At 69.9% G+C, this 448,388-nt stretch carries 436 protein-coding genes, 6 tRNA genes and 2 riboswitches (1 of these 444 running past the window's edge); of the genes, 243 read left to right on the top strand and 199 right to left on the bottom strand.

Annotated elements, in window-relative coordinates; translation table 11 throughout:
• The 5 genes from ACW14X_RS02210 to ACW14X_RS02190 form a co-directional block, all read right to left on the bottom strand.
• Positions 1-510 carry the start of an ABC transporter ATP-binding protein gene (locus ACW14X_RS02210; protein ID WP_160023903.1) on the bottom strand. Its footprint begins 1,182 nt before the window's first position, so only the first 510 of its 1,692 coding nucleotides appear in the window; it begins with the start codon at positions 508-510; its stop codon lies off the left edge, out of view.
• Positions 511-615: 105 nt separating this feature from the next.
• Positions 616-1,548 carry an arginase family protein gene (locus tag ACW14X_RS02205; RefSeq protein ID WP_457164546.1) on the bottom strand — a complete coding sequence of 311 codons (933 nt, stop codon included), beginning with the start codon at positions 1,546-1,548 and terminating at the stop codon, positions 616-618.
• Positions 1,549-1,645: 97 nt separating this feature from the next.
• Positions 1,646-1,731, bottom strand: a tRNA-Leu gene (locus ACW14X_RS02200).
• Positions 1,732-1,800: 69 nt separating this feature from the next.
• Positions 1,801-2,097, bottom strand: a complete 297-nt coding sequence (locus tag ACW14X_RS02195) for a SelT/SelW/SelH family protein (protein ID WP_457164545.1) — start codon at positions 2,095-2,097, stop codon at positions 1,801-1,803.
• Positions 2,098-2,147: 50 nt separating this feature from the next.
• Positions 2,148-2,915, bottom strand: a complete 768-nt coding sequence (locus tag ACW14X_RS02190) for a glycerophosphodiester phosphodiesterase (RefSeq protein WP_160023900.1) — start codon at positions 2,913-2,915, stop codon at positions 2,148-2,150.
• Positions 2,916-3,018: 103 nt separating this feature from the next.
• On the opposite strand from ACW14X_RS02190, the gene ACW14X_RS02185 reads away from it, so the two are divergent.
• Complete coding sequence (locus tag ACW14X_RS02185; protein WP_457164544.1) at positions 3,019-4,332, top strand: M20/M25/M40 family metallo-hydrolase; 1,314 nt, start codon at positions 3,019-3,021, stop codon at positions 4,330-4,332.
• An 82-nt stretch (positions 4,333-4,414) separates the two neighbouring features.
• On the opposite strand, the gene ACW14X_RS02180 is transcribed toward ACW14X_RS02185, so the two are convergent.
• The 4 genes from ACW14X_RS02180 to ACW14X_RS02165 all read right to left on the bottom strand — a co-directional run bounded on the left by ACW14X_RS02180 (position 4,415) and on the right by ACW14X_RS02165 (position 7,206).
• Positions 4,415-5,257 carry a phosphotransferase family protein gene (locus ACW14X_RS02180; RefSeq protein ID WP_457164543.1) on the bottom strand — a complete coding sequence of 281 codons (843 nt, stop codon included), beginning with the start codon at positions 5,255-5,257 and terminating at the stop codon, positions 4,415-4,417.
• 89 nt (positions 5,258-5,346) lie between these two features.
• Positions 5,347-5,904: a histidine phosphatase family protein gene (locus tag ACW14X_RS02175; protein WP_457164542.1), complete on the bottom strand. Its 558-nt coding sequence runs from the start codon at positions 5,902-5,904 to the stop codon at positions 5,347-5,349.
• Between the two features lie 46 nt (positions 5,905-5,950).
• A complete protein-coding gene (locus ACW14X_RS02170) occupies positions 5,951-6,130 on the bottom strand; it encodes a DUF5703 family protein (RefSeq protein WP_160028907.1) in 180 nt (59 codons plus the stop codon).
• A 125-nt stretch (positions 6,131-6,255) separates the two neighbouring features.
• Positions 6,256-7,206 carry an aldo/keto reductase gene (locus tag ACW14X_RS02165; protein WP_160023896.1) on the bottom strand — a complete coding sequence of 317 codons (951 nt, stop codon included), beginning with the start codon at positions 7,204-7,206 and terminating at the stop codon, positions 6,256-6,258.
• A gap of 123 nt (positions 7,207-7,329) precedes the next feature.
• Between ACW14X_RS02165 and ACW14X_RS02160 the strand changes: the two genes are divergently transcribed.
• From ACW14X_RS02160 to ACW14X_RS02145, 4 genes are all read left to right on the top strand, one after another.
• Positions 7,330-8,154 carry an undecaprenyl-diphosphate phosphatase gene (locus ACW14X_RS02160; protein WP_457164541.1) on the top strand — a complete coding sequence of 275 codons (825 nt, stop codon included), beginning with the start codon at positions 7,330-7,332 and terminating at the stop codon, positions 8,152-8,154.
• A 19-nt stretch (positions 8,155-8,173) separates the two neighbouring features.
• Positions 8,174-9,430 (top strand): threonine ammonia-lyase IlvA, encoded by a 1,257-nt coding sequence (ilvA, locus tag ACW14X_RS02155; protein WP_457164540.1) that lies wholly within the window; start codon positions 8,174-8,176, stop codon positions 9,428-9,430.
• Between the two features lie 5 nt (positions 9,431-9,435).
• Complete coding sequence (locus tag ACW14X_RS02150) at positions 9,436-10,608, top strand: hypothetical protein (RefSeq protein WP_457164539.1); 1,173 nt, start codon at positions 9,436-9,438, stop codon at positions 10,606-10,608.
• Between the two features lie 76 nt (positions 10,609-10,684).
• Positions 10,685-10,906, top strand: a complete 222-nt coding sequence (locus ACW14X_RS02145) for a hypothetical protein (RefSeq protein WP_160023892.1) — start codon at positions 10,685-10,687, stop codon at positions 10,904-10,906.
• Between the two features lie 9 nt (positions 10,907-10,915).
• Here ACW14X_RS02145 and corA read toward each other — a convergent pair whose 3' ends face one another.
• Positions 10,916-11,896 (bottom strand): magnesium/cobalt transporter CorA, encoded by a 981-nt coding sequence (corA, locus tag ACW14X_RS02140; protein WP_457164538.1) that lies wholly within the window; start codon positions 11,894-11,896, stop codon positions 10,916-10,918.
• A 78-nt stretch (positions 11,897-11,974) separates the two neighbouring features.
• On the opposite strand from corA, the gene ACW14X_RS02135 reads away from it, so the two are divergent.
• Genes ACW14X_RS02135 through mshC form a run of 4 tightly spaced genes read left to right on the top strand, consistent with a single transcriptional unit; the run spans position 11,975 to position 15,366 of the window.
• Positions 11,975-12,703 carry an MSMEG_4193 family putative phosphomutase gene (locus ACW14X_RS02135; RefSeq protein ID WP_457166037.1) on the top strand — a complete coding sequence of 243 codons (729 nt, stop codon included), beginning with the start codon at positions 11,975-11,977 and terminating at the stop codon, positions 12,701-12,703.
• 2 nt (positions 12,704-12,705) lie between these two features.
• Positions 12,706-13,311, top strand: a complete 606-nt coding sequence (locus ACW14X_RS02130) for a DUF3090 domain-containing protein (RefSeq protein WP_457164537.1) — start codon at positions 12,706-12,708, stop codon at positions 13,309-13,311.
• Positions 13,298-14,101, top strand: a complete 804-nt coding sequence (locus tag ACW14X_RS02125) for an SCO1664 family protein (RefSeq protein WP_457164536.1) — start codon at positions 13,298-13,300, stop codon at positions 14,099-14,101. The genes ACW14X_RS02130 and ACW14X_RS02125 overlap by 14 nt, the downstream gene beginning before the upstream one ends.
• 32 nt (positions 14,102-14,133) lie before the next feature.
• Positions 14,134-15,366 (top strand): cysteine--1-D-myo-inosityl 2-amino-2-deoxy-alpha-D-glucopyranoside ligase, encoded by a 1,233-nt coding sequence (mshC, locus tag ACW14X_RS02120; protein WP_457164535.1) that lies wholly within the window; start codon positions 14,134-14,136, stop codon positions 15,364-15,366.
• Positions 15,367-15,485: 119 nt separating this feature from the next.
• On the opposite strand, the gene ACW14X_RS02115 is transcribed toward mshC, so the two are convergent.
• Complete coding sequence (locus ACW14X_RS02115) at positions 15,486-16,334, bottom strand: PAC2 family protein (RefSeq protein ID WP_160023887.1); 849 nt, start codon at positions 16,332-16,334, stop codon at positions 15,486-15,488.
• Between the two features lie 189 nt (positions 16,335-16,523).
• Between ACW14X_RS02115 and metH the strand changes: the two genes are divergently transcribed.
• Complete coding sequence (gene metH / locus ACW14X_RS02110) at positions 16,524-20,228, top strand: methionine synthase (protein WP_457164534.1); 3,705 nt, start codon at positions 16,524-16,526, stop codon at positions 20,226-20,228.
• On the opposite strand, the gene ACW14X_RS02105 is transcribed toward metH, so the two are convergent.
• Positions 20,210-20,941 (bottom strand): hypothetical protein, encoded by a 732-nt coding sequence (locus ACW14X_RS02105; protein WP_457164533.1) that lies wholly within the window; start codon positions 20,939-20,941, stop codon positions 20,210-20,212. The genes metH and ACW14X_RS02105 overlap by 19 nt on opposite strands.
• A gap of 79 nt (positions 20,942-21,020) precedes the next feature.
• Between ACW14X_RS02105 and ACW14X_RS02100 the strand changes: the two genes are divergently transcribed.
• Complete coding sequence (locus tag ACW14X_RS02100; protein WP_457164532.1) at positions 21,021-21,422, top strand: TIGR03668 family PPOX class F420-dependent oxidoreductase; 402 nt, start codon at positions 21,021-21,023, stop codon at positions 21,420-21,422.
• 10 nt (positions 21,423-21,432) lie between these two features.
• Here the strand turns inward: ACW14X_RS02100 and ACW14X_RS02095 are convergent, their stop codons facing one another.
• Together ACW14X_RS02095 and ACW14X_RS02090 are read right to left on the bottom strand one after the other, a co-directional pair.
• Positions 21,433-22,350, bottom strand: a complete 918-nt coding sequence (locus ACW14X_RS02095) for a hypothetical protein (protein WP_457164531.1) — start codon at positions 22,348-22,350, stop codon at positions 21,433-21,435.
• A gap of 91 nt (positions 22,351-22,441) precedes the next feature.
• Positions 22,442-23,092 carry a DUF1345 domain-containing protein gene (locus tag ACW14X_RS02090; RefSeq protein ID WP_457164530.1) on the bottom strand — a complete coding sequence of 217 codons (651 nt, stop codon included), beginning with the start codon at positions 23,090-23,092 and terminating at the stop codon, positions 22,442-22,444.
• A 99-nt stretch (positions 23,093-23,191) separates the two neighbouring features.
• Here ACW14X_RS02090 and ACW14X_RS02085 point away from each other — a divergent pair, with 99 nt between their 5' ends.
• Both ACW14X_RS02085 and fdhD read left to right on the top strand, forming a co-directional pair.
• A complete protein-coding gene (locus tag ACW14X_RS02085) occupies positions 23,192-23,707 on the top strand; it encodes a hypothetical protein (RefSeq protein WP_457164529.1) in 516 nt (171 codons plus the stop codon).
• Entirely contained in the window at positions 23,695-24,531 is an 837-nt protein-coding gene (gene fdhD, locus ACW14X_RS02080) for a formate dehydrogenase accessory sulfurtransferase FdhD (RefSeq protein ID WP_457164528.1), read from the top strand. The genes ACW14X_RS02085 and fdhD overlap by 13 nt, the downstream gene beginning before the upstream one ends.
• 29 nt (positions 24,532-24,560) lie before the next feature.
• Here fdhD and ACW14X_RS02075 read toward each other — a convergent pair whose 3' ends face one another.
• Genes ACW14X_RS02075 through ACW14X_RS02060 form a run of 4 tightly spaced genes read right to left on the bottom strand, consistent with a single transcriptional unit; the run spans position 24,561 to position 29,827 of the window.
• On the bottom strand, positions 24,561-25,046 hold the full coding sequence (locus tag ACW14X_RS02075; protein WP_160023880.1) for a (2Fe-2S)-binding protein: 486 nt from the start codon (positions 25,044-25,046) through the stop codon (positions 24,561-24,563).
• A 28-nt stretch (positions 25,047-25,074) separates the two neighbouring features.
• The gene (locus tag ACW14X_RS02070; RefSeq protein WP_457164527.1) at positions 25,075-27,354 is read right to left on the bottom strand and encodes a molybdopterin cofactor-binding domain-containing protein; all 2,280 of its coding nucleotides are present in this window, start codon (positions 27,352-27,354) and stop codon (positions 25,075-25,077) included.
• A gap of 1 nt (position 27,355) precedes the next feature.
• Positions 27,356-28,591, bottom strand: a complete 1,236-nt coding sequence (locus tag ACW14X_RS02065; RefSeq protein WP_457164526.1) for an oxygenase MpaB family protein — start codon at positions 28,589-28,591, stop codon at positions 27,356-27,358.
• Positions 28,592-28,618: 27 nt separating this feature from the next.
• The gene (locus ACW14X_RS02060) at positions 28,619-29,827 is read right to left on the bottom strand and encodes an oxygenase MpaB family protein (protein WP_160023877.1); all 1,209 of its coding nucleotides are present in this window, start codon (positions 29,825-29,827) and stop codon (positions 28,619-28,621) included.
• Between the two features lie 160 nt (positions 29,828-29,987).
• Here ACW14X_RS02060 and ACW14X_RS02055 point away from each other — a divergent pair, with 160 nt between their 5' ends.
• The 3 genes from ACW14X_RS02055 (at position 29,988) to ACW14X_RS02045 (ending at position 33,802) form a co-directional block, all read left to right on the top strand.
• Positions 29,988-30,620, top strand: coding sequence for a TetR/AcrR family transcriptional regulator (locus tag ACW14X_RS02055; RefSeq protein ID WP_457164525.1), 633 nt, complete (start codon positions 29,988-29,990; stop codon positions 30,618-30,620).
• 98 nt (positions 30,621-30,718) lie between these two features.
• Positions 30,719-32,269: a long-chain-fatty-acid--CoA ligase gene (locus tag ACW14X_RS02050; protein ID WP_457164524.1), complete on the top strand. Its 1,551-nt coding sequence runs from the start codon at positions 30,719-30,721 to the stop codon at positions 32,267-32,269.
• 3 nt (positions 32,270-32,272) lie between these two features.
• The gene (locus tag ACW14X_RS02045; RefSeq protein WP_457164523.1) at positions 32,273-33,802 is read left to right on the top strand and encodes an acyl-CoA synthetase; all 1,530 of its coding nucleotides are present in this window, start codon (positions 32,273-32,275) and stop codon (positions 33,800-33,802) included.
• Between the two features lie 15 nt (positions 33,803-33,817).
• On the opposite strand, the gene ACW14X_RS02040 is transcribed toward ACW14X_RS02045, so the two are convergent.
• Positions 33,818-34,657 (bottom strand): CPBP family intramembrane glutamic endopeptidase, encoded by an 840-nt coding sequence (locus tag ACW14X_RS02040; protein WP_457164522.1) that lies wholly within the window; start codon positions 34,655-34,657, stop codon positions 33,818-33,820.
• Positions 34,658-34,791: 134 nt separating this feature from the next.
• On the opposite strand from ACW14X_RS02040, the gene ACW14X_RS02035 reads away from it, so the two are divergent.
• Positions 34,792-35,904 (top strand): sterol desaturase family protein, encoded by a 1,113-nt coding sequence (locus ACW14X_RS02035; RefSeq protein ID WP_457164521.1) that lies wholly within the window; start codon positions 34,792-34,794, stop codon positions 35,902-35,904.
• Between the two features lie 53 nt (positions 35,905-35,957).
• Here ACW14X_RS02035 and ACW14X_RS02030 read toward each other — a convergent pair whose 3' ends face one another.
• Both ACW14X_RS02030 and ACW14X_RS02025 read right to left on the bottom strand, forming a co-directional pair.
• On the bottom strand, positions 35,958-37,517 hold the full coding sequence (locus tag ACW14X_RS02030) for a tannase/feruloyl esterase family alpha/beta hydrolase (protein ID WP_457164520.1): 1,560 nt from the start codon (positions 37,515-37,517) through the stop codon (positions 35,958-35,960).
• A 115-nt stretch (positions 37,518-37,632) separates the two neighbouring features.
• Entirely contained in the window at positions 37,633-40,338 is a 2,706-nt protein-coding gene (locus ACW14X_RS02025) for a helix-turn-helix transcriptional regulator (RefSeq protein WP_457164519.1), read from the bottom strand.
• 176 nt (positions 40,339-40,514) lie between these two features.
• On the opposite strand from ACW14X_RS02025, the gene ACW14X_RS02020 reads away from it, so the two are divergent.
• Positions 40,515-40,949: an Ohr family peroxiredoxin gene (locus ACW14X_RS02020; RefSeq protein ID WP_141793671.1), complete on the top strand. Its 435-nt coding sequence runs from the start codon at positions 40,515-40,517 to the stop codon at positions 40,947-40,949.
• A gap of 149 nt (positions 40,950-41,098) precedes the next feature.
• Positions 41,099-42,121 (top strand): alpha/beta fold hydrolase, encoded by a 1,023-nt coding sequence (locus ACW14X_RS02015; protein WP_457164518.1) that lies wholly within the window; start codon positions 41,099-41,101, stop codon positions 42,119-42,121.
• 36 nt (positions 42,122-42,157) lie between these two features.
• On the opposite strand, the gene ACW14X_RS02010 is transcribed toward ACW14X_RS02015, so the two are convergent.
• On the bottom strand, positions 42,158-44,872 hold the full coding sequence (locus ACW14X_RS02010; protein ID WP_457164517.1) for an ATP-binding protein: 2,715 nt from the start codon (positions 44,870-44,872) through the stop codon (positions 42,158-42,160).
• A 132-nt stretch (positions 44,873-45,004) separates the two neighbouring features.
• Here ACW14X_RS02010 and ACW14X_RS02005 point away from each other — a divergent pair, with 132 nt between their 5' ends.
• The 8 genes from ACW14X_RS02005 to ribH all read left to right on the top strand — a co-directional run bounded on the left by ACW14X_RS02005 (position 45,005) and on the right by ribH (position 53,451).
• Positions 45,005-46,105, top strand: a complete 1,101-nt coding sequence (locus tag ACW14X_RS02005) for a class I SAM-dependent methyltransferase (RefSeq protein WP_457164516.1) — start codon at positions 45,005-45,007, stop codon at positions 46,103-46,105.
• Between the two features lie 73 nt (positions 46,106-46,178).
• Positions 46,179-48,308, top strand: coding sequence for an alpha/beta fold hydrolase (locus ACW14X_RS02000; RefSeq protein WP_457164515.1), 2,130 nt, complete (start codon positions 46,179-46,181; stop codon positions 48,306-48,308).
• A 125-nt stretch (positions 48,309-48,433) separates the two neighbouring features.
• Positions 48,434-49,054, top strand: coding sequence for an HAD family hydrolase (locus tag ACW14X_RS01995; RefSeq protein WP_350839394.1), 621 nt, complete (start codon positions 48,434-48,436; stop codon positions 49,052-49,054).
• A gap of 28 nt (positions 49,055-49,082) precedes the next feature.
• Positions 49,083-49,751 carry a ribulose-phosphate 3-epimerase gene (gene rpe, locus ACW14X_RS01990; protein WP_201451031.1) on the top strand — a complete coding sequence of 223 codons (669 nt, stop codon included), beginning with the start codon at positions 49,083-49,085 and terminating at the stop codon, positions 49,749-49,751.
• Positions 49,752-49,801: 50 nt separating this feature from the next.
• Positions 49,802-49,948: riboswitch (FMN riboswitch) on the top strand.
• Between the two features lie 101 nt (positions 49,949-50,049).
• Complete coding sequence (gene ribD, locus ACW14X_RS01985) at positions 50,050-51,108, top strand: bifunctional diaminohydroxyphosphoribosylaminopyrimidine deaminase/5-amino-6-(5-phosphoribosylamino)uracil reductase RibD (protein ID WP_457166036.1); 1,059 nt, start codon at positions 50,050-50,052, stop codon at positions 51,106-51,108.
• Complete coding sequence (locus tag ACW14X_RS01980) at positions 51,108-51,704, top strand: riboflavin synthase (RefSeq protein ID WP_457164514.1); 597 nt, start codon at positions 51,108-51,110, stop codon at positions 51,702-51,704. The genes ribD and ACW14X_RS01980 overlap by 1 nt, the downstream gene beginning before the upstream one ends.
• A gap of 2 nt (positions 51,705-51,706) precedes the next feature.
• Positions 51,707-52,972, top strand: coding sequence for a bifunctional 3,4-dihydroxy-2-butanone-4-phosphate synthase/GTP cyclohydrolase II (locus ACW14X_RS01975; protein WP_457166035.1), 1,266 nt, complete (start codon positions 51,707-51,709; stop codon positions 52,970-52,972).
• On the top strand, positions 52,969-53,451 hold the full coding sequence (gene ribH / locus ACW14X_RS01970) for a 6,7-dimethyl-8-ribityllumazine synthase (RefSeq protein ID WP_160023863.1): 483 nt from the start codon (positions 52,969-52,971) through the stop codon (positions 53,449-53,451). Before ACW14X_RS01975 ends, ribH begins: the two co-directional genes overlap by 4 nt.
• A gap of 80 nt (positions 53,452-53,531) precedes the next feature.
• On the opposite strand, the gene ACW14X_RS01965 is transcribed toward ribH, so the two are convergent.
• Both ACW14X_RS01965 and ACW14X_RS01960 read right to left on the bottom strand, forming a co-directional pair.
• Positions 53,532-53,765: a hypothetical protein gene (locus ACW14X_RS01965; RefSeq protein ID WP_457164513.1), complete on the bottom strand. Its 234-nt coding sequence runs from the start codon at positions 53,763-53,765 to the stop codon at positions 53,532-53,534.
• Positions 53,766-53,799: 34 nt separating this feature from the next.
• Positions 53,800-54,408: a class I SAM-dependent methyltransferase gene (locus tag ACW14X_RS01960; RefSeq protein WP_457164512.1), complete on the bottom strand. Its 609-nt coding sequence runs from the start codon at positions 54,406-54,408 to the stop codon at positions 53,800-53,802.
• A gap of 440 nt (positions 54,409-54,848) precedes the next feature.
• Between ACW14X_RS01960 and ACW14X_RS01955 the strand changes: the two genes are divergently transcribed.
• The 4 genes from ACW14X_RS01955 to ACW14X_RS01940 all read left to right on the top strand — a co-directional run bounded on the left by ACW14X_RS01955 (position 54,849) and on the right by ACW14X_RS01940 (position 58,510).
• Positions 54,849-56,090 (top strand): DUF222 domain-containing protein, encoded by a 1,242-nt coding sequence (locus ACW14X_RS01955; protein ID WP_457164511.1) that lies wholly within the window; start codon positions 54,849-54,851, stop codon positions 56,088-56,090.
• Positions 56,091-56,604: 514 nt separating this feature from the next.
• The gene (locus ACW14X_RS01950) at positions 56,605-56,940 is read left to right on the top strand and encodes an ArsR/SmtB family transcription factor (protein WP_457164510.1); all 336 of its coding nucleotides are present in this window, start codon (positions 56,605-56,607) and stop codon (positions 56,938-56,940) included.
• Complete coding sequence (locus tag ACW14X_RS01945; RefSeq protein ID WP_457164509.1) at positions 56,937-57,971, top strand: cation diffusion facilitator family transporter; 1,035 nt, start codon at positions 56,937-56,939, stop codon at positions 57,969-57,971. The genes ACW14X_RS01950 and ACW14X_RS01945 overlap by 4 nt, the downstream gene beginning before the upstream one ends.
• Positions 57,972-57,982: 11 nt before the next feature.
• Complete coding sequence (locus tag ACW14X_RS01940; RefSeq protein WP_457164508.1) at positions 57,983-58,510, top strand: gamma carbonic anhydrase family protein; 528 nt, start codon at positions 57,983-57,985, stop codon at positions 58,508-58,510.
• Between the two features lie 30 nt (positions 58,511-58,540).
• Here the strand turns inward: ACW14X_RS01940 and ACW14X_RS01935 are convergent, their stop codons facing one another.
• Together ACW14X_RS01935 and ACW14X_RS01930 are read right to left on the bottom strand one after the other, a co-directional pair.
• A complete protein-coding gene (locus ACW14X_RS01935) occupies positions 58,541-59,161 on the bottom strand; it encodes a hypothetical protein (protein ID WP_350713846.1) in 621 nt (206 codons plus the stop codon).
• Positions 59,158-59,412, bottom strand: coding sequence for a helix-turn-helix domain-containing protein (locus ACW14X_RS01930; protein ID WP_160023855.1), 255 nt, complete (start codon positions 59,410-59,412; stop codon positions 59,158-59,160). The genes ACW14X_RS01935 and ACW14X_RS01930 overlap by 4 nt, the downstream gene beginning before the upstream one ends.
• 107 nt (positions 59,413-59,519) lie before the next feature.
• Between ACW14X_RS01930 and ACW14X_RS01925 the strand changes: the two genes are divergently transcribed.
• The 4 genes from ACW14X_RS01925 (at position 59,520) to ACW14X_RS01910 (ending at position 62,428) form a co-directional block, all read left to right on the top strand.
• Positions 59,520-59,783 carry a phosphoribosyl-ATP diphosphatase gene (locus ACW14X_RS01925; protein WP_008359350.1) on the top strand — a complete coding sequence of 88 codons (264 nt, stop codon included), beginning with the start codon at positions 59,520-59,522 and terminating at the stop codon, positions 59,781-59,783.
• A 9-nt stretch (positions 59,784-59,792) separates the two neighbouring features.
• Positions 59,793-60,656, top strand: a complete 864-nt coding sequence (hisG, locus tag ACW14X_RS01920) for an ATP phosphoribosyltransferase (protein WP_400462381.1) — start codon at positions 59,793-59,795, stop codon at positions 60,654-60,656.
• Positions 60,640-61,122 carry a PH domain-containing protein gene (locus ACW14X_RS01915; RefSeq protein WP_457164507.1) on the top strand — a complete coding sequence of 161 codons (483 nt, stop codon included), beginning with the start codon at positions 60,640-60,642 and terminating at the stop codon, positions 61,120-61,122. The genes hisG and ACW14X_RS01915 overlap by 17 nt, the downstream gene beginning before the upstream one ends.
• Positions 61,123-61,213: 91 nt before the next feature.
• Positions 61,214-62,428: an SGNH/GDSL hydrolase family protein gene (locus tag ACW14X_RS01910; RefSeq protein WP_457164506.1), complete on the top strand. Its 1,215-nt coding sequence runs from the start codon at positions 61,214-61,216 to the stop codon at positions 62,426-62,428.
• Positions 62,429-62,438: 10 nt separating this feature from the next.
• Here the strand turns inward: ACW14X_RS01910 and ACW14X_RS01905 are convergent, their stop codons facing one another.
• A complete protein-coding gene (locus ACW14X_RS01905; protein ID WP_457164505.1) occupies positions 62,439-63,341 on the bottom strand; it encodes an aldose 1-epimerase family protein in 903 nt (300 codons plus the stop codon).
• Positions 63,342-63,402: 61 nt separating this feature from the next.
• On the opposite strand from ACW14X_RS01905, the gene ACW14X_RS01900 reads away from it, so the two are divergent.
• The 5 genes from ACW14X_RS01900 to ACW14X_RS01880 all read left to right on the top strand — a co-directional run bounded on the left by ACW14X_RS01900 (position 63,403) and on the right by ACW14X_RS01880 (position 68,511).
• Entirely contained in the window at positions 63,403-64,278 is an 876-nt protein-coding gene (locus ACW14X_RS01900) for a LysR family transcriptional regulator (RefSeq protein ID WP_457164504.1), read from the top strand.
• Between the two features lie 129 nt (positions 64,279-64,407).
• Positions 64,408-65,364, top strand: coding sequence for an ABC transporter substrate-binding protein (locus tag ACW14X_RS01895; protein WP_457164503.1), 957 nt, complete (start codon positions 64,408-64,410; stop codon positions 65,362-65,364).
• Positions 65,364-66,635, top strand: coding sequence for a quaternary amine ABC transporter ATP-binding protein (locus ACW14X_RS01890; protein WP_457164502.1), 1,272 nt, complete (start codon positions 65,364-65,366; stop codon positions 66,633-66,635). Before ACW14X_RS01895 ends, ACW14X_RS01890 begins: the two co-directional genes overlap by 1 nt.
• Positions 66,628-67,533, top strand: a complete 906-nt coding sequence (locus ACW14X_RS01885; RefSeq protein ID WP_160023847.1) for an ABC transporter permease subunit — start codon at positions 66,628-66,630, stop codon at positions 67,531-67,533. Before ACW14X_RS01890 ends, ACW14X_RS01885 begins: the two co-directional genes overlap by 8 nt.
• A gap of 30 nt (positions 67,534-67,563) precedes the next feature.
• Complete coding sequence (locus ACW14X_RS01880) at positions 67,564-68,511, top strand: TauD/TfdA dioxygenase family protein (RefSeq protein WP_160023846.1); 948 nt, start codon at positions 67,564-67,566, stop codon at positions 68,509-68,511.
• A gap of 12 nt (positions 68,512-68,523) precedes the next feature.
• Here ACW14X_RS01880 and ACW14X_RS01875 read toward each other — a convergent pair whose 3' ends face one another.
• Together ACW14X_RS01875 and ACW14X_RS01870 are read right to left on the bottom strand one after the other, a co-directional pair.
• The gene (locus tag ACW14X_RS01875; protein ID WP_457164501.1) at positions 68,524-69,024 is read right to left on the bottom strand and encodes a 4-amino-4-deoxy-L-arabinose transferase; all 501 of its coding nucleotides are present in this window, start codon (positions 69,022-69,024) and stop codon (positions 68,524-68,526) included.
• Between the two features lie 40 nt (positions 69,025-69,064).
• Positions 69,065-69,529, bottom strand: coding sequence for a hypothetical protein (locus tag ACW14X_RS01870; protein ID WP_350839422.1), 465 nt, complete (start codon positions 69,527-69,529; stop codon positions 69,065-69,067).
• Between the two features lie 90 nt (positions 69,530-69,619).
• Between ACW14X_RS01870 and ACW14X_RS01865 the strand changes: the two genes are divergently transcribed.
• From ACW14X_RS01865 to ACW14X_RS01815, 11 genes are all read left to right on the top strand, one after another.
• Positions 69,620-70,114, top strand: a complete 495-nt coding sequence (locus ACW14X_RS01865) for an SseB family protein (RefSeq protein ID WP_160023843.1) — start codon at positions 69,620-69,622, stop codon at positions 70,112-70,114.
• A 298-nt stretch (positions 70,115-70,412) separates the two neighbouring features.
• Positions 70,413-71,156: a translation initiation factor IF-3 gene (infC, locus tag ACW14X_RS01860; protein WP_350713858.1), complete on the top strand. Its 744-nt coding sequence runs from the start codon at positions 70,413-70,415 to the stop codon at positions 71,154-71,156.
• 70 nt (positions 71,157-71,226) lie between these two features.
• The gene (locus tag ACW14X_RS01855; protein WP_008359371.1) at positions 71,227-71,439 is read left to right on the top strand and encodes a large ribosomal subunit protein bL35; all 213 of its coding nucleotides are present in this window, start codon (positions 71,227-71,229) and stop codon (positions 71,437-71,439) included.
• 42 nt (positions 71,440-71,481) lie between these two features.
• On the top strand, positions 71,482-71,865 hold the full coding sequence (gene rplT, locus ACW14X_RS01850; RefSeq protein ID WP_160023841.1) for a 50S ribosomal protein L20: 384 nt from the start codon (positions 71,482-71,484) through the stop codon (positions 71,863-71,865).
• Positions 71,866-71,949: 84 nt separating this feature from the next.
• Positions 71,950-72,744 carry a TrmH family RNA methyltransferase gene (locus ACW14X_RS01845; protein WP_457164500.1) on the top strand — a complete coding sequence of 265 codons (795 nt, stop codon included), beginning with the start codon at positions 71,950-71,952 and terminating at the stop codon, positions 72,742-72,744.
• Positions 72,745-72,777: 33 nt separating this feature from the next.
• Positions 72,778-73,821: a MerR family transcriptional regulator gene (locus ACW14X_RS01840; protein WP_457164499.1), complete on the top strand. Its 1,044-nt coding sequence runs from the start codon at positions 72,778-72,780 to the stop codon at positions 73,819-73,821.
• A gap of 4 nt (positions 73,822-73,825) precedes the next feature.
• Positions 73,826-75,013 carry an MFS transporter gene (locus ACW14X_RS01835; RefSeq protein WP_160023839.1) on the top strand — a complete coding sequence of 396 codons (1,188 nt, stop codon included), beginning with the start codon at positions 73,826-73,828 and terminating at the stop codon, positions 75,011-75,013.
• A gap of 69 nt (positions 75,014-75,082) precedes the next feature.
• Positions 75,083-76,285 (top strand): oxygenase MpaB family protein, encoded by a 1,203-nt coding sequence (locus ACW14X_RS01830; RefSeq protein ID WP_457164498.1) that lies wholly within the window; start codon positions 75,083-75,085, stop codon positions 76,283-76,285.
• A gap of 35 nt (positions 76,286-76,320) precedes the next feature.
• The gene (locus ACW14X_RS01825; protein ID WP_457164497.1) at positions 76,321-77,364 is read left to right on the top strand and encodes an ATP-binding protein; all 1,044 of its coding nucleotides are present in this window, start codon (positions 76,321-76,323) and stop codon (positions 77,362-77,364) included.
• Between the two features lie 80 nt (positions 77,365-77,444).
• On the top strand, positions 77,445-77,888 hold the full coding sequence (locus ACW14X_RS01820; protein WP_457164496.1) for an RrF2 family transcriptional regulator: 444 nt from the start codon (positions 77,445-77,447) through the stop codon (positions 77,886-77,888).
• A 44-nt stretch (positions 77,889-77,932) separates the two neighbouring features.
• Positions 77,933-79,150, top strand: coding sequence for a globin domain-containing protein (locus tag ACW14X_RS01815; RefSeq protein ID WP_457164495.1), 1,218 nt, complete (start codon positions 77,933-77,935; stop codon positions 79,148-79,150).
• A 107-nt stretch (positions 79,151-79,257) separates the two neighbouring features.
• Here ACW14X_RS01815 and ACW14X_RS01810 read toward each other — a convergent pair whose 3' ends face one another.
• From ACW14X_RS01810 to ACW14X_RS01800, 3 genes are read right to left on the bottom strand one after another with little or no spacing between them, the layout of a single operon-like run.
• Entirely contained in the window at positions 79,258-81,357 is a 2,100-nt protein-coding gene (locus ACW14X_RS01810; protein WP_457164494.1) for an iron ABC transporter permease, read from the bottom strand.
• A complete protein-coding gene (locus ACW14X_RS01805; protein WP_160023833.1) occupies positions 81,354-82,367 on the bottom strand; it encodes an iron-siderophore ABC transporter substrate-binding protein in 1,014 nt (337 codons plus the stop codon). The genes ACW14X_RS01810 and ACW14X_RS01805 overlap by 4 nt, the downstream gene beginning before the upstream one ends.
• A 27-nt stretch (positions 82,368-82,394) precedes the next feature.
• Entirely contained in the window at positions 82,395-83,192 is a 798-nt protein-coding gene (locus ACW14X_RS01800) for an ABC transporter ATP-binding protein (RefSeq protein WP_160023832.1), read from the bottom strand.
• Positions 83,193-83,354: 162 nt separating this feature from the next.
• Between ACW14X_RS01800 and pheS the strand changes: the two genes are divergently transcribed.
• Together pheS and pheT are read left to right on the top strand one after the other, a co-directional pair.
• Positions 83,355-84,476, top strand: a complete 1,122-nt coding sequence (gene pheS, locus ACW14X_RS01795) for a phenylalanine--tRNA ligase subunit alpha (RefSeq protein WP_160023830.1) — start codon at positions 83,355-83,357, stop codon at positions 84,474-84,476.
• Positions 84,473-86,968: a phenylalanine--tRNA ligase subunit beta gene (gene pheT / locus ACW14X_RS01790; RefSeq protein ID WP_457164493.1), complete on the top strand. Its 2,496-nt coding sequence runs from the start codon at positions 84,473-84,475 to the stop codon at positions 86,966-86,968. Before pheS ends, pheT begins: the two co-directional genes overlap by 4 nt.
• A 57-nt stretch (positions 86,969-87,025) precedes the next feature.
• Here the strand turns inward: pheT and ACW14X_RS01785 are convergent, their stop codons facing one another.
• Together ACW14X_RS01785 and ACW14X_RS01780 are read right to left on the bottom strand one after the other, a co-directional pair.
• A complete protein-coding gene (locus ACW14X_RS01785; RefSeq protein ID WP_457164492.1) occupies positions 87,026-89,230 on the bottom strand; it encodes an acyltransferase family protein in 2,205 nt (734 codons plus the stop codon).
• A gap of 51 nt (positions 89,231-89,281) precedes the next feature.
• On the bottom strand, positions 89,282-90,304 hold the full coding sequence (locus ACW14X_RS01780; protein WP_160023824.1) for a beta-eliminating lyase-related protein: 1,023 nt from the start codon (positions 90,302-90,304) through the stop codon (positions 89,282-89,284).
• 92 nt (positions 90,305-90,396) lie between these two features.
• On the opposite strand from ACW14X_RS01780, the gene ACW14X_RS01775 reads away from it, so the two are divergent.
• Positions 90,397-93,384, top strand: coding sequence for an ATP-binding protein (locus tag ACW14X_RS01775; protein ID WP_457164491.1), 2,988 nt, complete (start codon positions 90,397-90,399; stop codon positions 93,382-93,384).
• A 13-nt stretch (positions 93,385-93,397) separates the two neighbouring features.
• Here ACW14X_RS01775 and ACW14X_RS01770 read toward each other — a convergent pair whose 3' ends face one another.
• The 4 genes from ACW14X_RS01770 to ACW14X_RS01755 form a co-directional block, all read right to left on the bottom strand.
• Positions 93,398-94,216: an ABC transporter permease gene (locus ACW14X_RS01770; RefSeq protein ID WP_350839445.1), complete on the bottom strand. Its 819-nt coding sequence runs from the start codon at positions 94,214-94,216 to the stop codon at positions 93,398-93,400.
• A 1-nt stretch (position 94,217) separates the two neighbouring features.
• Positions 94,218-95,228: an ATP-binding cassette domain-containing protein gene (locus ACW14X_RS01765; RefSeq protein ID WP_457164490.1), complete on the bottom strand. Its 1,011-nt coding sequence runs from the start codon at positions 95,226-95,228 to the stop codon at positions 94,218-94,220.
• An 80-nt stretch (positions 95,229-95,308) separates the two neighbouring features.
• A complete protein-coding gene (locus ACW14X_RS01760; protein WP_457164489.1) occupies positions 95,309-95,863 on the bottom strand; it encodes an LOG family protein in 555 nt (184 codons plus the stop codon).
• Between the two features lie 10 nt (positions 95,864-95,873).
• On the bottom strand, positions 95,874-96,707 hold the full coding sequence (locus tag ACW14X_RS01755; protein WP_457164488.1) for a maleylpyruvate isomerase family mycothiol-dependent enzyme: 834 nt from the start codon (positions 96,705-96,707) through the stop codon (positions 95,874-95,876).
• Between the two features lie 74 nt (positions 96,708-96,781).
• On the opposite strand from ACW14X_RS01755, the gene argC reads away from it, so the two are divergent.
• The 10 genes from argC (at position 96,782) to ACW14X_RS01705 (ending at position 105,861) form a co-directional block, all read left to right on the top strand.
• A complete protein-coding gene (gene argC / locus ACW14X_RS01750; RefSeq protein WP_457164487.1) occupies positions 96,782-97,819 on the top strand; it encodes an N-acetyl-gamma-glutamyl-phosphate reductase in 1,038 nt (345 codons plus the stop codon).
• Positions 97,816-98,757: an acetylglutamate kinase gene (gene argB / locus ACW14X_RS01745; RefSeq protein ID WP_400462467.1), complete on the top strand. Its 942-nt coding sequence runs from the start codon at positions 97,816-97,818 to the stop codon at positions 98,755-98,757. The genes argC and argB overlap by 4 nt, the downstream gene beginning before the upstream one ends.
• Positions 98,754-99,935: an acetylornithine transaminase gene (locus ACW14X_RS01740; protein ID WP_457164486.1), complete on the top strand. Its 1,182-nt coding sequence runs from the start codon at positions 98,754-98,756 to the stop codon at positions 99,933-99,935. The genes argB and ACW14X_RS01740 overlap by 4 nt, the downstream gene beginning before the upstream one ends.
• Positions 99,932-100,855 (top strand): ornithine carbamoyltransferase, encoded by a 924-nt coding sequence (gene argF / locus ACW14X_RS01735; protein WP_160023808.1) that lies wholly within the window; start codon positions 99,932-99,934, stop codon positions 100,853-100,855. The genes ACW14X_RS01740 and argF overlap by 4 nt, the downstream gene beginning before the upstream one ends.
• On the top strand, positions 100,852-101,379 hold the full coding sequence (locus ACW14X_RS01730; RefSeq protein WP_160023788.1) for an arginine repressor: 528 nt from the start codon (positions 100,852-100,854) through the stop codon (positions 101,377-101,379). Before argF ends, ACW14X_RS01730 begins: the two co-directional genes overlap by 4 nt.
• A gap of 25 nt (positions 101,380-101,404) precedes the next feature.
• The gene (argG, locus tag ACW14X_RS01725) at positions 101,405-102,862 is read left to right on the top strand and encodes an argininosuccinate synthase (RefSeq protein WP_457164485.1); all 1,458 of its coding nucleotides are present in this window, start codon (positions 101,405-101,407) and stop codon (positions 102,860-102,862) included.
• Positions 102,862-103,332: an NUDIX hydrolase gene (locus tag ACW14X_RS01720; protein WP_457164484.1), complete on the top strand. Its 471-nt coding sequence runs from the start codon at positions 102,862-102,864 to the stop codon at positions 103,330-103,332. The genes argG and ACW14X_RS01720 overlap by 1 nt, the downstream gene beginning before the upstream one ends.
• Positions 103,329-104,750 (top strand): argininosuccinate lyase, encoded by a 1,422-nt coding sequence (gene argH, locus ACW14X_RS01715; protein WP_457164483.1) that lies wholly within the window; start codon positions 103,329-103,331, stop codon positions 104,748-104,750. The genes ACW14X_RS01720 and argH overlap by 4 nt, the downstream gene beginning before the upstream one ends.
• A 32-nt stretch (positions 104,751-104,782) precedes the next feature.
• Positions 104,783-105,319 (top strand): DNA-3-methyladenine glycosylase, encoded by a 537-nt coding sequence (locus ACW14X_RS01710; protein ID WP_457164482.1) that lies wholly within the window; start codon positions 104,783-104,785, stop codon positions 105,317-105,319.
• A gap of 122 nt (positions 105,320-105,441) precedes the next feature.
• Positions 105,442-105,861, top strand: a complete 420-nt coding sequence (locus ACW14X_RS01705; RefSeq protein ID WP_160023780.1) for a single-stranded DNA-binding protein — start codon at positions 105,442-105,444, stop codon at positions 105,859-105,861.
• Here ACW14X_RS01705 and ACW14X_RS01700 read toward each other — a convergent pair.
• Positions 105,858-107,018 (bottom strand): DUF1015 family protein, encoded by a 1,161-nt coding sequence (locus tag ACW14X_RS01700; RefSeq protein ID WP_457164481.1) that lies wholly within the window; start codon positions 107,016-107,018, stop codon positions 105,858-105,860. The two genes, ACW14X_RS01705 and ACW14X_RS01700, sit on opposite strands and share 4 nt — an antisense overlap.
• Positions 107,019-107,082: 64 nt before the next feature.
• Between ACW14X_RS01700 and ACW14X_RS01695 the strand changes: the two genes are divergently transcribed.
• The 7 genes from ACW14X_RS01695 to ACW14X_RS01665 all read left to right on the top strand — a co-directional run bounded on the left by ACW14X_RS01695 (position 107,083) and on the right by ACW14X_RS01665 (position 115,936).
• Positions 107,083-108,132 (top strand): HAD-IIA family hydrolase, encoded by a 1,050-nt coding sequence (locus tag ACW14X_RS01695; protein ID WP_160023776.1) that lies wholly within the window; start codon positions 107,083-107,085, stop codon positions 108,130-108,132.
• On the top strand, positions 108,129-108,401 hold the full coding sequence (locus ACW14X_RS01690; RefSeq protein ID WP_350839465.1) for a molybdopterin-binding protein: 273 nt from the start codon (positions 108,129-108,131) through the stop codon (positions 108,399-108,401). The genes ACW14X_RS01695 and ACW14X_RS01690 overlap by 4 nt, the downstream gene beginning before the upstream one ends.
• A gap of 11 nt (positions 108,402-108,412) precedes the next feature.
• Positions 108,413-109,276: a TlyA family RNA methyltransferase gene (locus ACW14X_RS01685; RefSeq protein ID WP_160023772.1), complete on the top strand. Its 864-nt coding sequence runs from the start codon at positions 108,413-108,415 to the stop codon at positions 109,274-109,276.
• A gap of 79 nt (positions 109,277-109,355) precedes the next feature.
• Positions 109,356-110,351, top strand: coding sequence for an NAD kinase (locus ACW14X_RS01680; protein WP_457164480.1), 996 nt, complete (start codon positions 109,356-109,358; stop codon positions 110,349-110,351).
• Positions 110,344-112,107: a DNA repair protein RecN gene (recN, locus tag ACW14X_RS01675; RefSeq protein ID WP_457164479.1), complete on the top strand. Its 1,764-nt coding sequence runs from the start codon at positions 110,344-110,346 to the stop codon at positions 112,105-112,107. The genes ACW14X_RS01680 and recN overlap by 8 nt, the downstream gene beginning before the upstream one ends.
• A gap of 170 nt (positions 112,108-112,277) precedes the next feature.
• Positions 112,278-114,209 (top strand): putative cytokinetic ring protein SteA, encoded by a 1,932-nt coding sequence (gene steA, locus ACW14X_RS01670; protein WP_457164478.1) that lies wholly within the window; start codon positions 112,278-112,280, stop codon positions 114,207-114,209.
• A 14-nt stretch (positions 114,210-114,223) separates the two neighbouring features.
• Entirely contained in the window at positions 114,224-115,936 is a 1,713-nt protein-coding gene (locus ACW14X_RS01665) for a CTP synthase (RefSeq protein WP_160023764.1), read from the top strand.
• Between the two features lie 63 nt (positions 115,937-115,999).
• Here the strand turns inward: ACW14X_RS01665 and ACW14X_RS01660 are convergent, their stop codons facing one another.
• Both ACW14X_RS01660 and pepN (ACW14X_RS01655) read right to left on the bottom strand, forming a co-directional pair.
• Positions 116,000-116,473 (bottom strand): SRPBCC family protein, encoded by a 474-nt coding sequence (locus ACW14X_RS01660; RefSeq protein WP_160023762.1) that lies wholly within the window; start codon positions 116,471-116,473, stop codon positions 116,000-116,002.
• Between the two features lie 88 nt (positions 116,474-116,561).
• Positions 116,562-119,000, bottom strand: a complete 2,439-nt coding sequence (pepN, locus tag ACW14X_RS01655; RefSeq protein ID WP_457164477.1) for an aminopeptidase N — start codon at positions 118,998-119,000, stop codon at positions 116,562-116,564.
• Between the two features lie 22 nt (positions 119,001-119,022).
• Here pepN (ACW14X_RS01655) and ACW14X_RS01650 point away from each other — a divergent pair, with 22 nt between their 5' ends.
• The 17 genes from ACW14X_RS01650 to der all read left to right on the top strand — a co-directional run bounded on the left by ACW14X_RS01650 (position 119,023) and on the right by der (position 135,515).
• Positions 119,023-119,664 carry an NUDIX domain-containing protein gene (locus ACW14X_RS01650; RefSeq protein ID WP_457164476.1) on the top strand — a complete coding sequence of 214 codons (642 nt, stop codon included), beginning with the start codon at positions 119,023-119,025 and terminating at the stop codon, positions 119,662-119,664.
• A gap of 148 nt (positions 119,665-119,812) precedes the next feature.
• Positions 119,813-120,928, top strand: a complete 1,116-nt coding sequence (gene ald, locus ACW14X_RS01645; protein WP_457164475.1) for an alanine dehydrogenase — start codon at positions 119,813-119,815, stop codon at positions 120,926-120,928.
• Between the two features lie 193 nt (positions 120,929-121,121).
• The gene (gene xerD / locus ACW14X_RS01640) at positions 121,122-122,018 is read left to right on the top strand and encodes a site-specific tyrosine recombinase XerD (RefSeq protein WP_160023756.1); all 897 of its coding nucleotides are present in this window, start codon (positions 121,122-121,124) and stop codon (positions 122,016-122,018) included.
• A complete protein-coding gene (locus ACW14X_RS01635; protein ID WP_350839475.1) occupies positions 122,015-124,621 on the top strand; it encodes a DEAD/DEAH box helicase in 2,607 nt (868 codons plus the stop codon). Before xerD ends, ACW14X_RS01635 begins: the two co-directional genes overlap by 4 nt.
• A gap of 30 nt (positions 124,622-124,651) precedes the next feature.
• The gene (locus tag ACW14X_RS01630) at positions 124,652-124,798 is read left to right on the top strand and encodes a hypothetical protein (RefSeq protein ID WP_350839477.1); all 147 of its coding nucleotides are present in this window, start codon (positions 124,652-124,654) and stop codon (positions 124,796-124,798) included.
• A gap of 303 nt (positions 124,799-125,101) precedes the next feature.
• Positions 125,102-126,052 (top strand): ParA family protein, encoded by a 951-nt coding sequence (locus ACW14X_RS01625; RefSeq protein ID WP_457166034.1) that lies wholly within the window; start codon positions 125,102-125,104, stop codon positions 126,050-126,052.
• On the top strand, positions 126,034-126,402 hold the full coding sequence (locus tag ACW14X_RS01620) for a hypothetical protein (RefSeq protein ID WP_160023748.1): 369 nt from the start codon (positions 126,034-126,036) through the stop codon (positions 126,400-126,402). Before ACW14X_RS01625 ends, ACW14X_RS01620 begins: the two co-directional genes overlap by 19 nt.
• Before the next feature lie 11 nt (positions 126,403-126,413).
• The gene (locus ACW14X_RS01615) at positions 126,414-127,319 is read left to right on the top strand and encodes a segregation and condensation protein A (protein ID WP_457164474.1); all 906 of its coding nucleotides are present in this window, start codon (positions 126,414-126,416) and stop codon (positions 127,317-127,319) included.
• A complete protein-coding gene (gene scpB, locus ACW14X_RS01610) occupies positions 127,312-127,992 on the top strand; it encodes an SMC-Scp complex subunit ScpB (protein WP_457164473.1) in 681 nt (226 codons plus the stop codon). Before ACW14X_RS01615 ends, scpB begins: the two co-directional genes overlap by 8 nt.
• Positions 127,989-128,756 (top strand): pseudouridine synthase, encoded by a 768-nt coding sequence (locus ACW14X_RS01605; protein ID WP_160023742.1) that lies wholly within the window; start codon positions 127,989-127,991, stop codon positions 128,754-128,756. Before scpB ends, ACW14X_RS01605 begins: the two co-directional genes overlap by 4 nt.
• Positions 128,757-128,957: 201 nt before the next feature.
• Positions 128,958-130,187 (top strand): threonine--tRNA ligase, encoded by a 1,230-nt coding sequence (gene thrS, locus ACW14X_RS01600; protein WP_457164472.1) that lies wholly within the window; start codon positions 128,958-128,960, stop codon positions 130,185-130,187.
• A gap of 105 nt (positions 130,188-130,292) precedes the next feature.
• Positions 130,293-131,096 (top strand): helix-turn-helix domain-containing protein, encoded by an 804-nt coding sequence (locus ACW14X_RS01595; protein ID WP_457164471.1) that lies wholly within the window; start codon positions 130,293-130,295, stop codon positions 131,094-131,096.
• Complete coding sequence (locus ACW14X_RS01590; RefSeq protein ID WP_160023737.1) at positions 131,093-131,491, top strand: VOC family protein; 399 nt, start codon at positions 131,093-131,095, stop codon at positions 131,489-131,491. The genes ACW14X_RS01595 and ACW14X_RS01590 overlap by 4 nt, the downstream gene beginning before the upstream one ends.
• A gap of 102 nt (positions 131,492-131,593) precedes the next feature.
• The gene (locus tag ACW14X_RS01585; RefSeq protein ID WP_457164470.1) at positions 131,594-132,694 is read left to right on the top strand and encodes a prephenate dehydrogenase; all 1,101 of its coding nucleotides are present in this window, start codon (positions 131,594-131,596) and stop codon (positions 132,692-132,694) included.
• A gap of 10 nt (positions 132,695-132,704) precedes the next feature.
• Positions 132,705-133,400 (top strand): (d)CMP kinase, encoded by a 696-nt coding sequence (cmk, locus tag ACW14X_RS01580; RefSeq protein WP_457164469.1) that lies wholly within the window; start codon positions 132,705-132,707, stop codon positions 133,398-133,400.
• On the top strand, positions 133,397-134,137 hold the full coding sequence (locus ACW14X_RS01575) for a lysophospholipid acyltransferase family protein (RefSeq protein WP_350713903.1): 741 nt from the start codon (positions 133,397-133,399) through the stop codon (positions 134,135-134,137). The genes cmk and ACW14X_RS01575 overlap by 4 nt, the downstream gene beginning before the upstream one ends.
• Complete coding sequence (gene der, locus ACW14X_RS01570) at positions 134,130-135,515, top strand: ribosome biogenesis GTPase Der (RefSeq protein WP_457164468.1); 1,386 nt, start codon at positions 134,130-134,132, stop codon at positions 135,513-135,515. The genes ACW14X_RS01575 and der overlap by 8 nt, the downstream gene beginning before the upstream one ends.
• On the opposite strand, the gene ACW14X_RS01565 is transcribed toward der, so the two are convergent.
• Positions 135,512-136,543: a helix-turn-helix domain-containing protein gene (locus ACW14X_RS01565; protein WP_457164467.1), complete on the bottom strand. Its 1,032-nt coding sequence runs from the start codon at positions 136,541-136,543 to the stop codon at positions 135,512-135,514. The two genes, der and ACW14X_RS01565, sit on opposite strands and share 4 nt — an antisense overlap.
• Before the next feature lie 116 nt (positions 136,544-136,659).
• Here ACW14X_RS01565 and ACW14X_RS01560 point away from each other — a divergent pair, with 116 nt between their 5' ends.
• Positions 136,660-140,448: a S8 family serine peptidase gene (locus tag ACW14X_RS01560; protein WP_457164466.1), complete on the top strand. Its 3,789-nt coding sequence runs from the start codon at positions 136,660-136,662 to the stop codon at positions 140,446-140,448.
• Positions 140,449-140,520: 72 nt separating this feature from the next.
• Here ACW14X_RS01560 and ACW14X_RS01555 read toward each other — a convergent pair whose 3' ends face one another.
• Entirely contained in the window at positions 140,521-141,012 is a 492-nt protein-coding gene (locus tag ACW14X_RS01555; protein WP_160023723.1) for a MarR family winged helix-turn-helix transcriptional regulator, read from the bottom strand.
• Between the two features lie 114 nt (positions 141,013-141,126).
• Here ACW14X_RS01555 and ACW14X_RS01550 point away from each other — a divergent pair, with 114 nt between their 5' ends.
• On the top strand, positions 141,127-141,621 hold the full coding sequence (locus ACW14X_RS01550; RefSeq protein WP_160023721.1) for a VOC family protein: 495 nt from the start codon (positions 141,127-141,129) through the stop codon (positions 141,619-141,621).
• Positions 141,622-141,666: 45 nt separating this feature from the next.
• Here ACW14X_RS01550 and ACW14X_RS01545 read toward each other — a convergent pair whose 3' ends face one another.
• The 3 genes from ACW14X_RS01545 to ACW14X_RS01535 form a co-directional block, all read right to left on the bottom strand.
• Positions 141,667-142,242 carry a hypothetical protein gene (locus ACW14X_RS01545; protein WP_457164465.1) on the bottom strand — a complete coding sequence of 192 codons (576 nt, stop codon included), beginning with the start codon at positions 142,240-142,242 and terminating at the stop codon, positions 141,667-141,669.
• An 81-nt stretch (positions 142,243-142,323) separates the two neighbouring features.
• Positions 142,324-143,724, bottom strand: a complete 1,401-nt coding sequence (locus tag ACW14X_RS01540) for a GntP family permease (RefSeq protein WP_457164464.1) — start codon at positions 143,722-143,724, stop codon at positions 142,324-142,326.
• On the bottom strand, positions 143,721-144,221 hold the full coding sequence (locus ACW14X_RS01535; RefSeq protein ID WP_457166033.1) for a gluconokinase: 501 nt from the start codon (positions 144,219-144,221) through the stop codon (positions 143,721-143,723). Before ACW14X_RS01535 ends, ACW14X_RS01540 begins: the two co-directional genes overlap by 4 nt.
• 123 nt (positions 144,222-144,344) lie before the next feature.
• Between ACW14X_RS01535 and ACW14X_RS01530 the strand changes: the two genes are divergently transcribed.
• Together ACW14X_RS01530 and ACW14X_RS01525 are read left to right on the top strand one after the other, a co-directional pair.
• Positions 144,345-145,082: a FadR/GntR family transcriptional regulator gene (locus tag ACW14X_RS01530; protein WP_457164463.1), complete on the top strand. Its 738-nt coding sequence runs from the start codon at positions 144,345-144,347 to the stop codon at positions 145,080-145,082.
• A gap of 61 nt (positions 145,083-145,143) precedes the next feature.
• A tRNA-Pro gene (locus ACW14X_RS01525) sits at positions 145,144-145,217 on the top strand.
• A gap of 165 nt (positions 145,218-145,382) precedes the next feature.
• On the opposite strand, the gene ACW14X_RS01520 is transcribed toward ACW14X_RS01525, so the two are convergent.
• Positions 145,383-147,263: a glycoside hydrolase family 15 protein gene (locus ACW14X_RS01520; RefSeq protein WP_457164462.1), complete on the bottom strand. Its 1,881-nt coding sequence runs from the start codon at positions 147,261-147,263 to the stop codon at positions 145,383-145,385.
• A 364-nt stretch (positions 147,264-147,627) separates the two neighbouring features.
• On the opposite strand from ACW14X_RS01520, the gene ACW14X_RS01515 reads away from it, so the two are divergent.
• The 3 genes from ACW14X_RS01515 to ACW14X_RS01505 all read left to right on the top strand — a co-directional run bounded on the left by ACW14X_RS01515 (position 147,628) and on the right by ACW14X_RS01505 (position 150,420).
• Entirely contained in the window at positions 147,628-148,437 is an 810-nt protein-coding gene (locus ACW14X_RS01515; RefSeq protein WP_457164461.1) for a class II glutamine amidotransferase, read from the top strand.
• A gap of 132 nt (positions 148,438-148,569) precedes the next feature.
• A complete protein-coding gene (locus tag ACW14X_RS01510; RefSeq protein WP_457164460.1) occupies positions 148,570-149,040 on the top strand; it encodes a DUF6325 family protein in 471 nt (156 codons plus the stop codon).
• Positions 149,041-149,421: 381 nt separating this feature from the next.
• Entirely contained in the window at positions 149,422-150,420 is a 999-nt protein-coding gene (locus ACW14X_RS01505) for an RDD family protein (RefSeq protein ID WP_457164459.1), read from the top strand.
• 14 nt (positions 150,421-150,434) lie between these two features.
• Here ACW14X_RS01505 and ACW14X_RS01500 read toward each other — a convergent pair whose 3' ends face one another.
• Together ACW14X_RS01500 and ACW14X_RS01495 are read right to left on the bottom strand one after the other, a co-directional pair.
• A complete protein-coding gene (locus tag ACW14X_RS01500) occupies positions 150,435-150,962 on the bottom strand; it encodes a cupin domain-containing protein (protein ID WP_457164458.1) in 528 nt (175 codons plus the stop codon).
• Complete coding sequence (locus ACW14X_RS01495) at positions 150,962-151,858, bottom strand: LysR family transcriptional regulator (RefSeq protein WP_457164457.1); 897 nt, start codon at positions 151,856-151,858, stop codon at positions 150,962-150,964. Before ACW14X_RS01495 ends, ACW14X_RS01500 begins: the two co-directional genes overlap by 1 nt.
• Positions 151,859-152,025: 167 nt before the next feature.
• Here ACW14X_RS01495 and ACW14X_RS01490 point away from each other — a divergent pair, with 167 nt between their 5' ends.
• From ACW14X_RS01490 to ACW14X_RS01450, 9 genes are all read left to right on the top strand, one after another.
• The gene (locus ACW14X_RS01490; RefSeq protein WP_457164456.1) at positions 152,026-153,372 is read left to right on the top strand and encodes an LLM class flavin-dependent oxidoreductase; all 1,347 of its coding nucleotides are present in this window, start codon (positions 152,026-152,028) and stop codon (positions 153,370-153,372) included.
• A 75-nt stretch (positions 153,373-153,447) separates the two neighbouring features.
• The gene (locus ACW14X_RS01485) at positions 153,448-155,022 is read left to right on the top strand and encodes an ABC transporter substrate-binding protein (RefSeq protein ID WP_457164455.1); all 1,575 of its coding nucleotides are present in this window, start codon (positions 153,448-153,450) and stop codon (positions 155,020-155,022) included.
• Positions 155,019-156,074, top strand: coding sequence for an ABC transporter permease (locus ACW14X_RS01480; protein ID WP_457164454.1), 1,056 nt, complete (start codon positions 155,019-155,021; stop codon positions 156,072-156,074). The genes ACW14X_RS01485 and ACW14X_RS01480 overlap by 4 nt, the downstream gene beginning before the upstream one ends.
• Positions 156,071-156,946 (top strand): ABC transporter permease, encoded by an 876-nt coding sequence (locus tag ACW14X_RS01475; RefSeq protein WP_457164453.1) that lies wholly within the window; start codon positions 156,071-156,073, stop codon positions 156,944-156,946. Before ACW14X_RS01480 ends, ACW14X_RS01475 begins: the two co-directional genes overlap by 4 nt.
• Positions 156,933-157,940, top strand: a complete 1,008-nt coding sequence (locus tag ACW14X_RS01470; RefSeq protein WP_457164452.1) for an ABC transporter ATP-binding protein — start codon at positions 156,933-156,935, stop codon at positions 157,938-157,940. Before ACW14X_RS01475 ends, ACW14X_RS01470 begins: the two co-directional genes overlap by 14 nt.
• Positions 157,937-158,977 (top strand): ABC transporter ATP-binding protein, encoded by a 1,041-nt coding sequence (locus ACW14X_RS01465; RefSeq protein ID WP_457164451.1) that lies wholly within the window; start codon positions 157,937-157,939, stop codon positions 158,975-158,977. The genes ACW14X_RS01470 and ACW14X_RS01465 overlap by 4 nt, the downstream gene beginning before the upstream one ends.
• Positions 158,978-159,044: 67 nt before the next feature.
• Entirely contained in the window at positions 159,045-160,169 is a 1,125-nt protein-coding gene (locus ACW14X_RS01460; protein WP_457164450.1) for an LLM class flavin-dependent oxidoreductase, read from the top strand.
• Between the two features lie 45 nt (positions 160,170-160,214).
• Positions 160,215-160,940 (top strand): alpha/beta hydrolase, encoded by a 726-nt coding sequence (locus tag ACW14X_RS01455; protein WP_457164449.1) that lies wholly within the window; start codon positions 160,215-160,217, stop codon positions 160,938-160,940.
• A gap of 10 nt (positions 160,941-160,950) precedes the next feature.
• A complete protein-coding gene (locus ACW14X_RS01450) occupies positions 160,951-161,460 on the top strand; it encodes a flavin reductase family protein (RefSeq protein WP_457164448.1) in 510 nt (169 codons plus the stop codon).
• 42 nt (positions 161,461-161,502) lie between these two features.
• Here ACW14X_RS01450 and ACW14X_RS01445 read toward each other — a convergent pair whose 3' ends face one another.
• From ACW14X_RS01445 to ACW14X_RS01430, 4 genes are all read right to left on the bottom strand, one after another.
• Positions 161,503-162,879, bottom strand: coding sequence for a glutamate decarboxylase (locus ACW14X_RS01445; protein WP_457164447.1), 1,377 nt, complete (start codon positions 162,877-162,879; stop codon positions 161,503-161,505).
• Positions 162,876-163,544, bottom strand: a complete 669-nt coding sequence (locus ACW14X_RS01440; protein WP_457164446.1) for a hypothetical protein — start codon at positions 163,542-163,544, stop codon at positions 162,876-162,878. Before ACW14X_RS01440 ends, ACW14X_RS01445 begins: the two co-directional genes overlap by 4 nt.
• Positions 163,545-163,659: 115 nt before the next feature.
• A complete protein-coding gene (locus ACW14X_RS01435) occupies positions 163,660-165,282 on the bottom strand; it encodes a LuxR C-terminal-related transcriptional regulator (RefSeq protein ID WP_457164445.1) in 1,623 nt (540 codons plus the stop codon).
• A 32-nt stretch (positions 165,283-165,314) separates the two neighbouring features.
• Positions 165,315-166,415 carry a flavin-containing monooxygenase gene (locus ACW14X_RS01430; RefSeq protein ID WP_457164444.1) on the bottom strand — a complete coding sequence of 367 codons (1,101 nt, stop codon included), beginning with the start codon at positions 166,413-166,415 and terminating at the stop codon, positions 165,315-165,317.
• Positions 166,416-166,559: 144 nt separating this feature from the next.
• Between ACW14X_RS01430 and ACW14X_RS01425 the strand changes: the two genes are divergently transcribed.
• The 9 genes from ACW14X_RS01425 (at position 166,560) to ACW14X_RS01385 (ending at position 175,121) form a co-directional block, all read left to right on the top strand.
• On the top strand, positions 166,560-166,706 hold the full coding sequence (locus ACW14X_RS01425; RefSeq protein WP_457164443.1) for a hypothetical protein: 147 nt from the start codon (positions 166,560-166,562) through the stop codon (positions 166,704-166,706).
• 7 nt (positions 166,707-166,713) lie between these two features.
• Positions 166,714-167,796, top strand: coding sequence for a threonine aldolase family protein (locus ACW14X_RS01420; RefSeq protein WP_457164442.1), 1,083 nt, complete (start codon positions 166,714-166,716; stop codon positions 167,794-167,796).
• Positions 167,797-167,932: 136 nt separating this feature from the next.
• The gene (locus ACW14X_RS01415; protein WP_457164441.1) at positions 167,933-168,964 is read left to right on the top strand and encodes a formylglycine-generating enzyme family protein; all 1,032 of its coding nucleotides are present in this window, start codon (positions 167,933-167,935) and stop codon (positions 168,962-168,964) included.
• 58 nt (positions 168,965-169,022) lie between these two features.
• Positions 169,023-169,730: a GAP family protein gene (locus ACW14X_RS01410; RefSeq protein WP_457164440.1), complete on the top strand. Its 708-nt coding sequence runs from the start codon at positions 169,023-169,025 to the stop codon at positions 169,728-169,730.
• Positions 169,731-169,816: 86 nt separating this feature from the next.
• Positions 169,817-170,041, top strand: coding sequence for a heavy-metal-associated domain-containing protein (locus tag ACW14X_RS01405; protein ID WP_160023692.1), 225 nt, complete (start codon positions 169,817-169,819; stop codon positions 170,039-170,041).
• 18 nt (positions 170,042-170,059) lie between these two features.
• Positions 170,060-171,244 (top strand): aminotransferase class V-fold PLP-dependent enzyme, encoded by a 1,185-nt coding sequence (locus tag ACW14X_RS01400; RefSeq protein ID WP_457164439.1) that lies wholly within the window; start codon positions 170,060-170,062, stop codon positions 171,242-171,244.
• 3 nt (positions 171,245-171,247) lie between these two features.
• Positions 171,248-172,465 (top strand): hypothetical protein, encoded by a 1,218-nt coding sequence (locus tag ACW14X_RS01395; RefSeq protein WP_457164438.1) that lies wholly within the window; start codon positions 171,248-171,250, stop codon positions 172,463-172,465.
• Positions 172,462-173,841 carry an alanine racemase gene (locus tag ACW14X_RS01390; protein WP_457164437.1) on the top strand — a complete coding sequence of 460 codons (1,380 nt, stop codon included), beginning with the start codon at positions 172,462-172,464 and terminating at the stop codon, positions 173,839-173,841. The genes ACW14X_RS01395 and ACW14X_RS01390 overlap by 4 nt, the downstream gene beginning before the upstream one ends.
• A gap of 2 nt (positions 173,842-173,843) precedes the next feature.
• Positions 173,844-175,121, top strand: coding sequence for a pyridoxal-phosphate dependent enzyme (locus ACW14X_RS01385; RefSeq protein WP_457164436.1), 1,278 nt, complete (start codon positions 173,844-173,846; stop codon positions 175,119-175,121).
• Between the two features lie 27 nt (positions 175,122-175,148).
• Here ACW14X_RS01385 and ACW14X_RS01380 read toward each other — a convergent pair whose 3' ends face one another.
• The 5 genes from ACW14X_RS01380 to ACW14X_RS01360 all read right to left on the bottom strand — a co-directional run bounded on the left by ACW14X_RS01380 (position 175,149) and on the right by ACW14X_RS01360 (position 179,988).
• The gene (locus tag ACW14X_RS01380; RefSeq protein ID WP_457164435.1) at positions 175,149-175,724 is read right to left on the bottom strand and encodes a DUF5134 domain-containing protein; all 576 of its coding nucleotides are present in this window, start codon (positions 175,722-175,724) and stop codon (positions 175,149-175,151) included.
• A 188-nt stretch (positions 175,725-175,912) separates the two neighbouring features.
• Positions 175,913-176,170 carry an HPr family phosphocarrier protein gene (locus ACW14X_RS01375; protein WP_160023680.1) on the bottom strand — a complete coding sequence of 86 codons (258 nt, stop codon included), beginning with the start codon at positions 176,168-176,170 and terminating at the stop codon, positions 175,913-175,915.
• Between the two features lie 28 nt (positions 176,171-176,198).
• On the bottom strand, positions 176,199-178,259 hold the full coding sequence (locus ACW14X_RS01370) for a PTS fructose transporter subunit IIABC (RefSeq protein ID WP_457166032.1): 2,061 nt from the start codon (positions 178,257-178,259) through the stop codon (positions 176,199-176,201).
• On the bottom strand, positions 178,256-179,209 hold the full coding sequence (locus ACW14X_RS01365; RefSeq protein WP_457164434.1) for a 1-phosphofructokinase family hexose kinase: 954 nt from the start codon (positions 179,207-179,209) through the stop codon (positions 178,256-178,258). The genes ACW14X_RS01370 and ACW14X_RS01365 overlap by 4 nt, the downstream gene beginning before the upstream one ends.
• Positions 179,206-179,988 (bottom strand): DeoR/GlpR family DNA-binding transcription regulator, encoded by a 783-nt coding sequence (locus ACW14X_RS01360; protein WP_350844708.1) that lies wholly within the window; start codon positions 179,986-179,988, stop codon positions 179,206-179,208. The genes ACW14X_RS01365 and ACW14X_RS01360 overlap by 4 nt, the downstream gene beginning before the upstream one ends.
• Positions 179,989-180,094: 106 nt before the next feature.
• Between ACW14X_RS01360 and ptsP the strand changes: the two genes are divergently transcribed.
• Both ptsP and ACW14X_RS01350 read left to right on the top strand, forming a co-directional pair.
• Positions 180,095-181,771, top strand: a complete 1,677-nt coding sequence (ptsP, locus tag ACW14X_RS01355; protein WP_457164433.1) for a phosphoenolpyruvate--protein phosphotransferase — start codon at positions 180,095-180,097, stop codon at positions 181,769-181,771.
• Positions 181,772-181,801: 30 nt separating this feature from the next.
• On the top strand, positions 181,802-182,227 hold the full coding sequence (locus ACW14X_RS01350; protein ID WP_457164432.1) for an SRPBCC family protein: 426 nt from the start codon (positions 181,802-181,804) through the stop codon (positions 182,225-182,227).
• Here the strand turns inward: ACW14X_RS01350 and ACW14X_RS01345 are convergent.
• A complete protein-coding gene (locus ACW14X_RS01345) occupies positions 182,224-183,402 on the bottom strand; it encodes an Ig-like domain-containing protein (RefSeq protein ID WP_160023670.1) in 1,179 nt (392 codons plus the stop codon). The genes ACW14X_RS01350 and ACW14X_RS01345 overlap by 4 nt on opposite strands.
• A 99-nt stretch (positions 183,403-183,501) precedes the next feature.
• Between ACW14X_RS01345 and ACW14X_RS01340 the strand changes: the two genes are divergently transcribed.
• From ACW14X_RS01340 to ACW14X_RS01330, 3 genes are all read left to right on the top strand, one after another.
• On the top strand, positions 183,502-185,013 hold the full coding sequence (locus ACW14X_RS01340; protein ID WP_160023668.1) for a DUF3375 domain-containing protein: 1,512 nt from the start codon (positions 183,502-183,504) through the stop codon (positions 185,011-185,013).
• 68 nt (positions 185,014-185,081) lie between these two features.
• Positions 185,082-185,801: a DUF4194 domain-containing protein gene (locus ACW14X_RS01335; RefSeq protein ID WP_350844698.1), complete on the top strand. Its 720-nt coding sequence runs from the start codon at positions 185,082-185,084 to the stop codon at positions 185,799-185,801.
• Between the two features lie 2 nt (positions 185,802-185,803).
• Positions 185,804-189,163 (top strand): ATP-binding protein, encoded by a 3,360-nt coding sequence (locus tag ACW14X_RS01330; RefSeq protein ID WP_457166031.1) that lies wholly within the window; start codon positions 185,804-185,806, stop codon positions 189,161-189,163.
• A 4-nt stretch (positions 189,164-189,167) separates the two neighbouring features.
• Here the strand turns inward: ACW14X_RS01330 and ACW14X_RS01325 are convergent, their stop codons facing one another.
• A complete protein-coding gene (locus ACW14X_RS01325) occupies positions 189,168-190,289 on the bottom strand; it encodes a calcium:proton antiporter (RefSeq protein WP_457164431.1) in 1,122 nt (373 codons plus the stop codon).
• Positions 190,290-190,356: 67 nt separating this feature from the next.
• On the opposite strand from ACW14X_RS01325, the gene ACW14X_RS01320 reads away from it, so the two are divergent.
• From ACW14X_RS01320 to ACW14X_RS01310, 3 genes are all read left to right on the top strand, one after another.
• Positions 190,357-192,147, top strand: a complete 1,791-nt coding sequence (locus ACW14X_RS01320; protein WP_457164430.1) for a gamma-glutamyltransferase family protein — start codon at positions 190,357-190,359, stop codon at positions 192,145-192,147.
• 602 nt (positions 192,148-192,749) lie between these two features.
• The gene (locus ACW14X_RS01315; RefSeq protein WP_457164429.1) at positions 192,750-193,853 is read left to right on the top strand and encodes a DUF222 domain-containing protein; all 1,104 of its coding nucleotides are present in this window, start codon (positions 192,750-192,752) and stop codon (positions 193,851-193,853) included.
• A gap of 125 nt (positions 193,854-193,978) precedes the next feature.
• Positions 193,979-194,311, top strand: coding sequence for a DUF1048 domain-containing protein (locus ACW14X_RS01310; RefSeq protein WP_457164428.1), 333 nt, complete (start codon positions 193,979-193,981; stop codon positions 194,309-194,311).
• Between the two features lie 164 nt (positions 194,312-194,475).
• Here the strand turns inward: ACW14X_RS01310 and ACW14X_RS01305 are convergent, their stop codons facing one another.
• The gene (locus ACW14X_RS01305) at positions 194,476-196,089 is read right to left on the bottom strand and encodes a GMC oxidoreductase (RefSeq protein WP_457166030.1); all 1,614 of its coding nucleotides are present in this window, start codon (positions 196,087-196,089) and stop codon (positions 194,476-194,478) included.
• A gap of 288 nt (positions 196,090-196,377) precedes the next feature.
• On the opposite strand from ACW14X_RS01305, the gene ACW14X_RS01300 reads away from it, so the two are divergent.
• The 10 genes from ACW14X_RS01300 (at position 196,378) to ACW14X_RS01255 (ending at position 204,480) form a co-directional block, all read left to right on the top strand.
• Complete coding sequence (locus ACW14X_RS01300; RefSeq protein WP_160023662.1) at positions 196,378-197,721, top strand: hemolysin family protein; 1,344 nt, start codon at positions 196,378-196,380, stop codon at positions 197,719-197,721.
• Complete coding sequence (locus ACW14X_RS01295) at positions 197,721-198,779, top strand: hemolysin family protein (RefSeq protein WP_400462691.1); 1,059 nt, start codon at positions 197,721-197,723, stop codon at positions 198,777-198,779. The genes ACW14X_RS01300 and ACW14X_RS01295 overlap by 1 nt, the downstream gene beginning before the upstream one ends.
• 90 nt (positions 198,780-198,869) lie before the next feature.
• Positions 198,870-199,511, top strand: coding sequence for a CDP-alcohol phosphatidyltransferase family protein (locus tag ACW14X_RS01290; RefSeq protein WP_457164427.1), 642 nt, complete (start codon positions 198,870-198,872; stop codon positions 199,509-199,511).
• The gene (locus ACW14X_RS01285; protein WP_457164426.1) at positions 199,504-200,433 is read left to right on the top strand and encodes a DUF881 domain-containing protein; all 930 of its coding nucleotides are present in this window, start codon (positions 199,504-199,506) and stop codon (positions 200,431-200,433) included. The genes ACW14X_RS01290 and ACW14X_RS01285 overlap by 8 nt, the downstream gene beginning before the upstream one ends.
• Complete coding sequence (locus tag ACW14X_RS01280; protein ID WP_008359542.1) at positions 200,430-200,762, top strand: small basic family protein; 333 nt, start codon at positions 200,430-200,432, stop codon at positions 200,760-200,762. The genes ACW14X_RS01285 and ACW14X_RS01280 overlap by 4 nt, the downstream gene beginning before the upstream one ends.
• 19 nt (positions 200,763-200,781) lie before the next feature.
• A complete protein-coding gene (locus tag ACW14X_RS01275; RefSeq protein ID WP_457164425.1) occupies positions 200,782-202,104 on the top strand; it encodes a DUF881 domain-containing protein in 1,323 nt (440 codons plus the stop codon).
• 92 nt (positions 202,105-202,196) lie between these two features.
• Positions 202,197-202,583, top strand: coding sequence for a glycine cleavage system protein GcvH (gene gcvH, locus ACW14X_RS01270; protein WP_350713950.1), 387 nt, complete (start codon positions 202,197-202,199; stop codon positions 202,581-202,583).
• A gap of 126 nt (positions 202,584-202,709) precedes the next feature.
• Positions 202,710-203,192: an FHA domain-containing protein gene (locus ACW14X_RS01265; RefSeq protein WP_160023650.1), complete on the top strand. Its 483-nt coding sequence runs from the start codon at positions 202,710-202,712 to the stop codon at positions 203,190-203,192.
• An 18-nt stretch (positions 203,193-203,210) separates the two neighbouring features.
• The gene (ftsR, locus tag ACW14X_RS01260; RefSeq protein ID WP_457164424.1) at positions 203,211-203,948 is read left to right on the top strand and encodes a transcriptional regulator FtsR; all 738 of its coding nucleotides are present in this window, start codon (positions 203,211-203,213) and stop codon (positions 203,946-203,948) included.
• A gap of 64 nt (positions 203,949-204,012) precedes the next feature.
• Positions 204,013-204,480, top strand: coding sequence for a bifunctional nuclease family protein (locus tag ACW14X_RS01255; RefSeq protein WP_091042032.1), 468 nt, complete (start codon positions 204,013-204,015; stop codon positions 204,478-204,480).
• Positions 204,481-204,487: 7 nt separating this feature from the next.
• Here ACW14X_RS01255 and ACW14X_RS01250 read toward each other — a convergent pair whose 3' ends face one another.
• On the bottom strand, positions 204,488-205,324 hold the full coding sequence (locus ACW14X_RS01250) for a helix-turn-helix transcriptional regulator (protein ID WP_457164423.1): 837 nt from the start codon (positions 205,322-205,324) through the stop codon (positions 204,488-204,490).
• A gap of 142 nt (positions 205,325-205,466) precedes the next feature.
• Here ACW14X_RS01250 and ACW14X_RS01245 point away from each other — a divergent pair, with 142 nt between their 5' ends.
• From ACW14X_RS01245 to gcvP, 3 genes are all read left to right on the top strand, one after another.
• Positions 205,467-206,873 (top strand): MFS transporter, encoded by a 1,407-nt coding sequence (locus tag ACW14X_RS01245; RefSeq protein ID WP_457164422.1) that lies wholly within the window; start codon positions 205,467-205,469, stop codon positions 206,871-206,873.
• Positions 206,874-207,018: 145 nt separating this feature from the next.
• The gene (locus ACW14X_RS01240) at positions 207,019-207,636 is read left to right on the top strand and encodes a MerR family transcriptional regulator (RefSeq protein WP_201451022.1); all 618 of its coding nucleotides are present in this window, start codon (positions 207,019-207,021) and stop codon (positions 207,634-207,636) included.
• Positions 207,637-207,717: 81 nt separating this feature from the next.
• Positions 207,718-207,808: riboswitch (glycine riboswitch) on the top strand.
• A gap of 59 nt (positions 207,809-207,867) precedes the next feature.
• A complete protein-coding gene (gene gcvP / locus ACW14X_RS01235) occupies positions 207,868-210,756 on the top strand; it encodes an aminomethyl-transferring glycine dehydrogenase (protein WP_457164421.1) in 2,889 nt (962 codons plus the stop codon).
• A gap of 51 nt (positions 210,757-210,807) precedes the next feature.
• On the opposite strand, the gene ACW14X_RS01230 is transcribed toward gcvP, so the two are convergent.
• The 4 genes from ACW14X_RS01230 to pepN (ACW14X_RS01215) all read right to left on the bottom strand — a co-directional run bounded on the left by ACW14X_RS01230 (position 210,808) and on the right by pepN (ACW14X_RS01215) (position 218,787).
• Entirely contained in the window at positions 210,808-212,031 is a 1,224-nt protein-coding gene (locus ACW14X_RS01230) for a hypothetical protein (protein WP_457164420.1), read from the bottom strand.
• Between the two features lie 123 nt (positions 212,032-212,154).
• Complete coding sequence (locus ACW14X_RS01225) at positions 212,155-215,076, bottom strand: AAA family ATPase (protein WP_457164419.1); 2,922 nt, start codon at positions 215,074-215,076, stop codon at positions 212,155-212,157.
• Positions 215,076-216,275, bottom strand: a complete 1,200-nt coding sequence (locus ACW14X_RS01220) for an exonuclease SbcCD subunit D (protein ID WP_457164418.1) — start codon at positions 216,273-216,275, stop codon at positions 215,076-215,078. The genes ACW14X_RS01225 and ACW14X_RS01220 overlap by 1 nt, the downstream gene beginning before the upstream one ends.
• Before the next feature lie 61 nt (positions 216,276-216,336).
• The gene (gene pepN, locus ACW14X_RS01215) at positions 216,337-218,787 is read right to left on the bottom strand and encodes an aminopeptidase N (RefSeq protein ID WP_457164417.1); all 2,451 of its coding nucleotides are present in this window, start codon (positions 218,785-218,787) and stop codon (positions 216,337-216,339) included.
• A 37-nt stretch (positions 218,788-218,824) separates the two neighbouring features.
• Here pepN (ACW14X_RS01215) and ACW14X_RS01210 point away from each other — a divergent pair, with 37 nt between their 5' ends.
• Positions 218,825-219,262, top strand: coding sequence for an OsmC family protein (locus tag ACW14X_RS01210; protein ID WP_160023632.1), 438 nt, complete (start codon positions 218,825-218,827; stop codon positions 219,260-219,262).
• Positions 219,263-219,361: 99 nt separating this feature from the next.
• On the opposite strand, the gene ACW14X_RS01205 is transcribed toward ACW14X_RS01210, so the two are convergent.
• On the bottom strand, positions 219,362-220,423 hold the full coding sequence (locus ACW14X_RS01205) for an S-adenosylmethionine:tRNA ribosyltransferase-isomerase (RefSeq protein ID WP_457164416.1): 1,062 nt from the start codon (positions 220,421-220,423) through the stop codon (positions 219,362-219,364).
• Positions 220,420-221,118, bottom strand: a complete 699-nt coding sequence (locus ACW14X_RS01200) for an SDR family NAD(P)-dependent oxidoreductase (RefSeq protein WP_457164415.1) — start codon at positions 221,116-221,118, stop codon at positions 220,420-220,422. The genes ACW14X_RS01205 and ACW14X_RS01200 overlap by 4 nt, the downstream gene beginning before the upstream one ends.
• Positions 221,119-221,179: 61 nt before the next feature.
• Here ACW14X_RS01200 and soxR point away from each other — a divergent pair, with 61 nt between their 5' ends.
• Positions 221,180-221,653, top strand: coding sequence for a redox-sensitive transcriptional activator SoxR (gene soxR / locus ACW14X_RS01195; RefSeq protein ID WP_350713968.1), 474 nt, complete (start codon positions 221,180-221,182; stop codon positions 221,651-221,653).
• Between the two features lie 119 nt (positions 221,654-221,772).
• On the opposite strand, the gene ACW14X_RS01190 is transcribed toward soxR, so the two are convergent.
• Positions 221,773-222,498 (bottom strand): peptidylprolyl isomerase, encoded by a 726-nt coding sequence (locus ACW14X_RS01190; RefSeq protein WP_457164414.1) that lies wholly within the window; start codon positions 222,496-222,498, stop codon positions 221,773-221,775.
• Positions 222,499-222,682: 184 nt separating this feature from the next.
• Here ACW14X_RS01190 and ACW14X_RS01185 point away from each other — a divergent pair, with 184 nt between their 5' ends.
• Complete coding sequence (locus ACW14X_RS01185; RefSeq protein WP_457164413.1) at positions 222,683-223,153, top strand: GNAT family N-acetyltransferase; 471 nt, start codon at positions 222,683-222,685, stop codon at positions 223,151-223,153.
• On the opposite strand, the gene ACW14X_RS01180 is transcribed toward ACW14X_RS01185, so the two are convergent.
• The 7 genes from ACW14X_RS01180 to ACW14X_RS01150 form a co-directional block, all read right to left on the bottom strand.
• Positions 223,108-223,635: a DoxX family protein gene (locus tag ACW14X_RS01180; RefSeq protein ID WP_457164412.1), complete on the bottom strand. Its 528-nt coding sequence runs from the start codon at positions 223,633-223,635 to the stop codon at positions 223,108-223,110. The two genes, ACW14X_RS01185 and ACW14X_RS01180, sit on opposite strands and share 46 nt — an antisense overlap.
• Positions 223,632-223,823 (bottom strand): hypothetical protein, encoded by a 192-nt coding sequence (locus ACW14X_RS01175; RefSeq protein ID WP_160023619.1) that lies wholly within the window; start codon positions 223,821-223,823, stop codon positions 223,632-223,634. Before ACW14X_RS01175 ends, ACW14X_RS01180 begins: the two co-directional genes overlap by 4 nt.
• Before the next feature lie 95 nt (positions 223,824-223,918).
• A complete protein-coding gene (locus tag ACW14X_RS01170; protein WP_457164411.1) occupies positions 223,919-225,199 on the bottom strand; it encodes a CehA/McbA family metallohydrolase in 1,281 nt (426 codons plus the stop codon).
• Between the two features lie 89 nt (positions 225,200-225,288).
• Positions 225,289-226,413 (bottom strand): endonuclease/exonuclease/phosphatase family protein, encoded by a 1,125-nt coding sequence (locus tag ACW14X_RS01165; protein ID WP_457164410.1) that lies wholly within the window; start codon positions 226,411-226,413, stop codon positions 225,289-225,291.
• A gap of 9 nt (positions 226,414-226,422) precedes the next feature.
• Positions 226,423-227,172 carry a VOC family protein gene (locus ACW14X_RS01160; protein WP_457164409.1) on the bottom strand — a complete coding sequence of 250 codons (750 nt, stop codon included), beginning with the start codon at positions 227,170-227,172 and terminating at the stop codon, positions 226,423-226,425.
• Between the two features lie 96 nt (positions 227,173-227,268).
• A complete protein-coding gene (locus ACW14X_RS01155) occupies positions 227,269-227,544 on the bottom strand; it encodes a Fe-S cluster assembly protein HesB (RefSeq protein ID WP_160023611.1) in 276 nt (91 codons plus the stop codon).
• A gap of 84 nt (positions 227,545-227,628) precedes the next feature.
• Positions 227,629-227,994 carry an MmcQ/YjbR family DNA-binding protein gene (locus tag ACW14X_RS01150; protein ID WP_457164408.1) on the bottom strand — a complete coding sequence of 122 codons (366 nt, stop codon included), beginning with the start codon at positions 227,992-227,994 and terminating at the stop codon, positions 227,629-227,631.
• A 151-nt stretch (positions 227,995-228,145) separates the two neighbouring features.
• Here ACW14X_RS01150 and ACW14X_RS01145 point away from each other — a divergent pair, with 151 nt between their 5' ends.
• Complete coding sequence (locus ACW14X_RS01145; RefSeq protein WP_350713980.1) at positions 228,146-228,565, top strand: SPW repeat protein; 420 nt, start codon at positions 228,146-228,148, stop codon at positions 228,563-228,565.
• 64 nt (positions 228,566-228,629) lie between these two features.
• Here the strand turns inward: ACW14X_RS01145 and ACW14X_RS01140 are convergent, their stop codons facing one another.
• Positions 228,630-229,052, bottom strand: coding sequence for a PPOX class F420-dependent oxidoreductase (locus ACW14X_RS01140; protein WP_457164407.1), 423 nt, complete (start codon positions 229,050-229,052; stop codon positions 228,630-228,632).
• A 117-nt stretch (positions 229,053-229,169) separates the two neighbouring features.
• On the opposite strand from ACW14X_RS01140, the gene ACW14X_RS01135 reads away from it, so the two are divergent.
• From ACW14X_RS01135 to ACW14X_RS01125, 3 genes are all read left to right on the top strand, one after another.
• Positions 229,170-230,591, top strand: a complete 1,422-nt coding sequence (locus ACW14X_RS01135) for an aminopeptidase (protein ID WP_457164406.1) — start codon at positions 229,170-229,172, stop codon at positions 230,589-230,591.
• Positions 230,592-230,671: 80 nt separating this feature from the next.
• Complete coding sequence (locus ACW14X_RS01130; protein WP_457164405.1) at positions 230,672-231,550, top strand: LLM class F420-dependent oxidoreductase; 879 nt, start codon at positions 230,672-230,674, stop codon at positions 231,548-231,550.
• A 96-nt stretch (positions 231,551-231,646) separates the two neighbouring features.
• On the top strand, positions 231,647-232,150 hold the full coding sequence (locus ACW14X_RS01125) for a DUF5994 family protein (RefSeq protein WP_457164404.1): 504 nt from the start codon (positions 231,647-231,649) through the stop codon (positions 232,148-232,150).
• Here ACW14X_RS01125 and ACW14X_RS01120 read toward each other — a convergent pair.
• Genes ACW14X_RS01120 through ACW14X_RS01105 form a run of 4 tightly spaced genes read right to left on the bottom strand, consistent with a single transcriptional unit; the run spans position 232,147 to position 238,211 of the window.
• Positions 232,147-233,643 (bottom strand): acyl-CoA carboxylase subunit beta, encoded by a 1,497-nt coding sequence (locus tag ACW14X_RS01120; RefSeq protein WP_457164403.1) that lies wholly within the window; start codon positions 233,641-233,643, stop codon positions 232,147-232,149. The genes ACW14X_RS01125 and ACW14X_RS01120 overlap by 4 nt on opposite strands.
• Positions 233,640-235,460, bottom strand: a complete 1,821-nt coding sequence (locus ACW14X_RS01115) for an alkyl/aryl-sulfatase (RefSeq protein WP_457164402.1) — start codon at positions 235,458-235,460, stop codon at positions 233,640-233,642. Before ACW14X_RS01115 ends, ACW14X_RS01120 begins: the two co-directional genes overlap by 4 nt.
• A complete protein-coding gene (locus ACW14X_RS01110; protein WP_457164401.1) occupies positions 235,460-236,644 on the bottom strand; it encodes an acyl-CoA dehydrogenase family protein in 1,185 nt (394 codons plus the stop codon). The genes ACW14X_RS01115 and ACW14X_RS01110 overlap by 1 nt, the downstream gene beginning before the upstream one ends.
• Before the next feature lies 1 nt (position 236,645).
• Positions 236,646-238,211, bottom strand: coding sequence for a class I adenylate-forming enzyme family protein (locus ACW14X_RS01105; RefSeq protein WP_457164400.1), 1,566 nt, complete (start codon positions 238,209-238,211; stop codon positions 236,646-236,648).
• 109 nt (positions 238,212-238,320) lie between these two features.
• Here ACW14X_RS01105 and ACW14X_RS01100 point away from each other — a divergent pair, with 109 nt between their 5' ends.
• The 5 genes from ACW14X_RS01100 to ACW14X_RS01080 all read left to right on the top strand — a co-directional run bounded on the left by ACW14X_RS01100 (position 238,321) and on the right by ACW14X_RS01080 (position 241,614).
• Positions 238,321-238,926, top strand: coding sequence for a TetR/AcrR family transcriptional regulator (locus ACW14X_RS01100; protein WP_457164399.1), 606 nt, complete (start codon positions 238,321-238,323; stop codon positions 238,924-238,926).
• 114 nt (positions 238,927-239,040) lie between these two features.
• Entirely contained in the window at positions 239,041-240,366 is a 1,326-nt protein-coding gene (locus ACW14X_RS01095; RefSeq protein WP_457164398.1) for an MFS transporter, read from the top strand.
• Entirely contained in the window at positions 240,363-240,731 is a 369-nt protein-coding gene (locus ACW14X_RS01090; protein ID WP_457164397.1) for a YidH family protein, read from the top strand. The genes ACW14X_RS01095 and ACW14X_RS01090 overlap by 4 nt, the downstream gene beginning before the upstream one ends.
• Positions 240,728-241,009: a DUF202 domain-containing protein gene (locus tag ACW14X_RS01085; RefSeq protein WP_457164396.1), complete on the top strand. Its 282-nt coding sequence runs from the start codon at positions 240,728-240,730 to the stop codon at positions 241,007-241,009. Before ACW14X_RS01090 ends, ACW14X_RS01085 begins: the two co-directional genes overlap by 4 nt.
• Positions 241,010-241,101: 92 nt before the next feature.
• Positions 241,102-241,614: a hypothetical protein gene (locus ACW14X_RS01080; RefSeq protein ID WP_160023580.1), complete on the top strand. Its 513-nt coding sequence runs from the start codon at positions 241,102-241,104 to the stop codon at positions 241,612-241,614.
• Between the two features lie 21 nt (positions 241,615-241,635).
• Here ACW14X_RS01080 and ACW14X_RS01075 read toward each other — a convergent pair whose 3' ends face one another.
• The 4 genes from ACW14X_RS01075 to ACW14X_RS01060 all read right to left on the bottom strand — a co-directional run bounded on the left by ACW14X_RS01075 (position 241,636) and on the right by ACW14X_RS01060 (position 244,554).
• The gene (locus ACW14X_RS01075; RefSeq protein ID WP_457164395.1) at positions 241,636-242,139 is read right to left on the bottom strand and encodes a hypothetical protein; all 504 of its coding nucleotides are present in this window, start codon (positions 242,137-242,139) and stop codon (positions 241,636-241,638) included.
• A gap of 180 nt (positions 242,140-242,319) precedes the next feature.
• Entirely contained in the window at positions 242,320-243,525 is a 1,206-nt protein-coding gene (locus tag ACW14X_RS01070; protein WP_457164394.1) for a M20 metallopeptidase family protein, read from the bottom strand.
• A 12-nt stretch (positions 243,526-243,537) separates the two neighbouring features.
• The gene (locus tag ACW14X_RS01065) at positions 243,538-243,987 is read right to left on the bottom strand and encodes a DUF3592 domain-containing protein (RefSeq protein WP_457164393.1); all 450 of its coding nucleotides are present in this window, start codon (positions 243,985-243,987) and stop codon (positions 243,538-243,540) included.
• Positions 243,988-244,035: 48 nt separating this feature from the next.
• Positions 244,036-244,554, bottom strand: a complete 519-nt coding sequence (locus tag ACW14X_RS01060) for a pyridoxamine 5'-phosphate oxidase family protein (RefSeq protein ID WP_457164392.1) — start codon at positions 244,552-244,554, stop codon at positions 244,036-244,038.
• Positions 244,555-244,672: 118 nt separating this feature from the next.
• Between ACW14X_RS01060 and ACW14X_RS01055 the strand changes: the two genes are divergently transcribed.
• Positions 244,673-245,044 carry a hypothetical protein gene (locus ACW14X_RS01055; RefSeq protein ID WP_457164391.1) on the top strand — a complete coding sequence of 124 codons (372 nt, stop codon included), beginning with the start codon at positions 244,673-244,675 and terminating at the stop codon, positions 245,042-245,044.
• Here ACW14X_RS01055 and ACW14X_RS01050 read toward each other — a convergent pair.
• The gene (locus tag ACW14X_RS01050; RefSeq protein WP_457164390.1) at positions 244,967-246,013 is read right to left on the bottom strand and encodes a GlxA family transcriptional regulator; all 1,047 of its coding nucleotides are present in this window, start codon (positions 246,011-246,013) and stop codon (positions 244,967-244,969) included. The two genes, ACW14X_RS01055 and ACW14X_RS01050, sit on opposite strands and share 78 nt — an antisense overlap.
• A 69-nt stretch (positions 246,014-246,082) precedes the next feature.
• Between ACW14X_RS01050 and ACW14X_RS01045 the strand changes: the two genes are divergently transcribed.
• Together ACW14X_RS01045 and ACW14X_RS01040 are read left to right on the top strand one after the other, a co-directional pair.
• Positions 246,083-246,643 (top strand): TetR/AcrR family transcriptional regulator, encoded by a 561-nt coding sequence (locus ACW14X_RS01045; RefSeq protein ID WP_457164389.1) that lies wholly within the window; start codon positions 246,083-246,085, stop codon positions 246,641-246,643.
• Between the two features lie 107 nt (positions 246,644-246,750).
• Positions 246,751-247,572 (top strand): alpha/beta fold hydrolase, encoded by an 822-nt coding sequence (locus ACW14X_RS01040; RefSeq protein WP_378821091.1) that lies wholly within the window; start codon positions 246,751-246,753, stop codon positions 247,570-247,572.
• 76 nt (positions 247,573-247,648) lie between these two features.
• Here ACW14X_RS01040 and ACW14X_RS01035 read toward each other — a convergent pair whose 3' ends face one another.
• Entirely contained in the window at positions 247,649-248,917 is a 1,269-nt protein-coding gene (locus ACW14X_RS01035; protein WP_457164388.1) for an FAD-binding oxidoreductase, read from the bottom strand.
• A gap of 272 nt (positions 248,918-249,189) precedes the next feature.
• Between ACW14X_RS01035 and ACW14X_RS01030 the strand changes: the two genes are divergently transcribed.
• The gene (locus ACW14X_RS01030) at positions 249,190-249,972 is read left to right on the top strand and encodes a class I SAM-dependent methyltransferase (RefSeq protein WP_457164387.1); all 783 of its coding nucleotides are present in this window, start codon (positions 249,190-249,192) and stop codon (positions 249,970-249,972) included.
• A gap of 26 nt (positions 249,973-249,998) precedes the next feature.
• On the opposite strand, the gene ACW14X_RS01025 is transcribed toward ACW14X_RS01030, so the two are convergent.
• The gene (locus ACW14X_RS01025) at positions 249,999-250,475 is read right to left on the bottom strand and encodes a cupin domain-containing protein (protein WP_457164386.1); all 477 of its coding nucleotides are present in this window, start codon (positions 250,473-250,475) and stop codon (positions 249,999-250,001) included.
• Between the two features lie 57 nt (positions 250,476-250,532).
• On the opposite strand from ACW14X_RS01025, the gene ACW14X_RS01020 reads away from it, so the two are divergent.
• Positions 250,533-251,135, top strand: coding sequence for a TetR/AcrR family transcriptional regulator (locus tag ACW14X_RS01020; RefSeq protein WP_457164385.1), 603 nt, complete (start codon positions 250,533-250,535; stop codon positions 251,133-251,135).
• A 71-nt stretch (positions 251,136-251,206) separates the two neighbouring features.
• Here the strand turns inward: ACW14X_RS01020 and ACW14X_RS01015 are convergent, their stop codons facing one another.
• The gene (locus ACW14X_RS01015) at positions 251,207-252,220 is read right to left on the bottom strand and encodes a tyrosine-type recombinase/integrase (protein WP_457164384.1); all 1,014 of its coding nucleotides are present in this window, start codon (positions 252,218-252,220) and stop codon (positions 251,207-251,209) included.
• Positions 252,221-252,304: 84 nt separating this feature from the next.
• On the opposite strand from ACW14X_RS01015, the gene ACW14X_RS01010 reads away from it, so the two are divergent.
• Positions 252,305-253,303, top strand: coding sequence for an alpha/beta fold hydrolase (locus tag ACW14X_RS01010; RefSeq protein WP_457164383.1), 999 nt, complete (start codon positions 252,305-252,307; stop codon positions 253,301-253,303).
• Here the strand turns inward: ACW14X_RS01010 and ACW14X_RS01005 are convergent.
• Together ACW14X_RS01005 and ACW14X_RS01000 are read right to left on the bottom strand one after the other, a co-directional pair.
• Positions 253,284-253,673 (bottom strand): DUF1304 domain-containing protein, encoded by a 390-nt coding sequence (locus ACW14X_RS01005; RefSeq protein WP_350843500.1) that lies wholly within the window; start codon positions 253,671-253,673, stop codon positions 253,284-253,286. The two genes, ACW14X_RS01010 and ACW14X_RS01005, sit on opposite strands and share 20 nt — an antisense overlap.
• Before the next feature lie 71 nt (positions 253,674-253,744).
• Positions 253,745-254,047 (bottom strand): hypothetical protein, encoded by a 303-nt coding sequence (locus ACW14X_RS01000; protein WP_350843502.1) that lies wholly within the window; start codon positions 254,045-254,047, stop codon positions 253,745-253,747.
• A 59-nt stretch (positions 254,048-254,106) separates the two neighbouring features.
• Here ACW14X_RS01000 and ACW14X_RS00995 point away from each other — a divergent pair, with 59 nt between their 5' ends.
• Positions 254,107-254,280 (top strand): hypothetical protein, encoded by a 174-nt coding sequence (locus ACW14X_RS00995; RefSeq protein ID WP_350843504.1) that lies wholly within the window; start codon positions 254,107-254,109, stop codon positions 254,278-254,280.
• Here the strand turns inward: ACW14X_RS00995 and ACW14X_RS00990 are convergent.
• Positions 254,277-254,633, bottom strand: a complete 357-nt coding sequence (locus tag ACW14X_RS00990) for a TraR/DksA family transcriptional regulator (RefSeq protein ID WP_350843505.1) — start codon at positions 254,631-254,633, stop codon at positions 254,277-254,279. The genes ACW14X_RS00995 and ACW14X_RS00990 overlap by 4 nt on opposite strands.
• Before the next feature lie 102 nt (positions 254,634-254,735).
• Between ACW14X_RS00990 and ACW14X_RS00985 the strand changes: the two genes are divergently transcribed.
• A complete protein-coding gene (locus ACW14X_RS00985; RefSeq protein WP_160023556.1) occupies positions 254,736-255,968 on the top strand; it encodes a low temperature requirement protein A in 1,233 nt (410 codons plus the stop codon).
• Between the two features lie 35 nt (positions 255,969-256,003).
• On the opposite strand, the gene ACW14X_RS00980 is transcribed toward ACW14X_RS00985, so the two are convergent.
• Both ACW14X_RS00980 and ACW14X_RS00975 read right to left on the bottom strand, forming a co-directional pair.
• Positions 256,004-256,519, bottom strand: coding sequence for a putative immunity protein (locus ACW14X_RS00980; protein WP_457164382.1), 516 nt, complete (start codon positions 256,517-256,519; stop codon positions 256,004-256,006).
• On the bottom strand, positions 256,516-256,917 hold the full coding sequence (locus tag ACW14X_RS00975; protein WP_457164381.1) for an MmcQ/YjbR family DNA-binding protein: 402 nt from the start codon (positions 256,915-256,917) through the stop codon (positions 256,516-256,518). Before ACW14X_RS00975 ends, ACW14X_RS00980 begins: the two co-directional genes overlap by 4 nt.
• 81 nt (positions 256,918-256,998) lie before the next feature.
• Here ACW14X_RS00975 and ACW14X_RS00970 point away from each other — a divergent pair, with 81 nt between their 5' ends.
• Entirely contained in the window at positions 256,999-257,613 is a 615-nt protein-coding gene (locus ACW14X_RS00970; protein ID WP_457164380.1) for a GyrI-like domain-containing protein, read from the top strand.
• Positions 257,614-257,730: 117 nt separating this feature from the next.
• Complete coding sequence (locus ACW14X_RS00965) at positions 257,731-259,104, top strand: lipase family protein (RefSeq protein ID WP_457164379.1); 1,374 nt, start codon at positions 257,731-257,733, stop codon at positions 259,102-259,104.
• Here the strand turns inward: ACW14X_RS00965 and ddaH are convergent.
• Together ddaH and ACW14X_RS00955 are read right to left on the bottom strand one after the other, a co-directional pair.
• Positions 259,095-259,865, bottom strand: a complete 771-nt coding sequence (gene ddaH / locus ACW14X_RS00960; RefSeq protein ID WP_457164378.1) for a dimethylargininase — start codon at positions 259,863-259,865, stop codon at positions 259,095-259,097. The genes ACW14X_RS00965 and ddaH overlap by 10 nt on opposite strands.
• A 13-nt stretch (positions 259,866-259,878) precedes the next feature.
• A complete protein-coding gene (locus ACW14X_RS00955) occupies positions 259,879-260,367 on the bottom strand; it encodes a GNAT family N-acetyltransferase (RefSeq protein ID WP_457164377.1) in 489 nt (162 codons plus the stop codon).
• Between the two features lie 74 nt (positions 260,368-260,441).
• Here ACW14X_RS00955 and ACW14X_RS00950 point away from each other — a divergent pair, with 74 nt between their 5' ends.
• A complete protein-coding gene (locus tag ACW14X_RS00950; RefSeq protein ID WP_457164376.1) occupies positions 260,442-261,074 on the top strand; it encodes a class I SAM-dependent methyltransferase in 633 nt (210 codons plus the stop codon).
• Positions 261,075-261,108: 34 nt separating this feature from the next.
• Here ACW14X_RS00950 and ACW14X_RS00945 read toward each other — a convergent pair whose 3' ends face one another.
• The 6 genes from ACW14X_RS00945 to ACW14X_RS00920 form a co-directional block, all read right to left on the bottom strand.
• The gene (locus ACW14X_RS00945) at positions 261,109-261,594 is read right to left on the bottom strand and encodes an N-acetyltransferase family protein (RefSeq protein WP_457164375.1); all 486 of its coding nucleotides are present in this window, start codon (positions 261,592-261,594) and stop codon (positions 261,109-261,111) included.
• Positions 261,595-261,615: 21 nt separating this feature from the next.
• Positions 261,616-262,086: a VOC family protein gene (locus ACW14X_RS00940; RefSeq protein WP_457164374.1), complete on the bottom strand. Its 471-nt coding sequence runs from the start codon at positions 262,084-262,086 to the stop codon at positions 261,616-261,618.
• 39 nt (positions 262,087-262,125) lie between these two features.
• Positions 262,126-262,650 (bottom strand): DUF6069 family protein, encoded by a 525-nt coding sequence (locus tag ACW14X_RS00935; RefSeq protein ID WP_201451020.1) that lies wholly within the window; start codon positions 262,648-262,650, stop codon positions 262,126-262,128.
• Between the two features lie 125 nt (positions 262,651-262,775).
• Positions 262,776-265,136, bottom strand: coding sequence for an ATP-binding cassette domain-containing protein (locus tag ACW14X_RS00930; RefSeq protein WP_457164373.1), 2,361 nt, complete (start codon positions 265,134-265,136; stop codon positions 262,776-262,778).
• Positions 265,137-265,188: 52 nt separating this feature from the next.
• Positions 265,189-265,611: a VOC family protein gene (locus ACW14X_RS00925; RefSeq protein WP_350714040.1), complete on the bottom strand. Its 423-nt coding sequence runs from the start codon at positions 265,609-265,611 to the stop codon at positions 265,189-265,191.
• A gap of 5 nt (positions 265,612-265,616) precedes the next feature.
• Positions 265,617-266,081 (bottom strand): helix-turn-helix transcriptional regulator, encoded by a 465-nt coding sequence (locus ACW14X_RS00920; RefSeq protein ID WP_160023530.1) that lies wholly within the window; start codon positions 266,079-266,081, stop codon positions 265,617-265,619.
• 130 nt (positions 266,082-266,211) lie between these two features.
• Between ACW14X_RS00920 and ACW14X_RS00915 the strand changes: the two genes are divergently transcribed.
• Positions 266,212-266,382 carry a hypothetical protein gene (locus tag ACW14X_RS00915; protein WP_201451019.1) on the top strand — a complete coding sequence of 57 codons (171 nt, stop codon included), beginning with the start codon at positions 266,212-266,214 and terminating at the stop codon, positions 266,380-266,382.
• A 17-nt stretch (positions 266,383-266,399) separates the two neighbouring features.
• Here ACW14X_RS00915 and ACW14X_RS00910 read toward each other — a convergent pair whose 3' ends face one another.
• Together ACW14X_RS00910 and ACW14X_RS00905 are read right to left on the bottom strand one after the other, a co-directional pair.
• A complete protein-coding gene (locus ACW14X_RS00910) occupies positions 266,400-267,071 on the bottom strand; it encodes a response regulator transcription factor (protein ID WP_355021450.1) in 672 nt (223 codons plus the stop codon).
• Positions 267,068-268,252 carry a sensor histidine kinase gene (locus ACW14X_RS00905; RefSeq protein ID WP_457164372.1) on the bottom strand — a complete coding sequence of 395 codons (1,185 nt, stop codon included), beginning with the start codon at positions 268,250-268,252 and terminating at the stop codon, positions 267,068-267,070. Before ACW14X_RS00905 ends, ACW14X_RS00910 begins: the two co-directional genes overlap by 4 nt.
• A gap of 133 nt (positions 268,253-268,385) precedes the next feature.
• Between ACW14X_RS00905 and ACW14X_RS00900 the strand changes: the two genes are divergently transcribed.
• The 5 genes from ACW14X_RS00900 to ACW14X_RS00880 all read left to right on the top strand — a co-directional run bounded on the left by ACW14X_RS00900 (position 268,386) and on the right by ACW14X_RS00880 (position 272,963).
• Positions 268,386-269,294: an ABC transporter ATP-binding protein gene (locus tag ACW14X_RS00900; RefSeq protein WP_457164371.1), complete on the top strand. Its 909-nt coding sequence runs from the start codon at positions 268,386-268,388 to the stop codon at positions 269,292-269,294.
• A gap of 14 nt (positions 269,295-269,308) precedes the next feature.
• The gene (locus ACW14X_RS00895; protein WP_457164370.1) at positions 269,309-270,142 is read left to right on the top strand and encodes an ABC transporter permease; all 834 of its coding nucleotides are present in this window, start codon (positions 269,309-269,311) and stop codon (positions 270,140-270,142) included.
• Between the two features lie 168 nt (positions 270,143-270,310).
• Positions 270,311-271,246 (top strand): MetQ/NlpA family ABC transporter substrate-binding protein, encoded by a 936-nt coding sequence (locus ACW14X_RS00890; RefSeq protein WP_457164369.1) that lies wholly within the window; start codon positions 270,311-270,313, stop codon positions 271,244-271,246.
• Positions 271,243-272,289: a methionine ABC transporter ATP-binding protein gene (locus ACW14X_RS00885; RefSeq protein ID WP_457164368.1), complete on the top strand. Its 1,047-nt coding sequence runs from the start codon at positions 271,243-271,245 to the stop codon at positions 272,287-272,289. Before ACW14X_RS00890 ends, ACW14X_RS00885 begins: the two co-directional genes overlap by 4 nt.
• Positions 272,289-272,963, top strand: coding sequence for a methionine ABC transporter permease (locus tag ACW14X_RS00880; protein ID WP_350844522.1), 675 nt, complete (start codon positions 272,289-272,291; stop codon positions 272,961-272,963). Before ACW14X_RS00885 ends, ACW14X_RS00880 begins: the two co-directional genes overlap by 1 nt.
• A gap of 16 nt (positions 272,964-272,979) precedes the next feature.
• On the opposite strand, the gene ACW14X_RS00875 is transcribed toward ACW14X_RS00880, so the two are convergent.
• The 5 genes from ACW14X_RS00875 to ACW14X_RS00855 all read right to left on the bottom strand — a co-directional run bounded on the left by ACW14X_RS00875 (position 272,980) and on the right by ACW14X_RS00855 (position 276,613).
• A complete protein-coding gene (locus ACW14X_RS00875; protein ID WP_350844524.1) occupies positions 272,980-273,771 on the bottom strand; it encodes a class I SAM-dependent methyltransferase in 792 nt (263 codons plus the stop codon).
• 47 nt (positions 273,772-273,818) lie between these two features.
• On the bottom strand, positions 273,819-274,118 hold the full coding sequence (locus ACW14X_RS00870; RefSeq protein ID WP_350844526.1) for a hypothetical protein: 300 nt from the start codon (positions 274,116-274,118) through the stop codon (positions 273,819-273,821).
• A gap of 89 nt (positions 274,119-274,207) precedes the next feature.
• Positions 274,208-274,984, bottom strand: a complete 777-nt coding sequence (locus ACW14X_RS00865) for an SDR family oxidoreductase (protein ID WP_457164367.1) — start codon at positions 274,982-274,984, stop codon at positions 274,208-274,210.
• A gap of 7 nt (positions 274,985-274,991) precedes the next feature.
• Positions 274,992-275,489 (bottom strand): DUF4919 domain-containing protein, encoded by a 498-nt coding sequence (locus ACW14X_RS00860; protein WP_160023517.1) that lies wholly within the window; start codon positions 275,487-275,489, stop codon positions 274,992-274,994.
• A 119-nt stretch (positions 275,490-275,608) separates the two neighbouring features.
• Positions 275,609-276,613 (bottom strand): LLM class flavin-dependent oxidoreductase, encoded by a 1,005-nt coding sequence (locus ACW14X_RS00855; RefSeq protein WP_457164366.1) that lies wholly within the window; start codon positions 276,611-276,613, stop codon positions 275,609-275,611.
• A 728-nt stretch (positions 276,614-277,341) separates the two neighbouring features.
• Between ACW14X_RS00855 and ACW14X_RS00850 the strand changes: the two genes are divergently transcribed.
• Both ACW14X_RS00850 and ACW14X_RS00845 read left to right on the top strand, forming a co-directional pair.
• Positions 277,342-278,040, top strand: coding sequence for an alpha/beta fold hydrolase (locus ACW14X_RS00850; protein WP_457164365.1), 699 nt, complete (start codon positions 277,342-277,344; stop codon positions 278,038-278,040).
• A 25-nt stretch (positions 278,041-278,065) separates the two neighbouring features.
• Positions 278,066-278,959 (top strand): transglycosylase SLT domain-containing protein, encoded by an 894-nt coding sequence (locus ACW14X_RS00845; RefSeq protein WP_457164364.1) that lies wholly within the window; start codon positions 278,066-278,068, stop codon positions 278,957-278,959.
• A gap of 142 nt (positions 278,960-279,101) precedes the next feature.
• On the opposite strand, the gene ACW14X_RS00840 is transcribed toward ACW14X_RS00845, so the two are convergent.
• Both ACW14X_RS00840 and ACW14X_RS00835 read right to left on the bottom strand, forming a co-directional pair.
• On the bottom strand, positions 279,102-279,605 hold the full coding sequence (locus ACW14X_RS00840; RefSeq protein ID WP_160023509.1) for a GNAT family N-acetyltransferase: 504 nt from the start codon (positions 279,603-279,605) through the stop codon (positions 279,102-279,104).
• 57 nt (positions 279,606-279,662) lie between these two features.
• Positions 279,663-280,691: a zinc-dependent alcohol dehydrogenase family protein gene (locus tag ACW14X_RS00835; RefSeq protein WP_457164363.1), complete on the bottom strand. Its 1,029-nt coding sequence runs from the start codon at positions 280,689-280,691 to the stop codon at positions 279,663-279,665.
• Between the two features lie 139 nt (positions 280,692-280,830).
• Here ACW14X_RS00835 and ACW14X_RS00830 point away from each other — a divergent pair, with 139 nt between their 5' ends.
• The 4 genes from ACW14X_RS00830 to ACW14X_RS00815 all read left to right on the top strand — a co-directional run bounded on the left by ACW14X_RS00830 (position 280,831) and on the right by ACW14X_RS00815 (position 285,355).
• On the top strand, positions 280,831-282,357 hold the full coding sequence (locus ACW14X_RS00830) for a UDP-N-acetylglucosamine 1-carboxyvinyltransferase (protein ID WP_350844536.1): 1,527 nt from the start codon (positions 280,831-280,833) through the stop codon (positions 282,355-282,357).
• Positions 282,358-282,501: 144 nt separating this feature from the next.
• Positions 282,502-283,374 carry a glycerophosphodiester phosphodiesterase gene (locus tag ACW14X_RS00825; RefSeq protein ID WP_350844538.1) on the top strand — a complete coding sequence of 291 codons (873 nt, stop codon included), beginning with the start codon at positions 282,502-282,504 and terminating at the stop codon, positions 283,372-283,374.
• A complete protein-coding gene (locus tag ACW14X_RS00820) occupies positions 283,371-284,726 on the top strand; it encodes an MFS transporter (protein WP_457164362.1) in 1,356 nt (451 codons plus the stop codon). Before ACW14X_RS00825 ends, ACW14X_RS00820 begins: the two co-directional genes overlap by 4 nt.
• Before the next feature lie 242 nt (positions 284,727-284,968).
• Positions 284,969-285,355, top strand: coding sequence for an RNA polymerase-binding protein RbpA (locus ACW14X_RS00815; RefSeq protein WP_008359714.1), 387 nt, complete (start codon positions 284,969-284,971; stop codon positions 285,353-285,355).
• A 98-nt stretch (positions 285,356-285,453) separates the two neighbouring features.
• Here the strand turns inward: ACW14X_RS00815 and ACW14X_RS00810 are convergent, their stop codons facing one another.
• The 6 genes from ACW14X_RS00810 to kdd form a co-directional block, all read right to left on the bottom strand.
• Positions 285,454-285,930, bottom strand: a complete 477-nt coding sequence (locus ACW14X_RS00810) for an FxsA family protein (protein ID WP_350844542.1) — start codon at positions 285,928-285,930, stop codon at positions 285,454-285,456.
• Positions 285,927-286,679, bottom strand: coding sequence for a polyprenol monophosphomannose synthase (locus tag ACW14X_RS00805; protein WP_201451318.1), 753 nt, complete (start codon positions 286,677-286,679; stop codon positions 285,927-285,929). The genes ACW14X_RS00810 and ACW14X_RS00805 overlap by 4 nt, the downstream gene beginning before the upstream one ends.
• 545 nt (positions 286,680-287,224) lie before the next feature.
• Positions 287,225-287,611, bottom strand: a complete 387-nt coding sequence (kal, locus tag ACW14X_RS00800; RefSeq protein ID WP_457164361.1) for a 3-aminobutyryl-CoA ammonia lyase — start codon at positions 287,609-287,611, stop codon at positions 287,225-287,227.
• Positions 287,608-288,348, bottom strand: coding sequence for a lysine 5,6-aminomutase subunit beta (gene kamE / locus ACW14X_RS00795; protein ID WP_160023493.1), 741 nt, complete (start codon positions 288,346-288,348; stop codon positions 287,608-287,610). Before kamE ends, kal begins: the two co-directional genes overlap by 4 nt.
• Positions 288,345-289,901 carry a lysine 5,6-aminomutase subunit alpha gene (gene kamD, locus ACW14X_RS00790; RefSeq protein WP_350714077.1) on the bottom strand — a complete coding sequence of 519 codons (1,557 nt, stop codon included), beginning with the start codon at positions 289,899-289,901 and terminating at the stop codon, positions 288,345-288,347. The genes kamE and kamD overlap by 4 nt, the downstream gene beginning before the upstream one ends.
• Positions 289,898-290,944, bottom strand: coding sequence for an L-erythro-3,5-diaminohexanoate dehydrogenase (kdd, locus tag ACW14X_RS00785; RefSeq protein WP_160023489.1), 1,047 nt, complete (start codon positions 290,942-290,944; stop codon positions 289,898-289,900). The genes kamD and kdd overlap by 4 nt, the downstream gene beginning before the upstream one ends.
• A gap of 110 nt (positions 290,945-291,054) precedes the next feature.
• Here kdd and ACW14X_RS00780 point away from each other — a divergent pair, with 110 nt between their 5' ends.
• Entirely contained in the window at positions 291,055-292,434 is a 1,380-nt protein-coding gene (locus tag ACW14X_RS00780; RefSeq protein WP_457164360.1) for a KamA family radical SAM protein, read from the top strand.
• Between the two features lie 38 nt (positions 292,435-292,472).
• Here ACW14X_RS00780 and ACW14X_RS00775 read toward each other — a convergent pair whose 3' ends face one another.
• The 3 genes from ACW14X_RS00775 to ACW14X_RS00765 form a co-directional block, all read right to left on the bottom strand.
• On the bottom strand, positions 292,473-292,931 hold the full coding sequence (locus ACW14X_RS00775) for an Lrp/AsnC family transcriptional regulator (protein ID WP_457164359.1): 459 nt from the start codon (positions 292,929-292,931) through the stop codon (positions 292,473-292,475).
• Positions 292,932-293,008: 77 nt separating this feature from the next.
• A complete protein-coding gene (locus ACW14X_RS00770) occupies positions 293,009-293,710 on the bottom strand; it encodes a cache domain-containing protein (protein ID WP_457164358.1) in 702 nt (233 codons plus the stop codon).
• Positions 293,707-294,447 (bottom strand): FadR/GntR family transcriptional regulator, encoded by a 741-nt coding sequence (locus ACW14X_RS00765; protein WP_350844554.1) that lies wholly within the window; start codon positions 294,445-294,447, stop codon positions 293,707-293,709. The genes ACW14X_RS00770 and ACW14X_RS00765 overlap by 4 nt, the downstream gene beginning before the upstream one ends.
• 86 nt (positions 294,448-294,533) lie before the next feature.
• Here ACW14X_RS00765 and ACW14X_RS00760 point away from each other — a divergent pair, with 86 nt between their 5' ends.
• The 8 genes from ACW14X_RS00760 (at position 294,534) to ACW14X_RS00725 (ending at position 301,603) form a co-directional block, all read left to right on the top strand.
• Positions 294,534-295,604, top strand: coding sequence for an ABC transporter ATP-binding protein (locus ACW14X_RS00760; RefSeq protein WP_457164357.1), 1,071 nt, complete (start codon positions 294,534-294,536; stop codon positions 295,602-295,604).
• Between the two features lie 28 nt (positions 295,605-295,632).
• On the top strand, positions 295,633-296,808 hold the full coding sequence (locus ACW14X_RS00755; protein WP_160023479.1) for an extracellular solute-binding protein: 1,176 nt from the start codon (positions 295,633-295,635) through the stop codon (positions 296,806-296,808).
• On the top strand, positions 296,805-297,665 hold the full coding sequence (locus ACW14X_RS00750) for an ABC transporter permease (RefSeq protein WP_457164356.1): 861 nt from the start codon (positions 296,805-296,807) through the stop codon (positions 297,663-297,665). Before ACW14X_RS00755 ends, ACW14X_RS00750 begins: the two co-directional genes overlap by 4 nt.
• Positions 297,662-298,474: an ABC transporter permease gene (locus tag ACW14X_RS00745; RefSeq protein WP_160023475.1), complete on the top strand. Its 813-nt coding sequence runs from the start codon at positions 297,662-297,664 to the stop codon at positions 298,472-298,474. Before ACW14X_RS00750 ends, ACW14X_RS00745 begins: the two co-directional genes overlap by 4 nt.
• Positions 298,475-298,498: 24 nt before the next feature.
• A complete protein-coding gene (locus ACW14X_RS00740; protein WP_160028863.1) occupies positions 298,499-299,407 on the top strand; it encodes a 5'-3' exonuclease in 909 nt (302 codons plus the stop codon).
• Positions 299,408-299,508: 101 nt separating this feature from the next.
• Positions 299,509-299,946: an SsgA family sporulation/cell division regulator gene (locus ACW14X_RS00735; protein WP_160023473.1), complete on the top strand. Its 438-nt coding sequence runs from the start codon at positions 299,509-299,511 to the stop codon at positions 299,944-299,946.
• A 125-nt stretch (positions 299,947-300,071) separates the two neighbouring features.
• On the top strand, positions 300,072-301,505 hold the full coding sequence (locus tag ACW14X_RS00730; protein ID WP_457164355.1) for an OFA family MFS transporter: 1,434 nt from the start codon (positions 300,072-300,074) through the stop codon (positions 301,503-301,505).
• Positions 301,502-301,603, top strand: a complete 102-nt coding sequence (locus tag ACW14X_RS00725) for an MFS transporter small subunit (RefSeq protein ID WP_457164354.1) — start codon at positions 301,502-301,504, stop codon at positions 301,601-301,603. Before ACW14X_RS00730 ends, ACW14X_RS00725 begins: the two co-directional genes overlap by 4 nt.
• Before the next feature lie 17 nt (positions 301,604-301,620).
• On the opposite strand, the gene ACW14X_RS00720 is transcribed toward ACW14X_RS00725, so the two are convergent.
• Positions 301,621-302,442, bottom strand: coding sequence for an aminotransferase class IV (locus ACW14X_RS00720; protein ID WP_457164353.1), 822 nt, complete (start codon positions 302,440-302,442; stop codon positions 301,621-301,623).
• A 168-nt stretch (positions 302,443-302,610) separates the two neighbouring features.
• Here ACW14X_RS00720 and ACW14X_RS00715 point away from each other — a divergent pair.
• The 6 genes from ACW14X_RS00715 to ACW14X_RS00690 all read left to right on the top strand — a co-directional run bounded on the left by ACW14X_RS00715 (position 302,611) and on the right by ACW14X_RS00690 (position 305,818).
• Positions 302,611-302,683: transfer RNA gene (locus ACW14X_RS00715), tRNA-Gly, on the top strand.
• Between the two features lie 35 nt (positions 302,684-302,718).
• Positions 302,719-302,789: transfer RNA gene (locus tag ACW14X_RS00710), tRNA-Cys, on the top strand.
• Between the two features lie 33 nt (positions 302,790-302,822).
• A tRNA-Val gene (locus ACW14X_RS00705) sits at positions 302,823-302,894 on the top strand.
• Between the two features lie 258 nt (positions 302,895-303,152).
• A complete protein-coding gene (locus tag ACW14X_RS00700) occupies positions 303,153-303,479 on the top strand; it encodes a hypothetical protein (RefSeq protein WP_457164352.1) in 327 nt (108 codons plus the stop codon).
• Positions 303,480-303,508: 29 nt separating this feature from the next.
• Positions 303,509-305,515, top strand: a complete 2,007-nt coding sequence (locus tag ACW14X_RS00695; RefSeq protein WP_457164351.1) for a S8 family serine peptidase — start codon at positions 303,509-303,511, stop codon at positions 305,513-305,515.
• A 57-nt stretch (positions 305,516-305,572) separates the two neighbouring features.
• A complete protein-coding gene (locus ACW14X_RS00690) occupies positions 305,573-305,818 on the top strand; it encodes a hypothetical protein (protein WP_457164350.1) in 246 nt (81 codons plus the stop codon).
• A gap of 457 nt (positions 305,819-306,275) precedes the next feature.
• On the opposite strand, the gene ACW14X_RS00685 is transcribed toward ACW14X_RS00690, so the two are convergent.
• Both ACW14X_RS00685 and ACW14X_RS00680 read right to left on the bottom strand, forming a co-directional pair.
• Positions 306,276-306,824 carry a flavoprotein gene (locus ACW14X_RS00685; RefSeq protein WP_457164349.1) on the bottom strand — a complete coding sequence of 183 codons (549 nt, stop codon included), beginning with the start codon at positions 306,822-306,824 and terminating at the stop codon, positions 306,276-306,278.
• Positions 306,825-306,846: 22 nt separating this feature from the next.
• Positions 306,847-307,734 carry a helix-turn-helix transcriptional regulator gene (locus ACW14X_RS00680; RefSeq protein ID WP_160023459.1) on the bottom strand — a complete coding sequence of 296 codons (888 nt, stop codon included), beginning with the start codon at positions 307,732-307,734 and terminating at the stop codon, positions 306,847-306,849.
• A gap of 135 nt (positions 307,735-307,869) precedes the next feature.
• Between ACW14X_RS00680 and ACW14X_RS00675 the strand changes: the two genes are divergently transcribed.
• From ACW14X_RS00675 to ACW14X_RS00665, 3 genes are all read left to right on the top strand, one after another.
• A complete protein-coding gene (locus ACW14X_RS00675; protein WP_160023456.1) occupies positions 307,870-309,186 on the top strand; it encodes an MFS transporter in 1,317 nt (438 codons plus the stop codon).
• 64 nt (positions 309,187-309,250) lie between these two features.
• A complete protein-coding gene (locus ACW14X_RS00670; RefSeq protein WP_457164348.1) occupies positions 309,251-310,879 on the top strand; it encodes an AMP-binding protein in 1,629 nt (542 codons plus the stop codon).
• Between the two features lie 7 nt (positions 310,880-310,886).
• Positions 310,887-311,654: a thioesterase family protein gene (locus tag ACW14X_RS00665; RefSeq protein ID WP_457164347.1), complete on the top strand. Its 768-nt coding sequence runs from the start codon at positions 310,887-310,889 to the stop codon at positions 311,652-311,654.
• A 4-nt stretch (positions 311,655-311,658) separates the two neighbouring features.
• Here ACW14X_RS00665 and ACW14X_RS00660 read toward each other — a convergent pair whose 3' ends face one another.
• Positions 311,659-313,098, bottom strand: a complete 1,440-nt coding sequence (locus ACW14X_RS00660; RefSeq protein ID WP_350841302.1) for an MFS transporter — start codon at positions 313,096-313,098, stop codon at positions 311,659-311,661.
• Positions 313,099-313,195: 97 nt separating this feature from the next.
• Between ACW14X_RS00660 and ACW14X_RS00655 the strand changes: the two genes are divergently transcribed.
• On the top strand, positions 313,196-313,756 hold the full coding sequence (locus tag ACW14X_RS00655) for a TetR family transcriptional regulator (protein WP_457164346.1): 561 nt from the start codon (positions 313,196-313,198) through the stop codon (positions 313,754-313,756).
• Between the two features lie 3 nt (positions 313,757-313,759).
• Here ACW14X_RS00655 and ACW14X_RS00650 read toward each other — a convergent pair whose 3' ends face one another.
• Positions 313,760-315,478, bottom strand: coding sequence for an AMP-binding protein (locus tag ACW14X_RS00650; protein WP_350841306.1), 1,719 nt, complete (start codon positions 315,476-315,478; stop codon positions 313,760-313,762).
• A gap of 210 nt (positions 315,479-315,688) precedes the next feature.
• Between ACW14X_RS00650 and ACW14X_RS00645 the strand changes: the two genes are divergently transcribed.
• Complete coding sequence (locus tag ACW14X_RS00645) at positions 315,689-316,204, top strand: potassium channel family protein (protein WP_350841308.1); 516 nt, start codon at positions 315,689-315,691, stop codon at positions 316,202-316,204.
• A 22-nt stretch (positions 316,205-316,226) separates the two neighbouring features.
• Here ACW14X_RS00645 and ACW14X_RS00640 read toward each other — a convergent pair whose 3' ends face one another.
• Entirely contained in the window at positions 316,227-316,706 is a 480-nt protein-coding gene (locus tag ACW14X_RS00640) for an OsmC family protein (protein WP_457164345.1), read from the bottom strand.
• Between the two features lie 69 nt (positions 316,707-316,775).
• Between ACW14X_RS00640 and ACW14X_RS00635 the strand changes: the two genes are divergently transcribed.
• Positions 316,776-318,476, top strand: a complete 1,701-nt coding sequence (locus ACW14X_RS00635) for an alpha-glucosidase (protein ID WP_160023442.1) — start codon at positions 316,776-316,778, stop codon at positions 318,474-318,476.
• Between the two features lie 10 nt (positions 318,477-318,486).
• Here the strand turns inward: ACW14X_RS00635 and ACW14X_RS00630 are convergent, their stop codons facing one another.
• The 4 genes from ACW14X_RS00630 to ACW14X_RS00615 all read right to left on the bottom strand — a co-directional run bounded on the left by ACW14X_RS00630 (position 318,487) and on the right by ACW14X_RS00615 (position 323,828).
• A complete protein-coding gene (locus tag ACW14X_RS00630) occupies positions 318,487-320,085 on the bottom strand; it encodes a glycoside hydrolase family 13 protein (RefSeq protein WP_457164344.1) in 1,599 nt (532 codons plus the stop codon).
• 16 nt (positions 320,086-320,101) lie between these two features.
• Positions 320,102-321,598 carry an MFS transporter gene (locus ACW14X_RS00625; RefSeq protein WP_457164343.1) on the bottom strand — a complete coding sequence of 499 codons (1,497 nt, stop codon included), beginning with the start codon at positions 321,596-321,598 and terminating at the stop codon, positions 320,102-320,104.
• A gap of 80 nt (positions 321,599-321,678) precedes the next feature.
• On the bottom strand, positions 321,679-322,374 hold the full coding sequence (locus tag ACW14X_RS00620) for a response regulator transcription factor (RefSeq protein ID WP_457164342.1): 696 nt from the start codon (positions 322,372-322,374) through the stop codon (positions 321,679-321,681).
• Positions 322,371-323,828, bottom strand: a complete 1,458-nt coding sequence (locus tag ACW14X_RS00615) for an ATP-binding protein (RefSeq protein ID WP_457164341.1) — start codon at positions 323,826-323,828, stop codon at positions 322,371-322,373. The genes ACW14X_RS00620 and ACW14X_RS00615 overlap by 4 nt, the downstream gene beginning before the upstream one ends.
• Here ACW14X_RS00615 and ACW14X_RS00610 point away from each other — a divergent pair.
• On the top strand, positions 323,820-324,020 hold the full coding sequence (locus tag ACW14X_RS00610) for a hypothetical protein (RefSeq protein WP_457164340.1): 201 nt from the start codon (positions 323,820-323,822) through the stop codon (positions 324,018-324,020). The genes ACW14X_RS00615 and ACW14X_RS00610 overlap by 9 nt on opposite strands.
• A gap of 132 nt (positions 324,021-324,152) precedes the next feature.
• On the opposite strand, the gene ACW14X_RS00605 is transcribed toward ACW14X_RS00610, so the two are convergent.
• Entirely contained in the window at positions 324,153-324,896 is a 744-nt protein-coding gene (locus tag ACW14X_RS00605) for a prepilin peptidase (protein ID WP_457164339.1), read from the bottom strand.
• Between the two features lie 283 nt (positions 324,897-325,179).
• Here ACW14X_RS00605 and ACW14X_RS00600 point away from each other — a divergent pair, with 283 nt between their 5' ends.
• The 9 genes from ACW14X_RS00600 (at position 325,180) to ACW14X_RS00560 (ending at position 333,748) form a co-directional block, all read left to right on the top strand.
• Positions 325,180-325,386: a Flp family type IVb pilin gene (locus tag ACW14X_RS00600; RefSeq protein WP_160023429.1), complete on the top strand. Its 207-nt coding sequence runs from the start codon at positions 325,180-325,182 to the stop codon at positions 325,384-325,386.
• Positions 325,387-325,461: 75 nt separating this feature from the next.
• Positions 325,462-325,875: a TadE/TadG family type IV pilus assembly protein gene (locus ACW14X_RS00595; protein ID WP_160023427.1), complete on the top strand. Its 414-nt coding sequence runs from the start codon at positions 325,462-325,464 to the stop codon at positions 325,873-325,875.
• Positions 325,863-327,020 carry a pilus assembly protein TadG-related protein gene (locus ACW14X_RS00590; protein WP_457164338.1) on the top strand — a complete coding sequence of 386 codons (1,158 nt, stop codon included), beginning with the start codon at positions 325,863-325,865 and terminating at the stop codon, positions 327,018-327,020. The genes ACW14X_RS00595 and ACW14X_RS00590 overlap by 13 nt, the downstream gene beginning before the upstream one ends.
• A gap of 24 nt (positions 327,021-327,044) precedes the next feature.
• The gene (gene cpaB, locus ACW14X_RS00585) at positions 327,045-327,830 is read left to right on the top strand and encodes a Flp pilus assembly protein CpaB (RefSeq protein ID WP_457164337.1); all 786 of its coding nucleotides are present in this window, start codon (positions 327,045-327,047) and stop codon (positions 327,828-327,830) included.
• Between the two features lie 13 nt (positions 327,831-327,843).
• On the top strand, positions 327,844-329,028 hold the full coding sequence (locus ACW14X_RS00580; RefSeq protein WP_457164336.1) for an AAA family ATPase: 1,185 nt from the start codon (positions 327,844-327,846) through the stop codon (positions 329,026-329,028).
• Positions 329,025-330,422, top strand: coding sequence for a CpaF family protein (locus ACW14X_RS00575; RefSeq protein ID WP_457164335.1), 1,398 nt, complete (start codon positions 329,025-329,027; stop codon positions 330,420-330,422). Before ACW14X_RS00580 ends, ACW14X_RS00575 begins: the two co-directional genes overlap by 4 nt.
• Complete coding sequence (locus tag ACW14X_RS00570; protein WP_457164334.1) at positions 330,419-332,053, top strand: type II secretion system F family protein; 1,635 nt, start codon at positions 330,419-330,421, stop codon at positions 332,051-332,053. The genes ACW14X_RS00575 and ACW14X_RS00570 overlap by 4 nt, the downstream gene beginning before the upstream one ends.
• Positions 332,050-332,970: a type II secretion system F family protein gene (locus ACW14X_RS00565; RefSeq protein ID WP_457164333.1), complete on the top strand. Its 921-nt coding sequence runs from the start codon at positions 332,050-332,052 to the stop codon at positions 332,968-332,970. The genes ACW14X_RS00570 and ACW14X_RS00565 overlap by 4 nt, the downstream gene beginning before the upstream one ends.
• 121 nt (positions 332,971-333,091) lie before the next feature.
• The gene (locus ACW14X_RS00560; protein WP_160023415.1) at positions 333,092-333,748 is read left to right on the top strand and encodes a response regulator transcription factor; all 657 of its coding nucleotides are present in this window, start codon (positions 333,092-333,094) and stop codon (positions 333,746-333,748) included.
• Positions 333,749-333,758: 10 nt separating this feature from the next.
• Here the strand turns inward: ACW14X_RS00560 and ACW14X_RS00555 are convergent, their stop codons facing one another.
• Both ACW14X_RS00555 and ACW14X_RS00550 read right to left on the bottom strand, forming a co-directional pair.
• On the bottom strand, positions 333,759-334,940 hold the full coding sequence (locus tag ACW14X_RS00555; RefSeq protein ID WP_457164332.1) for a CaiB/BaiF CoA transferase family protein: 1,182 nt from the start codon (positions 334,938-334,940) through the stop codon (positions 333,759-333,761).
• Between the two features lie 5 nt (positions 334,941-334,945).
• Positions 334,946-336,274: an SLC13 family permease gene (locus ACW14X_RS00550; protein ID WP_457164331.1), complete on the bottom strand. Its 1,329-nt coding sequence runs from the start codon at positions 336,272-336,274 to the stop codon at positions 334,946-334,948.
• Between the two features lie 110 nt (positions 336,275-336,384).
• Between ACW14X_RS00550 and ACW14X_RS00545 the strand changes: the two genes are divergently transcribed.
• Both ACW14X_RS00545 and ACW14X_RS00540 read left to right on the top strand, forming a co-directional pair.
• Positions 336,385-337,086 carry a FadR/GntR family transcriptional regulator gene (locus ACW14X_RS00545; protein ID WP_160023409.1) on the top strand — a complete coding sequence of 234 codons (702 nt, stop codon included), beginning with the start codon at positions 336,385-336,387 and terminating at the stop codon, positions 337,084-337,086.
• Positions 337,083-337,844 (top strand): sulfite exporter TauE/SafE family protein, encoded by a 762-nt coding sequence (locus ACW14X_RS00540; protein ID WP_350841341.1) that lies wholly within the window; start codon positions 337,083-337,085, stop codon positions 337,842-337,844. The genes ACW14X_RS00545 and ACW14X_RS00540 overlap by 4 nt, the downstream gene beginning before the upstream one ends.
• Positions 337,845-337,856: 12 nt before the next feature.
• On the opposite strand, the gene ACW14X_RS00535 is transcribed toward ACW14X_RS00540, so the two are convergent.
• Together ACW14X_RS00535 and ACW14X_RS00530 are read right to left on the bottom strand one after the other, a co-directional pair.
• A complete protein-coding gene (locus tag ACW14X_RS00535; protein WP_350841342.1) occupies positions 337,857-338,132 on the bottom strand; it encodes a DUF4873 domain-containing protein in 276 nt (91 codons plus the stop codon).
• 79 nt (positions 338,133-338,211) lie between these two features.
• The gene (locus tag ACW14X_RS00530; RefSeq protein ID WP_350841343.1) at positions 338,212-338,892 is read right to left on the bottom strand and encodes a TetR/AcrR family transcriptional regulator; all 681 of its coding nucleotides are present in this window, start codon (positions 338,890-338,892) and stop codon (positions 338,212-338,214) included.
• A gap of 69 nt (positions 338,893-338,961) precedes the next feature.
• Here ACW14X_RS00530 and ACW14X_RS00525 point away from each other — a divergent pair, with 69 nt between their 5' ends.
• Positions 338,962-339,849 carry an AurF N-oxygenase family protein gene (locus ACW14X_RS00525; protein ID WP_457164330.1) on the top strand — a complete coding sequence of 296 codons (888 nt, stop codon included), beginning with the start codon at positions 338,962-338,964 and terminating at the stop codon, positions 339,847-339,849.
• 9 nt (positions 339,850-339,858) lie between these two features.
• On the opposite strand, the gene ACW14X_RS00520 is transcribed toward ACW14X_RS00525, so the two are convergent.
• Entirely contained in the window at positions 339,859-340,437 is a 579-nt protein-coding gene (locus tag ACW14X_RS00520; RefSeq protein ID WP_457164329.1) for a TetR/AcrR family transcriptional regulator, read from the bottom strand.
• 60 nt (positions 340,438-340,497) lie between these two features.
• The gene (locus ACW14X_RS00515; RefSeq protein WP_350714176.1) at positions 340,498-341,682 is read right to left on the bottom strand and encodes an acyl-CoA dehydrogenase family protein; all 1,185 of its coding nucleotides are present in this window, start codon (positions 341,680-341,682) and stop codon (positions 340,498-340,500) included.
• A gap of 138 nt (positions 341,683-341,820) precedes the next feature.
• On the opposite strand from ACW14X_RS00515, the gene ACW14X_RS00510 reads away from it, so the two are divergent.
• From ACW14X_RS00510 to ACW14X_RS00500, 3 genes are read left to right on the top strand one after another with little or no spacing between them, the layout of a single operon-like run.
• A complete protein-coding gene (locus ACW14X_RS00510) occupies positions 341,821-342,492 on the top strand; it encodes a YceI family protein (protein WP_160023391.1) in 672 nt (223 codons plus the stop codon).
• A 39-nt stretch (positions 342,493-342,531) separates the two neighbouring features.
• The gene (locus ACW14X_RS00505) at positions 342,532-343,035 is read left to right on the top strand and encodes a sigma-70 family RNA polymerase sigma factor (protein WP_160023390.1); all 504 of its coding nucleotides are present in this window, start codon (positions 342,532-342,534) and stop codon (positions 343,033-343,035) included.
• Positions 343,032-343,805 (top strand): zf-HC2 domain-containing protein, encoded by a 774-nt coding sequence (locus ACW14X_RS00500; RefSeq protein ID WP_160023389.1) that lies wholly within the window; start codon positions 343,032-343,034, stop codon positions 343,803-343,805. The genes ACW14X_RS00505 and ACW14X_RS00500 overlap by 4 nt, the downstream gene beginning before the upstream one ends.
• Before the next feature lie 4 nt (positions 343,806-343,809).
• Here the strand turns inward: ACW14X_RS00500 and ACW14X_RS00495 are convergent, their stop codons facing one another.
• From ACW14X_RS00495 to ACW14X_RS00485, 3 genes are all read right to left on the bottom strand, one after another.
• The gene (locus tag ACW14X_RS00495) at positions 343,810-345,450 is read right to left on the bottom strand and encodes an AMP-binding protein (RefSeq protein ID WP_457164328.1); all 1,641 of its coding nucleotides are present in this window, start codon (positions 345,448-345,450) and stop codon (positions 343,810-343,812) included.
• A 52-nt stretch (positions 345,451-345,502) separates the two neighbouring features.
• Positions 345,503-347,086 (bottom strand): GMC family oxidoreductase, encoded by a 1,584-nt coding sequence (locus ACW14X_RS00490; RefSeq protein WP_160023387.1) that lies wholly within the window; start codon positions 347,084-347,086, stop codon positions 345,503-345,505.
• A gap of 75 nt (positions 347,087-347,161) precedes the next feature.
• A complete protein-coding gene (locus ACW14X_RS00485) occupies positions 347,162-348,124 on the bottom strand; it encodes a tyrosine-type recombinase/integrase (RefSeq protein ID WP_457164327.1) in 963 nt (320 codons plus the stop codon).
• A 101-nt stretch (positions 348,125-348,225) separates the two neighbouring features.
• On the opposite strand from ACW14X_RS00485, the gene ACW14X_RS00480 reads away from it, so the two are divergent.
• The 3 genes from ACW14X_RS00480 (at position 348,226) to ACW14X_RS00470 (ending at position 350,506) form a co-directional block, all read left to right on the top strand.
• On the top strand, positions 348,226-349,320 hold the full coding sequence (locus ACW14X_RS00480; RefSeq protein WP_457164326.1) for a hypothetical protein: 1,095 nt from the start codon (positions 348,226-348,228) through the stop codon (positions 349,318-349,320).
• A 57-nt stretch (positions 349,321-349,377) separates the two neighbouring features.
• Positions 349,378-349,453: transfer RNA gene (locus tag ACW14X_RS00475), tRNA-Gly, on the top strand.
• Between the two features lie 168 nt (positions 349,454-349,621).
• Complete coding sequence (locus ACW14X_RS00470; RefSeq protein ID WP_457164325.1) at positions 349,622-350,506, top strand: DnaJ domain-containing protein; 885 nt, start codon at positions 349,622-349,624, stop codon at positions 350,504-350,506.
• Here ACW14X_RS00470 and ACW14X_RS00465 read toward each other — a convergent pair.
• Positions 350,470-351,042, bottom strand: a complete 573-nt coding sequence (locus ACW14X_RS00465) for a 2'-5' RNA ligase family protein (protein ID WP_457164324.1) — start codon at positions 351,040-351,042, stop codon at positions 350,470-350,472. The genes ACW14X_RS00470 and ACW14X_RS00465 overlap by 37 nt on opposite strands.
• A gap of 75 nt (positions 351,043-351,117) precedes the next feature.
• On the opposite strand from ACW14X_RS00465, the gene ACW14X_RS00460 reads away from it, so the two are divergent.
• Positions 351,118-351,753, top strand: a complete 636-nt coding sequence (locus ACW14X_RS00460; protein WP_457164323.1) for a class I SAM-dependent methyltransferase — start codon at positions 351,118-351,120, stop codon at positions 351,751-351,753.
• A 27-nt stretch (positions 351,754-351,780) separates the two neighbouring features.
• Here the strand turns inward: ACW14X_RS00460 and ACW14X_RS00455 are convergent, their stop codons facing one another.
• The 4 genes from ACW14X_RS00455 to ACW14X_RS00440 are packed head-to-tail and all read right to left on the bottom strand — an operon-like array spanning position 351,781 to position 356,814.
• Entirely contained in the window at positions 351,781-353,616 is a 1,836-nt protein-coding gene (locus ACW14X_RS00455) for a hypothetical protein (RefSeq protein WP_457164322.1), read from the bottom strand.
• A 56-nt stretch (positions 353,617-353,672) separates the two neighbouring features.
• Positions 353,673-354,779 (bottom strand): prenyltransferase, encoded by a 1,107-nt coding sequence (locus ACW14X_RS00450; protein WP_160023382.1) that lies wholly within the window; start codon positions 354,777-354,779, stop codon positions 353,673-353,675.
• Positions 354,780-354,786: 7 nt separating this feature from the next.
• Positions 354,787-355,554: a class I SAM-dependent methyltransferase gene (locus ACW14X_RS00445; protein WP_160023381.1), complete on the bottom strand. Its 768-nt coding sequence runs from the start codon at positions 355,552-355,554 to the stop codon at positions 354,787-354,789.
• A gap of 3 nt (positions 355,555-355,557) precedes the next feature.
• Positions 355,558-356,814, bottom strand: coding sequence for a glycosyltransferase family 4 protein (locus ACW14X_RS00440; RefSeq protein WP_457164321.1), 1,257 nt, complete (start codon positions 356,812-356,814; stop codon positions 355,558-355,560).
• Positions 356,815-356,943: 129 nt separating this feature from the next.
• On the opposite strand from ACW14X_RS00440, the gene ACW14X_RS00435 reads away from it, so the two are divergent.
• Positions 356,944-357,561: a DUF1707 SHOCT-like domain-containing protein gene (locus ACW14X_RS00435; RefSeq protein WP_457164320.1), complete on the top strand. Its 618-nt coding sequence runs from the start codon at positions 356,944-356,946 to the stop codon at positions 357,559-357,561.
• On the opposite strand, the gene ACW14X_RS00430 is transcribed toward ACW14X_RS00435, so the two are convergent.
• The 7 genes from ACW14X_RS00430 to ACW14X_RS00400 all read right to left on the bottom strand — a co-directional run bounded on the left by ACW14X_RS00430 (position 357,558) and on the right by ACW14X_RS00400 (position 368,604).
• A complete protein-coding gene (locus ACW14X_RS00430) occupies positions 357,558-359,543 on the bottom strand; it encodes a phosphocholine-specific phospholipase C (protein WP_457164319.1) in 1,986 nt (661 codons plus the stop codon). The genes ACW14X_RS00435 and ACW14X_RS00430 overlap by 4 nt on opposite strands.
• A 44-nt stretch (positions 359,544-359,587) precedes the next feature.
• Positions 359,588-361,147 carry an ArnT family glycosyltransferase gene (locus ACW14X_RS00425; RefSeq protein ID WP_457164318.1) on the bottom strand — a complete coding sequence of 520 codons (1,560 nt, stop codon included), beginning with the start codon at positions 361,145-361,147 and terminating at the stop codon, positions 359,588-359,590.
• Positions 361,148-361,247: 100 nt separating this feature from the next.
• The gene (locus ACW14X_RS00420; RefSeq protein WP_350841375.1) at positions 361,248-362,546 is read right to left on the bottom strand and encodes an MFS transporter; all 1,299 of its coding nucleotides are present in this window, start codon (positions 362,544-362,546) and stop codon (positions 361,248-361,250) included.
• 9 nt (positions 362,547-362,555) lie between these two features.
• The gene (locus ACW14X_RS00415; protein WP_457164317.1) at positions 362,556-364,202 is read right to left on the bottom strand and encodes an ArnT family glycosyltransferase; all 1,647 of its coding nucleotides are present in this window, start codon (positions 364,200-364,202) and stop codon (positions 362,556-362,558) included.
• Between the two features lie 160 nt (positions 364,203-364,362).
• Positions 364,363-366,504, bottom strand: coding sequence for an excinuclease ABC subunit UvrB (gene uvrB, locus ACW14X_RS00410; RefSeq protein WP_457164316.1), 2,142 nt, complete (start codon positions 366,502-366,504; stop codon positions 364,363-364,365).
• 64 nt (positions 366,505-366,568) lie between these two features.
• Complete coding sequence (locus ACW14X_RS00405) at positions 366,569-366,994, bottom strand: hypothetical protein (protein ID WP_457164315.1); 426 nt, start codon at positions 366,992-366,994, stop codon at positions 366,569-366,571.
• An 8-nt stretch (positions 366,995-367,002) separates the two neighbouring features.
• A complete protein-coding gene (locus tag ACW14X_RS00400; protein WP_457164314.1) occupies positions 367,003-368,604 on the bottom strand; it encodes a hypothetical protein in 1,602 nt (533 codons plus the stop codon).
• 253 nt (positions 368,605-368,857) lie between these two features.
• On the opposite strand from ACW14X_RS00400, the gene ACW14X_RS00395 reads away from it, so the two are divergent.
• Both ACW14X_RS00395 and ACW14X_RS00390 read left to right on the top strand, forming a co-directional pair.
• Positions 368,858-369,715: a hypothetical protein gene (locus tag ACW14X_RS00395; protein ID WP_457164313.1), complete on the top strand. Its 858-nt coding sequence runs from the start codon at positions 368,858-368,860 to the stop codon at positions 369,713-369,715.
• A 40-nt stretch (positions 369,716-369,755) separates the two neighbouring features.
• Positions 369,756-370,499, top strand: a complete 744-nt coding sequence (locus ACW14X_RS00390) for a DUF4145 domain-containing protein (protein ID WP_457164312.1) — start codon at positions 369,756-369,758, stop codon at positions 370,497-370,499.
• 235 nt (positions 370,500-370,734) lie between these two features.
• On the opposite strand, the gene ACW14X_RS00385 is transcribed toward ACW14X_RS00390, so the two are convergent.
• From ACW14X_RS00385 to ACW14X_RS00360, 6 genes are all read right to left on the bottom strand, one after another.
• Complete coding sequence (locus ACW14X_RS00385) at positions 370,735-371,058, bottom strand: hypothetical protein (RefSeq protein ID WP_457164311.1); 324 nt, start codon at positions 371,056-371,058, stop codon at positions 370,735-370,737.
• Positions 371,059-371,128: 70 nt separating this feature from the next.
• Positions 371,129-372,295, bottom strand: a complete 1,167-nt coding sequence (locus ACW14X_RS00380; protein WP_457164310.1) for a sulfotransferase family protein — start codon at positions 372,293-372,295, stop codon at positions 371,129-371,131.
• Complete coding sequence (locus tag ACW14X_RS00375) at positions 372,288-373,082, bottom strand: SDR family oxidoreductase (RefSeq protein WP_350841383.1); 795 nt, start codon at positions 373,080-373,082, stop codon at positions 372,288-372,290. Before ACW14X_RS00375 ends, ACW14X_RS00380 begins: the two co-directional genes overlap by 8 nt.
• A gap of 45 nt (positions 373,083-373,127) precedes the next feature.
• Entirely contained in the window at positions 373,128-375,521 is a 2,394-nt protein-coding gene (locus ACW14X_RS00370; RefSeq protein WP_457164309.1) for a serine/threonine protein kinase, read from the bottom strand.
• 45 nt (positions 375,522-375,566) lie between these two features.
• On the bottom strand, positions 375,567-376,733 hold the full coding sequence (locus ACW14X_RS00365; RefSeq protein WP_457164308.1) for a hypothetical protein: 1,167 nt from the start codon (positions 376,731-376,733) through the stop codon (positions 375,567-375,569).
• Complete coding sequence (locus ACW14X_RS00360) at positions 376,730-377,614, bottom strand: TIGR03619 family F420-dependent LLM class oxidoreductase (protein WP_457164307.1); 885 nt, start codon at positions 377,612-377,614, stop codon at positions 376,730-376,732. Before ACW14X_RS00360 ends, ACW14X_RS00365 begins: the two co-directional genes overlap by 4 nt.
• Before the next feature lie 46 nt (positions 377,615-377,660).
• On the opposite strand from ACW14X_RS00360, the gene ACW14X_RS00355 reads away from it, so the two are divergent.
• Positions 377,661-378,146 carry a nitroreductase/quinone reductase family protein gene (locus tag ACW14X_RS00355; RefSeq protein ID WP_457164306.1) on the top strand — a complete coding sequence of 162 codons (486 nt, stop codon included), beginning with the start codon at positions 377,661-377,663 and terminating at the stop codon, positions 378,144-378,146.
• 14 nt (positions 378,147-378,160) lie between these two features.
• On the top strand, positions 378,161-378,616 hold the full coding sequence (locus ACW14X_RS00350) for a nuclear transport factor 2 family protein (protein ID WP_457164305.1): 456 nt from the start codon (positions 378,161-378,163) through the stop codon (positions 378,614-378,616).
• 3 nt (positions 378,617-378,619) lie between these two features.
• On the opposite strand, the gene ACW14X_RS00345 is transcribed toward ACW14X_RS00350, so the two are convergent.
• Positions 378,620-379,009 carry a winged helix-turn-helix transcriptional regulator gene (locus tag ACW14X_RS00345; RefSeq protein ID WP_350714223.1) on the bottom strand — a complete coding sequence of 130 codons (390 nt, stop codon included), beginning with the start codon at positions 379,007-379,009 and terminating at the stop codon, positions 378,620-378,622.
• 78 nt (positions 379,010-379,087) lie between these two features.
• On the opposite strand from ACW14X_RS00345, the gene ACW14X_RS00340 reads away from it, so the two are divergent.
• Positions 379,088-379,813 carry an SDR family NAD(P)-dependent oxidoreductase gene (locus tag ACW14X_RS00340; protein WP_457164304.1) on the top strand — a complete coding sequence of 242 codons (726 nt, stop codon included), beginning with the start codon at positions 379,088-379,090 and terminating at the stop codon, positions 379,811-379,813.
• 17 nt (positions 379,814-379,830) lie between these two features.
• On the opposite strand, the gene pcaD is transcribed toward ACW14X_RS00340, so the two are convergent.
• The 5 genes from pcaD to ACW14X_RS00315 all read right to left on the bottom strand — a co-directional run bounded on the left by pcaD (position 379,831) and on the right by ACW14X_RS00315 (position 383,950).
• Complete coding sequence (gene pcaD, locus ACW14X_RS00335) at positions 379,831-380,613, bottom strand: 3-oxoadipate enol-lactonase (RefSeq protein ID WP_457164303.1); 783 nt, start codon at positions 380,611-380,613, stop codon at positions 379,831-379,833.
• Positions 380,614-380,705: 92 nt separating this feature from the next.
• Positions 380,706-381,287: a hypothetical protein gene (locus tag ACW14X_RS00330; protein WP_160023363.1), complete on the bottom strand. Its 582-nt coding sequence runs from the start codon at positions 381,285-381,287 to the stop codon at positions 380,706-380,708.
• Between the two features lie 149 nt (positions 381,288-381,436).
• A complete protein-coding gene (locus ACW14X_RS00325) occupies positions 381,437-382,486 on the bottom strand; it encodes a 2Fe-2S iron-sulfur cluster-binding protein (RefSeq protein WP_457164302.1) in 1,050 nt (349 codons plus the stop codon).
• Positions 382,476-382,781 carry a hypothetical protein gene (locus ACW14X_RS00320; RefSeq protein WP_160023359.1) on the bottom strand — a complete coding sequence of 102 codons (306 nt, stop codon included), beginning with the start codon at positions 382,779-382,781 and terminating at the stop codon, positions 382,476-382,478. The genes ACW14X_RS00325 and ACW14X_RS00320 overlap by 11 nt, the downstream gene beginning before the upstream one ends.
• Positions 382,781-383,950: a Rieske 2Fe-2S domain-containing protein gene (locus tag ACW14X_RS00315; RefSeq protein ID WP_457164301.1), complete on the bottom strand. Its 1,170-nt coding sequence runs from the start codon at positions 383,948-383,950 to the stop codon at positions 382,781-382,783. The genes ACW14X_RS00320 and ACW14X_RS00315 overlap by 1 nt, the downstream gene beginning before the upstream one ends.
• An 84-nt stretch (positions 383,951-384,034) precedes the next feature.
• Between ACW14X_RS00315 and ACW14X_RS00310 the strand changes: the two genes are divergently transcribed.
• From ACW14X_RS00310 to ACW14X_RS00295, 4 genes are all read left to right on the top strand, one after another.
• Entirely contained in the window at positions 384,035-385,237 is a 1,203-nt protein-coding gene (locus ACW14X_RS00310) for an acyl-CoA dehydrogenase family protein (RefSeq protein WP_457164300.1), read from the top strand.
• Between the two features lie 89 nt (positions 385,238-385,326).
• Positions 385,327-386,403: an acyl-CoA dehydrogenase family protein gene (locus ACW14X_RS00305; RefSeq protein ID WP_457164299.1), complete on the top strand. Its 1,077-nt coding sequence runs from the start codon at positions 385,327-385,329 to the stop codon at positions 386,401-386,403.
• A gap of 556 nt (positions 386,404-386,959) precedes the next feature.
• Positions 386,960-388,201 (top strand): DUF222 domain-containing protein, encoded by a 1,242-nt coding sequence (locus ACW14X_RS00300; RefSeq protein ID WP_457164298.1) that lies wholly within the window; start codon positions 386,960-386,962, stop codon positions 388,199-388,201.
• Between the two features lie 297 nt (positions 388,202-388,498).
• A complete protein-coding gene (locus tag ACW14X_RS00295) occupies positions 388,499-388,984 on the top strand; it encodes a hypothetical protein (RefSeq protein ID WP_457164297.1) in 486 nt (161 codons plus the stop codon).
• Positions 388,985-389,181: 197 nt separating this feature from the next.
• Here ACW14X_RS00295 and ACW14X_RS00290 read toward each other — a convergent pair whose 3' ends face one another.
• Entirely contained in the window at positions 389,182-389,634 is a 453-nt protein-coding gene (locus tag ACW14X_RS00290) for a MarR family winged helix-turn-helix transcriptional regulator (protein ID WP_457164296.1), read from the bottom strand.
• A gap of 62 nt (positions 389,635-389,696) precedes the next feature.
• On the opposite strand from ACW14X_RS00290, the gene ACW14X_RS00285 reads away from it, so the two are divergent.
• Positions 389,697-390,065 carry a VOC family protein gene (locus ACW14X_RS00285; RefSeq protein WP_350721203.1) on the top strand — a complete coding sequence of 123 codons (369 nt, stop codon included), beginning with the start codon at positions 389,697-389,699 and terminating at the stop codon, positions 390,063-390,065.
• Between the two features lie 27 nt (positions 390,066-390,092).
• Here ACW14X_RS00285 and ACW14X_RS00280 read toward each other — a convergent pair whose 3' ends face one another.
• Positions 390,093-390,530, bottom strand: coding sequence for a hypothetical protein (locus ACW14X_RS00280; protein ID WP_457164295.1), 438 nt, complete (start codon positions 390,528-390,530; stop codon positions 390,093-390,095).
• A 91-nt stretch (positions 390,531-390,621) separates the two neighbouring features.
• Between ACW14X_RS00280 and ACW14X_RS00275 the strand changes: the two genes are divergently transcribed.
• The gene (locus ACW14X_RS00275; RefSeq protein ID WP_457164294.1) at positions 390,622-391,140 is read left to right on the top strand and encodes a hypothetical protein; all 519 of its coding nucleotides are present in this window, start codon (positions 390,622-390,624) and stop codon (positions 391,138-391,140) included.
• 34 nt (positions 391,141-391,174) lie between these two features.
• On the opposite strand, the gene ACW14X_RS00270 is transcribed toward ACW14X_RS00275, so the two are convergent.
• The 3 genes from ACW14X_RS00270 to ACW14X_RS00260 form a co-directional block, all read right to left on the bottom strand.
• On the bottom strand, positions 391,175-392,002 hold the full coding sequence (locus ACW14X_RS00270) for an alpha/beta fold hydrolase (RefSeq protein ID WP_457164293.1): 828 nt from the start codon (positions 392,000-392,002) through the stop codon (positions 391,175-391,177).
• 170 nt (positions 392,003-392,172) lie between these two features.
• Positions 392,173-393,282: an NAD(P)H-dependent flavin oxidoreductase gene (locus ACW14X_RS00265; RefSeq protein ID WP_457164292.1), complete on the bottom strand. Its 1,110-nt coding sequence runs from the start codon at positions 393,280-393,282 to the stop codon at positions 392,173-392,175.
• On the bottom strand, positions 393,279-394,943 hold the full coding sequence (locus tag ACW14X_RS00260) for an acyl-CoA synthetase (protein ID WP_457164291.1): 1,665 nt from the start codon (positions 394,941-394,943) through the stop codon (positions 393,279-393,281). The genes ACW14X_RS00265 and ACW14X_RS00260 overlap by 4 nt, the downstream gene beginning before the upstream one ends.
• Before the next feature lie 48 nt (positions 394,944-394,991).
• Here ACW14X_RS00260 and ACW14X_RS00255 point away from each other — a divergent pair, with 48 nt between their 5' ends.
• Positions 394,992-395,807, top strand: a complete 816-nt coding sequence (locus ACW14X_RS00255) for a crotonase/enoyl-CoA hydratase family protein (protein WP_457164290.1) — start codon at positions 394,992-394,994, stop codon at positions 395,805-395,807.
• A 7-nt stretch (positions 395,808-395,814) separates the two neighbouring features.
• On the opposite strand, the gene ACW14X_RS00250 is transcribed toward ACW14X_RS00255, so the two are convergent.
• Positions 395,815-396,444 carry a cytochrome b/b6 domain-containing protein gene (locus ACW14X_RS00250; RefSeq protein ID WP_457164289.1) on the bottom strand — a complete coding sequence of 210 codons (630 nt, stop codon included), beginning with the start codon at positions 396,442-396,444 and terminating at the stop codon, positions 395,815-395,817.
• 109 nt (positions 396,445-396,553) lie between these two features.
• Here ACW14X_RS00250 and ACW14X_RS00245 point away from each other — a divergent pair, with 109 nt between their 5' ends.
• Entirely contained in the window at positions 396,554-397,141 is a 588-nt protein-coding gene (locus tag ACW14X_RS00245; RefSeq protein WP_457164288.1) for a dihydrofolate reductase family protein, read from the top strand.
• A gap of 6 nt (positions 397,142-397,147) precedes the next feature.
• Here ACW14X_RS00245 and fadD8 read toward each other — a convergent pair whose 3' ends face one another.
• The 5 genes from fadD8 to ACW14X_RS00220 form a co-directional block, all read right to left on the bottom strand.
• Positions 397,148-398,725: a fatty-acid--CoA ligase FadD8 gene (gene fadD8, locus ACW14X_RS00240; protein WP_457164287.1), complete on the bottom strand. Its 1,578-nt coding sequence runs from the start codon at positions 398,723-398,725 to the stop codon at positions 397,148-397,150.
• Between the two features lie 67 nt (positions 398,726-398,792).
• Positions 398,793-399,503 carry a PaaI family thioesterase gene (locus ACW14X_RS00235; protein ID WP_457164286.1) on the bottom strand — a complete coding sequence of 237 codons (711 nt, stop codon included), beginning with the start codon at positions 399,501-399,503 and terminating at the stop codon, positions 398,793-398,795.
• A 9-nt stretch (positions 399,504-399,512) separates the two neighbouring features.
• Positions 399,513-400,775: an NADH:flavin oxidoreductase gene (locus ACW14X_RS00230; RefSeq protein WP_457164285.1), complete on the bottom strand. Its 1,263-nt coding sequence runs from the start codon at positions 400,773-400,775 to the stop codon at positions 399,513-399,515.
• Positions 400,772-401,632, bottom strand: a complete 861-nt coding sequence (locus ACW14X_RS00225; protein WP_457164284.1) for an SDR family oxidoreductase — start codon at positions 401,630-401,632, stop codon at positions 400,772-400,774. Before ACW14X_RS00225 ends, ACW14X_RS00230 begins: the two co-directional genes overlap by 4 nt.
• Positions 401,629-402,678: an LLM class F420-dependent oxidoreductase gene (locus ACW14X_RS00220; protein ID WP_350841439.1), complete on the bottom strand. Its 1,050-nt coding sequence runs from the start codon at positions 402,676-402,678 to the stop codon at positions 401,629-401,631. Before ACW14X_RS00220 ends, ACW14X_RS00225 begins: the two co-directional genes overlap by 4 nt.
• Positions 402,679-402,761: 83 nt before the next feature.
• Here ACW14X_RS00220 and ACW14X_RS00215 point away from each other — a divergent pair, with 83 nt between their 5' ends.
• The 5 genes from ACW14X_RS00215 to ACW14X_RS00195 all read left to right on the top strand — a co-directional run bounded on the left by ACW14X_RS00215 (position 402,762) and on the right by ACW14X_RS00195 (position 407,701).
• Positions 402,762-403,724 carry a Zn-ribbon domain-containing OB-fold protein gene (locus ACW14X_RS00215; protein WP_457164283.1) on the top strand — a complete coding sequence of 321 codons (963 nt, stop codon included), beginning with the start codon at positions 402,762-402,764 and terminating at the stop codon, positions 403,722-403,724.
• 10 nt (positions 403,725-403,734) lie between these two features.
• Positions 403,735-404,790 (top strand): thiolase domain-containing protein, encoded by a 1,056-nt coding sequence (locus ACW14X_RS00210; protein ID WP_457164282.1) that lies wholly within the window; start codon positions 403,735-403,737, stop codon positions 404,788-404,790.
• Entirely contained in the window at positions 404,790-405,953 is a 1,164-nt protein-coding gene (locus ACW14X_RS00205; protein WP_457164281.1) for a thiolase domain-containing protein, read from the top strand. Before ACW14X_RS00210 ends, ACW14X_RS00205 begins: the two co-directional genes overlap by 1 nt.
• A gap of 140 nt (positions 405,954-406,093) precedes the next feature.
• On the top strand, positions 406,094-407,062 hold the full coding sequence (locus ACW14X_RS00200; RefSeq protein ID WP_457164280.1) for an NAD(P)-dependent alcohol dehydrogenase: 969 nt from the start codon (positions 406,094-406,096) through the stop codon (positions 407,060-407,062).
• 129 nt (positions 407,063-407,191) lie between these two features.
• Entirely contained in the window at positions 407,192-407,701 is a 510-nt protein-coding gene (locus ACW14X_RS00195) for a GNAT family N-acetyltransferase (RefSeq protein WP_457164279.1), read from the top strand.
• Here the strand turns inward: ACW14X_RS00195 and ACW14X_RS00190 are convergent.
• On the bottom strand, positions 407,692-408,915 hold the full coding sequence (locus tag ACW14X_RS00190; protein ID WP_160023311.1) for a cytochrome P450: 1,224 nt from the start codon (positions 408,913-408,915) through the stop codon (positions 407,692-407,694). The genes ACW14X_RS00195 and ACW14X_RS00190 overlap by 10 nt on opposite strands.
• Positions 408,916-409,114: 199 nt before the next feature.
• Here ACW14X_RS00190 and ACW14X_RS00185 point away from each other — a divergent pair, with 199 nt between their 5' ends.
• From ACW14X_RS00185 to ACW14X_RS00170, 4 genes are read left to right on the top strand one after another with little or no spacing between them, the layout of a single operon-like run.
• Positions 409,115-410,278: a steroid 3-ketoacyl-CoA thiolase gene (locus ACW14X_RS00185; protein ID WP_457164278.1), complete on the top strand. Its 1,164-nt coding sequence runs from the start codon at positions 409,115-409,117 to the stop codon at positions 410,276-410,278.
• A gap of 2 nt (positions 410,279-410,280) precedes the next feature.
• Positions 410,281-411,903, top strand: coding sequence for a GMC family oxidoreductase (locus ACW14X_RS00180; protein ID WP_457164277.1), 1,623 nt, complete (start codon positions 410,281-410,283; stop codon positions 411,901-411,903).
• 34 nt (positions 411,904-411,937) lie between these two features.
• The gene (locus tag ACW14X_RS00175) at positions 411,938-413,521 is read left to right on the top strand and encodes a succinic semialdehyde dehydrogenase (protein ID WP_457164276.1); all 1,584 of its coding nucleotides are present in this window, start codon (positions 411,938-411,940) and stop codon (positions 413,519-413,521) included.
• Positions 413,518-414,774 (top strand): hypothetical protein, encoded by a 1,257-nt coding sequence (locus tag ACW14X_RS00170; protein ID WP_457164275.1) that lies wholly within the window; start codon positions 413,518-413,520, stop codon positions 414,772-414,774. The genes ACW14X_RS00175 and ACW14X_RS00170 overlap by 4 nt, the downstream gene beginning before the upstream one ends.
• A gap of 3 nt (positions 414,775-414,777) precedes the next feature.
• On the opposite strand, the gene ACW14X_RS00165 is transcribed toward ACW14X_RS00170, so the two are convergent.
• The 12 genes from ACW14X_RS00165 to ACW14X_RS00110 all read right to left on the bottom strand — a co-directional run bounded on the left by ACW14X_RS00165 (position 414,778) and on the right by ACW14X_RS00110 (position 425,516).
• On the bottom strand, positions 414,778-415,203 hold the full coding sequence (locus ACW14X_RS00165) for a nitroreductase/quinone reductase family protein (RefSeq protein WP_350839158.1): 426 nt from the start codon (positions 415,201-415,203) through the stop codon (positions 414,778-414,780).
• 183 nt (positions 415,204-415,386) lie between these two features.
• Positions 415,387-416,997, bottom strand: coding sequence for an FAD-dependent oxidoreductase (locus ACW14X_RS00160; RefSeq protein WP_457164274.1), 1,611 nt, complete (start codon positions 416,995-416,997; stop codon positions 415,387-415,389).
• On the bottom strand, positions 416,994-417,428 hold the full coding sequence (locus ACW14X_RS00155; protein ID WP_457164273.1) for a carboxymuconolactone decarboxylase family protein: 435 nt from the start codon (positions 417,426-417,428) through the stop codon (positions 416,994-416,996). The genes ACW14X_RS00160 and ACW14X_RS00155 overlap by 4 nt, the downstream gene beginning before the upstream one ends.
• Before the next feature lie 17 nt (positions 417,429-417,445).
• On the bottom strand, positions 417,446-418,318 hold the full coding sequence (locus tag ACW14X_RS00150) for an NAD(P)-dependent oxidoreductase (protein ID WP_457164272.1): 873 nt from the start codon (positions 418,316-418,318) through the stop codon (positions 417,446-417,448).
• The gene (locus tag ACW14X_RS00145; protein ID WP_457164271.1) at positions 418,315-419,061 is read right to left on the bottom strand and encodes an SDR family oxidoreductase; all 747 of its coding nucleotides are present in this window, start codon (positions 419,059-419,061) and stop codon (positions 418,315-418,317) included. Before ACW14X_RS00145 ends, ACW14X_RS00150 begins: the two co-directional genes overlap by 4 nt.
• Before the next feature lie 144 nt (positions 419,062-419,205).
• Entirely contained in the window at positions 419,206-420,690 is a 1,485-nt protein-coding gene (locus ACW14X_RS00140) for an aldehyde dehydrogenase (protein ID WP_457164270.1), read from the bottom strand.
• The gene (locus ACW14X_RS00135) at positions 420,687-421,286 is read right to left on the bottom strand and encodes a hypothetical protein (protein ID WP_457164269.1); all 600 of its coding nucleotides are present in this window, start codon (positions 421,284-421,286) and stop codon (positions 420,687-420,689) included. Before ACW14X_RS00135 ends, ACW14X_RS00140 begins: the two co-directional genes overlap by 4 nt.
• Complete coding sequence (locus tag ACW14X_RS00130) at positions 421,287-421,481, bottom strand: ferredoxin (protein ID WP_457164268.1); 195 nt, start codon at positions 421,479-421,481, stop codon at positions 421,287-421,289.
• Complete coding sequence (locus ACW14X_RS00125) at positions 421,478-422,848, bottom strand: cytochrome P450 (RefSeq protein WP_457164267.1); 1,371 nt, start codon at positions 422,846-422,848, stop codon at positions 421,478-421,480. Before ACW14X_RS00125 ends, ACW14X_RS00130 begins: the two co-directional genes overlap by 4 nt.
• A complete protein-coding gene (locus tag ACW14X_RS00120) occupies positions 422,845-423,621 on the bottom strand; it encodes an SDR family oxidoreductase (protein WP_457164266.1) in 777 nt (258 codons plus the stop codon). The genes ACW14X_RS00125 and ACW14X_RS00120 overlap by 4 nt, the downstream gene beginning before the upstream one ends.
• Positions 423,622-423,733: 112 nt before the next feature.
• Positions 423,734-424,966 (bottom strand): cytochrome P450, encoded by a 1,233-nt coding sequence (locus tag ACW14X_RS00115; RefSeq protein WP_457164265.1) that lies wholly within the window; start codon positions 424,964-424,966, stop codon positions 423,734-423,736.
• A gap of 1 nt (position 424,967) precedes the next feature.
• A complete protein-coding gene (locus ACW14X_RS00110; RefSeq protein WP_457164264.1) occupies positions 424,968-425,516 on the bottom strand; it encodes a TetR/AcrR family transcriptional regulator in 549 nt (182 codons plus the stop codon).
• A 71-nt stretch (positions 425,517-425,587) separates the two neighbouring features.
• Between ACW14X_RS00110 and ACW14X_RS00105 the strand changes: the two genes are divergently transcribed.
• Genes ACW14X_RS00105 through ACW14X_RS00090 form a run of 4 tightly spaced genes read left to right on the top strand, consistent with a single transcriptional unit; the run spans position 425,588 to position 427,382 of the window.
• Positions 425,588-426,181 (top strand): hypothetical protein, encoded by a 594-nt coding sequence (locus ACW14X_RS00105; protein WP_457164263.1) that lies wholly within the window; start codon positions 425,588-425,590, stop codon positions 426,179-426,181.
• Positions 426,174-426,914 (top strand): metallophosphoesterase family protein, encoded by a 741-nt coding sequence (locus tag ACW14X_RS00100; RefSeq protein ID WP_457164262.1) that lies wholly within the window; start codon positions 426,174-426,176, stop codon positions 426,912-426,914. Before ACW14X_RS00105 ends, ACW14X_RS00100 begins: the two co-directional genes overlap by 8 nt.
• A complete protein-coding gene (locus tag ACW14X_RS00095) occupies positions 426,911-427,171 on the top strand; it encodes a hypothetical protein (protein ID WP_457164261.1) in 261 nt (86 codons plus the stop codon). The genes ACW14X_RS00100 and ACW14X_RS00095 overlap by 4 nt, the downstream gene beginning before the upstream one ends.
• A 7-nt stretch (positions 427,172-427,178) precedes the next feature.
• Positions 427,179-427,382, top strand: coding sequence for a hypothetical protein (locus ACW14X_RS00090; protein WP_160023276.1), 204 nt, complete (start codon positions 427,179-427,181; stop codon positions 427,380-427,382).
• Between the two features lie 6 nt (positions 427,383-427,388).
• Here the strand turns inward: ACW14X_RS00090 and ACW14X_RS00085 are convergent, their stop codons facing one another.
• Entirely contained in the window at positions 427,389-428,177 is a 789-nt protein-coding gene (locus ACW14X_RS00085) for an enoyl-CoA hydratase/isomerase family protein (protein ID WP_457164260.1), read from the bottom strand.
• Between the two features lie 10 nt (positions 428,178-428,187).
• Entirely contained in the window at positions 428,188-429,795 is a 1,608-nt protein-coding gene (locus tag ACW14X_RS00080) for a GMC family oxidoreductase (RefSeq protein ID WP_457164259.1), read from the bottom strand.
• A 62-nt stretch (positions 429,796-429,857) separates the two neighbouring features.
• Here ACW14X_RS00080 and ACW14X_RS00075 point away from each other — a divergent pair, with 62 nt between their 5' ends.
• Positions 429,858-430,697 carry an LLM class F420-dependent oxidoreductase gene (locus ACW14X_RS00075; protein WP_160023270.1) on the top strand — a complete coding sequence of 280 codons (840 nt, stop codon included), beginning with the start codon at positions 429,858-429,860 and terminating at the stop codon, positions 430,695-430,697.
• Here ACW14X_RS00075 and ACW14X_RS00070 read toward each other — a convergent pair whose 3' ends face one another.
• Entirely contained in the window at positions 430,698-431,570 is an 873-nt protein-coding gene (locus ACW14X_RS00070) for an alpha/beta hydrolase (protein WP_160023268.1), read from the bottom strand.
• Positions 431,571-431,657: 87 nt separating this feature from the next.
• Here ACW14X_RS00070 and ACW14X_RS00065 point away from each other — a divergent pair, with 87 nt between their 5' ends.
• Positions 431,658-432,110 carry a nuclear transport factor 2 family protein gene (locus ACW14X_RS00065; RefSeq protein WP_160023266.1) on the top strand — a complete coding sequence of 151 codons (453 nt, stop codon included), beginning with the start codon at positions 431,658-431,660 and terminating at the stop codon, positions 432,108-432,110.
• A gap of 22 nt (positions 432,111-432,132) precedes the next feature.
• Entirely contained in the window at positions 432,133-432,543 is a 411-nt protein-coding gene (locus ACW14X_RS00060; RefSeq protein ID WP_457164258.1) for an RpiB/LacA/LacB family sugar-phosphate isomerase, read from the top strand.
• Positions 432,544-432,563: 20 nt separating this feature from the next.
• Here ACW14X_RS00060 and ACW14X_RS00055 read toward each other — a convergent pair whose 3' ends face one another.
• Genes ACW14X_RS00055 through hsaA form a run of 7 tightly spaced genes read right to left on the bottom strand, consistent with a single transcriptional unit; the run spans position 432,564 to position 438,199 of the window.
• Positions 432,564-433,289 (bottom strand): cation transporter, encoded by a 726-nt coding sequence (locus ACW14X_RS00055; protein WP_457164257.1) that lies wholly within the window; start codon positions 433,287-433,289, stop codon positions 432,564-432,566.
• A complete protein-coding gene (locus ACW14X_RS00050; RefSeq protein ID WP_457164256.1) occupies positions 433,286-434,236 on the bottom strand; it encodes a cation diffusion facilitator family transporter in 951 nt (316 codons plus the stop codon). Before ACW14X_RS00050 ends, ACW14X_RS00055 begins: the two co-directional genes overlap by 4 nt.
• Positions 434,203-434,538, bottom strand: a complete 336-nt coding sequence (locus ACW14X_RS00045) for an ArsR/SmtB family transcription factor (protein ID WP_160023262.1) — start codon at positions 434,536-434,538, stop codon at positions 434,203-434,205. Before ACW14X_RS00045 ends, ACW14X_RS00050 begins: the two co-directional genes overlap by 34 nt.
• 57 nt (positions 434,539-434,595) lie before the next feature.
• On the bottom strand, positions 434,596-435,177 hold the full coding sequence (locus tag ACW14X_RS00040; protein ID WP_160023260.1) for a flavin reductase family protein: 582 nt from the start codon (positions 435,175-435,177) through the stop codon (positions 434,596-434,598).
• Between the two features lie 30 nt (positions 435,178-435,207).
• The gene (gene hsaC, locus ACW14X_RS00035) at positions 435,208-436,104 is read right to left on the bottom strand and encodes an iron-dependent extradiol dioxygenase HsaC (protein WP_350839194.1); all 897 of its coding nucleotides are present in this window, start codon (positions 436,102-436,104) and stop codon (positions 435,208-435,210) included.
• The gene (hsaD, locus tag ACW14X_RS00030) at positions 436,101-437,006 is read right to left on the bottom strand and encodes a 4,5:9,10-diseco-3-hydroxy-5,9,17-trioxoandrosta-1(10),2-diene-4-oate hydrolase (protein ID WP_457164255.1); all 906 of its coding nucleotides are present in this window, start codon (positions 437,004-437,006) and stop codon (positions 436,101-436,103) included. Before hsaD ends, hsaC begins: the two co-directional genes overlap by 4 nt.
• Positions 437,006-438,199, bottom strand: a complete 1,194-nt coding sequence (gene hsaA, locus ACW14X_RS00025; protein ID WP_160023258.1) for a 3-hydroxy-9,10-secoandrosta-1,3,5(10)-triene-9,17-dione monooxygenase oxygenase subunit — start codon at positions 438,197-438,199, stop codon at positions 437,006-437,008. Before hsaA ends, hsaD begins: the two co-directional genes overlap by 1 nt.
• A 176-nt stretch (positions 438,200-438,375) precedes the next feature.
• Here hsaA and kstD point away from each other — a divergent pair, with 176 nt between their 5' ends.
• The 3 genes from kstD to ACW14X_RS00010 all read left to right on the top strand — a co-directional run bounded on the left by kstD (position 438,376) and on the right by ACW14X_RS00010 (position 442,572).
• Positions 438,376-440,067 carry a 3-oxosteroid 1-dehydrogenase gene (gene kstD / locus ACW14X_RS00020; protein WP_457164254.1) on the top strand — a complete coding sequence of 564 codons (1,692 nt, stop codon included), beginning with the start codon at positions 438,376-438,378 and terminating at the stop codon, positions 440,065-440,067.
• Positions 440,067-440,951: a MaoC/PaaZ C-terminal domain-containing protein gene (locus tag ACW14X_RS00015; protein ID WP_457164253.1), complete on the top strand. Its 885-nt coding sequence runs from the start codon at positions 440,067-440,069 to the stop codon at positions 440,949-440,951. The genes kstD and ACW14X_RS00015 overlap by 1 nt, the downstream gene beginning before the upstream one ends.
• Before the next feature lie 151 nt (positions 440,952-441,102).
• Positions 441,103-442,572 carry an FAD-binding protein gene (locus ACW14X_RS00010; protein ID WP_457164252.1) on the top strand — a complete coding sequence of 490 codons (1,470 nt, stop codon included), beginning with the start codon at positions 441,103-441,105 and terminating at the stop codon, positions 442,570-442,572.
• 488 nt (positions 442,573-443,060) lie between these two features.
• Here ACW14X_RS00010 and pulA read toward each other — a convergent pair whose 3' ends face one another.
• Positions 443,061-448,352 carry a pullulanase-type alpha-1,6-glucosidase gene (pulA, locus tag ACW14X_RS00005; RefSeq protein ID WP_457164251.1) on the bottom strand — a complete coding sequence of 1,764 codons (5,292 nt, stop codon included), beginning with the start codon at positions 448,350-448,352 and terminating at the stop codon, positions 443,061-443,063.
• Positions 448,353-448,388: the final 36 nt, after the last annotated feature.

The raw sequence follows: 448,388 nt of genomic DNA, 5'->3' as shown, positions 1-448,388 counted from the left end.
GAGGGGTACGCCGACCAGGACGATCAGGGCGAGCCACGGGTCGATGACGGCGAGCACCACGCCGCTCACCACCAGCCCGATCGCGCCGGCGGTGGACAGGGCCACCTGGCGGATGACCTCGCCGACCAGGTCCGCGTCCCCCGTGGCCAGCGCCAACAGGTCCCCGGAGAGCCGGTCGGTCCGCGCACCACGCGGGTCGAGCACGTGCCCCGAGACCTCGGTGCGCAGCCGGTGGCTCTCGACGTGGACGGCACGGTTACCGATCCGCGCGCCGAACCGGTACGACAGGCTCAGCACCAGGAAGTGCAGGCACAGGACCACCGCCCACAGCACCAGCTCGCGCAGGTCGCCGGTCGTCACCGCCCGGTCGATCATCACGCCGATCAGCACCGTCACCATCGCCTCGCACACCTGCCACAGCGTGATCAGGGCCGACGAGGCGAGCACGGCGCGCCGCTGACGACGCAGCGACCGCCGCATCAGCGCACCCGGCGTACGGGGAGTGGACACCGGGGTCCTCCAGAAGTCCGAAGCGGTTGGGTTAGGTCAGCCTAACTTGAGCCTGTCTGGGCGGGAACGTCGGCTCCGGCTCCCTGGGGCGGCTCTCGCGGTGCATCAGCGTTTCGCCGCGGCGGCGTGGCGGAGGAAGAGGCACTCCATCGCCACCTGCGCGGCGAGGCTCGCCGTGATGCCCAGGTGGTCGTGGGGCGGGCTGACCGTGTTGATGTCGAAGGCCGCGAACTCGAGCCCGCGCAGGCCGCGTAGGATCGCCAGACCCTCCCGCACCGTGATGCCGCCCCAGGACGGCGTGACGACGCCCGGCGAGACCGAGGGATCGAAGACGTCCATGTCCCAGCAGAGGTAGATCGGCACGCCGACGAGCCGCTCCCGGAGGCGAGCGACGAGTGCGGGAATGCCCATGTCGACGATCCGGTCCATCGTGATCACCTCGTAGCCGAGGCCGGTCGCTACGCCGACAATGCCGGGCCGCCCGTCGTACGCGGTGTCGCGCACCCCCACGTGCAGAGACCCTGCCGGATCGATGAGCCCCTCGCGGACGGCGTGCACGAACGTGTTGGCGTTGTTGTACTCGTAGGGGTAGATGCCCTCGTAGGCGTCGGTGTGGGCGTCGAAGTGCAGCACCGCGAACTCGCGCCCGAGCGTCTTCTTCAGTGCGCGCAGCTGCGGCAGGGTGACGGCGCCGTCGCCGCCGAAGGTCAGCGGGGTCGCGCCGGCCGCGAGGATCGCGGCGACCCCCGCCTCGATCGCGTCGAAGCTCTGCTCGACGTTGCCCGGCAGCACCTTCGCGTCGCCCGTGTCGACGACGCCGAGATCGCCCAGCAAGTCGACGTCGAAGCCGTCCAGATGCTCGGCGACGAGGGCGGAGTAGGTGCGTACGTGGGCCGGGCCCGAGCGCGCGCCGACCCGGGTCGGGTGGTAGCCCATGTCGAAGGGAATGCCCATGACGGCGACCGAGCAGGTTGCGTCCGCCGGGCGGGCGGGAACCCCGAAGAGAGTGCCGACGGGGGCGAGCGAGGCGTTCTCCATGTGCTCAGCATGTCAGAGCCAAGCCACGAGGCGGCTGGACGATCGTGCGGCCCCGTGAAATGCGAGAAACCCCAGGTCTCCCTGGGGTTTCTCTCTGTGCGCGAGGGGGGACTTGAACCCCCACCCACTAATACGTGGACTAGCACCTCAAGCTAGCGCGTCTGCCTATTCCGCCACCCGCGCGCAACAGGAAGAACATTATCAGGAGGGTGCCGGGGTGCCGAATCGGGGCAGGCTGTGTCGGCCTCGGGATCAGGCTTCGTCCTTGCGGTCGCTGTGACCGAGCGGTTTGTCGGGCGCGATGAGGTCGCGTACCCGGCGTTTCAGGTCGGTGATCTCCGGGAAGCCGCCGTCGCGTTTGCGGTTCCACACGCTGGTCTCGCGGCCGTCGACAGTCACCTCGATGCGGAAGACGCCGCCCGTGGCGGGCATCAGGGCGACCTCGCCGACCTCGGCGGCGAAGGTCTGCAGCAGCTCGCCTGCGTACCACTGGGCACGGAGGAGCCAGTTGCACTGGGTGCAGTAGGTGATGGTGATGCGTGGGTTCACGGCACTACTGCATCACACGGGCGGTCGCGCCGGGCGTGACCGCTGGGGCGTCAGGCCGGAAGGAGGGCGCGGGCGGGGTGGTTGCTGGTGACCATCCAGACGCGCTTGTCGTACACGAAACGGCGCAGGCGGCCGGGGTTGTCGACGGTCCAGACGAGGACCTTGATGTTGCGGCGGTGGGCCCAGCGCAGCAGCCAGACGTCGGCAAGACGCTGCTCGACGACGACCAGGTTGGAGCGGCAGCGGCGGATGCGGCCCTCGGGGAAGAACTCGGAGAGCTTCAGCCGGAACAGCTTGATCGGGTGGTGGCGGAAGTCGACGCCACCGAGGGAGAGACCGACGAGGGTCTCGGGGGCGCGGAGGTCGGCCCAGTCGCGCAGGACGCGTACGGACTCGTCGACCATCGTGGTCACGATGAAGCTCTCGTTCATCACCTCGAGGGCGATCTCGGCGGCGTCGATCTCGTGGGGGAGCCCGAGGTGGTTCGACGGCGAGGCGAACTTGAGGTCGATGTGAGCGTGCTTGCCGTGGGTGGCGAGCAGCTCGAGCGCCTCCCGGTAGCGCACCAGGCGGAACGGCGCGAGCCGCGAGAGCGCCGCGTACGTCCGGTCCTCGATCTTCACCCTGCGGCCGATGCGGTCGCGGATGTGGCCGTCGTGGTGCAGGACGAACTCGCCGTCGCGGGTGCGGTGCACGTCGAACTCGACGTAGTCGACCTCCATCCGGACGGCCTCCAGAAGCGACTCCCAGGAGTTGTCACGGTGCCCCGACTGACGCGCCGCGGCTCGGTGAGCGGAGAGGAGGGCACGCTTCTGCATGCGCCCATGGAAACCCACGCATCCGACCGCACTGAAATCCTCAGGTTGCGCATAGGTGGACGTCAGGGGGCGGTTTGTCGCATGCGGTCGATACGGTGGCGGTATGACCAGCGCCGAGACCGAGGTCGTCGACCTCTGCCGTGACCTGATCCGCATCGACACCAGCAACTACGGAAACGACCCGGGCCCGGGGGAGCGGAAGGCGGCCGAGTACGTCGCGGCGCAGCTCGACGAGGTCGGGATCTCCTCCGAGATCTACGAGTCCGAGGCAGGGCGCGCCTCGGTCGTGGCGCAGTGGGGCGGGGTCTCGACAGGCTCGACCACCGATCGGCAGGATGGGCTGCTCCTCCACGGCCACCTCGACGTCGTCCCCGCTGCCGCGCACGACTGGCAGGTCGACCCCTTCTCCGGAGAGATCCAGGACGGGTACGTGTGGGGCCGAGGCGCCGTCGACATGAAGGACTTCGACGCGATGCTGCTCGCGGTGGTCCGTGAGCGCCAGCGCACCGGGCGGATCCCGGAGCGCCCGATCACGCTCGCCTTCACCGCCGACGAGGAGGCCGGCGGGATGAAGGGCGCCCACGTGCTCGTCGAGGACCACCCCGACCTGCTCGCCCACTGCACCGAGGCGGTCGGTGAGGTCGGTGGCTTCTCGACGACGGTGAAGGGGCGCCGTCTCTATCTCATCGAGGCGGCCGAGAAGGGCATGGCCTGGATGAAGCTGACGGCCCGCGGCACCGCCGGGCACGGCTCGATGATCAACCGCGACAATCCCATCACCAGGCTCTCCGGCGCCATCGCCCGCATCGGCGCCCACGAGTGGCCGGTGCAGCTGACCCCGACGATGCAGACGCTGCTCGCCGCAGTCGGCGAGATCGCGGGGGAGGAGCCGACCCCCGAGAACGCCGAGCGGCTGGTGGAGGAGTTCGGTCCGGCGGCCCGGATGATCGGCGCCACCCTGCGCAACGTCACCAACCCGACCATGACCAGCGCCGGCTACAAGGTCAACGTCATCCCCACCGAGGCCACCGCCCACGTCGACGGCCGCTTCCTGCCGGGCTTCGAGGACGACTTCTTCGAGACGCTGCGCAAGCTGTGCGGCGAGGGGATCGACATCGAGTTCGACCAGAACCAGATGCCCTGGGAGACCCCCTACGACGGCGCGCTCGTCGCCGCCATGGAGCGCTCGCTGATCGCCGAGGACCCCGACGCCCTGGTCGCCCCCTATCTCATGTCCGCCGGCACCGACGCCAAGCACTTCAAGCGGCTCGGGATGAGGACGTACGGCTTCGCGCCGCTGCGACTGCCCGAGGAGCTCGACTTCACCGCGCTCTTCCACGGAGTGGACGAGCGGGTGCCTGTCGATGCGCTCAAGTTCGGCGCCCGGGTCATGGACCGCTTTCTCGACCAGGTGTGACCCACAGAGCAGCCGAGTCGGCTCGTCCTAACGAGCCGACTCGACGGGGTTTTCGGTCAGGACGAGCCGACTCGGCGTCGGGTCAAGGGACGAGGGCGGTGAGTGTTTCCTTGCTCAGCGCGGCGACCTCGGCATGGCCGGTGCGGTGGGCCCAGGCGGCGACGGAGATGGCGTCGCGGACCTGGAGGCGGTGCCAGGCCTCGGGCTCGCGGGGGTCGGAGCCGTAGCCCTCGAGGAACGCCTTCTCGCAGGTGTCGTTGCGGACGAAGTCCTGCGCGGAGAGCCGGGAGAGGTCGTAGAGAGCGGGGCGGAAGCCGAAGCGGCCGGAGTCGATCACGCGCAGGGTGCCGCCATCGATGACCCAGCTGGTCGGCTGCCAGTCGCCGTGAGTGGGGACGAGCACCGTTGTCGGGGTCGGCCACGAGGTGATCTCGTCGCGGAGACGCTCGGTGAGGTCGGCCTCCAGGCCCGCCGCGTCCAGCGAGGCGAGGGCGCGCTCGTCGAGCTCCGGCTCGTAGTCCTCGTCCTCGACGCTGGCCTGGCCGTGGAACGTCGCCAGCAGCTCGCCCGCCTGGCGGTAGATCTCGGGGTCGTGGATGGCGGCCGAGCTGCTCGCCGGCTCGCCGTCGAGGTGGGTCATCACGATGATCCGGGCGTCGAGGTCGGCCTCGACGAGGCTCGGCGCGCGGCCGGCGTCGGTCCAGGGGGCCAGCCAGCTGCGGTGGGCCGCGAGCTCGCGGTCGAGGTGGCGTACGCCTTCGGCCATGGTCTTCACCAGGAACCGGTCCTCACCGGCCGAGAGCACGAGGGCGGTGGTGCCAGCGCGGTGCAGGGCGCTGCGGTCGGCGACCACCTCGGCTCCGGGGAGCCACTGGTCGAGGAGGTCGCGCTGGGCGGGGGTCAGGGTGTCGAGTGCCGAGATCACGGGCGGATCCTGCCAGCGCCGCGACCGCTCCCGACACCGTGTCGCGGGCTCATGTCCGAGTTGTTGTCGCCTTGTGGGCGACGCTTGGCTCAGATCGGCAGGACGACCTCGGCGTTGAAGGTCTCCACGACCGGTTCGCCCGCGAGGTTGGGTCCGATGCTGGTCAGGGTCGCGTTGCCGATCGGGCCGATCCGCATCCAGGTCGCCGGCGGGGCGTTGAGCACCTCGCGTACGAACCAGGCGACCACGAACGCATGCGTGACCAGCACGATCTCCTCGTCGTGGTGCTCGAACCAGAGCTTGTGCCAGGCGGCGGTCAGCTCGGTGCCGTCGAGATCGCGCTCGGCCTGCGGTACGTCCTCGAACCACTCCCAACGGTGGGTCGGGTAGTCGCTGCGACGCTCCGCCGACGGCACCGGGGTGCGGTCGGCGAGGAGGTCGGACGGCGCCGGCCCCGCGCCGAGGCCCTCGGTGAGGATGCGGGCCGTCTCCGACGTACGTCGGCTCGGGCCGTGCAGGACCTGCCGGACCGGACGGAACGCGAGCCGGTTCGCGAGCGCCTGGACCTGGCGTCGGCCGAAGTCGGAGAGGCCGGGGTCGACAGTGTCCCCGCCGGCGGCTTCGCCGTGGCGTACGAGATGGATCACCCGCAGGACCCTAGTATCCGGACGCGCGAGGAGCGCGGAGACGCGCTCAGACCGTCAGCCGCTGCCGGATGATCTTGCGCCGAAGCGTCACCCGGCGGGTGCCGTCGGCGGTGATCCGGACGCGGTCGAGCTCCCAGCCGCCGTGCTCGGCGCGCTCGACGAGGAGCTTGGTGACGATGTTGCGGGAGAACTCACGCGAGAAGATCACCTTGTCGTACTCCCACATCACTCCCGGGCGGGGCGGACGGCGTTCGGCTCGAGCCAAGGCAGCACTCCTTCTGATGGACTACTCAGGAGAACCAGTGTGCCTGAAGAGATGTTCCCTCGGGGTGGTGTTTTCAGTCCCGGGAATCAGACGGCGGAGACGTCGTCGAGAGCGAGCGCGATCTCGGGCGGGAGGGTGAGGTCGGCGACCTGCAGCGCCTCCTTGAGCTGAGCCGCGGTGCGCGCCCCGAGGATCGGTGCGGTGACGCCGGGCCGGTCGCGGACCCAGGCCAGCGAGACCTGCAGCGGCGTCCACTCCAGGCCCTCGGCGGCCTTCGCTACGGCGGTGACGATCCCGCGGGAGCGCTCGTCGTCGAAGGCGTCCACCCGGGCGGAGAAGTTCGGGTCGGCGCCACGCGAGTGCGACGGGATGCCGGTGCGGTATTTCCCGGTGAGCACGCCGCCCGCCAGCGGGGACCAGGCCAGCAGGCCCATCCCCAGCGCCTCGGTGGCCGGCAGCACCTCGTACTCGATGTCGCGGGCCAGCAGCGAGTACTCCACCTGCGTCGAGGCCAGCGTCGCCCGCCCCGGGACGGCCCGCTGCCAGGTCGCGGCCTGGGCGGTCTGCCATCCGCTGTAGTTGGAGACACCGACGTAGGCGGCCCGGCCGCTGCTCAGCGCCATGTCGAGCGCCGTGAGCGTCTCCTCGAGCGGCACCTCGGGGGACCAGACGTGCACCTGCCACAGGTCGACGTGGTCGACGCCGAGCCGCTTCAGCGAGGCGTCGAGGCCGGTCAGCAGGCCACCGCGCGAGGTGTCCACGCCCCGGTTGCCGCCGCGCCAGGTGATCCCGCCCTTGGTCGCCAGCACGACGTCGTCACGACCCACCACACGCTCCTCGAGGAGCGAGCCGAGCAGCGCCTCCGAGGCGCCGTCGCCATAGCCCGCGGCGGTGTCGACCAGCGTGCCGCCGGCCTCGGCGAAACCGGCCAGCTGCTCACGGGCCTCGTGCTCGTCGGTCACGCTGCCCCAGGTCATGGTGCCCAGGGCGAGAGACGAGACTCGCAGCCCAGTGGCTCCGAGGAGTCGGCTCTGCATGAGACCCAATCTATCCGGGCCGTCCGCCGTGCCCGGGCCGGACACGCTGTGCTGTGACGGCGGACACTCCGAGAGGGAGGCAGCGGTCGGGTGCTGCGTACATGCCCCTTAGAGTTTCCGCCCGTGGATTATCTGCAGGCGATCGCACTGGGCATTCTTCAGGCACTCACCGAGTTCCTGCCCATCTCATCCAGCGCGCACCTGCGCATCTTCCCCGAGCTGCTCGGCTGGGGAGACCCCGGCGCGGCCTTCACCGCCGTGATCCAGATCGGCACCGAGCTGGCCGTGGTCTTCTACATGTGGCGCAACATCCGCGACATCATCGTGACCTGGTTCCGGAGCCTCTTCAACGCCGAGCTGCGCAGCCACACCGATGCCCGGATGGGCTGGTTCATCATCGTCGGCTCGGTCCCGATCGTGGTGATCGGATTCGTGATGAAGGACATCATCGAGCACGACCTGCGCAGCCTGTACGTCGTCGGCACCATGCTCGTGGTCATGGGCATCGTCCTCGGCGTCGCCGACCGGATCGGCGCGAACCGCAAGCAGTTCGACGACCTGTCCTGGCGCGACGCGATCCTGATGGGCTGCGCCCAGGCCTGCGCGCTGATCCCCGGCGTCTCGCGCTCGGGGGCGACCATCTCGATGGGCCGCGCGCTCGGCTACGAGCGAGCCACCGTGACCCGCTACGCCTTCCTGCTGGCGCTGCCGGCGGTCTTCGGTGCCGGTCTGTTCGAGATGGGCGAGATCACCCACGGCGCCAACCTCTACGGCTGGGGCCCGACGATCGTCGCCACGATCGTCTCGTTCGTCCTCGGCTACGCCGTGATCGCGTGGCTGCTGAAGTACCTCTCCCACAACACCTACACCCCGTTCGTGATCTACCGGGTCGTCCTCGGTCTCGTGGTTCTGGGACTCCTCGGCGCGGGTGTGCTCACCGAGTGGTGATCGTGACAAACTCACGGATGTGTCTGAGTCTGGCAAGAAGCCTGCCGTAACACCCGCTGCCATCGAGGAGGCTGCCGCGCGCACGATCGCCACGCGCACGGCGGTCGAACGCTCGGTCAGACTCTCGGAGAGGTACGCCGCCGAGGTCCTGCTCAAGCGGGAGGACCTGCAGCTGGGGCGTTCCTACAAGGTCCGGGGCGCCTACAACCTGATGAGCTCGCTGACGCCCGAGGAGCTCTCCCGAGGTGTCGTCTGTGCCTCCGCCGGCAACCACGCCCAGGGCGTCGCGATCTCCTGCGCCCGCCTCGGGGTGCCCGGCCACATCGTGGTGCCGACCAACACGCCCAAGCAGAAGCGCGACCGGATCACCGCCCTCGGCGGCTCGCATGTGACGCTCACCCTGCACGGCTCGACCTACGACGAGGCCTCCGCGTACGCCTACGAGCTCGGGCGCGGGCTCGGCGCCACCTACGTCTCCGCCTTCGACGACCCGCGCACGATCGCCGGTCAGGGCACGGTCGGCTACGAGCTGACCTCCCAGATCGGCGAGCCGCTGGACGTGCTGCTGCTGCCGGTCGGCGGCGGTGGGCTGGCCTCCGGCGTCGCGACCTGGGTGCGCGAGGTCTGGCCGCAGACCCGGATCATCGGGGTCGAGCCCGCGGGCGCCGCCTCGATGGCGGCTGCGATCGCGGCCGGTGAGCCGGTCCGGCTGGAGACGCTCGACACGTTCGTGGACGGCGCCGCGGTCGCGACCGCGGGGAAGGTGACGTACCCGATCGTCAAGGAGTACGTCGACGAGCTCGTCTCCGTGCCCGTCGGAGCCATCTGCGTGGAGATGCTCGAGCTCTACCAGACCGAGGGGATCATCGCCGAGCCCGCCGGCGCGCTCGCGGTGGCGGCCCTGAGTCAGATCGACCTACGCGGCGCCTCGCGTGTCGGCGCCGTCCTCTCCGGCGGCAACAACGACGTCTCCCGCTACTCCGACGTGCTCGAGCGGGCGCTGATCCACCAGGGCCTGCGCCACTACTTCCTGGTCTCCTTCCCGCAAGCCCCCGGCGCCCTGCGCGGCTTCCTCGACGACGTGCTCGCCGACGGCGAGGACATCGTCGTCTTCGAGTACGTCAAGAAGTCCAACCGCGAGCACGGTCCCGCGCTGATCGGCATCGACCTCGACTCCGCCGACGGTCTCGAGGGGCTGCTCGAGCGGATGGGCGCCAGCGACCTGGTCATCGAGCGGATCGAGCCGGACTCACCGCTGTTCACGTTCCTGCACTGATGCCCGTGTCAGCCAAGGTCTTGGGGGCTTTCGCCGTCGTCGGCGCCGTGATCGTCTCGGGGTGCTCGGGCGAGGCTGTCGACGCCGGTGGCGATCCCGGCCGGATCACTCACCGCGCCGTCGCAGCGGTCGCGCTCGAGCACCTGCCGACCGACACCTCCAGCCGGGCGGCTTCCTACACCGACGAGTCCACGCCTCGCGAGCAGGTCTCGGTCGACCTTCGCTACGGCGCCGACGGCGAGTACGACGGCGACTTGGTCAGCGTGGCCGTCTCGGCTCAGCCGCCCGCGGAGGGCGCGTGCCGGCGCGAGCTCGGGCAGCACTGCGTCGACCTGCCGACCGAGGTGAAGAACGCCGAGATGCAGCTGCGCTGGACCGAGGAGGCGCCCGAGGAGGACCCCGGCAACGTCGGGATCGTGCTGCTGCGCGACGACGGTGAGACCGCCTCGATCGACTACTCCGGGCCCACGATCACCGGCGACCCCCGCAGGCTCGAGATGCCGATCAGCGTCGAGAAGCTGGTCGCCGTCGTCGAGGACCCACGGCTCCGCTACCAGGCGACCTCCTCGACCCTCGCCCTCGGCGAGGAACTCGACGACTGGGAGGGCGGCGAGCCCGACCCCGAGGCGTACGAGCTGGTGCGCAACACCGACCACGGCATCGCCCAGGCCTATGTCGGCGGCCGGGGTGGCTACGGCGATTACGAGGGCGTCATCCGCTCCCCGCTGCGCGAGCAGTTCGGCGACAAGGCCATCGGAGGGCGGCTGCTGCGGCGCGCCGATGGCGTTCCCGGTGCCGAGGTCGATGTCATCGCCGCGCCGTCCCCTCCCGCCTGGATGACCCGTGAGCCCTGCTCCGCGCCGACGCTTCGTCGGCGCTGCGTGACCACCGAGGGCACCCGTGGCCCGCTGGTCTTCGCCTGGCAGCCCGCCAACGACACTGATGTGGGTTGGGCCTGGATGATCTCGTTGCGCAAGGACGAGGTCGTCGCGGTCCGTTATCGCGGCCAGCCGATGCCGAAGGCCTTCGACGATGCCGCCTTCCTGACCGAGTGGTTTCAAGGCGAGCAGCTCGACGCGAAGGGCGGCGGTGAGGCCGACTCGGAGTTCGCCGACGACCTCTCTCTGTGGTGCGACCGGGAGCATCTCGAGGCCCGTCCGGTCAAGCAGCTCGACTGATTGCGAAAAGGCGTGAACCGGGATTGCAGGGCGGACACGCGACGCCAGAGCCGTCAAACGTGAAAGACTGGCAGCAATGAGTACCACCCCGCACCACGTCGCGTGGCTCGAAGCGAAAGCCGAGAAGTACGTCGAAGACGCACAGGTCTTCACGAGCGCGCGGAGCAGCGATCTTCAGGTCGGCGGGCTCACGGGGGAGCAGTGGGCCACCGTGTATCGAGCCGTGGCCTACGAGCTCCGGGAGTGCGCACGCGAGGCGGCAGAGCATCGGCAGCGCAGTTGGTGGCGCAGAGGGTAGCGACGCGGGTCAGAACCAGCCGGACCTGCGGAAGAAGATCCACATCCCGGTGATCACGACGCCCATGAGCAGGAGCGCGAACGGGTAGCCGAACCGCCAGTCGAGCTCGGGCATGTGGGTGAAGTTCATCCCGTAGATCCCGGCGATGAGGGTCGGCACCACGATCATCGCCGCGCCCGCCGAGATCTTGCGCATGTCGTCGTTCTGCTGCAGCGAGAGCTGCGCCAGGTGGGCCTCGAAGGCGGAGGACAGCAACGTCTCGAGGTTCTCGATCGACTCCACGATCGAGGCGAGATGGTCGAGGACGTCGCGGAAGTAGGGGCGCAGGTCGGGGTCGATCCCGCCCTCCCCGTTGGCGAAGCGGCGCACCGGCTCACGAAGCGGGATCACCGCGCGGCGTACCTCCGCGATCTCCCGGCGGAGCCGGTAGATCCGGGCCGAGTCGTGGGTGCGCTCGTCGGAGAAGACCGAGGTCTCGACCTCGTCGACGTCCTTGGTGAGCTCGGTGGCGACGTCCACGTAGCCGTCCACGATGTAGTCGACCACCGCGTGGACTGCGGAGTAGGGCCCCTCGCTGAGGAGCTGCTCGTCGCTGTTCTCCAGCAGCTCACGGGCCGGCGCGAGCCGGGTTCCGCGACCGTGGCGGACCGTGATCACGTAGTCGGGGCCGATGAAGAAGGCGACCTCGCCCGTCTCGACGGCGTCCTCGGAGTCGACGTACCAGAGCGTCTTCACGACCAGGAACATCCCGCCCTCGTAGCGCTCCAGCTTCGGCCGCTGGTGGGCGGTCAGCGCGTCCTCGACGGCGAGCGGGTGCAGCCCGAAGGCCTCGGCGACCTCCTCGAGCTCGTACTGGCTGGGCTGGTAGAGCCCGAGCCAGACGAAGTCACCCTCGTCCTTCACGCCGCCGCGCAGCGTGGCGTAGTCGTGCGGTGCGCAGTCGATCCTGTCGCGCGCACCGCCGCGGTAGAGAGCGCTGTCGACGATCACGTTGTCAGGTTAGGGCATGCTGCGCGGCATTGTGGGCCGGCTTCGCCGGTGTGGATAGGGTCGCCAGTCGTGGCGACGATGATCCTGGTGAGACACGGCCGTACGACGGCGAACGCATCCGGCACCCTGGCCGGCCGGCTTCCCGGGGTGAGGCTGGACGAGCGTGGCGTGGAGCAGGCGGGCAGAGCGGCCGAGCGGATCGCGCCGGTCCCGCTGGCGCTCGCGGTGACCAGTCCGATGGAGCGCTGTCAGCAGACGCTGTCGGTGATCCTCGAGGGACGCGCCGAGCAGCCCACCGTCGTCGTCGAGGACGGCGTCTCCGAGTGCGACTACGGCGAGTGGCAGGGAGAGAAGATCACCACGCTGGCGCGTCGCAAGCTGTGGAAGACGGTGCAGACCCAGCCCTCCGCGGTCACCTTCCCCGGTGGCGAGTCGATGGCCGCCATGCAGGCCCGAGGGGTCGAGGCCGTACGCCGCCACGACGCCGCCGTCACGGCCGCGCACGGCGACGCGGCGGTCTGGCTGTGCGTGAGCCACGGTGACCTGATCAAGTCGATCCTGGCCGATGCGCTCGGGATGCACCTGGACCTCTTCCAGCGGCTGCACGTCGACCCGGCCTCGGTCTCGGTCGTCCGCTACGGCGAGGGGCGTCCCTCCGTCCTGGCCACGAACACGCACGCCGGCGACCTGTCCTGGCTGGCCCCGAAGCCGGCCGCGAAGAAGGGACGGAAGTCGTCGCGGCGGCGCAACGACGACGCCGTCGTGGGCGGCGGCTCGGGTCCTGAGCCTGGTCTGGATAAGGTTTGACCATGCCTGTGATGCACGCCTTCGACCCGCCCGAGCGATTCGTCGTCGGCACCGTCGGCGAGCCCGGGGCGCGTACGTTCTTCCTCCAGGCGCGTGAGGGAGCGCGAGTCGTCTCCGTGGCCCTGGAGAAGCAGCAGGTCACGGTGCTAGCCGAGCGGCTCGACGAGCTCCTCGACGAGGTGATGAAGTCGGCGCCCGCCGTGGTGCCGGCGATCGCTCCCTACGACCTCGACGACAACGGCCCGCTGGAGCAGCCGATCGAGGAGGAGTTCCGGGCCGGCACGATGACGCTGGCCTGGGACCCCGACGAGGACAAGGTCGTCCTCGAGGTCTTTCCGATCAGCGAGACCGAGATCATCGCCGAGGTCGATGAGTCGGGCCAGTTGGTCGACGAGGACGCGGTGGCGGCGATCGAGCTGGAGGAGCCGGAGCCCGAGGAGGTGCTCCTGGTGCGGATCGCTCCGCGCAACGCCCGTGCCTTCGTCAAGCGGGCCGAGGCGGTGCTGGGTGCCGGACGCCCCAACTGCCCGTTCTGCGGCAGCCCGATCGACCCGGAGGGACACCTGTGTGTCCGGGCGAACGGGTTCAAGCGGCGTGACCCGGTCTGAGCCTGTGGATCCGGCTCCGGAGATCGAGCACGGTGCGTCGCGAAGCGACGGCGCCATGGAGCTCGTCGGGCGGCTGACGACGGCCTCCAACGCGACCTTCCTGGCGACGCTCGGCGAGACCGAGGTGGTCTACAAGCCGATCGCGGGGGAGCGGCCGCTGTGGGACTTCCCCGACGGGCAGCTCGCGCACCGCGAGGTCGCCGCGTACCTCGTCTCGCAGACGCTGGGATGGTCGGTGGTCCCCGAGACCTGGCTCGGCGACGGGCCGCACGGCCCGGGGATGATCCAGCGCTGGGTCCACGCCGATGCGAGCCTCGAGCCGGTGACCATCGTGCCGGAGGGGGAGGTGCCGGAGGGCTACCTCCGGGTCTTCGACGGCTTCGACGACCAGGACCGGGTCGTCACGCTGGCTCACGAGGACACGCCAGGGCTGCGACGGATGGCGGTCTTCGACGCGATCACCAACAACGCCGACCGCAAGGGTGGCCACGTCCTGCCGGTCTCCGGTGGGCGCCGATACGGCTGCGACCACGGGCTGACCTTCCACGAGGAGCCGAAGCTGCGCACCATCCTGTGGGGATGGCGGGGGCAGGGCTTCGCCGACGAGGAGCTCTCCGGCATCCGGGCCGTACACGCAGGGCTCGACGGCGCGCTGGGGCGGGAGCTGGCTGCGTACCTCACGGGTCGGGAGGTCGATGCGCTCGGCCGGCGCTGCGAGACCCTGCTCGCCGAGGGGGTCTTCCCGCGGCCGGAGTACGACCGTCATGTCATCCCGTGGCCGCCCTTCTGAGACACGTGGTCCTTGCCAAGTAGGCTGCACCCATGCGCGCATGGTCTGCACCCGAAGTCCCAGAACTGTCCGTCAAAGGGCCCGAGGTGCAGCTCTATGACCATCAGCGGGACGCGGTCGTCCCGACGGAGGGTCAGGGGCGGCGTTCGCTGTACGTCTGTGGCATCACGCCCTACGACGCGACCCACATCGGCCACGCCAACACCTACGTCGCCTTCGACCTGCTCCACCGGGCGTGGCTGAACGCCGGCTACGAGGTCGGCTACACCCAGAACGTCACCGACGTCGACGACCCGCTGCTCGAGCGGGCCGACAAGGTCGGGATCGAGTGGGAAGCCCTCGCCGAGCGCGAGACCGAGCTCTTCCGGCAGGACATGGAGGCGCTGCGGGTCGTGCCGCCGCAGCACTACATCGGCGCGGTCGAGTCGATCCCCCTGGTGGTCTCGCTGATCGGCGAGCTCGAGGAGGCGGGCGCGATCTACAAGGTCGACGAGGACGTCTACGCCTCGGTGGCCGTCGACGAGGAGTTCGGCGCCGAGTCGCGGATGTCGCGTACGGAGATGCTCGAGCTCTTCGGTGAGCGGGGCGGCGACCCCGAGCGGGCCGGCAAGAAGGACCCGCTCGACCCGCTGCTGTGGCGCGCCGAGCGTCCCGGCGAGCCGGCTTGGCCCTCGCCGTACGGTCCCGGCCGTCCCGGCTGGCACATCGAGTGCACCGCGATCGCCCTGGAGCACCTCGGCGCCGGGTTCACCGTCCAGGCCGGCGGCTCCGACCTGGTCTTCCCGCACCACGAGATGTCCGGCTCCCACGCGCGGTCGGCCGGCAAGGACTTCGCCGAGATCTACACCCACGGCGGGATGGTGGCCTACGACGGCCACAAGATGTCCAAATCGCGCGGCAACCTGGTCTTCGTCTCCGCCCTGCGCAACTCCGAGATCGACCCGATGGCGATCCGGCTGGTGCTGTTGGGCCACCACTACCGCGACGACTGGGAGTGGACCGACGCCAAGCTCTTCGACGCCGTCGACAAGATCGCCGAGTGGCGCAAGGCCGTCGCCCTCGGTCGCGGCGCTCCCGCGGCCCCGGTCGTCGAGACGGTCCTCGGTGCCTTGGCCGACGACCTCGACGCCCCGCGTGCGGTCGAGGCCGTCGACGCCTGGGTCGCCGCCACCCTCGGTGAGGGCGGTCTCGCCGAGACCTCCGACGCTCTCGCCGGCGAGACGATCGCGAAGGTCGTCGACGCGGCGCTGGGCATCAAGCTCTGACCGCTGGTCCCAGGGGCCACATGCGTCACACCCCTCAGGCTTTTCCTGCGCTTCTCGGGTGTTGCATTGCCTGAGAAGCGCAGGGATACCCGGTTAACCGGGTATCCCTGCGCCCGGTTCTACGAGTCGTCGGTGCGCCGCTTGAGGTAGCGCTCGAACTCCCGGGCGATGGCGTCGCCGCTGGCCTCGGGGAGGTCGGCGGTGTCGCGGGCCTCCTCGAGGGAGCGTACGTAGTCGGAGACGTCCTCGTCCTCCTCGGCGAGGTCGTTGACGCCGCGCTCCCAGGCTCGGGCGTCCTCGGGGAGGTCGCCGAGGGGGATGGAGCACTGCAGGAGGTCCTCGAGCTTGTTGATGATCGCGAGGGTGGCCTTGGGGCAGGGCGGGGCGGCCACGTAGTGGGGGACCGCGGCCCAGTAGGAGACCGCGGGGATGTCGGACTGGACGCAGGCCTCCTGGAGCACGCCGACGATGCCGGTCGGCCCCTCGTAGGACGGCGAGTCGAGCTTGAGCCGGTCGACGAGGTCGGGCTCGGTGGCGGTGCCGGAGACCGGGATCGGCCGGGTGTGCGGAGCATCGGCGAGGAGCGCGCCGAGGGTCACCACGAGCTGGCCGCCGAGCTCGTCGACGCATTCCAGGATCTCGCTGACGAACTGCTTCCAGCGCATGTTGGGCTCGATGCCGCGCACCAGGATGATGTCGCGGTCCAGGTCGGGCGGGGAGCAGACGGCGACCTGGGTGGTGGGCCAGGTGATGGAACGGAAGCCGTTCTCGTCGGTGCCGGTGACCGGACGGTTGACCTGGTAGTCGTAGAAGTCCTCGGGATCGATCTCGGCCACCACCCGCGCGTGCCAGACGTCCATCAGATGGTCAACCGTGCCGGAGGCGGCATCGGCCGCGTCGTTCCAGCCCTCGAACGCGGCGATCACCACAGGATCGACCAGGTCGCGGGTCTCTTCGATCTCGATCACACCTCCACCCTAGTCACCGGGACCAGGGAGTCGGCGTCGTTCACCCTGCGTACACCTTCACAATTCCCACCTGGTGGACTCCCGGTGTCAGGATTCGGAATGAAATGGCATAGCCCGGGCACCTACGCCGTAGCGTGTTTCAGGCAAAGCCGTGCACACCACCGTGCCCGCCCGGGAGAGGAAACAAGAGTGAGTCTGCGCCCTGATGTCACCGAGACCCTGACCGCCACCCTGAAGGAGCGGATCATGGTGCTCGACGGTGCGATGGGCACTGCGATCCAACGTGACCGTCCCGACGAGGCCGGCTATCGCGGCGAGCGGTTCAAGGACTGGCCCACCGACCTCATCGGCAACAACGACCTGCTCAACCTGACCCAGCCGCAGATCATCGAGGGCATCCACCGCGAATACCTCGAGGCCGGCGCCGACATCATCGAGACCAACACGTTCAACGCCAACGCGGTCTCGCTGAGCGACTACGACCTGGCCGATCTCGCCTACGAGATCAACTTCGAGGCGGCGCGCCTGGCTCGTGCGGCCGCGGACATCTACTCGACCCCCGAGAAGCCGCGCTACGTCGCCGGCGCGCTCGGCCCGACGACGCGTACGGCCTCGATCAGCCCGGACGTGAACGACCCCGGCGCCCGCAACGTCACCTACGAGCAGCTCCGCGACGCCTACGCCGACGCGACCCGCGCGCTCCTCGAGGGCGGCTCGGACCTGATCTTCATCGAGACCATCTTCGACACCCTCAACGCCAAGGCGGCGATCTTCGCCGTTCAGCAGGTCTTCGAGGAGTACGGCCGCCGCTGGCCGGTCGTGATCTCCGGGACGATCACCGACGCCAGCGGCCGCACCCTGTCGGGGCAGGTCACCGAGGCGTTCTGGGATTCCGTACGCCACGCCGACCCGCTCCTGGTCGGCCTCAACTGTGCGCTCGGCGCCCAGGAGATGCGCCCCTACATCGCCGAGCTCGCCCGCGTGGCGGACGCCTTCGTCTCCTGCTACCCCAACGCGGGACTCCCGAACGCCTTCGGCGAGTACGACGAGGGCCCCACGGACACCGCCGGCCACGTCCACGAGTTCGCCACCGCCGGGTTCGTGAACCTGGTCGGCGGCTGCTGCGGCACCACGCCCGCCCACATCGCCGAGATCGCCAAGCAGGTCGAGGGGGTCGCGCCCCGCGACGTCCCCGAGGTCGAGCCCGCGCTGCGGCTCTCCGGCCTGGAGCCGTTCACCGTGACCGAGGAGAGCCTCTTCGTCAACGTGGGGGAGCGGACCAACATCACCGGGTCGGCGAAGTTCCGCAACCTGATCAAGGCCGGCGACTTCGACACCGCGCTCTCCGTGGCCGCGCAGCAGGTCGAGAACGGCGCCCAGGTCATCGACGTCAACATGGACGAGGGCATGATCGACGGGGTCGCGGCGATGACCCGGTTCCTGACCCTGGTCGCCTCCGAGCCCGACATCTCCCGGGTCCCGATCATGATCGACTCCTCCAAGTGGGAGGTCATCGAGGCCGGCCTCAAGCTCGTCCAGGGCAAGCCGATCGTCAACTCGATCTCGCTCAAGGAGGGCGTGGAGTCCTTCGTCGAGCACGCCGAGCTGTGCAAGCGCTACGGCGCCGCCGCCGTCGTGATGGCCTTCGACGAGGACGGCCAGGCCGACTCCTACGAGCGCCGGATCGCGGTGTGCGAGCGGGCCTACCGGATCCTCGTCGACGAGGTCGGCTTCGACCCCGACGACATCATCTTCGACCCGAACGTGTTCGCGGTCGCGACCGGGATCGAGGAGCACGCGACGTACGGCGTGGACTTCATCGAGGCGGTTCGCTGGATCAAGCAGAACCTCCCCGGGGCGAAGGTCTCCGGCGGCATCTCCAACGTGAGCTTCTCCTTCCGCGGCAACAACCCCGTGCGCGAGGCGATCCACGCGGTCTTCCTCTACCACGCGATCGAGGCGGGCCTCGACATGGGCATCGTCAACGCCGGCGCGCTGGTGCCCTACTCCGAGGTCGACCCCGAGCTGCGGGACCGGATCGAGGACGTCGTGCTCAACCGGCGCGCCGACGCCGCCGAGCGGCTGCTCGAGATCGCCTCGAAGTACAACAAGGACTCACCCGAGGCGGAGGCCAAGGCCGAGGCCTGGCGCGAGCTGCCGGTCGGCGAGCGGATCACCCACGCGCTGGTCAAGGGCCTGGATGCGTACGTCGAGGCTGACACCGAGGAGCTCCGCGCCGAGATCTCGGCTCGTGGTGGCCGTCCGATCGAGGTCATCGAGGGACCGCTGATGGACGGCATGAACGTCGTCGGCGACCTGTTCGGTGCCGGCAAGATGTTCCTGCCGCAGGTGGTCAAGAGCGCCCGGGTGATGAAGAAGGCGGTCGCCTACCTGATCCCGTTCATCGAGGCCGAGAAGCAGCCTGGTGACGCCGAGACCAAGAACGGCACGATCGTGATGGCCACGGTCAAGGGCGACGTCCACGACATCGGCAAGAACATCGTCGGCGTGGTGCTGCAGTGCAACAACTACGAGGTGATCGACCTCGGCGTGATGGTGCCTGCGCAGAAGATCCTGGACGCCGCCAAGGAGCACGACGCCGACATCATCGGCCTCTCCGGCCTGATCACGCCGTCGCTGGACGAGATGGTCGGTTTCGCGACCGAGATGCAGCGGGTCGGGCTCGACCTGCCGCTGCTGATCGGCGGTGCCACCACCTCGCGTGCCCACACCGCGGTCAAGATCGACAAGGCCTACGACGGCCCCGTCGTCTGGGTCAAGGACGCCTCCCGCTCGGTGCCGACCGCGGCTGCTCTCCTCGACGCCGGCCGGCGCGAGAAGCTGATGGCCGAGGTCAAGGTCGACTACGACTCGCTGCGCGCGCGGCACGCCGAGCGGCGCGAGCGGGTGTCCCTGACGTACGTCCAGGCGAAGGCCAACAAGCCCGAGATCGACTACTCGCTGCTGCCGGCGAAGCCGGCGCAGACCGGCGTGCACACGTTGCTGGAGTACCCGATCGCGGAGCTGCGGGACTACATCGACTGGCAGCCGTTCTTCAACGCCTGGGAGATGAAGGGACGCTTCCCCGACATCCTCAACAACCCGGCGACCGGTGAGGCCGCGCGCAAGCTCTACGACGACGCGCAGGAGATGCTCGACAAGATCATCGAGGAGAAGTGGCTCGAGGCGCGCGGCGTCTACGGCCTCTTCCCGGCCAACTCGACCGGTGAGGACGTGGTCGTCTACGCCGACGACTCGCGCACCGAGGAGCGCGCCACGCTGTTCCAGCTGCGTCAGCAGGGCCAGCACCGCGACGGCATCTCCAACAAGTCGATGGCCGACTTCGTCGCGCCGGTCGGCCAGGGGGCCGACCACGTCGGTGCCTTCGCGGTGACCGCCGGGATCGGCCTGCCCGAGCGGGTCAAGGCGTTCAAGGACGCCATCGACGACTACTCCGCGATCCTGTTGGAGGCTCTCGCCGACCGCCTCGCCGAGGCGTTCGCGGAGCGGCTCCACGAGCGCGTACGCACCGAGTTCTGGGGCTACGCCGCCGACGAGGGCAAGCTCGCGAACGAGGACCTGATCGCCGAGAAGTACTCCGGCATCCGCCCCGCTCCGGGCTACCCGGCCTGCCCCGACCACACCGAGAAGCAGACCATCTGGTCTCTCCTCGACGTCGAGAAGAACACCGGCATCGAGCTCACCGAGTCGATGGCGATGTGGCCGGGCGCCTCGGTCTCGGGCCTCTACTACGGCCACCCCGACTCGCAGTACTTCGTCGTCGGCCGTATCGGTCAGGACCAGGTCGCCGACTACGCCCGGCGCAAGGGCTGGACGATGACCGAGGCCGAGCGCTGGCTGTCGCCGAACCTGGGCTACGACCCGGAGGACTGATCCTCGGGGTTGTCCAGCCACGCCGGCGGGACCTGACCGACACTGACCACGTTCCAGAACGCCGTACGCCGTGTCAGGATCGTGACGAGGTGGTAGCCGTCCGGGTGGCGGGTGAGCACACCCGCCACCGGGTCGCGCTCCCGGTCGAGCCTCAGCGGGATGACGTGGGCCCAGGTCTCGGTGGCCGGGTACCAGTACGCGCCGACCGTCGAGGCGTCCCAGGTGCCGAGGGTGGCATTGGCCTCCGCGACCGCGGGCCGGAGCCGGGCCAGGAGCTCCTCGGGCTCCATGCCGGCGCGGTCGGCGTGGTCGTAGGCGATGTGCAGACCGCCTACGGACGTGATCCGTGAACCGTTGTCGAAGGCAGGCGGCGCCCAGCTCTCCAACGCCGTCCGGCAGCGCTGGCAGTCGTCGTCGCGGCTCCAGTCGGCGAACTCGACGTCGTCGACGGCCAGATCCTCGCCGCGGCTGGTGACCAGCACCAGCCGCAGCCCGTCCTGGTCGCGCAGCGGCAGCGGGTTGTGCTCGAGCCCGTCGCGGAAGTGCAGCAGCGCGGAGGCCTCGTTGACCCCGATCCGGTGGACGACCGCGCTGCGCAGGCCCTGCAGCCGCGCCTTCGGCGACTCCTGCCGCAGCAGCGCCGGATCGACCAGGTCGGCGAGCCACTCGACCAGATCGACGGTGAGCAGCCGCTCGGCCTCAGCAGGCAGCACGAGACGGGAGATCGGGAGCCATGCGGGACACGGTATCCGGCTCCCGGCCGCACTCGGCGACCGCGGATAGGCTCGGACGGTGCGACACGAGCAGCAGTGGGCCAGGGAGCGGTTCGCCGCCGCCCAGGTGGCACGGCTGGCGACGGTCTCGGCCGACGCCGTGCCCCGGATCGTGCCGATCGTGTTCGCTCTGGCGGGCGACGTGATCCTCACCGCCGTCGACCACAAGCCCAAGTCGACCACCCGGCTGCGGCGGCTCGAGGACATCGCGGCGAACCCGGCGGTCTCGCTCCTGGTCGACGCCTACGACGACGACTGGTCGCAGCTGTGGTGGGCACGTGCCGACGGCGTCGCGCGGGTGCACGCGTCCTACGACCTCGCCCCGCTGGTCGCGAAATACGCCGACTACCGCGCCCAGCCCCCGACCGGGCCGGTGATCGTCATCGAGGTCACCCGCTGGTCCGGCTGGTCGGCGACCTGAGGCCTCGGGATCAGCGCGAGCGTCGGAAGGGGCGCAGGATCTCCCCGCTGGGAGACGCACCGCGCGACCGCATCGCCGGCGGCGCCGGCGGGGCCGCCGTGCCGGCCCAGGGGCTGCGTACGTCCAGGACGGTGGCCCACTGCGACGCGGTCGGGCGCAGCCCGGGAGGACCTGCGGCCTGGTCCATCAGCCGGGTCAGCGGACCGACCAGGATGCCGGCCTCGCCGGCGAAGGTCAGGTCGGGCCGGAGCGCGGGGGCGGCGTTGCGGTCGCCGGTGAGCACGCGGGCGATCGTGAGGGCCAGCTTGAAGCGGTCGCTGTCGGCGGTCGGCGGCATGCCGAGGTTGGTGGGGTCCTCCCAGCCGCGGGTGTCGGCGGGCGGCAGCACGCCATCCTCACCGGCTGGCCGGATCCCGTCGCAGTCGAGCAGCATCACCCGGGGGATCGGCGCCACCGACCAGGCGATGTTGCGCGGCGAGAGGTCGCCGAGGACGAGCCCCTGCCGGTGCAGCGCGTCCATCACGGCGGCCAGCGCCCGCATGAGCAGCACCCGCTCGTGGATCCCGGGGCTGCGTACGTCACCCGTGTCCACGAGCAGGCCCAGCTCAGCGAGCGCAGTGGCGGGACCGAACCCGGCCAGGAACGGCTCGTGGATCCGCTGCATCAGGAAGCCGGCGGTGCGCAGCCCGTCGAGCACGACCGTGTGCGGCCAGGCGGCGAAGTGGTCCACCTGCAGACCCTCACTCTCGACGAGCCCGCGGATCCGCACCAGCTCCGCCAGGGCACGGCCGTCCACGAGGCCGAGCTCTCGCGTGCGGTACAGCTTCGCGACCGTCCCGGGGTGGTCGGCCAGCTCGATGATGCGGCCCTGAGAGCCCTGGGCGATATGGCGTCCAAGACTCAGGTCGCTGAGCTGGATCTCGTTCACGGAACCTCCGGCACCCGTCGTAGGTAGGCAGATCGTACGTGGCTGGGCGATGCCGTGCCGAGTCGACGGCTCATCTGGTGGCACCCGGGCGTCAGCCCGCTGCGATCCCGGCCACCAGGTTGATCGTGCTCGCCAGCACCACCGCACCGAAGACGTACGACAGCAACGTGTGCCTCAGCACGACGGCGCGGATCCGGGAGCTGGTCACCGACGTGTCGGAGACCTGGTAGGTCATCCCGAGGTTGTAGCTGAAGTAGAAGAAGTCGCGGTAGGCGGGCTTGTCGTCGGAGTTGAAGTCGATCCCGCCGGCGTCGCCGTCGTAGTAGAGGTGTGCGTAGCGCGCGGCGTACATCAGGTGCAGGCTCGCCCAGGCCAGGAAGACGCCGACGAGCGCGACCGCCGCGGCGAGGCGGCCCTGGGCGGAGTGGCCGACGACCAGGAGCATCACGATCCCGAGCAGCCCGCACAGCGAGATGGCGACCACGACGAGCTCCTCGGCCGCGGGGCGAAAGTCCTCGCGGCGGGTGTTGGCGCGGGTCGTGTCGGCGTCGAGCGGCCACAGCGCGATCCAGCCGGAGGCGACGAACGTGGCATGGACGACCGCCACCGCGAGAAGGGTGCCGATCTGCGCGTCGACGAGGAGTACGCCGGCCGCGGCCGTCACCGCTCCAGCCACCAGCGAGCCGGCCAGCCGGACCCCGGCAGCCGAGGGGAGAGGCGTCTGCGAACTCGTCCGACTCACGCCTGCAGGCTACCCGTCGTCTCGCCCGGCGGACGGCTGCGACGGGCGCGGCGTACCGTGGTGTCATCAGGACCGGCAGCACGAACGAGAAGAGGACAGGTGCCCCTCAGCAGGATCGAGGAGTCGACCACCCGCAAGCAGGGTGGGGTCGAGTTCGGCGGCGGCCGGGTGGCGTACGCGTCCGGCGAGGCGACCGTGGCCGATGCCATGGTCCGCCGGCCGAAGCTGCTCCCGGCCACGGCGACCGGTCGCGACGTACGCGATCTCTTCGGCGACGACCATGTGCACGCGGTGCTCGTCGTCAACGGTGATCGGCTGCTCACGGTCATCGAACCGCACGAGGTCGGCGCGAGCGGGGACGGACCGGCGAGGGCGATGGGCACGCTGCGGGGCCGCACGGTCGCCCCCGGCGCCGACCTCTGGGAGACCTGGGTGTGGATGATCGGCAACCGGTGCCGCAGGCTGGCCGTGGTCGAGGACGGCCGCTGTGTCGGGCTTCTCTGCCTCAAGCGCACCAGCCGGGGCTTCTGCTGCGACGCCGGCGTCCACGCGAGGGCTCGCCAGACCATGACCTCTCAGGAACCCACACGACAGGAGCTGACATGGGACGAGTGACGGTTGGGCGGCCTGTGCTGCGGGTACGCGACGGCGTGATCTCGCGACGGCCGGACAAGCTGGCCGCGGAGGAGCCGATGGAGATCAGGGTCAACGGCCGGCCGCTGACCGTCACGATGCGCACCCCCGGCGGCGACTTCGACCTGGCCGTCGGGTTCCTGGTCAGCGAGGGCGTCGTGCACTCCGCCGACGACGTCGCGAGCGTGCGCTACTGCGCCGGTGCCACCGCCGACGGCGGCAACACCTACAACGTGGTCGACGTCGGCCTGGCCGCCCACGTCCCGCCGCCCGACGCCTCCCTGGAGCGCAGCTTCTACACGACCTCCTCGTGCGGACTGTGCGGGAAGGCGTCCCTCGAGGCGGTGCGTACGTCCTCGGCCTGGTCGGTCGCGGAGGACACCCTGCGAGTCACGCCCGAGCTCCTGAGCATCCTCCCGGAGCGGCTGCGGGAGGCGCAGCGCGTCTTCGACAGCACCGGCGGCCTGCACGCGGCCGGGCTCTTCGACGCGGAGGGCAACCTGCTCTGCGTACGCGAGGACGTCGGCCGGCACAACGCCGTCGACAAGGTGATCGGGCACGCGCTCCGCGAGGGCATGGTGCCGCTGCGCAACAGCATGCTGATGGTGAGCGGGCGCGCCTCGTTCGAGCTCGTCCAGAAGGCCGTGATGGCTGGCATCCCGCTGCTTGCGGCCGTCTCGGCCCCCTCCTCGCTCGCCGTCGACCTGGCCGACGACAACGGCCTCACCCTGGTCGGCTTCCTGCGCGGCTCCTCGATGAACATCTACGCGGGCACCGACCGCATCGCGGCCGTACCCGTCGGCTGACCGCCGCTGGACGAGCGTGTCGAGACACGTCACATCCGCGCGGCGCCGTCGGTGATCGCCCGGCGGATCCGCGGATAGGTGCCGCAGCGGCAGATGTTGCGGATCGTGTCCAGATCGGCCTCGGTGACGGTGCGCCCCTCCGCCGAGACTCGCCGCACCAGGTCGACCGCGGCCATGATCTGGCCCGGCTGGCAGTAGCCGCACTGGGCCACGTCGTGGTCGATCCAGGCCTGCTGCATCGGGTGCAGACCGTCGTCACTCTCGCCGACGGTCGCGGGAAGCCCTTCGATCGTGGTGACCTCGTCGTCGGGACGGAGGTCGGCCACCGGGACGGCACAGGGGTTGAAGGCGCGGCCGTTGAGGTGCGAGGTGCAGGCCTTGCAGACGTTGATCCCGCAGCCGTACTTCGGGCCGGTGACGCCGAGCAGGTCACGCAGCACCCAGAGCAGACGTACGTCGTCCTCGGCCTCGACGCTGATCTGCTCGCCGTTGACCCGGAAGGTGTGGGTGGGCATGTGGGCGGTCCTTTCCGGCTCGGGCCCTTCAGCGAACGTGGGAGAGACCGTCGGTCGGCGAGGCGGGCACCGGCGGGACGGTCGGCTTGGGCTCGAAGGTGAGCGTGCCGTGGTTGATCGGGAAGTCGGTCGGCATCGTTCCGGTGGCGCGGCCATAGGCGCAGGCGACCGCGGCCATCGACGCGGCCACCCCGAGCTCCCCGGCGCCACCGGGCTCGCCGGAGCCGGGGACGACGATGACGCGTACGTCCGGCGGGGTGTTCCACTGCCGGGTGTAGAAGTAGTTGTCCCAGCTCGCCTCCAGGAAGTGCCCCTCGCGTAGGTGCAGGCTGGAGGTGAGCGTCTGTGCGATGCCGTCCATCAGGCAGCCCATCATCTGGGCCTCGAGACCTCGCGGGTTGACCACGGTGCCGACGTCGACGGCCAGGACCGCCTTGGTCACCCGCGGTCCGGCGACGGCGTCGCGGATCCGGCGGCCCACGGTCTCCGGGCGGGTATCGATCTCGACGAGGACGGCGCTGGTGGAGTGGTACTCGCCGTGGAAGGCGATGCCCTGGGCGACCCCGGCCGGGAGCGTACGTCCCCAGTCGCCGGCCTCGGCGACCCGGTCCAGGACCGCGCGGTCGCGTGCGTTGCGCAGGTGGTCGCGCCGGAAGCGGTAGGGATCCTTGCCCGTCTTCGCGGCCAGCCGGTCCACGATCAGCTCGCGGGCGCAGGTCACGTCGGGGGAGTAGACGTTGCGCATCGAGCCGGTGTTGAACCCGGTGTCGGTCTCGTTGAGCACCCGGGTCGCCGGGCCGAAGTTGTAGGGCATCGCCTGCGAGAGCTGGAAGAAGACCTGGGAGAAGGCCCGGTCGCCCACCGGCAGCTGGGCGGCCAGCGCGGTGATGATCTCGCCGAGCCCGTGGCCGAGGTCGGTCGAGATGCTGGTGTGCGACTGCTGGTAGCCGATCACCGTGCCGCCGAGGTACGCCGCTCGCACCCGTGATCTCGCCATCGGGTGGGTCCGGCCCTGGCGGGAGTCGTCGGCCCGGTGCCACATCAGCTTCACCGGCTTGCCGATCTTCTGGGAGACCTCGGCCGCCTCCAGGGCGGCGTCGAAGAAGAGCCGGCGGCCGAACGAGCCGCCACCTTGGGTGACATGCACCGTGACGGCCGGGATCGGCAGGCCGAGCCGGGCCGCGATGGTCTCCTGCGCGACGATCGGTGACTTCAGCGACGACCAGATCTCGGCCCGGCCGCGGCGTACGTCCGCGATGGCGCAGTTGGTGTCCAGGGCGCTGTTGCTGCGGAACCGGAACGTGAACGTCGCCTCCACCGTCGGGGCCAGGGGCGGCAGGCCCAGCGGCGCCTCGGCGCGGCGCAGCTCCTCGAGTACGTCCTCGTCGTCCTTCCCCTCGGCGGTGCCGGGCCCCCAGGTGACCTCCAGCGCTCGCACCGCGTCGATGCACTGGCCGAAGGTGCGCGCCCGCACGGCCACCCCGGTCGAGATCGTGACCACGTCGGTGACGCCCGGCATGGCGCGAACGTCCTCGGCGTTGGCCACCGAGCGGACCGTGCCGTTGACCGTCGGCGGCCGGCAGACCATGGTCGGCAGCGCGTCGGGCACCTGGAGGTCCATCGTGAACTGCTTGCGCCCCGTGACCGCGGCGCGGGCATCGACCCGGTTGCGCGGCGTACCGATCACGGTGAAGTCCGTGTCCGGCTTCAGGGTCACGCTCACCTGCTCGGTGCGTACGCTCGCGGCCCGGGCCGCCAGGTCGCCGATCGGGATGCTTCGCCTCCCGCCCACGACCAGGCCGTCGCGAATGGTCAGCGCCTCGACCCGGGTGCCGAGCTCGGCCGCGGCGGCCGCCAGCAGCCGGGCACGCGCGATCCCGGCGGCGACCCGGATCGGCGTGTAGGTGGCGATGGTGGTGTTCGAGGCGCCGGTGAGCTGGTTGAAGAGCAGCTCGGGACGGGCATCGGCCAGGCTGATGTGGACGCGATCGAGCGGCACCCCGAGCTCCTCCGCGATCAGCATCGCCGAGGAGGTCGTGATCCCCTGACCCACCTCGGCACGGGGGAGCTCGAAGCGGACCTCGCCATCGGCGCCGACCTCGACGGTGATCAGGCTCGCCGTCGGGATGGCGGCCACCGTCATCATGTCGTTGAGGTCGAGGATCTCGGTCGGCTCGGGCCACGGGATGCCGTCGGCCGCCGAACGGGTCGCCGTGGCCGGCTCGGCCCGGGCGAGCTCGGCGGCAGCGACCAGGGTCGGGCCGGCCAGCACGTAGCCGAGGAACGTACGTCTGCGCAGCGGTTCCACGTCAGAAGGTGCGGTTGCCGTCGGGGATGGTGATCGCGGTGCCCTGTCCCTTGGTCAGGTAGAACATCAGGTACTGCCGGGCGGCCTCGTCGATCGTCCAGGCCAGTGCCGGCGCCAGCGGCAGGCTCACCGCGCCCTGGCGGATCTTGATGAACCACGGCCACGCCGCGCGGATCGCTGACTCCCAGAACGGGCGCGGCGTGATGCCGTCCCAGTCGGCCACCTGGTCGCCGACCAGGTACCTGGCCAGCGCATCGACCGCGGGTCGCGAGAACGAGCCCGGGCTGGTCTGCTCGGCGAGCTGGCCGAGCAGGATGTCGGTCAGGACCACGCCCTCCGGCGTCGGACCGAGGATCGGTTCGAGGAGCTGGTCGGACTGCTGGTACGCGGCCGACCAGGTGGCCGGGATGTACTCGGCGGGCACGCCGAGCATGTAGGCGTTGACCTGCCAGTTGTGCAGGTAGCCCTCCTTCTCGGCGGCGGTCATGTCCAGGTCCCACTCGACGAGCTTGCGCATCGTCCAGGTGGCCAGGCTGTGCCAGGTGATCAGGATGTCGCCGATGGCGATCGGGATCTGCTGGCCGCCGCTGGTCTCGACCCAGTGCGGCGACTCGGGCAGCAGGTTGCGGACGGCGGCGTGCACCATCCGCGTCTTGACCGCCTGTGCCTGGGCCTTGCCGTCGGGTTCGTACGCATGGGGGTCGCCGACCGCGAAGCCGAGCATGCTGGTCTTGGCGACGCGGTCCTCCATGTCCGCGCCGCCCTTGGAGTAGTAGACGGCCCTGGCCTCGCGGGGGATCGCCGTCGAGAGCATCCCGCCGCCGGGCCCGTTGCAGAGGTTGAGGAGCAGCCCGTTCTTGGTGTTGAACGCCGCCGCGGCCCGCAGCTTGGTCATGTCCGCCCACTCGGGCAACCGCAGCGCGCGCGCCATCCAGTCGCGTACGTCACCGGGCAGCCCGTCGGGGAGCGGCTGGTCGTTGTGGTTCCAGTCGAGGATGGCGGCGTTGATCGCGGGCACGTCGCCGCGGCGGATGACGTCGCCCATGAGGTAGTCGATCTCGTCGTCCCACAGCCATTGCGGGTCGATCCCGGTGCCGCTCCCGGCCACGGACAGGGCCGGGTCCCACGTCCACGGGACCGCGGCCCGCGCCGCGGCCATCGGGCCGCCCAGGGAGGCGACCGCGCCGGCGGCGATGCTGGAGGCGATCAGGAACTTACGTCGGCTGAGCTCGTGCATGATGCTCCTCTGGCTGAGGTGGGTCGGTCAGCTGGGGTAGTTGGGGTTGTTGCCGGTGGGGATCTCGATGCTGATCTGCTCCCCGCGGGCGAGAAAGAGCAGCACGGCTTTGCGGATGAACTCGTCGAACATCCAGTAGGTCGGTGGCGCGAGCGAGAGCGGCTGGCCGGACTCGCGGAAGGCGACGAAAACGGGCCAGCCGACCTTGATCGTCGTGTCGAGGGCTGGGTGGCGAGGGAGCTCGAGCCACTCGGCGACCTGGTCGCCGAGCATGAACCGGCTCATCGACTCCAGGGCGGGGCGGGTGAAGAGGGTGCCGTCGATCTCGGCTCCGAAGTCGAGCAGGATGTCGGCGAGCGCGACGCCCTCGTCGGTGTGGGCGAGTAGCGGCACGAGCACCTGCTCGCGCTGGCTGAGCGCGTCGGCCCAGGTCGCGGGGATGTACTCGTCGCGGACGCCGAGCATGTGGGCGGTCACCTGCCACACGTGCAGGTAGCCCTCGCTCAGGTCGGCCGGCCGCTCGACCTTCCACTCGTCGAGCTTCTGCCACACCGAGGAGGCCAGGCTGTGCCAGGTCACCATGATGTCGCGCTGGCTGATCGGGATCTCCTCGTCGGCGGCCGCCACCCAGTGCGGGGACTGGGGGAGGAGGTGGCGTACGGCGGCATGGATCAGGCGCGTCTTCACGCAGGTCACGATCATCTCGCCCGAGGGGCTGAAGGCGCCGTCGACGCCGATGTCGTAGCCGAGCTTGGCGGTCTTCTTGATCCGGTCGCGCATGTCGCTGCCGCCGTAGGAGTAGTAGACCGCCCGGGCCTCGCGGGGGATCGCGGTCGACATCATGCCGCTGTTCATCCCGTAGAGGACGCCGAGGTACAGGCCCCAGCGCTGGGTGAACTCGAAGGCGTCGGCGAGCTTGGCCTCGTTCGCCCAGGACGGGAGCTGTCGGGCCTTCTCGATGAACGCGTACAGGTCGCCCGGTAGCGAGGTCGGGGTGGGCTGGTCGTTGCGCGTCCAGCCGCGCAGGGCGTCGTTGACGGCGTCCACGTCGCCGTGCTGGATCAGGTCGGCGACGACGTGGTCGGCCTCCGGGTCCCACACCGTCGACGGGTCTGCGCCTGCGCCTGCCCGGGCGATCGACGCCGATGCCGGCCAGGTCCACAGCGGGGTCGTCAGTGCCGCGGCGCCCACCGCTCCGCCCGTGATCAAAAGCTTTCGTCTGCTGAGGTCTGCCACTGCCACCACTCCTCATCTCCGAGTCATCGAAGTGATCCACGTCACTTCGGCCCTGATAGCGTAGAGCCACTATCGGCAATCTGCCAGTAGCAATCGGCAGATTGCCGATATAGTCTGTCAACGGCCTGCATGAGCCGGTCAGGTGAGAAAGGATGGGGACATGGCAAGTCCGCGAGTACGCATGCAGGCCGATCGCCGACGGGACCTGATCGTCGCGGCGGCGGCTCGGGTCTTCGCCGAGCGGCGCTACGACGACGTCTCGACCACGGAGCTCGCGCGGGCCTGCGGAGTCAGTCGCGGTCTGCTGAGCCACTACTTCCCGACCAAGCGCGACCTCTATCTCGCCGTCATCGGACGGCTGGTCGATGTCCCGCGACTCCCCATGCCTGCCTACGTCGAGGGGGCGACGGTCGAGGACCGCATCGGCCGCAGTGTGGCCGAGTGGGTCGACATGGTCGTGGCCCGCAAGGACGCCTGGCTGGCGGTCTCCGGCTTCCTCGGCGAGTCACGCGACGAGGAGATCTCGGCGATCCTGGAGGACTACATCGAGCGCATGGTCGACCAGATCTGCGAGCTCGCCGGGCTGCATGCGGTCCGCGAGCACCCGGCCGTACGGACCGCCCTGCACGGCTATTCCGCCTTCGCGACCACGGTCACCCGCCGCTGGCTGCTCGGCGCGCCCGCACCCCGTGAGCACCTGGAGCGGCTGCTCGGCGACACGCTGCTCAGCCTCGTCCGCGTCACCGTCCCGGCGCTGACGGAGGAGTCGGCCTCCGGTCCGGCGATCGTCTGATCCGTCTCTGCCTCGCTCCGGGATGACCGTTGCGCTCGACTACTGAAATTGCTGTGACGGAAACCATGTTCGTGGTTCCGACTGGAAGAGGGAGATCGATGACCGACCGCACTGCACAGGCTCCGGCCTGGACGTTCCGCAGCCACTGGATGAGCCAGACCGCCGGGCACGCGGTGATGCGACCCGACGCGACGGCGCTGCGCTTTCTCGGGGTGAACACCACCTGGCAGCAGCTGCACGAGCGCTCGCTGCGCTTCGCCGCCGCGCTGCAGCAGCGCGGCGTGGAACAGGGCGACCGGGTCATCCTGCTGACCCTCAACCGACCGGAGTTCGTCGAGGCGGTCTTCGGGATCAACAGCCTCGGAGCGATCGCGGTGCCGGTCAACGCCCGCCTGACACCGCCGGAGATCTCCGGGCTGGTCGAGGACAGCGGCGCGACCGTGATCGTCACCGAGCAGCTCCTCGCCCCGCTGGCCGCGGCGACCATCGGTCTTGCCCCGGCGCTCGCCACCAGGATCGTGATCGGGGAGGCCGAGGGGATGGAGGCGTACGAGAGCCTGGTGGAGGCCTGCGACCCGATCGAGCTCGGCGACATCCCCGAGGACTCGGTGGCGCTGATCATGTACACCTCCGGCACCACCGGGAAGCCCAAGGGTGCGATGTTGACGCACCACAACATGCAGATGCAGGCGCTGACCTGCATCCGCTGCAACGACCTCGGCGACGAGTCCGACATCGCGTTCATGACCGCGCCGTTCTTCCACATCGCCGGCCTGGGCTCGCTGGCCGCCAACTTCCTGCTCGGCATCCCGAGCGTGATCCATCCGCTCGGCGCCTTCGACCCGGGCGAGGTCGTCGACGCCTGGGAGCGCGAAGGTGCCACCGTCGTCTTCAACGTGCCGCAGCAGTGGCAGGCCATCTGCGCGCTGCCGGGCATCAAGGAGCGCGACCTGAAGCTGCGCATCATCTCCTGGGGTGCGGCCCCTGCTTCCGAGACGCTCCTCAAGGCGATGGCCGACACCTTCCCGGACGCGCTCAACGTGGCCGTCTTCGGGCAGACCGAGACCTCGCCCATCACCTGCGTGCTGCGCGGCGAGGACTCGTTGCGCAAGCTCGGCTCTGTCGGTCGCCCGATCCCGACGATCCAGTACCGGATCGTCGACGGCGAGATGAACGACGTGCCCGTCGGGGAGGTCGGCGAGATCGTCTACCGCGGCCCCTCGGTCACGCGTGGCTACTGGAACAACCCCGAGGCCACCGAGAAGGCGTACGCCGGGGGCTGGTTCCACTCCGGCGACCTGGTCCGCCAGGACGAGGAGGGCTTCGTCTGGGTCGTCGACCGCGCGAAGGACATGATCATCAGCGGCGGTGAAAACATCTACAGCGCGGAGGTCGAGAACGCCATCCACGCCCACCCGGCGGTGCTCGAGGCGGCCGTCGTCGGCCGGCCCGACGAGACGTGGGGTGAGGTGCCGGTGGCCCACGTGGCGCTCAAGCCGGGCGAGAGTCTCGACCTGGAAGGGCTCAACGAGTTCCTGACCACCCGGTTGGCCCGGTTCAAGCTCCCCAAGGACCTCGTCGTGCTCGAGGTGCTGCCGTGCAACGCCGGCGGCAAGGTGCGCAAGACCGAGCTGCGAGCCCAGGGGTAGGCGGTGTTCCCCGGGATCTGGGCCGCGCGTACGCCGGACAAGCCCGCCATCGTGATGGCGGGTTCGGGGCGCACGCTCACCTATCAGGAGCTGGAGGAGCGCAGCCTCCGGGTGGCGCGCCACCTGCGCGCCTGCGGGCTGCGGCGCGGCGACGTGGTCGCGCTGCTGACCGACAACCGGCCGGAGGCGTACGAGGTCTACTGGGCCGCGCTGCGCTCGGGGCTCTACATCACCGCGGTCAACAGCCACCTCTCCGCCGACGAGGCCGCCTACATCGTCACCGACTGCGGCGCGAAGGCGCTGGTCGTGTCCGCGGGCGTGCCGGCTGTGGCCTCCCTCGACGTCCCGGTCGAGCACCGGCTGGCCTACGGCGGTGAGGTCGACGGCTACGCCGACTACGAGGCGGCCCTGGCGGCCGCCGGGAACGAGCCGATCGAGGAGTCGCACGGCGACGACCTGCTCTACTCCTCGGGCACCACCGGGCGGCCGAAGGGGATCAGGTCGCCGCTGCCGGAGATCGCGGTCGGCGAGCCGGGCTACGTCTACCCGCTCGTCTTCGGCACGACGTACGCCTTCGACGACTCTTCGGTCTACCTCTCACCCGCGCCCGTATACCACGCCGCGCCGCTGCGGTTCGGCGGTGTCGTGCACGCCTACGGCGGGACCCTGGTGATGATGGAGCGCTTCGACGCCGAGCAGGCGCTGGCCACCATCGCCCGCTACGGCGTCACCCACACCCAGATGGTGCCGACGATGTTTGTGCGGATGCTCAAGCTGCCCGAGGACGTACGCACCTCCTACGACGTCTCCTCGCTGCAGTGCGTGGTGCACGCCGCGGCGCCGTGCCCGGTCGAGGTCAAGCGACGGATGATCGAGTGGTTCGGGCCGATCATCGAGGAGTACTACGCCTCCACCGAGGGTATGGGCGCGACCGCGATCGACTCCGCGACCTGGCTCGAGCACCCCGGCTCCGTGGGCCGCCCGATCATCGGCGTCCCGCACGTCGTCGACGAGGACGGCCGCGAGCTCGGTCCCGGCGAGGTCGGCGCGATCTACTTCGAGCGCACCGACCGCAGCTTCGCCTACCTCGGCGACCCCAGCAAGACCGCCGCCGCCAAGCACCCGGACCACGACTCCTGGACGACGGTCGGCGACGTCGGCTACCTCGACGAGGACGGCTTCCTCTATCTCACCGACCGAGTCGCCTTCACCATCATCAGCGGTGGCGTGAACATCTATCCGCAGGAGATCGAGGACCTCTTCAGCCTCCATCCGGCCGTCGCCGACATCGCCGTCATCGGCGTCCCCGACGAGGAGATGGGGGAGCGGGTCGCCGCCTTCGTGCAACCTGCGCCCGGGATCGCTCCGTCATCCGAGCTGGCCGAGGAGCTGATCGCGTACGCCCGCGACGGCATCGCCCACTACAAGGTCCCCCGCGAGATCCACTTCCGCGAGTCGTTGCCGCGCACTCCGACCGGGAAGATGGTCAAGAGACGGCTCGTTCCAGACCCTCAGCCGAGCGAACCGCGCTGAGTCCGCTGCAGAAGGTCAGGTTCCGGCGACCTCGGCCCGGGCAGCGGGCGACACCGTGCCGCGGACGAGGAAGGCGGCGACCACAGCGAACACGACCAGCACGACGGTGATCGTCGTGGCGATCATCGCGGTTCCGCCGCCCTGGCCGGCGCCGGCCTCGTCGAGGCCGCCCGCGGACAGGATCGTCGTCGGGTCGGTGAGCGCGTGCAGCACGATCGCCGCCCAGATGGTCCCGGTGACGCGCATGGTGAGGTACATGCACATGCCGAACCCGAAGGTGTAGACGACCGTCACCGCGACCGTCGTGGCTGACATCCCCGAGAAGAGGTTCACGGTGTGCATCAGCGCGAACAGCAGCGAGGATGCGACGGCGACGAAGGCCTCCGCGTGCCCGGCGTCGCGAAGGATCTTGACCACGATGCCCCGGGTCGCGATCTCCTCGGCGAGGCCCACACAGAGGCCGAGGAAGGCGAGCGCGGCGAGTTGGCCTCCGCTCCACCGGCCCCAGTCGATGCCGATCACGTGGGCGACGATGGCCGCGACGACCAGAGCTGGCGCGACCCACATCCAGGCCCGCCCACGGATCGGCTGCGGCCCGAAGACGGCGCCCAGCCAGCCGACACGGGCGGCGAAGACGAGCAGCGCGATCGCGCCGACGGCGATCGCGAGCGCGAGCCCGAACACGATGCTGGAGGGGTCGGCCAGCACGTCGTCGCCGTCGATCCGGCCGGCGAAGACCCGGTCGACGACCTGGCCCATGGCCAGGTAGAACGCGAGATAGGCCACGACGAAGAGCACGGCCTTCCAGGTGGCGGCACGCTCCCAGAACCCAGCGTCCGACGGACTCTCTTCCATGCGTGGAAGTCTCGCAGAGATTCTGGGGCCCGGGGCGCATCTGCGGATGCCGGCACGACGTGCCGTCGACGGGCACGCATCAATTGAGTACGTGAGCTCAGGCGCTGTCGGCGCGCAGTGACAAGACTGCAGCCATGTCCCTGCTGCGCCACCACCTGTTCGCACCGGCCGCCTCGTGCTTCCTGGGCGTCCTGAGCCTGGCCACGGTGCTCTGCTTCCACTTCCCGGAGCTGCTGACCACCCGTGAGTTCCGCGCCGTCTACACCGAGGACTTCGCGCGTACGCTGCTGCTCGTCGGCCTCGCGGCCGCCTTCTTCGCCGGCACGATCGCGGTGCTGCGCGACCAGCACAAGCCGATGGCCTTCATCGGCGTCGGCACGGCGACCGCCGCGGTGCTGCTCGGCGGTACCGATGTCCCGTTCGACGGCCCGGTCGAGGACTCGCCGTTCTCGCTCGGCCTCGACTGGTTCGTGCTCGCCCTGTTCTTCTCCGCGCTGGTCTTTATCCCGCTCGAGCACGCCTTCGCCCGCCGCCCGCTGCCGGTCTTCCGGCCCGGCTGGCGCACCGACGCCTGCTACTTCTTCATGAGCCACGTCCTGGTCCAGCTCATCCTGATCCTGGTCACCACCTCGACGTCGCTGGTGGTCGCGTCGGTGAAGATGCCGGGCGTACAGGCCTGGATCGACGGCCTGCCGTTCCTCGTGGCCTTCCTGCTCGCCGTCTCCCTCGCCGACCTCGCCCAGGCGGTGCTGCACCGCTGCTACCACCGGATCATGGTGCTGTGGCGCTTCCACGCGGTCCACCACTCCAGCCCGGAGCTCGACTGGCTGGCCGGCTCCCGGGTCCACTTCGTCGAGACCGTGCTGACCCGCAGCATCGTGCTGCTGCCGCTGCTGTTCCTCGGCTTCTCGACCTCGGTCGTCAACGCGTACGCCGTGCTCGTCGGCATCCAGGCGGTCGTCGCCCACGCCAACCTCGGCATCCGGTTCGGCCTTCTCGAGTATCTGATCGTGCTGCCCCGCTACCACCACTGGCACCACGCCCGGCACCTCGACTACTGGGACCGCAACTACGCCATCCACCTGCCGGTGATCGACATGCTGATGGGCTCCTTCAAGCTGCCGCGCGACGGCAGCTGGCCCGAGGAGTACGGCGTCCTCAAGCGCGAGACCGTCCCGGTCGGGATCCTCGCCCAGCACGTCGCCCCGTTCCTGGGGGCACGGACCTTCGACGAGTACGTCCGCTGACGCGACCGCCCGCGGACGGAGCAGGAGCTCCGTCCGCGGGCAGCAGGCCAGGTTCAACGGCAGGTGAAGGAGTCACCGCTGAGGTGACTGGTCCTCGGGTAGAGGCAGATGTCGCGCTCGGTGGTCGTCCCGTCGGGGGCCACCGAGGTCGCTGCCAGGGTGGTCGGGGCGTGGCCGTTCTCGACCCACTTCACCAAGGCGCCCAGCGGGTCCGTCGGCGCGGGACCGGCTCCGGCCTGGCAGTGCGAGGCGCCGGGCGCGACGAAGACGCGGTAGAAGTCGTCGATGTCGCCGTAGCGCTTGGCGACCTTCTCGCGGTAGCGCAGCGTGCCCGCCAGCGGGACGAGCTGGTCGTCACCGCCGTGCCAGGTCAACAGCTTGGCGCCGGAGCGTCGCAGGCCCGACAGATCGGTGTCGTCGCTGCCGATGACCTTGTGGTACTCGTCGACCGACTGAGCGAACAGCCTCTCGTAGTCGGCGTAGGTGATGGTGGAGACGTCGAAGGCGGGGTCCTTCTCCAGCAGGTTCTGCACCCACGAGGACGCCACCGGGAACGGCGCCGGGCCGGCCAGGTAGCCGAGGTTGGCGGTGGGGGTCAGCCCGAACCAGAGCCGCTTCCCATCGGCAGCCCGAGGGCCGTCCCAGATCTTCTCGACCACGGCCGCGTCGCGGGCGGAGATGGTCAGCTCCTCGCCGTCGCACAGGACCTTCTCGCCGACCAGCGATGCCGGGTCGAAGTCGCAGGCGATGGAGTTGCCGACGATCCCGTCGACGACTCCGTCGTCGCCGTCGCAGGAGGCCGTGGCGGCTGCGGTGAAGGCGTTGAGCTCGCAGGGCGCGAGGTGGTTGTCCTCCTCGTTCATCACGACGTACGGCCACAGGTCACCGACGGCGAAGCGGTCCCAGGAGATCGCGGGGGCGTTGGCGAGAATCCCGTCGAAGTCGCCCGGGTGTCGCTGGGCCTCCATGTAGCCCTGGCGCCCGCCGGTCGAGCAGCCGTTCCAGTACGCGTGGTGCGCCGCACGGCCGTAGAAGTCCTTCGTGATCGCCTTGCCGAGGACGGCCAGCTCGTGCGGTCCGCGCTCGGCGAAGTTCTTCAGCACCGTCTTGTTGACCTGGCCGTCGTCGGTGAGCGCCCAGTCGGCGGTGAAGCCGGTGGTCGGGGTTGCACCGGCATCGGTCGTGCCGACGGCGTACCCGGCCTTGACCGCGGTCGGCAGGCTCGGGCCGAAGTCGCCGCCGAGGTAGCCGCTGCCTCCGAGGGCCTGGAAGCGGCCGTTCCAGCCGGTCGCGGGGAGCCAGACCTGGATCAGCTCCCGGTCGCCGGCCGTGCCGTGGGTGAGGGTCACGTCCACCTGGCAGTAGGGCGGGACGTCGGTGACCGGTGGGGGCGGCTCGGTCGCTCCGGGCTGGGGTGGGTAGGTCAGGGTGCCGCCCTGCTTCGGTACGGCGCTGACCGACAGGATCCGCGCGTCCGGGGGTGGCACGAGGTCGGGTGCCACGCAGCTGTCGGCCACGGCCGGGGGCCTCTCGGCAGCGGCGGCGCCGGGGTGCACCGCCGTCAGCGCAGCAGCCAACGGCAGCCCGGCGGCTACCAGCAGCAGTCTCTTCATCGTCTCTCTCCTCGTCATGGGCCCGCTCGGTTCGGGCACAGGAGGAGACTTCCGGCACGGGTGCCCGGCCGGCACCAGGGTGATGCCCTGGGGTGCACCCTGGCCGGTGCCCGGCTCACTGGTCGCGCAGTGCCGCGGCCAGCTCCCGCCTCGAGGAGATGTCGAGCTTGGTGAAGATCTTGCGCAGGTGCCACTCGACGGTCCGCGGGCTGAGGAACAGCACCGCGCCGATCTCCGGGTTGGTCCGTCCGGCAGCGGCCAGCCGCGCGATCTGGGCCTCCTGCGCGGTGAGGTCGACCTCGGCTCCGCGCGTACGTGTCCGGGCGACCCCGCCCGTCGCCGCCAGCTCCCGGGCTGCTCGCTCGGCGAACGCCTCGGCGCCGATGCTCGCGAACAGCTCATGCGCCGCCTGGAGCTGCTGACGACCCTCGGTGCGACGGTTCTCCCGGCGCAGCCACTCGCCCAGGAGGAGCTGAGCCCGAGCCGCGTACAGCGTCATTCCCGCCGAGGTGAGCTCGTCGATCGCCGTGCGGTAGTGCTTCTCGCTCTCGCCGGAGCTGTCGGTCAGCGCGTCGGCGTAGGCCGTCGTGGCGCGTGCCCACGGCGAGTCGACGGCCGAGGTGCGTGCGACGAGCCGGTCGCGCGCCGCCGCGGCGACGTCGTCGGCCCCGCTGCGGGCTGCCGCCTCGACGAGCTCCGTCAGAGCCCACTGCATCACCGCCAGGTCCTCGAACTCGATGGCCTCCTGCGCAGCCGCGAGCGCCTCGCGGTAGCGACCGAGACCGTTCGACAGCACCGCCCGGCTGTACGCCGCGACCCCCAGGTTCCAGCCGACCCCGGATGATCGCGCGTAGCCGAGGGCGGCGTCGATGACCGCCGTCGCCTCCTCCTCGCGTCCGCGGTAGGCGGCCAGGATCACCGCACTCGCGGGATGGGGCTCCACACCGACCATGGCACCGAGGGTGTCGGCCTCATCGAGGATCGTGGCGGCCTCCTCGAAGCGGCCGGCGTGGATCAGAGCGGTGGCACGGAAGCTCAACGCGGCCGCCAGCAACGACAGCCGCCCGCTGGCGCGGGCGTGGCTCAGCAGGTCCTCGGAGCGCCCGAAGTAGGCCCCGGAGTCCCAGATCTCGTGGGTCACCGCGCTGCTCAGCCAGGCCAGCTCGAGATCGGTCTCCATCCCGATCTCCTCGACGGCGTCGGCGAGCAGGGACACGGAGGCGGCGTGACCGTCGAGCACCCAGGTGCTCAGCCCGGTCAGCAGACGACCGACCGCATCCTCGCCACGACGAGCGCCACGGCCCGCCAGGGCGGCCCGGCGCAGATCGTCGCCGCCCAGCCTTCCCGCGTTGATCGCGGCAGCGATGGCAGCCAGGTATGTGGTGCGGGAGAGCCCGTCATCGAGCTGCTCCAGGCGACCGGCCGCCTCGAGGAGCGGCGGCACCACGGACCGTCCGGTGTTGAGCGCGAACGCCAGGCGGGCGCGCAGACGCTGCACCTGGGCGAGCTGGGCAGGGTCGAGAGGCCCGATCTCGGCGGTGTCGAGCAGCTGCGCGGCCTTCGCGATCGCCCCGGCGGCGAACCGCGCCTCGGCCGCGGCCAAGGCGCGCCCGGCTCGTGTCGCCGGGTCGGTGGTGAGCTCGACCGCCCGCTCGAGGAATGCGGCCGCAGCGGCCCGTCCGCCCCGTGCCAGCGCCCGGTCGGCGGATTCCTCGAGCTCGGCGGCGACGGTCTCGTCCGGGCCGATCGCGGCGTGTGCGCGATGCCAGGCCCGCCGGTCGGGGTCCTGCGCGGGATCGGTCACTTGGGCGAGCGCGTGATGCACGGCCCGGAGGGCGGCGGGCCCGGCCGAGCGCCGGCTGGCCGAGCGGACCAGTGGATGACGGAACCGGACCCTGGTCCCGATCGAGATCAGGTCGGCGTCCTCTGCCGGGGCGGCGGCGTCCAGGTCGAGCCCGAGTCGCTCGGCCGCGCGCCACAGCAGGGTGACGTCGCCGACCGGCTCGACGGCCGCGGTGAGCAGCAGCCGACGGGTCTGCTCGGGGAGCGTGGCGATGCGCTCCTGGAAGCCCTGCTCGATGCGGCTGGCCACGGGCTTGGCGCTCTGGCCGTCGAACCCGAACGCCAGCTCCGCCGGGGTGAGCCCGCGTGGCAGCTCCAGCAGCGCGAGCGGGTTCCCGCGGGTCTCCGAGACGATCTGGTCACGGACCCGGGCGTCGACGGGTCCCGGGAGCACGGACTCGAGCAGGAGCCGGGCGTCGGCGTCGGCCAGCCCCTCGATCCGCAGCTCCGGAAGGTCCGGCAGCAGCTGTTCGTCGTCAGGACTGCGAACACCGAAGACGAGCGCGACCGACTCCGCGTCGAGCCGGCGGGCGACGAAGGTGAGGATCACCTCCGACATCCGGTCGAGCCACTGCACGTCGTCCACCACGCACACCAGAGGCTCGTCGGTCGCGGCCTCCGCCAGCAGCCCGAGCACCGCGAGCCCGACCACAAGGGCCTCCGGGGGATCGCCGGCGCTGAGGCCGAAGGCGGTCGAGAGCGCCTGACGCTGCGGCTCGGCGAGCCGGTCCAGATGATCCAGCAGGGGAGCGCAGAGCTGCTGCAGGCCGGCGTACGCGATCTCCGACTCGGGCTCGACGCCCGCGGCTCGGATCACCCGGCCCCCGGCCCGGTCGGCGAGGTAGTCGAGCAGTGCGGTCTTGCCGGTGCCGGCCTCGCCACGCAGGACGAGCACTCGGCTCTCGCCCGCTCGGACGCCGCGGACCAGCCGGTCCAATGCCTCCTGCTCGGCCCGCCGCCCCGTGAGGGGCATCCCCATCTTCAATCGACACCTCGAGTCGGTCAGCACCAGTGGAGCCCCTTCATTCTCCCGGGTCGCCCAGGGAGTCGACCAGTGGGTATCCCTGGCGCCGGGCCCGTGAGTCCCCGGCGAAAGTCGTCACGTCACCGAGCAACACCCACCAACACCCACCCAGAACCACAAGGAGAAGTGACATGGCGAGCTACACCGGCACCGTGACCGCGACCGGCGAGGGGCGCAACGGCGGCCACCTCGCGTCCCCCGACGGCCTCATCGATCTCGGCCTGGCCATCCCGAAGGAGCTCGGTGGCGCCGGCGGCGCCACCAACCCCGAGCAGCTCTTCGCCGCGGGCTGGTCGGCCTGCTTCATGGGTGCCTTCCGCCGGGCGGCCGCCGAGGAGCGGATCCGGTTCGACAGCATCCAGGTGACCGCGAACGTCACCCTCAACCACGCCGAGACGACCGACCCGACCGAGGAGTTCTTCCTCAGCGCCGAGCTCGAGATCGTCGTCGGCGGGCTGGACGAGGAGACCATCGGCACGCTGGCCAAGCGTGCCCACCAGATCTGCCCGTACTCGAAGGCCATCACCGGCAATGTCGACGTGGACTTCTTCGCCCGCGTCGCCTGAGGACGAGTGGAGGCCCGAGCCGAGCGACGCGCTCGGCCGGGCCGCCCAAGCCCTCATCCGCGATGCGTACGCGGCCCTGGGCTGGTTCGAGGGCCCGAACCCGTTCCAGGTGTGACCACATCCAGACCCGAGCGAAAGACGGAATGACCATGATGAACCGCAGGACCTTTGCCAAGGCGGTCGGCCTGGCCGCGACCTCGACAGCGGCGCTGGCAGCGACCGGGGAGATGGCGGCTGCTCGACCGGTACGCCCTGGACGAGCGAGCACGTCGTTCGCCGACGTCCTCCAGATCGATGCCGGCGAGCTCAATGTCGGGTACGTCGACCTCGGGCCCCGCGACGGCCAGCCGGTGATCCTGCTGCACGGCTGGCCGTACGACATCCACAGCTATGCCGAGGTCGCGCCGATCCTGGCGAAGCAGGGCTACCGGGCCCTCGTGCCGTACTTCCGGGGCTTCGGCACGACGACCTTCCGCTCATCCGACACCTTCCGCAACGCACAGCAGTCCCGGATCGCGCTCGACATCACGGACTTCATGGACGCGCTGCGGATCGACCGGGCCGTGATCGCCGGCTACGACTGGGGTTCGCGAACGGGCGACATCATCGCCGCGATCTGGCCCCAGCGCGTCAAGGCGCTGGTGTCGGTGACCGGCTACCTGATCACCAACCGTGAGGCCCAGCGCGACCCGATCGCCGCGTCCTCGGAATGGGCCTGGTGGTACCAGTACTACTTCTCCACCGAGCGCGGCGCGAAGGGCCTCGCCGATCCGAAGATCGGCACCGACCTGGCCAGACTCGTGTGGCGGTTCAACTCCCCGACCTGGGCGTTCGACGAGGCCACCTTCGCGCGCACGGCCGCGGCGTTCAGCAATCCCGACTACGTCGACATCGTGCTGCACAACTACCGCTGGCGCCTCGGCCTGGCCGACGGTGCCCGCCGCTACGACGCCTTGGAGCGCAAGCTCGCGGCGGCCCCGCCGATCGCGGTGCCGACGATCACCATCGACCCGGCCGCCGATCCCTTCACGCCGGCCGGAGACGGGGCTGGCTACCGCCATCACTTCACCGGCCCGTACGAGCACCGCACATTCGCGGGGATCGGCCACAACGTTCCCCAGGAGGCTCCGGCCGACTTCGCCCGCGCGGTCCTCGACGCGGACCGGTTGTGACGTCGGCATGAGGCCCCGCAGGGCGAGGTATGACCCTCACGATCCGAGGAGCTGATCGGCGAGCTCGGCGCGGGAGTGGATGTCCAGCTTCGTGTAGACCTTCCGCAGGTGGTACTCGACCGTCTTCGGGCTGAGGAAGAGGGCGGCCGCGGTCTCACGAGTCGTGCGGCCCTCGGCGAGGAGCAGCGAGACCTGCAGCTCCTGCGGTGTCAGGGACGCCGTCCCCGCCGCCTCCCGCCTCGCCACCTTCTCGCCCGTCGCCTCCAGCTCGGCCGCGGTGGTCCGGGCCCACGGGTCGGCGCCGAGGTCGTCGAAGGACTCGAGCGCGGTACGCAGGTGTGAGCGGGCATCGACGCGGCGACCCGCGCGACGGAGCCGACCGCCGTACGCGAGGTGGGTCCGCGCGGCCTCGAAAAGGTCACGGGTGTCAGCGTGACCTTCGATGGCCGTCTCGAAGTGCTCGTCGAAGGACTGCTGGTCCGCCACGGTTCCCAACGCCCGGTGCGCCCGCGCGACCGACCAGGGTCGACCCTTCGCGCGTGCCGCGGCTGCGTATCGCCGGGCCTCGGCCTCCGCCTCGGCGGGCCGACCGAGACGGAGCAGCGCATCCACCAGTTCCGCGCCGGGGGAGAGGTCGGGGTCGGCGATGCCCCATTCGTCGAGCCGCCGCGAGAGGTCGAGGAACGTCTTCGTGGCCGCTCGGGGGTCGCCTTCGGCGAGCTCGAGATCGCCGACGGCGTAGAGGCACCAGGCCTCGCCCATGCGGATGCCCCGTCGGGTGCACAGTCGCACGGCCTCGGACGCATGCTCCCGGCAGGCGTCGCCCCGACCCTGTCGGGACTCGAGCCAGGCGAGCCCGGCGAGGGACATGGCGAGGTCCGTGCCCTGACCGGTCTCGCGCGCCAGCCGGATCGCCTCCTCGTAGTTGGCTGCGGCTCGGGACCAGGCAGTCGACGTCGCCTGGTCCCCGGCGACGTGGAACAGCACGTTGGGCAGCAGACCGACGCCCATGCGGGACCGGACGTCGTCGACGATCCGGCGCAGGTCGGCTCCTGTCTCCGCGTCGCGGAGGAACAACGGTGTCGTCAGCAGCCACGGCAGCGCCTCGGGATGCTCGACCGGGTCGGCGTGCGCGGCCAGCAGCGGAACCGACGCCTGGATCTCCGCCAGCCCGCCCTCGCCGCTGAGCACCTTCGCCATCCCCGCCGCAGCGAGCCCGATGGCGCGGGCGCGGGGCGATTCGGCGGCTGCGACCGCGGCCAGCAGGGAGGTGGCGAGGCGCATCGATACCGCTGCGTCGGCCAGGTAGAAGGCAGCATGCAGCGCCTCGGCGAGGAGGAGCACGGTGTCATCGGGAGTGGGCGCGTCGGGCGCCGCCCGCTCGAGGATGCGGACGGCGTCGGCGACCGATCCGCTCCGCGCCGCGATCTGCGCCCGAATACGGAGAGTGCGCGAGCGGGTGCCGCTTGGGACGGGCCGGGTCTCGCTCTCGTCGAGCAGGGCGACCGCTCGGTCATGGAGGCCTCCGGTCCACGCTGCCTCGGCAGCCTCGCACAGCAGGAGGTGCCACCGGTCGGTGTCCGTGCTCAGCCGCGCCGCGCGCTCGTAGGCGGTGCTCGCGACGGTGTACGCCGTGCGGGTCTTCGCGCTGTCGGCGGCGGCTTCGAGCAGGCCCGACACCTCCGGGTCGGGACCCCAGGTGGCCTCGGCCAGGTGCCACGCCCGACGCTCCGCGTCGTCCGGCAGCAGGTCGGCCGCAGCGAGGTGGACGGATCGACGGAGAGTCTCGTCGGCCTCGGCGTAGACGGCCGCGCGGACGAGCGGGTGTCGTACGTCGATGCGGCTGCTCGTCACGACGACCAGCCCTGCGCGCTCGGCGGCACCGAGACCGGAGACGTCGAGACCGAGCCGCTTGCAGACCTCGCCCGTGAGGTGGAGGTCACCGTTGGTGACCACGGCAGCGAGCAGGGCGGTCCGAGATCCCGAGCCGAGCTCCGCCAGCCGCCGGGAGAACGCGGCGGCGAGGGTGGCGGGCAGCGCCGGCGGGAGTCCCGGGGCCCGGTCGTCGAGAAGCTCGAGGTTGCGACCGAGCTCGAGAAGGGCGAGAGGGTTGCCACCGGTCGCTGCGAACAGCCGCGCCACCTGCTCCTCGGTCGGTGGCGTGACCTTCAGAGAGCGCACGAGGTCGTCGGACGCCGCCGGGTCCAGGCCTGACAGCTCCAGTACATCGAGGCCGTCGAGGAGGCCGTCGCAAGCTCCGGATCGGCCGGCGAGCAGAACGACGGCGGGGTCCGCGTCGAGCCGGCGGGCGGCGAAGGCGAGAGCCTCCGCGGACGGTCGGTCGAGCCACTGCAGGTCGTCGACGACGACGCCGATCGGCGCGTGCTCGGCGTACCGGCACAGCAGTGCGAGGGTCGCTGCGCCGATGGCGAACCGGTCGCCGGCGGTCCCCGCCTCGAGGGCGAGTGCGCGGCTCAGTGCTGCTGCCTGCGGATCTGGCAGCGCGTCGAGGAGGTGGAACGCCGGACGGAGCAGGAGGTGGAGCCCGGCGAACGCGAGGTCCTGCTCTGCCTCCGTACCGGTTGCGCGCAGGACTTGGACGCCCTCCAGGCGGTCGAGCGCGTCTTCGAGCAGCGCGGTCTTGCCGACGCCCGGCTCGCCTGTGATCGCGAGCGCGCCACCGCGGCCGATCCTCGCACCGGCGAAGAGCTGGTCCACGACCCGCTGCTCCGCCTCTCGTCCGATGAGCACGCGGGAAGTCTAGGAGCGGGCACCCGTGCCGATCCCACGACCGAACAGCGCCCTACCTGGTCCTGGGTACCCAGAGCGACTAGGTGGGGCACCTGACGCGAGGACGTGCCAGGCGTTCCTAGCGTTCCCGTCATGACCACTACTGATGACGCCATGACCCCGGGCACGAACGAGGTCGAGATCGACATGGACAAGCTGATGGCCTTCGTCTTCCGAGCGGTGGACGAGGTCGGAGCGACGCTCAACGCCGCTCTGGTGGTGATGGGCGACAAGCTCGGCTACTACCGCGACCTCGCGGCCAACGGACCGAGCACGCCGGCCGAGCTCGCCGCACGGACCGCCACCGGCGAGCCGTACGCCCGCGAGTGGCTCAACGCCCAGGCCGCCGGCTCCTACGTGACCTACGACCCGGCCACCAGCCGGTTCACGCTGCCGCCGGAGCACGCGGTGGCGTTGACCGTCGAGGACAGCCCGGCCTTCCTGCCCGGCATGTTCCAGATCGCGCTCGGCACCGTCCATGACGCCTCGCACATCCTCGAGGCCGCGCGCAACGGCGGCGGCTACGGATGGCACGAGCACGACGCCGACGTCCACGTCGGCTGCGAGCGGTTCTTCCGCCCGAGCTACAACGCTCACCTGATCGCCGAGTGGCTTCCCGCGCTCGACGGTGTCGTGGAGAAGCTCGAACGCGGTGCGACGGTCGCCGACGTGGGCTGCGGCCACGGTGCCTCGACGATCCTGATGGCGCAGGCGTTCCCAGACTCTCGGTTCGTCGGGTGGGACTACCACGAGGCGTCGATCGAGACCGCGCGTGAGCGCGCCGCGGCCGCGGGCGTCGCGGACCGGGTGAGGTTCGAGGTCGCCCCGGCGTCCGCGTTCGGTGGCAGCGACTACGACCTCGTCACCATGTTCGACTGCCTGCACGACATGGGCGACCCGGTCGGCGCGGCGCGGCACGTCCGTGAGTCCCTTGCCGAGGACGGCACCTGGATGGTCGTCGAGCCCATCGCCGGCGACCACGTCGAGGACAACCTGCACGCGGTGGGCCGCGCTTACTACGGCTTCTCTACGCTGCTCTGCACGCCCAGCTCGCTCGCCCAGGACGTCGGGCTCGCGCTGGGGACTCAGGCCGGCCCGGCTCGGATCCGCGACGTGACGATCGCGGCCGGGTTCACCCGGTTCGAGGGCGTGTCCGAGACCCCGTTCAACCGTGTCTACGAGGTCCGGCCGTGAGCGAGAGGCTCGCGCGCCCCGTCGCTCGGTCGAAGCCCAGCGCGACCGGGCCCAACCGAGTCACACTGGGGCCATGAGGGCACGCGAGCCCGACGCCGACGGCTACGTGGAGACCGACGGCGTCAAGGTCCACTACGAGGTCTACGGTGCAACGGCCGCCGGCCCGGACGACCGCACCATCCTGCTGATGCCGACCTGGACGATCATCCACTCCCGTTTCTGGAAGGCGCAGATCGGCTACATGGCGCGACACTTCAGAGTCGTCACCTTCGACGGGCGTGGTAATGGCCGGTCCGACCGGCCGGAGGGTGCGGCGGCGTACACGAACGAGGCGTACGCCGCGGACGCCCTCGCCGTCCTGGACGCCACCGGCACCGACCGGGCCGTCGTCGTGGGGCTGTCCTGCGGGGTCGCGTGGAGTCTGCACCTTGCCGCGGACCACCCGGACCGGGTGGCCGGACTGATCGCGATCGGGGCGGCCTGCGGTTTCCCGATCGTCCAGGAGCGGGACGCCTTCGTCTGGGACGCCCGCCTCGACACCACGGACGGATGGGCGAAGTACAACCGGAACCACTGGCTCGAGGGCGGCTATGACGATTTCCTCGAGTTCTTCTTCGCCAAGATGTTCCCTGAGCCGCACTCGACCAAACAGATCGAGGACTGCATCGCCTGGGCGCACGAGACGACGCCGCAGGTCGTCGCCGACTCCACCGCAGCACGGCTCGGGTGCGACGGGGTGGTGTGCGCCTCGGTCGAGGAGATCTGCGGCCGCGTACGGTGCCCGGTCCTCGCGATCCACGGGACCGATGACCAGATCCGACCGGTCGCGATCAGCGAGCGCCTCGTCGAGCTCACCGGGGGATCGCTGGTGCTGCTCGAGGGCAGCGGGCACGGTCCGGTGGGCCGCGACCCGGTCAAGATCAATCACCTGATCAAGGACTTCGCGGACTCTGTCCACCCCTCTCCGCAGGCGCGTCGCACCTGGGTCCGCGCGTCCCACCGGCCCAAGAAGGTCCTGTACCTCTCCTCGCCGATCGGGCTGGGTCACGCCCGCCGCGACCTTGCGATCGCGCAGGCTCTCCGGGAGCGCCACGAGGACGTCCAGGTCGACTGGCTCGCCCAACACCCGGTGACCCGGGTCCTCGAGGCGGCCGGGGAGCGGGTCCACCCAGCCAGCAGGTGGCTCGCCAACGAGTCGCGCCACATCGAGGAGGAGTCGGGCGAGCACGACCTTCATGTCTTCGACGCGATAAGGCGCATGGACGAGGTCCTCGTCAACAACTTCATGGTCTTCGATGACGTCGTCCGCGACGACCACTACGACCTCGTCGTCGGCGACGAGGCCTGGGACGTCGACCATTTCCTCCACGAGAACCCCGAGCTGAAGCGCTTCGGCTACGCGTGGCTCACCGACTTCGTCGGCTTCCTCCCGATGCCTGACGACGACGAGCGGGCGCGGTTCGTCATCGCCGACCACAACGCGGAGATGCTCGAGCACGTCGAGCGCCATCCGCGGCTGCGCGACCGCGCGATCTTCGTCGGAAACCCCGAGGACGTCGTGCCCGGCCACTTCGGCGCCGACCTGCCTGAGATCTCCGCCTGGACCCGGCAGCACTACGACTTCAGCGGCTACGTCACCGGGATCGACCCGGGTTCGATCGCCGATCGGGCGCGGCTGAGACGGGAGCTCGGCTGGCGACCTGATGAGCGGGTCTGCGTGGTCACCGTCGGCGGGTCCGGCGTTGGCAGCCACCTGCTCCGCCGGGTGGAAGACGCGTACGACGCCGCCCGCGCAGCCGTGCCGGGCCTGCGAATGATCGTCGTGACGGGACCTCGCCTGGACGCCGGGGTCGTCCGAGCGCGCCCCGGGCTCGAGGTGCTCGGCTTCGTCCCGGACCTCTACCGGTTGCTCGGCGCCTGCGACCTTGCCGTCGTGCAGGGCGGGCTGACCACCACGATGGAGCTGACCGCCGCCGGCACACCGTTCATCTACGTGCCGCTGCGCCACCACTTCGAGCAGAACATCCACGTACGCCACAGGCTCGAGCAGTACGGCGCCGGACGCTGTCTCGAGTACGACGACCTCACCCCCGACACGCTCGCGCGAGCGATCGCCGACGAGATCGGCCGCGAGCCCCGCAGCCGACCGGTCGAGACCGACGGCGCCCGTCGCGCCGCCGCTCTGGTCGCCGACCTTCTCTGATCCTGCCGTCGGCAGGCCTTAGGGTTGGTCCCGCATCGCGACCCGATCTCGTTCCACCGGAGGCTACGCTGAACACCAACCAGGCACCTGGCAGCCCGTCCGGGGACTTCCCGGCCGCGATCCTGATGGACATGGACGGCACCCTGGTGGACACCGAGCCCTACTGGATCGCGGCGGAGTACGCCATCGCCGAGCGTTTCGGGGCGACCTGGTCCGAGGAGCAGGCGATGGAGCTGGTCGGCAACGCGCTGATCGAGTCGGCGCGCCTGGTCAAGGAGGGCATGGGCCTTCCTCACGAGCCCGAGGAGATCGTCGAGATGCTCCTCGACGGCGTGGTCGAGCAGGTCGAGCGCGAGGTCCCGTGGCGACCCGGAGCGCGCGAGCTGCTCACCGACCTGTTCGAGCAGGGCGTGCCGTGCGCGCTGGTGACGATGTCGTACGCCCGGTTCGTCGGCCCCATCCTCAAACAGCTCCCCGAGGGCACCTTCAAGGTGATCGTCACCGGCGACATGGTCCGCAACGGCAAGCCCCACCCCGAGCCCTACCTCACCGCGGCCGCTGCCCTCGGTGTCGCGGCCGAGGACACCATCGCGGTCGAGGACTCCAACACCGGAGCACGCTCCGCCGAGGCCGCCGGCTGCACCGTCCTGGTGGTCGAGAACCACGTCCCCGTCGCCCCCGGCGAGCGCCGGGTCTTCCGGGACACGCTCGAGGGGCTGACGTACGCCGACCTGGCTGCCCTGTGAGCCCGCGGGGTCATCTAGGGTGCCTTCCGTGGGCCACATCCAGATCACTCCGTCCATCCTGAACGCCGACTTCGCAGCCCTCGGGGCGGAAGTCGCCCGAATCCCCAGCGCCGACTGGGTCCATGTCGACGTGATGGACAACCACTTCGTGCCCAACCTGACCTTCGGGCCGACGATGGTCGAAGCGCTTGCGCGGTCCACCTCGGTGCCGCTGGACGCCCACCTGATGATCGAGAACGCCGACCGTGAGGCCCCGGCCTACGTCGAGGCCGGCTGCGGCTCGGTGACCTTCCACGTCGAGGCCACCAAGGCGCCGGTCCGGCTGGCCCGCGAGATCCGCGCCAAGGGCGCCCGCGCCTCGATGGCGCTCAAGCCGGCGACCCCGATCGAGCCCTACGAGGACATGCTGGCCGAGCTCGACATGGTGCTGCTGATGACCGTCGAGCCCGGCTTCGGCGGGCAGAAGTTCCTCGACCTGGTGCTGCCCAAGATCCGCCGGACCCGTTCGCTGATGGACAAGCACGGTGTCGAGACCTGGCTGCAGGTCGACGGCGGCGTCTCGCTGGAGACCATCGAGCGCTGCGCCGAGGCAGGAGCCGACGTCTTCGTCGCCGGCTCCGCCGTCTACTCGGCTGCAGACCCGGATGCGATGGTCAACGCGCTGCGCGACAAGGCTGTCTCAGCAGTCGACGCCTGATCAGGCGTGGTGCCACTCGTGTGGCACACTGGTTGAAGACGAGCTTGTGCTCGCGTGCTCTGGGGTCGGTGAAATTCCGAGCCGGCGGTGACTGGACGAAAGTTCAGAAGTCCGCGACCCGATGGCAGCCAGTCATCGGTTGACCAGGTGAAACTCCTGGACCGACGGTTAAAGTCCGGATGGGAAGACGCACGCAGCCCGATTCGTCGTGAGCGCCCTGATTCCACGGGGCGCGGCGCGATGTCTCGGCCTGACCCCGGAGTCCGTGAGACGGACCAGAGGGGATCAGATGAAGTGCTTGGACCAGCGTGACCCGGAGCCGGGAGCGATGCGTCGCGCCCTGGACCTGGCCGCTGCGATCGGCGCCCCGGGGCCTGCCACCTACCCGAACCCGCGGGTGGGCTGCGTACTCCTGGGGCCTGATGGGTCGATGATCGCCGAGGGCTACCACCGTGGGCCCGGCACGCCGCACGCGGAGGTCGATGCGCTGGCGAAGGCCGGCGAGGCGGCCCGTGGAGCGACGGCGGTCGTGACGCTCGAGCCGTGCAACCACACCGGCCGCACCGGCCCGTGCTCGCAGGCGCTGATCGAGGCCGGCGTCGCCCGTGTCGTCTACGCCCAGTCCGACCCCAACCCGGTCGCCGCCGGCGGCGCCGCCACGCTGAAGCAGGCGGGCATCGAGGTCGAGCAGGGCCTGTACGCAGCGGAATCCCGTGAGCTCAACCGGGTCTGGACCCGGGCGGCCGAGCTGCAGCGCCCCTACGTCACCTGGAAGTTCGCCACCACCCTCGACGGACGCAGCGCCGCCGCCGACGGCACCTCGCGCTGGGTCTCCTCGCGCGCCTCGCGGCTCGACACCCACAAGCTCCGTGCGCTGAGCGACACGATGCTGGTCGGGACCAACACGGTCGCGGTCGACGACCCCGCGCTGACGGTCCGTGACCTGGAGGACCGGCCGGTCGGCGTACAGCCTCTCCGGGTCGTCATGGGGGAGCGCGACCTGGGCGAGGACCGCCGGATCTTCGACGCGCAGGCGCCGTCCCTCCACCTCCGCACGCGCGACCCGCACGAGGCGCTCGCTGCCCTGTGGGAGCGTGAGCGCCGCCATGTCTTTCTCGAGGGCGGGCCGACGCTGGCCGCGGCCTTCCTGGAGGCGGGACTCGTGGACGAGATCGTCGTCTACGTCGCCCCGTTCCTGCTCGGCGCCGGCCGCTCGGCCGTCGCCGACCTCGGAATCACCACCATCGCCGACGCGTTCCGGCCGCGGGTGCGCTCGGTCGATGTGCTTTCACCTGCCGCGCCCGGCGAGGAGCCGAACGTGCGGTTCGTCTTGGAACCACAGAAAGGGGAGCAGTGATGTTCACCGGGATTGTTGAGGAGCTCGGCACCGTCGCCGGGATCGAGGACCAGGGCGACGCCGTACGCCTGACCATCTCCGCCGCCACCGTGCTGGCGGACGCAGAGCTGGGCGCCTCCATCGCGGTCAACGGCTGCTGCCTGACCGTCGCCACGCTGGGCGAGAACGAGTGGACCGCCGACGTGATGCTGGAGACGCTCAAGCGCACCAGCCTGCACGCGCTCTCGGCCGGCGACCGGGTCAACCTGGAGCGCGCGGTCACCCCGAGCACCCGGCTCGGTGGCCACATCGTCCAGGGTCATGTCGACGGCGTCGGTCGCATCGTCTCGCGTGAGCCCAGCGAGCACTGGGAGGTCGTCACGATCTCCCTGGACCCGGAGCTGGCCCGCTACGTCGTCGAGAAGGGCTCGATCGCGGTCGACGGGATCAGCCTCACCGTGGTGGGCGTGACCGAGGACGCGTTCACCGTCAGCCTCATCCCGGAGACCCTGGCGCGTACGTCGCTGGGGTTCCGGGCCGTCGGCGACGAGGTCAACCTCGAGACCGACATCATCGCCAAGCATGTCGAGAAGCTTCTGGGAGGGGTTCGGCCGTGAACATCGAGACTGGATTGAATTCATCGGGCACCGAGCAGTACGTGGGGGTCCGCCTGGACCCGGTCGAGAACGCGATCGCCGACCTGGCGGCCGGCAAGCCGGTCGTGGTCGTCGACGACGAGGACCGCGAGAACGAGGGCGACCTGATCTTCTCCGCCGAGCTGGCGACCCCGGAGGTGATGGCGTTCGCGATCCGCTGGTCCTCGGGCGTGATCTGCGTGGCGCTGCCGGGCGAGCGGCTCGACGCCCTCGACCTGCCCCCGATGACTCGTGTCAACGAGGATCGCAAGCAGACGGCGTACGCGGTGTCCGTGGACGCCCGCGAGGGCGTCTCGACCGGCATCTCGGCCGCCGACCGGGCGCTCACCACCCGGCTGCTGGCCGGGCCCCACTCGGGTGCCGGTGACCTGACCCGGCCGGGGCATGTCTTCCCGCTGCGGGCACGCGAGGGGGGAGTGCTGGTCCGGGTCGGTCACACCGAGGCCGCGGTCGACCTGACCCGGCTGGCCGGTCTGGAACCCGCCGGTGCACTGGTCGAGCTGGTCAACGACGACGGCACCATGCAGCGCGCCCCGCAGCTGCGGGAGTTCGCCGACGAGCACGGTCTCGCGATGATCTCGATCGCCGACCTCGTCACCTACCGGCGGCGTACGGAGGTGCTGGTCGAGCGGCGCGCGGTGACGCGGCTCCCCACCGAGTTCGGTGACTTCACCGCGTACGGCTATCGCACCATCGACGACGGGGTCGAGCACGTCGCGCTGGTCTACGGGGACATCGCCGGGTGCGATCCGGTGCTCGCGCGCGTGCACTCGGAGTGCCTGACCGGGGATGTCTTCGGGTCGCGGCGCTGCGACTGCGGGCCGCAGCTGCGCGAGGCTCTCTCGCGGATCGCGGCGGAGGGCTGCGGTGTGGTGGTCTACCTTCGCGGCCACGAGGGCCGCGGGATCGGGCTGCTCGCCAAGCTGCAGGCCTACCAGCTCCAGGACGGCGGGCGCGACACCGTCGACGCCAACCTCGATCTCGGCCTCCCGGCCGACGCGCGACACTACGGCGCCGCCTCGCAGATCCTGCGCGACCTCAAGGTCGATGCGGTACGCCTGATGACCAACAACCCCGAGAAGGTGAGTCACCTCGAGGCGTACGGTGTCGAGGTCGCCGAGCGGGTCCCGCTGACCCCGCGACCCAACGAGCACAATCTCGCCTACCTGCTGACCAAGCGTGACCGCATGGGTCACGCGCTGCCCGATCTGTCTGAGGAGAACCGATGAGTGGCAAGGGAGCCCCTACCCCTGAGGTCGTCGACGCGAGCGACCTGCGGGTCGCCGTCGTGGCGGCGCGCTGGCACGACGAGGTGATGGCCGGCCTGCTGAACGGCGCCGAGCGCGCGCTCAAGGACGCCGCCGTCGGCGGCCTGACCGTCGTCCGGGTCCCGGGCGCCTTCGAGCTCCCGGTCGCCGCGGCCGCGCTCGCAAAGTCGGGCTACGACGCCATCGTCGCGCTCGGTGTCGTCATCCGTGGCGGCACCCCGCACTTCGAGTACGTCTGCTCGGCCGCCACCGACGGTCTGAACCGGATCGCGATCGACCACCTCATCCCCGTCGGCTTCGGACTGCTGACCTGCGACAACGAGGAGCAGGCGCTCGACCGGGCCGGGCTCGAGGGGTCCAGCGAGGACAAGGGCTATGAGGCCGCCGCGGCGGCCATGGAGACCGCGCTCGCTCTGCGCGACTGCGTGCGCCACTACTGAGACGCTGAGCGGGTTGTGAACCTGAGAGCGGTCGGTGGACCGCTCTCGGCTTCACAACCTGCGGGCTCTCGGAGTCGGAGTCAGCTGCAGGCGGCCACCGCGTCCGGGAACGCGGCGTCGATCGCGTCGAGGTCGAGGTGGCCGATGCCCTGGCTCTTCCCGTCCGCGCCCTGTGCCATCACCGTGCGCACGTTGATCGCGGTCCAGGTCTCGATCCCGGCGGCGTCGGCGAGGACCTCGATCCCGGCGTCGCACAGCCCGGTGAACTCGGCGGCGAGGTCGTGGAAGGTGACGAACCCCTCGGAGTCGGCCATGCCCTGTGCGCGCCGTGGTTTGTGCGTGGGCGATTCAGGTGGTGCGCCTCGCGACCAGGTCGCCGTGGCGGCGGCGCGCCCCTGGCTCCTGGCAGGACGCTGCCCGCTCGACGACGAACCCGTGCGGGGAGAGCAGGTCTCCCAGCGCCTCGGCGGACCAGTAGTAGGCGGTGTGCACCGCGTGGTCGAACGCCTCGCCGGGATCGCCGTCGAAGAAGCCGATCAGCGCCGATCCGCCGGGCGTGAGCACGCGGGCGAACTCGCCGAGGATCGCCGGCAGATCGGCGGGAGGGGTGTGGATGATCGAGTACCACGCCAGGATGCCGCCGACCGACTCGTCCTCCAGCGGGATGTCAGCCATGTCCGCTCGCTCGAAGCTGACCTCCGGATACCGCGCTCGTGCGGCGGCGACGAACTCGGCCGAGGCGTCCAGACCTACTACCTCGCGTACGCCGCCCGTGGTGAGCTCCTGGCTCCAGAGCCCTGGGCCGCAGCCGGCATCCACTAGGCGGCCGGTCGTGGTGTCTCGCCAGGTGGTGATCGTCTCGTGGTCGCGCTTGGCGAGCTGGTCGATCGTTCCGAACAGGTCGATGTACTCGGTTGCGCGGTCGTCGTAGGCTGCGCCGATCTCTGTCATGGTCATCGGTGAGCAGGGTAGTGGTTGATGTGTGTCTGTTTGGTCTCGTGCTTGGGTTCCAGCGTGGGTGGGGCCAATACGTTGTCTGGGTTGGGAGATTTAGAAGCAGGGTGTCTGGGGTGGGTGCCATTTACCTGTCTTGCGGGCTTCCAGCAGCGGTCTGGGTTTGGGTTGGGATATCTGTCCCTGATTGGGTTCATTGGTTTTGTGTTGTGTGGTAGGCTCGGCGCAGGCGTAAACGTGAAGGCCGACCACCTCGAAAGAGGCGTGCCCCATCCACCCGAGACACAACGGGGGTGGGGTAATCCAGGGGAACCAGGGGCGTGCACGCTGAGCTGCGAGGGTAAGTAATAGCCCGTACTCCGGGCCTCCGAGACCAGCGAACCAACCGGGATTCTGCACAGGCAGAAACCCTTGAGTTCGTACGTCGGGAGGTGACCGGTTCGATGACCACACTGCAACAGCCCCAGCACCCTGTGCTGGGGGCCGTGGTCGCGGTCACCGACGCCCTTGACGGTGTTGCGGCGGCGAACCCGGTGTTCATGGCCACCGACCAGAAGGCCACCACCCTGCTCGAGATCGCTCGCGCGAAGGCGCAGCTGGCCGAGCTCGAGCTGCGGGTTCTCGCCACCGCCGACGACGTCGCGGCCGAGTCTGGGGCGCGGGATGTGGCGGCGTGGTTGCATCACCACACCCACCAGCGCCCCGAGACCCTGCGCGCCGACCTGCGCCTCGCCGAAGCGCTGGACCGTTCCTACGCACTGGTCGCGGCTGCGATGCGCGCGGGCGCCTGCAACCCGGCCCAGGCCCACGTCATCGTCAACGCCCTCGACGAACTGCCGGCCGACCTCGACCCCGAGATCAAGACCAAGGCCGAAGAAGCACTGGTCGCCTACGCGACCCGGTTCGACCCCACCCAGCTCCGACGACTGGGGCGCCGGATCCTCGACGTCATCGCGCCCGAGGTCGCCGAAGCGGAAGAGGCGAAACGGCTGGCGGCCGAGGAGGCCCACGCCCGCAAGAAGACCCGACTCGCGATGCGGCGCCTGGGGGACGGCACCACCCGGGTCACGGCGGTGGTCCCGGACGCGACCGCGGACCGCCTGGCCACCACCCTGGAGGCCTTCGCCTCACCCCGACGCGACGACGGCACCCGCACCGAGACCGGCGACTACCTGCCCTACGACCGCCGACTCGGGCGCGCGTTCTGCCAGCTGCTGGAAACCCTCGACCCAGCCCGGCTCCCGATCCACGGCGGGGATGCGACTACCGTGATTGTGACCATCGACCTCGACCAGCTCCGCAAGGAAGCCGGCATCGCCCAGATCATCGGTGGCAGCCCGATCACCGCCGCCGAAGCCCGCCGCCTGGCCTGCACCGCGAACATCCTCCCCGCCGTCCTCGGCAGTGCCTCCGAGGTCCTCGACCTCGGCCGCAAGGAACGCTTCTTCACCGCCGCCCAACGCCGAGCCCTCCTACTCCGCTCAGCCACCTGCGAGGCCGAAGGCTGCGACATCCCCGGCACCTGGGCCGAAGCACACCACTGGATCGCCTGGGCCCAAGGCGGCGCCACCGACCTCGACAACGCCGCCCTGCTCTGCTCCCATCACCACCACCGCGCCCACGACGCCACCTACCTCCACGAACGCCTCCCCAACGGCGACATCCGCTTCATTCGACGCACCTAAGCCGACGGGTCACAACGATCCACACGCCAACCGCGCGGACGACACCCGTGGACATACCGAGTCGGCGCGTCTGCCCCGAGCCACGCGGTCGAGTCGGCGCGTCTGCCCCGCCGCGCGGGATCGAGTCGGGGTGTCTGCTCCGCCGCCCGGGATCGAGTCGGGGCGTCTGCTCCGCGCCACGGGTCGAGTCGGCGCGTCTGGCTCGCTCCCGTGACAACGAACCATCCAAGCCGATGCGGTTCTCTGGGGCGGATCCGGGTCAAGAGTGCCTTCGTTGTCGACCTGGCTGCGTCCGAAGGCACGGGATGCGGGCAATGCGGCTGCCTGGTGACTGCGGGGGAGTTCGACGTCGACGACTGGTCTTCGGCGCTCGCTCACCCGTGGTCGGCAGCATCGCGACGCTCGTTGACCCGGCTGACCTCGGCGGCGTGATCCGGGACAGATGCGCCGACTCGATCGCGGGGCCCGGTCGTCGCGCTATAATTTGCGCATGCATGCAAATACGCAACCTCCGGTGTGGGGGGATGACGTCGTCACTCTTGCCGTCGAGGTGCTGCGGATGCTGGCTGACCCGACGCGTCTGCAGATGGCGGGGCTGTTGCTCGATGAGGAGCGGTCGGTCTCCGAGCTTGCCTCGATGTTGGAGAAGCCGGTGCCGGGGGTCTCACAGCATCTGGCGAAGATGCGGATGGCTCGGCTGGTGACGACGCGGAAGGAGGGGACCTCGGTGCTCTACCGGGTCGAGAACGGGCATGTGCGCCAGCTCGTCCTCGACACGATCGGCCACGTGGAGCATCTCCTGGACCAGGTCCCTGCGCACCATCGGTCGTCGGGGGAGGAGTCGGTATGACCCATACGTTGCACGATCACCTACGCGACCATGCCCACGCCGGACACGGCCACGGACACGGTCATGACCACAGCGATGGGCGGTGGGCGCGCGTCAAGCATGCGGTCTCTGACGTCTTCGGGGCTCACTCCCACGATGCTGCGGACCAGGTCGACGAGGCGCTGGAGGCCGACGTACGTGGGCGGCGAGCGCTGTGGATCAGCCTCGGTGTGCTCGCGCTGACGGCGGGGCTGCAGGCGGTCGTGGTGACCCTGACCGGGTCGGTGGCGCTGCTGGGGGACATGCTCCACAATGTCGCGGACGCGCTGACGGCGGTGCCGTTGCTCGTGGCGTTCTGGCTCGCTCGGCGTCCGGCCAACGACCGGTTCACCTATGGGTACGGCCGGGCTGAGGATCTCGCCGGGCTCTTCGTCGTCGCCATGATCGCGCTCTCCAGCATTCTGGCGGGTTGGGAGGCCATCGACCGGCTGTTCCATCCGCGGGAGGTCGAGCACGTCTGGGCGGTCGCTGCGGCCGGAGTGGTCGGGTTCTGTGGCAACGAGATCGTCGCGCGCTACCGGATCCGGGTGGGCCGCCACATCGGCTCGGCGGCTCTGGTCGCCGACGGGCTCCACGCGCGTACCGATGGGTTCACCTCGCTGGCCGTGGTCCTCGGTGCTGCCGGGGTTGCGGTCGGGATGCCGTGGGCCGACCCGGTGATCGGGCTGCTGATCGCCGTCGCGATCCTCGGCGTGCTGCGCTCGGCACTCAAGCAGGTCGGTGCTCGGCTGATGGACGCGGTTACCCCGGAGGACGTACGCAGGGGGAGGGACGCGGTCGGCACGGTGGACGGCGTGCTGGAGGTCCGCAGCCTGAGGCTGCGGTGGATCGGGCACACCCTCCACGCCGACGGCGACATCACCGTGTCAGCCGAGCTGCCCGTCTCCGCCGGGCACGACATCGCCCACCATGCCGAGGAGCATCTCCTGGAGGCACTGCCGCGGCTGACCAGTGTGGTCCTCCACGTCAGCCCTGACGGAGCACACCCCTAGGCTCTGCCCTGATGAACATCTTCGAATTCGACGGCAAGAGTCCGCAGATCCATCCCGACGCCTGGGTGGCGCCGACAGCAACGCTGATCGGTGACGTACGCCTCGGTCCGAACGCCAGCGTCTGGTACGGCGCGGTGCTGCGTGCCGACGTCGGGCCGATCATCATCGGCGAGGGCTCCAACGTGCAGGACAACTCGGTGCTGCACGTACGCCCCGGCTCCTCCCTCGAGATGGGCGCGCACAGCACCATCGCGCACGGCTGCGTGGTGCACGGTGACCGGATCGGGACCGGGTCGCTGGTCGGCAACGGCGCCGTGGTCTCCGATGCCGTGGTCATCGGCGACGGCTGCCTGATCGCGGCCGGCGCGATGGTGGTCGAGGGGACGGAGGTGCCCGACCACAGCCTGGTGATGGGCGTGCCGGCCAAGATCCGCGGCACGATCGAGCCCGGCAGCAACCCCGCCGCGATCCTCGAGCTCAACGCGCCCGGCTACGTTGAGTTCATGAAGTTGCACCGCGCGACCGTACGACCGGCCTAACCAGCCTAACCCTCACCCTGAGGTGGAGGGTCAGTCGGCGCCGCAGGCGACGCAGTGGAGCGAGCCGACCCGGCGGTCGGCCTCGCAGGTCGCGCACGGGGCGATGGTCTCGCGGCCGCAGCCCTCGCAGTGCTTGCCGCGGACCGGGTAGCCGCAGTAGGGGCAGTCGCCCTTGCGTACGCGCATGGCCGGGATCCGCTTGGCGAGGAGCCGCTGGACGGCGACGAACACGCCGACGGTGGCCGCGGCGCCGAACAGCGACAGGATGAGCGGGCCGAAGTCGGCGTACTCGAAGGTGTAGTGGAAGGCGAAGACCAGGGCCATGATCACCCCGGTCGCGGCGAGCGCGAAGCCGAGCGGGAGGAAGCGGGAGCCGCTGCGGCGCAGCCGGTAGAGGACCCAGAACCCGACCAGGCAGAGCAGGATGATGAAGCCGAGGCGGATCCCGATCTGGATCGCCTCGTGGCCGGGGATCTCGCACGCCGTCTGGCCGTTGTTGCACTGGTCCCAGTCCATGTAGAGCGGCCACCAGCCGGCGACCTTGACGTAGAACCAGACGGTGCCGACGAGCAGGAAGGCGGTCAGCGCGACCGCCAGGAACCGCTCGCTGCGGGTCGACTCGACCTCGTCGGCGGCAATAGGGGTCTTCATGGCGTGCTCCTGTGGGCTCGGGTGCGGGGGTGGAAGCCGACCTCGAGGCGGCAGTCGAGGGCGGCTGCCACCCGGAGGAGGGTGTCGATCTTGGGTGGGCGGGACCCGGACTCCAGCCGAGCGATCGCCGACTGGGTCGTGCCGCAGAGCTCGGCGAGCTCGCGCTGGGACAGGCCCCGCGCGACCCGGTGCTCGGTGACCTGCGCGGCGATCCCGACGTAGAACGCGGTGTCCTCGTCGTCGGTGCTCATGAAATCGAAGGTATCGCAGAACTGCTATGGCTGTCCATAGCAGTTCTGCTATGGATCCGATGAGACGATTCGGGGGCCGGGTCGCGTACGGCCTAGGCTTGACGCTCGTGAAGACGTTCGACGAGCTCTGGGCCGAGCTGAGTGAGAAGGCCCGGACCCGACCTGAAGGATCCGGCACCGTGGCACAGCTCGACGCCGGGGTCCATGCGATCGGGAAGAAGCTGGTCGAGGAGGCCGCCGAGTCCTGGATGGCGGCCGAGTACGAGGGCAAGGAAGCGACCGCGGAGGAGATCTCCCAGCTGCTCTACCACGCCCAGGTGCTCATGCTCGCCAGCGGAATCTCGATCGACGACGTCTACTCACACCTGTAGGGGAACCTCATGACAACCGATGACAAGCCTCTCCGGATCGCCGTCCCCAACAAGGGCTCGCTGTCCAGCTCCGCCTCCGAGCTCCTGCGCGAGGCCGGCTACCGCCAGCGCGAGGACTCCAAGCGCCTGACCCTCATCGACGACGAGAACGGCGTCGAGTTCTTCTACCTGCGTCCGCGCGACATCGCGCTCTACGTCGGCGAGGGAACCCTCGACATCGGCATCACCGGCCGCGACCTGCTCCTCGACTCCGGCGCCAAGGCCGACGAGGTCATCGGGCTCGGCTTCGGCCGCAGCCGGTTCCACTTCGCCGGCCGCGCCGGCGCCTTCACCTCGATCGAGGAGCTGCGCGGCAAGCGGATCGCGACCTCCTACGTCGGCGTCGTCTCGGCCTTCCTGGAGCGCGAGGGGATCGACGCGAGCGTCACCCGGCTCGACGGCGCCGTCGAGACCTCGATCCAGCTCGGTGTCGCCGACGCGATCGCCGACGTGGTCGAGACCGGATCCACGATGCGACAGGCCGGTCTGGAGATCTTCGGCGAGCCGATCATGCGCTCCGAGGCCGTGGTGATCACCCGGTCGGGCGCGCAGCTGCCGGAGGCGTACGAGACGTTCAAGCGCCGTCTGGACGGCGTCCTGATCGCACGCAGCTACGTGATGATGGACTACGACATCCGCGCCGAGGACCTCTCCGAGGCCTCCGCGATGACGCCCGGCCTCGAGGGGCCGACGGTCAGCCCGCTGCACCGCGAGGGCTGGGTCGCCGTCCGTGCGATGGTGCCGCGTGCCGGTTCGCAGAAGCTGATGGACGACCTGTACGCCGTGGGTGCCCGCGCGATCCTGCTGACGGAGATCAATGCCTGCCGGATCTGAGCCCGCTGGATCTGACACCGCTGGCCCTGAGCTGCCGGTGAAGCTGCCGCACACCTGGCGTCCGCTTGGGGCGCGCTTCATGGGCTGGTTCCTCGTGGCCGCCCTGGCGGTCATGTGCACGATGGTCTGGGTCGGGTTCACGCCCGAGATCAAGGCACAGGTCACCATGTTCGAACGGCTCACCTTCGGAGCCGTGGGTCTCGGGATCGTGGCCTGCGTGTATGCGCTGACCCGATCGCGGGTCGTCGCTCGTGCCGACGGCCTGACCGTGGTCAACGGCTTCAAGCGCCGCGACCTGGAGTGGGCCGAGGTCCTCGCGATCAACTTCCCGCGCGGCGCTCCCTGGCCCAACATCGACCTGGCCTCGGGGCACAACATCTCCGTCCTCGGCATCCAGGCATCCGACGGGGGCGCGTCGAAGAAGGCCGTACGCACGCTGCGCACGCTGGCCGAAGAGCTGTCCTAGCAGCAACCCTCCGGCGAACCACTTACTACGCTTCGGGGAAGACTCGCCCGAACCGCTGATCGTGGTGCCCGCGGCGACTTACCGTGTCTGCGTGACGTCATGGACTCGTGCTTTCGCGGCGCTGGCGGCCGTCCTCGCCCTGGTCTCGACCGTGCCTGCCCAGGCCGCGCCGGTGCACCCGGTCGGCACCTGGGGTGCCTCGGCCGACGAGGTGGGCGGCCAGACCGGCGCCACCGGCCTGGCGGACCGGTCGGTGCGCAACCTGGTGCACACCTCGCTGGGTGGTTCCGGCGTACGCATCACCCTGTCCAACGTGTTCGGCGACCGTCCGGTGACCTTCACCTCGGCACACCTCGGTCTGGCCGGGGACGGAGCCGCGGTGGTGCGCGGCACGAACCGGCCGCTGACCTTCGACGGCGCCGACCAGGTCACCGTCGCCCCCGGCACCGAGGTGCTCAGCGACCCGGTCGACGCGACGGTGCCGGCCGATAGGACCCTCGCGGTGAGCTTCCACGTCGTCGGCGAGAGCGGCCCGATCACCGGGCACGACGTCGCCACGCAGGCCTCCTACATCTCGGGGACGGCGGGCGCGGACGTGGCCGGCGAGGAGTCGGGTGCGGCATTCACGACGGAGATCTCGAGCTGGTACTGGGTCGAGAGCGTCGTCGTCGAGAAGCCGCGCCGGGTCAAGACCGTGGTGCTCTTCGGTGACTCGATCACCGACGGCAACGGCTCAACGGTCGGAGCCAACCGGCGCTACCCTGACGTGCTGGCAGACCGGGTGGCGGCGAGCTCGTACGCCGACCGGTTCGCGATGATGAACGAAGGGATCTCCGCCAACCGCGTGCTCGTCGACAGCACCGGTGGCCAGCGCGGTCTGGACCGCTTCCGGCGAGACGTCCTGGACCAGCCCGGCGTCTCCACGGTCGTGCTGCTGGAGGGGATCAACGACATCCGCTGGGACGACGCCGACGAGGCTTCCGACCTGACCGCGGCCTACCGCGACCTGATCGCCCAGGCGCACGCCGAGGACGTGTGCGTCGTCGGCGCCACCCTCACCCCGTACGAGGGCGGCAGCCGCTACACCCCCGCACGCGATCGCGTGCGGGTCGCGGTCAACGAGTGGATCCGGACCTCCGGCGAGTTCGACGGCATCGTCGACTTCGATGCGGCCACGCGTGACCCCGAGCGACCGGCGCGGTTCCTGCCTGCGTACGACTCCGGGGATCATCTCCACCCCGGCGACGCCGGCTATGCGGCGATGGCCGAGGCGGTCGACCTGTCGTTGCTGGAGTGCGACCGCTAGGCCGTGGCGATCAGATCGCGGTGATGCCCCACGTGATCTCGAGGCGCTCGTCGGGGGCGAGCGAGACCAGGTCGGTGCTGGAGTTGAACGCGTCCGGGGGAGCGGTCATCGGCTCGACGGCGAGACCGCCGCGAGCCGGCGACTGGTCGTCGGCGCTGTAGACCATCAGCCACGGGTGGTGCTCGTCGACCCAGAGCGCGACGCCGCCGTCGGGGCCCTGGATCGTGACGGTCGCCCGCCCGTCCTCGCCACGGTCGAGATCGGTGAAGGCGTGGTCGAGGACGACGTCGCCGATGGGCTTGGCGGAGGTGAAGTCGTAGGCGGTCCCTGCCGTCGCCTCGCTCCCGGTGGGCAGCTTGCGCTCGGGGTCGGAGAGCAGTCGCGTCCGCGCCGGAAGGGTGAGCGTCCACTCGTCGACCGGACCGGCGCCGACGGTGAGATAGGGGTGCGCGCCGGCGGCGTAGGGCGCGGGGGAGTCGGCATGGTTGGTCGCCGACTGGGTCACGGTGAGCCCGTCTGCCCCGATGGCGTACGTCACCTCGAGGTCGAGCGTCCACGGATAGCCGCTCTGCGCCATCAACCGGGTGGCCAGGGTGATCGAGCTCTTGGCCTCCTCGATGGGCAGCCACTGCGACCACCGCACCAGCCCGTGGGAGGCGTTGTTGCGCGCGACCTCGGTGAGCCCCAGCTGGTAGGTCTTCCCGCCGAACTCGTAGCGTCCGTCGCGGATCCGGTTGGGCCACGGCGCCAGCAGCTGACCCTTGCCGCCGCTGGACTGCTCCTCGTCGCCGAACCCGGCGATCAGGTCCCGCCCCTCGTAGGACAGCAGCCGCAGCGCGCCGCCACTCTCCGTCACCGTGGCGGCGTAGCCCCCGCCGTCGATCGTGAACTGCTCTCCACTCGGTCTCAGCACGCGCACAGGCTATCGAGGTGGCCGCGCCGCCCCGGTGGCTGGTCGGGGTTAGCCTCGGGCCATGGAGCGACGACAGCTGGAGTTCTTCCTCGCGATCGCTGAGGCGGGCAGCTTCACCAGCGCCGCGGCGCGTCTGCACGTCGCCCAGCCGTCGTTGTCGTACGCCGTGCGTGGGCTCGAGCGGGAGCTGGGCGGTCCGCTCTTCGAGCGTCATGGCAGAGGCGTGCGGCTCACGCCGGCGGGCTCGGCGCTGCTGGGACCGGCCCGTCGGGTCGTACGTGGCTTCGAGCTCGCCGCGGGTGCGGTCCGGTCGGTCTCCGACGAGGGGTTCGGGCGGCTGCGGATCACCTCCAGCACGGTATGGGCGGTCGAGCCGCTGGTGCCGGTGCTGGCCGAGTTCCGCCGGATCCAGCCTGGAGCGCAGGTGGTCGTCACCGACCCGCAGCACCGCTCCGACGTCTTGGACCAGGTGCGCAAGGGCGAGGCCGACGTGGGGCTCATCGACGGCGCGACGCCGCACGGCCCCTTCGCCTCGCACCGCCTCGCCGAGCACGAGCTGGTGGCGGTCCTGCCGCCTTCGGGCGAGGCGCCGGAGGAGATCCGGATCGAGGAGCTCGCCGAGGTCGGCCTGATCGCGACACCGGCCGGCACGGCGCTGCGTACGTTCCTCGATGCCCGCCTCGAGGCCGCGGGTCTGCCCACCGAGGTCGCCATCGAGACGGCCCACGTCGCCTCGATCATCCCGCTGGTGCTGGCGCGGGCCGGGGTCGCGATGCTGACCGAGGGCATGGCCGGTGCGGCGTCGCGAGCCGGGGCGAAGGTCGTGCCGCTGGCTCCGGTGACGCGGGTGAGCGTGTCTCTGGTGTGGCTGGAGGAACGCGGCGACGCGCTGGTGGAGCAGTTCGTCGCGCTGGCTCAGGATCTGACCGACCAGTGACTCAGCTATAGAGACTCTCTATCGCAGCATCTCGATCTTCGTCTTGCTCGCTGCGCGGACGTGCTGGAACACCCAGAAGGCGAATGTCTAGTGTGTTAGACATATATGAACCGATTGGATGGAGCATGCATGCGCCGCCCCCAACGCCTTGCTGTGGCCGCCCTCGCCATCGCGGCGACCGCCGGCACCCTGACCGCCTGCACGACCGCGAGCGAGCGTGACGGCTTCGCCCAGAGCGACTCCGGAGGAGCCGAGAACTCGGTGGTCCTCGCCGAGCAGCCGTGGGTCGACCTCCAGGTCGAGAACGAGATCGCCGTCCAGATCCTCCAGGAGCTCGGCTACGACGCGAGCATCAAGAAGAACCTGTCCGTCGAGAACGCGGCGACCGCGGTCTCCTCGGGCCAGATCGACGCCTACCTCGGCAACTGGTGGCCCTCCCAGGAGCCCAGCTTCGGCGACCCCATCGAGGAGGGCGACGTCGAGGTGCTCTCCACGATCGTGAAGGGCACCGAGTACGCCCCGGCGATCCCCGGCGACGTCGCCGACGAGCTCGGGATCGAGTCGCTCGCCGACCTCGACGCCAACGCCGCGAGGTTCGGGAAGAAGATCTATGGCATCGAGGCCGGCTCCCCGGGCAACGAGACGATCCAGAAGGCGATTGACGAGGACGCGTACGGCCTGGGGGACTGGAAGCTCGTCGCCAGCGGCACCCCGGCGATGCTCGCCCAGGTCGAGAAGTCGCAGAAGGCCGGCCAGCCGATCGTGTTCCTCGGCTGGAGCCCGCACTGGATGACCGTGCAGTTCGACGCCGCCTTCCTCGAGGACCCCGACAAGGTGTGGGGAGGCGCCGGTGAGATCCGCACGGTCACCCGCAAGGGGTTCGAGGACGACAACCCGGAGATCGCCGAGTTCCTCTCCAACCTGACCTTCACCACCGACGAGGCCGGGCAGTTCTACTACGACCACGACAAGTCCGGGAAGGAGCTCGCCGACATCGCCGAGGCGTGGATCGACGACAACCCCGACAGAGTCGCCGAGTTCCTCGACGGGGTCGAGGACGCAGACGGCGAGAAGGCGGAGATCTGATGAGCGAGACGACGTTGCAAGCCGACGAGACGGCCGAGCCCGCGATCGTCGGGCGTGGCCTGAGCAAGGTCTACGGCCTCGGCAGGAGGCAGGCCGAGAAGGCACTGGCCGCCCAGGACCCGCGTGCCGCGGCCGCCGCCGCGGGCGGCTACCTCGGCGCCCACGAGATCGACTTCGAGATCGCCAAGGGCGAGATGTTCGTCGTCATGGGCCTGTCCGGCTCGGGCAAGTCGACCGTGCTGAGGATGATCAACCGGCTCAACGAGCCCAGCGCCGGCGAGCTCCTGATCGACGGCGAGGACATCACCCAGGTCTCCGACCAGCGGCTGCGCGAGCTCCGCAACAACGGCATCGGGATGGTCTTCCAGCACTTCTCGCTCTTCCCGCACCGGACGGTGCGGGAGAACGCGGCGTACGGCCTGAAGGTACGCGGCATCCCGAAGCAGGAGCGGCTCGAGAGGGCCGACGCCGCCCTGGACCGGGTCGGCCTGGGCGGGCGCGGCGACAAGCTCCCGCACGAGCTCTCCGGCGGCATGCGGCAGCGGGTGGGTCTGGCCCGCGCGCTGGCCGTGGACCCGCCGATCCTGCTGATGGACGAGCCGTTCTCGGCGCTGGACCCGCTGATCCGGCGCGACATGCAGGATCTGCTGGTCGAGCTCCAGGCCCAGGACCAGCGCACCACGGTCTTCGTCACCCACGACCTCAACGAGGCGATGCGGATCGGCGACCGGGTGATGGTGATGCGCGAGGGCCGGGTCGTCCAGCTCGCTCCCGGGCCCGAGATCGTGGCGCACCCTGCCGACGACTACGTCAGCGAGTTCGTCTCCGACGTCGACCGGGCGCGCGTGCTCAGCGCCGCTGACCTGATCCGGCCGGCCCGGCTCGTGCTCCCCGAGGACATCACGCCCCACGATGCGCTGCGCAGGCTGGGGGAGAACGAGGTCACCGGAGCGTTCGTGACCGGCGCGGACGACAGGCTGCTGGGCGTCGTGACCGACGACCGGCTGGTGAGCCTGACCCGGCGTGGCGCCAAGAGCGTCCACGGTGCGCTGGGGGAGGACTACCACCAGGTCAAGGAGGGCGACGTGATCGGCGACTTCATGCATCTGGCGGGCCGCCAGGTCGTGCCCGTCACGGTCCTCGACGAGGACGGCAGGCTGCGCGGCGTAGTGCCGCGGGGCGCGATCCTCTCGGCGCTCTCCACCGTGAACGACACCGAAAACGACTCCGTGAACGACTCCGACGAGGCTGCGGAGGTGGCCCATGCCTGACCTTCACATCGGCGACATCGGTGAGGACGTCATCACCTTCCTCACCGACAACCTCGGGCCGTTCTTCGACGGCATCAAGGAGGCGCTCAACTTCCTGCTCCGGATGGTCTACAACGTGCTCGGCGGCCTGCCACCGGTCGCGATGATCATCGTGCTCGCCGTGATCGCGCTCCTGGTGACCCGCCAGGTCGTGCTGACCCTGGTGCTGACCGCCGGGTTGCTCCTGATCGAGTCGATGGACCTGTGGTACGAGACGATGCAGACCACCACCTCGGTGCTCGTGGCGACGCTCGTCGCGCTGGTGATCGGCATCCCGCTGGGGATCTGGTCGGCCTTCTCGCCACCGCTGCGGACGGCCCTGCGGCCGGTCCTCGACCTGATGCAGACGCTCCCGGTCTTCGTCTACCTGCTGCCGACGATCCTCTTCTTCGGCGTCGGCGACGCACCCGGCCTGGTCGCCACCATCGTCTTCGCCCTGCCGCCGGCGGTCCGGCTCACCCAGCTCGGGATCAACCAGGTCGACCCCGAGACCGTCGAGGCGGCCACCGCCTTCGGCGCGGGCCGCTGGGAGATCCTGCGCGAGGTCCAGCTCCCGCTGGCCAAGGACTCGATCATGACCGGCGTCAACCAGGTCATCATGCTGGCCCTCTCGATGGTCGTCGTGGCCGGGCTGGTCGGCGGCTCCGGCCTCGGTGGCGTCGTCGTCAACGCGGTCCAGGGGCTGCAGATCGGCGCCTCGATCGAGGGCGGACTGGCCGTCGTCGTCATCGCGATCTACCTCGACCGCGTCTCGGCCGCACTCGGCGGCCAGCGTGGCCTGGTGCCGTCCTGGTGGCCGAAGCTCGGCCGCGGTCGCGGTGCCCACGCGACCCCCGAGCCCGAGCTCACCCCCGCCTGACCCGAAATCCCTGATCGGAGGAGAACGACTGTGACCATCACCGAGCTGCATCGTCCCGCGGACGTCGTCGAGACGCCCTCGGGCGTGCGGATCCGCCGCGCCGGTGCCCGGATCGGCGCCGTCATCGAGGGCCTGAGCCTGGCTGAGGCCGACGACGCCCAGATCCAGGACGTACGCGACGCCCTGTTGCGCCACAAGGTGCTCTTCTTCCGGGGCCAGGACGGGCTCACCGACGAGGCGCAGAGCGCGTTCGCGGCGCGGTTCGGCGAGCTGACGACCGCGCACCCGACGGTCAACACCGGCTCCGGGCGGGTGCTGCGGGTCACCGCCAACGCCGGCATGGCGGCCAACGCGTGGCACACCGACGTCACCTTCGTCGACCGGGTCCCGGCGATCTCGGTGCTCCGCGCGGTCACCCTACCGCCCTACGGTGGCACCACGATCTGGGCGAACACCGCGGCCGCCTACGACCGGCTCCCGGCACCGCTGAAGGCGCTGGCCGACGCGCTGTGGGCGGTGCACACCAACTCCTACGACTACGCCCAGCGCGACGAGGAGCACGAGCAGCCCGACGCCAACTACTCCCGCGACGACTTCGCCTCGGTCCACTTCGAGACCCGGCACCCGGTCGTCCGCGTCCACCCCGAGACGGGGGAGCGGACGCTGGTCCTGGGCAGCTTCGTCAAGGAGTTCGACGGGCTCACCTCCACCGAGTCGATCCACCTGTTCAACCTTCTCCAGGACCGGGTCACCAAGCTGGAGAACACCATCCGCTGGGCCTGGCAGCCCGGCGACGTGGCGATGTGGGACAACCGCGCCACCCAGCACTACGCGGTCGCCGACTTCGACCACCACCCGCGCGAGATGCGCCGGGTCACGGTCGCGGGTGACGTACCGGTCTCGGTCGACGGGCGGCGCTCGGAGGTCCTCCAGGGCGACGCGCGGGCCTACAGCCGCTTGGACGAGCTGATCTCCTGACCCGTTCCGGGTTCACGTGGTCACGATGATGTCCGCTCGGGCGGCGGTCAGGTCGTGGGCGAAGTGCTCGGTCTCGGCCGCTGCCCAGGCGTCCCAGTGGGGTGCGAAGGTGTCGCCGTCGCGGTCGATGCCGCGTCGCTTGCGATCGTCCTCGGGCGCGTCGACCCAGGCGAGGGCCGTGCGGAAGCCGTCGTACGCCGCGGCGCCGCTGCCGACGCCCTCGATGACGAGGAGCGGGCTCGGCGGGACCAGCACGGTCTCGGCGAACTCGCGTGCGTGCCAGTCGTAGCGGCGGTAGGAGCCGGGGGCTCCCTCGACGAGGGGGAGGAGGATCGTCTCGAGCTGGGCGATGCCGTCGGCGAGGCCGTCCCAGCCGGCGTACAGGTCGTCCATGTGGACCACCGGGGCCTGGGTCATCTCGGCCAGGGCGGTGGCGAGCGTCGTCTTCCCGGAGCCGGCGGGGCCGTCGACGCAGATCAGCCGTCCGGGGCCAAGGGTGGCCGGACGGCTCATCGCGATCGTCAGGAGATCAACGGTTGGGGAGTCGGTCAACTCAGGAGATGCCGTACTTCTTCAAGATGTCGTTGACGTCGGCCATGTCGTCGTCATCGTCGTCGACCACCGGACCCTTGGCCGTCTTCGGCGCCGCGACCGAGGCCGGGCCGGCCGACCCGGCGGGCGCGGCACCGGCAGCGCCCTTCCGGGCTGCGCGGCTCGGCTTCTCCTTGGTGGGCAGGAGGCGGGCGACGAAGATCAGCACGATCGCGAGCGCGGCGATGCCGAACCCGATCCAGACGGTCGGGCTGAAGACCAGGCGCGCGGCCCAGTCGGCGACCGCGTCGACGATCCGGCCGCCGGCGCGCAGCAGTCCGGTCAGGTAGGCCGCCGGAGCGAGCAGCGTCCACCCGGCAGCCCTCACTCCGGCTCCGAGGCCGCGCCGTCGGAACGCGACCCAGGTCCAGATCGCGCCCAGAACGGTGAGCGCGGCGGCTAGTGCGAGGTAGGCGCCTTGGTCCATACCTGCAGTCTTCCACCGTCGTGGTCGTCTGACACCCGGACTGTCCCCGATATCGGCCCTGATGTCGCTCTGTTGTTGAATGGGGAGGCGATGAACGACAAACGACTCCTCGGCACGGCATTTCCCGGCGACACCGGCGAGACCAGCCCTGAGGTCGCGACCGTGATGAGGTCGTACGCCGCGGGCCAGGCCACGCACGCCGATGTGCTCACCACCCTTGCCGCTGCCCGGGTGCTCGTCCCGGTCGTCGCGGTGCTCGGGGAGGTCGAGGTCGACGAAGCCGGTCTGGCCCACGACAAGACATCCGACATGGCCACCGTGCTGCTCACCGGCGCCGACGGGCGGCAGGCGCTGCTCGGGTTCACCGGCACCGCGCCGCTGCAGGCCTGGCAGGCCGACGCCCGCCCGGTTCCGGTCTCGCTGCGAGACGCGGCTCAGGCAGCCGTCCATGACGGCGCCGACGCGCTCGTGCTCGATCTCGCCGGCCCGGTCCCGTTCGCGATCGAGGGCGATGACCTGCAGAAGGTGGCCGAGGGCTGGCAGCTGGCGACCGTCGGGCCGCGTACGGCCTGGGTGCGACCCTGAGGATCGGGCATGGCCCTGAGGATTGGGTGCCGCAGGGAATGTTGCAGTAGTGTTCCGTGTTGACCGATCAGCCGACGTACGCCGTCGGTTTGATCCAACAAGCGGAGATCACGACAGCGTTCTCCCACCCGCATCGACCGCCCAGCAACAAAGGTCGTCGGGTCCGGTCCCGAAGACAGTGCCCCAGAATTTCAGAGGCCATGGATTCGGTGGTGCGAGCCCGATGGTGGGTGAGCGTCATGACTGGCTTCCGCTTGTAACAATCCAGCGGGAGCCTTTTTTGATTTCCGGACCGCCCGTGCACGCGGCCCGGAAGCCGAGATCCAGAGCCTCCGCAGCCACAACAACTGGAGGACACATCAGCACTGAGCTTCGTATCAACGACCGGATCCGGGTTCCCGAGGTCCGCCTCGTTGGTCCCAACGGAGAGACGGTCGGCATCGTGCCGACCCCTGACGCGCTGCGCCTGGCCCAGGAGGCCGACCTCGACCTGGTCGAGATCGCCCCGCAGGGCAAGCCGCCGGTCTGCAAGCTCATGGACTACGGGAAGTTCAAGTACGAGAACGCCCAGAAGGCCCGTGAAGCCCGTCGAAACCAGACGAACGTGATCATCAAGGAGATGAAGCTTCGTCCGAAGATCGACAAGCACGACTACGAGACCAAGAAGGGTCACGTCGTGCGGTTCCTCAACGCTGGGGACAAGGTGAAGATCACGATCATGTTCCGCGGTCGTGAGCAGCACCGTCCCGAGCTCGGCTTCCGCCTGCTGCAGCAGCTGGCCGACGACGTCCAGGAGCTGGGCTTCGTCGAATCCTCGCCGAAGCAGGACGGCCGCAACATGATCATGGTGCTCGGCCCCCACAAGAAGAAGGCCGACGCCAAGGTCGAGGCCAAGGAGGCCAAGGAGGAGAAGGCAGCCGAGCGCGCTGCCGACGAGGCCGCCGAGAAGGCGGAGCGTACGGCCGCGAATGCTGCCCGTCCGGCCTCCACCCCGAAGCCGAAGCGGCGCTCGGAGAACCTCGACCCCGACATCGACCTCTGACCGGTCGATCCACTGACTTCCGCCGCCGCGGCGCCCCGTGACCGGCCGGACGACGAGAGAAGGAAGAACTATGCCGAAGAACAAGACCCACTCCGGTTCCAAGAAGCGCTTCAAGGTGACCGGTTCCGGGAAGATCCAGCGCTTGCAGGCCGGCCGTAAGTCCGGCGCTGCGTTCGCCTCCGCGCCGACGACCGGCTCGCGCAAGAAGCACCGTCGCAACGCCGGTCTGGTGGAGCTCGCCCCCGCCGACGTGAAGCGCGCGAAGAAGCTGCTCGGTCGCTGAGCGATCACCCGAAACTTTCCCTAGCATTCAAGGAGCACTGAAATGGCACGCGTCAAGCGCGCAGTGAACGCTGCGAAGAAGCGTCGCACCACCCTCGAGCGGGCCTCCGGTTACCGGGGCCAGCGCTCGCGCCTCTACCGCAAGGCGAAGGAGCAGGTCACCCACTCGCTGGTCTACTCCTACAACGACCGCCGCAAGAACAAGGGCAACTTCCGCAAGCTGTGGATCCAGCGGATCAACGCCGCGGCGCGTGCCGAGGGCATGACCTACAACCGCTTCATCCAGGGTCTCAACCTGGCCGGCATCGAGGTCGACCGCAAGATCCTCGCCGAGCTCGCCGTCAACGACGTGGCCGCGTTCAACGCGATCGTCGCCCAGGCCAAGGCCGCTCTGCCGGAGGACGTCAACGCCCCGGCGAACGCCTGAGCTTGCGTTTGAAACGACGCCCCCACCGGCCGCTGTGCCGGGCTGGGGGCGTCGTTCTCTGTTGCGACGTGGGAGTCTTCGTCAGTGAATGAGTCGGGGGAGAACGTGAAGCTGTCCGCGGGGAACGCCCGCCTCAAGGAGATCCGCAAGCTCGCACGACGTGCGGTGCGCTCGGAGCGGCGGGTCTTCCTGGCCGACGGGCCGAAGGCCGTCGAGGGCGCGCTCGGGGTTCCTGGTTGCGTGCAGGAGATCTTCGCGACCGAGGCCGGAGCCGAGACGTACGCCTCGCTGCTGGCCGACCAACCGGTCACGCTGGTCGAGGACCGAGCGATGGCCGGCCTCTCCGACTCGGTGACTCCCGCCGGGGTGGTGGCACTGTGCCGGTTCCTCGACGTCGCGTTCGGCGACATCGCGGGTCCGCTCGTGGTGATCTGTGCCGACGTACGCGATCCCGGCAACGCCGGCACCGTCATCCGCTGCGCGGACGCGGCCGGTGCGTCCGGGGTCATCCTGGCCGGCGACTCGGTCGACCTCTACAACCCCAAGACCATACGGGCCTCGGTCGGCTCCGCCTTCCACCTCCCGATCGCGATCGAGCGGGACCCGCTGGTCGCGGTCAAGGCAGCGAAGGCCGCCGGCCTGACCGTCCTGGCCGCCGACATGCACGGCACCGCCGACCTGTTCAGCGCTGACGCGCTCCTCGCCCGGCCCACCGCCTGGCTGATGGGCAACGAGGCCTGGGGCCTCCCGCCCGAGCTCGCCGCCGAGGCCGACGAGATCGTGAGCATCCCGATCTTCGGCAAGGCCGAGTCGCTCAACCTCTCCACCGCCGCCGCCCTCTGCCTCTACGCCAGCGCCAAGGCCCACCACTCGGCTTGACCTTCAACTCGCGTGAAGGACGATGGTTGCGGCATGGACGAGCCACTGTTGACGATCGGAGCGTTCGCGCGGGCGGTGGGCCTGACCGCGAGCGCGCTGCGGCATTACGACGAGTGCGGTCTGCTGGTGCCGGCGGAGGTCGACTCCGGGACGGGCTATCGCTACTACACGCCCGAGCTCGCCGACCGGGCCCGGCTGATCGTGGGCATGCGGGAGGCCGGGGTCCCGATCGAGACGATGCGGGTGGTGCTCGACTCGTCGGCCGGCGAGGCCAGGGCCGCGCTGGCGGAGTTCCTCGAGGACCAGAGCGCGCGCACGGCGCGGGCCGAGGAGGCCGTACGCGGCGTGCTGGCCGCCGTCGACGCCGGGCCTGCCGCGAGGCCGGCGCTCGTCGAGCTGCCCGGTCCCGTGCTGGCCGCAGCGATCCGGCAGGTGCGGCACGCGGCGGAGTCCGATCCGGCCTCCGAGCTCGCCTCTGTCCTGATCGACGTCGGGGGCGACGGCGTGGACGTGGTGGCGACCAACCGCTATTGGATGGCGGTGCGGGAGCTTCCGGCGGCCGCCGAGGGCGACGGCGGCAGGGCGGTCCTGTCCCTGCCGGACGCGGCCGCACTGGCCGACCGGCTGGACGCGATCGCCGGCGCCGAGCTGCGCATCGCCGACGGCACCCTGACCCTCGCCGGGCAGGAGCTGGGCCGCGACACCACCTACCCGGCGCACCGGCTCGTGCTGGCCGGCCTGGAGCCGCCCGTCACCCGCGCGGTGCTCGCCAAGGCTGACCTGCTCGCGGGTCTCGACGCGGCCGCGTACGCCGAGGTCGACCTCTTCCTCGGCGACCCGACGCGGCTCCGCTCGCCGCACACCGCCGAGCAGAGCGACGTACGCGGCGTGGTCACCGGCCCGCCCAGCCGGCTCCGGCTCGGCACGGCCCTGTTCGGCCGCGCCCTGGCAGCGTGCCTGGGCGACGAGATCCAGCTGGCCGTGACCGCGCCGGACCGGCCGGTGGTGGTGACCTCGCCCTACCAGCCCGGGTTCACCGCGCTGGTCATGCCCGTGCGACACGACTCCGCGGGCTGAGTCCGTGGGAGTGGCCCAGGGCCGGGGGTTCCGCCCCTGGCTGGCAGCGTCGACCGCATCGGTCTTCGGCGACTCGGTGACCTTCTTCGCGCTCGGCTGGGCGGCGGCGGGCTTCGGCGCCGACGCGGCCAGCCTGGTGCTGACCATCGAAGGGATCCCGCTCGCGGTACTGGTGCTCGCCGGGGGAGTGCTGGCCGACCGGATCGGGATCCGGCGGACGATGGCCGCCTGCGACGCCGCGATGGTGCTGGTCATGGCCGCGTTCGCGGTCGGCGCGATCGACGGTGCGGGACTGTGGATGCTGGTCGCGGTCGGTGCCCTCTCGGGCACCATCCAGGCCCTGCGGCGACCCGCTGAGGGAGTCTTCCCGCGGCTGTTCGGGGCAGAGGACCTGGACCGGCGGATGGCGCTGGTCGGCTCGGCCCACCAGATCGCCCGCGCCGCGGGACCCGCGGCCGGCGGCTTCCTGATCGGCCACGGGGGCCTGCCGCTGACGGCCGGCCTGGACGCGGCCACCTACGCCATCGTCCTCGTCGCGCTCCTCCTGGTCCGGCCACCGCACGAGCCGGCTCCCGAGGCCGGCCAGGGTTCGGTCTGGCGCAGCCTGGCCGACGGTGCGAGGACGGCGGTGCGCACACCTGGGGTCGTCCCTGTCTTGGTCGCCATCACCGGGCTCGCCTCGACGGTGCTCCCGCTGGTCATGCTCGCGCTGCCGCTCGCCGGCCGCGAACGTGGCTGGACGGCCGCCGAGACGGGGCTCGTCTCCGGCGCCTGGGTGGCCGGGGGACTGGTGATGACTCTCGCCGTCGCCCGCTACGGCGCGCCGCGCGCACCCGTCGCGGTCGCCGGCCCGGTGCTGGCGGCCGGCGGGGTGGTCCTGCTGGCTGTGCGTACGGAGATCTGGGCGGGGATCCTCGCGGTCGGCCTCGTCGGTGTCGGCACGGTGATGCTGACCAGCTACCTCCTCCCTGCCTACGTGGCTCGCACCCCGCCCGAGATGCTGGCAAGGTTCTCGAGCCTGACTCAGCTGGCCCAGACCGGCCCGGTCCTGCTCGCGACACCGCTGCTGGGTGTGGCAGCCGGGATCGACGTACGCCTGGCTCTGGCCGTCATCGCCGCGCTGCTCCTGGCCACCGTGCCGGCCGCTGCCCGGGTCGTCCGGCTGTCTCGCCCGATACCCCAGAGGGTCTGATACACGAAAGGTAAATCTGTTTCACTCGGGATGCGGAGGTTCTCGCGGGGCGATCCGAAGGAGCACGGCATGACGAACGTGAGCAGACGACGACTGTTGGCCTCGGGCGGCGCGGCGGCGGCCGCGGGCGCGACCTTCCCGCTGTGGACGTGGTCGCCGAGCGCCTCGATCGCGGGCACCGGGGACGGGCTGGATCCTGAGTACGTCTGGGATTTCCGTGCCGACCCGGTCATCGAGCGTCTCTACGGCGAGGGCATCGACCGGGTCGCCGAGGTCAACGAGATCCTGAAGGGTTGGACGACCAACGGCCAGCCCGTTCCCGACGGGCTGCCGGCCTATCTGGCCGATTTCATCGAGGAGGCGCGCGGCCTTCCGGCCTGGGCCGACCAGGGGAAGCTGCAGCTGGCCGGGACGTTCAACGAGGAGAGGTACGGCTTCTTCCTCGCGCTCCTCTACACCCTCGGCAGCGGCCTGATCAGCTGCGCCATCAAGCGCGAGGAGTGGTCGGTCTACTACTCCTACGGCGGCGCGAACATGCGCGACCGGATCGCCAAGACGACCGTGCTCGGCTACGACGTGATGGACGCCCAGGGCTGGACCGCCTCCGGCCGGCTGATGGTCGACTCGGTCAAGACCCGGACGGTCCATGCCGCCGTGCGCCATCTGCTGCCGCAGTCACCGCACTGGCGAGGCGTCGGCGCCGGCCAGGAGATCCCGATCAGTCAGGCCGACATCCTGGTCACCTTCCACAGCCTCGGCACCTGGGTGATGAAGAAGTTCACCGAGTGGGACATCGCGCCGAGCAAGGAGCTCGCCGACGCCTTCCTGCACGCCTGGAACGTCGACCTCCATCTCCTCGGCGTGCAGGAGCAGTATCTGCCGAAGGACTGGGCCGCGGCGTACGCGCAGTACGACCAGGTGATCGGGCCCGCGACGGGCGGCACCCGGGAGGGTGCCGAGCTCGCCCAGGCGCTGCTCGACGCCGTGATCGGCGAGGGCAACCCGCTGCTGCGCCACGAGCTGGAGTCGCTGGGGCGCTACGTGATCGGGGATGCGTACGCCGACATGATCGCCTTCGACAAGGACCCGGTGCTCGCGCCCGTCTGGGCGAGCGCCGTGCCGCTGCTGGTGACCTCCTACCAGAGCACGGTCCCCAACATCCCGCTCGTCTCCAACCTGCTCCCCGAGGCGGTGCACACCTTCATCAAGATCTACTTCTCGCCCGGCGACCCGGCGCCGATCACGCTGCCGCTGAGCAATCGGCCGGAGTAGCGACCCTGGGCCGCCGGTCGGTCTAGGGTGGCGGCGTGGACGCCCGAGAACTCGCCGATGCCCTGCCCGACGGTGTCGTCGTCGCCGACGCCGATGGTGCGGTCGTCCTGGTCTCCGCCCTGGCCGCGCGGATGCTCGGCGTGGACCCGGTCTCGAGCCTGGGGAAGCCGCTGGGTGACGTACTCACGCTGAGCAACACCGAAGGGCAGACCTGGGCCGAGGCCAACCGGCCCTACGACACCCTGCGGACCGTCACCGGCACCCCGGAGCAGGCCTGGCTGCTGCCCGACGGCACCGAGGTCCTGGTCGTCTCGACGATCCGGCGCCCGTCCCTGGACGCGGAGGTCGACCAGGTCTCGATCTCGCTGCGCTCGGGCCGGGGCCGCAAGCGCCTGGACCGGGAGCGGTCCGACCTGGTCGCCACTGTCGCCCACGAGCTGCGCTCGCCGCTGACCGGGGTCAAGGGGTTCGTCCAGGCGCTCCTGAACCGGTGGGACCGGCTCAACGACGATCAGAAGAAGCTGATGCTCAAGACGGTCGCCTCCGACTCCGATCGGCTCTCCCGGCTGATCGCCGAGCTCCTCGACGTGGCCCGGATCGACACCGGTCGGCTGCAGCTCTACCCGCGCGCCAGCGACGCGACGGTGCTGGTCACCCGGGTGGTCGAGTCGGTGCGCTCGGCGACCTCCCGCCCCATCGAGCTCGACATCTCCGCCGGCGAGGACGAGCTCGAGATCCACGCCGATCCGGACAAGTTCACCCAGGTCGTCACCAACCTCGTAGAGAACGCCGTACGCCACGGAGACGGCGTCGTCACGGTGAGCCTGGGTGTGCGACCCGACGACCCCGACCAGGTCCTGCTGGTCGTCGAGGACGGCGGCGAGGGCATCCCCGTCGAGCTGCGGCAGCGCGTGTTCACCAAGTTCTGGAAGCACGGCGCCCGCGGTGGCTCGGGTCTCGGGCTCTACATCGTCGGCGGCCTCACCCGCGCCCACGGCGGCTCGGTCACGATCGCCGACGCCGATGGCGGCGGCGCCCGCATCGAGGTCGGCTGGCCCAGGACGGACTCGTCGGCCTGAGCGACCCGATTCTGGCGCTGTGGCGTAGATCACGACCCCTTAAATAGGCATTGCAGATTCCGAATTAGTAGTCTGCTGATGTGCAGCTGACCCGGTTCACCGATCTGGCCCTGCGGATCGTGATGCGGCTCTCCGTCCTCGACGAGGGGGAGAGCTCCACCACGGTCGCTCTGGCCGAGCAGCTCCATGTACGTCCCACCCACGCCGCGAAGGTCGTCACCGCGCTCGGCCGCCTCGGCGTGGTCGAGACCAGGCGGGGGAGGACGGGCGGGCTGTCCCTGGCCGCGAGTGCCCGGGATACCTCCGTCGGCTGGATCGTCCGCGAGCTCGAGGGCCCCGGCGAGGTGGTCGAGTGCGACGGAGCCGAGCCCTGTCCGCTGCGTACGGGCTGCCGACTGCGGGGCGCTCTGCGGCAGGCGCAGGAGGCGTTCTACGCGACCCTCGACCCCCTCACTATCGGCGATGTCGCCGCGGCGCCGACGCGCGCCCTACTGCTTTCGATCGGCTCGGGTCCGAGCGACTGATCCCATCCACCCACATCAACACGACGACGAAGGAGTCCCTCGTGATGTTGTCCCCTGCCTCTACCGAGGTCGTCCGTGCCACCCTGCCCGTCATCGGGGCGGCGATCGGCGAGATCACGCCGATCTTCTACCGCCGCCTCTTCGCCGCCCACCCGGAGCTGGAGCGCGAGCTGTTCAACCGTGGCAACCAGGCCCAGGGCGCACAGCAGCGTGCGCTCGCCGGCGCCATCGCGGCGTACGCCACCCTGCTGGTGGCCGAGGACGGCCCCGACCCGCGGGCGGTGCTCGCCCGGATCGCGCACAAGCACGCCTCGCTCGGGATCCGCGAGGAGCAGTACCCGATCGTCCAGGAACACCTCTTCGCCGCCATCGTCGAGGTCCTCGGCAGCGCCGTCACCCCGGAGATCGCCGCCGCCTGGGACGAGGTCTACTGGCACATGGCCGAGAGCCTGATCGCGATCGAGAACGACCTCTACGCCGCCGCCGGCGTGACGCCCGAGACGGTGTTCCGCCGGCTGGTCGTGACGAGCCGGGTGCAGGAATCGCCCGACACGGTCTCCTTCGTCCTGGTCGCCCCGGACGGCTCGGCGCTGCCGCCGGCCCGTCCCGGCCAGTACGTCTCAGTCGCCGTGCGTCTGCCGGACGGCGCGCGCCAGATCCGGCAGTACAGCCTGACCCGAGCGGCGCGGGCCAGTGCGTGGGGAATCTCCGTCAAGGCGATCTGGGGGCACCGCGAAGGCGACGCGATCGCACCCGCGGGCGAGGTCTCCACCTTCCTGCACGGCAACCTCTTCGAAGGCGATGAGATCGAGGTCTCCGCACCGTTCGGCGAGCTCACCCTGCCCGAGCACGAGGCGCCGCTGGTGCTGATCTCGGCGGGCATCGGGATCACCCCGATGATCGGCTTCCTGCACCACCTGGTCCACACCGAGTCCGACCGGAATGTGCTGGTGCTGCACGCCGACCGCTCCCTGGCCAACCACGCGCACCGGGTCGAGGCCACCGAGCTCGTCGAGTCGCTGCGCGGGGCCACGCAGCTTCGCTGGTACGAGGATCTCGGCGCCCGGGAGGCTGATGAGGTGCTCCGTGCCGGCCGGATCGACCTCGACGGTGTCGAGCTGCCGGCCGGGGCCGAGATCTACCTGTGCGGCCCGGTGCCGTTCATGGCCGGCGTGCAGGCCGCGCTGCACCAGCGTGGTGTCGCCGACGACCGGATCCACTACGAGGTCTTCGGCCCGGACACGGGGCTCGCCTCGGCATGATGGATCTTCTCACCGCGACAGCCTGGCTGTTGCGGTGCTGCTCGCCCGGCTCGTCTGCGTAGGCTCCGCTCTGACCCGGCGCTTGGTGATGTGGCAGTTGCGCCGGGTCAGGGGCGGGAGCGGGCGAGCAGGAAGATGAAGTACGGCGCACCGATGAGCGCGACGACGAGACCCGCGGGGATCTGGGCGGGGCTGATCGCGGTGCGGCCGATGGCATCGGCGACCACGAGGAGCAGCGCCCCGACCAGGAGGGCGACCGGGACGACCCGTGCGCTGCGCCCGCCGACGAGGGCGCGCGCGATGTGCGGCGCGACCAGGCCGACGAAGCCGACGACACCGACGGCGGAGACGGCCATCGCGGTGAGCACCGCGGCGGTCAGCAGGATCAGCAGGCGCACCCGTTCCGAGGAGACGCCGACCAGCCGGGGCGTGTCGTCGTCCAGCGTGAGCAGGTCGAGCTCGCGACGTACCACGAAGGCGATCGGGATCGCGACGGCCAGCGCCACCGCGACCGGGATGACCTGCTCCCAGCTGCGACCGTAGGTCGAGCCGGAGAGCCAGGTGTAGATCCGCGGCGTGTCCCACGGGTTGGAGCGCACCAGCAGGAAGGTGCTGAGCGAGACCGACCCGTACCAGACGCCGATGCCGATGAGCACCAGCCGGTCGGTGTCGATGCCGCCTCGCCAGGCCAGGCTGTAGACGACGCCGAAGGCGACGAGCGCTCCGACGGTCGCGGCGATGAGCATGGTGGTCGTCGAGGCCGCGGCCGAGCTGCCACCGCTCCAGCCCGAGGAGAGGCCGGTCACCACGATGACCGCGCCCACGCCGGCGCCGCCGGTGATGCCCAGGATCCCGGGCTCGGCCAGCGGGTTGCGGCAGGTGGCCTGGACGAACGTGCCGGCCAGAGCGAGCGCCCCACCGGCGAGTACGGCCGCGGCGACCCGGGGTGCACGCTCGTCGAGCGCGAACTGGACCAGCGGGATGCCCTCGCCCTGAAGCCAGGCGACGATGTCGCCGGTGTAGAGCCACTGATGCCCGGCGAGCAGGCCGACGACGGTGGCACCGACGGTCAGCGCGAGCAGCAGGACGAGCACCACCAGGAACCGGAGCCGGCTGCGGATGGTCACGGTGGCGCCGGGTGGCCGGCGGGTGGGACCGGAGTCGCGCCCGCCACGGGCGAGGAGCACCATCACGACCGCACCGGCGATCGTCGTCGTCACGCCGGTGGGCACCGACATGGCCTCGTCCGCACCGAGCACCGCCCGTACGAGAACGTCCGCCACGACCACGACGAGGGCGCCCACCAGACCGGCGGCCGGGATCAGGACGGCGTGCCGGTTCAGCGCCGGCACGAGCCGGCCGAGCAGGCGGACCAGGACCGGGGCGCAGAGCCCGACGAAGCCGATCGGCCCCGCCAGCGTCACCGACGCCGAGGTGAGCAGCACCGCGAGCACGGTCCCGATCGCCCGCGTCGAGCGGACTGGTACGCCGAGGACCGAGGCGGCGTCGTCGCCTGCCGAGAGCAGGTCGAGCCGGCGGGCGAGCAGCAGGCCGCAGACGGTCGCCACCACGACCACCGGTGCCACCTGCCAGAACGCCTGCAGCCCGAGCTGGCTCAGCGATCCGCTGCCCCAGGCGAACAGGCTCGTGGTCTCCTCGGAGTAGAGGATGAGCAGCGTCGACGTAGCGGCCTGGAGCGCGAGCGCCACCGCCGAGCCGGCCAGGATCAGCCGGGTCGTCGAGGTGCCCGCGCCGCCGGCCAGGGCGAGGACGATCCCGGCGGCGACGAGGCCGCCGAGGAAGGCCGTGATGCCAGAGGCCCACAGCGGGACCGACAGGCCGAACGCGGCGACCAGGGTCACCGCGAAGTAGGCGCCGCCGGTCACCGCCAGGGTGTCGGGGGCAGCCATCGCGTTGCGCGCGAGCGACTGCAGGAGGGCCCCGGCGACGCCGAGGGCGAACCCGACCGCGATCCCCGCCGCGAGGCGGGGGATCCGCGACCCGGTGATGATCTCCATCGTCGACGCGGTCGCGCCATGGGACTGCTCACGCCCGAGCAGCGCGTCGAGGAAGTCGGCGGGCCCGACGCCCGAGGTGCCCTGGGTGAGGTGCCAGGACGCGGTCAGCAGCAGCCCGGCGAGCAGGCACAGGAGGACGACAGAGGCGCCTCCGGCGCCCGCTCGCGGGGCCTTGAGGGCATCGGTCACTTGAGCAGGTCGACGTACGCGTCCAGGACCTGCTCGGCCGAGCGGGGTCCGCCGAAGGTCCAGATGCCCTCGGGGAAGGCGTGGGTGCGGCCCTCGCTGACGGCCGGGATCGACTTCCAGACCTTGTTCTTGGCCAGCTCGGCGTTGATGTCGCCCGCGGGGTCGACGGTTCCGGTGTGGAAGAAGGTGGCGTCGCCGAGGGTGGTCATGCCCTCGATGTCGGTCTGCCCGAGGCCGTACGCCGGGTCGACCTCGCCGGTCCAGGCGTTCTTCAGCCCGATCTCCTCGCCGAGCTCACCGATCAGCGAGCCCTGGCCGAACGGGCGGATCGCCACGTTGGCGCCGTCGATCCAGCCGTCGAAGTAGACGAACTCGGTGCCCGCGGCGTCCGCCTCCGCGACCGCCTTCTTCGAGGCGGCGAGCTTGTCCTCGAACTCGCCGACGACCTTCTCCGCCTGCTCCTCGCGGCCGGTCGCTTCGGCGATCATCTCGAAGGTGGTCACCATGTTGGCGACGGGGTCCTTGGCGTCCGCGCCCTTGGTGGCGAGGACGGGGACGTCGTACTTGGCGAGCTGCTTGAGGATCTCGTCCTCGGCGGTGTAGGCCTCGACGACGATCAGGTCGGGGTTGGTGCCGAACAGGGTCTCCAGGTTCGGCTCGCCCCGGGTGCCGACCTCGGTGGCGCTCTCGGGAAGCTCCTCCGCGGTGTCCCAGGTGCGGAAACCCTTGCCGTCGGCGACCGCGACCGGGTCCACGCACAGGCTGAGGAGATCCTCGGTCTGCTGCCACTCCAGGACCGCGACCCGCTCGGCGGGCTTGTCGAGCTCGATCTTGTTGCCGAAGGAGTCGGTGAGGCTGACCGGACCGCTGGAGGTCGCGACACCCTCGCAGCCGGCGGAGGCCTTCTTCTCGGGCTCGCCGGACTCGGCTGCGGTCGTCGTCTGTCCGCAGGCGGCCAGCATCAGGGCGCCGGCCGCTGTCAGGGCAGCAGTGGTCGTACGTCGAAACATCGTCTTTCCTCTTCGTGTCCGCCGGCGTCAGAGCCGGGCGTGATGCCTGCCGCGTGGCTCGACCCGGACGCGCCCGGACTCCAGATCGGAGGTCACCTCGATCGGGAGCCCGTACACCTCAGAGAGGTGTTCGGCGGTGAGCACGTCAGCGGGTTCGCCGGCGGCGTGCACATCGCCGTGGTGCAGCAGTACGACCTGGTCCGCCACTGCGGCGGTCTGGTTCAGGTCGTGCAGGACGACGCCGATGGCCGTCCCGTGGTGGTCCGCGAGATCGCGGACCAGGTCAAGGATCTCGACCTGGTAGCGCAGGTCGAGATGGTTGGTGGGCTCGTCGAGGAGCAGCACGCCGGTGTCCTGGGCCAGGCAGCTGGCCAGCCAGACGCGCTGTAGCTCGCCACCGGAGAGCTGGTCGACGGCCCGGTCCGCCATCGCGGCGGTCCCGGTGAGCTCCATCGCTCGGTCGATGCTCGCCAGGTCCTCCTCCGTCAGGGCGGCGAACCGCCGGCGGTGGGGATGGCGCCCGAATCCGACGACGTCGCGCACGGTCAGGCCGGAGGGGTGCGGGCGGGACTGGGAGAGCAACGTGACCTTGCGCGCGAACGCACGGGCGTTCAGCGGCGCGCTGTCGGCCCCCTCGAGCTGGACCGACCCGGAGGTCACCCGATGCAGCCGGGCCAGGGAGCGCAGCACGGTCGACTTTCCGGAGCCGTTCGGCCCGATCAAGGCGGTGACGCGCCCCGACTCGAGGCCGATCGAGACGCCATGGACCACGGTCGCGCGGGCATAGCCGAGGACGAGGTCATGACCGGAAAGGGCAGGAGGCATGAGGTGAGGCTAGCCTAACTAATTCCGAGGCTGTCCAGAGGGGCCCACCATTCGGTCGGCTAAATCTGGTCCGGCGACACCCTTCACCGGTTACCGGTTCGCGTCACGGGCCGCCGGATTCCTAGACTGTCGCTCACACACTCGATGCGACGAAAGCCAGTGATGTCCGGTCCCAACACCGACTATGACCCGGTAGAGGTCACCCCCTTGAAGGCTGAGGAGGTCGAGGCCGCGCGCGACGCCGCGCTGAAGGCCATCGACGCCGCGACCAGTCTCGAGGAGCTCAAGCAGGCACGGCTCGATCACGCCGGCGACCGTTCGCCGCTGGCCCTGGCCAACCGCGAGATCGGCGCGCTGCCGCCGGCGGCGCGCAAGGATGCCGGCCAGCGCGTCGGCAAGGCGCGCGGCGCGGTCAACCAGGCGCTCGCGGCGCGGCAGAAGGTGCTCGAGGCCGAACACGAGGCGCGGATGCTGGTCGAGGAGACCGTCGACGTGACGCTCCCGACCGACCGGCTCCCGGCTGGTGGGCGGCACCCGCTCACCACCGGCGCCGAGTACATCGCCGACATCTTCGTGGCGATGGGCTGGGAGGTCGCCGAGGGTCCGCTCATCGAGGCCGAGTGGCTCAACTTCGACGCCCTCAACCTGGGCCCGGACCACCCGGCCCGCACCATGCAGGACACGTTCTGGACCGAGCCGGCCGAGAACCATGTCGTTCTCCGGACCCACACCAGCCCGGTCCAGGCGCGCACCATGCTGACCCGCGAGGCGCCGATCTACGTGGTCTGCCCGGGACGCGTCTTCCGCACCGACGAGTACGACGCGACCCACTCGCCGATGTTCCACCAGGTCGAGGGCCTCGCCATCGACGAGGGCATCTCGATGGCGAACCTGAAGGGCACCCTGGACCACTTCGCCACCCAGATGTTCGGCGAGGGCATCGTGACCCGGTTCCGGCCGTCGTACTTCCCCTTCACCGAGCCCTCGGCGGAGGTGGACCTGACCTGCTTCGTCTGCCGTGGCGCACAGGTCGTGGACGCCGGAGACGGCCAGCTCGTCACCTGCCGCACCTGCAAGGGCGAGGGCTGGATCGAGTGGGGCGGCTGCGGGATCGTGAACCCGCGCGTGCTGGTCGCGTGCGGTGTCGACCCGGAGAAGTACAGCGGCTTCGCGTTCGGCATGGGCATCGACCGCACCCTGATGTTCCGCACCGGACTGTCCGACCTGCGCACCCTCTTCGAGGGTGACGTCCGGCTTACTACTGCATTCGGGAGTGAACTGTGAAGGCCCCCCTCTCCTGGATCAAGGAGTACGTCGACCTGCCGGAGGGTCTCGGCATCGAGGAGATCACCGACCGGCTGACCGCGCTCGGCCTCAAGCTGGAGGCGATCGAGACCTCCGGCGCGGGCATCGAGGGGCCGCTCGTGGTCGGCCAGGTGCTGACCCAGGTGCCCGAGCCGCAGAAGAACGGCAAGACGATCAACTGGTGCACCGTCGACGTGGGCGACGCCAACGGCACCGGTGAGCCGCAGGGGATCGTCTGCGGAGCGCACAACTTCAAGCCGGGCGACAAGGTCGTCGTGATCCTGCCCGGTGGCGTGCTGCCCGGGAACTTCCAGATCTCGGCCCGGAAGACCTACGGCCACATCTCGGCCGGAATGATCTGTTCCGCGCGCGAGCTCGGGCTGGGGGAGGAGGCCGACGGCATCATCGTGCTGCCCGCCGACGCTCCCGCGCCTGGCACCGACGCCCGCGAGGTGCTCGGGCTCGGCGAGGAGGTCATCGAGTTCGAGATCAACCCGGACCGTGCCTACGCCCTGTCGATGCGCGGCATCGCGCGGGACGCGGCGCTCGGCTTCGACGTACCGTTCCACGACCCGGCGCAGCGAGACGTTCCGCTCGCCAACGGCGACGGTTACCCGGTGAGAATCGAGGACGAGACCGGCTGCGACTACTTCGTCGCTCGCACGGTGACCGGGTTCGACCCGACCGCTCCGACACCCGAGTTCATCAAGAAGCGCCTCGAGCAGGTCGGAGTGCGCTCGATCTCGCTGGGCGTTGACATCACCAACTATGTGATGTTCGAGCTGGGTCACCCGATCCATGCCTACGACAAGGCCAAGGTGACTGGCCCGATCGTGGTCCGCCGGGCGCATGAGGGCGAGAAGCTCACCACCCTGGACGACACCGTGCGCGAGCTCGACCCCGAGGACCTCGTCGTCTGCGACGACACCGGCCCGATCGGGCTGGGCGGCGTGATGGGTGGCGCCTCCACGGAGATCTCCGAGGCCACCACGGACGTGCTTGTCGAGGTTGCCCACTGGGACCCGCGCTCGATGTTCCGCACCGGCCGCCGGCACAAGCTCACCAGCGAGGCCGGCAAGCGCAACGAGCGAGGCGTCGACCCGCTGCTGCCGCCGATCGCCGCCGATCGCGTCGTGGAGCTTCTGGTGGAGCACGGCGGCGGCGTCGTCGAGCCTGGTGTGACCGAGGTCGGTCCGGGCGCCTCGCCGGAGACCCGTAAGCCGCTGACCACGATCACGATCCCGACCTCGCTGCCTGCGAGGATCATCGGCATCGACCTCAGCGACGAGACCGTGGTCAAGTGTCTGGAGCTGATCGGGGCCCAGGTCAAGGTCGAGAACGACACACTCACCGCGACCGTTCCGACCTACCGTACCGACCTGAACGACCCCTACGACCTCGTCGAGGAGGTCGCCCGCATCGTCGGCTACGACAAGGTCCCCTCGGTGCTGCCGCGCCGGGCGACCGGTGGTGGTCTGACCCGCGCGCAGCAGCTGCGCCGCCGGATCGGGCGTGCCCTGGCCGGTGCCGGGCTGGTCGAGGTCGTCGACTTCCCGTTCGTGGGCGAGGCCGACTTCGATCGCCTCGGGCTGCCCGCCGACGACGTGCTGCGGCACACCGTCAAGCTGGCCAACCCGCTCAGCAGCGAGGAGCCCGGCTACACCACGACGCTGCTCCCGGGCCTGCTCAAGGTCGCCGCCCGCAACGTCTCCCGAGGTCAGGACGGGGTCTCCCTCTTCGAGACCGCGACCGTCGCCTTCCCGGTCGACCAGGCCGCGCCGATCTACGGCGTCGACCGGCGCCCGACCGAGGAGGAGCTCGAGAAGCTGCTCGCCGCGATCCCGCGCCAGCCGCTGCACCTCGCCGTCGTGCTCGCCGGGGAGCGTACGCGGGGCGGCTGGTGGGGTGCCGCCGAGACCGCGTCGTGGGCTGACGCCATCGACGTCGTACGCCGCCTGGGCACCGAGCTCGGAGTCCCTGTCGAGGTCGCCTCGGCCTCGCGGGCGCCGTGGCACCCGGGTCGCTGCGCGGTCGTCTCCGTCGACGGTGTCGAGTTCGGCCACGCCGGCGAGCTGCACCCCAACGTGTGCAAGGCGTTCGGGCTGCCGGCCCGTTCAGCAGCGGTCGAGATCGACCTCGACTTCCTGATCTCGAAGGTCCCCGCCACCGCTGCCGGCCCGGTCTTCTCGACCATGCCGGTCGCGAAGGAGGACGTCGCGCTGACGGTGTCCACCGACGTCACCGTGGCCGCCGTCGAGGCGGCGCTGCGCGAGGGAGCCGGCCCGCTCCTGGAGACCGTGCGGCTCTTCGACGTCTACGAGGGCGACCAGGTCGGCGAGGGCAAGAAGTCGCTCGCGTTCGCGCTGCGCTTCCGCGCTCCCGACCGCACGCTGAAGGCCGAGGAGACCGCGGCGGCCCGGGAGGCGGCGGTCGCGAAGGCGGCCGAGCTCACCGGCGCCGTCCAGCGCTGAGGATCGACTGAACGAGGAGGGCCGCTCGCGCATCGTCGCGGGCGGCCCTCCTCATCGCTATCCGCGGTCGCGGAGGCCCATGCGGCGGGCCAGCGGCTCGGCGAGCTGCGGTGCGTACTGGCGTGACATGTGGGTGCCGTCGTAGTGGGTGATCGTGTCACCGACCACAGCGGGGCACGAGCCGTCCCAGCAGAAGTAGGAGCTCATGTCGGCCACGTCGAGACCGACCTCCTCGGCGGCCCGGACCTGGACATCGATCGACCGCTCCCGCGACTCGACCGCGCCCATCAGGCAGTCGCCCAGCGTGGCGCCGGGCCGGGACAGGCACGTGCCGGCGTTGGTGTCGAAGCCCTGGATGTCCCGGATCAGCACCGTACGCTTCGTGTGCCTGTCCACCCGGCGCAGGAAGTCGGTGTAGGCCGGGTGCATGAGCTCGTCGATCTTGCGGCTCTCGCCTACCCAGTCGCCGTTCTCGTCGTAGACGCCCTGGATCGGCGGGGCGGTGGAGACCACGGTCAGGTCGGCGTCGAGACGCTTGTACTGCTTGAAGGCCCAGCGGTTGAAGTCGTCGCACTCGGTGTAGGGATCCTTCTCGCCGCCACGGTCGGTGGTGATGGAGGCGGAGACGCAGCGGTTCTTGACCAGGAAATAGGCCCGGTAGCCGTGCTCCTTCGCGATCTGGTTCAGCGTCGGGACCCAGTGCAGGGCGTGGGAGTTCCCGAAGACCACCATCGTCCGGTCGCCGCCGGGGTCGCCGTCGACGCACAGGTCGCGCTCGGTGTCGTCGGTGTAGTCGCACCTGGTGCGCCCCGGCCTGAGCGAGTCGAGCTCGGTGAGCGCCGGGCGCAGCTCGGTCGGGATCGGGGTGTCGTCACGCGCCGCGAGCACCGAGGCCCGCACCAGCGCCTCCTGCTGGTCCAGCGACGGCGGGGCGGCGGGTGCGCTGGCCAGCGTGATCGCCGGCTGGAAGGAGCCACGGGTGGCCTCGTAGTCGGCGTAGGCGGTGCCGCCGAACGCGATGGCCGCCACGAGCGCGATGCTGACCGGGTAGAAGGTCAGCGCGCGCCGGGTCGGCCGCCAGAGCTTCCTTTCACGGAACGGCGCCTCGACGAGCCTGAAGGAGGCGTACGCCAGCACGAACGCGGCCGCGACGGCGGCTCCACGCTCGGGCCAGGTGAGGTCGCGCTGCAGGAAGATCTCCGGCATCACCAGGAGCGGCCAGTGCCACAGGTAGAGCGAGAAGGACCAGTCGCCGATCGCCCGCATCGGCGCGAGCGACAGCAGCCGGGCGCCGAGGGTGGTGTCACCCGCGGGCGTGGCGCCGGCCAGGATGACCGCCGCGGAGCCGAGCACCGGGAGCGCGGCGTGGTAGCCGGGGAACGGGGTGGACTCGTCGTAGGCCAGGCAGGCCCAGAGGATCGCGGCGAGGCCGCCGAGGACCAGGACCTCCCGGACCAGGGGCGTACCGGCCAGGCGTCGTATCACCCGGCCGCTGGTGACCAGGATCGCCAGGGCGGCGCCGATCCCGAGCTCCCAGGCTCGGGTGAGCGAGGAGAAGTAGGCCGCGGTCGCCTCGCCCGGCGTGTGGACGAGCGACCAGACGAAGCTCGCGACGGTGATCAGCGCGATCGCGGCGAGCAGGAAGCGGCGAGCCCGTACCGAGGCCTGCTGGCCGTCACGCTCGCCGCCGCCCCGGGAGGCGCCGATCCTGCTCGCCAGGACGATGCAGATCAGCGCGACGAGCGGCCAGACGAGGTAGAACTGCTCCTCGACCGCCAGCGACCAGAAGTGCTGGACCGGCGAGGGCGGCAGCTCGGCCTGGAAGTAGTCGGTCCCGGCGACCGCCATCCGGATGTTGGCGGCGAACGCCGAGGCCCAGACCGCGTCGACGGCGAGCGGAGCGACCTGCGCCGGACCCAGGAGCACCACCGCGGCGACCACGGTGGCCGCAAGGGTGAAGGTGGCGGCCGGGAGGATGCGCCGGGCTCGGCGCGCGTAGAAGCGTCTCAGCGATATCCGGCCGGTGCGGCCGAGCTCACCGACGAGCTGCTGGGTGATCAGGAAGCCCGAGATGACGAAGAAGACGTCGACGCCGACGAACCCGCCGGCGAACCAGGAGACCCCCGCGTGGGCAGCGAGGACCGTGAGGATGGCGACGGCGCGCAGCCCCTGGACGTCGCCGCGCAGCTGCTTTGCGGGGGCTTCGGCGGGAGCCGTGGGGGCGGCGGGGGCAGGGGAGGGGACCGAGATGTCAGAAGACATAGGCAGAAGAGGCTAGCAATTCTCCTCGAGCGCGTATGGCCCCCGCGGGTATCAGGCGCTGCCCAGGACCTCCAGGACGTTGCGGATGTCTTCGCTCGTCGTCTGCCACGACGTCACGAACCGAACCTGGCCGCCGAGCCGGTGGAAGAGCACCCCGGCTGCTTCCAGACGGTCGGCCGTCTCCTCGGGGAGATCCATCCAGGCGAGGTTGACGTCGACGGGGTTGGTGATGCGTACGCCTGCGGTCCGAAGGCCGGCGGCGAGCTCCGCCATCCGCTCGTTGGCGTTGCGGGCGTTGCGGAGCCAGAGGTCGTCGGTGAGGTAGGCCAGCAGCTGGGCCGACTGGTAGCGCATCTTCGAGGTGACGTGGCCGCTGCGCTTGGTGCGGTAGACCAGCTCGTCGGCGGTGGCGTCGGTGAAGCAGACGATCGCCTCGGCTGAGAGGGCACCGTTCTTCGTCGCGCCCAGCGAGAGCACGTCGACCCCGGCCCGCCAGGTGAGGTCGGCCGGGGCTGCGCCCGTGGCCACGACGGCGTTCGCGAAGCGGGCGCCGTCCAGGTGCACCCGTAGGTCGCGGGTCTTGGCGATCGCGGTGAGCTCGGCGGTCTCGTCCGCGGAGTAGACCGAGCCGTAGTCGGACGGTGAGGTGAGCTCGAGGACCGCCGGCTGGGAGTGGTGTGGGTCGCCCCAACGTACGCCGTCCAGGTGGGCCTGCAGCGCCTCCGGCGCCATCTTGTAGTTCTCGCCGGCGATGCCGGTCATCACCGCGCCGCCGCTGAGGAAGGAGGTCGCGCCGCCCTCGGAGCTCAGGATGTGCGCGGTCTCGTGGCAGACCACCGCACCCCACGGCGGGGTCATGGCGGACAGGGAGAGGGCGTTGGCGGCGGTGCCGCTCAGCACCGGGAAGACGCGCGCCGTCGGGTGCTCGAAGACCTCGCGCACGCGGGCTTCGAGCGCGGCGGTGACCTCGTCACCTCCGTAGGCGAGCGCGGAGCCGGAGTTGACGGCGGCCATCGCCTCCAGGATCGCGGGGGAGACGGAGGCGGCGTTGTCAGAGCGCAGTTCGACGGTCACGGTCCTATTCTCGTCATGACGGTTCCACTCGTCCGCGGAAGGTCCGATAATCCCGTACGTACGCGATATATCGCTATGACAGAATGGCGGCTGTGACGACGCTGAGTGTGCTGGACGAGGTCACCTGGGCGGGCGCGCCGGTGGCCGGCGAGCGGACCCGGGCGCTGCTGCGCGCGCTGGTCGAGGCCGGTCCGCGAGGTGCCTCCGAGGCTGCTCTGGTCGAGGAGGTCTGGGGGCGTGACGACGTCCCGGCGCATCCCTCGAAGGCGCTCCAGGTGGTGGTCTCCCGGGCCCGGACGGCGACCGCGTCCAGCGCCATCGAGCGTACGCCGCGGGGCTACCGCCTCAACCTCCAGGCCGGTGAGGTCGACGCCTGGTCGCTGCGTCCGGAGGCGCTGAGGCTGGCCGCCGAGAAGAGGTACGCCGAGGCGCTTCCGCTCCTCGAACGGCTCGTCGGGCTCGACCCCGACGAGGAGGTGATCGAGGCGGTGCTGCGGGCGGTCGCCGCGGTGCATGGTGTGCCGGCGGCGCTGGAGCGCTTCGAGACGTACCGGACCGGGCTGGCCGACGGACTCGGCGTCGACCCGAGCCCACGGCTGCGGGCCGTCCACGCCGAGCTGCTGGCGCGCGACCGCCCGGTGCGCTCGGGGCTGCGTCATGACGCGGACGTGCTGATCGGTCGCGAGCAGGACGCCGCCGAGGTCTCCGCCCTGCTGAAGGGCTCGCGGGTCGTCACGATCCTCGGGCCCGGCGGACTGGGGAAGACCAGCCTGGCCCAGGTGATCGCCCACGGCGCCGAGCAGCCGGTGGTCCACTTCGTCGAGCTGGTCGGCGTGACCGCTCCCGAGGACGTGGTCAGCGAGGTCGGCTCGGCTCTCGGCGTGCGCGACTCGGTCGCCCACCGTGACCGGCTCACTCCCGATCAGCGGGCCGACGTACGCTCGCGGATCGCGCAGCAACTCGACGGTGTGCCGACCCTGCTCGTCCTCGACAACTGCGAGCACATCGTGGCCGCCGTCGCCGACCTGGTCGCCTTCCTGGTCGCGACGGTGCGCGACCTGACCGTCCTCACCACCTCGCGGAGCCCGCTCGCCATCGGCGCGGAGCGGGTCTACCCGCTCGGCCGGCTGGGGACGTACGACGGCAGCGAGCTGTTCCGGCGCCGTGCGGTCGCCGCGCGGCCCGGGGTCCACCTCGACGAGGTGCGGGTCGACGAGATCGTCACCCGGCTCGACGGCCTGCCGCTGGCGATCGAGCTGGCCGCGGTCAAGGTGCGCGCGATGTCGGTCGACGACATCGCGCGGCGGCTGGAGAACCGGTTCGAGCTGCTGCGCGGTGGCGACCGCAGCGCTCCCGACCGTCACCAGACCCTGGTCGCGGTCATCGACTGGTCCTGGATTCTTCTGTCCGACCGTGACCGGAGGGCGATGCGCTGGCTCTCGGTCTTCCACGACGGGTTCACCCTCGCGGCCGCGGAGGCGATGCTCGGCGCCGACACGTTCGCCGCGATCGAGGAGCTCGTCGACCAGTCGCTGCTGACCGTCGTCGACGCACCGCTGGGGTCCCGCTACCGGATGCTCGAGACCGTCCGCGAGTTCGGCCGGATGCAGCTGATCGACGCCGGCGAGGAGACCGCGGCCCGAGCGGCCCAGCGCGCGTGGGCACGGGACTACGCCGACGCGAGCGCCGGCCGGATCTACTCCCCGGAGCAGTTCGACGCCATGGACGAGCTGCGCGCCGAGGAGAGCAACCTCGCCGACATCCTGCGCCAGGTCCTGGCCGACGACGAGGCCGAGTCGGTGATCCGTCTCTTCTGCGCGATGGGTGTCTTCTGGACCATCGCGGGCGAGCACCAGCGGGTGATCATGCTGGCCGCACCGGTCGCCGATCTGCTCGTCGAGTGGGAGCCGCCTCCCGAGTTGCTGGAGAAGACCCGGCTCGTCCTGGCCCTGCTGCTCTTCGGCGCCGCCGTCACCGGCGGCTCCGGGCTCGAGCGGCTGATGAGGATCCTCGACCGGATCGGCGCCGACGCCGCGGACCCACAGCTCAGGGTGATGCTGAAGGTCATGCAGGCGATGGCGAGCACCGTCGCCGGATCCGCGACCGACTCTCGGGCCGGCCGGCCGCTGGAGGACGAGCTGGCCGATCTGGTCGACGACCCCGACCAGGACGTACGCGCTCGTGCCTACACCTTCCTCAGCCACGAGCGGGAGAACCTCGGCGACCCTGAGGGTGCGGTCGCCGCGGGGAGGGAGGCGCTGCGCCTGACCGGCACTGACGGCGGCCTGTGGCCCCAGGCGATGCTGCACGCCCAGCTCAGTGGCCTCTATGCCCAGCTCGGCCGTCTCGGCGAGGCGGCCGAGCACGCCCGCGAGGCCGTCCCGGTCCTGCGCCGTCTCGGTGCCGACGACGACCTCGTCCAGACCCGCGCCATCCTGGTGACGTACGCCGTGGAGCAGGGCCGCCTCGAGGAGGCCGCCGAGATCCTCGCCCAGCTCGCCGACGAGCAGCCGCACGGCGGCTTCGGCTCACGCGGCGCCGTCCACGGCGCCCGCGCCCAGCTCCTCCTCGCCCAGGGGCGGATCGGCGAGGGGCTGGCGCTGTTCCGGGAGGTGGTGGCGACGATGGGCGAGATGCCGTTCCCGGGGTTCACCGACGACGCCGACCTGGTGCCGTGGCGCGTGGCGGCCGAGGCGGTCACGGTGGTCGCCTGCGCCCGCCACGGTGAGGGCGCGGAGGGCTCCGACCTCTTCGAGGCTCTGATGGTCAAGGCGCCGCGACTGGTCTCCGAGGAGCGCCGAGCCCAGGACTATCCCGTCACCGGCATGGTGCTGCTCGCGCTCGGGCTCTGGGGCCTGCTGCGGGACGCGCTGCCGCGCGAGGAGTCGGTGCGGCTGGTCGTGTTGGCCGACCGGTTCGGCTACTCCCGCTCGTTCCTGGACATGCGCTGGGAGCGTGCGGTCGCTGACGCGAACCGGCTCGCGCCGGGCGTACTGGATCGGGTCTGCGAGGAGTACGGCGAACGCCGCGGGCTCGCCCTGCTGGACGAGGCCCGCGGCGTCATCGCGCGCCTGGAGTGAGACCTGGGAGCGGTCAGAGCTTCTTGCTGTAGCTCCACACCGAGAGCGGGGCGAAGATCGCGACGACCGCGGCGCAGCCGACGAGCGCCCACACGACGCTCAGGGTGACGTCGCCGGCGTTCATCAGGTCGCGGGTGGCGTTGATGACCAGCGTGACCGGGTTGAGGTCGACGAAGGTCTGCAGCCAGTCGGGCATCGTCTCCTTCGGTACGAACGCGGGGGAGAGGAAGGTCAGCGGGAACATGATCATCATGCCCAGGCCCTGCACCCCGCCCGCGGTCTTCATGATCGTGCCGAGCCAGGTGAAGATCCAGCTCAGCGACCAGCCGGCGAAGATGGTCAGCGCCCAGCCGGCGAGCACCCCGCCGACCCCGCCACCGGGCCGGTAGCCCATCAGCAGGCCGACCACGATGGTCAGCGTCGCGGCGATCCCGTAGCGGAGCAGGTCCGCGACGGCGGGGCCGGCCAGCGGCGCGATCCGGGCGATCGGGAGCGCCTTGAACCGGTCGAAGACGCCCTTGTCCATGTCCTCCCGCAGCTGGGTGCCGCGAGCCATCGAGGCGGTCAGCGCGGTCTGGGCCAGGATGCCGGTGATGATGGTCGGCAGGTACGACTTGACGTCACCGGAGATCGCCCCGCCGAAGATGTAGGCGAACATCGCGGTGAACAGCAGCGGCTGGATCGTCACGTCGAAGAACTGCTCGGGGTTGCGCATCATCTTGATCAGCGCGCGCCGGGCCATGGTGAACGTCTGGGCGATCGTCTCGCCCACACCGGGGTGCGTCTTGAGCGGGCGGTCGGCGACGGCGTACGTGGAGATCAGTGCAGCCATCTCAGGCCACCTCCTCGGTGTGGATGTCGGTGTGGATGTCGGTCCGGCCCCGGTCTTGGGGGCTGTCGGTGCCGTGACCGGTCAGGGCGAGGAAAACCTCGTCCAGGGTCGGCTGCTGCACGTTGGCGGTGGTGATTGAGATGCCGGCGTGGCGAAGGCCGATGAGCACGTCGGCTGCTCGGTCGGCATCGGCCAGCGGTACGTTGACACCGCCCGCCTCGGGAGTGAGCACCGGCTGATCGCCGGTGACCTTCTCGACCACAGCGGCGGCCGTGGCGACCTGCGTCTTGTCGCTCAGGCGCAGGTGCAGCGTGGAGTTGCCGACGGAGGTCTTGAGCTGCTCCGAGGTGCCTTCGGCGACCTTGACGCCGCGGTCGATGACCGCGATCCGGTCGGCGAGCTGGTCGGCCTCGTCGAGGTACTGCGTGGTGAGCAGGACGGTGGAGCCGCCGGCGACCAGCGTACGGATGGTGTCCCACATCTGGCCCCGGGTGCGGGGGTCCAGGCCGGTGGTCGGCTCGTCGAGGAAGATCAGCGGCGGGCGGGACAGGAGCGAGGCGGCGAGGTCGAGGCGACGGCGCATGCCGCCGGAGAACTTCGAGATCTGCCGCTTGGCGGCCTCCTGGAGCCCGAAGGACTCCAGCAGCTCCTCCGAGGCGGCCCGGGCGGACTTGCCGGACATGCCCAGCAGGCGTCCGAAGAGGACCAGGTTCTCGGTGGCGGTGAGGTTCTCGTCGACGGAGGCGTACTGCCCCGTCACGCCGACGAGCTGACGGACCTGGTGGGGGTTCGCCTTGACGTCGACCCCGAAGATCTCCGCCTTGCCGGCATCGATCGGGAGCAGGGTCGCGAGCATCTTCAAGGTGGTGGTCTTGCCGGCGCCGTTGGGGCCGAGCACGCCGAAGACCTCTCCGCGGCGGATCTCGAGGTCGATCCCGTCGACCGCGGTGAAGTCTCCGAAGGTCTTGACCAGACCTGAGGCCGATACGGCCAGTTCGGTGGTGGTTGTCATGCTCCCAGGGTGTGGGGCGCCGGTTTCAGGGCGCCTTCACCGTGGTTTCACGACAGCCGGCCCGGTTTCAGTGGCCGGTTTCAGCGGGCGGCAGCCAGGCGGGCGAGGACGTCGTCGAGATCCTCGCCCACCACCAGCGACTCCGCGGGGGAGCCGTGCAGGAAGCCTGCCGCGGCGATGCGCTCCATCATCTCCACGAACGGGTCCCAGAAGCCGTTGACGTTGAACAGGCCGACCGGCTTCCCGTGCAGCGAGAGGGTCTGCCAGGTCCAGACCTCGAAGAGCTCCTCGAGGGTGCCGATCCCGCCGGGGAGCGCGAGGAACGCGTCGGCGCGCTCGGCCATGAGCGCCTTGCGCTCGTGCATGGTGTCGACCACGACCGTCTGCATCCCCGGCGCGCCTTCGACGCGACCCCACTCACGTTCGACCATGAACCGTGGGATCACGCCGAAGACCCTGCCGTCGCCGTCGATCGCGCCCTGGGAGATCTGGCCCATCAGGCCTCCGCCGCCCGCTCCGTAGACCAGCTCGATCTCGCGCTCGGCGAGGCCCTTGCCGACCTCGTAGGCCTTCTCCATGAGCGCCGGGTCGTTGCCGTCGCGGGAGCCGAGAAAGACCGCCAGATGCTTGATCATGGGCGTGAGGTTAGTCGTCGTCGGTGATCGCCTGGTTCGTCAACGCGCGGAAGCGCTCGTAGACGTCCTTGTCACCGGTGACCTGGATGCCCTCGTCGTCCCGCCGGCGCCAGAGCCAGGCGTCCAGGTCGGCCGCGGTGCCCTTGATGACCACGTCGGGCTCGGTGCCGCCGGGTATGGCGTCCGGGGAGACGACGCTGAGGTCGGGCTCGTCCTCCAGGCTGTCGCCGTTGGGGCGGGTGCCGGAGACGAGGCCCAGCTCGACCCAGGTCTGGGTGTCGGTGTCGACCGCGTCGACGCGTACGTACTGGCCGCCGCCGGTGAACCTCGCCCAGTCGGGCTTGCCGCCGTAGAAGACGTCGAGGATCTCGTCGATCCCGTCGGCGGCCAGGGCCGGGTCGAGCGGCGTCACGGCGCCGGCGGTGAGCTCCGCGTCGAGGCGGTGGATGAGGATCTCGTGGGCCTGCCTGCGGTAGGTGAAGGCGGCGGTCTGGTCCGGCGACCAGGACCAGGTGGGCTCCTCGGGCCCGGTCTGCTCCAGGGTCTTGATGAACCTGGCGTTGAGGTCGTCGAAGTGGGCGAGCAGGTCCTGGTAGGTCGCGTCCTCCGGGCGCTCCGGCTCGGAGTAGGTCTCGCTGGTGGGCTCGGACGGCCGAGTCTCCAGGACGTACGTCCAGAAGTGCTGAACCTCGGCGGCGACGTGCCACAGCAGGTCGGCGGCGGTCCAGTCCGGTGCGGTCGGCACCGGGGTGGTGGGGTCCGTGTCTGCGAGTACGGCACGGAAGCGCGCCGACTCCGACCGGATGTGGTCGAGGTAGGCGGTGGGGGTGAGGCGGGTTGTCATGGAGCGAACACTAAGGGCCCGCGTCTCAATCTCCGAACGGGTTTTGCGACATACATGCAGACTGACGTATGTTCATGCACATGACGAAGAAGCGCGTCGCCGTCGCCGGTGCCAGTGGATATGCCGGAGGTGAGCTGCTCAGGCTGCTGCTGGCCCACCCCGAGGTGGAGATCGGCGCCCTGACCGCCGCCTCCAGCGCGGGCAAGACCCTGGGGAGCCTCCAGCCCCACCTGATCCCGCTCGCCGACCGAGTTCTGGAGCCCACCACCGCCGAGACCCTGGCCGGTCACGACGTCGTCTTCCTGGCGCTGCCGCACGGCGAGTCCGGCCCGATCGCGGCAGGCCTTCCCGATGACGTGGTCGTGATCGACTGCGGCGCCGACTTCCGGCTCGCCGACGCCGAGACGTGGACGAAGTTCTACGGCACCGACCACGCCGGCACCTGGCCCTACGGGCTCCCCGAACTCCCCGGACAGCGGGCAGCGCTCGCCTCGGCCAGCCGGGTCGCGGTGCCGGGCTGCTTCCCGACCGTCTCCACCCTGGCCCTCGCCCCTGCGATCGAGGCCGGCATCGTCGAGCCCGAGGTCGTCGTGGTCGCCGCCACCGGCGCCAGCGGCGCGGGGAAGTCGTCCAAGCCCCACCTGATCGGTGCCGAGGTCATGGGCAACGTCAGCGCCTACGGCGTCGGCGGCGTCCACCGGCACACCCCCGAGATCGTCCAGAACCTCTCCGGACTCATCGACTGCGAGGTGTCGGTCTCCTTCACCCCGGTGCTGGTGCCGATGCCGCGCGGCATCCTGGCGACCTGCTCCGCGAAGCTCAATGACGGCGTGACGGCGGCCGATGCGCGTGCGGTCTTCGAGAAGGCGTACGCGGAGGAGCCCTTCGTCCACCTTCTGCCCGAGGGGCAGTGGCCGCAGACCCAGGCCGTGCTCGGGTCCAACGCGGTCGTCCTCCAGGTGACCGTCGACGAGGCCGCCGGGCGGCTGGTCGTGGTCGGCGCCGAGGACAACCTCGCCAAGGGCACCGCCGGGGGCGCGATCCAGTGCATGAACCTCGCGCTCGGGCTCGACGAGACCATGGGCCTGACCACGGTGGGAGTCGCGCCGTGATCGACCTGGAGACCGTCGCCCACGAGCCCGGTCGGCCCGACCCCGCCAAGGCCCGCACACTGGCCGGCGCCCTGCCGTGGCTGAAGGAGTATCACGGCAAGATCGTCGTGGTGAAGTACGGCGGCAACGCCATGACCGACGACAAGCTCAAGCGTGCCTTCGCCGAGGACATCGCCTTCATGCGGTTCGCCGGCTTCAAGCCGGTCGTCGTGCACGGCGGCGGCCCCCAGATCTCGAGCATGCTCGACCGGCTCGGCATCGAGTCGGAGTTCCGCGGCGGGCTGCGGGTGACCACCCCCGAGGCCATGGACGTGGTCCGGATGGTCCTGGTCGGCCAGGTGCAGCGCGAGCTCGTCGGACTGATCAACGAGCACGGCCCGCTGGCCGTCGGGCTCTCCGGCGAGGACGCCGGACTCTTCACCGCCGAGCCGGCCAGCACCATCATCGACGGTGAGGAGATCGACCTCGGCCAGGTCGGCGAGGTCGTCGACGTACGTCCCGAATCGGTCCTCGACATCATCGAGGCCGGCCGGATCCCGGTCGTCTCCAGCGTCGCGCCCGACGTCGACGGCGCCGTCTACAACGTCAACGCCGACCGCGCGGCCTCGGCGCTGGCGGTCGCGCTCGAGGCGGAGAAGCTGCTGGTGCTGACCGACGTCGAGGGTCTCTACCTCGACTGGCCCGACCCCGAGGAGGTCATCGGGGAGATCAGTCCCGAGGCGCTGGAGGGCATCCTGCCCGAGCTGGCCAGCGGGATGATTCCGAAGATGAGCGCCTGCCTGGAGGCGGTCAAGGGCGGCGTCAAGCGCGCCACCGTCGTCGACGGCCGCGCCGAGCACGCCGTACTGCTGGAGCTGTTCACCGCCGAGGGGGTCGGCACGCAGGTGCTCCCCGGCGTCACCACGAAGACCCGCAAGGCAAGGGAGCTCGACAAATGACGACGTACTCTGAGCGCTACGCCGACGCGCTGATGAACACCTTCGGCACTCCCAAGCTGGTCCTCACCCGAGGCGAGGGTGCCCACGTGTGGGACGAGGACGGCAAGGAGTACGTCGACCTGCTGGCCGGCATCGCGGTCAACGCCCTCGGGCACGCCCACCCGGCGCTGGTCTCCGCGGTGACCTCCCAGATGGAGTCCCTCGGCCACGTCTCCAACTTCTTCACCTCCCACCCCCAGGTCGAGCTGGCCGAGGCGCTGCTCGCCCGGGTCCCCGGCGGCGAGACCGGCCGGGTCTTCTTCACCAACTCCGGCACCGAGGCCAACGAGGCCGGCTTCAAGCTGACCCGGCGCACCGGGCGGACGCACATCGTGGCTGCCCAGGGCGCCTTCCACGGCCGCTCGATGGGCGCCCTGGCGCTGACCGCCAAGGAGGCCTACCGGAAGCCGTTCGAACCGCTGCCGGGCGAGGTCACCTTCGTCCCCTACGGCGACGCTTCCGCGTTGGCGGCGGCCGTGACCGACGAGACCGCGGCGATCATCCTGGAGCCGATCCAGGGCGAGGCCGGCGTCATCGTGCCGCCCGCCGACTATCTCGCGGCTGCGCGGGCCGTGGCCGACGAGCACGGCGCGCTGCTCTGGCTCGACGAGGTCCAGTCCGGCCTGGGCCGCACCGGCCGCTGGTTCGCCCACGAGACCTCCGGGGTCACCGCCGACATCGTCACCCTCGCCAAGGGGCTCGGCGGCGGCTTCCCGATCGGTGCCTGCATCGGTCTGGGCCGGGCCGCGACGCTCTTCGAGCCCGGCAACCACGGCACCACCTTCGGTGGCAACCCGGTCGCCTGCGCCGCAGGTCTCGCGGTGATCGACACCATCGAGGCCGACGGGCTCCTCGAGCACGTCACCGTGCTCGGCCAGAAGCTGCGCGACGGCCTCGCCGCCGACCCGCGGGTCACCAGGGTCGACGGGGAGGGCCTCTTCATCGGAGTGGTCCTCGCCGGTCTCGACTCGGGCGCTGTCGCCGCGGCCGCCCTCGAGGCGGGCTTCATCCTCAACAACGCGACGCCCGAGCGGATCCGGATCGTGCCGCCGCTCGTGCTCACCGAGGACGACGCCGAGAGCCTCCTGGCCGCCTGGCCGTCCATCCTCGACGCGGCCCAGGAAACGGGGGCGAGATGACCAGACACTTCCTCCGCGACGACGACCTCACCCCGGCCGAGCAGGCCGAGGTGCTGGCGCTCGCGGCAGCGATGAAGCAGGACCCCTACGCCGCCAAGCCGCTCGCCGGCCCGGTGACCGTGGCCACGATCTACGACAAGCCGACGCTGCGCACCCAGGCGTCGTTCTCCTCCGGGATCGCCGAGCTCGGTGGCCACTCGATGCTCGTCGACGGCCGCCTGGCCGGGATCGGCGAGCGGGAGTCCGTCGCCGACGTCGCCCGGGTCCTCGGCCGGCAGGCGGGCGAGATCGTGTGGCGTACGTTCGCCCAGACCGACCTCGAGCAGATGGCCGCCCACTCCGGGGTCCCGGTCGTCAACGCGCTCACCGACGAGTTCCACCCCTGCCAACTGCTCGCCGACCTGCAGACGCTGCGCGAGCACAAGGGATCGCTGGCCGGCCTGACCGCGGCCTTCCTCGGCGACGCGGCCTGCAACATGGGCAACTCCTGGGCGCTGGCGGGGGCAATCGCCGGGATGCACGTCCGGTTCGGGGCGCCCGAGGGCTACGCGCCCGATGCGGAGGTGCTGGTCCGGGCCAAGGAGATCGCCGAGGAGACCGGCGGCTCGGTCACCGTGACCTCGGATCCGGTCGCGGCGGCAGCCGGGGCCGACGTACTCATCACCGACACCTGGGTCTCGATGGGCAAGGAGAGCGAGGCGGCCGCGCGGGTCGCGGTGTTCTCGCCCTACGCGCTCACCACCGACCTGCTCGGCCACGCCGACCCCGAAGCTGTTGTGCTGCACTGCCTGCCCGCCTACCGCGGCAAGGAGATCGAGGCCGAGGTGCTCGACGGTCCGCGCAGCCTGGTGTGGGACGAGGCGGAGAACCGGCGCCACGCCCAGAAGGCGATCCTGGCCTTCCTGTGGGAGCGACGATGACCACCAACGAGACGCAGCGGCCGGCGACCAAGGGGGCGCGCCAGTCCCTGATCGTGGACATCATCTGGAGCAAGGAGATCCGGTCCCAGACCGAGCTCTCCGAGGCGTTGTTCGCCCACGGGGTCAACGTCACCCAGGCGACCCTCTCGCGTGATCTGGACGAGCTCGACGCGGTGAAGGTGCGGGCGCCTTCGGGCGCGCTGGTCTACGCGGTCCCCGGTGAGGGTGGCGACCGCACGGCGGTCGCCCCGGGGGAGTCGGCCAGCGGACGCAGCAAGCTCGGCCGACTCGCCCGAGAGCTCCTGGTGAGCGCCGACGGCAGCGGCAACCTCGTGGTGCTGCGTACTCCTGCAGGGGGTGCCCAGTACTTCGCCTCCGCGATCGACCGGGCCGAATATCCCGACATCCTCGGCACCATCGCCGGCGACGACACCGTGCTCGTCATCGGCCGCGAGCCCAAGGGCGGCGCAGCGCTCGTCAACCGCTTCCTCAGCCTCGCCGGCAAGACCACAGACATTCCGTAAGTTTCAGAGCAAGGAGCAACATCTCGTGAGCAAGGTCCTGACCTCCCTTCCCAAGGGTGAGCGCGTCGGCATCGCCTTCTCCGGAGGTCTCGACACCTCCGTGGCGGTCGCCTGGATGCGCGACAAGGGCGCGGTTCCGTGCACCTACACCGCCGACATCGGGCAGTACGACGAGCCCGACATCTCCGGTGTCCCGGACCGCGCGATGGCCTACGGCGCCGAGATCGCCCGCGCCATCGACATCAAGCCGCAGCTCGTCGAGGAGGGCCTGGCCGCGCTCGCCTGCGGTGCCTTCCACATCCGCTCCGGTGGCCGTGCCTACTTCAACACCACGCCTCTGGGGCGTGCGGTGACCGGCACGATGCTGGTGCGTGCGATGCAGGCCGACAACGTCAACATCTGGGGCGACGGGTCGACCTTCAAGGGCAACGACATCGAGCGGTTCTACCGCTACGGCCTGATGGCCAACCCCGAGCTGCGCATCTACAAGCCGTGGCTCGACGCCGACTTCGTCCACGAGCTCGGTGGACGCCACGAGATGTCGGAGTGGCTGGTCGCGCACAACCTGCCCTACCGCGACTCCACCGAGAAGGCGTACTCCACCGACGCCAACATCTGGGGCGCCACCCACGAGGCCAAGACCCTGGAGCACCTCGACGTCTCGCTGGAGACGGTCGAGCCGATCATGGGCGTGAAGTTCTGGGACCCCTCGGTCGCCATCGAGACCGAGGACGTCTCGGTGACCTTCGTCGAGGGCCGCCCGGTGGCGATCAACGGTCAGTCGTTCTCCGATCCGGTGGCGCTGGTCTACGAGGCCAACGCGATCGGCGGTCGTCACGGCCTGGGGATGTCGGACCAGATCGAGAACCGGATCATCGAGGCCAAGTCCCGCGGCATCTACGAGGCGCCGGGCATGGCGCTGCTGTGGGCGGCCTACGAGCGGCTGCTCAACGCGGTGCACAACGAGGACACCATGTCCAACTACTACAACGAGGGCCGCAAGCTCGGCCGGCTGCTGTACGAGGGCCGCTGGCTCGACCCGCAGGCGCTGATGCTGCGCGAGTCGATCCAGCGCTGGATCGCCTCGCTGGTCTCGGGCACGGTCACCCTGCGGCTGCGCCGGGGTGAGGACTACACGGTGTTGAACACCGAGGGTTCCCACTTCTCCTACCACCCCGAGAAGCTCTCCATGGAGCGCGTCGAGAACGCCGCCTTCGGTCCCGTCGACCGCATCGGCCAGCTCACCATGCGCAACCTCGACATCGCCGACTCCCGCTCCAAGCTCGAGATCTACGCCGGCCACCCCCTCGACCAGGGCACCGTGCTCGTCGAGAACGGCACCCTCTTCGGCGAGCTGCCCGCCGGCGGCTTCGACCGCATCGCGGCGACCGACGGCAAGCCCATCGCCGTGCTGCCGGTCGAGGAGCAGGTCCTGGACGAGAGCGTCCTGGACGAGGCCGCGCTGGAGGCGGGCAACGACTGATGGTGCGTGTGCACCGCGAGTCCGCGCGGGTTCTCCCGGTCAGTGCCGACGGTGAGGTGCTCCTCCTGCAGGACACCGACCCGGGGAACCCGTCGCGGGGCGCCTACTGGACCAGCATCGGGGGCGCCATCGACCCCGGCGAGGACGCGGTCGGCGCTGCCGCGCGGGAGCTGTGGGAGGAGGCCGGCATCCGGGTCCAGCCCGAGGCACTCGTCGGCCCTGTCCAGATCCACGCCGACGAGTACAGCTGGAACGGCGTCGACTACAGCGGCCACAACGCCTACTTCGCCCTCGTGCTCGAACGTCAGGTCGAGGTCAGCTTCGCAAACCTGGAGCCGATCGAGGTCGCATCGGTCGTCCAGGCCGGCTGGTGGACACCGGACAAGCTTCGCGCCGAGGGCACCGCGACCCCGGGCGCACTTCCTGACATCATGGAGATCGCCATCAAAGCCGTACGAGGAGAGTCGTGACCACGCCTGCCAACACCACCAACGAGGGCAAGCTCTGGGGCGGCCGGTTCGCCGGTGGTCCGTCGCCGGAGCTCGAGGCGCTCTCGCGCTCGACGCAGTTCGACTGGCGGCTGGCGCTCTACGACATCGCCGGGTCCCACGCCCACGCGAAGGCGCTGGGGGCGGCTGGGCTGCTCACCGGTGACGAGGAGAACGAGATTCACCGGGGTCTGGACGTCCTCGCCGACCGGTTCACTGCCGGACGGCTGCTTCCGGCTGCCTCGGACGAGGACGTACACGGTGCGCTGGAGCGGCTGCTCATCGAGGAGATCGGTCCCGACGTCGGGGGCAAGCTGCGGGCCGGGCGCTCGCGCAACGACCAGATCGCCACTCTCTTCCGGAGCTATCTGCTCGACCACGAGCGGGTGCTGCGGGGGCTCGTGCTCGATCTCATCGACGCGCTCGCGGCGCAGGCCGACGAGAACATGGGCGCGATCATGCCGGGACGTACGCACCTCCAGCACGCTCAGCCGGTGCTGCTCTCCCACCACCTGATGGCCCACGCCTGGTCGCTGCTGCGCGACGTCTCTCGGCTCGACGACTGGCAGAGCCGGGTCGTGTGCGACTCGCCGTACGGGTCCGGGGCGCTCGCGGGGCAGTCGCTCGGGCTCGACCCCGAGCTGGTCGCCTCCGAGCTCGGCTTCACCGGCTCGAGCGCGAACTCGATCGACGGGACGGCTTCGCGTGACTTCGTGGCCGAGTTCGCCTACGTGTGCGCTCAGATCGGGGTCGACGTCAGTCGGATCGCCGAGGAGATCATCCTGTGGGCGACCAAGGAGTTCGACTTCGTCACGCTGCACGACTCGTGGTCGACGGGGTCGAGCATCATGCCGCAGAAGAAGAACCCCGACATCTCCGAGCTCGCCCGCGGCAAGGCCGGACGACTGGTCGGCAACCTGACCGGGCTGCTGACGACGCTGAAGGCGCTGCCGCTGGCGTACAACCGCGACCTGCAGGAGGACAAGGAGCCGGTCTTCGACTCCCTGGACACCCTCGAGGTCCTGCTCCCGGCCTTCACCGGCCAGGTCGCGACGCTGGTCTACAACACCGACCGGATGGCAGAGCTCGCCCCTCAGGGCTTCTCGCTGGCCACCGACATCGCCGAGTGGCTGGTCCGGCAGGGCACGCCGTTCCGGATCGCGCACGAGCTCGCCGGCGCCTGTGTCCAGGCGGCGGAGAAGCGCGGCGTGGAGCTGGACGCGCTCACCGACGAGGAGTTCGCGACGATCTCGCCGGCGCTGACTCCAGACGTACGCCTGGTGCTGACCATCGAGGGGTCGGTCGCATCCCGCGACGGCCGCGGTGGCACCGCTCCCGACCGGGTCGCCGAGCAGCTCGCCGAGCTCCGGGCCAAGGCAGCCGGGTTCCGTACGTCGTAGTGCTCGCGAGCCTGTTGAACCAGCGCCCCGAGGTGACCGCTCCGCGGCTCCTCGGGGCGACGCTGTCCTTCGACGGCGTGAAGGTGCGACTCACCGAGGTCGAGGCGTACGCGGCCGACGATCCCGGCTCGCACGCCTTCCGAGGCGAGACGAACCGCAACCGGGTGATGTTCGGGCCGCCAGGGCGGCTCTATGTCTACTTCACCTACGGGATGCACCACTGCGCCAACCTGGTCTGCCATCCGGAGGGCGAGCCCGGCGCGATCCTGCTGCGTGCCGGCGAGATCATCGAGGGGATCGAGGTCGCCCGGGAACGACGTGGAGCGGTACGCGACGTCGATCTCGCCCGGGGACCCGCGCGACTCTGCTCGGCGCTCGGGATCGATCTGACGATGGACGGGACCACCGACTTCGAGCTGGACCTGGCGCCGGCCGACACGTGGGCGGCGATCGAGATCGCGGCCGGGCCACGCGTCGGGCTGCGGCTCGCTCCGGACCGTCCCTGGCGTTTCTGGGTCGCAGGCGACCCGACGGTTTCGCCCTACCGGCCGGCGAAAGCCCTCCGATAGCTGGCCGGACGGGCCGATGACCGTCCACAGGCCCGGTTCGGGCCGCGGTTCTCCACAGGCCGCATCGGCCCGGGCGGAACTGTCGGTGACCCTGATCAGGATGGTGGTCGGAGGTGATCGAGATGACGGTCGCAAGGGTAGAGAAGGAGCCATCACCGGACGATGGCGAGCGGATGGGGCCGGCCGGCGGGCTGGCGACGGTCAACGAGGTGCGGTTGATCGGCAGGTTGTCGCTGGCCGCTGAGGAGAAGGAGCTGCCGAGCGGAGATCAGCTGACCGCGTTCCGGGTGGTCGTCAACAGGCCGCGCGACAAACGCCGGGGGAGCCGGGTGCAGATCGACGCGCTCGAGTGTCACACCTGGGTTGCCCGGGTCCGGCGAGCGGCGATGACCTGGCAGGTCGGAGACGTCATCGAGGTCAACGGCTCCCTGCGTCGCCGGTTCTTCAAGACCGGCGGCCGGCTGCAGTCGATGACCGAGGTGGAGGTCTCGTCGGCCAGACGGGTGAGCCGGGCAGCCGCCGCGGCCAGGCAGGCCAGCTAGTGGCGCGATTTCTCCAGCCGTGCCGAGTCCAGGAGGCGGATGAGCACGCCGGGGTGCGGCTTGGGCTGGAACGAGGTCGCCTTCTCCGGCAGCAGCTGCCCGATCGATGCCGAGGAGAGGATGGTGTCGAAGGTCGGTGCCGCCAGCAGCACGGCGACGTCGCGACCCGGGCGGGCCCGCTTCAGCGCGGCGTCGACCTGGTGGGCGTGCAGCACCCGCGACGGCTGCCGCCGCAGCTCGGGGAGGACGCGGTCGTGCAGATAGCCGACATCACCGGTGATCGGGGTGTTGGCGGTGTCGACGTCGAGGGTGGCCCAGCCCCGGCCGTCGCTGAGCACGACGACACCGGGCCCGAGCCGGCTCAGGGCGGCGTCGCGGCTGCCGGCGGTCCACTCGGCGCCGACGGACTCGGCCGCGGCCCGTAGGTCGCGCAGGTTCACCCCGGCAAGCACCCGATGGATCGCGCCGAGCTGCAACGGCGTGTCGTCCTGGTCGATCAGCATCGCCAGGCCGAAGTCGGTCGCGGCGCCGTCGCCGGGTTCGGCGAGCCCTTGGAGCTCGGCGTACGCCGCGTAGCGGTGGTGTCCGTCGGCGATCAGTGCCTGCTGGCTCGCCCATGCCTTGCGCAGCTGCCCGATCAGCGCCTCGTCGGTGATCGCCCAGACGCGATGGTGCTGGCCGCCGTGGTCGTCGTACTGCTCCTCGGGCGTGCCGCTCTGCACCCGGTCGAGGAGCGCCGCGATGCCGTCGGGCGCGTGGTAGGTGAGCAGGATCGGCGCCGGGTGCACCCGCATCTGCCGCATCCGCGAGGCGAGCTGCTCGGCCTGGGCGGTGCGTACGCCCTCGTGGGGGATCACTGCGGCGTCAGCGGGGTCGTCGGTGCGGTGCGAGACGTCGAGGATCCCGACGACGCCGCGCACGGTGATCCCGGCGGCGGTGTACTCGTGGAGGTAGAGCGCGAGGTCCTGGTGCTGGCGCAGATCGCCGCGCGCCAGCCATGAGCTGATCCGGGAGGCGACCCCCCGATAGGGGCGGGAGTAGAGCCGTGCGGAGGTCGGGTCCCCGATCCGTGAAGGGGCCAGCGAGAGCGCTCGAAACGGCTCCAGGCGCAGCGGACGCCCGAGGTACGGCGCCCTGACCACACCCGTATCGTCCATCCGCACATCGTAGGGTCACACTGGTGCCATTCGCCGAACCCCCGACTCAGAGAAGGAACTTCGTGTGCTGACCGGCCATCAGTTGAAAGGCTCAGCCGAGCCGCTCGCCGCCGCCCACGACGTGGCGATGCTCGACCTCGACGGCGTGGTCTACATCGGGGGCACAGCGGTCCGGCGCGCCCCCGAGTCGCTCGCCGCGGCGCGCGAGGCCGGGCTCAGGCTGGCGTTCATCACCAACAACGCCGCCCGGCCTCCGGCCAAGGTCGCTGAGAACATCCGCAACCTGGGGATCGAGGCGACCGCCGAGGACGTGGTCACCTCCGCCCAGGCCGCTGCGCGGGTCCTGGCCGAGCGGCTCGCCCCGGGGGCGAAGGTCGTCAACCTGGGCGCCGCGGGCCTGCGCGAGCCGCTCGAGGCCGCCGGCCTGGTGCCGGTGGCCGTCGACGAGGACGCCGAGGCGATCGTCACCGGCTACAACCCCGAGCTGCTGTGGAAGGACATCCTGCGCGCGGCCGTGCGGATCAAGGACGGGCTTTTCTGGGTCGCCAGCAACACCGACATGACCTTCCCGGCGGCCTACGGGATCGCGCCTGGCCACGGTGTCCTGGTCGACACGCTGCGTCGATTCTCGGGCGTCGAGCCGGTCGTGGCGGGGAAGCCGTCGCGACCCCTGCTGGAGGAGACCATCCGGCGCACCGAGGCCGATCACCCGCTGATGGTCGGCGACCGGCTCGACACCGACATCGAGGGCGGTCGCAACGCCGGCATCGACACGCTGCTGGTGCTCACCGGCGTCACCGGGCTCGAAGACCTCGTCGCGGCCGAGCCGCGGCGACGGCCCTCCTACATCTCCGCCGACCTGGGCGGGCTGCTGGAGACCCACGCGGCGCCGGAGATCGACGGCACGACCGCGCGGCTCGGCGGCTGGACGGCAGAGGTACGCGACGGAGAGCTGCAGGTCACCGGCGAAGGGAGCCCCGACGACTGGTGGCGAGTGGCCGCGGCCAGTGCCTGGGCACACCTGGACGCCACCGGATCGGTGGCCACGATCGGTGCACAGGCCGTGCCGCCTGGCCCGGATGCCGACGGCGGGACGGTAGTCTCAGCCCCATGAGCGAGCAGCATTTCGACGAGACTCCGGCTGAGGCCTCGGCCGGGCTGGGTGGCGCGGGCATGGCGCCGCACACCGGTGTCGCCCGCGTCGACGCGGTGCTCGAGACGCTCGACCGGCTCGACGAGCTTCCGTTGGCCGAGCACGTCGGCGTCTTCGAGGCCGCTCACACCGAGCTGCGTCGCGCCCTGGACCCCGACACCGGGGCCCACGACGCGATGGCCCGGATCGCCGCGGCCTCCGGCGAGTCCCAGCCGACCGACCAGCCCTGAGAGGCGAGCGCATGCCTCCTCGCCGCCTGCGTCTCGACGCCGAGCTGGTCCGGCGCAAGCTGGCCCGGTCCCGCGAGCACGCCAGCGAGCTGATCGCCGCCGGCCGCGTCACGGTCTCGGGCAACCGAGCCACCAAGCCGGCCACAGGCGTCACCACCGACGTCGCGATCGTGGTCACCGAAGACCCCGACCGTCCCGACTTCGTCTCCCGCGGCGGCCACAAGCTGGCCGGCGCGCTCGCGGCGTTCGAACCGCTCGGACTCTCGGTCAAGGGCCGCCGCTGTCTGGACGCCGGCGCGTCGACCGGCGGGTTCACCGACGTACTCCTGCGCAACGAGGCCCGGCAGGTCGTCGCCGTCGACGTCGGCTACGGCCAGCTCGCCTGGCGGCTGCAGCAGGACGAGCGGGTCGTCGTCCACGACCGCACCAACATCCGCGACCTCTCCCTCGACGTGGTCGGCGAACCCGTCGACGTCGTCGTCGGTGATCTCTCGTTCATCTCCCTCGAGCTCGTTCTGGACGCGCTGATCCGGGTGACCAGTCCCGACGGTGACCTGGCGCTGATGGTCAAGCCCCAGTTCGAGGTCGGCAAGGACCGGGTCGGCAAGGGTGGCGTGGTCCGCGACCCCGTCCTGCGGGCCGAGGCCGTCAACGCCGTCGCCGCGGCCGCCGCGAGACGCGGCTGGGGCGCACGCGCGGTCACCACCAGCCCGCTCCCGGGCCCCTCGGGCAACGTCGAGTTCTTCCTGTGGCTACGCCGAGGGGAGGCCACCGTCACCGAGGCTGAGATCGAGGAGGCCGTGCGCGAGCAGCGCGGCCTGGAGAGCCCCGCCACCGGGGATGTGTCGGTGCCGTCTGAGAAGGTTGATCCGTGAGCGAGCGCCAGCGAGTGAACCGACCGATCAACACGCGAGCGCGTCCGTATTATCGCGCTTGCGCTACGGGGGTGCTCGCGTGACCGATGCCGACGCCCCTGGCGTGGACCCAGCTCCCGTGGACGCAGCCGAGGTTCGGCGCGTCCTCATGCTCATCCACACCGGGCGGGAGGAGGCCCGCGAGGTCGGTCTCGCCTGTGCCAAGTCGCTCGCGGTCCACGGCATCGTGGTCCGCGTGCTGGCCAGCGAGGCCGCCGACCTGGGCATCGACCCGGCGGCGTACGAACCGAAGCTCGAGCTCGCCACCGACGAGGACGACGCGAGTCGCGACTGCGAGCTGGCGCTCGTCATCGGCGGAGACGGCACCATCCTGCGCGCGGCCGAGATCGTCCAGCCCCACCGCACCCCGGTCCTCGGGGTCAACCTCGGCCATGTCGGGTTCCTGGCCGAGGCGGAGTACGACGACGTCGAGTCGACGATCGAGGCGATCGTTCAGCGTCGCTACACCTCCGAGGACCGCCTCGCGCTCGAGGTCAGCGTCTTCGAGGACGGTCAGAAGGTCTTCCGTACGTTCGCGGTCAACGAGGCCAGCGTCGAGAAGGCCGCGCGCGAGCGGATGCTCGAGGTCGTCGTCGAGATCGACGGCCGGCCGCTGTCGAGGTGGGGCTGCGACGGCGTCGTCTGCGCGACCCCGACCGGCTCGACGGCCTACAACTTCTCCGCCGGCGGCCCGGTCGTGTGGCCCGGCGTCGAGGCGCTGCTGCTGACCCCGATCAGCGCCCACGCGCTCTTCGCGCGGGCCATGGTGGTCGCGCCGACCTCGGTGCTGGCCGTCGAGGTCATCTCACGGGCCGACGGCGCCGGCGTGCTCTGGTGCGACGGCCGGCGTTCCTACGACCTGGGCCCGGGTGCCCGGATCGAGGTCACCCGGGGGGTGGAGCCTGTCAGACTCGTTCGCCTGCACCAGGCCCCGTTCACGGATCGTCTGGTGCGGAAGTTCGGACTGTCTGTGGAGGGATGGCGAGGCGCCGCGGAACGGCGTCCGTTCAGGATGAACGGAGGCGAGAATGCTTGAGGAGATCAGGATCTCCGGACTCGGGATCATCGAGTCCTCGACCCTGGAGCTCGGACCAGGGCTGACCGTGGTGACCGGTGAAACCGGCGCGGGCAAGACCATGATCGTGACCGCGCTCGGGTTGCTGCTCGGCGGCCGCGGCGACGCCGGCTCGGTCCGCAAGGGCAAGAAGGCGGCCCGCGTCGAGGGCGTCATCGATGCCCGGTCGCTGCCCGGCGTCGTCGAGGCGACAGAGGAGGCCGGGGGAGAGGTCGAGGAGGGCCGCGTCCTGGTGGCGCGCACCGTCGCGGCCGAAGGCCGAGCGAGGGCGTACGTCGGGGGAGCGACCGTCCCGGTGGCGACCCTCGGCTCGGTGACCTCACCGCTGGTCGCGGTCCACGGCCAGTCCGACCAGCACCGGCTGCTGCAGCCACGCGCGCAGCGCGACTCGCTGGACCGCTTCGGCGGCGACGCGGTTGCCAAGCTCATCGCGGCCTACAGCGAGATCCACGCCGAGCTCCGAGCCGTCGAGCAAGAGCTCGACGAGGTCACCACCCACGCCCGCGAGCGGGCGCAGGAGGCCGATCTGCTCCGCTTCGGCCTCGGTGAGGTCGAGGAGGTCTCACCGGAGTCCGGCGAGGATGTCACCCTCGCTCAGGAGGAGGAGAAGCTCGGCTACGCCGACACGCTGCGCACCGCCGCCGAGCAGGCCCGCGAGGCGCTCTCCTCGGAGGTCGACGCCCCCGATGCGCTGGGCGCCATCTCCGCCGCGCGCCAGGCTCTCGACGGCGTCCGCGACCACGACCCCGACGCCGCCTCCCTGGCCGACCGTCTCGCGGAGGTCTCCTACCTGCTCTCCGACCTGGCCGCCGACGTCGCCTCCTACGCGACCGCGATCGAGACCGACCCGGCGCGGCTCTCCGTGGTCTCCGAGCGCCGCGCGGCGCTGACCGCGCTGACGAGGAAGTACGGCGAGACCATCGACGAGGTGCTCGCCTGGGCCGAGACCGGCGCCAAGCGACTGCTCGAGCTCGACTCCGACGACGACCGGATCGAGGAGCTCCGTGGGGAGCGCACCCGGCTGCGCGCCGCCCTCGCAGACGCCGGCCTGGCGCTGTCGGCAGCCCGCACCGAGGCGGCCGGCGCTCTGGCCGAGGCGGTCAGCGACGAGCTCACCGGACTGGCGATGCCGCACGCGCGACTGGTGGTGGACGTACGCCAGAAGGAGACCGACGCGCCCGCATCGGAGGACGAGCCGCACGCACCGTTGAAGGTCGGTTCGGGCAAGGACCGCCGCTGGCTGCGCTACGGCTCCAACGGCCTCGACGAGGTCGAGCTGCTGCTGGCCGCCAACACCGGCTCGGAGCCGCGCCCGCTCCACAAGGGCGCCTCCGGCGGTGAGCTCTCCCGGGTGATGCTGGCGATCGAGGTCGTCCTGGCGGCCACCAGCCCGGTCCCGACCTTCGTCTTCGACGAGGTCGACGCGGGCGTCGGCGGCACCGCCGCGGTCGAGATCGGCCGGCGTCTGGCCCACCTCGCCCGCACCGCCCAGGTCCTGGTCGTCACCCACCTGCCCCAGGTCGCCGCCTTCGCCGACCACCACGTCGCCGTCGAGAAGACCAGCGACGGTGTGGTCACCAGCTCCGGCCTCACCGTCCTCGACGACGAGTCCCGCGAACGCGAGCTCTCCCGCATGCTGGCGGGGCTGACGGCCTCCGACACCGCCATCGCGCACGCCCGCGAGCTCCTCGAGGTGGCCCGCGCGGCGAAGGTCTGATCCCGCCGAGACCTCAGTTCTGGCGACCCGAGTCGGTCGTCGTGGCGAACGACACATGCCACAACGACCGACTCGGCCGCCAAACGTACGCATTCGGCCGCCACAACGACCGACTCGCCGGATCGGAGATCCGGGGACGCGCACAGGCGACGGGGGAGGATTGGCGGGACATGAGACTGCCTACTCGCCAGATTCCCTCCGTACTGCCAGGCATCCGCGGCACGCTCCGCGCGGGGCGGCCGACCAGGGCGCTGATCCCGCGGCTCAAAGAGGGCGACATCGCGGTGATCGACCATGTCGACCTGGACCGGAGCACCGCGCTGGCGATCGTGGCCAAGGGCGTCATCGCCGTGGTCAACGCCCAGCCGATGGTCTCGGGCCGCTACCCGAACCGGGGTCCGCAGACGCTGGCCGACGCCGGGATCGAGCTGATCGACAAGATCGGCGAGGCGGGGATCGAGAAGCTGGTCGACGGGCGGAAGGCGCGGATCCTCGACGGCGAGATCTTCGACGGCGAGCAGCTGCTGACCTCGGGCCGTGCGCTCGACCAGGAGTCCCTCGACAAGGACCTCGAGGACGCCAAACGGGGCCTGAGCTCCCACCTGGACCTCTTCACCCACAACAGCAGCGAGCTGCTCAAGCGCGAGGAGGAGGTGCTGCTGCACGGCAACGGCGTACCTCCTCTCGACACGCCGCTGGCCGGCCGGCCCGTCGTGGTGGTCGCCGACCATCCCGACCTGGACCGGCTCCTCGGTGACCTCGCCGGCTTCCTGCGCGAGCAGCGCCCGGCCATCATCGCGGTGGGTCCCGCGGCGAAGAGGCTGACCAAGAAGCAGGTACGCCACGCCGTGGTCGTCCTGGGCCCCGACACCGACAGCTACCCGGAGCCGAAGGTGCTCACCAGCGCCGCCGAGGTCGTCCTCGCGCCCGGCGCCTCCGCGAGCGAGAACGCCACCGAGCTCCTGGACCGGATCGGCGTGCAGCCGAAGCGGTTCGAGTCCGCCCTCGCCCCCGAGGACGCCGCCCTCCTGGTCGCCTATGCCCAGCACCCCTCACTGGTGGTCGGGGCCGGGCTGAGCACCACGCTGACCGACTTCCTCGAGGACCAGCGCCCGGGCCTGGCCGGCACCTACCTGACCCGGCTCGCGCTCGGGCCGACGCTGATCGACGCCTCCGCGGTCCCGGCGGTACGCCGCAAGGAGCCCCGCAGCCGTCGCCTCGTCCTTCCGCTTCTGGCCGCGGTGACGGCGCTGGCGATCGGCGTACCGGCCGGCGTCTGGGCCGCCGACCACGACCTCACCGCGATCGGCATTGGCATCGTGAACAGAGCCGACGACGGAGCCGCGGCGAGTCCCGCCTCCGGCGAGAGCGAGACGAAGAGCGCGAAGGAGCCGCAGCGGAGCGCCGAGGCCCAGTTCGTCGCCGAGGCCGGCGACGCGCTCCTGCCCGGCACGCTCACCGGCCAGAAGGTCGCGGTCGTCACCCTCCCCGGCGCCGACCAGAAGACGGTCGCCGCGCTCACCGGCAACATCGAGACGGCCGGCGGCGAGACGACGGGAGTGCTCGACGTACGGCCGAACCTGCTGGACCCTGACCGCAAGCAGTACGTCGACAGCCTGGCCACGCAGCTGGTCAAGCAGCTGGGCCGCGGTGACGCGGGACAGGCGACCTATCAGCGGATGGGCCAGGTGATCGGGGAGACCTACGCCGGCACGAAGCCGCCCACCGCGTTCGACCAGCCCGCCAAGACCGCCGCTGTGGCGTTGCTCACCGGCGACCTGGTCAAGGCCCAGGGACGACCGACCGGACCGGCCGGTCTCGTCCTGGTCGTCCTCGGTGAGGACAGCGAGGACACGACCGCGGTCGAGGGCCTGGTCGACGGCCTCGGTGCGACCACGAAAGGGCTGGTCGTGACGGCACCCACGGGCTCCGAGGACCTCGAGACGCTCCGCGCCAACGACTGGCCGGGCTGGTTCGCGTCGGTCGACGGCAGCGAGACGACCACCGGTCAGGTCGCCGCTCCGCTCGCGCTGTCTCGACAGCGGAGTCAACAAGGTGGCGATTTCGGTGCGTCAGGTTTCGGCGGCCTGCTGAAGCGTTGATAGGATTGAGGCCCATGAAGTCGGCGAGCTTGACCAAGCACATTTTTGTCACCGGGGGCGTCGCCTCCTCATTGGGAAAGGGCCTGACGGCATCGTCCCTCGGCCGTCTTCTCCGTTCGCGTGGCCTGAGCGTGACCATGCAGAAGCTGGACCCGTACCTCAACGTGGACCCCGGCACCATGAACCCGTTCCAGCACGGTGAGGTCTTCGTGACCAACGACGGCGCCGAGACCGATCTCGACATCGGCCACTACGAGCGGTTCCTCGACACCGACCTGGTCGGCCACGCCAACGTGACCACCGGGCAGGTCTACTCCAACGTGATCGCCAAGGAGCGCCGCGGCGACTACCTCGGCGAGACCGTCCAGGTGATCCCGCACATCACCGACGAGATCTCCGAGCGGGTCCTGGCCATGCACGGCCCCGAGATCGACGTGGTGATCACCGAGATCGGCGGCACGGTCGGTGACATCGAGTCGCTGCCGTTCCTCGAGGCGGCCCGCCAGGTGCGCCAGCGCCTCGGCCGCGACAACGTCTTCTTCGTGCACGTCTCCCTGGTGCCGTACATCGGCCCGTCCAAGGAGCTCAAGACGAAGCCGACCCAGCACTCGGTGATGGCGCTGCGCCAGATCGGCATCCAGCCCGACGCCATCGTGTGCCGCGCCGATCGCGAGCTGCCCGAGGGCATCAAGCGCAAGATCGCGCTGATGTGCGACGTCGACGAGGACGCCGTGGTGACCGCCGCCGACGCCCCGAGCATCTACGACATCCCGAAGGTGCTCCACCGCGAGGGTCTGGACGCCTATGTCGTACGCAAGCTCGATCTGCCCTTCCGCGACGTCGACTGGGCGCTGTGGGAGGACCTGCTCCGCCGGGTGCACCACCCCAAGGAAGAGCTGACCATCGGCCTGGTCGGCAAGTACATCGACCTGCCCGACGCCTACCTGAGCGTCGGCGAGGCGCTCCGCGCCGGCGGTTTCGCCAACGAGGCCAAGGTCAACATCCGCTGGATCCCCTCCGACGAGTGCGAGACCCCCGAGGGTGCCGCCAAGAACCTCCACGACGTCGACGCGGTCTGCGTCCCCGGCGGCTTCGGCATCCGCGGCCTGGAGGGCAAGCTCGGCGCGCTGACCTACACCCGCACGCACCAGATCCCCACGCTCGGCCTGTGCCTCGGCCTGCAGTGCATGGTCATCGAGTACGCCCGCAACGTGCTCGGCCTGGAGAAGGCCGACTCCACCGAGTTCGACGCCGAGACCCCCGAGCCCGTCATCGCCACGATGGAGGAGCAGAAGGCGTACGTCGAGGGCGCGGGCGACCTCGGTGGCACCATGCGCCTGGGGCTCTACCCCGCCGAGCTCAAGAAGGGCTCGATCGCGGCCGAGGTCTACGGCGAGACCTCCATCGAGGAGCGTCACCGCCACCGCTACGAGGTCAACAACGCCTACCGCGACCAGCTGGAGGACGCCGGCCTGGTCTTCTCCGGCCTCTCGCCCGACAATCAGCTCGTGGAGTTCGTCGAGCTGCCCCGCGACGTACATCCCTACTACGTCTCCACCCAGGCTCACCCCGAGCTCCGCTCGCGGCCGACCCGCCCGCACCCGCTCTTCGCCGGGCTGGTGAAGGCGGCCCTCGACCGGCAGAAGGAGCAGCGGTTCCCGATCGACGAGACCAACCTGCGCCGCGAGGTCAGCGAGGTCGAGCTGCCGGAGACGGCCGACGCCTGATCACTAGCTGACAGAGCCCCTGGGGCCGGCATGTGCCGGGCCCAGGGGCTCTGCGTCTGGGTGTCAGCGACGTACCTCGCCGGACGGCTTCACCTCGCCGCGCCACGCACCCGTCTCGGTGCCGCGGTTCTCGATGAAGTCCTTGAACCGCTCGAGGTCGCCCTTGGCCCGCATGTCGACGATCTTGAGCAGGTCACCGGTCTTCTCGACCGCGCCCTCGGGCTCGTACTCCAGGTGAAGCGTCACCTGGGTCGACTTCGCCATCGCGTCCGGGGTGAACGAGACGGTGCCCTTGTTCGTGGCGCCCTCGACGGCACGCCAGGTGATGCGCTCATCGGGAACCTGGTCGACGATCTCGGCGTCCCACTCGCGGGTCACGCCACCGATCTCAGCCTTCCAGTGCAGATGCTTGTCGTCGAGCTGCTGGACCGACTCGACGCCCTCCATGAACTGGGGGAACGACTCGAACTGGGTCCACTGGTCGTACGCGGTGCTGACCGGGACCGCGACCTGGACGCTCTTCTCGATGGTGCTCATGTCGTGTCTCCTCTCGATTGCGTACGACACGAGAGGTACCCGGCGTCCTCGCGGGCCATACGTTCTGGCGGCCCGGATTCTGCCGCGGTCACAACGCGCGAGCCGCGACCTGCCGCGAGTGCACGTCGGCCATGCGGATCACCGTCTGGCGGACGAACGGAACCAGCGTGTCGCCCTCACAGGCGGCGCGCGCGGCCGCGGCGACGTCCTCACCGGCCTGGACGGGGTAGAAGCGGAGCTGGAGTCCGTAGGCGAGCAGGCCGCCACCCCTGATGTCGGCGACGGCATCCAGATAGCGCTGCGCGTACGGCGCCAGGATCTCGTCCTGGCCGGGGCGCCAGAACGCCGAGCTCAGGGCGTACCCACCGTCGGTGCGCGGCAGCCGGCGCTCGATCATGCTCACCTGCCAGGCCTCCTCCTTGGCCTCCGCGAGCGGCTGCGCCGTGCGTACGCCGAGGGCACTGACCCACGACTCGGGATCCGGGTCGCGTGCCTCCAGGGCTGCGACCGCCTCGGCGTCGTAGTCGCCCGTCTCGGCGCGCCGGCCGAGCAGCCGCCAGGCCACCTGTACGTCCTCGGCGGCCCCGCGCTCGGCCAGTGCGAGCTGCTCGGGTGTGGAGGCGTGCGAGGCGAGCACGCGCAGGGCGGTGTCGCGGTTGGCCGGGTCCTCGGCGAGCACCGCGGCCGCTGCGGCGACCAGCGCGCGCTGCTCGGCGACCCGCTCGGGCGCCGTCCACAGCTCGGCAGCGGTGACGGCCATGCTCAGGAACTCGCCGGTGACCTGCGGGTTGCGCTCGGTCTCGAGGACCGAGAGGACGCGCGAGACGACCTCGGGGCCGGCGATCTCGCCGCGGAACAGGGCGGTCCAGGCGCTGTTGACCGCGACCGCCCGCGCCACCGCATCGGGCAGCCGGCCGGCGTTCTGGCCGAGCCAGGCTTCGCTGGCCTCGTCCGAGCGCACCGCCGCGAAGGTCACGTCGGTCGCGTTGACCAGGTGCGCGGCGGCATCGGGGAGCGAGACCGCGACGGGCTCGCCCGCCACGGTGACCGCAGTGGTGGCGAGCAGGGCGCCGGAGTCGTCGTAGGAGGCGATGTCGAGCCGGTGGGGACGTACGGTGCCGTCGGGGCTGGTGACCGAGACCTTGCCGTCGGCGAGGGTGATCACGTCGGTGCCGGCGTGGTCGAGCCACGCGGTGGTCCAGGCGGAGAGGTCCTTGCCCGCGGCCGCTCCGAAGGCGCCCATCAGGTCGTCGAGGACGGTGTTGCCGTAGGCGTGCTCGGCGAAGTAGGACTGCAGCCCGGCGAGGTAGGCCTCCTCGCCGATGTAGGCGTGCAGCTGCTGCAGCACGGCCTGGCCCTTCATGTAGGTGATCGCGTCGAAGTTGGCCATCGCGACGTCGACGCTGGGCACCACGCCCCGGATTGGGTGGGTGGCGGGCGTCGCGTCGATGTCGTAGCCCGCCTTCTTCTCGGTCAGCGCGATCGACGCCCACACGTCGGCGTGGTCGGGAAGCGCGGCCGAGGCCCACACGGCCGCCCACGAGGCGAAGGCCTCGTTGAGCCACAGGTCGTCCCACCAGCGCATCGTGACCAGGTCGCCGAACCACATGTGCGCCATCTCGTGGAGGACCACATTGGTGCGCTCGGTCCGGTCGGCGTGGGTCGGTGCGGTGCGGAAGAGGAACACGTCGCTGTGGGTGACCGCGCCCCAGTTCTCCATCGCGCCGCCCATGTCGGGCACGAAGATCTGGTCGTAGCGGCGCTGCGGGAACGGCATCCCGAACTTGGTGCCGAACCAGGCCAGCCCGTGCTCGGTGACGTGCAGGATCTCCTCCCGGTCGCGCTCGAGCTGGCTGCGTAGCGACTGACGGGCGTAGAGGCCCAGGTCGTAGCCGCCGCGCTCCTCGCGGACCTCGACGAACGGTCCGGCGTTGACCACCACGACGTACGTCGAGAGCGGGGGAGTGTCCTCGAAGACCCAGGTCCGCGCGCCGGCTGCCGCGTCCGAGATGCTCGCGGGCGCGGAGTTGGAGAGCACCGTCCACTGCTCGGGGGCGCTCACGGTGAACCCGTGCACGGCCTTGAGGTCGGGCTGGTCGAAGCAGGCCCACAGCCGACGAGCGTCGTCGGGCTCGAACGAGGTCCACACGTAGACGTTGCCGTCGGAGGGGTCGACGGTGCGCAGCACGCCCTCGGAGGAGGCGGTGTCGGACTGGGAGGCGGTCACGACCAGGGTGTTGGTCTCGGCGAGGTCCTCCAGCGGGATCCGGCCGGCGCTGATCGTGGCGAGGTCGAGCTCCGTGCCGTTGAGCGTGGCCGCGCTGACCTCGGCCACGCAGTCGACGAACGTGCTCGAGCCCGGGGTGGCGGAGAAGGTGATCGTGGAGACGCTGGAGAGCGTCTCGCCCTCCAGCAGGCCGGTCATGTCGAGCGAGATGTCGTAGCGCTCGACGGTGACCGTGGCGGCCCGCGCGGCCGCCTCCTCCTGGGTCAGTGAGGCAGGGGCGGCGGGGGAGGTGGCAGACATGAGCCGAGGGTAGCCTCGGGCCATGACATCGGACGCACGAATTTCCGACTCGCCCGTGCCGCTGGACCAGGGACCGCTCACCGAGTGGGACGCACCGGAGAGCTGGCCGGTCGCCTCGAGCGAGGACCTCCACCGTGACGGCTGGGTGGTCGCGCTGCGCGCCGACCGGATCAACCGCCCCGGTCACGAGGACGAGGAGCCGTTCCGTCGCCTGGTGGTCGAGCACCCGGGTGCCGCGGTCGTGCTGGCGCTGGACGAGGAGGAGCGGGCCCTGGTCATCACCCAGTACCGCCATCCCGCCAAGCGGCGCTTCGTGGAGCTGCCGGCCGGCCTGATCGACTATCCCGGCGAGGACCCGCTCGAAGTCGCGGTGCGCGAGCTGCGTGAGGAGGTGGCCCACGAGGCGGCGGAGTGGACGCCGCTGCTCTCGACGTACGCCTCACCGGGGCTCACCGAGGAGATCCACCACTTCTTCCTCGCCCGCGGCCTCACCGCCAGCGACCGCGACGGCTTCGAGCTCGAGCACGAGGAGGCCGAGATGAGCGTCCACTGGGTGCCCTTCGAGGAGCTTCTGGAGGCCGTGCTGGATGGCCGGGCGACCGACTCGCCGGTCGTCCAGGCCGTGCTTGCGTACGCGGCTCTCAAGTCTCGTGGCAGAGTCTGATCAGGGGGTCTGGTCAGGACCGAGCGACGTGATTTTGGTGACGTGCGCCACACCGGGTTAGACATGCCGCGTCAGGCGGCGCACATCCGGCTGACCCGTAGTCCCACGGACCACCACATTCAGGGGCCATCACATGAAGGGCAGGGCAATGAGAATCGGCGTACCCAAGGAAGTCAAGAACCACGAGTACCGGGTGGCGATCACCCCCTCGGGCGTGCACGAACTGGTGGCCAACGGCCACGAGGTCTTCGTCGAGGCAGGTGCCGGTGTCGGCTCCTCGATCCCTGACAGCGACTACGCCGCGGTCGGCGCCAAGATCCTCGGCGATGCCGATGAGACCTGGGGCAACGCCGACATGGTGCTCAAGGTCAAGGAGCCGGTCGCGGAGGAGTACCACCGGCTGCGCGAGGGCCTGACCCTGTTCACCTACCTCCACCTGGCTGCCGACAAGCCCCTGACACAGGAGCTGCTGGCCAAGAAGGTTACCGCGATCGCGTACGAGACCGTCGAGCTGCCCAACCGGGCGCTGCCGCTGCTCTACCCGATGTCGGAGGTCGCCGGCTGCCTGGCGCCCCAGGTCGGGGCCTACAACCTGCTCAAGGCCCAGGGCGGCCGCGGCACGCTGATGGGTGGTGTCGGCGGTGTCGCCAACGCCAAGGTCGTCATCATCGGTGCCGGCGTCTCCGGGCAGAACGCTGCCAACATCGCTCTGGGGATGGGTGCGGACGTCACGCTGCTCGACACCGACCTGGAGAAGCTGCGGATGTCGTTCTGGCGCTACTCCAACCAGGTCCACGGGCTCGCGTCGAACAAGCTCGCGCTCGAGGAGCAGGTGCTCCAAGCCGACCTGGTCATCGGCGCCGTGCTGATCCCGGGCGCGGCCGCACCGAAGCTGGTCAGCAACGACCTGGTCTCGCGGATGAAGCCCGGCTCGGTGCTCGTCGACATCGCCATCGACCAGGGCGGCTGCTTCGAGGACTCCCACGCCACCACCCACGCGGACCCGACCTACCAGGTCCACAACTCGACCTTCTACTGCGTGGCCAACATGCCCGGCGCTGTGCCCAACACCTCCACCTACGCCCTGACCAACGCGACCATGCCGTACGCCGTCGCCCTGGCCAACAAGGGCTGGCAGCAGGCGCTGCGTGAGGACGCTGCGCTCGCCAAGGGCCTCAACACCCACGCCGGCCAGCTCACCTACGGGCCCGTCGGCGAGGCGGTCGGGATCGACTCCGTCGCGCTCGCAGACGTGCTCGGCTGATCGCCTCAGGAGTCACAGCAGTCACGCCGTACAGGCAGTTCCGGCACTTCTCAGGCAATGCAATGCCTGAGAAGTGCCGGAATACCCGGTTAACCGGGTATTCCTCCCCGACCGGATCCGCCACCCCTGGTTGGATGGACCCGTGACTGCCGCATCGATTGCCTCGGGCTCCGCTTCAGCGGTGGAGCACGCGATGCGTACGTATCTCGACCATCTGACGGTCGAGCGGGGCCTCGCGGCCAACACGCTGTCCTCCTACCGGCGCGACCTGCGGAGGTACGCCGAGTTCCTCGCCCAACAGAGCGTCGACGACCTCGCCGGGGTCTCGGAGGCGACGGTGTCGGGGTTCCTGGCCCACCTGCGCGAAGGCAGCGAGGAGCACCCGGCGCTGAGCGCGACCTCGGCGGCGCGGACGGTCGTCGCGGTGCGCGGGTTCCACAAGTTCGCGGTGGCCGACGGGCTGGTCGAGGCCAACCCGGCCGGCCACGTGAAGCCGCCGCGCGCGGAGAAGCGGCTGCCCAAGGCGCTGCCACTGGCAGACGTGGAGGCGATCCTGGAGGCGGCGGGCGCGCCCGGGACGCCGCTCGCGCTGCGTGACCGGGCCCTCCTGGAAGTGCTCTACGGCACCGGCGCCCGCATCTCCGAGGCGGTCGGCCTCGACGTCGACGATCTCGACCGGGTCGACCATGTCGTACTCCTGCGAGGCAAGGGCGGCAAGGAGCGGATCGTCCCGGTCGGCTCCTACGCCATCGAGGCCGTCGAGGCCTACCTGACCCGGGCCCGCCCCGACCTCGCGGCCGCCCGCTCGGGAGGTGCGCTCTTCCTCAACGCCCGCGGCGGCCGCCTCTCCCGCCAGTCGGCCTGGACCGTGCTGACCCGCGCCGCCGAGCGCGCCGGGATCCACAAGGACGTCTCGCCCCACACCCTGCGTCACTCCTTCGCCACCCACCTGCTGGACGGCGGCGCCGACGTACGTGTCGTGCAGGAGCTGCTGGGCCATGCGTCGGTGACCACGACGCAGATCTACACTCTTGTCACCGTGGACAATCTCCGAGAGGTCTTCGCGACCGCACACCCGAGGGCCCTGTGACCGACACCAGCTGGATCCCCAAGGTCGGAGCGAGCCCTGACGACGTCTACGAGGCGGTCGTGGCATGGGCCGAGGGGAGTGGCCGCAGCCTCTACCCCCACCAGGACGAGGCGATCATGTCCCTCCTGGCAGGCGACAACGTCATCCTGGCGACGCCGACGGGCTCGGGGAAGTCGCTGGTCGCGGCGGGCGCGCACGCGGCGGCGCTGGCCGAGGACAAGGTCTCCTTCTACACCGCGCCGATCAAGGCGCTGGTCAGCGAGAAGTTCTTCGATCTCGTGGAGACGTTCGGCGCGGAGAACGTCGGCATGCTGACCGGCGACGCCAGCGTCAACGCCGACGCCCCGATCATCTGCTGCACCGCCGAGGTGCTCGCCAACCTGGCGCTGCGAGAAGGAAAGCACGCCGACGTCGGGCTCGTGATCATGGACGAGTTCCACTACTACGGCGAGCCCGACCGCGGCTGGGCGTGGCAGGTGCCGCTGCTCGAGCTGCCGCAGGCCCAGTTCCTGCTGCTCTCCGCGACGCTCGGCGACACCAGCGCCCTGGCCAAGGACATGACCAGGCGAAACGGCCGCGAGACCGTCCTCGTCGACCAAGCGGAACGACCCGTTCCGCTCACCTTCGACTGGCGCCTCACGCCGCTCCAGGAGACCCTCGAGGAGCTCGTCACCACCGGCCAGGCTCCCGTCTACGTCGTCCACTTCACCCAGAAGGACGCCGTCACCCACGGCACCTCCCTGCTCAATGCCGGCTGGCTGAAGCTCTCCACCGAGGAGAAGGACCAGATCGCCAAGCGGCTCGAGCCGGTCCGCTTCGCAGCCGGCTTCGGCAAGACCCTCTCCAAGCTGCTGCGCAAGGGCATCGGCGTCCACCACGCCGGCATGCTCCCCAGATACCGAAGGCTCGTCGAGCAGCTCGCCCAGGCCGGGCTGCTCAAGGTCATCGCCGGCACCGACACCCTCGGCGTCGGCATCAACGTCCCGATCCGCACGGTGCTCTTCACCGGCCTGGCCAAGTTCGACGGCCGCCGCCAGCGCATCCTGCGCACCAGGGAGTTCCTCCAGATCGCCGGGAGGGCCGGCCGGGCGGGCTTCGACACCCAGGGCTACGTCGTCGTCCAGGCGCCTGAGCACATCATCGAGAACGAGAAGGCCAAGGCGAAGTCCGAGGAGCGCCGCAAGGCCGGCAAGAAGAACTCCAAGGCTCAGCTCAAGAAGCCGCCCGAGGGCACGGTCGTGTGGACCGAGGCGACCTTCACCAAGCTCGTCGACGGCGCCCCCGAGCCGCTGCAGAGCCGGATGAAGGTCGACAACTCGATGATCCTCAATGTCGTCGCCCGCGACGAGGACGCCTTCGAGGTGATGCGCCGGATCACCATGGACAACCACGAGGAGCGGCGCACCCAGCTCAAGCTCGCCCGCCGGGCCTTGCGTCTGACCCGCTCCCTGGTCCACAGCGGGGTCCTGACCAGGCTCGCCGAGCCCGATGCGTACGGGCGTCGCTACGTCCTCACCGAGGCCCTTCCCGCCGACTTCGCCCTCAACCAGCCGCTGGCCCACTTCGCCCTCGCCGCGCTGGACACGCTCGATCCGGAGTCACCCGAGCACACCCTCGAGATCGTCTCGGTGATCGAGTCCGTTCTCGAGCCCCCGCGCCAGATCCTCTTCGCCCAGCAGCACGAGGCCCGCGGCAAGGCGATCGAGAACATGAAGGCCGACGGCGTCGAGTACGACGAGCGGATGGCCCTCATCGAGGAGATCACCTGGCCGAAGCCGATGGCCGAGCGGCTCGAGGCGCTCTTCGAGGTCTACCGCGGCACCCACCCGTGGCTGCCCGAGGACGCCCTCGACCCCAAGTCGATCCTGCGCGAGATGTACGAGCAGGGGATGACCTTCACCGACGTCGTACGCCGCTACCAGCTCGCCCGCTCCGAGGGCCTGGTGCTGCGCTACCTGACCGACGCCTACCGCACCTTCCGGCACACTCTCCCCGAGACCCACAAGAGTCCCGAGATCGAGGACCTGGTCGAGTGGCTGGGGGAGACCATCCGGCAGACCGACTCCTCGCTGCTCGACGAGTGGGAGGCGCTCTCCGACCCCGAGCACATCCCGTCGGCCGTGGCCCACCACGAGGCGCCGCCGCCACCGCGGTCGCTGTCCCAGCAAACCCGCGCGTTCGAGATCATGGTCCGCAATGCGATGTGGGCCCGGGTCGACGCGGTCTCGCGGGACGACCTCGACACGCTGATGTCGCTGGAGCGCTCCGCCGCCGACCGGCTCGAGCCCGCGCGCGACGTGGTGATGACCCGGTCCCGCTGGGACGACGCCCTCGAGGCCTACTTCGCCGAGCACGACGACGTGGGCATCTCCGCCGACGCGCGCTCGCCCAAGCTGCTCACCTGGACCGTCGAGCGCGGCGCGCCGGCGGGGGTGGACGAGGAGGACGAGGCGTACGACTCGACCCGGGTCTGGCGGGTCACCCAGACCCTCGACGACCCGGCCGGCGACCACGACTGGGTGATCGAGGCTGTCGCCGATCTGGACGCGAGCGACGAGGCCGGCGAGCTGGTTCTGGCGACGGTGGCGATGCGTCGGCTGTGACGGGTTGCTCGGTTCCGCTAGCGTTGGGGCGTGCGCAAGCTACTGAAGAACCCCGTCGTCGTCGCGGCCATCGCCAAGATCGCCAACGAGGCTCGCAAGCCCGAGAACCAGAAGAAGATCAAGGACGCTGCGGGCAAGGCCTACGACCAGTTCCAGAAGCGCCGTCGGTCGCACTGAGCTCGACCGATCGAGCGGAGATCCATCCACAGGTTTCTCCACATCGAAGGCCCTCCCTGTGGGGCTGGCGGTGCGCCAAGTGCACAGGTCATCAACAGATTCGGGCCGCGTAGCAGAATCACCCGGATTTGCCTTGTGACACGCCCGGCGCGGCTCCTACAGTCGCGCAGATCCGGGTCTTAGAGTCGCCGTGTCGACATATAGACCCGCTAGCCGTGATCGTCCCAGGGCCGCGGCAACTGAACCGGGGGTGGAGGAATGGAAGACAGCTATTTCGGAGCAGGTGGCGCGACCGCGCCGCAGATGCCTCCGCAGACGCCGGCGGCCCCGCCGCCGGCCTATCCGCCCTCGGCCCGGCTGCGCGCCAACGCCCCTGAGCCCGACGCGGGGTCCTTCGACTCCCCGGGCAAGAACAAGATGGGCCCGACCGGTCGTCCCTGGCCCAACCTCCCCGAGCCCGGTCCCGCCACCGGCGGCCCCGCGCGCACGGTCGCGATGGTCAACCAGAAGGGTGGCGTCGGCAAGACCACGACCACCATCAACCTGGGTGCCGCGCTGGCCGAGCACGGCCGCAAGGTCCTGATGGTCGACTTCGACCCGCAGGGGTCGCTCTCGGTCGGTCTGGGTCTCCAGCCCAACGAGATCGAGCTGACCGTCTACAACCTGCTGATGGAGCGTGACATCACGCTCGAGGACGTCGTCGTCCCCTCCGGCATCGACGGTGTCGACCTGCTGCCGGCCAACATCGACCTCTCCGCCGCCGAGGTGCAGCTGGTCCAGGAGGTCGCCCGCGAGCAGACCCTGGCCCGCGCGCTGGCGCCGGCCGTCGCCAACTACGACGTGATCCTCATCGACTGTCAGCCGAGCCTGGGCCTGCTGACCGTCAACGCGCTCACCGCCTCCGACTCCGTGGTCGTGCCGCTGGAGTGCGAGTACTTCGCGCTGCGCGGTGTCGCCCTGCTCAAGGACACCATCGACAAGGTTCAGGAGCGGCTCAACCCGCGTCTGAAGATCGACGGAATACTGGGCACGATGTACGACAGCCGCACCATGCACAGCCGCGAGGTCATGGAGACCCTGGTCAACGGCTGGGGCGACCGCGTCTTCCACAGCGTCATCCGCCGTACCGTGAAGTTCGCCGACTCCACCGTGGTCGGCGAGCCGATCACCGAGTACGCATCCAGCTCCACCGGCGCCGACTCCTACCGGATGCTCGCCAAGGAGGTGCTGGCCCGATGGCAACGCGGCGAGTGAGGGTTCCGGCTGCCGACGACCTGTTCCGGCGTACGTCCGACGGCGCTGCCGCCGCGGGGCCCGCCGCCGAGGCGAAGGCCCGTCCGGTGCACGCGGTGCCCGAGCCGGCCGAGGAGACACCGGCTGCGAAGAAGCGGTCCAGCGGGCGGGTACGTCATGACGAGAAGATGACGGTCTACATCACCTCCGAGGAGCTGCTAGACCTCGAGCACGCCCGGCTCAACCTGCGGGCCAAGCACAGCATCGCGGTCGACCGCGGGCGGCTGGTGCGCGAGGCGCTCGCGATCGTGCTGGCCGACCTGGAGGAGTACGGGGACGACAGCGCCCTCGTGCACCGGCTCGCCGAGTGACGGTCACGCAGATGGCCGATGCCCCGGAGGGGGCCGAGGAGCAGGAGTCGAGCGGCGCCGGGGGCTTCGAGGTGCACCTCGGCAACTTCGAGGGCCCCTTCGACCTGCTGCTCAGCCTGATCGCCAAGCACAAGCTCGACATCACCGAGGTCTCCCTGGCCACGGTGACCGACGAGTTCATCGCCTACGTCAAGAAGGGCGCCGCCGAGAGGTCGCCCGAGGGCGGGGGCAAGGGTGTCTGGGATCTGGAGCAGACCTCCAACTTCCTGCTGGTCGCGAGCACGCTGCTCGACCTGAAGGCGGCCCGGCTGCTGCCGCAGGGTGACGTCGAGGACGAGGAGGACCTCGCGCTGCTCGAGGCGCGCGACCTGCTCTTCGCGCGTCTGCTGCAGTACAAGGCGTTCAAGCAGGTCGCTGCCGTCTTCGGCGAGCGTCTCGCGAAGGAGTCCAAGCGCCACCCGCGCTCGGTCCAGCTCGAGCCGCGCTATGCGGGGCTCCTGCCCGAGGTGCTCATCGGGATCGGGCTGGAGCAGTTCGCGCAGCTCGCCGCGGCCGCGATGGCACCCAAGCCGGGGCCGCCCGAGATCGGGCTGTCCCACATCCACGGCTCGAAGGTGTCGGTCAAGGAGCAGGCGGCCCTGGTCATCGAGCGGCTGCGCGCCGGCGGGCAGGTCACCTTCCGTGGCCTCTGCGCCGACTCGCCGGACACGCTGACCACGGTGGCCCGGTTCCTCTCGCTGCTGGAGCTCTTCCGCGAGGGCGCGGTCGCCTTCGACCAGGTCACCGCGCTGGGCGAGCTGACCGTACGCTGGACCGGCGACGAGGCGCTCGATGTCGATGAGCTGATCCAGGACGAGTTCGAGGGGCAGCCGCCCGCGGAGGGCGGCGCCGATGACGGGGAGAAGGACGATGACTGAGGCTGCCGCGGGGGAGACCACCGAGGAGACCCTGGCGATCGAGTTCGCCGACCTGCGGCCTGCGCTCGAGGCGGTGCTGATGGTCGCCGACGAGCCGTTGGCGGCGGCATCGCTGGCCTCCGCGGTCGGCCACCCGACGGCCGCGGTGATCGAGGCCCTGGAGGCTCTGGCGGCCGAATACACCGAGCAGGGCCGCGGTTTCGACCTGCGCAACGTCGCGGGTGGCTGGCGGTTCTACACCCGCGAGGAGTACGCCGCCGTCGTCGAGGGCTTCGTGCTCGAGGGTCAGCAGGCGCGGCTCACCCAGGCGGCCCTGGAGACGCTGGCCGTGGTCGCCTACAAGCAGCCCGTCTCGCGCGCTCGGGTCTCCGCGATCCGCGGCGTCAACGTCGACGGCGTGATGCGTACGCTGCTCACCCGCGGTCTCGTCGAGGAGGCCGGCCAGGACCACGAGACCGGCGCCAACCTCTACCGCACCACCGGCTACTTCCTCGAGCGGATCGGCATCACCGACCTCGGCGAGCTCCCCGAGCTGGCTCCGTACCTGCCCGACCTCGCCGACATGGAGGAGGAGCTGACCGAGCAGGTCAGCCAGGAGGCGCTGGCGGCACAACCGGAAGAGAGCGCGGCAAATGGGGATGACTCGGCGGATACGGCAGAATCGAAGACGTGAGCGACCTGCCTGAGCGAGACGATCTGCCGCTGGACGACGAGGGCCTGATCCGGCTCCAGAAGCTGCTGGCCTTGGCCGGCATCGCGTCGCGGCGCGGCAGCGAGATCCTGATGCTCAACGGCTCCGTCGAGGTCAACGGCGAGGTGGTCACCCGCCTCGGCACCAAGGTCGACCCCGGCAAGGACGTCGTACGCGTCGACGGCAAGCGGCTGCCGCCGATCTCCGGCAAGGTCTACCTGGCCCTCAACAAGCCGCGTGGTGTGGTCTCGACGATGAGCGACCCCGAGGGCCGACGCAACCTCTCGGACCTGGTCGCCGACCGCCCCGAGCGTCTGTTTCACGTCGGCCGTCTCGACACCGACACCGAGGGCCTGATCATCCTCACCAACGACGGTGACTTCGCCCACCGGCTGGCCCATCCCAGCTACGAGGTCGACAAGACCTATGTCGCCGAGGTCAGTGGCGAGATCTTCCCCAACGTACGCAAGCGGCTCCTCGCCGGTGTCACCCTCGAGGACGGACCGGTGACCGTCACCAAGGCCCGGATCATGGAGACCCGCAAGGACAAGTCGATCATCGAGCTGGTCATCCACGAGGGCCGCAACCGCATCGTGCGCCGCCTCCTCGACCACCTCGGCCACCCGGTGACGCGGCTGACCCGCACCCGGATCGGCCCGGTCCGGCTCGGCACCATGAAGCCCGGTGAGATGCGCGACCTGTCCCGCGAGGAGCTCGGCGAGCTCCTCGACACCACCGAGCTCTGAGGCCCCAGAAACCCTGGTGCGTACGTGGGGCTCGAGCCGTTAAGGTGATCGGCATGCAGCAGCGCGCGATGAGCACGACGACGCCGGACCCACTCCGGCGCTGACCTGCTGTCCACTTTCGCAGACCGCCCCGGAGCATCGCTCCGGGGCGGTTCTCGTCTCTGGTGGTCGTGCTCCGGGACCTCGACCCAGGAGCACACCATGAATCTCGATCATCGCGACCTCAACCGCGACCTCGCCATCTTCGCGACCGACCCGCTGGCCGGATCCGGGCTGCCGCTCTGGCTGCCCGACGGGGCCGTCATCTTCGCCGAGTTGGAGCGGCTCGCCGCCGACCTGGCTCGGGCCGACGGCTGCGTACCGGTCAAGACCCCGGTGCTCGGGAAACGCGCGCTCTTCGAGCGCTCGGGTCACTGGGCGAAGTTCGCCGAGGACATGTTTCCGCCGATGTCGATGGGATCGGATTCGGACGAGGACGATCTCGTGCTCCGTCCGGCCAACTGCCCCCACCATGCGCTGGTCTACAAGGCTCGCCAGCACTCCTACCGTGAGCTCCCGATCCGGCTGCACGAGCTCGCCCCGATGTTCCGCGCCGAACGCTCCGGGGTGCTCTCGGGGCTGAGCCGGGTACGCCAGATCAACCTCGACGACACCCACGTCTTCTGCCGCCCCGACCAGGTGGCAGAGGAGGCAGGAAGGGCTCTGCGGTCGGCGCTGAAGGCGCAGGAGATCCTCGGTCTGCGGGTCGACTACGTCCGCCTCTCCCTCCGCGACGCCTCCCCGTCCTACCTCGGCTCCGTCGAGCAGTGGGACGGTGCCGAGGAGGCGCTGAGGAAGGCGGCGGCCGAGGCCGGCGTCGAGGTCGTCGTGGCGCCGGGGGAGGCCGCCTTCTACGGTCCCAAGCTCGACCTGCAGGTCATCGACCCCGCGGGCCACGAGGAGACCATCGCCACCGTCCAGGTCGACTTCAACCAGCCCGAGCGGTTCGACCTCACCTACGACGCCGCCGACGGGTCCCAGCAGCGGGTCGTGATGGTCCATCGCGGCACCGTCGGGTCGATGGAGCGCGTCACCGCGGCCCTCCTGGAGCGCTACCAGGGTCGTCTCCCGCTGTGGCTGGCGCCTGTCCAGATCGCCGTCCTCCCTGTCTCCGCAGATCAGGACGCCGCTGCCCGCAGGCTCGTCGACGCGCTCGTCGCCGAGGGGCTCCGTCCGCGCTTGGACGCCGACGGCTCACTAGGTGCTCGGATCCGCGAGTCTCGTCGCCGGCGGGAGCCGCTGATCGCCGTCCTCGGGTCGGTCGAGGCCGATGGAGGGCAGGTTCAGGTACGCGACGTCGCCGCCGGTGTCGAGCGGCGGGTTGATGTTGCTGATCTGGTGGCGCGGATGAAGGCGGCGTACGAGTCTCGGGCGGATGGCGTGTTGTGGTGAGATCTTGAGGCGTCACGACCTTCACCGCCCGGCGCTATCGCACACCCTCCTCGCCGGCCGCGATAGTGCATGGGCAACCCGCCTCAACCGTGGCACCATCGAGATATGACCGTGCCGGAGGTGCTGCGGCCCTATGTCACCTCGCTGGTCACCTACGACGTCGACTTCGGGGCGCCGGGGGTGCATCGGGGGATGCCGTCGACCGAGATCACTTTCGTGCTCCCGGTAGACGAGCCGTTGGTGACCTCGTGGGGGAGTGGGACGGAGCCGGTGACGGCGTGGTCGATGGTCTCCGGGTTGCACACCCGGCCGGCGGCGATCCATCACCACGGCCACCAGCGCGGCGTACAGCTGGGGTTGACCACCACCGGGGTGCGGGCGCTGTTCGGGATGCCGGCGGCGGCGTGGCGTGGCGAGCTCCTCGCCCTCGACGAGGTCGCGGCACCTGGGGGCGTACGTCATCTTCCGGAGCGGCTGGCCGAGGCCGATCCACGGGAGTGGGCCCGGTTGGTCGTGACCGGCCTGGTCGAGGCGCTGGCACGCCACGGCGAGCCCGGGCCGAGGGCCGAGGTGGGCCGCGCGCTGGCGCTGCTGACCGGGGGAGCGGGAGTGCAGGAGGTGGCCGACGACGTCGGCTACAGCCGCCGGCGGATCAGTGACCTGGTGCGTGCGGAGACCGGGGTGGCGCCGAAGCAGTTCCAGCGGCTGGCGCGCTTCGACCGCTCCCGTGGACTGGTCGGCCGGATGCCGCTGGCTCGCGCCGCGACCGCCTGCGGCTATGCCGACCAGGCGCACCTGACGCGGGAGTGGCAGGAGTTCGGCGGGTGTACGCCGACCACCTGGCTGCGCGAGGAGTTCCCATTCGTTCAAGACCTGGCCTACGCATCGGCGGTTGACTCGGATGCATGAGCACTGAGCAGAAGACCGACGTAGCGAAGATCAAGTACTGGCAGTCGATGGCGTTCCAGGACGCCGAGAAGATGATGACGTGGCTGAGCGCAATCGGCTTCGTCGAACACGCCACCTACCGCGAGGGCGGCATCGTGCACCACGCGGAGTGGCTCTGGCCCGGGGGAGGCGGGCTGATGTTCGGACAGGTACGCGAGGACGGCGGCATCAAGAACACCGGTGTCTCCTCCGCCTACCTGGTCACCGACGACCCCGACGCCGTCTTCGACAAGGCGGTCGCCGCCGGCGCCACCGTGGACCGGCCGATGGTCGACCAGGACTACGGCGGCCGCGGTGGCACCGTGACCGATCCCGAGGGCAACTCCTGGTCCATCGGCAGCTACCAGCCTTCGTGATCGCGACGCGATATCGCACACCTTGGTCACCGGTCGCGATAGCGCACCACAGGCGCTGAGACGAGGAGGGTCCGACGGCGCGGACCGTTTAGCCTTGGAGGCATGACACAGACCGGGCGCGCAGGGGGAGGGCTGTCGACTCTGACCGGCCCGGTCGAGATCGTCGGTGTCGGCCTGCTCGGCACCTCGGTCGCGCTCGCCTGCGCCTCCGCCGGACTCGACGTGCTGCTGAGCGACTCGGTCGCCAGCCACGTGCGCACCGCGACCGGCCTCGGGGCCGGCCGCCGCCGCAGGCCCGGCGACACGCCGCAGCTGGTCGTCGTCGCGGTCCCGCCGGCGCACCTCGGCGAGGTGATCGCCCGAGCGCTCGCCGACAGCCCCGATGCCGTCGTGACGGACGTCGGCAGCGTGAAGGCCTCGCCGCTGGCCTACGTCCGTGAGCACAGCCAAGGCGACGTACGACGCTACGTCGGTGGCCACCCGATGGCCGGCAGCGAGCGCTCCGGGCCGCTGGCTGCGACCTCGACGCTGTTCGAGGGGCGGCCCTGGGCGGTCACACCGCACGCGGAGGCGGACCCCGAGGCGACCGAGCTCGTCGGCGAGCTCGCCACGCTGTGCGGCGCCGTTCCGCTGACCCTGAGCCCGGAGGATCACGACCAGGCCGTCGCCCGCACCTCCCACGTCCCGCACCTGATGGCCGCCCTGGTGGCCGGCCGCCTGGCGGTGGCGCCCGAGGGACACCTCGGCCTCAGCGGTCAAGGAGTACGCGACGTGACCCGTGTGGCCGCCGGCGACCCCGGCCTCTACGGCCAGATCGTGGCCGGCAACGCCCGCGCGGTGACCGACCTGCTCACCGAGGTGCGCGCTCAGCTCGACGAGATGATCGCGGCGGTGGACAACGGTGACGCGGCCGCCCTGGACGTACTTCTCAAGGAGGGGCAGGCCGGGACCAGAGCCATCCCCGGCAAGCACGGCCGGCCGCAGACCGCGCAGGCGACCATCTACGTGACGGTGCCCGACGAGCCCGGCAACCTGGCCCGTCTCTTCGCCGACGCGGGGGAGAGCGGCGTCAACATCGAGGACGTACGCATCGACCACGACCCCGGTCGCCCGGTCGGTGTCATGGAGCTGATCGTGGCCGACGACGCGGCCGACCGGATGCAGGCGGTTCTGGAGTCCCGGGGTTGGGTCGCTCACCGGTAGGCTCCCGCCCGTGAGCAGCAGCAATCCCACCACTGAACCCGCCCGTATCGTCATCGCCGTCGACGGCACCTCCGGCTCCGGGAAGTCGAGCACCTCGCGCGGCGTCGCCGACCGCCTGGGCATGCGCTTCCTCGACACCGGCGCGATGTACCGGGCGATGACCTGGTGGATGCTCAGCAACGACATCGACGTGCACGACGTGGACGCGATCGCCGCCGCGGCCGGCAAGCCGGTGATCACCTCCGGCACCGACCCGCTCGCCCCGACGATCGCCCTCGACGGCGTCGACGTCTCGGTCGAGATCCGCAGCGACAAGGTCAACGCGGCGGTCTCCCCGGTCGCCACCGTCCCCGAGGTCCGTGCCCGCCTGATCGCGCTCCAGCAGCAGGAGATCCGGGACGCGCTCGCCGCCGGCTCCGGCATCGTGGTCGAGGGCCGCGACATCGGCACCGCGGTCTGGCCCCAGGCCGACCTGAAGCTGTACGTCACCGCCGACCCCGCCGCTCGCGCCGCGCGCCGCGCGGCCGAGGAGGGCGGCACCGACGCGGAGGCCGTCCGCGCGTCGCTGGAGAACCGCGACAAGATCGACTCCACCAAGGGCGGTGCGGTGGTGCCGGAGGGCGCCACCCACCTCGACACCACGCCCTACACGCTGGAGGAGGTCATCGACCTCGTCGTCGACCTCGCTCAGAAGGCGGGGGAGTGAGCGCGAGCCCGCCCGCGGGCACACCCCGCACCGAGCTTCCCCGCACCGACGGGGTCCCGCATCCGAGCCGGTGGGCGCTCTACCACATCAACGTCTACGCCCGGTGGCTGATCCGGCGCCGGTTCGACGTACGGCTGCACGAGACCGCCAACATCCCGGCGACCGGGCCGGTCGTCTTCGCCTCCAACCACATCGGGATCATCGACGGTCCGCTGCTGGCGATCTTCACACCGCGTCCGGTGCACGCGCTGACCAAGCTCGAGATGTTCGAGCACTGGTTCCTCGGCCCGTTCCTGCGCTGGGCCGGTCAGATCCCGCTCTACCGGTTCGGCAGCGACCCGGCGGCGGTGAAGATGGCGCTGCGGGTGCTGCGTGAGGGCAACGCGATGGGCATCTATCCCGAAGGCACCCGCGGGGCGGGCGACCTGTCCCACTTCAACCGCGGTGCCGCCTATCTCGCCCTCGCCTCGGGTGCTCCCGTGGTGCCGGTGACGATGCTCGGCAGCCGCGATCCGGGCGGCGGCGTCTCGTCGCTGCCGCACAAAGGTGCTCGGATCGACATCGTCTATGGCGAGCCTTTCCACGTCGAGCGCGTAGGCTGGCCGCGTACCAGGGAACAAGTCGGGCATGTCTCGGGTTTGCTCCAGAAGCACATGCAGGTCCAACAGGACCATGCCCTGGCGTTGACCGGTCGCGAACTGCCCGGTCCGCTACCTAGCGAGGAGAACAATGACTGACCCCGACGTTTCGTACGAGGACGTACGAGACACCACCGAGACCGACGAGACCCCGGCCGGCCCGCTGCCGGTGCTGGCGGTCGTCGGCCGCCCGAACGTCGGGAAGTCGACCCTGGTCAACCGGATCATCGGTCGTCGCGAGGCCGTCGTCCAGGACGTACCCGGAGTGACCCGCGACCGCGTCTCCTACGACGCCGACTGGAACGGCAAGGCGTTCACGCTGGTCGACACCGGCGGCTGGGACCCCGACGCCCAGGGCCTGGCCGAGCGGATCGCCGCTCAGGCCGAGATCGCGGTCTCGCTGGCCGACGCCGTCCTCTTCGTGGTCGACGCGACCGTCGGCATCACCGACGCCGACGAGGCAGTCGTACGCATCCTGCGCAAGTCCGGCAAGCCGGTCGTCCTGGCCGCCAACAAGGTCGACGACATGCGCACCGAGGCCGAGGCCGCCGCACTGTGGAACCTCGGGCTCGGTGAGCCCTGGCCGGTCTCCGCGCTGCACGGCCGCGGCTCGGGCGACATGCTCGACGCCATCCTCGCGGTGCTCCCCGACCCGCCGCCGCTTCCCGAGGGCACCGAGATCGGTGGCCCGCGCCGGGTCGCGCTGGTCGGCAAGCCCAACGTGGGCAAGTCGAGCCTGCTGAACAAGCTGGCCCAGGAGGAGCGGGCGGTCGTCGACAACGTCGCCGGCACCACCGTCGACCCGGTCGACGAGCTGATCGAGCTCGGCGGCCGCGAGTGGCGCTTCATCGACACCGCCGGGATCCGCAAGCGGGTCAAGGAGGCCTCGGGCCACGAGTACTACGCCTCCCTGCGCACCACCACCGCCATCGACCGCGCCGAGGTGGCCGTGCTCGTCCTCGACGGTGGCGAGAAGATCTCTGAGCAGGACATCCGCATCCTGCAGACCGTCCGCGAGGCCGGCCGGGCGCTGGTGATCGCGTTCAACAAGTGGGACCTCGTCGACGAGGACCGTCGCTGGCAGCTCGACCGCGAGATCGAGCGCGATCTCGTCCAGGTGCAGTGGGCCCCGCGGATCAACATCACCGCCCGCACCGGCTGGCACGTCGACCGCCTGGTCCCGGCTCTCGACAAGGCCCTCGAGGGCTGGGAGACGCGGATCGGCACCGGCGCGCTCAACTCGTTCCTCGGTCGCCTCGTCGCCGAGCACCCGCACCCGGTCCGGTCCGGCAAGCAGCCGAAGATCCTCTTCGGCACCCAGCCCTCGACCGCGCCGCCGACGTTCGTGCTGTTCACCAGCGGCAAGCTCGAGGCCTCCTACGAGCGCTTCATCGAGCGCCGTCTGCGCGAGGAGTTCGGCTTCGTCGGCACCCCGATCGTGCTGCAGCAGCGGGTTCGGGAGAAGCGCAAGCGCTAGTCCTCAGGCGGGGCGGGCGTCGGCTGACGGTCCGCCCCTACCGGCACCCAGCCGTGGTTCGCGGCGTGCCAGCCGAGCTGCATCCGGGTCTCCACGCCGGCCAGGTCGAGCAGCGCTCGCACCCTGCGCTGCACGGTACGCAGCGACGTACCGAGCTGTTTGGCGACGGCCTGGTCGGTGAGCCCGGCGAGCAGCAGCCCGAGGACCTGCGCGTCCTCGTCGTCGACCTGCTGCGCGACGTCGCCGGTGAGACCGGCGGTCCCCACCAGCATCGGCGTCGACTGGTCCCACACGTTCTCGTAGAGCGCGATCAGGGCGTCGAGCAGCGTGCTTTCGCGGACGAGCAGCGCACCGACGACGTCGCCCGAGGAGGTCAGCGGCATCAGGGCGAGCCGCCTGTCGACGATGAGGAGCTTGAGCGGCACCTGGCCGGCGAAGCGGATCTCCTCGCCCGCGTCGGTCGCCTCGATCGCCTCGTCGACGGTCACGTCGTGGCTCTCGAGCATGCTGCGCTCGACCACGACCCGGTAGTGCACGCCCCGCGCGACGGCCTTGTTCTCGGCCGAGTTCTCCTGGCTGGAGGTCACGATCACCGGCGGGCGTACGAACGCGTCGACGCGTTCGCGCGCGCCGAGCTGGACCTGCTCGAACCGGTGCCGGACGGCGTCCTCGCCGTGGATCACGTCGACCACGTCCGTGGGCCCGCGGCCGGCAGCCGCCACCCGGTAGGCCTCGTCGAGGCGGCTGAGCTCGATCTCCGCCTGCCGCACCTCGTCCTGCTGCCGGGCGAGCAGCGCGCCGAGCGCGATCGCGGGCGGGGCGGCGGCGAAACGCCGCTCGTCGCCGGTGATCCGAGCGGCCAGACCGTGCTCCTCGAGGCGGCGCAGCAGCAGATGTGCCTCTCCCGGTGACGTCCCGAACGCGCTGAGGGCGGCCGCGAACTCGGCGGCGGTGGCGGAGGGCATGGTGATGAGCTCGCCGTAGGCGAGGGTCTCATCGGGGGTCAGACCGAGCACGACGCCGAGCATGGCACTTCTGCGACACAACCCGGACGTTCCGGTGCTGACGGAGTCTCGCCATGCCGTAAAACCGCCACGACATCGCTCTTGTCGCCTGTCGCGCCCCATTGACAGGGTCCCTCTCCATGAGACCCCCAACCACATCCGGCCTCTCGGCCGCCACCAAGGCCGTCGCGGCAGCTGCTGCGGCGACCGCCCTGGTCGCGACCATGGCCACCAGCGCGCATGCGACCCCAGGCACCGACCCCACGCCTGAGGGCCCTCGGACCGACGCCGGCAGCACCGCCGGCACGGCGCCCCGTACGCCCGCCCTCGACGACGGACGGACCACGATCACCCTCGTGACCGGCGACGTCATCGACGTGACCGCGACCGACGACGGAGTCCTGACCCTCGGCTTCGACTCCGCCGCCGGTGCGATCGAGACCCAGCAGGTGGGCGACCACCTCTACGCCATCCCCACCGCTGCCAAGCCCTACTTGGCCGCGGGCACGCTCGACCGCCGGCTCTTCGACGTCACCGGGCTCCTCGAGATGAGCTACGACGACGAGACCGTCGACGCCACTCCGCTGATCCTGGAGCAGGCCCCGACCCGTGCCAAGGCGGCGAAGCTGCCGGGCGCCGAGCGTACGCTCGACCTGCCCAGCATCGACGCCGACGCCGTGGCGGTGAGCAAGAAGAAGTCGTCCGCGTTCTGGTCGGCTGTGGCCTCCGACGGCGGGGCGTCCGCTCGTGCCGCGGGTCCGGCCGGGAAGCTCGGCGGCGGCGTCGAGAAGATCTGGCTCGACGGCAAGGCCGAGACCACCCTGGACCGCAGCACCGCGCAGATCGGTGCCCCCGAGGCGTGGGCCGCGGGCTTCGAGGGCAAGGGCGCGACCGTCGCGGTCCTCGACACCGGGATCGACGCCACCCATCCCGACGTCGCCGACCAGGTCGACGAGGCGCAGTCGTTTGTCCCGGGGGAGGAGGCCACCAGCGACGTGCAGGGGCACGGCACGCATGTCGCCTCCACCGTCCTCGGCACCGGCGCGGCCAGCGAGGGTCTCTACAAGGGCGTCGCCCCCGGCGCCGACCTGCTGGTCGGCAAGGTGCTCGACAACGCCGGCTACGGCCAGGACTCCTGGATCATCGCCGGCATGGAATGGGGCGCGGCGAACGCCGACATCGTCTCGATGAGCCTCGGTGACTCCAGCCTCAATGACGGCACCGACCCGATGGCGCAGGCGCTCAACGCGCTGAGCGAGGAGACCGGTGCCCTGTTCGTCGTCGCGGCCGGCAACAGCTATGCCGAGGGATCCATCGGCAGCCCCGGCACCGCGGATGCCGCTCTCACGGTGGGCGCGGTGGACGACAGTGACGTACGCGCCGACTTCTCCAGCTACGGCCCGCGGGTCGGCGACCACGCGATCAAGCCCGACCTGACCGCGCCCGGCGTCGACATCCTCGCCGCCCGCTCGCAGCAGTCGTCCGGCGAGGGCTGGTACCGCTCGATGGACGGCACCTCGATGGCCACCCCGCACGTCGCGGGAGCCGCCGCGATCCTCAAGGGCGCGCACCCCGAGCTCACCGGCGAGCAGCTCAAGAAGGCCCTGGTCTCCTCTGCCGCGGACATCGACGCGCCGGCGTACGAGGTCGGCACCGGCCGCCTCGACGTGCCCGCCGCTCTCGACGGCGTGGAGGGCTCCGGCGACGGGTTCCTCGGCTTCTACGGCTGGCCGCACGACGGCGACGAGCCCGCCAACGGCACCGTGACCTACACCAACTCCACCGACGCCGACGTCACGCTCGCGCTGAGCACCGACGTCGTCGGCCCCGACGGCAAGGCGAGCGACCTCGTCTCGCTCTCCGCCGAGGAGGTCGTCGTCCCGGCCGGCGGCAGCGCCGAGGTCACGATCACGGCCGACGCCGACGACGCCCCGCTCGCCGGTAAGTACAGCGGTGCCGTCGTCGCCACCTCCGGCGAGATCACCGTGCGCACCGCGACCGCGCTGGTCAAGGAGGAGGAGCGCTACGGCCTCGACATCACCGCGCTCGACCGGTCCGGTGAGCCGGCCACCGGCTACGTCGACTTCTACCGCTACGGCGACCAGTTCGTCAGCAGCCTGCCGATCGACCCGGCCACGGGCACGGTGCCGACCCAGCGCCTGCAGCCCGGCACGTACTCGGCCACGGCGTTCCTCGACGTCGCCGGCTCTCAGGGACCCGGCTCGACCGGCGTCGCGCTGGTCGGCGACCCGCAGGTCGTCGTCACCGACAAGGACCAGTCCCTCGTGCTCGACGCCCGGAAGGCCGACGAGCTCACCCTGAAGACGCCCAAGGACAGCGACGTCGCCTACCGCCGGTTCCAGTTCTTCAACGACTCCGGCATCGGCGGGCTCTATGCGACCTTCGGCGCCACGTACGCCGTCCCGGTCGACGTCGACTCGATCTACGCCGAGGCCACCGGCCCCGTCGACAGCGCCGAGTTCGACTTCGCCGTACGCTGGCGGGCCATCGAGCCGGCGCTCGACGTGACGGCGCGCAGCTCGCGGAGGCTCGCGTTCGACCCGGTCTACCAGCTCGGCTCGACCAGGCTCGACGGCCGGGTGTCGCTGCGGGCGGTCGCGGCCGGCAAGGGCACGTCCGCCGACTACGAGGACGTCGACGCCAAGGGCCGAGCCGTGCTCGTGACCAGGGACGACGCCGTCACCGCCAAAGAGCGGGAGGCCGCGGCCCGGGCCGCCGGAGCGGCGCTGCTCATCGTCGTCAACGACCGTCCCGGGCCGCTGGTCGACTTCGTGACCCAGGAGGACCTGCCCGTCGTCTCGGTGCGGTCGGCTCAGGGCGAGAAGCTCGTGGCTGCCGCCGCGAAGGGCACGGTGACCCTGGAGGGCAAGGCCGTCCAGTTCCCCTCCTACCTCTACGACGTCTCCAAGAGCTGGCCCGGTGAGATTCCGGGCGAGCTCGCGCTGGCGCCGACCACCCGGCAGCTCGCCACCGTGGAGAGCCGCTACCACGACACCCAGGAGCGGCTCGCCGTCGACGACCGCGCGGACTGCCGCGACTACCAGTGGCCGCCGTGCCTCAGCGTCCGGGCGCTGCAGCCCACGGCGACCGATCGGACCGACTACGTCTCCACCTACGACGGCGTCACCTGGTACGAGAACGTGGACCATGAGAGCACCTGGGAGCAGCGGGGCGTGCGCCAGGCGTACGAACCACGCAGCACCACGGTGCGCAACTGGTTCGCTCCGGTGACCGCGCCCCGCACGGGCGACGGCTACTGGGGTCCGCGACACAACGGTGACTGGTTCCAGGTCAACGTCGCCCACGCCAGCGGCCCGGACGGGATCACCGGTGGGTTCCCCTGGGGTGAGACCCCGGTGACCTCCCGCCTCTTCCACGGAGACACCCTGGTACGGGAGAACATCGGACAGGCGGTTCAGACCGCGGTCCCCGTTGAGGAGGGCCCGCAGACGTACCGCTTCGAGATCGACACCGACGCGGCCGGCGACGCCCACCGCTACTCGACCAGCACTCGTACGTCCTGGACGTTCGTGGCCGACCTGGCCGATGAAGCCGTTCCTGGTGAGGACGGCACGCCGTTGCCGCTGCTCCAGCTCGACTACGACGTGGACACGGCACTGGACGGCACGGTGCGTGCGGGAGCCGAGGTCCCGTTCGCGGTCGTGCCCTACACCGTGCCGGGCGCTCCGCGGGCCGGGTCGGTCTCCGGGGCGACGCTGGAGGTCAGCTACGACGGCGGCTCGACCTGGACCGCGGTGAAGCTGCGCAAGGACGGTGACCGTTGGGAGACGCGCCTGCGCATCCCCGCGCGCGGCGCCGACCTGGTCTCGCTGCGGGCCACCGCCCGCGACGACGCCGGCAACACGGTGACCCAGAAGGTCGTCGCGGCGTTCGGGGTCAAGCGCTAACAGCGCAACGAACAGGCCCGCAGGTCACCATCGGTGACCTGCGGGCCTCGTTCTACGTCGTGGGCCGGCGGGCTAGGCGGCAGAGCCGTCTGCGGCGGCGCGGGCCGGCGAGACCTCGAGGCGCTCGAGCACGCCCTGGTAGAGCTTGGTCAGAGCGGCGACCTCTTCGGGGGTGAAGGCGTCGAACATGACCTGGCGGATCAGCTTCACGTGCTCAGGAGCGGCGGCCTTGATGGCCTCGAGCCCGGCGGGGGTGAGGTCGACGAAGGCGCCACGCCGGTCGTCGAGGCACTCGCGGCGCTCGACGAGGCCGCGCGCGGCCATCCGCATCACCTGGCGCGAGAGCCGGCTCTTCTCCCACTGCAGCTTGTCGCCGAGTTCGTACATCCGCAGCGAGCGGTCGGGGACGTCGGTCAGGTTGACCAGGACGTCGTAGTCGGCGAGGGAGAGGCCGTTCTTGGCTTGGAGGTCACGGTTCATCCGCGAAGTGAGCTGTGCGTTGACGGCGAGCCAGGCACGCCACGCGACCTGTTCGTCGTTACTGAGCCACTTGACCTCATCCATGAGGCATACCTTACCGAGTCGTAGCTCGTGCTTTCAGCACCACCGCCCGCCTCCAGCAACAGTTGACGCAGAAACTAGACTGGATCCGAGACGTCAGGGCATGAGGAGAGCACGATGAGCATCGACATGGACTTCATCACGAAGGACCGTGAGCGGATCAAGAAGGAGTACCTCCGTGAGGAGGGCGCCCGACCGGCCAGCACGGCTCGCGGGATCCACCACGCCGCGCTGCTCTCCTCGGACGTACGCAGGTCGATCGACTTCTACCAGGGGCTCCTGGAGTTTCCGCTGACCGAGATCTTCGAGAACCGGGACTACGCCGGCTCCGACCACTTCTTCTTCGACGTCGGGGCGGGCAACCTGCTGGCCTTCTTCACGCTTCCCGGGCTCGACCTGGGCCCGTACGCCGAGGTGCTCGGCGGGCTGCACCACATCGCGATCTCGGTGACCCCCGAGAAGTGGGACTACCTGCGCGCCAAGCTCGACGCCGCGGGCGTCGACTACATGGTCGAGTCCAAGTCGTCGCTCTACTTCATGGGGCCCGACGGCGAACGGCTCGAGCTCCTCGCCGACCCGCTGGGGGAGATGTACGGCACCAAGGTGCTCTGAGGCACGGCGCAGCCGGGACGGGCACCGGCCCGGTCCCGGCCGCGCTCAGGGACGGTCGAACGGGTCCTCGGGCACCTCGAGCTCGAGCTGCTCGGCGTAGACCTGCTCCTCGGCCCGCCGGTCGGCCAGCCACGCCGTCAGCGCCACCACGACCAGCTGCGAGCGGGACTCCGCGGCCATCTCGTGGACCATGGCGTCCAGCACGTCGACATTCGTCGCCAGGAGACGCAGGGGCATCGTGACGTACGGGTCCTCGAGCCGTTTCGGCTGTGGGACCGTGCGCATGAAGGTGCCGTCGGAGACGGGCCTGGTCTTCTCGCGCAGCGCTGCCTGGTGGGCGCGCAGCATGACCGGCAGCCGGGGGCGCGTCGCCGCGACGGCGTCGAGCATGACGTCGACCAGCGAACGCGGGACCTCCTGGCTGTAGGTCTTCCACTGCGCCGCCAGGGATGCCGGCACGGAGAGGCTGATCGCCTGCACCGGCATCCCCTGGCGCCGCCCGGCGCCCTCCCGCTTCGACTTCGTGCGATGGGCCGGGGTGCCCTTGCGGGAGATCGGGTCGAGCTTGCTGGGGGCAGGGTCCGACGGGGCTGTGTTGGATGGGGAAGGTGTATCCGACACGGTGAGCTCCTGTGGTGGGTGTGATCCATGTGTCAGGAGTGATTGTGTCGGACAGCACCGACAGTTTCGTGAGGGCGGGTGTCAGATCACCATGCTCAGTGCCAGCACGAACACCAGACCGGACACGGAGAGCACCGTCTCCATCAGCGACCAGGACTTGATCGTCTGGACGACGTCGAGGCCGAAGTACTCCTTGACCAGCCAGAACCCGGCGTCGTTGACGTGGGAGAAGAACACCGAGCCGGCACCGACGGCGAGCACGACGAGCGAGACCTCGGCGGCGGGCATGTTGGCGACCAGGTCGACCACCAGTGACGAGGCGGTGATGGTGGCGACGGTCGCCGAGCCGGTGGCGAGGCGGATGAGGACCGCGAGCACCCAGGCGAGCACGATCGCGGACACGCCGGAGCCCTGGGCCCAGTCGGCGAGCTGGGTGCCGATGCCGGTGTCGATCAGCGACTGCTTGAACCCGCCACCCGCGGCGACGATGAGCACGATGCCCGCGATCGGCGGCAGCGACATCTCGACCGTCTTGGCGATCTGGCGGCGATCCATCCCGGACCCGCGGCCGAGCGTGAACATGGCGACGATGACCGCGATGGTCAGCGCGACGAGCGGGTAGCCGATCACGTCGAAGACCTGCTGGAGCTGGTTCTCGGGGTCGTTGATGACGATGTCGACGATCGCCTTGGCGAGCATCAGCACGAGCGGCAGCAGGACGCTGAACAGGGTGACGCCGAAGGAGGGGCGGCGGATATCGGTGGCTGTGGCGGCTCCCGGGCCGCCCACCGGAGTGGAGTCGTAGGTGTGCGGTGCTTCGACGACGACCCAGCGGCCCGCGAGCCGGCCGAACAGCGGCCCGCTGACGATGATGACCGGGATGGCGACCAGTACGCCGAGCGCGAGCGTCGTGCCGAGGTCGGCCTGGAGCGCGCCGATCGCGGCGAGCGGACCCGGGTGCGGCGGCACCAGGCCGTGCATCGCCGAGAGGCCTGCGAGGGTGGGGATGCCGACGGTGATGAGGGAGACCTGTGCGCGACGGGCGACCAGGTAGATGACCGGCATCAGCAGCACCAGGCCGATCTCGAAGAACATCGGCAGGCCGATGATCGCGCCGACGAGCGCCATCGCCCACGGCAGCGTACGAACCGAGGACCTGCCCACGATCGTGTCGACGATCTGGTCGGCACCGCCGGAGTCGGAGAGGAGCTTGGCGAACATCGCACCGAGCGCGATCAGCAGGCCGACGCTGGTCGCGGTCGCGCCGAAGCCCTCGCCGAAGGAGGTGATCACGTCCATGACGTTGCGTCCCGCCAGCACCCCGACAGTGATGCCGCCGAGCAGGAGCGCGAGGAACGGGTGCAGCTTCACGTAGGTGATGAGGACGACGATCAGGGCGATCGAGGCCAGCGCGGCGGCGAGGAGTACGCCTCCTGATGCGACCGGGGCGACCGGCTCGGTCGCGGCGGCGAGGATGTTCATGCGGACTCCCTGGTCAGGTTCGAGGTCGGGTTCATGGTGGTGAGGAAGCGGTCGACGATCGCGTCGATGTCCTGGTCGATGTCGATGGTCGTGCCCAACTCGTCGGGAGCGAGGGGCTCGAGGGTCGCGAACTGCGAGCGCAGCAGCGACGGCGGCATGAAGTGCCCCGCACGGGCGGCGAGGCGTGCCTCGACCACCTCCGGGGTGCCGCTGAGGTGGAGCAGCCGGAGTCCGCGGGCGCGGCTGTGGAGCAGATCGCGGTAGCTGCGCTTGAGCGCCGAGCAGCTCAGCACCGCGCCGGTCTGCTCGTGCTCGGCGAGCCAGCCGCCGAGCGTCTCCAGCCAGGGCTGCCGGTCGTGATCGTTCAGCGCATGACCGGAGGCCATCTTCGCGATGTTCTCCGGCGGGTGGAAGTCGTCGGCGTCGGCGAAGGGGACCCGGAGGCGCTGGGCGATCGCAGCGCCGACGGTCGACTTGCCGGAGCCGGAGACGCCCATGACGACGAGGAGGGGGTTCTGTGTCACGCGTCACAGGGTGCATCAAAAGGCATCCGTTTGGCAAGGCGGTGTGTCATAACGGATTCTGATTACGCCGGGTTCGGATTGTGCGACGATGCCGCAGTGACGACTTCCAGCGGTGATGCCGTACATCGACTGCACCAGAGCGTCCGAGATGCGCTCGGACGCAGGATCGTCTCTGCCGAGCTGCCGCCAGGGTCGGTCCTCACGCTGGAGGGGATCCAGGCGACGTACGACGTCTCGCGCCCGGTCGCACGGGAGTCGGTGCGCGTTCTCCAGGCGATGGGCATGGTTACCACCCGGCGTCGTGTCGGCATCACCGTCCTCCCGCGGCAGGAGTGGAACGTCTTCGATCCGCTGGTCATCCGCTGGCGGCTCGACGGCGAGGGCCGGCGCGAGCAGCTGCTGTCGCTCTCCGAGCTGCGGCTCGGGTTCGAGCCGATCGCGGCCCGCCTCGCCGCCGAACGCGCAGAACCCCAGCACCACGGCGAGCTGGCCCGATCCGTGGCCGACATGGTCGTCCACGCTGCCGCCGGCGACCTGGAGGCCTATCTCGAGGCCGACACGACCTTCCACCGCGTCCTGCTCAACGCCTGCGGCAACGACATGCTCGCCGCCTTCGGCGACCTTGTAGCCGAGCTCCTCGCCGGACGTACGCACCACCACCTGATGCCCGACAAGCCGAACCCCACCGCCATCGAGCTGCACGAGAAGGTGGCGATCGCAGTACGCAACGGCGACCCGGCAGCAGCCGAGGAGGCCATGCGCGCCATCATCGACGAAGCCGCCGAAGCCCTCGCCTCCGCCGACGACCCGCCGGAGGGGGATACCGATTGGTGAGCGGGTGAAGCCGTGCGGTAATGTTCGGAGCGCTTCGAGCGGAGAAATCCACTCGCAGTTTCGGGCTGTGGCGCAGCTTGGTAGCGCACTTGACTGGGGGTCAAGGGGCCGCAGGTTCAAATCCTGTCAGCCCGACAGATCGCCCCTGACCTGCTCATGCAGGTCAGGGGCGTTTTTGCGTCTGTCCGCGAGGTTCACCACACTGCCCGTCGGCGGAGCCATGGCCCCGTCTCTGCGCTCACGAGAAATGCGTCTCCACCAGCCGTCAAGGTCGGTGATCCAGGTGCAGGTAGCCCCGCCTCATTGCGGGGGTCGGCGTTCGTCCAGAAGGGCGGCGATGCCGTCGCCGGAGACGTGACCCGGTCGGCCGGCGAGGTCGAGTTGGGCGTCCAGCGTGAGCGCAGCGTTGATCAGCGACAGGTGGGTGAAGGCCTGCGGGAAGTTCCCGATCTGCTCTCCGTTGACGGCGATCTCCTCGGAGTAGAGGCCGACGTGGTTGGCGTAGGTGAGCATCTTCTCGAACGCCAACCTCGCCTTCTCGACCCGTCCGGCGCGGGCCATGGCGTCGACGTACCACATGGTGCAGATGGAGAAGGTCCCCTCCGACCCCTGCAGCCCGTCGGGGGAGGCGGCCGGGTCGTAGCGGTAGACCAGGCTGTCGGTCTCCAGCTCCTCCTCGATGGCGTCGAGGGTCGACAGCCACCGCGGGTCCTGCGAGGAGATGAAGCCGACGACCGGCGCCAGGAGCACGGAGGCGTCGAGCACGTCGGTCTGGTAGTGCTGGACGAAGGCCTGGCGCTTCTCGTGCCAGCCGGCGGTCATGATCTGCTCGTAGATGGCCTCGCGCGCCGCCGTCCACCGCGCGATGTCGGCTGCTCGCCCTCGCCCGTACTTCGTGGCCTGCCGGATCCCGCGGTCGAAGGCGACCCAGCACATCACCCGTCCGTACGTGAAGGACTGGAGACCGCCGCGTGTCTCCCAGATGCCCGCGTCGGGCTGGTCCCAGTTCTCGGAGAGCCAGTTCAAGATCCGGGAGAACGTCTGGAGGCCTTCGTAGCTCGCGGGCAGCGCACCCAGCCGGTCGGCCTCGTAGGCGCAGTCGGCGAACTCGCCGTAGATGTCCTGCTGTATCTGGTCGGCAGCCCCGTTGCCGATCCGGACCGGGCGCGATTCCTTGTAGCCGCTGAGGTGATCGAGGGTCTCCTCGACGAGGTCGGGGGAGCCGTCGACCCGGTACATGATCTTCAGGGGAACGGCTTCGTTGGCGGCCGCGGATTCGCGTGCCCGGTCCCCGACCCAGCGGGCGAGCTGCGCGGCCTCCTCGGTGAAGCCGAGACCGAGCAGGGCCCGCATCGAGAACGACGAGTCTCGGATCCACGTGAAGCGGTAGTCCCAGTTGCGCTCTCCCCCCAGCTGTTCGGGGAGGCCGGCAGTGGCCGCCGCGATCGGTGCGCCTGTGGGGGCGTAGGTCAGCAGCTTGAGCGTGATGGCGGACCGGTTGACCATTTCGCGCCACCGCCCCCGGTAGGACGAGCGCGCCAACCACGAGCGCCAGAAGCCGACCGTGCCCTCGAGCGCCGCGAGCACCTCTCCCTCCTCGACACGGCGAGGCGCGTCCCCGGCCGTCTCCAGGACGAAACCGACGTCTTGGCCCTCCTCGACCTCGAACGACGCCACCACGTCGTCGCCGACCTGTTCGAGGGGCACCCCGGCGTGGAGGACGAGTCGGGTGCCACCCGACTCGAACACCGCCCCCGAAGGGGTCACCTCCACCGTGTGGGAGGCACGGCCGTAGTCGAAGCGGGGCGCGCACGACATCCGGAACCGTGTCCGCCCGCGTACGCCTCGCACGACGCGGACGATCGTGTGCTCGTCCCGGGCGACCTCGGGATCCGAGATCGGCATGAAGTCGATCACCGAGCTCGTGCTCGCCTCGACCATGAATCGGGTGGCGAGAACCGCCGAGTCGCCCAGGTAGCTCTGCCTGGTCAGGGGGCCGTCTCCCTCCGGAGCGATCCGGAAGCGGCCGCCGCGGTCGGCGTCGAGCAGGGACGCGAACACGCTCGGCGAGTCGAAGCGCGGGGTGCAGAACCAATCGACGTCGCCGTTGCTCGCCACCAGCGCCGCGGTCTGCAGGTCCCCGATGATGGCGTGGTCGGCGATTGAGGGTTGCTCGGCCATGAGCTTCTCCTTGTCCTCCTAGGAGGGGTGTCGCCGGCGGGCAGACGCCCGCCGGGTGCGGCACCGTTCGCCGTCGGCATCGGTGGTTCGATTCTCGCCCCCTGGTGCCGCGCCGACGTCACCCACTAGGGATGAAACGGCTGTCGGCGGCCTGATCCCATCGTTGACGGGTGGATGGCAGACAGGGGCTCACCGTTCATCTCCGCTCGAGGACAACTGGCCGGTTCGGGTCCGCCCTATCCGAAACGGGTGATCCGCTGGGCCCGCCTTCGCCGTTGTACTGGATCAGTCGCGCTCCGATGTGTGTCGGGGGCGGCGAAGGGAGATCGACATGTGTCGTTGGCTCGCATACTCAGGTTCGCCGGTGCTCCTGGAGGACCTTCTGTTCAAGCCGGAGAACTCGCTCGTGGTGCAGAGCAAGCACTCACGGCTGGGCGTGGAGACGGTCAACGGTGACGGCTTCGGTGTCGGCTGGTACGGCGCCCAGGACACCCCAGGGATCTACCACAGCATCGAGCCCGCCTGGAACGACCGCAACCTCCGAGAGCTCTCGGCCCACGCTGCCGCCGGTCGGGTCTTCGCGCACATCCGAGCGACGACCGGCACGGCGGTCCAGCAGACCAACTGCCATCCCTTCCGACACGGCCGCTGGCTGTGGATGCACAACGGGGCCATCGCCGACTTCACGTTGCTGAAGCGCGACCTGACCCTGGCCGTCGAGCCCGGGCTGTTCCCCGACATCGAGGGATCGACGGACTCGGAGCTGTTCTTCTTCCTCGCCCTGACCTTCGGACTCCAAGAGAACCCGCCGGAAGCGGTGGCTCAGGCGGTTGGCCTCATCGAGGAGACGGGGCGACGCCACGGAGTCGAATACCCGATCCAGATGTCGGTGGCGACCACCGACGGGGAGACCACGTGGGCATTCCGGTACTCCAGCGAGGGTCGGTCCCGATCGCTGTTCCACAACACCGACGTCGCCACACTCCGTCTCCAGTACCCCGACAACCCGGTACTGCATCAGCTTTCCGATGACGCGCGCCTCGTAGTGTCCGAGCCGTTGGGGGACTTGCGCGGGGCGTGGCGGGAGGTGCCGGAGTCCTCCTGCCTCATCGTCCGGGGTGGCCGCGAGGAGCTGCAGGAGTTCTCACCTTCGCCCGCCCGTCCACTGGACTGACGCAGCTCTCGGAGGGAGTTCCACGTCTCCGGGTCATCCATATGGGATGACGCATCGACAGGGATCCGCCGCCGATGATGACAGGGACGAGGTGCCGCAGAGGTGCCCGCAACCAGTGGAGCAGGTGGTGGCATGACCGACCAGGAGACCGTGCACGAGAGCGAATCCTTAGACGAGCTCGGTCCTGTCGACTGGATCGTGGTGGAGTTCCCCGGCAGCAGGTTCAACGGCAAGATCGCGCCCACGCTGATGGACCTGGTCGACCGCGGGATCATCCGGATCCTCGATCTGCTGATGATCCGCAAGGAGGAGGACGGGTCGTTCGATGCGTTCGAGATCAGCGACCTCGACGACGGCGAGATCGGGGGCATCCGGGACTACGAGACCGCGATGGCCAACCTGCTGAGCCAGGAGGACGTCGAGTCCGTCTCGGCGGCCGTCGCGCCGGGCAGCACCGCCGCGCTGTTGGTCTGGGAGAACACCTGGGCCGCCCCGTTCGGATCAGCGGTGCGCCACGCCGGGGGACAGCTCGTCGCGAGTGGCCGTATTCCGGTGCAAGCGGTTCTCGCAGCCATCGAAGCAGATCTTGAAGAGGAGGACTGACATGCCATTGAGACGTAGGGCACGACGGGGAGTCATCGGCCCCGCGCCCGTTGCCAGGACGGCCGCTGTCGTAGGTACCGCCGCCGTCGTCACTCACGGCGTACGCCGGCGGGGCGACCGCCGCGAGGACCGCCGAGACGACCGCCGCGACCGGCGAGGCTGAAAGCGCGTCGCGACCGGCCGCTTTGGGGCGGCTGAATCACCCGGCCCGGGTGATGAGAGAACAGATCAGACGGCTCTAGGCTTCCAGCGATCCACGACTGGAAGAGGCGGGACCTGCGATGGGAATCTTGTGCGCGCGACGAGACGACGCCCCAGCCGTGCGTCGGTTCCGGGCGGGCTGATTCACATGACGCTCCGCGTGTCGGAGCCGGCGACGTCATGACCGAGGGTCGGCAGAACGGCAAGAGGCTCCTCGGTCGGGTCGCCGGCGCCGTGACGGAGAGGGTCGTCGTCACGGTCGATCCCGATATCGTCCTGGAGCACGTCGATCTCAACGCCCTGCTCAGCCGCGTGGACCTGGACGCGGTCCTGGCGCGGGTCGATATGGATGCGTTGCTCGCGCAAGTCGACATCAACAAGCTCCTCGCCGACGTAGACGTGGACGCCCTGCTGAGGAACGTCGACCTCGAGGCGCTCGTACGCCGCTCCGGCATCCCCGACATCGTGGCGGAGAGCACCTATTCGATGGCTGGATCCGCCCTCGACGTCGCCCGGCGACAGCTGGTGGGGCTCGACGTCGTCATCGACCGGATCGTGGACCGGCTGATGCGACGGAGCGAGGCCGAGCGACGGGACGGGCCGCTCAGCCTGGTTGCGGCCCGAGGAGCAACGCCCGATCTCAGGAACGGCAGGATCCGTCGGGTGCGCCGCTCGGTGTCCGGACACTATGCGGGAGCGATCAGCAGGGCAGCTGCCGCTCTCATCGACGGCCTTCTCATCGCCGGCCTCTACACGCTGGGCGTCGCCGGGTTCAGCTTCCTGCTCGACATGTTCACGTCCATGTCGCTCACCGACGACCGCTCGACGCTGCTCGGGATCGCTGCCTTCGTGAGCTGGGCGTTCTGCTACGTCTTCATCAGCCTCGCCATCACCGGCCGGACGATCGGCAAGGGACTGACCGGGCTACGCGTCGTACGCGCCGACGGCACTGCTCCAGGTGTGCGCACGATGTTCGTCAGGACGTTGGTGTTTCCCCTCAGCGTGGTGTTCTTCGGCATCGGACTGCTCCTGATCGTGGTGCAGCGTGAGCATCGTTCCTTCCACGACCTGATCGCCAAGACCTGTGTCGTCTATGACTGGGGAGACCGCAGCGCTGAGATGCCGGGGCCACTCTCGGACTTCCTCGATCGCGCCCGATCGGACTCCCCACAGCGCTGACGACGCTTGCAGGCTCAGGAGCCGCCGCTGAGTCGGACCTCGGACCAGTCGAGGCCGTCCAGATTGACGACGATCGCCTCCTGGGTGGTGCGGGCGATCACGACGACGGCCTCGGTGTCGGTGTCGGGGTTCTCCTCGCGGTGAGGGACCCACGGCGGCACGAAGACATAATCGCCAGGGCCGGTCTCCACTCGGGTCTCGACGGGCTCGTCTGCCTCGGTGTCGAGGAAGACGAAGACCGGGTTGCCGGAGACGACGTAGATCGCGGTCTCGGAGGCACCGTGGTGGTGGTTGGCCGAGGCGGTCGAGGCGGGGACATGGGTCTGGCCCATCCACAGGTTCTTCGCGCCAACGGTCTTGCCGCTGACAGCCTCGAGCCGCCGCATCCCGGAGGTCTGCCCGGTCTGGTCGACCAGGCCGGAGGGGGCCACGTGGTGGAGGTGCCGGTGGAACGCGTCGATCTCGGCGGGGACGAGGACACCGCTCGGCGTGCGAATGTAGTCCCCGTCAGAGGACCCGGCGGGTACGTGAACGGCAGACATCAGGCTCCTTTGGCCAAGGTGAGGACAGGGTCGTCGCCGGGCATGGCGAGCAGTGGCCGCAGGACGGCGGCCACCTGTGCGGCCGTCTCCTTGGGCAGACCGGGGCGGGTGCAGACGTAGAGCGGGAGCGGGTCGGGTGTCGGGAGATCGGGCACCCGGACCAGGCCCTCGGGAGTCTCGCCGAGGGTCGCCATGAGCGCGACGCCGAGGCCGGCCCCGACGGCTGCCTGAACGCCGGCCAGCTGTATGGCCTCGGCGCCGATGGTGGCAGGGATCGAGTGGTCGGCGAGCGTCTCCAGGGCTCGGCTGCGAAGCGCGCACGGTTCGTCGAAGGCGACGATGGGCACGGGGCTGGTCGCCGCGGGGGCACGCCAGGACTGCGCCGCGAACCAAGTGAGCGTCAGATCTCCGACATAGAGGGCCTTGGGGTCGTCGGCCTGCTGGATCAGCAGGGCCAGGTCGATACCACCGGCGCTGAGGCCTTCGCGCAGCTTGTTGCCACGGTCGATCCGGAATCGGAAGTCGCGCTTCGGCACCGACTGCGCCAGCGCTCTGGACACGTTGGGCAACAGCTGGGCGGCGGCGTGCTCGGTCGACCCGACGGTGACCGTCATCGGAGCGTCTGTGGGGGACGGACGGAACTTCGCCACGGTCTCATCATGCAGCGCGATGATCCGGCGCGCCTGTGCCAGGAGCACGGATCCATCGGCGGTGAACCGGGACCCGCGACCCTGCCGCTCGACCAGCGTGCGCCCGATCGCGGACTCCAAGCGGCGTACGTGCTGGCTGACCGCGCTCTGTGTCAGGTGCAGCGCGGTGGCGGCCCGCTGGAATCCGCCGAAGTCTGCGACGGCGACCAGGCTGCGCAGCGGGGCGATATCCAGATTCTGGCTCATGTCGATCAGAGTAATACACAATTGATGAGCGTTCGTGATGGTTCAGCATCGTGGAACGTCGTTGGACCGGGTGGCGTTTGTCTATCAAACTCATAGACATAAGGCTCTCTGGGGAGAGGGCCACCGCGGGCTGACACCCGGCCGCGGCTGACCATCACGGAGGCAGCATGTCGCGACGCACGATCAAGCTGGGCGCCGTCCCGTACGGCACCGGCGGTCCGGGCCAGCACCGGCTCTGGCTCGACCCCGAGATCCCGGGCGACGCGAGCGTGAACATCGACTGGTTCATCCAGACGGCCAAGCTGGCCGAGCAGGGCCGCTTCGACCTGATGTTCATCGTGGACAGCCAGTTCATCACCCCGCACAGCCCGCCGCACTACCTCAACCGTCTGGAACCACTCACCCTGCTCTCCGCGGTGGCCACCCACACGAAGCATCTCGGTCTGGTTGGCACCGCGACCACGAGCTTCAACAGCCCCTTCAACCTGGTGCGCCGCTTCGCCTCCCTCGACCTGATCAGCCACGGTCGCGCCGGGTGGAACGTGGTCACCACCGGTGATGCGGGCACCGCGACCAACTACGGGCTCGCGGAGCACTACGACTACGACACCCGCTACGGCCGCGCTCAGGAGTACGTCGAGCTGGCCCGTGCCCTGTGGGACTCCTATGAGGACGACGCGTTCGTACGCGACCGAGAGACCGCCCGGTTCCTCGACCCCGACAAGCAGCACGCGCTGCACCACGAGGGCACCTACTTCAAGGTCGCCGGCCCGCTCAACCTGCAGCGCAGCCCGCAGGGACATCCGGTCATCTTCCAAGCCGGTGACTCCGACCAGGGCCGCGACCTGGGTGCCTCCGTCGGGGAAGGGATCTTCACCCACGCTCCCGACATCGGCAGCGGCCAGGCGTTCTACGACGACATCAAGACCCGCGCCCGCGGCTTCGGCCGCAACCCGGACGACCTCGTGATCATGCCGGGGGTCAAGGTCGTCGTCGGCGACACCGACGAGGAGGCCCGTGAGATCGAGGCCGCCGACCACGAACGCGACCACGGCTTCGCGGAGGCTCTCGCTGAGTTCGGCCGGCCCTTCGGCTGGCATGACTTCCGGCAGTACGACCTCGACGCACCCTTCCCGGCCGAGGCGCTCGAGCACGGCGAGCGGTCCTTCTTCACCCAGGCCCAGAAGATCACCCAGCGAGCGGTCGAGAACGGCTGGACGCTGCGTCAGACCGTCGAGGCGACCCGGGTCTTCCGTAAGTCGGAGTTCGTCGGCAGCCCCGAGACGGTCGCCACCAAGCTGCAGGAGTGGTGGCAGGCACGGGCGTGCGACGGCTTCAACATCGGCGTCGACCACCCGGCCAACTTCAGGCGGATCGTGGAGGAGGTCATCCCGATCCTGGCCGAGCGCGGCGTCTTCCGCCGCGAGTACGAGGCCACCACCCTGCGCGGAAACCTCGGCCTTCCGGTCCCGGAGAACCGCCACACCCTGGCTCGCCGTACTCCGACGAGCTGACCTCCACAGCGCTCGGGCGCCGAACGACACACCCACCTCACCGCCAGAGACGACACAGGAAGACCGATCACTCCCATGGCCAACAAGGCATTCGCGCGCAGCGACAAGCGCTCCATCTCGACCACGTCATCGACGCCGACCCTCAGCCGACGCAGCCTGCTCGGCCTCACCCTCGGCGCCGCGGCCGTGTTCGCCCTGGAAGCCTGCGGCTCCGAGACCGGTGCCAGTGCGTCCGGTGGACGGATCACCTGGGCCTGGCAGCTGCCCACCACCTGGGACCCGGTGACCTCCTCGGCCGGCTCCGACGTCCAGATGCTGGCGCTCGTCTACGAGGCCATCACCGGCCTCGACGAGAAGGGCAACCCGGTGCCGTGGTTGGCCGAGAAGTGGACGTACAACTCCGAGGGCACGCAGGTGACCTTCACCCTGAAGAAGGGGTTGAGGTTCAGCGACGACACGCCGCTGGACGCCACGGCGGTTGCCAAGTCGATCGAACGCGGACGCACCGCCGACGGCTCCCTCATCGCGCCCCAGATGGTCGGGATCACCAAGGTGACCGCCTCGGGCGACCTCGACGTCGTGCTCGACCTGGCCGAGGTCGACTACCAGATCCCGGCTCTGTTCGCGGGCAAGACGGGCATGGTCGTCAACCCGGCCGTCTTCGAGAAGGACGCCGCCTCCCTGGCCACGAAGCCGGCCGGCTCCGGGCCGTTCAGCCTGACCACGTACGTGCAGAACGACCACGCCGAACTGGTGAAGAACACCCACTTCCAGCTCGCCGACGAGATCAAGGTCGACGAGTTCCACCTCTATCCCCAGCCCGACCCGGCCACCGCGGTCGCCTCGGTCCAGTCCGGCCAGTACAACGTCGCCCGCATCTCCGGCGCCCAGGTCGAACAGGCCCGGCAAGCGGGCCTCGAGGTCCAGATCCTCGACTCGATGTTCGTCTCGTGCCTGGACGTACACGCCGGGAAGAAGCCGTTCGACGACCCCTCGGTCGTCGAGGCGCTCAAGTACGGCATCGACCGGGAGAAGATCAAGAAGGTCGCCAACTTCGACATCGGCGAGGTCAACTACCAGCTCTTCCCCAAGGGGTACGTCGGCTACAACCCCGAGCTCGAGGGCGTCTACGAGTACGACCCGGAGAAGGCGAAGCAGATCCTCGCGGACGCCGGCCACACCGGCCCGGTCAAGGGCGAGTTCACCAGCAGCGGCCAGGCCGCGGCGGCTGTCGAGCTGATCCAGGCCCAGCTCAAGGAAATCGGGATCGAGCTCACCATCAAGTCGATCCCACAGACCCAGCACACCCAGCTGGTCTACATCGAGCACTCCCAGGCGCTGACCTACGACGGCTTCGCCGGCCGGGAGTCGCCGGTGCAGGCCTTCCAGGTCCTCTTCGGCAAGGAGGGTCTGATGAACCCGAACCGTGCCACGAACCCTGCTCTGGAGGCCCAGCTCAAGAAGGTCCGGGCCACTCCGACCGACGACCCCACGTACCCCTCTGTCCTGCAGGAGGCGACGAGGATCGCGATCACCAGCTTCCCCAACACCTTCCTCTACAACGCGCCCCGGATCATCGCCCGCAAGAACGCCTCCGAGCTGCCCGCCTCGCCGAGCCTGCAGCGCTTCGAGGGGGTGACGACCTCGTGAGCGTGGCCCAAGCCACCTCTTCCACCGCCGCGTACACCGACTCACCCACGGACGCGTCGGCGGTACGACCGACCGCGGGCGCGGTCGGCGGCTGGCTCCGCCGCATCCTCAACCTGGTCGCGATCACCGCGGCCGTGCTGCTGCTGGCCTCGGTCATCACCTTCGCGCTCGGGGCGATGGCGAAGACCAACCCGGCCGCGGCGGTGCTCGGCGAGACCGCGACCGATGCCGACATCGCCCGGCTCGACCACCAGTTCGGTCTCGACCGGCCGCTGGTGGTCCAGTACGCCGACTGGCTCGGCTCCGCGCTGCAAGGCGACCTCGGCGTCTCCTGGTTCACGACCGTCCCGGTTGCCGACAGCATCGCCCAGGCGCTCCCGGTCGACCTCTCCATCGCCCTGCTCGCCATCGTGCTGGCGATCCTCATCGGCGGGGCGGCCGGGATCGGCGCGGCGCTGAGCAACGGGGGAGTCTTCGACCGGGCGGTCACCGTCGTCTGCTCGCTGCTCGGCACGCTGCCGCCGTTCGTGATCGGGATGGCGTTGATCGTGGTGTTCGCGGTCAAGGCCAAGCTGCTTCCGGCAGGCGGCTACGTACCGATCGGGGAGAACCCGGCCGAGTGGCTCCGCTTCGCGATCCTGCCCTCCTTGGCACTCAGCCTCGACGTCGCTGCCTCGATCGCCCGGCAGCTGCGCACCTCGCTGGTCGGGGCGCTGCGGGAGAACTACGCGATCGGCGCCCAGATGCGCGGCTTCGGTCGCCGGCGGGTCCTGTTCGGCCACGTCCTGCGCAACGCCGCAGCCCCCACGCTGGCCGTCATCGGCCTGGCCATCCCGCTCGTCATCGGCGGTGCCGTCATGACCGAGAAGCTCTTCGGCCTGCCCGGCATCGCGCAGCTCGCTCTGCAGTCCTCGGAGAAGGGGGACGTACCCGTGGTCCTCGGCACTCTGCTGGTCACCGCGGTCGTCGTCGTCATCGCCAGCCTGGTGGTCAACGTCGCCCAGGCGGCGCTCGACCCGGCCGCTCGCGGCGCGAGGGGCGGGAAGCGATGAGAACGCTCAAGGCCCTGTGGGCGCAGCCCGCCAGCCGCTTCGCCTTCGCGGTCCTGACGGTGATCGCCTTCCTGGTCGTCTTCGGCGGCACCCTGGCGCCGTACGACCCGCTGCGACAGTTCAGCGACGAGGTGCTCCAGGCTCCATCGGGGAAGCACCTGCTCGGCACCGACTACGTCGGACGCGACGTCCTGTCGCGGCTCATGGCCGGCACCCGGCTCTCGGTGGTCGGCGCTCTGGAGGCGGTTGCGATCGCCGCGGTCCTCGGCGTCCCGTCCGGGCTGGCCTCGGCCTGGATGGGCAGGATCGGGGAGTGGGTCTCGCTGCGGATCGCCGACACCCTGATGATCCTGCCGTTCACCGTCTTCGCCATCGCCGTCGCCGGCACCATCGGCAACGGCCTCCAGCAGGCGATGGTCGCGGTTGGCGTCCTGATCAGCCCGATGTTCTTCCGGGTCACCCGGGCCGCGGCCCTCGGCCTTCGGCGTACGCAGTACGTCGAGGCCGCCGAGCTGATGGGCGCGAGCCAGTGGTGGACGCTCCGCAAGCACATCTGGAGCAAGGTGCTTCCCAACGTCGCCGTCGCCGCCGCACACGCCACCGGCGCGAGCCTCCTGGTCGTCGCCTCGCTCTCGTTCCTCGGGATCGGCGTCCAGCCGCCGGCGCCCACCTGGGGCGGGATGCTCTCGGCCGATCTCGGCTACCTCGCCCAGCAGAGCTGGGCCCCGATCTTCCCGGCGCTCCTGATGATGGCGACCGTCGGGTCCCTCAACATCCTGGCCGACGGCATCCGTGACGCCGGCACCCAGCGCCGCCGCCGACGCCCGTCCCGGGTGCGCGACCGGAAGGAGACCGTCGATGCCGCAGCCTGATCCCGATACGTACGCCACCAGCCCCCGCACCCTCACCGTCGAGGACCTGCAGGTCAGCGTCGGGGACCACCTCGTCGCAGTGAACGGCGTCTCGTTCCAGATCCGCCGCGGCGAGGCCGTCGGCCTGGTCGGCGAGTCCGGCAGCGGCAAGACCCTGACCTGCCGCGCCGTCCTCGGGCTGCTGCCGGAGACCGGTGAGGTGGACTCCGGCACCATCACCCTCGGTGACGGAGACTCCGGAGTCGACCTCACCGGCGCCGGGCGTCCCACCTGGGACCGTGTCCGCGGCACCCGCATCGGCGCCGTCTTCCAGGATCCCGGCTCCTACCTCAACCCGAGCATCAGCGTCGGCCGCCAGCTCGTCGAGCAGCTCCGTGTGCGCGGCGGGCTCGGCAGGACCGAGGCCCGCGACCGTGCCGTCGAGCTCTTCGGCGAGGTCGGCCTCCACGATCCGGCAGGCGTCTTCCACCACTATCCGCACCAGCTCTCGGGCGGGATGCTGCAGCGCGTCCTGATCGCCATCGCCATCGCCTGCGATCCCGAGCTCCTGATCGCCGACGAGGCCACCACCGCCCTCGACGCCGTCATCCAGGCCGAGATCCTCGAGCTCATCGCCCGCCTGCGCCGCGACCACGAGCTCTCCCTGCTGCTGGTCACCCACGACCTCGCGGTCGTCGCCGAGACCTGTGACCGGATCCTGGTCATGTACGGCGGAGAGATCGTCGAGTCCGGTCCGACCGAGCAGGTGCTCACCGATCCGCGCCATCCCTACACCCGGGCCCTGCTCTCGGTGGCCACCATCGGGGACTGGTCGCGCCGCACCCTCGAGGTCATCCCGGGTCAGCCGCCGGCAGCGGGGGAGCGGATGCCGGGTTGCCGGTTCGCCCCGCGCTGCCAGCACGCAGCCGAGGCGTGCCTCGGCGGACCCGTACCCCTGACCGACATCGGACCCGTACGCAGTGCTCGCTGCGTCCGTCTGGAGGCCTCCGCATGAGTACGCCGCTGCTGAGCATCACCGATCTCTCGGTCACCTACGCGCCTCCACGCCAGGGCACGCACCTCGGCACCGGTGCCGCACTGCGAGACGTCAGCCTCGAGGTCCGCCCGGGCGAGATCCTCGGCGTCGTCGGCGAGACCGGATCGGGCAAGACGACCCTCGCCCGCGCGACCGTCGGCCTGGTCGCGCCGGCCGCCGGCTCGATCGTCTTCGACGGCGCCGACATCGGCGGACTCACGGGGGCAGCACAGCGCCGATTCCGCCGAAGCGGCCAGGTCCAGCTCGTCTTCCAGGACCCGCTGCGCTCCCTCGACCCCGACCTCACCGTCGACCAGATCGTCTCCGAGCCGTTGGCTGTGGGCGGCGTACCCCGGAGCGAGCAGCGCGCCAGGGTCGAGGAGGCCATCGGGCTCGTCGGTCTCGACCCGGCAGCCATCGGCGCCCGGCTACCGCGTCAGCTCTCCGGCGGTCAGCGGCAGCGCATCGCGCTCGCCCGCGCCATCGTCACCCGCCCGAAGCTGCTCTTCTGCGACGAACCGGTCAGCGCGCTGGACGTCTCCAACCGCAACCTCGTCCTCAGCCTGCTCGACCGGCTACGCCGCGAGCTCGGCCTCGCCGTCGTGATCATCGCCCACGACCTGTCCTCACTGGCCGGGATCGCCGACCGGATCGCCGTGTTCTACCGCAGCCGACTCGTCGAGACCGGCCCCGTCGAGCAGGTCCTGACCCGCCCGGCGCACCCCTACACCGGTCTTCTCACCGCCTCCGCGCCTTCGGTCGGCCACGAGGACCGGCTACGTCCGGCGGACATCCGGCCCGCGCCGGACGCCGACCCCTTCCCAGCCGGACCCGGCGCCTGCGTGTTCGCCGCCCGATGCCGGTTCGCCCATGACGCCTGCCAGCAGGAGCCGGCCGCGCTGCCGCTGCCAGGTGCCGCCGAGCGGAGCGCCGCCTGCCACGTGGCCGCCACCTGGCTCGGCCAGATCCGCCCCGAGAGCACCGAGGACCTCCAGCTCGCCAGGGAACCGGCCTGAGCCGCCTCGCCAACACACTCACCCCGAGCGACCTCCGGCACTCCGCCGGCAGACGAAAGGACCGAGCATGACCTACGACAACGTCGAGATCCTCGGCATGATCGGCACCGCCGACGCCTCCGAGATCCGTCCGTCCGACGGCAAAGTCATCGACCCCGACTACACCGCCCGCTTCGCCCAGGCACACGAGGAGGGCGGCTTCGACCGGGTCCTGATCGGCTACGGCTCCGGCTGGTCCGAGGGCGCCCAGGTGGCCGCGTACGCCGCTGCCCGCACCGAGCGGCTCGGCCTGCTGATCGCGCACCGGCCCGGGGTCGTACACCCGACCCTGGCCTCGCGCACGTTCACCACGCTCGACCAGTTCTCCAACGGTCGCGTCGCGCTCAACATCGTCACCGGCAGCAGCGACGTCGAGCAGCGGCGCGAGGGCGACTTCGTCCCCCACGACGAGAGGTACGCCCGCACCGACGAGTACCTCCAGATCCTCCGCGCCGCCTGGGACACCAAGGGCCCCCGCGACTTCGAGGGCGCCTACTACCGCTTCGAGGGCTTCACGCCCCAGGTCTTCCCCTACGCGGAGCGCCACCTGGAGCTCTTCTTCGGTGGCAGCTCCCCGGCGGCGTACGTGGTGGGGGCCAAGCACGCCGACACCTACATGCTCTGGGGCGAGCCCCTGAAGCAGACCGGCGAGCAGATCGCGACCATCACCGAGAAGGCGGCCGAGGCCGGACGTACGCAGCGCCCCCGGGTCTCGGTCTCCTTCCGGCCCATCCTCGGCAAGACCGACGAGGCCGCCTGGGAGCGCGCCCACAGCATCCTGGACACCGTGAACGGCGAGATCGGAGCCCAGTTCAAGCAGAAGGTCAACAAGCTTCATCCGCAGGGCGCCGCCCCGGAGAACGCCGGCTCGCAGCGCCTGCTCGCCGTCGCGGAGACAGGCGACCTCCACGACCGCTGCCTGTGGACGCCGACCGCCAAGGCCGTCGGCGGAGGCGGCAACTCGACGGCCCTCGTCGGGTCACCGGAGACCGTGGCCGCCGCGATCCTCGACTATGTCGAGATCGGCGTGAACACCGTGCTCATCCGCGGCTACGACCCGCTCCAGGACGCCATCGACTACGGCCGCGACCTGCTCCCGCTGGTCCGCCAGGAGCTTGCCCACCGCGCCGCCCGGACCCGCGTTGCGATCTGAGCCTTCTTCGCGCCCCCGATCCACATCCTCCGACAGGAGCAGCACATGACCATCGTCACCGAGACCACCATCCCCACCGCCTGGGACGAGCCACCCGGGGGCACCCCGCGCGGCACACTGATCGTGCTCACCGGACGCGGGGAGACCGCGACGACCTACCAGCGTTTCGGCAGACGGCTCGCCGCCGACGCCTACCGGGTGCGGCTCGTCGAGACCGACCTGAGCGACCTGGGTGCGGGTCGTGCCGAGATCGAACGACACCTGGCCGATGAGTCCCTGCCCGCGCCCAAGGTGCTGGTCGGCAGCGATGCGGGCGCCACCCTGGCCGCGACCGTGATCAACGACCTCGCCGTGGACGCAGCCGTCATCGCCGGGATCGTGCTGCCGGGATCAGCCACCATCGACGGCTGGGTGGACGAGGTCGAGGCCCGCAGCGCCTGCCCCGTCCACCGCAAGGTGATCGGGGAGGACGACGGCTTCGGCAGGGGAGCACTGAACGCGAACCTTCCCGGCGAGTGGTCCGACCTGACCCTCCCGGTTCCCGCGAAGCCCGTGCTGGTCGTGCACGGCGACGCCGACCCGGTCACGCCCGCCGAGCAGGCGATCAAGGCGTACGCGGACGCACCCACGGTCCACCGCCGGCTCGTCGCCGGCGGCCGCCACGACATCCTCAACGACGTCTCCCACCGGTCGGTCGCGGCCACGGTCGTCACCTTCCTCGAGTCGCTCAAGCTCGGCAGCGACCTTCCTGCGATCGTCTACAAGACCTAGGAGACTCCCGATGACCGTCTCGCCCCTGTACACCAACCAGGACCTCGACCCCGCCGCCCTGCGCAAGGCGTTCGGCGTCTTCCCGACCGGGGTGGTCGCCGTGGCCGCGCAGGTGGACGGTGGGCCGACGGGCCTGGCTGCCTCCTCCTTCACGAGCGTCAGCCTCGATCCTCCTCTGGTCTCGTTCTCGGTCGCCGCGACCTCGAAGACGTGGCCCGACCTGCGCCGGGCCTCGCACCTGGGCGTCACCGTGCTGGCCGAGCACCAGGGCGAGGTCTGCCGCCGGCTGGCGGGACCCGTCGAGCATCGCTTCGACGGCGCGGCGTACACCGTGACCGAGGAGGGCGCCGTCGCACTCGACGACGGGCTGGCCCTCTTCGACTGCACGATCTATCGCGAGGTCGAGGCGGGCGACCACATCATCGTGCTGCTTCGACTGCACGCGGTGGCACATCCCGACGCCGGCAGCCCGCTGATCTTCCACCGCAGCGCATTCGGGCGGCTCGCGGACACCGCGTGAGACGCGGCGTCGCATTCGAGATCCGTCGCCCCCGACCGAGTTTCAGTACCCGGTCCCTCGCTTGACCTGCTCCCGCTCGGACGGATGGGCGCCGCCCTTCTCGTCCAGTGTCGCGCAGGCGTCGGCGATGTCGCGGGTGAGCCGCTCGACCTGCTCGCGACTCATCGTCTCCTTGACCAGCGCGCGCATGATCTTCACGTTCTCCGCGTTGGGCGGCAGCGTGTACGCCGGGACCATCCAGCCGCGCTCGGCGGAAAGCTGCCAGGCGATGTCGGACTCGTCGTACGTCGTGCGGTCGCCGCTGAGCCGGAACGCCACCAGGGGAAGCTGCTCGAGGTCGTCGCCGATCACCTCGAACCTGCCGCTGTCGCGCAGGTTCTCCGCCAGCGCCTTGGCGTTCTGCTGCATCTGCTTCATCACGTACGTGTAGCCGTCGCGGCCCAGCCGGACGAAGTTGTAGTACTGCGCCAGGACCATCGCCGCACCCGTCGAGAAGTTCAGGGTGAAGGTCGCGTCGGTCTTGCCGAGGTAGTTCTCGTAGAACACCAGCTCCTCGGCGAGGTCGGACTTCTCGCGGAACACCAGCCAGCCGATCCCGGGGTAGACCAGCCCGTACTTGTGTCCGGAGACGTTGATCGAGCGGACCTGCTCGAGGCGGAAGTCCCAGGGGGAGTCGGGGTAGAGGAACGGCCAGACGAAGCCGCCGCTGGCCGCGTCGACGTGCAGCGGGATGTCCAGGCCCTTGTCGTTCTTGACGTCGAGCAGCAGCTGGTTGATGCCGACGACGTCGTCCATGTGCCCGGTGAACGTCGTGCCCAGGACGGCGACCACGCCGATGGTGTTCTCGTCGAGGTGGGGCGCGACGTCGTCGGGGCCGATGGTGTATCTCTTCTCCTCGAGCGGGACGATCCGCGGCTCGACGTCGAAGTACCGGCAGAACTTCTCCCACACGACGTGGACGTCGCCGCCGAACACCAGGTTGGGCCGGTCGACCGAGGCGTTCGCGGCCTGCCGGCGCTGCTTCCACTTCCACTTCAGGGACAGGGCGCCGAGCATGATCGCCTCGGACGAGCCCTGGGTGCGACAGCCGGTCGTCTCGCCGGGGGCGTGGTAGAGGTCGGCGAGCATCCGTACGCAGCGCTGTTCGATCTCGGCGGAGATCGGGTACTCCGCGTGGTCGATGAAGTTGCGGTGCAGGTTCTCGGCGATGATCCGCTGCGCCTCCGGCTCCATCCACGTGGTCACGAACGTCGCGAGATTGCGTTGCGGGTCACCTTCCATGACCAGGTCCTCGCCGATCAGGCGCATCGCGTCGACCGGGCGCATTCCGGTCTCGGGGAACGTGGTCGAGGGGGCTGCCTCGGTCAGGAACCGGTTGCCGTAGAGCACCTCGGCCTCTGTGTCGCTGAGTCGTGTCATTGCTGAACCACCGTTCTTGTCGTAGTGGGTGTGTCGAATGCCTGGATGACCCCGCCGACCGCGAAGCACGCTGCGCCGGTGAACGTCCCCCAGTTGACGAGCCCGGTGTCGATCGCGCTCGAGGTCGCGGGGCGGGTGAAGGCAGCGATGCCGGCGAGGAAGAAGAGGACAGACCCGACCTGGTTGACCGCGACGACCCACCAGCCGACCAGGTGGGTCAGCATCCGGACGTGCCCCGCGCCCACCTCGAGCATCGCCAGATGACCGGAGACCAGGAAGCAGACGCAGCCGGTCATGTCGGGCAACCAGATCCACCCGTCGGACTGACGCGGCGTCAGACCTTCGGCGAAGGCGGCCACCAGGCTGACTCCGAAGAACAGCGTGCCCACGAACAGCACGAACGCGCTCAGCCAGCTGCGCGGGCGCGACCGGAAGCGCCACCAGGGCCTGTGCTCATCGGGGTTGTCGGCGAGCAGGATCGAGACGTAGCCGCCGAGCGTGAAGAAGCAGCCGCCGACCAGGTACGTCACGTTGACGGTCGGCAGGCTGACCGCCCCGAGCTGGGCGAAAGCCGCCCCCAGGGCGAACAACGAGCCACCGAGGACGAAGGCGACGGCGGCGACGAGGTTGAGCCGGGTCGACCGACGCGTCAGTACCTGGTCCATCGCGGCGGCCACCCTCCCTCTCCCTACACACCGTCATCCTCGACGGGCCAGGTCGTGGCGTCCTCATCCGGTCTGGGTGAAATCCGTCGCCACCGGCTGCCGGAAACGCTCGTGCTCAGACCAGGCCGTGCTCGAAGGCGAAGGCCGTGGCGGCGGTGCGCGAACGGACGTCGAGCTTGGTGAAGATGTTGGAGAGATGACGGGCGACGGTCTTCTCGCTGAGGACCAGGTCGGCGGCGATCTGGGCGTTGCTGCGGCCGGAGGCGACCAGGCGGAGGACCTCGGCCTCGCGGGCGGTGAGGCCGGCGGGCAGGGACGCGGGGGCGAGCAGGCCGTCGGCCTCGTCGGCGGCGGGCCGGGCGCCGATCTGGCGGAAGACCGTACGCGCCGCCTCGAGCTCGCGCCGGGACGACTCGGTGTCGCCGACGCCGGCCAGCGCGCGCCCGGTCAGCAGCCGTGCCTGGCTCCGCTCGTAGGTCGCCTCGGCCCGCGCCCACAGCTGCTGGGCCTTGCGCAGGTAGGGGAGGGCACCGGCGGGGTCTCCCGCAGCGAGCTCGACCGCGCCGTGGGCGTGCGCGGCGGCGGCCTCGAGCCAGACGCAGCCGAAGTGTCCGGCGAGCCCGTCGAGCTCGTCCGCGACCTGCCGGGCCCGGTCGGTCTCGCCCGCACCGAGCAGTACGTCGACGGCGGCCGGCAGGAGCCGGCATCGCTGCACGGGACCACCGGTCTCCACCAGCAGCCGCTCGGTGGCGGCGAGCGCCGCCGCGCCCTGGCCGAGCGCAGACCAGAGCAGCGCGAGCCCGGGCTGCGGGTCGAACCCGCGGTCGGCGGCGCGCTCGTAGGCGGCGTCCGCCTCGGTGTACTCACCGCGCAGCCGGAGCACCTCGCCGGCCTCGTACGCCGCCAGACCGGCCGCGTCCGGCGCGTGCACCTCCTGGTAGCGGCGGGTCGCGTGCTCGAACTCCTCCAGCGCCTGCTGCCACTCGCCGTGCAGCCGCAGCAGCTGGCCACGGTGGACCGCGCACTGGCCGGTGAACGTCAGCAGCCCGGGCTGGGCGGCGCACCAGCGTTCGAGGGCCGCGGTCCACTCCGCCACCCGGCCGAAGTCGCTGATCTCCTGGCAGCCCTCGATCGCGGTGCAGTAGACGTGCCCGGCCACGACCGGGGAGGCCTCGCCCGCGATCACCCGGATCATGGACTCGTCGAGCAGGGCGAGGCCGTCTGCGACCCGGCCGGAGTAGAGCGCCATCCGGCCCTGGGAGCAGAGCCCCAGAGCGGTGAGGTCCGGTTCGCCGTAGCGCCGGCCGCGCTCGGCGACCTTGTCGGCGAAGCCGCCCGCCATGGCGAAGTCGCCGGTGCTCAGCGCCCGGAACATCCGCAGGAAGTCGACCCAGCCGAGCTCGACACCGTCGTCGAGATCGGCGACCAGGCTCACGGCCCGTGAGGTCCAGCCGCGGGCCAGGGCACTCTCCCCGTGCACGTGGGCGGTCATCGTGATCCGGAAAGCACAGCGAACCGAGCGGCCGAGGTCGGCGGCGTCCTGGCTCTTGCGGAAGGCGCGGTGCAGGGCGCTGACCGTGTCGTCGTGGTGCCCGGTGAGCTCGGCGGCGACGGCGAAGTCCTCGAGCTCCTCGGCCGAGAGCGCCTCCGGGTCGGCTCCCGACCAGGCTGCGTACGCCGCGCCCCAGTCACCGCGGACGAAGTCGGCGCGGGCGCTCTCCAGCTGGATGTCGGCCACGGCAGGCACCTCCACTGGAGAGCGTACTCGGATCAGGCGGCCAGCGAGTGGGGTGCGGCCTGGCGCATCCGGGCGGTGACCCGGTCGGCGACCAGGGCAGCGTCGCGCCCCGCGCCCGCCAGGAGCATCGAGCTGAAGGCGTACTGGAAGCTGAGGCCGCAGAAGAACAGCCCCTCGGCCTCCGCCACCACGCCGCGCATCTCCCGCGGCCAGCCGTCCTCGTCGAGGACCGGGAGGTGGATCCAGTCGAAGGCCTGCCGGAAGCCGGTGGCCCACACGACGTTGGCGACCTCGCGCGGAGCGCCGTCGACCACGGGCAGCCCGTCGCGGACCTCCTCGACCCTCGAGGTGACCCGCTCGACACCGCGGTCGGCCAGGTCCGAGCGCTTCACCCGCAGCATCGGCCCGCCGTGGCGCCGGACCTCGGGCATCTCCTTGCGGCCGATCGGCGTACGCCGGGTGATGACGTGCCGCCACATGAACAGCAGCACGGGGAAGATCACGTGCATCACCCGCGACTCCAGGCGCGGCGGGATCTCGCCGCAGTCCCGACCGGCCAGGATCGTCGGCCGGGACTCGGCGACCTCGAAGGCGATGTCGCAGCCGGAATGGCTGGCACCGACGACGAGCACCGGGCCCTCGCGCAGCTGCCCCGGACGGCGGTACTCGCTCGAGTGGAGCTGCAGGATCGACGGGTCGAGCTGTGCGGAGATGACCGGGACGTTCGGCGTACGACCGAAGGAGCCGGTCGCCACCACGACGTTGTCGCAGGTCCAGGTGCCCCGGTCCGTCGTCACCCGGAAGCCGTCGCCGTGCCGCTCGAGTCCGCTGACTCGGGTCTCGAGCCGCACCGGCAGCTCGAAGGTGCGGGCGTACGTCTCCAGATAGTCGGCGACGTCGTCCTTTCCCGGGAACGACCATCTCTTCGCCGGGAACGCCATCCCGGGGAGGGAGTCGTACTTGGCAGGGGAGTAGAGCCGGAGCGAGTCCCACTGGCGCCGCCAGTTGTCGCCGACCCGCGCGTTCGCGTCGATGATCACGAACGGGCGGCCGCGGCGTCGCAGGTGGTAGCCGGTCGCCAGGCCGGCCTGGCCGGCGCCGATGATGAGCGTCTCGATGTGTGTGGTGTCCATGCTGATGACGCTAGGTCCGCACCTCGCCGCTCCGCGTCGGTCGTACGGCGCATTCGCCAGCGGTGGGTAGTGGGTCGATCTACCCATGGGGCAGCTGCCGGGAATTCCGGGCACGGAGCGCCGAGTTGGGGCGATACTCGAGAGATGACGAAACAGCCCCCGGAAGACTTCAGCAAGCTCCCGCCGTCGGTGCCGCTGGAGGAGACGATCGCCTACCAGCTCGAGGACCGGATCCCGCACGGCCCCGAAGGTGGCGGAGAGGCGGTCGACGGCGGTGGGGACGGCGACTGAGCAGTCGATGGAGCAGCCCCTGGAGCAGCGGCTGCGGGCGGCGATGATCGCCTGCCGCGAGAGCGTGTTCCCGGCGTACGCGAGCCCGGCGGAGGTCTTCGACGGCCTGGCCGAGGCCTGCCGGGAGCTGGGGATCGAGGAGTGGGACGTCTATGCCGAGCGGGGGCCGGTGGCACGGCTGGAGGCCGAGGTCGGCGAGCTGCTCGGGAAGCCGGCGGCGTACTTCCCCTCAGGGGTGATGGCGCAGCAGGTGGCGCTGCGGATCCACGCGGACAACGCGGGCAACCGGCGGGTCGCGATGCCCGACCTCTCCCACCTGCTCGTCCACGAGGACGACGGGCCGCGGATCCTCCAGGACCTGCTGATCGAGCACCTCACCACGGGGCGTACGACTCCGACGAAGGCTCACCTGGACGCCATCCCGGGCCCGCTGGCCGCGTGTCTGGTCGAGATCCCGTTGCGCGACGCGGGCTGCCTGCTGCCGACCTTCGACGAGCTCGCGGAGCTGGCCGAGGCGTGCCGTGAGCGCGGGATCGCGTTCCATCTCGACGGCGCCCGGATCTGGGAGTCGCAGCAGTGGTTCGGCAAGCCGCTGGCGGACATCGCCGGCCTCGCGGACACCGTCTACACCAGCTTCTACAAGGGCCTCGGCGGGCTCGCCGGCGCGGCGCTGCTGGGCGATGAGGACTTCGTCGCGCAGGCCCGGCTGTGGCGGCACCGGATGGGTGGCACCCTCTACCGGTCCACCGCCGAGGCGGTCGCCGCGCTGGTCGGCCTGCGGGACCGGCTCCCGCACATCGGGCAGTGCGTGATCTGGGGGAGGGCGTTGGCCGCCGCGCTTCCGTCGTCCATCGCCGTCCAGCCACCCGTGCCGCACACCAACACCTTCCTGCTGTACGCCGCCGGCGACCCGGACCAGGTCAACACCCGTCTCCTCGCCGAGATGGAGGAGCAGTCGCTCGCGTTCAGCAGACCCTGGACCGCGGCCGAGGAGCCGGGTCGGATGGTGACCGAGATGACGGTCGGCCAGGGCGCCCTCGGCCTGGATCCCTCGACCGTCGCCGGCCACCTCGCCGCGCTGCTGGACTGAGGCCAGGCTGGGTGCCTCACCCGTCTCGGGTGGTGTGCCGGGGACCGTCCGGTTCCTACGCTCGAGGCATCGCGATGCAGACGGAGCCGAGCGCGGCAAGCCGTCACCCCACGCTTCTACCGGAGGATGTTGAGAGATGGGCCCCCATCAGGTCGAGACCTCAGCGACCGCCAGGACCGGGCAGGTGCTCGTCACCGGCGGCCTGGACCTGGTGGGCAGCGACCGCTTCTACCCCGAGGAGCGCCCGGTGGTCGAGGTCGCCGTGGGTGATGTGTGGTGGGATCCGAACCCGGTGACGAATACGCAGTTCGCGGCCTTCGTGGCTGATACCGGGCATGTCACCGTCGCCGAGCGCGATCTCGACCCCGCCGACTTCCCGGGTGCCGACCCGGCGCTGCTCGTGCCCGGATCGCAGGTGTTCACCCAGGCGCCCGGTCCGGTCCCGTTGCACGACTGGACCCGATGGTGGCGCTGGCAGCCCGGCGCCCAGTGGCGCCACCCCGACGGCCCCGCAGTAGACGTCGGGAGCCGGCCCGGACGCCAGGTGGCGGACTGGACCGAGATCCCGGACCACCCGGTCGTGCACGTCGGCTGGGAGGACGCCGTGGCGTACGCCCGCTGGGCGGGCAAGGAGCTCCCGACCGAGGCCGAGTGGGAGCACGCGGCCCGCGGTGGCCTCGTCGGCGCCGACTACGCGTGGGGTGACGAGCTCGCCCCGGGCGGGCGTCTGATGGCGAACACCTGGCAGGGACAGTGGCCGTGGCGCAGCGAGGATCCGCGCGGCCACGACCGCACCAGCCCGGTCGCCTCCTACCCGCCGAACGGGCATGGCCTCTACGACATGGTCGGCAACGTGTGGGAATGGACCCGCACGCCGTGGACGCCCGACCATCGCGACCTGATCGCCCCGCTTCACGGCCGGGCTGGCTCGGGTGCGTCCTCGCGGCAGGCCGGCGTCGCTGTGCCCTCCTGCTGCGGTGGCAGCCAACGCCCCGGCACCGGTGACGACCAGGTCAAGGAGACCGATCGGATGGTGACGAAGGGCGGCTCGCACCTGTGCTCACCGCAGTACTGCCGCCGCTACCGGCCGGCAGCGCGCCAGGGGCACGGCGTGCGGGACACGACGTCGCACGTCGGGTTCCGCTGCGTCGTACGCACGGGCGATTGAACCGGTTTCCCCCGGAAGGGGTGAGGACGGCCGCCGGGCGGGTGGCGAGGTTGTGCCTATGTGGGAACTCGCCGGGCAGCTGCTGCCGGAGATGGTGGGGCTGGCGGTCACCCCGGCTGCGGTCGTCGCCTGCTTGCTGCTGCTCGGGTCCTCGCACCCCTACCGCAACGTCCTCGCGCTGGCGGCGCCCTTCCTGGCCGTCTACGGGGTGCTGTCGGTCGCCGCGCTGGCGGCGGGGCGGGCGGCAGACGCCGCCAGCGACGAGCCGTCGACGGTTCGCGGCTGGCTGAGCATCGCCGTCGGCGTCATCTTCCTCGTCGTGGCGGTCATGTCGTGGCTCCGGCCGCGGCTGCGGTCGGCGGCGGCTGCTCGCGCAGCAGGTGCGACGCACCGGGCGGCCATGGAGGAGCCCGGATGGGTCTCGGGCCTCCGTGATCCGTCCGTCGGCCTGGTGCTCGTGGCCGGCCTCGTGCTGGCGGTCGTGAACCCCAACGTCGCCATCCTGGTCTCCGGGCTGGGCATCGTGGTCACCGCCGACGTGAGACTCAGTGCACAGATCAGCGGCATCGTGCTGCTGCTGGCGGCGAGCATGATCGACTTCGTCCTCCCTACGCTCGTGTTCGTCGCCGCCGGCGAGCGTAGCCGCGGCTGGCTCCGGTCCGCGACGAAGTGGCTCCTCGCGCACAACCACGTCATCGGCATCGTCGTGCTGATCGCCTTCGGCGTGCTGTTCGTCGGTCGCGGGCTCGCACAGGTCACTGGCTGAGCGCCGACCGACGTGAACCGACCTCGCGGCCGCTCGTTCGGTGATATTTTTGGGCGACCACCGAAGTCCTACTGAAGGGCAGTTTCATGTCGGTTCAGTTCGAAGTGCGCATCGATGGAATGACCTGTCACCGCTGTGTCGAGACCGTGACGAGCGCTCTCGGTGGCCTGGAGGGCGTCGAGGGGGTCGTGGTCGACCTGAACCCGGGAGCCGTGTCCAGCGCCCGCGTCACCGCCGACGGACCGCTCGAACCGAGGGTCGTCAGATCCACGCTCGCCAAGGCCGGATTCACGATCGCTCGCGAACCCTGACCGGCCGAGGAGTCGTCCGTGCCCGGCCTCGGCTCCCGTCAGCACTTTCCGGCCCTCACCAGCGAACCTGATCTCGTCTACCTCGACGCCGCGTCCGGCACCCCCTGTCCCGAACCGGTCATCGCCCAGCTCACCGCCGAGCTGCGCGGGCCTGCCGCCAACCCCGGCAGGGGCGGACACCCGTGGGCCCGGGACGCGCTGCGCCGCTTCGAGGAGGCCCGCGCCACCGTCGCCGCGTTCCTCGGCGCCTCGTTCCCCGACGAGGTCGCCTTCACTCGCGGCGCCACCGGCGCGATGGCGTTCCTCGCCGACCGCTGGGGGCCCGCGGCGCTGGCGAACGGCGGCGACATCCTCTACTGCCCCCGCGACCACCTCTCGACGGTTCGGCCGTGGCTCCGGCTCGCCGAGCGGATGCGGCACCAGGGCGTCCGGGCGATGGCGTACCGCCGCGACCGGCTGGGGCGCATCGACCCCAACGACTTCGCCCGTGCCGCGAGCGACCGCACCGCGGTCGTCGTCGCCACCGACGTACACAATCTCCACGGCACCCGGACCGACCTCGACGCCCTGGCGATCCCGCCGGCCGCGACGGTCTGTCTCGACTGCTCCCAGAGCGCCGGGCGGCTGCCCCTGCGTCTGGCCGAGTCCCGGGCCGAGCTCGCCGTCGTCTCGGGCCACAAGATGTTCGGGCCTCCCGGCACGGGCACGGTCTACGTACGCCGGGATCAGCATCATCGGATCGCGGTCGACCGGGCGGCCGCTCGGAGCGGGCCGGCGCGACACGTCTCGCCGCTGACCGACGCCGCCGAGGAGGGCAGCCTCGACGGGGCCGGCGCCGCGGGGCTCGCGAGCGCCACCGCGTTCCTCGACACCATCGGCCTCGACCGCGTCGGCGGCCACCTGGCCACCCTGGCCGCCCGGTTCGCCGACGGCGCCTCCCGGATCGGCGGCGTCACCCTCCTCGGGCCGCCGGTCGACGCGAGCAGACCGCACAGCGGCATCGCCGCCTTCGCCGTCGACGGCCAGGCGGGCGCCGACGTGGCCTTCGCCCTCGAACGCCGCGGCGTGTACGTACGCGCCGGCGACCACTGTCTGGACGGGCCGCGGGAGGACGCGGTCCGGGTGAGCTTCCACCTGTACAACGACGAGAACGACGTCGACCGACTCCTGCAGGGCCTCGCCGCCGCTGCCGAAAGGGACTGACACGTGCAGAACGAAGGGATCAGGTACGACCGCGCCGCCGCCGCCCGCATCCTGGCCGAGGTCGCAGGTGCCGACTTCCTGACCGGCCCGGCCCCGGCGGTGGCAGAGGTGTCGGTGGACTACCGCGTCGAGGAGCTCAGCCCGGAACCCGGGGGACCGCTGACGACCGGACAGCGACGCTACCTCGAGTCCTTCATGCGGCCGTGCCGACCCGACCAGGTGGTCAGCGCCACCCACCGCATCACCTGGCGCGACTCCCGCGGGATCGCGAACAGCGGCCACATCGGACCGGGCCCGCTCGGCCCGGTGCTGCCGATCGCTGCCAGGGAGGCCGTGATCGCGGTCGGTGACACTATCGCCGACGCCGATCCCGTCACCGCGCGTTCGGACGCGCTCGGCGACGACTCGCTCGACGTCCTGGCTGACACCACCACCGACCAGGAGCCCGCCGAGATCTTCCGCGTCGGCGCCGAGGCCGCCGGCCGCGCGCTCGTCCAGCACGGCATGCTCGCCGGACAGGTCGGGATCGAGGACCCGGTCGAGTTCGCCGAGGCGATGCTGGAATCCGGGCTCTACGGCACGGTGGCCTCGACCTGGTTCTGGGAGCTGCAGGCCTCCACCTACCGCAGAGGCATGATCCCCGCGAGCCTGGAGGGCACCGGCGGCCGGCTGCGCTACACCCCCGAGACCGTCCCGCTGCTCGCCGAGATGAAGCGCCGCACCATCGCCGACGCCCACGAGGTCATGGGCCAGGCCCGCGAGGAGGGCCTCGGGGTGCGTGCCGCCATCCAGCGCTACCACGTCGAGCTCGACCAGATCTCGCGACAGTACGCCCTGCTGCCGGCGGGGGAGCGGCCCGTCTGCCTCGGGCAGCGGGCCCATCAGGTCGACGGGCAGCGCGTCCAGCCCCTCGCGGCCGTCGCCGAGGCGCTCACCAGCGCGTTCCGGTCGGCGGTGGAGTCGGTGCGGATCGCCGAGGCGCCCGGACCGGCCGCCGGGGAGGGACGGTTCGCGGCGGGGGAGCAGGAGTTCGGGGTCCCGGACATGACCTGCCGGCACTGCCGGGTGACGATCACCGCCGTCTTCGACGCCCAGGCGGCCGAGCTGATCGAGGTTGATTTGCACGGTAAGCGGGTGCGGGCCAGATTCACCGACGCCGGTCAGCGCGACCGGGTCTTCGCCGACCTGCGCGACTCCGGCTACACGGTGGCCGACGGGTGAGCGTTCGCTACCCGCTTCCCGCCGCGCGGCACCCGATCGCCGCCCGCTTCCTCGACGACGCGGCCGCGGTGGGCGAGGCGATCGAACGGTTCGGGTCGCCGCTCCACGTGGTCTTTCCCCAGGTCATGGCCGAGAACGCCACGGCGCTTGCGGGGGTGCTCCGGCGTCACGGCGTGCCGTACGACATCTTCTACGCGCACAAGGTGAACGCCTCGGCCGCACTGCTCGCCGAGGCCTCCATCGCCGGGCTCGGCGCGGACGTGGCCTCCGCGGCCGAGCTCGACCGCGCCCTGGCCGCGGGGTTCGCGCCGGACCGGATCGAGGCGACGGGTCCGAAGTCGCCGGCATTCATCGACCGGATCGCCGCGCTGGGGCTCACCGCCAACGCCGACGACCTCTGGGAGCTCGACCGGCTCGCCGCTGCCACGCCGGCCGGCAGCGCCGTCCCGGTCCTCCTGCGGCTCTCCGGGTTCGCCTCGCCGGCGGTGCCCCAGTCCCGCTTCGGCATCGATCTCGCCGACGCCGACGCCGCCCTCGAGACCGTACGCCGCGCCCCCGGCCTCGACCTGCGCGGCGTCGCGTTCCACCTCGACACGGCCGACCCGGCCGCCCGGGTGGACGCGCTGACCGAATCGATGGCGGTCGTCGCCGCCGCCCACCGGAAGGGCCTGCGGCCGTCGGTGATCGACATCGGTGGCGGGTTCCGCCAGCGCTTCGTCGAGGACCCCGAGCCGTTCCACCGGTATTCACAGGCGGTTGCCACCGGAGCGGGGGAGCTGGTGTGGCCAGGTCACGACCTCGGGCTCCGGCGAGCGGGCGCAGTGGCCGGGGCAGCAGTCGCGCACAAGTACGGCAACCACCGCCCGGCCACCGACGTCCTGGAGACGTTCCTGGCCGCAGAGATCGAGCGGCGCCCCGTCGCCGAGGTGCTGCGCGAGTGCATGCTGACGCTGTGGATCGAACCGGGCAAGGCCCTGGTCGACCATGCCGGGATCACTCTGGCCTCGGTGCTCTACCGCAAGCGCGCCGCCGGGCGCGACCTGGTCGTGCTCGACCTCGCCCGCAACCAGGTCACCCCCGCCGACCAGGAGGTCCTGCTGGACCCGGTGCTCGTCGATGCGCATGGTGAGCCGCCGGCGGAGGGAGTCTTCCTCGCCGGCCGGTTGTGCCTGGAGTCGGACCTGGTGAGCCGCCGCAAGGTGTTCCTGGATTCCGAGCCGAGCAGCGGCGACGTACTCGCGTTCGTCAACACCGCCGCCTATCAGATGGACCTCTCGGCCTCCTCCGCCGGCGGGCATCCGCCGCCGCCCAAGGTCGCTGCGGTCCTGGAGGGCGGACGGTTCACCTTCGTCGCCGACGACCACCACGGGAGCTGACCATGCGATACGACAGCGTGCTCGACATGATCGGCGACACTCCGCTGCTGCGGCTCGATCCGGCAGCCCACGGTGTGCCGGAGGCCGAGATCTTCCTGAAGCTGGAGTCGGCGAACCCGTTCGGTTCCGTCAAGGACCGGGTGGCCTGGGCGCTGCTGCGCGACCACATCGGATCGATCGTCGAGGACGAGCAGGTCGTCCTGGAGGCATCGAGCGGCAACACCGCGAAGGCGCTCCAGATCATCGCCTCGATGCACGGCGCCCGGTTCCGGGCCTTCACCAACCGGGTCCGGGTGCGGGAGGTCCGCGAGATGCTGTCGCTGCTCGGCGCCGAGGTGACCGAGATGCCCGGACTCTCGGAGTGCCCGGACCCGACCGCGCCCAACGACGTGTTCGGGGTGATTGGCGACCTCATGGCGGGCGAGCCCGGCCGTTATCACCACACCTCGCAGTACACGAATGAGGACAACCTGCGAGCCCACTACGAGGAGACCGGTCGCGAGATCTACCGCGACGCCGGCCCGGTCGACCTGCTCGTGGGCGGGCTCGGCACCACCGGCTCCACCCGAGGGGCCGCGACGTACCTGCGCGAGCGCAACCCGGAGACCGCCGTGGTCGGCGTCGTCGCCGCCGAAGGTGACTTCATCCCCGGCATCCGCTCGGCGGCGGAGATGTGGGAAGTCGGTCTCTTCGACCCCGGCTTCTACGACGCGATCGCCGCCGTCGACTCGGCGGACGCGATCTCCGCCAGCCTCGAGCTCGCCACCCGGCACGGTGTGCTCGCCGGCCCCACCACCGGGGCCGCCTATGCCGCTGCCCGAGAGCGGCTCCTGTCCGGGCCTGGTGGCCCGGTCACCGCGGTCGTGATCGCGTGCGACCGGATGGAGCCGTACCTCTCCTACTACCGCCACCGCCGTCCTGACCTGTTCGGGGCTGCCGGACCGGCTCCTGCCGAGGAGGCGCCTTCGGCTGCCCCCGAGGAGCTCGAGGCCTGGACCGCCGCGGGCGAGCACGTGGTCGTCGTGGACGTACGCACGGCCCTGGCGTTCCAGGCCGGCCACATCCCCGGGGCGATCAACCTCCGCGACGACCTGCTCGAGCAGGTCCTGGAGGCGGGGATGCCGTTCTCCGAGGCGTCCCGTGTGGTCTTCGCCTGCCCGACGGGTGACAGGTCGGCACGGTTCGCCGCCCGGGCCGCCGCGACCGGTCGCCGGGCCTACAACCTTGAGGGCGGCGTGCTCGGCTGGCGCGACAGCGGCCGGCCGCTCGCGGGTGTCTGACCCAGTTCGTACGCCGCAGCCGGGCCCTCACGCGGGAAGCAGGACGAGCATCGTGCCCATCCCGGCAGCCATCAGCCCGTGGCCCAGGGCCGGCAGGCGGTGCTCGCGCACCGACGTCGCCCGAACCAGCCACCAGAGCACCCCGGCCACGCAGACCACGACGAAACCCGAGTTGACCGCGATCGCCCAGCCCGGAGCGTGCCCGGCCGGGGCGATCGCCGCCGCGCTGCCGTGGCCCGCATGACCCTCGAGACCGCCCACGTCAGCCATCAGCAGCGGCATCGCGGCGAGCATCCAGATCATCGCGGCGTTGAGAGCGAGGTGTCCGACCACGTCGGCCCGCCGGGCCCTGTCGCTCGCGCCCCGCAGAGCCGGCAGCAGAGCCAGGGTCAGCACCGCGAAGAGCGCGACCTGCGCCCAGACCGCAGCGTCCGAGACGATCACCCAGATCATCAGGATCATCGCCGCACTCATCGCGGCGTGGTTGAGGTGGAGAACGGTCTCCCCGCCCGAGGGTGGGCAGACCACGAGAATCCAGATCCCCGCGGTGCCCGTGAGCACGAAGGCCACAGTCAGCAGAAGGTCCCAGGGAGGATCGACCACACCTCCAACGTACCGTTCACACGCGTCGGATGAGGCCGGTTGCCGTGATCGGTGCCGCGGACCGGCAAACCCCCGGCCGAGGCGTCAGGTACGTCGGCCGAGTTGGCACCTGCGTGCCAACTCGACCGACCGCGCTGACGCTTCGGCCGACGGGGGTGACGTCTCGGCCGACGGGGGCGACGCCTCGCTCAGGCGTCGAGATCCTGCGCCACCAGGGCAGCGATGGTGTCGACGGCGGCCTGGTCGGGGCCGGTGACCTCGACCTTGTCGCCGTTGGCGGCGCCGAGGGTCATGATCAGCAGCGACGAGGCCGCGTCGACCGGCTCGCCGCCGGGGACGGCGAGGGTGATCTCGGCGCCGAGCTCGTCGACCTTCTCGGAGATGATCGCGGCGGGGCGGGCGTGCAGGCCGACGGCGGAGCCGACGGTGACGGTCTGGGTGGGCATGATGCTCCTTCGGTGGTGGGTTGAGGGTTCAGCTGGTCGCGGCAGCCGGGACCGGAGCGCGGCCGACGGACTTGAGGGCGATCACCATCCCGGCGCCGACGATCACGCCGGCGGCCAGAGCGATCAGGTAGCCGAGCACGTTGGTGACGGCGAAGAGGACGAAGATGCCGCCGTGCGGTGCGCGGACGCCGACGTCGAAGAGCTGGGAGAGTCCGCCGGTCACCGCGCTGCCGACCATGATGGCCGGGATGACGCGCATCGGGTCGCCCGCGGCGAAGGGGATCGCTCCCTCGGTGATGAACGAGGCGCCGAGCAGCCAGCCGGCCTTGCCGTTCTCGTGCTCTGCGGGGGTGAAGAGCTGGGGGCGTACGACGGTGGCCAGCGCCAGTGCGATCGGCGGGACCATGCCGGCGAGCATGACGGCGGCCATGATCCGCAGCTCAGGGGAGTCGGCGGCGAGCGAGGCGGCACCGACGCCGGTGGCGGCGAAGCTGTAGGCGACCTTGTTGAGCGGGCCACCCATGTCGAAGGCCATCATCAGGCCGAGCACGGCGCCGAGGGCGACGGCGCTGGTGCCGTCCAGGGCGGCGAGGCCGTCGGTGAGCCGCTCCATGAGCCAGTTGATCGGCTTGCCGAGCACGATGATCATCACCAGACCGGCCAGGATCGAGGTCACCAGCGGGATCACCAGCACGGGCATCAGACCGCGCGCCCAGCTCGGGACCCGCCACCCGCTGACCCAGTGGGCGATCACACCGGCGAGGACACCGCCCGCGATCGCGCCGAGGAAGCCGGTCGCGGGCGCCGAGACGCCGTCGGCGTTGACCACGCCGAACAGGTTCGCGGCCAGCGCACCCATGATGAAGCCCGGGGCGATGCCGGGGCGATCGGCGATGGCGTACGCGATATAGCCCGCCAGCGCCGGGATGAACAGCATGAACGCGGTCTTGCCGATGACGAAGAACAGCGCGCCGAGATAGACGGCGAGGCCGCTGTCGAAGAGGGCGTGGTCGAGACCGAGGGCCTGTACGTCGGGGAGGTTGGTCAGGGTGTTGTCGACCATGACCGCGCCGTAGACGTCGGTGATGTCGTAGCCGCCGAGCAGGAAGCTCAGCGCGATCAGCAGGCCGCCGGCGGCGACGAACGGGATCATGTAGGAGACACCGGTCATCAGGACCCGGCGGGTCCGTCCACCCCAGCTCTCCGACGCGGTGCCGGCGGACTCCGATGAGTCGCCTCTGCCGGACTCCACGCGGGCGGCGTTCGGGTCCGCGACGGCGGCGAGCGCCTCGGCGATCATCGCGTCGGCGTCGTCGATCGGACGCTTCACACCGGAGGAGACCAGCGGCTTGCCGGCGAAGCGGCTCCGGTCACGGACACCGACGTCGACGGCGAAGATGGCGGCGTCGGCGCGGGCGATCGTCTCGGCGGGCAACGGCGTCGCTCCGGCCGAGCCCTGGGTCTCGACCGCGATCTCCACGCCGGCCCGCGCGGCCGCGGCCTGGAGCGCCTCGGCCGCCATGTAGGTGTGGGCGATCCCGGTGGGGCAGGCGGTCACCGCGACCAGGGTGCGCTTCTCCGTCGCGGCCGGGGCCGGGGCGGACTCCTGCGTGGCGCTCTGGGCGGCGGCCGGCGCGTCGCCGACAGCGTCGAGGATGGTCTGGGCGGCCTGCTCGGCCGAGTCGGTCTCCCGCAGGGTCTGGCCGAACTCGGGGCGGGCGAGCGCACGGGCCAGCTTGGTCAGGATGGTCAGATGCGTGGCGTCGCCGCCCGCCGGCGCGCCGATCAGGAACGCGAGGTCGGCGGGGCCGTCCTTGCCGCCGAAGTCGACCGGCGGTGAGAGCCGGGCGAAGGAGACCACGGGCTCGTCGACCCCGGACGTACGGCAGTGCGGGATCGCCAGGCCGCCGGGGAGACCGGTGGCGGAGACCTCCTCGCGGGCCAGCGCGTCGGCGACGAGCGCGTCGAGGTCGGTGGCCCGGCCGGAGTCGGCCACGCGCTGGGCCAGGGCACGGATGACGTCGTGCTTGTCAGGGCCGAGATCGGCGTCGAGGGCCACGAGCTCGGGGGCGATGAGTGCGGACATCAGAGTCCTCCGGTGATGGGGTCGAGGTCGCGTACGGACACGAGGTCGGCACGGACCTGGGGTGGGGTGGGGAGGGTGGTGCCGGGGAGGCCGGCGGCTGCACTGCCGTACGCGACGGCGAGCCCGAGACGTTCAGGGGCGGAGAGCCCGCGCAGGTCGGCGAGGAGATAGCCGAACAGCGAGCTGTCGCCGGCGCCGACGGTGCTGACGACCTCGGTGGGCGGCGGGGTGGCGTGCCAGGTGCCTTCCGCGGAGACGAGGACGGCGCCGTTCGCCCCGAGGGTCGCGAGCACGGCGGTGACGCCGCGGTCGACGAGGGTCCGGGCCGCCGCCGCTGCGGCGGCCGGTTCGTCGAGGGACTCGGCTCCGGTGATCGAGGCCAGCTCCTCGGCGTTGGGCTTGAGCAGGTCGGGTGCGCCGGCCGGGAGCCCGGCGGCGAGCGCCTCGAGGGGTGCCTCGCTGGTGTCGACGGCGATGTGGGTGCCGGTGGACCGGAGCGCGCTCACGACCTCGGCGTACCAACCCGACGGCGCCTCGGGCGGCAGCGACCCGGCAAGGACGACCCAGCGCGCCTGCTCGGCCTCCTTCACCAGCCGGGCCGCCAGGGCGTCGAGCAGCGCCGGGGTTGCCGTGGCGCCCGGGCCGTTGAGCTTGGTGGTGGTGCCGTCGGGCTCGGTCACGGTGGTGTTGATCCGGGGCCGGCCGGCGGGTCCGACGGTGACCACGTCGAGCCCGGAGGCGCGCAGCTCGGTGACCATGGGATCGAGATCGGGACAGGGGAGCACGGCACGGGTGGGAACCCCTGCGGCGTACGCGGCTCCGGAGATGTTCACGCCCTTGCCGCCGGGCTGGGAGGTCGTGGTCCGGGCACGCAGCACCTCGCCGCGGCGCAGCGGGCTGGTGAGCATCACGGTGTGGTCGATGCTCGGGTTGGCGGTCAGGGTGACGATCATGCGATCAGCACCTCGAGGCCGCTCTCGCGGAGCTCGTCGGCGACGTCGTCGTCGATGTCGCTGTCGGTGACGAGCACGTCGACGTTGCCCAGCGCGGCGAAGCGGAGCGTCGTCTCGACGCCGATCTTGCTGGAGTCGGTGAGGCACACGACCCGGCGGGCGGCGTTGACCAGCGCGCGCTTGGTCGCTGCCTCCTCGTGGTCGGGGGTGGAGAGGCCGTGGGCCAGCGTCAGCCCGTTGGTGGCCACGAAGGTGACGTCGACCCGCAGGCGGCTCAGCGCGTCCACGGTCTCGGCGCCGACCGCGGCCTGGGTGGCCGGCCGGACGCGGCCGGGCAGCAGATGGAGCTCGATCTGAGGGCTGCCGGCCAGCATGGCGGCGACGGGGACCGCGTGGGTCACCACGGTGAGCTGGTGGTCGCGCGGCAGGGCGTGGGCGAACCTGCTGGTCGTCGTGCCTGCGTCGATCGCGATCGTGCCGCCTTCAGGCGGGAGGAGCGCGAGCGCGGCCCGGGCGATGCGGTCCTTCTGCGCGGTGAAGGTCTGCTCCCGCTCGCCGAGGGCGGACTCGAGCACGGCCACGGCCTCCACCGGCACGGCGCCACCATGGACTCGGCGGACCAGGCCACGTCGCTCCAGGGTGGAGAGGTCTCGACGCACGGTCTCGGTGGTGACCTCGAACCGCTCAGCGATGTCGGCCACGGATATCCGCCCGCGTTCGGCGACGAGACGGGCCGTCGCGATCTGCCGCTCCTCGGCGTACATCGCGGCCTCCTTCATGATCGGTGTGGTTTCGGGTGGGTTTCGGGGTTGTGAATGCCCACATGTGTTGTTTTATGCCCGAATGTGTTGACTCGTCAAGGGGTTAGGGCAGATATTTGTGGTCATGGTCACGTCTCACTCATCTGTCCTCTCCGGCACCCCGGTGGTCCCGGGAATCGTGCTGGCGCCCGTCCACGTGGTGCGGACCGAGGTCGATCCCGCCGCGCTGGAGGCCTTCGAGCGGCGCGGCTTCGACCAGCCCGACGACGCCCTCGCGGCCTACGAGGCGGCCGCCACCGCCGTCGCCGACGGGTACGCCCTCCGGGCCGAGAAAGCCTCCGGCGCAGCCGCCTCCGTGCTGAGCGCGAGCGCCGGCCTGGCCCGGGACAAGGGGCTACGGGTCGCCGTGGAGAAGCACCTGCGCGCGGGGGAGGGTCTGGTCGCCTCCGTCGCGGCGGCGGTGGAGCAGTTCGCGACGCTGTTCAGCGGGATGGGCGGGCTGATGGCCGAGCGGGTCACCGACCTGCATGACATCGAGCGCCGGGTGCTCGCCCACCTCGCCGGCGAGCCCGAGCCCGGCGTGGACGTGCCCGAGGGGCGGTGCGTACTGGTGGCCGCCGACCTGGCGCCCTCCGACACCGCTGCCCTCGACCCCGCCCGCGTCGTCGCGTTGGTCACCGAGCGGGGCGGCCCTACCAGCCACACCGCGATCATCGCCCGCCAGCTCGGCATCCCGTGCCTGGTCGGCGTGGTCGGCGCGACCGGCATCGTCGAGGGAACTCCAGTGCTCGTCGACGGCCAGTCCGGCCTCGTCGACCTGGAGCCCGGCCCCGACGCCGCCGCCCGCGCCGAGGCCGATCTCGCCCGGCGCCAGGCCGTGGCCGCCTGGACCGGGCCAGGGCGTACCGCCGACGGCCACCCGGTGGCGCTGCTCGCCAACGTCGCCGACGGCTCCTCGGCACGTGACGCGGCCGCCGGCCAGGTCGAGGGCGTGGGTCTCTTCCGCACCGAGCTCTGCTTCCTCGACCGTCGCGAGGAGCCCACGGTGGCCGAGCAGGTCGAGGTCTACACCGAGGTGCTTGCGCCCTTCGCCGGCCGTGGCCACGTCGTCGTACGCACCCTGGACGCCGGCTCGGACAAGCCGATCGCCTTCGCGACCCACGAGGGCGAGGAGAACCCGGCGCTGGGCGTACGCGGCCTGCGGCTCGCCGCGGACAACCCCGGCCTGCTGGAGCGCCAGCTCGACGCCATCGCGATCGCCGCCGAGCGGACCGGCGCGGACACCTGGGTGATGGCGCCGATGGTCGCCACCGTCCAGGAGGCCGCCGACTTCGCCGCCCTGGTCCGCGCCCGCGGCCTCAAGCCGGGAGTCATGGTCGAGGTCCCAGCGGCGGCGCTGATGGCCCACCGGATGCTGGAGGTGGTCGACTTCCTCTCCATCGGCACCAACGACCTGACCCAGTACGCCATGGCCGCCGACCGGCTCGCCACCGACCTGGCCCACCTCACCGACCCCTGGCAGTCGGCGGTGCTGCAGCTCATCGCGATCACCGCCGAGGCGGGACGTACGGCCGGCAAGCCCGTCGGCATCTGCGGCGAGGCCGCCGCCGACCCGCTGCTCGCGCCCGTGCTCGTCGGCCTGGGCATCACGTCGCTGTCCATGGCCCCCGCGGCCGTGGCCGCCGTCGGAGCCCGCCTCGAGTCCGTGTCCGCCGGGCTGTGCGACGAAGCCGCCGAGGCCGCGCTCGGCGCGCTGTCACCGCAGCAGGGCCGGGAGGCGGTCGCGAAGATCCTGGGGTGACCCGGCGGCTGTACGCGGCAGACTGGGCTCATGCCCGCGCACTACGTCTTCGCCGAGACCTGGGAGCTGCCGATGTCGACCGAGGCGGTGCGAGACGTGCTGGTCGACCTGGAGCGCTATCCCGAGTGGTGGCCGCAGGTGCGGGCGGTGGCGAAGCTGGGGGAGGACGATGCCCTGCTGGTGTGCCGCTCGACGCTGCCGTACGACCTGGAGATCGTGCTGCACGCGGTCAGTCGCGACCTGCCGACGCTGGAGGTCGGGCTCGGCGGGGACCTGGACGGGTTCGCGCGGTGGACGCTGACGCCGGCGCCGGGCGGGAGCCGGATGGTGTTCGAGCAGGAGGTCGTCGTCGACGGCCTCCTCGGACTGGCCTCGATGCTGCTGCGGCCGGTGCTGACCTGGAACCACCGGCAGATGATGCTCGGCTGCCGCAACGGCCTGGCCGCCGCGGTCTAGAGTGCGGAGCCCTTCTGGTACTCGGCCCAGGACAGGTTCCAGTCGCCGAAGCCGTTGTCCCACTCCATCTTCCGGTCGGTGCCGGTGGTGTCGACGATGTCGCCGATGCGGGCCAGGCCGTAGAGCCAGGCGGCGTTGGCGGTGGAGAGGCCGGTGCAGCCGTGGGAGACGTTGGCGTAGCCCTGGGACCCGGTCGACCACGGCGCGGCGTGGATGAACTCGCCGGAGTTGCTGATCCGCATGGCGTACTCGACGTCGTCGAGGGAGTAGTAGTCGCTCGAGCTCTGGTCGGAGATGCCGATCGTCTCCGAGCGCATCTCCTTGACGCGGTGCTTCTCGGAGATGACCTTGATCCCCGAGCGCGTGGTGAAGCCGGGCTTGCCGGTGGTGATCGGGATCGTACGCAGCAGCTTGCCGTTGCTGAACACCTTCATCTGGTGCGTACGCGCGTTGACCTTGAAGACGTGCGCGTCACCGACCTTGTAGGTGGCGGTGCGGCTGTGCTGGCCGTAGACGTCGCCGCCGGCGGAGGCGCCGTTGATGTCGAGGTCGACCTTGATGGTGGTGCCGGGCTTCCAGTACTTCTGCGGACGGTAGCGAGCCTCGGTGTCGGAGACCCAGTACCAGGACCCGGTCTGGGCCGGGGTGGAGGTGACGTGCATGCGCTTCTCGAAGGACGCGTGGTCCTTGACCGGGATGTCGAAGTAGACCGCGACCGGCATCCCGACGCCGACCTCGGACTTGTCGACGGGGACGATCGTGGCGAAGGTCTGCTGGGCCAGGGAGAGCGAGCGGGTGGTGAAGCTGCTCTTCACGGTGCCGGTCTCACCGGTGGCGGTGACCGTGTATCGCAGCGCCGGGTCGAGCAGGTCGTTGGCGGTCCACGTCTTCTTGTCCTCGGAGAGCGAGCCGGGCACGGTGCGTCCGTCGGGCTTGGCGACCTTCACGCTCGTGAACTCGCCCGAGGTCGCCGTCACCGTCACGACGCTGTCGACGGGTACGTCCTTGGCGCCGTCGGCGGGAGCGATCGTGGCGGCGAGAGGCTTCACCGGCGGCGAGGCGCTGGCCGACTCGCCCTTCGCGGCGGACTCCGGGCTCTCTGAGTTCCCGGCGCAGCCGGAGAGTGCGATCAGGGCCACCACGGCCACAACGACAGGAAAAGGACGAACCCGCATGGGATAACTATGCGGTAGGCGGCAACCGAATTCTCGGCGCGTCCGCGCGTGTGATGAAGGTTGTGGTGTTGTCGGTGCTGCCACGTACGGTATCTGCCGATGAGTGACACTCGCGTCGAGGCGGCGTACGCCGGGGCTCTGGCCGCCTTCAAGAACCCGATGCTCGACCTCCTGCACGGCCGGTTCGCGCCGTTCGTGGTGGCGGTGCTCTCGGTGACCTTCACTTCCGAGCGGGCTGCCGTGCCGGTGGTGGACGCGCACGCCGAGATCGGCGACATGCTGGACCGGCTCCGCGCCACCGGCCACGCCGAGGGCGAGGGTGGCGAGGTGATGCTGCCGGTCGGCACGGCGCGCGAGCTGTGTCGCCAATGGGTGCGCGCCGGGTGGCTGCTGCGCCAGATCGAGGGCGAGGACGAGGTCTACCGGCTCTCCGCGCATGCCGTGGGCGCCCTCGAGATCGCCGGCCGGGCGAGCGGGTCGCGGGCCCGGGTCTCCGAGTCGCGGGTCAGGACGCTGCTGGAGGCGGTCGAGCGGCTCGCCCTGGATGCCGACCCCGACGTGCTGACCCGGGTGGCGCGGCTGACCGAGGAGATCGCCGAGCGGCGCGCCGAGATCGCCCGTCTGGACCGCACCGGCGTCGTCGACACCGTCGATGACGACACCCTGCTGGAGCAGGCCGAGAACATCCTCCATCTGACCCGTGAGCTCCCGGCCGACTTCGCGCGCGTGGTCGAGTCGATCCGGGCGATGCAGCGTGACGTGGTGACCGACCTGCGCCAGGACGTACGCCCGGCGGGGGAGGTCCTGCGCGAGTACCTGCAGCGCGGCAAGGACGTGATGGCCTCCACCCCGGAGGGCAAGGCGTTCGCCGGTGCGCTGCGGATGATCGGTGACCCGCGCCGCCTCGACGACCTGGCCACCAACCTGCACACCGTGCTGCGCCACCGGTTCACGAAGGCGATGGGTCCGACCGAGCGGGCCGAGCTGGCTGCGGTCGGGCGCCGGATCGAGACGGGCGTGGCCGAGGTGCTGGCCGCCCAGCAGACCGCCTCCCACGTGATCACCACCCAGGTGCGTACGCACGACCCGGCCCGCGACCGGCAGGTCGACGACCTGCTGCGCGATGTGATGGTCGGCTTCCAGGCGTGGATGCCGTCCTCACGGCCGGCCGAGTCCGTCGAGCCGCTGCGCCGGCTGCCGGTCGCCGACCTCGGTCACCTGCGCCAGTCGGTCAGCGAGCTGCGACCGCCCGAGCCGCCGGCGCCGCTCGCCGACTGGGGCGACGTGGAGAGCGCGGTCGAGGACACCAAGGCCTGGGGCGGGCCGGGCTACCGGGCGATCGAGGCCCACCTGGACACCTATCTCGCGGCCCATGAGGCGGACGAGCCGGTCGACCTGGCCGAGGTCTTCGCGGCCGCGCCGGAGGAGATCCGGCGCCCGGTCGACCTGCTCGGGCTGCTCGAGATCGCGCATCGCCGCGGGATGGCCGAGACGGGGGAGATCTCTACGATCGAGGCGGTCCGGGCCGACGGGGTGCGGCGACGGTTCGCGTTCGGCGGAGTGAGGCTCAGCGCAGTGATGGCGGCAGATGACAAGGGGGATGGGCGTTGAGCGAGACGGTGACACCGGCCGAGGCTGGGACTAACCCTCAAGTTGAGGGTGAGGATGAGGCGGGGGTCGTGGCCTACGGCAGCGAGCCGGAAGGCTTCATCGAGCCCGTCTCGATGGAGGACGACCCGACCGAGCTCTTCGTCGGGGACCGCGGTGTCCTCGACGCCGACATCCGCCGGGTGCTGGTCCAGCTGCTGCGCCGCCGGTTCATCACGGCCGAGAAGAACCCGCGGCAGTGGCGTACGTTGCTCGACCACCAGGCGGTGATCGAGTCCCGGCTCCACGACCTGTTCATCCGGCTCGTCGTCGACCACGACCGCGGCATCGCCTACAAGCGACAAGTCCGCTCGGAGGAGCTGGACGTGCCGGTGCTCCTCAAGGACGACGCCTACTCGCGGGCCGAGACGCTCGTGCTGGTCCACCTCCGCACCGTCTTCCAGCGCGAGCGGGGCGCGGGGGAGAACTCCGCGCGGGTCGACGCCGACGAGCTGGAGCAGACCGTGCTCACCTACTTCGACGTCGCCAGCGGCGACGCCGCCGCCCGCCGTGAGATCCGCCGGGCCGTTGACCGGCTCGCCCGCGAGGGGCTGATCGAGGAGGAGTCCGAGGACCGCTACCGGATCACCCCGCTCGTCGAGATCGTGCTGAGCGTCGAGAAGCTCGCCGAGCTGAAGGCGTGGCTGAAGGAGTCTGCTGGTCGGGCAGCGAGCCCGCCTGCGGCGGAGCGTGTCGAGGCCAGCGAGAACGACGACGATGACGCCGACGATGAAGAGGAGACCGAGCAGTGAACATGATCGACAGCCTCTTCGGCCTCATCCCCGCCCGCTCCAACGGCCGGCAGTGGGTCGCGCGCGAGCTGCAGCTGGTCAACTGGGGCGGCTACGACGGCGCCCACCGGGTGCGCTTCTCACCGACCGCGACGCTGCTGACCGGAGGATCCGGGTCGGGCAAGTCGACGCTGATGGACGCCTACATCGCGTTGATCATGCCCCACACGACGCCGTTCAACGGTGCCTCCAACGGTGGTGTGGTGGGTCGTCCACGCGGCCAGGACCAGCGCAACATCCTCTCCTACGCGCGCGGCAAGATCGACGAGGCGAAGACCGCCGAGGGCACCAAGATCCGGGTGCTTCGCGGCGACGGCCGCGACACCTGGTCGGCGATCGCGATGACCTGGGAGGACCAGACCGGGGCCCGCTTCACCGCGGTCCGTGCCTGGTACGTCCCCGCGTCCGCCAAGAATCTCGACGACGTGACCAAGCTCCGCGCCGTGGCCGAGGCGGGCTTCGACGTACGGGATCTGGAGCCGGTCGCGGCCCACCGGTTCACGCGCACCTCGGTCGCCGAGGTCGGGCTCACTCCGATCGACACCGACCGCGACTTCACCGCTCGGATCCACTCCGCGCTCGGGATCGGTGCCGCGGGCGACGGCGAGAAGGCCGTCAACCTGCTGGGAAGGATCCAGGCGGGGCAGCAGATCACCACGGTCGACGACCTCTACAAGAAGATGGTGCTCGAGGAGCCCGAGACCCTCGCGACCGCCGACGGCGTCGTCGCCCACTTCGACGAGCTCTCCGCGACCCGCGACCGGATGGTCACCGCGCAGCAGCAGGTGCGTGCGCTGACGCCGATCCGCGAGCACCGAGCGGCGATCGAGGACGCCGCCGCCAGGCTGGAGGTGATCGACGGGATCGGCGCCTTCGGTGACGAGACCACCCCCGCCGGGCTCTGGCGGGCCGGCAAGCGGGTCGACCTGCTCAGCGAGCTGGAGTCGGACCTGAGCTCCCGCAAAAGCGCCGCGGAGAAGGCGGTCGCCGAGAAGCAGGCGCTGATCGACGCCGCCGAGTCCGAGCGCGACGGCCTCGCGGTCACCGTCGCCGCCTCCGGCGGCCGGCGCCTCGAGGAGGCCACCCGCGAGATCAGGTCCGCCGAGACCCGGGTCGACAACGTACGCCGCGCCCGCGAGGCGCTCGACAAGGAGCTCGCCGTCCTCGGTGCGGTGGCCACGACTCCGGACGAGTTCGAGACTCTTCAGGCGACCGCGCAGGAGGCGCTCGTCGACGACGACGCCCGCACCACCGCCCTCAACGCCTACGCCGCCGCCCGCTCGGCGGAGGCCGACGCGACCGGCCTGGTCGGCCGGCTCGAGAGCGAGCTCGCCGATGCCGAGAAGACCAAGAGCAACATCCCCGAGCCGTTGCGCGCGGCCCGCGCGGTGCTCGCGGAGGCGGCCGGGCTGAGCCCGGCGGAGATGCCGTTCGTCGGTGAGCTGGTCGAGGTACGCACCGAGCACGAGGCCTGGCGCGAGGCGTTCAACCTGGCCCTGGGCGGGTTCGCCACCACGATGCTCGTCGACTCCGCTCATGTCGGCGCCTTCCGGGCCGCGATCGAGTCCGTACGACAGCGTACCCGGATCCGCTACGAGGCCGTCCGCACCGGTATGAAGGATGGTGTGCACAGTCTGGACGAGGGCACTCTTCCGGGCCGCCTCGACTACCGCCGGGGTGTGTTCACCGGCTGGCTCAAGCAGCGGCTGACGGAGCGGCACGGCTACGTCTGCGTGCAGACGCCCGCGCTGCTCGGCCAGCACCGGATGGCGCTGACCGTGACCGGCCAGGTCTCACAGGGGACGCGCGGGGCTCACGGTGGTCACGGGGCCGGCAACGTGCTCGGCTTCACCAACACCCGGCGCGTCGCCGAGCTCACCGAGCTCCTCGAGACGGCGCGCAAGGACGCGGAGACGGCGAGCATGGCGGTCGCCGAGTCCGAGCGGGCCATCAAGGACCTCGACCTGCGGCGTACGTCCTACAAGGCGGTCACCGCGCTCACCTGGGACCAGGTCGACATCGCCGGGGCCGAGGCCGAGCGGGACCGGTGGGCCGCGGTGATCGAGGAGGTCACCGCCGACAACCCGGAGATCGCCACGCTGCAGGAGCGGCTGAAGAGCGCCCGCGCCAAGGTCGACTCGCTGCGCGAGGGGATCGGGGCCGCCAAGAGCACCGTCAAGGAGCTCGACGTGCGCTGGAGCGACGTCGTCGAGCAGGTCGACCGGGCCAAGGACGCGCTGGAGGAGGCGGCCGCCTCGGGCACCGATGTCGCGCCGGCCCAGGCCGACTATCTCGAGCAGCTCTTCAAGGCGGCTGGCGGGGAGGAGGCCGGCCGGCGGGAGGACGCGCTCGCCGAGCTCGACGCCGTCTTCGCCCGGGCGGGCGAGAGCCTCGAGACCGACCGCGCCGCCGCACAGGAGACGATCGGGGCCGCCCGCGTCCAGCTGCGGCAGACCTTCGAGGCGTTCCTCGAGCGTTGGCCCAACCCCAACCTCCACACCGACCCCGATGCCTCCTACGCCGACTTCGACCGTCTCCTGGACGAGCTGCAGACCAGTGGCCTGTACGAGCTCGAGGTCGAGTGGCGCGACTCGCTGCTCAAGCTGTCGGGCAACGACCTGACCAACCTCGACTCGACCCTGTCGCGGGCCGTGCGTGAGATCCGGGACCGGATCGACCCGATCAACCAGATCCTCGGCGAGCTGCCCTTCAACGACGACGGCCACCGCCTCCGGATCGACACCCAGGAGGGCCAGTCGGCGGTACGTGGTCGCTTCCGCAAGGAGCTCCGCGCCGTGCGCGACCTGATCGAGAAGGCGTCGTCCAACGAGACCCGGGAGCAGGCCTACACCCGGATGTCCCGGCTCATCGACCGCATGCGCCGCACGGCGCCCGACTTCGCCGACCTGATCGACGTACGCAACCACGTCCGCGTCAGCGCCGAGAAGGTCACCGCCGACACCGGTGAGCACGTCGCCCTCTACGACCACATCGGCGAGAAGTCCGGCGGCGAGTCGCAGGAGCTGGTCGCCTTCATCGTCGGCGCGGCGCTGCGCTACCAGCTCGGTGACGCGGGTGCCGAGCGGCCGCGCTACGCCCCGGTCTTCCTCGACGAGGCGTTGATCAAGGCCGACGCCCGCTTCACCGGCCGCGCCATCGGCGCCTGGCGAGGCCTCGGTTTCCAGCTCATCATCGGCGCCCCCAACGACAAGCACAGCGCCATCGAGCCGCACGTCGAGGTGCAGTACACCGTGCTCAAGGACGCCGAGGGCCACTCGTTCCCGAAGCTGGAGGTCGGCCTCGACGAGGTCCCGGCGCGATGACCGGCTAGGGCTGCATCGAGAGGAACAGGAACGCGGCCAGCAGGACCAGGTGGACGAACCCCTGCAGGGCGTAGACGCGGCCCTGGACGACGGTGAGCCCGGTGACGAATACCGAGATGACCAGCAGCACGATCTGGGTCGGCTCGAGGCCCAGCTCGAGGGGACCGGTCAGCCAGATCATCGCGACGGCGAGGGCGGGGATGGTGAGTCCGATCGACGCCATCGCTGAGCCGTAGGCGAGGTTGAGGCTCGTCTGGACCCGGTCCCGAGAGGCGTTGCGGACCGCGGCGATCGACTCGGGAGCGAGGACGAGGAGAGCGATCACGACACCCACGACCGCGTAGGGGAACCCGAGGCTCTTGACGGTGCTCTCGATCGTGGGGGAGAGGACCTTTGCCAGGCCGACCACGGCGACGAGAGAGACCAGGAGGAGGGCCAGGCTGAGGGCGGCCTCGCCCGCCGAGGGCGGGTCGGCGTGGCTGTCCTTGTCGAGATCGACCAGACCGGTCATCCGACCGTGCTCGTCGCTGGTGACGGGGAGGAAGAAGTCGCGGTGGCGGACCGTCTGGGTGAAGAGGAAGGCGACGTAGAGCGCCAGCGAGGCGATGGCGGCGAAGACGAGCTGCGACGTCGAGTACTGCGGGCCCTGCGCCGACGTCGTGAACCTCGGCAGCACCAGGGTGAGACCGGCCAGGGCGATGACGGTGGCGACCGCCGACCCGGTGCCGGCGGCGTTGAAGCTGACCAGCCCGTGCTTGAGGGCGCCGACCATGAGCGAGAGCCCGACGATGCCGTTGAGGGTGATTATCACCGCGGCGAAGACGGTGTCACGGGCGTACGTGCTGGTGTTGTCGCCACCGCTGGTCATCAGCATCACGATCAGACCGACCTCGATCACGGTCACCGCGATCGCGAGGATCAGCGAGCCGAACGGCTCCCCGACCTTGTGCGCGACGACCTCGGCGTGGTGGACCGCGCCCAGCACCGCACCGATCAGCACCGCCGCCACCACGGCCAGGATCGTCCAGTGGTCGTGGCGGAGCCACGCGAAGACCAGCACCACCAGGGCGAGGATCGGCACGACCACTGACCATTGCAGGCGGCCCCGGACCGCTGGCGCACTCATGGGGCGACCCTATCCCGGCGCTGGGCCGCCGACAGGATGCTCGACACGCGCTCGTAGCCTGAGGGGCGTGCCTTCCTCCTACACTCCTCCGGCCGCGTTCAAGACCCGTCCCGACCTGCTGGGGAGGTTCGGCATGGTCGGCTCGACGCACTGGCTGGCCAGCGGTGCCGCGCAGGCGGTCCTCGAGCGCGGCGGTAACGCCTTCGACGCGGTGGTCGCGGGTGGGTTCGTGCTGCACGTGGTCGAACCCCACCTCAACGGGCCGGGTGGCGACCTGGTCGGGATCTTCGCTGCTGCCGACGGCGCGCCGACGGTCCTGATGGGCCAGGGGCCGGCGCCGGCCGGGGCTTCGGCGGAGCACATGCGGGCCGAGGGCCTCGAGCTGGTCCCCGGGTCGGGCGCGCTGGCCGCCGCCGTTCCGGGCGCGGTCGAGGCCTGGCTGATGCTGCTGCGCGACCACGGCACCTGGGAGCTGGAGGAGGTGCTCGCCTACGCCATCGACTACGCCCGCAACGGCCACCCGATCCTGGGCCGGGCAGTCTCCACGATCGCCGCCGTGGCCGACCTGTTCCGCGATCACTGGCCCACCTCCGCCGCGCACTGGCTCGTCGACGGCGAGCTGCCGGAGCCGGACACGATGGTCCGCAACGAGGCCTACGCCGCCGTGCTCGACCGTCTCGTCGCCGCAGGTGACGGCGCAGCGACCCGTGAGGAGCGCATCGACGCGGCGCGTGCCGCCTGGGGGAGCGGCTTCGTCGCCGAGGCGATCGAACGGTTCGTACGCACCCCGCACCGCCACTCCTCCGGAACCGATCGTTCCGGTGTGATCACGGCGGCCGACATGGCCGGGTTCTCGGCTGCGTACGAGACACCGGTGACGACGGAGTTCCGGGGCCACACCATCGCGAAGGCCGGGCCGTGGACGCAGGGGCCGGTGCTGCTGCAGACCCTCAACCTGCTCGAGCCGCTCGCCGACGCGCTGCTCGACCCCAGCAACCCCGCCGGCGCGCACACGATCCTCGAGGCGACCAAGCTCGCCTTCGCCGACCGCGACGCCCACTACGGCGACGGCGCCGATCCGGCCGTGATCGAGACCCTCCTCTCCCAGGAGTACGCAGCCACCCGTCGGCCCCTCATCACCGATGTCGCCTCGGCCGAGGTCAGGCCCGGGCTCGGCGCGAAGGCCTTCCCGCCGCTGCGCGAGACCTACGATCCCGCCGCCGTCGCGTCCGGGGTCGGGGAGCCGACCGTCTCGCGCGATGGCGAGACCCGCGGCGACACCTGCCATATCGACGTCGCCGACCGCTGGGGCAACATGATCGCGGTCACCCCCTCGGGCGGGTGGCTGCAGTCCTCGCCCACGATCCCCGAGCTCGGCTTCTGTCTCGGCACCCGCCTCCAGATGACCTGGCTCGAGCCGGGCCTGCCCTCCACCCTCACCCCAGGCCGGCGGCCGCGTACGACTCTCACGCCCACTCTCGTCCTCCGCGAGGGCCGGGCCGTCGCCGCTGTCGGCTCTCCCGGTGGCGACCAGCAGGACCAGTGGCAGCTGCTCTATCTGTTGCGCACTCTCGTCGGCGGCTATTCGCCTCAGGAGGCCATCGATGCCCCCGCCCTCCACTCGACATCGTTCCCTGGGTCCTTCTGGCCGCGTACGTGGACTCCTGCTGGTGCGGTGCTCGAGGACCGGCTCGGGGATTCGGTCATCGAGGGGTTGCGGCGGCGGGGGCACGCTGTCGAGCTGAGTGGAGACTGGTCTCTGGGGCGGCTTTCTGCGGTTACTCGGGATCCGGACAATGGGACGCTTTCTGCTGCTGCTAATGCTCGGGGTGCGCAGGGGTATGCCGTCGGGCGCTGATGTTTCGCTGGTCGAGCCGGCTTGCTCCGCTGGTCGAGCCGCCGGAGCCGCCGTGCTGCGCTGGTCGAGCCGCCGGAGCCGCTAGGCGGAGGCGTGTCGAGACCAACACGGTTCTCTTCCGCGGGAGGGCTCGCTTTTGTGACTGTGTTTCGTTTCGGGGTTCGCCGCCGACCCTTGCTTTGAGTGTTTCTCGATCGTGCGCCGCGTCAAGGACGCCCTTCGGGCGCCGCTGCGCGGTGGCCTTCGGCCATCCTTGACTCGGCACTCGATCGAGAAAGATTTCGCCTGTATCGGGGCGGCGGCGAGAGTGTGGCGCGGAGTTACGATGCTTGTTCGCTGACCGCGTAATATGGGTTTGACCTGCTTAAATAGGTCGCTTGATGGTGCTCCTGCGCATATAATAAGGCGCATGTACGAGACCGTCGACCGCTTCCTCGCTGGGCCGCCTGCGGGTGCGTCTGAGGCTGAGCTGGTCGACTGGATCACGCGCCTCGAAGCCGTCAAGTGCACCGCCGAGGCCGTCCAAGCCGAAGCAGCGGTACGCCTCGACGAGACCGTCCGGGCACGCCAGGCCGAGGCCGGGGTTCCGGCTCGGAAGCTCGGTGAGGGGGTTGCTTCGCAGGTTGCGTTGGCGCGGCGGGTCTCGCCTGAAGGGCGCCAAGCTGCTCGGGCTGGCGAAGGTTCTGATCAGCGAGATGCCGCACACGTTCGCGTTGATGAAGGCCGGGCTGTTCTCCCAATGGCAGGCCACCATCCTGGCCCGTGAAACCGCCTGCCTCTCCCTCGATGACCGCAAGGTCATCGACCAGGAACTGTGCGCCACTGGCCCTGGCGGGGAACCTGCCAAGGCGGTGTCGATGGGGCTGCGGCAGCTCGAGAACGCCGCGAAGAAGCTCGCCATCACCCTCGACCAGGCCTCCGTGGTGGCTCGGGCTGCGAGCGCGGTGAAGGATCGTCGGGTCAGTCTGCGGCCGGCGCCGGACACGATGACCTGGCTCGGGGCGTTGTTGCCGGTCAAGGACGGTGTCGCTGTCTTCGCCGCCCTCGACCAGGCCGCCAAGGCGGCCGCGGCTGCGGGGGATGAGCGGAGCCGGGGTCAGGTCATGGCCGACACCCTGGTCGACCGGATCACCGGCCGCAGCACCTCCGGCGCGAAGCCTCGGATCGAGGTCAAGATCGTGATGACCGCTGACTCCCTTACCAACACCATCGATCAGCCGGCCATGGTCGAGGGCTACGGGCCCGTCCCGGCCGCCTGGGCCCGCGAAGCGCTCAAAGACGCGGAGGTGTTCGTGCGGCGGTTGTTCACCGACCCGGTCGGGCGGCTGGTCGCGATGGAGTCCCGCTCACGCAAAGCCCCCGAGGGGTTGGCCGAGTTCATCACGACGCGCGACGGTGGGATCTGCCGCACCAACGGCTGCGATGCCCCGATCCGCAACGTCGACCACGTCGAACGCCACGCTGACGGCGGTGAAACGAGATCCGAGAACCTGCAAGGGCTGTGTGAGAGGTGCAACCAGGCCAAGGAAGCCCTCGGCTGGCAGGCCAGACCAGGACCAGATGGCAGCATCATCACCATCACACCCACCGGGCACACCTACATCAGCCCACCACCAGATTCCTGGCCACCGGACCCACCGCCGCGACTGTCGCCAGCAGAACACAGGTTGCGCGACGTACTCCTCACTCACACCCTTGCGGCCTGAGGCTCGTGGGCCTCCGAGAACTTTTTCTTCGGATCGGTGCTTGACCTTGACGCAGCGTCAGGGCTGCACGCTTCTTCCATCGCCCCGAACACGGGATCCGAAACCATCGAAGAAGGAGCACCACCATGAACAACATCCTCAGCCGCCTCGTAGGTGACAAGAAGGACTGGAAGCGCATGGAGGCCCGCGCCGCCGCACTGCCCGCCGACTACCGCACCGTCTATGGCGAGATGAAGAGCTACATGTGGCGCTTCACCGCCGGCGACGGCATGGACATCGTCGAGGTCCTGCGCGAGATCCTCGACCTGTTCGAGACCGAGGCCGCCGCGGGACGCCCGGTCATCGAGGTCACCGGGACCGACTTGGCCGCCTTCTGCGACGCCCGGCTGCCCGAGGATGACCTCTACAGCGTGAGGCTCCGGGCCACCCTCGACGAGGTCGTGCGGAAGCTGGCGTGACCTCGGGCGAAAACGTAAGAGCCCCGCTGGCGTCTCGGGTCACCAGCGGGGCAAGAACAATGTTGCCGCATCACCTAAGGGGTTGTCACCCCCTTTCGGCAAAATCTGCAGAATTTTGCATTGCAAGATCCTGGTGGGCCCGAAAGGGCTCCAGGCGGCACCCGTCAGATGACCGTCCCGACGTCCTTGGCGACGATGTTGTCCATCGCGCGCTCGGCGACAGCGGCGATGGTCATCGACGGGTTGCACGCTCCCGTGGTGCCGGGAATGAGCGCTCCGTCGAGGACGTAGAGACCGTCCTGGCCCTGTACCCGGCCGTCGAGATCGCAGACGGTGCCCATGTTGGCGCCGCCGAGCGGGTGCCAGGTGCTGTTGACGATGGTGTTGGTGTCGATCAGGGCGCCGAGGCCGCCGCTGATCTTCGAGACCCGCTCGTGGATGGCGCGATAGCTCACCGAGTCGCCGCCGAAGGGGAAGCGGAGGGTCACCGAGTCGGTCAGCGAGCTGTAGCGGAAGCTGCCGCGGTCCGCACTGACGCCGAAGCCGACCAACATCGTGGCGCCCAGGTCGAGGCCGAGGGGGAGTGGTGGCAACGATGCCTGGATGACGGTGTTGGCCGTGGTCGGGTCGGACCAGTCCTGGCTCTGGTAGACGACGGGACCGCCCTGCGTACCGGTGAGGTTCTCGTCGAAGGGGCGCCACATGTAGATCCGGTCGCCGTTGGTGCCCCAGTCCTGGCCGAGCTTGTCGGGAAGGTCCGGGATGGTGTCGGTCGCCGCGGCGCGGACCAGGAGCTTGCTGGTGTTGAGCGAGCCGGCCGCCATCACCAGTGCGCGGGTGGTCAGGATCTTCTGCTCCACGACGTCGCCGGCGTCGTTGGTGCGGTCGACATGGACCTCCCAGCGGCCGTCGGCGGCCCGGGCCACGCTCGTCACGTTGTGCCGAGTGGCGACGTGCACCAGGCCGGTGGCCTCGGCCTGCTCGATGTAGGTGACGTCGACGGAGTGCTTGCCGCCGTTGTTGACACCGAGCGCGCAGTCGCCGTTGGTATAGGAGGGAGCCATCTCGCCGCGCAGCTCCGCGAGGGCGTAGGACCAGTCGATCGGCATCGGGATCTTCTGCAGGTCATAGCCGGCGGCCTCGACCCGCTCGCCGAACGTACGCGAGACCCGGTAGTTGTCCGAGGCGATCAGCTCGTCGGGCGCGGTCGCGGCGCCGAGCATCTTGGCCACGCGTGGGTAGTGCACCCGGTCCATGAGCTCGTAGTCGAGCTCGTTCGGGAACCAGGTGTTGAAGACCTCCGCGGACGGCTGCAGCGTCATGCCCTGGTAGACCAGCGAGCCACCGCCGACACCGGCCGCGCACATGGCCAGCATGTTCTGGCCGAGGACGGGCTCGAGCAGACCGACGTACGGGCCGAAGTTCAGGGGAGTGCCGAGCAGCTTCTGCAGCGGCTTGAGCGCCTCGGGTGCGGTGGTGTGGAACAGCACCCGCTTGTCGAGCGAACGGATCGTCGGAAAGGTCTGCGCGTCCGGCCCGGTCGGCCAGCGGCGGCCACGCTCGAGCACCGTGACCGGCACGCCGGCCTCGGCCAGCCGCAGCGCGGCCACGCCACCACCGAACCCGGACCCGATGACGACCGCGCGGTGCTCCTCCCGCACCAGTCGCACGCGGCGGGGCGAAGTGGCTGCGGCCGGACCGCCGAGCAGGCCGGACGCCGCGGCACCAGCGGCGCCGGCAGCACCGGCCAGGAACGTACGTCGTGAGGCTGAGGACATGGTCAAGGGGACTCCCTCGGCTCGTGAATCGTCGGTTACTGCCGCGTAAGAGTTGACGAATGGGCGAGGTGTGTCAAGGTTCACAGCCCCGTTCTGGACAACTGTGTCCGGAACGCGACACGTCCCGGAGAGCCCGGCACAGCAACGCAGAAGGCGCAACCACAGCCATGTAGGCTGACCGCACTTCCAACAGCTAAGGACGATCTGAACCCCGATGGACGGACCGCAACCCGGCCAACATCCATGCCCGCTGAGTGATTCGCGGCCGCACCCGTCGAGGTTGGCGCGATGACCGAGGTTCTGTTCATCTTCTTGGCACTGCTGCTGGTCGCTGCCTGTGGCGTGTTCGTGGCCGCCGAGTTCTCCCTGGTCACCGTCGACCACGCCCAGGTCGAGATGGCCGCCGAGCAGGGCGACAAGGGTGCCCAGGGCGTGCTCCGCGCGATGAAGGAGCTCTCCAGCAACCTCTCCGGCGCTCAGGTCGGCATCACGGTGACCAACCTCGGCATCGGCTGGATGTCGGAGCCGGCGATCGCCGAGCTGATCGACGCGCCGCTGCTCGCCACCGGCCTGCCCGAGGGTGCGGTGGCCGGGATCGCGGTGGCCATCGCGCTGACCCTCTCCACGATCGTGACGATGCTCTTCGGTGAGCTGGTCCCCAAGAACCTCGCGCTGGCCCTGCCCCTGGAGACGGCGCGCGTCACCCAGGGACCGATGCGGGCCTTCACCCGGCTAATGCGCGGCCCGATCAAGGTGCTCAACGGCACCGCCAACGCCATCGTGCGCCGCCTGGGCATGGAGCCGCAGGAGGAGCTGCGCTCGGCGCGAAGCTCGGCCGAGCTCTCCTCGCTGATCCAGCGCAGCGCCCACGAGGGCACCCTCGACGCCGACACCGCCGAGCTGATGGAGCGATCGGTCGAGTTCGGCACCCGCACGGCGGGGGAGATCATGACCCCGCGCGTACGCGTCCACAGCCTCGACCACAACGACCGCGCCGAGGCGCTGATCGAGCTCACCCGGCGTACGGGCAACTCCCGCTTCCCGGTGCTCGACGACAACGAGGCCGTGGTCGGCACGGTGCACGTCAAGGCGGCCGTGGCGCTGCCGGTGCACGAGCGGCCCACGGCCAAGGTCAAGCACCTGATGGTGCCGCCGGTGGTCGTGCCCGACTCGCTGCGCCTGGACCCGCTGATGGCGCTGCTGCGCGCCGAGGGGTTCCAGCTGGCCGTGGTGCTCGACGAGTACGGCGACCAGGCCGGCATCGTCACCCTCGAGGACGTGATCGAGGAGATCGTCGGCGATATCGCAGACGAGCACGACCCGCTCAGCGCCCGCGCCCGGCTGCGCCGCGACGGCGGCTGGTCGCTGTCGGGGCTGCTGCGTCCCGACGAGGTCGAGGACATCACCGGAGTCGCCCTGCCCGAGAGCGAGGACTACGACACCGTCGCCGGTCTGATGCTGAGCCTGCTGGGCCGCATCCCCGAACCGGGCGCCAGCGCCGAGCTGACGGTGCCCGGAAACCCGCCGCCGGACTCCGACGATGACGACGTCTACGCGAGGTACGTGAAGCTCACCGTGGAGGTCATGGACGGGCGCAGGATCGACCGGATCTCGATGCAGGTGATCGGCTGATGAGCACCACCATGGGACTCGTGCTCGGCCTGGTGCTGCTGCTCGCCAACGCCTTCTTCGTCGGGTCTGAGTTCGCCCTGGTCTCGGCCCGGCGCAGCCAGATCGAGCCCGCCGCCCAGGCCGGCTCGCAGATGGCCAGGATCACCCTGCGGGCGATGGAGAACATCAGCCTGATGATGGCCGGTGCCCAGTTGGGCATCACGGTCTGCTCGGTGCTGCTGCTGGCGATCACCGAGCCGGCGCTGGCCCACCTGCTCGAGCCCGGCTTCGACCTGATCGGTCTACCCGAGGCGTTCCACCACCCGGTCGCGTTCGTGATCGCGATGCTCGTGGTCACCTATCTGCACGTGGTTGTCGGCGAGATGGTGCCGAAGAACATCGCCCTCGCCGGCCCCGACAAGGCCGCTCTCGTCCTGGGCCCCGCGATCTACGCGGTCGTCTACGTGCTGCGCCCGATCATCGTCGCCTTCAACTACGCCGCCAACGTCTGCGTCCGCGCGCTCGGCATCGAGCCCAAGGACGAGGTGAGCTCCGCGTTCACCCGCGCGGAGGTGGCCGCCATGGTCGAGGAGTCCCGCGGCGAAGGGCTCCTGGAGGAGGACGAGTACGGCCGACTGGCCGGCGCGCTCGGCTTCACCGAGAAGACCGTCGCCAAGGTCACCATCCCGATCTCCGACTGGACGATCGTGCCGCGCGGCGCCTCGGGCGCCGACATCGAGGCGGTGTGCGCCTCCACCGGCTACAGCCGGTTCCCGGTCGCCGGCGAGAGCGGTGACCTGGTCGGCTACCTGCACATCAAGGACGTACTCGAGCCCGATGACGTACGCCGCCGGCAGCCCGTCCAGAACAAGTGGATCCGCCCGTTCGCGACGGTGACTCCCGACGACGCGCTCCACGAGACGCTCGAGACCCTGCAGCGCCGCGGCGCCCACATGGCCCGGGTCGTCCGTGAGGACGGCAGCACCATCGGCCTGGCGACGCTGGAGGATGTCATCGAGGAGCTGGTCGGCGAGATCCGCGACGCCGCCCACGCCGACGACTCAACGGCCACCGACTAGGGTTGGCTCGTGCCGCGTCTGGTGACAGAGGAGAGCCCGCAGATGCCCAACCGTCGATCCGGTGATCCCCGCCTGCAACATGGCCGGGACATGCGGCGACCGCGAGGCACCGCCGACCGCAACCAGCCCGTGCTCGGCAAGCTGCTCAGCATCCTGCGGCTCGTCTACGCGCCGGTGGTGCTGTGGGCGGTGATGATCGCCGAGGACGACACGATCGCACTGTCCGCGTTCGGTCTCGCGGTGGTCACCGACCTGCTCGACAGCTGGCTCAACCGCAAGCAGCTGGGCCGCCGCCGCTCGGGCGAGCTGCTCGACGTCGTGGCCAACACCGTCTTCGTCCTGGCCGCGACGCTCGCGCTCTGGCAGATCGACGTGATCCCGTGGCCGATCGCGCTGCTGGTGCCGCTGCGGTTCGTCGGCCTGCTGGCGATGATCCCGGCGCTGCGCAGCCGTGGGGTGCGTACGCTGCCCATCCATCTTCTCGGCAAGGTGGCCGCCTTCTGCACGCTGGCCTCCTTCCCGTTGCTCTACCTCAGCCACGACATCCCCGAGACCCTCGACCTCGGCCTGGAGCCGAGCCTGCCCATCCAGGTGGCGCAGGCCTTCGGCTGGGCCTTCGCGCTGTGGGGGATCCTGCTGCTGTGGTGGAGCCTGGTCCTCTACGCCCAGGAGGTGCGTCGCCTGATGGCCACCACGCCACCGCTGGAGAAGGGCGGGGCGACCCGTGCCTGACCAGATCCCCGGTTCCGAGGACCTGCGGGCCTACGTCACCAAGCCACTGCTCGACCGCATCACCGACCAGGCGATCGACTCCGACTACATGGCCGCCGCCGAGCGGCGCGAGCCCACGGGGGAGGAGCCGACGCGGCGTCGCCGTCCCGGGGTGTGGGCCATGGCGGTCGTCGGGCTCTTCGCGCTGCTGGCCACGACCGCCGCGGTGCAGACCTCGCGCAACGAGGACATCCGACAGACCAGCAGGCAGGTGCTGGTGGACCGCATCGAGCAGCGCCAGGACCGGATCGCTGATCTGCACCGTCAGATCTCCGCCCTCAGGGAGGACAACCAGCGAAGCGAAGCGGCGCTGAACTCGCTCGGGCTGCGGGCCGAGTCGGCGTCCTCGTCCGCCGCGTCGACCGCGGAGGAGACCGGGTTCGCTCCGGTGACCGGTTCGGGGATCAGGATCACCATCGACAACGCCGCCGACGGCAGCGAGGGCGGCACCGTCCGCGACTACGATCTCGCCGTGATCGTCAACGGACTGTGGCAGGCGGGCGCGACCGCCGTCGCCGTCGACGGCCAGCGGGTCACCCCGCGCAGCGGCGTGATCACCTCCGGTGCCACCCTCCGGATGAACGACGTCTCGCTCTCGCCGCCCTATGAGGTGTCGGCCATCGGCGACACGCGTACGCTGGCCGCACGCTTCGCCGAGACGGTCTCCGGCGCGATGATCCACACCACGACGCAGGACTACGGGATGCCCTACGACGTCGAGAACATCGACCGACTGACCCTTCCCGCGGCGCCGGCTGATCTGCTGGAGTTGACCCACCTCGGGGCCAAGTCCAAGGACAAGGGCACCCAGGGCGCCGAGAAGCCCAACGACAACACCGACGAAGACTCTGAAGAGAACAGCGAAGGGGACCGCGAAGAATGATCGCCGTCATCGGCCTAGTGATCGGCATCGTGCTGGGACTGTTCTTCCAGCCCGAGGTGCCTGTCGGCCTGGCGCCTTACCTGCCGATCGCCGTCGTCGCCGCACTGGACGCCGTCTTCGGTGCGCTGCGCGCGTTCATGGACGGCATCTTCGACGACAAGGTCTTCGTCGTCTCGTTCATCAGCAACGTCGTGATCGCCGCCGGCATCGTCTACCTCGGTGACCGCCTCGGCGTCGGCGGTCAGCTGTCCACCGGCGTCATCGTCGTCCTCGGCATCCGCATCTTCACCAACGTCGCAGCCATCCGGAGGCACATCTTCCATGCCTGACCGGAAGAGGAGGCCACCGGTGAAGCGGACTGCCGCCAAGCGGACCCCCGCGAAGAAAGCGCCGGCGAAGAAGCCCGCCACGCCTCCGGAGGAGACCGTCGCCGATCCTGTGACCGATGACGGCGCCACGCCCGAGGCCTCGGACGAAGGTACGCCGCCTGCTGAGCAGGCGCCCGCGGAGTCCGTCGAGACGACCGACGCCGCCGAGGCCGAGGAGCCGTCGGAGACGGACGCGTCCGACGAGGCGGAGTCCGATGAGTCTTCGTCCGATGGTTCTTCGTCCGACGAGGCTGTCGACGAGCCTGAGGAGCCAGCTGCCGAGGAGCCGGTGGCCGACCAGGTGGACGACGTCGAGCCGGTCGAGCCCGTCGACTTCGTCGAGCCCGCTGAGCCCGCTGAGCCCGCTGAGCCTGTCGAGTCGGCTGCGGCCGAGGAGCCGGCCGCCGAGGAGGCCGAGAAGAGCGACGAGCCCGCTGAGGTCACCGAGCCCGACGAGGTCGAGGACGCGGCGGTCGAGGAGCAGACCGAACAGGTCGATGAGCCCGATGAGGCCGAGGCCCCGCCGAAGACCCAGAAGGCCGATGAGCCTGATGAGCCTGATGAGTCTGACGAGCCCGAGGAGGAGCCGGCGCCGCTGGTCGGCCGGGCGCGACTCTTCGACGCGCTCACCCACTTCCGGCGCGGCCAGGTGGCCGTGGCGGTCCTGCTCTGCGTACTCGGCTATGCCGCCGTGGTGCAGGTCCAGACGAACACCGAGGACTCGACGTACGCCGGTCTGCGCGAGCAGGAGCTGATCGACATCCTCTCCGGCCTGGCCGGCACGACGCAGAAGGCCCAGGAGCAGATCGAGGAGCTCGAGGCGACCCGCGACGAGCTGGAGGACCAGACCCTCCAGCAGCAGACCGCGCTGCAGCGTGCCGAGGAGCAGGTTGACACGCTCCGGGTGATCGCCGGGACGGTGCCGGTCAGCGGTCCGGGCATCACGATCGAGATCGACCCCGGCGCCGACCCGCTGCGGCTGACCGCGCTTCTCGACCTGATCGAGGAGCTGCGCACGAGCGGTGCCGAGGCGATGGAGATCGAGGGGGCCGACGGCGAGGCCGTACGCCTGGTCGCGTCGTCCTCGATCGAGGTCAGCCAGCCCGGCGCGGGTCTCAACGTGGGCGGCGAGCTGATCAGCCCGCCCTACCGCCTCCAGGTGATCGGCCCGCCCGACACGCTGGCCGGCGCGATCGACTTCTACCAGGGCCCGCAGGACCAGCTCGAGGAGCAGGGCGCGGAGGTCAAGGTGGAGTCGGAGGAGAAGATCGACATCGAGTCGATTCACACCGTGTCCCGCTGACCGTTTCGTCGGTGGGTCGCAGTAGGGTTTCGACAACAGCTCGCGGGACGATCTTCCGCAGCCAGACCAGTACGCCTGATGAGGAGATGGCCGTGTACCCCGAGGACCTGAAGTACACCAGCGAGCACGAGTGGCTGCGCAACCCTGGCGAGACCGAGGGCTCCGTACGGATCGGGATCACCAACTACGCCCAGGACGCCCTCGGCGACATCGTCTACGTGTCGATGCCGGCCGTCGGCGACACGATCAAGTCGGGCGAGAGCTGCGGCGAGCTCGAGTCGACCAAGTCGGTCAGCGACATCTACGCGCCGATCTCCGGCGAGGTCGTCGCGATCAACGGATCGCTCGACGCCACGCCCGAGCTGGTCAACGATGACCCCTACGGCGGGGGCTGGCTGTTCGAGGTCACTCCGTCCGATCCTGCCGAGCTGGAGAGCCTCCTCGACGCCGCGGCGTACGAGGCATCGCTCGACGCCTAAGGCCGTGCGCTAAGAATTGGCGCAGCCCAACCGAACACCTGGGCCGACCTGATAGGTTGCGGATACCATCCCTCAACGTTCACTTGAGGGTAGGTGCCCGGCCCTCGATGAACCTGGAGCTCAAAAATGTCCGTGTGCCCCGCTTGCGGCAGCCAGAACCCCGACGAAGCGCGGTTCTGCTCGCAGTGTGGCGTAAGCCTGACCGGGACCGACCAGACCTCGACGATTCAGCTCGGGGCTGACGCCGACACCTCTGACCGGGTGCTCAGCCCGGTCGAGGCGGCCACCGTCGAGGCCCTGCCGCGGGGCAACGGCATGCTCGTCGTGCAGCGTGGTCCCGGTGCCGGAAGCCGCTTCCTGCTCGACCAGGACACCGTGGTCGCGGGTCGTCACCCGGACAGCGACATCTTCCTCGACGACGTCACCGTCTCGCGTCGCCACGCGGAGTTCGCGCGCACCGGCGACACCTTCGAGGTCTCCGACGTCGGCAGCCTCAACGGCACCTACGTCAACCGCGACCGGATCGAGAAGGTCGTCCTCAAGGACGGCGACGAGGTCCAGGTCGGCAAGTTCCGGCTCGTCTTCTACGCCGGGCACGAAGGGGCGTAGCCGATGGCCGCCGCCGCGATGCCTGACCCTCAACGGCCGGCTAGCGACTCGGGGGAGCGGCTCAACATCGGGCAGGTCCTGGATCAGCTGCGTCCGGACTTTCCCACGGTGACGATCCCCAAGATCCGCTTTCTCGAGGACAAGGGACTGATCAAGCCGGAGCGCACACCTGCGGGCTACCGCAAGTTCTCCCGCCGCGATGTCGAGCGGCTGCGCTATGTCCTGAGGATGCAGCGCGACCACTACCTGCCGCTCAAGGTCATCGGCGAGCACCTCGACGCGATCGACCGCGGCCTCGAGCCGCCGGCGATCGAGCCGACCGTGCCGACGGTCCCGACGGTCGCCCTGACGCCCACCGGCGCGCCGGGCGCGGAGTCGTTCCGGCGTACGGACAACATGCGGATCTCGCGGCGCGAGCTCCTCAAGGTGGCCGAGGTCGACGACGCGCTGCTGACCGAGCTGGAGAAGATGGCGCTGGTGGTGCCGCTGCGCAGCGGTCACTACGACACCGATGCCCTCGCGATCGCGCGCACCGCCAAGGAGCTGGCCGAGTTCGGCATCGAGCCTCGTCACCTGCGCGGTATGAAGGCCGCTGCCGACCGCGAGGTCGGCCTCATCGAGCAGATCGTGGCGCCGCTGCGGCGCCCCGGGAACGCCGGAGCGCAGGGCCGGGCCGAGGAGATCGGCAGCGAGATCGCCTCCCTGGCGGTCCGTCTGCACGCCACCTTGGTGAAGTCTGGACTGCGCGACCGCTGACTCGGTCGATGTCGGCGGTCAACCGGGCTGCTGTCGCGACCCGGAGACGGGTAGGGTGGATGACATGCGCGAGGTCGATGTGCTCGGAGTCCGAGTGGAGATGCCCTCCAACCAGCCGATCGTGCTGTTGCGCGAGGTGGCGGGTGAGCGATACCTGCCCATCTGGATCGGCGCGGTGGAGGCGACCGCGATCGCCTTCGCCCAGCAGGGCGTGGTCCCGCCGCGGCCGCTGACCCACGACCTGCTCAAGGACGTGCTGGAGGCGACCGGCAACGAGCTCACCGAGGTGCAGATCACCTCGGTCACCGACCGCGTCTTCTACGCCAACCTGGTCTTCGCCTCGGGCGTCGAGGTGAGCGCGCGGCCGTCGGACTCGATCGCGCTGGCGCTGCGTACGGGGACCAAGATCGTGGTCTCCGACGAGGTCCTCGACGAGGCGGGGCTCGCCGTCCCGGCCGAGCAGGAGGACGAGATCGAGAAGTTCCGCGAGTTCCTCGACGAGATCACGCCCGAGGACTTCGAGTCCCACTGAGGCGGGATCACTCGCTGAGCGCGAGCATCGCCTTCTCGTCGATCGTGTCGGCCTCCGCCTGGTAGACGACGAGGCGCTGACCGCCGGTGCGGGCCAGCTGCATCACCTCGTAGGTGAGCGTCATCCGGCCGACGTGCGGATGCTCGAACGTCTTGGTGCCACCGCTGCGCTCGCAGACGTCGTAGCGCTCCCACATCTCGGCGAACTCCGGCGACTTGAGCAGCAGCTCGCCGACGAGCGCGGCCAGGCGGGGCGAGTCGAGGTCGGTGCCACCGATGGCGCGCAGGTGGGCGACCGAGCTGGCCACCGTCTGGTACCAGGGGTCGAGCAGGCGTCGACCCACCGGGTCGAGGAAGTGGTAGCGGGTCAGATTCCGATGCTCCCGCGGTCCCTCGCACAGTCCCGGGTAGAGCCGTCGCCCCGGCCGGTTGGCGGCGAGTGCATCGTTGTGCCTGCTGAACACGAAGGCCGGCAGCGGTCGTAGCCTCTCGATCATGGCGAGCACCGAGGGACGTACTGTCGTGTCGGTCGTCGCCTGAGGCTCGCTGAACCGTCCCGAGGCGACCTCGGCGAGCTCGTGCAGGCGCTGATGGGCATCGCCGGTGAGGCGCAGTGTGCGGGCCAGCGAGTCCAGCACGGCCGTCGACGGGTTGGTCTCCCGTCCGCGCTCCAGCCGCGTGTAGTAGTCCACCGAGACGCCGGCGAGCGCCGCGAGCTCCTCGCGCCGCAGCCCAGGCGTACGCCGCACGCCGGTGCCGGCGGGCAGGCCTGCCTCCTCCGGGGTCACCCGGGCCCGGCGGGCACGCAGGTAGCGCCCCAGCTCGGTCGCAGCCATATCGCTCATCCCTACCAGTGTGCCGCAGGTCAGGTTCGCGTGAGGGGCCGTGTCACACCCACCCCTGGTGACACCCCGGCATCGCGCGGTCTGCCTCTGCGCGCGCGACGCGACCAGACTTTCGGGGACAACGACCTGGAGGAGGAGCACGATGACCGCAGTAGCCCATGAGGTGCCGAGCGGAGGTCCGGCAGCCGCGCCCGCGGGAAGCGTTCGAGCGCTGCTCGCCGCACTCCTGGGCTTCACGGTGATCACCGTCGACGTCTCCGCGGTCAACATCGCGCTGCCCTACCTGCACCGGGACCTGGGTGGCGGGATGGCTGGTCTGCAGTGGGTCGTGGATGCGTACACGCTGATGTTCGCGGCCCTGATGCTCTCGGCGGGCGCGGTGACCGACCGGGTCGGACCGGTCCGGGCCTATGCGCTGGGGGTGGTGCTGTTCACCGTCGCCTCCGTGGCCTGCGCGGCCGCTCCGGTGATGCCGGCGCTCATCGCGGCCCGGGTGCTGCAGGGTGCTGCCGCCGCGCTGGTCATGCCGGCGTCGCTGGCGCTGGTCCGGGTGGCGTACGACGATGCGCGGGCCCGAGGGCAGGCCATCGCCGTGTGGACGATCGGCGGATCGGCGGCGATGGCGCTGGGGCCGGTGGCCGGAGGCCTGCTGAGCGAGTACGCCGGCTGGCGCTGGGTGTTCCTGGTCAACGTCCCGGTCGGGATCCTCATCGTCGCCCTGCTGGCCGGTCTGCGGATCCGGGCGGTACGGCGCCGGGCACCGCTCGATCTCCCTGGCCAGGCGCTCGCCGTGCTCGCGCTGTCGGCGCTGACGTACGCCGTCATCGAGGCCGGTCACGCCGGCTGGCACGCGCCTGCCCTGCTCGCGGCAGCGGTAGCCGTCTCGGCGGCCGTCGCCTTCGTCGTGGTGGAGCGTCGCTCGGCGGCGCCGGTGCTGCCGCTCGCGCTGGTGGCCCAGGGGAGGGTCGCGGTCGCGCTGGTCTCCGGGTTCGGCATCAACTTCGGGTTCTACGGCGGGATCTTCCTGCTCGGCCTCTACTACCAGCAGGTGCGGGGCTGGAGCGGTGCCGAGGCCGGGCTGATGTTCGTCATCCCGGCGGCCATGACCACCTGCGCCAACGTCGTGGCGCCGCGCCTGGCGTACGTCGTGGGCCGCCGCGCGCTCATCGTCGGGGGCCAGCTGATCCTCGCGGCCGGAATGCTCGCCCTGCTCCCGCTCACGACGACGACGCCGGTCTGGCTGGTCCTGGTGCTGCTCGTCCCGCTCGCCACCGGCGGCGCGCTGGCGATCACCCTCGTCACCGCCGACCTGATCGACGCCGTCGAGCCCGCCCGCGTGGGTGTCGCGACCGGCGCGCTGAGCACGTTCCGGCAGACGGGCGGCGCGATCGCGGTCGCCGTCTTCGGTGGTCTGGGGGCCGGTGTGTCCGGGATCCTCACGCTCCCGGGGATGCAGGTATCTCTCCTTGTCGGGGCCGGCGTCCTGGTGCTGACCGCCCTCGTGGCGACCGCCAGGCGTCGAAAGCCTCAGGCTCTACTTGAGGGTTAGCCGCGACGACACGCCGGAGGGGGTTCTTTGACCAGGGCCCTTGCGGCGCTTACCTTGTAGTTGTCTCTGTTGTAACTCCAACGATGTGGTCCCCCCGCCGCAGCCGTTCATTCCCCGAGTGGAGTTACGCACAACGGAGTAGACGATGGAGGACATCGTGTTCGACCACGAGCAGAAGCCCGGGCACGGCGCCGACGACGCGCAACGCGCGGCGGAGCAGGCTGACGAGCAGGGCCTTCTCTTCACCGACGATGTCTCGCCCCTGCCGAGCGACACCGGTTACCGCGGGCCGACGGCCTGCAACGCTGCGGGGATCAGCTACCGCCAGCTCGACTACTGGGCGCGCACCGGTCTCGTCGAGCCGAGCGTGCGTGGGGCCACCGGCTCCGGCACCCAGCGGCTCTACTCCTTCCGCGACATCCTGATCCTCAAGGTCATCAAGCGGCTCCTCGACGCCGGCATCTCGCTGCAGCAGATCCGCGCTGCCGTGCAGCACCTGCGTGAGCGGGGCACCGACGACCTGACCCGCGTCACCCTGATGAGCGACGGCGCCTCGGTCTACGAGTGCACCAGCAACGACGAGGTCATCGATCTGCTCCAGGGCGGGCAGGGCGTCTTCGGCATCGCCATCGGTGGCGTCTGGCGCGAGATCGAGGGCACGCTCTCCGAGCTCCCCAGCGAGCGTACGACCGACGACGGCGAGCAGGTCGCCTCGATGTCCGATGAGCTCTCCGCCCGCCGCGCGGCGCGCAACGCAGGCTAGTAAACGTCACGTAACACTAGACCCCGAGGTCCCCGCAGAGGCGGGGCCTCGGGGTCTAGTCGTTTATGCTGGAGCTGCTGACCATCCCGCACGGGAGAGCTCCTCTCGAAGGGGCGCCGAAGGGGCAATTCCTCCCCGGAAACTCTCAGGCATCCACGACTGTGCGGACCAGGCAACTCTGAAGCGGCGCAGGTGCGGTGACAGAGGGGGAGGGCGTACGAGTTGTCTTAGATGCCCTCAGGAGCCACTGTGTCCGACACGCCCACTCTGTCCGAGCTCGACGCCGCCTCCCCGTTCGTGGCGCGCCACGTCGGACTCTCGGCCGCCGACGAGGCGACCATGCTCGCGCGGCTCGGGTACGACTCGGTAGCAGCGATGATGGACGCCGCCGTCCCGGCCGGGATCCGCTCGGTCGAGTCGCTGGACCTGCCGGCCGCGCTGAGCGAGGCGCAGGTCGCGTCGCTGGCGCGGGAGATCGCAGCCTCCAACAAGCCCGGCGAGGCGATGATCGGGCTCGGCTACCACGCCACCGTGACGCCGCCGGTGATCCGTCGCAACGTGCTCGAGGACCCCAGCTGGTACACCGCCTACACGCCCTACCAGCCCGAGATCTCCCAGGGCCGCCTCGAGGCGCTCATCAACTTCCAGACCATGGTCGGCGACCTGACCGGCCTCCCGGTGGCCAACTCCTCGCTCCTGGACGAGGGCACCGCGGCCGCCGAGGCGCTGGCGCTGGTCCACCGGGCCAACCGCAAGGGCTCCGGTCCGTTCGTCATCGACGCCGACGCCCTGCCGCAGTCGATCGAGGTCGTGAAGGTGCGTGCCGAGGCGATGGGCCTCGAGGTCGTCGTGGCTGACCTCTCGGAGGGTCTGCCCGAGGGCGACGTGATCGGCGTGCTGGTGCAGTACCCCGGCGCCTCCGGTCGCGTCCCCGACCTCAAGCCGATCATCGACGCCGCCCACGAGCGGGGTGCGCTCGCCGTCGTCGCCGCCGACCTGCTCGCGCTCACCGTCCTGGAGGCGCCCGGCACCCTCGGCGCCGACGTCGTCGTCGGCTCCACCCAGCGCTTCGGCATCCCGCTCTTCTACGGCGGCCCGCACGCCGGCTACATGGCCGTCCACGAGGGGATCGAGCGGCACCTGCCGGGTCGTCTCGTCGGCGTCTCCGTCGATGCCGAGGGGCGGCCCGCGTACCGTCTCGCTCTGCAGACCCGCGAGCAGCACATCCGCCGCGAGAAGGCGACCTCCAACATCTGCACCGCGCAGGTGCTGCTGGCCGTCGGCGCTTCGATGTACGCCGTCTACCACGGCCCCGACGGGCTGCGGACGATCGCGACCCGGACCCACCGCTACGCCGCCGTCCTGGCCGCCGCGCTCAAGTCGGCCGGGCTCCCGCTGGTCTCGGAGACGTTCTTCGACACGCTGGGTGTCACCGTCCCCGGCCGGGCGGCAGACGTCGTCACCGCGGCGCGCCGTTTCGGCGTACATCTTCGTCTCGTTGACGCCGACACCGTCGGTATCTCGACCTCGGAGGCGACCACGCGCTCGACCCTGTCGGCCGTGCTCAACGCCTTCGGCGTCGCGGGTGCGGACCTGGACGAGATCGACCGCACCACGGCCAGCGCGCTGCCTGACGGCCTGCTGCGCACCACCGACTACCTGACCCATGAGGTCTTCAACGCGCACCACAGCGAGACCCAGATGCTGCGCTACCTGCACAAGCTGGCGGCGCGCGACTACGCGCTGGACAAGGGCATGATCCCGCTCGGCTCGTGCACCATGAAGCTCAACGCGACCACCGAGATGGAGCCGATCTCGCTGCCCGGCTTCGCCGACCTGCACCCGTTCGTGCCCGCCGAGGACGCCGCCGGCTACACGCGTCTGGTCGGTGAGCTGGAGGGCTGGCTGGCAGAGGTCACCGGCTACGACGAGGTCTCCATCCAGCCGAACGCCGGCTCGCAGGGTGAGTTCGCCGGCCTGATGGCGATCCGCGGCTACCTGGACGCGCAGGGCCAGGGTCACCGCAAGATCTGCCTGATGCCGTCCTCCGCGCACGGCACCAACGCCGCCTCGGCCGTGATGGCCGGGATGAAGGTCGAGGTCGTGAAGTCGTCCGAGGACGGCACCGTCGACCTCGACGACCTGCGGGCGAAGCTGGACGCCCACGGCGAGAACGTCGCCGCGATCATGGTGACCTACCCCTCGACCCACGGGGTCTACGAGGAGGGCATCACCGAGGTCTGCTCGCTGGTGCACGAGGCCGGCGGTCAGGTCTACATCGACGGCGCCAACTTCAACGCGCTCCTGGGCTACGCCAAGCCCGGCGAGTTCGGTGGCGACGTCTCCCACCTGAACCTGCACAAGACCTTCTGCATCCCGCACGGCGGTGGCGGTCCGGGCGTCGGCCCGGTCGCGGTCCGCTCCCACCTGGCGCCCTACCTGCCCTCGCACTCCCTGCACCCGGACACCTCGAAGCGCTCGGGCATCGGCGCGATCTCGGCGGCTCCGTACGGCTCGGCCGGCATCCTGCCGATCTCGTGGGCGTACGTCCGGCTCATGGGCGCCGAGGGTCTGACCCGGGCGACGTCGGCCGCGGTGCTGTCGGCCAACTACGTGGCCTCGCGCCTCAACGAGCACTTCCCGGTGCTCTACCGCGGCGAGACCGGCCTGGTCGCGCACGAGTGCATCCTCGACCTGCGGCCGATCACCAAGGAGACCGGTGTCACCGTCGACGACGTCGCCAAGCGGCTCATCGACTACGGCTTCCACGCCCCGACGATGTCCTTCCCGGTCGCCGGCACACTCATGGTCGAGCCCACCGAGTCCGAGGACCTCGGCGAGCTGGACCGGTTCATCGACGCGATGATCGCGATCAAGGGCGAGATCGACCGGGTCGCCTCGGGCGAGTGGACCGCCGAGACCTCGGTCCTGCGCGGTGCTCCGCACACCTCTCGTGCCCTCGTCGGCGACTGGGACCGCGCCTACTCCCGCGAGGAGGCCGTCTTCCCGCGCGGCATCGACCCGGACAAGTACTGGCCGCCGGTGGCCCGCATCGACAACACCTACGGCGACCGCAACCTGGTCTGCTCCTGCCCGCCGGTGGAGTCCTTCGCCGAGTGACGTTATCGCCGAGTCGGCGCGTCGTGACGCGCCGACTCGGCGAGGTCTTGGTCAGCTCAGGGTCATGATCGGCTCGCCGTTGGCGTTGAGCCCGGTGCCGTGGGTGCACGTGCCGGACCTCGGCGCGCCGCCGTTGTAGGCCTGGCGTAGGCAGTTGCGCAGGGCGAGCTGTCCCCAGTAGTTGGGGTGCAGGCTCTCCTGGATGTAGTAGTTGCCGCTCGCGGTGGAGACGGTGCGGATCTGGTTGACCCACTCGGTGCGGTCGACCGCACCAGAGGCCCGCCAGCTCGACAGCCCCTTCTCCTCGAGAAGACCCACGGTGTTCTCGCACAGCCGACGGCCCGCGAAGGCGCCGGTGACGTCGATCTTCTTGATGTTGGTCAGCCCGGAGTCGCTCGCCGCACCCGAGATCGCGTTGTTGATCGTCGGCAGGATCGTGTTGTACGCGTAGTCGGCATCCGCGTTCCAGAAGCCGCAGCCGCCGGTGTTCTGACGGGTGTAGCCGGACTCGCTGTAGCGGTAGACCGAGGAGGTCGCGAGCGGCGAGGGCACGTTCTGGACGATCAGGGTCCAGGCGCCGTCCGCGTAGCCCGCGTTTCGCATGGCGGTGCGTACGTTCTGGAACGCGGTGGCGATCCTGGCGCGTACCGCGGCGACGTTGCCGGCTGCCATGGCGTTGGTGACGACGGCGTCGTCCTTGCAATAGTCCTTGCTCCAGGACGGCGAGAGCAGGAAGTTCTGCACGCACTGGGTGACGATCGCGGCGAAGTTGAAGTCGTTGCCGCCGATGCCGATCGTCACGGCCTTGACGTTGTGGCTCGCCGCGAAGCTCTGCAGCATGAGGGCCTGGCCCTGGTTGCTGCCGCTGGAGTAGAAGTCGATGCCGGGCTTGAAGTAGCCCTCGCTGGTCGTGGTCGTGGCGACCTTCGCGCCCGAGCAGGCCAGGTTGAGCCCGTTCACGCCACCGCCGACGTACGCCTCGGCCGCCGTGCTGCGGTGGCAGCGGTTGATCGTCTCAGCGGTGTGGCCGGCGTTGTCGAAGTAGGTCGCGCTGCCACCCGCATCGACGAGCGACTCGCCGGAGTTGCTGTTGCCGGCCCAGCGGCCCGCCTCGCCGGAGACGTAGCTGTCACCCACGGTGACGATCCACGGTGTGCCGCTTCCGGGGCCGTCGGCGTGGGCGGGTGAGGCCATCAACGTCGTCGCGGAGAGCAGCGACGCTGGTAGGAGAAGGGTCGCGGCGACCTGGGCGACACGGGTGCTGAGACGTGGCACGGAAACCTCCGGGTGGTCTGGGACGGCTTCCGCGGTGCGGAGCCGCCTCAGGCTAGTGACGTACGTCACTCCCGGGGAACTACTGGCGGGTAATAACTCTCGTCCCGAGGGTAAATTCTTCGCTCAGACGCCGACGACGTGGAGGGTGGAGCCGTCGCGGCCCTTGGCCACGGCCAGCTGGGTGGGGATGCGCTCGCGCATCTCGGTGACGTGGCTGACCACGCCGATGATGCGGCCGCCCTCGCGGAGGGTGTCGAGGACGTCGAGTACGTCATCGAGGGTGTCGGCGTCGAGGGAGCCGAAGCCCTCGTCGACGAAGAGGGTGTCGAGCATCTGGCCGCCGGCCTCGTTCATGATCACGTCGGCAAGGCCCAGGGCCAGCGCGAGGGAGACCACGAAGGTCTCGCCGCCCGACAGGGTGGCCGGGTCCCGCGACTCGCCGGACCAGTCGTCGCGGACCATCAGGGCCAGGCCGCCGCGGCGGTCGCCGGCGCCCTTGGCCGCGGAGTGCTCCAGGGCGTAGCGCTGGTCGCTCATCTTCGCCAGCCGCTCGTTGGCGGCGGCGACGACCTGGGTGAGGCGGTAGGCGACGACGTAGGCCGACAGGCTCATCTGGAGCTGGTTGTCGCTGCTCTTGCCCTCGGCGAAGGAGGCGATCCGGGCGGCGACCTCGAGGTCGTCGCGTACGGGAGCCCAGGCCGAGAGCGCGCCGGTCAGGTCGCGCTGCAGGGAGTCGAGGCGGGCGGCCCGGTTGGCGGCGGTGTCGGCCGCCGAGCGGGCCGCATCAGCGGCGTCGGCGGCCGTGCGATGGGCGGTGGCGAGCGCCGGCAGGTCCGGCTCCTCGGTGGCCAGGATCTCGGCGGCGCCGGGGGAGTCGAGGGTCGCCCGGGCGGCCGCCAGGCTGTCGGCGTACGTCTTGATCTGGCTGTTCAGCGCCGCGACCCGCTCCGGTGGTAGCGCCGCGGCGAGGGCATTCTCGGGGGTGTCGAAGCCGGCCCGGACCGCGGTGGCGGTAAGGGTGCGCTCGGCCCCGGCGAGCGCCTCGGCGGTGCGGGTGGCGGCCTCCAGGCGCTCGAGGCTCGTGGTCGCCGCGCGGTGGTCGCGTTCGAGCGCGGTGAGGAGGGCGTCGAGATCTGTGTGGTCCCCGCGGACGTCGGTCAGCTGCTCCTCGAGACGCTCGCGTTCCTCGGTGAGATGACGGATGGTGGTCTCGAGCTCGGCGGCGCGGGTCTCGAGCTCGGCGCGGAGCGTCGCCGAGCGGGCCCGGGCCTCCTCGACGGCGGTGAGCTCGGCGCGCAGGCTCGGCTCGCGGGCAGCGGTGCGCTCCAGACCGGCCAGGCGCTCGGCCATCGACGCGGCCGGCTCGTCGGTCTCCCCGGCAGCCTCCTGGGCGAGCTGCAGACGGGTGGTGAGGTCGCGCACGTGCTGGCTGCGGGCGTGCTCCTCGGCGCTGGCGTTGTCGTAGGTCGACTGGGCGGCCTTCTCGGCAGCCGCGTCGGGGGCGCCGTCGGCGGGGGAGGCCTTGTGGGGGTGCTCGTGCGAGCCGCACACCGGGCAGTCCGCGCCGACCGCGAGCGCCCCGGCGAGCTCGGCCGCGATGCCGTCCAGCCGGGCCTGGCGTACGTCGAGATAGCGGGTGCGCGCCTCCATGGCGGCCGTCCTGGCCGCCTCGTGCCGGGAGCGGGCGTCAACGAGCTCCCTGGTCAGTCGGCCGACCTCGGTGACCGCGGCGACCTGAGCACGCAGCACCGGGATCGCCGCGGCAGCCTCGGTGGCCGCCGCCAGGTCCGCGGTGAGGGCCTCGGCCTGCTGCGGCAGCTCCTCGGCGAGCCGGGCCTGCTCGCGGGTCTGGGTGAGGAGCCGGTCCTGCTGGGTGCCGGTGGCCGCGAGCTCGCGGGTGACCTCGCTCAGGCGCTGCTGGACCGGCACCAGGGCACGGGCCTGGGCGAGACGGGCCGAGATCCGGTCCACCGCCGCCTTGGCGTCGGTCAGGGTCAGGTCGCTCGGGGCGAGCGAGGTCGCTCGGGCGTGCTCGCGCCGCGCCTGGTCGGCGAGCTCGCTGACCCCGGCCACCGCCTCGGCCCGTTGGGCGGCCTCGACGCGGCGTACGCGCTCCTCCTGCTCCTCGGCCGCGGCGACGAGACGGCTCTCGGCGGCGGCGGCTGCCCGGAGGCCGCGCTGCTTCTCGGCCATCGCCCGGGCGGCGTCGAGCGCGGCGAGGGTCTCCGACTCCGCCGCCAGGGCCTCCATGGCGGCGCCGGAGGTGACGGCCTGTGACTCGGTGGCCTCCTCGGCCAGCGCACGGGCCCAGGTGGCGATCGCGCCGTCGCCGGCGGGGAGGCCGAGGTCGTGGACGTCCCAGTCGTCGGGGAGGGTGACGGCCGCGGTCTCGCTGATCCGGCTCACCACCTCGGCGACGCCGGCGTTGAGCTCCTCGGAGCGCCGCCGGAGCTCGACGCGGCGCTCCCGCAGCCAGCGCTCGACATCGGCGAAACGCTCGGTGCGGAAGAGGCGCTCGAGCAGCCGTTTGCGCTCCTCGGCGCTGGAGCGGAGGAAGGCCTGGAAGCGGCCCTGGGGGAGCATCGCGACCTGCACGAACTGGGTCAGCGTCATGCCGAGGAGGTCCGAGACCAGGTGGCCGGCCTCGTCGAGGCGGGTGGTGAGGGTGCGCCACTCCTCGCCGACCTGCTCCATGAGCACGACGGAGGCCTGCTGGGTCGTCGTGCCGGCCCCACGCCGCTTGGGCCGCTCCCAGGAGGGGGAGCGGGTGATCCGGAAGCGTCGCTGGGCGAGCGTCGCCTCCAGGACGACCCGCGTGGCGACCTCGGCCGGGGCCCGGTCGCTGCGCAGCCGCTTGGCGACCGAACGGTCACCGGGGACGTCGCCGTAGAGCGCGAAGCAGACCGCGTCCAGGACGCTGGTCTTCCCGGCGCCGGTGGCGCCGGAGAGCAGGAAGAGCCCCGCCTCGGAGAGCTGGTCGAAGTCGACGCTCACCGTGCCCGTGAACGGGCCGAACGCGGCGACCTCCAGGTGGTGAAGGCGCATCAGAAGAGCACCTCGAGCCACTCCTCTTCCTCGGCGACGCCGGAGCGCGAGTCGAGCGAGTCGACCTCGGGATCCTCACAGCAGGCGTCCACGGCGGTCTGCAGCAGCGCCAGCTCGGCCTTGGCCGCCGGCTCGCCGCGGAGCTCGGCCACGAACTCGGTGACCAGGTCGATGTCGCGCCGCGGCCGGGACGGGTCGGGCTGCGAGAGCGCACCCAGGACCGGCGCGGTCGACTCGAAGCCCAGCACGAGGGTGTGCGGGAACCGTCTCCGCAGCCGCTCCATGGCCTGGGCCGGGCGGATCCGGTCGGTCAGGGTGACCTGCAGCCACGACTGCTCGTGGACCTCGTGGCGGGGGTCGCTCAGGAGCTCCTCGAGCGTGCCGCGCAGCCTGGCCAGCTTGCGCGGGACCGGCGCCTCCACGAACTCGCTGGCGACGAAACCGGACTCGTCGAGATCGATGAGCCAGGACCCCTTGAGGTGGTTGGCCTCGGAGAACGAGTAGGCCAGCGGGGAGCCGCTGTAGCGCACCGTGTCGGTGATCGTGTGGCGGCCGTGGAGGTGGCCGAGGGCGGCGTAGGAGATGTCCTCGAAGAGGCTGGCGGGCACCATCGAGACGCCGCCGACGGAGATGTCGCGTTCGGAGTCGGAGGGCTCCGCGCCGGTGACGAACGCGTGGGCCATCACCACACTGCGACCACCCCGCTGGTCGAGGTCGGCGCGGACCCGCTTCATCGCCTCGCCGAGCGCCGCCTGGTGGGAGCGCGACTCCAGCCCCCACGACGCCCTGGCGGCGTCGGGGTCGAGGTAGGGGAGACCGTAGAAGGCCACCTCGCCGTGCTCGTCGGGAAGCATCACCGGGCGGCCGACCCCGGCCAGGTCGGTGCGGATGAAGATGCCGGCGGCGTCGATCAGCTCGGAGCCGAAGCCGAGTCGCTGCGCAGAGTCGTGGTTGCCGCTGGTGATGACGACCTTCGCCCGCGAGGCCGCGAGCCGGGAGAGCGCCTCCGAGGCCAGCCGCACCGCATCGACCTGCGGAAGCGCCCGGTCGTAGACGTCGCCGGATACGCACACCACGTCGACCGATCCCTGCTCCACCACGGAGAGGAGATGGTCGACGTACGCCGCCTGGTGCCCGAGCATGCCCTCCCGGTGGAAGGACCGGCCCAGGTGCCAGTCGGAGGTGTGCAGGATCCGCATGAAACGAAAACTATCGGTGAGCACGGACAGTCTTGCCCCCGACTCACCGCCGGAGCCTCGGCTACGCGGGATAGGTCACCTTGATCGCCAGCTGCCGCTGCAGGTTGTCGGCCGCGTCGGACACTCGGCGGCGTACGCCCGGGTCGAGATCCAGCTCGATGACCGCCCGCGCGGCAGCGAGGGTCTCCTCGGTCACCGAGCCGCTCGGGAAGAACGCCTCGGCGGCCTCGGCCAGGCTCCAGCCCGACCGCTTCTCGGCGGTGGCGGGAAGCTCGGCGAAGTAGCGATCGACGTAGCCCGCGGTGAGATCGGCCGGCCCGGTCCAGAATGCCCTTCCGGCGGCCAGGATGTCGTAGTTGGGCAGGTCGGTCTCGCCGGTGAACACCGACCAGCCGTACGCCTTCGCCTCCGCGTCGGGGATGCTGACCAGGGCGCCGTTGAGATGGATGCGGGCCTCGTTGGCGGGCTCGGTGTCATAGGCGGCGTGCAGCTCCTCACGAGAGGCGAAGCCCTGCTCGGCGAGCTTGGCGAGGATGCGCCAGCGCAGGTCGAGGTCGGTCTCGATCCCGGCCGGGGGAGTGGTGAGCCATTCCCGCAGCAGCGACTCGGAGGACGCCGAGCGGATCGCCGCGCGGTAGGACGACAGCTGCAGCTCGGAGCCGGGAGCGACCTCGGCGAGCTTGCGGAGGGCCGCCTCGTGGAGCCGCTCGCGCGCCCCGGCGGGCGCCAGCGGCACCACCGAGCCGAAGAGCCACGGCATGGTGCGCCGCGGGGTGTCCTCGACGTCCTCGACCGGCAGCGACGCCTCGGCGATGTCGATGACGTCGGCCGGGTCGACCGCGGCGTTGAACCAGGCGCTGCGCAGGTTGTTCCACACACCCGCCCGCAGACCGTCGTCGGTGATCTCCGGGAGGGCCGCCTTGAGCGCCTGCACCGTCTCCCAGTCGGGGATCGCCGCGGCCCAGGTGTCGTCGTAGGGGTCGAGCACGACCGCGTTGGCGGCGACCTGGAGCGGCGTCTGGTCACCGCTCACCGTGATCTCCTCGGTGGTCCACCGGGTGCCGTTGAGGATCGCCGCGCGGAAGGTGTGGGAGCGATCGGCGGGGTGCAGCGACGGAGCGGTGCGGTTGACGACCATCTTGGCCGGGTCCCACGAGAGCGTGTCCGGGCCGGCCTTGAGCAGCCACTGTGAGGTGAAGGTGTCGAGGTCGAACTCGACCCCCGCCTCGGCCGCGGCGGCATCCCAGGAGCCGAACAGGTCGTGCATCGTCGCGTTGCCGAACCGGTGCCGGTTGAAGTGGTCGATCGCGCCCGCGAAGAAGACGCCGTCGCCCAGGGACGCGGCGAGCTGGCGCAGGATCGCGGAGCCCTTGGAGTAGGAGATCCCGTCGAAGTTCTGCAGCGCGGAGACGGCGTCCTCGGCACCGTTGCCGGCGACCGAGTGCGTCGATCCGCGCTGGTCAGCGGTCAGGCCCCACTGGCGGCGGGCGTAGGACATGTCGGCCCAGGCATCGGCGTACTCCGTCACCTCGGCGGTCACCCGGTTGCCCATGTATTCGGCGAAGGACTCGTTGAGCCACAGGTCGTCCCACCACTGCGGCGTGACCAGGTCGCCGAACCACTGGTGAGCCATCTCGTGGGCGACCGTGGTGGCCCGCTGGATCCGCATGCCGCGGGTCACGCGGGAGGTGAAGACGAGCGGGTCCCGGAAGGTCACGCAGCCCGGGTTCTCCATCGCGCCGGCGTTGAACTCCGGCACGAACGCCTGGTGGTAGTTGCCGAACGGGTAGCGGATGCCGAAGAGCCGGTGGAACTCGTCGAAGCACTGCTTGGTGATGGTGAAGAGCTCCTCGGCGTCCTTGTCGAGGTCGGCGGCGATGCTCTGCCGCGAGCTCAGCGACAGCGGGATCCCGTCGTGCTCGTCGTGGATCATGTGCCACGGGCCCGCGACGAGCGTGACGAAGTACGTCGAGAGCGGCTGGCTCCGCTCGAACTCCCAGGTCCCGGGCTCGGTCTGGGTGCCCGGCGCGTTGCCGATCACCGTCCAGTCGCGCGGCGCGGTCACATGGAAGGTGTAGGGCGCCTTCAGGTCGGGCTGGTCGAAGCAGGCGAAGATCGTCGGGGCGGCGTCCATGAAGCACATCCCGTAGACGTAGGCACGTCCATCGGCCGGGTCGACGCTGCGGTGGAGCCCCTCGCCGTCATTGCGGAACGGCATGGTGGCCTCGACGACGAGCTCGTTCGGGCCCTCCTGCGTGGTGATCGGAAGGCGACCCTTGGCGAGCGTCGCCGGGTCGACAGCGCCGCCGTTGAGAGTGATCCGCGCGACCGAGACCGGCTTCAGGTCGACGAATGTCGGCCCGCCCTTCGATGTGAACCGGATCGTCGTCACCGAGTGGAAGGTCTCCTCGTGGGAGGCCAGGTCGAGACGTACGTCGTAGTCCTCGATCTTCAGCAGACCGGCACGGGCGGTGGCCTCGTCTCGGCGCAGGGGCAGGCTCTGGGTGCTCACGTCGCACAGGCTAACGGGCAGATGGCACTCTTACCCCATGACTTCTGATGCGGCAGACCAGCGCTCGGTATCTCTGGAGAAGATCGGCGAGCACCGCTTCCGTGCGACCAACGCGCGCGGCGGCACCGTGGTGATCGGCCACGGCGACGACCCCGACTTCACCCCGGTCGAGCTGCTCCTCGCTGCCCTGGCCGGCTGCAGCGCCCTGGACGTCGACTTCATCACCGGCAAGCGGTCCCCGATGGAGACCTTCGAGGCGCTCGCCGCGGGCACCAAGATCCGCGACGAGCAGGGCAACCGTCTCGTCGACCTGTCGGTCACCTTCGACATCACCTTCCCCGAGGGCGAGGCCGGCGACGCCGCCCGCAAGGTCCTCCCGGACGCGATCAAGAAGTCCGAGACCCGCCTGTGCACCGTCGGCCGCACCGTCGCCGTCGGCACCCCGGTGACCTACGGCGAGGGCGCCCTCTCCTAACCCGCCGAGACGTCACTCCCGTCGGCCGAGATGGCACCGAGGTGCCCTCTCGGCCGACGGGGTTGACGCTTCGGCCGACGTACGTGACGCCTCGGCGTCTCAGGGGAGCAGCAGCGCGGAGTCGCCGAACTCGTGCCACAGGTAGCCCTCGGCGACGGCGGCGTCGTAGGCCGCCTGGGTGAGCTCGGGGCCGGCGACGGCCTCGACCAGCAGCAGGTGGCTGGCCTGTGGGTCGTGCCAGCCGGTGATGAGCCCGTTGACGACGTACGGCGGGTTGGCCGGTGTGATCACCCGGTCGGTCCAGCCGCTCGCCGCCTTGACCGCGCCCGTCGCGGGGATGACCGCCGACTCGAGGGCTCGGGTGACGGTGGTGCCGGCCGCGACGACGCGGCCGCCGGCGTACCTGGTCTGCTCCACCAGCCGTGCCGTGGTCTCGGAGACCTCGAACCACTCCGCCCCAGGGGCCTCGCCGGCCTCCTGGGAGGAGACGCCGGTGTGCAGCGTGATGGGCGCGATCTGGATGCCGCGAGTGACCAGCTCGGTGACCAGCGGGTGGGTGAACGGTCGCGCTGCCGAGGGCATCTCCGCGCTTCCGGGGCGGTGCCCGAAGACGGTCTGGTAGGCGGAGAGCGGGTAGCGTCGGTCGAGATAGCCGTACGCGATCGGGCGGCCCGCCCGCTCGAGCTCGGCGCTCACGTCGCCGGTGACGCGGGCGCGCCACAGCCGGTTGCCCTCGCCGGTGGGGGAGGAGGCGCGGCCGTCGGGGTAGGGCTCGCGCAGGGTGACCCGGAGACCGGCGGTCACGATCACGTCGCCCTCGGCGGCGTCCAGCACCGACCGGGAGGCGTCCGGGGCGGAGCGGATCTCAACGGCCCAGCCGGTGTCGAGACGCTGGGCGAGGTGGAGTACGACCCGGCCGCGCCCGATCATGTCGGCGTCGAGCTGGCGCGCCTCGGTCACCGAGTCGTTGACCACGACCAGGTCGCCGGGGGAGAGGTGATCGGCAAGGTTGCGGAACCGGGAATGTCGTACGCCGCCCGGCGACGCCACCAGCAGGCGCACCCCGTCGCGTTCGATGCCGCGCCACTCCGCAGGGGCGGGGGCGGTGGTCTCCTCAGGAAAGGGGAACGTGGTGGTCGGTCGTTCGGCGAGCATGGTCATCGGGTTGCTCCTACAGATGCGAGTTCGGTGGCGCGGTAGCGCCCGGACGGCTGGTCGCCGGAGAGCAGCGCGAGCAGGTGCGGAACGACCGATTCCGGCAGCGGTCGGTCGGAGATGTCCTCACCGGGGAAGGCGGCCTGGTGCATCGCGGTGCGCATGTCGCCGGGGTCGACGGCGTACGAGCGGATGCCGTTCTCCTCGCCGAGGGTGAGGATCAGATGGTCGAGCGCCGCCTTGCTCGCTGCGTACGTTCCCCAGGTCGGGTAGTGCTCCACCGCCGCGTCGCTCGAGATGCCCACGAGGGTGCCGCGCGAGGCGATCAGATAGGGGAGGAGCCGCTGCGTCAGCGTGAGAGGGGCGAGCAGATTGGTCTCGAGCACGCGCGAGAAGAGGCTCTCCGGGACCTCGGCCAGCGGAAGCATGGGGCCGAGCTCGCTGGCGTTGTGCACGAGCAGGTCGAGGCGTCCGTGCCGGGCGACCGCGGCGGCGATCGCGTCCTGATGGTCGAGATCTCGTACGTCGCCGCTCAGCGTCGTCACCCGAGGGCTGTCCGGCAGAGCGGCATGGAGGCGGTCGGCGTTCCGGGCGTCGGTGACGATGCTCCAGCCCTTGCCGATGAGGGAGGTCGCGAGGGCGAGTCCCAGCCCCGCGGAGCCGCCGGTGATGACGGCTACTTCGTTGTCTGATCTGTTCATGCCCCCTAGGATTCAACCTAAAGTGAACTTGAGATCAAGGGCTGTGACAGAAAAGAGTGAGATGAACACCCACGACCTGCTCACGATGGGCGAGGTGACCCGGCGCAGCGGCTATGCCGCCTCCGCGGTGCGCTACTACGAGAGCCAGGGCCTGATCCGGGCCGAACGATCGGCCGGGGGACAGCGTACGTTCGAGCGCAGCGTCCTGCGGCGGCTCGCCTTCATCCGGGCCGCCGCCAACGTCGGGCTCTCGCTGGACGAGATCAAGGCCGAGCTCGACTGCCTGCCGGGGGACCGAACCCCCACGAAGGCCGACTGGGCACGCATGTCCAGGCACTGGCGCCGTCGCCTCGAGGAGCAGATCCACGCCCTCGAGCGTCTCCGTGACAACCTCGACTCCTGCATCGGCTGCGGCTGCCTCTCCCTGCAGCGCTGCGGCATCTCCAACCCCAACGACGCCGCCGCGGCCCAGAGTGCCGGCGCCGCGTACCTCCCCAAGGTTCTCCGCCGCGACCCGCCCCGCCGCCGCGCCTGACCAGCCGAATCGGTAGAAGCTGCGTGCCGAGAACGCAGTTGTGGGCGACGAAACCGGAGTTTCGTCGCCCACAACTACCGATGCGGCGCGCCATACGTGCGGATTCGGCGCGAGGGTGATCAGCCTACGGTGATCGTCTCGAACTCGACAGGCGTCTTGGGAGCGCCGGTGCCGTCGGGGCCGGCCTCGCCCACGCCGGCCTCGCCGACCTCCTGGAGGGTCTTGATGGCGGCCTCGTCGAGGGTGCCGAAGACGGTGTAGGCGGGCGGGAGCTGGGTGTCGCCGAAGACCATGAAGAACTGACTTCCGCCGGAGTTGGGCTGGCCGGTGTTGGCCATCGCGAGGGTGCCGGCGGGGAAGGTGTCGCTGTCCTTGAACTCGTCGGGGATCGTGTAGCCCGGGCCGCCGGTGCCCTGACCGGTCGGGTCGCCGCACTGCAGCAGCTCGAAGCCGGGGTTGGCGCCGAGGCGGTGGCAGCTGGTGCCGTCGTAGTAGTCCTGCGAGGCCAGCGAGAGGAACGAGTTGACCGTGCAGGGCGCCTTGTCGGCGTCGAGGGTGATCGCGAGCGGGCCGACGGAGGTGTTGATGGTGGCGGCGACCTTGCCGGTGTACTGCGCGGTCTTCTCCGGCTGGTCCACCTCCTTGGAGGCGCCCATCGGGTCCTCGACGTAGTCGCAGTCCGTCGAACCGGGCTTCACGATCGACTTCCAGTCGCTGGACTCGCTCGACTTCGGGCCCTTGCTCTCCGCGGCGGGGTCGGAAGCGGACCCGTCGTCGGAACCACAGGCGGAGAGCGTCAGGAGCAGGACAGCGGCGGCAACGGCCGGGAGCGCACGAGAAGGCATGCCCAGATGCTAGGGGAGCAGCCTGAAGGTTCCCTCGACGGACCCCGCATGGCGATGCCGCCAGCTTCTTCGGTCAGCGTTGGGGCTGCGCACTATCGCACACCTTGGTCGTCGGCCGCGATAGTGCACCAGCCCCGTTGCACCCAAAAGCCACGACGAGGAAGGGCTCGGCTACCCTCCAGCCGTGCCTGTGCTTTCGCTGCGTTTCGAGCTCGACGACCTGACCCGGCCAGAGGTGATCCGGCTCCTGGAGGACCACCTCGAGGACATGTACTCGGTGACACCGGCCGAATCGGTGCACGCGCTCGACCTCGAAGCGCTGAAGGTGCCCGAGATCGCGTTCTGGTCGGCCTGGGAGGGTGACGAGCTCGTCGGCTGCGGCGCGCTGAAGTCTCTCGGCGAGGGTGACTACGAGCTCAAGTCGATGCGCACGACGGCTGCCGCCCGGGGCCGCGGCGTCGCGACCGCGATGCTGCGCCACCTCGTCGACCAGGCCCGGTCACAGGGAGGGAGTCGGGTGCTTCTGGAGACCGGGACCGAAGCCTTCTACGAGCCCGCCCGGCGCCTCTACGCGGGCAACGGCTTCACCGAGCGCCCGCCGTTCGGCAGCTACGTGCTCGACCCCAACTCGGTCTTCTTCGAGCTCTCGCTGTAGTCGTCGACCGGCGGAGCGCCCCGCCGGAACAGCAGGTCGTCGAGGGCGAGCTTGGTGCGGCGTACGACGATCAGATAGACCGCGATCGCGAGCCAGCCCAGGTCGCGCAGGGTGTCGGCGAGATAGGCGGGGTCGGCCGAGGCGCCGCCGCCACCGAAGCAACCGCAGTCGATGTTGAGCCCGCGCGCCCAGGCCGAGGTGATCCCGACGAGGAACGAGCACAGGCCGAGCGCCGTCGCCACCGCCGCAGTCCGGGTGAAGAGCCCGAGGATCAGCAGCGCACCGAGGACGATCTCGGCGATCGGCATGGCGATCGCGTACGCAGGAGCCAGCTGCCACGGCAGCAGCTGGTAGCCGCGCACCGCCTGCTCGGTGATCGCCGGCTCGGGCAGCTTGGCGAGCCCGGCGGCGAGGAACACGAAGCCGAGGTAGAGGCGGCCGGCGAGGCCGATCCAGCCCAACAGATCAGCGCGAGTCCTCATGAGAGCACCACCCAGGAGGTGCGCAGGACACCGAAGACGACGAACGCCGCCACGACCGCGTAGCCGGCCCACAGCAACGGCGCCGGCGAGACCTCGTCCCTGATCTCACGCCGCACGAACCACACCCCGAGCGCCAGCACGGCCACGGAGACCGCGACCAGCCCGACGACGTACCACACCTCGTTCACATCGCCAGCGTGCCACAGCCGAGGCCCGCAACCACCGCCCGGACGCCCGCCTTCAGCGCATCTTCAGGCTGCGGGCCGGCTTCTCAGGAAATTCGTCAGGGTTGCAGCCACCACGGGCTGGCGTAGGCGATGCCCAGGTCGTTGCAGGGGTGGCCCTCCGGCCCCGGGGTCGCGTTGGCCTGGGTCGGGTCGCTGACCCGCAGCAGCACCCAGTCGCCGTCGTCGACGGAGACCGGCACCGTGACCGAGACCGGGTCGCCGACGCGGAACGCCACGACGTCGGCCACGGTGGGCACCGACGGCCCCGGACGCAGCACCTGCAGATGGAGCTCCCGGCCGACCCACTCCTCGTCGCGAGCCAGGTCAAGCGTGAACCGCATGTCGCCGCCACGGCCGGGGACCACTGAGCCCATCCGGTGCTCGACGCCGTCCAGAGCCGCCACCGCGTCGACCCGGAGTCCCGAGGTGCGAGTGGCGAAGAACCGCCGCGCCCGCATCGCCTCGAAGACACCGGTGCGGTCGTGGGAGGCGACCCACAGCCCGGTACGTCCCTTGCCCTCCGGGTGTCCCCAGTCGGTGCCGTGCTCGTCGGTGACCCCACTGATCCCGGTGCGCCAGCCGGCGTTGAGGCACTGACACAGGGGAGAGGTCTTCCCGTCGGCAAAGCCTTCGAAGAGATAGTCGTCGCCCCGGTTGAACATCTCCAGCGACACCATCCGCTCCCGCGCCCGCGCGTCGTAGCGGAACTCCTGGAACCGGAACGGCTCGCGCCCGGGATGGTTGAACCCGGCGATCCCGTCCGACCCGCCATCGATCAGCGGCGTGGAGGGCGAGCGCATCAGCCAGTCGAAGAACGGCCGCATCGCGCCGACGTCGACGATGTCGGTGAAGTGCTCGCTTCCCCACACGTTGATATGACCCAACAACGGCTCGGACCACTCGAAGCCGCGGATCGCGGTGAAGGTGCCGTCGGCGTTGGCCGCATCGGCCAGCTCGCGGGTCCGGCCCCAGTCCGAGCGGGTGATGCCGCCGAGCTGCTTGTACGCCGCCGGCAGCAGCCCGGCGAGCGCATCACCGAGGATGTGGTCGGAGACCGTGGCATGGTCGGTGAGCGCCGCGACGTCGAGCCCGGCGCTCCGCATCGAGTCGAAGGCGAGGTCAGGGTCGCCGTCGCCGTCCGACATCAGCGTGTGGTTGTGCAGGTCGGCATGGACCAGCGTGGTCCCGGACGAGAGCCGCGACAGCCGGCTCGCCCCCACGCCGGCCCGAGCGGTCGCCGAGGCCGCCGCACCCGTGAACGACGAGGACATCGACGCCAGCAGGAGCCCCGCTCCCGCCGCTCCCAGCGCCGTGCGCCGCGTGAGCGGCCTGCTCATCGACCGAAGAGGCCCGTGCTGCTGTCCGTGTCCGAGGCACATGGCCCCTATTTCACGCAGATCCCAGCGGCGTACGGGAGGCTTTCAGATCACAGGTCGGTGAAGTCGGCGTAGAGACAGGCATGGTCGGAGGCCGCATGCTGCTCCGCGGTCAGCGTCGGGAACAGGTCCCAGGGATCCTTGGTCCGCGGTCCGTGCCATACGCCCTTGCGGAAGACGCCGCCACCGGTCTGCTTCGCGCGCAGCGCGGGGGAGAGGAGCAGGTAGTCGATCTTGGCGTCCTCATTGCCGGAACCGTACGTTCCGCGCCGGTGGTTCCAGTCCCAGTTCGCGTGCTCGCTGGCATCCACGAGCCCAGAGACGGACAACAGTGGCTCCAACGATCCGCCGGCGGGGGAGTCGTTGAGGTCGCCGGCGACGCAGACGTTCTCGAAGCCCTCGTCGAGCAGGCCTCGATAGATCTCCGCGACCCGCTTCGCCTGCCGGCCGCGCCGCTTGGCGCCGAGCGGGTCGCCCTTCTCCGAGTAGCCCTTCGACTTGAAGTGGTTGGCGAGGACCACGATCCGCGCGCCGCTGGGAGCGTCGAGGTGATACTCGCAGCAGTCGCGGGAGAAGATCACGCCCTCCTCGTCGCGGTCGAAGATGTGGGTACGCAGCTGCGCCAGGCGATAGCCGTCGCCGACCATCACGCCGACGTCGATGCCGCGCTCGTCGTTGCCCTCCACGACCATCACCTGCTCGTACGCCTCGGCGCCGACCTCGGGCAGCAGCGTCTGGGAGAACATGTGCAGCCCCGGCCGGTCGTCGGCCTCGACGACCACCGCGACCTCCGCCCGCAGCTCGGCGAAGACGCGCGCGGTGTTCTCGGTCGCGATCTCGTCGACGGCGGTCGTCTTGAGCTCGACGAACCCGACCCAGTCGTTGCGCCCCTTCGCGACCAGCTGCACCGGTCCCGAACGCGGGCGTTTGAGCAGCGAGCCGCGCATCTTCCGGAGCCGCGCGAACTCGCCCTCGTCGCTCTTCAGAAGCCCCAGCTTCTCGAGGTTGTCGAGGATCTCCTGCTCATCGCCCTGATAGCTGGGCTGGGCGAGAAGCGTGGAGACGCGGGCGTGAGCGGTCAGGACCGCTCGCCGCGTCGTGGCATCGGCCTCGTCGGCGTCCATCGCCTTCGGCCGGGCGAAGAGGTTCTCGACGTTGAACGATGCGAGCCGCATCTCCCCAGGTTAGGCCACTCGACCGGTCACCGGGTCGCGATCGGTGAGGCAGTAGATCTGCCCGTACGGCGCGCGCATCACCGTCCACCACTCGAAGACGCCGACGGTGTCGGCGCCGAGCGCCTCGTGACGGCAGGTCTCCGAGGCGCGGTTGGCGACCGCGACATCGGGGTGAGCCCCGACCTCACCGTCCTCGTCGCCGAGCCGCTGCAGGAGGATCCGGAGCCCGCCGTGCGGATCGGGGTCGGCGAGGCGTACGAACTCGGGGGACTTGGTCTGCTCGGGCGTGCGGCCGGTGACCGCTGCCCAGAAGGTGACCTCCTCGTCCCAACGGGAGCGAGGGATGTCGATGCAGATCTGGTCGACCACCCGCTCCGGCTCCGAGCGCGCGAAGCGCGGCTGGGACTCCTCGCCGAGCGTGTGGCAGAAGAGCATGCCGCCGGGGGAGCGCATCACCGGAACCCCGTCGTACGTCCAGGCCGGAGTCGCGCCATGCGACACCGACCGCTCCACCGCTGCCTCACGGTCGGTGGCGTCGAGGTCGACGTGGATCCGTGGCTCGCCGTCGTCGAGGGCCTGCATCTTCAGCCAGGAATCGCCCGTCTGCGGTACGAGCGTGACGAACTGACCGTCCTCGCCCCTCGGCGGCGAGATCGCCCATCCGGTCGCCGCGGACCAGAATCCGACCGCCTCCTCCCATCGTTCCCGTGGGACGTCGAGGAAGAGGTGGAACCAGGCAGGTGCGCCAGTGGAGCTCATGCCCGCGACCCTACGCGTGCGACGAGGCGGATGTGGTCGAAAACGACGTACGCCGGGGTGCACCGCGACTGCGGCACACCCCGGCGTGGCGCGGGATCAGCCCTGCTGGGAGATCCCGAACTGGACGTTGCCGGAGGCATCCATCCCGGCGTCGAGGATCTTGTCGTCGAGCTCGGCGGCAGCGCCCTGGTCGAGGAAGACCCGCGCACCCTCCTGCTCGATGACCTGGTCCTCCGCCTCGGCGGTCGGGACGAGAGCGGCGCTCAATGCGCCGTCCGGTTCTGTGTTGGAGGCGAGCCGGAGGCCGGCGCCCTGGGCCTGCTCGGAGATCGAGCGGACGATGGTGGTGGCGTTCTCGGTCAGCTGAAGCATGTCGAGATCTTCCATGGTTGGGTACGGAGTACCCGCTCCACCATTCCTCACAGATCGGCCTCGTTCAAGCCCGGCATGCCGCGCTCAGGCGTCCCAGCCCTCCGGACGGAGCTTCTTCGGGAGCTTCGAGACGACCGTGGCGTACGACTCGTCGACCGCCTCCAGGATCTCCTCGTCCGGGATCGCGCCACCCCAGGCGAGGTCGTTCCACCCCGAGCGGCCGATGTAGCCGGTGACGGTCACGTCCCCGGGATAGCGCAGCAGCCACTCGTCGGCGATCTCCCGGGACGGCCCGCACTTCAGCCCCACTTTCGTGTCGCCGAGGAAGGCGAAGATCTTGCCGCGCTCACCCGGCCCGACCTTGATCACCGGGTGTTCGTGATCCCACGGGTTGTCCGGCCAGGCACCGGGTTTGGTGAGGCAGTAGGCCTGCAGCGACGTCACGTCCATGGCGACCATGGTGCCACCGACGGTGGCTGCCCGGGGCCGCGATTTCGGGCGGGTCAATTGCCGCTTAGCGGGCCTAGAATTGATCGCGAGGACAGTCGTTCTTCCTTTGGCATGGGGCTGAGGAGGTGAAAAACAAATGTCGTCTGAACACATGTCCATTCAGGAACATCCCGACATCGCGGCACTCCGAGACCGGTTCGATCTGACCGGCTCCTCCGCCACCGCTCAGGTGGTCGACGGTGTCACGATGATGGCCGGTCTCTATCTGGCCATATCTCCGTGGGTCGTGGGCTTCAACACCACGGCATCACCACTGATGGTCAGCAACCTGATCATCGGCCTCGCTGTCGCTCTGCTGGCGCTCGGGTTCGCGTCGGCGTTCGGCCGCACACACGGTCTGGCCTGGACCGTCCCGCTCATGGGTGCATGGGCGATCGTCTCGCCGTGGCTCATGAACGGCGTCGACACCACCGCTGGAATGATCGCCTCCAACGTGATCGTCGGAGCCGTCATCATGCTGTGCGGACTCGGTGCGTCCGGGTTCGGCACATTGTTCAATCCGCGTAGGTAGACCCCGCGGAACCGTCACCGACCGGCCGGGCGAGGAGCGCTCGGCCGGCCTTCCGGCGGCTGGGTCAGCCGATGTCGGCGCCGTAGACCTTCTTGACGGCGATGGTGATGAGCACCCGGCGGTCCGTGACCATCACCTCGCGGTACTCGTCCCAGTCGGGGTGCTCGCCGGCTCCACGCCGGTAGTAGTCGACGAGCGCGTCGATCTCCGGGCTGTCGGGGGACGCGCCGGGCCCGGTCAGCGTGACTGTGCCCTCGGCCGTCGCCCAGGACCGCCCTCCGGGGCCGTCGACCTCGATCGCCGCCCGCGGATCGCGGCGGAGGTTCTTGGTCTTCACCAGCCCCTCGCGGGTGGAGATCAGGATCTCGCTGCGCTCGCGGTCGTAGAACTGCCATACCGGCGAAAGCTGCGGCAGCCCGTTGGACTTGATCGTGGCCAGGATCCCGTGGCGGGTCGTGGCGAGAAGCTCGTGCGCGTCGAACGTCATGTCGAACCGAACGCATCGCCGTACGACTTCCTTCCCCGAGAACGCATCCGGAATTCGGAGGTGCCCCGCGCGGAGACCGGCTAGGTTGCCGAGGACCCGCACCGAAGGAGACCCCACATGCGTGCATTGATCGGCCGGATTCTGGTGGCGATGGGGCTGGCATCCCTGCTCCTCGTCACACCCGCCAACCCCGTCGCAGCCGCCGAGGACGACATCCTCGACCGCCTGCTCGCCATCGAAGGCGTCAGCCTGATCCAGGAGAAGCCCGTCCAGGGCTACCGCTACTTCGTCCTGAACTTCACCCAGCCGGTCGACCACCGCCGGCCCGACGGTGACACCTTCCAGCAGCGGTTCACCGTGCTGCACAAGGACACCGCCCGCCCGACGGTGTTCCAGACCAGCGGCTACAACGTCTCGACCAACCCGGGCCGCAGCGAGCCGACCCGCATCATCGACGGCAACCAGGTCTCGATGGAATACCGGTTCTTCACCCCGTCGCGGCCCGACCCGGCCGACTGGGACGACCTCGACATCTGGCAGGCCGCCAGCGACCAGCACGCCATCTTCAAGGCGCTGAAGCCGATCTACTCCGCCAACTGGCTCGCCACCGGCGGCTCCAAGGGCGGCATGACAGCGACCTACTTCGAGCGGTTCTATCCCCGTGACATGGACGGCATCGTCGCCTACGTCGCGCCGAACGACGTGGTCAACCGCGAGGACTCCGCCTACGACGAGTTCTTCGCCTCCGTCGGCACCGAGGACTGCCGCGACCGGCTCAACGGCGTCCAGCGCGAGGCGCTCGTCCGCCGTGAGGCGCTCAAGGCGAAGTACGCCGAGCTGGCAGCAGCCGAGGGCTACACCTTCGACACCGTGGGCAGCCTGGACGCTGCGTACGAGATGGTCGTGCTCGACTACGTCTGGGCCTTCTGGCAGTACGCCGGCACCACTCAGTGTGCGAGCATCCCCGCCGACGCGGCGACCGCCACCGACCAGGCGATCTGGGACTCGATCGACTACTACTCGGGCTTCAGCTTCTACACCGACCAGGGCCTGAGCCCCTACACGCCCTACTACTACCAGGCCGGCACCGAGCTCGGTGCGCCGACGATCGGCTTCCCGCACATCGAGGACGAGCTGATCCGCTACGGCTACCAGCCGCCGCGCAGCTTCGTCCCGCGCGAGATCGACATGCGATTCGACCCGTCCGCGATGCGTGACGTCGACTCCTGGGTGCGCAAGCACGCCAACCAGATGCTCTTCGTCTACGGCGAGGCCGACCCGTGGGGCGCCGAGCGCTTCCGCCCAGGCATCTTCGCCAACGACTCCTACGTCTTCACGGCGCCGGGCATGAACCATGGCGCCAACGTGGCCGGCCTGGTCGCCGACGAGCGTGAGCTCGCCACCGCCCGGATCCTGGAGTGGGCCGGCGTGGCGACCGCCGCGGTAGAGGCCGACGCGTCGAAGGCGAAGCCGCTGGCTACGTACGACGCCAAGCTCGACAAGCATGACCTGCGTCAGGAGCGGCGCATGCGGCCGTAGGTGAACAACGGGCCAGAAGGAGTGGTCTGAACGAAATCGCCCTTGTCTTCGAGCGCGCTCGAAGACATAGCGTCTGAGGTATGGATCTTGGACTCCACTACTTCACGTTCACCCACCCCGAGTGGGAGACCACGCTCGCCGACAAGCTGACCGAGACGGCCGGGATCGCAGACGAGGGCGGCGTCGACCTGCTCACCGTCATGGACCACTGGTTCCAGATGGAGCAGGCCGGCGGCCCCTTCGAACCGATGCTCGAGGGCTACACCACGCTGGGCTACCTGGCCGGGATCACCGACAACGTACGTCTCAGCCTGCTCGTCACCGGCGTGACCTACCGCCACCCCGGACTGCTCGCCAAGATCGTCACGACGCTCGACCGGCTGTCCGGCGGCCGCGCGCTGCTGGGCATCGGGGCGGCGTGGTACGAGCGTGAGCACCAGGGGCTCGGCGTGCCGTACCCGTCGACGGCCGAGCGGTTCGAGCGCCTGGAGGAGACCCTGGAGATCTGCCGCCAGATGTGGTCGGAGAACGACGGGGCCTACGAGGGCAAGCACTACCAGCTCGCCGAGACGATCTCGCTCCCGCAGCCGGTCAACGGCACGGTCCCGGTCCTGATCGGCGGCGGAGGCGAGAAGAAGACGCTGCGCCTGGTCGCCAAGTACGGACAGGGCACCAACCTCTTCGGCGGCCCCGGCCCCGAGGCGGTCGAGTCCGTCCGGCACAAGCTCGAGGTGCTCCGCGGCCACTGCGACGACCTCGGCACCGACTACGACGCGATCGAGAAGACGATCCTCTTCCAGGGCCCCTCGGTCGAGGACCCGGACGCCTTCTTGAAGTCGATGGAGGAGTACGCCGCCCTGGGCGTCACGCTGGTCGGGCTGATGCCGACGCCCTACGTCGACCCGGTGCCGTGGACCACCTCGCTCGTGGATCTGGTGCCGCGGTTGAAGGAGATCTAGGAAGTCGGATTCAGCCTGCGGACGTAGTACACTTGTTCTAACCACGCTGCTAGCCGGACTCGTCGAGTCCGCAGGGCTGCACGAAGGGTGGGCGTTATGACGACGTCACCGACAGTAGAACTCATCACCGCGGTTCGCGTCGATCTTCGGATCCGCCTGGACAACAGTTTCTCGTCAGGGCCGCTCGACGGAGCCTGGTGGCCGCAGTCGCGGGACCTTCAGGCCGAGGCCGCCGATCTCATCGATCACTTTCCCCACCGCGTCGGCCGGATCTCGCGGCTGTTGTTCTCCCGGCCTGACTGGGACTCGGTCGCCGGGGCGCCGAGCGTCCGCAAGATCCGCGCCGCCCGCGGGATCGTGAAGATCGGCTCGTTCCCGTCCGACGACACCCACCTCATCGTGCTGTCGATGGCTACCGGCGACCGGCTGCGCCTGCTGGTGGTGCCTCACGACACCGCCCCCGAGCGCGCCGAGAAGATCATGGCTCAGGCGGCCGACGACCGGAACACCTACCGCCCGGCTCAGCTGCTCGGTCTCGATGGTCCCGACCAGAGCCAGATCGGCCAGCAGATCTGGGACAACGACGGCGGAGCGTCCTAGGCCCGGCGTAGCGTGGCGGCGATGACGCCGCGAGTCTCGGCCGGGTCGATGACGTCGTCGATCTCGAACATACGTGCGGCGTTGAGTGCGCTGGCCTGCTTGCGGTACTCCTCGGTGAGCGCGGCGACGCGTTCCTCGCGCTCGGCCGCGGGCAGCTCAGCGAGCTCGGCGGCCATGGAGAGGCGTACCGCACCCTCCAGGCCCATCGGGCCGAGGTGGGCGTCGGGCCAGGCGACGGTGAGCAGCGGGCGGTGGGTGCTGCCGCCGAGCATCGCCTGCGCGCCGAGCCCGTAGCCGCGGCGCAGGATCACGCCGACCAGCGGGGTCGACAGCTGTGCGCCGGCGACGACCATCCGGGACGCGTGACGGACCAGGCCGCCGCGTTCGGCCTCCGGGCCGACCATGAACCCTGGGGTGTCGACCAGCGAGACCACCGGGAGGCCCCAGCGCTCGCAGAGTGCGAGGAAGTCTGCGGCCTTGACCGACGCCTCGCTGGTGAGCGCTCCGGCAAGGTGGGTCGACTGGTTGGCGATCACGCCGACCGCGATCCCGTCGATCCGCGCCAGCGCGGTCACGAGCTCGGGTGCGAATCCCTCGCGGAGCCAGGTCACCGAGTCGATGTCGGCGAGCGCCTCGACGACCGGACGTACGTCGAAGGCCTCACGGTCGTTGTGGGGGAGGAGCGTTCGCAGATCGGCCTGGTCGCCGGCCTCGCCGCCGTCGGCGGCCGGCTCGAGGTAGGAGAGGATGCTGCGTACCGCCTCGACTGCTGCCGCCTCGTCCTCGACGAGCAGATCGATGACGCCGTTGGCGGTCTGGTCCTCGACCGGTCCGATCTCCTCGGGTGCGAAGCTGCCGAGCCCGCCGCCGGCGATCATCGCCGGCCCGGCCATGCCGAGGTTGGCGTCCGGGGTGGCGATGCGGAGGTCGGCACAGCCGGCCAGGACCGCGTTGCCGGCGAAGCACCGTCCGGAGACGACGGCGATCCGCGGTACGACGCCCTCGAGCTCACCCCAGAGTGCGAACGAGCCGACGTCGAGCGCGGAGACCAGGGGGATGTCCGTGTCACCGGGCCGACCGCCGCCGCCCTCGGTGAAGAAGACCGCGGGCAGCCGCATCCGCCCGATGACCTCGATCAGCCGGTCGGACTTGCGATGCCCGCGCATGCCTTGGGTGCCGGCCATCACCAGGTAGTCGTAGGAGAGCACCGCGCACGGCTTCCCGGCAACCGTCGCGGTCCCGCCGACGATCCCGTCGGCGGGCGTCTCGACGACCAGCTCGGCCAGGTCACGGCGGCGTTCCTGGGCAGCGGTGATGAACCTCCCGTACTCGACGAACGAGTTCGGATCGACCAGATCGGCGATGTTCTCCCGAGCCGTACGCCGCCCCTTGGCGTGCCACCGGGCGACCTTGTCGGATCGCGCCGCGTCCGTCGTCAGGAAGCGGCGGGCGTGGAGCTCGGTCAGTCCGGTGGCGGGTGTGTCGTCGGTCACGCGGTCACGATAGGGAATGCCGGATCGGGTGCCTCGAGCACCCCCAGCAGCCGCTGGAGCACGCCGAGGTCGCCGGAGTGCTCGATCCCGTCGAGACTCCGCCGGCCCAACAGGCCGGCGAGCTGGGGACGGGTGAGCGTCAGGGTGAGGCCGGCGGCCGGGTCGGCAGTGCTGTCACGCCGGTGCACGAGCACACCGTTGTGCAGCCGGGCATGCCACCAGCCACCCTCGGCCGTGCCGTCGTGGTCGGTGAGATGCCAGTCGATGCGCAGGTCGAGGTCCCACGAACGCGGCCCGTCCACGCGGATCGCCAGGGAGTCCAGCAGCTGCGAGACGGTGAGGGCGGTCAGCAGCCCGCGCCCACCGCCGCGCGGCGGAGCCTTCGGGCCGTCGACGAGCTCGCGGGCGCCGGTCAGGTAGATGTTGCGCCAGGTCGCGTTCTCGGCGCCGTGCCCGAGGCGGGTGTAGACCTCGGCCAGCAGCTCCCGCGCCGCGCGCTCCGACGGCTCGGCGAAGACCACATGGTTGAGCAGGGTGGCGGCGAACCGCAGGTCGTCGGTCGCTCCGCCGGCGACGAGCGCCGCGGCGTGGTCCACGGCAGCGGCCGCACCACCCAGCAGCCGCACCCAGTGCTCGCCCTCCGCCTTCGGCGGCAGCTCCCACAGGTGGGCCGGGTTGGCGTCGTACCAGCCCAGATAGCGCTGGTAGATGCCCTTCACGTTGTGGCTCAGCGAGCCGTAGTAGCCGCGCGTCGACGGCTGGGCGTCGAGGGCCGGCGGCAGGACCAGCTCCTCGGCGATCTCCTTCGGCGTCAGACCGCGGTTGATGAGGCGTACGGTCTGGTCGTGCAGGTAGGCGTAGACGTCACGCTGCCCGGCGAGGAACGCCTCGATCCGCTCCGCACCCCAGGTCGGCCAGTGATGGGTTGCGAATGCGACCTCGGAACGCGAGGCGAACAGGTCGATCGCCTCGGTCAGATAGCGCGCCCATAGGCGGGCGTCGCGCACCTCGGCGCCACGCAGCGTGACGATGTTGTGCAACGTGTGGACGGCGTTCTCGGCCAGGCAGAGCGCTCTGTGTCCGGGGAGGAGGATGTTCATCTCCGCCGGCGCCTCGCTGCCCGGGGTGAGCTGGAACTCCATCTCCACGCCGTCGATGACGCGCGTCTCCCCGGTGCGGGTGATCGAGTCGGTCGGCTCGGCCAGACCGATGGTCCCGGATGCCAGCCGCGGGCCGAGTCCACAGCCCACGTGCCCGTCCGGCGCGACCGGCAGCAGGCTGCCGTACATGAATCCCGACCGCCGGCCCATCGCCGGACCGACGTAGACGTTCTCCGAGACCGCGTGCTCGAGGAACCCCTCCGGTGCCAGGACAGGTACGTCACCATCGGTTGCCGCGAGCACGGCGGCTATGCCGCCGAAGTGGTCGGCATGGGGATGGGTCAGCACGACGCCGGTCACCGGCCGATCCCCACGGTGCTCGCGGTAGAGCCCCAGCGCAGCGCTCGCGGTCTCGGCCGTGGTGAGAGTGTCGATGACGATGATCCCGCGGTCGCCCTCGACGATCGTGAGGTTGGCGAGGTCGAGGCCGCGGACCTGGTAGATGCCGTCGGTGACCTCGAAGAGGCCCTGCAGCGAGGTGAGCCGGCTGTGCTGCCACAGCCCGGCGTGCGCGGTGGCCGGCACGGGGGAGTCGAGGAAGGCGGTGGAGTCCGCGTCGAACGCGACGGTGCCATCGGCCCTGGTCACGACGCCCGGCTTCAGCGCCGCGACGAACCCACGGTGGGCGTCGGCCTCCTCCTGGTGGAAGTCGGTCATCATGCCCCCAGCGACTTCACCAGATCGCGGATGACGCCGTTGCGCTGGATCTCCGAGGAGCCGGTCAGCACCCGGAACATCCGCAGCCGCCGCCAGATCACCTCGATCTCCGCGCCCCGGACCATGCCGGCCTTGCCGTGCAGCTGCAGCGCCGCGTCCGCGATCTCGAAGGACCGCTCGGCCACGAAGAGCTTGCACATGAATGACTCGATGCGCGGGCGCCTGCCCGCATCCAGGTCTGCCAGGGCGTCATAGGTCATCGACCGGGCGGCGTAGTAGTCGGTGGCCATGTCGGCGAGCCGGTGCTGGATCGCCTGCTTCTCCAACAGCAGCCCGTCGAAGACGGTGCGGTGTGCGGCGAAGTCGAGCGCCAGCGCGAGCGCGCGGCGGGCCGCACCGAGCGCGGTCGGGCAGTGCAGCAACCGGTTGGCGGTGACCCGGCCGAGCGCGATCCGCAGCCCCTCACCGACCTCACCGAGCAGGTTCTCCTGCGGCACGAAGCAGTCCTCGAGCACCACGTCGCTCTCGATGTTCTGCCCCGACAGTGGCAGGTCGCCGGGCAGCACTCGGCAGCCGGGGGAGTCGAGGTCGACGAAGAAGGCTGCGTACGACTCCTCCTCGCCGGCCATCCGAGCGACCAGGATCGCGAAGTCGGCGAAGGTGCCGCCGGTGCTGAACACCTTGCGCCCGCTGATCCGGAAGCCGCCCGAGGTCGGGGTGGCCGTGGTCCGCATCCGGCGTACGTCGGAACCCGCGTCGTCCTCGGTCATCGAGAAGCAGCAGGCGCGCTCGCCGCGGACGACCGGCATCAGATACTTCTCGACCTGGTGCTCGGTGGCGTGCTCGAAGATGGCGCCGATCCGCAGCGGTCCGCCCATGTCGCCGAGCACGCTGGTGGCGAGCTGGCGACCGGACGCGCCGATCTCCTCCTTGAGCGCGGCGAGCTCGGTGAAGCTCAGGCCTTGCCCGCCGAGCGAGGTGGGCAGGTGGATGCCGTAGAAGCCGAGCTCCCGGCTGCGCTGCCAGACCGGCTCCAGCATCGAGCGGTCCAACGGCGTCTCCGGGCCCAGGCCGAGCCTGCGCTCGTAGTCGGCGAGCTCACCGTCGAGGTAGTCGCGCAGCCGGGTCACCAGCTGGTCGAGGCGCGGGTTGTCGGGGTAGGACGGAGTGAGGGAGAAGGTCATCTCAGCCGACCTTCCGCTCGGTGCCGGCCCAGTCGCGCTCGCGCAGCGCCCGCCGGTCGACCTTGCCGTTGCGGTTGAGGGGGAGTGCGTCGGCGAACTCGATGATCCGGGGCACCTTCACCCCCGAGAGACGGGTGCGGCAGAAGTCGCGCAGCTCCTCCTCGGTCGCGGCGGCGCCGGCGGCGAGGGAGACGTACGCCTTCACCGTCTCGCCCCACTTCTCGCTGGGTACGCCGACGACGCAGGCCTCGCTGACGGCCGGGTGCTCGTAGAGCGCGGCCTCGACCTCGGAGCAGTAGACGTTGTAGCCGCCGGAGATGATCATGTCCTTCTTCCGGTCCACGATGAAGACGAACCCGTCCTCGCGGATCCGGCCCAGGTCGCCGGTGTGCACCCAGCCGTCGCGGAAGGTCTCGGCGGTCTCCTCGGGTGCGTGGAAGTACTCCCTGACGCAGTCCGGGCCGCGGGCCACGATCTCGCCGATCACGCCGGCGGGCAGCGGGTGGTGGTCCTCGTCGACCACGATCACCTCGGTGTCGTAGACCGGGCGGCCGCAGGAGAGCAGCAGCTCCGGGTCGGACTCGATGCCGCGTACGACGTCCTCGGAGCTGAGGAAGGTGATCGCGCTCGTCGTCTCACCCTGGCCGTAGCCCTGGTTGACCACCGGGCCGAATGCCTCGACGGCCTCGCGCAGCCGCGCCGGGCTGACCGGGGCGCCGCCGACGGTGATGCTCTGTAGCGCGGAGAGGTCGCGGTCGCGCAGGGTGGGCGAGGCGAGGACGAGGTTGAGCATGACCGGGACGACGAAGGTGTGCGTCACGCGCTCGCGCTCGAGGGTGTCGAGGTAGGCCTCCGTGTCGAAGGCCGGCAGCACGACCACGGCCGCGCCGCGGAAGAAGCAGCCGAGGATCACCATGCCGCTGGCGTGGGTGATCGGTCCGGGCGCGAGGTAGACGGCCTCGGCGGAGAGCGAGCCGTAGGGGTTCATCGCCAGCTTGCGCATGTTGGCCAGCCGGTTGCCGACGGTCTGCACCGCCGCCTTCAGCGTCCCGGTGGAGCCGGAGGTGAAGTTGAGGACCGCCGGAGCGTCCTCGTCGACATCGACCGCGACGGGGTCGGTGCTGCCCTCGGCGAGCAGGACGTCGTACGCCGTGGTGCCTGTGGCAGGGGCCGTGCCGTTGTCGAGATCGATGACCAGGCACTCCAGGCCATGCGCGTCGACGGTCTTGCGGACCAGCTCGAGGTGGGCGCCACCGGTGAAGACAACCCTCACGGCCGCGTCGAGGAGCACGTGCTCGACCTCGGCGGCGGCGAGCCGGGCGCTGATCGGTACGCGGAGGGCGCCCGCCTTGCAGATCGCCATCTCCGCGACGACGAGCTCGCCCCGGTTGGTGGCGAGGGTGGCGACGGGGGTGCCCGGCGTGCAGCCACGGGCGATGAGGGCAGCGGCGAGCCGGTTGGTGTCGTCCTCGAGCTGGCGGTAGGTCCATCGGTCGGTGCCGGAGACCAGGGCGGTGGCGTCAGGGGTGAAGGTCGCGGTGCGGGTGAGATAGCTGCCGAGATTCACGGATGCCCTCCTGGTGGTCGGGGTCGCTGCTGTGAGCGCGGTCACCGAGATCATAGACATGATGTCCAGAAACGGTCCAGCCGTTCGGGAAAGTGCTAGAACAGTGCCCATGACCGTGGTTGAGGACCGGCGCAGCCGGCGAACGCGAGGAGCGCTCCGCGATGCGCTCGTCTCCCTGGTGCTCGAGCGTGGCTACGCCGCGGTGACGGTGGAGGACATCGTCGCCGCGGCCGACGTCGGCCGGGCGACCTTCTACACGCACTTCAAGGACAAGGAGGCGCTCTACGACCACGTGGTCTCCTCGGTCCTCCTGGACCTGAAGGAGCGACTGGCCGAGGTGCTGGTGCCGGAGGACGCCGGATTCACCGGCGAGCCGGTGGCCGAGGTGTTCCGGCATGCGACCGAGCAGCCCGATGCGTACCGGATGATCCTGCGGGGCGAAGGGGACGGCCGCGGCCTGCGCGCGTTCGAGGACGCCTGGAGTGCCACGGCCCACGAGATCTTCACGGCGCGGGTGAAGGCCCACGCCGTGCGCCCGCGGGTGGATCTTCAGGTGCTGGCGCGGGCGTGGGTCGGTGAGCAGATGGCGGTACTGCTGTGGTGGCTGGACGCTCCGGAGCCGCGGCCGGCCACCGACCAGGTCGTCGAGACGCTCGTCGAGCTCTCGCGTCGCGGGCGCTTCTGGGCGACGGGATTCGACCCCGACGCACGCTGACTCGCGGCGCCGAATTGGACAGGGTGTCTTGTGTGGCGCGGGTCACTGACCTTACAGTCGAACGTGATGACCGTTACTAGACGAGCTGTCTAATATCTTGAAGGGCGGATCTCCGTGTCCTACCGCACCCTGCTCACCGAGTACCCAGTCGGAGCACGCCGCCGCGTGCTGCTGGCTGTCGTCGTGCTCGCCCTGTTCATCTCGGCGTTCGAGGGCCAGCTGGCCCCCGTTCTGCCGTTGCTGCTCGACGACCTCGGGATGTCGCTCAAGACGTACGGCCTCATCACGGCCGCGTCGCTGATCTTCGGTGCACTCGCCGGCTACCTCGGCGGCGAGCTCGCCGACCGCGTCGGCCGGGTGCGGATCCTGGTGCCGTTCATGTTCCTCTCGGCCGCCGCCTGCCTGTTCATGGCGACCGCGGGCTCGGTGGGCCACTTCGCGCTCGCCAGGATCGTGCTCGCGTTCGTCGAGGGCGTCGCGGTCGCCGGCACCCAGCCACTGATCCGCGACTTCACCCCGCGGATGGGCCGGGCGCAGGCGTTCGCGTTCTGGAGCTGGGGCTCGGTCGGTGCGAACTTCTTCGCCGCCGCGGTGGCCTCGGCGACCCTGGGTGTCTTCGGCAACCAGTGGCGCTCGCAGCTGTTCATCATGGCCGGCGCGGCTCTCGTCGGTGCCATCGTGGTCGCCCTCACGCTGCGCGACCTGGCTCCCGAGGTCCGTCGCGCCGTACGCCTCACCGAGCACGAGGCCCACACCGTCGAGGTGCCCCCGAGGAGGGCGGGTCTGCTCTTCCTCCTCGCCCGCCGCGCCTTCTGGACGCATGTGCTCGCGATGTCGTTCCTCTACGTCCTGCTCGCCACCATGAACGCCTACGCCCAGACGATGCTCGTCCAGCAGTTCGGCGCCTCGGTCCGTGCCGCCTCGGCGATGACGATGGTCTTCTGGCTGAGCAACCTCGCGTTGAGCCTGGTCTTCGCCCGCCTCTCGGACCGTACGCAACGCCGCAAGTCCTTCATGGTCGGCGGCGGGTTCGCCGCGGCGATCTTCCTCGGTGCCTTCCTGGCGCTCATGGGCCAGGGGAGCGGGGCGTCCTCGAGCATGGTGATCGTCCTCTTCATCGGCATCGGCGTCGCCCTGGCGGCGATCTTCGGACCGTGGATGGCGAGCTTCTCCGAGCACGTCGAGGAGATCCACCCCGACATCCAGGGCCGGGCCTTCGGTCTCAACCACCTGCTCAACCGCACCTTCATCCTGGCGACAGTCCTCTTCGCGCCGCGCGTGGTCGAGGCGACGGGCGACTGGGAGCGCTGGATGACGATCGCCTGGGTCGCGACGGCGCTGTTCACCATCACTGCGGCACTCGTTCCCGGCGTGACCGGTCGCCACTCCCGGACCGACGCGGACGCCGACGCCGGCGCCGTCACGCAGCCTGCCTCGTGACCCGCGAACGCCGAGGCCGGCTGGACAGCTGGCTCTACAGCTCGACCGAGGAGCCCGACGTCAGGTTCACGCTGGCCAACGAACGTACGTTCCTGGCCTGGATCCGCACCTCGCTGGCGTTCCTCGCCGTCGCGGTCGCCGTCGACACTCTCGAGGTGGGCGGCGACACGGCCCTGGCCGTGCTCGCTCCGCTCAGCCTCGCGATCCTCGCGGCCGCGTGCGCGGCGTGGTCCTGGTGGAGCTGGGTACGCAGCGAGCGGGCGATCCGCCGGCGGGATGCCCTGCCGACCCGCCGAGCACCGCTTCCCCTGGTCTTCGGCGTGCTCGGCTCGGTCGCGCTCGTCTCGATGGCCCTGCTGGTGTGAGCGGGTCCGGCGTCAACGGGGCCGGCGTGGGCGACCCGGGGCTGCAGCCCGAGCGGACCGAGCTCGCCTGGCGGCGTACGCATCTGGCTCTGGTCGTCGCCGCGCTCGTGGTGGTCCGCCATCCGCTGGCCGGCGACCACCTGTGGTTGCGGGGCGGCAGTGCGGCGCTGGTGGCCGCACTGGCCGTCTTCCTGCTCATCGGTCGCCGCCGGGTCGGGGTCACGGCAGCGGTCGTGGCCGCGATCGCCGTGATCGAGACGATCGGGATCGTCGGTTGAGGTCCAGGCTCGCGACGGCCCGGGTGAACCGGAATGTCGGCCCCGTCCTGAAGGTCCTTGATTTCCCGGCGCAAGCGAGTAAGCATGATTACATGCTTACAACTGAGTTGCGCGGGTGGTTCACCGGACGACTGCCCGATGGCGTGTACGACGAGATCGTCGATGTCGTGGTCGACCGCGAGGAGATCACCGTCGTCGGAAGGATCAAGGAGCCGAAGACGGCCGAGGGCGCTTCGGACGAGGAGAAGGCCGCCGCCTACGAAGGGCGGGCGAGCGAGTTCCGCGAGCGCACCCGCGAGGACCGGATGGCCGTCGCGCGGCAGGCCGAGCGACGATTCGACCGGAAGGTCTCCTGGGGCGTGGAGGTCGGGGGAGAGCGGCACATGTTCACCACCGTCTCCGCGCCGGTGATGACCCGGCTTCGTCAGCCCGAGCGCGCGGTCCTCGACCTGCTCGTCTCCGGCGGCGTCGCCCGGAGTCGCAGCGACGCGCTCGGCTGGTGCGTGAAGCTCGTCCAGCAGCACTCGAGCGAGTGGCTCGAGGAGCTCCAGCAGTCGCTGGTCAACGTCGAGCGGGTGCGCGCGAACGGTCCCGACAAGGGCTGAGGCGAGCCGTGAACCGGGTCGTCAGTCGACCGGTTGGCCGAAGGAGAACGTGCCCGGGACGGTGATGGTCGCCAGGGTGTCCTCGTCGGTGACCGAGATGTTCGACCACGTCGACACCGTGTGCACTGCCTTCTGTCCGTTGGGGCAGTCGAGAACGGTGCTCGGCGCGGGTGCGGTCACCGTCAAGGAGCCGGTCACGTTGCCGTTCCTGGCGGCCTTGAACTCGCCGGACTTCGAGTAGTCACCGCTGATCACGGTCTTCTTCGGGTCATCCGGGTTGTGGCCACCTCGGTTGACGCACTGATAGGTCGCGTCAAGGTGAGCAGTGACGGTGATCGTCTCGACCGCACCGCTCTCGAGGCCGGCCTCCTTGAAGGCGACGGTGACGGAGGACAGATCCGCGTCGGTGACCTTGGTCAGGTGCTTGATGAAGTGCGGGCTGCCGCCCGCGAGGGCCGGTGCGGCGGCCAGGACCGTCGCACAAGCGGCGGCGGCGATCGCGGTGACAATGCTGTGGATGCGCATGCTCATGTCCCCCGTAGATGACGTGTCGTGGGCGCAGCCGCCCGGATGATGTGGAGTGTGGCACGTCGATTCGGCACGCATCCATAGCCCGTTCGGCTCATCATGGCTAAGTCGACAGCAACAACAATCGAATGGGCCCAAAAGGGCGTGACCACGCCGATCCGGCCGCAGGAAGGATCGTCACGGTTGTTCGGCGGCCAGAGTGTCGATCGTGAGCAGCGCGAGTGCCGCCGCCTGGTCGCCGAGGATGCTGTCGTCGAAGGCGGCGTCAGGCGAGTGGTTGGGGGCCGCATCCGCGCTCGGGGCGGCGCCCAGCAGCACCATCGTGGTCGGGACTCGCTGGCTGACGAACGAGAAGTCCTCGGCCCCCATCGTCGGTCGTGGCACCTCGACGACACGCGGCCCGAAGGCGTTACGCAGCGTCTCCATCGCACGTCGCGTGACGTCCTCGTCGTTGATGACGCTCGGATAGCCGGTTTCGAGCGCGACCGTCGCCTCCAGTCCGTGCGCGGCCCCGATGCCCTCGATGAGCTGAGGGAGCTCTCGCTCGATCCTGGACAGCGTGTTCGGGTCGACGGTGCGTACGGTGCCCGTGAGCTGGACCGACTCGGGGATCACGTTGTCTGCTCCGGTGCCCGCGGTCAGGTTGGTCACCGAGATGACGACCGGGTCGAAGGAGTCGAAGCGGCGCGCGGTGTAGGTCTGCAGGGCCAGCACGATCTCGGCCGCGACGGGGACCGGGTCGAGCGCCTCGTGGGGGCGCGAACCGTGTCCGCCACGACCTACGAGGTCGATCGGCAGATGCGTCGAGCTCGCCGTCACCGTGCCCGGCCGGGTGAGGAAGATCCCGCGCGGCGCGTTGCCGACATGGATCGCGTACGCAGCCACTGGCCGGTCGCCGGTGGCGTCGAGCACGCCCTCATCGATCATCAGCTTCGCACCGCCGTGCCCCTCTTCGCCCGGCTGGAACATCAGGATGACGTTTCCGGCGAGGCCAGCGCGGTTCTCGGCGAGCAGCCGGGCCGCGCCGACCAGGCCGGCGACGTGCAGATCGTGACCGCACGCGTGCATCGCGCCGTTGCTGGACCGGTACGGAATGTCGACCGCCTCCGTGATCGGCAGCGCATCCATGTCCGCCCGGAGCAGCACCGTCGGTCCCTGTCGCCCGCCACGTAGAACCGCCGTCACGGACGACAGCGACCGGCCCTCGGCGATCTCCAGATCGAGGTCGGACAGAGCGTCGAGGATCCGGCGTTGGGTCGCTGGCAGGTGAAGGCCGAGCTCCGGCTCCGCGTGAATGCTCCGTCGGAGCGCGACGAGCTCGGGGACGAGTGCTTCGGTGGACGCGACGATTCGAGCCTTGAGCGCAGCAATACTGGACACCATGTCCAGAAATTATCAGATAACGGTGACACCCGTGATCGCCCAGCCGATCATGGCGAAGACACCGCCGAATAGCGTGAAGGGGATCGCCATCGCGACCAGGCATCCGATGGGTGCGCCTTCGGATGCGACCATCGAGCGACTCGGGTCCAGCGGGTCGATGACGATCGCCAGGGGGAGTGCTGAACCGTCGACCGCGAACCGCTGGTTGTCCAGGGCGCCCTCGCCTGCGTGCTCCTCGCCGTTGGGGCCTCGGTACTCGTAATGCGCGATCAGCTTGGTCCGTGAGCCGCGCTGGCCGCTGCTCACCCTGCGGGTCTCGAATTCGCGGATCGTCGCCGTCGCCGGCGTCCAGGTCTGGAGCCGCTGCCGCTGGATCACGCCAAGGACGACGAAGGAGATCCCGAAAGCGGCAAAGACCAGGCCGAAGAGTAAGAACGCCCAACCGATCACCATGGTCGTCATGGAACCACGGACGACAAGCCAGCAGAGGACAACGGCTCGCGGGAAGTCCTATCGGGATCGGGCGGCGTCGCGCTCGGCGCGCTGCTGGACCAGCTCCTCGACCTGGGTCGGAAGTGTGGTCTCGAAGTCGATCAGCTTCGCCCAGGTCGGGGTGACGACGATCCGGACCATGCTGTCGTACAGCGAGCGGACCTCGGCCTCCCAGGCGACCCGCTGCTCGGCCGTCATCTCGTAGGAGCCGTTCATCTGGAGGTACTCCCAGGGGATTCCGTCGACGAGGTCGAGCTCGACCGTGCCGCGGATGAGCAGGATCTTGGGTGGGTGCGCCTCGGTGTCGATGGTCAGCGCGACCACCGGGTTGTGGCGCAGCGAGATGAGCTTGGGGGAGTTGGGCGTGGTGCACATGACGACCTCTGAGCCGTTCCAGGTGAACCCGATCGGGACGTTCCTCGGGGTGCCGTCCTTGGCGACGTACGCCAGTCGGGCCAGGTCACGCGCCAGGAGCTCCTGGCTCAACGGACGGCTGAGGACCTCGTCGATCTCGCTACGCTGCATGGTGTTCGACATCTGCTTCTCCTCGGATGTGGCGACCTCGGCTGGTCGCATTCACTCCATGAACGGAGACGTTCGTGTCGTCTCTACATCCTGCGCGGGAGATCACCAGTCGTCGGACAAGATGGTTCTCATGGACCACGAGAGTGCACGGCGCTCGGCCGCCTTCGTAGGACTCGCCACGCTGCCGATCGGGGCAGCGATCCTCCTCGCGCCGGAGCGGGTGGGCCGGGCGCTGAAGCTCGGCGACCACCCCACGGCGCTGCGAGCGATCGGTGTCGCGGACCTGGCGCTCGTGCCCGGGTTGCTGGCGGGCCGGCGCAGACTGCCGTGGATGGCTGCTCGCGCCGGGCTCAACGTGGCGATCGCGGCGTACTGCGTGAGCCTCGCCCGCAGCGAGGGCACCCTCGGGCCGAAGATCGCGGCGTCAGCCCTGGCGGTCGCCACGGCCGCCGACGCCCGCACGATCCTTGCCCTGCGCGAAGGTGAGAGTCGTCGGCCCTGACGTGGCGACATCGATCTGGGTGCGGATGCCGCGGCGGTAGGCCGAGGGCGAGACGCCCAGGCGGGCGACGAAGGTGCGGCGGAGGGCCTCGGCGCTCGAGAACCCGGCATCGGACGCCGCCTGCGCCACCGAGCGGCCGGCCTCCAGCCAGCTCCGCGCCAGATCGAAACGTACGCTCGCGGCGTACTCGGCAGGGCTCATGCCGACCTCGTCCTGGAAGAGGCGCGTGAGGTGGCGCGGGCTGATGTTGACGTGACGCGCCAGGGAGATGACGCTGTGCCGGTACGACGGGTCCTGGGCGATGAGCTCGGTGATGACGCGCACCGGGCTCTCGGGCACCGCGACAGCGCGCAGCGGAGCCGAGAACTGGGCCTGTCCGCCCGAGCGCCGTAGGTAGACGAGGAGCCCCTGCGCGGCCCGCCGGGCGGTTGCCACGCCGAGGTCGTCCTCGACCAGGGCCAGCGCAAGGTCGATGCCGGCGGCGACGCCGGCGGACGTCGCGACGTGGCGGTCACGTACGAAGATGCGGTCCGGCTGTACGTCGACGAGGGGGAACCGGCGTGCCAGGTCGTCGGTGAACTTCCAGTGGGTGGTCGCGCTGCGCCCGTCCAGCAGGCCGAGCTCGGCCAGGACGAACGCCCCGCTGCAGATCGACACGACTCGTCTGGCTCGGACGGCCAGGGTCTGCGCAGCGGTGAGCAGCTCGTCGGTCACGAAGGCCGACGGCGCACGCTCGCTGCCCGGGACGATGAGCGTGTCGAGCGGCGGGGCGTCGGCTGCGGCAGCACTCACGGCGATACCGCCGCCGATCGACGAGGTCACCGCGGCGCCGGAAGGCGAGAGCAGGATGACCTCGTAGGCCTCTGTCGCCTGGTTGGCCTCCACGAAAACCTCGGCGGGACCGACATAGTCCAGCGCCTTCACGCCGTCGAACAGGAGGAAACCGATCCGTCGCCTCGTACCAGCCATCGACATCCTCTCGTAGTTGTGGATTGAGTATTCCATAACTGTGGTCATGAAGACCGGTAGATTCGGGGGATGGCCAGACCTCGGGAGATCTCAGTCACGGCGGTACGTGACGCAGCGCTCGACGTGTTCCGTGAGCATGGCTACGAGCGAACCTCCATGCATGACCTCGCCGAGCACACCGGCGCGGGCAACGGCAGCATCTACGCGGCGTTCGGGAGCAAGCGCGGCCTCTTCCTCGCAGCCCTCGAGGCCTACTGCGGCGGCCGGATCACCCTGACGACCGACGCCCTGGCGGGGGAGGACGGAGCCCGTGAAGCCGTACGCCGCTACCTGCTGCGCATCGCGGACGACTGCACCGCAGATCCGCGGCGGCTCGGCTGCCTCATGGTGCGCTCTCTGGCAGAGCTCGCCGACCGCGATCCCGAGGTGGTCGGCATCTGCAGGCGGACCCTCAATGCGATGGAGGAACGGATCGCGGCCCGCATCGGCACCGGCACCGGAGCAGGCACGCTCGCGCACGAGATCCTGCTCTTCTCGCAGGCGCTGATCCAGGCCGGGGCCACGGCGACGTCGCGGCGAGAGCTGCGCGAGTCGGCGAACGCCTACGTCGACCGGCTCGCCCTGGCCTGACGCGCGTCCGATTCCGAGGGATTCGCGGCCGATCCGGCAGGCGACCCGGGGCGGTAGAGACGGCGACGATGGTGAAGTCCTCGCTGAACCGATCCAACAGGAGCACCATGCCCTTCTTCACCACGTCCGACGGCACCGACATCCACTACTCAGACTGGGGGACCGGTCAGCCGATCGTGTTCAGCCACGGCTGGCCCCTCAGCTCGGACGCCTGGTCGCTCGAGCGCAAGACGCTCGCCGACGCCGGCTACCGGGTGATCGCCCACGACCGCCGCGGCCACGGGAAGTCCGCCCAGCCCTGGCAGGGCAACGACATGGACACCTACGCGCGCGACCTCGCCGAGCTCGTCGAGCACCTCGACCTGCGCGACGCGGTCTTCGTCGGCCACTCGACCGGCGGGGGAGAGGTCGTCCGCTGTGCGGCTCAGCACGGGAACGGACGCGTCGCCAAGGTCGTCACGATCGGTGCGGTCCCGCCGATCATGCTCCAGACCGAGGCGTACCCCGACGGTCTTCCGATCGACGTCTTCGACGGGATCCGGGCCGGCGTTCTCGCCGACCGCTCGAACTTCTACCGTGAGCTCGCACCGTCGTTCTTCGGCTTCAACCGTGACGGCGTCGAGACGTCGCAGGGCGCGATCGACGACTTCTGGCGCCAGGGGATGCTCGCCGGGATCCAGGCGGCGTACGAGTGTGTCGCGGCCTTCTCGGCGACCGACTTCACCGAGGACCTGAAGGCCCTCGACGTGCCGATCTTCATCGCGCACGGCGACGACGACCAGATCGTGCCGATCGGCAACGCGGCGCTGAAGTCGATCGAGCTGGTCAAGGACGGCACGCTCAAGGTCTACCCGGGCGCTCCGCACGGGATCTTCGGCGCGTACCAGCAGGAGCTGATCCAGGACATCCTCGACTTCATCAAGAAGTGAGCGCGTAGCGACTCCGTGGCGCGGTACCGCCTTGCGTGGTCCCGCGCCACGACCTGGCGCCGGCGAACCGGCGTCGTCAGGGCGTGATGTTCTGGTTGTGGCTGAACAGATTCTCCGGGTCGTAGGCCTGCTTGACCTTCCTGAGTCGCGCGTAGTTGTCGCCGTAGGTGTCGGTGACGCGGCCCTGGTCGTCGTCGGACATGAAGTTCACGTACCCGCCCGCCTCGGAGTGCGGCGTGAGCGCAGCGGCGTAGTCGCGGACCCACGCGATGTTGGCGGCGTCGTCGGAGGCGTCCGGCCAGGCGGAGACGATGACCGTCGAGAACGTCGCGTGGCGGTAGGAGAACGCGGTGTCCGTCGCGCCGACACGGGAGGCGGCACCGTTGATCGGGTACAGGTGCATCGTCGAGCTCGCGTTCGGCGCCTTGGGGCCGTGGGCCAGGTGCGCCTCGATCGCTTCGTCGGTCAGCTCGGTGACGTAGTTGCCTTTCCAGTAGCTGCGTACGCCACGGGGGAAGAGGTCGTCGAACGCGCTGTTGAGCCACGGATACGGCATGGGCGAGACCATCTCGCCGACGCGCGGCGCGAGGTCGCGGAACGGCTGCATCGCCGCCTCGCCTTCCTCGACCGGCCCGCTCCAGTGGACGACGGCCGCGCAGAACGTGTCGCCGTGGCGGTCCTCCGGAAGGAACGGCAGGGGAGGAGCCACCTGGAATGCAGGGAAGGCGCCGTAGCGCTCGTCGGCGTCGTTGATCCAGGTGCGGAAGAAGCGCAGCAGGTCCCCGGCCTGCTCCAGCTCGTAGAAGAAGAGTCCGACGACGACCTGGTCCACGGGATGCAGGTCGAACTCGAAGGTCGTGACGACCCCGAAGTTGCCGCTTCCTCCGCGCAGCGCCCAGAACAGGTCGGCGTTCTCGGACTCGCTCGCGTGGCGGAGCTGCCCGTCCGCGGTGACGACGTCGGCCGATCGAAGGTTGTCGATCGAGAGACCGAAGCCACGGGTCAGGTAGCCGATGCCGCCGCCGAGGGTGAGGCCGCCGACGCCGGTCGTCGAGACGATCCCGCCCGGCGTGGCGAGGCCGTGCGCGTGCGTGGCTTCGTTGAGGTCGCCCAGGGTGGCGCCGCCACCCACGCGAGCCGTTCGGGCGTCGGCATCGACCTCGACGGAACGCATGGGGGACAGGTCGATCACCACGCCGTCATCGATGGTCCCGTAACCGGGTGCGCTGTGCCCGCCTCCACGTACGGCCAGCGGCAGGCCGGTGTCGCGAGCGAAGTTCACCGCGGCGATGACGTCGTTGACGTCCGCGGCCGGCACGACAGCGGCCGGACGACGGTCGATCATTCCGTTCCACACGGCTCGAGCCGTTTCGTAGTCTGGGTCGACGGGCGCGATGACCCGCGACACTTGTTTGCGAAGTTCGTTGATGGATGTCATGACGCCAGCGTCATCCGCGGCAATGGCGGCAACCGGTCCGGCGACGCCACGTCATCGAGTTCCGGTACACGGGGGCGGTCGCGGGAGGGGGCTCAGAAATGAGTGACTTGACATAATGTGCATTATCGGCGAATTATCCAACCGTTGAAACAGGGCCCGAGCGGCTAGGGTTCGCTGCTGTGACAGAAGACTTCGATCCGACCGCGCACAACCGCGTCGCGTGGGACGAGCTGGTCGACAACGACAACGAATGGTCGCGGCCGGTGGGTCCCGAGGTCATCGCGAAGGCACGTCAAGGCGACTGGTCGGTGGTTCTGATCGGCCACGAGCCGATTCCACGTGATTGGTTCCCGTCCGAGCTGCCCGGTGCTCGGGTGCTCTGCCTTGCCTCCGGCGGTGGCCAGCAGGGCCCGGTCCTCGCCGCGGCAGGCGCCACGGTGACCGTCTTCGACAACTCGCCCAAGCAGCTGGCTCGCGATGACGAGGTGGCCGCTCGTGACGGGCTGGGCCTTCGTACCGTCCTTGGTGACATGCGCGACCTCAGTGCCTTCGACGACGCCAGCTTCGACGTCATCGTCAACCCGGTGTCGAACGTGTTCTGTCCCGACCTGACGCCGGTCTGGGAGGAAACGTTTCGGGTGCTGCGTCCCGGCGGGACGCTCATGGTCGGCTTCATGAACCCGGACGTCTACATCTTCGACGAGGTGGCGCTCGACCGACAGGAGCTGGTGGTGCGTCATCGGCTCCCGTTCAGCTCGCTCGACCTCTCGCCGGACGACCGGATGCGCGCCTACGGAAGCGGCCCGATCGAGTACAGCCACTCCTTGACCGAACAGATCGGCGGACAACTGGCTGCCGGGTTCGTCCTGACCCACCTCAGCGAAGCACCGCACCACGCAGACGCCACAGCGCAGCACCTGTCCGCCTACATCGCAACCCGCGCGGTCAAGCCATCTATGTGACTGATTGCTCGTGGCGGCAACTCTGATCAGAACGGCGGCGGCCCGACGATGGTGATGCCGCCGTTGAGTTCCCCGCTCCGTGCGATCCGGCCGAAGTCGGTCACACGGGCAGACCCTTCGAGCGGCTCGGAGGCGCCGCGATAGAACGCCTCGCACGCGTCCGACGGCTGGAGCGCCAGCACTCGGGCCACGTCGCTCAGCACCATGAAGGCGTGCGGCACGTCGCGGGGCACCATCACGAAGTCGCCGGTGTCGAGCTCGACGTCGTCAGTGTTGATGCGGTAGCGCAGCTGGCCCTCGAGGACCCAGAGCGACTCGGCGACCGGGTGCGTGTGCATCGGTGTCACCTTGCCTGCGTTCATCTCGATCTCGACCACGCTCAGTCCTTCGCCGGGGTCGGCGCCGGAGGTCTTCCAGGTCCAGATGCCACCTCCGGCGAACCAGAGCTTCTCGCCCTCACCCGCGTGACGTACCACCGGTGCCACTGCGATCTGTCCGTTCATGTCGTACTCCTTTATGGGACTTGAATCCTATAATGAAACTGCCATACCATATGGATTGTGTCAACCAACAGCTACCTCGCAACCGGCCGTAGCAACCAGAAGCAGCGCACCCGTGAGCACCTCCTTGGGACGGCGCGCAGGCTCATCGAGAGCGGTGACACTCCTCGCGTCGAGGACGTCGCGAAAGAGTCAGGCATATCCCGGACGACGGCGTACCGGTACTTCCCGACGCAGGCTGACCTCCTTGCCGCGGCCTTCCCGGAGACGGCGGCTGCGTCACTGCTGCCCGATCCCGCGCCGGAGGGTGTCGACGCCCGGGTCGACGCCGTGGTGACCGCGCTCATCGACACCATCGAACGCACCGAGCACCAGCAGCGCGCCATGCTGCGGCTCTCGCTCGGGGAAGCGCCGCACGAGCTGCCGTTGCGTCAAGGCCGGGCGATCGGGTGGCTGGAGGAGGCGCTCGACCCGGTCCGAGCGGATCTCGGCGAGGAAGCCGCCCATCGGCTCGCGGTGGCGATCCGCAGTGTATGCGGCATCGAGACGCGGGTCTGGCTCCGCGACATCGCGCACCTGGATCCGGATGACGTCCGGGACCTGCAGTTGTGGATGGCTCGTGCACTGCTCGCCCGGACTATGGAGGACCCACCGCCGGCGTGACTGCGTGTCGGCCGGTTAGAACAACTGCCGGATGTCACGGACTTCCGTCGTCCGAGCTGAAGCCGTAACGCTTACTGCTCGAATGGCTCAGCGGTCTCACGTAGCACCTCACGCGCTGGTGAGAGCAGGACGGCGTCGCGCGTGTCGGCGGCGGTCGCCTTGACGTAGATCCCGGTCGTCTTGAGGTCTTCGTGACCGAGCAGCCCCTGCACGGCAGGCACCGGTACGCCGGAACGGATCAGTCCCTTGGCGGCGCTGTGCCGAAACGCATGCGCGGCTTCTCCAGGCTGCTTCGGGACGCCGGCCAGGCGGATCCAGGTCTCGACCAGATGGTTGAGCGCGCCAGGACGCAGCTGCTTGCCCGAGGTCAGCAGGAACAGACTGTCGGCTGCGTCGCGAGCGCCGAAACGGGCCTCCAGCTCGACCAGGTAGAGATCGACCGCGTCGACGGCCTCGGGTGGCAGCGGCAGGTTGCGCTGCTTGTCGCCCTTGCCGATGACCCGCACCAGCGTCTCGCCGTCGGGCTCGCGCCGGATGGAGCCGATGGTGAGACCGCACAGCTCCGCGGCACGTACGCCGGTGGTGACCAGCACCGCGAAGATCGCCCGGTCGCGAGCCGGCCAGCGGCGCCGGTCGGTGCCTTCGCGCGGGGTCGACGCGACCCGTGCCAGGCGGCGGAGCTCGTCGACGCTCCAGCCAGCTGGCAGCCGGCTGGGCCGCTCGGGTGCCTCGATACGCAGCGTCGGATCCACCAGCAGGTGTCCCTCGAGCTGCAGCCAGTGGGTGAAGAGCCGCAGCGTCCCGACGCGGCGCTGACAGGTGGCCGCGGCCGAGCTCTCCCGCAGCGACCTGTAGGCGATGCGTACGTTCTGATCGGTCAGCGCCGAGATCGGGACCAGCGCCAGCACGTCGCCATCAGGCTCGCCACCCGCGTCGACATGCAGCTGCCGCGCCCAGGCGGCGATGTCCTGCCGGTAGGCGCTGCGAGACTTGTCGTTGAGTCCGCGGCGCGTGAGTGTGGCCCGGTCGGTCAGGAACTCCTCGACGACATCGCCGAACATCACACCATCGTCAGGTACGCTCACATCCCCCGATATTACAGTCTTTTCGAACATTTCTGCGATAGGGGGTACTATCGCGGAAATCGGGAAAGGTGGCAGACTCCGGCCGTGGCCGACACCGCTGTGACTCACCGCACCGAACACGTCAACGGAATCGACCTGCACTGGGTTGAGTCAGGACCGGCGGACGGCCGGCTCGTGATCCTGGTCCACGGGTTTCCGGAGTCCTGGTACTCGTGGCGCCACCAGATCGCCGCGCTCGCCGACGCCGGCTACCGGGCGGTCGCGATCGACGTCCGTGGCTACGGCGGGTCCTCGAAGCCGCGTGCCATCGAGGACTACCGGATGCTGCGCCATGTCGGCGACAACGTCGGTCTGGTGCACGCCCTGGGCGCGGAGACGGCCACCATCGTCGGGCACGACTGGGGCGCTCCCATCGCCTGGACGACGGCTCAGCTGAGGCCGGACGTCTTCACCGCCGTCGCCGGCCTGTCGGTGCCGTTCAGCCCCTCCGGACGCCGCCGGCCCACCGAGGCGATGGCACAGGCCGGCGGTGACGACGAAGACTTCTACATCTCCTACTTCCAGATCCCGGGTGTCGTCGAGGCCGAGATCCTGCCCGACGTACGCAGCTGGCTGCTCGGCATCTACTACTCGATCTCGGGCGACGGTGTGCTCGCCGCAGGCGGGGATCCGCGCGGGGCGCTCGGGTTGGTGCCACGCGGCGACCGGCTCTCGGACCAGTTCAGCTACCCCACCGAGATGCCCGAGTGGCTGAGCGACGCCGATGTCGACTTCTACGCCCGCGAGTTCGCCGACTCCGACTTCTTCGGTCCGCTCGCGCGCTACCGCAACATCGACCGCGACTGGGAGGATCTCGCGGCCTTCGGCGACGTGCCGATCAGGGTGCCGTCGCTCTTCGTCGCCGGCGAGTACGACGGGCCCGCGATCACCGGCCGGCGCCAGATCGAACGCTTCGACCAGACCCTGCCGGGTCTCACTCGATCGGTGGTACTCCCCCGGTGTGGACACTGGGTCCAGCAGGAGCGCCCCGAGGAGACCAACAAGCTCCTGCTCGAGTTCCTGGCTAGCTCAGAGCCAGGCTGATCGCCAGGGCGACGACGGCGAGCAGCGGGATGACGCCCTGCTTGAGCGCCGCGCCGCGCTTGTCGGGCGAGGAGATGAACAGCACCGCCGCGGCGGCTGCCATCGAGCCTGCTCCGGCGAAGACCAGGGCCGAGCCGACCGCTGCGGAGCAGACCGGGTACAGGACGATGCCGACCGCGGTGACGATGGCGAGGAACAGGTTGTAGAAGCCCTGGTTGAACGCCAGCTCCTTGGTCGCCTCGGCCTCCTCGGCGCCGAGCCCGAACACCGCCCGCGTCTTCGGGCTCGTCCAGGTCAACGACTCCATGACGAAGATGTAGACGTGCACCAGGGCGGCCAGAGCGGCGAGCACCAATCCAGCAACGACCATCACAGACCTCTTCCGGGTTGGGTGCTCGAGCACCGGCTGAGGCTGACAGTAACCGATCCTCGGACCGATCCTCAGAACCGCACCGGGAACACCTCGGTGCGCGCGACGGCTGCGTCGCGCTCGGCGCTGAGTGCCGTACGCCGCTCGTCGTTCATGTAGGCGTCCAGCGCGGCCTGGTGCGGGAACCGGAAGAGCTGGACCTCGTCGGGCTGCCCGGGCGCGTCGTCGGCGATCGCCCGGTGCACCACTTCCCCGCCGTGCTCCGAGATCAACTTCAGGACGCGGTCCTCGTAGGCGTGGAGCGCCTCGGCCTCTCCCCCGTGCGCCCACAGGAGACAGCACAGGCGGATCGAGTCTTCGGGTTCACCTGACATAACGGCCACCGTATCGAAGCCCGTGCATATACGCAGACGACATCGGGTACCTGCCCGCAATGACGAGCTACGTCCTGGACATGGTGGGCGCCACGGTGGTGGTGCTCCTGGTCCTGATGGTGCTCGCGGCCGCAGCCGGTTTCCTGGTGGCGAGGCTGGAGAGACGGCGCGCACGCCGAATCCACGACGATCTCGTCGGGATGCGTGACCAGCCCGGTCGGCATCGCCGCTAGCGCAGCCGTTCCCTCGGCTTCCCGGCACAGCTGATGCACGTGCGCGCGACCGGGCGCGCCTCGAGGCGGCCCGCGCCGATCGGCCGGCCGCAGCCTTCACAGGTCCCGTACGTGCCCGCGCTCACGCGCTCCAGCGCGGCGTCGATCTCGGTGAGATGCTCTCGCGCCTGGCGTACGAGCGCTTGGACCTGGGACCGCTCGAAGGCGATCGTCGCGCCCTCGGGATCGTGCTCGTCGTCGGCGTTGGTGTCGCGTGAGGCCGCGACGACAGCGTCGAAGTCGTCGGTGAGGTCCGCCAGGCGCGCGAGCGTCTGCCGGCGCTCGGTCTCGAGCCGTTCGCGCGCCTGATCCATGAGGTCGACGGTAACTCGATGGTCCTCGCTGGTGCTCCGAGGTCGTCCGTCGGTCTGAAACGCCTCTCGCCGAGACGGCGCCGTGGTGGCAGGATCTTCGCCATGACCGTGGTGCGACCTCATCGGCTGATGCGGATGAGCGGACGCGACCCCAACGAGGTGGGTCGCTCCGCCACTCCCCTGGAGCTGCTGTTCGACCTCGCGTTCGTCGTCGCGTTCGCGCAAGCCGGCAACGCGTTCGCTCACCTGGTCGCCGAGGAGCATCTGGGGCCCGCGATCGGCGGGTTCCTGTTCACCGTCGTGGCGATCTGCTGGGCATGGATCAACTTCGCGTGGTTCGCCTCCGGGTTCGACACCGACGATTGGGTCTTCCGCGCTCTCACGATCGTGCAGATGGCCGGCGCCATCGTCGTGGCCCTCGGCGTTGCGCCGTTGTTCGAGTCGATCGACCACGGTGGAGTGCTCGACAACCGCGTCCTGGTCGGGGGCTACATCGTGATGCGCGTCGCGATGGTCGCCCAATGGCTTCGGGCTGCGTCGCAGTCCCCCGCCTACCGCAACACCGCGCTCACCTATGCCGGGTCGATCCTTGTCGCGCAGGTCGGCTGGGTGGTCCTCGCGGTGGCTCAGACGAGCTCGGTGGCACTGGTGGTGCTCGCGTCGGTCGTCTTCTACGGCATCGAGATGATCGGCCCGATCTACGCCAAACGCCGCTGGGGCATGCCCTGGAATGCGGAACACATCGCTGAGCGCTACGGGCTGCTGCTCATCATCACGCTCGGCGAGGTTATCCTCGGAACGGTCGCGGCGGTGGCCTCGGCCGTCGAGCACGTCGGCTGGTCACAGGAGTCGATCCTGCTCGTGGTCGCCGGCACGCTGTTGGCCTTCGGGATCTGGTGGGACTACTACATCATTCCCTTTGCCCACTTCATCGAGCGCCATCGGGAACGGGCCTGGATCTTCGCCTACGGCCATATCCTCATCTTCGCCTCGGTTGCAGCCTTCGGCGGTGGCATCCATGTGGCGGCGTACGTCATGGAGGGCGAGGCGACCATCGGCGTGCTCGGTGCGGTGCTGTCGGTCGTGATCCCGTTGGCAGTCTTCACGATCGCGTACTTCGGCATCTACTCATCACTGATGGGGCGCGTCGACATGCTGCACGTCAACCTGGCCGTGGGCATGCTCGCGGTATTGGCGCTCGGCGTGGTCGCGGCGGCAACTGGCGTCTCGCTCGGCTGGTCCCTGCTGATCGTTGCCGCCGCGCCCTTCGTGACGGTCGTCGTCTACGAATCATGGGGCTATCGCCACGTGGCCGCCGATGTCGAGACCATCTGAACGGCCCGGCGGATCGGCGCGCGCACAGCTCGACCTCAGCAGTCGAAGACCGACCAGCAGATCTCGTTGCGGATCCGCTGGTCGTCGAGGACGAGGTCGCGGATGGGGTCCGGGAGCTGCTCGCGCTGCCAGTGACACTCCCGGCGCCCAGCCTCGATGGCCTCGCCGGGAGGTGCCGCGTCGCGTACGGCCTTGATGGCGTACGCGGCCGCGCCCAGGTCGTGGGCCGCGACATGGGCGACCACGCCGGCCTGTCCGGCGGAGTAGGCGGCGTTGCGGGCGGCTCCGCGCAACGGCCGGGCCGCTCCCATGGCGTGACCGCCGAGAGCGCGCGTCTCCATCATCTTGAGCTCACCGCGGGCCCAGGCGCGCGCGGCCTCGATGGCCTGCCGCGGGCGCGGGTCGTCGGGGCACTCCGCCTCGAAGAGCGGGAGGACGTGCTCTGCGCAGGTCGCCGCCCACAGCGCGAGCAGCTGGTGGTCGGCGTCGGTGAGCGTGCCACCGCGGCGGACGGTGATGAGGCGCGGGTCGCGCTCCTTGGCCAGGATCATCGCTCTCCCTCGTTCGCCGGCCCGGTCTCCGGACGGTCCGGTCCGGGCCCCTCGGGGTGGGTGAGGTCGTAGGCGGCGGAGACCTTCTTCGGGACGCACAGGCGCCAGGCGTCGACGACGAACTCGCACGCCTCGACGGGGTCGAGCGCGGCCAGGGACGACTCCACCCAGTTGAACCGCATCTCCGACTCGCGGGGCAGGTGGAACCTGTCGGGCGCGCTGGCGACCAACGCGGCACGCTCCTCCTTCGGGAAGCCGAACCCCATCTCGGTCTCGTCCAGCGAGAAGGCGACATAGACGATCGACCCGACCCGGAACTTCAGCCGGCCGCGTACGAAGACCTCGTAGGACCGCTCCAGGCTCGAGCCGAGCCAGCGGACGTCCGCCACGGTTGCCATGTCCGGAGCGTAGGCGCAGACTCCCCCGACGGCACCCGAGTTTCGCGTCCGCCGGCCTCGACGGCGCGACATCATGGCCTCATGGCGACGAAGGTGGATCTGAAGAAGACGCTCGACAGCTATCGGGCACGTCAGGGTGAGTTCCGGGTGCTCGAGGTGCCGCCACTCCCCTACCTGATGGTCGACGGGCACGGTGACCCCAACACCGCCCAGGAGTACGCCGACGCGCTCGCGGCGCTCTACCCGGTGGCGTACAAGCTGAAGTTCGCCAGCAAGAACGAGGGCCGCGACTACGTGGTGCCGCCGCTGGAGGCGCTGTGGTGGGCCGAGGACATGGACGCCTTCACCCATGCACGGGACAAGTCGCGGTGGGACTGGACGGCGATGATCATGACGCCCGACTGGATCACCGAACAGATGTTCGACGAGGCGGTCACCAAGGTCGGCGCCAAGGACCGCCCGGCGAGCCTGGGCAAGGTGCGCATGGAGACGCTGACAGAAGGCACCTGCGTGCAGACGCTGCACATCGGGTCCTACGACGACGAAGGCCCGGTGCTCGAGGAGCTGCACGAGCGGTTCATCCCCCAGCACGGGCTGCGGATGACCGGGAAGCACCACGAGATCTATCTGGGCGATCCGCGACGGGTCGAGCCCGCGAAGCTCCGCACGATCCTGCGCCAGCCGGTCGTCTCGTAGGCGCCGCGAATCTCGGTGTACAAGTGTGGACTGAAACCCTTGTCAGCGTGACGGCGCTCACATTACTCTTCAGTAACTCGGGACGAAGCGGTCCCGCTTACGTGAGGAGAGTCCCCCATGGCTCAGCACGCATCGAGGCTGTTCGTGAAGCGTCCCGGCAAGCACGCCGTACGCACCCTGGTGACGGCTCTGGCTGTCGCCGCCGTCATGCCCGCCGCCCTGGCCACGCCGGCCGTAGCCGCCGACCAGAGCACCGCCGTCGTCTCTCGCGGACTCGAGATCCCGGAGTTCTACAACCCGCCGGCGACGCTCCCCGACGCCGACGGAGCGCTCGTACGCACCGAGCCGCTCCCCCTCGGCGTCGGGCTCTCGATCCCGGGCATCGGCTCGCTGCCCGGCACCGCCACCCGGGTCATGTACAAGACCACCGACAACAACGGCGCCCCGGCTGCGGTGACCGGCGCCTACATCGAGCCGTTCGCGGCCTGGAGCGGCGCCGGCGACCGGCCGCTCGTCGTCGTCGCGCCCGGCACCATGGGCCAGGGCGACCAGTGCTCGGCCTCGCTCGGTCTGGAGCGTCCGATCCTCTTCAACGGCAAGACCGTCTCGGTGGGCTACGAGGACATCGGGATCTACCGCCTGCTGGCGCGTGGCGTCGCGGTGATGGTCACCGACTATGTCGGTCTGGGCGCCACCGACCGTCTCCACACCTACGTCGACCGCATCGACGGCGGACATGCCGTTCTCGACGCCGCGCGAGCAGCGCGCGAGGTCCCGGACGCATCGGTGACCACCGGGTCGCGCGTCGCGCTCTACGGCTACAGCCAGGGCGGCGGCGCGACCGGATCGGCCTCCGAGCTCGCCTCGACGTACGCTCCCGACGTCAACCTCGTCGGCGCCTACGTGGGCGCGCCGCCGGCAGACCTGCGCGCGACCGCGGAGGGTATCGACGGGTCGGCGCTGGTGGCCGCTCTCGGCTGGACGATCAACGGCCTGGCACAGTCCAACCCGGAGCTCGGACCGATCCTGGACGAGAACCTGAACGCGACCGGCAAGGCGGCGCTCGAGGACCTCTCGACGGCATGCGTCGCGGACGGGATCATCGGCTACCCGTTCCGGCGCAGCACCAGCTGGACGACGACGGGCGAGAGCCTCGACGACATCATCGAGCGCGAGCCGGTGGTCCGGGGCATCATCGACGCGCAGAAGCTCGGCCATGTGGCTCCGCGGGTCCCGGTGCGGCTGGCGACCGGCACCCAGGACGACATCGTCCCGCACGCGCAGTCGCGTCAGCTCGCCGTCGACTGGTGCGGCCGTGGCGCCCGGGTGACCTACAAGGCGGTCGTCCTGCCCAACCTCGGCGACGGGCTGATCACCAACCACGTGACGCCGCTGCTGGTCGACCAGACAGATGCGGTCAACTGGGTGACCGACCGGGTCAAGGGCATCGCCACCGGATCCAACTGCGCGACGATGCCGATTCAGCCCTGAGCGGCTCGTAGCCGCACGGACAGGCAGGTGACGCACCCTTCGAGCTTCTCGAACTCGGAGATGTCGACCGCGACGACCGTGTAGCCGCGTTCCTCGAACATCGCCCTGCTCAGCGGTGCCGAGGCGGCCATCAACAGTGTGCGGTCGTCGAGGACGACCACGTGGGAGCCCGATTCCTCCGGGACCGGCAGGAACCGGGCTCCCCACACGCTCGGGTCGTCGACCAGCGGCTCGTGGCCGATGACGGTGCCGTCGGGCAGCGCGGTGACGGCCGACTTGAGATGGAGCACCTTCGTGAGGGGGACGGCGACGACCTCGGCGCCGAGCGGTCCGAGCAGTGCCCGGAGCTGGGCGATCCCTTCGGTGTTCGTACGCCCGCCCTCCCCCACCCACACGGTGCCGCCGTGCTTGAGCACGTCGCCGCCGTCGAGAGTTCCAGGAGCCTCGATGTGGGCGATCCGGTAGCCCCGCGCACGGACCGCGTCCTCGGCAGCGCCGATCTCCGGGCGCCGCTCCAGGGCACCCGGCCGGCTGATCACGGCCAGGTCCGCGAAGACGACCATCGTGTCCTCGACGAAGACCGAGTCCGGGCAGTCGTCGGCGGGATCGACCTCATGGGTGGTCCAGCCGGCGAAGCGCATCGCTGAGACGTACGCCTCCCACTGCTCCTGGGCGAGGCCGACATCGACCGGGCTCCGCTCGATGTGGGTGACGAGCCCCTCGGCGAGGCGGGGCGAGGGGCGGCGTACGAGAGCGTGCATGGGTGAAGTATCCCTACCCGATCCAGAACCGGAGCTCGTTGCCGAGCTGCTCGTCGAGCACGCCCCCGTTCTTCTCGATCACCCGCCGGGACGGCTCGTTGGAGGGGGCACACGTGAGCAGGGCACGCGAGACACCGTGCTCGCGGGCCTTCTCGAGACCGAGCTCGAGCATGCGGGTCGCGTGGCCCTGGCGCCGCCACGGCGCGACGACGTGGTAGCCGATGTGACCGCCGTCGACGGCGAGCTCGGGGGTCAGCGTGTGGCGCACGACGAGGGTGCCGAGATAGTGCTCCTCGGAGACGTACCAGTAGACCGTCGACATCACGTCCCAGCGCTCCTTGTCGTGGTCCCGGGCAGCGACGAACCCGTCGAAGTCTGTGCTCGCCGGCCCGAGCCAGTCGGTGTCGGTGCCGCGCAGGAGGCAGTCGGCCTGTTCGCCGGTGAGATAGGAGGTGCGTACGGCCGTCGTCGGACGGACCAGGCGATCGCTCAGGGTGATCATCGCCGGCAAGGCAACCACACGGCATGCTCCGAACGCACAGGGTTTTGACCGGGGCGGCGGCTAGATTGAGCACCATGAGCGAGGACGAGGACCGCAGGATGTTCGAGCCGGAGTCGTGGGAGGAGCGCTACTCCGGCGAGGAGAAGGTCTGGAGCGGCAACCCGAACCCCCAGCTCGTCGCCGAGGTCTCCGAGCTCACACCCGGCACCGCACTCGATGTCGGCTGCGGCGAGGGCGGCGACGTCATCTGGCTCGCGCAGCAGGGCTGGACGGTCACCGGCGCCGACTTCTCGGCCAACGGTCTGGCCCGGGCGAGGCGGCATGCCGAGGACGCCGGCGTCGCGGACCGAACGTCCTGGTGGCAGGTCGACGCGCGCACCTTCGACGCCGAGGGCCGGAAGTTCGACCTGGTCACCTGCCACTTCCTGCACACCCCCGACGGGAGCATGGTCGAGGTCGCCGGCCGCCTGGCCACCGCGGTCGCGCCCGGGGGCCACCTCCTGGTCGTCGGCCACGCGCCCTCCGAGGTCTTCGCGCGCCATGGCCATCACAACGCGATGTTCCTCGCCTCGGACCTGCTCCCCGGACTGCCTGCGGGGTTCGAGCCGGTCGTCGTCGAGCAGCGCCCGCGCTTGACCATCCGCGACGGCGTCCCGGTCCAGATCGACGACTCGACCCTGCTCGCCCGCCGCGCCGTCTCGGGGTGAAAGAAAAGTTTCTCTCACCCCGAGGGCAGGCTCCTCAGCAGTCGCGGACCATCCTGCGTTCCATGCCGACGGGGTCGGCCTTGGTCTCGCCGTCGAAGCGGAAGCCCTGACGCTCGTAGAACGCCGATGCGCGCTGGTTGCCGTCGAGAACCCAGAGGTACGCAGCGGAGCCCCCGACCGCCGCCTCGAAGAGGGCATGGCCGAGGCCGGTGCCGTACCTCTCCGCGCGGACATAGAGGGCCGAGAGTTCGAGCGAGGGCAATCCCGGGCCATCGTCGCGAGCAGGCCCGAAGCTGGCGAAGCCAAGCAGCCGTCCTGGCTCGTCGGCCTCGGCCACCAGGTTGGAGATCGGGCCGGTCTCGATGTTCGCACGCCAGCGATCGACCCTCGCCGATCGCTGTGATCGCCGCTCGGTGAAGATCCTGTCGGGCATCAGACCGGCGTACGCCTCCTCCCACACATCGAGATGGAGGTCGGTCAACGCCTCGGCGTCATCGACGACTGCCGCCCTGATCCTCATGCCCAGAGGATAGGGAGACGCTCAGTCGAGACACCACTCGTTTCCCTCAGGGTCCTGCATCACGATGAAGCCGTTGCTCATCGGCGGTTCGGGCTCGAAGCGGCGGACGCGGGTGGCTCCCAGCGCCACGACGCGCTCGCACTCCGCCTCGAGGGCGGCCATCCGCTCCTCACCCTGCAGTCCGGGAGCGGCCCGGACGTCGAGGTGGACGCGGTTCTTGGCGGTCTTCGACTCCGGCACGCGCTGGAAGAAGACGCGCGGACCGGTGCCTGCGGGGTCCTCGATCGCCGAGGCGTTGTTGCGCTGCTCTTCCGGCACCCCGACACGAGCGAGGAACTCGTCCCACGCGTCCAGCGGGTCGCTGCCTTCGGGGACGTCGACTCCCGGTGGGCCCGGATGGACGTAGCCGAGGACGTCACGCCAGAACGTGGAGAGCGCGCGTGGGTCGTGCGCGTCGAAGGTGACCTGGAAGGTTCGGGTCTCTAGTGCCATGGCTCCACCATGACACCGAAATAGGACGGTCGGCGTCCGCTATCGGCGATGGGCAGGAGCGGGCAGCCCGAGGCCGCGGCGCTCCTCCATCCGCCCGGCGATCATCGGGACCACGATCGCGGCGGCGACGATGTGGGTCAGGCACAGGACGCCGACGAAGGCCAGGTCGAACTCGAAGAACGGCAGCACGTCGGGGACCAGCGAGAGTCCGGTGAGCACGATCATGGTGATCTGGAAGGTCGAGCGGGGCATCGTGGCCACGCGGATCATCACCTCGGCGATGATGATGCCGATCAGGGAGCAGTAGACGGTGAGCATCGGGAACGCCGAGAGCGGTACGTCGCCCACGCTGCTTCCGAAGTCGACCCCGGCCGCCTTGGCGATCACGGCCATCAGGCTGGTGGTGACCGCGGCGATGGCGGTGGCCACCAGCCCGCGCGGCCATACCGGCGCCGGCCGCTCCCGCACCGGAGTCATCTCCACCGCCGGCTGGGCCGGACGGGTCCAAGCGGTGTGCTCGGACTGCCCGGGCGTACGCCTGTGCTCGGGAACGTAGAGGGTCATCGCGGCGGCTCCTTCGTTGATGCTGCAACCAACGCACACTAAGCGCGCCGCTCGCGGTCGACCGCATCCAGATGCCCTCAAACAGGCGTGATTCCCGCCACCCGAACCCGTCCAGGCGGTCGAGCTCAGGCCCCGACGTACGCCGCCAGGTGCTCGCCGGTGAGCGTCGACTTCTTGGCGACGAGCTCGGCGGGCGTGCCTTCGAAGACGACCAGGCCGCCGTCGTGACCGGCTCCCGGGCCGAGGTCGATGATCCAGTCGGCGTGGGCCATGACCGCCTGGTGGTGCTCGATGACGATCACCGACTTGCCGGCGTCGACCAGCTTGTCGAGCAGCGCCAGCAGGTTGTCGACGTCGGCGAGGTGGAGACCGGTGGTCGGCTCGTCCAGGACGTACGTCCCACCCTTCTCCCCCAGGTGCATGGCCAGCTTGATCCGCTGCCGCTCGCCGCCGGAGAGGGTGTTGAGCGGCTGGCCGAGCTTGAGGTAGCCGAGGCCGACGTCGGACATCCGCTCGAGGATCTTGGCGGCCGCGGGCACCTTCGACTCGCCCTCGGAGAAGAAGGCGTGCGCCTTGGCGACCGAGAGGTCGAGCACCTCGGCGATGTTGAGCCCGCCGAGACGGTATTCGAGCACCAGCGCCTGGAACCGCTTGCCCCCGCAGTCCTCACACGGCGAGGCGACCGTCTCCATGAACCCGAGCTCGGTGTAGATCATGCCGTTGCCCTTGCAGGTCGGGCAGGCGCCCTCGGAGTTGGCCGAGAAGAGCGCCGGCTTGACCCCGTTGGCCTTCGCGAATGCCTTGCGGATCGGCTCGAGAAGACCCGTGTACGTCGCCGGATTGCTGCGCCGCGATCCCTTGATCGCGCTCTGGTCGACGAACTCCACGTCGGCACTGGCCGGAATGGAACCGTGGATCAGCGACGACTTCCCCGAGCCGGCGACACCGGTGACAACGGTCAGCACGCCGAGCGGGATGTCGACGTCGACGTTGCGCAGGTTGTGCGAGGTCGCTCCGCGGATCTCCAGCTGCCCCTTCGGGGTGCGGACGGTCTCCTTCACCGACGCCCGGTGGCCGAGGTGGCGCCCGGTGAGCGTGTCTGCCTTCGCGAGGCCCTCGTAGGTGCCCTCGAAGCAGATCGTGCCGCCGTCGCTGCCGGCTCCGGGACCGAGGTCGACGACGTGGTCGGCGATCGCGATGGTCTCCGGCTTGTGCTCGACGACCAGCACGGTGTTGCCCTTGTCGCGCAGGTCGAGGAGCAGCTTGTTCATCCGCTGGATGTCGTGCGGGTGCAGCCCGACGGTCGGCTCGTCGAAGACGTAGGTCACGTCGGTGAGCGCGGAGCCGAGATGACGGACCATCTTCGTACGCTGCGCCTCACCGCCGCTCAGGGTGCCCGAGGGCCGGTCGAGGGAGAGATAGCCGAGGCCGATCTCGACGAACGAGTCGAACAGGTGCAGCAGCCCCGCGACCAGCGGCGCCACGCCCGGGTCGTCGATGCTTCGCAGCCATTCCGCGGCGTCGGTGACCTGCATCGCGCACACGTCAGCGATCGACTTGCCGCGGATCTTCGAGGAGAGCGCCGACTCGTTGAGCCGGGTCCCACCGCAGGCCGGGCACGGCTTGAAGACCGCCGCGGCCTCCACGAACTTCTTGATGTGGGGCTGCAGCGCCTCGACGTCCTTGCTGAACATCGACTTGCGGATCTTCGGGATCAGGCCCTCGTAGGTCGCGTTGATGCCTTCGAGCTTGATCTTGCGCGGCTCGGCGTAGAGCAGGTCGTGGCGCTGCTCCTCGGTGAGGTCCTTGATCGGAACATCCGGCGGCACGACGACCTTGTAGGCGGCCACCATCCACCCGTCGGCGGTGTAGCCGGGCACCAGGATCGCCCCGTCGACCAGCGACTTCGACTCGTCGACGATGACCGCCAGGTCGAGATCGGAGATCGTCCCGCGGCCCTCGCACTCGGCACACATGCCGCCGAGGTAGACCGCGTCCTTGACGATCGTCTTCTCGCCCTTGGGGCCGGTCATCACACCGCTCGCGCGGGTGGTGGGGATGTTGAAGGAGAACGCGGTCGGACCACCGATGTAGGGGTCTCCGAGACGGCTGAACAGACTGCGGAGCATCGCGTAGGCGTCGGTGACGGTGCCGAGCGTCGAGCGCGGGTTGGCGCCGAGCCGCTCCTGGTCGACCAGGATGGCGGTGGTCAGCCCCTCCATCGCGTCGACCTCCGGTCGCGGCAGGCTGGGCATGAACCCCTGGATGAAGGTCGAGTACGTCTCGTCGATCAGCCGCCGCGACTCCGCAGCGATCGTGCCGAAGACCAGCGACGACTTCCCCGAGCCCGAGACCCCAGTGAACACCGAGAGCCGGCGCTTGGGGATCTCGACCGAGACATCCTTGAGGTTGTTCTGCCGGGCGCCCTGGACGCGGATCAGATCGTGCGTGTCGGCATCGTGTGCGGCCGTGCTGGGATGGCTCATGGCGGTCAGGCTAGCCGGAGGATTGAACCCGGGCGTGCACATTTTTCCCGGCTCACTTGATCTGCTGGAGACGGACCATGTTGCCCGCCGGGTCGCGGAACGAGCAGTCGCGCATCCCCCAGTCCTGGTCGGTCGGCTCCGACATGATCTCGCCACCGGCGGCATCGATCCCGGCCTGGATCTTCTCGAAGGCGGCGTCGATGTCCGGGGAGGAGAGCATGAGGCTGGCGAAGGTGCCCTTGGCCATCATCTCCATGACGACCCGGCCCTCGTCCTCGGTGATGTTCGGGTCGGCGAGAGGCGGGTAGAGCACGACGCTCACAGCGGGCTGCGAAGGCGGTCCGATGGTGAGCCAGCGCATCGCCTCGTACCCGACGTCCTTCCTCACCTCGAAGCCCAACAGGTCGCGGTAGAACCTCAGCGAGGCCTCCGGGTCGGTGTGCGGAAGGTAGCTGTGGCAGATGTTGATGTCCATGCCACTCAGGCTAGGTAAGGATCTGGCCTCGGCGCTTCTTCATTCCTGATCGAACTCCGTCTGATCGGACGGGTGACCTGCTTGGACACGCACGGAGGGATCCCGGCCTGACCGGCAACGGCCCTCTCCCGGTAGACGCTCGGCGACATCCCGACGAGCTCGCTGAACCGGGTGGAGAACGTGCCCAGCGAGGAGAACCCGACCTCGAAGCAGATGTCGGTGACGCTGAGGTCACCGCGCCGCAGCAGCGTCATGGCGCGCTCGACGCGGCGGGTCATCAGATAGGAGTAGGGCGGCTCACCGTACGCCTTCTTGAACTCCCTGCTCAGATGCCCGGCCGACATGTGTACGCCGGCGGCGAGAGCCTCCACATCCAGGGGCTGCGCGTACTCCCTGTCGATGCGGTCCTTGACCTTGCGCAGCAGTTTGAGGTCGCGCAGCCGCTGGGCCTGGTCGGGCTTCGTCGTCACCCACGCATCTTCCCACGCCGGCGGCCCCTCCAATTTGGTGATGCTGCAAGTTGTCGGTCTGACGATGTCGAAATCGCGTGGTGCCATTCGTGGAGTAGGTGAAGGAACAAAACGCGGATAGGAGAAAGTCATGTGGGACACAGCTCAGCACTCCGAGAACACCAACGTACGCAGCTTCCCGATGTCGCACTTCCTGCCGTGCCCCCGGTGCGGCCACGAGGTTCACACCTACCTCGCCTGCAGCGACACCTGCGGCTGTGCCCCGGTCGTGATGCCGGGCAGCGTCCCGCTGGCGGCCTGACCGGATCCGACTCCCGGCTAGATCTTCAGGCCCGACTCGATCGCGAAGACGACGAGCTGGGCGCGGTCACGGGCATGCAGCTTCACCATCGCACGAGAGACGTGCGTGCGGACCGTGTCGGGGCTGACCACGAGCTCGGCGGCGATCTCGGCGTTGGAGCGGCCGGTGGCCACCCAGGCGACCATCTCCCGCTCACGCTCGGTCAGATCACCCAGACGCGGATGTGGGTTCGCCGCCCGGCGTGAGGAGCCGAACTCCTCGATCACCCGCTTGGTCACCGTCGGGGCGAGCAGCGAGCCACCGTCGGCGACGACCCGGATCGCGTCGAGCAGCGCGACCGGCTCGGCGTCCTTGAGCAGAAACCCGCTCGCTCCCAGCCGCAGCGCCTCGAAGACGTACTCGTCGAGCTCGAAGGTCGTCAGCATCACCACCCGTACGTCCTTCAGCGAGGGGTCGCGGGTGACCTGCTCCAGCAGGCCGAGGCCGTCGAGGACCGGCATCCGGATGTCGCACAGGACCACGTCGGGGTGGGTGCGGCGCAGCATCGGCAGCGCGGCGCTGCCGTCGGAGGCCTCGCCGACGACCTCCAGGTCGGGTTCGGCGCCGATCATCGTCGCCAGGCCCATGCGCACGAGGGGCTGGTCATCGACCAGAGCAACCCTGATCAGCGTGTGATCGGTGATGCTCATGCCAGCCCCTCCGCGCCACCCGCCGAGGACCCAGAAAGCGGGAGGGAAGCCCGCAGCCGGAAGCCCCGTACCTCCGGCCCCGCCTCTAGGGTGCCCCCAAGTGCCTCCACGCGCGACCGCATTCCCACAATTCCCATCCCAGGACGCCTTTCCCCGCTCAACATGTCCGATCCCCGCCCGTCATCGTCGACTGTCACGACCATCTCGGCCGCCGGCGTCGAGACGATCGACACCTCGGCGCGCGTCGCTCCGGCATGCCGCAGCACGTTGGTGAGCCCCTCCTGGACCACTGCATACGCGGCCCGTTCCGACTCCGCCGACGCCGAATCCACCTCGAGGCGCAGCGAGACCTCCAGTCCCCCGGTGCGCACGCGCTCGACGAGGGCGGGCAGGTCGGCGAGCCCGTGCTCCGGTGCCCGTGGGGCCGAGCCGGCGCCGGTCTCGGTGTCCGTCAGCCGGGCCAGCTGCCGACGCAGCAGGTCGAGCGACTCCTTGCTCTCGGCACGGATCGCCTCCAGGTTGCGGCGGGCCGCCTCGGGATCGCGGTCGAGGACGTGCAGCGCGGCACCGGCCTGCATCGCGATCACCGCGAGCCCGTGACCGACGCCGTCGTGCAGGTCGGCAGCCATCCGCACACGCTCGTCGCTGACCACCCGTCGCTGCCGTTGGGCCCGGGCCTCGTTGCGCGATCGCAGGGCGCTCGCGATCGCACCGCAGGCGGCGATGAGCGCCACCTGTCCGAACGCCTGCCACAGCGACAGATCACCCTCCGGGCCGCCACCCTGCGCCCATGGCCCTCGTCCGGGTCCGCCGTCGAGCTGGGGGGTCTCGGGGTTCAGCACCATCCCGGTGGCGACCAGCGCCGCAGCCACGACCGCCCACCCGATCCAGCGTCGCGGCGGCAGCGAGAGCGCCACCGCGAAGGTGACCACGGGCACCGCCATGAAGACCGGGCCCTCGGCATAGCCCGCGGTGAAGTACGCCCCGGCACACAGCCCACTGACCGCGAGCATCCAGCCGCGAGGCCGTTGCAGGAGCACCGGGAGGATGGCGACGAGGGCGAGCAGTGCCCCGATCAGGGCCGGCCCGCGGGTGTCGGTGCGGGCATTGCTGCCCAGCGAGCCGACCAGCACCACCACGACGGCCAGCCACGGCAGCCAGTGGCGACGGATCCGGGACATGGACCTGACCCTAGTTCGCGCGGCCGCGCGAGGCGTACGACAAATCCGGCCAGCCGCGTACGCAGATCTGCGTAACCGGGAGCATCGCCGACGCCGATGCCGACCCAGGGGCCTTCACGAGAGCGTGAGAGGCATGAACGAACTCGTGGTTGAGACCGACGGGCTGACCAAGCGGTACGGCGACAGGCTCGCCGTCGACCGGGTCAGCATGACCGTCATGCGTGGCGAGGTGTACGGCTTCCTCGGCCCCAACGGGGCCGGCAAGACGACCACCTTGCGGATGATGCTCGGCCTGATCCGGCCCACCGCCGGATCGGCGAGCGTCCTGGGCCGTCCCGCGGGACGACCCGAGGTCACCGCCTGCATCGGCGCCCTGATCGAGGGTCCCGGCTTCTACCCCTACCTGAACGGCCGCGACAACCTGCGCACGATGGCGCGCTACCAAGGGCTGCCGAACACCGAGGTCGACCGGGTGCTCGAGATGGTCGACCTCGCCGACCGGGCGAAGGACGCCTTCAAGGGCTACTCGCTGGGGATGAAGCAGCGCCTCGGCGTCGCCGCCGCGATGCTCGGCTCACCGGACCTGCTGGTGCTCGACGAGCCCACCAACGGGCTCGACCCGGCCGGCATGGCCGACATGCGGGCCCTGGTCGTCTCGCTCGCCGAGGCCGGTCAGACGGTGATCCTCTCCAGCCACATCCTCGCGGAGGTGCAGGAGATCTGCGATCGCGTCGGTGTCATCAACAACGGCCGCCTGCTGCGCGAGTCGACCGTCGCCGATCTGCGCGGCGGCGCGACCCTACGTGTCCGGGCCACCCCCGAGGACGCCGCGTTGGCTGCCCTGATGCGGATGGCCGGCGACGAGGGCGTACGCCGCATCGGCAACGAGACGCTCGAGGTCGACCTGCCCGCCACCGCGGCCCCCGATGTCGTACGTCATCTGGTCGCCCACTCCATCGATGTCCACGAGGTCACCGTCGCGGAGCGCTCCCTGGAGGACGCCTTCTTCGAGATGACCAGCAACAAGGAGCTCGTGTCATGAACGTCAGAGGTTGGATGAACAGCACTACCGCCGAGCTGCTCCGCCTGCGCAAGTGGTCGGCGATCTGGGTGATCGTCGGTGCCTGGCTGGCGCTGTCGCTCTCCTTCGGGTACGTCTTCAACTACGTCGCCTACAAGACCGGCGACGACAACTTCGCCGGCGACGGCGCCAGCAACGCCCAGCTCCTCTCCGAGCTGATGCCGAGCGCGATCCCGGACGTCATCGTCAGCGGCCTGCCGATGTTCGGTGGTGCCCTGGCGATGGTGGTCGGAGCGCTGGTGGCCGGCAACGGGTTCGGCTGGGGCACCTGGAAGACCGTGTTCACCCAGGGCCCGAGCCGGCTCGCCGCCATGGGCGGCTCGCTGACCGCGGTGACGGTCTTCATCTTCGCGATGATGACCGCGACCCTGGCTCTGTGCGCGGGCGTCTCGGTCGCGATCGCTGCGACCGAGGGCGAGTCCATCACGATGCCGGCCGTGGGCGATCTGGCGCAGTCCTTCGGCTCCGGGTTCCTGGTGCTGGAGATGTGGGCGCTGCTGGGGTTCCTCGTCGGTGTGCTCGCCAAGGGGCCGGCACTCGCCGTCGGACTGGGCCTGGTCTGGTCGCTGGTGGTCGAGAACCTGCTGCGCGGCGTCGGCAGCCTGCTGCCGGGCATCGAGAACGTCACCGACGCCCTCCCCGGAACCGCCGGAGGCTCGTTGGCCGGCGCGATCATCGGCGGTCCCAACGGCACCCCGGGAGTCCTCGATGCGATCTCCGGCGAACGGGCCCTGATCACCGTAGCCGCGTACGTCCTGGTCGCAGCGGTCGCGGCGGTGGTCGTGATGAGGCGGCGCGACCTGGCCTGACCTCGGGAAACATGCCTCTAGCACACGCCGGGACGGGTCCGTGACACGTCTCGGCGTGTGACCGACGATCGGGATGTGATCCTCGTTAAGTCTACTGTTTTGGTGGACAACAACCAGGCTGTCCGCTCTCAACGCCGAGACAATCCCGTCTAGAAGAGGTTCCCACCCGTGTCCTCCAACACGCCTGAGCCCACCCCGCTCATCGAGGCTCCCAAGTCCAAGCTCCCGCTGATCATCGGGCTCGTCGTCGTCGCCGCCATCGTGATCGGCGGCCTCGCCTTCTTCCTCACCCGCGACGACGAGAGCAGCGAGCTGACCAAGGTCAGCATCGGCGTCGTCGGCGCCGACGACCCCTACTGGAAGACCTTCCAGGACGCCGCTCGTGAGGAAGGCATCGACCTCGAGGTCAAGAACTTCGGTGACTACAACCAGCCCAACCCGGCGCTGTCGGAGGGCGAGCTCGACCTCAACCAGTTCCAGCACATCATCTTCCTGGCCGACTACAACGTCCAGAACGACGACGACCTGGTGGCTCTCGGCTCGACCGCGACCTATCCCCTGGGCCTCTACTCCTCGAAGTACACCTCGCTCGACGACATCAAGGCCGGCGAGACCGTGATCGTCCCCGACGACGAGACCAACCAGGCCCGCGGTCTGGTGCTGCTGCAGTCCAAGGGCCTGATCGAGCTGACCGACGGCGGCACCCCGTTCAGCACGATCAAGGAGGTCGACACCGCCGCGTCCAAGGTGAAGGTCCGGGCGGTCCAGGCCTCGATCACCGCCTCCTCGCTCCCCGACGTGGCCGCGGCGATCATCAACAACGACTTCGTCGAGGACGCCGGCCTCAAGTTCGAGGACGCGCTCGCGACCGACGACCCCTCCGACCCGAAGGCGCTCCCCTACGTCAACATCTTCGCCGTACGCGCCGAGGACAAGGACAAGGCGACCTACAAGAAGCTCGTCGAGATCTTCCAGACCAACGAGGACGTGCAGCAGGGGGTCTACGAGACCTCCGGCAACACTGCCGAGCTGGTGAAGATCCCGGTCGAGGACCTGCAGAAGTCGCTCGATGACACCGAGAAGCAGGTCGAGGAGCGTCAGTGACGCACTCGGCCACCGTTGCGGAGCCGCTGGTGCGGCTCCGCAACGTCACCAAGACCTACCCGGCAGCGAAGGGCCGCAACGAGGTCCACGCCGTGGTCGACGTCGACCTCGACATCGCCGCCGGTGACGTACAGGCGATCGTCGGCTACTCCGGGGCCGGCAAGTCCACCCTGGTCCGGCTGCTCAACGGCCTCGAGCCGGCCACCTCGGGCTCCATCCAGGTCGGCGGCACCGAGCTGGTCGGCCTGCACGAGCGGCAGCTGCGGCCGATCCGGCTGGGCATCGGGATGATCTTCCAGCAGTTCAACCTCTTCGAGTCGCGTACGGTCTGGGGCAACCTGGCCTACCCGCTGCAGATCGCCGGCATCGACAAGGCCGAGCAGCAGCGCCGGATCTCCGAGCTGCTCCACTTCGTCGGGCTCCCCGACAAGGCCCACACCTACCCGCGCAACCTCTCGGGCGGACAGAAGCAGCGCGTCGGCATCGCCCGCGCGCTCACCACCAACCCCTCCCTGCTGCTCGCCGACGAGGCCACCAGCGCGCTCGACCCGGAGACCACCCATGAGGTGCTGCGCCTCCTGAAGCGGGTCAACGAGGAGTTCGGCACCACGATCGTGGCGATCACCCACGAGATGGAGGTGGTCCGCGAGCTCGCCGACCACGTCGCGGTCATGGAGAACGGACGCGTGGTCGAGTCCGGTGCCGTCTACGACGTCTTCTCGGCGCCTCAGCAGCCGGTGACCCGGCGCTTCGTCGGCACCGTCGTCGACGACGAGCCCGCCGCCGACACGCTGTCGGCGATGAAGTCCCGCCATCCCGGCCGGTTCGTGAAGCTCGAGCTGCGCGAAGGCGGGCCCCGCCAGACCGACATCTTCGCGGTCCTCCTCGAGCGCGGGATCACCTTCGAGCTCGTCTTCGGCGGCATCGAGGAGATCCAGGGCGCGACCTTCGGCAACCTGACCCTCGCCCTCGACGGCCCTGCAACCTCGGTCGACGAGGCCGTACGCGAGCTGGCCGCCCTCGTCCCCGCGAAGGAGCTGTGATGCTTCTCCCCACCGACACCCGGCTCGGCGAGCTGTGGCCCGACATCTGGCAGGCCACCGGCGAGACGCTTCTCATGGTGGCGCTGACCATGCTGATCGGCGGCACGCTCGGACTCCTGCTCGCGTTGGGGCTCTACCTGACGCGCAAGGGCGGGCTCTACGAGAATGCCGTCGTCTCGGTCGTCCTCAACGTCCTGGTCAACTTCTTCCGGCCGATCCCGTTCATCATCTTCATCGCCGCCGTCCAGCCTGCCGCTCGACTGGTCGTCGGCACCGGTATCGGCATGCCGGCGGTGGTGTTCTCGCTGATCCTCGCCGCGATGTTCGGCATCGCCCGAATCATCGAGCAGAACCTCGTGACCGTCCCGCCGGGAGTGATCGAGGCCGCCCGCGCGATGGGTGCGAGCCGTGCCCGGATCGCCGCCACCGTCGTCCTCCCCGAGGCGCTGGCGCCGATCATCCTCGGCTACACCTTCGCCTTCGTGGCGGTCGTCGACATGTCGGCGGTCGCCGGCCTGATCGCCGGTGGCGGCCTGGGTAGCTTCGCCCAGACCTTCGGTTACCGGCAGTACGACCCGACCGTCACCTGGGTCTGCGTGCTCATCCTGGTCGCACTCGTACAGGTCATCCAGCTGCTCGGCAACACGCTCTCGGCGCGGATCCTGCGCCGCTGAGGCTCGGCGTCGACCCTCAGGCGCGAGCCAGGATCTCGCCGTGGAGGACGGAGAACCAACCGTCCTCCGCCTCGGCCCACGACCGCCACCCGTCCGCGACCCGGGCGAGGTCGGCGGTCGTGGCGTCTCCGGAGTCGACGAGCTGGCGAGCGACCGCCGAGTCGGTGAACCGGTCGGCCCACATCCCGCCCCACCAGGCCCGGTCCTCCGGGGCGGAGAAGCACCAGGTGCTCGAGGTGGCCTCGATGTCGTCGAACCCAGCAGCGCGCGCCCAGGAGACCAGCCGCCGCCCCGCATCGGGCTCACCGCCGTTGGCCCGCGCGGCATGACGGTAGAGACGCAGCCACTCGGTCAGCTCGGCCGACTCCGGCCACCAGACGAAGGCCGCGTAGTCGCTGTCGCGCGCGGCCACGATGCCCCCGGGCTTCGTCACCCGGCGCATCTCCCGCAGCGCCTGCACCGGGTCCTTCACGTGCTGCAGCACCTGATGGGCGTGAACCACGTCGTAGGTATCGTCCTCGATGCTCAGCGCGTGCACGTCCTCGACCCGGAAGTCGACGTTCGTGACTCCCCCGGCCTCCGCGGACTGCCGGGAGAGCGCGAGCTCGGGCTCACCGATCTCCGTGGCGGTCACCTGAGCGACCCGGCTGGCGAGATCGAGCGTGATCGTCCCCGGGCCGGCACCCACGTCGAGCAGCCGCTGCTCAGGGCTCAGCCGGGGCAGCAGGTACGCAGCGGAGTTCTCCGCCGTACGCCACCTGTGCGAGCGCAGGACCGACTCGTGATGGCCATGGGTGTAGGTCGACATACATCGACTCTACGCGTGGAATCCCGACTCGTGAGACGGCGATATCGTTATGCGGACACACGCGGCAGTGCGGAGTCTGCGCAGCCGAGCCGTCGTCGCGCCCAGAGCATCCCGCCGACGAGCCCGCCGAGGAGCAGCGTGTTGAGCACGATCACCACACCGGTCTCGAACGGCGCCGCGCCACCGCCCGGCCGCGCGTCCTCGGGCGGCACCTCGTGACGGTCGAACACGACCTGCCCCTGGTCGGAGGCCCGGGGCTCGTCGGCCCTCGCCGCGCTGAGCGCCGCGGAGGCGAGTACGACGGCAACCATCCCGGCGAGCAGAATCCGCAAGGTGCGACTCATCATGGTCCCGAGCGTGCGCGCCAGGGTCGTCAGGAACCCGACGCACACCGTCCCTACCGGCAACAACCCGGTGAACAATCGGGAGGCGTCGATCAGGTCGAGATCAGCCGGTTGAACACCCGGTTGGCCCAGCTCGGGGTGACTCCGGAGAGGCCGAGCAGGACGCGCGCCTTGGTGCCGACGCCTCGGTGGACGCCACCGAGGAGGCCGTGGCCGCTGGTCGCGGCGGCGTAGACCGACTCCGCGACATCGTCGGGCGTGAGCGAGACCTTGAGCCGCCGCAGCGCCGGGAAGTCATGACCCCACACCATGGAGGTGTCGGCGAAGAGCGGCCACAGGGCCGTCACCGTGATCCCGTCGCCGGACCACTCCAGGTCGAGAGCCTCGGAGAGGCCGCGTACGGCGAACTTGGTGGCGGAGTAGATCGCCATCCCGGGCTGGCCGTAGATGGCCGAGGCGGAGGCGAGGTTGACGACGTGGGAGCCGGGCCGGAGGAACGGGCGCGCGAGGTGGCAGCCGTTGACCAGGCCCTTGACGTTGACGTCGATGATCGCCTGCTGCCGATCCAGCGGCAGGTCGGCGAACTTGCCGATCTGGATGATGCCGGCGTTGTTGACGAGTACGTCGAGGATGCCGCCGCTCACCGCGACGAAGCCGTCCAGGGCGGTCTGCCAGGACACGGCGTCACGTACGTCGAGGGTCCCGGTGACCAACTCCCCGGCGAGCGGCTCGACCTCGGTCGTCAGCGATGCCAGGCCGTCGAGGTCGATGTCGTAGGCGCCGACCAGCCACCCCTCACGGGCGAAACGGAGCGCGGTCGCCCGGCCGATGCCGGCGGCCGCGCCGGTGATGAGTACGGATCTCGGCACGCCGCGGTCAGGCCCTGGCGAAGTCGTTGCTGGTGTCGAAGAACCAGACCGTCGAGTCGGTGCACACGATCCGGTCGAGCTTGCCGACCGCGACCTGTGAGCGCGGCGTCTTGCCCGAGGCCAGCACCACGTCGTAGGCGTCGCTGGTCCGCAGCACCGACCACGGCTCGGACTCGGTGCCCTCTCCTGTGCTGATGATGCTGTCGAGTGCCGACTGGGCCAGGATCGACTCGCGCTGAGCCTGCTCGAGATTGCCGAGGCCGCGCTGGGCGTCGGCGAGGGCCGCGTGGGCCGACGGGCTGAAGATCGCGCCGGGCATCAGCCCGTGGACGGCGGCGATCGCGCCGGCGTAGTCGCCGACCGACATCATCGGGGCGATCATCTCGGTGATCTCGAGATCGGGCCGGAAGTTCGGAGCTTCCAGGATCGCCTCACGTAGGGCTCTCAGCGACTCCGGGCCCGGATCGCGAAGATAGACGTCAAGCAGCTCAGCGTACGTAGCCAACAGGGGTCCCCCTTGAATAACGGTCGCCGTGCACGGTAGCCAATGGTGCGGCCACGTGGGGCGGTTGACAACGATTATGCGCCCTTTTGTGACTCGGAAGTTGCGCGGTCCGCAGGTTTCTACCGCCAGCCCAGATCAGGGGCGACGTGGGTCAGGATGCTCTCCAGGGCATGTGCGTTGTAGTCGACGCCGAGCTGGTTCGGCACCGTGAGCAGCAGGGTGTCCGCGGCCTGGATCGCCTCGTCCTCGGCAAGCTCCTCGACCAGGACGTCGGGCTCGGCGGCGTACGAACGCCCGAAGATCGCGCGGGTCTGGTCGTCGATGTTGCCGATCTGGTCCTTCGTCTGCCGGTCGAGGCCGAAGTAGCGCCGGTCCTCGTCGTTGACGAGGGCGAAGATCGAGCGCGAGACCGAGACGCGCGGCTCACGTTCGTGGCCGGCCTCCTTCCACGCTTCGCGGTAGGCCTCGATCTGCTCGCGTTGCTGGATGTGGAACGGCTTGCCGTTCTCGTCGTTCTTGAGGGTCGAGCTCTGCAGGTTCATCCCGAGCCCCGCGGCCCAGCGTGCGGTCGCCAGCGAACTCGAACCCCACCAGATCCGGTCGCGCAGCGTCTCGGAGTAGGGCTCGACGCGGAGCTTGCCCGGCGGGTTGGGGAACATCGGCCGCGGGTTGGGCTCGGCGAACTGCGCCCCCTCGATGATCTTGAGGTACGTCTCGGTGTGAGCCCGCGCCATGTCGGCCTCGGAGGCGTTCTCGCCGGGGTCGTAGCCGAAGTAGCGCCACCCCTCGATGACCTGCTCGGGTGAACCGCGGCTGATCCCGAGCTGCAGGCGCTCACCGGAGATGAGGTCGGCGGCCGCCGAGTCCTCGGCCATGTAGAGCGGGTTCTCGTAGCGCATGTCGATGACACCGGTGCCGATCTCGATCCTCGAGGTGCGGGCGCCGACCGCGGACAGCAGCGGGAAGGGAGAGGCGTACTGGCGGGCGAAGTGGTGGACCCGGAAGTACGCACCGTCGATTCCCAGCTCCTCGGCGGCGACCGCGAGCTCGATCCCCTGGATCAGCGCGTCCCGTGCCGACTGCGTCTGCGAGTAGGGCGCCGGTGTCCAGTGGCCGAAAGACAAGAATCCGATGTTCTTCACGACTAGTAGAACTCTCAACCGACCCGCGAGATTCCCTCAGGGCGGTGGCCGACGCCGACCATTCGGGGTCAGCCAGGGCGGCTGGGACCTTCGCCTCTAGGTGTTCTGCACTCCGGAACCGGCCTCCGAACTGACGCCACCTTGTGGGTTGTGACCTGCAGGTCTGCGTTCTGTTTTCATTCCGTCAACACGCGAGAGCGCGTTCGCGGGCGTTGTAAAGCGGACGTCCACACGGCATCAACAGCAGCCCCTTATGAGTTTATCTATCGGTCGACCGAATAATCATATCGGTCGACTGACCAGGGAAAACAATGTCTCGGCGTGTTGTCCGAGCTCTTCCGAAGTCGCGGATTATCGTGTTACATATCAGGCAGCTTCACCGATAAAGACCGACCAACATTCTCTGGGGGATGAATTAATTATGTGGGACACCGTTGAGGTGCAGAGCTTCACGCTTTCTCACGACATGCCGTGCCGCGACTGCGGTCACGCTCGTCACCGCTTCTTGCCGTGCGACTCCGACTGCGACTGCCGCGCCCACGAGGTCGCGGAGCTACTGGAGGTCGCCGGCGCTCGCTGAACGACCTGGCGTCAGCTGTCTCGGGCGTCCAGAAACGGTGACCACCGCAGTTGCGGTGGTCACCGTTCTTTTGTTCGAAAGATTTGTGTGGCGGAAGCAGATCGTCCGCAATCAGGCAGAGGATCGTTCCATGGACATCGTTCTCGTACCCGGCCTCTGGCTGGACGCCTCCTCCTGGGACCTCGTCGTCCCCCACCTCACCGAAGCCGGTCACACTCCGCGGCCGCTGACCCTGCCCGGCCTCGAGTCCGCCGAGACCGACCGGACCGACGTGCACGTCGCCGACCAGGTCGCCGCCGTGGTGGCCGCCATCGACGAGTCGGCTGCGCCGGTGATCCTCGTCGGACACTCGATGGGCTGCGCGGTGGCCGGCGCCGCCCTCGATGCACGCGTCGACAAGGTCGCCGCCGTGGTCTACGTCGGCGGCTGGCCGGCCGAGCCCGGCATGATCCCCGCCAAGAACTTCCCCACCGACGGCGCCGACCTGCCGCCGGTGCCGTGGGAGGAGTTCGACGAGGCCGACGTACGCGACCTGGACCGCGCCGCCTTCGAGGCGCTGCTGCGGCCCTCCCCCGCCAACCTGACCTCCGAGCCGTTCGAGCTCGGCGACGAGCGTCGCTATTCGGTCCCGGCAGTGTTCGTCTGCCCCGAATACACCGCTGCCGATCTGAAGGAGTGGATCGCTGAGGGCACCGAGTCGGTGGCCGCCATCCCGAAGCACAAGGACGCGACCTTCGTCGACCTGCCCACGGGGCACTGGCCGCAGCTGAGCAAGCCGGCCGAGCTCGCGGCGATCATCGGGCAGAGCGGCGGTCGCAGCGGCGCGTAGTCGGCCGTCGGGTAGCGTCGAACGCGTGCGCACTCGGCTCGCTGCCCTGGCCACCGTCACAGCCCTGGCGCTCGTCGCCGGCTGTGGCGGTGAGCCGTCCTCGGATCCTGCCGGCAGCCCGTCGGCGTCGCCGCAGGGCCCGTCCTCGAGCACCGTTCCCTCGCCGACGACGGTCCCTCTGGACGATGCGTCGGTGCCGCTGGCAGACCGCCTCACCCAGGCGATGGCGACGGTCGCCGCTGGAGAGCCTGGAGCCGAGGACGTACGCGAGGCCGCGCTGTTCGAGCAGACGACCGCCCGCAACCTCGCCCGCGGGTCGAAGGCCAAGGCCGACGAGGTCCTGGGCGCGCTCGGCCGCGCCGACCGCGCCCAGCTCGAGTCGGACATCGCCGCGGCGCGCGAGCTCATGGTGATGACCGATCCCCAGCCCGAGCTCCCGGACTGGAAGATCCTGACGCCGCCGACGCCGGACGAGCTGCGCCCCCTCTACCGCAAGGCGCAGCAGCAGACCGGAACACCGTGGCAGTACCTCGCCGCCGTCCACCTGGTCGAGACCCGGATGGGCCGCATCCGCGGCACCAGCACCGCGGGCGCCCAGGGCCCGATGCAGTTCCTGCCCTCGACCTTCGCCCAGTACGGCGCCGGCGGCGACATCAACGACCCCGCCGACGCGATCATGGCCGCCGGCCGCATGCTCGCCAACAACGGCGCTCCCGGCGACATGGCCGGCGCGCTGTGGTCCTACAACCACTCCGACCGCTACGTGGCGGCCGTCAGCGCCTACGCCGAGCAGATGAAGCGGTCCCCCGCTGCGTACGACCTCTACTGGCACTGGCAGGTGCTCTACCGCCACCAGGACGGCACCATGCTCCTCCCCGAGGGCTACCCCCAGAAGAAGCCCGTACGCATCGCCGACTGACCCGCCGAGACGTCACCCCGGTCGCCCGAGACGTCAGGTACGTCGGGCGAAGCGTCAGCGCTTGACGTGTCGACCGTCCTGCGTGACGTCTCGGCCGACGCAGCTGACGTGTCGACCGACGTACCTGACGCTTCGGCAGGTGCTAGTAGGGGCGCTCCACGGCGTACTGAACGAGGCCTACGTCCTCGCCGCGGTAGGTGTCGGAGCCGTGGCGGCCGGTCTCGATGAAGCCGGTCGCGCCGAAGAGCTTCTTGGCCCGGGTGTTGGTCTCGTGGGTCTCGGCCCAGATCCGGGTCAGGTCGAGGACGGAGAAGCCGTAGGTGAGCGCGGTCTTGATGGCGCGCTGACCGAGCCCGTGGCCCCACCGCGAGCTGGGCCCGATGGCGATACCGAGCTCGCGCGTGTCGGGTGCCAGACCGTGGAGATCGGCGTAGCCGACGACCTCCTCGTCGAGCTCGACCGCGAGCCTGATGAGCTCGGGCGGCGGGGCATCGATCAGCCGGCGCCAGTGGCGGAGGTGACCGTCGCGGTCGCGCTCCGGCCAGCCGTTGGCCACCCGGAACTCCTCGTCGTGTGCCCAGTCGGCGAAGACGTGTTCGTCGCCCGGTGACAGCGGACGCAGGCGCATGGTGTCGGTGCGGGGCATCGACCGAGTCTCTCAGATGAGGCGACCGGCCGATCCCCCGCCCGGGATCAGCGTGGATCAGTAGGTGAGCTGGACCTTGGTCGCGAGGCGCTCGTCCATGAGGCGATAGCCCTCGGCGGCCTCCGCGAACGGCAGCGCCTTGTCGAAGACCAGACCGGGGTTGATCGTGCCCTCCAGCGTCAGGCGCAGGAGGTCGGGGAGGTAGCGGCGTACCGGCGCCATCCCGCCCTTGAGGCCGACGTTGGTGCGGAAGAGCGCGTTGACCGGAAGGTTGACGTCGTGCGGGACGCCGACGAACCCGACGGTCGCACCCGGGCGGGCGACCTTGGAGGCCGTCTTGAAGGACTGGTCGGTGCCCACGCACTCCAGGACGTAGTCGGCCCCGACGCCGCCGGTGAGCTCGCGTACCGCCGCCTCGCCCTCCTTGCCGCGGGCGGCGACGATGTCGGTGGCACCGAACTTCTTGGCGATCTCCTGGCGGGCCTCGTGGCGCGACATCGCCACGACCCGCTCGGCGCCGAGCTGAGCGGCAGCCAGTACGCCGCACAGACCGACCGCGCCGTCGCCGACCACGACCGCGGTGCCGCCCCGGGCTCCGTTGCCGAGGCCTGACATGACCGCGGCGTGCCAGCCGGTGGCCATCACGTCGGTGAGCGCCAGCAGGTCGGGGTACATCGACGGGGCCGGCGTTTCGTCGAGCTTGACCAGCGAGCCGTCGGCCTGGTTGACGAGGGCGTACTCGCTCTGTCCGCTGACCGTGAACCCGAGGTTCTCGCAGACCGACTGGAGTCCGGCCAGGCAGTGCGGGCAGGTGTTGTCGCAGTGGTCGAAGGGGACGATCACGAAGTCCCCGGCCTTGAAGTCGCGTACGTCGGCACCGACCTCCTCGATCACGCCGATGCACTCGTGGCCGATGGTGCGAGGCTCCTCGATGTCGCCGTTGGAGCCGCGGTAGTTCCACAGATCGGAGCCGCAGATGCAGGAACCCACGATTTTGACGATGGCGTCGGTGGGCTTCGCCAGAGCAGGATCGGGTACCTGGGTGAAGCGGATGTCGCCCACCCCATGGATAGTCGTCGCGCGCATGGTGGCATCCTGTCACCCGGCGTAAAGAGATGTTGCACACGGTGGCCGTTCCACGAGCCAGGCAACAGCCCTGAAACGAAACGCCGACACTTCGCGGGGAATCCAGGCTTATCTCATATATGAGTTACGGTGGTGCACCATGACCGACGGATACAAAGGTCGTATCGGGAACCTGATTCGCGATGCGCGCAAGCACAAGGGTTTGACCCAGGCACAGCTCGCTGACCTCCTCAACACCAGCCAGAGTGCGATCAACCGCATCGAGCAGGGACAACAGAACCTGTCCCTGGAGATGATCGCCCGGGTCGGTGCCGCTCTCGACTCCTCCCTGGTCGACATCGGGGCGGGGCCGACGCACCTGCGCGTCACCGGTCCGACCACGCTGTCGGGTGAGATCACGGTCAAGACCTCCAAGAACGCCGGAGTCGCCCTCCTGGTCGGCTCGCTCCTCAACCGCGGCCGTACGACGCTGCGCAAGGTCGCACGCATCGAAGAGGTCAACCGGATCATCGAGGTGCTCAACTCGATCGGCGTGCAGACCCGCTGGCTCAACGACGACAACGACCTCGAGATCGTGCCGCCGAAGGAGCTGCGTCTGGACGCCGTGGACGAGGCCGCCGCGCGCCGTACGCGCTCGGTGATCATGTTCCTCGGCCCGCTGCTGCACCGCCTGGACACCTTCGAGCTGCCCTACGCCGGCGGCTGCAACCTCGGCACCCGGACCGTCGAGCCGCACATGTCGGCCCTGCGCCCCTTCGGCCTCGAGGTCAAGGCGACCGACGGCGCCTACCACGCGAGCGTCAACCGGGAGATCCAGCCGGGGCGCCCGATCGTGCTGACCGAGCGTGGCGACACCGTCACCGAGAACGCCCTGATGGCTGCCGCGCTGCACCCGGGCACCACCACGATCCGCAACGCGTCGTCCAACTACATGGTCCAGGACCTCTGCTTCTACCTGCAGAAGCTGGGCGTCGAGGTCGAGGGCATCGGCACCACCACGCTGCGCGTCACCGGCCGCGAGGTCATCGACGTCGATGTCGACTACGCGCCGAGCGAGGACCCGATCGAGGCGATGTCGCTGCTGACCGCCGCGATCGTGACCGACTCCGAGATCACCATCAAGCGCGTCCCGATCGAGTTCATGGAGATCGAGCTGGCGACGCTGGAGGAGATGGGCTTCAACTACACCCTCTCCGAGGAGTACCTGGCGCTCAACGGCAAGACCCGCCTGGTCGACATCAACACCAAGCACTCGGTGCTGCACGCGCCGCTGGACAAGATCCACCCGCTCCCCTTCCCGGGTCTCAACATCGACAACCTGCCGTTCTTCGCCGCGATCGCCGCGGTGGCGCAGGGTCAGACGCTGCTGCACGACTGGGTCTACGAGAACCGGGCGATCTACCTGACCGAGCTCAACAAGCTCGGCGGCAACGTCACGCTCATGGACCCGCACCGGGTGATGATCGAGGGGCCGACCCACTTCTCCGGCACCGAGATCGTCTGCCCGCCGGCGCTGCGTCCCGCCGTCGTCGTGCTGCTCGCGATGCTCGCCTCGAAGGGCACCTCGGTGCTCCGCTCGACCTACGTCATCGCCCGCGGCTACGAGGACCTCGCCGAGCGGCTCAACCAGCTCGGCGCGAACATCACCGCCTTCCGCGACATCTGAGCAACGATCCCGTCGAGTCGGCGCGTCATGACGCGCCGACTCGACGGGATTTTCGGTCAGGACGAGCCGACTCGACGCGCTTGTTGGATCGTGGCGACATCTGAGCCCGCGGGCTCATGTGATCCGGACCTCACGGGTGGTTAGATGCTCCCCGTGAGGGAGCAGCAACGACGCATACGCGCCTATGCGCACCGTGGCGGAGCGCTCCATCCCGACCTGGTCGGGATGGAGAACACCATGGAGGCGTTCCGGCATGCGGTGGAGCTCGGCTACACCCATCTCGAGACCGATGTGCACGTCACCCGCGACGGTGTCCTGCTCGCCTTCCACGACGAGGCGCTCGACCGGGTGACCGACGTCAGCGGATTGATCGCGGAGATGACGTACGCCGAGGTGCAGGCCGCCCGGATCGGTGGCCTGCACGGCGTGCCGACGCTGGCGGAGCTCTTCGAGGCGTTCCCCGAGGTCACCTTCAACATCGACCTCAAGTCCGACGGCGCTGTCGGCGCGGTGGCCGAGCTGCTCGCCGCGACCGACCACGAGGACAAGGTCATCGTCGGCTCGTTCTCGGTCCGGAGGCTGAAGGCGTTCCGCCGGCTGACCGAGGGGCGGGTGCGGACCTCGGCGCATCCACGCGAGGTGCTGGCCTACCTGCTGGCGCCCACGACCGGGATCGCCAAGAGGCTCGTCGGGTCGCGGTTCGACGCCTTCCAGATCCCTCATCACCAGCGCCTTCGCGGGCCGCTGTCGATCCGGGTGGCCTCTCGTGGTCTCGTCCGCCGCGCCCACAAGGCGGGCAAGGAGGTCCACGTCTGGACCGTCGACGACCCGGCCGAGATGGAGCGGTTGCTCAAGCGCGACGTCGACGGACTGATGACCGATCGCACCGACGTACTGAAAGCGTTCCTGGAGGAACGTGGGCTGTGGGAGGCTGTGCCGTCTCGGGTCGAGCCCGTCGACGAAGCCGAGCCCGATGCCGGGTTCGACAAGGATCAAGACGAGGAGCCCGAGAAGTGACCACATCAGCCGGGATCGGCGACTTCACGCCGGTCGAGCGGACGCGGGAGCAGAAGGGCTGGTTCTTCACCGACTGGGCCGTCTCCGCCTTTCAGACGACGGTGGCCGGCGTGCTGTTCGCGCCCTACCTGATCGCGATCGCCGAAGAAGCTGCCGACTCCTCCAATCGGGTTCACCTTTTGGGTCTCGATATCGCTCCCGGCGCGTTGCCCTCATTCGTCATCACGTTCTCGACGATCTTGTCGGCGATTGTCTATCCGATGATCGGCGCCATCGCAGACCGGACCTCGCGCAAGCCGGATCTGATGGCCGGGTTCGCATGGGTAGGGGCGCTAGCAACTGCGCTGCTGTTCTTCCTCACCGGTGACAACTGGCTCTTCGGCTGCATCATGTTCACGGTTGCCAACCTGTGCGCCGGCTGTGCCGTGGTGGTCAGCGACTCGATACTCCCGTTGATCTCGACGGAAGACGAGCGTGATCGAGTTTCTTCAATCGGATGGGCCTATGGCTACGCCGGTGGTGGCCTCCTTCTCGCCCTGAACTTCGTTCTGGTCAGCTTTCCCGGGACTTTCGGGCTTGAGCAGGGGATGGCAGTACGCCTGAGCATGCTGTCCGCGGGACTGTGGTGGGCGGCATTCATCGTCATTCCCTGGCGACGTATCAACCGCCGACAGCCTCTAGATGTCGAGGACGTACAGGGTGGGGTGCTTTCCCGGTCGTTCGGGCAACTCTGGGTCACGCTCAAGGAGTTGCGGAACTATCCCGTAGCGCTCACGTTCCTGGCGGCCTACCTCTTTTTCAACGACGGGATCCAGACGGTCCTCAACTCGGCGTCGACCTATGGGGTGGAAGAGCTCGGGTTCGGCATCAACACGATGCTTGGGATCTATCTGATGGTCCAGTTCGTCGCGGTGGCAGGCGCTGTGCTCTTTGGTCGCATGGCCAAGAAGTTCGGTGCGAAGCAGGTCATTCTGGGCGGGCTCGCCGCGTGGGTGGTCGTCGTGCTGATCGCATACTTCATTCCCGAGCACCAACTCGTTCCGCTGGTGGCGGTTGGGGTCGGAATCGGCTTGGTCATGGGCGGCACCCAGGCGCTGGCCCGGTCCTACTTCTCGCTGTTCATCCCGGCCGGCAAGGAGGCGGAGTACTTCAGCCTCTACCACGCCATGGACCGCGGCACCTCCTGGCTCGGCACTCTGGTCTTCGGGCTCGTCTACCAGCTCACCGACTCCTACCGGCCGGCGATCCTGGCGTTGATCGCCTTCTTCGTCCTCGGTGGCGGGCTGCTCGCGCTGGTGAACACCGCGAAGGGCATCGAGCAGGCGGGCAACCGGGCGCCTGAGCGGGTCTGAGACCGCGCCGAGCGGCTGGCGGGTTCGGGACATCGGCCGCTCAGGACTTTCTCAGAGAGATCCGCAGGTCAGGCGGGTCCTGTGTCGAACAACACGGCGAGGATCTCGACAATTCACGGAATCATCACCTCCTCTGTACCGTTGACGATGTGAAGAGGCCTGACCGGCCTGCGTCATGAGTCCGCAGACCGCTTCGCTCTTCAGCTCATTCAACGGGGGACGATCGACTCAGGAGGTGCTTCATGGCCGAGCGCACGTTGCGCGGCGCCCGACTGGGCGGACAAAGTTTTGAGGACGAACGCGGGATCGAGTTCGCGGGTCGTCAGCAGGTGGCATACCGCTGCCCGCAGGGTCACGACTTCGAGATCACGATGTCGGACGAGGCCGAGGTTCCGGCCATCTGGGAGTGCCCGCGCTGCGGCATGGAAGCTCTCAACCTCTCCGGCGCCAAGCCGGAGGAGAAGGCCGAGAAGCCGGCGCGTACGCACTGGGACATGCTCCTGGAGCGGCGCTCGGAGAAGGAGCTCGAGGACATCCTCAAGGAGCGCCTCGACCTGCTCCGTGGTGGCGAGATCGGCCCGGCTCACCTGCACCGCAAGGGACCGGGGAAGAAGAAGGCCAACGCCTGATCTCACGCCGAGACGTCACGTACGCGAATCGAGTGGTCACTTCGGTGACCACTCGATTCGCTTTTGTGACATCTCGGCCGACGTAGGTGACGTCTCGGCTAGGAGGCGTCCTTGTCGATGACCTCGCCGGTGACGATGTCGTCGTTGCGCGGCCGGGCTGCGGCACCGAACGTGGAGGGCATCGTCGCGGTGACCAGGCGCCTCTGCACGACCTTGGCCAGGATGCGGCGGAAGAACGGCCGGGTGAACGGCAGGATCAGCACGATGCCGAAGATGTCGGTCACGAACCCGGGGCTGAGCATCAGCGCGCCACCGAGCAGGATCAGCGCGCCGTCGGCGATCTCGTTGGACGGGAGCTTGCCCGAGGAGAGCGCCGTGGACAGCGCCGACCAGGCTCGGGAGCCCTCGCGGCGCATCAGCCAGGCACCGAAGATCGAGTCGGCGACCAGCAGCAGGATCGTCCACCACACGCCGATGACCTGGCCGACCTGGATGAGCACGAACAGCTCGGCCAGCGGCATCACCAGGAACAGGAGCACCAGCACCCAGGAGAACCGGCGGCGACGCGTCGTCATCGACGGCCTCCCACGAAACGGTCCAGCCCGAATCGGCGCAGCAGGCGGAGCAGCTGGTCGCGGCGTTCGGCCAAGCCCCAGCGGGTCACCCGGCGCATCGACTCGGCGGCCACCGCGGGGCTCATCTTCGACTCGCCCCGGACCCGCTCGATGAACTGGATCGGGACCTCCTTGACGGTCAGGCCGGCGCGCAGCGTACGCGTCACCATCTCGGTCTGGAAGACATAGCCGGTCGACTCGACGCTGTTCAGCTGCAGCTTCTCCAGCGTCGTACGCCGGAAGAGGCGGTAGCCGGCGGTGGCGTCGTGGACGCCGATGCCGAGCAGGAGCCGGACGTAGAAGTTGCCGCCCACCGACAGCACGCGTCGCGACAGCGGCCAGTTGACCACCGAGCCGCCGCGGATCCAGCGGGCACCGATCACCAGGTCGGCGGAGGTGAGCGCCTCGAGCAGCAGGTGGAGCTCCTCCGGCTGGTGGGAGCCGTCGGCGTCCATCTCCCCCACGACGTCGTAGCCCTGCTCGAGAGCCCAGCCGAACCCGTGCAGGTACGCAGCCCCCAGCCCGGCCTTCTCGGTGCGGTGCAGCACGTGGATCTGCTCGTCGTTGTCGGCCAGCTCGTTGGCGATCGTGCCGGTGCCGTCGGGCGAGCCGTCGTCGACGATCAGCACATCGACACGTGGCTGCGCCTTGCGCAGCCGCCCGACGATCCAGGCGAGGTTGTCCGCCTCGTTGTAGGTCGGGATGACCATGACCGCCCGGCCGATCTCGGTCCAGGGTGGAAGCTGCTCGTTCGTCACGTACGCCGGCCTTGTCAAGGAATGGGGGTGGAGATCACAGGATATCCGCCCACCGGTTGATCCCAAGATCCCCGATCGAGCGGGACAGATCGATCGGGGCGGTGCGATGGCGAGGCGATCACAGACAGAGCGCGGGAGGAGCAAGACGTTCTTCGGGCCGTTCCGATCCCTGCTGGCGACAGGGGGACGATCGTTGTCTAAGGGCGCCTTGGCCCTCCCGCGTTGCCCTCGCGGCCGTTGACCGCGCCCACGAAAACGCGTCGAAGGCATGCCTGGCTCGACACCCCCCGACCCGATTCGTCGAGCGCCGGTCCGCCGACCGCAACTCTGCATGGGCGAACGTTGCCACCATCACCCGCTGGCTCCGCAGAAGTCAACACGGCTCTGACCTGCGGAAACATATGTTTTCGCAGGTCAACCACAGCCTGCGGAGCGCGAGAAAGTGACGAATTATCGAGGAACGTCGGCGTGTCGCCTGCGCGTACGCGTTACGGCGCTCACGGAACGACGACAGTACCGCGCGCCGAGGTGGCCAGGAGCGGCACCCCCAGGATCTCCGCGGCCCCAGGACGGTCCTCGGTCGCGGCTCCGCGGGCCACGACGTACACGGCGAACTCCATCACCCGGGACCGGGTCCCGGCCTTGATCAGCTCGCAGGTGATCTCCAGGACGTCGCCAGCACGCACAGGTGCCTTGAACTGCACGTCGTCGTAGGAGGCGAAGAGACCCTCGTCGCCGTCGGTGCGGATGCACATCTCGGTCGCGACGTCGCCGAACAGGCCCAGGCTGTACGCCCCGTCCACCAGGTTCCCGGCGTAGTGGGCGTGGGAGTAGGGCACGTAGCGGCGGTGGACGACCTTGGTGCCGATCTCGGGTTTGCTCATGCCGCGGGCTCCTTCGAGGTGGTGCGGTGGACGAGGTAGGAGGCGACCTCGGCGGGAGTGGTGCCGCGGCCGAAGATGCGGTCCACGCCGAGCTCGGCGGTCATCGACTCGTCGAACCGCGGACCGCCGGCGACCAGGAGCGGCCGCTCCCCCGCAGGGTAGGCCTCGCGGAACGCCGCCGACATCTCCCGGGTGTTGAGCAGGTGCGCGTCGCGCTGGGTGACGACCTGGGAGACGAGCACGGCGTCGGCGCGCCGGGTGACGGCGGCCTCGACCAGGGAGGGCACCGAGACCTGGGCGCCGAGGTTCACGACCTCGATCTCCTTGTAGTACTCCAGCCCCTTCTCCCCCGCGAACCCCTTGATGTTGAGGATCGCGTCGATCCCGACGGTGTGGGCGTCGGTGCCGATGCAGGCGCCGACGACGACCATCGGCCGCCGCAGCGTCTCCTTGATCACCGCGTTGGCCTCCTTGGGCGTCAGCAGCGGGAAGTCACGCTCGACGACCTGCACCTTGTCGGTGTCGACGAGATGGTTCACCTGTCCGTAGACGACGAAGAAGGTGAAGTCGTCGCCCATCGGCTTGGAGTGGACGACCATCGCCGGCTCCATGCCCATCTTGTTGGCCAGCTGCAGCGCTGCCCCGTCGGCGACCTTCGAGTGCTTGATCGGCAACGTGAAGGAGAGCTGCACCATCCCGTCGCCCGTGGTGTCGCCGTACGGCCTGATGATGGTCATTCCTCACCCTCCAAGATGGTGCTCGCCGGGTTGTAGTACGCCGAGGACTTCTCGGCCACGCCCTCGAGGCCTTTGCCGGCGTCGGCGGGGCGCTTCATCAGGCCGAAGGTGCCGTCCGCGATCGCGTCGAGCAGCCCGTTGGGCTCGTCGATGATCTTCCCGAGGAGGTCGATCGACTCCCCCAGCACCTCGCGCGCCCGGTTGGCGATGAAGCCGTCGGGAGCGGGGTGGAAGTCCTCGCCGAGCTTGCCGGCCGACTCCATGACGTACCGGACGTTCTGCAGGGCCAGGTCGCGGTCGGAGAGCCACGGCGTCACCACGGCTTCGGTCATCATCCCGACCAGCAGGATGCCCTGGTCGGTCATCGCGCCGGCCAGGTTGAAGAACCCGTCGAGCAGGTAGCCCTTGAAGATGTCGCCGGTCATGTGCCGGGTCGGCGGCATCCACTTCAGCGGGGCGTCGGGGAAGATCGTCTTCGCCAGCAGCGCGTGCGCGAGCTCGAGACGGAACGAGTCCGGTACGTCGGGATTGATCTCGAAGGCGTGGCCCAGGCCCAGCTGCCAGTCCTCGAGACCGGCTTCCTTGGCGAAGTACTCGTTGAGCAGCTGCGAGGTGGTCACCGTGTGCGCCGCCTCGACCGCGTCGGCGGTGGTGAGGTAGTTGTCCTCGCCGGTGTTGATGATGATCCCCGCCCGCGCGTGGATCTGGCGCGAGAGCCGCTGGTCGACGAACGTACGCACCGGGTTGATGTCGCGGAACAGGATCCCGTACATCGAGTCGTTGAGCATCATGTCGAGCCGCTCCATACCCGCCAGCGCGGCGATCTCGGGCATGCAGAGCCCGCTCGCGTAGTTGGTGAGCCGCACGTAGCGGCCGAGCTCACGGCTCGTCTCGTCGAGCGCGGCCCGCATCAGCCGGAAGTTCTCCTGGGTCGCGTACGTCCCGGCGAACCCCTCCCGGGTGGCGCCCTCGGGCACGTAGTCGAGGAGCGACTGGCCGGTCGAGCGGATCACCGCGATGATGTCGGCGCCCTCGCGCGCGGCAGCCTGCGCCTGCGGGATGTCCTCGTAGATGTCGCCGGTGGCGACGATCAGGTAGATCCACGGCTTGCGGGGGGCGTCGCCGATCTCGGCGATCATCCGCTCGCGGGCCACCCGGCTGGCGTCGAGGCGGGCGATGCCGACCCCGACCGCCTCGCGGGCGTGCTTGGCGGCCAGCTCGGCCTCGGCGCCCTCGGGCAGGTGGAAGGTCACCTGTCCGGCGGCGGCCTCCTCGGCGAGGCGGGCCAGATCGTTGTCGTAGGCGCTGAGCGCCTGCCACACCGGCAGCGCGACGCCGTGCTCCAGCCCGATGTCGGCGCGGACCGCGTCGACCAGGTGGTTCACCCATGGGGTGCCGTCCGGGTCGGCTCCGGCGAGCCCGGCCAGGCGCAGCGTCGCTCGCTCGACGGCGACCGTGGTGTGCTTCTTGGCCATCTCGACGATCGGGTCGCCGACCTTCGCCGCGAGCGCGCGGGCCTGGGCGATCGTGCGTGGGTCCAGTTCGAGTCTCACAGTTCCAGTCTTCCTTCGAACAGTGCCCGGACCCCGGCATTGGCGCGGAGAAGATCCAGGGCGTAGGCGGCGTGCCCGGGGACGTAGCCGTTGCCGACGAGCATCGTGACGTCGGCGGCGAGACCCTCGGCGCCGAGCGCGGCGGCGGAGAAGGAGGTGGCCATCGAGAAGAAGATGACGGTGCCACGGTCGGCGGTGGCGAGGATGGCGCCTCCCTCGCAGCCGGGTACGTCGACGCAGACGACGGTGACGTCGGCTGGTCCGCCGGCCTTGGTGACCGCGTCGCGCAGCGCGACCGGGTTGCGGGCGTCGGCGATCACGACCTCGTCGGCCAGGCCGGCGTCGCGAAGCCGCTCGGCCTCGGCCTCGGTCGGGACGATGCCGATCAGGTGGCCGGCTCCCGCGTCGCGGGCTGCGGCCAGCGACAGCGATCCGGACTTGCCGCCGCCACCGATCACCGCGACGACACCGCCTGCATAGCGCTCCGAGACGACCCGCCGGGTCAGCGCCGGGGCACCGCACACGTCCATCACCGACAGCGCGAGCTCGGGGGTCAGGTCGTCGGGCAGGACCGCTGCGATCGAGCGGCCGAAGAGGATGGCGTAGCCGTCGCACGGCACCTGCTCGGAGTCACCGCCCCAGCCGGCGAGCCCGTCCTCGATCACCAACGGCGTCAGCGTCAGCGACACCAGGGTCGCGACCCGGTCCCCGACCTTCAGGCCCAGAGGCGACTCGGGTCCGACCTCCTCGACGACACCGACGAGCATGCCACCCGAGCCGGTCACCGGGTTCTGCATCTTGCCGCGCTCGGCGACGATGCCGAGCACCTCGCGGCGTACGGCCTCTCCGTCGCCGTCGTGTGCGGACTCGAGCTGCCGGAACGAGGCGGCGTCGAGGTTCAGACGCTCCACCCGGATCCGCACCTCATCGGGCCACAAAGTCTTGCGGGTGTCGAGTCTCCGGGCGGCCTGGGGCAGCGGCAACGAGCCGCCCACCGGCTCATCGAGCACCCGGTGCAGGCCTGTCGGGTCAGAAGTGGTCATCGTCGTATGCCTCCTTGCGTCCATCTCACGGCGGACCCTACCAGCGGTTGCGGGAAGAATTGCGGCCGATGGTTGCAGATGCCGCAGGATCTCCCGCTATGGTGGAGAACATGACGGCAACCATCGAGCCTACGACCCGAGACGGACAGCCCTACGCCTACCAGCGCGTAGAGCTGGTCGAACCCGACTGGACCCGGTTCCCAGGCTGGGCCGACATCACCGAGGAGCAGTGGCGCGACGTGCAGTGGCAGCGCGTCAACTGCATCAAGAACGTCCGCCAGCTCCGCACGCTGATGGGCGATCTTCTCGACGAGCGGTTCTACGCCGACCTCGAGAAGGACATGGCCGAGCGCGCGACGATGTCGATGCTGGTGCCGCCGCAGATGATGAACACGATGGTCCCCTCCGGCGCGGACGCGGGCGAAGAGTTCACCGCAGCGTTCTACGCCGACCCGATCCGGCACTACATGATCCCGGTCTTCTCCGACCGCCGCACCGACTGGCCCTCACACCCGCAGGCGAGCCGTGACTCGCTGCACGAGCACGACATGTGGGTCGCCGAGGGTCTGACCCACCGCTACCCGACCAAGGTGCTCGCCGAGCTGCTCTCCACCTGCCCGCAGTACTGCGGTCACTGCACCCGGATGGACCTGGTCGGCAACTCGACCCCGGTCATCGACAAGCTCAAGCTCACCGGCAAGCCGGTCGACCGCCACGAGGCGATGCTCGAATACCTCCGCAACACCCCGCAGGTGCGCGACGTGGTCGTCTCCGGCGGCGACGTCGCCAACCTGCCCTGGCCGCGGCTGGAGGACTTCCTCACCAAGCTGATGGCGATCGACAACATCCGCGACATCCGGTTGGCCACCAAGGGCCTGATCGGCCTCCCCCAGCACTGGCTCCAGGAGCCGCTCCTGGAGGGGATGAACCGGGTGACCACCATCGCCAGGGAGCGCGGCGTCTCGCTGGCGATCCACACCCACGCCAACCACGCCAACTCGGTCACTCCGCTGGTCGCCGAAGCGTCCAAGGCGCTGCTGGCGGCCGGGGTTCGCGACGTACGCAACCAGGGGGTCCTGCTGGCCGGCGTCAACGCCGACAGCCACAGCCTGCTCGACCTGAGCTTCCGCCTGCTCGACGGCGCGCAGATCATGCCCTACTACTTCTACATGTGCGACATGATCCCCTTCAGCGAGCACTGGCGGGTCTCGGTCGCCGAGGCGCAGCGGCTGCAGCACGACATCATGGGCTACCTGCCCGGGTTCGCCACCCCGCGCATCGTGTGCGACGTACCTTTCGTCGGCAAGCGCTGGGTCCACCAGATCGCCGACTACGACACCGAGCGCGGCATCTCCTACTGGACCAAGAACTACCGCACCTCGATCGAGGCCTCGGACCCCGAGGCGCTGACCAGGACCTACGAGTACTACGACCCGATCCACACCCTGCCCGAGTCGGGCCAGGAGTGGTGGCGTACGCACGCAGAGTGACCCGAGCGTGACTGGGACCCGGCGCTGGGCGCCGGGTCTCAGTGCGTCATGGTGGGGCGGTTCTCGTAGTAGGTGTACATCGCGATCGTGGTACGCGTGGACACGTTGGCCACCGAGCGGATCCGGCCGAGCAGCTCCTCGAGCGCCTCGGGCGTGGCGACGCGCACCTTGAGCATGTAGGACTCCACGCCTGCGATGGACCAGCATGCCTCGACCTCGTGGAGGTCGGCGACCCGCTCGGGGCAGTCGTCGGGCTGCGAGGGGTCCATCGGCTGCACCGCGACGAACGCGGTCAGCGGCACCCCGATCGCGGCGTAGTTGACGGTGGCGCCGTAGCCGGTGATGAGACCACGCTGCTCGAGCCGCTTGACGCGCTGGTGCACCGCCGAGGTCGACAGGCCGGTCGCCTTGCCCAGGTCCGTGTAGGACATCCGGCCGTCCTCCGCAAGAAGCTGGAGGATTTTACGGTCGGTGGCCTCGATCTCAGGTGCAGTCACGGCGACAGCGTACCCATAACAGCAATATCTCCGCCGCAACGTCCAGAAAAGTAGTTGATGTCGAAAGATTTCCGGCTTCAGCGGGGCCATCCGGCGAGCGTCTTCAGCTCGCCGTGACCGTCCGCAGAAGGCTGGACGACCGACAGCAACCGCCCGTCGACGGCCTCGTCGCGGACGGCGTTCATGACCTCGCCGGTGGCCAGGTGCGGGTCGGCGGAGACGACGACCCGGCCGTGCGAGCTGGCCAGCGTGGCACCGACCTCGCGCAGGCCGGGCAGCAGCATCCGCTCCAGCGTCTCGACCGAGGTGTCGGCGCCGGCTACGCCGACCATCCGCCCGCCCGCGTAGACCGGCAGCGTCGTGGTCATGACGTACTCGTCGGTGCAGACGAAGTCGACGTAGGGCCCGGCGAGGTGCAGCGCTCCGGTGCGCGCCGGGATCCGGAACCACGGCTGACGGGTGTAGTCGAGGACCTCGCCCGTCGCCGGCACCACTGCGTCCCCGAGGAAGTCGCGGCCGGCACCCTGCCACCAGGCCAGGTAGTGCCGCCGGTCGACGAGCGCGTCCGGCGCGACGACGAACCCGCCACCCAAGAGGATTGGGTCCTCGAGGAACGCCAGCGTCCCCGTCTCGACCTGCGCGATCAGCTCGTCCGAGGTGACCGGTCCCGCGGCGAAGAGCGCGCCGACCTCGGCGCGCACCCGCTCGAGCTCGATGAGGATGGAACCGAAATGCTGCTCGATCCGGACGGCACAGTCGGCCGACACATCGGTGTTCACGGTCGTACCACCTCATGGATCTCGGTCAGACGTTCAACGGCGTGGGTCACGTGGTCGCGTACGCTCCCCCGCGCCGCAGCGACATCGCCCATCTCCAGCGCGGCGACGAGCGCCCGATGCCGCGCGGCGGATGCCTGACGGAAGTCCGACTCGCTCAGCGGCACTCGCAGCAACGTACCGAAGTCGGCCTCCTGCCGCACCACCTCCCGGGTGAGGCGCGCCGACTGGGTCAGCGCCGCCACGGAGAGATAGAGCTCGCTCTCCGCATCGCGCCACCGGCCTACGTCGTCCTCGCCCATCGGGATCAGCAGGTCCTGGAGGTCCTCGACCTCGTCAGGGGCCGCTCGTTCGGCCGCGAGCTCCGCACAGCCGGTCAGCACGACCTGATAGAGACTCGCCCGGTCCCGCAGCTCCACCCGCGACATGGTGGCGAGCCGCCCCTTCACGACGTCGCCGGGATCGGGAGCGCGCACGAACGAGCCGCCGCCGCGGCCTCGGGTCGTCACGACCAGGCCCTGTGCCCGCAGTGACACCAGCGCCTCCCGGGCGGTCACCGTCGCCACGCCCAGCATCTGGGCGAGCTCCTGCTCGCTCGGTAGCCGGTCGCCGTCGGCGAGCACGCCGGAGCGGATCGCCTCGGCCAGTCGGTTCTCGACACGTACGGCTCTGCCTTCGTCGCCGATCGGCGCGAAGATCGCCGACCGGGCGCGCGAGGTCATCGCACGGGCGTTGGCCACGATCGGGCTCCTCCTTCGAGTGGGTTTACAAAGAACTTACGCAGATACCCTTTAAAATCTAAGATCTGGTTCCATATGATTCAGCAATGGGACCGACCGAATCTCCGCAGATCCAGCTCGAAGCTGTGACCAAGGCGTACGGCGACGTGATGGCTGTCGACGCCCTCGACCTGACCATCGGCGATGGTGAGTTCTTCTCGATGCTCGGGCCTTCCGGCTCCGGGAAGACGACGGTGCTCCGCCTGATCGCAGGCTTCGAGCACGCCGACTCCGGCACGATCCGCCTCGGCAGCGAGGACGTCACCGCCCTGGCGCCCTTCGACCGCGACGTCACCACCGTCTTCCAGGACTACGCGCTCTTCCCGCACTTCAACGTGCTCGAGAACGTGGCGTACGGCCTGCGCGTGCGTGGCGTCCCGAAGGCCGAGCGCAGCGCCCGGGCACGCGAGGCGCTGGAAATGGTCCGCCTCGGCCACGTCGCGAACCGGAAGCCGACCGAGCTGTCCGGAGGTCAGCGGCAGCGGGTGGCGCTGGCTCGCGCCATCGTCGTACGTCCTCGGGTGCTTCTCCTCGACGAGCCGCTCGGCGCGCTCGACCTCAAGCTCCGCGAGCAGATGCAGGTCGAGCTCAAGCAGATCCAGCGCGAGCTGGGGATCACCTTCGTCTTCGTCACCCACGACCAGGAGGAGGCGCTCACTCTCAGCGACCGGATCGCGGTCTTCGACAGCGGCCGGATCGTGCAGCTGGGCACGCCGAAGGAGATCTACGAGCGACCCACCTCGCAGTACGTCGCCGACTTCGTCGGCACCTCCAACGTCTTCGACGAGCAGGCGTCGAAGCGGATGCTGAAGATGGACGGCGCCTTCGCGCTGCGGCCCGAGAAGATCCTGCTGTCTCCGGAGACCGCGAGCGCCCCGCTCGGCGCGATGACCGCCGCCGGCGTGATCACCGAGTCCATCTACATCGGCACCGGGCACCGGGTCCACATCGAGCTCGAGGACGGCACCAGGCTGGTCGCCCTCGAGCAGAGCCGTGGCTCGCTGCACCCGGATGCCTCCGAACCAGAGTCTCGGGGCGACCGCGTGGTCGCCTCCTGGTCGCCGGGCGACCTGGTCCCCCTGGGCACCGATTCGTCCCGTGCCGTGCAACACCGATGAGCCAGAGAGAACACCAGAGAGGTTGACCATGCGAAACATCCGAACCAGACACACCATCGGGGGCGCCCTCGCGGCCCTGTCCCTGATCACGCTGAGCGCCTGTGGCGGCGATGACGGCGACTCCTCGACCGGAGCGGTCGAGAAGCTCGGCGAGAACGAGGGCGAGGTCTCGATCCTGGCCTGGCCCGGCTACGTCGAGGACGGCTCGACCGATCCGGAGGTCGACTGGGTCTCCGGCTTCGAGGAGGAGACCGGCTGTCAGGTCACCGCGAAGGTCTACGGCACCTCGGACGAGGCCTTCAACCTGGCCAAGTCGGGTGAGTACGACGTCGTGGCCGCCTCCGGCGACCTCACCCTGCGCATGATCGCGGCGGGCGAGGCGGCCGAGGTGAACACCGACCTGATCCCCAACTACGAGGGCATCTACGACTTCCTCAAGGACCGCGAGTGGAACACCGTGGACGACAAGAACTACGGCATCCCGCACGGCTACGGCGCGAACCTGCTGATGTACAACACCAAGGACGTCACTCCGGCTCCGACGTCCTGGAAGGCGGTCTTCGAGGACGCGCCGAAGCACAAGGGCCAGGTCACCGCGTACGACTCACCGATCTACATCGCCGACGCCGCGGTCTACCTGATGGCGCACCAGCCCGACCTGGGCATCGAGAACCCCTACTCGCTCGACGAGAAGCAGCTCGCCGCGGCCGTCGACCTGCTCAAGTCGCAGCGGGCCTCCGTCGGTGAGTACTGGTCGGACTACACCAAGACGCAGGCCTCCTTCGAGACCGGCGACACCGTGGTCGGCACCACCTGGCAGGTGATCGCCAACCTGATCGACCCGAAGAAGGCCTCGGTCGAGGCGATCCTCCCCTCCGAGGGCGCGACCGGGTGGAACGACACCTGGATGATCTCCTCGAACGCGAAGTCCCCCAACTGCGCCTACGCCTGGCTCAACCACATCTCCGACCCGGAGATCAACGCCCAGGCGACGGAGTACTTCGGCGAGGCGCCCAACTCGGACAAGGCCTGCGAGTTCGCCTCCGAGGGCCACTGCGAGACCTTCCACGCCGGCGATGAGGAGTACGCCGAGAAGATCTGGTTCTGGAACACGCCGATCGAGAAGTGCCTGGACGGCCGGACCGACGTGAAGTGCACCGACTACCAGGACTGGACCAAGGCCTGGGCAGAGATCAAGGGGTGACCTTGAGCTCTGTCAGCAGCACGCTCAGCAGGAGGCCGGGGTTCCGCCTCGGCCTCCTGCTGGCCGCACCCCTCACCTGGCTGGTGCTCGTCTACGTCGTCGCCCTCGCCGCGCTGCTGGTGACGGCCTTCTGGACGATCGACTCCTTCACCAACGAGCTCGAGCGCACCTTCACCCTCGACAACATCCGTGAGATCACCGGTCAGGCGCTCTACCGGACCATCACGCTGCGCACCATCGGCGTGGCGCTCCTGGTGACGCTCATCGACTGCCTGATCGCGCTGCCGGTCGGCTTCTACATGGCCAAGGTCGCCTCGCGGCGCTCACGCCACCTGCTGGTGATCGCATTCCTGACGCCGCTGTGGGCGTCCTACCTCGTCAAGGCGCTCGCCTGGCGCTCGCTGCTGTCCAACGGCGGACTGCTGGACTGGGCCGGCGGCCTGGTCGGTCTCGGTACCCCGGGATTCGGCCTCACCGCGATCGTGCTCACCCAGGCGTACATCTGGCTTCCGTACGTCATCCTGCCCGTCTACGCGGCCTATGAACGTGTCCCGGACTCGCTGCTCGACGCCGCCGGCGATCTCGGTGCCCGGCCGGCGCTGACGTTCCGCACGGTGGTGCTGCCGCTGGTCGTCCCGGGACTGGTGGCGGGCTCGATCTTCTCGTTCTCGCTCACCATGGGCGACTACATCACGGTCAACATCGTCGGCGGCGCGAACCAGATGCTCGGCAACCTCGTCTTCATCAACTCGGGGTCCAACCTGCCGCTGGCCGCCGCGATCGCGCTGATCCCGATCGTCGTGATCATGATCTACCTGGCGTTGGTACGCCGCACCGGAGCTCTGGAGAACCTATGACCATCTCGAGATCGACCCGGCGCCTGCTCGCCGTGATCACCGCCCTGGTGCTCGCCATGCTGTACGCACCGCTCGCCCTGGTCGTGGTGAACTCGTTCAACACCTCCCAGGCGCTGACCTGGCCGCCCAGCGGCTTCACCACCCAGTGGTGGCAGCGGGCGGCGGTCAACCCGGGAGCCCACGACGCGATCCTCACCTCACTGACGGTGGCCGCGTGCGCGACCGTGATGGCGCTCCTCCTCGGCACCCTGCTCGGCCTGGCGATGCAGCGCTACTCCTTCTTCGGGAGGGACACCGTCAACCTGCTGGTGGTGCTCCCGATCGCCCTGCCCGGCATCGTCACCGGTATCGCGCTGTCCAACGCGTTCTCCTCGATCCTCGGCGTACGCCTGGGGTTCTTCACGCTCGTGGTGGCCCACGCGACCTTCTGCATCGTGACCGTCTTCAACAACGTGCAGGCGCGGTTGCGGCGCATGGGCGGCAACCTCGAGGAGGCCTCCGCCGACCTGGGGGCGGGGATGTGGACCACGTTCCGGCTGGTCACGCTCCCCCAGCTGCGTTCGGCGCTGCTGGCCGGCGGGCTGCTGGCGTTCGCGCTCAGCTTCGACGAGATCATCGTGACGACCTTCGCCGCGGGCCCCGGCGTCACCACGCTTCCGGTCTGGATCCTGACCAACCTGTTCCGCCCCGGTCAGGCGCCGATCGTCAACGTGGTGGCGGTCGTCATGATCGTCGTCTCGGTCGCGCCGATCTGGCTCGCGCAGCGACTCTCGTCCGACCCAGCCGACACGACGCGGGCCATTCACTAGGCTTCACTCGTGGCTGAACCTCGAATGCTCCTGCTGGACACCGCGTCGCTCTACTTCCGCGCCTACTTCGGCGTGCCCGACATCCGAGCCGAGGACGGCACTCCGGTCAACGCCGTCCGTGGTCTGCTGGAGTTCATCTCCCGGCTGGTCAACGACTACTCCCCCACCGACCTGGTGTGCTGCTGGGACAACGACTGGCGACCACAGTGGCGGGTCGACCTGATCCCGTCCTACAAGTCGCACCGGGTGGTGGAGGAGCTCGAGACGGCGCCGGACGTCGAGGAGGTCCCCGACCCGCTGCAGGTGCAGGTGCCGATCATCCGCGAGGTGCTCGCCGCTGCCGGGATCTGCGTCATCGGCGCCGACGGCTACGAGGCCGACGACGTGATCGGCACCCTCGCGACCGGCGCGGGGATGCCGGTCGACGTCGTCACCGGCGACCGCGACCTCTTCCAGCTCGTCGACGACGCTGCCGGCGTACGCATCCTCTACCCGACCCGGGGCGTGAGCGACCCGGATCTGGTCGACGAGAAGTGGGTGCTCGCCAAGTACGGCATCAGCGCCGGGCAGTACGCAGACTTCGCCACCATGCGCGGCGACACCTCCGACGGACTGCCGGGCGTGAAGGGCGTCGGCGAGAAGACCGCCGCCAAGCTGCTCGAGCAGTACGGGGACCTCGAGGGGATCATCGCCGCCGTCGCCGACCCGACCACCCCGATCACCAAGGCGCAGCGGCAGAAGTTCATCGACGCCGTCGACTATCTGGCGGTCGCGCCGAAGGTCGTGGCGGTCGCTCGGGACATCCCGCTGGACCGCACCGGCACCGCTCTGCCGAGCGCTCCGGCCGACCAGGCACGCCTGCGTGAGCTGGCCGCGACGTACAACCTGGCCTCCCCCGTCGCCCGTCTGGAAGCCGCTCTCGCGCAGGTGTGACACAGGTCTCCACAACTCGATTCAGAAAGTTCGTAGAAACGGCATCATCAGCCGCGTACGTCTCCGTCTCCTTGGCAAGACCACCAAGAAGGAGCGGACGAATGAGCGACATCAAGCACCCGGCAGTGCAGCAGGACATCAAGATCTCGTGCCTCGACCCCTGGGGCCGCACCGTGGAGGTGCCGACGACCCTCGGCTACCGCGAGAACGACCCGTACGCGGTGAGCCTGACCTTCCACTCCGGCGCCGGTGACGTCGAGTGGGTCGTGTCCCGCACGCTGATGCTGCAGGGCCTGGCTGCCCCCGCCGGTGAGGGCGACGTGAAGATCTACCCCAGCATCGACGAGGACGCGAAGGCCGTCGCCGTCTTCGACTTCAGCTCTCCCGACGGCCGCCTGATCGCGACCGCCGACTCGCGCGAGGTGCAGATGTTCCTCGGCAAGTCCTTCTCGGCCGTCCCGGTCGGCTCCGAGAGCCAGCACCTGGATCTCGACGCGCTGATCGCAGACCTGCTGGACAGCTCCTTCGACGCTGAGTAGGCACTCCGCCCGCCTGCTCATTCGTTCACGAACCCTCCCGTCCCGGACTCCCCGGGGCTGGAGGGTTCGTTCATTTCGCTGGTCGGAAGCAATCGCTCGCCGTTGCCACGTCAACTGTGGTAGTGATGTGCGTCACCCGCACCACCACCTCGGAGGTCTCAGTGCTGCCAGCTTTCCTTTCTCGCGAGCGAACGGTGGCCGGTCCCGGCTTCAGTCGCTGGCTCATCCCGCCCGCCGCCCTCGCCGTCCATCTCTGCATCGGCCAGGTGTACGCCACCAGCGTCTACAAGACCGCCCTGGTCGAGCACTTCGACACGAGCCAGACCGCGATCGGGGTGATCTTCTCGATCGCGATCGTGATGCTCGGCCTCTCGGCCGCGGTGATGGGCACCTGGGTCGACCGCAACGGACCGCGCGCGGCGATGACCGCGGCCGCGATCTTCTGGTCCTCCGGCTTCTTCATCGGCGCCCTCGGCATCGGCACCGGCCAGCTGTGGCTGGTCTACCTCGGCTATGGCGTCATCGGAGGCATCGGACTCGGGATCGGCTACATCTCGCCCGTGTCCACGCTGATCAAGTGGTTCCCGGACCGGCCGGGCCTGGCCACGGGCATGGCGATCATGGGCTTCGGCGGCGGCGCGATGATCGCCAGCCCGCTGAGCGGCCGGCTCCTGGCGCTCTACGACCCGTCGTACACCGGCGATGCCAGCACCGTCCCCGACGGCCACGCGGTGATGATGCTCTTCCTGACCCTCGGCGTGCTCTACCTGGTCTTCATGTCCTTCGGCGCAGCCACGGTCCGCGTCCCACCCGAAGGCTGGACGCCGGCGGGCTGGGACCCGGCCAGCGTCAAGGAGAAGAAGCTCGTCACCACGGCGAGCGTCTCGGCCAACAACGCGATCAGGACGCAGTCGTTCTGGCTGGTGTGGATCGTGCTCTTCTGCAACGTCACCGCCGGCATCGGCATCCTCGAGCAGGCGGCTCCGATGATCCAGGACTTCTTCCGCACAGACGGAGTCTCCTCCGTCAGCGCGGTCGCGGCCGGCGGCTTCGTGGGGCTGCTCTCGATCGCCAACATGAGCGGCCGGTTCATCTGGTCCTCGACCTCCGACGTCATCGGTCGCAAGCCGATCTACATGATGTATCTCGGCGTCGGACTGGTGCTCTATCTCCTGCTGGCGACCATCGGTGACACCTCGATGGCGCTGTTCGTGCTGCTCGCCGTCGTGATCCTGTCCTTCTACGGCGGCGGCTTCGCCACCGTCCCCGCCTACCTGCGCGACCTCTTCGGCACCTTCCAGGTCGGCGCCATCCACGGCCGATTGCTGACCGCCTGGTCGGCCGCGGGCATCGCCGGACCGCTCATCATCAACGCCTTCCTCGACGCGCAGGGTGAGCCCGGCACGCTCACCGCGGCCGCCTACCGGCCGGCTCTGCTCACCATGGTCGGCGTCCTCGCGGTCGGCTTCATCGCCAACCTGCTGGTGCACCAGGTTCCGGACCGGTTCCACGAGCCGAAGTCCGTCGACTCCACCGAGACCGAGAGGAGCGCAGCATGAACCCCAAGATCGTCGCCGCCTGGGCGCTGGTCGGGATCCCGCTGGCCTACGGCGTCATCGAGACGCTGCGCCGCGCGGCGCAGCTCTTCACGGGCTGAGCCCGGCGTCAGTCAGGTCAGAGGCCGAGCAGGCTCGGCTCGTTCGTACGCCACGCCTCCTGCGCCGCCTGGGTGACCGGGCCGTGCGGGAGGGTGCGCGTGCCCCACTCCGTCACAGCCTGGACGTCGCGCAGGCTGGAGGTGAGGAAGACCTCCGTGGCGTACTCCTCGACCTCGGCCAGGGGCTCGTCGGTCTCCTCGGCACCGAACCACTCCAGCACCAGGGCGCGGGTGATCCCGGCGAGCGGACCGCTGGAGAGCGTCGGAGTCTTGAGCGCGCCATCGAGCACGTAGAAGATGTTGCTCCCGGTGCCCTCGCACAGATCCCCCACGGTGTTGGCGAAGATCGCCTCGCTGGCCCCGTGCTCATGGGCCTCGGCGAGGGCGATGACATTCTCGGCGTACGACGTCGTCTTCAGGCCGGTCGTCGCGCCTTGCTCGTTGCGACGCCACGGCACGCTGACGACCTTGGTCTCGGCCGGGTTGGGCTCCGCGTCCTCGAGGCCGATGATGATCGTGGGCGCCACCTCCGCGCGCCCGGACCCGAACGGGGCCGGCCCGCCCGTGACGGTGATCCGCAGCCGTCCGTACGCCGTCGGGGTCGCCCCGAGCACGGCCTCCACCCCTTTGGTGACGAGTCCGCGGTCGAGGGTGGGCAGGCCGAGGCCGCTCGCGGAGCGCTCGAGACGGTCGAGGTGAAGGGCGAGCGCGAACGGCTGGTCCTTGATCACCTTGAGCGTCTCGAAGACGCCGTCACCGACCACCAGACCGTGGTCTCTGATGGAGACCGCCGGGGCGGCCGGGTTGTCGAGAAGCTGACCATCGATCCACGCGCGCATGTGGCAACTCTAAAACGTCCCTGGTCAGAGCCGGGAAAGCGCGCCGGAGTGATCCTCGAGATGACAGGTGAATGACACGCAGGTGACCCCGGATTTGGCCTCCGGCAGCGGCTCCGATAATGTTCTTCTCGTCGCCAAGGGCACGGGAAACCGGGCCTGAAGCAGCAAGCGGACGTAGCTCAGTTGGTAGAGCGCAACCTTGCCAAGGTTGAGGTCGCGAGTTCGAGCCTCGTCGTCCGCTCGGAGTAGGTCTCCACCGGAGGCATTGCCTCCAGCGGTGGGTTGGCCGAGAGGCGAGGCAACGGACTGCAAATCCGTGTACACGGGTTCAAATCCCGTACCCACCTCGAAGCACCACCCTGATATAACTGAATAACCACGGACGATTGGCGCAGCGGTAGCGCGCTTCCTTGACACGGAAGAGGTCACTGGTTCAAACCCAGTATCGTCCACAGAGCAAGTAGCCCCTGGCCTGCGGAGACGCGAGTCAGGGGCTACTTCTGTTCCGTCCTAGGAGAGTGGGTTCGCCGAGTGCTTGGCGGGCCTGAGCAACTGAATGAACCAGCCACTCAGCAACGCGCCGCCTAACCAGCGCATCCAGAAGCACGATCTCGTACCCAGTATGAGGCAGGTGCCGATGTGGAGACGACCAGCGACATCAACAGGGCCATCGTGGTGTTTGTCCCTGTTTTCGACGAAAGGTTCCCTCCATGTCCGACCGGATGGCAGATGGCGCCGCGCTGCCCGAGGCAGTTGCAACCGCGTTGGCTGAGCTCAAGGAACGGTTGCGCGATCCTGGAACTGTGCGCATCGCGCTCAAGCAATACGTCGTCAGCGAGATCGTCAAGACAGTTCTGGAAGCCGACGCCGATGCATCTCTCGCACTCGAAGGCACCGCACAGGTCCTCGACAACAAGGACGACGCTGGAGGAGCGTCGTGTGTCGAGGAGAGCTACAGCCTGTTCGGCGTCGAGGTGTACCACCACACCGTCTGCGGTTCGAGCACGGTGAGCAACCAGATCACCGTTCACCTCTAGAAGACCGGGGGCTCTGCGAGAGGCGTCCAATGGCAAACCAGGACGAGATCACCTTCGGTGGAACCACGTTTGATCCCCGCCAAGCCCAGCCCGACTTCGAACGCGACGACGCGCCGAGCGTCGACGGCCGGCGCCGTACGGCGTGGTTCGTGCAATTGCATGCGCCGCTGCGATCCGAGGTCGCCGAAAGGCTTCGCGAGCGGTTCCGACTACGGCTGCTCGACTACGTGCCGGATCGCACCTACCTTGAGCACCTCTCGATAGCGACCGCGGGCGAGCTCGTCACCGATCCCGCCGTCAGAGCGGTCGCTCCGCTGCCCACGGACCTGGTCCTTGCTCCGGCGCTCCGCAAAGCACGCGATGACAACGACCCCTCGGGCCAGCGGATCAATCTGGTGCTGTTCCCGGAGGTGGACCCTCAGGCGGCAGCGGATGCTGCCGCAAGGCTGGGAGGCACCAATGTCGTTGTCCTGGACCGCCGGGCCGTTGGCGGCTGGGCGACGGTGCAGGCCGACATACTTCCGGCGGCCTTCGCCGAGGCCGCCGCTATCGATGGCGTTCGATGGATGGAGCACGTGCCCGTGCTCGTCGACAGTGCTGTCGATCCGGCTGATGCCCAAGGAGCCGCCGCCGATGAGTCCTCACAGAACCACGGTCCCGCATCGGCCGCCGGGCAGCGGATGTTCAGGACGTTGTGGCTGAATGGCCTCAGCGGGGCAGGTCAGACGATCGGCGTGCTGGACAACGGGCCGCCCGAGCTGGGCCACTCCTTCTTCCGGGACCGGGACGGCGTCCCGCCAGGTACGAGCCACCGCAAGGTCGTGGCGCTACGCAACCGGGTGGGTCAGGCTCCCGGCCCTCATGCCACCTTCGTCGCCGCCTGCGCGGCAGGCGACGATCTCGATCGACCCGGCGTCCACGCCTGCCGTGGCGGCGCCTTCGCGGCGCGCGTCGCTCTTGGGAACCGAAAGGACATGGCGGTGTTCGCCAATCCCGATCCCGCGAACGCGACGACGCTGCTGGACGAGTTCCTCGCCGCTACGGCAGCCGGGGCCCGCGTGCACAGCAACAGCTGGCACGCCCGCGCGCCGGCTGGTGGGGTGCCAGGAGCCTACGACCTGCTCGCAGCCGAGGCCGACACCTTTACATGGCAGAACGAGGATCATCTGGTGCTCGCCGCCAGTGGAAACAACAACGAGCGCCAAGGTTCGCCGGGCATCTCCAAGAACACCCTGTGCGTCAGTGCGGCGAGCGACGACGGTCCCGCGGGCCGGCTGGCTGATGGCGCGCACGGGCCGACACCGGACGGTCGACGCAAGCCTGATCTGATGACCGTCGGATGTGGGCTCACGTCGGCTCTGGTGGGAACCGACAGCGACGTGGTGCCCGGGGCGTGTGCGAGCAGCTACGCCACCCCCCTGACTGCCGCAGCGGCGACGCTGGCGCGCCAGGCGATCATGGAGGGCTGGCTCGTCGTGCATGGCGCCAACGGAATGCCGCCGCACCCGGCCGGCGCGCCACCGTCGGGTGCCCTGCTCAAGGCATTGCTCGTGCATGCGAGCGTCCGCACCGACGGTGTCGACGCCTACCCCAGTAACAAGTCCGGGTGGGGGCTCTTGCAGCTCCAGACCCTCCTGACCGACAACCGCGGGACGCCGGTCGCGATGTGGGACATCCGGAGAAACCTGGGGCTGATCGCCGGTCAAGAGGCTGGGCACGTCATCGACGTACCCGCGCAGGCGTCGAAGCTTCGAGCCACGCTGGTGTGGACCGAGCCCCCAGGCACGCCCGGCGCCGGACGGAGCTTAGTGAACGACCTCGACCTTCTCGTCGTGGGACCCGACGGCACCACCTTCCTGGGCAACGTCTTCGGGAACGGAAGGTCTGTGTCGGGAGGCACCGCCGACACCCTCAACAACGTCGAAGTCGTACAAGTTATCGACCCCGCACCTGGCAACTGGACCGTCACCGTGGCTGCCCGAGAGGTGAACGTCGGCGCTCGCCAGGGCTATGCGCTGATCGTCTCCTCGGGCTGACGCGCTCATGAGGGCCAGCCCATCTCGATGCGACCTCACTAGAGACAAGGTATGCCGATGAACCGCACCCATGGTCACGACTTCACCGTTCACATCGGTGTCACGCTTCCAGAGGACGCCGTCACTCGGATCGAGCGAGCGATCCAGCAGGCTGTACTGCGGGAGCTCGCCGACACTCAGCTCGCGGACGGCTATGCCGTCTCGCTTCGCGCGCCGCGCGGAGAAGACGACGTACCTGACCTCGAGGTGCCCCTCGGTATCTGGATCGTCCCGTCGGACCGGTTCGGCGATGGGACGCTCTGAGGGCGAGCCCGCCACATGCCCGAGTGGGCGGTGCCACGACGGTGCACTCCTGATCGGAATCGTCGGGCCGGATGGACGGATAGGCCCGGTGCGTCCTCCACTCGCGGTCGAAGCGGAGTTCGCCCAGCAACTGGGTGACTCGGCGGAGAGACGGTTCCGATTCGCCGAGCCATGCGCAGAGCAACGCTGTGGACACTGGGGCTCGGGGCAGTGCGGGCTGGTCGACCGGGTCATCGACGAGATTGCTCCTGCAGAATCGAACGAGGCGACCCTCGGACTGATGCCTTGCGCCATCCGAAGGTCATGCCGGTGGTACGCGCAGCGAGGAGGACAGGCTTGTGCGGTCTGCCCCCTCGTTGTACGCCGTCCGCCCACCTGAGTTCTCTGCAGCATCGGGGAGCCCAGCGCGAAAGGGCTCGGCGTCATACGCCACGTCGACAGCTGTGGCGGTGTACTACTAGCGATCTACAGCGTGCTGGGTGGCCTCGAGGATCGTCCCCCACGGCAGCTTCTGGTCCGGAGGCATCTGGCGGGGCGGGTAGAGGGGCCAGAGGTCGGGGCCCTCGATGAGTTCGACACCGGCGGCACGTAGGGCTGCCACGTGGGCGGGCCAGGCGGGGTGCTCGGCGTGGGCGGCGTTGATGAGGGGGAAGATCACGACCGGGACGGTCGTCAGGCTCTCGGTGACCACCGTGAGTGCCTGGTTGTCGGCCAGGCCCAGGGCGATCTTGGCTGTGCTGTTGAAGGTCGCGGGGGCGACGACGATGGCATCGAGCAGCGCGGGATGTGTGCGCGGCTCCCACGGGAGGCGGCTCGGGCCCCGCACCGGGAAGCCGGTGATGGCCTCGATCCGCTCTGCCTCGCCGTTCGCGCTGAGCCAGCTGAACGCCGTCGGCGTCAGGGTCACCGGGACCTGGTGACCCGCATCCACCAGCGGGGTGACCAGCTCGTCGCAGAGTTGCTCTACGCCGCCTGCAGCGCAGGCGATGACTCCGACGATGGCCACCCCGAGAGCGTACGCGACGTGATCAGTCGATCAGGCCGGCCTCGCGCGCCATCCGGACGGCGTGGACGCGGTTGTTGGCGTTGAGCTTGCGGGTGGCGCTCTTGAGGTAGGACTTCACCGTGCTCTCCACGATCCCGAGGGCCTCGGCGGCCTGCCGGTTGCTGCTGCCGAGCGCGACCTGACGGAGGACGTCGAGCTCGCGGGCGGCCAGACGTACGGCCGGAGCGAGCTGAGCCGGCTGCTTCTCCCCCGGCGCGGCGGTGAGCCGGAGGACCATGGCCTCGAGGCGGCTGCGGACCTCGGGGTCGAGCACTTGGCCGGCCAGATCGGTGAGCTCGGCCGCCATCTCCCTGCGTTCGGCGAGATCGCGCTTGGCTGCCGCCTCGTCCGGGCTCGGAGCCCGGCTCGGCGCGGGCGCCAGTCGCGAGAGCCGGTTGCGGACCTCGTCGTCGATCAGGATCTCGCGCTCGAGAGTGCGGATCAGCGGACGCAGCGAGTCGAACCAGACGCCACCGAGACCCAGCCGCGAGCGGGAGGCTAGGTAGATGAGCATCCGCGGCGCCCGGTCGACCAGGATCGGCAGGGCGGCGACGGTCTGGATCTGCTCCTGCGCGACGGCGGTGTCGTAGAGGTGGGTGATCCCGCGAGCGGTGTAGTAGTGGTCGACGGACCCGGGCTGCCGGGTCTGCAGGGTCTTGCCGCCCAAGCCCTCCCCGTTGACCACCCGCAGGCCGCGCAGTGAGGCGCCCTTCGCGCCACAGGTCGCGGTGATGTCGATGGCCGTGCCGTCACCGCGCACCGGGCCACCGAAGGCGAGATCCAGCCCCGACGCGGTCCGGAAGGAGGCCAGCGTCTGGGCGATCCGGGACCCGTCGTACGGCGCCTCTGGGGCGATGGCTGCGGTGCTCATGGCGTTGAGCGTAAGTGACGACCATCACAAGCAACAAGAGGCGTACCCCCTCTTTCGAGGGCACTCGTCCGGGGGTATCGGACAGGTGGTGTCAGTCCCACACTCGGTTCACCCATCCGAGTAGGAGGCACGATCATGGCCCAAATCGCGGCTAACCGAGCCGAGGTCGACGGGCGCACCATGCGCCGCGTCGCGACGGCGTCACTGACCGGCACCACCATCGAGTTCTACGACTTCCTCATCTACGGGCTCGCGGCAGCCCTGGTCTTCAATGCCGTCTTCTTCCCGTCCATGGGCGGCCCCGAGGGCACCCTGGCCTCGATCGCGACCTTCGGCGTCGCGTTCGTCTTCCGACCATTGGGGGCGATCCTCTTCGGCCACTACGGCGACCGGATCGGCCGCAAGGCCACGCTGATCACCACCTTGATGATCATGGGCACCTCGACCTTCGCGATCGGCCTGCTGCCGAGCGTGGAGTCGATCGGCAAGGGCGCCGTGGTGATCCTCGTTCTGCTGCGCGCACTGCAGGGCATCGCGCTCGGCGGCGAGTGGGCGGGCGCCGCACTCCTCACCACCGAGTACGCCGCCAGCGGCCAGCGCGGGCGCTACAGCATGTTCCCGCAGCTCGGCCCCAGCCTCGGGCTGATCCTCGCCGCGGCAGCCATGCTCACCACCTTCCGGCTGATGGAGCCCGCCGCGTTCGCGGCCTGGGGCTGGCGGATCCCGTTCCTGGCCAGCGCGGTCCTCATCGCGGTCGGCCTCTGGGTCCGGCTGAAGATCGCCGAGACGCCGTCGTTCAAGAAGGTCCAGTCGGCAGGTACCCGCAGCGCCCTTCCGTTCGTCGGCTGCATCCGTGACCAGTGGCGGCAGGTGCTGCTCAGCGGCGGCATCATGGCCGTCGTCTTCGGCGCCTTCTACACCGGCGCCAGCTTCATGGTCGCGCACGCGGTCGGCACCCTCGGCCTGAGCATGAGCCAGGCCCTGCTCGGCGTCATCGTCGCGGCCTTCGCGATGAGCGTGACGGTGATCGCCTCCGCGTGGCTCTCCGACGTCCTCGGCCGCCGCGTGGTCCTGCTCATCGGCGCGGCCTTCGGCCTCGTCGCCGGCCCGCTGTCCTTCGCCATCATGGAGCCGGGCAGCTTCGCGAGCTTCGCCCTCGGCAACAGCCTGATGCTGTGCGTACTCGGCCTCAACTACGGTCCGATCGCGGCGTTCCTGCCTGAGATGTTCCAGGCGAAGTACCGCTATACGGGAGCCGGCCTGGGCTACAACATCGCGGGCATCCTCGGCGGCGCCGTCCCGCTGGTCATCGCCGAGGACCTGCTGGCCAGGTGGGGCACCGACGGCATCGCGTACTTCCTCAGCGCCCTGGCCGTGCTGAGCATCGGCTGCCTGCTGGTGGCCAAGGAGACGAGCCGCGTGGAGCTGGACGCGGAGCCCGCACTCGCCTGATCCGGCACCGCTCACCCTCCTTCGGGGGTGTGGCTGCCACCGTGGTCTCGGTCATGCTCGCGGCATGACCGAGACCTCATCCATCACCGCTTCGTCGGCTCGTGGCGACATCGACGTCCCGCTGCTCGAGGAGACGATCGGAGCCAACTTCGAGCGCACCGTCGCCCGCCACGGGGACCGTGAGGCGCTCGTCGAGATCGCCACCGGACGACGCTGGACCTACGCCGAGCTGGATGCCGACGTGGACGCCCTCGCGGTCGGCCTCCGCAAGGCCGGCATCGGCAAGGGTGACCGTGTCGGCATCTGGGCGCCGAACTGCGCCGAGTGGACGATGGTCCAGTTCGCCACGGCCAAGATCGGCGCGATCCTGGTCAACATCAACCCCGCCTACCGGACCCACGAGCTCGCGTATGCGCTCAACCAGTCCGGGGTGCGGCTGCTGATCAGCGCGACCGAGTTCAAGACCAGCGACTACGTCTCGCTCGTCCGCGAGGTGGAGGGCGACTGCGGCGCTCTCGAGCAGACCATCTTCCTGGGTACGCCGCAGTGGGATGCGCTGCTGACGGCCGGCCGCGGCGAGCGGCTGGCCGATCACGTCGGCTACCCGCTCGACCCGAACGACGCGATCAACATCCAGTACACCTCCGGGACCACGGGGTTCCCGAAGGGCGCGACGCTGTCGCACCGCAACATCTTGAACAACGGCTTCTTCGTCACCGAGACGATCCACTTCACCGAGCAGGACCGGCTCTGCATCCCGGTGCCCTTCTACCACTGCTTCGGCATGGTGATGGCCAACCTCGGCTGCACCACCCACGGCGCGACGATGGTCATCCCAGGCCCCGGCTTCGACCCGGCGACGACGCTGCAGACGGTCCAGGACGAGAGGTGCACGGCGCTGTACGGTGTGCCGACGATGTTCATCGCGATGCAGAACGACCCGGGCTTTGCCTCCTACGACCTCTCGACGCTGCGTACCGGGATCATGGCCGGCGCGCTGTGCCCGATCGAGGTCATGAAGCGGTGCGTCAGCGAGATGCACATGAGCGAGGTCGCGATCGCGTACGGGATGACCGAGACCTCACCGGTCTCCTGCCAGACCCGCACCGACGACGACCTCGAGCGTCGCACCGAGACGATCGGCCGGGCCGCGCCGCACGTCGAGATCAAGATCGTCGACCCGGCCACCGGTGAGGTGGTTCCGCGTGGCACGGCGGGCGAGTTCTGCACTCGCGGCTACTCGGTGATGCTGGGCTACTGGGACGACGAGACGAAGACCGCCGACGCGATCGACGCCGACGGCTGGATGCACACCGGCGACCTAGCGGTCATGCGCGAGGACGGCTACTGCGTGGTGGTGGGCCGGATCAAGGACATGGTGATCCGTGGCGGCGAGAACATCTACCCTCGCGAGATCGAGGAGTTCCTCTTCACCCATCCCGACATCGCCGAGGCGCAGGTCGTGGGCGTCCCGGACGAGCGGTACGGCGAGGAGCTCTGTGCCTGGATCCGGATGCGCCCCGGCGCCGAGCCGCTGGACGCCGAGGCCGTCCGCGCCTTCGCCAGCGGCAAGCTCGCCCACTACAAGGCACCGCGCTACGTGCTGATCGTCGACGAGTTCCCGATGACCGTCACCGGCAAGGTACGCAAGATCGACATGCGCGAGCAGAGCGTCGCGCTTCTCGGCCTCTGAGCTGCTGATGAGCTATTGGCACCGGACCGGTCCGCGTACCTTCACCCCGACCGAGCACGTCGGCGGCGCCTGGGACCTGGACACGCAGCACATCGCCACCCTGCTCGGGGTACTCGCGCACGAGGTCGAGCGGGACCGCGATGCCCGCCGCGACGACGGACTCCAGATCACCCGAGTCAGCTACGACATCCTCGGCACCGTCCCGCTCGAGCCGGTCGACCTCGAGGTCACCGTGCTCCGCGCCGGGCGCACGATCGAGCTCGTCGAGGCGCGGGCGTGCCATGGCGGCCGGCCCGTCGTGCTCCTGCGTGCCTGGCTGACCGCCGGCTACCCGACCGCGGAGCTCGAGGGCACCCGTCACCCACCGATGCCGACACCGGACGAGGTGCCGGCCTGGGACATGACCGCGCTGTGGGACGGGGGCTTCATCGCCTCGGTCGAGGTGCGTCGCAAAGACCTCGGCCCAGGGCGGGCGCAGTCCTGGGTACGTACGGCTCACCCCCTCGTCGCCGACGAGGAAGTGAGCCGGCTGGCGCAGGTCGCCGGGCTGCTCGACATCACCAACGGCGTCGCCGTCCGCGTCGACCCGAAGGCCGTCAGCTTTCCCAACCTCGACCTGACCGCGCACCTGTTCCGGGCTCCGGCTCCTGGCTGGTTGGGGCTCGACACGACCGTCTCGTTCGGCCCGGAGGGCGCCGGTGTGACCACGTCCGTGCTCCATGACGAGCAGGGCGCCTTCGGCGTCAGTACGCAGTGCCTGACGGTCCGTCCCTGAAGGCTCAGCTGGCGGCCGCGACCGTGACCGGCGCGGTCGACCTGCTGGCACGCCGATGGGCGGTGAGCATGACCACGGCGACGATCACGGCAAGGGCGTAGAAGCCCGTCGCGACCTCGAAGACGGTCGCATAGCCATGGGCCTGGGCGACGGCGCCCGGCGCGGCGTCATGGTGCACCGCGCTGCCGTACACCACGGTGAGGAGCGCGAGTCCGACCGAGCCACCGATCTGGTGGGCGGTGTTGACCAGGCCGGAGGCGGCGCCGGCGTCACCCGGGTCCACCTCGGCCATGCCGAAGTCGGTGAGCAGGATGATCGCGATGCCCTGGCCGATGCCCAGCACCAGCAGCGGCGGCAGGATCGACGCCACCGGGGTCGTCGCGTCGATCCGGCTCAGCCAGGCCATGCCGATCCCCGCGGTGGCCAGGGAGGTCAGCAGCAGCACAGGCTTGCTGATCCTCGGTCCGGCCCAGCGCACGGCGTAGACCATGGCAAAGAACATGCCGGTCATCGGGATGTAGACGAGTCCGGTGGCGAGCGGGCTGAGGCCACGTACGTTCTGGAGATACTGCGAGAGGAAGTAGAACGTCGAGAACATCGCGCCGACGATCAGGATCCGGCCGAGGTACGCCCCAGACCGCTGCACGCTGAAGAAAAGCCGGATCGGCACGATCGGCTGCGAGGCCCGCAGCTCGATGAGCACGAACCCGACGAGCAGGACCACCGACGCCGCCAGCGGAAGCAGGGTTCGGGCGCTGCCCCAGCCGATCTCGGCAGCCTCGACGAGGCCGTAGACGAGCGCCGACATCCCGACGGTGACGCTCAGCGCTCCCAGGATGTCGACCCGGCCGGGCCGGGACTCGGTCTCGGGGAGGTAACGCGGTGAGAGGGCGAGGATCAGGATCCCGAGCGGGACGTTGACCAGGAGACCCCAGCGCCAGGAGAGGTACTCGGTGAAGAGGCCGCCGACGATGATCCCCACGCTCGCGCCGGCACCGATCACCGCGCTGTAGATCGCGATCGCCCGGGTGCGCTCCTCGGGCTCGGGGAAGCTCGTGATCAGCAACGCCAGCGTGGACGGGATCGCGAAGGCCGACGCCAGCCCCTGCAGCGTGCGCGCGACGATCAGAAGCTCGGCCGACGACGCCAGTCCGGCCAGGAGCGAGGCCGCGGTGAAGAGCGCCGTCCCGGCGATGAACACGCGGCGCCGGCCGAGCAGGTCACCGGCTCGTGCGCCGAGCAGCAGGAGGCCGCCGAAGGCGAGCACGTAGGCGTTCTGGATCCACGACAAGGACGAGTCGGTGAAGCCGAGCTCCGCCTTGATGTGAGTGAGCGCCGTGGTCACGATCGAGGCGTCGAGGGTCATCATCAGCTGGCAGCCGAGGATCACCATCAGGACCACCGCCCGGTGACGGGCACCGGCGCGCGGGGGTGTCGAAGACATGTATGCACTTCCTAAGTAACTAACGAGTTGGTTATTTCAGTGAAGCACTGAAGGCCACGAAATGCAACTAACTAGTTACTTGCTTTAGGCTGGACGCATGGCCAGAGACTCCGAGGCGACCCGCATCCGCATCCTCGACGCCGCCGAGGCCGAGTTCGCTGCGTACGGCATCGCCGGCTCGCGCGTCGACCGGATCGCGGAGACGGCGCTGGCGAACAAGGCGCTGATCTACAAGTACTTCGGCACGAAGGACGAGCTCTTCGACGCCGTCTTCGCCCGCCGGGTGCTCGCGTTCGTGGACGAGGTCGAGTTCGACGCCACCGACCTGCCCGCCTACGCCGGACGGTCCTTCGACCTCTACGAGCGCTTCCCCACGACGCTACGGCTGACGACCTGGTACCAGCTCGAGCGCCCGACCGGGAAGCTGCCGGCGATCGTCGCCTCCAACGACGCCAAGCTGGCCAAGATCGAGGAGGCGCAGCAGGCGGGGAAGCTGACGACCGCCTACTCGCCGCTCGAGCTGCTCACCGAGGTTCGCGCGCTGGCGATGAGCTGGCACCTCCACACCCCCGAGCTCGCCCTGGTGCGCCGGCCGAGCCGCGCTCGGTGCCGGGAGATCGTCGTCGAGAGCGTCCGGCGCCTGGTGGCTCAGGATTGACGCTCAGGACTGACGGGAGAAGAAGTCCTCGTAGCGGTGCTCCCCCGGCGGCCGCTGGTCGACCACGTCCTGCTCACGGACCCGGAGCTCGACGCGCCGGATCTTCCCCGAGATCGTCTTGGGCAGGTCGAAGAACTCCAGGCGCCGCACCCGCAGGTAGGGCGGCAGGTGGTCGCGGGCGAACTCGAGGATGGCCCGGGCGGTCTCGGCCGTCGGCTCGTGGCCGGCGGTGAGGGAGACGTACGCCTTGGGGACGGCCAGCCGCACCGGGTCCGGTGCCGGTACGACCGCCGCCTCGGCCACCGCGGGGTGCTCGATCAGGACCGACTCCAGCTCGAAGGGCGAGACCTTGTAGTCGGAGGCCTTGAAGACGTCGTCGGTGCGGCCGACGTAGGTGATGTAGCCCTCCTCGTCGCGGCTGGCGACGTCGCCGGTGTGGAAGAAGCCACCGCGCATTGCGTCGGCCGTCCGCTTCTCGTCATCGCGGTAGGCCGTCATCAGCGTGGCCGGCCGGGCGGCGAGGTCGAGGCACAGCTCACCCTCACCCGGCCCCTCGATCACGGTCCCCTCGATCGGGTCGACCAGCACGACCGGGACGCCGGGCAACGGGCGGCCCATCGAGCCCGGACGTACCGGCTGGCCCGGGCTGTTGGCGACCGTCGCGGTCATCTCGGTCTGCCCGAAGCCGTCCCGGATGGTCAGGCCCCACGCCTGGTGGACCTGGCTGATCACCTCGGGGTTGAGCGGCTCACCGGCGCTGATCGCCTCGCGCAGCGACCCGCAGCCGCCGGAGAGGTCGGCCTGGATGAGCATCCGCCACACCGTCGGCGGAGCGCACATGCTGGTGACGTGCTCCTCCCGGATCCGCTGCAGCAGCGTGGCCGCCTCGAAGCGCGCATAGTTGAGGACGAAGACGGTCGCGCCGGCGAGCCAGGGCGCGAAGAAGTTCGACCAGGCGTGCTTGGCCCACCCGGGGCTGGAGATGTTCATGTGGACATCGCCGGGGCGCAGCCCGAGCCAGTACATCGTGGACAGGTGCCCGACCGGGTAGGTGTAGTGCGTGTGCTCGACCAGCTTCGGGCGGCTCGTGGTGCCGCTGGTGAAGTAGAGGAGCAGCGCGTCAGAGGTCGCGTTGCCCGGGTGCTCGAGCGGCTCCTGCGCCTCGGCGGCAGCCGCGGCGTAGTCGTTCCAGCCGTCCCGCTCCCCCGCGCCGAGCCCGACGCCGATCCGTACGTAGTCACCGGGGACGCCGTCGAACTTGTCCGCGTCCTCGGCGTTGCAGACCACGGCCTTGGCCCGGCCCCGGGCGAGCCGATCGACCAGCTCGGCGGTGCCGACCGCCGTCGTCGTCGGCATCAGGACCGCACCGACCTTCATCGCCGCGAGCATCGTCTCCCACAGCTCGACCTGGTTGCCCAGCATGACGACCACGCTGTCGCCCGAGCCGACGCCGAGACGCCGAAGGTAGCGGGCCACCGCGTCCGAGCGACGCGCCAGCTCGTCGAAGGAGTACGCAGCCCGCGACCCGTCCGACTCCGCGATGACCAGCGCCGGAGCGTCGTTGCCCCGAGCCATCGGGTCGAACCAGTCGTGGGCGAAGTTGAAGCTCGCCCCGACGTCGGGCCAGCGGAAGGTGTCCAGCGCCTCGGCGTAGTCCAGGCGCTGGGCGATCAGCGCGTCCCGGGCGGCGAGCAGGGCGTCGGTCGAGGTCGAACGAGTCATGGCGGTCATCATCGTCGCGAGGCCGACCCCCGCCCTACCCCCGGAAGAGGGGGCTGGGTGCAGCGGATCCTGGCCGGCTGGTTCCGGTGTCACCCGTGACGGGTGACGCGGCGGCCCCGTCCGTGACCGCATCCTGAGGGTTCAGTTCGTACGATGAATCGAGACTTCCATGGGAAAGGCGCCTGCCTCTGGCCAGCGGAGAGCCCGGTGATGAGCAGTCGATCAGATGAGCGGAGTCCCCGGTCCAAGGCCTGGTCGCGTCCGATCCTGACCTTCGGCGGCCTGTTGGTCGCCTACTTCGCCTTCCCTCTGAAGTGGACGGCAGACTCGGCCGTGGCCGTGGGCGCGAGCCTGCTGGTGACGGTGGGGGCGCTCGCGCTCGTCGGGGCGGTGATGATCAAAGAGCTCGGCTCCGTCCGCAGGGGCGCACCTGGTCGCGGCACGCGGGTTCTGGCCATGTTGCTGATCCTGCTGGTGATGGCGGCGTCGCTGACCTTCTTCCTGCTCGACCAGGCACGCCCTGACGAGCTCGTCGGCCTGAAGACGCGGACCGATGCTCTCTACTTCACCTTGAGCACCATGACGACTGTTGGCTACGGAGACGTCCACGCCGAGGGTCAGCTCGCGCGGGCGTTGGTGTGCGTGATGATCGTCTTCAACATCGTGGTGGTGGCATCGCTCGTCCGGGCCCAGACCAGTTCCCCGACTCGCCCTCGGACCGACTAGGCAGCCGGGCCGACCACCATCGCTACGCCGTCAGTCCACCGACGATCACGGTCGGCTCGACGTCGACCGGGAAGTTCACGCTGCTCGCGATGAAGCAGTCCAGGTGGGCCTGGTGATGGGCGGAGGTCGCGGGCTCGATCATCGCAGCCTCGGCGACGGTGACGACCGGGTGCAGCACGGCCCGGGTGAACCGGCCACCGGTCCCCTGCGTCTCCATGGTGGCGGTCGCGGCGTCGTGGTAGTCGAGAACGACCACGCCCACCGTCACCGCCTGGTGCAGGTAGGAGAGCATGTGGCACTGCGCCAGCGAGGTCAGCAGCAGGTGCTCGGGGTTGTGCCGGCTCGCGTCGCCGCGGAAGGTCGGATCGGCGGAGCCCAGGATGTCGGGCAGGCCCTCGATGCGTACGACGTGGTCTCGGGCGTAGTCGCGGTAGCCGCTCGTCCCGGTGCCACGGTTGCCCGTCCACTCCACCGAGACCTTGTAGTCGTGGGTCAGTGCCATGCGCCCACGCTATCGCCGGCCCGTGGGCGGCGCGTATGCGTGGCGGCCCGCACGGTTACCGCGCACATCATGACCCACCTGGCACCCGCTGAAGGAGAACGCACACCATCGAGCGTCCCCGCACCCGCTGGGCGCACCGGCCCCGGGTGGTGGCGATCCGCCGTCGTCTACCAGGTCTACCCGCGCAGCTTCGCCGACGGGAACGGTGACGGCGTGGGCGACCTCCGCGGGATCAGGCAGCGTCTCGACCACCTCGAGTGGCTCGGGGTCGACGTCTTGTGGATCTCCCCCGTCTACCCCTCGCCGATGGCCGACAACGGCTACGACGTCAGCGACTATCACGATGTCGACCCGACGTACGGAACGCTCGCGGAGCTCGACGCGCTGATCGCCGACCTCCACCAGCGCGGGATGAAGCTGGTGATGGATCTCGTCGCGAACCACACCTCGGACGAGCATCCCTGGTTCCTGGAGTCGAGCTCGAGCCCCGAGAGCCCCAAGCGCGCCTGGTACTGGTGGCGCGACGAGCCCAACAACTGGGGCTCGTTCTTCTCCGGTCCGGCCTGGACCTACAGCGAGGGCAGGGCCGCCTACTACATGCATCTGTTCACCAAGAAGCAGCCGGACCTGAACTGGGAGAACCCCGAGGTGCGGCATGCGGTCTACGAGGTGCTGCGCTGGTGGCTGGACCGCGGCGTCGACGGCTTCCGCATGGACGTGGTCAACCTGATCTCCAAGGACCCGGAGCTTCCGGAGGCACCGGTCCTCCCCGGGCAGCGCTACGGCAACATGCGGCAGTCGGTGATCGACGGCCCGCGCGTGCACGAGTTCCTCGCCGAGATGCACCGCGAGGTCTTCGACCGGTACGACCGCGACCTGCTGCTGGTCGGTGAGACCGGCGAGACGACGGTCGAAGAGGGCCGGAAGTACACCGACCCGGCCCGCCGCGAGCTCGACATGGTGCTGCACTACGAGCACGTCGAGATCGATCACGGCACGTTCAAGTGGGACGTACGCCCCTTCGACCTCGGTCGGCTCCGTGATCGGCTCGCGGCCTGGCAGGAGGGTTTGGCGGACGTGGGCTGGAACAGCCTCTACTGGGACAACCACGACCAGCCGAGAGTCGTGTCGCGGTATGGCGACGACGGCCGCTGGCGAGCCGAGTCGGCCAAGCTGCTCGCGACCGTGCTGCACCTGCAGCGGGGCACCCCGTTCGTCTATCAGGGCGACGAGATCGGGATGACGAACTTCCCGTTCACCTCCATCGACGAGGTCGATGACGTGGAAGCGGTGAACTATTACCACGAGGCGGTCGACCTCGGCGTGGATCCCGAGGACGTGATGCGCTCGCTCCGGGCGATGTGCCGCGACAACGGGCGTACGCCGATGCAGTGGGACGCCTCCCCCTCCGCCGGCTTCACCACCGGAACGCCGTGGCTCGCGGTCAACCCGAACTACGCCGAGATCAACGTCGCCGCGCAGATGGACGACCCGGACTCGGTGCTCTCGCACTACCGCCGGCTGATCCGGCTGCGCCACGAGGACCCGGCCGTGGTCGACGGCGACTTCACCCTGCTGTCCGACAGCCATCCGCAGATCTTCGCCTTCCGCCGGCGCCATGAGAGCGGGCAGCTGGTCGTGCTCGCGAACTTCAGCAGCTCCGAGGCGCAACTGGGCGAGCTCGTCGGAGAGAGCCGCGGCGAGCTCGTGATCGGGAGCGGCAGCGGCCCGGTGATGGCCCCGTGGGAGGCGCGGGTCTACCGCCGCTGAGGTCTCTGCGTCAGCCGGTGAGCATCCAGACCGCGTCGTCCGGCGCAAGGTCGGAGACCGGACGCTCGCCGCTGCAGATCACGACGTCACCGTCGGGCAGCGGCGTGGGCGCCGTACCGCAGTTGAGGAAGACGCTCAGCCGGCCGCGCCGGAAGGCGATGACGCCCTCCGGCGCGTCGAGGAACCGCACCTCGCCGCCGGCTCCGCGGGCGTAGCGGCGGCGCGCGGCCAGGGCCGCCCGGTAGAACTCCAGGGTCGAGCCCGGCCGACCGGTCTGAGCGGCCACGGTCAGCTCCGCCCACTGAACCGGCTGCGGCAGCCAGGGCTGTCGGTCGCCGGGGCTGAAGCCAAACGGCGGGGCGTCACCGCTCCACGGCAACGGCACCCGGCAGCCGTCGCGGCCGTTGCCGCCCTTCGCCCACGGGTCCTGCTGCTGCTCCGGGGGCAGCTCCACGTGCGGTAGCCCGAGCTCCTCGCCCTGGTAGAGGTACGCCGACCCGGGCAGTGCCAGCATCGTCAGCGTCGCCGCGCGGGCGCGGGCGAGCGCCTGTGGGCCGTCGCCGTAGCGGGTCCGATGGCGGACCGCGTCGTGGTTGGAGAGCACCCAGGTCGGCCAGGCTCGGGAGGGCTCCAGCGCCTGCAGGGTGGACATGATCGCCTCGGTGAACTCCACCGCCGACCATTTCGACTGCAGCCACAGGAAGTTGAACGCCTGGTCGAACTCGTCCGTACGCAGGTAGCCACGCAGGTCCGCGGGCCATTGGGTCCACGCCTCGGCGAGCAGCATCCGATCACCGGGGTAGGAGGCGACGATCTTGTGCCAGTCGCGGTAGACGTCGTGCACCTCGGGGCGGTCCCACATCGGGTCGTCCTCGACACCGGCGTCGTACATCACCGCAGGGTCGGAGTTCGGTGAGTATCCCTCTGGGACCTTCTGGTCGCGCAGGTCCTTCATCAGGCCGTGGGCGACATCGACGCGGAACCCGTCGACGCCACGGTCCAGCCAGAATCTGAGTACGGAACGGAACTCCTCGGCCACCTCGGGATTGCGCCAGTTGAGGTCGGGTTCCTCCTGGTCGAACATGTGGAGGTACCACTGTCCGTCCTCCACCCGCGTCCACGCCCCGCTGCCGAAGACCGAGCGCCAGTTGGTCGGCGGCTCGTCGCCGTCCGGCCCGCGGCCGTCGCGGAAGATGTAGCGATCCCGCTCGGCCGAGCCGGGGCCGGCCGCGAGCGCCTCGGTGAACCACGGGTGGGCCGAGGAGGTGTGGTTGGGGATCAGGTCGATGATCACCCGCAAACCGACTTGGTGAGCCCTCTCCAGCAGATGCTCGGCATCGGAGAGCGACCCGAAGAGCGGGTCGACGTCGCGGGTGTCCACGACGTCGTACCCGTAGTCGCTCTGCGGCGACGGATAGAACGGCGAGAGCCAGATCGCGTCGACGCCGAGGTCGGCCAGATACTCCAGCCTCGAGGTGATGCCGGCGAGATCGCCGGTGCCGTCCCCGTCCGCATCAGCGAACGAGCGCGGATAGATCTGGTACGTCACGGCCTCACGCCACCACGGAGCATCCACGGGAGCCCGGTAACCGGATGCCGCTCGGGTCATGCCACCAGGTAGGGCCTCAGAGATCGTGGTCGGCGGGGTGGAGCTGCGGGCCGGTGACACCACAGTGCGCGCACGTCTCGATGTGCACGCGGTGCTCGTCCGGCTCCGCTTCGGCGGCGAGCGGACGCCGTACGAACACCGCCGCGAGCGCCGCGCCGAGGATCAGCAGGCCGGCGTTGATGAGCATCGCCATGCCGTATCCATCGTCGAACGTCTGTGGGTCGGTGTAGTCGTCGCCGGCGATCCCGACCGCCGCCGGGATGACGGCGACAGCCAGCAGCCCGGCGGTCCGGGCGACCGCGTTGTTGACGCCCGAGGCGATGCCGGCATGCCGGTCGTCGGCGGCGTCGAGCACGGTGGCGGTCAGGGGCGAGACCAGCAGGGTGAGCCCGACGGCGAAGAGCAGGACGGGCGCGAGCACGTCGAGGACGTACGTCGCATCGGGGCCGATCCGCCCCATCCAGAGCGCGCCACCGGCCGCGAGCAGCGGCCCGAGGGTCATCGGCAGGCGTGGACCGATGCGCTGCGCCAACGCGCCCGCACGGGCCGAGAAGAGCAGCATCACCACGGTCACCGGCAGCAGCGCCGACCCCGCCGCGAGCGGCGACCAGCCGCTGACGATCTGGAGCTGGAGGACGAGCAGCACGAAGATCACGCCGAGCGCGGCGTACACGAGCAGGGTCACGGCGTTGGCCGCGCTGAACTGAGGATTGCGGAACAGCTCGAGCGGGACCAACGGATGGGTCGAGCGGGCCTCGACGACCACGAAGGCGACCAGGCAGGCGGCTCCGACCGCGGCGGTCGCCGCCACGGAGCCGACGAGGCCCACCTCGCCCGCCCGGGTGAGCCCGAAGGTGAGAGCGCCGAGTCCGGCGGCGGCGAGCACCGTGCCGGTCAGGTCGAGCCGTCCGCCGGCCTCCGGGTCTCGGCTCTCCGGGACATAGCGCAAGGCGACGATGACGATGAGCACCGCGACGGGGACGTTGATGAGGAAGACCAGCCGCCAGTCGATCTCGACCAGCCACCCCCCGACGAGCGGTCCGACCGCGGCCGCGACACCGCTGAAGCCCGACCAGGCGCCCACGGCCGCGGGCCGGTCGTCGACATGGAACGACGCCGCGATGATCGCCAGGCTCCCCGGCGTCAGCAGGGCGCCCCCGACCCCCTGCAGCCCCCGGGCGGCGATCAACAGCTCGATGTTGGGAGCCAGCCCGCACAGCAGCGACGCGAGGGCGAACCACACCACGCCGATCAGGAACACCCGGCGCCGGCCGAAGCGGTCACCGAGGGAGCCTCCGAGCAGGATCAGCGCCGCGAGGCTCAGCGTGTAGGAGTTGACCGTCCACTGCAGACCGGAGAAACCCGCGTCGAAATCATCCCCGATCCGGCCGAGAGCGACGTTGACGACGGTCGAGTCGAGCAACGCCAGGCCGGAGCCCAGCACCGTCGTCGCCAGCACCCAGCGGCCACGCGCCGTGCCCAGCCGGAGGACGGCGCTGTCGGTCTCGGTCACCCGCTCAGTCTAGTGACGGCCGCCGAGGGCCACCGCCACGTCGGACGGCCCGACCCACGACCGGTTCATCCGTCCGCAGGTCAGGTGTGGGGCCGGTAGCGGTAGCCGACACCGCGCAACGCCGATATCGGCGAGGAGTCCCCGGACCAGCCGAGCTTGCGACGCAGCCGAAGGACCGCGAACTTGACCCGCTCGGGCGCGATCCCGGTCGGGTCGTTCCACACCTGCTCCAGCAGCTGTCTCGGCGAGAGCACGGCACCGGCGTGCTGGACCAGCACGCTGAGCAGTCGGAACTCGGTGCGGGTGAGGTCGACCGGCCGTCCGTCGACCTCGACCCGCCGGATCCGGAGGTCGACGCGGACGACACCGTCGTCGTACACCCCCGACCCGGTACGTTCGTCACCTCGCCCCGCCGACCGCGCCCGACGCAGCAGCGCCTCGACCCGCGCCAGGAGCTCGTTGTTGTTGAACGGCTTGGTGAGGTAGTCGTCGGCGCCGCTGCGGAGGCCGCGTACCTTCTCCGACTCCTCGCTGTGGGCGGTCAGCATCAGGATCGGTACGTCGGCGAAGTCGCGCACCCGATCGAGCACGGTCCAGCCGTCCATCGCGGGCAGACCCACATCCAGGATCACCAGGTCCGGCCGTACGTCGTGCACCTTGCGGAGCCCGACCCGTCCGTCGGTCGCCAGCTCGAAGCCGTACCCGCCGCGTTCGAAGAGCATCCGCAGGGCGAGCGCGACGTCCGGCTCGTCCTCGATGGCGAGGATCCTGGTCACCGGAGCTCCCGATCCAGCGGCACCGCGACTCGCACCGTCGTGCCGCGGTCCTCGACGCTCTCGACCGTGAACGATCCGTGGTGCAGCTCGACGATCGTCTTGCAGATCGCCAGGCCGAGTCCGCTGCCCGACAACCGTCTCCGCACGGCGTTCGAGCCGCGGATGAAGGTGTCGGTGATGGCGGGAACCTCGTCGTCCGGGATGCCGATGCCGGTGTCGGCCACCTCGATCACCCATCTCGACCCCGCACATCCGGCCCGGACCGTGACCGAGCCGCGGGGCATGGTGAACTTCACGGCGTTGCTCAACAGGTTGTCGAGCACCTGGCGCAGTCGGGTCGGGTCGGCGTCGAGCGGCGGGCCGTCGGCGATATCGGCGGTCAGTGTCACCTGGCCACTGTCCGCCGCGGGCCGGTGGTCATCGACCGCGAGCTGCACGAGCTCGGACACGTCGACGGGTGACTCGTGGATCGGCAGGGTGTGCCGCTCGAGCTGGGTGATCAGCTGCAGGTCGTCGACCAGCCTCGTCAGCCGCTCCGCATTGCGTGCGATCGCGTCGAGCGCCGTCCGCTGGCGATCGGTGAGCGAACCGGAGGCCGCGTCGCCCAGGATGTCGGTGAAGCTGGCCACCGCCGTCAGCGGCGTACGGAGCTCGTGGGAGACGGCGGCCACGAAGTGGTTCTTCAGCTCCGCCGCCTCGGTCAGCACGCGGTTGCGCTCGCGGAGCTCGTGCTGGGTCGTGGTGATCTCGGTGACGTCTCGGAAGTACCACAGCGCGCCCAGGTCGGTGTCGCCGTCACGGATCGGCACGAAGTCCAGGCTCAGGCTGCGGCCGTTCATGAGCTCGAGGCCGTAGCCCAGGCACATCTTGCGGAGGGTCGCGACGTCGTCGAGCTGGGCGCGCACCGTGGCCCGTTCGCGGCAGCGGCTGGCCACGGCGCCGAGCACCTCCGAGCGCTCGACGTCTCCCCAAGCCTCGGCGCTCGAACGCCCGAAGATGCGCGCGAAGGTGTCGTTGGCCAGCACCGTCCGGCCGTCCTCGTCCTCCACCACCACGGCCGCATCGAGCTGCCGGACGAGTGCCCGAAGCCGTTTCCCTTCGATCCTGGATCGGCGCTCGGCGACCCGCTGATCGGTCACGTCGAGCGCGTACGCCATCACGGCCCGCACTCCCGTCACGTCGGTCATGTCGTAGAAGACGGTGTCCATCTCCCGCCATCGGCCGTCGGCGGCGAGCACCCTGATGTCGGTCCGGGCCGCCGGAAGCTCGCGGGCGCGGACCGCACGCAGCGCGGCTGCGGCGGTGTCAACGTCGTCCGGGTGCACCGCGTCCCGCAGACCCGAGGGCAGCTCGATGTCGGGTGAATAGCCGAGCGCATCGATGATCGCATCGGAGAGCACCGACCAGGTCCCGTCGAGGCCGATCCGCACCACGACCGACCGCGCATGCTTCACCAGGGACGAGTACGGCTCATCACCGAGACCAGCTTCCCGGAGCACGGCGCCGGGATCGAGACGCGCGACATCCTCGACGAACTCCGCAACGTCGTCCGAGTCCGCCGCAGCATCGTGGAGCAGGACCGTGGCGCGATCGACGAGATCGGAAAGGGCGTCCGGGTTCGCGCTGGTGTCCGCGTGCTCAGCTGATGGTTCCGTCTTGCGACCCCCTTCTACTGACCCTCCCCTCATCTAAGGTGCCACAAAACGACGGAAATGCGCAGAGGCAGACGCAAGATCAGGGTGCCGCGAGGCTGTGCTGAGGCCAGTGATCGGCGCGGACTACCAGCCGGTCGACCCGAGCAGCACCGCGAAGGCGCCGGCCACCAGGAACGGCCCCAGCGGCAGGTCCGAGTCGAGGCTCGCCCGCCTGGTCACCAACAGAGCCAGCCCGAGGATCCCGGAGAGCACGAACGCCAGCGCGCACGCCAGCACGACCGCGGACAGCCCCCACCACCCGAGTGCGAGGCCGAGCAGGCCGGCGAGCTTCGCGTCCCCGAGGCCGAGCTGGTCGGGGCGGATCAGCACCAGCGCGAGGTAGCCCACGCCGGCCACCAGCCCGCCGATGAGGACGCCGGCGATCCGGTGCGGCTCGCCGGCGGCGAGCGCCGCGACGGTGAGCAGGCCCACGAGGATCGGGTACGCCGGCAGCGTCAGCCGATCGGGCAACCGATGCACCGCGATGTCGATGAACGCGAGCGGGACGGCCAGCAGCGCCAGGAAGGCGAACGCGAGCAGCTCGGGGCGCGGGCCGATCGCGCCCGCGACGGCACCGGTGAGCGCGGCCGCGGCGAGCTCCATGGTGCCGGCCGGTGGCCCGATCCGATGCCCGCAGCCGGGACAGCGGCCGGTCGGCGAGAGGAGCGAGTGCCGATGCCGGTCGGACACCAGCTCGCGGTCGCAGCCGAGGCACCGGGTCCGATCGGGTTCTCCCGACGGGACCGACAGACGGAACGCCAGCGCCCGCAGCCAGGGCGCGAGCAGCGCCCCGGCCGCGGAGCCGGCCATCACCATGACCGATGCCATCACAGCGTCATCACCAGGTACACGCCTCGACGGTAAGCCAGCGCGGCGGCCCGGCCCAGGGTGCGGAAGCAGAAATGGCCGACCGTCTGTCGGCGCCCGACGGGTGTCGTCCGAACGCCCGACACGAGACGACAACGGGTCGTCCGGCCCCCGGCCAACCATGGCCGTTCGCCCGCTACAGCGTCCGCACGAGAACCGGGATCGTGAAGACATCGGGTGGCTACGGGACGCCCGGAGCCCGAGTCGGGCACTCACTTCACCGTCAATCCACAAGGAGTCTCACATGCTCTCGCTCTTCACTCAGTTCTCGGCCTGGATCCACGCCCGTACGTCGTCGGACCGCGACCGCGGCGCCACCGCTGTCGAGTACGGCCTGCTCGTCGGCCTGATCGCGGTCGCCATCGTCGCGACCCTCCTGCTCCTCGGCCCTCGGCTGAACGCGCTGTTCGTCACCGTGCTCAATGCCCTGCCCGGCGGAGCCGCCGCGTAAGTCGCCTGGTCGAGAGGGCCGACCGCCGGTCGGCCCTCTCGACTCTTCTCACCCCTCACGTCAAAGGAAACCCGAATGTCACGCATCCTCAGCCGCCCCGACCGGGCCGACCGCGGCGCCGCCGCGGTCGAGTTCGCGCTCGTGCTGCCGCTGCTGCTGCTCGTGCTGTTCGGGCTCATCGACTTCGGCCGGGCCCTGAACGCGCAGATCGCGCTCACCCAGGCAGCTCGTGAAGGCGTACGTCTGGCTGCTCTTCAACAGCCGGGCGCCGCGGACAGGGCGCGTGCCGCCGCCGAGCCGCTGAGCGGCGTGACCGTCTCGGTCACGGCCTGCCCGGCGAATCCGGGGCCGACCGACGATGCGGTCGTCCTCGCGAACCAGAACTTCACCTTCGCCACCCCGATCGGGAGCATCGCCGACATGTTCGGCGGCGGCATCGGATCGTCGGTACAGCTCACCGGTAGAGGAGTCATGCGATGCCTCGGCTGATCAATCGCACCATCAACCGCATCATCGACCGCACCATCGACCGCACCGGGCGGCGAGGTGACGACCGCGGAGCGGTGTCGACCTTGGTGGCGATCGTGCTCGGCCTCGGACTGCTGCTCGGCATCGGCGCCCTGGTCGTCGACACCGGCATGCTCTACGTCGAGCGGGCAGAGCTCCAGAACGGTGCCGACGCGGCAGCACTCGCGCTCGCCCAGGACTGCGGGGACGCCGACGGCTGCGCCCCGGACGTCCAGCAGATCGCCACCGAGCTGGCCGGGGAGAACGACGCGAGCGATGGCAAGGCCGATGCGAGCCTCGTGTGCGGACACACGGCCGCCGGGTTCCTGACGCCGTGCCCGGCCGACGACGCGGCGCCCAGCGCGTGTCTCGGTAGCCGGCCGCCGGCACCGGGCAACTTCGTCGAGGTCCGTACCACCACCCGGCAGGACGACGACTCGAGGGTGCTGCCCCCGGCGTTCGGCAAGATCCTGCGCGGCGACGACTACAACGGTCGTGGCGTGCTCGCCTGCGCCCGTGCTGCTTGGGGCGGCCCGAGGGCTGCCGTCACGCTCCCGCTGACGATCTCGTTCTGCGAGTGGCAGTACGCCACCGGAGACGGCGTCGACTTCGCGCCGGCACCACCGGCCCCCGCGGACCCGAGCTATGAGCGCGTCCTGTCCGTCAAGGCGGACCGCGGCGATCCGATCCCCTGCCCCGGCAGCCCCTCGGGCGGAGACCTTCCCGGCGGCTTCGGCTGGCTGGCCAACAGCGACTGCGAGGTCGACGTCGACATCGACGGGTCGTTCTCGGCGGACCCCGGCGTGTCGGGGTCGACGTGCGAGCAGCTGCTGTCGGTGGCACAGACCACCGGGGAACCCATCATGATCCCGATCTTCGACGTCGCCCAGGGAACCGGAAGCAACGCCACCTACCAGATGCACGGGTTCGCGGCGTTCGTGGTCACGGGCTACGACCTGGCGGGCTTCAAGGCGACCTCGACCCTGACCGGACGGAAGAAGTGCTCCTCCGCCTCCAGCGCGGCCAAGTGCGTCTTCGGCTACTTCACCAAAGACCTCGTCACCGCGGCAGACACCGTGCTCGGCGGGCCGGACATGGGCGCCACGACGGTCCAGGTCATCGGCTGAGCAACGAAAGAGAAGAGACACACCATGAAACGTTCCGTCCTCGTCCTGGGCCTTGCGCTGCTGCTCGCGGTGGTGGGCACCATGTCGGTCTTCTGGTACGTCCGAGGCGCGGATGCCCGCGCGATGGCCGGGAAGCAGGCCGTGACCGTGCTCATCGCCGATCAGGCGGTTCCGGCCGGCACCGAGGCCGGGAAGGCCGTCGACACCGGCCTGCTGCGGACCGAGCACATGCCGGCCGACACCGTGCCCGCGGGCGTACTGAGCGAGATCCCTGCGGACCTCGCGCGGCTGGTCGCCGTCGCGGACATCGCGCCCGGCCAGCTCGTGCTGCGCTCGATGTTCGACAAGAACCGGCCCAACCCGTCGGGTCTGACCGTCCCGGACGGCATGGTCGCCGTCACCGTCTCGCTCGGTGCGACCCAGGACGTCGCGGGGTACGTGAAGACCGGCTCCGAGGTGGCGGTGTTCGACACCTACACAGAAGGCAACGCGCAGGGCCGGCCCACCGGCGACGGCCTCCCCAAGAAGCGCGGGGACATCCAGATCACCCGCCTGCTGCTGCCCCGTGTCGAGGTGCTCGCCATCGGCGGCGCTCCGGTCAAGGACGCAGCGTCGGCCAAAGATGCCGCCGCGGCCGGCGGCCAGCAGGTCGGCGTGCTGGTCACCATGGCCGTCGACCAGCACGACGCGGAGCGGCTGATCCTCCGTTCCGAGACCGGCTCGCTCCACCTCGCGCTGCTGTCCGACACGTCCAAGGTCAAGCCCGGCCGCGGCGCCGACACCCGATCCATGACCCGCACCGAGAGTTGAGTGAGACAGCGACATGACCATCCTCTGCACCCCGTCCCAGCCCGGCGACGACCTGGTCGCCGCCCTCGGCACCGTCCTGACCGCCGCCACCCTGCCCCGGGTCCGGGAGCTGCTCGAGCAGCTCCCGACCGAGAGACTCGTCGTCGTCGGGCCGGAGATCGCCTTCGAGGAGGCCGCCGGCTTCGCGACCGATCTGCGTCTGACGCGACCGCTCGTCGGCGTCGTGGTGATCCGCCCCGTGCTCGACGTCGAGACCTATGCGTACGCGATGCAGGCCGGTATCCGCGAGCTCGTCGCCACCGGCGACCTGCCGGGGCTCGCGGACGCCTGCCGACGCTCCCGCCGGCTCTCGGAGTCGATCCTGCTGCCCGCGGAGGCAGCAACGGCCAGCGAGGGGAAGGTCATCACGGTCTTCAGCGCCAAAGGTGGCTGCGGCAAGACGACGCTGGCCACGAACCTGGCGGTCACGCTGCACGCCAACGGCGCCCGCCGAGTGTGCTTGGTCGACCTCGACCTCGCCTTCGGTGACATCGCGATCTCGCTTCAGCTCGAGCCCAAGCGGACCCTGGTGGACGCCGTCGCGATGGGCGAGAACATGGACGCGACCGGTGTGGCCGGCCTGCTCACCAGCTTCCGCCCCGGTCTGGAGTGTGTGCTCGCCCCGGTGGAGCCCGGCGACGCCGAGAAGCTTCCGGCTGCCGTGATCGACGACCTGCTCGGCGTGCTGCGCGGGATGTTCGACTACGTCGTGGTGGACACGCCGCCGCAGTTCAACGAGCACGTGCTCCGCGCGCTCGACGGGAGCGACCACCATGTGCTGCTGACGACGCCGGACCTGGCGGCGATGAAGAATCTCCGGCTCACCCTCGACATGCTCGACCTGCTCTCGTACCCCAAGGCGACCCGCAGCATCGTCCTCAACCGCGAGGACGATCGGGTCGGGATCACGGCTGGCGACGTCGAGCAGGCACTGCGCAGCCAGCTCGCGGCCAGGATTCCCAACAATCTCGAGGTCGCCGCCTCCTTCAACCGCGGTGTTCCGATCGCGGCCGAGAAACCGTCGCACCGCGTCAGCCTCGCGATCCAGAAGTTCGGCGCTCAGCGCCTGGACGGCCCGCAGGTGCCCCAGGTGCAGGCGCCCAAGGCCCAGCCTCGGCGGTGGCGTGCCGTCGGCTCTCGAAGCGGGAGAGAGGCATGAGCATGCGACTGAGCGACCGCCTTGCCGAGCAACGGCCGGGCCGGGAGCCGGCCACGGCACAGGTCGCGCCGGCAGAGGCCGAGCCCGTCGAGCCGGCCGCGCGCGCCGCCCGCCACACCGACCCGTTCGCCGAGCTCAAGCGGAGCGTGCACGACAACCTGCTCGAGGAGCTCGGGCCGAGCCTGTACGCCGACCAGCTGGCCGAGGACGACCTGGCGCAGCGGGTGCGGGTGACGGTCAAGAGCGTGCTGGAGCGGGAGGACACGCCGCTGACCGCCGCGGACCGCGTCCGTCTCGCCGAGGAGGTCGGGAACGAGATCCTCGGTCACGGCCCGCTCGAGCCGCTGCTGCGGGACCCCGGGATCACCGAGATCATGGTCAACGGCCCGGACCGGATCTACGTGGAGCGCTCGGGCCGCCTGTCCCCGGTGGCTGCGGCGTTCGCCGACGAGAACCACCTGCGGCGCGTCATCGACAAGATCGTCGCGCGGGTCGGGCGGCGCGTGGACGAGGCCAGCCCCATGGTCGACGCCCGACTGGCCGATGGCAGCCGGGTCAACGCCGTCGTGTCCCCCATCGCGCTCGACGGGTCGAGCCTGACCATCCGGAAGTTCTCCGCCGACCCGTTCACGGTCGCGGACCTGATCAGGTTCGGCACGATGACCAGGCCGGTCGCCGACCTGCTCTCGGCCTGCGTGCGGGGCCGGCTGAACATCATCGTCAGCGGCGGCACCGGCTCGGGGAAGACGACCACGCTCAACGTACTGTCGTCGTTCCTTCCGCACGACGAGCGCATCGTGACCATCGAGGACGCGGCGGAGCTGCAGCTGCGCCAGGACCACGTCGTGCGGCTGGAGTCGCGGCCGTCCAACACCGAGGGCCGCGGCGAGATCACGATCCGCAACCTGGTCCGCAACGCGCTACGGATGCGACCCGAGCGGATCGTCGTCGGTGAGGTACGCGACGGCGCGGCCCTCGACATGCTCCAGGCGATGAACACCGGCCACGACGGGTCGCTGACGACCGTGCACGCCAACTCGCCACGCGACACGGCCTCGCGCCTGGAGACGATGGTCCTGATGGCGGGCATCGACCTGCCGAGCCGCGCGATCCGGGAGCAGATCGCCTCAGGAATCGACCTGATCATCCAGCAGGCTCGCCTCAAGGACGGCACCCGAAGGATCACCCACATCACCGAGGTGACCGGGATGGAGGGCGATGTGCTGACCCTGCAGGACCTGTTCACGTTCGACTTCGGTGCCGGGGTCGACGAGCACGGCCGGTTCCGAGGGACGCTGCGCTCGACCGGACTGCGGCCGAGCTTCTCCGACCGGCTCGAGCACTTCGGCATCGTCATGCCCGAGCGGCTCGGCGAGTTCGAGGGCCAGCGGTGAATCGGGACAGAACCGCCCGAGCGGTGGTACGGCCCGGCCGACGGGCGATGCTCGGTGCTGCGCTCGCGCTGTTGGTGTCCCTCGCGACGCCCGCTGCTGCTGCCGCCGCGGTCGACGCACAGCCGGGCGGAGCCTCGGTCGTCATCCTGCTCGACGCGAGCGGATCCATGCAGGGCGAGCGGTTGGCATCGGCGCAGAAGGCGGCCGAGCGCTACCTCGACGCCCTGCCCGACGACATCCCCGCAGGACTGGTGACCTTCTCGGGTCCACCTCGGCTGGCGGTCTCGCCCACCGTCGACCGGGATCGCGTCGACGCCGAGGTGCGGGCTGCGCAGGCTCAGGGCAGCACCTATCTCTACGACGCCATCACTCTGGGCGCGCAGACGCTCGCCAAGTCACCCGGCACTCGCAAGATGCTGCTGCTGACCGACGGCGAGGACACCGACAGCAAGCGGACGCTCCAGGAGGCCCAGGCACTTCTGCGGAAGTACGGGATCACCCTCGACGTGGGGGCCCTCGACGCGGTCCCGGCCTCAGACGCGCGCGCACAGCTGGTCGAGCGCACAGGTGGGCGGCTGCTGACGGCGGAGGAGACGCAGGGCCGGGCCGCGGAGCTGGTGCCCGCACCGCGGGCGGCAGCGCCGGCCGCGGTGCCGCCCGGGTGGCTGCTGTCGGTGGGTATCGTCGCGCTCTTCGCGGGGCTGGCCGGCGGGGCGTTCGCGATGCTCGGTCCGTTGCGCCGGGACCGTCGACGCGAGCGGGGCCTCGCCATCCTGGCGCGCTATCGCGTGGCCGGGGCCGGAGCGGCTCCCCCGGGCGAGGACGTCTGGACCTCGCCGCTGCGGCACGCGCTCACCTTCAGCGAGCTCATCCTCAGCTCGCGGGGCCGGCGCGAACAGATCGCCACCGACCTCGACCTCGCGGGAATGTCGTTGAAGCCCTCGGAGTGGCTGGTCGTCCGCGCCGGTGCGAGCATCGCCCTGGCTGTGGTCAGCATGATCATCGGGGCGGCCTGGTACGTGGCCGTGCCCGTGGCCGTGCTCGTCTGGTTCGCCACCCGGTCCTACCTGAGGTTCCGCATCTCCCGTCGGCGCGGAGCGTTCGCGGAGCAGCTCCCGGACACGCTGAACCTCCTGGTCTCCGCCCTCCGCACCGGCTTCTCGCTGCCGCAGGCGCTCGACGGGGTGGTGCGCGACGGCACCGCACCGATCGCCGACGAGCTCGCCCGCGCCCTCGCCAGGACGCGGCTCGGCATGTCGGTGGAGGACGCGCTGGACAAGGCGGCCGGGCGGATGAGGTCCGCCGACTTCGCCTGGGTCGTGATGGCGATCCGGATCCAGCGTGAGGTCGGCGGCAACCTGGCCGGGCTCCTCGAGACGACGGCCGGGACCATGCGAGAGCGGGCGAATCTGCGCCGACAGGTCAAGGCGCTCTCGGCCGAGGGCCGGATGTCGGCGTACGTCCTGATCGCGCTCCCGATCCTGCTCGCCGGCTGGATGCTGCTCAGCAGCCGCGAGTACATCGCACCGCTCTACACCACGCCGCTCGGCTGGGTGCTGATCGTCATCGGTGTGGGGAGCCTGTCCGTGGGCTGGTTCTGGATGAACCAGCTGATCAAGGTGGAGGAATGAGCGTGCTGACACTCGGTGTCGCGGCCCTGGCTGTCGCGATCGCACTCGGCGCCATCGGTCTGTCGATGACGTGGGGGCCCGCGAACCGGCGGGTGACCAACGGGCTCGAGTCGATCGAGCTCTACTACGGAAGCGGGCAGCCGGGCAGCGTGCCCGGTGGCGTCGGAGTCGGGCTACCGACCCTGCTGGTCCGGCTGGGACAGCTCGCCGCGAAGCTGTCGCCGGCCGGAGTGCCGGCTTCGATCAGCCGCCGGCTCAGCCTCGCGGGCAGCCCGCGTGGCTGGCCGGTGGAGAAGGTGCTCGCCTACAAGGGGCTGGGGCTGATCGCCGGAGCAGCGCTCGGAGCGCTGCTCGGGTCTCGGTCGGGGGTCGCGGTGGTCGCGGTGGTCGGCTTCGGTCTGCTCGGCGCGCCCGTCGGGTTCTTCCTCCCCGATCTCCTCCTCTACAACGCAGGATCCAAGCGCCAGGCCGTGATGCGCAAGCAGCTGCCGAACACACTGGACATGCTGACCGTGTGCGTCGAGGCGGGGCTCGGGTTCGACGCCGCGCTGGCCCAGGTCGCGCGGAACACGCAAGGCCCGATGGCAGCGGAATGCGTGCGGATGCTGCAGGAGATGCAGCTCGGCAAGTCGCGGGTCGAGGCCCTCCGGGCGCTCGCGGACCGGACGACCGTGGTCGAGCTGCGGGCGTTCGTCTCCGCGATGGTCCAGGCGTCCGACCTCGGCGTCCCGACCGGCCAGGTCCTGCACGAGCAGTCGAAGGAGATGCGGACCAAGCACCGTCAGCTCGCCGAGGAGAAGGCCCAGAAGCTCCCCGTCAAGATCCTCTTCCCGATGATGTTCTGCATCTTCCCGGCGCTGTTCATCGTCGTCCTCGGACCCGCGGTCCTGTCGATCCTGAAGATGTTCAGCGGGTAGTCCCGTGTGACGGTGCCCAGTTGGTCTCTGCAACCGTCCTGCAACCGGTTTGCACTCGGATTCGCACCCTTGGCATGGCTTCCTTGTTCTTGTCGCGATCACGTAGGACGGGGAGGGCCTCATGACGATTCGACTCGTGACGGTCGACGGGCACACGCTGCACCGATTCGGACTGTCACAGCTGATGCACCAACAACAGGACATCGAGATCATCGGTGAGGCGAGCAGCGCGGCCGAGGCGGTCGCGCTGGTCGGGGAGCTGATGCCCGACGTCGTCACCGTGGACGTCAGCCTGCCCGACCGCAACGGGCTCGCGCTCGCGCGCGAGCTGCGTGACCGCTTCCCCGAGCTGGGGATCGTGGTGCTGACTTCCTTCGGCGAGGACGACGTCCTGTTCCGGGCCATGGAGACCGGCGTGTCCGCATTCGTGCCCAAGACCGCGTCGGCAACGGAGATCGTCTGCGCCATCCGGCATGCCGGGGTCGCGGCACGGTCGTTCACGGCACCCGGCCTCGCCGCCGCGCTCGTCCGGCTGCGGGACGCCCGGGACTCCTCTCCGCTGAGCGCTCGCGAGGCGGAGGTCCTGCGCCTGCTGCAGCGTGGACTGACCATCCCGCTGCTGGCCCGCACCCTGCACGTGAGCAACTCGACCGCGAAGACCTACGTGGCCCGGCTCTACGACAAGCTCGGCGCCAACAGCCGCTCCCAGGCGCTGATGGCGGCCATGGAACGCGGTCTGCTCCGGCCGCCCGCGCTCGCCGGCGCGGACGGCTGGTGAGGGCCTGCGGCTACCCGGGTTCGTCGGAACCCTCACCCACCCACGTACGCAGCCCGGGACCGTGCTGGTCGAGGGTGGGCGGCGCGGTGTGGTCGGTGGGGGTCACCTCGGCCCCGTCGGCGAAGAAGCGCAGCGGCGGCCCGGGGAGGGTCAGGTGGCCGAGGGTCGAGTGGTCGACGTCGATCAGCAGGCCCTGGCTGGCGGTCTGCTCCCAGGCGTAGACCTCGTCCAGCGAGCGGACCTTGCCGGCCGGGACGCCGGCCTCGGCGAGCTTGACGAGCAGCTCCTCGGCCGGCCAAGGCGCGAAGAGCGTCTCGACGAGCTCGACGACCTTCTCCCGGTTGGCCGCCCGCTCGGGGTTGGTGGCCATGCCCTCGAGGTCCGGTGAGATGTCGAAGGCGGTGCAGAACCTCCGCCACAGCCCCTCGCTGCCCACGGCGATCTGCACGGTCCCGTCGGCACAGCGGAACAGGCCGTACGGCGAGATGCTCGGGTGATGGTTGCCCTGGGCTCGCCCGACCTCGCCTGCCACAGTCCATCGGGTGCCCTGGAAACCGTGGACGCCGACGACGGCGGAGAGCAGCGAGGTGCGTACGACCGTGCCGCGGCCGGTGCGGTCGCGCTCGTGGAGTGCGGCGAGCAGACCGTAGGCGCCGTACATCCCGGCGAGCAGATCGGCGATCGGGGTGCCGACCCGTTGGGGGTCGCCGGGACCGGATCCGGTGAGCGACATCAGACCGGCCTCGCCCTGCGCGATCTGGTCGTAGCCGGACCGGCCGCCCTCGGGGCCGTCGTGGCCGAACCCGGTGATCGAGAGCACGACGAGGCGCGGGTTACGGGCCTGGAGCTCGTCGATGCCGAGCCCGAGCCGGTCCAGGACTCCGGTGCGGAAGTTCTCGATGAGCACGTCGGCCCGGTCCACCAGGCGCAGCAGCACGTCCTTGTCGTCCGTGTCCTTGAGGTCGAGGGTGATCGACTCCTTGTTGCGGTTGGCGGAGAGGAAGTACGTCGCCTCCCGCTGCCCCTCCTCCCCCACGAACGGCGGGCCCCAGCCCCGGGTGTCGTCGCCGTGTCCGGGCGCCTCCACCTTGATCACGCGGGCACCGAGGTCGCCCATCATCATCGCGGCGTGCGGCCCGGCCAGAGCACGGGAGAGGTCGAGGACGACGACGTCGTCGAGTGGTCCACGCATGCGCGTCACCAGCCCGGGAGGACCATGGTGGCCCAGACCAGGAGGGGACCGACGAGCACCACGATGACGCTGTAGCCGAGGATCTGCTTGTAGTAGCGCTCCTCGGTGATGGTGTCGGGCCGGTTGGCGAGCATCAGCGCTCCGTTGGTGGAGAACGGGCTCACGTCGACGATGGTCGAGGAGATCGCCAGCGCGGCCACGAACATGGCGGCGGAGATCCCGCCCTCGGCGATCAGCGGCACCGAGATCGGGATGATGATGGGCAGCAGCGCCGTCGAGGAGGCGAACGCGGAGACGACCGCGCCGACGTAGCAGAGGATGAGTGCGCCGACGGCCGCGACGCCCAGGCTCGCCGCCCAGCCACCCACGAACTCCGGCGACCCGGCGGTGTTGAGGATCGTGGCGTACGTCGAGACGCCGGCGACCAGGAGCACCGTCGGCCAGGCGATCTGGCGGATGGCGTCCTTGTGCTGGCTGGGCGAGAGCGCGGCCAGGACGGTCGCCGCGGTGATCGAGGCGAAGCCGATGTTCTTGTCGAAGAACAGGGCGACGGCGGCGACGATCACGAAGGCGGCCAGGGTGAGGACCTGCTCGGTGCGGATGCCGGGCTTGGTCCCGGTCGGGGCGAGGGTGCCGTAGCCGCGGGCCGGGACGGTCACGCCGCCCTCGTGCAGCTCGCCCGGTACGCCGGCGGCGGCGCCGGCCGCCTCATCGGGGTCGAGCCGCATGCTCATCAGCGATCGACCGCCGAGGGAGAAGAACAGGATGGTCGCCATGATCAGGTTGACCACCAGGCTGGCGACGAAGATCGTCATCTCGCTGGCGGGCAGGCCGTTGTCGACCATGACCGAGTTGGTGATCGTGCCGTAGATGCTGATCGGCGAGAAGCCACCGCCCTGAGCGCCGTGCACGACGAACATGCCCATCATCAGCGGGTTGATCTTGTAGCGGCCGGCGAACCCGAGCGCTACCGGCCCGATGATCGCGCAGGCCGCCGGGCTGGCGGCACCCATGGCGGTCAGCAGCGCGGTCACGCCGAACATCACCCATGGGATCAGCGCGACCCTGCCGCCCACCGCGCGTACGGCACTGCTGACGATCAGGTCGACCGTGCCGTTGTTCCTCGCGATCGCGAACAGATAGGTCACGCCTATCAGCGTCAGGATCAGGTCGGCACTGACTCCGGCCAGGATCTCCTTCTCGTCGAGGTTCAGCGCGAACATCCCGACGAGCCACGCTGCGACGTACGCGAGCGCTCCCATGTTGATCGGCAGCAACGTGCCTGCCACGAACAAGGCGACCAGCGCGATGATCGCCACCCATTCCGGTCCCATCGGACTTCCCTTCTGTTTGGCCCCCGTCTGGCACCGGTGTGACTCGCATCACCATCGGCTCAGTGGCCTAGCCAATAGGACAATCGGCCGAACGTCAATACCCTGTAGCCATGAGTGAGTCCGCGCGCTTTCCCCGTCCACTGCAGCGAACCCGCCTGTATGAGCAGGTCGCAGAGCAGATCACGGCCTGGATCTCGGAGAACGACCTGAAGTCCGGAGACCGGCTGCCGCCGGAGAGACAGCTCGCCACCAGCCTCGGCGTGAGCCGAGCGACCCTCAGCCAGGCCCTGGTCGCGCTCGAGGTCATCGGCGTCGTCGCGGTACGCCACGGCGACGGCACGGTGCTGATCGACAAGCCCCGGGTCGAGCGCATCACCGATGCGATCCGGGCGCACGCGGAGCGGATCCCTGACGTCATCGAGGCGCGCGACGCGCTCGAGACGAAGCTCGCCGCGCTGGCGGCACAGCGGCGTACGCAGGAGGACCTGGACCGCATCGACGCGGCGCTGAGGACGATGGACGACGACATCACGGGCGGCGGGCGCGGCGTCCACGGCGACGAGCTGTTCCACCGGGCGGTGACGCAGGCCGCCCACTCCCCTCTGCTCGAGCAGATGATGTCCGAGATCAGCGAGCTGATCCGCGAGACCCGCATCGAGTCGCTCTCCCAGCCCGACCGGCCCAAGACCTCGCTCGCCGGCCACCAGAAGATCGCCGACGCGATCGCCGCCGGCGATGCTGCAGCTGCGGCGGCGGCGATGCACGGCCACGTCATGCTGGTCAGCGACGTGGCGCTGCTCCGCGACGCATGACGCCGGTCGACCAGCTCGTCGTGCTCGCCGCGGGCCTGGGTGCGGGCATCCTCACCTCCACCGTCGGCGTCGCGTCGCTGCTCAGCTTTCCGGTCCTGGTCGCGGTCGGCCTCCCGCCGGTCGTGGCCAACACCTCCAACACGGTCGGGATGACGCCGGCCGGCCTCAGCGGCTCCTTCGGCTACCGGCGAGAGCTGGCCGAGCATCCGGGCGTGACCGCCGCCGTGCTGCTCACCGCGGGTGGCGGCAGCATCGCCGGGGCGTTGCTGCTGCTGTGGTTGCCGGGATCGGTCTTCGAGGCGGTCGTGCCGTGGCTGATCCTGGGCACCTGCGTACTCGTGGGGGTGCAGCCGCGGCTGAGCCGCTTCCTGCGCCAGCACGCCACCGATGCCGAGCCGCGGGTGCGGATCTCCGGGTTCACCACGGTCTTCGCGACGCTGACCGGCGCCTACGGCGGCTACTTCGGCGCCGGGTCCGGGGTGATGATGATGGCCGTGCTCGGGCTCGGCACCGACCTGGAGTTCCGTACGGTCAACGCGCTCAAGACCCTTGCGGTGATGGCCTCGAACGTGGTCGCGACGGTGATCTTCCTGGCCATCGCCGAGCTCGACTGGCGGGCCGTGGCCCTGCTGGCCGCAGGGTCGGTCGTGGGCGGGTACGTGGGGGCGCACATCGGCCGCCGGCTGCCGGCCACGGTCCTGCGGTCACTGATCGTCGTCGTCGGGATCGGCGCCGCGACGCTCATGCTCGTGCGCTGAGGTTCCGCGGCGTCAGAACGGCGGCCTTCCCGTCCCGGAGAGCCGGAACCGCCCCCAGGGGTCGATGTCGGAGAGCCGCCCCTCGGCCTCGCCATGGTCGGTGCGGACGGTGACGCTCTGACCGTTGCGTACGCCGTCGAGGGTCGTGCCGACGCGGCCGTACCAGTGGAAGTGACCATCGATCGGCTGGAAGACGCCGCGCAGCGCGACATCGACCTCCCAGGTGCCGTGCTCGGACTCGAGGCGCGCGGGACCGTCGTAGAGGTGCTGGGGCTCGTGCTCGCTCATCGGGCCACCTCCGTAGCGCAAGCGCCAGAATACGGACGCGGCCCGATGAAAGATCCTATGGTCGCTCGCTGACGCTCGCTCATCGGGGGCTCTTTCGCAGTGGGGTGACGATCTCGGGGCGATCCAGGGCACTCAGGTCGACGCCGTACTCGGCGGTGGTGCCCTCCAGTGCATGCCAGACGAACTCGCTCAGATAGCGGGTGAACGCGGCGCGGGACATGGTGCGCCGCTCGAGCCACCACTGGCCCGCGGACTCACCGATCCCGACCAGGCTGTGGGCCCACGGCTCGGCGCCGGCGGCGTCGACGCCGAGGCGGCCGAAGGTGTCGCCGAGCAGCCGCGCGAAGGTCGCCGCGATGAGCTGCTTGCCGTCCGCCAGCGGGTCGGTGCCGCCGGTGTGCTGGCGCACCACGAGCAGGTAGACGTTGGGGTGCTCGGCGATGGTCTCGACGTACGCAGCGACCCCGGCCTCGACGCGCTGGCGGGTCGAAGCGGGAGCGAGCACGGCCTCGACGACCGCGTCGAGGATCTGCTGGGCCGCCCACATCCCCACCGCTGCGTGCAGCTCGGCCTTGTCGGCGAAGTAGCGGTAGAGCACCGGCTTGCTGACCCCGGCCTCCGCGGCGATGTCGGCGATCGAGACCTCAGTCCCGGCCGAGTCGACGGCGCGTACGGCTGCCGCCACCAGCTCTGCCCGCCTGGTCTCGCGGTGCGCATCCCAGCGTGAGGAGCGGCCGTCGTCCTTGACCTTCCGTGTCATGTCCTGCACTCTAGCAACTACCCGTAACTCTGGGTAACACCTAGTTCCGTCGCTCCGTGAGGGAGAAGAATGACCATCGCCGACCCGACCTCCGACCGGCTCCTGCGCTCCACCGCACGTCAGTCCTACGACCCGGAGGTCGACCTCGACTGGGACGCCGCGCCCGTGGATGGACTGTGGTGGATGCAGCCCGAGCGCGTCTCCCTCTATGGCACCCCGACCTGGGACCGGCTCAGCCAGGAGCAGCAGATCGAGCTCTCGCGGCACGAGGTGGCCAGCATCATGAGCGTCGGACTGTGGTTCGAGGTGCTGCTGATGCAGCTGCTGCTTCGCGAGGTCTACGGCGCGGACCCACGCACGGCGCGCACCCAGTACGCGCTGACCGAGATCGGGGACGAGACCCGCCACTCGGTGATGTTCGGCCGGGCGATCGCGGCGATGGGCGCACCGGCGTACGGCCCCCGGCCCGCCGTCCTGCGTATCGGGAAGCTCGCTCCGCTGCTGCACGGGCCCAGCGTCTTCTCGGCGACCCTCGTCGGTGAGGAGCCGCTCGACCGGTGGCAGCGTGAGCTGATGAAGGACGAGCGCTGCCAGCCGCTGACCCGGATGGCCTCCCGCATCCACGTCACCGAGGAGGCCCGCCACGTCACCTTCGCCCGCGAGGAGCTCGCCGCGGCGATGTCGCAGAAGATGGGGCGTACGCAGCTCCGGATGCACCAGAACCTCACCGCCCGCGCGGCCTACGTGATGGCGCGCTCGCTGGTCCACCCGGACTGCTACGCGGCCGTCGGGCTCGACCCGATGGCGGCCCGCCGCGAGGTGCTCGGCAACGAGCACTACCGCGCGACGTTGGCCTGGATGGGCGAGAAGATGATGCCGTACCTCACCGAGCACGGGATGGTCTCAGCGAAGGACCGCAAGCTCTGGCGCGCGTCCTTCCTGGTGCCGCGCGACTGAGGCGGCGCGTCAGATGACGGCGAGACGGTCGACCAGCAGCTCGATCCGGCGCTCGGCGTCCTCCGGCAGGAGGCGCCCCGACCGGGTCAGGGTCGCCACTCCGTGCAGGGACGCCCAGAACACCTCGGTGAACAGCTCCGGCTCGACGCCGGCGCCGGCGACCTCGCCCAGTGTCTCCATCAGCGCCGCGAAGGCGTCCTTCAGCTGCTCGGGGGTGTCCTCCTGGGCGTACGTCAGGCCGCCGTCGAGCTGGAACAGCGCGTCGTAGACCGCCGGATTGCGCTCGGCGAAGTCGAGATACGCGCGGGCGAGGGCGGCGACTCGCTCGCGCGGAGCGCTCGCGGCCGCAGTCGCCGACCGCATCGCCACGGCCATCTCCGAGGCGCCCTCGAGAGCGACGGCACCGATGATCTCGCGCTTGCCGCGAAAGTGGCTGTAGAGGACCGGCTGGCTGTATTCGATGCGCTCGGCGAGCCGGCGCGTCGTCACCGCGTCCCACCCCTGCTGCTCGGCAAGCTCGCGGGCGGTCGCCACGATGAGCCGCTCGCGGTCCGCCCGCTCACGCTGCTTGCGCTCCTGTACCGACATGGCTTGATCCTAGCAGCGCTAGGCATTCGAGCGGCAGCACTGACCGCGCCGACTCCTCGGTCAGCGGAAGGCGGACTCCCCCGTGAGCGCCTGGCCGATGATGAGCTGGTGGACCTCGCTGGTGCCCTCGTACGTCAGGACCGACTCGAGGTTGTTGGCGTGGCGCAGGATGGGGTACTCGAGGGTGACGCCGGCGGCGGCGAGGATGGTGCGGCACTCCCGGGCGATGGCGATGGCCTCGCGGACGTTGTTGAGCTTGCCGAGGGAGATCTGCTCGGAGCGGAGGGTGCCCTCGTCCTTCAGGCGGCCCAGGTGGAGGGCGAGGAGCATCGCCTTGCCGAGCTCGAGAGTCATGTCGGCGAGCTTGGTCTGGGTGATCTGGAATCCGGCGAGCGGCTTGTCGTAGATCTCGCGGGAGGCGGCGTACGCGATGGCGGACTCGAGGCAGTCGCGGGCCGCGCCGACGGCGCCGAAGACGATGCCGAAGCGGGCCTCGTTCAGGCAGGACAGCGGACCCTTCAAGCCCCTGACCTCGGGGAACGCGGCGGACTCCGGGAGGCGTACGCCGTCGAGGACGATCTCACCGGTGACCGAGGCGCGCAGGGACAGCTTCTGCTTGATCACCGGCGCCGAGAAGCCCGGGGTGTCGGTGGGGACCACGAAGCCGCGGATCCCCTTGCCGTCGGGTCCCTCGTCGGTCTGGGCCCAGACGACGGCGACGTCGGCGACCGGGGCGTTGGTGATCCACATCTTCGTGCCGGACAGGATCCAGTCGCCCGAGGCATCTCGGCGCGCTCGCGTACGCATGCCGGCCGGGTTGGAGCCGAAGTCGGGCTCGGTGAGACCGAAGCACCCGATCGCCTCTCCGGCGGCCATCCGCGGCAGCCACTCCTGCTTCTGCTCCTCGCTCCCCCACTTCCAGATGGCGAACATCGCCAACGAACCCTGCACGGAGACCAACGACCGGATCCCGGAGTCGGCCGCCTCGAGCTCCATGCAGGCCAGGCCGTACGCCGTGGCGCTGGTGCCCGCGCAGCCGTAGCCCTCCAGATGCATCCCGAGAACGCCCAGCTTGCCGAGCTCGGGAGCGAGCTCGCGGACCGGGACCTCGCCGGCCTCGAACCAGCCCGCGAGGTGCGGCTTGATCTCCTTCTCCGCGAAGGATCTCACCGTGTCGCGGATCGCGCGGTCCTCATCGCCGATGAGTGCCTCGGTGCCGAAGAGCTCGAGCGGGGTCTGGGGCATGGGGTCTCCTTGGGGTCGAGAGAGGGCGCTGCCGATTGTGTCACCCGTCACTCGAAGTCGTTTGAACCGTTCGCCACCGAGCTCCGTAGTACGGGTGAAGGCCGGCATCGGGTCAGCCTCCAGGCGAGAGGAAACGGCGTGCGGACACGTACGAAAGCAGCAGTCGGGATCGGTGCGGCAGTGGTCGTGGTCGGAGGTGCTGCGGTGATCTTCGGACCCGGTTGGTACGCGGACCGGGCCGAGGACGCGGCCGCCGACAAGCCCAGCCTCAGCGCGTCGGCAGCCCCCGCGGACGGCGCGGACAGCAGCGGGACCTGGACCGTCTCGGACGGCTCCTTCGCCGGCTACCGCGTCGACGAGGTGCTGCGGGGCGAGGACGTCACCGTCACCGGCCGGACCGAGGACGTCACCGGCGAGGTCACCATCGCCGATGGCCAGGTCACCGAGGCGAACGTCGAGGTCAAGGTCGCGACGATCGCCACCGATTCCGACAACCGTGACGGCTACTTCCGCGAGAACGCGATCGAGGCCGATCAGTTCCCCACCGCCACCTTCGAGCTGACCGAGCCCGCCACCCTCGAGGAGGGCGCGACCGAGGTCGAGCTGGTCGGTGACCTCACCGTGCACGGCGAGACGAAGTCGGTGACCGTCGACGCCGAGGTCGGCGGCGACGGGACCAATGCGCTCCAGGTCGTCGGCAGCGTCCCGATCACCTTCGCGGACTTCGGTGTCGAGGCGCCGAACCTGGGCTTCGTGAGCGTCGAGGACACCGGCAGCGTCGAGTTCTCGCTCGACCTGGCCAAGAGCTGATCCGGGACTCTGGGATCCTGGGTGCGTGCGGGAGGTGACATGGGTGCGGAGGACGAGCTGCTCGTAGCGGTGCACGACGCCCACTCGGAGGCGCTCTACCGCTACGTCGTACGCCGTACTGGTGACGCCGAGGAGGCGCGCGACGTGGTGCAGGAGACGCTGCTGCGCGCCTGGCGCCACCCGGAGGTGCTGCAGCGGCCCGACGAGGGCGTACGCGCCTGGCTGTTCACCACCGCCCGCAACCTCGTCATCGACGACCTGCGCAGCGCGCGCCGAAAGCGGGAGTACGCCGCCGAGTCGCCGCCCGAGGCGACCCGGGCGGACGAGACCCAGGCGGTGCTCGACTCCTGGGTCGTCGCCGATGCGCTGCTCGCGCTCTCCCCCGAGCACCGTGCGGTGGTGGTCGGCGCCTACTACGGCAGCCGGTCGGTCACCGAGCTCGCCCACGAGCTCGACATCCCGCCCGGCACGGTCAAGTCCCGGCTGCACTACGGTCTGCGAGCCCTGCGTCTCGCCCTGCAAGAGAAGGGGGTCACCTCATGAACGACGACCTGGACGCCTCCGCACATGAGACGTACGCCGACTGGGACGCGTCCTACGTGCTCGGGGCACTGAGCCCGAGCGACCGCCGTGCCTACGAGCGGCACCTGGCCGGCTGCAGCGTCTGCCACGACGCCGTCGCCGAGCTCGCCGGCATGCCCGGGCTGCTCGGCGCGCTCTCGCGCGCGGAGGCCGAGGAACTGCTCGAGGAGCCGGCCGTCGAGGTCGCGACGCCGCCGCTGGCGGAGCTAGCCGGGGCCGTACGCCGGTCCCGGCTGCGTCGCCGGGCCTTCGCGGTCGCGGCCGCGGCCGTCCTGCTCGCGGGCGGGACCGCGATCGGTGGCCTGGCCATCGGTCGCGACGGCAGCGGGTCGCCGGTCGCCGGCCCCTCGGCCCCGGTCACCCCGGCCAGCTCGACGGCCGCGAACGTACGCACCGTCGACCTGCGCCCCGTGGGCAGCGTCGACATGTGGGCCCAGCTGGTCGTCACCCCGACGTCTTGGGGCACCAAGCTCAACTGGAGCTGTCACTACCCACCCAAGCCAGGCAAGAGCTCGCCGGGGCCGTCCGACTATCCGGTCGAGCCGGTGACGTACGACCTGGTGCTGGTCGGCCGCGACGGCGCGCGCACCGTCGCCGGATCGTGGACCTGGTCGGGTGGGGAGACGCTCGGGCTGGACGCCTCCTCCGCGGTGCCGATCGCCGACGTCGAGCGGGTCGAGATCACCCTCGTCGGCGAGGACACCGCGGTCGCGGCAGCCTCGCTGACCTAGGGCCCTAGAGTCCGAGCTCGGAGACGGTCTTCTCCCGCATCTCGACCTTGCGGACCTTGCCCGTCACGGTCATCGGGAACTCCTCGACGATCAGGACGTAGCGCGGGATCTTGTAGTGGGCGAGCTTGCCGGTGGCGTACGCCCTCAGGGTCTCGGCCGTCATCCGCTCGGCGCCGGGGCGCAGGCGGACCCAGGCGCAGAGCTCCTCGCCGTAGGTCTCGTCGGGCACGCCGATGACCTGGACGTCCTCGATGTCGGGGTGGGTGTAGAGGAACTCCTCGATCTCGCGGGGGTAGATGTTCTCGCCGCCACGGATGACCATGTCCTTGATCCGGCCGACGATGTTGCAGTAGCCGTCGGCGTTCATGACGGCGAGGTCGCCGGTGTGCATCCAGCCGTCCTCGTCGATCGCCGCCCGGGTCTTCTCCTCGTCGGACCAGTAGCCGAGCATCACCGAGTAGCCGCGGGTCTGGAACTCGCCCGCCTCGCCCCGGGGCAGCGCGGCGCCGGAGGTGGGGTCGACGACGCGTACCTCGACGTGCGGGTGCACCCGGCCGACGGTGGCGGTGCGGTGCTCGAGGTCGTCGTCCATCCGGGTCTGGGTCGAGACCGGCGAGGTCTCGGTCATCCCGTAGGCGATCGAGACCTCGCTCATGTGCATCTCGTTGACACACCGCTTCATCACCTCGACCGGGCACGGGCTGCCCGCCATGATCCCGGTGCGCAGCGTGCTGAGGTCGAAGGTGCCGAAGTCGGGATGGTTCTGCATCGCGATGAACATGGTGGGTACGCCGTAGACGGCCGTGCACTGCTCGTCCTGGACGGCCGCCAAGGTGGCCGCCGGGTCGAAGGCGGGGCCCGGGATCACCATCGTGGCTCCATGGGTGATGCAGCCCAGGTTGCCCATCACCATCCCGAAGCAGTGGTAGAAGGGCACCGGGATCGCCAGCCGGTCGTTCTCGGTGAAGCCGATCGTCTCGGTGGTGAAGTAGCCGTTGTTGAGGATGTTGCGGTGGCTCAGCGTCGCGCCCTTCGGATAGCCGGTGGTGCCCGAGGTGTACTGGATGTTGATCGGGTCCTCGGGGCTCAGCTCGTAGGTGACGTGGTCGGTCAGCCGCTCGCCGGTGCCGGCCTCGAGGAGCGCGGTCCACTCCGGGTCGCCGATGAAGACGGTCTGCTCGAGGTCGGGGCAGTCGCCGCTCACGTCGGCCACCATCGAGCGGTAGTCGGAGGTCTTGAACGCGGGGGCGGAGACGAGCAGCCTGATGCCCGACTGGGTCAGGGCGTACGCCAGCTCGTGGGTGCGGTAGGCCGGGTTGATGTTGACCAGGATCGCGCCGATCTTCGCGGTCGCCACCTGGGTCAGCGTCCACTCCGCGCAGTTGGGCGCCCAGATGCCGACCCGGTCGCCCTTCCCGATCCCGGCCTTGCGCAGGCCGACGGCCAGCGCGTCGACGTCGCGGCTCATCTCGGCGTACGTCCAGCGTCTGCTCTGCTGATCGCCTCGGGCTCCGCTTCGGCCGGACGCCACCTCGACTAGGGCCTCCCGGTCACCGAATCTGGCGACGGTGCGGTCGAAGCTCGCGCCGATCGTCTCCTCCAGCAGCGGCGTGGTCGTCTCTCCGGCAGCGTAGGAATCCGTCATGGGCCCAGTGTGACCTGAGTCACGGGTGGGTTCCAAGGGTCTGCTGAGGGTGTCAGTCCCCGGTGATGAGCTCCGCGGCGCGCTCGCCGATCAGGATCGCGGGCGCGTTGGTGTGGCCGCGCACGATCCTGGGCATGACCGAGGCGTCGGCGACGCGGAGGCCCTCGACGCCGCGTACGCGCAGCCGGGGGTCGACCACGCTGGCCTCGTCCGTGCCCATCCGGCAGGTGCCGGTCGGGTGGTAGAGGGTGTGGGCGTGACGTGCCAGGAGCGCGTCGGCGACCTCCTCCGCGGACGAGCCCACCGGTACGTCGGGGCGCAGGAACTTGCCGAGGAACGGCTTGAGCGCGGGCTGCGAGGCGATCTCCAGCGTCACCCGGACCCCTTCGACGATGGCAGCGCGGTCCCTGCCCTCGGGGTCGGAGAGGTAGCGGGGGTCGATGATCGGCTTGGCGGCCGGGTCCTTGGAGGTGAGCGTGACGCTGCCGCGGCTGGCCGGGTCGACGAGGATCGGACCGGCCACGACCGCCTCACCCACGAACGGGATCAGACCCTCGTCGAAGAAGCCGACCGGGGCGAAGATCATCTCGATGTCGGGCGCCTCCAGGTCGGGGCGCGAGCGGATGAAACCGTACGCCTCGCCGACGTTGGAGGTGAGCATCCCGCGCCTGCGCAGCAGGTAGTTGAGCAGGTGACGTGCCGACTCCGCGGTCGCGAGCGAGCCCTGCTCGACCTCCCAGCCGATGCCGGCGACGAGATGGTCGGTGAGGTTCTCCCCCACCTGTTTCGCATCACGTACGACCTCGATGCCGAGGTCCTTCAGGTGGGCCGCCGGACCGATCCCGGAGAGCATCAGCAGCTGCGGGGTGTTGATCGCGCCGCCGGAGAGGATCACCTCGCGCCGGGCGGTGATGGTCGTCTGCTGTCCGTCGACGACGGCCTCGACGCCGGTGGCGCGGGTGCCGTCGAAGGTCACCCGCGACACCAGGGCGCCGGTCACCACGTTGAGGTTGGCGCGCCTGGCGGCCGGCTTGAGGTAGGCCGCGGCCGTGCTCCACCGGGCGCCGCGGCGCTGGGTCACCATGGTCTCCACGTACGCCTCGGGGTTGGGGCCGTTGGCCCGTCCGCGCCGGTAGCCGGCCTGCTCGGCGGCCTGGAGAAACGACTCGGTGTAGGGACGGGGGCTCCGCTGCCGCTCGACGCGGACCGGGCCACCGGTGCCATCCAGCGCGGTCGCGTCCTCGACGTCCTCGAGCTTCGCGTACGTCTTCTTGACGACGTCCCAGCCCCACTCGGGTCCGGCCGCCGCGCCCCACTCCTCGTAGTCGGCCTGGAGACCCTTGACCCACATCATCGCGTTCATCGAGGACGAGCCGCCGAGCATCCGGCCGCGGGGCCAGTAGATCCGCCTGCCGCCGAGCGCCGGCTGTGGCTCGGTGGAGTAGTCCCAGTCGTGCTCGGACCGGAAGAGCTTCGAGAACGCCGCCGGGATGTGGATGTTCATGCTCTTGTCGCGCGGCCCGGCTTCGAGCAGGGTCACCTGGACGCTCGGGTCCTCGCTGAGACGCGCCGCGAGCACGGCCCCTGACGATCCGGCCCCCACCACCACGTAGTCGCTGGTCAGTTCCTGGCTCATACCGGATCTCCTTCGTCAACGATGACGGGCTTTCGGAAGGTTACCGCCGCGGAGGCGGGGTTGGGGAGGGATGAGTCAGTCGGCCAGGAAGGCGCCCAGGGCGTAGGCGGGGTGGCGGTCGAGGTTGTGGCGGCCGCGGTCGTAGCGGCGGGTGGTGCGGGGATCGGCGTGGCCAGCGGCGTCCTGAACGTCCTCGAGAGGTACGCCGGCCTCACGGGCCAGGGTGACGAAGGTGTGGCGGAGGCTGTGCGGGGAGAGCTTGTCGCCGTGCTCGATGCCGGCCTCGGTGCCGAGCCTGCGGATGAGCCGGAACGCCTCGGAGCGGTGCCAGCGGTTCCCGGTGCCGGTGATGAAGACCGGGCCGTCGGCCCGGGCGTCGAGGTAGGCGTCGAGCGCCTGTGAGGTCGCCGGGTTGAGGACGACGTCGCGCCGGGCGCCGCCCTTGCGGGTGATCGAGAGGATGCGGTGGCCGCGGGCGTGGCTGAGGTCGCTCACGTCGGCGCCCAAGGCCTCGGAGATGCGTAGGCCGTCGTGGAGCAGAAGGGTCACCAGCGCCGCGGCGCGGCTGGAGTTCTCCCGCGCGGCGGCGAGGAAGGCGCGCGCCTCTCCCCTGTCCATGCCGAGCGTCTGGGAGTCGTTGCTGGTCTTGGGGCGCTTGATGTGCTCGGCCGGTGAGGCGCTCAGGACGTCCTCCGCCACGCCGTAGCGGTAGAAGCCGGCGATCGCGGAGAGTCGTCGCGCGATCGTCGCGGGGCTGCGCCTCGACTCCAGATGCCGGGCGTAGCCGTCGACCATCGCCCGGTTGGCGGCGAGCGGGTCGATCTCCAGCGCGGCGCACCAGCCGAACCAGTCGGCGAGGTCGCGTCCGTACGCAGCGCGGGTGTGCCCTGCGTAGGAGAGCAGGAACCTTCTGGCGAGCGCTTCGGCCCTCTTCTCCTGGGGCAGCTCCCTCAGGTCTTCGAGGAACAGCTCTCTGACGGATTCCGTCACGGAGAGGTCTGTTGTGGGGGTCTGCGGACGGTGCTCGATCGCGCTCACAGGCACACATCATAATGCCGGTTATGTTGTGCGTCTCGCCGGGATCTCATTTGAGCGGAATTTAGTCTTCGTTACGTCTTTCGTCACGCTATGCTGACGTAATGACGGAAACGATTGCTGTCGACGAGAAGCTCTGCCGATTCCCTGGCTGTCCGCTGCCCGCGGCGGCCTCGGAGAGCGGAAGCGGCCGGCCGCCGGAGTACTGCGACGACCCCGCCCACAACCGAGCCGCGGCCTGGCGGGAGCGGAAGCGCCTGCAACGGCTCGTGGAGACACGGGATCCCGAGGAGACCGCGCGACCGGTGCAGGCCGCCCAGCAGCGGGCCGCGGAGATCACCACCCAGCTGACCCAGCTCGCCGACAGGTTCCTCGACCAGCTCCCGAAGGCGCTGGAGGAGCTGCGTACGCTCGGCGACCTGACCGCTGCCGAGGCCCAGATCGCGACCGTGCAGAGCGAGGCACAGGAACAGATCGCCGCCGCGAGCGCTCGCGCCGTGCGCGCCGAGCAGGCGCAGCGTACGGCCGAGGCGGAGCGCGACGAGGCAGATGCCGCTGCGGCAGAGGCGTTGGAGGAGTCGGAACGCTCAGCCGAGATCCTGCGGGAGGCACTGTCCGCCACGGCCGCGGCGGAGGAGTCTCGTCAGGCCGCACAGGCGGCGCGGGAGCGAGCGGAGTCCGACGCGGCGGCCGCGGCGAAGACCGCCTCCGCGACGATCGCCTCCCTCGAGAAGCGTCTGGAGGAGACGGCCACGGCGCGCGACGCCCTGGCCGAGAAGCTCGAGAAGCTGCAGGCCGAGCACGCCTCGGCCCTGCAGCGCCGGCGGAGCGAGACCGCGCGTGCCGACCACGCCGAGAAGGCGACGGCACGGCTCCAGGAGCAGCTGATCGCCGAGAAGAAGGCCGCCGAGAAGGCGGCGGCGAGTGCGGAGGCGACGATCTCCGGGCTGCGTACGCAGCGCGACGCCGCCCGCGAGCAGATCGACGCCCTGCGCGACCAGGTGGCCGACCTTCGCGGGAGCGAAGCGGCGGCGAAGGCGGATCGCGATGCCACCCGCGCCGAGCTGGACCGAGAGCGCGCCCACGCGAGCGAACGGCTCGAGGACCTGCGGGCGGCACACCAGGCCCAGGTCGCGCAGCTGGTGGAGCAGATCGAGCGGCGTACGGCATCACCCGAGCTGCCGGAAGAGGGTGCGTGACACGCGGGACCCCAGTTGGAGCTCAACGGACCACATCCGCTACTGTTCTTCTCGCAAGCGGACGTAGCTCAGTTGGTAGAGCGCAACCTTGCCAAGGTTGAGGTCGCGAGTTCGAGCCTCGTCGTCCGCTCCACTGCGAGGGCCGCCCGATCGGGCGGCCCTCGGTCAATTTCCCGTGGCGAAACCAGCATCTCGCCGCAACTGCTCTAGGATTTCACTGTTCTGGGAATCTTGTGCACCGGGTGTGGATCAGCCCGGAGGCGAAGCCGACAACCGAAGGACTGTGCGTGGGGGGCGTTGAGTGAGCGGGAAGTTCATCGACGCCTATGCCGTGCTCGAGATCGGTCCGGACGCGGACGACGCGGCCGTCCGAGCTCGCCATCGTGAGCTCGCCAAGCAGTTTCATCCCGACCGTGGCGGCCGTGCCGCCGACGGCGAATTGATGATGCGCATCAACCGGGCGCGCGACGTGCTGCTCGACCCGGTCGCCAGAGCCACCCTCGACGAGGAGCTCGCCCGGCGCCGCCGTAAGGCCGCTGCCGCGGCGGCCGCAGGGAAGCCGACCGCGTCTGCTTCTCCTACCCCGCCGCTCAGCCGCGACCGGCGCTGGCGAGCCGAGTGGGGTGCCACGACCCCGCGGCCCGCCCCGGCACCCGGAGGCAGCTCCCCGGCCCCGGTCCCGCCACCGGCTCGGGTGCGCCCCTCGGCCAGCCGGCTGCGGCAGGCCACGCGCCAGGCTCGAGCGGCCAACGCCGCGCTGTCCTCGCGCCAGCGAACCGCGGCGCCGAAGCCTCCTCCCCCGGTCACCGAGCCGCCTCCTGCTCCGCCCGCAGGCCAGCCGACGATGACGGCCCAGCCCAGCGCGCCGCAGCCCCCGAACCCTCAGCCGGTGGTGCCGCAACCTGCCCCTCCGCAGCAGCAGACCGCACCGTCGCCGGACAAGCCGACCAACGCCTGGTCGCTCTACGCAGTGCCGCTCGACGCGGTCTCGGTCGCGTCGCTGCTCGCCAGCGTGCTGATGTGCGGCCCGCTCGGCTTCATCCTCGGCATCATCGGCCTGGCCCGCACCGCCGACGACAAGCGTCGCGGCCGTTGGGCCGCCGTCGCCGGCATCGCCATCAGCAGCCTGGCGATGCTCGTCGCCGTCGGCTACGTGATGCAGGCGATGTCGGCACCTGGACCCTGACGCCGGGCTTCGCCCAGCGGCCACTCGGCGATGGTCCGGCAGCCGTGGTTCGCGTACCACTGCAGGCTGACCCGGTCCGCGTGACATCGTGCAGGGAGGAACGACGCCAGGGACGTACGTGTCGAGTCGAGGTCCACTCCCCCCGCGATGTGGTCGACGGTCAGGTGCGGCACTGGTTCGAAGAGTCCGTCATAGGGCGGGCACTGCGGGAACGCCGCACCCAGCTCGGCGCTCAGCGCCGCGAAGGGCTCGGCAGGGTCAGGGTGCAGATAGATCGTGCCACCGGCGAAGAGACGTACGTCGTCCAGCACGAAGTCGAACGCCACTGCCGCGGCCGCGATCTTCCCGACCCGCTCCAGATCGTCCGTCGTGGGTGCGGCCAGAAACGGCGCGAGCAGCGTGATGTGCGCGTGTACGAACGCGGGGTCCGCGGAGACGAACGAGTCGTCATAGTGGCGCGTCCGCTCCAGGACGTACGCCTCCAGCTCCGGCACCGGGACGACGAGCACCGAGTGTCCGGTGGAGGATCTGCTCATGGCGGGATTCTCGCGGGCACCCCAGGTCGATGACCACTCGGCGCGGACCGCTCGCCACTCGGCTAAGGTGCCCGGGTGTCTACGCCTGAGATGCCCGCCGAACTGCTCAAGCACGCCCTCGACGCGACGGGGTTCATGCCTCCCGAGGAGGGCACGGCACTGTTCGAGTACGCCGTGGAGCGACTGCCGCACGGACCGGCCGTCGAGATCGGCACCTACTGCGGGAAGTCGTCGGTCTATCTCGGCGCCGCGGCGAAGCTGACCGGAGGCACGGTGTTCACCGTCGACCACCACCACGGCAGCGAGGAGAACCAGGCGGGCTGGGAGCACCACGACACGACCCTCGTCGACGAGCGCACCGGGCGGCTGGACACGCTGCCGACGTTCCGGCGCACGATCGAGCAGGCCGGCCTCGAGGACGAGGTGGTCGCGGTGATCGGTGCCTCGACCACCGTGAGCCGGTGGTGGACGACGCCGGTCTCGCTGCTCTTCATCGACGGCGGCCACGGCGTGGAACCCGCGCAGCTCGACTACCGCGGCTGGGCGCCGAAGGTGATGCCCGGCGGGCTGCTCCTGGTCCACGACGTCTTCCCGGACCCGGCCGAGGGCGGCCGCCCGCCGTACGAGGAGATCTACCTCCCCGCGCTCGCCTCGAAGCAGTTCGAGGAGATCGACGCGGTCGGGTCGCTACGCGTGCTGCGACGCCTCTGACGCCGGCTACGAGTCTGCTGGCGACGTTTACGGGAATCTGAGCGGGAGTCCCTCTGTCGCTCGCTTGCCTCCCATCGCCCACGTATTCAAGACAATGACCACTGCGAGCCCAGCCATCACCGCAGCAAACTCGCGACTGTGAATGCCGAGCCAGAGTGTGGTCGACGCTCCAACGACGGCGCTGACAGTGACCGCCAGCAGCAGACGGCGCCACCAGTACGGTGGCAGGTCAGTAGCCATCGACCGGTTGGGCTCCCATGGCGTCCCAAGGCGGTCTTCTCCGTGCGATCGCCCTCTCGGAAACAGGATCTGGCCGTCCGGCAGCACGACCGCCACGCGTTTGTCCGTGTCAATCTGGCCGAGCACGTGCACAGCTCGCGGCTCGTCGAGGTTCTCGATGCCCGGTTCCCAGCTCACCCTTTGCGCGACTGCCGCTCGCCGGGGTGAGGTATCCATCAGCCAGAGCCACGGACGGCCGAACTCGTCCCGCGACGCCGATGCCCGCGCCCGGCTTGGCTGGTTCCTCAAGGTGGCCAGCACGTTCGACCACCAACGCGACCACGCGATCCCGTACCCCATCAGCACGGCAAACGCCGCCAACTGCAGAGCGAAGTAGTCGTCGCTGGCCGCCGTTTCGCTCGGGTCCGCGGGGTATCCGATGCCCGGTTCTCCGTCCGACGCATAGCGGACGTCGAACGGCGTGCCCACGACGTACGTCTCATCAGCGTAGATCTTGAACCGCTGTACGAACGTGCCCTCAGGACTCTGCCAACGAACTCGGACGTCGCCGCTGTCACCGATGCCATCTTCGATCACGACGCCGGTCGCGATCTCCTCAGCGGCGGCGCTCTCGTGCGCGAGACTGGATCGCTGCCAGAGCCCGTACCCGAAGGCTGCGCCGGTGACCATGGTCGTGCCGATCATGGCTAGCGCGGTCAGCCGCAACACGTGGGCACTCCGCTGAATCCTCCATCGAGTCGGACCCGGAGCGAGAATCATCCTGAAGCAGAGGAACAGCGCTCCGGATGCGGCAGCTGCGGTCAACCCCGAATGGATTCCGAATACCGGACCGATCAATCCACCTGCCACTGCCGAGAAGAGTCCCGTCTGCGCCATGGCATGAACCAGCCACCCCATCCGCGGCTCGTCGCGGTAGTCCGACACCGCACCCCAGCGCCGGATACCGGATCCAGGTGGCTGGTGGCGAAGCGAACCGAGCGGCGTCCAGCATCGTCCCGACGGTCCGACCACAGTGACGCGCCTGCGTCCGTGGAGCGAACCGCGGACTTCGAGGGTGGAAGCATCGGACACCTCCTCCATGTCTCGCTCCCAGGTCACCAACTGCCAGGCCGCTACGTCCGTCGGTTGCGAGCGGTCATGAAGCTTGAGCCAGGGCCGTCCGCGTCGATCCGACCACACCGACACTGACGCAAGAGTGGATGCCCGACTCCGAGAGACCAGCACCGCGCCCCAACGGAACAGCCACACGACCAGGACGATTCCGACGACGGCTAGGGCGAATGCGCCAATGAGGTCGAACCCATCCTGGTAGGAACTCTCGTACGGGTCCGAGAACACGGGCTGCCAGTCAGGGTGGTTCTCGTCATAGCTGATCTCGATCGCAGCGCCATCGGTGTAGATGCTCGGGACGTACGCAGGGAGATCATCGACGTGCGTCTTGCCGTACAAGTCGACCCACTCGACGGTTACCTCCGACTCAGTAGTTGCAACGACCGTGGCCGAGACCGACGTCAGCGATTCATCAAGCCGGTGTGACTGCCACAGGGAGTAGCCGACGAGCGGCCCCAGGAGGACCAGCGGACCGACGAGACCAAGGACGGTGAGACGTAACGCATTGCTCATAGCAACCGCGGACACTAGTTCGTGCGCGGTCCCTGCGCGTGATTGTCTCCAAAGCGTTAATGGGCTGACGCGACCGCGTCCGTCTCGCACCCACACTCCAGCGCCAGCTCCTCGAACGGAGCGGCGAGGGAGGTGCCGCGCATGATGGCGGAGCCGGGGGTGGACCCACCGTAGCGTTCCCCCAGCGCGTCCGCGGCCAGGATGACGGCGGCGGCGGTGAAGGTGGAGTGCTCCTCGGGCCAGTAGGCGTTGGGGTTGGGGTTGGGGTAGTCGGGCGACTCGTAGACCCAGCCGGTCCAGTAGCCGCCGTCGTCGGCACGCATGTGCTGCATCTCGGTCAGCAGCCGGAGCGCGCGGCGGTGGTCGCCGATGTTGTCGAGGGCCATCGCCAGCTCGCAGGTCTCCGCGCCGGTGACCCACGGGTTGGTGTCGACGCAGAGGGCGCCGAGGCCGGGGCGTACGAAATGGTCCCAGCGCGAGGCGATCAGGTCGTGCCCGTCGGCACCGACGACGGCGCCGCCGAGGACCGGGTAGTACCAGTCCATCGAGTGGTGCGACTTGTCCTCGAACGAGTCACGGTGGTGGCGCAGGGCGTGACCGAGCCGGCCGCCGACGATCTCCCACTCCGGCTGCGGGTCGTCCATCAGGTCGGCCAGAGCGACCCCGGCGCGCAGCGACTGGTAGATCGAGGACGAGCCGGTGAGCAGCGCGAACGGGTCGCGCGGGGTCCAGGCGATCCCGCCGAAGGGCAGCTGCAGGCCGACCACGAAGTCGAGTCCTGCGCGCACCGAGGGCCACAGCCGCTCCACGAACGCCCGGTCCCGGCGGATCAGCCAGTGGTGCCAGAGCCCGACGGCGAAGTAGGCCGACATGTTGGACTCGCCGATCGTCTCCACCGCCGAGCCGGAGACGATCTTCATCGGCCAGGACCCGTCGCCGTTCTGCAGCGACGGGATCCAGTCGTACGCAGCCTCGGCCTCCTCCACCAGGCCACCGACGAGCAGGCCCATGGCCGCCTCGACGTGGTTCCAGATGTCGGTGTGCTGACCGGGGACCCACGGGATCGCGCCCGACGCCTCCTGGGCGCGGGCGATCGACCCGGCCGTGGCGACGATCTGGGCAGGGGTCAGCACCCCGTCGACGTACGGGATCTCGACTCTCATCCGCGAATCAGGCGGCCGAGGTGGGGTCGGTGGCGATGGGGCCCGGCTTGCGGAAGTAGAGCACCATGCTCTTGCCGATCATGGGGTCGAGGACCTTCCCGGCGAGGCGCAGCGGCAGCGGGTTCTTCATGATCTCCCAGACCAGGATCTGGTGGTACGCCTTCACCAGGACGTGCTTGTCGTTGTCGACCCCGACGGCCGACTTCAGCCACCAGTAGGGCGCGTGCAGGCCGTGGGCGTAGGACTTGCCCTCGAAGATCATCGCCTCACCAGGGGTGCCGTCGTTGGGCCGGCCGGCCTTGGTGACCTTGTCGATGAGCTCGTGGTCGGTGTAGATGCGGATGTGGCCGCCGGTGGTGTTGTGGTAGTCCTCGGAGAGCTTCCAGTTGACGACCTCGGGCAGCCAGCGCGGCACCGAGATGGCCAGGGTGCCACCGGGACGCAGCACCCGGACGAGCTCCTTGATCGCGTCGACGTCGCGGTGGATGTGCTCGAGCACCTCGGCGGCCACGATCCGGTCGAACTCGCCGTCGGCGAAGGGCAGCGACAGCGCGTCGCCCTCCTTGACCTCCGCGTTCGCGCCCTCGGGGACCTCGTCGCGCATCGCGAAGAACCAGTCGCTGACCTTGGCCAGCTCCTCGGCGTCCTGGTCGAACGCGATCACGTCGGCGCCGCGGCGGTACATCTCGAAGGCGTGGCGGCCGCCGCCGGCGCCCATGTCGAGCACGCGCTCTCCGGCCTGAAGGCCAAGGCGGTCGAAGTCAACGGTGAGCACGGCTCACTTCCTCTCGTCTGTGGTGAACTCGTCGATGGACTGCTGATACAGGGCCGTCATCCGCTCGGCGACGGCGTGCCAGGAGAAGTGCTCCTCGACGCGGGCGCGCCCGGCGGCCGAGTAGCGGGCCCGGCGCTCGGGGTCGTCGAGCAGCGCCGCGATGGCCTGTTCGAGCTCCTCGGTCTCGCCCGGGGTGACCTGCTTCGCGCACAGGTCGTCAGGACCGACGACCTCGGGGATCGCGCCGGCGCGGGAGACGACGAGCGGGGTGCCACACGCCATCAGCTCGGCGGTGGGCAGTGAGAACCCCTCGTAGAGGGAGGGCACGCAGGCGATCTCCGCGGAGCCCATCAGCTCGACGAGCTCGGCGTCGGAGATGCCGTTGACGAAACGTACGTGGTCCTTGATCGCGAGCTTCTCGATGAGCTGCTCGGTCGGACCGCCCTTCTTGGGCTTGGAGACCAGGACCAGCTCGAGATCCCGTTCGGTACGCAGCTTGGCGAAGGCCTCGAGCAGGAAGGCGATGCCCTTCAGCGGGGCGTCGGCACTGGCCATGGCCAGGATGCGGCCCGGGGTGCGCGGCCCGGCTGGAGGGACGAACTCCTCGGGTACACCGAGATGCACGGTCTGCACCCGCTCGGAGGGGACGCCGAAGTCGGTCAGGATGTCGCGCTTGGAGTTGTCCGAGGGCGTGATCACGTGCCGCAGCTGCGAGGCGACCTTGGCCTGCATCTTCACGAACGAGTACCAGCGCCAGACGCCGAACTTCTTCTTCCAGCCCTGCGCGCTGTCCAGCTCGATGCGCCGGTCGAAGGAGATCGGGTGGTGGATCGTGGTCACCAGCGGCAGGCCGACCTCGGGCTCGATGCTCAGCAGCGGGGTGGCCAGGGTCTGGTTGTCGTGGACGATGTCGAAGTCGCCCTTCCGCTCCTTCAGCACCTTGAGGACGCGCTTGGCGAAGGTCAGCGGCTCGGGGAAGGCGCCGGTGCGCATCCGGGCCCACTCCTCGACGTCGACCAGGTCGCGCAGCTCGGAGAGCTTCGGGTTGCCGAACGGGTTGGGCTCCTCGTAGAGGCCCAGGCTCGGCACCTTGGTGAGCGTCACGCCCTCCCCCAGGAGGTCGAGCTCGGGATAGGGCTGACCGGAGAAGACCTCGACCGTGTGCCCGAGCTTGGCGAGCTCCCGACTCAGATGGCGGATATAGACGCCTTGACCGCCGACGTGCGGCTTGCTGCGATACGACAGCAGAGCGATCCGCATCCGCCACCTCCCTCAAACCTAGGCAGAGCAAAACTAGAACGTGTTCTATACTAGCAGGTAGCCAGCGCGAGTCACTCTAATGCAGGCGCTTCACCAGACGGTGTCGGGCTTGGCGTCTAGGCTGGTGGTGTGGAGGGTTTCTGGACCCGGTTCCGCCTCGACCCGAGGCAGGCCGACAACGCACGTATGCGCGCCTCCGATGCCGATCGGGAGGTTGTACGCGCCGTCCTCACCGATGCCTTCGCCGATGGCCGGCTGACCCGCGAGGAGCACGAGGAGAGGGTCGACACCCTCTTGGAGGCTCGTACGCTCGGAGAGCTGCCCGCTCTCGTCGACGATCTCGTGGTCGCCGAGCCCGCTCCCGGCGAGCCCGGGGCGAACCTGCCCGAGACGCTCGGCTTCCGCGAGCAGGGCGCGGCTGCCTACCGCAAGGAGCTCCAGGAGGCGCTCGCCACCTTCTTGATGGTCAGCCTCATCACCTGGGGCATCTGGCTGTTCACCTCGGCCCCCGACGGACATCCGTGGCCGATCTATCCGATGCTCTTCCTGGTGGTCAACCTGGTCGGCACCGGCGTACGCCGCGAGGCGATCGTCCAGCGCGAGGTGCACCGCCTCGAGAAGAAGGCCGCCAAGAAGGCGGCGAAGAAGGCGGCCAAGGCCGAGATCGAGGCAGCCCCCGAGACAGCTGCCCCGATCATCGACCCGCCGGCCCAGTCCGAGAAGGACCGGCCCGACGGTCCCGCCTAGGCGCCCAGCTGCGGGTCGCTCACGGAGGGACGTCCGTTCTCCAGGTGGCCGGCGAACCCACGTGCCCAGGTGGTGCCCGGGAGCGTGAGGGTCAGGTCGTACCAGCCCCCGGTGGCACGGGTGTCCAGGTGGCGCGAGCGGATCTCGCCGGCGTACGCGCTGGTGATCTCGGCCTTACGAGGCGCGGTCACGGTGAGTCGCTGCGAGCGGCCCTCCCGCCGCAGGTTGGCGGGCGCGGGGTCGGCGCCCGCGGTGCCGGCGTAGGAGCGGAAGAACCCGTTGGGCCCGTGCAGGTGGATCACGTAGTCGCCGCTGACCGGCCAGCGCACGGAGAGGGTGTCGCCGGCACCGACGGTGTAGCTGTGCGGCGCGCCCTCCGGGGCGAGCAGCCGGGCCTGGAAGTGGGCGCCGACGCTGCCGGTGTTGTGGATCTCGACGGCGATCTCGCCGACGGCGGCGGTCTCGACCACCTCGAGCCGGTAGGGCGTCGGCCGAGCCGGGCGGGTGCCGCGCTCCTGCGTCGGCATGGACCCGTTCGCCGGCGCCTTCGGGACGTAGTCCGGGTGGCGCTCCCGGTCGGCGGGCTCCCACCCACTCGTGTCCGGGAGCACGGGCGGCTCGGCGGTGCGGGAGAAGTCGAACGCCGAGGTCAGGTCCCCACACAGGGCGCGGCGCCAGGGCGTGATGTTGGGCTCGGCGACACCGAAGCGCTCCTCCATGAACCGCAGGATCGAGGTGTGGTCGAAGGTCTCCGAGGAGACCCAGCCGCCGACGCTCCACGGGGAGACGACGAACATCGGCACCCGCGGCCCGAGACCGTAGTGGCCGTCGCCGTGGGAACCGGTGTAGAGCTCGTTCTCCGTCGAGACGGTCGACTCCCCCGGCACCAGCGGGCTGTTGATGTGCGGCGGAACCAGGTGGTCGAAGAAGCCGTCGTTCTCGTCGTAGGTGATGAAGAGCGCGGTCTTGGCCCACACCTCGGGGTTCGAGGTGAGCGCGTCGAGGACCTTGGCGATGTACCAGGCGCCGTAGTTGGTCGGCCAGTTCGAGTGCTCGGAGAACGCCTCCGGTGCCGCGATCCAGCTGACCGAGGGCAGGTTGTCGGCCTCGACGTCGGCGCGCAGGATCTCGAAGTAGTCCTGTCCGTCGATCGCGCGGGTGCCGGTGCGGGCCTTCTCGAAGAGCGGGTCCCCGGGCTGGGCGTCCTGGAACCTGTTGAAGTAGAGCAGCGAGTTGTCGCCGTAGTTGCCGATGTAGGCGTCCTTGGTCCAGCCCCACCAGTTGTCGCCCTCGGCGTTGAGGCCGGTGCCCTCGTCCTGGTAGACCTTCCAGCTGACCCCGGCCTTCTCGAGCCGCTCGGCGTAGGTGGTCCAGTCGTAGCCGGCCTCGTCGTTGTAGAGCACCGGCCCGCCGCCCTTGCCGTCGTTGCCGGTCCAGCCCGAGAGCATGTAGTAGCGGTTGGGGTCGGTGTTGCCGATGAAGGAGCAGTAGTAGGCGTCGCACACCGTGAACGCGTCGGCCAGCGCGAAGTGGAAGGCGGCGTCCTGCCGCTGGAGGTACGCCATCGTGGTGGTGCCCTTGGCCGGCACCCATCGGTCGTAGCGACCACCGTTGATCGCCTGCTGGCCGTCGGGCCAGCTGTGCGGGAGACCCTCGAGGAAGGCAGCTCCGAGGTCATCGACCTCGGGATGGAATGGGAGCAGCTCGCCGTCACCGTTCGGCTGGTGCCACACCGACTTGCCCGACGGCAGGATCGCCGGGTGCGGGTCGCCGAAGCCGCGTACACCGCGCAGGGTGCCCAGGTAGTGCTCGAAGCTGCGGTTCTCCTGCATCAGCACGACCACGTGCTCGATGTCGCGGATCGTGCCGGTCCGGCGGGCGGCGGGGATGGAGGCGGCTCGCGCGATGCTCTGGTCGAGCATGGTCAGCGCAGCTGCGCCGCCGGCGAGACCTAGGAACCGACGACGATCGATGTCAACCACAGATGCTCCTTGACGTGGGGGTGGAGGGCCACCACCATCGCGGCTCAGATGTTCACCGCGGCAACAGGTGACTGGTCCTCAGATGACCGGCTGGCGAAGAGTTCCCCGTCCGGCCGTAGCCGGCGGCGCAGCTGCGCGGTGACGTACGCGGCGACGACGAACATGACCAGGTCGGCCGCGATCAGCGCGAACAGCCAGGACGCGTCCGCCGGTCCGTCGATCCGCTGCTGGATGTGGAGGTGGGCGACCATCGCCGAGACGATGAACCCGACGCCGGCATAGAGAGTGATGCGCAGATCCACCCGCTCCTCGTCGGCGCCGCGCACCCAGTGGCGGCCGACCCGCAGGATCGCGAGCGAGGTGAGAGCCGCGATCACCGGCAGGAACGGCACCGCGTAGCGGGCGTGGATCCAGCCTCCGCCGGCGTGGAACGAGGCCAGGTTGACGATGATGATCACGCAGTAGATCCCCATCAGCGCCCGCACCGCCACCTCCAGGCGGCGCTCCAGGACGGTCGGCTCCGGCCCGGGGATCACGACGCGGCGCATCACCCCGTCCGGCCTCGGCCGGGCCTTCGCGTTGACGTCGAGCACCATGCCGGTGACCGTGAGCACCAGAGTGGCCGCGGCAGCGAGGATCCAGATCTTCGGGATGACGTCGTCTGCCCACAGCGCGCCGTAGAGGTGCAGGTAGAGCTCGGGGTTGACCAGCTGGAAGAGCGTGTCGCCGTGGGTCTGGCGGGAGAACTTCTCGAAGAGCGCCGCGGAGGCGGTCGGGTCGCCGTAGAGGACGATGTTGCGTACGTAGAACCAGCCGATCACGACCACCGGCGCCAGCCCGATCCGGATCGCCAGGCCGACACCCCGACGGAACGTACGCAGCGTCGGGTCGCGCAGCCACAGCGCGGCCAGCACGCAGGCACCCAGCACGAGCACCGCCACCAGGCCGGTCGAGCGGAAGCTGGCCGCCGCGACGCCGGCGACCGTCGCCCAGATCAGCCGGTCGCGGGTGACGCCGTCGCGAACCATCCGGAAGCCGAGGAGCAGGGTGAGCGAGGCGGCGACCGTGCCCCAGCCGTCGTTGTAGATCGCGCCGCCGTCGTAGGTCACCGCGCCACAGCCGAGCACCATCGCCGCGGCGAGCACAGGGACCACCCGTCGCCTGGGCACCAGCTCGCGCGCCAGCAGCCCGACCAGGATGATGCTCAACGCGTAGCCGAGCGCGTTGAGCAGCCGCATCCCGAGCAGCGTCACCCCGACCCCTGCCCCACCGCCGACGGCGTCACCGAGCCAGACCAGCGGCAGGCTCATCACGTAGAAGAGCGGCGGGTGGTTGGCGACCCAGATGTCGCGGCGTGGCTCGTCGAGGCCGAAGAGCGCCTCGGCGAACTGCGGATAGCGCACCGGGTCGGCCGGGGTGTTGGTGTCGATCGTGGGCAGGACGCCCTGGGACAGGACGATGGCGTAGGCGGCGTGCTGCTTCTCGTCGGCCTTCAGCAGCGGCGGCATCCCGATCGCGTACTGCGCACTCATCGCGAAGCCGAGCACCCCGAGCAGGAGGAGGCATACGGTCACCTGGGACAGCGAGCGCGTCGGCGTGAGCACCTCGACAAGCTAGTGGGCCGGGGTGCCGTTCAGCCGCCACCGCGGTTTGCGGTCAGGTGACGAGTCGGCGAACTGTGCGTGGTGCCTGGGGTGGCCGCGCTCAGTCGACGACCATCGAGGACCCGGCCGCGACCTGCTCCCGGGTCGTACGCCGCCGCACGTCGCGCCGGTGACGCCAGATCTGCACCACTCCGAGGCCCCAGAACAGGTACTGCACCGACATCGCCCAGCGGAACGCCTCCGGCGTGTAGGCGGTCGAGTCCCCCGGCGTACGCCAGTCGAGGATCCAGCCGACCAGCACGATCACCAGCAGCGCGGCGACGAAGCCGCCCTGGTTGATGATCCCGCTGGCGCTCGCCATCCGCGCCGGCGGGTTGCTGGTGCGGCCGACGTCGAAGCCGATCATCGAGGCCGGTCCGCCGAAGCCGACCACGGCCATCAGGAGCAGCAGCACGGGCAGCGGCGCCTCACCCGGCCAGGCGAGCACGAGCGTCCACACCGACACCAGGGCGGCGATCATCGTCAGCGCCACCGTCGAGCGGTGCCACGGGTGACGTCCGGCGAGCACGCCCATCACCGGGCCCGCGGCCAGGGCGGCGACGACGGTGACCGAGAGCAGGGTGCCGGCGAGGGTGTCGGAGAGCCCTTCTGCGGTCACCAGGAACGGGAATCCCCACAGCAGCCCCATCAGGTGAGAGCTGAACGGGGTGGAGAAGTGGATCCAGAAGCCCAGGCGCGTGCCCGGCTGGTACCAGGACGCCTTCAGGCTCCGGCCGAGCTCACGCGGTTTGAGGGAGGTGCCTCGGCGGTGTCGGTCACCGGGTCCGTCGTGGACGAAGAGGCGCAGCAGCACGAGAAGCACCGGGCCGATCAGCGCGGCCGTGAGGTAGGCCCTGGTCCAGCCGAGCTGGCCGAGCGCCCACGTCATCGGGACCGCTGCCGCGATCGCGCCCAGCTGTCCGACGGTGCCGGTGAGCTGGCTGACCAGCGGCACCTTGCGGGCCGGGAACCACGACGGCACCAGCCGCAGCACGCAGATGAACGTCATCGCGTCGCCCATCCCCACGAACGTGCGCGCGAGCAGCGCCAGCGGGTAGGAGTCCGCGAACGCGAACCCCGCCTGAGCGAGCGCCAGGATCAGTGCGCCCGCGGAGAGGACCGTACGCGAGCCGAACCGGTCGACCAGCAGCCCGACCGGCACCTGCATGAGGGCATAGACGAGCAGCTGCAGCATGACGAAGGTCGCCAGCTGGCTGGCGCCGATCCCGAAGCGCTCGGTGGCGACCAGACCGGCGACCGCGAGGCTGCTGCGGTGGAAGACCGCCAGGCCGTAGACCGCGAGGGCGATACCCCACACGAGCCATGAGCGTGCGGACGACTGGGGGTCTTCGTGGCTCACAGAGAGAGGTTACGGCGCCTTCGAGCTCGTCGAGATGCCGGTGGTCTCTCGTGGACGGCCGGAGGCGACCTCGGTCACAGGCCCGCTCGCCACGTGCGCGGCGAGGGTGCGCGGAGTGTCGAAGGTGCCGGGGCGCATCCGCCGGCGCAGCTCCGTGGCGACGTACGCCGCGACCGCGAACATCACCAGGTCGGCGGCCACCAGGGCGACGAGCGCGAACGTGCTGCTGACCGGCCCGTCGACGTACTGCTCGGTGTCGAGGTGGCAGACCAGGCCGACCACCATGAAGGCCAGCGAGACGCCCAGGCCGATGCGCAGGTCGCGTGCCTCGTCGAGCGCGGTCACGCCGGTTCGCGAGCCGGTCGGGACCCGCAGCGGCAGGAGCCGCCCCAGCCGGAGTGCGGCGATCCCGGCACCGGCGGCGAGGAAGGGCAGGAACGGGACCGCGTAGCGAGCGTGGATCCAGCCACCGCCGGCGATGAACCCGGCGACATTGATCAGGATCAGCAGGCAGTAGCCTCCCAGCAGCGCCCAGATGGCCAGGTCCTGGCGGTGCTGCATCGTGCTCTGCGGGGCGAGGCGGATGCGCCGCAGGACTCCCGTACGACGCGGGTTGGCCTTCGCAGCAGCGTCGAGCACGAGGCCGGCCAGGGTGAGCGTCAGCACGATGACGGCTGCCTGGCTCCAGGTGTTGGCGATGTTGCCGTCGGTCCACAGGCTGCCGAGCAGGTGGCCGTAGAACTCGGGGTTCACCAGCTGGAACAGTGTGGTGCCGTTGGGCTCGCGCCCGAACTTCTCGAAGAGCGAGCCCGACGCGGTCGGGTCACCGTAGAGCTCGATGTTGCGCACGTAGAACCAGCCGAACACGACCACCGGTGCCATGCCGATGCACGCCGCGATCCCGACGGCTCGCCAGAACGTACCGCGCAGGAACGTACGCAGCGACGGCTCTCGCAGCCACATCGCCACCAGCACGCAGGCGCCGAGGAAGAGCACCGCGACCAGGCCGGTCGAGCGGAACCCGGCGGCCGCGACGCCGACCGCGGCTGCGGCGATCAGGCGCTCACGGGTCACGCCCTGGCGGATCATCCGGAACCCGAGGTAGAGCGTCATGAACGCCGCCGCGGAGGACCAGCCGTCGTTGTAGATCCCGCCGCCCACGAAGGTCATCGCGCCGCAGCCGATGCACATCGCCGAGGCGATCACCGGCACCGCCGGGCGTCGTGGCACCAGCTCGCGCGCCAGCAGGCCGACCATGATCGTGGTCAGGGCGAACCCGAGAGCGTTCAGCAGACGCATGCCGAGGAGCGTCAGGCCTGGCGAGCCGACCGCGTCGCCCAGCCAGACGAGCGGCAGGCTCATCGCATAGAAGAGCGGCGGGTGGTTGGCGACCCAGATGTCGCGGTGGGCCTCATCGGCTCCGAAAAGGCTCTCGGCCAGCTGCGGGTAGCGCGCCGGGTCGTCGGGGATGTCGGTGTCGATCGTCGGCAACGTCCCTTGGGACAGCGCCACCGCGTACGCCGCATGGGCCCGCTCGTCGGCCTTGAACAGGGCTGGCATCGCGATCGCCACCTGGGCGCTCATCGCGAAGCCGAGCACACCCAGCAGCAGGACGCAGATCGTGGATTGGGACATCGAGACCCGTGGAACAGTCACATTCACGACGTTAACGGGCGAAACTGACGAGACACACGAGCCAGGGCTCACGGTCGGTGAACAGCGCGCGACGGGCCGGTAGCCGACGGTTGACGCAACTCCCCGCTGGTCGAGCCGGATTCGTTCGTCCCTCACGAATCCGGCTCGAGACGCAGAGGTCCTACTTGGTTGCTTCCATCATCTGCCTGAGCTCCTTCTTGAGGTCGGAGATCTCGTCGCGCAGACGGGCGGCGACCTCGAACTGGAGCTCGGCGGCGGCGCCCTTCATCTGCTCGGTGAGGTCGCCGATGAGCTGAGCCAGGTCGGAGGAGGGGAGGCCGACGAGGCCACGCTCGCGGGCCTCGCGGGCGGCGTCGCCGAGCATCGGGGTCGGCGACTTGGCCGTGGTCTTGCCGGCGCGGCCCTTGGCCTCGGTGCCGGCCCAGGTGTTGAGCAGCTCCTGGGTGCTCTCCTCCTCGCGGGCGAGCATGTCGGTGATGTCGGCGATCTTCTTGCGCAGCGGCTGCGGGTCGATGCCGTTGGCCTCGTTGTAGGCCATCTGGATCGCGCGGCGGCGATTGGTCTCCTCGATCGCCGACTCCATGGAGGGGGTGATCTTGTCGGCGTACATGTGCACCTGGCCGGAGACGTTTCGGGCCGCACGGCCGATGGTCTGGATCAGCGACTTGTCCGAGCGCAGGAACCCTTCCTTGTCGGCGTCGAGGATCGAGACCAGCGACACCTCCGGGAGGTCGAGACCCTCACGGAGCAGGTTGATGCCGACCAGGACGTCGTACTCCCCCAGCCGCAGGTCGCGGAGCAGCTCGATCCGCTTGAGCGTGTCGACCTCGGAGTGGAGATAGCGCGTGCGGATCCCGGCGTCGAGGAGATAGTCGGTGAGGTCCTCGGACATCTTCTTGGTGAGCGTGGTGACCAGGACGCGCTCGTTCTTGGCGACCCGGTCGTTGATCTCGCCGATCAGGTCGTCGATCTGGCCCTTGGTCTGCTTGATGATCACCTCGGGGTCGATCAGGCCGGTCGGGCGGATGATCTGCTCGACCACATCGGGTTCGCCGCCGTCGCGGCTGACCAGGTCCAGCTCGTAGTTGCCCGGGGTCGCGGAGAGGTAGATCGTCTGGCCGATCCGCTCCAGGAACTCCTCCCACTTCAGCGGCCGGTTGTCCTGGGCGCTGGGCAGCCGGAAGCCGTGCTCGACCAGGTTGCGCTTGCGGGACATGTCGCCCTCGTACATCCCGCCGACCTGCGGGACCGCGACGTGGGACTCGTCGACGACGAGGACGAAGTCCTCCGGGAAGTAGTCGAGCAGACAGTTGGGCGCCGAGCCGCGCTCGCGGCCGTCGATGTGCATCGAGTAGTTCTCGATCCCGGAGCAGGAACCGACCTGGCGCATCATCTCGATGTCGTAGGTCGTACGCATCCGCAGCCGCTGCGCCTCGAGCATCTTGCCCTGCTTCTCGAAGGTGTTCAGCTGCTGGTCGAGCTCGGCCTCGATGCCGTTGATCGCGCGCTCCATGCGCTCGGGGCCGGCGACGTAGTGGGTTGCGGGGAAGACGTAGAGCTCTTGGTCCTCGGTGAGGACCTCGCCGGTGACCGCGTGCAGTGTCATCAACCGCTCGATCTCGTCGCCGAAGAACTCGATCCGGACCGCGTGCTCCTCATAGACCGGGAAGATCTCCAGGGTGTCGCCGCGCACCCGGAACGTGCCTCGGGTGAAGGAGAGGTCGTTGCGGGTGTACTGGATCTCCACCAGCCGCCGCAGGATCGAGTCGCGGTCGTGCTCCTCCCCCACCCGCAGCCGGATCATCCGGTCGACGTACTCCTGCGGGGTGCCGAGACCGTAGATGCAGGAGACAGTCGAGACCACGATGACGTCGCGCCTGGTCAGCAGCGAGTTGGTGGCCGAGTGGCGCAGCCGCTCGACCTCCTCGTTGATCGAGGAGTCCTTCTCGATGTAGGTGTCGGTCTGGGGGACGTACGCCTCAGGCTGGTAGTAGTCGTAGTAGGAGACGAAGTATTCGACCGCGTTCTCCGGGAAGAGCTGGCGCAGCTCGTTGGCGAACTGGGCGGCGAGGGTCTTGTTGGGCTGCAGCACCAGCATCGGACGCTGCAGCTGCTCGGCGGTCCAGGCAACGGTCGCCGTCTTTCCGGTGCCGGTCGCGCCGAGCAGGACGACGTCCTTGACGCCGCCCTGGATCCGCTTGGTGATCTCCGCGATCGCGGTCGGTTGGTCACCGGAGGGCTGGTAGTCGGAGACCACCTTGAACGGGGCGACACGACGCTCGAGATCGGTGACTGGACGCATGAGGTCCAGGCTACTCGGGACCACCGACAGTCTTGGCGTCCCAACATCCACGCCGATGCTGCGGCTACTCGCGGCGACGAAGCCCCATGACCACCGCCGCCGTCCGGACCAGGCCGACGATCGGCCCGAACGGCAACGCGAAGCCCCACCAGTAGGCGATCTCGAACGGGAGCACCGCGAACGAGAGCCACCCACCGAGACGCGGGCGCGACCACAGCAGGAAACCGACCACCGCCTCGGCCGCGCACACCGCGGTGAACCCGGCCAGCAGCAGGACGCTCGTCGGGATGCCGACATCGACGAACGGACCGTAGCCGTACGTCGGGAAGCCCATGAAGGTCCACACCTCGTCGTGGGTCGCGAAGTAGTGGGTTCCGTACGCGGCCGGGATGCCGAAGCCGATGGCCAGCAGACCGGACAGCAGTGCGGCGGTCCTGCTCCAGACCGTCGATGCCGCGCGGTCGGAGTCGGGGAGGACGTTGGCGGTCATGCCGACACTCAACCGCGCCCGGCGCCGCGGAGAGCGAGTAGTGCGCTACCTGTCCCGGACGAGCGCGTGCCGGCTCCCGAAGCATCACTGCGCGGCCACCAGGCGAGCGGCAGTGCCACCGCGGCGACCGCGCAGAGAGCGCCGATGAGCAGGATGACGTACGCCACCGGGCGGATCTCCGGAAGGATCAGGTCGCGACCGAGCCCGATCTGAGTCTGCACCCACACGGCGAAGGTCGCGGCCGCCAGCCCGACCAGGAACGCCGAGACGACGGCCGCTGCGATCTCCTCGCGCCGGCGGATCTCGCCCCACGGCACCGCGTCGACGATCGCCAGCAGGCCCACGGAGAGCACGATCGCGATCAGCGGCATGACCGTCATCAGGTAGCGCTCGTGCGGGTTGCCGCCGCCGGAGCGGAACTGGGCGAGGTTGACGACGATCACGAACGCGTGCGCGATCAGCACGAGCAGACCGACGGTCGCCACCGAGGGGACCCGGGGAGCGCTGACGACGAGACCCCGCTCGCGACCGTGGTCCCGTAGACGCGCGACGACCCCCAGGACCAGTCCGAGCAGTGCGACGAAGGTGATGGCGTCGATCACCCAGTGCAGCGACGTGCCGCGCAGCTGGAGCGGCACCCACAGATGGTCGTACCAGCCGTGCCAGAAGCGGGGCGCGGTCATCACCTCGAGCCAGGTGTCGACCTGCACGCGCTGGTAGCGCGACAGAAGCGCCGAGCTCGCGGTCGCGTCGCCGTAGAGCACGATGTTTCGTACGTAGAACCAGCCGATCGCCAGGCCCGGCACTCCGGTGGCGATCGCGGTCAGCCAGGTCGCCCGGCCGAAGCCCTTCCAGGTGCGGTCGCGGAGCAGCAGCGTCAGCCCGAGCGCGGCGCCACACATGATCACCGTGATCACGCCGGGCGCCTTCGTCGCGGCCGCCAGGGTGCCGGCGACCGCCATCACGAGCATCCGGTTCCGGGTCACCCCGAGGCGGAGGATACGTAGCGTCGCGAGCACCGTCAGCGACGAGGCCGCGACCGACGGGCTGTCGTTCATGATGAACCCCGCCGCGATCGCCAGCACCGCCGGTGAGGCCGTGATCGCGGTGGCGAGCATCGCTGCGGCCGGGCGCCGTGGGGTGACCTCGAAGGCGATCAGACCGACCAGGAACACCAGCGCCCCGTACGCCAGGGCGCTCATCGCCCGCATTCCGGCGATCAGCACCTGCGGGCTGTCGAGCACGTCGGCCAGGGCGACCCACGGCACGCCGAGGAGGTAGTAGAGCGGCGGATGGTTGGCGGTCCAGATCATCCGGTGGCGATCGAACTCCTCCCGGTTCGCGCCCTGGGTGATCTGCGGGAAGCGCTCGGGGTCCTGCGCCACCGGCGTGTCGATCGTCGGCAGGTCGCCGCCATGGAGCGAGATGGCGTACGACGCGTTCGGGCCCTCGTCCCGCGCGTGGTACGACAGCGCTTGGGTGGTGGCGACGTAGAGGCTCATCGAGGCCGCGAAGGCGGCCAGCAGGGCGAGCACCGTGACCAGCCTGGCCGACGGCCTGGCAGGCGCCTCCGTCTGCTCGGCGCTCAGCACCGCAGCGGCATGACTCATCACGTGGCTCCCGTGGGTTGGGCGGCATCATGAGCCGCATCCCCCCATGAGCTCGCGTCGCACGGTAGGGCATCTCGGTGGAGCCCGGGTGGACGCCTCGCAGGATCAGCGGGTGAACGCCTGGCGAACCTCGTCCTCCGTAGGATCGGGCTGCCTACGCTCTCATGATCAAAGTTGGGCAAACCGACAGTCCGATCACCACCGGTGCCCCCGATGTGCCCGGCGTGTCGGCGCACATCAGTAGCCTTCTCCCGTGGCGAACCTCAACAACCCGGCCGGTCGGCTCCTCTACTGGCTCGAACTCGGCGACCAGCGCCCCAAGGGTGAGTCGGCCATGGGTCAGTGGTGCGTAGTCTTCGGGCTGGACGCGAGCAAGGTAGGCGATCGCGCCGAGTGCGCACGTCGAGGCACGATGCTGGCTGCCCTCGGACAGGCCGCTCGACGCGAGGCCGAGCAGTTGCCCGAGATGTTCCAGCCAGCAGTCATGCTCACCCATTTCAACGAGGTCGAGTCTGCGCTGGATCAGTTCACGATCCTGCCGAGCACGACCATGCAGCAGATGTTCGCGCAGATGCAGGGCACGGGCTGGCAGTCCCTCCGGATGCTCGACGCGATCCTTTCGACGCAGCGCCCCGAGCACGTGATCGATGAGGGAACCAAGGAATCCTTGATCGAGCAGGTACGCAGCCTGATCGATGAAGTCACCGACGACTCAGACCTGGCACTCGACCTCAAACAGTTCATCCTGCGTCGGCTCGAAGAAGTCGAGCGCGCCCTGCGGGAGACTCTTCTCACCGGCACATACCCGGTCGAGCAGGCCACTGACGCGCTGATCGGGGCGATGCGTCGTCGCCCGGACATGTGGGATCGGATTGCGCAGACGAAGTGGGCGCCGCGTCTCGGCAAGATAGCTGGAGCACTGTGCCTCGCCCTCGGGTCGGCCGGCGGGCTTCCCGCGCTGATGCCGGGCGACGCGCCGCAGCCGCCCGCGATCCACACGACTGTCGAGATCGACACCGACGTCACTGAGATCGTGCCTGAGCCAAAAGACGAGGACATCCACGAGGCTGAGATCCTGGAGGATGAAGACGGCGAGGCCGACGCCGGATAGGCGTCGAAGCGCTCAAATGTGTTGCCCACCCTGACAATATGTGGGCAAGGCCAGTCAGTGTCTCGTCGGATCCTCCAAGCCCAAGGCGAGCAACCCCGACACTTTGCCAACACCGGGAGACCCCACCGGACCGTGCCCTTGGTGCGGGCGCGTCTCCAACTTCCAGGTGCAGAGCAACGGCATCCTCTCCTTCAGGAGTAACCCTCTCGGCGCTACCGCAGATCGGAAACTCGCCACGCTCACCTGCCTCGGCTGCAACAAGGGGACGGCGGTTGTCACGGCAAATGATCCGACCGACGGCCTGATGTGGTGGCCAGCCCCGGGCATGGGCATCCTCGACAAGCAGGTAGACGCAGGCGTGGCGTCGGCATACGACGAGGGGATGCGCTGCCTGAGCATCGGGGCGAATCGGGCCGCCGCAGTCATGTTCCGTTCGTCTCTGAGCCTGTTCGTGAAAGACAAGGGAAGCGAGAAGGCCAAGAAGGAACGGCATCTCAAGAACGCCCTGAAGCACATGAAGGATGACGGCGACCTGCACAAGTCGCTCTGGGACTGGGCCGACCACCTGAACCAGTTGGGCAACGAGGGGGCTCACCCCGAGGACTACGACGACGTGACCGCCGACGAGGCCGAGGGTCTCGGCAAGTTCGTGCGGCACCTGATCCGACACGAGTACGAGATGCCCGCGCAGTTGCTTCGTGATCAGGGCCTGCTCAACGATGACGACCCCGAGGACGAGTCCGGGCCCAACAACGAAGAGACCCCCGCGCCGATCATCATGTAGTTCGGACCCGAAAAGGCAGCGCCGTATCTAGGTGAGCTTCACTAAGGCGGCCACGGGTGCTGATCGGCTACACCTACAACGATGCCGCAGTTGGTGTAGCGGTCTCCTCGGGAGCGACAGCATGGGTGAGCGGGTCTTCCAGACGCGCTCGAAACTACTTCCCAGACATTCAGCCGTGGCCGGCCGCTCAGTAAGCGATCAACTCTTCGCGAAGGCTGCTCGCCAGCGGCGAGTTTCACGTACGGCGTCCCCTCAAGATTCGGGCCACGGACCGGCGGGACTTGGCGATCCGCACCGTGGGTGCGAAGCCCATCGCGCAGATCGCGGCGTGCATCTGCTCCCGGTCCGTCACGACTGACTCGAACTCATCGCACGACAGCGCGTTCTCCGCAGGGCGCTTGAGCGTGAACATGTGTTGCCCGTTCACGGTGCGCAGGCGTACGAAGGAGACGCCGCCTTTGCTGTCGCCGTAGGACCAACCAACCGGCGCGTACGCCTGGTCATCCTGGAAGACGCCACTGTCCAAATCGACGCCCCGCCCTTTGACAGCCACCAGCAACGACTCGGTGTCCGTACGCGAAACTTCACCTCGACCTCACGCACGCCCGCACGGTACTCCACACCCAGACTCAGAGCACGAACGCCGCGCGTACCTCGTCCTCCGTCAGCCCGTAGTCGGCCAGGCTGTAGTCGTGCTTGGGCCGGGCGCTGCCCGAACGCGACTCGGCGTCGATGCGGGCGACCTCGGCGCGGGCGGCGTCGCTCCAGGGGATGTCGAAGTGGGCGTAGATGTTCTCGACGGTGCCCACCGGGTCCTTGACGAACCCGCGGTAGTCGACGTCGAGGAACTGCGCCGGGTCGTACCTCTTCCGGGTCTCACCGAACGAGCGCCACGAGCGGGAGAGCATCTCCAGCTGAGTCTTCCCGATGGTCTCCCCGACGAACGTGGTCGACATGCCCGCGGTCGCCTCGGCGGAGAGCGAGCAGCCGGAGGCGACCGAGACGACCGGGTCGCGGTGGGTGACCACCACGAGGGCGTCCGGGTAGACCTCCATCAGCGCCTCGAGAGCGACCAGGTGCGAGGGGTTCTTGAGGACCCAGCGCTTGTCGGTGTCGTTGAGCCCGATGAGCTGGAGGGTACGGCGGTGCAGCTCGTACGCATCGCGCCAGTCCTGCTTCGCCAGCCAGGCCGAGTAGCGCGGGACGTGGGCCAGCGACTCGAACGAGATCGACTTGCCGCTCTGCCGCAGCACCCGCCAGCACTCCTCGACGCTGGTGGCGTCCATGTAGTGGATCCCCATGAACTCAGGGTTGGCGACATGGTGCTGCCGGTAGGCGCCCTGCAGCGCGTTGAAGACCGGGTCGTGCTCCCAGGTCTCGCGCGGCGGCCGCGGCTGGGGGAACTCGGTCAGCCAGGTCTCCAGACCCTGGTGCGCCGGGTCGGCGGCCAGGAGGCGGTGCAGGGCGGTGGTGCCGGTGCGGACGAGCCCGGTGACGAAGATCGGCCGCTCGATGCGTACGTCCTGGTGCTGGGGGAACTCCGCGAGCCGGGCCTGCGTCATCAGCCGGCCGACGAGGGCCGACTTCACCTGGGCCCGGTGGAAGTAGTTGCCGATCGGGGTCAGCCCGGCCTCGGGGCTCGCCAGATCCTCGACGAGCAGCCGCAGCCCTTCCTCGTGGTCGGTCCCGCCGAAGGCGCTCAGCCCGGTGGTGCGGGTGGCGGCTGCGCAGATGTCCTCGTACGTCCCGACGTCGGCCCGTTCGCGCGGTGCGGTCTCTGTCGCGGAGTCAGTCATGGAACTCCCCGCAGTCCACGTTGAGCACCGTCCCGGTGACCGCGGAGGCCAGGTCGCTGCCCAGGAACAGCGCCGCCCGGGCGACCTCCTCGGGGGTGGCGAGCCGCTTCAGGTCGGTGGGGGCGGCCTTCTCGGCGTACACCTCCTCGTGGGTGCGCCCCGACTCCGACGCCATCCAGTCGAAGTAGGCCTTGTTGACGTCCTCGTAGATGTAGGACGGCGCTATGGAGTTGACCCGGATGCCGCGCGGGCCGAGCTCGGTGGCCAGCGAGGAGGCCAGGTGGGCGAGCGCGCCCTTGGAGAGCTTGTAGCCCGCGAACTCCGGCTGGCTCTGGTAGAGCACCGCGGAGTTGATCATCACGATCGCGCCGCCGGGCTTGTCCGGGGTGGCCGCGAGCGCGTCGGCGAAGAGCGCCGAGAGCCGTAGCGGGGCGTACACGTTGGACTCCTGGGCCAGCCGGAGCGCGTCGAGCGGGATCTGGGTGAGCGGGTCCATCGGCGGGATGCCGAAGGCGTTGTTGAGGAGTACGTCGACGCGGCCGAACTCCTCCAGCGCGGCATCGACCAGGTGCCGGCGCGCGTCCTCGTCGGTGATGTCGGTCGGCACCACCAGCGCACGTCGTCCGTGCTCCTCGATGACGCCGGCCATCTTCTGCAGCCGCTTCTCGGTGCGGCTGGCGAGCACCAGGTCGGCGCCCATCAGCGCGGCCTGCTCGCCCAGCGAGCGGCCGAGGCCGGGGCCGACCCCCGAGAGCACGACGACCTTGCCATCCAGGAGTCCAGTCATGGCGCCTAGAGTAGAACGTGTTTCACTTTTGCGGAAGGGGGCAGGTCAGGTCGGGAAGCTGAACCGGGCCACCTCGTCCACCCAGGCGGCGTACGCGCCGACGTCCTGCGGCACCTGCTGCGCCCGGACGAGGTCGGCGTGGGCACGGAGCACCCGGGACCAGTCGGCGCACGAGCCACAGGTGGCCCGCCCACAGCCCGCGGTGTGCTCGCGTGCGACCTTCTCGAGCAGCTTCCTGAAGGTCGCACCGTCCTCGCCCGCCGCCAGCGACTCGACCACGGCTCCGAGCACCTGGACGGCCTGCGCCGGCGCCCCGGCCAGGATCGCCATCAGGATCCCGAGGGCCTGCTGGCCGGCCGGGTCGGCGTTCCTGCCCGCCACCGGGGCCGTGCGCGCCAGCCGATAGACCGCGAGCAGCTTCCGGGCAGCTCCGGGCGTCGGGCAGAACCTGGCCAGCTCGCTCGTGAACAGCGCCTCGCCCGGGGTCATCTCGAAGCTCTCGACCTGGCTCGTACGACCCGTCCGGTCGCCGTTGCCGGTGGCCAGCGCTGCCGGCCACGACGGTACCGCCTGACGCATCAGCGACCGCATGAACCGCACCGCGGGGTCACCCGCGAACGCCCGCAGCCCGAACGGCACGTCGAAGACGCGTGAGAGGTACGCCGCGGGCTCCGCCACGCGGCCCGCGATCGCCCGCCGCAGTGTCTGGGCGTCCACCGCCGCCACGACCGCGACACTCTCCTGGCTGCCCAGCTCGTCGATCGCCTGCAGCACGCCAGCCGCGGTGGCCGGGTCGCACCTGTCCAGGTCGTCGACGTAGACGATGGTGCGGCTCGCCTGTGGTCCTCTCAGCGCGCCGGCCGGCGGGCGCGGCGGTGGTCCGGGCGGGGCTGCCCGCAGCGCCGCCTCGTAGGCCGCGACCTCTCGATCCATGGCCGCCAGCGCCATCGTCGTGCTCATCGGCTGCGCGCGGCGCTTGCCGCGGGGGCCGTCGTCCTCGGGCACGCCCGCGAGCGCGGCCCGCAGCTCGGCGGTCCGCCGCTGTGCGGCCTGATGCCTCGCCACCAGCGGCGGCGGCTCGCTCTTCCCAGCGCTCCGCACGCTCTCGAGCACGGCGCCCGCCACGTCTCCCTCGGCGTACTGGCGGGCGTCGATGCGTACGTGGGTGGTGCGGGCGGAGTAGGTCTCGTCGTTCTCGGTGAGCCACTCGATGCGCTCCTGGACCTTCCGCAGGAAGGTCGACCGGCCGCTGCCGGGCAGTCCCTGCACGGCGACCGAGATCGGGAGCTGGGTGCGTACGGAGGCGAGCAGGCGGGCCAGCCGGTCGACGTCGACCCGGTGGCCGAGGACGTCGTCGTCGGCCTGCTCGAGCACCGGCGCGGCGGCGATCACGGGTTCCGCCACCGGCTCGATCACGGGGCCGGTGACGACCGGCACCTCTGCCGTGTCCCCCGCACCCGGCGACTCGGCCGACGGCGGGACCGGGTCCGGAGCTACCTCGATCGGGGGCGCCTCGGCCACCTTCGCGACCGCGGGGACCTCGGGGACCTCGGCGACCTCGGCGACCTGGTCCCGAGGCTCGCGCATGTCCGCGAGCGGCGTGACCGGCAGCCCGAGCTCCTCCTCGACTGCCTGCAGGGCCTTGGCGAAGTCGGCGGCGCTCCAGTGCCGCCCGGCCCGGCGCTTGAACATCGCCTTACGCAGCGCCTCGTCGAACGACGCCGGGACGTCGTCGCGCTCGATGGGCAGCGGGTCGTACTCCCGGATCCGCTCCGCCAGCGCCGCGGGTGCGCTGCCACCGCCCGGCCCCTCGAACGGCGTACGTCCCGCCAGCAGCGTGTAGCAGGTCGCGGCCAGACTCCAGATGTCCGCCCAGCCGCTCGGCTCGGGCGGATCGGAGAGCATCTCCGGAGCCATCCACGGCAGCGAGGTCGAATCGGCACCGCCGGGGCGCCCTGCCGAGGAGAGGCCGCCGAAGCCGACCAGCTGCGGCTCACCAGCACTGGTCAGCAGGATGTTGGCGGGCTTGACGTCGCCGTGCAGGATCCCGTGCCGGGCGGCGACGTCGAGCGCGCCCGCGACCTTGATCGTGATGCTCAGCGCCTCCGCGACGGAGAGCCGCTCGCGCTGCCAGCGGGTCTGCAGATCGCCACCGGCGCGATGGTCCATCACCACGAAACAGCGGTCGTCGTCACTGACACCGACGGCGTGCAGCGGCAGCACATGGGGGTGGGCGGCGAGCTCGGCGACCTCCTTGGTCTCCTTGGCGAGCGCGTCCTGGGTCTCGCCGCTGAGCCGGTCGTTCCAGACCTTGACGACGACGTCGACCTTCTCCTGCGGCCACTCGTAGAGGAAGACCTCGGAGGAGCCGCCTGTGCCGATCAGCCGGCGGTGACGGAAGCCCGGGATCGTCGGTGGCTCGTGGTGGGGACTGGCCATGGGCGGCAATCATAGGCGTCCTACGCCTTCGCGTCGCGCCCCTTCTCAGCTGAGCATCCTGCGCGCAACTGCCCGCTGACGTGCGGCGATCCGCTCCGCATACCCCCCGGGGCTCAGGGTCTGGGTGTGCGGCAGCAGGTCGCGCACATCGGCCATACCCACCTTGTGGACCGCCGGTCCGTCGGCGGCGGTGAGGTCGCGCTCGAGCCGCTGCCAGCGCAGCATCAGCGAGCCGGTGCGGTGGCCGGTGGTCTCGAGCCAGTTGGCGATCGGCGTGCCGTCCAGGGGTGGGCGCTCGGAGATCACGAAGCGCATCACGCCGTCGGGGTCGGTGACGGCCTGGGCCTTGGTGAGACTGGTCTGGTGGGTCTCGTAGTCGGTCGAGGCGTACCAGTCCGAGCCGACCTGGATGCCCTGGTAGCTGCCATCGTCACAGCGCGGCACCTCGACCACGAGCGCCTCGTCCTCGGCCAGCTCGTAGTGACCGATCGAGGAGAACTGCGACTCCAGCCCGCCCGGGGTCCGGGCCGGAACGGTGAGCGTGTTGACCGGCTCCTTGTACTGGAAGAACTGGGGGAAGGCGAACCAGGTCTGGATCGAGCCGGTCAGCGACCGGGCGGCGACCTCGTACTTCTTCCGGAGCAGTTCCTGGGTGAGCGGGCGGCGCGGCCGGCCGAGAGTGTCGGGGCGCTCGATGGTGATCGTGCCGCGGGTCTCGGTCTCCCAGTCGTTGAAGACCTCGCGCACGATCAGGGTCTTCGCTCCCGGTTCGGCGGTGTAGGTGAACTCGAATTCGCCGTTGGCGTCCAACTGCAGCTTGCGGTCGTCGAAGGCCATCAGGCTGGTCGCGGCGGAGTCCGCGGTGTAGGCGCCGCCCATCACCTGGAAGGAGAGGTCGGCACTGGTCCCGCGACGGCCGCGGACGACGTACTCGACGCCTTCTCTCAGGTAGGCGTTGAAGTAGATCGCGTCAGGGTTGTCCAGGCCCTGCTTGGAGAACTGGTGGGTCGGGTTCACGAAGAGCGGCTGCTCGAGGTCGTAGTCGAACGCCGTCTGCATCGCCATCCGGATCCGGCCGGAGAGATACTCATACCCCTCGAGACGATCGGCTTCGGTCCGGATGAAGGGCGCGTTCGCGATCAGCTCCTCCGCCTCCGCAATCGCCTGCTGCAGCGGCTCGGTCAGGCCGTACGCCGCGCTCTGCTGGGTCACTGCGCAGCCTTCGCGATGATGTTCTCCCCGTACCACTCCAGGTGCTTGATCTTCTTCTCCAGCGGCTCGGGGTCGGCACCCTTCACGTACGGGTCGCGGAACCCGACGATGCAGTCGGTGACGCCCTTGTCCTCGAGCCGCTTGATCCCGTCGAGGTCGTACGCGTCGTAGCTGATCACATGGACCTCGAAGTCGTCTCGGGTGTCGCCCTCCTCGCGCCTGATCTCGGCGAGGCGGACCAGGAGGCGGTCGAGCTCCTCACCGTCGCCGCCGGCGTGCATCCAGCCGTCGCCCTTGAGCACCGCGCGGCGCAGGGCGGCGTCGGCGTGGCCGCCGACGAGGAGCGGGATCCTCTCGGTCGGCGCGGGACGCTGCTGGAGCGGCGCGAACTCGTAGAACTCGCCCTCATAGCCGAAGAAATCGCCGGAGGGATCTGTCAGGCCGCGCAGGATGTCCATGCACTCGTCCATCCGCTTGCCTCGGCGCTTCCAGTCGACGCCGAGGGCGGCGAAGTCCTCCGGCCACGGGGAGAGGCCGACACCGAGACCGAGCCGGTTGCCGGAGAGGAAGGCGAGGCTCGAGGCCTGCTTGGCGGCCAGCACGGGCGGACGCACCGGCAGCTTCACCACGAACGGCGTCAGGCGCAGCGTCGTGGTCACCGCGAAGAGGTGGGCGCACAGGATGAACGCCTCGATGAACTCCTTGCCCTGCAGGAACTCGCGGTCGCCGGTGTCGGTGTAGGGATAGGTGGAGTCGGACTCCTCTGGATAGATCAGGCTGTCGGCCACCGTCATGCTGGTGTAACCGGCGGCCTCGGCCGCTTGGGCCAGCGGGGCGTAGTAGTCGGCCTGCGTCATTGCCTCGGCATAGGTGAAGCGCATGTGCCAACACTAGAACGTGTTCTAAGTTTCTGCCAGAGTGTTCGTCATGCCGCCTTCTCTCGAACGTCCCGCAGGCCTCGACTCGCCGCTGACGGCGAGAATCATCAAGTACGGCGCCCGCGCCAACACGGCGCTGTTCAAGCTGACCAACGGCCGGGTCGGCGGCACCTGGCGGGTGATGGCCGGCTGGCGCAGACCCGCTCCGGTCCTGCTGCTCGAGCACATCGGCCGCAAGTCGGGCCGCACCTTCACCACTCCCCTGCTGTTCATGCGCTCGGGCGACGATCTCGTCGTCGTCGGCTCCCAGGGCGGGCTTCCGAAGGACCCGCAGTGGGTCGCCAACCTGCGCGCCCAGCCCGACGTCGCGGTCCGCGTCCCCCGTCGCGGACGGAGGCTCGTCCGGGCACGCATCGCCTACTCCGAGGAGCGGGCCGCGCTGTGGCCGCGGCTGCTCGAGACGTACGCCGACTTCGAGACCTACCAGACCTGGACCGACCGAGAGATCCCGGTCATCGTCCTCTCGCCCCGCTGAAGGAGACCCTTGTCATGGACGTTCAAGAGCTGATCGACCGCGCCGAGATCACCGACGCGCTGACCCGCTACACCCTGGCCGTCGACGACGGCGACTGGGACGCGCTCGACACGGTCTTCGCCGCCGACGCGACGATCGACTACTCCGAGTCCGGCGGCACGGTCGGCGAGCTCGCCGAGGTCAAGAAGTGGCTCGCCGAGATGCTGCCCGCGTTCTCCCAGAAGCGCCTGCACACCATCGGCCAGGTCGGCATCACGTTCACCGACGAGGGCGCGGCACCGGATGCCTCGGGCTTCGCTTCGGCCGAGGTCGTGGCGTACTTCGACAACCCGATGGTCATCTCCGACGGGTCCGGCGGCGAGCGCGTCGTCGAGGTGGGCGGTCGCTACCGGCACAGCTTCGTGCGCACGCCGGACGGTTGGCGCTCGCGCCACCTCCACGAGGAGGTCTTCTGGACCCGCGGCTTCTGAGCCTCAGGCAGCGCGGCCCCGGATCACCCAGTCCGCGAGCTCGCTGAGTGGCACCAGCAGCTCCCGGCCGCGGTCGCTGAGTCCGTACTCCACACCCGGTGGCACCGTCGGGAAGACCGTACGCGTCACGATCCCCTCCTGCTCCAGGACGCGCAGCGTCCGGGTGAGCATGCGCTGGCTGATCCCCTCGACCCGGCGCCGCAGCTCGTTGTAACGATGCGGGCGCTCGGCCAGCATCATCACGATCAGCAGCGTCCACTTGTCACCGAGCATCTGCACCGCCTGCGTCACCGGGCAGGTCTCGTACTCCCCCGCCGGAACCTTCTGCGGCAGTCCGCCCCCGAGCGCCGCGCTCACGATGTGCCGGGGCACATCGGTGTTCCCATCTGACATTGAAGTGCCTTCTTCCGCGAACGCCGCCGGGCGGCGAGGGTTGCTGACATCAGCAACCTATCCATGAGGGAGAAGAAGATGAGCACGATCGCGGTCCTCGGCGCCGGTCCCGGCCTCGGCATGTCGGTGGCGAGGAGGTTCGCCAAGGAGGGGTACGCCGTCGGGTTGGTCTCACGCAGCACGGACCGGCACCCGGCCTATCTGGAGGAGCTGTCGGCGAGCGGCGTACCCGCTGTCGCGGTCGCCGCCGACCTGAGGGCGCCGGGTGCCGTCGCCGATGCCCTTGACGAGATCACGGCGGCCCTGGGACCGATCGACGTCGTCTACCACGGCCCCGGTGCCCAGAACCTGAGCGCACCGATGCTCGGAATCCTCGAGACCGAGCCCGCCGACATCCGTCGCGCCATGGCCGAGACCCTCGAGCCGGCCGTCGAGGTGGCCAACCTGGCCCTCCCCACGATGCGCTCGCGCGGCAGCGGCGCGCTGGTGTACGTCTCAGGACTCAGCGCGCTCGTCCCTCTGCCGTTCCTCGGCCCCTACGCTCCCGCCTCGGGCGCCCTACGGACCTACGCCCGCACCCTGGCCGCCGCCGCGTCCGAGGACGGCGTGCACGTCGGCTCCCTCGTCGTCGGCGGCCTGATCGAGCGCGGCGACATCCACCGGATGCTCACCGACCCCGCCACACCCGCCCCGTACGCCACCCTCGACCCCGACGAGCTCGCCGACGCGGTCTGGCGGCTGGCGTCAGGAACAGAGGACGAGGTGGTCTTCGACGTGCTCACTCAGGACCCGACAGAGGCCTGACGTCACTCCGGGGTCCGTCAACGCGCCGCGAGGTGGTCGACGATGGCACGGGTGATGGTCTCGGGCTGCTGGGCGTTGGCCAGGTGCGCCGAGTCCGGGACGACGAGGAGGCGGCCGTCCTGGACCGTGCCGGCGATGGCCTCGAGGTGCGGGGGCGGCGTGGCGGGATCGTCGGCACCGGCGATGGCCAGGGTCGGGGCGCTGATCGCGGGGAGGTCGGCGCGGAGGTCCATGGCGGCGATGACCTCGCAGCATCCGGCGTAGCCCTCGTCCGGGGTGGCGGCGACCATGCCCTCACAGGTCGCCTTCACCTCGGGGTTCGTCGCGAGGAATCCCGGCGTGAACCAGCGGGCCACGACCGCCTCGGCGACGGCTCGGGTGCCGTCGGCTCGCACCGTGGCGGCCCGGTCGTGCCAGGCGGAGGAGGGCGTCAGCTGAGCGCCTGTGCACAGCAGGACGAGCCGGTCGACGCGCCCGGGGTGGCGGGCGGCGAGGCGCATCCCGGTCATGCCGCCGAGCGAGAGGCCCACGAAGTGGGCCCGCTCGATGCCGAGGCGGTCGAGGAGTGCGACGACGTCGTCGGCCAGGTCGTCGATCACGTAGGGGCCGGGACGTACCGGCGAGCGACCGTGTCCCCGGGTGTCGTACCGCACCACGCGGAAGTGCCGCTCGAGGTCGGGCAGGTTCTGGTCCCACATCGCGTGGGTCGCGCCCAGCGAGTTGGACAGCACCACCACCGGACCGTCCGGCCGGCCCGAGACGACGTGGTGCACTCGGATGGGCTCGTAGGTGACGTCCATGCCCGAGAATCTAGGATCGCCGACCTGTTGTTGGGAAGTATCGATCTTCGGCCGATTGATACGCCCGGCGTATCAAGCTCCGCGCGGCTCGATCAGCCGAGACCCGGGCGCGCGTGCAGCCCACCACCGGACTCGTAGAGCAGGCCCTTGTCCTTGATGAGCTGGCCAGCCGCAGCCAGGATCGGGCTGTCGCCCACGGCGGAGCCGGCCATCGAGGCGATCGCCTCGAACATCTTGATCGCCGCGTCGTCGACGGCCGGCCAGTTCCACTCCGAGGGAGCGGCACCGATCGGCTCCACCGCGTGCCATCGAGCCGCACGGGCCTCGGCCATCGTGTTGAGCGTGCTCCAGCCGAGGCCGCCGAGACCGACGACGCCGCCGAAGTTGAGCCCGATCAGGCCCCAGCCGTTGCACCGGTACTCGAAGGCCGAGGGACCGAACTCCGACTCCTCCAGCTCGACCCTGGTGATCACCGGCTCCGGGCCGGTGTTGGGGGCGTACAGCTTGAACGCGGGCCTCGCGGCGAGCAGCGAGGCCGATGCCGTCGTGGTGATCTCGGTCAACGGCTGGCCCGGTGCCGAGTAGGCATCGAAGACTCGGAAGCCGAGGTCGAGGGCATAGCCGACGACGAAGCGCCGATCGTCCTGGGCGGCGTAGAAGTTGCGATTGAACACGTTGGGGGAAACCTCGCTTGAGCCCTACCGGTCAGCCGACGACGTTCCTCGGGGTGACTCGGTGGGATGTGGTTCGGGCAGCGCGACACTATCGCGCCGCACGCCTCGACCTGGCAACCGGTTGGTGATCTGTGTCTCGGGCGAGTCCCTCAGGAGTACGTGCCGCGGACGGTGTCGGTGGTCGGCAGCGACTGGCAGCCGAGCCGGATCCCGTCGTCGAGATCCTCCTGCTCGAGCACGTCGTTGCGCACCATCTTCACCTCACCCTCGAGCAGCCGGAACGCGCACGCCGAGCACTCACCCTCGCGACACGAGTAGGGCGCCTTCACACCCTTCGCCTCGAGGAACTCGAGCATCGGGGTGCCCGGGTCCCAGTCGTCGTACGTCGTGGTGGTGCCGTCGAGCTCGATCTCGAGAGTGGCGGGCTGCTTGGGTCCGTCGTCGACGACCTCGGTCTCCGCCTCCTTGACCGGGGCGACCTCGCCGAACGGGTTGCCACCCAGCGAGGCGAACTTCTCCTGGTGCCGCCGCGCCCGCGGGAACTCGAGCTCCTTGAGCGCCGCGATCGTCGCCTTCATGAACGGCGCCGGCCCGCAGACGAAGGCGTCGTACGTCAGGCGGTCGGCTGCGAACGCCTTGAGCTGATCACCGGTGGGCAGCCCCTGGACCGACTCGAGCCAGTGGACCACCTGGAGCCGGTCGGGATGCTCGGCGGCCAGTCGTGCCCATTCCTCGGCGAAGATCACAGAGCGCTCGTCGCGGTTGGCGTAGAAGACCACGATCCGTCCGGTGCCCTCGCGCAGGGCCGTACGAGCGATCGAGATGATCGGGGTGACGCCCGAACCGCCGGCGAAGAGCAGGAAGTCGGCGTCGATGTCGGCAGGGGTGAAGATCCCGCTCGGCGGCAGCACGCGAAGCGTGTCGCCGGGCCGGAGGTTGTCGCAGATCCAGTTGGACGCATAGCCGTCCACGGTGCGCTTGACCGTGACCGTGAGCGGGTCGCCCGGGGCGCTGGAGAGCGAGTAGCACCGTGCCGCCAGTCCGTCACGGTCGCTCGGCACGGCGACGGTGAGGAACTGCCCCGGCTTCGGCTGGAACGCGTGCCTCACATCGTCTGGCAGCTCGAAGACGATCGAGTGGGCGTCGTCGGTCTCCTTTACCACGTCGCTGACGGGCAGCAGGAAAGAGTCAGTAGCCATCCTCGGCTCCGATCTGGATCCGGCCGTCGGCGACGGCTGCTTCGATGGACGCGGCCAGACGAGGGCAGCGGGCGTGGACGAGCCGCGCGCCGTCGGCGGCGGACTTGCGGCGTACGAGATCCGGACACTGCGCCTGCGCCTCGGCCGTCCACTGGACGGACGTCTGGTGCTCGCTGTTCTTCTTCACCCCGACGCGGGCGAGGCAGTCGAGGCACTCCACCTCGACCAGGCGGGCCTGGGTGTAGAGCCGCTGGTCCTCGACGGTGTCCTGCGACGTCGGGACGAACGAGGCCATCAACTGACCCCTGCGTCGCTCGACTCCGGGTCCTCAGCCTTCTCGGCCTCGATCCGGCGCAGGTTCTCGGCGACCTCCTCGTGCCAGAACTCGTTGGCCTTGGTGGTGTCGACCTCGAACTCGAAGCGAGCGCGCATCTCGGGCTCGATGTCGGCGACGTCGACGTAGAACTGCTCGTACCAGCGGCGCAGCTGGTAGACCGGGCCGTCCTCCTCGCACAGCAGCGGGTTCTGCACCGGCGCCTTGTTCTCCCAGATCGCCACGTCCTGGAGGAACCCGTCGCCGAACATGTCGGCGTACTTCTTGCCGATGAAGTTGGCGGTCTTGTCGTCGAGGCCCTCGGGCTTCTTGACGGTGATGCCGTACTGCAGGAGGAACGAGTCGGGGCCGGTCGGGATGTGGCAGTTGATCAGGATCACCTCGGTCACGAAGCCCTTGTAGTCGACCTCGAGCCAGTTGATCATGTACGCCGGGCCGTAGTAGGTCGCCTCGGACTTGAGGAACATCTCGGCGTCACCGTAGCCGCCGGACACGTCCGGACGTCCCCGAGAGGCCATGTACTGCGTGGCCATGTGGTCCTCGAAGACGTTGCGGAAGTCGGTCGGGAAGGCGAAGTGCACGTAGTAGAAGTGCGCCATGTCGACCACGTTGTCGATCAGCTCGCGGCAGTGGCTGCCCTTGATCGGGACGGTGTTCCAGATCCAGTCGGTGTAGATCTCGCGGTTGCTGACGTCGGGCAGCTCCGGCGGCAGGATGTCGTAGTCGGGCTTCGAACCCTCGGGGTCGTGCCAGATCAGCAGCGAGTCGTTGCGGATCACGGTCTCGTACGCCTTGGTTCTTGCTCGCAGCGGAACCCGGCGGGCGTAGGGGATCTGCTTGCAGCGGCCGTCGGCGCCCCAGCGCCAGTCGTGGAACGGACAGCCGACCTCGTCGCCCTTCACGGTGCCCTGGGTCAGGTCGCCGCCCATGTGGCGGCAGTAGCCGTCGAGCACGCCCAGCTCGCCCTTGGTGTTCTCCCAGACGACCAGCTTGCCGCCGAACGCCTCGACGGCGTGGGGCTTGCCGTCCTTGAACTGGCTGGCCAGGCCCAGGCAGTGCCAACCGCGCGCGAAGCGCTCCGGCTGGGAGCCGTGGTCGAGCGTGCGGGTCTGGGTGGTGGGGTCGGCCATCGTCGTACCTTCCGCTGGTCTGTTCGCTGGGCCCTATTCGCTAGACCCTGTTCAAATGGGTAGAACCTGTTCTAGTTTTATCACATGCATGTGGCCTTGACACCCGCCCAGGAGCAACTTCGCTCAGAGCTCAACTCCTATTTCGCCCAGTTGGTCACGCCCGAGCGTCGTGCTGCGCTCGCACGGGCATCGGGCGAATTCGGTGATGAGGCCGACAAGGAGGTCTACCTCTCGACCATCCGGCAGATCGGCGCGGACGGCTGGCTCGGGATCGGCTGGCCGAAGGAGTACGGCGGCCAGGACCGCTCCATGGTGGAGCAGCTGATCTTCACCGACGCCGCCGCCGTGGCCGGGGTGCCGATCCCCTATCTCACGCTCAACACTGTCGGCCCGACGATCATGCGGTTCGGGACCTCGGAGCAGAAGGAGTACTTCCTGCCCAAGATCCTCGCTGGCGAGCTGCACTTCTCGATCGGCTACTCCGAGCCCGGCTCGGGGACCGACCTCGCCTCGCTGCAGACTCGCGCGGTGCTCGACGAGGGCACCGGCGAGTGGGTGATCAACGGCCAGAAGATGTGGACCTCGCTGATCCAGTATGCGGACTGGATCTGGCTCGCCTGCCGGACAGAGCCGGAGGCGTCGCGCCACAAGGGGCTGTCGATGATCCTGGTGCCGACATCTTCGGAGGGGTTCTCCTATACGCCCGTCCAGACCGTCGCCGGGGTCGGCACCTCGGCTACCTACTACTCCGACGTGCGCGTGCCGGCGTCGAACCTCGTCTCCTCGCGCGGCGGGGGCTGGGCGCTGATGACCAACCAGCTCAACCACGAGCGGGTCGCGCTGACCTCGGCGGCACCACTGGTCCACTCGCTCGGACTGGTGAGGGAGTGGGCGCTGACCACCGTGCTCCCTGACGGCAGCCGGGTGATCGACGCCGAGTGGGTCCAGCTGGCTCTCGGGCGAGCACACGCACGCATCGAGGCGCTCTCGCTGATCAACTGGAAGCTCGCCTCGGACGCCGACCACGGGGTCGCGCTCTCGCCCGCCGAGGCGTCGGCGACCAAGGTCTACGGCTCCGAGCTCGCGACCGAGGTCTACCGGACGCTGATGGAGATCGTCGGACCGCACGCGGGGATCACCGCCGACTCCCCCGGCGCCGTGCTCGCCGGCCGCCTGGAGCGGTTCCACCGCTCCTCGCTGGTCATGACCTTCGGCGGCGGCACCAACGAGATCCAGCGAGACATCATCGGCTACGTGGGCCTCGGCCTCCCCGCCGCCAAGCGCTGACCCAACCACCCGTCGGTCGAAGGCCACTTCGTTCAGACCTTCGGGCGAGCGAGCGTGCCGAGACCAACACAGTCGATTGCGAGAACACCATGGACTTCTCCTTCACCACCGAATCCGACGACGCCGCCGAGCTCGCGGCCAAGATCATCGGCGACGCGACCTCAGTCGAGCGGCTGCGTACGGTCGAGGCGGCCGCCGACGACCGCGGCCGCTTCGACGCCTCCCTCTGGTCCGCCCTCGGCGACGCCGGCCTGCTCGGGCTGCATCTGCCCGAGACGTACGACGGCGCCGGGCTCGGACTCATCGAGCTGTGCCGGGTGCTGGTCGAGGCCGGGCGGCGGGTCGCGCCGGTGCCGCTCGCCGTGCATGGGCCGTGCGGCCTGCTGCTTGCCGAGACCGCGGCGGACGCTCTGACCGGCATCGCCGACGGATCGCGGGTGCTGACGGCCGCGGTCGCCGAGGAGCACTCCCACCTGCCCGACGTCCCGATGGTCGTCGCCACCGGGGACACGATCACCGGCGTGAAGACGCTGGTCAGGGCCGGGATGATCGCCGATGCGTTCCTGGTGACCGCAGCGTCTGCGGACGGCACCGTCGGGGTCTTCCTGGTCGAGGCATCTGCCGAAGGCGTCGACCGCCGTGCGCAGCACACCAGCGACGGCGACGTCACCGCCCTGGTCTCGTTCGCCTCGGCCCCCGCCCGTCGGGTCGGCGACTCCTCGACCGCTGCCCGGCTCGGCTCGCTGTTGACCGTGGCCGCGGCCGCCGAGCTGTTGGGCGTCACCGAAGGAGCCCTCTCGCTCACCTCGTCGTACGCCAAGACCCGGGAGCAGTTCGGCCGAGCCATCGGCACCTTCCAGGCCGTCTCCCAGCGGCTGGCCGACGGGTTCATCGACGTACTCGCCCAGCGGCTCACTCTCTGGCAGGCCGTCTGGCGGGTCTCCTCCGGCCTCCCTTCCGCCGACCAGGTCGCCGTCGCCAAGCTCTGGGCCGCCGACGCCGCCCACCGTCTCGCACACACCACCGTCCACGTTCACGGCGGTGTCGGCATTGACCTCGACGGCGAGGCGCATCGCTACTTCACTACCGCGAAGCGCTTCGAGTTCGTCTTCGGCGGAGCCTCTGAGCAGGCGCTGCGGATCGGGCGATCGATCGCTGCATCCTGATCTTCACCGACGTCTTGAGAGGGCTCCGGCGCCTGCCGGGGCCCCTCTTTCGTGGCTGGTGTTTGTGCTGTATCGCGGCAAGTGACTTTGGTGTGCGATAGCGCTTTGGGTTATTGACTGGGCGGGTCTTCATTCGGATGTGTGTCTGTTTGGTCTCGTGCTTGGGTTCCAGCACGGGTGGGGCCAATACGCGTTGTCTGGGTTGGGAGATTTAGAAGCAGGGTGTCTGGGTTGGGTGCCATTTACCTGTCTTGCGGGCTTCCAGCAGCGGTCTGGGTTTTGTTGGGGATATCTGTCCCTGATTGGGTTCATCGGTTTTGTGTTGTGTGGTAGGCTCGGCGCAGGCGTGAACGTGAAGGCCGACCACCTCGAAAGAGGCGTGCCCCATCCACCCGAGACACAACGGGGGTGGGGTAATCCAGGGGAACCAGGGGCGTGCACGCTGAGCTGCGAGGGTAAGTAATAGCCCGTACTCCGGGCCTCCGAGACCAGCGAACCAGCACACACCCGTGCCAGCGGGCGTGGAGAGTTCGTACGTCGGGAGGTGACCGGTTCGATGACCACGCTGCAGCAGCCCCAGCACCCTGTGCTGGGGGCGGTGGTCGCGATCACTGCCTCGCTCGAGGGAGTTGCGGCGGCGAACCCGTCGTTCATGGCCACCGACCAGAAGGCCACCGCGCTGCTCGAGATCGCCCGCGCGAAGGCGCAGCTGGCCGAGCTCGAACTGCGGGTGCTCGCTGTTGCTGATGATGTCGCGGACGAGTCCGCGGCGCGGGATGTCGCGGCGTGGTTGCATCACCACACCCACCAACGCCCCGAGACCCTGCGCGCCGACCTCCGGCTCGCTGAGGCACTGGACCGCTCATATGGGCTGGTGGCGGTCGCCATGCGGGCCGGAAACTGCAACCCGGCCCAAGCCCACGTCATCGTGAACGCCCTCGACGACCTGCCGACCGACCTCGACCCCGAGATCAAGACCAAGGCCGAAGAAGCCCTGGTCGCCTACGCGACCCGGTTCGACCCCACCCAGCTGCGACGTCTGGGGCGCCGGATCCTCGATGTCATCGCGCCCGAGATCGCCGAAGCCGAAGAGGCGAAACGGCTGGCGGCCGAGGAGGCCCACGCCCGGAAGAAGACCCGACTCGCGATGCGGCGCCTCGGCGACGGCACCACCCGGATCTCGGCGGTGGTCCCGGACGCGACCGCGGACCGCCTGGCCACCACCCTGGAGGCCTTCGCCTCACCCCGACGCGACGACGGCACCCGCACCGACACCGGCGACTACCTGCCCTACGACCGCCGCCTCGGGCGCGCGTTCTGCCAGCTGCTCGAGGCCCTCGACCCATCGCGGCTCCCGATCCACGGCGGCGATGCCACCACCGTGATCGTGACCATCGACATCGACCAGCTCCGCAAGGAAGCCGGCATCGCCCAGATCATCGGCGGCAGCCCGATCACCGCCGCCGAAGCCCGCCGCTTGGCCTGCACCGCGAACATCATCCCCGCCGTCCTCGGCGGCGCCTCCGAGGTCCTCGACCTCGGTCGCAAGGAACGCTTCTTCACCGCCGCCCAACGCCGCGCCCTCCTGCTGCGATCAGCGACCTGCGAGGCCGAAGGCTGCGACATCCCCGGCACCTGGGCCGAGGCCCACCACTGGATCGCCTGGGCCCAAGGCGGGGCCACCGACCTCGACAACGCCGCCTTGCTCTGCTCCCATCACCACCACCGCGCCCACGACCCCGAATACCTCCACGAACGCCTCCCCAACGGCGACATCCGCTTCACGCGACGCACGTAGAGATCCCAGGATCAGCAAGGCCACATCACCGCCTGCCAACGGATGCGCGCATGGACGCGATTCCGCTCCGTCGTCCTGGCCGTTTGTGCTGTATCGCGCCAAACTCACAACGTGTGCGATAGCGCTACGGCCTATCAGCCGATTGCCGGAAGCTGGCCAATCGGTCTCGGACGAATGCCGATCAATTCGCGTGCGGTGCGCGTCGATGCGTGTCGCGTGCGGTGCGCGTCGATGCGTGTCATCATCGCTCACAATTGAGAGCACTGCTCTCGTCCGCACCCACCGAGGAGTTCTGCAGTGACAGTCCCCCACACCTACCCTGACCGTCGCATCCGGATGGGCGCCGCCGCGTTCGCGATCGCCGGCATCCTCTTTGCTGTCTACGGGATCGTTGCCCCACGCGCCGACGAGAGCACGCTCGACGGAGCGGCGGCGTGGGCCTCCGCCGGCTGGAGCATCGCGCACATCAGTGCCATTGTCGGCCTCATCCTCATCCCGCTCGGCTATGGCGCGATCCGTGGCTATCTCGACGGGACGCCACAGGAGGGGACCGCGCACCTCGCCACTGTCATCGGCTCCATCGGCTCCGGTCTGACCATCTCCTACTACGGCGCCGAGGTCTACGGGCTCAAGGCCATCGGCGAGCGCGCCGTGGCCGACGGCGACGCCAGCTTGACCGACGTGGGCAACGACTTCCGCCTCGATCCGACCGCGATGACCATCTTCTTGATCGGACTGCTGCTCGTCGCCGTCGCCGCCGTGCTCGTCGCGATCGCGGCCTGACGCTCAGGGTCCCTCCCCCGATGGAGCGCCGTCCCGCTGGCCGCTCTCCTGGTCACGATGCTCCCCCAGTTCTTCCTCCCGCACGCGGGGCGGATCGTCTGGGGCGTACTCGTCGCATTCGCGGCCCTCTGGCTTGCCGCCGCGCTCTGGCGGGCTTCAGGCGTCCGGCCATAGGCTCCTCGAAGTTTGCAGATCAGTCAGGCGCCGTCACCACTATCACGTAGGGCGTGGATCATGCCCTGCAGGATCCGGAATGCGTCGGACTGATCGGCCGGACTCATGCCGGTCAGCATTCTGACCTCGACAGAACGAACCGCGACGGTGGCCTCCTCGAGCTTCCGCCTTCCTTGACGCGTGAGCCGCGCGGGAAGGACTTTCCCGACGGGGGCCTCCGCCGGCCTGGTCACGTCGCCGCTTCGCTCCAAAGCGCGGAGTAGGACGTTCATCGTCTGGCGCGTCACGAATGCCCCTCGAGCGAGCTCGGAGTTCGACAGACCGGGCCGCTGCGCCAGCAGTTCGAGGCATGCGTAGTGGGTGACGCTCATCCCGAGGGGGCGCAGCACCTCCTCCATCGCGGCGCGCAGAGCGCTTGACGCCTCCTTCAGCAGGTAGCCCAGCGACTTGTCCAGGTCGACGCCGTCTTGACTCATGTCAGTATTCTGACATAGTGACATCGTGTCAGATAACTGACACACACTGAAGGAGCATCACCATGCCCGTCACCGGCCCCGACTTCATCTCCCTGCAGGCGCGCGACCTCGACGCGTCGCAGGCGTTCTACGAGCACTACCTCGGCCTCGTCCGCTCGCCGACCGGGCCTCCGCATGCCGTCGTCTTCGAGACCAAGCCGATCGCGTTCGCGCTTCGCGAAGTCGTGCCGGGCACCGATCTCGCGTCCGTCGCCCAGCCGGGTATCGGTGCTGCGATCTGGCTCCATGCCACCGACGTCCAGGCCATCCACGATGCTCTCGTCGCCGATGGGCACACCATCGCCTCCCCGGCGATCGACGGCCCCTTCGGGCGTACGTTCACCTTCGCCGACCTCGACGGTTACCACATCACGCTTCACGACCGCGGCTGACGGCAGCTCAACGGACGGCCTGCCGTGTCAGCCACCGACGCACTCGTCGTTGTCGCCGCCGGAGTAGCAGGGTGGGGCGCGATAACCGTCGTCCTCCCGCTCCGGTGCCGGCAGGTCCACCGAGCCAGGGATGTAGCAGACGAGGACCATCGCCGTGCCGACGGTGATCACCAGGCCCTGCCAGAAGGTCCCGAGCATTCGGCGGTCGGGGTTGAGCATGTGGGCGACCGCGCCGCACAGGAGCGCGGCGAGCGCGATCGCACCCCAGAGGCGGTACGCGGCGATGTTCGCCGGGTCGATCTCCGGCTGTTCGCCGAAGAAGACCAGATAGACGTCCAGCCAGTTCGTCGCCAGATTCCCGACGGCGAGAAGGGCCACGACGGACGAGAGGGCCGTGGTGACGGGGAACCAGGGCACGCGCGTGATGCGCCAGCGGACACTGGCCGGGCGGTCGAATGCGAGCATGCGACGAGTCTCGCGGCGCCGCGGCGTGGCGTGATGAGCCCGCGTACTCAACTCTTGACCTTCGGGTCGGGCGAAGCCTCAGCATCGGCGCATGACCGCCACCCCTGCAGCTGATCCGACCATGGACGCCATCACCGCCGCCGTGACCCTCGGCCACCAAGGCGAGACCGCCAGAGCACGGCAGGAGCTGCTCGCCATCTGGGATGACCTCGGAGTGCTGGGCGACGCGCTTCACCGGTGCACGCTCGCCCACTATCTCGCCGATCTGTATCCCGATCCGGCCGAGGCACTCATCTGGGACGTACGCGCCCTCGACGCCGCCGGCGCACTCACCGACCGACGGGCCGCTGAACATCATGCGGGACTTCAGGTCGCCGGCTTCTACCCGAGCCTGCACCTCAACATCGCCGACAACCTCCGCCGCCTGGGCGCCTTCGAGGCCGCCGCCGAGCAGATCGGTAACGCGGAGGAGCGTGTGGCGGCACTGCCGCCAGGGTCGTACGGCGACATGATCCGCACAGCGATCCGCGGTGTCCGGGACGCGATCACAGCTCGTGACACCACGCCCCGGTCGAGCTCTCCGACCGTCGGCGGGGCCGGGGACGACTGAGCCCGCGCACCCGACGCTCAGCCTGGGCCCAGACTCACGGCCGGCTCGCCCTGGCGATGGTCGAGAGGATCGCGTCGGCGGCCGCACACGGCGCCTTGGTGGGGATCCAGTGGCTGACCCCGGTCAGCTCGATGAACTCGTAGGGACCGGTGACGGAGTGCTCGTTGCCCTCCAGGGCAGTCCGGCCGATCGCGACGTCGCCGTCGCTCCAGAGCATCGTCGTCGGTACCGAGACGCGGCCGATGCGCGGGGCCAGGGGCAGGGCGCGATACCAGCCCAGACCACCGGGCAGCGCGCCGTAGTCGACGATCTCCTCGCGGAAGCGCTCGACGTCTTCGTCGTTCCAGCCACTCCCCCGCATCATCCGCTCCATCCGGCCGTCTCGCCCGGAGACGAGCTCGGGCAGCAGCGGGATGTTGAAGAGTGCCATGTAGATCGACTTCCGCCGCTGCGGCCCCTTCATCGACCGGGCGAACGGGACCGGGTGCGGCACCGACATCGCGGTCCAGCTCCGGACCAGGTCGGGCCGCTTGGCCGCCACTCCCCAACCGACCGCACTCCCCCAGTCGTGACCGGCCAGGTGCACCGGCCGGCCGATCTCGTCGATGAGCGCCACCACGTCCTCGACCAGCCGGCCGGCGCCGTAGCCGAGGCGCGTACGCGGCCGGGCACCCGGCGAGTAGCCGCGCTGGTCCGGGGCGATGGTGCGGAAGCCGGCCTCGTGCAGGATCGAGGACACCTCGCGCCAGCAGGTCGCCCGCTCCGGGAAACCGTGCAGGAGCACGACCGGGTCGCCGTCGGCCGGGCCCGAGTCGATCACGTCGAAGGTGAGTCCGTCACGTACGTAGCTCGAGATCGTCACGCGTCCATCCTGTCAGCGCCTCGCCCGCCTCTGCGGCGGGGTCGTGGTGTGCGGTAGCGGGGCCGGCGACCAGGGTGTGCGATAGCGCGCTGAGGTAAGGCGCGGCGGAGTCAGGGCGTGAGAAAGGCGCCGGCTCGGTCGACGAGCCGGCGCCTTCGTGGTGCTTCGGACTATCCCTCGGCGATCGCGTCCAGGCGCTTGACGGTGGCCTCGAACTCGGCGATGAGGTCGGCCATGACGGCGGCGACGGGGCGTACCTCGTTCATCCGGCCGACGATCTGTCCGACCGGCATCGCGACGACGTCGGGATCCCCAGCAGCGTTGATCCGGTTGTGGGCGTCGGAGACGAGCAGGTTCTGCAGCGGCATCGGCAGCGGCGCCGGCGAGCCCTCGGCCTCCCAGGCGTCGGTCCACTTCGACTTCAGCAGCCGGGCGGGCTTGCCGGTGTAGATCCGCATCCGGCGGGTGTCGGCGGAGGTGGCGCGGGTGAACGCGCTCTCCCAGCCGGCGTGGGTGTTGAGGTTGCGGTACTCACTCGTCCCGAGCCAGATGGAGCCCGTCCAGACGCCCTGCGCACCGAGCGCCAGCGAGGCGGCGATCTGACGGCCCGAGCCGATCCCGCCGGCACCGAGCACCGGTACGTCCGGCCCGACCGCGTCGACGATGTCGGGCTGGAGCACCATCGAGGCGATCTCCCCGGTGTGCCCGCCGGCCTCGTAGCCCTGGGCGACGATGATGTCGACGCCGTTCGAGACGTGCGAGACCGCGTGCTTCGGGGCTCCCGCGAGGGCGGCCACCTTCACGCCGTGTTCGTGGGCCTTCTCGATCACGTCGTTGGGCGGGGTGCCGAGCGCGTTGGCGATCAGCACCGGCCGGTGCTGCAGCGCGACGTCGACGTGCGAGCGCGCGGTCGAGTGCAGCCAGCCGAGCACGCCCTCGCGCCCCTCCCCCTCCGGCAGCGGCGGTACGCCCAGGGAGAGCAGCGTCTTGTCGACCCACTCGGTGTGCTCCGCCGGGATGTAGGCGGACAGGTCCGTCGAGGTGCCTTCGGTCGGCACCTTCATCGGCATGACCACGTCGACGCCGTAGGGCTTCCCGTCGGTGTTCTCGTCCATCCACGTCAGGGTGTGGTCGAGCTCCTCGGCGTCGTTGAAGCGTACGCAGCCCAGCACGCCCAGCCCGCCGGCCTTGGAGACCTCCGCGGCCACGTGCTCCGAGGGGGTGAAGGCGAAGATCGGGTAGTCGATCCCGAACGCCTCGCACAGTGCCGTACGGATCATGCCTTTGCTCCTTCGGGGTCCTGCTCTGCTGCGGTCGCTTGGGTGGCCAGGGCGATCTCCTTGGCCTTGGGGTACTGGGCCTTGCCCGTGGCGTTGCGGGGCACCTCGTCGACGATGGTCAGGGCACGCGGCAGCTTGTAGCCGGACAGGTGAGCCCGCAAGAACGTACGCAGCCCCTCCAGCTCGATGGTCGCGCCCGGTCGCGGCTGGACGACCGCGGCGACGGCCTGGCCGTAGCGCTCGTCCGGGATTCCGACGACGAGGGTGTCGTAGACGTCGGGGTGGGCCTTGATGGCGGCCTCGACCTCCTCGGGGTAGACCTTCTCGCCGCCGGTGTTGATGCAGTTAGACCCTCGGCCGAGGAGGGTGAGGCGGTTGTCGGTCTCGATCCGGGCGTAGTCCCCGGGGATCGCGTAGCGGGTGCCGTCGATCTCGACGAAGGTCTTCGCCGACTTCTCGGGGTCCTTGTAGTAGCCGACCGGCACGTGGCCCTTGCGGGCGGTGCGGCCGATCTTGCCGATGTCGGTGGCGAGGTCGAGCGGGTGGCCGTCGTCGCCGATCACGGCGGTGTGGGCACCCGCGGTCACCACGGGGCCGTCGGTCGAGAGCGCCGAGGCGTCTTGGAGCCCGGTGCCCTGGAAGCCGGTCTCGGTCGAGCCGATCGAGTCGGTGAAGACCGCGTTCGGGAAGGCCCGCATCCAGCGCTCCTTGACCGACTTGGAGAAGATCGCGGCCGAGGAGGCGATGGCGAACAGCGACTGGCCGTCGAAGCTCTGCCCGTTGCCGGGACCGGCCTCGTACGCGTCGATGAGCGGCACCGCCATCGCGTCACCGGTCATGAACATCATCTGGACCTTCTCGCGGTCGACGATCTCCCAGGTGCGTACCGGGTCGAACTTGGGCTCGAGGATCGTCACCTGGCCGGCGAAAAGGTGCATCAGCAGGCTCGCCTGGGCACCGCCGTGCATCAGCGGGCTGAGCGGCAGGGTGATGAGTCCGCCGCCGGCGGCCTGCTTGGACTGGTCGTACTCCTCCAGCGGCACGCCCGTCATGAAGTCGATGCCGCCGCCGAGCACGCGCCAGAAGTCCTCGTGACGCCACATCACGCCCTTGGGAAAGCCGGTGGTGCCGCCGGTGTAGATGACGTGGATGTCGTCGGGGCTGCGCTCACCGAAGTCGCGCGCGTCGGACTGCCCGGCCTGGGCCTCCTCGAGCGTGACGCCGCCGAACGGGCTCAGGTCGGACTCGTCGTGGGGCTCGAGCGGGTTGGGGACGGCGACGAACGTCTTCAGCCCCTCCAGCTTCGGGGAGACCTCGGCGACCAGCGGCGCGTAGACGCGGTCGTGCACCAGGGCCTTGAGGTCGGCGTTGTCGAAGAGGTACTCCAGCTCGCCGGCGACGTAGCGATAGTTCACGTTGATCGCGACGGCACGGATCTTGAGGATCGCGAGCAGGGCGATGACGTGCTCAACGGAGTTCTTGGAGTAGAGCCCGACGTGATCGCCCTTCCCGATCCCCTGGCCGGCCAGGTAGTGGGCCAGCTTGTTGGACTCACGCTCGAGCTCTGCGTAAGTCACTTTGCGGTCGCCGACTTGGACCGACACCTTCTCGGGCGCGGCGTCGACGGCGTGTTCGAAGAGGTCAGCAAGGTTCAGCGCCATGACTGCGAGACTAGAACACGTTTCAGTTTTCCGCTAGGGTCTGATGTTATGCCGATCACAGAATCTTCTGCTGAGACCCACTCCGGGCCCCACGCGATCGTCGAGCAGGACGGCCACAAGCTCATCGTCACGATGAACCGTCCCGAGCGCCGCAACGCCCTCTCCTCCGAGATGCTGCGGATCATGGAGGACGCCTGGGACCGGGTGAACTCGGACCCCGAGATCCGGGTCTGCATCCTGACCGGCGCGGGTGGCTACTTCTGTGCCGGGATGGATCTGAAGAAGGCGGACGAGAAGCCGCCCTCGGAGTCGTTCAAGGAGGGCTTCGACCCGTCCGTGATCAAGGGTCTGCTCAAGGGCTTCCGGCTCACCAAGCCGCTCATCGCGGCCGTCGAGGGCCCCGCCATCGCCGGCGGCACCGAGATCCTGCAGGGCACCGACATCCGCGTCGCCGGCGAGTCGGCCAAGTTCGGCGTCGCCGAGGCCCGCTGGTCGCTCTACCCGATGGGCGGCTCCGCGGTCCGTCTCCCCCGCCAGATCCCCTACACCGTCGCCGCCGAGCTGCTCCTGACCGGACGTACGCTGCTCGCCCCGGAGGCCAAGGAGCTCGGCCTCATCGGCCACGTCGTTCCCGACGGCACCGCGCTCGAGAAGGCCCACGAGCTCGCCGACATGATCGCCGCCAACGGCCCCCTGGCCGTCCAGGCGATCCTCCGCACCATGCGCGAGTCCGAGGGCAAGCACGAGGAGGAGGCCTGGGCAGACGACGCCAAGGTCGGCGCCGCCGTCTTCGCCTCCGAGGACGCCAAGGAGGGGCCCAAGGCCTTCCTGGAGAAGCGCAAGCCCGAGTTCAAGGGACGCTGAGCCCCCGTCAGGCCCGGCCCTTCCTGACGTACGCAGCCCCTGGCAGCATCCGCGGCAGCAGCCCACGCCGCAGCACCAGCAGCAGATGTGCGCCGAGCGCGACGAAGAACGCGATGTGGGCGGCGATGTGCAGCGCGACCAGGTCGCCGGAGACCGCCACCAGCGCGAGGCCGGTCAGCGGGACGACGAACATCAAGGAGAGCAGCGCACGCTCGGTGACATGGGCCAGCCGCCGGTCGCCCGCGGTGAGCCGCGGGTCCCACGGGGGCAGCGGTGCGATCATGCGCCAGGCGAGCCGGAGGCCGCCGAGAAGCAGGATGGCCAGGCCGAGCAGGATGTGCAGCTCGGGGAGGCTGATGCCGTCCACACCGATGCCGCCGCCCCACAGGTCGGACCACGCAGTCTCGAGCGTGCCCTCATCGCCGAGTCGGGCCTCGCAGGCCTCCTCGATGCGGTCGATCCGCTCGTCCTCCGCGTCGGAGGTGTCACCGCCGCTGCGATCCTCCCCTGGCGGGTCGCAGTCGGCCTCCGTCGACATGGCATAGCCGACCACGAACTGCAGCACGAACGCGGCGACGGTCAGCCAGTGCAGGGTCTTGGTGACGACCCCATAGCCCGTTGCCGTCGCGCCTGACATCGGAGCCAGCGTAGTGGGACCGCCGAGCCTGCCGTGTCGGATCGGCCGGATTCCGATCGTGGTCCTGGTGAGCGCCGCCCTCCGCGGCGCACCACCAACAGGAGGAACCATGTCCGACACCTCACGTACCTCTCGCACCCCCGTCCGCCTGTCGATGTCCATGACCCTGGACGGCTTCGTCACCGGCCCGGACGACCGCCATGGCCAAGGGCTCGGTCGGGGAGGTGGGCGGATCTTCGACTGGCTCGACGACCGTCACGGCGCCGGCGTGAACGGCGACGTCTACCGCGAGTACCTCGCCACGGGGGCGCTGATCTCCGGGCGGCGTACGTATGAGCTGGCCGACCGCTGGGGCGGCGACCACCACGACGGCGTCCCGATCCACGTGCTCACCCACCACCCCGACGACGTCCCGCCAGGCAGTGCCCGCTACTTCACGGACGTCGACCGGTGCGCCAACGAGGCCCGGCAGGCGTCCGGCGACAAGGTCGTCATGGCGCACGGCGCCGGCCTTGCTCAGGCGCTCCTCGCCGCGCACCAGCTCGACGAGATCGAAATCCACCTCGTGCCTGTTCTTCTCGGTGCCGGGAGACGACTCTTCCCCGACGACGGCGTCGGGCCCGTCGAGCTCGAGCTCACCCGACGCCTCGAGGGGCGCGGGGTGACCCACCTTCGGTACGCGATCCGCTACCCCTGACGCACGTCACTTCGAGAAGCGGGCACGGAGGGCCTTCTTGTCCGGCTTGCCGAGGGCGGTCATCGGGATCGCGTCGATCTCGATGACCGACTTCGGCGCGTGGACGGAGCCCTTCCGCTCCTTGACCAGGGCCTGGATCTCGGCGACGACCTCGTCCGAGAGCACGGCGTCGGGGCGAGGGACGACCACGGCAGTGACGGCCTCGCCGAACTTCTCGTGCGGGGTGCCGATGACGGCGACCTGGGCGACCGCGGGATGGGTCGCGATGACGTCCTCTACCTCACGGGGGAAGACGTTGAAGCCGCCGGTGACGATCATGTCCTTGGTGCGGTCGACGATGTACCAGAAGCCGTCGTCGTCCTCCCGCGCGACGTCGCCGGTGTGCATCCAGCCGTCGCGGAAGGTCTCGGCGGTGACCTCGGGCAGCTGCCAGTAGCCGCCGGAGAGCAGCGGTCCGGCGACGCAGATCTCGCCGGGTTCGCCAGGCGCGACCGGCTGGCCGTCGGCACCGATCAGGGCGGTACGGACCAGCGCGGACGGCCGACCGCACGAGGTGAGCCGATGAGTGAGCGGCTTCCCGTCGGCGTCGACGTGGTCGCCCTTGGCGAAGTAGGTGATCGCCATCGGCGCCTCGGACTGGCCGTAGTACTGCGCGAAGATCGGCCCGAACCGCTCGATCGCCTCGGCCAGGCGCACCGGGTTGATCGCGGAGGCGCCGTAGTAGACGGTCTCGAGCGAGGAGAGGTCCCGGGTGCGGGAGTCGGGGTGGTCGAGGAGTGCGTAGAGCATCGTCGGGACCACCATCAGCGAAGAGATCCGCTCGCGCTCGATGGTCTCCAGGACGGCGGCCGGATCGAACCTCGGCATCACGAACAGGGTGCCGCCCTTGATCACGACGGGCACGAAGAAGGCCGCGCCGGCGTGCGAGAGCGGGGTGCACATCAGGAACCGGGGCGCCTCGGGCCACTCCCACTCCGAGAGCTGCACCTGGGTCATCGTCGCGAACGACCCGGACAGTCCGATCACTCCCTTGGGCTTCCCGGTCGTGCCACCGGTGTAGGTGATCGAGGTGACGTGGCCGGGCGGGAGCAGTCTCGCGGCGAGCGGCTCGACCGGATAGGTCTCCGCAGCGGCGACGAGATCGACGCCGACATCCGCCAGCTGCGGCGGGACCGGCCCGATGGTCAGCACCCGCTTCAGCCCCGGGCACATCTCCAGCAGCTCGACGGCACGATCGGCGAAGTAGGGGTCGATGATCAGACCGGTGATGCCGGCATCGTTGATGACGTACGCCTGGTCCTCCGCGCTGCCCAGCGGGTGCAGCGCCGTGCGCTGGAATCCCTGGGTCTGGCCGGCGCCGAGGATGAAGAGCACCTCGGGGCGGTTGAGCGCCAGCAGCGCGGTCGCCGAGCCGGTACCGGCGCCGAGCGCCTCGAAGGCCTGGACGTACTGACTGATCCGCGCCGCCACCTCCGCCCCGGTGAGACTCACGTCTCCGAGATGAATGATCGGACGGTTCTTGTGGCGCTCCAGCGCCGAGACCATCAGATGACCGTTGTGGGGACCGATGCGGCTGGTATCCATGCTCGCACCTTACCGCGAAACTAGAACGTGTTCTAGCCCCGGTGAAGGCTGCTGATCGAGAGCTGGTTCAGGCGTCGCCGACGTGGTCCCGGTCGGCGGCGGCCATCGCCTCGCGTGCCCACCGCGGCAGGATGAAGATGCCCTCGGCCTCGACGCACACCACCGGCTCGGAGCCGTCGGTCGGCCGGGTCAGCAGCCGGCCGCGTACGACCGCCTTCACGCCTTCCGTCGACGCGATCCGCGCCTCACCGCGCAGCGGCCCCAGCGGGGTCCCCTGCTTGTAGACGATCGTCAGGGTGCCGGTCATCCCGGGGCGACCACCGGCCGAGGCGGCCTCGCCGAGCAGCTGGTCGAGGATCAGCGCCGAGACACCGCCGTGAACCAGCCCCGGCGGGCCCTCGTAGGCCGGTCCGAGCGTGAAGTCGGCCCAGACGTCCTCACCGTCGCGCTGCACCGCCAGCGGCGGGGCGAAGGCGTTCCCCTTCCCGACCACCGGGTTGCCGTAGTTGCGGAAGCCGCCGTCCGCCCCGAACCGGACCCCGTGCGGACCGGGCAGTGCCTCGGCGAGCAGCTCATCGGTCAGCGCCTCGACCCGGCCGCGTACGTCATCGAGGACCGAGTCCGAGACCTGGGTGCGCACGACGGCGTCGACGAGCCGGCGCACCGAGTCGGTCAGCGGGACCAGGCTGGCCTCCCGCTCCTTGATCTCGGCGTCGGTCATGTCGTCATGGACGTATCCGGCAGGAGCCTTCGGGTGGTGTGCACGTCCGTAGTGCATGGAGGACATCTAGCTTCTCGTCTCAGGTCTGTCGGCCGAGGAGGATTCGGCCAAGATCGGGTGAGCCTCACCGTAGACGTGCTCGTCGTCGAGATGGCAATGGGTCCCCGGGTAGATCGTCGACATGCACAGGTTGCAGTGGGTGCATCGCGACACCGTCGAGGGGTCCGCCCGGAGGCGGTTGACCAGGTCCGGCTCGCGAAGCAGCGCGCGGGCCATCGCGACGTACTCGAAGCCCTCGTCCATCGCGGTCCGCATCCCAGCCAGGTCGGTGACCCCGCCGAGAAGGACCAGCGGCAAGCTCAGCGCACGACGGAACTCGCGGGCGTTGTCGAGGAAGTAGAGCGGCTTGTAGGGGTACTCCTTGAAGAAGCCCTTGCCCACCATCCGCATGCCCATCCTGATCACCGGGTGCAGCGGCATGTTGGCGGCCATCTCGCGGTAGGGAGCGTCGCCGCGGAAGAGATACATCGGGTTCATGAACGAGGAGCCGCCGGTGAGCTCGAGCGCGTCGAGGTGACCGTCGGACTCGAGCAGGCGCGCGAACTCGACCGACTCGGGCAGGTCGAACCCGCCGCGGTAGCCGTCGCGCATGTTCATCTTGGCGAGCACGGCGACCTGGCCGCCACCCACATCAGCAACCGCCTCCCGCACGGCAGCCACGATCTGGCGCGGGATCGAGGCTCGGTTGGCCAGCGACCCGCCGAACTCGTCGGTACGCGAGTTCAGGCGCGGGCTGAGGAACGAGCTGGGCAGGTAGTTGTGGCCCAGGTGCACCTCGATCGCGTCGAACCCGGCTTCGACCGCCATCCGCGCCGCGGCGCCGTGCTGCTCGACGACCCGGGCGAGGTCCGCCGCGGTCGCGGCGCGGTTGAACGCCATCCCCAGCGCGTTGAACGAACGCGTCGGCGCCAGCGACGGCACCCCGTTGGACTTGGCGTTGGCCACCGGGCCCGCGTGACCGATCTGGGCCGAGATCTTGGCGCCGGTCGCGTGGACCTCATCGGTCAGCCGCCGCAGCCCCGCCAGTGCCTCCGGGCGCCAGTAGATGCAGTCGGCGTGCGTACGTCCCTCCGGGGCCACCGCGAGATAGGCGACCGTGGTCATCCCGACGCCGCCCTCGGCGACGGCGAGGTGGTAGTCGATCAGCCGGTCCGAGACGAGCGCCCCGGGCGAGGCGCCCTCGAAGGTCGCCGCTTTGATCACCCGGTTGCGCAGGGTCACCGGACCCAGCGTCGCCGGCGCGAGCGGGTCGGTCGTGGAATCGGTCACGCGCGTACCTTCCTGAACTCGCGCATCCTGCGCAGATAGCCCCGCAGCCGCCTGCCCGGCACCGGCCGCGGCCAGTCGTCGGCCCGGAACCAGGCGTCGGTGCCGCCGTCGACCACAACGACGCTGCCGACCATGAAGTCCGCGGCGGGGCCGAGCATGTGGATCACCCAGTCGGCGAGCAATCCGGGGTCTCCGTAGCCGCCGGCCGGGACCGGGAAGGACCGGATCGCCTTCGCCTCCCCCGGTGTCGCGAGCTGCTTCTCCAGCAGCGGCGTCAGCACCGCGCCCGGCGCGATCGCGTTGAGCCGGATCCCGGCCCGTACCCAATCCGCCTCGACCGCGCGCCGCCGCACCCAGCGAGTGACCGCGACCTTCGAGGCGCCATAGGCCATCGCCGGCGCCCCCTTCCCGAAGATCCGATACGCCTTCAGCGCCCGCTCCGCGTCGCCCTCGAGCAGCGCCGCGACCGCCCGCGCCGGGATCAGCGGCATGGTCGTGGTCGAGTTGCTGGAGAAGACCACGACCTTGGCGTTCCCGGTCGCGGCGAGCGCCTCGCGCCAGCCCTCGAGAAGCTCGACGACACCGAGGTAGTTGACCTGCGTGATCAGGGCGGGCCTTTCGCGCCCCGGCGCCGGCCCGAGCCCGGCCGCGAGGACCGCGCCGTCGAGCCGGCCGCCACAGGCGGCGAGCACCTTCTCGGTCGCGTCGCGGCGACCCTGCGGCGTCGACAGGTCGGCGACCACATCCGCCTCCGCGATGTCGACGGTCACGACCCGGTGTCCGGCGGCGAGGAGTCGCTCGACCACCGCGGCTCCCATGCCCGAGGCCGAGCCGGTGACGGCGTAGACAGCCGTCACCCGAGCACCTCGGCGATGCGGTGGACGTCGGCGGCCGAGCCGAGGCTCAGCAGCAGCGTGGTCACACCGGTCTCCTCCCACTGGGCCACCTTGTCGCGTACCTCCGCCTCGGTGCCGATGATGTGCAGGTCGTCGACGAGCTCGTCGGGGATGAGCGCGGTGGCCTTCTCCTTCTCACCGGTCAGGTAGAGCGCCTGGACCTGCCCGGCGAGCTCGGCGTAACCCATCCGCTCGAAGACCTGGTTGTGGAAGTTCTGCTCCTTGGCACCCATCCCGCCCATGTAGAGGGCCGCGAACGGCTTCATCGCCTCGAGCGCCGCCTGCTTCTCGTCCGCGTTGGCGACGACCTGGAGATGGCAGGTCGCGGCGATCTCGAAGTCGTCGGCGGTACGCCGCGCCCCGGGTCGTGCGAAGCCCTCGGCCAGCCAGTCGGCGTACATCGGGGCGGATCTGGGGGTGTAGAAGATCGGGATCCAGCCGTCGGCGATCTCGGCCGTCTGGGCGACGTTCTTGGGGCCTTCGGCACCGAGCCAGATCGGGATGTCGGCCCGCAGCGGGTGCACGATCGGCTTGAGCGGCTTACCGAGCCCGACCGAGCCCTCGCCCGTGAAGGGCAGCGGGTAGTGCGGCCCGTCGTTGGTCACCGGCGCCTCTCGCGCGAGCACCTTGCGGATGATCGAGACGACCTCGCGGGTGCGGGCCAGCGGCTTGCCGAACGGCTGGCCGTACCAGCCCTCGACCACCTGCGGACCGCTCACGCCGAGCCCCAGGATGAACCGGCCTCCGGAGAGATGGTCGAGGGTCAGCGCGTGCATCGCGATCGAGGTCGGCGTACGCCCGGACATCTGCACGATCGAGGTGCCGAGACGGACCCGGGAGGTCTCCCGGCCCCACCAGGCCAGCGGCGTCAGGGCATCACTCCCCCACGCCTCGGCGGTGAAGATCGCGTCGAACCCGGCCTCCTCAGCGGCGGCGACGAGCTCCCCGACACCGGTCGGTGGCTGTGCTCCCCAGTAGCCCAGCTGTAGCCCCAACTTCACTCTCATCGACTCCTTCGTCCGAGGCTCCGCCGCCGATCGGCAGGGCGTACGGGTTGTGGCCAATACTAGAACGTGTTTCACTTTCTGTCATGAGTCGCACCCTTCAGGCACCCGTGACGGTCGCCTTCGACTACACCAGATCCACAGGCCCGGTGATCGGCCGTTTCCTCACCGGACTGCGAGACACCACCATCGTCGGCGGCCGGCTCGGCGACGGTCGAGTCGCGGTCCCACCCCCTGAGTACGACCCGGTCACGCACCAGGCCGTGACCGAGTTCGTCGAGCTCCCCGACACCGGCACGGTCACCTCGTGGACCTGGGTCAGCGAGCCCGTCGCCGGCCAGCCGTTCGAGCGGCCCTTTGCGTACGCACTGATCACCATCGACGGCGCCGACACCCCGTGGCTGCACGCCGTCGACGTCGCCTCCCCCGACGACATCGAGACCGGGATGAAGGTCCGAGCCCGATGGGCCGAGGAGCGCACCGGCTCGGTCAACGACCTCGTCTTCGAGGCCGACGGCGGCGACCCAGCAGGCAACCCAGCACGCAACCCGGCGCTGGCCGGAGGCGAGGACGTCAGCCTGATCGTGACCCCGGTCAGCCTCGACTACCACTACGCGGCCTCGCCGGAGGAGTCCTCGTTCTTCCGCGGCCTCGCCGAGGGCCGGATCCTGGGCCAGCGCTGCCCGAAGTGCCGGAAGGTCTACGTCCCACCGCGCGGCGCCTGCCCGACCGACGGCGTGCCGACCGCGGAGGAGATCGAGCTCTCCCACGTCGGCACGGTGACCACCTTCTGCGTCGTCAACGTCCCGTTCCTGGGACAGAAGATCAAGCCGCCGTACGTCTCCGCGTACGTCCTCCTCGACGGCGCCGACATCGCGCTGCAGCACCTGATCCTGGACATCCCCGCCGAAGAGGTCCGGATGGGGATGCGGGTCAAGGCGGTCTGGAAGCCGCGTGACGAGTGGGGCACCAGCATCGAGAACATCAGCCACTTCGCGCCGACCGGTGAGCCGGACGCGGACTTCGACAGCTACAAGCACCACCTGTGAGGAGCGCTCAGTGAGAGACGTTGCCGTCGTCGGGTTCGCCCAGCGACAGATGAAGGACTTCGACGGGTCGCCGAGCATGGCCGAGCTGCTCGTGCCGATCCTGGCCGAGTGCTACGAGCAGACCGGATGGGCCAAGAAGGACATCGGCTTCTGGTGCTCGGGCTCGTCCGACTACCTGGCCGGCCGGTCGTTCTCGTTCGTGAGCGCGATCGACGCGATCGGGGTGCTGCCTCCGGTCAACGAGTCGCACGTCGAGATGGACGCCGCGTGGGCCCTCTACGAGGCCTGGATCAAGATCCAGACCGGCGAGGTGGACACGGCGCTGGTCTTCGGTTTCGGCAAGGCGTCGGCGGGCGTCCTGCGCCGCACCCTGTCCCTGCAGCTCGACCCCTACACGATGACGCCGCTGTGGCCCGACACCGTCTCCCTGGCTGCGCTCCAGGCGCGCCTCGGGCTCGACGCCGGGCTCTGGGACGAGGCGGCTCTGGCCGAGGTCGTCAACCGGTCGCTGACCGATGCGGAGAAGAACGAGTACGCCGTCCGTGCCGGCGGCTCCTCGGTGAGCGAGCTGCTCGCCCGGCCGATGTTCGCCGATCCGCTGCGCAAGCACGACTGCGCCCCGGTGACCGACGGCGCGGCCGCGATCGTGCTCGCCGCCGGCGACCGGGCGTACGACGCCAACCAGCGGCCGGCCTGGATCACCGGCATCGCGCACAGCTCCGACGGTCTCCACCTCGGCACGCGCGACCTCACGATCTCCGGCTCGGCCCAGCGGGCAGCAGCCGCCGTGGGCGGCACCGCGGACGTCCAGGTCGCCGAGCTGCACGCGCCGTTCAGCCACCAGGAGCTGGTCCTGCGCTCGGCGCTCGGACTGGGTGATGACGTACAGATCAGTCCTTCGGGCGGGGCGCTCGCCGCCAACCCGATGTTCAGCGCCGGCGCCATCCGGATCGGCGAGGCCGCCAAGCGGATCTGGGACGGGTCGGCCGACAAGGTGCTCGGCCACGCGACCAGCGGTCCGGCACTGCAGCAGAACCTCGTGTGCGTGATGGAAGGACGAAACTGATGGGCAAGACCCCAGCCGCCGTGATCGGGATCGGCCAGACCCACCACCGCGCCAAGCGCGAGGACGTCTCGATGGCCGGGCTGTGCCGTGAGGCGATGGACCGGGCGCTCGAGGACGCCGGCCTGACCCTCGACGAGGTCGACGCCATCGTCATCGGCAAGGCACCGGACCTGTTCGAGGGCGTGATGATGCCCGAGCTCTACCTCGCCGAGGCGCTGGGGGCGGCCGGAAAGCCGCTGCTGCGCGTGCACACCGCCGGCTCGGTCGGCGGCTCGACCGCGATCGTCGCCTCCTCGCTGGTGCAGGCCGGCGTCCACAGACGCGTGCTCACCGTCGCCTTCGAGAAGCAGTCGGAGTCCAACGCGATGTGGGCGCTCTCGGTGCCGATCCCGTTCGTGATGCCGGTGCACGCCGGCGCGGGTGGCTACTTCGCCCCGCACGTACGCTCCTACATCCGCCGTGCCAACGCGCCCTCGCACATCGGTGCGATCGTCGCGGCCAAGGACCGCAACAACGCACTGAAGAACCCGTACGCGCACCTGCACAACGAGGGCACCACGGTCGAGTCGGTCCTGGCCTCGCAGATGCTCTGGGACCCGATCCACTACGACGAGACCTGCCCCTCCTCGGACGGCGCCTGCGCGATGGTCATCGCCGCCGAGGACGTCGCCAAGACGTACGAGGCACCCGCCTGGATCCACGGCACCGTGATGCGCTCCGAGCCCACCTCGGCCGCCGAGCGCGACCAGGTCAACCCGCAGGCGGGGCGCGAGGCCGCGGCGGCACTGTGGAAGGCGACCGGGATCACCGACCCGGCCCGCGAGATCGACTGTGCCGAGATCTACGTGCCGTTCGCCTGGTTCGAGCCGATGTGGCTCGAGAACCTCGGCTTCGCCGCCGAGGGCTCGGGCTGGAAGCTCACCGAGGCCGGCGAGACCGCCCTCGGCGGCAGCCTGCCGGTCAACATGAGCGGCGGTGTGCTCTCCTCCAACCCCATCGGCGCCTCCGGCATGCTCCGCTTCGCCGAGGCCGCCCTGCAGGTCCGGGGCCGCGCCGGCGAGCACCAGGTCGACGGCGCCCGCCGGGCGCTCGGGCACGCCTACGGCGGCGGCTCGCAGTTCTTCGCGATGTGGGTCGTCGGTTCGCAGCCACCGACCAACTGACCTCGCCGAGTCGGCTCGTCCTGACCGAATCTCGCGTCGAGTCGGCTCGTCATGACGAGCCGACTCGACGGGGATCGGCGAAACCAGATGTCGGCCTCCGGCCGGAGCGCTAGCGTTGCCCCGCGAGACAGGAGGCAGCGATGCTGGCGCTGACCCAGAGAACGTACGGTGGGCTCGACGCGGTCGAGATGGCTGATCTCCCGGTGCCCGAGCCGACTGCCGATGAGGTGCTGGTGGAGGTCCATGCCTGCTCACTGAACGGGTCCGACCGGGAGAACCTCGCCGGTTCGCCGTTCTACTCGCGCGTCGGCGGCCTGCGCAGACCCCGGCGACCGGTGCCGGGATCCGACATCGCGGGTGTGGTCTCAGCGGTCGGGCATGAGGTGAGCGAGTTCTCCGTCGGCGACGAGGTCTTCGGGGAGCTGGCCGGCTACCGCGGCGGGCTGGCCGAGTACGTCGCCACGAAGCCGCGGCTGCTCGCGCGCAAGCCGGCCGGCCTGACGTACGTCGAAGCCGCCTCCATCCCGCAGGCCGGCTGCATCGCCTGGCGCGCCATCGAAGGACGAGTGCAACCGGGCGACCGGGTGCTGGTCAACGGCGCAGGCGGTGCGGGCGGACCGCTCGTCGTCGGGCTGGCCACAGCCCGGGGCGCCGAGGTCACCGCCGTCGACCGGGCCGACAAGGCCGACTTCATGCACCGGATCGGCGCGAGCACCACCGTCGACTTCAAGACCGAGGACTGGGCCGATCACGCCGACCACCGCGAACGCTACGACCTGATCATCGACCTGGTCGCCCACCGCTCCCCCTTCCGCGTCCACCGCGCCCTGCGCCCGGGCGGCACCTACCGGATGGTCGGCGGCTCGACCCGGATCCTGCTCGCCGCCCTGCCCGCCCGCCCGCTCGTCAAGGCACGGACCGGCAAGGACGTCGGCGTACTCGTCGTGCCCCAGTCGCGCGCAGACCTCGAGGCGATCACCGCGCTGGTGACGAGCGACGTCGTCCCGCCCGTCATCGACAGCACGTTCCCGCTGAGCGAGGGGTTGGCGGCGTACGCACGTCTCGCGAGCGGCGACAACCAGGGCAAGATCGTCGTGACGATGCGCTGACGCGCCACTCCCGGCCTGCTCACCTGAGCCACGGCCTCCGATAGCGTGCGGTGCCATGGAGTGCCAGACCTGCGCCATCGCCGACTCGACGCCTGCCGAGCAGCTCGCCGGGGAGCTGGGGTGAGCGCGATGAGCTACGCAGGGCTGAGCAAGCTGCTCGTCGTCCCCGAAGGGTTCGAGGCGCCGAAGGTGCTCACGCACGGCGAGCTGACGGCGCGGCCGCTGTCGCGCGACTGCCTGGCCGATGACGTACGCGCCATCAACGCCGACCGGGAGCTCATCAACACCACCCGGGGTGGCGGGTGGCCGGAGGGGCCGACGTCGGAGGAGGACGACTACATCGACCTGGTCTGGCACGAGGGCGAGTGGAAGGAGAACAAGTCGTTCTCCTACGTCCTGGAGACCGCCGGGCTCGGCTATGTCGGGTGCGCCTACCTCTACCCGCTCGGCGTCCGGCAGGAGCTGAGCGAGGAGCTGGCCGCGTACGACGTCGACGTCAGCTGGTGGGTGACCACCGAGGCGTACGAGCAGGGGCTCTACGAGATGGTCTACGAAGCGCTGAAGAAGTGGGTGCCGGCGCACTATCCGTTCCGCCGGCCCCACTTCTCCAATGTCGTCGTGCCTGGCGATCAGGCGTAGGTGACCGGGAGCTCCTTGATGCCGTTGATCCAGGCGTGACGCAGTCGGCGCGGGGCGCCGTTGGGCTTCAGGTCGGGCATCCGGTCGGCGATCACGTCGAACATGATCCGCACCTCCATCCGGGCCAGGTTGGCGCCGATGCAGTAGTGGGCGCCGTGGCCGCCGAAGGCGAGGTGGGGGTTGTGCTCGCGGGTGATGTCGAAGGTGTCGGGGTCGTCGAAGACGTCCTCGTCGTGGTTGCCCGAGGCGTAGTAGAGCCCGACGCGCTGCCCGGCCTTGACGAGCTGACCGCCGACCTCGACGTCGTTGATCGCGGTGCGGTGGAAGACCGTCACCGGGGTCGCCCAGCGAATCACCTCGTCGACCATCGTGTCGGGGCGCTCGTTCTTCCACAGCTCCCACTGGTCGGGGTTCTCGAAGAAGGCCTGCATGCCGTGGGAGATCGCGTTGCGGGTGGTCTCGTTGCCGGCGACGGCGAGCAGGATGACGAAGAAGCCGAACTCGTCATCGCCCAGCGCGCCGCCCTCCAGCTCGGCGTTGACGAGCTTGGAGATGATGTCGTCCTTGGGGTCCGCCTTGCGCTCGGCGGCCAGCGTCATCGCGTACGTCAGGATCTCGATCGAGGCGGCCTCGGGGTCCGCGTTGTAGTCCGGGTCGTCGTAGGCGAGCATCTGGTTGGACCAGTCGAAGAGCTTGCGCCGGTCCTCCTGCGGGACGCCGAGCAGCTCGGCGATCGCCTGGAGCGGGAGCTCGGCGGCGACCTCGGCGACGAAGTCGCCCTCCCCCTTGGCCAGCGCGTCGTCGACGATGCTGTTGGCCCGCTCGACCAGGCGGTCCTTGAGAGCGTTGATCGCACGCGGGGTGAAGCCACGGCTGATGATCTGGCGCAGCTTGGTGTGGTCGGGAGCGTCATGGTGGATCAGCATGGCGCGCTGCAGCTCGACCTGCTCGCGGGTCATGTCCGGCGCGAACCGGATGATGACGCCGTTCTCGTTGGTGCTGAAGTTCTCGCTGTCCTTGGAGACGGCGAGGATGTCCTCGTGCTTGCTGACCGCCCAGAAGCCGGTGTCGAGGAACCCTGCTCGCGCCTCGGGCTTCTGCTCGATCCAGAAGACCGGAGCCGTACGCCGCAGCTCCATGAACTCCTGGAGCGGGACGCGCTCTTCGTTGAGCACGGGATCAGTCGGATCGAAATCCACGGGGAGAGCGGTCACGGGTGTGCTCCTTCGAGGTCTTTTCTGTAACACGTTCTAGTTTATGTTCACACAGTGCCCGGGATCACACAAGGGTTGCGCCAAACGAGAACACGTTCTAATTTGGAACAATCGAGTGTAACCGGTGTCACGTCATCAGGCGTGACGGTGCGCGCCCGCGCACCAGCGACTTGTCGAAACCCCCGAAGAGCGAGGTTCCATGGGCACGCCCGTCATCGTCGAAGCCGTCCGTACCCCCATCGGCAAGCGCAAGGGCTGGCTCGCGGGCCTGCACCCGGGCGTTCTGCTCGGCGCCGCCCAGGTCGAGGTACTCAAGCGCGCAGGTCTCGACCCTGACCTGGTGGATCAGGTCATCGGCGGCTGCGTCTCCCAGGCCGGCGAGCAGTCCAACAACATGGTCCGCCGCGCCTGGCTCCATGCGGGCCTGCCGATCCACACCGGCTCCACCGTCATCGACGCGCAGTGCTCCTCTGCCCAGCAGGCCACCCACCTGATCAACGCGATGATTGCCTCCGACCAGATCAAGGTCGGCATCGCCTGCGGCATCGAGTCGATGTCACGCATCCCGCTGGGCGCCAACGTGCCCAAGGGCGCCGGCGATCCACGTCCCGAAGACTGGAACATCGATCTGCCCAACCAGTTCGAGGGCGCCGACCGGATCGTGAAGAACCGCGGGTTCTCCCGCAACGAGGTCGACGAGTTCGGGCTGTGGTCGCAGGTCAAGGCGCGCCAGGCGCGCGACGCCGGACACTTCAAGAGCCAGATCTTCGCCGTCGAAGCCCCCATGCTCGACGACGAGGGCAAGGCCACCGGAGAGATTCGCACCGTCACCGAGGACCAGGGCATCCGCGACACCTCGCTCGAGAAGCTGGCCGGGCTCAGCCCGGTGCTCGAGGGCGGCATCCACACCGCCGGAACCTCCTCGCAGATCTCCGACGGCGCCTCGGCGCTGCTGCTCATGGACTCCGCGGTCGCCGCCTCGCTGGGCCTGAAGGCTCGGGCGCGGATCGTGACGTCCAACCTGGTCGGCTCGGATCCCTACTATCACCTCGACGGCCCCGTCCAGGCGACCGAGAAGGCGCTCAAGGACACCGGGATGACGATCGGCGACATCGACATCGCCGAGGTCAACGAGGCCTTCGCCGGCGTGGTCATGTCGTGGGCCGCGGTGCACCAGGTCCCCGAGGAGAAGATCAACGTCAACGGCGGCGCGATCGCGCTCGGCCACCCCGTCGGCTCCACCGGCACCCGGCTGCTCACTGCCGCGCTGCACGAGCTCGAGCGTCGCGACGCCAGCACCGCCCTGGTCTCGATGTGCGCCGGTGGCGCTCAGGCGACCGCCACGATCATCGAGAGGATCTGATCGTGCCCAAGTCCACAATCACAGAAGCCGAGTACGTCGTCGTCGGCGCCGGCTCGGCCGGCTGTGCCGTCGCCGGCCGCCTGGCGGCGGCAGGGAAGTCGGTCATCCTGCTCGAGGCCGGGAAGAACGACAGGCGCAACTACCTGGTGACCAAGCCAGGCATGATCGGCCCCCTCCACGCCGAGCCGCGGCTGAAGAAGCTCGTCGACTGGGGCTACCACACGGTACCCCAGCAGCATGCCCGCAACCGCGAGCTCCCCCAGCCGCGCGGCAAGGTGCTCGGCGGCTCCTCCTCCATCAACGGCCTGCTGTGGGTCCGGGGCAACCGGGCCAACTACGACGCCTGGGCGGCCGAGGGCAACACCGGCTGGGACGCGGACTCGGTCAACGAGGCGTACCGGCGAATCGAGGACTACGAGGGCGGTGGCTCCGACTACCGCGGCACGGGTGGGCCGATCAAGGTCATGAAGCACCCGCGGCCGACCGAGGCGTCGCTCTCCTTCCAGCGCGCCGCCGCCGAGACCCTCGACGTGAAGGTGCTCGACGACTACAACGGCGCCGAGCAGGAGGGCGTCGCGACGTTCCAGCAGAGCGCGATCGACGGGCTGCGCTACTCGGCCTCGCGGGGCTACCTCCACGACCAGCAGCTGCCGAGCCTGACCACGCTCACCCAGGTGCACGTCTCGAGGATCGTGATCGAGAACGGCCGGGCGAGGGGCGTTGAGATCCTCACCAGACAGGGTCCGCAGACGATCTCGGCGACCCAGGAGGTCATCGTCTCCGCGGGTGTCTTCGGCTCCGCCCAGCTGCTGATGCTCTCCGGAATCGGTCATTCCGCCCACCTCGCCGAGCACGGGATCACCGCGATCCACGAGCTGCCGGTCGGCGACAACCTGCACGACCACATGTTCGTGCCGACCACCTGGGAGATGCCGACCGCGCTGCACCACGGCACCGCCGGCTACTTCGGCAAGGCGGTCCTCAAGGAGCAGACGGTCGGCAGGTCGATCCTCGGCCACACCGTCTTCGAGACGGTCGGGTTCGTACGCACCTCGCTGGCCACCGACGTACCCGACCTGCAGCTGCACGTGCTCCCCTGGGCCTACCCCTCCCCCAACCAGGACGCGCCGATCCGCCACGAGGTCGACCCGCGGGCGGCCCTGACGGTGATGTCGTCGCTCATCTACCCGCGCTCGCGCGGGACGCTGCGGCTGCGTAACGCGGACCCGACCGCCGAGCCGCTGATCGACTTCAACTACCTCGCCGAGCCCGACGACAAGCGCGTGCTGCTCGAGGGCGTGGAGATGATCCGCGAGATCATGGCCTCCCCGGCCTTCGGCGACCAGGTCAAGTCGGAGATCCATCCCGGCAAGGCGATCGACGCCGAGGCGATGAAGGACGAGGTCACCAACCGGGCGACCTCGATCTACCACGGTGTGGGTTCCTGCCGGATGGGCGTCGACGAGCGGGCCGTGGTCGACCCGCAGCTGCGCGTACGCGGCATCGACGGCCTCCGCGTCGCCGACGCCTCGATCATGCCGTCGATCATCGGCGGCAACACCAACGCTCCCGCGGTCATGATCGGTGACCGTTGCGCAACCTTCGTCCTTGACGAAAATCTGTAGAGCCGTCCTCGACAACCGCTGATCGGAAGCAGACATGAGCACTGACACCGCGAAGACAGCAGACGTACGCCGCCCCGACTGGATCACCGAGGAGCTGCTGGCCGAGCTGGTCTCCCGGGTCCCGTCCTCGACGGGTGCGTCCTGGAAGCTGACCGAGGTCTACACCGGTGAGGTGCTGGTGGCGCTGCCGCAGTCCTCACCGGCAGACGTGGAGCGGGCCGCCGAAGCCGGCCGGGCCGCCCAGCAGGCGTGGGCGGCGACCCCGCTCCGGGAGCGGCTAGCCGTCTTCAAGCGCGCCCACGAGCTGATCCTGCGCAACCAGCACAAGATCGCCGACCTCATCCAGGCCGAGTCGGGCAAGGCCCGCCGGATCGCGTTCGAAGAGGTCTGCGACCCGCCGATGGTGATCTCGCACTACCTCAAGCGGGCGCCGAAGCTGCTCAAGGACAAGAAGCGCCCGGGCGTGATGCCGGTGCTGTCCAGCTCGATCGAGCGCCACCCGCCGCGGGGCCTGGTCGGGATCATCGCGCCGTGGAACTTCCCGTTCGCGACCGGTCTCTCCGACGCGATCCCGGCACTCATGGCCGGCAACGCGGTGCTGCTCAAGCCGGACAACAAGACGGCGCTCTCGCCGCTGTTCGGGATATCGCTGCTCGAGGAGGCGGGCCTGCCGAAGGGCCTGTTCCAGGTGGTCTGCGGCGAGGGTCCGGACGTGGGCCCGACGATGCTGGACAACGTCGACTACGCGATGTTCACCGGCTCGACCGCGACCGGCCGGGTGATCGGCGAGCAGGCGGGCCGCAACCTGATCGGCGCCTGCCTCGAGCTCGGTGGCAAGAACCCGATGATCGTCCTCGACGACGCCGACATCGACGAGACCGTCGGCGGCTCGATGTTCGCCGTCTTCGGCAACACCGGCCAGATCTGCATGCACATCGAGCGGATCTACATCCCCGAGGCGATGTACGACGAGTTCCGCGACAAGTTCGTGGCCGCCGTCGAGGGGATGCGGATCGAGGCGGCGTACGCCTTCGGGCCCGACCTCGGGGCACTGGTCTCCCACGACCACCTGGCGCGGGTGCAGTCGCACGTCGAGGACGCGGTCGCCAAGGGCGCCACCGTGCTGACCGGCGGCAAAGCGCGTCCCGACATCGGGCCTACCTTCTTCGAGCCCACCATCTTGGAGGGCACCACGAAGGAGATGCTCCACGGCGTGACCGAGACGTTCGGGCCGGTGGTCTCGCTGCACCGCTACTCGACCCTCGAGGAGGCGATCGAGCTGGCCAACGACACCGACTACGGGCTCAACGCCTCGGTCTGGACCACGAACTTCAAGCGGGCGCAGGCCATCGCCGCGCGGATCGAGTCGGGCAACGTCAACATCAACGACGGCCTCGCCACCGCGTACGCCTCGAAGTCGACCCCGTCGGGCGGCATGAAGCAGTCCGGCGTCGGTGCTCGTCACGGTGACCAGGGGCTGCTGAAGTACACCGAGACCCAGAACGTCGCCACCCTGAAGAAGCAGGTCATGGGGCCGCAGGGCAAGCAGACCTTCGACGACTACGCCAAGCAGATGCAGGCGTCGCTGCGCTGGATGCGGAAGCTCCACATCCGTTGACGCCCGTCTCCCGCTATGCCGAGCTGACCCGGGAGGAGCTCGCCGAGGTCGTCCGCGAGCTCCTCCTGATCGGCCAGCTGATCGACCGCTCCGGGATGGCGTGGTGCATCTCCGCCTTCGGGCGCGAGGAGATGCTCCGGATCGCGATCGTCGAGTGGGCCGCCGCCTCGCCGATCTACACCCGGCGGATGCAGGCCGCGCTGGGGTACGCGCCGGCGGTGTCTGGGCAGGGCGACGTACCGACGATCTTCAAGGGCCTCCAGCTCGACATCGGCGCGCCCCCGCAGTTCATGGACTTCCGCTACACCGTCCACGACGCCCGCCACGGCGAGTTCCACCTCGACCACTGCGGCGCGCTGATGGACGTGGAGCCGATGGGCGAGGAGTACGTCCGCGGGATGTGCCACGACATCGAGGATCCGACGTTCGACGCCACCGCCATCGCGACCCACCCCCGGGCCCAGGTACGCCCGGTCCACCGGCCGCCGCGGACCCCGGCCGACCGGATGCCCCACTGCCGCTGGACGGTGATCATCGACGACGCCCATCCCGAGGCGGTGGCGATCCCCGAGCTGGCCGTCAACGAGCGCTCCCGGGCGGCCGGGCTCGAGCTCGCGCCGATCGATCCGTCCGAGGACGGCGCCGCCGACTACGCCGGACCGCTGGTCTCCGACCTCGACCTGGCCGGTTTCTCCCACTCGGCGCTGGTGCGCATCGCCGACGAGGTGTGCCTGCAGATGGCGCTGCTCGACCGTGGCTTCACCCTCGCGCTGGAGTCCCGGGTGACCTCGCCCGAGCAGCTCCTGGAGATCCGCCGCAAGCAGCTGGTCGGGGTCGCCGGCATCGCCGGTGCCCGCCTCGCCCGGGCGCTCTCGCTGCCGCCGGACACCAAGGGCGCCCTGCGGCTGCTCGCGCTCCATCCGATGCTCAACCCCGCTGCGTACGTCTCGGTCGAGGTGGAGGCCGACGCGATGACCGTCCGCCCTTCGGCGGCCGACGAGGACGGTGCCTGGGTGTCCCTGATCGGACCGGAATGGTTCATTCCGCTCCGGGTCGCGGTGCAGGCGCTCGACGCTCACTTCGACGTCGAGGTCCGGTCCGTTGGAGACGCCGTCGACGACGGTTGGCGGGTCGAGATCGTACGCCGCACCGAACCCGCTCCCGAGGCCGACGAGGTCACGGTGGTGAGGTTCAGCACCGGCGCGGACTTCGCGTTCGAGCCGCGCCGGTCGCTGCCGATCACACCGGTCTGAGGTTCAGCGGCGGTGGAGCGCGAGGACCGGGATGACCCGGTCGGTCTTCGCCTCGTACTCGCCGAAACCCGGACTCATCGCCTTGAAGCGATCCCAGGCGGCGTCGCGCTCGGCGCCGGTCAACTCGGTCACCTCGACCTCGACGACCCCTTCGTCGGGCGTCTCGATCTTGGTCTCCGGGTGGGCCAGCAGGTTGTGGTACCACGCCGGGTTCTCGGGCGCGCCGGCCTTGGAGGCGGCGATCAGCCAGGTGTCGGGATCCGGGTGGAGGTTGGCCACCGGCGAGACCCTCTCGGTGCCGGTCCTGGCGCCGGTGTGGTGCACGAGTACGAGCCCGCGCCCGAACGGCACCGAGGTGACGTTGCCGTCGTTCGAGCGGAACTCATCGATGATCGACTGGTTCCAGTCCTTGTAGTCGCTGCCTGACATGGAGTGCCTTTCCCCCGAGGAATCGGTTTTCACCCACTCTCGCAGACCTGCCCAACGGGCACCGGTCAAACCGAACGCCGAGTCGGCTCGTCCTGACCGAAATTCCAGCCGAGTCGGCTCGTCATGACGCGCCGACTCGGCGTTGTTTTCTGTCAGGATGCGCCGACTCGGCTGGGGGCGAGGTCAGACTCGGGCCAGAGCCGCGATGCGGACCTGCTCCTCCCGGTCGGTCACCTTCGCGCGCGGTCGACCGATCTCCTTGCCGGACTCGCACTCGTGGGTGTCGAGCGTGTTCCAGCCGGTCTGGTCGACCACGATCACGCCGCGCGCCGCCAGGAGGTCGTCGAGGGACTCGCCCGCAGGGTCGGTGAGCGCGCCGGCGGCGTAGTCGTCCAGGAGGGTGCGTACGGTCTCGGCGGCGCAGGCGCGGTTGGTGCCGATCACGCCGCTGGGACCACGCTTCGCCCAGCCCGCGGTGTAGGTGGCCTCGGCCCCGATCACCCGGCCGGCCTCGTTAGGGAAGCGGCCGGTGCCCGCCTCGTTCGGGACGCCGTCGACCCCTGCGGAGCGGTAGCCCGTGGCCCGGACCACCAGCCCGGCCTCGAGCTCCTCGCCGTTGTCGAAGCGCACCCCGGCGACGGTCTCCGTGCCGAGGATCTCGGTGGGCGTGAGGCCGAAGCGGAGGACGAGCCGCTTCGCGGCGTCGGTACGCGGCCGGGTGGCCAGGTCGCGGAGCAGGTCGGCCTTCTGGAGCGCCCCGAAGGTGGCGGCGTTGCGTTCGGTCGTGTCGGCCTCGGTCGGCAGGGCGGTCAGGTCCGCCTCGTCGACGACGACGTCGATGCCCGGGTCGTCGGCCAGTGCCCGCAGCTCGGGGCTGGTGAAGGCGGCGTGCTCGGCACCCCGGCGAGCGGTCACGACGACCTCGCGGATGCCGTTGGCCGCCAGGGCCGAGAGCGCGACCGGAGCCACGTCGGAGGCCGTCAGGGCCGCCTCGTCGGCCAGCAGCAGCCGGGCCAGGTCGAGGGCGACGTTGCCGTTGCCGATGACGACGGCCCGCTCGTGCCCGAGCGGGAAGGTGAGATCGGCTCGGTCGGGATGGCCGTTGTACCAGCCGACGAGCTCCGCCGCCGAGGTCGAGCCCGGCAGATCCTCCCCCGGCAGGCCGAGGCTGCGGCCCTCGCCGGCGCCGGTGGTGTAGACGACCGCGTGGTGGGCGCCGAGCAGCTCCTCGTGGGTGACATCGCGCCCGATCTCGACGTTGTAGCGCGTCCGTACCCGGCGGTGGCGTGCCGTCTTCGCGAAGCCGGAGACGATCTCCTTGGTGTCCAGGTGATCCGGCGCGACGCCGTAGCGGACCAGACCGTAAGGGGTCGCGAGCCGGTCGATGACGGTGATCTCGACGTCGCAGCGGCGAGTGGCGGCGAGCTCCTCCGCGACGTACCAACCGGCCGGGCCGGCCCCGACCACGGCCACCTTGAGCGGCCCGCCGGGGATCTTCGGGCCCAACGGCGGCAGCGGCGCGGGCTCCTCCTGCTCGCCGGTGAACTCGAAGAAGGCGGCGTTGATGTCGACGTAGGGCGCGAACGCGTCCGGGACCTCGTAGTCCGGGTAGATCGCGTTGACCGGGCACGCGTCCTCGCAGGCTCCGCAGTCGATGCACTCGTCGGGGTGGACGTAGAGCATCTCGGCGGCACCGAAGCCAGGCTCGTCGGGCGCGGGGTGAATGCAGTCGACTGGGCAGACCTCCACGCAGGAGGCGTCGTTGCAGCACGACTGGGTGATGACGTACGTCATGAGCGCTGAGCCTTTCCCTGGGCCTTTCCCTGGGCCTTTCCCTGGGCCTTCCTCCGGGCCTTCCCGATGGTCTCCTCGACCACCGTGTTCATCCTGGCACCGTTCGGCCAGCCCGCGTAGTGACTCAGGAACACCACGATCTCGCGCAGCTCGTCCTCGGAGAGCTCGCCGTTGGCGTACGCCGCGGGGATCTGGATCCCGAGCACGTCCGCGGCACCCTGGCCGGCGAGCAGGCCGATCAGCAGGAGCCGGCGGTCGCGGGTGGTCAGGCCCGGGCGCTGCCAGATGTCCCCGAAGAGATGGTCGGCGGTGTAGCGGAAGAAGTCGCCCTCGCCGTCGGCCATGTCGAAGCCGTAGACCTCCTCCATCTTGCGCAGGCCTCGGGCGCGCTGCTCGGGCAGGTCGGCGAACTTGTCGGTGTCGTCGTTCATGATTCCGTGTTCCTCGTTCAGTCCTTGGGGAGCCCGAGCCCGGGTGCCAGCCGGTCGAGGGCGAGTCGGGCGAGCGGCACCTCGACGCCGAGCTCCTCGGCGAGCTCGATCGCGAAGCCGAGATCCTTCTCCCCCAGCGCCACGACGTGGCCGAAGACGCCGTGCCAGAAGTCGGTCTCGTCGATCGGGGCGGTGGTGTCGCGGTGCATGATCGCGCCTGGTCCGCCGGTGATCGCGTCGGTGTGGCGTACGACGTCGCCGAGCGCCACCAGATCGAGTCCGGCAGCCTCGGCGAGCCGCTGGGCCTCGGTGGCGGCGGTGAAGGAGGCGAAGTGGAGCAGGTTGCGGGCCAGCTTGAACCTGGTCCCGGCGCCGACCGGGCCGGCATGGACCACCTTGGAGCCCATCGCGGTCAGGACCGGGCCGGCGCCTGCGTACGCCTCCGGGCTGCCGCCCACGAGGATGGCCAGGGTGCCTTCGGCGGCTCCCATCGGGCCGCCGGAGACGGGGGCGTCGAGCACGTTCACCCCGTGCGGCTCGGCGGTCGCGGCCAGCTCGGCCGGCGTCTCGGGCGCGACCGTGGAGTGCACCAGGACCGTCAGCGGGTCGACCGCCGGCCGGTCGCCGACGGCGGTGAGCACCTCGGCGAGCACCTGGCGCACCTGGTCGTCGTCGCGCACCATCACGCTGAGTACGTCGACGGCCGAGGCCAGCTCGGCGACCGAGCCCGCCGCCTTCGCACCGGCCGCACCGAGCTCGGCGACGGGCTCCTCGGCGATGTCGTGCACCCACAGCTCGATCCCGTCCGAGCGGGCGAGCTGGAGCGCCATCGGCTTGCCGATGTTGCCGAGGCCGACGAACCCCGCACGTGTCCTGGGCGCCGCGGTCACAGCCGGAACGTCCCGCCGCCGTCGACGGCGATGATCTGTCCGGAGATCCACGAGGAGTCCTCGGAGAGGAGGAACTTCGCGGTCCCGACCATGTCCTCGGTGGTGCCGAGGCGCTTGATCGCCATGCCCTTCGTCATCTCTCTCGCCGCGTCGCCGGCCTGGACCCGCGTCGCCTCGGTGTCGGTCGGCCCCGGCGCGACCGCGTTGACTCGGATGTTCATCCCACCGAGCTCGTGGGCGAGCTGCTGGGTCAGCCCGTTGATGCCGACCTTGGCCAGCCCGTAGAAGCCGGAGTAGAGGTAGGCCGCGGTGGAGGACTGGTTGACGATCGCCCCACCGCCCCGCTTCTGCATCGCCGGGTAGACGGCGCGGGTCATCACCAGCGCACCGTTGAGGTTCACGCTCATGAACTTCTCGTAGTAGTCCCAGTCGACGGTGATCAGCAGGTCGAAGGCCATGTCGCCGTAGATCGCGGCGTTGTTGACCAGCCCGTCGATCCCGCCGTACGCCTCGGTCGTCTCGGCCACCAGCGCGGCTGCCGACGCGTGGTCCGAGACGTCGCAGCGTACGAACCGGGCGACGCCGCCGGCCGCCTCGATCTCCTTGGCGACCTGCTGCCCCTTCTCCTCGTTCAGGTCGGCGACGACGACGGCGGCGCCCTCGGCGGCGAACCCCTTGGCGTACGCCTCGCCGATCCCCTGCGCCGCCCCGGTGACGACGACGACCTTGTTCTCGAACCTCATGCTGCTACCTCTCGATCTGGTCTGCACGCGACTGTGTTGGTCTCGACACGGGCTCGCTGGCGCTCGCCCGGCTCGACCAGCGAAACGCTGGTCGAGCCGCCGGAGCCGCTAGGCGGAGGCGTGTCGAGACCAACACGGTTCCGGTCATGCGGGCTCCGCGATGAGTTTTGTCTCGAGGTACTCCTCGAAGCCTTCGACGCCCATCTCCCGGCCGAGGCCGGACTGCTTGTAGCCGCCGAAGGGCGCGTCGGGGCCGAACCACTGGCCACCGTTGACGCCGATGGTGCCGGTGCGGATCCGCGCGGCCACCGACTTCGCGCGCTCCAGCGACCCGGACTCCACGGAGCCGGAGAGGCCGTAGGGCGAGTCGTTGGCGATGCGTACGGCATCGTCGTCGCCGTCGTGCGGGATCACCGTGAGCACGGGGCCGAAGATCTCCTCGCGGGCGACGCGGGCGGTGTTGTCGAGGCCGGCGACGACGGTGGGCTGGATCCAGAAGCCGCCGGCGAGGTCGCCGTCCTGGACGGCGACGGCTCCGCCGGTGGCGATGCGGCCACCCTCCTCCTCGGCGAGCGCGAGGTAGCCGAGGATCCGGTCGCGCTGGACGGCGGAGATCACCGGTCCGCAGATCGTGCCGGCATCGGCCGGGTCGCCCGCGCCGAGCGACGACATCGTCGCGGCGGCCGCTTCGACGGCCGCGTCGTAGGACTCCCGAGGCACCAGCAGCCGGGTGGTCAGGGCACAGCCCTGACCTGCGTGAACGGCCACCGAGAAGGCCGCCATCGAGGCGGCCGAGGCGATGTCGGCGTCGTCGAGGACGATCGCTGCGGACTTGCCGCCGAGCTCGAGGAAGACCTTCTTCAGGCTGGGCGCGGCGGCCGCCATGATCGCCCGCCCGGTGGCCGTCGACCCGGTGAAGGAGACCAGGTCGACCCGCGGGTCCTCGGCCAGCATCGCGGCCACCCGGTTGTCGCGCGGGGTGACGACGTTGAAGACGCCCGGCGGGAGGTCGGTGTGCTCGGCCGCCAGCCGGCCCAGCTCCGCGGCCAGCCACGGCGTGTCCGGGGCGGGCTTGAGGATCACCGTGTTGCCCGCCGCCAGCGCCGGGCCGATCTTGGCCAGGTTGATCTGGTTGGGGAAGTTCCACGGCGTGATCGCGGCGACGACGCCGACGGCCTCGCGCCGCACGGTCCGCCGCGAGGAGATGCCCATCGTCACCCCGACCCCGAGGTCGCGTTCCCACTCGAAGGACTCGGCGAGGTCGATCGTCCACTTCAACGTCTCGACCGGGGTGTCGAACTGCGGCCCGGCGACCAGGAACGCGGGCGCGCCGACCTCGGCGGTGGTCAGCTCGCGCAACGCCTCGGCGTTGTCGAGGAGCGCCTGGTGGAGCTGGCGCAGGCACCGGATCCGCAGCGCCACGTCGGTCGACCAGTCGGTCTCGTCGAAGGCCTTGCGGGCGGCGGCGATGGCGGCGTCCATGTCCTGCGCCGTCGAGTCGGGTGCGCGCCCGATCTCCTGCCCCGTGGCCGGGTTGAGGATCGCGTACGTCTCGCCGGATGCGGCCGCGCCGAGCTTGCCGTCGACGAGCTGCTGGGCGGGTGGGTTGGCGGGGATGCGGGTCGTCACACGGGCTCCTGGGTCACGAAGTTCCCGGCCGCGACGGGCGGCGGCCAGACGGTCGAGGGCAGGTCGGCGAGGCGGTAGTGGCCGGGCTGCTCCATGCCGTTCAGTGACATCCGCTCCAGCAGCCCGGCGGTGGCCTTCTTGGCCTTGACGATGTCGAGGAAGGTGGTCGCGGTGGACCCCAGGTCGAACCAGTCCCGCTGCCAGGCGAACTCCAGCCCGTCGCCGTCGGGCCGCGGTGCGACCCCGAACCAGGAGCCACCGATGCCGAGGATCTCGTACTCCTCGCCGGTCGCGTCGTCGACGATCCCGGCCCGCTGCCGCCAGAAGCCGATCACCATCGCGTTGACGTCGTCGATGACCGTCGCCTGGTAGTCGTAGTGCCAGCCCTCGAGCCCGGCCATCTCGGTACCGAGCGCCCATTCCCGGATCTGCTCGCGGCCCACGGCCATGAAGTGCTCGTCGGGGGTGTACATCCAGCCGTACGTCGCGTCCTCGGCGTACACGTCGGCGAGCGGCGACCAGTTGCCGTCGGCCTCCGCCTTCCGGTTGAGGTCGAGCCAGTGGGCCCAGAACCCCTCGATCTCGGCGCGGTCCATTCAGTCCTCCAGGGTGAGAGCGAAAGCGGGGCAGTACTTCACGGCCGCACGCGCGGCGGGAAGCTGCTCCTCGGACGGTTCGGTGATGCGTACGACGACCTGGTAGCTGTCGTCGTCGAAGGCGAAGAGCTCCGGGGCCTCGGCGAGGCACTCCTGATGCCCCTGGCAGAGCCCGAGGTCGGCTGTCAGCTTCATGCTCTGCCACCACCCACGGGCCGCCTCCGGTAGCGCACACGGCAGGGCTGCTGGAGCTGGATCACCATCTTGGTGAAGTCGTCGGCGTACGACTCCAGCGGCTGCGCCGCCTCGAACGAGTAGTCGCGCAGGATGACCGAGAAGATCGCCTTCATCTGCATCATCGCGAACGCGTTGCCGACGCAGCGGTGCTTGCCGGCGCCGAACGGGATCCAGGTCCAACGGTTCTGCATGTCCTCCTGGCGCGGGTCGATGTAGCGACTCGGGTCGAAGGAGTCCGCCTTCGGGAAGTCGGCCTCGATCCGGTTGGAGACCCGTGGCGAGGCGGCGAGCAGGGTGCCCGCCGGGATGGTCTCGCCGAGCAGCTCGAAGTCCTCGCGCACCAGCCGCATCAGGATGATCAGCGGAGGGTGCAGCCGCAGCGTCTCCTTCAAGGCGGCCTCGAGCACCGGGATCGAGCGCAGCGCCTGGAAGGACACCTCGCTGCCGTCCGCGTAGAGCTCGTCCAGCTCGCCGACGACGTCGGCCATCACCGACGGGTTCCGCAGCAGCTCGATCATCGCCCACGACGCGGTGCCGGAGGAGGTGTGGTGGCCGGCGAACATCATCGAGATGAAGACCCCGGTGATGGTGTCGGTGTCCATGTCGATCGAGATGAGGACGTCGAGGAGATCGCGCTCCTCACGGGCGACCTTGCCCCGCGCAATCCGCTTGTCGATGATCGCCTGGACCAACGCGACGAGCTTGTCGCGGGCGGCATCGCGCATCCGGAAGCTCTCGATGTCGGCGTAGGCGTCGACGTACGCGATCGCGTCCGTGCCGTGCTCCAGCTCGTGATAGTGCTGGGCGAAGGACGAGTCGAGCTCCTCACGGAACGGCTTCCCGACCAGGCACGCCGAGGTGGTGTAGATGGTCAGCTCGGCGAAGAAGTCGAGGAGGTCGATCTCCCCCTCCTCGCCCCAGCCGGCGATCATCCGGCGGATCTCGGCCTCGATCGTCTGCGCGTGTCCGCGCATCATGTCGCCGCGCAGCGCCTGGTTCTTCAGCATCTGCTGCCGCTCCTCCGGAGAGGCATCGAAGACGACGCCCTTGCCGAAGATCGGCGTCATGAACGGGTACGCCGCCGCCTGGTCGAGCACGTCGTCGGGCGCCCGGAAGAACGCCTCGTTGGCCTCGGCGCCGGTGACCAGGACGACGTCCTTGTCGGCGAGGCGAAAGCGCCCGAGGTCGCCGCACTCCTCGCGGACGCGGGAGAACAGCGAGATCGGGTCGACCCGCATCTCGGGCAGGTGCCCGGTGCCGCGGATGATCTCGGGGACGCTCGGGTCCTGGTCGTCCAGGACGGTGGAGACGGTGGGGATCGTCATCGTGCCTCCTGCACGGGGGCTTCGGGGTTGACGTCGATGGTGCTGATGTGGACCCCGCGCTTGGCGGTCACGACCGACGTGATCGCGTCGGCCAGCGCCCGGGCCTTGAGGAAGTGCGGATGGCGGGCGAGGCCCCACCTGACCCACTGCTCCAGCACGAACCCGCCGAGCTCGGCGGGCCACTCGTTGCCGATGTCGGAGTGGGTGGGGCCGGGTCGCACGATCGAGGCCCGGACCCCGGTGCCCTCGAGCTCCATCTGGAGCGCGTTGACCATGCCTTCCAGACCCCACTTGGAGGCTGCGTACGCCCCCATGAACGGTCGCGGCCTGAGCGCCACGTCGGAGGAGAGGAAGACCAGGTCGCCGCGCTGCCGCTCGATCATCCCGGGCCCGAAGGCGCGCAGGATCCGGTGGGCGCCGAGCAGGTTGATGTCGACCTGGTCGCCGAAGGTCTCCGTGGAGACGTCGACGGTCGCACCCGGATGGGTGACGCCGGCGTTGCTGACCACGACCTCGATCTCGCCCAGGTCGGCGACCGCCTTCGCGGCGAACTCGGCGACGGATTCGTCCGAGGTCACGTCGAGCGGGTGGGCCACCGCCTCTCCCCCGTCGGCGCGGATCGCGGCGGCGATCTCCTCGACCCGGTCGAGCCGCCGAGCGCCGAGCGCGACCGGGAAACCCGCGGTCGCCAGCGCCTTCGCGGTCTCCGCGCCGATCCCGGAGGAGGCGCCGGTGATCACCGCCGGACGGCGGTCGGGCTGTGCGTACTTCATGCGTCCTCCAGGGATGCTGACCGAGGTAGCTCGGCGAATGCGTGCTGACCTCGCGGAACTCCACGAAGTCGGTGGCTGCCGACCGAGTTGCCTCGGTGAGCATCCGCCCCGCTCATCGCGCCCTCCAGGTGAAGGTGACAGGCAGCTCGGCGAACCCGCGCACGCTGGTCGAGTGGACCCGGACCGCGCGCTCGCGATGGACCTCGAACACGGACGTACGCCGCACCAGCTCCGCCAGCACGACCCGGGCCTCGAGCCGGGCCAGGTTGGCGCCGAGGCAGAAGTGCCGGCCGACGCCGAAGCTCATGATCCTGCCGAGCTCGTCGGACGGGCGACGGATGTCGAAGACGTCCGGGGCGGTGAAGACGCGCTCGTCGCGGTTGGCCGAGCCGAGCAGGACGAGCAGCTTCGACCCGGCCGGGACGACCTGGCCGTGGAGCTCGACGTCCTCGGCGACGTAGCGCGCCAGCATCTGGCTGGAGGTGTCATGCCGCAGTGTCTCCTCGATCCACGAGCCCACCGGCACGGTGTCCTCGGGATCGGCGAAGACCTCGGCGAGCTGCGAGGGGTGGGCGCCGAGGTGGAAGAGCGCGTTGCCGAGCAGCTTGGTGGTGGTCTCGTTGCCGGCCACGACCATCAGGAACAGGAACGCGATCACCTCGTGGTCGAGCAGCCGGTCGCCGTCGACCTCGGCCTCGACGAGTGCCGAGGTGAGGTCGTCGCTGGGCTGCTTGCGCCGCTGCGCGACCATCTCGGCGTAGTAGCCGATCAGCTCGAGCGCGGCCGTCATCCCGGCCTCCGGCACGTCGCGTACGCCGTCCTCCCGATGCACCACCAGGTCGGCCAGGCGGCGCACCTCGTCGCGGTCGGCGACGGGGACGCCCATCATCTCGGAGATGACGTCCATCGGGAGCTTGCCGGCGAGCTCCGCGATCCAGTCCGCCTCGCCGGTCTCGGCGCAGGTCGCGACCAGCGCGTCGAGGTAGTGGTCGGCGAGCGCCTGGATCTGCGGGGTGAGCTCGCGTACGCGGCGCGGCGTGAAGCCGGCTGAGACCAGCTTGCGCAGCCGGGTCTGCTCCTTGCCGTCCAGGGCCAGGAAGGACATCACCCGGTGGGCGTCGGCGTTCCAGGCGCTGGCGTCGAGCGAGACCCCCATCCGGTTGGAGAAGGTGACGTCGTCCTTGATAGCGGCGTGCACGTCCGCGTGCCGGGAGAGTGCCCAGAAGTCGTCGGAGGCGTTGTAGTAGAGCGGCGCCTCGTCCCGCAGCCGGGCATAGACCGGATAGGGGTCCTCGTGGAAGTCGTAGTCGTAGGGGTCGAAGATCTCGGTCGTGGCGCTGGTCATCTCACTCTTTCCCGACGATCACGGCGACGACCGGGGCGAGCCGGTCGGCCATCTCGTCGTAGGTCATCAGGCCCATGCCCGCCTGCAGCAGCGCGCCGGAGAAGGCGAGCAGCAGGGCTTCCCGCTCCGCCTCGGCCGCACCGTCGCCGAGCGCCGCCTCGAACCGGGCGGCGAACTCGGCTCCGATCCGCAGCCGCAGCCGCTCGACATCGGCATCGCTGCCCAGCAGTGCCGGCGTGACCGCCGCGGCGAGCGCAGGCTCCTCAGCAATCCGGGTCGTCAGGCTGCGTACGGCCGCCTGCACCCGCTCCGCGCGGGACCCGGTCTCCTCGACCGCCGGTGTCACGGCCAGGTGACGCCAGAAGAGCTCGGCGAAGAGATGGTTCTTCGAGGCGAGGTAGGTGTAGGCCGTGGCCGGGGAGACCCCGGCCCGGGCGGCGACCGAACGGACGGTCAGCGCCTCGTGCCCGACCTGCCGCAGCTCCGCCAGACCTGCCGCGAACACTCGCTCGACCGTCTCCGCCTGGCGGGTGCTCGTTGCGCTGGACACGTGTCCAGATTAGAACACGTTCTCGTTTCGGGCAAGGGGTGAAGGCTACCGAATCGGGGTACCGCACCAACATGTCGAGAACAGACGTGCTGGGCGAGGAGCTCCAGCGACAACGCGACGTCCTCAAGCTGGTCGGTGCGACCCTGAAGGCCGCCGAGATCCCGTTCGCACTCGCCGGCGGGTACGCGGTCTGGACCCGAGGCGGGCCGGAGAGCACCCACGACGTGGACTTCGTACTCCCCGAGGAGTGCGTCGAGGACGCCGTGCGCGCACTGGTTCTGAACGGGATGGATCCGGTCGGCGCCCCGGAGGACTGGCTGGTGAAGGTCGGACGCGACACCGTGGTCGTCGACCTGATCCACCGGCTCCCGACCGGACCCGTCGACGAGGAGCTGCTGGCTCGGTGCACCGACCTGCCGGTCGACTCCGTCACCATGCCCGTGATGTCCGGGACCGACCTGCTCATCTCGCGGATGCTGGCCCTGAGCGAGCACGCCTGCGACCTCTCCCCGATTCTCGGTGCCGCCCGCGCCCTGCGCGAGCAGATCGACTGGCGGCTGGTGCGACAGGAGGCGAAGCGGAGCCCCTTCGCGCAGACCGCGATCTGTCTGCTCGACGCGCTCGCCATCATGGACGGAAGCAGTATGGGAGGCGACGATGGCTGACCCGATTCGCGTGGCAGCAGTCGGTGACGTACATCTGGCCGACGACCTGCGCGGCCGCTACGCGCCGCTGCTCACGGACATCTCCGAGGAGGCCGATGCGCTGCTGGTCGCCGGAGACCTCACCCAGCACGGGACGGTCGAGGAGGCGGAGGCGTTCGCCGACGAGTTCGACGCCGCCGACGTACCGGTCCTCGCCGTGCTCGGCAACCATGACTACCACTCCGGGGCCGAAGGGGACATCACGCGACTCCTGGAGGACCACGGGATAACGGTGCTCGAGGGCACCTCGACCACCATCGAGACCAGGGCCGGCCTGCTCGGCGTCGCCGGCGTCAAGGGCTTCTGTCTCGGCTTCCTCGGCCGCTCCGCCGCTGACTTCGGAGAGCCGCAGATGAAGGCGTTCACAGGCCACGGCATCGAGACCGCAGATGTGCTGCGCAAGGCCCTCGACGACCTTGGCGACGGGCCCGACGTGACCGTCGCCCTGTCCCACTTCGCGCCCGTCGACGACACCCTCGTCGGCGAGCCGAAGGAGATCTGGCCGTTCCTCGGCAACTACCGGCTCGGTGAGGCGATCGACGAGACGGGAGTGGACCTGGCGCTCCACGGCCACGCCCACGCCGGACGCGAGAAGGGTCTCACCCCGGCCGGGGTGCCCGTGCGCAACGTCGCCCAGCCCGTCATCCAGGCAGCGTTCCGTGTCTACGACGTCGTCCCCAGGAGGTCGGCATGAACGAGCAGCAGACGCGAGAGCTCGAGCGCGCGATCGCGACCGACCCGCGCACGCACGAGCTGGGCATCCGGCTCCAGGTACGCGGTGACCACCTCGTCGTCTCCGGCGAGGTGGCCTCCGAGGAGCGTCGCGCGACGGTCCTCGAGGTCATCAGGGAGCACGACCCCGGAATCGACATCGTCGACTACATCGTGCTCAGCGCCGAGCCCGGGCCGGGCGGACCGCAGCACGAGCAGATAGACCCACGAAGGAGCTGAAACCCAGATGAACGGCACCATCGTCGCGGTCGTGATCGGGATGATCCTTTTCTGGGGTGTCCTGACCCTGATCGCCGCGCTCCTCGACCGGCGCCGCGGCCGCCAGATCGAGGACGACCTGACCGAGATGGAGCGCAAGTACCATCTCGACGGCAGCGACCGGTACGGGAGCTTCGACCAGCGAGCCCCCGGAGCCCACCGAGCGCGCTGAGCCCGCTCAGGCCCCGGGCGGAAGCCTGGTGAAGTCGGGCTCGCGGCCCTCGGCGAAGGCGACGAGCGCCTCGATGTTGGCGGGCCCGCCGAGCAGCTCGGCGAACTTGGCGTTCTCGAGCTCCCGGGCGGCCCCGATGCCGGGGCGCAGCGACGCGGTCATCGTCTCCTTGACCGCGACCAGGCTGCTGATCGGTCTCGCGGCGAGCGTGGCGGCGTGGTCCCAGGCGACCTCGAGGAGTTCCTCGGGCTCGGTGACCCGCCACACGAGCCCCATCTCGTGCGCCTCATCCGCACTGAACCACTCCCCCGACATCAGCATCCAGGCGGCGTTCTGGCGTCCGATCAGCCGCGGGAACAGGAAGCTGGAGGCGGCCTCCGGCGCGACCCCGAGCGTCGTGAACGGTGTCTTGAACCTCGCCTTCGTCGAGGCGAGGACGAGGTCGGCGAACCCCAGGAGCGTCACGCCGATCCCCAGACCCAGTCCGTTGACGGCGACGACCAGCGGCTTGGAGAACGCCGCCAGCGAGTCGACCAGGCCGATGAAGCCTTGGGCGGCGCTCTCGTCGCCACCCGAGGCGGTCTCCTTCATCTCGACGAGATCGGTGCCCGCCGAGAAGGCGCGGCCGTTCCCGGTCAGCAGCACGACGGCCACCTCCGGGTCCTCGTCGGCCTCGCGCAGCGCCTCGGCCAGGGCGACGTAGAGCGCCTGGCTGAACGCGTTGAGCTGGTCGGGACGGTTGAGGGTGAGCGTACGGACGCGGGCGCGGTCCTGGCTCAGCAGCAGGTCGGACATGGGGGGTCTCCTATCGACCGAGGATCAGGTCGGCGGCACGCTCGCCGATCATGATCGAGGGCGCGTTGGTGTTGCCGCCGGTGATCGAGGGCATCACGCTCGCGTCGGCGACGCGCAGGCCGTCGATGCCCAGCACCCGCAGCGACGGGTCGACCACGGCGCGCTCGTCCGACCCCATCCGGCAGGTGCCGACGCCGTGGTAGACGCTGTGCACGATGTTGGGCAGCAGTTCCCGGGTCGCCTCCGGGGTGGCGTACGACGGGCCGGGCGAGATCTCGCCCTGGTTGTCCCCGAGACCCACCATCATCTCGCGCACCTTCGCGATCCCGTCGAGGAGCACCTCGGTGTCCTTGCCCGAGGTCAGGTAGGCCGGGTCGAGCAGCGGGTGCGCCAGCGGGTCGGCGCTGGCCAGGCGTACGGTGCCCCGGCTCTCGGGGTAGATCAGCGTCGGCAGGATGCACAGGCCAGGCTTGCTCGTCGGCGGCCGGATGGCCTTCTCGCCGTCCTGGTTCGGGAACGGGTAGACCCAGTAGAGGACGTGCAGCTGCAGGTCGGGGACCTGACCGGCCAGGGCGCTGCGTACGAAGCCGAAGGCCTCGAACTGCGAGCCGGCCGCCCAGCCCTTGCGGGTGAGCCGTGACTTCGCGAACCCGGCGGCGAAGTACGCAGGTGTGGGCCGCCGCAGCGCCGAGTCCATCCGGAACGAGACCGGCACGAAGAGGTGGTCGTGGAAGTTGTCGCCGACGGGAAGGTCGGCGTGCACCTGGATGCCGTGGTCGCGGAGGTGGTCGGAATGACCGATTCCGGAGAGCATCAGCAGGTGCGGCGAACCGTAGACGCCGGCGGCCACGATGACCTCGCGGCTCGCCCGGATGGTCTGCTTGTCGCCGTCGGCGCCGACGACCTCGACACCGGTGGCGCGCGAGCCCTCGATGCGTACGCGGGTGACCTGGGCCTTGGTCAGGATCAGCAGGTTGTCCAGCGGCCGCTCGCGCAGGTAGGCCTTCGAGGCCGAGTAGCGGCGCCCCTCGGAGGCGCTGAGCTGGACGACGCCGACGCCCTCCTGCTCCTTGCCGTTGTAGTCGTCGAGGGCGCTGACCCCGAGCCGCTTGGGTGCCTCGTCGAGCCAGCTCTGCGTCGCCGGCGTGAGGTCCTTCTGGTAACGCACCTTCACCGGCCCGTCCTGGCCGCGGAACTCGTCGCTGCCGCCCTCGAAGTCCTCCATCCGCTTGAACGCCGGCAGCACGTCGTCGTAGGACCATCCGGTCGCGCCGTCGGCCGCCCAGTCGTCGAAGTTCTGGCGGTTGCCGCGCACCCAGAGCATGCCGTTGATCGAGGACGACCCGCCCAGCACCTTGCCGCGGGTCATCGGGATGACCCGGTCGAGGGCGGCGCTCTGCGGGACCGACTTGTAGCCCCAGTCGACCAGCTTCTTCAGCTGTGGCGTGGAGAGCATCGCGGCGACCGCGCCGGGGAGCTCGAGGAGGTTCTTGATCCCGAAGGCGGTGTCCTTGGTGCCCGCCTCGATCACGATCACGCTGGCACCCCTCTCGGCCAGCCTGCGAGCGGTGGCGCAGCCCGCACTCCCGGCGCCTACGACGATGTAGTCGGCTTCCATCTTCACTTCTCTCTCCCGGCGATCCCTTCCGCAAAGACTAGAACACGTTCTACTGTTGTGTCATGCGCCACGGCATCGTCCTGTTCACCTCGGACCGCGGCATCGCGCCCGCCGAGCTCGCCTCCGCCGCCGAGGAGCGCGGCTTCGACACGTTCTACGTGCCCGAGCACACCCATATCCCGGTGCGCCGCGACGCCCTGCACCCCACCGGCGGCACCGAGCTCCCCGACGACCGCTACCTGCGTACGCTCGACCCCTGGGTCACGCTCGGGACCTGCGCCGCGGTGACCTCGCGGATCGGGCTCTCCACCGCCGTCGCGCTGCCGGTCGAGTCCGACCCGATCACGCTCGCCAAGACGATCGCGACCCTCGACCACCTCTCCGGCGGCCGGGTCTCGCTGGGGGTCGGGTTCGGCTGGAACACCGACGAGCTCGCCGACCACGGCATCCCGGGCGACCGCAAGCGCACCGCGCTGAAGGAGTACCTGGAGGCGATGCGAGCGCTGTGGACCGAGGAGGAGGCGGCCTATGCGGGCGAGTTCGTCTCCTTCGGCCCCTCCTGGGCCTACCCGAAGCCACCACAGGGCCGGATCCCGACGATCGTCGGCGCCGGCGGCGGCCCCAAGACGCTGCGCTGGATCGCCCGCAACGCCGAGGGCTGGATGTCGACCCCGACCGAGGCCGGCATCGGCGACAAGGTGAAGACGCTGCAGGACGAGTGGGAGTCGGCGGGCCGCGAAGGTAAGCCCGAGGTCCGCGTCCTCGTCGCGAAGAGGCCCACACCCGACGACCTGGCCGAGTGGTCGGTGGCCGACGAGCTGATCTGGGGCGTACCCGACACCGAGCCGGCCGGCGTGCTCACCTACCTCGACAAGCTCGCGGGCAGGCTCGACCTCGGCTGATCAGCCCAGCCGCTCGCGCAGGAAGCCGACGATCTGCGCCAGGCCGGCTCGCGAGGCCGGCGAGATGCCCGGCAGGGTGAGATAGGCATGGGTCGCCAGCCGCGGGCAATGAACGGCGACCTCCACCCCAGCCGTACGCAGCGCGTCGGCGTAGCGCTCGGCGTGCGAGCGCATCGGGTCGAACCGCGCGGTGAGCACCAGGGCAGGCGGTAGAGCCGCGTGGGACCGCGCCCGCAGCGGCGAGACCGACCACTCCTCGGCGAGCGACACGTCGTTGCCGAGGTAGTGCTCCACGATCCCGCCCAGCCCCGGGCCACGCAGACCGACGAGATCGACGAGCGGATAGATCAGCACCTGGCCACGGATCCGAGACTCACCCTCGTCCCGTGCGCGAAGCGCCAGGACCGCGGCCAGGGCGCCGCCGGCGCTGTCGCCCAGCACGGCGATCCGCGTCGCGTCGACGCCGAGCTCGTCGGCGTTCGCGACGACCCACGCCAGCACGGCCCAGCAGTCCTCGACCGCCGCCGGATAGGGATGCTCCGGGGCGAGCCGGTAGGCCGGCGCGACCACGATGGCCCCGGTGCGGGCCGCGATCCGGCCGGCCATCCAGCGCGACTGCTCGGGCGATCCCCAGCACCAGCCACCGCCGTGGAAGGCCAGCACGATCGGCCGCAGCCCGGCCGAGCGTGCTCGCGGGACGTGGACCCGGAGCCGGATCTCGCCAGCCCACGCCTCGCGCACCACCACACCCGGGTCGTCGGCTCCGAACACCCAGGTCAGGTGGCGGTTCGCCAACAGTGCCGCCCGCCGCTCGCGCAGCTCGACCATCCCGTCCACACCGCGATCCTGCACCTCGGCGGCGGTCTTCGTCATGACGTACGGCCGACCGACGGTCGAACGTCACCGCACAGCTCACGTAGACACCACCCAGAATAGAACACGTTCTACTATGATCGGCCCATGAGTGACATCAGCGAGATCGAGCAGCTCAAGTACCGCTACGTACGCCTCCTCGACACCAAGCAGTGGGACGAGTTCGCCACCTGCTTCAGCGATGACGCCACCGCCGACTACGCCGGGCTCTCGTTCACCTCGCCCGCCGAGCTGGTCGACTACATGCGGACCAACCTGCCCGCGGAGATCATCACGATGCACCACCTCCATCACCCCGAGATCGCGGTCGACGGCGATGCGGCCACCGGCCGCTGGTACCTCTACGACAAGGTCTTCGCCCCCGCCTATGAGTTCGCCCTCGAGGGCGCCGCCTTCTACGAGGACCGCTACACCCGTACGCCGCTCGGCTGGCGCATCGCCCACACCGGCTACCAGCGCACCTGGGAGCTCACCACCAGCTTGAAGGACCAGCCCAGCGCGAGGCTGACCGGACCCGGCGGACCGGCCACGCACGCCTGAGAACGGCGGTAGGTTCGGCACCATGCGGATCGCCTTCGGAAGCGACGACGAGAACGAGACCACCACGGCCGTGCTCACCGAGCTGCGAGAGCGTGGCGACGTCGAGGTCATCGAGACCGACTCCTGGCCCGACCTCGGCGCCGGCATCGGCCGGGCGGTCGTCGAGGGCCGCGCCGACGTCGGCGTGGTGATGTGCTGGACCGGCACCGGCACGGCGATCGCCGCCAACAAGGTCCCCGGCGTACGCGCCGCCCTCGCCTGGGAGCCCTGGATCGCGCGCAACGCGCGCCTGTGGAACGACGCCAACGTCTTGGCGATGAGCCTCAAGCGCCTCGCCCCCGACGTCGCCGTCGAGGTCACCCGGGCATTCCTCGACGAGACCGAGCCGGATCCCGACGAAGCCGCCGCGATCAAACGACTGGGCGAGCTGTGAGCGCCGCTTCGGACACTCGGTCAGCAGCAGGCGCAGCCGCTGCCGCAGCCGTCGTGGTCGTCGAGGCGCGCCCCGGCCGGTGAGCAGCAGACGTCGCCGCGCCAGGCGTTGACGCCCTCCCCCACCGCCAGCGCGGCGATGACGAGCGCGGCTGCCGAATCCGCCCACCACCACCCCAGGGCGCTGTTGGCGAGCAGCCCCAGAAGCAGGGCGGCGGACATGTAGGTGCACAGCAGCGTCTGCTTGGAGTCGGCCACGGCGGAGTGGGAACCGAGCTCGTTGCCGGTACGGCGCTGGATCCAGGAGGCGGCGGGCATGACGAGCAGGCTCAGCGCGGCGATGCCGATGCCGAGACCGGAGTGGTCGGCGGCATGGCCGGTCACCAGTGCGGTGACCGCGTTGTAGGAGACGAAGGCGGCCAGCCCGAAGAAGGAGAAGGCGATGATCCGCAGCGCGGTCTTCTCGCGGGCCTCGGGATCACGGCCCGCGAACTGCCAGGCGACCGCGAGGGCGGAGGAGACCTCGATGACCGAGTCGAGACCGAAGCCGAGCAGCGCCGCCGAGCCGGCGATCGCTCCGGCCGCGATCGCCACCACCGCCTCGATCACGTTGTAGGCGATGGTGAAGGCGACCAGAAGGCGGACCCGTCGCACCAGGACAGCCCTGCGGGACGGATCGGGGCCCGGGGCCGGCGGCGACACGTCCTCGCGTCGGCCGATGACATGGATCGGAATCTCGGAGCTCACCAGTTCACCTCATGGCACTGCCGGGTCGGGGCGGTCTCGGTCTGCAGGGTGGCGTGCTCGATCTGGTGCTGGGTGGCGAGCGCGGTCTGCGCCTCGGCCAGCACGGTTTGGGCATCGGTGCCCGCATTTAGGACGAGATGCGCGGTGGCGACGTGCATCCCGGAGGTCAACGTCCACACGTGCAGGTCGTGGACGTTGTCCACGCCCGGGACCGCTTCGAGGTCGGCGACGATCTGGTCGACCTCCATGCCCTCGGGGACGTGCTGGCCGAGGACCGCCAGGACCTGACGGCCCAGCGCGACGGCCCGTACGGCGACGAAGACCCCGATCGCGACGGCGACGGCGGTGTCCCACAACGGCTGCCCGGTGGCGGCGACCAGCAGCCCGGCCGCGATGACGCCGACGCTTCCGGCGGCGTCGGCGACGACCTCGAAGTAGGCGCCCTTGAGGTTGAGCGACTCGCTCGCGCCCGCGCGCAGGAGCAGCATCGAGACCAGGTTGATGGCCAGGCCGATCGCGCCGACCACGAGCATCGCACCGGTCTGGACCTCGGAGCCCTCGCCGATGCGGCCGATCGCCTCGAGCACGACGTAGACCGCGACCCCGAGCATCACCAGGACGGTCAGGCCGGAGGCGAACACCTCGACCCGGTAGGAGCCGTAGGTGCGGCGACCGGTGGTGTCGGCGCGGGTGGCGATCCGGGTCGCGACCAGCGCCGCGCCCAGTGCGACGACGTCCGCGGTCATGTGCCCGGCGTCGGAGATCAGTGCCAACGACCCCGACCACAGGCCCGCGACGAGCTCGACGATCAGGAACGCCGCCACCATGGCGAAGGTGACGGCCAGCCGCCACCGGTGCCTGCCGCCGGCGTGGCCCACAGTTGCCCCGTGCCCGTGTCCGTGTCCGTGGCCCATCAGCAGCAGCCCTGCTCGGCGGAGTCGCGGCACGCTTCCGGGTCGGTGACCAGGATCAGGTCGTGCAGGTCAGCCAACGCATGCGCGAGGCGGCCGTCGGCGAGCTCGTAGCGTGTCCGCCTGCCCTCGGGGACGGCGACGACCAGGCCGCAGCCGCGCAGACAGGCCAGGTGGTTCGACATCGACTGACGGGTCACACCCAGCGACTCGGACAGCTCGGCCGGATAGGCCGGCCCCTCGCGCAGCTGCATCAGGACCCGGGCTCGGGTGGCGTCGGAGAGGGCGTGCCCGAACCGGGCGAGCGCGTCCAGGGACGAGGCGGTGGCGGTGACCATGCCGCGACAGTACATCGAAACATGTATTCAGCAAAAGCTGAACCATGGCGGGACCGGTCAGTCCAGCTCCCGGTAGTTGCTGCGGAAGAACAGCAGCGGCTCGGTGGCGGTGCCCTCCTCGAGGTCCAGGACGCGGCCGACGACGAGATAGTGGTCGCCCTCCTCGTGGACCGAGTGGACCGCGCAGTCGAGATAGCCGACGGCCCCGTCGAGATGCGGGTCACCGTGGTGGGCCGACGGGGTCCAGGAGATGTCGGCGTACTTGTCCGCGGCACGCGAGGCGAACTGGTTCGAGACGGCCTCCTGGCCGGCGGCGAGGATGTTGACCGAGAAATGCCCCGCGCGACGGATCCGAGCCCAGGCCCGGGATGACTTGGTCGGCGCGAAGAGGATCAGCGGCGGCCGCAGCGACACCGAGGAGAACGACTGGCAGGTCATCCCGACGGGGCCTTCCGCGGTCTGCGCCGCGATCACCGTGACCCCGGAGGCGAACCGGCCCAGCACCGTACGGAACCGGGCGTCCGCCTCCGCATCGGCAGGGGTCTCGGGTGGCGACGGTGGCGCTTCGAAGTCGAAGCGACCGTGGAAGGACTCGATCAGCTCCGGATGCGGCCAGCTCTCGGCGGCATCGGGAGACATCCCATCAGGCACCTCTATACGCATACCCGATCACTGGCCTACGCCGAAGTCGTGACCCCAGTACGAGACGGCCGTGGACTCCCGGGCGACCCACTTCTGGTCGTCGACCTGCAGGCCCTCGGTGCCGAACTCGATGTCGAAACCACCCGGCGACTTCACGTAGAAGGAGACCATCTCGTCGTTCATGTGCCGCCCGAGCGTCGCCGAGAGCTTCGCGCCGTACTTCTTCACCCGCTCCAGCGCCCGGCCGACGTCGTCGAGCTTGTCGACCTCGAGCATGATGTGGACGCACTTGGAGTCGTTGGGGAACGGCAGGAACGCCAGCGAGTGGTGACGCGGGTTGATCCCGAGGAAGCGAAGCCAGATCTTGGTGCCGGGCTCCTTGCCGGCGAACTCGCCGGGCATGCTCATCGAGTCGCGCAGCCGGAAGCCGAGCGTGTCGCGGTAGAACTCAAGCGCCTCGACGTCGTCGGAGACCGGGATCACCACATGGCCCATCCCCTGCTCGCCGGTCACGAAGGTGTGGCCGTAGGGAGAGACCGCAGGGCGTCGCTCGTAGGTGATGCCGTGGAAGAGCTCGAAGACGTTGTCGAAGGGGTCGCGGAAGCGCAGCATCTCCTGCACCCGCCGCTCGGCGAGCTCCTCAGGGGATCCTTCCTCCACCTCGACACCGGACTTCTCCAGGTGCTCCCGGGCCTGCGCCAGCGCGGTGTGGTCGGCGACCTCCCAGCCGACGCAGCTGAGCTGGTCCACCTCACCCGGCTCGATCACCAGCCGGGCCGAGACCTCGTCGATGCGGTAGTAGAGGTGCTCCTGGTTCGGGCCCTTCGCCTCGATCAGCCCGAGGACCTTGCCGGCGAACGTACGCCACGCCTCCAGGTCGGTGCTGGTGACGCGTACGTAGCCCATGGACTTGATGTCGATCACTTCGTACGCTCCTTGTGCCTCTTCACGCTGTGCCGTTTGAGAAACGCGACCGCGATCTCGCGGAACTCGTCGGCGGCCTCGATCTGTGCCCAGTGCCCGCAGCGCGGAAAGACATGCAGCTGCGCCTTCGGAATCAGCTTCAGGGCGGGGAACGCTCCGTCGAGCGGGTTGACCCGGTCCTCACGACCCCAGGTGAGCAGGGTGTGGTGCTTGAGCCGGTGCGCCTCGCGCCACAGCATCCCGTCCTCGGCGGTCTCGGGGTTGTAGAAGGACCACCCCATCGACGCCATCGCCTCGCGCGCGCCGGGTGCGGTCGCGTCTGCGAACCGCTCCTCGACCAGCTCGTCGGTGACCAGCTTCTGATCGACGACCATGGTGGAGATGAACGCCTTGAGCGCCTCCCGGGTCGGGTCGCCGGAGAAGTCCATCAGGCGCTGTACGCCCTCGGTGGGATCGGCATGGAAGAGGTTGAGCGAGAGCCCGCCCGGCCCCATCAGCACCAGCCGCCCCACCCGGTCCGGGTAGGTCAGCGCGATCCGCATGGCCGTCCCGCCGCCGAGCGAGTTGCCCAGCAGGTGCACCTTCTCCAGCCCCAGCTCGTCGAGCAGGGCGATCACCGCATCGCCGGCGAAGCGGTAGTAGTTGCCCACCACCTCCGGCTTGTCCGAGGCGCCGAAACCCGGCTGGTCGACCAGGATCGTGCGGAAGTCGGCCGCGAAACCCTCGAGCGCCGAGCCGAAGTTGGACCACGACGAGGCCCCGGGACCCCCGCCGTGAAGCATCACCAGCGGTAGCCGGTCGTCGCCACCTGAACCCAGGTCGTAGTAGCGCAGCGAGATCTCGCCCGCGGCCTCGGTCTTGATCGCGACGTCGTGAGCGACGTCCTCTTTCACCAGTGCCATCAGTACATCCCCGGGTCGACCTTGTGCCCGAACTCGGAGGCGCCGTACATCTGCAGCGCCCGCTCGGGATCGTTGGCGGCGTGGACACGGCCCGCGTGGGCGTCGCGCCAGGCGCGCTGGAGCGGAGTGCCGTTGGCCAGCGCCCGGCCACCGGAGGCCTCGAAGAGCAGGTCGATCGCGTCGATCGCGCGCTGGGTGCCGAGGACCTGGTCGCGGCGGATCCGCAGCCGCTGGGTGATCGGGATCTTCTCGCCGCGGGCGACGTAGGCCTGCTGCTCGCGGATGTTGGCCATCAGCAGCGCCCAGGCGGCGTCGATGTCGGAGGAGGCCGTCGCCACGCGCACGGCGGCGAAGGGGTCGAGGGACGCCTTCTCACCGTAGGAGGCGCGGACCCGGTTCTGCTGCATGGTCACGTGCTCCTCGTAGGCGCCGCGGGCCATGCCGATGATCGGCGTGGTGATCGTGGTGGTGAAGAGCGAGTGGAACTGCAGCTTGTAGAGGTCACCGGTGTTGACCGCCTGCCCGGGACCCTTGCAGCGTCCGGTCTCGGCCATCGAGAGCGTGAAGGTCTCCGGGATGAAGACGTCCTCGACCACGATGTCGTTGGAGCCGGTGCCGGCCAGGCCGACGACGTTCCAGACGTCGACGATCTCGTAGCGCTCGCGCGGCACCAGGAACGTACGGAAGTCGACCACCTGGCCCTCGTCACTGAAGACGAGGCCGCCGAGCAGCACCCAGGTGGCATGGGCGCAGCCGGAGGAGAACGACCACCGGCCGGAGAGCGTGAAGCCGCCCTCGGTGATCGCCGCCTTGCCCATCGGCGCGTAGGACGAGGAGACCCGCGTGTCGGGGTCCTCGCCCCAGACCGCCTGCTGGGCCTCGTCGTCGAAGAGCGCGATCTGCCAGGGGTGGACACCCAGGACGCTGGAGACCCAGCCCGTCGATCCGCACGCCGAGGCGATGTCGCGCACACAGGTGTAGAAGTCGACCGGGTCCGCCTCGAGACCGCCGAACCGGGCCGGCTGCAGCAGCTTGAAGAAGCCGACCTCCTCCAGCTCCTTGACGCTCGACTCGGGCACGACCCGGAGACGCTCGGTCTCCTCGGCGCGCTCCCTGATCGTGGGCAGCAGGTCCTGCACCCCGTCCCTGACGGTCTGTGCGTCCTTGTGGGGGCGCTGTGTCGGTTCGCTCACCGCTCTGCCTTCCTGCATGGTGTCCCAATGTCCTCGGACGGCGCGGTTCGTGCGCTGCCGATGGATCAATACTAGAACACGTTTCAGTTTTGTCGAGTCCCCGGGCGTGTTTCGTCGACTGTCGTCTATGGTAGAACGTGTTTCAGTTCTGGGACAGTCGAAGCTGAGGGAGCACCATGGGACAGACCGACGAGACGTACGACGTCGTGGTCGTGGGCGCCGGGGGCGCCGGGATGACCGCCGCGCTCGCGGCCGCCCGCCGCCACGGGCTCGAGACCGTCGTCATCGAGAAGAGCGCCTACTTCGGCGGGTCGACGTCCCGCTCGGGCGGCGGGGTCTGGATCCCGCGCAACCACGCCCTCGAGGCGGCCCACCAGAAGGACTCCCCCGAGGCCGCCAGCCTCTACCTCGAGTCGATCGTCGGCGACGTCGTGCCCAGCGACCGGCGCGAGACGTTCCTGGACCGCGGCCCGGAGGTGCTCTCCTTCGTCTGCGCGAAGACGCCGGTGCGGTTCAACTGGGTCCCCGACTACGCCGACTACCACCCCGAGGCCCCCGGCGGTCGCGGCGCCGGCCGCTCCGTCGAGCCGGCCCCACTCGATGCCCGGGTGATCGGCGAGGAGCTCTCGCGGCTGCATCCGCCCTATACGAAGTCGCCGGCCAACATGGTCGTGACCCAGGCCGACTTCCGCAAGATCAGCCTCGGCATGCGCACGATCAGGGGCCCGATCACGATGGTCAAGATCGCGGTCGCGCGGATCCTCGCCGGACTCCTCGGGAAGAAGATGTACGCCATGGGCGCGGCGCTCGCGATCGGCCTGCGCAAGGGACTCATCGATGCCGGCGTCGAGGTCCGCTACGAGACCGAGCTGGTCGGGCTGGTCACCGAGGGCGGCCGCGTCGTCGGCGTCGAGGTGCGCCGCGGCGAGGACGGTCCGACGACGGTGATCCGGGCGCGGCGCGGCGTGATCCTCGGCTCCGGAGGCTTCGAGCGCAACCTGGAGATGCGAGAGAAGTACCTGCCCGCCCCGACCTCGGTCGAATGGACCACCGGCGCCTTCTCCAACACCGGCGGCGGGATCCTGGCCGGGATCGCGGCCGGTGCGGACACCGACCTGATGGACGAGTCCTGGTGGGGGCCGACGATCCCGTTCCCCGGGCGGCCGTGGTTCGCGCTCGCCGAGCGCAACCTGCCGGGGTCGATCATCGTCAACGGCGCGGGCAAGCGGTTCATGAACGAGGCGCTCCCCTACGTCGAGGCGGTCCACGAGATCTATCGCGGTCACGAGACCGGCATCTCGCACGTCCCGGCCTGGCTGGTCTTCGACCAGCGCTACCGCAACCGCTACATCTTCGCCGGCCTCGGCCCCGGGCAGCCTTTCCCGGGCCGCTGGCTCAAGAGCGGCGTCGTGGTGAAGGCCGCCACCGTGGAGGCGCTGGCCGAGAAGATCGAGGTGCCGGTCGACGGCCTGCGTGAGACCCTGGCCCGGTTCAACGCCTTCGCCGAGTCCGGCGTCGACGAGGACTTCCACCGCGGCGAGTCGACCTACGACAAGTACTACTCCGACCCCACCGTCAAGCCGAACTGCTCGCTCAACGTCATCGACCAGGCGCCGTTCTACGCCGTCAAGATGGCTCCCGGCGACCTCGGCACCAAGGGCGGCCTGGTCACCGACAGGCGCGCCCGCGTCCTGCGACCCGACGGCTCCGTCATCGAGGGCCTGTACGCCGCCGGAAACGTCTCGTCCGCCGTGATGGGCCGCACCTACGCCGGCCCCGGCGCCACCATCGGCCCCGCCCTGGTCTTCGGCTATCTGGCCGCCGAGGACTGCGCAGTGAAGGCTGTCTCACCCGAGGAGGGCAACTGATGCCCATCGACCCGACCAAGGCCATCGGCGCGGAGCTGCCGTCCCAGTCGTTCTCGTGGACCTCGTCCGACGTGCTGCTCTACCACCTGGGCATCGGCGCCGGCTCACGTCCTGGCGACGCCACCGACCCGGCTGCGCTGCGCTACACGCTCGACTCCGACGACCTGACGGTGCTGCCGTCCTTCGGTGTCGTGGCGCCGACCTTCCACGTCACCGAGCCGCCCTCGCTCGACCTGCCGGGCTGCGACATCGACCTGGCCTCGGTGCTCCACGGCTCCCAGGAGATCCACGTCGACGGCCCGATCCCCACCTCGGGAGAGGCCGTCGTCTCGACCCGGATCGCCGAGGTCTGGGACAAGGGCAAGGCCGCCGTCATCGTCCAGGAGGGCGTCGCCACAACCCCGTCCGGCGATCCGTTGTGGACGGTCAGGAGCTCGATCTTCGTACGCGGCGAGGGTGGCTTCGGCGGCGAGCGCGGGCCGTCGATGTCGCTGCCGGTTCCCGACCGCGCGCCGGATGCTGTGGGTGCGTACGACGTCACCGAGCAGCAGGCGCTGCTCTACCGGCTGTGCGGCGACCGCAACCCGCTGCACGCCGACCCCGCGTTCGCAGCGAAGGCCGGCTTCCCCAAACCGATCCTGCACGGGCTGTGCTCCTACGGGATCGTGCTGCGCGAGGCGACCGGGCTGCTACTGGACGGCGACGCGACCCGGGTCGCCGGGTTCGGGGCGAGGTTCGCCGGGATCGTGTTCCCCGGCGAGACGATCTCCATCGAGGCGTGGGACGAAGAGCCGAGGATCCTGGTCAAGGCCACGATCTCGTCGACAGATCCGGCCCGTGACGGCGCCCCGGTGCTCGCCGACTGCGTCCTGGAGGCACGATGAGCCGCGTACGTCGGTCGAGCCGGATTCGTGAGGAACGAGCGAATCCGTGTCGAGACCAACACGGTCGATTCGAGCGCCAAGGGGACTGTGTTGGTTTCGACACGCCTCCGCCTGGCGGCTCCGGCGGCTCAACCAGCGGAAGGCAAGTCCGATGAGCAACGGCACCACCCTCCCCGACGTACTCTCCCCTGCCGACGTCGAGGAGCGCTTCGGTGGCTGGTCGGAAGAGACCGACGTGATCGTGGTCGGCTTCGGCGTGGCCGGCGGGGCCGCGGCGCTGGAGGCGGTCCGGGCGGGCGCCCGCACGATCCTCCTGGAGCGGGCCGCAGAGCCCGGTGGCACCTCGGCGATGGCCGGTGGCCACTTCTACCTCGGCGGCGGCACCGCGGTGCAGAAGGCGACCGGGATCGAGGACTCCGCCGAGGAGATGTTCAAGTACATCCACGCCGTCTCCAAGGAGCCCGAGGACGACAAGATCCGGGCCTATTGCGACGACTCGGTGGAGCACTTCGACTGGCTCGAGGCGCTCGGTTTCGAGTTCGAGCGCACCTTCTGGCCGGGCAAGGCCGTCATCCAGCCCGGCACCGAGGGGCTGATGTACACCGGCAACGAGAAGGTCCACCCGTTCCGCGATCTCGCCGTCCCGGCGCCGCGCGGCCACAAGGTGCCGGTCCCGGGTGACACCGGCGGCGCGAAGCTGGTGGTCGACCGGATGGCCGCCCGGCTGGCCGAGACGTCGGCGGTGGTCCGCTACGAGACCGGTGCCACCAACCTGGTGATGGAGGGCGACCGGGTCGTCGGCCTGGCCTGGCGCCGGTTCGAGGAGCGTGGCGCGATCCGGGCCAAGGCGGTGATCCTCGCCGCCGGCGGCTTCGTCGGCAACGCCGACATGGTCGCCGAGCACACACCCCGGCTCGGCGAGAAGCTCTTCCCGCTGGCCTCCACCTACGACGACGGTCTCGGACTGCGCCTGGGCGCCTCCGCGGGCGGCCGCTGGCGGTTCATGGACGAGCCGTTCCAGACCGCGCCCTTCTATCCGCCCTCGATCCTGCTCACCGGGATCATCGTCAACAAGCACGGCAAGCGGTTCGTGGCCGAGGACTCCTACCACGCGCGTACGGCCGCCTTCGTCATGGAGCAGCCGGACTCGGCGGCGTTCCTGATCGTCGACTCGGCGCACATCGAGCACCCGAAGATGCCGCTGTGCCCGTTCATCGACGGCTGGGAGACGGTCGAGGAGATGGCGGCCGGCCTTGGCGTACCCTTCGACGCCCTGAGCGCGACGCTGACCTCCTACAACACCCATGCCGCCGACGGCGAGGATCCCGAGCTCCACAAGGCGCCGGAGTGGACCGAGCCGCAGGACAGCGGCCCGTGGGGCGCCTACGACCTCTCCCTCGGCAAGGCGATGTACGCCGGGTTCACCATGGGTGGTCTGGCGACCACCGTCGAAGGAGAGGTACGCCGCGAGGACGGCTCCGCGATCGCGGGCCTGTACGCCGCCGGCGCCTGTGCGGCCAACCTCGCCCAGGACGCCAAGGGCTACGCCTCCGGCATGCAGCTCGGCGACGGCTCCTACTTCGGACGGCGCGCCGGGCGGCATGCCGCCGGGCTGGACTGACCGGCACGGGTGACGGGCCTCACAACCTCGGCGCGTCCGGCGAGACCGATCGCCGGGCGGCGCCGGGTTCCGGCTAGTCTGTGCAGACGCATATCAAACGGACTGTTGCCATATCACATATCTCTTCAGAGGTGAATGGCTTCGGTAAAAATTGGGACTTTGTACCCTACGCGCGTCGTGAGCCGGGCTGGTTATGTATACGCGACGCCACGGGCATCGCCGGTGTGGCCCTCCCGACGCGTCCGCAGGCCATCGTCCCCACGCGACGCCTGTCGCCGAACTAGCCGAAAGGAATCCCCATGTTCGACTTCCGGAGCCCGGCCGGCCTCATGGTCATCGCCGCCCTGGTTGTCATCACGCTCGTGGTGGTCGGCGCAATCGCCGGCAACAGCCCTTCCTGATCCTGACGCCGAGCTTCCCGACCAGGAAGCCGCAGGCCCCGGCTCGATGAGCCGGGGCCGCGTACGTTCCAGGGTCGATCGTCCCGCTCAGCGGGTGAAGACCGCCACCGTCCGGGCAGGCACCGTGAAGGTGCCCGAGGCCGCCTCGAACGTGGCCGTCTTCACGACCTCGTCCGATCCCTCGGCCTGGATCGGGTGGAGTCGGTAGCCGGCGCCCTCGGCGTCCTTCACCGTCTGCTGCCGCGTCGTCGTGGTCGCGTTGAAGACGACCACGAGGTCACCAAGGCGCATGGTGATCACACCCGGCGTCTCGTCCTTCCCCGAGAGCGGGAATCCGAGCTTCTCCTGGACCTGACCGGTGGTGGACAGGTGGAAGGCCGGCTCTTCCGTACGGATCCTCAGCAGGTCCTGGTAGGCGGCCGAGGCACCATCGATCTCCGAGCAGTTCGGCGCCGAGGTCGAGGCCAGCAGCGGCTTGGCGAAGGGCCACTTGTCCTGGTTGTCGGACGCCGGCGGCAGACCGCGACCGAAGCCGTTGCCGGCGGCGCAGTCCCAGTGGATGGCGTTGAACCAGTCGCCCGAGTCGTAGGAGTTGCGGTCCAGCGACTTCGAGCGGAGCAGGTCGGTGCCGGCCTGGGACAGCGCCGGGCCCTGGGAGAGCGCGGCCGTGGCCATGGCGAGCACCTGCATCCGGGAGCGGTCCGCGGTGCTGGTCGAGGCGGGCAGCTTGAAGGTGAGCGCGTCGTAGAGCGACTCGTTGTCGTGGGCGTCGGCGTAGGCGAGCGCGTCTCCGGGCGCCTCCGCGTAGCCGGCCGGCGAGCCGTTGTAGTCGACCTGCGAGCCCTTCACCCGGTTGCCCGCAGTGTCGGTGAACGAGTAGTCGGCGAGGTTGCCGGACAGCCCGACCTTGATCAGGTCCTGGTAGTGCAGCAGCCGTGCCCGCTGCTCCGCCTCGGTGCCGTTGGCGGTCGAGGAGTTGGGGTCGGTGTAGAGGCCGCTCGCGAAGCCCTGGACGCCCGGGTCGGCATCGAACGGGCCGCCGCCGCGTACGGCATCTCTGGCGCGGTCGCTGAAGGTGGCGATGCCGGTGCCGGCCATGTTCTTCTGGGTGGCTTGCACGAAGCGGGCGTCGTCGGCGATCTCGCCGAAGTTCCAGCCCTCGCCGTAGAGGATGATCTTCTTCCCGTCGACGCCGTCCTTCTCGAGCGTGAGGGTGTCGAGGGCCTTGCGGACGGCCAGGATGTTGGCCTTGGGGTGGTGCCCCATCAGGTCGAAGCGGAAGCCGTCGACCTTGTACTCCTTGGCCCAGGTCACGATCGAGTCGACGACCAGCTTGCCCATCATCGTGTTCTCGGGAGCGGTGTTGGAGCAGCAGGTGGAGTTGGCGACGGAGCCGTCGGCGAGGAGCCGCTGGTAGTAGCCGGGCACGATCTTGTCGAGCACGGAGGTCTTCGCCTGGCCGCTGCTGGTGGTGTGGTTGTAGACCACGTCCATGACGACGCGCAGACCGTCCTCGTTGAGCGACTTCACCATCTGGCGGAACTCGACGGTCCGGTCGGTGCCGTCCGGGTCGGTGGCGTAGGAGCCCTCCGGGACGGTGTAGTGGTAGGGGTCGTAGCCCCAGTTGTACGCATCCTTCCCCGCTGCCGCGGCGACACACTCCTGCTGCTCGTCGCTGTCCGGCGCGTAGGACGCCAGGTCGCAGTCGGGCGTGGTCTGGTCGCTCCTCCTCTCCGGGATCGTGGCGATGTCGAAGGCCGGCAGCAGGTGGACGTACGACGTACCGGCCTCGGCCAGCTTGCGCAGGTGCCTGACCCCGTCGCTGTCCTCGTCGGCGAAGGCGAGGTAACCACCCGGGTGGTCGCTGGTCTCGTCCTCGACGGAGAAGTCGCGGATGTGGAGCTCCTGGATCTGGGCGTCCTTCATCGCCACGGCCTGCGGCTTCTTCAGGGTCGTCCAGCCCTTCGGCGCGAGCGACCTGTCGCCGAGGTCGACGACGAGGCTGCGCTCGGAGTCGGCGGTGAGCGCGACCGAGTAGGGGTCGGTGACCTTGTTCGTGACGAGCTTCTGCACGCTCGGCGCCCACACGGTCACGGCGTAGCGGTACTCCTTGCCGCTCCAGGCCGTGGCGGAGCCGGTCGCCGACCAGACGCCGCTGGCGTCGTCACGGCGCATCGAGACCTTCTTCGTACCGAGCTCGAGCTTCACGTCGTGGGCGGTCGGCGCCCACACCGACAGGGTGACCCTGCCGTCCTTGAACACCGGTCCGAGCGACGCCTTCTCGGCCTTCGCGGCGTAGAGGTCATCGAGGATCCCCTGCGTCTGCACGCCGGTGCCCGTGACCAGGGCGCCGTTGCCGATGCGCTGGGTGAGCAGCAGCTGGCCCTCGAGCGCTTCCCGGATCCGGTCACGATCGCGGGGATCGACGGTGAAGGCGGCGTAGTCCCGCAGGTGCGGGAACTCCGCCTTCTGCTCATCGGTCAGCGACGCGTTCTGCAGCCGCAGCCAGCGGCCCTCGCTGCTCAGCGCACCGTCCTCGACGGTGATGCCGCCGTCACGGTCGTAGACCAGCTGCGTGGACAGCGCCGAGCCGCTCGCCATCTCCTTGGGCAGCACCACGGTGGTCTCGTCGATCCACTGTGCGTGCGCCTTGGCCAGGTCGAGCTCGGGTGCCGAGCCGACCGACGGCAGCAGGTAGCCGGTGTCGCCGGAGTTGAGCCACACCTCGTGGCCGTACGTGGTCAGGTCGAGCGAGCGGTCGTTGGGGATGTCCTTCTCGTCGCCCTTGTGGACGATGTAGTTGAGCGAGGTGGCCCCGTCGACCAGCGGCACCTCGAAGGTGACACCGTAGGCGTCCTCGCCGGTGGGCTGCAGCGGCTTGGACCACTCGGTCGGCTGCGCGGCGCCGGTCCACGTGTGCAGGCCCCAGCCGTCGTAGTCGCCGTCGGCGCGGTGCAGGTGGATGACCGCCTTGGACGTGTCGGGCGCCGGGTAGACGCCGTCGGGCCTGGTGGTCTGCTGGCCGTCACCGCCGGCCTCGACCCAGACCTCGCCGGTCTCGGCGAGATCGATCGTCCGCTCGCCGCCGTCGGCGGTGCCGTCCTTCTCGACCGTGTACGTCACCGAGGACGCGCCGTCGGGGAGCTTGACCCAGGCGAAGGCGCCGTAGGCGTCGCGGCCGACGAACTCGCCGCTCTGATCCCCGGCCCGTAGCGTCCAGCCGGTGTAGTCGCCGTCGGCCCGCCGATAGTGCACGACCGCGTAGTCACGGTCGACGGCGCTCGGGTTCTCGGCCTCGGGCGCCTGTCCGGCCGTGGTCTCGGCCAGGTCGCTCGCGGTGCGCCCGTCGCGGTCGACCACCACCGCCTTGTAGCGCAGTGCGGTGCCGGCGGCGACGGTCTCGGGGACGTACTGGGTGATCTTGTACGGGGCGTGGTCGACCGAGCCGAGCGTGCGCCACGTGCCGTTGCCGATCTGGGCGGCGAAGACGACGCGGGCTCCGTCGGTCTCCCCCGGGTCCGCGGAGAGGGTGACGGTGCCGGTGGCGCCGGGGTCCGGCGCGGTCAGCGACAGGGTGGGCTTCGCGGTGGCCTTCGGGAGCTCCGCGTCGGCGCGCAGGACGACCGAGGAGAGCGCCGGGACGCTCACCTCGATGGCGCCGTCGGCCGCGGTCTCGGTGGCGTCGCCGCCGTAGATCGTCGTGAAGGCGGCCGACTCCACGGGCAGGGTGACGGTCTTCGCCTCGGCGGCGTTGTTGACCGCGACCACGTACTCGCGGTCTTCTCCGGTGCGCGAGAACGCGTAGACGGAGTCCTGGGCGTAGAGCTCGTGCTGGGTGCCGTCGGTCACCGCCGGGTGGTCCTTGCGCAGCTTCGCCAGGGCGGCGATTGCGCCGTAGAGCGGGTGGGTGGTGTCGTACGCGTCGTCGGCATGCGTGCGGTCGGTGCCGATCTGGTCGTCGTCGAGATAGTCGGCGACCTGGGAGCCGAACAGCGTCTGGCGGGCGTCCTTGTCGCCGCCGGCGCCGGTGAAGCCCTGCTCGTCGCCGTAGTAGACGACCGGGTTGCCGCGGGAGAGGAACATCAGCTCGTTGGCGAGCCGGGCGCGCTGGACGAGCTCGGCGTCGGTCGCGTCGGGGTGGTCGGCGGCGAGGAAGGTGCCGATCCGGCCCATGTCGTGGTTGCCGAGGAAGGTGACCTGCTCGTAGGCGTTGGCCTTGTCCGTGGCGTACTTGTAGTCGTCCGCGAAGACTCCTGCGAGCCGGTCGGCCGGAGCGCCCAACGAGGCGTAGGCACGGGCCGCGTCCTGGAACGGGAAGTCCAGGGTGGCGTCGAGGCGGCCGCGGGTGACGTACGGCGAGGTGATGTCGCTGTCGGCGGAGTAGACCTCGCCGAACATGAAGAAGTCCTTACGACCCTGCTTGGCGGCGTACGCGTCCAGGGCGGTCGCCCACTCGGTCCAGAAGTCCAGGTCGACGTGCTTGACGGTGTCGATGCGGAAGCCGTCGATGTCGAAGTCGCGGACCCACCGCTGGTAGATCTTCGTCATCCCCTCGACGACCTCGGGGCGCTCGGTCCACAGGTCGTCCAGGCCGCTGAAGTCGCCATAGGTGGTCGACTCGCCCTCCCAGGTGGAGTCGCCGCGATTGTGGTAGAGCGTCGGGTCGTTGAGCCAGGACGGCACCATCTCGCCGGTGTTGGCCGGGGTGTAGGGGAACGAGTCCTCGTCGACCTTCGCGGCGTCCGAGTCCGGCTCGGCGTCGTCGAAGGGACGGCCCTCGGCATCCAGGTACGGGAAGGCGCCCTTGGGGCGGTAGCCGTACTTCTTCTCGGCGTAGTCGACGGTGTCGGCGGTGTGGTTGGTGATGACGTCGAAGAAGACCTTCATGCCCTTGGCGTGGGCCGCGTCGATGAGCTTCTCGAGGTCCTCGTTGGTGCCGAAGTGAGGGTCGACCTGGGTGAAGTCGGTGATCCAGTAGCCGTGGTATCCGGCCGAGGCGTTCGCGCCCTCGCCCTGGACGGGTTTGTTCTTGAAGATCGGCGCCATCCAGATCGCGGTGGTGCCGAGGCCCTTGATGTAGTCGAGCCGATCGGTGAGGCCCTGGAGGTCGCCACCTTGGTAGAAGCCCTTGTCGGCCGGGTCGAACCCGGTCTCGGTACGGCTGCCGGTCAGGCCGCCCTTGTCGTTGGCGGTGTCGCCGTTGGCGAACCGGTCGGGCAGCACGAAGTAGAACTGCTCCTTCGTCGCCTCGTGACGGGCCGGCTCGGCGGCCAGCTTGGCGTCCGACGGCGGCTTCGGGGCGACGGCGGTCGCCGGCGTCGACGTGGCCGTCTGCAGCACCGTGGCGAGCAGTGCGGTCGCGACCACGGTCGCTGCCAAGCGGGGCGCGCCGTGTGCGCCACTTCTTCGATTCAC

Source organism: Nocardioides sp. YJ-D4 (assembly GCF_054031495.1).
The sequence above is the reverse complement of the archived record's forward strand: the minus strand, read 5'-3'. Positions and strand labels throughout refer to the sequence as shown.

Excerpts from the sequence above, each read along its gene's own strand:
- ACW14X_RS02205 (WP_457164546.1), bottom strand. The coding sequence starts at position 1,548 with ATGGAGAACGCCTCGCTCGCCCCCGTCGGCACTCTCTTCGGGGTTCCC.
- ACW14X_RS02190 (WP_160023900.1), bottom strand. The coding sequence starts at position 2,915 with ATGCAGAAGCGTGCCCTCCTCTCCGCTCACCGAGCCGCGGCGCGTCAG.
- ACW14X_RS02185 (WP_457164544.1), top strand. The coding sequence starts at position 3,019 with ATGACCAGCGCCGAGACCGAGGTCGTCGACCTCTGCCGTGACCTGATC.
- ACW14X_RS02170 (WP_160028907.1), bottom strand. The coding sequence starts at position 6,130 with ATGTGGGAGTACGACAAGGTGATCTTCTCGCGTGAGTTCTCCCGCAAC.
- ACW14X_RS02165 (WP_160023896.1), bottom strand. The coding sequence starts at position 7,206 with ATGCAGAGCCGACTCCTCGGAGCCACTGGGCTGCGAGTCTCGTCTCTC.
- ACW14X_RS02145 (WP_160023892.1), top strand. The coding sequence starts at position 10,685 with ATGAGTACCACCCCGCACCACGTCGCGTGGCTCGAAGCGAAAGCCGAG.
- ACW14X_RS02135 (WP_457166037.1), top strand. The coding sequence starts at position 11,975 with ATGATCCTGGTGAGACACGGCCGTACGACGGCGAACGCATCCGGCACC.
- ACW14X_RS02130 (WP_457164537.1), top strand. The coding sequence starts at position 12,706 with ATGCCTGTGATGCACGCCTTCGACCCGCCCGAGCGATTCGTCGTCGGC.
- mshC (WP_457164535.1), top strand. The coding sequence starts at position 14,134 with ATGCGCGCATGGTCTGCACCCGAAGTCCCAGAACTGTCCGTCAAAGGG.
- fdhD (WP_457164528.1), top strand. The coding sequence starts at position 23,695 with ATGGGACGAGTGACGGTTGGGCGGCCTGTGCTGCGGGTACGCGACGGC.
- ACW14X_RS02075 (WP_160023880.1), bottom strand. The coding sequence starts at position 25,046 with ATGCCCACCCACACCTTCCGGGTCAACGGCGAGCAGATCAGCGTCGAG.
- ACW14X_RS02065 (WP_457164526.1), bottom strand. The coding sequence starts at position 28,591 with ATGCACGAGCTCAGCCGACGTAAGTTCCTGATCGCCTCCAGCATCGCC.
- ACW14X_RS02055 (WP_457164525.1), top strand. The coding sequence starts at position 29,988 with ATGGCAAGTCCGCGAGTACGCATGCAGGCCGATCGCCGACGGGACCTG.
- ACW14X_RS02050 (WP_457164524.1), top strand. The coding sequence starts at position 30,719 with ATGACCGACCGCACTGCACAGGCTCCGGCCTGGACGTTCCGCAGCCAC.
- ACW14X_RS02040 (WP_457164522.1), bottom strand. The coding sequence starts at position 34,657 with ATGGAAGAGAGTCCGTCGGACGCTGGGTTCTGGGAGCGTGCCGCCACC.
- ACW14X_RS02035 (WP_457164521.1), top strand. The coding sequence starts at position 34,792 with ATGTCCCTGCTGCGCCACCACCTGTTCGCACCGGCCGCCTCGTGCTTC.
- ACW14X_RS02030 (WP_457164520.1), bottom strand. The coding sequence starts at position 37,517 with ATGAAGAGACTGCTGCTGGTAGCCGCCGGGCTGCCGTTGGCTGCTGCG.
- ACW14X_RS02025 (WP_457164519.1), bottom strand. The coding sequence starts at position 40,338 with ATGGGGATGCCCCTCACGGGGCGGCGGGCCGAGCAGGAGGCATTGGAC.
- ACW14X_RS02020 (WP_141793671.1), top strand. The coding sequence starts at position 40,515 with ATGGCGAGCTACACCGGCACCGTGACCGCGACCGGCGAGGGGCGCAAC.
- ACW14X_RS02015 (WP_457164518.1), top strand. The coding sequence starts at position 41,099 with ATGATGAACCGCAGGACCTTTGCCAAGGCGGTCGGCCTGGCCGCGACC.
- ACW14X_RS02005 (WP_457164516.1), top strand. The coding sequence starts at position 45,005 with ATGACCACTACTGATGACGCCATGACCCCGGGCACGAACGAGGTCGAG.
- ACW14X_RS02000 (WP_457164515.1), top strand. The coding sequence starts at position 46,179 with ATGAGGGCACGCGAGCCCGACGCCGACGGCTACGTGGAGACCGACGGC.
- ACW14X_RS01995 (WP_350839394.1), top strand. The coding sequence starts at position 48,434 with ATGGACATGGACGGCACCCTGGTGGACACCGAGCCCTACTGGATCGCG.
- ACW14X_RS01980 (WP_457164514.1), top strand. The coding sequence starts at position 51,108 with ATGTTCACCGGGATTGTTGAGGAGCTCGGCACCGTCGCCGGGATCGAG.
- ribH (WP_160023863.1), top strand. The coding sequence starts at position 52,969 with ATGAGTGGCAAGGGAGCCCCTACCCCTGAGGTCGTCGACGCGAGCGAC.
- ACW14X_RS01965 (WP_457164513.1), bottom strand. The coding sequence starts at position 53,765 with ATGGCCGACTCCGAGGGGTTCGTCACCTTCCACGACCTCGCCGCCGAG.
- ACW14X_RS01960 (WP_457164512.1), bottom strand. The coding sequence starts at position 54,408 with ATGACCATGACAGAGATCGGCGCAGCCTACGACGACCGCGCAACCGAG.
- ACW14X_RS01955 (WP_457164511.1), top strand. The coding sequence starts at position 54,849 with ATGACCACACTGCAACAGCCCCAGCACCCTGTGCTGGGGGCCGTGGTC.
- ACW14X_RS01945 (WP_457164509.1), top strand. The coding sequence starts at position 56,937 with ATGACCCATACGTTGCACGATCACCTACGCGACCATGCCCACGCCGGA.
- ACW14X_RS01940 (WP_457164508.1), top strand. The coding sequence starts at position 57,983 with ATGAACATCTTCGAATTCGACGGCAAGAGTCCGCAGATCCATCCCGAC.
- ACW14X_RS01935 (WP_350713846.1), bottom strand. The coding sequence starts at position 59,161 with ATGAAGACCCCTATTGCCGCCGACGAGGTCGAGTCGACCCGCAGCGAG.
- ACW14X_RS01930 (WP_160023855.1), bottom strand. The coding sequence starts at position 59,412 with ATGAGCACCGACGACGAGGACACCGCGTTCTACGTCGGGATCGCCGCG.
- hisG (WP_400462381.1), top strand. The coding sequence starts at position 59,793 with ATGACAACCGATGACAAGCCTCTCCGGATCGCCGTCCCCAACAAGGGC.
- ACW14X_RS01915 (WP_457164507.1), top strand. The coding sequence starts at position 60,640 with ATGCCTGCCGGATCTGAGCCCGCTGGATCTGACACCGCTGGCCCTGAG.
- ACW14X_RS01900 (WP_457164504.1), top strand. The coding sequence starts at position 63,403 with ATGGAGCGACGACAGCTGGAGTTCTTCCTCGCGATCGCTGAGGCGGGC.
- ACW14X_RS01895 (WP_457164503.1), top strand. The coding sequence starts at position 64,408 with ATGCGCCGCCCCCAACGCCTTGCTGTGGCCGCCCTCGCCATCGCGGCG.
- ACW14X_RS01890 (WP_457164502.1), top strand. The coding sequence starts at position 65,364 with ATGAGCGAGACGACGTTGCAAGCCGACGAGACGGCCGAGCCCGCGATC.
- ACW14X_RS01885 (WP_160023847.1), top strand. The coding sequence starts at position 66,628 with ATGCCTGACCTTCACATCGGCGACATCGGTGAGGACGTCATCACCTTC.
- ACW14X_RS01875 (WP_457164501.1), bottom strand. The coding sequence starts at position 69,024 with ATGAGCCGTCCGGCCACCCTTGGCCCCGGACGGCTGATCTGCGTCGAC.
- ACW14X_RS01870 (WP_350839422.1), bottom strand. The coding sequence starts at position 69,529 with ATGGACCAAGGCGCCTACCTCGCACTAGCCGCCGCGCTCACCGTTCTG.
- ACW14X_RS01865 (WP_160023843.1), top strand. The coding sequence starts at position 69,620 with ATGAACGACAAACGACTCCTCGGCACGGCATTTCCCGGCGACACCGGC.
- ACW14X_RS01855 (WP_008359371.1), top strand. The coding sequence starts at position 71,227 with ATGCCGAAGAACAAGACCCACTCCGGTTCCAAGAAGCGCTTCAAGGTG.
- rplT (WP_160023841.1), top strand. The coding sequence starts at position 71,482 with ATGGCACGCGTCAAGCGCGCAGTGAACGCTGCGAAGAAGCGTCGCACC.
- ACW14X_RS01840 (WP_457164499.1), top strand. The coding sequence starts at position 72,778 with ATGGACGAGCCACTGTTGACGATCGGAGCGTTCGCGCGGGCGGTGGGC.
- ACW14X_RS01830 (WP_457164498.1), top strand. The coding sequence starts at position 75,083 with ATGACGAACGTGAGCAGACGACGACTGTTGGCCTCGGGCGGCGCGGCG.
- ACW14X_RS01815 (WP_457164495.1), top strand. The coding sequence starts at position 77,933 with ATGTTGTCCCCTGCCTCTACCGAGGTCGTCCGTGCCACCCTGCCCGTC.
- ACW14X_RS01805 (WP_160023833.1), bottom strand. The coding sequence starts at position 82,367 with ATGTTTCGACGTACGACCACTGCTGCCCTGACAGCGGCCGGCGCCCTG.
- ACW14X_RS01800 (WP_160023832.1), bottom strand. The coding sequence starts at position 83,192 with ATGCCTCCTGCCCTTTCCGGTCATGACCTCGTCCTCGGCTATGCCCGC.
- pheS (WP_160023830.1), top strand. The coding sequence starts at position 83,355 with ATGTCCGGTCCCAACACCGACTATGACCCGGTAGAGGTCACCCCCTTG.
- ACW14X_RS01785 (WP_457164492.1), bottom strand. The coding sequence starts at position 89,230 with ATGTCTTCTGACATCTCGGTCCCCTCCCCTGCCCCCGCCGCCCCCACG.
- ACW14X_RS01770 (WP_350839445.1), bottom strand. The coding sequence starts at position 94,216 with ATGGCTGCACTGATCTCCACGTACGCCGTCGCCGACCGCCCGCTCAAG.
- ACW14X_RS01765 (WP_457164490.1), bottom strand. The coding sequence starts at position 95,228 with ATGACAACCACCACCGAACTGGCCGTATCGGCCTCAGGTCTGGTCAAG.
- ACW14X_RS01760 (WP_457164489.1), bottom strand. The coding sequence starts at position 95,863 with ATGATCAAGCATCTGGCGGTCTTTCTCGGCTCCCGCGACGGCAACGAC.
- ACW14X_RS01755 (WP_457164488.1), bottom strand. The coding sequence starts at position 96,707 with ATGACAACCCGCCTCACCCCCACCGCCTACCTCGACCACATCCGGTCG.
- argC (WP_457164487.1), top strand. The coding sequence starts at position 96,782 with ATGCACATGACGAAGAAGCGCGTCGCCGTCGCCGGTGCCAGTGGATAT.
- ACW14X_RS01740 (WP_457164486.1), top strand. The coding sequence starts at position 98,754 with ATGACGACGTACTCTGAGCGCTACGCCGACGCGCTGATGAACACCTTC.
- argF (WP_160023808.1), top strand. The coding sequence starts at position 99,932 with ATGACCAGACACTTCCTCCGCGACGACGACCTCACCCCGGCCGAGCAG.
- ACW14X_RS01730 (WP_160023788.1), top strand. The coding sequence starts at position 100,852 with ATGACCACCAACGAGACGCAGCGGCCGGCGACCAAGGGGGCGCGCCAG.
- ACW14X_RS01720 (WP_457164484.1), top strand. The coding sequence starts at position 102,862 with ATGGTGCGTGTGCACCGCGAGTCCGCGCGGGTTCTCCCGGTCAGTGCC.
- ACW14X_RS01705 (WP_160023780.1), top strand. The coding sequence starts at position 105,442 with ATGACGGTCGCAAGGGTAGAGAAGGAGCCATCACCGGACGATGGCGAG.
- ACW14X_RS01700 (WP_457164481.1), bottom strand. The coding sequence starts at position 107,018 with ATGGACGATACGGGTGTGGTCAGGGCGCCGTACCTCGGGCGTCCGCTG.
- ACW14X_RS01690 (WP_350839465.1), top strand. The coding sequence starts at position 108,129 with ATGAGCGAGCAGCATTTCGACGAGACTCCGGCTGAGGCCTCGGCCGGG.
- ACW14X_RS01685 (WP_160023772.1), top strand. The coding sequence starts at position 108,413 with ATGCCTCCTCGCCGCCTGCGTCTCGACGCCGAGCTGGTCCGGCGCAAG.
- recN (WP_457164479.1), top strand. The coding sequence starts at position 110,344 with ATGCTTGAGGAGATCAGGATCTCCGGACTCGGGATCATCGAGTCCTCG.
- steA (WP_457164478.1), top strand. The coding sequence starts at position 112,278 with ATGAGACTGCCTACTCGCCAGATTCCCTCCGTACTGCCAGGCATCCGC.
- ACW14X_RS01665 (WP_160023764.1), top strand. The coding sequence starts at position 114,224 with ATGAAGTCGGCGAGCTTGACCAAGCACATTTTTGTCACCGGGGGCGTC.
- ACW14X_RS01660 (WP_160023762.1), bottom strand. The coding sequence starts at position 116,473 with ATGAGCACCATCGAGAAGAGCGTCCAGGTCGCGGTCCCGGTCAGCACC.
- pepN (WP_457164477.1), bottom strand. The coding sequence starts at position 119,000 with ATGTCTGCCACCTCCCCCGCCGCCCCTGCCTCACTGACCCAGGAGGAG.
- ACW14X_RS01650 (WP_457164476.1), top strand. The coding sequence starts at position 119,023 with ATGACATCGGACGCACGAATTTCCGACTCGCCCGTGCCGCTGGACCAG.
- ald (WP_457164475.1), top strand. The coding sequence starts at position 119,813 with ATGAGAATCGGCGTACCCAAGGAAGTCAAGAACCACGAGTACCGGGTG.
- xerD (WP_160023756.1), top strand. The coding sequence starts at position 121,122 with ATGCGTACGTATCTCGACCATCTGACGGTCGAGCGGGGCCTCGCGGCC.
- ACW14X_RS01625 (WP_457166034.1), top strand. The coding sequence starts at position 125,102 with ATGCCTCCGCAGACGCCGGCGGCCCCGCCGCCGGCCTATCCGCCCTCG.
- ACW14X_RS01620 (WP_160023748.1), top strand. The coding sequence starts at position 126,034 with ATGGCAACGCGGCGAGTGAGGGTTCCGGCTGCCGACGACCTGTTCCGG.
- ACW14X_RS01615 (WP_457164474.1), top strand. The coding sequence starts at position 126,414 with ATGGCCGATGCCCCGGAGGGGGCCGAGGAGCAGGAGTCGAGCGGCGCC.
- scpB (WP_457164473.1), top strand. The coding sequence starts at position 127,312 with ATGACTGAGGCTGCCGCGGGGGAGACCACCGAGGAGACCCTGGCGATC.
- thrS (WP_457164472.1), top strand. The coding sequence starts at position 128,958 with ATGAATCTCGATCATCGCGACCTCAACCGCGACCTCGCCATCTTCGCG.
- ACW14X_RS01595 (WP_457164471.1), top strand. The coding sequence starts at position 130,293 with ATGACCGTGCCGGAGGTGCTGCGGCCCTATGTCACCTCGCTGGTCACC.
- ACW14X_RS01590 (WP_160023737.1), top strand. The coding sequence starts at position 131,093 with ATGAGCACTGAGCAGAAGACCGACGTAGCGAAGATCAAGTACTGGCAG.
- ACW14X_RS01585 (WP_457164470.1), top strand. The coding sequence starts at position 131,594 with ATGACACAGACCGGGCGCGCAGGGGGAGGGCTGTCGACTCTGACCGGC.
- der (WP_457164468.1), top strand. The coding sequence starts at position 134,130 with ATGACTGACCCCGACGTTTCGTACGAGGACGTACGAGACACCACCGAG.
- ACW14X_RS01565 (WP_457164467.1), bottom strand. The coding sequence starts at position 136,543 with ATGCTCGGCGTCGTGCTCGGTCTGACCCCCGATGAGACCCTCGCCTAC.
- ACW14X_RS01560 (WP_457164466.1), top strand. The coding sequence starts at position 136,660 with ATGAGACCCCCAACCACATCCGGCCTCTCGGCCGCCACCAAGGCCGTC.
- ACW14X_RS01555 (WP_160023723.1), bottom strand. The coding sequence starts at position 141,012 with ATGGATGAGGTCAAGTGGCTCAGTAACGACGAACAGGTCGCGTGGCGT.
- ACW14X_RS01550 (WP_160023721.1), top strand. The coding sequence starts at position 141,127 with ATGAGCATCGACATGGACTTCATCACGAAGGACCGTGAGCGGATCAAG.
- ACW14X_RS01540 (WP_457164464.1), bottom strand. The coding sequence starts at position 143,724 with ATGAACATCCTCGCCGCCGCGACCGAGCCGGTCGCCCCGGTCGCATCA.
- ACW14X_RS01535 (WP_457166033.1), bottom strand. The coding sequence starts at position 144,221 with ATGGGCGTCTCCGGCTCCGGCAAGTCGACCGTCGGCGCTGCGATCGCC.
- ACW14X_RS01520 (WP_457164462.1), bottom strand. The coding sequence starts at position 147,263 with ATGGCCGAGCAACCCTCAATCGCCGACCACGCCATCATCGGGGACCTG.
- ACW14X_RS01510 (WP_457164460.1), top strand. The coding sequence starts at position 148,570 with ATGACCGACCAGGAGACCGTGCACGAGAGCGAATCCTTAGACGAGCTC.
- ACW14X_RS01505 (WP_457164459.1), top strand. The coding sequence starts at position 149,422 with ATGACCGAGGGTCGGCAGAACGGCAAGAGGCTCCTCGGTCGGGTCGCC.
- ACW14X_RS01500 (WP_457164458.1), bottom strand. The coding sequence starts at position 150,962 with ATGTCTGCCGTTCACGTACCCGCCGGGTCCTCTGACGGGGACTACATT.
- ACW14X_RS01495 (WP_457164457.1), bottom strand. The coding sequence starts at position 151,858 with ATGAGCCAGAATCTGGATATCGCCCCGCTGCGCAGCCTGGTCGCCGTC.
- ACW14X_RS01490 (WP_457164456.1), top strand. The coding sequence starts at position 152,026 with ATGTCGCGACGCACGATCAAGCTGGGCGCCGTCCCGTACGGCACCGGC.
- ACW14X_RS01485 (WP_457164455.1), top strand. The coding sequence starts at position 153,448 with ATGGCCAACAAGGCATTCGCGCGCAGCGACAAGCGCTCCATCTCGACC.
- ACW14X_RS01475 (WP_457164453.1), top strand. The coding sequence starts at position 156,071 with ATGAGAACGCTCAAGGCCCTGTGGGCGCAGCCCGCCAGCCGCTTCGCC.
- ACW14X_RS01470 (WP_457164452.1), top strand. The coding sequence starts at position 156,933 with ATGCCGCAGCCTGATCCCGATACGTACGCCACCAGCCCCCGCACCCTC.
- ACW14X_RS01465 (WP_457164451.1), top strand. The coding sequence starts at position 157,937 with ATGAGTACGCCGCTGCTGAGCATCACCGATCTCTCGGTCACCTACGCG.
- ACW14X_RS01460 (WP_457164450.1), top strand. The coding sequence starts at position 159,045 with ATGACCTACGACAACGTCGAGATCCTCGGCATGATCGGCACCGCCGAC.
- ACW14X_RS01455 (WP_457164449.1), top strand. The coding sequence starts at position 160,215 with ATGACCATCGTCACCGAGACCACCATCCCCACCGCCTGGGACGAGCCA.
- ACW14X_RS01450 (WP_457164448.1), top strand. The coding sequence starts at position 160,951 with ATGACCGTCTCGCCCCTGTACACCAACCAGGACCTCGACCCCGCCGCC.
- ACW14X_RS01445 (WP_457164447.1), bottom strand. The coding sequence starts at position 162,879 with ATGACACGACTCAGCGACACAGAGGCCGAGGTGCTCTACGGCAACCGG.
- ACW14X_RS01440 (WP_457164446.1), bottom strand. The coding sequence starts at position 163,544 with ATGGACCAGGTACTGACGCGTCGGTCGACCCGGCTCAACCTCGTCGCC.
- ACW14X_RS01430 (WP_457164444.1), bottom strand. The coding sequence starts at position 166,415 with ATGGACACCACACACATCGAGACGCTCATCATCGGCGCCGGCCAGGCC.
- ACW14X_RS01425 (WP_457164443.1), top strand. The coding sequence starts at position 166,560 with ATGACGAAACAGCCCCCGGAAGACTTCAGCAAGCTCCCGCCGTCGGTG.
- ACW14X_RS01420 (WP_457164442.1), top strand. The coding sequence starts at position 166,714 with ATGGAGCAGCCCCTGGAGCAGCGGCTGCGGGCGGCGATGATCGCCTGC.
- ACW14X_RS01415 (WP_457164441.1), top strand. The coding sequence starts at position 167,933 with ATGGGCCCCCATCAGGTCGAGACCTCAGCGACCGCCAGGACCGGGCAG.
- ACW14X_RS01410 (WP_457164440.1), top strand. The coding sequence starts at position 169,023 with ATGTGGGAACTCGCCGGGCAGCTGCTGCCGGAGATGGTGGGGCTGGCG.
- ACW14X_RS01405 (WP_160023692.1), top strand. The coding sequence starts at position 169,817 with ATGTCGGTTCAGTTCGAAGTGCGCATCGATGGAATGACCTGTCACCGC.
- ACW14X_RS01385 (WP_457164436.1), top strand. The coding sequence starts at position 173,844 with ATGCGATACGACAGCGTGCTCGACATGATCGGCGACACTCCGCTGCTG.
- ACW14X_RS01375 (WP_160023680.1), bottom strand. The coding sequence starts at position 176,170 with ATGCCCACCCAGACCGTCACCGTCGGCTCCGCCGTCGGCCTGCACGCC.
- ACW14X_RS01365 (WP_457164434.1), bottom strand. The coding sequence starts at position 179,209 with ATGATCGTCACCCTGACCGCCAACCCGAGCATCGACCACACCGTGATG.
- ACW14X_RS01360 (WP_350844708.1), bottom strand. The coding sequence starts at position 179,988 with ATGAAGGAGGCCGCGATGTACGCCGAGGAGCGGCAGATCGCGACGGCC.
- ptsP (WP_457164433.1), top strand. The coding sequence starts at position 180,095 with ATGGTCACGTCTCACTCATCTGTCCTCTCCGGCACCCCGGTGGTCCCG.
- ACW14X_RS01350 (WP_457164432.1), top strand. The coding sequence starts at position 181,802 with ATGCCCGCGCACTACGTCTTCGCCGAGACCTGGGAGCTGCCGATGTCG.
- ACW14X_RS01345 (WP_160023670.1), bottom strand. The coding sequence starts at position 183,402 with ATGCGGGTTCGTCCTTTTCCTGTCGTTGTGGCCGTGGTGGCCCTGATC.
- ACW14X_RS01340 (WP_160023668.1), top strand. The coding sequence starts at position 183,502 with ATGAGTGACACTCGCGTCGAGGCGGCGTACGCCGGGGCTCTGGCCGCC.
- ACW14X_RS01330 (WP_457166031.1), top strand. The coding sequence starts at position 185,804 with ATGATCGACAGCCTCTTCGGCCTCATCCCCGCCCGCTCCAACGGCCGG.
- ACW14X_RS01325 (WP_457164431.1), bottom strand. The coding sequence starts at position 190,289 with ATGAGTGCGCCAGCGGTCCGGGGCCGCCTGCAATGGTCAGTGGTCGTG.
- ACW14X_RS01310 (WP_457164428.1), top strand. The coding sequence starts at position 193,979 with ATGAACAACATCCTCAGCCGCCTCGTAGGTGACAAGAAGGACTGGAAG.
- ACW14X_RS01305 (WP_457166030.1), bottom strand. The coding sequence starts at position 196,089 with ATGTCCTCAGCCTCACGACGTACGTTCCTGGCCGGTGCTGCCGGCGCC.
- ACW14X_RS01300 (WP_160023662.1), top strand. The coding sequence starts at position 196,378 with ATGACCGAGGTTCTGTTCATCTTCTTGGCACTGCTGCTGGTCGCTGCC.
- ACW14X_RS01295 (WP_400462691.1), top strand. The coding sequence starts at position 197,721 with ATGAGCACCACCATGGGACTCGTGCTCGGCCTGGTGCTGCTGCTCGCC.
- ACW14X_RS01290 (WP_457164427.1), top strand. The coding sequence starts at position 198,870 with ATGCGGCGACCGCGAGGCACCGCCGACCGCAACCAGCCCGTGCTCGGC.
- ACW14X_RS01280 (WP_008359542.1), top strand. The coding sequence starts at position 200,430 with ATGATCGCCGTCATCGGCCTAGTGATCGGCATCGTGCTGGGACTGTTC.
- ACW14X_RS01265 (WP_160023650.1), top strand. The coding sequence starts at position 202,710 with ATGTCCGTGTGCCCCGCTTGCGGCAGCCAGAACCCCGACGAAGCGCGG.
- ftsR (WP_457164424.1), top strand. The coding sequence starts at position 203,211 with ATGCCTGACCCTCAACGGCCGGCTAGCGACTCGGGGGAGCGGCTCAAC.
- ACW14X_RS01255 (WP_091042032.1), top strand. The coding sequence starts at position 204,013 with ATGCGCGAGGTCGATGTGCTCGGAGTCCGAGTGGAGATGCCCTCCAAC.
- ACW14X_RS01250 (WP_457164423.1), bottom strand. The coding sequence starts at position 205,324 with ATGAGCGATATGGCTGCGACCGAGCTGGGGCGCTACCTGCGTGCCCGC.
- ACW14X_RS01245 (WP_457164422.1), top strand. The coding sequence starts at position 205,467 with ATGACCGCAGTAGCCCATGAGGTGCCGAGCGGAGGTCCGGCAGCCGCG.
- ACW14X_RS01240 (WP_201451022.1), top strand. The coding sequence starts at position 207,019 with ATGGAGGACATCGTGTTCGACCACGAGCAGAAGCCCGGGCACGGCGCC.
- gcvP (WP_457164421.1), top strand. The coding sequence starts at position 207,868 with ATGCCCTCAGGAGCCACTGTGTCCGACACGCCCACTCTGTCCGAGCTC.
- ACW14X_RS01225 (WP_457164419.1), bottom strand. The coding sequence starts at position 215,076 with ATGCGCCTTCACCACCTGGAGGTCGCCGCGTTCGGCCCGTTCACGGGC.
- ACW14X_RS01220 (WP_457164418.1), bottom strand. The coding sequence starts at position 216,275 with ATGCGGATCCTGCACACCTCCGACTGGCACCTGGGCCGGTCCTTCCAC.
- ACW14X_RS01210 (WP_160023632.1), top strand. The coding sequence starts at position 218,825 with ATGACTTCTGATGCGGCAGACCAGCGCTCGGTATCTCTGGAGAAGATC.
- ACW14X_RS01205 (WP_457164416.1), bottom strand. The coding sequence starts at position 220,423 with ATGACCATGCTCGCCGAACGACCGACCACCACGTTCCCCTTTCCTGAG.
- ACW14X_RS01200 (WP_457164415.1), bottom strand. The coding sequence starts at position 221,118 with ATGAACAGATCAGACAACGAAGTAGCCGTCATCACCGGCGGCTCCGCG.
- soxR (WP_350713968.1), top strand. The coding sequence starts at position 221,180 with ATGAACACCCACGACCTGCTCACGATGGGCGAGGTGACCCGGCGCAGC.
- ACW14X_RS01190 (WP_457164414.1), bottom strand. The coding sequence starts at position 222,498 with ATGCCTTCTCGTGCGCTCCCGGCCGTTGCCGCCGCTGTCCTGCTCCTG.
- ACW14X_RS01180 (WP_457164412.1), bottom strand. The coding sequence starts at position 223,635 with ATGAGGACTCGCGCTGATCTGTTGGGCTGGATCGGCCTCGCCGGCCGC.
- ACW14X_RS01170 (WP_457164411.1), bottom strand. The coding sequence starts at position 225,199 with ATGAGCAGGCCGCTCACGCGGCGCACGGCGCTGGGAGCGGCGGGAGCG.
- ACW14X_RS01165 (WP_457164410.1), bottom strand. The coding sequence starts at position 226,413 with ATGCGGCTCGCATCGTTCAACGTCGAGAACCTCTTCGCCCGGCCGAAG.
- ACW14X_RS01160 (WP_457164409.1), bottom strand. The coding sequence starts at position 227,172 with ATGAGCTCCACTGGCGCACCTGCCTGGTTCCACCTCTTCCTCGACGTC.
- ACW14X_RS01155 (WP_160023611.1), bottom strand. The coding sequence starts at position 227,544 with ATGCTTCAGCTGACCGAGAACGCCACCACCATCGTCCGCTCGATCTCC.
- ACW14X_RS01150 (WP_457164408.1), bottom strand. The coding sequence starts at position 227,994 with ATGGACGTGACGTCGCTGCAGGCCTACTGCCTCACCAAACCCGGTGCC.
- ACW14X_RS01145 (WP_350713980.1), top strand. The coding sequence starts at position 228,146 with ATGTCCATTCAGGAACATCCCGACATCGCGGCACTCCGAGACCGGTTC.
- ACW14X_RS01140 (WP_457164407.1), bottom strand. The coding sequence starts at position 229,052 with ATGACGTTCGACGCGCACGAGCTTCTCGCCACGACCCGCCACGGGATC.
- ACW14X_RS01135 (WP_457164406.1), top strand. The coding sequence starts at position 229,170 with ATGCGTGCATTGATCGGCCGGATTCTGGTGGCGATGGGGCTGGCATCC.
- ACW14X_RS01130 (WP_457164405.1), top strand. The coding sequence starts at position 230,672 with ATGGATCTTGGACTCCACTACTTCACGTTCACCCACCCCGAGTGGGAG.
- ACW14X_RS01125 (WP_457164404.1), top strand. The coding sequence starts at position 231,647 with ATGACGACGTCACCGACAGTAGAACTCATCACCGCGGTTCGCGTCGAT.
- ACW14X_RS01115 (WP_457164402.1), bottom strand. The coding sequence starts at position 235,460 with ATGACCGACTTCCACCAGGAGGAGGCCGACGCCCACCGTGGGTTCGTC.
- ACW14X_RS01110 (WP_457164401.1), bottom strand. The coding sequence starts at position 236,644 with ATGACCTTCTCCCTCACTCCGTCCTACCCCGACAACCCGCGCCTCGAC.
- ACW14X_RS01100 (WP_457164399.1), top strand. The coding sequence starts at position 238,321 with ATGACCGTGGTTGAGGACCGGCGCAGCCGGCGAACGCGAGGAGCGCTC.
- ACW14X_RS01080 (WP_160023580.1), top strand. The coding sequence starts at position 241,102 with ATGCTTACAACTGAGTTGCGCGGGTGGTTCACCGGACGACTGCCCGAT.
- ACW14X_RS01075 (WP_457164395.1), bottom strand. The coding sequence starts at position 242,139 with ATGCGCATCCACAGCATTGTCACCGCGATCGCCGCCGCCGCTTGTGCG.
- ACW14X_RS01070 (WP_457164394.1), bottom strand. The coding sequence starts at position 243,525 with ATGGTGTCCAGTATTGCTGCGCTCAAGGCTCGAATCGTCGCGTCCACC.
- ACW14X_RS01065 (WP_457164393.1), bottom strand. The coding sequence starts at position 243,987 with ATGACGACCATGGTGATCGGTTGGGCGTTCTTACTCTTCGGCCTGGTC.
- ACW14X_RS01060 (WP_457164392.1), bottom strand. The coding sequence starts at position 244,554 with ATGTCGAACACCATGCAGCGTAGCGAGATCGACGAGGTCCTCAGCCGT.
- ACW14X_RS01055 (WP_457164391.1), top strand. The coding sequence starts at position 244,673 with ATGGACCACGAGAGTGCACGGCGCTCGGCCGCCTTCGTAGGACTCGCC.
- ACW14X_RS01050 (WP_457164390.1), bottom strand. The coding sequence starts at position 246,013 with ATGGCTGGTACGAGGCGACGGATCGGTTTCCTCCTGTTCGACGGCGTG.
- ACW14X_RS01045 (WP_457164389.1), top strand. The coding sequence starts at position 246,083 with ATGGCCAGACCTCGGGAGATCTCAGTCACGGCGGTACGTGACGCAGCG.
- ACW14X_RS01040 (WP_378821091.1), top strand. The coding sequence starts at position 246,751 with ATGCCCTTCTTCACCACGTCCGACGGCACCGACATCCACTACTCAGAC.
- ACW14X_RS01035 (WP_457164388.1), bottom strand. The coding sequence starts at position 248,917 with ATGATCGACCGTCGTCCGGCCGCTGTCGTGCCGGCCGCGGACGTCAAC.
- ACW14X_RS01025 (WP_457164386.1), bottom strand. The coding sequence starts at position 250,475 with ATGAACGGACAGATCGCAGTGGCACCGGTGGTACGTCACGCGGGTGAG.
- ACW14X_RS01005 (WP_350843500.1), bottom strand. The coding sequence starts at position 253,673 with ATGGTCGTTGCTGGATTGGTGCTCGCCGCTCTGGCCGCCCTGGTGCAC.
- ACW14X_RS01000 (WP_350843502.1), bottom strand. The coding sequence starts at position 254,047 with ATGTCAGGTGAACCCGAAGACTCGATCCGCCTGTGCTGTCTCCTGTGG.
- ACW14X_RS00995 (WP_350843504.1), top strand. The coding sequence starts at position 254,107 with ATGACGAGCTACGTCCTGGACATGGTGGGCGCCACGGTGGTGGTGCTC.
- ACW14X_RS00990 (WP_350843505.1), bottom strand. The coding sequence starts at position 254,633 with ATGGATCAGGCGCGCGAACGGCTCGAGACCGAGCGCCGGCAGACGCTC.
- ACW14X_RS00985 (WP_160023556.1), top strand. The coding sequence starts at position 254,736 with ATGACCGTGGTGCGACCTCATCGGCTGATGCGGATGAGCGGACGCGAC.
- ACW14X_RS00980 (WP_457164382.1), bottom strand. The coding sequence starts at position 256,519 with ATGATCCTGGCCAAGGAGCGCGACCCGCGCCTCATCACCGTCCGCCGC.
- ACW14X_RS00975 (WP_457164381.1), bottom strand. The coding sequence starts at position 256,917 with ATGGCAACCGTGGCGGACGTCCGCTGGCTCGGCTCGAGCCTGGAGCGG.
- ACW14X_RS00970 (WP_457164380.1), top strand. The coding sequence starts at position 256,999 with ATGGCGACGAAGGTGGATCTGAAGAAGACGCTCGACAGCTATCGGGCA.
- ACW14X_RS00965 (WP_457164379.1), top strand. The coding sequence starts at position 257,731 with ATGGCTCAGCACGCATCGAGGCTGTTCGTGAAGCGTCCCGGCAAGCAC.
- ddaH (WP_457164378.1), bottom strand. The coding sequence starts at position 259,865 with ATGCACGCTCTCGTACGCCGCCCCTCGCCCCGCCTCGCCGAGGGGCTC.
- ACW14X_RS00955 (WP_457164377.1), bottom strand. The coding sequence starts at position 260,367 with ATGATCACCCTGAGCGATCGCCTGGTCCGTCCGACGACGGCCGTACGC.
- ACW14X_RS00950 (WP_457164376.1), top strand. The coding sequence starts at position 260,442 with ATGAGCGAGGACGAGGACCGCAGGATGTTCGAGCCGGAGTCGTGGGAG.
- ACW14X_RS00945 (WP_457164375.1), bottom strand. The coding sequence starts at position 261,594 with ATGAGGATCAGGGCGGCAGTCGTCGATGACGCCGAGGCGTTGACCGAC.
- ACW14X_RS00940 (WP_457164374.1), bottom strand. The coding sequence starts at position 262,086 with ATGGCACTAGAGACCCGAACCTTCCAGGTCACCTTCGACGCGCACGAC.
- ACW14X_RS00935 (WP_201451020.1), bottom strand. The coding sequence starts at position 262,650 with ATGACCCTCTACGTTCCCGAGCACAGGCGTACGCCCGGGCAGTCCGAG.
- ACW14X_RS00930 (WP_457164373.1), bottom strand. The coding sequence starts at position 265,136 with ATGAGCCATCCCAGCACGGCCGCACACGATGCCGACACGCACGATCTG.
- ACW14X_RS00925 (WP_350714040.1), bottom strand. The coding sequence starts at position 265,611 with ATGGACATCAACATCTGCCACAGCTACCTTCCGCACACCGACCCGGAG.
- ACW14X_RS00915 (WP_201451019.1), top strand. The coding sequence starts at position 266,212 with ATGTGGGACACAGCTCAGCACTCCGAGAACACCAACGTACGCAGCTTC.
- ACW14X_RS00910 (WP_355021450.1), bottom strand. The coding sequence starts at position 267,071 with ATGAGCATCACCGATCACACGCTGATCAGGGTTGCTCTGGTCGATGAC.
- ACW14X_RS00905 (WP_457164372.1), bottom strand. The coding sequence starts at position 268,252 with ATGTCCCGGATCCGTCGCCACTGGCTGCCGTGGCTGGCCGTCGTGGTG.
- ACW14X_RS00900 (WP_457164371.1), top strand. The coding sequence starts at position 268,386 with ATGAACGAACTCGTGGTTGAGACCGACGGGCTGACCAAGCGGTACGGC.
- ACW14X_RS00895 (WP_457164370.1), top strand. The coding sequence starts at position 269,309 with ATGAACAGCACTACCGCCGAGCTGCTCCGCCTGCGCAAGTGGTCGGCG.
- ACW14X_RS00880 (WP_350844522.1), top strand. The coding sequence starts at position 272,289 with ATGCTTCTCCCCACCGACACCCGGCTCGGCGAGCTGTGGCCCGACATC.
- ACW14X_RS00875 (WP_350844524.1), bottom strand. The coding sequence starts at position 273,771 with ATGTCGACCTACACCCATGGCCATCACGAGTCGGTCCTGCGCTCGCAC.
- ACW14X_RS00870 (WP_350844526.1), bottom strand. The coding sequence starts at position 274,118 with ATGATGAGTCGCACCTTGCGGATTCTGCTCGCCGGGATGGTTGCCGTC.
- ACW14X_RS00850 (WP_457164365.1), top strand. The coding sequence starts at position 277,342 with ATGGACATCGTTCTCGTACCCGGCCTCTGGCTGGACGCCTCCTCCTGG.
- ACW14X_RS00840 (WP_160023509.1), bottom strand. The coding sequence starts at position 279,605 with ATGCCCCGCACCGACACCATGCGCCTGCGTCCGCTGTCACCGGGCGAC.
- ACW14X_RS00835 (WP_457164363.1), bottom strand. The coding sequence starts at position 280,691 with ATGCGCGCGACGACTATCCATGGGGTGGGCGACATCCGCTTCACCCAG.
- ACW14X_RS00830 (WP_350844536.1), top strand. The coding sequence starts at position 280,831 with ATGACCGACGGATACAAAGGTCGTATCGGGAACCTGATTCGCGATGCG.
- ACW14X_RS00825 (WP_350844538.1), top strand. The coding sequence starts at position 282,502 with ATGCTCCCCGTGAGGGAGCAGCAACGACGCATACGCGCCTATGCGCAC.
- ACW14X_RS00815 (WP_008359714.1), top strand. The coding sequence starts at position 284,969 with ATGGCCGAGCGCACGTTGCGCGGCGCCCGACTGGGCGGACAAAGTTTT.
- ACW14X_RS00810 (WP_350844542.1), bottom strand. The coding sequence starts at position 285,930 with ATGACGACGCGTCGCCGCCGGTTCTCCTGGGTGCTGGTGCTCCTGTTC.
- ACW14X_RS00805 (WP_201451318.1), bottom strand. The coding sequence starts at position 286,679 with ATGGTCATCCCGACCTACAACGAGGCGGACAACCTCGCCTGGATCGTC.
- kal (WP_457164361.1), bottom strand. The coding sequence starts at position 287,611 with ATGAGCAAACCCGAGATCGGCACCAAGGTCGTCCACCGCCGCTACGTG.
- kamE (WP_160023493.1), bottom strand. The coding sequence starts at position 288,348 with ATGACCATCATCAGGCCGTACGGCGACACCACGGGCGACGGGATGGTG.
- kdd (WP_160023489.1), bottom strand. The coding sequence starts at position 290,944 with ATGACCACTTCTGACCCGACAGGCCTGCACCGGGTGCTCGATGAGCCG.
- ACW14X_RS00780 (WP_457164360.1), top strand. The coding sequence starts at position 291,055 with ATGACGGCAACCATCGAGCCTACGACCCGAGACGGACAGCCCTACGCC.
- ACW14X_RS00760 (WP_457164357.1), top strand. The coding sequence starts at position 294,534 with ATGGGACCGACCGAATCTCCGCAGATCCAGCTCGAAGCTGTGACCAAG.
- ACW14X_RS00755 (WP_160023479.1), top strand. The coding sequence starts at position 295,633 with ATGCGAAACATCCGAACCAGACACACCATCGGGGGCGCCCTCGCGGCC.
- ACW14X_RS00745 (WP_160023475.1), top strand. The coding sequence starts at position 297,662 with ATGACCATCTCGAGATCGACCCGGCGCCTGCTCGCCGTGATCACCGCC.
- ACW14X_RS00740 (WP_160028863.1), top strand. The coding sequence starts at position 298,499 with ATGCTCCTGCTGGACACCGCGTCGCTCTACTTCCGCGCCTACTTCGGC.
- ACW14X_RS00735 (WP_160023473.1), top strand. The coding sequence starts at position 299,509 with ATGAGCGACATCAAGCACCCGGCAGTGCAGCAGGACATCAAGATCTCG.
- ACW14X_RS00730 (WP_457164355.1), top strand. The coding sequence starts at position 300,072 with ATGTGCGTCACCCGCACCACCACCTCGGAGGTCTCAGTGCTGCCAGCT.
- ACW14X_RS00725 (WP_457164354.1), top strand. The coding sequence starts at position 301,502 with ATGAACCCCAAGATCGTCGCCGCCTGGGCGCTGGTCGGGATCCCGCTG.
- ACW14X_RS00720 (WP_457164353.1), bottom strand. The coding sequence starts at position 302,442 with ATGCGCGCGTGGATCGATGGTCAGCTTCTCGACAACCCGGCCGCCCCG.
- ACW14X_RS00700 (WP_457164352.1), top strand. The coding sequence starts at position 303,153 with ATGTCCGACCGGATGGCAGATGGCGCCGCGCTGCCCGAGGCAGTTGCA.
- ACW14X_RS00695 (WP_457164351.1), top strand. The coding sequence starts at position 303,509 with ATGGCAAACCAGGACGAGATCACCTTCGGTGGAACCACGTTTGATCCC.
- ACW14X_RS00690 (WP_457164350.1), top strand. The coding sequence starts at position 305,573 with ATGAACCGCACCCATGGTCACGACTTCACCGTTCACATCGGTGTCACG.
- ACW14X_RS00680 (WP_160023459.1), bottom strand. The coding sequence starts at position 307,734 with ATGAGCACCGCAGCCATCGCCCCAGAGGCGCCGTACGACGGGTCCCGG.
- ACW14X_RS00675 (WP_160023456.1), top strand. The coding sequence starts at position 307,870 with ATGGCCCAAATCGCGGCTAACCGAGCCGAGGTCGACGGGCGCACCATG.
- ACW14X_RS00670 (WP_457164348.1), top strand. The coding sequence starts at position 309,251 with ATGACCGAGACCTCATCCATCACCGCTTCGTCGGCTCGTGGCGACATC.
- ACW14X_RS00665 (WP_457164347.1), top strand. The coding sequence starts at position 310,887 with ATGAGCTATTGGCACCGGACCGGTCCGCGTACCTTCACCCCGACCGAG.
- ACW14X_RS00660 (WP_350841302.1), bottom strand. The coding sequence starts at position 313,098 with ATGTCTTCGACACCCCCGCGCGCCGGTGCCCGTCACCGGGCGGTGGTC.
- ACW14X_RS00655 (WP_457164346.1), top strand. The coding sequence starts at position 313,196 with ATGGCCAGAGACTCCGAGGCGACCCGCATCCGCATCCTCGACGCCGCC.
- ACW14X_RS00650 (WP_350841306.1), bottom strand. The coding sequence starts at position 315,478 with ATGACTCGTTCGACCTCGACCGACGCCCTGCTCGCCGCCCGGGACGCG.
- ACW14X_RS00645 (WP_350841308.1), top strand. The coding sequence starts at position 315,689 with ATGAGCAGTCGATCAGATGAGCGGAGTCCCCGGTCCAAGGCCTGGTCG.
- ACW14X_RS00640 (WP_457164345.1), bottom strand. The coding sequence starts at position 316,706 with ATGGCACTGACCCACGACTACAAGGTCTCGGTGGAGTGGACGGGCAAC.
- ACW14X_RS00635 (WP_160023442.1), top strand. The coding sequence starts at position 316,776 with ATGACCCACCTGGCACCCGCTGAAGGAGAACGCACACCATCGAGCGTC.
- ACW14X_RS00630 (WP_457164344.1), bottom strand. The coding sequence starts at position 320,085 with ATGACCCGAGCGGCATCCGGTTACCGGGCTCCCGTGGATGCTCCGTGG.
- ACW14X_RS00610 (WP_457164340.1), top strand. The coding sequence starts at position 323,820 with ATGCTTCACCAGGGACGAGTACGGCTCATCACCGAGACCAGCTTCCCG.
- ACW14X_RS00605 (WP_457164339.1), bottom strand. The coding sequence starts at position 324,896 with ATGGCATCGGTCATGGTGATGGCCGGCTCCGCGGCCGGGGCGCTGCTC.
- ACW14X_RS00600 (WP_160023429.1), top strand. The coding sequence starts at position 325,180 with ATGCTCTCGCTCTTCACTCAGTTCTCGGCCTGGATCCACGCCCGTACG.
- ACW14X_RS00595 (WP_160023427.1), top strand. The coding sequence starts at position 325,462 with ATGTCACGCATCCTCAGCCGCCCCGACCGGGCCGACCGCGGCGCCGCC.
- ACW14X_RS00590 (WP_457164338.1), top strand. The coding sequence starts at position 325,863 with ATGCCTCGGCTGATCAATCGCACCATCAACCGCATCATCGACCGCACC.
- cpaB (WP_457164337.1), top strand. The coding sequence starts at position 327,045 with ATGAAACGTTCCGTCCTCGTCCTGGGCCTTGCGCTGCTGCTCGCGGTG.
- ACW14X_RS00580 (WP_457164336.1), top strand. The coding sequence starts at position 327,844 with ATGACCATCCTCTGCACCCCGTCCCAGCCCGGCGACGACCTGGTCGCC.
- ACW14X_RS00575 (WP_457164335.1), top strand. The coding sequence starts at position 329,025 with ATGAGCATGCGACTGAGCGACCGCCTTGCCGAGCAACGGCCGGGCCGG.
- ACW14X_RS00565 (WP_457164333.1), top strand. The coding sequence starts at position 332,050 with ATGAGCGTGCTGACACTCGGTGTCGCGGCCCTGGCTGTCGCGATCGCA.
- ACW14X_RS00560 (WP_160023415.1), top strand. The coding sequence starts at position 333,092 with ATGACGATTCGACTCGTGACGGTCGACGGGCACACGCTGCACCGATTC.
- ACW14X_RS00555 (WP_457164332.1), bottom strand. The coding sequence starts at position 334,940 with ATGCGTGGACCACTCGACGACGTCGTCGTCCTCGACCTCTCCCGTGCT.
- ACW14X_RS00550 (WP_457164331.1), bottom strand. The coding sequence starts at position 336,274 with ATGGGACCGGAATGGGTGGCGATCATCGCGCTGGTCGCCTTGTTCGTG.
- ACW14X_RS00545 (WP_160023409.1), top strand. The coding sequence starts at position 336,385 with ATGAGTGAGTCCGCGCGCTTTCCCCGTCCACTGCAGCGAACCCGCCTG.
- ACW14X_RS00540 (WP_350841341.1), top strand. The coding sequence starts at position 337,083 with ATGACGCCGGTCGACCAGCTCGTCGTGCTCGCCGCGGGCCTGGGTGCG.
- ACW14X_RS00535 (WP_350841342.1), bottom strand. The coding sequence starts at position 338,132 with ATGAGCGAGCACGAGCCCCAGCACCTCTACGACGGTCCCGCGCGCCTC.
- ACW14X_RS00530 (WP_350841343.1), bottom strand. The coding sequence starts at position 338,892 with ATGACACGGAAGGTCAAGGACGACGGCCGCTCCTCACGCTGGGATGCG.
- ACW14X_RS00525 (WP_457164330.1), top strand. The coding sequence starts at position 338,962 with ATGACCATCGCCGACCCGACCTCCGACCGGCTCCTGCGCTCCACCGCA.
- ACW14X_RS00520 (WP_457164329.1), bottom strand. The coding sequence starts at position 340,437 with ATGTCGGTACAGGAGCGCAAGCAGCGTGAGCGGGCGGACCGCGAGCGG.
- ACW14X_RS00515 (WP_350714176.1), bottom strand. The coding sequence starts at position 341,682 with ATGCCCCAGACCCCGCTCGAGCTCTTCGGCACCGAGGCACTCATCGGC.
- ACW14X_RS00505 (WP_160023390.1), top strand. The coding sequence starts at position 342,532 with ATGGGTGCGGAGGACGAGCTGCTCGTAGCGGTGCACGACGCCCACTCG.
- ACW14X_RS00500 (WP_160023389.1), top strand. The coding sequence starts at position 343,032 with ATGAACGACGACCTGGACGCCTCCGCACATGAGACGTACGCCGACTGG.
- ACW14X_RS00495 (WP_457164328.1), bottom strand. The coding sequence starts at position 345,450 with ATGACGGATTCCTACGCTGCCGGAGAGACGACCACGCCGCTGCTGGAG.
- ACW14X_RS00490 (WP_160023387.1), bottom strand. The coding sequence starts at position 347,086 with ATGAGCCAGGAACTGACCAGCGACTACGTGGTGGTGGGGGCCGGATCG.
- ACW14X_RS00480 (WP_457164326.1), top strand. The coding sequence starts at position 348,226 with ATGACGGAAACGATTGCTGTCGACGAGAAGCTCTGCCGATTCCCTGGC.
- ACW14X_RS00465 (WP_457164324.1), bottom strand. The coding sequence starts at position 351,042 with ATGAGCAGATCCTCCACCGGACACTCGGTGCTCGTCGTCCCGGTGCCG.
- ACW14X_RS00455 (WP_457164322.1), bottom strand. The coding sequence starts at position 353,616 with ATGAGCAATGCGTTACGTCTCACCGTCCTTGGTCTCGTCGGTCCGCTG.
- ACW14X_RS00450 (WP_160023382.1), bottom strand. The coding sequence starts at position 354,779 with ATGAGAGTCGAGATCCCGTACGTCGACGGGGTGCTGACCCCTGCCCAG.
- ACW14X_RS00440 (WP_457164321.1), bottom strand. The coding sequence starts at position 356,814 with ATGCGGATCGCTCTGCTGTCGTATCGCAGCAAGCCGCACGTCGGCGGT.
- uvrB (WP_457164316.1), bottom strand. The coding sequence starts at position 366,504 with ATGCGTCCAGTCACCGATCTCGAGCGTCGTGTCGCCCCGTTCAAGGTG.
- ACW14X_RS00405 (WP_457164315.1), bottom strand. The coding sequence starts at position 366,994 with ATGACCGCCAACGTCCTCCCCGACTCCGACCGCGCGGCATCGACGGTC.
- ACW14X_RS00400 (WP_457164314.1), bottom strand. The coding sequence starts at position 368,604 with ATGAGTCATGCCGCTGCGGTGCTGAGCGCCGAGCAGACGGAGGCGCCT.
- ACW14X_RS00380 (WP_457164310.1), bottom strand. The coding sequence starts at position 372,295 with ATGACTGACTCCGCGACAGAGACCGCACCGCGCGAACGGGCCGACGTC.
- ACW14X_RS00375 (WP_350841383.1), bottom strand. The coding sequence starts at position 373,082 with ATGACTGGACTCCTGGATGGCAAGGTCGTCGTGCTCTCGGGGGTCGGC.
- ACW14X_RS00370 (WP_457164309.1), bottom strand. The coding sequence starts at position 375,521 with ATGGCCAGTCCCCACCACGAGCCACCGACGATCCCGGGCTTCCGTCAC.
- ACW14X_RS00360 (WP_457164307.1), bottom strand. The coding sequence starts at position 377,614 with ATGCGCTTCACCTATGCCGAGGCAATGACGCAGGCCGACTACTACGCC.
- ACW14X_RS00355 (WP_457164306.1), top strand. The coding sequence starts at position 377,661 with ATGCCGCCTTCTCTCGAACGTCCCGCAGGCCTCGACTCGCCGCTGACG.
- ACW14X_RS00350 (WP_457164305.1), top strand. The coding sequence starts at position 378,161 with ATGGACGTTCAAGAGCTGATCGACCGCGCCGAGATCACCGACGCGCTG.
- ACW14X_RS00345 (WP_350714223.1), bottom strand. The coding sequence starts at position 379,009 with ATGTCAGATGGGAACACCGATGTGCCCCGGCACATCGTGAGCGCGGCG.
- ACW14X_RS00340 (WP_457164304.1), top strand. The coding sequence starts at position 379,088 with ATGAGCACGATCGCGGTCCTCGGCGCCGGTCCCGGCCTCGGCATGTCG.
- pcaD (WP_457164303.1), bottom strand. The coding sequence starts at position 380,613 with ATGGACGTCACCTACGAGCCCATCCGAGTGCACCACGTCGTCTCGGGC.
- ACW14X_RS00325 (WP_457164302.1), bottom strand. The coding sequence starts at position 382,486 with ATGGCTACTGACTCTTTCCTGCTGCCCGTCAGCGACGTGGTAAAGGAG.
- ACW14X_RS00320 (WP_160023359.1), bottom strand. The coding sequence starts at position 382,781 with ATGGCCTCGTTCGTCCCGACGTCGCAGGACACCGTCGAGGACCAGCGG.
- ACW14X_RS00315 (WP_457164301.1), bottom strand. The coding sequence starts at position 383,950 with ATGGCCGACCCCACCACCCAGACCCGCACGCTCGACCACGGCTCCCAG.
- ACW14X_RS00310 (WP_457164300.1), top strand. The coding sequence starts at position 384,035 with ATGCATGTGGCCTTGACACCCGCCCAGGAGCAACTTCGCTCAGAGCTC.
- ACW14X_RS00305 (WP_457164299.1), top strand. The coding sequence starts at position 385,327 with ATGGACTTCTCCTTCACCACCGAATCCGACGACGCCGCCGAGCTCGCG.
- ACW14X_RS00300 (WP_457164298.1), top strand. The coding sequence starts at position 386,960 with ATGACCACGCTGCAGCAGCCCCAGCACCCTGTGCTGGGGGCGGTGGTC.
- ACW14X_RS00290 (WP_457164296.1), bottom strand. The coding sequence starts at position 389,634 with ATGAGTCAAGACGGCGTCGACCTGGACAAGTCGCTGGGCTACCTGCTG.
- ACW14X_RS00285 (WP_350721203.1), top strand. The coding sequence starts at position 389,697 with ATGCCCGTCACCGGCCCCGACTTCATCTCCCTGCAGGCGCGCGACCTC.
- ACW14X_RS00280 (WP_457164295.1), bottom strand. The coding sequence starts at position 390,530 with ATGCTCGCATTCGACCGCCCGGCCAGTGTCCGCTGGCGCATCACGCGC.
- ACW14X_RS00275 (WP_457164294.1), top strand. The coding sequence starts at position 390,622 with ATGACCGCCACCCCTGCAGCTGATCCGACCATGGACGCCATCACCGCC.
- ACW14X_RS00265 (WP_457164292.1), bottom strand. The coding sequence starts at position 393,282 with ATGATCCGTACGGCACTGTGCGAGGCGTTCGGGATCGACTACCCGATC.
- ACW14X_RS00260 (WP_457164291.1), bottom strand. The coding sequence starts at position 394,943 with ATGGCGCTGAACCTTGCTGACCTCTTCGAACACGCCGTCGACGCCGCG.
- ACW14X_RS00255 (WP_457164290.1), top strand. The coding sequence starts at position 394,992 with ATGCCGATCACAGAATCTTCTGCTGAGACCCACTCCGGGCCCCACGCG.
- ACW14X_RS00250 (WP_457164289.1), bottom strand. The coding sequence starts at position 396,444 with ATGTCAGGCGCGACGGCAACGGGCTATGGGGTCGTCACCAAGACCCTG.
- ACW14X_RS00245 (WP_457164288.1), top strand. The coding sequence starts at position 396,554 with ATGTCCGACACCTCACGTACCTCTCGCACCCCCGTCCGCCTGTCGATG.
- fadD8 (WP_457164287.1), bottom strand. The coding sequence starts at position 398,725 with ATGGATACCAGCCGCATCGGTCCCCACAACGGTCATCTGATGGTCTCG.
- ACW14X_RS00235 (WP_457164286.1), bottom strand. The coding sequence starts at position 399,503 with ATGCACTACGGACGTGCACACCACCCGAAGGCTCCTGCCGGATACGTC.
- ACW14X_RS00220 (WP_350841439.1), bottom strand. The coding sequence starts at position 402,678 with ATGAGAGTGAAGTTGGGGCTACAGCTGGGCTACTGGGGAGCACAGCCA.
- ACW14X_RS00215 (WP_457164283.1), top strand. The coding sequence starts at position 402,762 with ATGAGTCGCACCCTTCAGGCACCCGTGACGGTCGCCTTCGACTACACC.
- ACW14X_RS00205 (WP_457164281.1), top strand. The coding sequence starts at position 404,790 with ATGGGCAAGACCCCAGCCGCCGTGATCGGGATCGGCCAGACCCACCAC.
- ACW14X_RS00200 (WP_457164280.1), top strand. The coding sequence starts at position 406,094 with ATGCTGGCGCTGACCCAGAGAACGTACGGTGGGCTCGACGCGGTCGAG.
- ACW14X_RS00195 (WP_457164279.1), top strand. The coding sequence starts at position 407,192 with ATGAGCTACGCAGGGCTGAGCAAGCTGCTCGTCGTCCCCGAAGGGTTC.
- ACW14X_RS00185 (WP_457164278.1), top strand. The coding sequence starts at position 409,115 with ATGGGCACGCCCGTCATCGTCGAAGCCGTCCGTACCCCCATCGGCAAG.
- ACW14X_RS00175 (WP_457164276.1), top strand. The coding sequence starts at position 411,938 with ATGAGCACTGACACCGCGAAGACAGCAGACGTACGCCGCCCCGACTGG.
- ACW14X_RS00165 (WP_350839158.1), bottom strand. The coding sequence starts at position 415,203 with ATGTCAGGCAGCGACTACAAGGACTGGAACCAGTCGATCATCGATGAG.
- ACW14X_RS00160 (WP_457164274.1), bottom strand. The coding sequence starts at position 416,997 with ATGACGTACGTCATCACCCAGTCGTGCTGCAACGACGCCTCCTGCGTG.
- ACW14X_RS00155 (WP_457164273.1), bottom strand. The coding sequence starts at position 417,428 with ATGAACGACGACACCGACAAGTTCGCCGACCTGCCCGAGCAGCGCGCC.
- ACW14X_RS00145 (WP_457164271.1), bottom strand. The coding sequence starts at position 419,061 with ATGAGGTTCGAGAACAAGGTCGTCGTCGTCACCGGGGCGGCGCAGGGG.
- ACW14X_RS00135 (WP_457164269.1), bottom strand. The coding sequence starts at position 421,286 with ATGGACCGCGCCGAGATCGAGGGGTTCTGGGCCCACTGGCTCGACCTC.
- ACW14X_RS00130 (WP_457164268.1), bottom strand. The coding sequence starts at position 421,481 with ATGAAGCTGACAGCCGACCTCGGGCTCTGCCAGGGGCATCAGGAGTGC.
- ACW14X_RS00125 (WP_457164267.1), bottom strand. The coding sequence starts at position 422,848 with ATGACGATCCCCACCGTCTCCACCGTCCTGGACGACCAGGACCCGAGC.
- ACW14X_RS00120 (WP_457164266.1), bottom strand. The coding sequence starts at position 423,621 with ATGAAGTACGCACAGCCCGACCGCCGTCCGGCGGTGATCACCGGCGCC.
- ACW14X_RS00115 (WP_457164265.1), bottom strand. The coding sequence starts at position 424,966 with ATGACCAGCGCCACGACCGAGATCTTCGACCCCTACGACTACGACTTC.
- ACW14X_RS00105 (WP_457164263.1), top strand. The coding sequence starts at position 425,588 with ATGTCGAGAACAGACGTGCTGGGCGAGGAGCTCCAGCGACAACGCGAC.
- ACW14X_RS00100 (WP_457164262.1), top strand. The coding sequence starts at position 426,174 with ATGGCTGACCCGATTCGCGTGGCAGCAGTCGGTGACGTACATCTGGCC.
- ACW14X_RS00095 (WP_457164261.1), top strand. The coding sequence starts at position 426,911 with ATGAACGAGCAGCAGACGCGAGAGCTCGAGCGCGCGATCGCGACCGAC.
- ACW14X_RS00090 (WP_160023276.1), top strand. The coding sequence starts at position 427,179 with ATGAACGGCACCATCGTCGCGGTCGTGATCGGGATGATCCTTTTCTGG.
- ACW14X_RS00085 (WP_457164260.1), bottom strand. The coding sequence starts at position 428,177 with ATGTCCGACCTGCTGCTGAGCCAGGACCGCGCCCGCGTCCGTACGCTC.
- ACW14X_RS00080 (WP_457164259.1), bottom strand. The coding sequence starts at position 429,795 with ATGGAAGCCGACTACATCGTCGTAGGCGCCGGGAGTGCGGGCTGCGCC.
- ACW14X_RS00075 (WP_160023270.1), top strand. The coding sequence starts at position 429,858 with ATGCGCCACGGCATCGTCCTGTTCACCTCGGACCGCGGCATCGCGCCC.
- ACW14X_RS00070 (WP_160023268.1), bottom strand. The coding sequence starts at position 431,570 with ATGACGAAGACCGCCGCCGAGGTGCAGGATCGCGGTGTGGACGGGATG.
- ACW14X_RS00065 (WP_160023266.1), top strand. The coding sequence starts at position 431,658 with ATGAGTGACATCAGCGAGATCGAGCAGCTCAAGTACCGCTACGTACGC.
- ACW14X_RS00060 (WP_457164258.1), top strand. The coding sequence starts at position 432,133 with ATGCGGATCGCCTTCGGAAGCGACGACGAGAACGAGACCACCACGGCC.
- ACW14X_RS00045 (WP_160023262.1), bottom strand. The coding sequence starts at position 434,538 with ATGGTCACCGCCACCGCCTCGTCCCTGGACGCGCTCGCCCGGTTCGGG.
- ACW14X_RS00040 (WP_160023260.1), bottom strand. The coding sequence starts at position 435,177 with ATGTCTCCCGATGCCGCCGAGAGCTGGCCGCATCCGGAGCTGATCGAG.
- hsaD (WP_457164255.1), bottom strand. The coding sequence starts at position 437,006 with ATGGCACTGGTGAAAGAGGACGTCGCTCACGACGTCGCGATCAAGACC.
- kstD (WP_457164254.1), top strand. The coding sequence starts at position 438,376 with ATGGGACAGACCGACGAGACGTACGACGTCGTGGTCGTGGGCGCCGGG.
- ACW14X_RS00015 (WP_457164253.1), top strand. The coding sequence starts at position 440,067 with ATGCCCATCGACCCGACCAAGGCCATCGGCGCGGAGCTGCCGTCCCAG.
- ACW14X_RS00010 (WP_457164252.1), top strand. The coding sequence starts at position 441,103 with ATGAGCAACGGCACCACCCTCCCCGACGTACTCTCCCCTGCCGACGTC.